Annotated in this window: 482 protein-coding genes, 12 tRNA genes, 1 other RNA gene and 2 pseudogenes (2 of these 497 only partly in view); 230 read left to right on the top strand and 267 right to left on the bottom strand. The window is 66.9% G+C overall.

The window, feature by feature from the left end; all coding sequences use genetic code 11:
• Positions 1-1,066 carry the 5' end (the start) of a TonB-dependent receptor gene (locus D9601_RS04005; protein ID WP_198352609.1) on the bottom strand. 1,388 nt of this gene lie to the left of the window's left edge, so 1,066 of the gene's 2,454 nt are visible here — the first part of the coding sequence; its start codon is at positions 1,064-1,066; its stop codon lies off the left edge, out of view.
• A gap of 194 nt (positions 1,067-1,260) precedes the next feature.
• On the opposite strand from D9601_RS04005, the gene D9601_RS04000 reads away from it, so the two are divergent.
• Genes D9601_RS04000 through fdhD form a run of 3 tightly spaced genes read left to right on the top strand, consistent with a single transcriptional unit; the run spans position 1,261 to position 4,849 of the window.
• Positions 1,261-3,549, top strand: a complete 2,289-nt coding sequence (locus D9601_RS04000; protein ID WP_198352608.1) for an FdhF/YdeP family oxidoreductase — start codon at positions 1,261-1,263, stop codon at positions 3,547-3,549.
• Positions 3,456-4,052 carry a molybdenum cofactor guanylyltransferase gene (locus tag D9601_RS03995; protein WP_332837889.1) on the top strand — a complete coding sequence of 199 codons (597 nt, stop codon included), beginning with the start codon at positions 3,456-3,458 and terminating at the stop codon, positions 4,050-4,052. Before D9601_RS04000 ends, D9601_RS03995 begins: the two co-directional genes overlap by 94 nt.
• On the top strand, positions 4,049-4,849 hold the full coding sequence (fdhD, locus tag D9601_RS03990; protein ID WP_198352607.1) for a formate dehydrogenase accessory sulfurtransferase FdhD: 801 nt from the start codon (positions 4,049-4,051) through the stop codon (positions 4,847-4,849). Before D9601_RS03995 ends, fdhD begins: the two co-directional genes overlap by 4 nt.
• Positions 4,850-4,853: 4 nt before the next feature.
• Here the strand turns inward: fdhD and D9601_RS03985 are convergent, their stop codons facing one another.
• From D9601_RS03985 to D9601_RS03965, 5 genes are all read right to left on the bottom strand, one after another.
• A complete protein-coding gene (locus tag D9601_RS03985; protein ID WP_198352606.1) occupies positions 4,854-5,156 on the bottom strand; it encodes a hypothetical protein in 303 nt (100 codons plus the stop codon).
• Between the two features lie 611 nt (positions 5,157-5,767).
• Positions 5,768-5,844, bottom strand: a tRNA-Met gene (locus D9601_RS03980).
• 54 nt (positions 5,845-5,898) lie between these two features.
• On the bottom strand, positions 5,899-6,426 hold the full coding sequence (locus D9601_RS03975; RefSeq protein ID WP_198352605.1) for a 2'-5' RNA ligase family protein: 528 nt from the start codon (positions 6,424-6,426) through the stop codon (positions 5,899-5,901).
• The gene (locus D9601_RS03970) at positions 6,423-8,357 is read right to left on the bottom strand and encodes a potassium transporter Kup (RefSeq protein ID WP_198352604.1); all 1,935 of its coding nucleotides are present in this window, start codon (positions 8,355-8,357) and stop codon (positions 6,423-6,425) included. The genes D9601_RS03975 and D9601_RS03970 overlap by 4 nt, the downstream gene beginning before the upstream one ends.
• Positions 8,358-8,501: 144 nt before the next feature.
• Entirely contained in the window at positions 8,502-8,945 is a 444-nt protein-coding gene (locus D9601_RS03965) for an Lrp/AsnC family transcriptional regulator (RefSeq protein WP_198352603.1), read from the bottom strand.
• 123 nt (positions 8,946-9,068) lie between these two features.
• Here D9601_RS03965 and ald point away from each other — a divergent pair, with 123 nt between their 5' ends.
• Both ald and D9601_RS03955 read left to right on the top strand, forming a co-directional pair.
• Positions 9,069-10,175, top strand: coding sequence for an alanine dehydrogenase (gene ald / locus D9601_RS03960; RefSeq protein WP_198352602.1), 1,107 nt, complete (start codon positions 9,069-9,071; stop codon positions 10,173-10,175).
• A 40-nt stretch (positions 10,176-10,215) separates the two neighbouring features.
• Positions 10,216-10,434 (top strand): DUF3072 domain-containing protein, encoded by a 219-nt coding sequence (locus tag D9601_RS03955; RefSeq protein WP_198352601.1) that lies wholly within the window; start codon positions 10,216-10,218, stop codon positions 10,432-10,434.
• 116 nt (positions 10,435-10,550) lie between these two features.
• Here the strand turns inward: D9601_RS03955 and D9601_RS03950 are convergent, their stop codons facing one another.
• From D9601_RS03950 to D9601_RS03855, 20 genes are all read right to left on the bottom strand, one after another.
• On the bottom strand, positions 10,551-11,204 hold the full coding sequence (locus D9601_RS03950; protein ID WP_198352600.1) for a tetratricopeptide repeat protein: 654 nt from the start codon (positions 11,202-11,204) through the stop codon (positions 10,551-10,553).
• Positions 11,201-11,608, bottom strand: coding sequence for a cytochrome c-type biogenesis protein (locus D9601_RS03945; RefSeq protein ID WP_198352599.1), 408 nt, complete (start codon positions 11,606-11,608; stop codon positions 11,201-11,203). Before D9601_RS03945 ends, D9601_RS03950 begins: the two co-directional genes overlap by 4 nt.
• Positions 11,605-12,132: a DsbE family thiol:disulfide interchange protein gene (locus D9601_RS03940; protein WP_198352598.1), complete on the bottom strand. Its 528-nt coding sequence runs from the start codon at positions 12,130-12,132 to the stop codon at positions 11,605-11,607. Before D9601_RS03940 ends, D9601_RS03945 begins: the two co-directional genes overlap by 4 nt.
• On the bottom strand, positions 12,129-14,045 hold the full coding sequence (locus tag D9601_RS03935) for a heme lyase CcmF/NrfE family subunit (protein WP_198352597.1): 1,917 nt from the start codon (positions 14,043-14,045) through the stop codon (positions 12,129-12,131). Before D9601_RS03935 ends, D9601_RS03940 begins: the two co-directional genes overlap by 4 nt.
• Positions 14,042-14,476, bottom strand: coding sequence for a cytochrome c maturation protein CcmE (gene ccmE, locus D9601_RS03930; protein ID WP_198352596.1), 435 nt, complete (start codon positions 14,474-14,476; stop codon positions 14,042-14,044). Before ccmE ends, D9601_RS03935 begins: the two co-directional genes overlap by 4 nt.
• Before the next feature lie 97 nt (positions 14,477-14,573).
• Positions 14,574-15,314: a heme ABC transporter permease CcmC gene (gene ccmC, locus D9601_RS03925; protein WP_232473803.1), complete on the bottom strand. Its 741-nt coding sequence runs from the start codon at positions 15,312-15,314 to the stop codon at positions 14,574-14,576.
• Positions 15,315-15,564: 250 nt separating this feature from the next.
• Entirely contained in the window at positions 15,565-16,617 is a 1,053-nt protein-coding gene (locus tag D9601_RS03920; RefSeq protein ID WP_198352595.1) for a Leu/Phe/Val dehydrogenase, read from the bottom strand.
• Positions 16,618-16,721: 104 nt separating this feature from the next.
• A tRNA-His gene (locus D9601_RS03915) sits at positions 16,722-16,798 on the bottom strand.
• A gap of 47 nt (positions 16,799-16,845) precedes the next feature.
• A complete protein-coding gene (gene gspN / locus D9601_RS03910) occupies positions 16,846-17,559 on the bottom strand; it encodes a type II secretion system protein N (RefSeq protein WP_198352594.1) in 714 nt (237 codons plus the stop codon).
• Complete coding sequence (gspM, locus tag D9601_RS03905; protein ID WP_198352593.1) at positions 17,556-18,026, bottom strand: type II secretion system protein GspM; 471 nt, start codon at positions 18,024-18,026, stop codon at positions 17,556-17,558. The genes gspN and gspM overlap by 4 nt, the downstream gene beginning before the upstream one ends.
• A 46-nt stretch (positions 18,027-18,072) precedes the next feature.
• Positions 18,073-19,146 carry a type II secretion system protein GspL gene (gene gspL / locus D9601_RS03900; protein ID WP_198352592.1) on the bottom strand — a complete coding sequence of 358 codons (1,074 nt, stop codon included), beginning with the start codon at positions 19,144-19,146 and terminating at the stop codon, positions 18,073-18,075.
• Positions 19,143-20,129 carry a type II secretion system minor pseudopilin GspK gene (gspK, locus tag D9601_RS03895; protein WP_198352591.1) on the bottom strand — a complete coding sequence of 329 codons (987 nt, stop codon included), beginning with the start codon at positions 20,127-20,129 and terminating at the stop codon, positions 19,143-19,145. The genes gspL and gspK overlap by 4 nt, the downstream gene beginning before the upstream one ends.
• Entirely contained in the window at positions 20,110-20,784 is a 675-nt protein-coding gene (gene gspJ, locus D9601_RS03890; RefSeq protein ID WP_198352590.1) for a type II secretion system minor pseudopilin GspJ, read from the bottom strand. The genes gspK and gspJ overlap by 20 nt, the downstream gene beginning before the upstream one ends.
• Entirely contained in the window at positions 20,781-21,191 is a 411-nt protein-coding gene (gene gspI / locus D9601_RS03885) for a type II secretion system minor pseudopilin GspI (RefSeq protein ID WP_232473802.1), read from the bottom strand. Before gspI ends, gspJ begins: the two co-directional genes overlap by 4 nt.
• An 80-nt stretch (positions 21,192-21,271) precedes the next feature.
• On the bottom strand, positions 21,272-21,766 hold the full coding sequence (locus tag D9601_RS03880; RefSeq protein ID WP_332837888.1) for a GspH/FimT family pseudopilin: 495 nt from the start codon (positions 21,764-21,766) through the stop codon (positions 21,272-21,274).
• Between the two features lie 52 nt (positions 21,767-21,818).
• Entirely contained in the window at positions 21,819-22,259 is a 441-nt protein-coding gene (gspG, locus tag D9601_RS03875) for a type II secretion system major pseudopilin GspG (protein WP_198352588.1), read from the bottom strand.
• Between the two features lie 9 nt (positions 22,260-22,268).
• The gene (gene gspF, locus D9601_RS03870) at positions 22,269-23,492 is read right to left on the bottom strand and encodes a type II secretion system inner membrane protein GspF (RefSeq protein ID WP_198352587.1); all 1,224 of its coding nucleotides are present in this window, start codon (positions 23,490-23,492) and stop codon (positions 22,269-22,271) included.
• Positions 23,493-23,599: 107 nt separating this feature from the next.
• On the bottom strand, positions 23,600-25,075 hold the full coding sequence (locus tag D9601_RS03865) for a GspE/PulE family protein (RefSeq protein ID WP_198353365.1): 1,476 nt from the start codon (positions 25,073-25,075) through the stop codon (positions 23,600-23,602).
• Between the two features lie 268 nt (positions 25,076-25,343).
• The gene (gene gspD / locus D9601_RS03860) at positions 25,344-27,581 is read right to left on the bottom strand and encodes a type II secretion system secretin GspD (RefSeq protein ID WP_198352586.1); all 2,238 of its coding nucleotides are present in this window, start codon (positions 27,579-27,581) and stop codon (positions 25,344-25,346) included.
• Positions 27,578-28,429 (bottom strand): type II secretion system protein N, encoded by an 852-nt coding sequence (locus tag D9601_RS03855; RefSeq protein ID WP_198352585.1) that lies wholly within the window; start codon positions 28,427-28,429, stop codon positions 27,578-27,580. The genes gspD and D9601_RS03855 overlap by 4 nt, the downstream gene beginning before the upstream one ends.
• Before the next feature lie 137 nt (positions 28,430-28,566).
• Here D9601_RS03855 and D9601_RS03850 point away from each other — a divergent pair, with 137 nt between their 5' ends.
• A complete protein-coding gene (locus D9601_RS03850; RefSeq protein ID WP_198352584.1) occupies positions 28,567-29,223 on the top strand; it encodes a prolyl hydroxylase family protein in 657 nt (218 codons plus the stop codon).
• 43 nt (positions 29,224-29,266) lie between these two features.
• Here the strand turns inward: D9601_RS03850 and D9601_RS03845 are convergent, their stop codons facing one another.
• Positions 29,267-32,107, bottom strand: coding sequence for a TonB-dependent receptor domain-containing protein (locus tag D9601_RS03845; RefSeq protein ID WP_198352583.1), 2,841 nt, complete (start codon positions 32,105-32,107; stop codon positions 29,267-29,269).
• Positions 32,108-32,201: 94 nt separating this feature from the next.
• Positions 32,202-33,848 (bottom strand): hypothetical protein, encoded by a 1,647-nt coding sequence (locus D9601_RS03840; protein ID WP_198352582.1) that lies wholly within the window; start codon positions 33,846-33,848, stop codon positions 32,202-32,204.
• A gap of 237 nt (positions 33,849-34,085) precedes the next feature.
• Between D9601_RS03840 and D9601_RS03835 the strand changes: the two genes are divergently transcribed.
• Positions 34,086-35,621 carry a cation:proton antiporter gene (locus tag D9601_RS03835; protein ID WP_232473801.1) on the top strand — a complete coding sequence of 512 codons (1,536 nt, stop codon included), beginning with the start codon at positions 34,086-34,088 and terminating at the stop codon, positions 35,619-35,621.
• Positions 35,622-35,696: 75 nt separating this feature from the next.
• Here the strand turns inward: D9601_RS03835 and D9601_RS03830 are convergent.
• From D9601_RS03830 to lon, 3 genes are all read right to left on the bottom strand, one after another.
• A tRNA-Val gene (locus D9601_RS03830) sits at positions 35,697-35,771 on the bottom strand.
• Positions 35,772-35,834: 63 nt separating this feature from the next.
• Entirely contained in the window at positions 35,835-36,107 is a 273-nt protein-coding gene (locus D9601_RS03825) for an HU family DNA-binding protein (RefSeq protein WP_198352581.1), read from the bottom strand.
• Between the two features lie 135 nt (positions 36,108-36,242).
• Positions 36,243-38,639 (bottom strand): endopeptidase La, encoded by a 2,397-nt coding sequence (gene lon / locus D9601_RS03820; protein ID WP_198352580.1) that lies wholly within the window; start codon positions 38,637-38,639, stop codon positions 36,243-36,245.
• 150 nt (positions 38,640-38,789) lie between these two features.
• Here lon and D9601_RS03815 point away from each other — a divergent pair, with 150 nt between their 5' ends.
• The 4 genes from D9601_RS03815 to D9601_RS03800 all read left to right on the top strand — a co-directional run bounded on the left by D9601_RS03815 (position 38,790) and on the right by D9601_RS03800 (position 43,176).
• Complete coding sequence (locus tag D9601_RS03815) at positions 38,790-40,505, top strand: M1 family metallopeptidase (protein ID WP_198352579.1); 1,716 nt, start codon at positions 38,790-38,792, stop codon at positions 40,503-40,505.
• 141 nt (positions 40,506-40,646) lie between these two features.
• Positions 40,647-42,368 (top strand): M1 family metallopeptidase, encoded by a 1,722-nt coding sequence (locus tag D9601_RS03810; RefSeq protein WP_198352578.1) that lies wholly within the window; start codon positions 40,647-40,649, stop codon positions 42,366-42,368.
• Positions 42,365-42,598 carry a hypothetical protein gene (locus tag D9601_RS03805; protein WP_198352577.1) on the top strand — a complete coding sequence of 78 codons (234 nt, stop codon included), beginning with the start codon at positions 42,365-42,367 and terminating at the stop codon, positions 42,596-42,598. Before D9601_RS03810 ends, D9601_RS03805 begins: the two co-directional genes overlap by 4 nt.
• A complete protein-coding gene (locus D9601_RS03800) occupies positions 42,595-43,176 on the top strand; it encodes a methyltransferase family protein (RefSeq protein WP_198352576.1) in 582 nt (193 codons plus the stop codon). The genes D9601_RS03805 and D9601_RS03800 overlap by 4 nt, the downstream gene beginning before the upstream one ends.
• A 24-nt stretch (positions 43,177-43,200) precedes the next feature.
• On the opposite strand, the gene D9601_RS03795 is transcribed toward D9601_RS03800, so the two are convergent.
• Entirely contained in the window at positions 43,201-44,283 is a 1,083-nt protein-coding gene (locus D9601_RS03795; RefSeq protein WP_332837887.1) for a calcium:proton antiporter, read from the bottom strand.
• A gap of 292 nt (positions 44,284-44,575) precedes the next feature.
• Between D9601_RS03795 and D9601_RS03790 the strand changes: the two genes are divergently transcribed.
• Positions 44,576-45,433, top strand: coding sequence for a manganese catalase family protein (locus D9601_RS03790; protein ID WP_198352574.1), 858 nt, complete (start codon positions 44,576-44,578; stop codon positions 45,431-45,433).
• A gap of 46 nt (positions 45,434-45,479) precedes the next feature.
• Here the strand turns inward: D9601_RS03790 and D9601_RS03785 are convergent, their stop codons facing one another.
• Positions 45,480-46,031, bottom strand: coding sequence for a hypothetical protein (locus tag D9601_RS03785; RefSeq protein ID WP_232473800.1), 552 nt, complete (start codon positions 46,029-46,031; stop codon positions 45,480-45,482).
• Positions 46,032-46,065: 34 nt separating this feature from the next.
• Here D9601_RS03785 and D9601_RS03780 point away from each other — a divergent pair, with 34 nt between their 5' ends.
• Positions 46,066-46,239 carry a hypothetical protein gene (locus D9601_RS03780; protein ID WP_198352573.1) on the top strand — a complete coding sequence of 58 codons (174 nt, stop codon included), beginning with the start codon at positions 46,066-46,068 and terminating at the stop codon, positions 46,237-46,239.
• A gap of 126 nt (positions 46,240-46,365) precedes the next feature.
• Here the strand turns inward: D9601_RS03780 and clpX are convergent, their stop codons facing one another.
• The 5 genes from clpX to D9601_RS03755 all read right to left on the bottom strand — a co-directional run bounded on the left by clpX (position 46,366) and on the right by D9601_RS03755 (position 51,595).
• Positions 46,366-47,631: an ATP-dependent Clp protease ATP-binding subunit ClpX gene (clpX, locus tag D9601_RS03775; RefSeq protein ID WP_198352572.1), complete on the bottom strand. Its 1,266-nt coding sequence runs from the start codon at positions 47,629-47,631 to the stop codon at positions 46,366-46,368.
• A gap of 133 nt (positions 47,632-47,764) precedes the next feature.
• On the bottom strand, positions 47,765-48,454 hold the full coding sequence (locus D9601_RS03770) for an ATP-dependent Clp protease proteolytic subunit (RefSeq protein ID WP_232473799.1): 690 nt from the start codon (positions 48,452-48,454) through the stop codon (positions 47,765-47,767).
• Positions 48,455-48,509: 55 nt separating this feature from the next.
• The gene (locus tag D9601_RS03765; RefSeq protein WP_198352571.1) at positions 48,510-49,442 is read right to left on the bottom strand and encodes a glycosyltransferase family 2 protein; all 933 of its coding nucleotides are present in this window, start codon (positions 49,440-49,442) and stop codon (positions 48,510-48,512) included.
• A gap of 306 nt (positions 49,443-49,748) precedes the next feature.
• Complete coding sequence (gene tig / locus D9601_RS03760; protein ID WP_198352570.1) at positions 49,749-51,440, bottom strand: trigger factor; 1,692 nt, start codon at positions 51,438-51,440, stop codon at positions 49,749-49,751.
• Between the two features lie 70 nt (positions 51,441-51,510).
• Positions 51,511-51,595 (bottom strand) — tRNA-Leu (locus D9601_RS03755).
• A gap of 109 nt (positions 51,596-51,704) precedes the next feature.
• On the opposite strand from D9601_RS03755, the gene D9601_RS03750 reads away from it, so the two are divergent.
• Together D9601_RS03750 and D9601_RS03745 are read left to right on the top strand one after the other, a co-directional pair.
• Positions 51,705-51,866, top strand: coding sequence for a hypothetical protein (locus D9601_RS03750; RefSeq protein ID WP_198352569.1), 162 nt, complete (start codon positions 51,705-51,707; stop codon positions 51,864-51,866).
• Between the two features lie 12 nt (positions 51,867-51,878).
• Positions 51,879-52,127, top strand: a complete 249-nt coding sequence (locus tag D9601_RS03745) for a hypothetical protein (RefSeq protein WP_443024691.1) — start codon at positions 51,879-51,881, stop codon at positions 52,125-52,127.
• A 218-nt stretch (positions 52,128-52,345) separates the two neighbouring features.
• Here D9601_RS03745 and D9601_RS03740 read toward each other — a convergent pair whose 3' ends face one another.
• The 8 genes from D9601_RS03740 to D9601_RS03705 all read right to left on the bottom strand — a co-directional run bounded on the left by D9601_RS03740 (position 52,346) and on the right by D9601_RS03705 (position 59,964).
• Entirely contained in the window at positions 52,346-52,984 is a 639-nt protein-coding gene (locus D9601_RS03740) for a hypothetical protein (protein WP_198352567.1), read from the bottom strand.
• Positions 52,981-54,231, bottom strand: a complete 1,251-nt coding sequence (locus D9601_RS03735; RefSeq protein ID WP_332837886.1) for a M48 family metallopeptidase — start codon at positions 54,229-54,231, stop codon at positions 52,981-52,983. The genes D9601_RS03740 and D9601_RS03735 overlap by 4 nt, the downstream gene beginning before the upstream one ends.
• Entirely contained in the window at positions 54,228-55,007 is a 780-nt protein-coding gene (locus tag D9601_RS03730; RefSeq protein ID WP_198352566.1) for a hypothetical protein, read from the bottom strand. Before D9601_RS03730 ends, D9601_RS03735 begins: the two co-directional genes overlap by 4 nt.
• Before the next feature lie 200 nt (positions 55,008-55,207).
• Positions 55,208-55,831: a peptidylprolyl isomerase gene (locus D9601_RS03725; protein ID WP_198352565.1), complete on the bottom strand. Its 624-nt coding sequence runs from the start codon at positions 55,829-55,831 to the stop codon at positions 55,208-55,210.
• 29 nt (positions 55,832-55,860) lie between these two features.
• Positions 55,861-57,327 carry an Asp-tRNA(Asn)/Glu-tRNA(Gln) amidotransferase subunit GatB gene (gene gatB / locus D9601_RS03720; RefSeq protein WP_198352564.1) on the bottom strand — a complete coding sequence of 489 codons (1,467 nt, stop codon included), beginning with the start codon at positions 57,325-57,327 and terminating at the stop codon, positions 55,861-55,863.
• 1 nt (position 57,328) lies between these two features.
• The gene (gatA, locus tag D9601_RS03715) at positions 57,329-58,813 is read right to left on the bottom strand and encodes an Asp-tRNA(Asn)/Glu-tRNA(Gln) amidotransferase subunit GatA (protein ID WP_198352563.1); all 1,485 of its coding nucleotides are present in this window, start codon (positions 58,811-58,813) and stop codon (positions 57,329-57,331) included.
• A 100-nt stretch (positions 58,814-58,913) separates the two neighbouring features.
• Entirely contained in the window at positions 58,914-59,216 is a 303-nt protein-coding gene (gene gatC, locus D9601_RS03710) for an Asp-tRNA(Asn)/Glu-tRNA(Gln) amidotransferase subunit GatC (protein WP_198352562.1), read from the bottom strand.
• A 52-nt stretch (positions 59,217-59,268) separates the two neighbouring features.
• The gene (locus D9601_RS03705) at positions 59,269-59,964 is read right to left on the bottom strand and encodes an HAD family hydrolase (protein WP_198352561.1); all 696 of its coding nucleotides are present in this window, start codon (positions 59,962-59,964) and stop codon (positions 59,269-59,271) included.
• A gap of 103 nt (positions 59,965-60,067) precedes the next feature.
• Between D9601_RS03705 and D9601_RS03700 the strand changes: the two genes are divergently transcribed.
• The 5 genes from D9601_RS03700 to D9601_RS03680 all read left to right on the top strand — a co-directional run bounded on the left by D9601_RS03700 (position 60,068) and on the right by D9601_RS03680 (position 65,193).
• Positions 60,068-61,207 carry a DUF3089 domain-containing protein gene (locus D9601_RS03700; RefSeq protein WP_198352560.1) on the top strand — a complete coding sequence of 380 codons (1,140 nt, stop codon included), beginning with the start codon at positions 60,068-60,070 and terminating at the stop codon, positions 61,205-61,207.
• On the top strand, positions 61,204-61,665 hold the full coding sequence (gene ruvX, locus D9601_RS03695) for a Holliday junction resolvase RuvX (RefSeq protein ID WP_198352559.1): 462 nt from the start codon (positions 61,204-61,206) through the stop codon (positions 61,663-61,665). The genes D9601_RS03700 and ruvX overlap by 4 nt, the downstream gene beginning before the upstream one ends.
• A 146-nt stretch (positions 61,666-61,811) precedes the next feature.
• Positions 61,812-62,879 carry an NAD(P)-dependent alcohol dehydrogenase gene (locus D9601_RS03690; RefSeq protein ID WP_198352558.1) on the top strand — a complete coding sequence of 356 codons (1,068 nt, stop codon included), beginning with the start codon at positions 61,812-61,814 and terminating at the stop codon, positions 62,877-62,879.
• A gap of 113 nt (positions 62,880-62,992) precedes the next feature.
• Positions 62,993-63,976 carry an aspartate carbamoyltransferase catalytic subunit gene (locus tag D9601_RS03685; protein ID WP_198352557.1) on the top strand — a complete coding sequence of 328 codons (984 nt, stop codon included), beginning with the start codon at positions 62,993-62,995 and terminating at the stop codon, positions 63,974-63,976.
• On the top strand, positions 63,973-65,193 hold the full coding sequence (locus tag D9601_RS03680; RefSeq protein ID WP_198352556.1) for a dihydroorotase: 1,221 nt from the start codon (positions 63,973-63,975) through the stop codon (positions 65,191-65,193). The genes D9601_RS03685 and D9601_RS03680 overlap by 4 nt, the downstream gene beginning before the upstream one ends.
• A gap of 34 nt (positions 65,194-65,227) precedes the next feature.
• Here D9601_RS03680 and D9601_RS03675 read toward each other — a convergent pair whose 3' ends face one another.
• The 13 genes from D9601_RS03675 to D9601_RS03615 all read right to left on the bottom strand — a co-directional run bounded on the left by D9601_RS03675 (position 65,228) and on the right by D9601_RS03615 (position 73,758).
• Positions 65,228-66,589, bottom strand: coding sequence for an SPOR domain-containing protein (locus D9601_RS03675; protein WP_198352555.1), 1,362 nt, complete (start codon positions 66,587-66,589; stop codon positions 65,228-65,230).
• A gap of 20 nt (positions 66,590-66,609) precedes the next feature.
• Positions 66,610-67,182: a hypothetical protein gene (locus D9601_RS03670; RefSeq protein ID WP_198352554.1), complete on the bottom strand. Its 573-nt coding sequence runs from the start codon at positions 67,180-67,182 to the stop codon at positions 66,610-66,612.
• 5 nt (positions 67,183-67,187) lie between these two features.
• Positions 67,188-67,904 carry a ParA family protein gene (locus tag D9601_RS03665; protein ID WP_198352553.1) on the bottom strand — a complete coding sequence of 239 codons (717 nt, stop codon included), beginning with the start codon at positions 67,902-67,904 and terminating at the stop codon, positions 67,188-67,190.
• A 131-nt stretch (positions 67,905-68,035) separates the two neighbouring features.
• Entirely contained in the window at positions 68,036-69,052 is a 1,017-nt protein-coding gene (locus tag D9601_RS03660; RefSeq protein WP_198352552.1) for a tyrosine-type recombinase/integrase, read from the bottom strand.
• A complete protein-coding gene (locus D9601_RS03655) occupies positions 69,036-69,245 on the bottom strand; it encodes a hypothetical protein (protein ID WP_198352551.1) in 210 nt (69 codons plus the stop codon). Before D9601_RS03655 ends, D9601_RS03660 begins: the two co-directional genes overlap by 17 nt.
• Before the next feature lie 17 nt (positions 69,246-69,262).
• Positions 69,263-69,640, bottom strand: coding sequence for a thermonuclease family protein (locus D9601_RS03650; protein ID WP_198353360.1), 378 nt, complete (start codon positions 69,638-69,640; stop codon positions 69,263-69,265).
• Complete coding sequence (locus D9601_RS03645; protein ID WP_198352550.1) at positions 69,640-69,843, bottom strand: hypothetical protein; 204 nt, start codon at positions 69,841-69,843, stop codon at positions 69,640-69,642. The genes D9601_RS03650 and D9601_RS03645 overlap by 1 nt, the downstream gene beginning before the upstream one ends.
• Entirely contained in the window at positions 69,840-70,304 is a 465-nt protein-coding gene (locus D9601_RS03640; protein ID WP_198352549.1) for a hypothetical protein, read from the bottom strand. The genes D9601_RS03645 and D9601_RS03640 overlap by 4 nt, the downstream gene beginning before the upstream one ends.
• Positions 70,301-70,510 (bottom strand): hypothetical protein, encoded by a 210-nt coding sequence (locus D9601_RS03635; protein ID WP_198352548.1) that lies wholly within the window; start codon positions 70,508-70,510, stop codon positions 70,301-70,303. Before D9601_RS03635 ends, D9601_RS03640 begins: the two co-directional genes overlap by 4 nt.
• Positions 70,507-72,561 carry an SGNH/GDSL hydrolase family protein gene (locus tag D9601_RS03630; RefSeq protein ID WP_198352547.1) on the bottom strand — a complete coding sequence of 685 codons (2,055 nt, stop codon included), beginning with the start codon at positions 72,559-72,561 and terminating at the stop codon, positions 70,507-70,509. The genes D9601_RS03635 and D9601_RS03630 overlap by 4 nt, the downstream gene beginning before the upstream one ends.
• The gene (locus tag D9601_RS03625; RefSeq protein ID WP_198352546.1) at positions 72,561-72,908 is read right to left on the bottom strand and encodes a hypothetical protein; all 348 of its coding nucleotides are present in this window, start codon (positions 72,906-72,908) and stop codon (positions 72,561-72,563) included. Before D9601_RS03625 ends, D9601_RS03630 begins: the two co-directional genes overlap by 1 nt.
• A 21-nt stretch (positions 72,909-72,929) precedes the next feature.
• The gene (locus D9601_RS03620) at positions 72,930-73,346 is read right to left on the bottom strand and encodes a hypothetical protein (RefSeq protein ID WP_198352545.1); all 417 of its coding nucleotides are present in this window, start codon (positions 73,344-73,346) and stop codon (positions 72,930-72,932) included.
• 133 nt (positions 73,347-73,479) lie between these two features.
• Entirely contained in the window at positions 73,480-73,758 is a 279-nt protein-coding gene (locus tag D9601_RS03615) for a hypothetical protein (RefSeq protein ID WP_198352544.1), read from the bottom strand.
• Positions 73,759-73,771: 13 nt separating this feature from the next.
• On the opposite strand from D9601_RS03615, the gene D9601_RS03610 reads away from it, so the two are divergent.
• Positions 73,772-74,665 (top strand): Calx-beta domain-containing protein, encoded by an 894-nt coding sequence (locus D9601_RS03610; RefSeq protein WP_198352543.1) that lies wholly within the window; start codon positions 73,772-73,774, stop codon positions 74,663-74,665.
• The gene (locus D9601_RS03605; protein ID WP_198352542.1) at positions 74,662-75,015 is read left to right on the top strand and encodes a hypothetical protein; all 354 of its coding nucleotides are present in this window, start codon (positions 74,662-74,664) and stop codon (positions 75,013-75,015) included. The genes D9601_RS03610 and D9601_RS03605 overlap by 4 nt, the downstream gene beginning before the upstream one ends.
• Positions 75,016-75,095: 80 nt before the next feature.
• On the opposite strand, the gene D9601_RS03600 is transcribed toward D9601_RS03605, so the two are convergent.
• From D9601_RS03600 to D9601_RS03560, 9 genes are all read right to left on the bottom strand, one after another.
• Positions 75,096-75,674 (bottom strand): PEPxxWA-CTERM sorting domain-containing protein, encoded by a 579-nt coding sequence (locus tag D9601_RS03600; protein WP_198352541.1) that lies wholly within the window; start codon positions 75,672-75,674, stop codon positions 75,096-75,098.
• Between the two features lie 126 nt (positions 75,675-75,800).
• Entirely contained in the window at positions 75,801-75,947 is a 147-nt protein-coding gene (locus tag D9601_RS03595; protein WP_232473797.1) for a hypothetical protein, read from the bottom strand.
• A gap of 41 nt (positions 75,948-75,988) precedes the next feature.
• Positions 75,989-76,408, bottom strand: a complete 420-nt coding sequence (locus D9601_RS03590) for a hypothetical protein (RefSeq protein ID WP_198352539.1) — start codon at positions 76,406-76,408, stop codon at positions 75,989-75,991.
• The gene (locus D9601_RS03585) at positions 76,399-76,623 is read right to left on the bottom strand and encodes a hypothetical protein (protein WP_198352538.1); all 225 of its coding nucleotides are present in this window, start codon (positions 76,621-76,623) and stop codon (positions 76,399-76,401) included. Before D9601_RS03585 ends, D9601_RS03590 begins: the two co-directional genes overlap by 10 nt.
• The gene (locus tag D9601_RS03580) at positions 76,623-76,859 is read right to left on the bottom strand and encodes a hypothetical protein (protein WP_198352537.1); all 237 of its coding nucleotides are present in this window, start codon (positions 76,857-76,859) and stop codon (positions 76,623-76,625) included. Before D9601_RS03580 ends, D9601_RS03585 begins: the two co-directional genes overlap by 1 nt.
• 192 nt (positions 76,860-77,051) lie before the next feature.
• Positions 77,052-77,672, bottom strand: coding sequence for an SOS response-associated peptidase family protein (locus D9601_RS03575; protein ID WP_198352536.1), 621 nt, complete (start codon positions 77,670-77,672; stop codon positions 77,052-77,054).
• Positions 77,672-77,824 (bottom strand): hypothetical protein, encoded by a 153-nt coding sequence (locus D9601_RS03570; protein ID WP_198352535.1) that lies wholly within the window; start codon positions 77,822-77,824, stop codon positions 77,672-77,674. Before D9601_RS03570 ends, D9601_RS03575 begins: the two co-directional genes overlap by 1 nt.
• A 37-nt stretch (positions 77,825-77,861) precedes the next feature.
• The gene (locus D9601_RS03565; protein WP_198352534.1) at positions 77,862-78,143 is read right to left on the bottom strand and encodes a DUF6894 family protein; all 282 of its coding nucleotides are present in this window, start codon (positions 78,141-78,143) and stop codon (positions 77,862-77,864) included.
• Positions 78,144-78,199: 56 nt separating this feature from the next.
• Positions 78,200-78,385 carry a hypothetical protein gene (locus D9601_RS03560; protein ID WP_198352533.1) on the bottom strand — a complete coding sequence of 62 codons (186 nt, stop codon included), beginning with the start codon at positions 78,383-78,385 and terminating at the stop codon, positions 78,200-78,202.
• 337 nt (positions 78,386-78,722) lie between these two features.
• On the opposite strand from D9601_RS03560, the gene D9601_RS03555 reads away from it, so the two are divergent.
• Positions 78,723-80,009, top strand: coding sequence for a hypothetical protein (locus tag D9601_RS03555; protein WP_198352532.1), 1,287 nt, complete (start codon positions 78,723-78,725; stop codon positions 80,007-80,009).
• Positions 80,010-80,245: 236 nt separating this feature from the next.
• On the opposite strand, the gene D9601_RS03550 is transcribed toward D9601_RS03555, so the two are convergent.
• Positions 80,246-80,716: a hypothetical protein gene (locus D9601_RS03550; RefSeq protein WP_198352531.1), complete on the bottom strand. Its 471-nt coding sequence runs from the start codon at positions 80,714-80,716 to the stop codon at positions 80,246-80,248.
• Positions 80,717-80,950: 234 nt separating this feature from the next.
• Between D9601_RS03550 and D9601_RS03545 the strand changes: the two genes are divergently transcribed.
• On the top strand, positions 80,951-81,994 hold the full coding sequence (locus D9601_RS03545; protein ID WP_332837884.1) for an SPOR domain-containing protein: 1,044 nt from the start codon (positions 80,951-80,953) through the stop codon (positions 81,992-81,994).
• Between the two features lie 19 nt (positions 81,995-82,013).
• Here the strand turns inward: D9601_RS03545 and serB are convergent, their stop codons facing one another.
• On the bottom strand, positions 82,014-82,892 hold the full coding sequence (gene serB / locus D9601_RS03540) for a phosphoserine phosphatase SerB (RefSeq protein ID WP_198353359.1): 879 nt from the start codon (positions 82,890-82,892) through the stop codon (positions 82,014-82,016).
• Between serB and miaA the strand changes: the two genes are divergently transcribed.
• The 5 genes from miaA (at position 82,873) to D9601_RS03515 (ending at position 88,117) form a co-directional block, all read left to right on the top strand.
• Complete coding sequence (gene miaA / locus D9601_RS03535; RefSeq protein ID WP_198352529.1) at positions 82,873-83,820, top strand: tRNA (adenosine(37)-N6)-dimethylallyltransferase MiaA; 948 nt, start codon at positions 82,873-82,875, stop codon at positions 83,818-83,820. The two genes, serB and miaA, sit on opposite strands and share 20 nt — an antisense overlap.
• A 62-nt stretch (positions 83,821-83,882) precedes the next feature.
• On the top strand, positions 83,883-85,628 hold the full coding sequence (locus D9601_RS03530) for an acetolactate synthase 3 large subunit (protein WP_198352528.1): 1,746 nt from the start codon (positions 83,883-83,885) through the stop codon (positions 85,626-85,628).
• 95 nt (positions 85,629-85,723) lie between these two features.
• Entirely contained in the window at positions 85,724-86,239 is a 516-nt protein-coding gene (ilvN, locus tag D9601_RS03525; protein ID WP_198352527.1) for an acetolactate synthase small subunit, read from the top strand.
• Positions 86,240-86,339: 100 nt separating this feature from the next.
• Positions 86,340-87,359 carry a ketol-acid reductoisomerase gene (ilvC, locus tag D9601_RS03520; protein ID WP_198352526.1) on the top strand — a complete coding sequence of 340 codons (1,020 nt, stop codon included), beginning with the start codon at positions 86,340-86,342 and terminating at the stop codon, positions 87,357-87,359.
• Between the two features lie 143 nt (positions 87,360-87,502).
• On the top strand, positions 87,503-88,117 hold the full coding sequence (locus D9601_RS03515; RefSeq protein ID WP_198352525.1) for a YceI family protein: 615 nt from the start codon (positions 87,503-87,505) through the stop codon (positions 88,115-88,117).
• A 27-nt stretch (positions 88,118-88,144) separates the two neighbouring features.
• Here D9601_RS03515 and D9601_RS03510 read toward each other — a convergent pair whose 3' ends face one another.
• On the bottom strand, positions 88,145-88,537 hold the full coding sequence (locus D9601_RS03510; protein WP_198352524.1) for a BLUF domain-containing protein: 393 nt from the start codon (positions 88,535-88,537) through the stop codon (positions 88,145-88,147).
• Between the two features lie 289 nt (positions 88,538-88,826).
• On the opposite strand from D9601_RS03510, the gene leuA reads away from it, so the two are divergent.
• Positions 88,827-90,506, top strand: a complete 1,680-nt coding sequence (leuA, locus tag D9601_RS03505; RefSeq protein WP_198352523.1) for a 2-isopropylmalate synthase — start codon at positions 88,827-88,829, stop codon at positions 90,504-90,506.
• Positions 90,507-90,701: 195 nt separating this feature from the next.
• Positions 90,702-90,950, top strand: a complete 249-nt coding sequence (locus tag D9601_RS03500) for a DUF6894 family protein (protein WP_443024690.1) — start codon at positions 90,702-90,704, stop codon at positions 90,948-90,950.
• A 115-nt stretch (positions 90,951-91,065) separates the two neighbouring features.
• Here D9601_RS03500 and D9601_RS03495 read toward each other — a convergent pair whose 3' ends face one another.
• The 4 genes from D9601_RS03495 to folE form a co-directional block, all read right to left on the bottom strand.
• Positions 91,066-91,380 (bottom strand): hypothetical protein, encoded by a 315-nt coding sequence (locus D9601_RS03495; protein WP_198352521.1) that lies wholly within the window; start codon positions 91,378-91,380, stop codon positions 91,066-91,068.
• A 103-nt stretch (positions 91,381-91,483) separates the two neighbouring features.
• Complete coding sequence (locus D9601_RS03490; protein WP_198352520.1) at positions 91,484-91,834, bottom strand: dihydroneopterin aldolase; 351 nt, start codon at positions 91,832-91,834, stop codon at positions 91,484-91,486.
• The gene (locus tag D9601_RS03485) at positions 91,827-92,591 is read right to left on the bottom strand and encodes an SDR family oxidoreductase (RefSeq protein WP_198352519.1); all 765 of its coding nucleotides are present in this window, start codon (positions 92,589-92,591) and stop codon (positions 91,827-91,829) included. The genes D9601_RS03490 and D9601_RS03485 overlap by 8 nt, the downstream gene beginning before the upstream one ends.
• The gene (gene folE, locus D9601_RS03480; protein WP_198352518.1) at positions 92,588-93,217 is read right to left on the bottom strand and encodes a GTP cyclohydrolase I FolE; all 630 of its coding nucleotides are present in this window, start codon (positions 93,215-93,217) and stop codon (positions 92,588-92,590) included. The genes D9601_RS03485 and folE overlap by 4 nt, the downstream gene beginning before the upstream one ends.
• Positions 93,218-93,392: 175 nt before the next feature.
• On the opposite strand from folE, the gene D9601_RS03475 reads away from it, so the two are divergent.
• Both D9601_RS03475 and D9601_RS03470 read left to right on the top strand, forming a co-directional pair.
• Positions 93,393-93,599 carry a DUF2945 domain-containing protein gene (locus D9601_RS03475; RefSeq protein ID WP_198352517.1) on the top strand — a complete coding sequence of 69 codons (207 nt, stop codon included), beginning with the start codon at positions 93,393-93,395 and terminating at the stop codon, positions 93,597-93,599.
• A 47-nt stretch (positions 93,600-93,646) separates the two neighbouring features.
• Positions 93,647-93,907 carry an SWIB/MDM2 domain-containing protein gene (locus D9601_RS03470; RefSeq protein ID WP_198352516.1) on the top strand — a complete coding sequence of 87 codons (261 nt, stop codon included), beginning with the start codon at positions 93,647-93,649 and terminating at the stop codon, positions 93,905-93,907.
• 131 nt (positions 93,908-94,038) lie between these two features.
• On the opposite strand, the gene D9601_RS03465 is transcribed toward D9601_RS03470, so the two are convergent.
• From D9601_RS03465 to D9601_RS03445, 5 genes are all read right to left on the bottom strand, one after another.
• Complete coding sequence (locus D9601_RS03465) at positions 94,039-94,233, bottom strand: hypothetical protein (RefSeq protein WP_232473795.1); 195 nt, start codon at positions 94,231-94,233, stop codon at positions 94,039-94,041.
• 519 nt (positions 94,234-94,752) lie between these two features.
• The gene (locus D9601_RS03460; RefSeq protein WP_198352514.1) at positions 94,753-95,064 is read right to left on the bottom strand and encodes a hypothetical protein; all 312 of its coding nucleotides are present in this window, start codon (positions 95,062-95,064) and stop codon (positions 94,753-94,755) included.
• Positions 95,061-95,813 (bottom strand): hypothetical protein, encoded by a 753-nt coding sequence (locus D9601_RS03455; RefSeq protein WP_198352513.1) that lies wholly within the window; start codon positions 95,811-95,813, stop codon positions 95,061-95,063. Before D9601_RS03455 ends, D9601_RS03460 begins: the two co-directional genes overlap by 4 nt.
• A gap of 430 nt (positions 95,814-96,243) precedes the next feature.
• Positions 96,244-96,328 (bottom strand) — tRNA-Leu (locus D9601_RS03450).
• A 57-nt stretch (positions 96,329-96,385) separates the two neighbouring features.
• A complete protein-coding gene (locus D9601_RS03445; protein ID WP_198352512.1) occupies positions 96,386-97,894 on the bottom strand; it encodes a YifB family Mg chelatase-like AAA ATPase in 1,509 nt (502 codons plus the stop codon).
• A gap of 114 nt (positions 97,895-98,008) precedes the next feature.
• Here D9601_RS03445 and D9601_RS03440 point away from each other — a divergent pair, with 114 nt between their 5' ends.
• The 8 genes from D9601_RS03440 (at position 98,009) to dapE (ending at position 103,475) form a co-directional block, all read left to right on the top strand.
• Positions 98,009-98,287 (top strand): hypothetical protein, encoded by a 279-nt coding sequence (locus D9601_RS03440; protein ID WP_198352511.1) that lies wholly within the window; start codon positions 98,009-98,011, stop codon positions 98,285-98,287.
• A 90-nt stretch (positions 98,288-98,377) separates the two neighbouring features.
• On the top strand, positions 98,378-98,512 hold the full coding sequence (rpmH, locus tag D9601_RS03435; protein WP_076743215.1) for a 50S ribosomal protein L34: 135 nt from the start codon (positions 98,378-98,380) through the stop codon (positions 98,510-98,512).
• A 26-nt stretch (positions 98,513-98,538) separates the two neighbouring features.
• Positions 98,539-98,910, top strand: coding sequence for a ribonuclease P protein component (gene rnpA, locus D9601_RS03430; RefSeq protein WP_232473794.1), 372 nt, complete (start codon positions 98,539-98,541; stop codon positions 98,908-98,910).
• Positions 98,907-99,119: a membrane protein insertion efficiency factor YidD gene (gene yidD / locus D9601_RS03425; protein WP_198352510.1), complete on the top strand. Its 213-nt coding sequence runs from the start codon at positions 98,907-98,909 to the stop codon at positions 99,117-99,119. The genes rnpA and yidD overlap by 4 nt, the downstream gene beginning before the upstream one ends.
• Before the next feature lie 15 nt (positions 99,120-99,134).
• Positions 99,135-100,856 carry a membrane protein insertase YidC gene (gene yidC / locus D9601_RS03420; RefSeq protein WP_198352509.1) on the top strand — a complete coding sequence of 574 codons (1,722 nt, stop codon included), beginning with the start codon at positions 99,135-99,137 and terminating at the stop codon, positions 100,854-100,856.
• Positions 100,853-101,524 carry a ribosome biogenesis GTP-binding protein YihA/YsxC gene (yihA, locus tag D9601_RS03415; RefSeq protein WP_332837882.1) on the top strand — a complete coding sequence of 224 codons (672 nt, stop codon included), beginning with the start codon at positions 100,853-100,855 and terminating at the stop codon, positions 101,522-101,524. The genes yidC and yihA overlap by 4 nt, the downstream gene beginning before the upstream one ends.
• A gap of 161 nt (positions 101,525-101,685) precedes the next feature.
• A complete protein-coding gene (locus D9601_RS03410; RefSeq protein ID WP_198352508.1) occupies positions 101,686-102,348 on the top strand; it encodes a glutathione S-transferase family protein in 663 nt (220 codons plus the stop codon).
• A gap of 5 nt (positions 102,349-102,353) precedes the next feature.
• Complete coding sequence (gene dapE, locus D9601_RS03405) at positions 102,354-103,475, top strand: succinyl-diaminopimelate desuccinylase (protein WP_198352507.1); 1,122 nt, start codon at positions 102,354-102,356, stop codon at positions 103,473-103,475.
• Positions 103,476-103,478: 3 nt separating this feature from the next.
• On the opposite strand, the gene D9601_RS03400 is transcribed toward dapE, so the two are convergent.
• The 3 genes from D9601_RS03400 to D9601_RS03390 form a co-directional block, all read right to left on the bottom strand.
• Positions 103,479-103,994 (bottom strand): Smr/MutS family protein, encoded by a 516-nt coding sequence (locus D9601_RS03400; protein WP_198352506.1) that lies wholly within the window; start codon positions 103,992-103,994, stop codon positions 103,479-103,481.
• Positions 103,995-104,019: 25 nt separating this feature from the next.
• The gene (gene mltA, locus D9601_RS03395) at positions 104,020-105,330 is read right to left on the bottom strand and encodes a murein transglycosylase A (RefSeq protein WP_232473793.1); all 1,311 of its coding nucleotides are present in this window, start codon (positions 105,328-105,330) and stop codon (positions 104,020-104,022) included.
• 287 nt (positions 105,331-105,617) lie between these two features.
• Positions 105,618-106,265: a Tim44/TimA family putative adaptor protein gene (locus D9601_RS03390; protein WP_198352505.1), complete on the bottom strand. Its 648-nt coding sequence runs from the start codon at positions 106,263-106,265 to the stop codon at positions 105,618-105,620.
• A gap of 179 nt (positions 106,266-106,444) precedes the next feature.
• Here D9601_RS03390 and secB point away from each other — a divergent pair, with 179 nt between their 5' ends.
• From secB to trpS, 3 genes are read left to right on the top strand one after another with little or no spacing between them, the layout of a single operon-like run.
• The gene (secB, locus tag D9601_RS03385) at positions 106,445-106,954 is read left to right on the top strand and encodes a protein-export chaperone SecB (protein WP_198352504.1); all 510 of its coding nucleotides are present in this window, start codon (positions 106,445-106,447) and stop codon (positions 106,952-106,954) included.
• 26 nt (positions 106,955-106,980) lie between these two features.
• Positions 106,981-108,570, top strand: coding sequence for a murein biosynthesis integral membrane protein MurJ (gene murJ, locus D9601_RS03380; protein WP_198352503.1), 1,590 nt, complete (start codon positions 106,981-106,983; stop codon positions 108,568-108,570).
• Complete coding sequence (gene trpS, locus D9601_RS03375; protein ID WP_198352502.1) at positions 108,567-109,583, top strand: tryptophan--tRNA ligase; 1,017 nt, start codon at positions 108,567-108,569, stop codon at positions 109,581-109,583. Before murJ ends, trpS begins: the two co-directional genes overlap by 4 nt.
• 92 nt (positions 109,584-109,675) lie before the next feature.
• Here the strand turns inward: trpS and dnaA are convergent, their stop codons facing one another.
• The 3 genes from dnaA to mutM form a co-directional block, all read right to left on the bottom strand.
• On the bottom strand, positions 109,676-111,106 hold the full coding sequence (gene dnaA / locus D9601_RS03370) for a chromosomal replication initiator protein DnaA (protein WP_443024712.1): 1,431 nt from the start codon (positions 111,104-111,106) through the stop codon (positions 109,676-109,678).
• A 455-nt stretch (positions 111,107-111,561) separates the two neighbouring features.
• Entirely contained in the window at positions 111,562-111,825 is a 264-nt protein-coding gene (gene rpsT / locus D9601_RS03365; protein WP_198352500.1) for a 30S ribosomal protein S20, read from the bottom strand.
• 115 nt (positions 111,826-111,940) lie between these two features.
• Positions 111,941-112,756: a bifunctional DNA-formamidopyrimidine glycosylase/DNA-(apurinic or apyrimidinic site) lyase gene (mutM, locus tag D9601_RS03360; protein WP_198352499.1), complete on the bottom strand. Its 816-nt coding sequence runs from the start codon at positions 112,754-112,756 to the stop codon at positions 111,941-111,943.
• A gap of 56 nt (positions 112,757-112,812) precedes the next feature.
• On the opposite strand from mutM, the gene D9601_RS03355 reads away from it, so the two are divergent.
• Genes D9601_RS03355 through D9601_RS03325 form a run of 7 tightly spaced genes read left to right on the top strand, consistent with a single transcriptional unit; the run spans position 112,813 to position 119,100 of the window.
• Positions 112,813-113,544: a class I SAM-dependent methyltransferase gene (locus D9601_RS03355; RefSeq protein ID WP_198352498.1), complete on the top strand. Its 732-nt coding sequence runs from the start codon at positions 112,813-112,815 to the stop codon at positions 113,542-113,544.
• A gap of 19 nt (positions 113,545-113,563) precedes the next feature.
• Positions 113,564-115,096, top strand: a complete 1,533-nt coding sequence (ubiB, locus tag D9601_RS03350) for a 2-polyprenylphenol 6-hydroxylase (RefSeq protein WP_198352497.1) — start codon at positions 113,564-113,566, stop codon at positions 115,094-115,096.
• Between the two features lie 14 nt (positions 115,097-115,110).
• Positions 115,111-116,235 carry a hypothetical protein gene (locus D9601_RS03345; RefSeq protein ID WP_198352496.1) on the top strand — a complete coding sequence of 375 codons (1,125 nt, stop codon included), beginning with the start codon at positions 115,111-115,113 and terminating at the stop codon, positions 116,233-116,235.
• Positions 116,232-117,437 carry a bifunctional phosphopantothenoylcysteine decarboxylase/phosphopantothenate--cysteine ligase CoaBC gene (coaBC, locus tag D9601_RS03340; protein WP_198352495.1) on the top strand — a complete coding sequence of 402 codons (1,206 nt, stop codon included), beginning with the start codon at positions 116,232-116,234 and terminating at the stop codon, positions 117,435-117,437. Before D9601_RS03345 ends, coaBC begins: the two co-directional genes overlap by 4 nt.
• A 48-nt stretch (positions 117,438-117,485) precedes the next feature.
• Positions 117,486-117,929 (top strand): dUTP diphosphatase, encoded by a 444-nt coding sequence (gene dut, locus D9601_RS03335; protein ID WP_198352494.1) that lies wholly within the window; start codon positions 117,486-117,488, stop codon positions 117,927-117,929.
• Positions 117,926-118,330 carry a hypothetical protein gene (locus D9601_RS03330; protein WP_198352493.1) on the top strand — a complete coding sequence of 135 codons (405 nt, stop codon included), beginning with the start codon at positions 117,926-117,928 and terminating at the stop codon, positions 118,328-118,330. The genes dut and D9601_RS03330 overlap by 4 nt, the downstream gene beginning before the upstream one ends.
• The gene (locus tag D9601_RS03325) at positions 118,327-119,100 is read left to right on the top strand and encodes a HesA/MoeB/ThiF family protein (protein WP_198352492.1); all 774 of its coding nucleotides are present in this window, start codon (positions 118,327-118,329) and stop codon (positions 119,098-119,100) included. Before D9601_RS03330 ends, D9601_RS03325 begins: the two co-directional genes overlap by 4 nt.
• A gap of 182 nt (positions 119,101-119,282) precedes the next feature.
• On the opposite strand, the gene D9601_RS03320 is transcribed toward D9601_RS03325, so the two are convergent.
• The 4 genes from D9601_RS03320 to wecB form a co-directional block, all read right to left on the bottom strand.
• Complete coding sequence (locus tag D9601_RS03320) at positions 119,283-119,558, bottom strand: hypothetical protein (RefSeq protein WP_443024689.1); 276 nt, start codon at positions 119,556-119,558, stop codon at positions 119,283-119,285.
• Between the two features lie 145 nt (positions 119,559-119,703).
• Positions 119,704-120,465, bottom strand: coding sequence for a metallophosphoesterase family protein (locus tag D9601_RS03315; protein ID WP_198352491.1), 762 nt, complete (start codon positions 120,463-120,465; stop codon positions 119,704-119,706).
• Positions 120,466-120,550: 85 nt separating this feature from the next.
• The gene (gene wecC / locus D9601_RS03310; RefSeq protein WP_198352490.1) at positions 120,551-121,849 is read right to left on the bottom strand and encodes a UDP-N-acetyl-D-mannosamine dehydrogenase; all 1,299 of its coding nucleotides are present in this window, start codon (positions 121,847-121,849) and stop codon (positions 120,551-120,553) included.
• Positions 121,833-122,969, bottom strand: coding sequence for a non-hydrolyzing UDP-N-acetylglucosamine 2-epimerase (wecB, locus tag D9601_RS03305; protein WP_198352489.1), 1,137 nt, complete (start codon positions 122,967-122,969; stop codon positions 121,833-121,835). The genes wecC and wecB overlap by 17 nt, the downstream gene beginning before the upstream one ends.
• Before the next feature lie 101 nt (positions 122,970-123,070).
• Here wecB and galU point away from each other — a divergent pair, with 101 nt between their 5' ends.
• Positions 123,071-123,931, top strand: a complete 861-nt coding sequence (gene galU, locus D9601_RS03300) for a UTP--glucose-1-phosphate uridylyltransferase GalU (protein WP_198352488.1) — start codon at positions 123,071-123,073, stop codon at positions 123,929-123,931.
• 81 nt (positions 123,932-124,012) lie between these two features.
• Here galU and D9601_RS03295 read toward each other — a convergent pair whose 3' ends face one another.
• Positions 124,013-124,585, bottom strand: coding sequence for an FKBP-type peptidyl-prolyl cis-trans isomerase (locus D9601_RS03295; protein WP_198352487.1), 573 nt, complete (start codon positions 124,583-124,585; stop codon positions 124,013-124,015).
• Between the two features lie 109 nt (positions 124,586-124,694).
• A complete protein-coding gene (gene rpsU, locus D9601_RS03290) occupies positions 124,695-124,901 on the bottom strand; it encodes a 30S ribosomal protein S21 (RefSeq protein WP_017978269.1) in 207 nt (68 codons plus the stop codon).
• A gap of 270 nt (positions 124,902-125,171) precedes the next feature.
• Here rpsU and D9601_RS03285 point away from each other — a divergent pair, with 270 nt between their 5' ends.
• From D9601_RS03285 to D9601_RS03265, 5 genes are all read left to right on the top strand, one after another.
• On the top strand, positions 125,172-125,900 hold the full coding sequence (locus D9601_RS03285; protein WP_198352486.1) for a response regulator: 729 nt from the start codon (positions 125,172-125,174) through the stop codon (positions 125,898-125,900).
• Complete coding sequence (locus D9601_RS03280; RefSeq protein WP_198352485.1) at positions 125,884-127,173, top strand: sensor histidine kinase; 1,290 nt, start codon at positions 125,884-125,886, stop codon at positions 127,171-127,173. Before D9601_RS03285 ends, D9601_RS03280 begins: the two co-directional genes overlap by 17 nt.
• Positions 127,174-127,296: 123 nt before the next feature.
• Complete coding sequence (locus D9601_RS03275; protein ID WP_198352484.1) at positions 127,297-128,214, top strand: dioxygenase family protein; 918 nt, start codon at positions 127,297-127,299, stop codon at positions 128,212-128,214.
• A gap of 72 nt (positions 128,215-128,286) precedes the next feature.
• Positions 128,287-129,714: a cysteine--tRNA ligase gene (gene cysS / locus D9601_RS03270; RefSeq protein ID WP_198352483.1), complete on the top strand. Its 1,428-nt coding sequence runs from the start codon at positions 128,287-128,289 to the stop codon at positions 129,712-129,714.
• On the top strand, positions 129,711-130,649 hold the full coding sequence (locus D9601_RS03265) for a D-2-hydroxyacid dehydrogenase (protein WP_198352482.1): 939 nt from the start codon (positions 129,711-129,713) through the stop codon (positions 130,647-130,649). Before cysS ends, D9601_RS03265 begins: the two co-directional genes overlap by 4 nt.
• Before the next feature lie 128 nt (positions 130,650-130,777).
• On the opposite strand, the gene D9601_RS03260 is transcribed toward D9601_RS03265, so the two are convergent.
• Positions 130,778-131,749 carry a M48 family metallopeptidase gene (locus D9601_RS03260; protein WP_198352481.1) on the bottom strand — a complete coding sequence of 324 codons (972 nt, stop codon included), beginning with the start codon at positions 131,747-131,749 and terminating at the stop codon, positions 130,778-130,780.
• A gap of 441 nt (positions 131,750-132,190) precedes the next feature.
• Between D9601_RS03260 and rpoB the strand changes: the two genes are divergently transcribed.
• The 3 genes from rpoB to D9601_RS03245 all read left to right on the top strand — a co-directional run bounded on the left by rpoB (position 132,191) and on the right by D9601_RS03245 (position 142,244).
• Entirely contained in the window at positions 132,191-136,348 is a 4,158-nt protein-coding gene (rpoB, locus tag D9601_RS03255; protein WP_198352480.1) for a DNA-directed RNA polymerase subunit beta, read from the top strand.
• Positions 136,349-136,510: 162 nt separating this feature from the next.
• Positions 136,511-140,797, top strand: coding sequence for a DNA-directed RNA polymerase subunit beta' (rpoC, locus tag D9601_RS03250; protein WP_198352479.1), 4,287 nt, complete (start codon positions 136,511-136,513; stop codon positions 140,795-140,797).
• A gap of 730 nt (positions 140,798-141,527) precedes the next feature.
• A complete protein-coding gene (locus tag D9601_RS03245; RefSeq protein ID WP_198352478.1) occupies positions 141,528-142,244 on the top strand; it encodes a hypothetical protein in 717 nt (238 codons plus the stop codon).
• A gap of 122 nt (positions 142,245-142,366) precedes the next feature.
• On the opposite strand, the gene D9601_RS03240 is transcribed toward D9601_RS03245, so the two are convergent.
• Positions 142,367-143,152, bottom strand: a complete 786-nt coding sequence (locus tag D9601_RS03240; RefSeq protein ID WP_198353354.1) for a metallophosphoesterase family protein — start codon at positions 143,150-143,152, stop codon at positions 142,367-142,369.
• 187 nt (positions 143,153-143,339) lie between these two features.
• Here D9601_RS03240 and D9601_RS03235 point away from each other — a divergent pair, with 187 nt between their 5' ends.
• The 3 genes from D9601_RS03235 (at position 143,340) to D9601_RS03225 (ending at position 147,938) form a co-directional block, all read left to right on the top strand.
• The gene (locus D9601_RS03235) at positions 143,340-145,487 is read left to right on the top strand and encodes a histidine kinase dimerization/phosphoacceptor domain -containing protein (protein ID WP_232473792.1); all 2,148 of its coding nucleotides are present in this window, start codon (positions 143,340-143,342) and stop codon (positions 145,485-145,487) included.
• A 79-nt stretch (positions 145,488-145,566) separates the two neighbouring features.
• Positions 145,567-146,835 (top strand): HD-GYP domain-containing protein, encoded by a 1,269-nt coding sequence (locus D9601_RS03230; RefSeq protein ID WP_198352477.1) that lies wholly within the window; start codon positions 145,567-145,569, stop codon positions 146,833-146,835.
• On the top strand, positions 146,832-147,938 hold the full coding sequence (locus D9601_RS03225) for a GGDEF domain-containing protein (RefSeq protein WP_198352476.1): 1,107 nt from the start codon (positions 146,832-146,834) through the stop codon (positions 147,936-147,938). The genes D9601_RS03230 and D9601_RS03225 overlap by 4 nt, the downstream gene beginning before the upstream one ends.
• A 40-nt stretch (positions 147,939-147,978) precedes the next feature.
• Here the strand turns inward: D9601_RS03225 and D9601_RS03220 are convergent, their stop codons facing one another.
• From D9601_RS03220 to D9601_RS03210, 3 genes are all read right to left on the bottom strand, one after another.
• On the bottom strand, positions 147,979-148,845 hold the full coding sequence (locus D9601_RS03220) for a DeoR family transcriptional regulator (protein ID WP_232473791.1): 867 nt from the start codon (positions 148,843-148,845) through the stop codon (positions 147,979-147,981).
• Between the two features lie 126 nt (positions 148,846-148,971).
• Entirely contained in the window at positions 148,972-149,484 is a 513-nt protein-coding gene (locus D9601_RS03215; RefSeq protein WP_198352475.1) for a biliverdin-producing heme oxygenase, read from the bottom strand.
• A gap of 43 nt (positions 149,485-149,527) precedes the next feature.
• Positions 149,528-150,517, bottom strand: coding sequence for an NADP-dependent oxidoreductase (locus D9601_RS03210; protein WP_198352474.1), 990 nt, complete (start codon positions 150,515-150,517; stop codon positions 149,528-149,530).
• Between the two features lie 153 nt (positions 150,518-150,670).
• Between D9601_RS03210 and D9601_RS03205 the strand changes: the two are divergent.
• Positions 150,671-151,333, top strand: a pseudogene (locus tag D9601_RS03205) (DUF47 domain-containing protein); the annotation flags it as partial.
• A gap of 12 nt (positions 151,334-151,345) precedes the next feature.
• Complete coding sequence (locus D9601_RS03200; protein ID WP_198352472.1) at positions 151,346-152,347, top strand: inorganic phosphate transporter; 1,002 nt, start codon at positions 151,346-151,348, stop codon at positions 152,345-152,347.
• A 426-nt stretch (positions 152,348-152,773) separates the two neighbouring features.
• Here D9601_RS03200 and D9601_RS03195 read toward each other — a convergent pair whose 3' ends face one another.
• Entirely contained in the window at positions 152,774-153,976 is a 1,203-nt protein-coding gene (locus D9601_RS03195; RefSeq protein WP_198352471.1) for a hypothetical protein, read from the bottom strand.
• Between the two features lie 165 nt (positions 153,977-154,141).
• On the opposite strand from D9601_RS03195, the gene D9601_RS03190 reads away from it, so the two are divergent.
• From D9601_RS03190 to purQ, 10 genes are all read left to right on the top strand, one after another.
• Positions 154,142-154,903, top strand: a complete 762-nt coding sequence (locus D9601_RS03190) for an SDR family NAD(P)-dependent oxidoreductase (protein WP_198352470.1) — start codon at positions 154,142-154,144, stop codon at positions 154,901-154,903.
• A gap of 11 nt (positions 154,904-154,914) precedes the next feature.
• Positions 154,915-155,358: a peptide-methionine (R)-S-oxide reductase MsrB gene (gene msrB, locus D9601_RS03185; RefSeq protein ID WP_198352469.1), complete on the top strand. Its 444-nt coding sequence runs from the start codon at positions 154,915-154,917 to the stop codon at positions 155,356-155,358.
• A gap of 143 nt (positions 155,359-155,501) precedes the next feature.
• A complete protein-coding gene (locus tag D9601_RS03180; protein ID WP_198352468.1) occupies positions 155,502-156,644 on the top strand; it encodes a fumarylacetoacetate hydrolase family protein in 1,143 nt (380 codons plus the stop codon).
• A gap of 34 nt (positions 156,645-156,678) precedes the next feature.
• The gene (locus tag D9601_RS03175; protein WP_198352467.1) at positions 156,679-157,461 is read left to right on the top strand and encodes an SDR family NAD(P)-dependent oxidoreductase; all 783 of its coding nucleotides are present in this window, start codon (positions 156,679-156,681) and stop codon (positions 157,459-157,461) included.
• Between the two features lie 82 nt (positions 157,462-157,543).
• Positions 157,544-157,948: a hypothetical protein gene (locus tag D9601_RS03170; RefSeq protein WP_198352466.1), complete on the top strand. Its 405-nt coding sequence runs from the start codon at positions 157,544-157,546 to the stop codon at positions 157,946-157,948.
• 289 nt (positions 157,949-158,237) lie between these two features.
• On the top strand, positions 158,238-159,764 hold the full coding sequence (locus tag D9601_RS03165; RefSeq protein WP_332837879.1) for an alpha-L-fucosidase: 1,527 nt from the start codon (positions 158,238-158,240) through the stop codon (positions 159,762-159,764).
• 107 nt (positions 159,765-159,871) lie between these two features.
• Positions 159,872-160,561, top strand: coding sequence for a hypothetical protein (locus D9601_RS03160; protein WP_198352465.1), 690 nt, complete (start codon positions 159,872-159,874; stop codon positions 160,559-160,561).
• Positions 160,562-160,937: 376 nt separating this feature from the next.
• On the top strand, positions 160,938-161,717 hold the full coding sequence (purC, locus tag D9601_RS03155; RefSeq protein ID WP_198352464.1) for a phosphoribosylaminoimidazolesuccinocarboxamide synthase: 780 nt from the start codon (positions 160,938-160,940) through the stop codon (positions 161,715-161,717).
• A gap of 18 nt (positions 161,718-161,735) precedes the next feature.
• Positions 161,736-161,966, top strand: a complete 231-nt coding sequence (gene purS / locus D9601_RS03150; protein WP_198352463.1) for a phosphoribosylformylglycinamidine synthase subunit PurS — start codon at positions 161,736-161,738, stop codon at positions 161,964-161,966.
• 1 nt (position 161,967) lies between these two features.
• The gene (gene purQ / locus D9601_RS03145; protein WP_198352462.1) at positions 161,968-162,636 is read left to right on the top strand and encodes a phosphoribosylformylglycinamidine synthase subunit PurQ; all 669 of its coding nucleotides are present in this window, start codon (positions 161,968-161,970) and stop codon (positions 162,634-162,636) included.
• Between the two features lie 9 nt (positions 162,637-162,645).
• Here the strand turns inward: purQ and D9601_RS03140 are convergent, their stop codons facing one another.
• Complete coding sequence (locus D9601_RS03140) at positions 162,646-163,386, bottom strand: queuosine precursor transporter (protein ID WP_198352461.1); 741 nt, start codon at positions 163,384-163,386, stop codon at positions 162,646-162,648.
• 61 nt (positions 163,387-163,447) lie between these two features.
• On the opposite strand from D9601_RS03140, the gene D9601_RS03135 reads away from it, so the two are divergent.
• Positions 163,448-163,524: transfer RNA gene (locus D9601_RS03135), tRNA-Arg, on the top strand.
• A 78-nt stretch (positions 163,525-163,602) separates the two neighbouring features.
• Positions 163,603-164,781: a PQQ-dependent sugar dehydrogenase gene (locus D9601_RS03130; protein WP_198352460.1), complete on the top strand. Its 1,179-nt coding sequence runs from the start codon at positions 163,603-163,605 to the stop codon at positions 164,779-164,781.
• An 8-nt stretch (positions 164,782-164,789) separates the two neighbouring features.
• Here D9601_RS03130 and D9601_RS19990 read toward each other — a convergent pair whose 3' ends face one another.
• From D9601_RS19990 to D9601_RS03095, 8 genes are all read right to left on the bottom strand, one after another.
• Positions 164,790-164,915 carry a hypothetical protein gene (locus tag D9601_RS19990; RefSeq protein WP_269769642.1) on the bottom strand — a complete coding sequence of 42 codons (126 nt, stop codon included), beginning with the start codon at positions 164,913-164,915 and terminating at the stop codon, positions 164,790-164,792.
• 373 nt (positions 164,916-165,288) lie between these two features.
• The gene (gene guaA / locus D9601_RS03125) at positions 165,289-166,845 is read right to left on the bottom strand and encodes a glutamine-hydrolyzing GMP synthase (RefSeq protein ID WP_198352459.1); all 1,557 of its coding nucleotides are present in this window, start codon (positions 166,843-166,845) and stop codon (positions 165,289-165,291) included.
• 66 nt (positions 166,846-166,911) lie between these two features.
• The gene (locus D9601_RS03120) at positions 166,912-167,319 is read right to left on the bottom strand and encodes a hypothetical protein (protein WP_198352458.1); all 408 of its coding nucleotides are present in this window, start codon (positions 167,317-167,319) and stop codon (positions 166,912-166,914) included.
• A 103-nt stretch (positions 167,320-167,422) separates the two neighbouring features.
• Positions 167,423-167,845, bottom strand: a complete 423-nt coding sequence (gene rplQ, locus D9601_RS03115; RefSeq protein WP_198352457.1) for a 50S ribosomal protein L17 — start codon at positions 167,843-167,845, stop codon at positions 167,423-167,425.
• Positions 167,846-168,102: 257 nt separating this feature from the next.
• Entirely contained in the window at positions 168,103-169,170 is a 1,068-nt protein-coding gene (locus D9601_RS03110) for a DNA-directed RNA polymerase subunit alpha (protein WP_198352456.1), read from the bottom strand.
• Between the two features lie 89 nt (positions 169,171-169,259).
• Complete coding sequence (gene rpsK / locus D9601_RS03105) at positions 169,260-169,649, bottom strand: 30S ribosomal protein S11 (protein ID WP_007405180.1); 390 nt, start codon at positions 169,647-169,649, stop codon at positions 169,260-169,262.
• A gap of 92 nt (positions 169,650-169,741) precedes the next feature.
• Complete coding sequence (gene rpsM, locus D9601_RS03100; protein WP_198352455.1) at positions 169,742-170,110, bottom strand: 30S ribosomal protein S13; 369 nt, start codon at positions 170,108-170,110, stop codon at positions 169,742-169,744.
• A gap of 173 nt (positions 170,111-170,283) precedes the next feature.
• Positions 170,284-170,526, bottom strand: a complete 243-nt coding sequence (locus tag D9601_RS03095) for a hypothetical protein (RefSeq protein ID WP_198352454.1) — start codon at positions 170,524-170,526, stop codon at positions 170,284-170,286.
• Positions 170,527-170,668: 142 nt separating this feature from the next.
• Here D9601_RS03095 and D9601_RS03090 point away from each other — a divergent pair, with 142 nt between their 5' ends.
• A complete protein-coding gene (locus D9601_RS03090; protein WP_198352453.1) occupies positions 170,669-170,815 on the top strand; it encodes a hypothetical protein in 147 nt (48 codons plus the stop codon).
• Between the two features lie 173 nt (positions 170,816-170,988).
• Here the strand turns inward: D9601_RS03090 and D9601_RS03085 are convergent, their stop codons facing one another.
• From D9601_RS03085 to rpsL, 30 genes are all read right to left on the bottom strand, one after another.
• Positions 170,989-171,189: a hypothetical protein gene (locus D9601_RS03085; RefSeq protein ID WP_198352452.1), complete on the bottom strand. Its 201-nt coding sequence runs from the start codon at positions 171,187-171,189 to the stop codon at positions 170,989-170,991.
• Between the two features lie 140 nt (positions 171,190-171,329).
• Positions 171,330-172,685 (bottom strand): sensor histidine kinase, encoded by a 1,356-nt coding sequence (locus D9601_RS03080; protein WP_232473923.1) that lies wholly within the window; start codon positions 172,683-172,685, stop codon positions 171,330-171,332.
• 79 nt (positions 172,686-172,764) lie between these two features.
• Positions 172,765-173,454 carry a response regulator transcription factor gene (locus D9601_RS03075; RefSeq protein WP_198352451.1) on the bottom strand — a complete coding sequence of 230 codons (690 nt, stop codon included), beginning with the start codon at positions 173,452-173,454 and terminating at the stop codon, positions 172,765-172,767.
• A 255-nt stretch (positions 173,455-173,709) separates the two neighbouring features.
• A complete protein-coding gene (locus tag D9601_RS03070; protein WP_198352450.1) occupies positions 173,710-174,360 on the bottom strand; it encodes an adenylate kinase in 651 nt (216 codons plus the stop codon).
• Positions 174,361-174,391: 31 nt separating this feature from the next.
• Positions 174,392-175,756 carry a preprotein translocase subunit SecY gene (gene secY / locus D9601_RS03065; RefSeq protein WP_198352449.1) on the bottom strand — a complete coding sequence of 455 codons (1,365 nt, stop codon included), beginning with the start codon at positions 175,754-175,756 and terminating at the stop codon, positions 174,392-174,394.
• A gap of 257 nt (positions 175,757-176,013) precedes the next feature.
• Positions 176,014-176,556, bottom strand: a complete 543-nt coding sequence (gene rplO / locus D9601_RS03060; RefSeq protein WP_198352448.1) for a 50S ribosomal protein L15 — start codon at positions 176,554-176,556, stop codon at positions 176,014-176,016.
• 126 nt (positions 176,557-176,682) lie between these two features.
• A complete protein-coding gene (rpmD, locus tag D9601_RS03055) occupies positions 176,683-176,859 on the bottom strand; it encodes a 50S ribosomal protein L30 (RefSeq protein ID WP_115377306.1) in 177 nt (58 codons plus the stop codon).
• Positions 176,860-176,865: 6 nt separating this feature from the next.
• Positions 176,866-177,618 carry a 30S ribosomal protein S5 gene (rpsE, locus tag D9601_RS03050; RefSeq protein WP_232473790.1) on the bottom strand — a complete coding sequence of 251 codons (753 nt, stop codon included), beginning with the start codon at positions 177,616-177,618 and terminating at the stop codon, positions 176,866-176,868.
• A 2-nt stretch (positions 177,619-177,620) separates the two neighbouring features.
• A complete protein-coding gene (rplR, locus tag D9601_RS03045; RefSeq protein ID WP_198352447.1) occupies positions 177,621-177,977 on the bottom strand; it encodes a 50S ribosomal protein L18 in 357 nt (118 codons plus the stop codon).
• Positions 177,977-178,510: a 50S ribosomal protein L6 gene (gene rplF, locus D9601_RS03040; RefSeq protein ID WP_198352446.1), complete on the bottom strand. Its 534-nt coding sequence runs from the start codon at positions 178,508-178,510 to the stop codon at positions 177,977-177,979. The genes rplR and rplF overlap by 1 nt, the downstream gene beginning before the upstream one ends.
• Positions 178,510-178,905: a 30S ribosomal protein S8 gene (gene rpsH / locus D9601_RS03035; protein WP_198352445.1), complete on the bottom strand. Its 396-nt coding sequence runs from the start codon at positions 178,903-178,905 to the stop codon at positions 178,510-178,512. The genes rplF and rpsH overlap by 1 nt, the downstream gene beginning before the upstream one ends.
• A 10-nt stretch (positions 178,906-178,915) precedes the next feature.
• Positions 178,916-179,221: a 30S ribosomal protein S14 gene (rpsN, locus tag D9601_RS03030; RefSeq protein ID WP_198352444.1), complete on the bottom strand. Its 306-nt coding sequence runs from the start codon at positions 179,219-179,221 to the stop codon at positions 178,916-178,918.
• A gap of 126 nt (positions 179,222-179,347) precedes the next feature.
• Positions 179,348-179,932 (bottom strand): 50S ribosomal protein L5, encoded by a 585-nt coding sequence (gene rplE, locus D9601_RS03025; RefSeq protein ID WP_198352443.1) that lies wholly within the window; start codon positions 179,930-179,932, stop codon positions 179,348-179,350.
• Positions 179,925-180,242 (bottom strand): 50S ribosomal protein L24, encoded by a 318-nt coding sequence (rplX, locus tag D9601_RS03020; RefSeq protein ID WP_198352442.1) that lies wholly within the window; start codon positions 180,240-180,242, stop codon positions 179,925-179,927. Before rplX ends, rplE begins: the two co-directional genes overlap by 8 nt.
• Complete coding sequence (gene rplN / locus D9601_RS03015) at positions 180,242-180,610, bottom strand: 50S ribosomal protein L14 (protein WP_184059266.1); 369 nt, start codon at positions 180,608-180,610, stop codon at positions 180,242-180,244. The genes rplX and rplN overlap by 1 nt, the downstream gene beginning before the upstream one ends.
• A 185-nt stretch (positions 180,611-180,795) precedes the next feature.
• Positions 180,796-181,068, bottom strand: a complete 273-nt coding sequence (gene rpsQ / locus D9601_RS03010; protein WP_198352441.1) for a 30S ribosomal protein S17 — start codon at positions 181,066-181,068, stop codon at positions 180,796-180,798.
• Positions 181,069-181,081: 13 nt separating this feature from the next.
• The gene (rpmC, locus tag D9601_RS03005; protein WP_198352440.1) at positions 181,082-181,285 is read right to left on the bottom strand and encodes a 50S ribosomal protein L29; all 204 of its coding nucleotides are present in this window, start codon (positions 181,283-181,285) and stop codon (positions 181,082-181,084) included.
• Positions 181,285-181,719: a 50S ribosomal protein L16 gene (gene rplP / locus D9601_RS03000; protein ID WP_198352439.1), complete on the bottom strand. Its 435-nt coding sequence runs from the start codon at positions 181,717-181,719 to the stop codon at positions 181,285-181,287. Before rplP ends, rpmC begins: the two co-directional genes overlap by 1 nt.
• A 12-nt stretch (positions 181,720-181,731) precedes the next feature.
• A complete protein-coding gene (gene rpsC / locus D9601_RS02995) occupies positions 181,732-182,439 on the bottom strand; it encodes a 30S ribosomal protein S3 (protein ID WP_198352438.1) in 708 nt (235 codons plus the stop codon).
• Positions 182,439-182,816, bottom strand: coding sequence for a 50S ribosomal protein L22 (gene rplV / locus D9601_RS02990; protein ID WP_115377318.1), 378 nt, complete (start codon positions 182,814-182,816; stop codon positions 182,439-182,441). Before rplV ends, rpsC begins: the two co-directional genes overlap by 1 nt.
• Positions 182,816-183,091, bottom strand: coding sequence for a 30S ribosomal protein S19 (gene rpsS / locus D9601_RS02985; RefSeq protein ID WP_198352437.1), 276 nt, complete (start codon positions 183,089-183,091; stop codon positions 182,816-182,818). The genes rplV and rpsS overlap by 1 nt, the downstream gene beginning before the upstream one ends.
• A gap of 3 nt (positions 183,092-183,094) precedes the next feature.
• Entirely contained in the window at positions 183,095-183,931 is an 837-nt protein-coding gene (gene rplB, locus D9601_RS02980; protein ID WP_198352436.1) for a 50S ribosomal protein L2, read from the bottom strand.
• Positions 183,932-183,936: 5 nt separating this feature from the next.
• Positions 183,937-184,248 (bottom strand): 50S ribosomal protein L23, encoded by a 312-nt coding sequence (locus D9601_RS02975; RefSeq protein WP_198352435.1) that lies wholly within the window; start codon positions 184,246-184,248, stop codon positions 183,937-183,939.
• Complete coding sequence (gene rplD / locus D9601_RS02970; RefSeq protein ID WP_198352434.1) at positions 184,241-184,867, bottom strand: 50S ribosomal protein L4; 627 nt, start codon at positions 184,865-184,867, stop codon at positions 184,241-184,243. Before rplD ends, D9601_RS02975 begins: the two co-directional genes overlap by 8 nt.
• Before the next feature lie 3 nt (positions 184,868-184,870).
• Complete coding sequence (gene rplC / locus D9601_RS02965) at positions 184,871-185,608, bottom strand: 50S ribosomal protein L3 (protein ID WP_198352433.1); 738 nt, start codon at positions 185,606-185,608, stop codon at positions 184,871-184,873.
• Positions 185,609-185,822: 214 nt separating this feature from the next.
• Positions 185,823-186,131 carry a 30S ribosomal protein S10 gene (rpsJ, locus tag D9601_RS02960; RefSeq protein WP_007406109.1) on the bottom strand — a complete coding sequence of 103 codons (309 nt, stop codon included), beginning with the start codon at positions 186,129-186,131 and terminating at the stop codon, positions 185,823-185,825.
• 265 nt (positions 186,132-186,396) lie between these two features.
• Positions 186,397-187,593 (bottom strand): elongation factor Tu, encoded by a 1,197-nt coding sequence (gene tuf, locus D9601_RS02955; RefSeq protein ID WP_198352432.1) that lies wholly within the window; start codon positions 187,591-187,593, stop codon positions 186,397-186,399.
• 144 nt (positions 187,594-187,737) lie between these two features.
• Complete coding sequence (fusA, locus tag D9601_RS02950; protein ID WP_198352431.1) at positions 187,738-189,831, bottom strand: elongation factor G; 2,094 nt, start codon at positions 189,829-189,831, stop codon at positions 187,738-187,740.
• 103 nt (positions 189,832-189,934) lie between these two features.
• Positions 189,935-190,405 (bottom strand): 30S ribosomal protein S7, encoded by a 471-nt coding sequence (rpsG, locus tag D9601_RS02945; RefSeq protein ID WP_198352430.1) that lies wholly within the window; start codon positions 190,403-190,405, stop codon positions 189,935-189,937.
• A gap of 160 nt (positions 190,406-190,565) precedes the next feature.
• Positions 190,566-190,937, bottom strand: a complete 372-nt coding sequence (gene rpsL, locus D9601_RS02940) for a 30S ribosomal protein S12 (RefSeq protein WP_029936467.1) — start codon at positions 190,935-190,937, stop codon at positions 190,566-190,568.
• Between the two features lie 238 nt (positions 190,938-191,175).
• On the opposite strand from rpsL, the gene D9601_RS02935 reads away from it, so the two are divergent.
• From D9601_RS02935 to D9601_RS02920, 4 genes are all read left to right on the top strand, one after another.
• Positions 191,176-191,496, top strand: a complete 321-nt coding sequence (locus D9601_RS02935; protein ID WP_198352429.1) for a hypothetical protein — start codon at positions 191,176-191,178, stop codon at positions 191,494-191,496.
• On the top strand, positions 191,469-191,861 hold the full coding sequence (locus D9601_RS02930; protein WP_198352428.1) for a bactofilin family protein: 393 nt from the start codon (positions 191,469-191,471) through the stop codon (positions 191,859-191,861). The genes D9601_RS02935 and D9601_RS02930 overlap by 28 nt, the downstream gene beginning before the upstream one ends.
• A 57-nt stretch (positions 191,862-191,918) precedes the next feature.
• Positions 191,919-191,994: transfer RNA gene (locus D9601_RS02925), tRNA-Trp, on the top strand.
• 147 nt (positions 191,995-192,141) lie between these two features.
• Positions 192,142-192,285: a hypothetical protein gene (locus tag D9601_RS02920; RefSeq protein WP_198352427.1), complete on the top strand. Its 144-nt coding sequence runs from the start codon at positions 192,142-192,144 to the stop codon at positions 192,283-192,285.
• A 71-nt stretch (positions 192,286-192,356) separates the two neighbouring features.
• On the opposite strand, the gene D9601_RS20110 is transcribed toward D9601_RS02920, so the two are convergent.
• Entirely contained in the window at positions 192,357-192,599 is a 243-nt protein-coding gene (locus D9601_RS20110) for a hypothetical protein (protein ID WP_332837942.1), read from the bottom strand.
• Between D9601_RS20110 and secE the strand changes: the two genes are divergently transcribed.
• Both secE and nusG read left to right on the top strand, forming a co-directional pair.
• Positions 192,523-192,684: a preprotein translocase subunit SecE gene (gene secE, locus D9601_RS02915; protein ID WP_332837940.1), complete on the top strand. Its 162-nt coding sequence runs from the start codon at positions 192,523-192,525 to the stop codon at positions 192,682-192,684. The two genes, D9601_RS20110 and secE, sit on opposite strands and share 77 nt — an antisense overlap.
• A gap of 14 nt (positions 192,685-192,698) precedes the next feature.
• Entirely contained in the window at positions 192,699-193,235 is a 537-nt protein-coding gene (gene nusG / locus D9601_RS02910) for a transcription termination/antitermination protein NusG (protein WP_198352425.1), read from the top strand.
• A 258-nt stretch (positions 193,236-193,493) separates the two neighbouring features.
• Here nusG and D9601_RS02905 read toward each other — a convergent pair whose 3' ends face one another.
• Entirely contained in the window at positions 193,494-195,803 is a 2,310-nt protein-coding gene (locus tag D9601_RS02905) for a S9 family peptidase (protein WP_198352424.1), read from the bottom strand.
• A gap of 162 nt (positions 195,804-195,965) precedes the next feature.
• On the opposite strand from D9601_RS02905, the gene otsB reads away from it, so the two are divergent.
• From otsB to D9601_RS02890, 3 genes are read left to right on the top strand one after another with little or no spacing between them, the layout of a single operon-like run.
• Positions 195,966-196,712 (top strand): trehalose-phosphatase, encoded by a 747-nt coding sequence (gene otsB / locus D9601_RS02900; RefSeq protein ID WP_198352423.1) that lies wholly within the window; start codon positions 195,966-195,968, stop codon positions 196,710-196,712.
• Positions 196,709-198,490: a glycoside hydrolase family 15 protein gene (locus D9601_RS02895; RefSeq protein ID WP_198352422.1), complete on the top strand. Its 1,782-nt coding sequence runs from the start codon at positions 196,709-196,711 to the stop codon at positions 198,488-198,490. The genes otsB and D9601_RS02895 overlap by 4 nt, the downstream gene beginning before the upstream one ends.
• Positions 198,472-199,881 carry an alpha,alpha-trehalose-phosphate synthase (UDP-forming) gene (locus D9601_RS02890; RefSeq protein WP_198352421.1) on the top strand — a complete coding sequence of 470 codons (1,410 nt, stop codon included), beginning with the start codon at positions 198,472-198,474 and terminating at the stop codon, positions 199,879-199,881. The genes D9601_RS02895 and D9601_RS02890 overlap by 19 nt, the downstream gene beginning before the upstream one ends.
• Here D9601_RS02890 and D9601_RS02885 read toward each other — a convergent pair.
• Both D9601_RS02885 and D9601_RS02880 read right to left on the bottom strand, forming a co-directional pair.
• Positions 199,832-200,923 carry a mechanosensitive ion channel family protein gene (locus tag D9601_RS02885; protein ID WP_198352420.1) on the bottom strand — a complete coding sequence of 364 codons (1,092 nt, stop codon included), beginning with the start codon at positions 200,921-200,923 and terminating at the stop codon, positions 199,832-199,834. The genes D9601_RS02890 and D9601_RS02885 overlap by 50 nt on opposite strands.
• 385 nt (positions 200,924-201,308) lie before the next feature.
• Positions 201,309-202,466: an alpha-hydroxy-acid oxidizing protein gene (locus tag D9601_RS02880; RefSeq protein ID WP_198352419.1), complete on the bottom strand. Its 1,158-nt coding sequence runs from the start codon at positions 202,464-202,466 to the stop codon at positions 201,309-201,311.
• 349 nt (positions 202,467-202,815) lie between these two features.
• Between D9601_RS02880 and D9601_RS02875 the strand changes: the two genes are divergently transcribed.
• The 3 genes from D9601_RS02875 (at position 202,816) to D9601_RS02865 (ending at position 206,533) form a co-directional block, all read left to right on the top strand.
• Positions 202,816-204,459: an inorganic phosphate transporter gene (locus D9601_RS02875; RefSeq protein WP_198352418.1), complete on the top strand. Its 1,644-nt coding sequence runs from the start codon at positions 202,816-202,818 to the stop codon at positions 204,457-204,459.
• Between the two features lie 120 nt (positions 204,460-204,579).
• Entirely contained in the window at positions 204,580-205,500 is a 921-nt protein-coding gene (locus tag D9601_RS02870) for a UDP-2,3-diacylglucosamine diphosphatase (RefSeq protein ID WP_198353349.1), read from the top strand.
• Between the two features lie 7 nt (positions 205,501-205,507).
• Positions 205,508-206,533 carry a glycosyltransferase family 4 protein gene (locus D9601_RS02865; protein ID WP_198352417.1) on the top strand — a complete coding sequence of 342 codons (1,026 nt, stop codon included), beginning with the start codon at positions 205,508-205,510 and terminating at the stop codon, positions 206,531-206,533.
• Positions 206,534-206,543: 10 nt separating this feature from the next.
• Here D9601_RS02865 and D9601_RS02860 read toward each other — a convergent pair whose 3' ends face one another.
• From D9601_RS02860 to D9601_RS02840, 5 genes are all read right to left on the bottom strand, one after another.
• Positions 206,544-207,263, bottom strand: coding sequence for an ATP-binding cassette domain-containing protein (locus D9601_RS02860; protein WP_198352416.1), 720 nt, complete (start codon positions 207,261-207,263; stop codon positions 206,544-206,546).
• Positions 207,260-208,150, bottom strand: coding sequence for a hypothetical protein (locus D9601_RS02855; protein ID WP_198352415.1), 891 nt, complete (start codon positions 208,148-208,150; stop codon positions 207,260-207,262). The genes D9601_RS02860 and D9601_RS02855 overlap by 4 nt, the downstream gene beginning before the upstream one ends.
• Positions 208,151-208,403: 253 nt before the next feature.
• The gene (locus tag D9601_RS02850; RefSeq protein ID WP_198352414.1) at positions 208,404-209,933 is read right to left on the bottom strand and encodes an efflux transporter outer membrane subunit; all 1,530 of its coding nucleotides are present in this window, start codon (positions 209,931-209,933) and stop codon (positions 208,404-208,406) included.
• Positions 209,934-209,938: 5 nt separating this feature from the next.
• Positions 209,939-213,151 (bottom strand): efflux RND transporter permease subunit, encoded by a 3,213-nt coding sequence (locus D9601_RS02845; RefSeq protein ID WP_198352413.1) that lies wholly within the window; start codon positions 213,149-213,151, stop codon positions 209,939-209,941.
• 6 nt (positions 213,152-213,157) lie between these two features.
• Positions 213,158-214,336: an efflux RND transporter periplasmic adaptor subunit gene (locus D9601_RS02840; RefSeq protein ID WP_443024711.1), complete on the bottom strand. Its 1,179-nt coding sequence runs from the start codon at positions 214,334-214,336 to the stop codon at positions 213,158-213,160.
• Positions 214,337-214,505: 169 nt separating this feature from the next.
• On the opposite strand from D9601_RS02840, the gene D9601_RS02835 reads away from it, so the two are divergent.
• Complete coding sequence (locus tag D9601_RS02835; RefSeq protein WP_198352411.1) at positions 214,506-215,072, top strand: TetR/AcrR family transcriptional regulator; 567 nt, start codon at positions 214,506-214,508, stop codon at positions 215,070-215,072.
• A gap of 3 nt (positions 215,073-215,075) precedes the next feature.
• On the opposite strand, the gene D9601_RS02830 is transcribed toward D9601_RS02835, so the two are convergent.
• Both D9601_RS02830 and phhA read right to left on the bottom strand, forming a co-directional pair.
• Entirely contained in the window at positions 215,076-216,077 is a 1,002-nt protein-coding gene (locus tag D9601_RS02830) for an NAD-dependent epimerase/dehydratase family protein (protein ID WP_198352410.1), read from the bottom strand.
• Positions 216,078-216,173: 96 nt separating this feature from the next.
• Positions 216,174-217,046, bottom strand: coding sequence for a phenylalanine 4-monooxygenase (gene phhA, locus D9601_RS02825; RefSeq protein ID WP_198352409.1), 873 nt, complete (start codon positions 217,044-217,046; stop codon positions 216,174-216,176).
• Between the two features lie 49 nt (positions 217,047-217,095).
• On the opposite strand from phhA, the gene D9601_RS02820 reads away from it, so the two are divergent.
• Positions 217,096-217,749 carry a TIGR02117 family protein gene (locus D9601_RS02820; RefSeq protein WP_198353348.1) on the top strand — a complete coding sequence of 218 codons (654 nt, stop codon included), beginning with the start codon at positions 217,096-217,098 and terminating at the stop codon, positions 217,747-217,749.
• On the top strand, positions 217,695-218,498 hold the full coding sequence (locus D9601_RS02815) for an alpha/beta hydrolase (protein ID WP_232473786.1): 804 nt from the start codon (positions 217,695-217,697) through the stop codon (positions 218,496-218,498). The genes D9601_RS02820 and D9601_RS02815 overlap by 55 nt, the downstream gene beginning before the upstream one ends.
• A gap of 256 nt (positions 218,499-218,754) precedes the next feature.
• Here the strand turns inward: D9601_RS02815 and D9601_RS02810 are convergent, their stop codons facing one another.
• Both D9601_RS02810 and D9601_RS02805 read right to left on the bottom strand, forming a co-directional pair.
• Positions 218,755-219,033 carry a hypothetical protein gene (locus D9601_RS02810; RefSeq protein ID WP_198352408.1) on the bottom strand — a complete coding sequence of 93 codons (279 nt, stop codon included), beginning with the start codon at positions 219,031-219,033 and terminating at the stop codon, positions 218,755-218,757.
• Positions 219,033-220,025 carry a glycerophosphodiester phosphodiesterase gene (locus D9601_RS02805; RefSeq protein WP_198352407.1) on the bottom strand — a complete coding sequence of 331 codons (993 nt, stop codon included), beginning with the start codon at positions 220,023-220,025 and terminating at the stop codon, positions 219,033-219,035. Before D9601_RS02805 ends, D9601_RS02810 begins: the two co-directional genes overlap by 1 nt.
• A 109-nt stretch (positions 220,026-220,134) precedes the next feature.
• Between D9601_RS02805 and D9601_RS02800 the strand changes: the two genes are divergently transcribed.
• From D9601_RS02800 to D9601_RS02780, 5 genes are all read left to right on the top strand, one after another.
• Positions 220,135-220,680, top strand: a complete 546-nt coding sequence (locus D9601_RS02800; RefSeq protein WP_198352406.1) for a 2Fe-2S iron-sulfur cluster-binding protein — start codon at positions 220,135-220,137, stop codon at positions 220,678-220,680.
• The gene (locus D9601_RS02795; protein ID WP_198352405.1) at positions 220,677-221,657 is read left to right on the top strand and encodes an FAD binding domain-containing protein; all 981 of its coding nucleotides are present in this window, start codon (positions 220,677-220,679) and stop codon (positions 221,655-221,657) included. Before D9601_RS02800 ends, D9601_RS02795 begins: the two co-directional genes overlap by 4 nt.
• A gap of 1 nt (position 221,658) precedes the next feature.
• Positions 221,659-223,896 (top strand): xanthine dehydrogenase family protein molybdopterin-binding subunit, encoded by a 2,238-nt coding sequence (locus D9601_RS02790; RefSeq protein ID WP_198352404.1) that lies wholly within the window; start codon positions 221,659-221,661, stop codon positions 223,894-223,896.
• A 141-nt stretch (positions 223,897-224,037) separates the two neighbouring features.
• Positions 224,038-224,961: an XdhC family protein gene (locus D9601_RS02785; protein ID WP_198352403.1), complete on the top strand. Its 924-nt coding sequence runs from the start codon at positions 224,038-224,040 to the stop codon at positions 224,959-224,961.
• Positions 224,948-225,556 (top strand): nucleotidyltransferase family protein, encoded by a 609-nt coding sequence (locus D9601_RS02780; RefSeq protein WP_198352402.1) that lies wholly within the window; start codon positions 224,948-224,950, stop codon positions 225,554-225,556. The genes D9601_RS02785 and D9601_RS02780 overlap by 14 nt, the downstream gene beginning before the upstream one ends.
• Before the next feature lie 33 nt (positions 225,557-225,589).
• Here D9601_RS02780 and D9601_RS02775 read toward each other — a convergent pair whose 3' ends face one another.
• The 13 genes from D9601_RS02775 to D9601_RS02715 all read right to left on the bottom strand — a co-directional run bounded on the left by D9601_RS02775 (position 225,590) and on the right by D9601_RS02715 (position 239,859).
• A complete protein-coding gene (locus tag D9601_RS02775) occupies positions 225,590-226,798 on the bottom strand; it encodes an ABC transporter permease (protein ID WP_198352401.1) in 1,209 nt (402 codons plus the stop codon).
• A gap of 167 nt (positions 226,799-226,965) precedes the next feature.
• Positions 226,966-227,682 carry an ABC transporter ATP-binding protein gene (locus tag D9601_RS02770; RefSeq protein ID WP_198353346.1) on the bottom strand — a complete coding sequence of 239 codons (717 nt, stop codon included), beginning with the start codon at positions 227,680-227,682 and terminating at the stop codon, positions 226,966-226,968.
• Positions 227,683-227,710: 28 nt separating this feature from the next.
• Positions 227,711-229,096: an efflux RND transporter periplasmic adaptor subunit gene (locus D9601_RS02765; protein WP_232473785.1), complete on the bottom strand. Its 1,386-nt coding sequence runs from the start codon at positions 229,094-229,096 to the stop codon at positions 227,711-227,713.
• 17 nt (positions 229,097-229,113) lie between these two features.
• Entirely contained in the window at positions 229,114-230,622 is a 1,509-nt protein-coding gene (locus D9601_RS02760; protein ID WP_198352399.1) for an efflux transporter outer membrane subunit, read from the bottom strand.
• Positions 230,623-230,729: 107 nt separating this feature from the next.
• The gene (locus D9601_RS02755; protein WP_198352398.1) at positions 230,730-232,865 is read right to left on the bottom strand and encodes an acetyl-CoA carboxylase biotin carboxylase subunit; all 2,136 of its coding nucleotides are present in this window, start codon (positions 232,863-232,865) and stop codon (positions 230,730-230,732) included.
• Positions 232,866-232,980: 115 nt separating this feature from the next.
• Complete coding sequence (locus tag D9601_RS02750; protein ID WP_198352397.1) at positions 232,981-233,220, bottom strand: hypothetical protein; 240 nt, start codon at positions 233,218-233,220, stop codon at positions 232,981-232,983.
• Positions 233,217-234,212 (bottom strand): biotin synthase BioB, encoded by a 996-nt coding sequence (bioB, locus tag D9601_RS02745; protein WP_198352396.1) that lies wholly within the window; start codon positions 234,210-234,212, stop codon positions 233,217-233,219. The genes D9601_RS02750 and bioB overlap by 4 nt, the downstream gene beginning before the upstream one ends.
• Positions 234,213-234,265: 53 nt before the next feature.
• On the bottom strand, positions 234,266-236,473 hold the full coding sequence (gene scpA, locus D9601_RS02740; RefSeq protein ID WP_232473784.1) for a methylmalonyl-CoA mutase: 2,208 nt from the start codon (positions 236,471-236,473) through the stop codon (positions 234,266-234,268).
• Position 236,474: 1 nt separating this feature from the next.
• Complete coding sequence (locus D9601_RS02735; protein WP_198352395.1) at positions 236,475-237,257, bottom strand: enoyl-CoA hydratase-related protein; 783 nt, start codon at positions 237,255-237,257, stop codon at positions 236,475-236,477.
• Positions 237,258-237,354: 97 nt separating this feature from the next.
• A complete protein-coding gene (mce, locus tag D9601_RS02730; protein ID WP_198352394.1) occupies positions 237,355-237,780 on the bottom strand; it encodes a methylmalonyl-CoA epimerase in 426 nt (141 codons plus the stop codon).
• Positions 237,781-237,788: 8 nt separating this feature from the next.
• A complete protein-coding gene (locus D9601_RS02725) occupies positions 237,789-238,001 on the bottom strand; it encodes a hypothetical protein (protein ID WP_198352393.1) in 213 nt (70 codons plus the stop codon).
• Entirely contained in the window at positions 237,998-238,288 is a 291-nt protein-coding gene (locus D9601_RS02720; protein ID WP_198352392.1) for a hypothetical protein, read from the bottom strand. The genes D9601_RS02725 and D9601_RS02720 overlap by 4 nt, the downstream gene beginning before the upstream one ends.
• A gap of 44 nt (positions 238,289-238,332) precedes the next feature.
• The gene (locus D9601_RS02715) at positions 238,333-239,859 is read right to left on the bottom strand and encodes an acyl-CoA carboxylase subunit beta (protein WP_198352391.1); all 1,527 of its coding nucleotides are present in this window, start codon (positions 239,857-239,859) and stop codon (positions 238,333-238,335) included.
• 262 nt (positions 239,860-240,121) lie between these two features.
• On the opposite strand from D9601_RS02715, the gene D9601_RS02710 reads away from it, so the two are divergent.
• Positions 240,122-242,563 (top strand): TonB-dependent receptor, encoded by a 2,442-nt coding sequence (locus tag D9601_RS02710; protein WP_198352390.1) that lies wholly within the window; start codon positions 240,122-240,124, stop codon positions 242,561-242,563.
• Between the two features lie 30 nt (positions 242,564-242,593).
• On the opposite strand, the gene D9601_RS02705 is transcribed toward D9601_RS02710, so the two are convergent.
• The 17 genes from D9601_RS02705 to D9601_RS02625 all read right to left on the bottom strand — a co-directional run bounded on the left by D9601_RS02705 (position 242,594) and on the right by D9601_RS02625 (position 250,456).
• Positions 242,594-242,676: transfer RNA gene (locus D9601_RS02705), tRNA-Arg, on the bottom strand.
• Entirely contained in the window at positions 242,647-243,765 is a 1,119-nt protein-coding gene (locus D9601_RS02700; RefSeq protein WP_198352389.1) for a tyrosine-type recombinase/integrase, read from the bottom strand. Before D9601_RS02700 ends, D9601_RS02705 begins: the two co-directional genes overlap by 30 nt.
• 183 nt (positions 243,766-243,948) lie before the next feature.
• Positions 243,949-244,137: a hypothetical protein gene (locus D9601_RS02695; protein WP_198352388.1), complete on the bottom strand. Its 189-nt coding sequence runs from the start codon at positions 244,135-244,137 to the stop codon at positions 243,949-243,951.
• Positions 244,134-244,433 carry a hypothetical protein gene (locus tag D9601_RS02690; RefSeq protein ID WP_198352387.1) on the bottom strand — a complete coding sequence of 100 codons (300 nt, stop codon included), beginning with the start codon at positions 244,431-244,433 and terminating at the stop codon, positions 244,134-244,136. The genes D9601_RS02695 and D9601_RS02690 overlap by 4 nt, the downstream gene beginning before the upstream one ends.
• Positions 244,430-245,062: a hypothetical protein gene (locus D9601_RS02685; RefSeq protein ID WP_198352386.1), complete on the bottom strand. Its 633-nt coding sequence runs from the start codon at positions 245,060-245,062 to the stop codon at positions 244,430-244,432. The genes D9601_RS02690 and D9601_RS02685 overlap by 4 nt, the downstream gene beginning before the upstream one ends.
• On the bottom strand, positions 245,059-245,991 hold the full coding sequence (locus D9601_RS02680) for a hypothetical protein (protein WP_198352385.1): 933 nt from the start codon (positions 245,989-245,991) through the stop codon (positions 245,059-245,061). Before D9601_RS02680 ends, D9601_RS02685 begins: the two co-directional genes overlap by 4 nt.
• Positions 245,978-246,202: a hypothetical protein gene (locus D9601_RS02675; RefSeq protein ID WP_198352384.1), complete on the bottom strand. Its 225-nt coding sequence runs from the start codon at positions 246,200-246,202 to the stop codon at positions 245,978-245,980. Before D9601_RS02675 ends, D9601_RS02680 begins: the two co-directional genes overlap by 14 nt.
• Positions 246,199-246,633, bottom strand: coding sequence for a hypothetical protein (locus tag D9601_RS02670; protein ID WP_198352383.1), 435 nt, complete (start codon positions 246,631-246,633; stop codon positions 246,199-246,201). Before D9601_RS02670 ends, D9601_RS02675 begins: the two co-directional genes overlap by 4 nt.
• Positions 246,626-247,009, bottom strand: a complete 384-nt coding sequence (locus D9601_RS02665) for a DUF968 domain-containing protein (protein ID WP_198352382.1) — start codon at positions 247,007-247,009, stop codon at positions 246,626-246,628. The genes D9601_RS02670 and D9601_RS02665 overlap by 8 nt, the downstream gene beginning before the upstream one ends.
• Positions 247,010-247,172: 163 nt before the next feature.
• Positions 247,173-247,805 (bottom strand): RAD52 family DNA repair protein, encoded by a 633-nt coding sequence (locus tag D9601_RS02660; protein WP_198352381.1) that lies wholly within the window; start codon positions 247,803-247,805, stop codon positions 247,173-247,175.
• Entirely contained in the window at positions 247,802-248,284 is a 483-nt protein-coding gene (locus D9601_RS02655) for a hypothetical protein (protein ID WP_198352380.1), read from the bottom strand. The genes D9601_RS02660 and D9601_RS02655 overlap by 4 nt, the downstream gene beginning before the upstream one ends.
• Complete coding sequence (locus tag D9601_RS02650) at positions 248,281-248,430, bottom strand: hypothetical protein (RefSeq protein ID WP_198352379.1); 150 nt, start codon at positions 248,428-248,430, stop codon at positions 248,281-248,283. Before D9601_RS02650 ends, D9601_RS02655 begins: the two co-directional genes overlap by 4 nt.
• Positions 248,427-248,585: a hypothetical protein gene (locus D9601_RS02645; RefSeq protein ID WP_198352378.1), complete on the bottom strand. Its 159-nt coding sequence runs from the start codon at positions 248,583-248,585 to the stop codon at positions 248,427-248,429. The genes D9601_RS02650 and D9601_RS02645 overlap by 4 nt, the downstream gene beginning before the upstream one ends.
• Entirely contained in the window at positions 248,585-248,896 is a 312-nt protein-coding gene (locus D9601_RS02640; protein WP_198352377.1) for a hypothetical protein, read from the bottom strand. Before D9601_RS02640 ends, D9601_RS02645 begins: the two co-directional genes overlap by 1 nt.
• Positions 248,896-249,207, bottom strand: a complete 312-nt coding sequence (locus D9601_RS02635) for a hypothetical protein (RefSeq protein ID WP_198352376.1) — start codon at positions 249,205-249,207, stop codon at positions 248,896-248,898. Before D9601_RS02635 ends, D9601_RS02640 begins: the two co-directional genes overlap by 1 nt.
• Positions 249,204-249,662 (bottom strand): hypothetical protein, encoded by a 459-nt coding sequence (locus tag D9601_RS02630; protein WP_198352375.1) that lies wholly within the window; start codon positions 249,660-249,662, stop codon positions 249,204-249,206. Before D9601_RS02630 ends, D9601_RS02635 begins: the two co-directional genes overlap by 4 nt.
• A gap of 116 nt (positions 249,663-249,778) precedes the next feature.
• Positions 249,779-250,456, bottom strand: a complete 678-nt coding sequence (locus tag D9601_RS02625) for an XRE family transcriptional regulator (protein ID WP_198352374.1) — start codon at positions 250,454-250,456, stop codon at positions 249,779-249,781.
• Between the two features lie 17 nt (positions 250,457-250,473).
• On the opposite strand from D9601_RS02625, the gene D9601_RS20180 reads away from it, so the two are divergent.
• The 30 genes from D9601_RS20180 (at position 250,474) to D9601_RS02485 (ending at position 270,133) form a co-directional block, all read left to right on the top strand.
• Positions 250,474-250,659 (top strand): helix-turn-helix domain-containing protein, encoded by a 186-nt coding sequence (locus D9601_RS20180; RefSeq protein WP_198352373.1) that lies wholly within the window; start codon positions 250,474-250,476, stop codon positions 250,657-250,659.
• Complete coding sequence (locus D9601_RS02615; protein ID WP_198352372.1) at positions 250,656-251,381, top strand: HNH endonuclease; 726 nt, start codon at positions 250,656-250,658, stop codon at positions 251,379-251,381. The genes D9601_RS20180 and D9601_RS02615 overlap by 4 nt, the downstream gene beginning before the upstream one ends.
• A complete protein-coding gene (locus D9601_RS02610) occupies positions 251,378-251,536 on the top strand; it encodes a hypothetical protein (RefSeq protein ID WP_198352371.1) in 159 nt (52 codons plus the stop codon). The genes D9601_RS02615 and D9601_RS02610 overlap by 4 nt, the downstream gene beginning before the upstream one ends.
• Positions 251,529-252,008 (top strand): hypothetical protein, encoded by a 480-nt coding sequence (locus D9601_RS02605; RefSeq protein ID WP_198352370.1) that lies wholly within the window; start codon positions 251,529-251,531, stop codon positions 252,006-252,008. The genes D9601_RS02610 and D9601_RS02605 overlap by 8 nt, the downstream gene beginning before the upstream one ends.
• On the top strand, positions 252,005-252,163 hold the full coding sequence (locus D9601_RS02600; RefSeq protein ID WP_198352369.1) for a hypothetical protein: 159 nt from the start codon (positions 252,005-252,007) through the stop codon (positions 252,161-252,163). Before D9601_RS02605 ends, D9601_RS02600 begins: the two co-directional genes overlap by 4 nt.
• A 77-nt stretch (positions 252,164-252,240) precedes the next feature.
• Positions 252,241-252,510, top strand: a complete 270-nt coding sequence (locus D9601_RS02595) for a hypothetical protein (protein WP_198352368.1) — start codon at positions 252,241-252,243, stop codon at positions 252,508-252,510.
• Positions 252,507-252,929, top strand: coding sequence for a RusA family crossover junction endodeoxyribonuclease (locus D9601_RS02590; protein WP_198352367.1), 423 nt, complete (start codon positions 252,507-252,509; stop codon positions 252,927-252,929). Before D9601_RS02595 ends, D9601_RS02590 begins: the two co-directional genes overlap by 4 nt.
• The gene (locus tag D9601_RS02585) at positions 252,926-254,272 is read left to right on the top strand and encodes a replicative DNA helicase (protein WP_198352366.1); all 1,347 of its coding nucleotides are present in this window, start codon (positions 252,926-252,928) and stop codon (positions 254,270-254,272) included. Before D9601_RS02590 ends, D9601_RS02585 begins: the two co-directional genes overlap by 4 nt.
• The gene (locus tag D9601_RS02580) at positions 254,269-255,123 is read left to right on the top strand and encodes an HNH endonuclease (RefSeq protein ID WP_198352365.1); all 855 of its coding nucleotides are present in this window, start codon (positions 254,269-254,271) and stop codon (positions 255,121-255,123) included. Before D9601_RS02585 ends, D9601_RS02580 begins: the two co-directional genes overlap by 4 nt.
• Position 255,124: 1 nt before the next feature.
• Positions 255,125-255,298 carry a hypothetical protein gene (locus D9601_RS02575; protein WP_198352364.1) on the top strand — a complete coding sequence of 58 codons (174 nt, stop codon included), beginning with the start codon at positions 255,125-255,127 and terminating at the stop codon, positions 255,296-255,298.
• 111 nt (positions 255,299-255,409) lie between these two features.
• Positions 255,410-255,730: a hypothetical protein gene (locus D9601_RS02570; protein ID WP_198352363.1), complete on the top strand. Its 321-nt coding sequence runs from the start codon at positions 255,410-255,412 to the stop codon at positions 255,728-255,730.
• Between the two features lie 154 nt (positions 255,731-255,884).
• Complete coding sequence (locus D9601_RS02565) at positions 255,885-256,451, top strand: hypothetical protein (RefSeq protein ID WP_198352362.1); 567 nt, start codon at positions 255,885-255,887, stop codon at positions 256,449-256,451.
• A gap of 169 nt (positions 256,452-256,620) precedes the next feature.
• Entirely contained in the window at positions 256,621-256,815 is a 195-nt protein-coding gene (locus D9601_RS02560; RefSeq protein WP_198352361.1) for a hypothetical protein, read from the top strand.
• Positions 256,748-257,041, top strand: a complete 294-nt coding sequence (locus D9601_RS20175) for a hypothetical protein (RefSeq protein WP_443024688.1) — start codon at positions 256,748-256,750, stop codon at positions 257,039-257,041. The genes D9601_RS02560 and D9601_RS20175 overlap by 68 nt, the downstream gene beginning before the upstream one ends.
• Positions 257,042-257,100: 59 nt before the next feature.
• On the top strand, positions 257,101-257,235 hold the full coding sequence (locus D9601_RS19985; RefSeq protein ID WP_269769641.1) for a hypothetical protein: 135 nt from the start codon (positions 257,101-257,103) through the stop codon (positions 257,233-257,235).
• 20 nt (positions 257,236-257,255) lie between these two features.
• Positions 257,256-257,549 carry a hypothetical protein gene (locus D9601_RS02550; RefSeq protein WP_198352359.1) on the top strand — a complete coding sequence of 98 codons (294 nt, stop codon included), beginning with the start codon at positions 257,256-257,258 and terminating at the stop codon, positions 257,547-257,549.
• Positions 257,518-258,831, top strand: a complete 1,314-nt coding sequence (locus D9601_RS02545) for a PBSX family phage terminase large subunit (protein WP_198352358.1) — start codon at positions 257,518-257,520, stop codon at positions 258,829-258,831. The genes D9601_RS02550 and D9601_RS02545 overlap by 32 nt, the downstream gene beginning before the upstream one ends.
• Positions 258,831-259,124, top strand: coding sequence for a hypothetical protein (locus tag D9601_RS02540; RefSeq protein WP_198352357.1), 294 nt, complete (start codon positions 258,831-258,833; stop codon positions 259,122-259,124). The genes D9601_RS02545 and D9601_RS02540 overlap by 1 nt, the downstream gene beginning before the upstream one ends.
• Positions 259,125-259,150: 26 nt before the next feature.
• A complete protein-coding gene (locus D9601_RS02535) occupies positions 259,151-259,450 on the top strand; it encodes a hypothetical protein (protein WP_198352356.1) in 300 nt (99 codons plus the stop codon).
• Entirely contained in the window at positions 259,437-259,565 is a 129-nt protein-coding gene (locus tag D9601_RS19980) for a hypothetical protein (protein WP_269769640.1), read from the top strand. The genes D9601_RS02535 and D9601_RS19980 overlap by 14 nt, the downstream gene beginning before the upstream one ends.
• Positions 259,566-259,632: 67 nt before the next feature.
• The gene (locus tag D9601_RS02530) at positions 259,633-259,935 is read left to right on the top strand and encodes a hypothetical protein (protein WP_198352355.1); all 303 of its coding nucleotides are present in this window, start codon (positions 259,633-259,635) and stop codon (positions 259,933-259,935) included.
• Positions 259,935-262,058 carry a hypothetical protein gene (locus D9601_RS02525; RefSeq protein WP_198352354.1) on the top strand — a complete coding sequence of 708 codons (2,124 nt, stop codon included), beginning with the start codon at positions 259,935-259,937 and terminating at the stop codon, positions 262,056-262,058. Before D9601_RS02530 ends, D9601_RS02525 begins: the two co-directional genes overlap by 1 nt.
• A gap of 205 nt (positions 262,059-262,263) precedes the next feature.
• A complete protein-coding gene (locus D9601_RS02520; protein WP_198352353.1) occupies positions 262,264-262,542 on the top strand; it encodes a hypothetical protein in 279 nt (92 codons plus the stop codon).
• The gene (locus D9601_RS02515; protein ID WP_198352352.1) at positions 262,542-263,354 is read left to right on the top strand and encodes a hypothetical protein; all 813 of its coding nucleotides are present in this window, start codon (positions 262,542-262,544) and stop codon (positions 263,352-263,354) included. The genes D9601_RS02520 and D9601_RS02515 overlap by 1 nt, the downstream gene beginning before the upstream one ends.
• A 181-nt stretch (positions 263,355-263,535) precedes the next feature.
• A complete protein-coding gene (locus D9601_RS02510) occupies positions 263,536-263,895 on the top strand; it encodes a hypothetical protein (protein ID WP_232473782.1) in 360 nt (119 codons plus the stop codon).
• A gap of 28 nt (positions 263,896-263,923) precedes the next feature.
• A complete protein-coding gene (locus tag D9601_RS02505) occupies positions 263,924-264,511 on the top strand; it encodes a hypothetical protein (RefSeq protein ID WP_198352350.1) in 588 nt (195 codons plus the stop codon).
• Positions 264,512-264,526: 15 nt separating this feature from the next.
• Positions 264,527-265,441: a phage major capsid protein gene (locus tag D9601_RS02500; RefSeq protein WP_198352349.1), complete on the top strand. Its 915-nt coding sequence runs from the start codon at positions 264,527-264,529 to the stop codon at positions 265,439-265,441.
• A 272-nt stretch (positions 265,442-265,713) separates the two neighbouring features.
• Entirely contained in the window at positions 265,714-266,493 is a 780-nt protein-coding gene (locus D9601_RS02495) for a hypothetical protein (RefSeq protein ID WP_198352348.1), read from the top strand.
• Positions 266,487-268,742: a hypothetical protein gene (locus D9601_RS02490; protein WP_198352347.1), complete on the top strand. Its 2,256-nt coding sequence runs from the start codon at positions 266,487-266,489 to the stop codon at positions 268,740-268,742. The genes D9601_RS02495 and D9601_RS02490 overlap by 7 nt, the downstream gene beginning before the upstream one ends.
• On the top strand, positions 268,742-270,133 hold the full coding sequence (locus D9601_RS02485; protein ID WP_198352346.1) for a DUF1996 domain-containing protein: 1,392 nt from the start codon (positions 268,742-268,744) through the stop codon (positions 270,131-270,133). The genes D9601_RS02490 and D9601_RS02485 overlap by 1 nt, the downstream gene beginning before the upstream one ends.
• Here D9601_RS02485 and D9601_RS02480 read toward each other — a convergent pair.
• Positions 270,102-270,665: a PEPxxWA-CTERM sorting domain-containing protein gene (locus D9601_RS02480; RefSeq protein ID WP_232473781.1), complete on the bottom strand. Its 564-nt coding sequence runs from the start codon at positions 270,663-270,665 to the stop codon at positions 270,102-270,104. The genes D9601_RS02485 and D9601_RS02480 overlap by 32 nt on opposite strands.
• A 91-nt stretch (positions 270,666-270,756) precedes the next feature.
• Between D9601_RS02480 and D9601_RS02475 the strand changes: the two genes are divergently transcribed.
• The 4 genes from D9601_RS02475 to D9601_RS02460 all read left to right on the top strand — a co-directional run bounded on the left by D9601_RS02475 (position 270,757) and on the right by D9601_RS02460 (position 273,666).
• The gene (locus D9601_RS02475) at positions 270,757-271,161 is read left to right on the top strand and encodes a hypothetical protein (protein WP_198352345.1); all 405 of its coding nucleotides are present in this window, start codon (positions 270,757-270,759) and stop codon (positions 271,159-271,161) included.
• 164 nt (positions 271,162-271,325) lie between these two features.
• Positions 271,326-271,706 carry a hypothetical protein gene (locus D9601_RS02470; protein ID WP_198352344.1) on the top strand — a complete coding sequence of 127 codons (381 nt, stop codon included), beginning with the start codon at positions 271,326-271,328 and terminating at the stop codon, positions 271,704-271,706.
• Complete coding sequence (locus tag D9601_RS02465; RefSeq protein ID WP_198352343.1) at positions 271,706-273,049, top strand: packaged DNA stabilization protein; 1,344 nt, start codon at positions 271,706-271,708, stop codon at positions 273,047-273,049. The genes D9601_RS02470 and D9601_RS02465 overlap by 1 nt, the downstream gene beginning before the upstream one ends.
• Positions 273,049-273,666: a hypothetical protein gene (locus tag D9601_RS02460; RefSeq protein ID WP_198352342.1), complete on the top strand. Its 618-nt coding sequence runs from the start codon at positions 273,049-273,051 to the stop codon at positions 273,664-273,666. The genes D9601_RS02465 and D9601_RS02460 overlap by 1 nt, the downstream gene beginning before the upstream one ends.
• Here the strand turns inward: D9601_RS02460 and D9601_RS02455 are convergent.
• A complete protein-coding gene (locus D9601_RS02455) occupies positions 273,660-273,887 on the bottom strand; it encodes a hypothetical protein (protein WP_198352341.1) in 228 nt (75 codons plus the stop codon). The two genes, D9601_RS02460 and D9601_RS02455, sit on opposite strands and share 7 nt — an antisense overlap.
• A gap of 74 nt (positions 273,888-273,961) precedes the next feature.
• On the opposite strand from D9601_RS02455, the gene D9601_RS02450 reads away from it, so the two are divergent.
• The 14 genes from D9601_RS02450 to D9601_RS02385 all read left to right on the top strand — a co-directional run bounded on the left by D9601_RS02450 (position 273,962) and on the right by D9601_RS02385 (position 284,249).
• Positions 273,962-274,432 carry a hypothetical protein gene (locus tag D9601_RS02450; RefSeq protein ID WP_198352340.1) on the top strand — a complete coding sequence of 157 codons (471 nt, stop codon included), beginning with the start codon at positions 273,962-273,964 and terminating at the stop codon, positions 274,430-274,432.
• A complete protein-coding gene (locus tag D9601_RS02445) occupies positions 274,423-275,121 on the top strand; it encodes a hypothetical protein (RefSeq protein WP_198352339.1) in 699 nt (232 codons plus the stop codon). The genes D9601_RS02450 and D9601_RS02445 overlap by 10 nt, the downstream gene beginning before the upstream one ends.
• Positions 275,121-276,101 (top strand): hypothetical protein, encoded by a 981-nt coding sequence (locus D9601_RS02440; protein ID WP_198352338.1) that lies wholly within the window; start codon positions 275,121-275,123, stop codon positions 276,099-276,101. Before D9601_RS02445 ends, D9601_RS02440 begins: the two co-directional genes overlap by 1 nt.
• Complete coding sequence (locus tag D9601_RS02435) at positions 276,098-278,890, top strand: hypothetical protein (protein WP_198352337.1); 2,793 nt, start codon at positions 276,098-276,100, stop codon at positions 278,888-278,890. The genes D9601_RS02440 and D9601_RS02435 overlap by 4 nt, the downstream gene beginning before the upstream one ends.
• Before the next feature lie 81 nt (positions 278,891-278,971).
• Complete coding sequence (locus tag D9601_RS02430) at positions 278,972-281,170, top strand: hypothetical protein (protein ID WP_198352336.1); 2,199 nt, start codon at positions 278,972-278,974, stop codon at positions 281,168-281,170.
• The gene (locus tag D9601_RS02425) at positions 281,170-281,346 is read left to right on the top strand and encodes a hypothetical protein (RefSeq protein ID WP_198352335.1); all 177 of its coding nucleotides are present in this window, start codon (positions 281,170-281,172) and stop codon (positions 281,344-281,346) included. Before D9601_RS02430 ends, D9601_RS02425 begins: the two co-directional genes overlap by 1 nt.
• Positions 281,346-281,555, top strand: coding sequence for a hypothetical protein (locus D9601_RS02420; protein WP_198352334.1), 210 nt, complete (start codon positions 281,346-281,348; stop codon positions 281,553-281,555). The genes D9601_RS02425 and D9601_RS02420 overlap by 1 nt, the downstream gene beginning before the upstream one ends.
• Positions 281,555-282,007 (top strand): hypothetical protein, encoded by a 453-nt coding sequence (locus tag D9601_RS02415; RefSeq protein ID WP_198352333.1) that lies wholly within the window; start codon positions 281,555-281,557, stop codon positions 282,005-282,007. The genes D9601_RS02420 and D9601_RS02415 overlap by 1 nt, the downstream gene beginning before the upstream one ends.
• On the top strand, positions 282,007-282,354 hold the full coding sequence (locus D9601_RS02410) for a hypothetical protein (protein WP_198352332.1): 348 nt from the start codon (positions 282,007-282,009) through the stop codon (positions 282,352-282,354). Before D9601_RS02415 ends, D9601_RS02410 begins: the two co-directional genes overlap by 1 nt.
• On the top strand, positions 282,351-282,731 hold the full coding sequence (locus tag D9601_RS02405; protein WP_198352331.1) for a hypothetical protein: 381 nt from the start codon (positions 282,351-282,353) through the stop codon (positions 282,729-282,731). The genes D9601_RS02410 and D9601_RS02405 overlap by 4 nt, the downstream gene beginning before the upstream one ends.
• The gene (locus D9601_RS02400; protein WP_198352330.1) at positions 282,728-283,306 is read left to right on the top strand and encodes a lysozyme; all 579 of its coding nucleotides are present in this window, start codon (positions 282,728-282,730) and stop codon (positions 283,304-283,306) included. The genes D9601_RS02405 and D9601_RS02400 overlap by 4 nt, the downstream gene beginning before the upstream one ends.
• Positions 283,303-283,572: a hypothetical protein gene (locus D9601_RS02395; RefSeq protein ID WP_198352329.1), complete on the top strand. Its 270-nt coding sequence runs from the start codon at positions 283,303-283,305 to the stop codon at positions 283,570-283,572. The genes D9601_RS02400 and D9601_RS02395 overlap by 4 nt, the downstream gene beginning before the upstream one ends.
• Complete coding sequence (locus tag D9601_RS02390; RefSeq protein WP_198352328.1) at positions 283,569-283,877, top strand: hypothetical protein; 309 nt, start codon at positions 283,569-283,571, stop codon at positions 283,875-283,877. The genes D9601_RS02395 and D9601_RS02390 overlap by 4 nt, the downstream gene beginning before the upstream one ends.
• Before the next feature lie 9 nt (positions 283,878-283,886).
• Positions 283,887-284,249 (top strand): hypothetical protein, encoded by a 363-nt coding sequence (locus D9601_RS02385; RefSeq protein ID WP_198352327.1) that lies wholly within the window; start codon positions 283,887-283,889, stop codon positions 284,247-284,249.
• A 773-nt stretch (positions 284,250-285,022) separates the two neighbouring features.
• Here D9601_RS02385 and D9601_RS02380 read toward each other — a convergent pair.
• The 9 genes and pseudogenes from D9601_RS02380 to dapB form a co-directional block, all read right to left on the bottom strand.
• Positions 285,023-285,274 carry a hypothetical protein gene (locus D9601_RS02380; RefSeq protein WP_198352326.1) on the bottom strand — a complete coding sequence of 84 codons (252 nt, stop codon included), beginning with the start codon at positions 285,272-285,274 and terminating at the stop codon, positions 285,023-285,025.
• Positions 285,271-285,465, bottom strand: a complete 195-nt coding sequence (locus D9601_RS02375) for a hypothetical protein (RefSeq protein WP_198352325.1) — start codon at positions 285,463-285,465, stop codon at positions 285,271-285,273. Before D9601_RS02375 ends, D9601_RS02380 begins: the two co-directional genes overlap by 4 nt.
• A 385-nt stretch (positions 285,466-285,850) precedes the next feature.
• The gene (locus D9601_RS02370; protein ID WP_198352324.1) at positions 285,851-286,453 is read right to left on the bottom strand and encodes a hypothetical protein; all 603 of its coding nucleotides are present in this window, start codon (positions 286,451-286,453) and stop codon (positions 285,851-285,853) included.
• Positions 286,454-286,493: 40 nt separating this feature from the next.
• Positions 286,494-286,781: a DNA cytosine methyltransferase gene (locus D9601_RS02365; protein ID WP_198353343.1), complete on the bottom strand. Its 288-nt coding sequence runs from the start codon at positions 286,779-286,781 to the stop codon at positions 286,494-286,496.
• A gap of 26 nt (positions 286,782-286,807) precedes the next feature.
• Positions 286,808-286,901 (bottom strand) — tRNA-OTHER (locus tag D9601_RS02360).
• A gap of 354 nt (positions 286,902-287,255) precedes the next feature.
• Positions 287,256-287,735: pseudogene (locus D9601_RS02355) on the bottom strand (DNA cytosine methyltransferase); the annotation flags it as partial.
• 115 nt (positions 287,736-287,850) lie between these two features.
• A tRNA-Arg gene (locus D9601_RS02350) sits at positions 287,851-287,927 on the bottom strand.
• A 47-nt stretch (positions 287,928-287,974) separates the two neighbouring features.
• Entirely contained in the window at positions 287,975-288,652 is a 678-nt protein-coding gene (nth, locus tag D9601_RS02345; protein ID WP_198352323.1) for an endonuclease III, read from the bottom strand.
• A gap of 37 nt (positions 288,653-288,689) precedes the next feature.
• The gene (dapB, locus tag D9601_RS02340) at positions 288,690-289,418 is read right to left on the bottom strand and encodes a 4-hydroxy-tetrahydrodipicolinate reductase (RefSeq protein WP_198352322.1); all 729 of its coding nucleotides are present in this window, start codon (positions 289,416-289,418) and stop codon (positions 288,690-288,692) included.
• Positions 289,419-289,607: 189 nt separating this feature from the next.
• On the opposite strand from dapB, the gene D9601_RS02335 reads away from it, so the two are divergent.
• From D9601_RS02335 to D9601_RS02325, 3 genes are read left to right on the top strand one after another with little or no spacing between them, the layout of a single operon-like run.
• On the top strand, positions 289,608-290,045 hold the full coding sequence (locus tag D9601_RS02335; protein WP_198352321.1) for a DUF2231 domain-containing protein: 438 nt from the start codon (positions 289,608-289,610) through the stop codon (positions 290,043-290,045).
• Positions 290,045-291,346, top strand: coding sequence for a PQQ-dependent sugar dehydrogenase (locus D9601_RS02330; RefSeq protein ID WP_198352320.1), 1,302 nt, complete (start codon positions 290,045-290,047; stop codon positions 291,344-291,346). Before D9601_RS02335 ends, D9601_RS02330 begins: the two co-directional genes overlap by 1 nt.
• A gap of 23 nt (positions 291,347-291,369) precedes the next feature.
• Positions 291,370-292,101 carry an NAD-dependent deacylase gene (locus D9601_RS02325; RefSeq protein ID WP_198352319.1) on the top strand — a complete coding sequence of 244 codons (732 nt, stop codon included), beginning with the start codon at positions 291,370-291,372 and terminating at the stop codon, positions 292,099-292,101.
• On the opposite strand, the gene era is transcribed toward D9601_RS02325, so the two are convergent.
• Genes era through lepB form a run of 3 tightly spaced genes read right to left on the bottom strand, consistent with a single transcriptional unit; the run spans position 292,068 to position 294,488 of the window.
• On the bottom strand, positions 292,068-292,967 hold the full coding sequence (gene era, locus D9601_RS02320) for a GTPase Era (protein WP_198352318.1): 900 nt from the start codon (positions 292,965-292,967) through the stop codon (positions 292,068-292,070). The genes D9601_RS02325 and era overlap by 34 nt on opposite strands.
• A gap of 40 nt (positions 292,968-293,007) precedes the next feature.
• On the bottom strand, positions 293,008-293,676 hold the full coding sequence (rnc, locus tag D9601_RS02315; protein WP_198353342.1) for a ribonuclease III: 669 nt from the start codon (positions 293,674-293,676) through the stop codon (positions 293,008-293,010).
• Positions 293,673-294,488 carry a signal peptidase I gene (lepB, locus tag D9601_RS02310; protein ID WP_198352317.1) on the bottom strand — a complete coding sequence of 272 codons (816 nt, stop codon included), beginning with the start codon at positions 294,486-294,488 and terminating at the stop codon, positions 293,673-293,675. The genes rnc and lepB overlap by 4 nt, the downstream gene beginning before the upstream one ends.
• 130 nt (positions 294,489-294,618) lie before the next feature.
• Between lepB and pgi the strand changes: the two genes are divergently transcribed.
• The 4 genes from pgi to gorA are packed head-to-tail and all read left to right on the top strand — an operon-like array spanning position 294,619 to position 298,119.
• Positions 294,619-296,109, top strand: a complete 1,491-nt coding sequence (pgi, locus tag D9601_RS02305) for a glucose-6-phosphate isomerase (RefSeq protein ID WP_198352316.1) — start codon at positions 294,619-294,621, stop codon at positions 296,107-296,109.
• 44 nt (positions 296,110-296,153) lie between these two features.
• Entirely contained in the window at positions 296,154-296,363 is a 210-nt protein-coding gene (locus D9601_RS02300) for a type II toxin-antitoxin system VapB family antitoxin (protein ID WP_198352315.1), read from the top strand.
• Complete coding sequence (gene vapC / locus D9601_RS02295) at positions 296,357-296,764, top strand: type II toxin-antitoxin system VapC family toxin (RefSeq protein WP_198352314.1); 408 nt, start codon at positions 296,357-296,359, stop codon at positions 296,762-296,764. Before D9601_RS02300 ends, vapC begins: the two co-directional genes overlap by 7 nt.
• Positions 296,765-296,769: 5 nt before the next feature.
• Positions 296,770-298,119: a glutathione-disulfide reductase gene (gene gorA / locus D9601_RS02290; RefSeq protein WP_198352313.1), complete on the top strand. Its 1,350-nt coding sequence runs from the start codon at positions 296,770-296,772 to the stop codon at positions 298,117-298,119.
• A gap of 4 nt (positions 298,120-298,123) precedes the next feature.
• Here the strand turns inward: gorA and D9601_RS02285 are convergent, their stop codons facing one another.
• Positions 298,124-298,897, bottom strand: coding sequence for an enoyl-CoA hydratase/isomerase family protein (locus D9601_RS02285; RefSeq protein ID WP_198352312.1), 774 nt, complete (start codon positions 298,895-298,897; stop codon positions 298,124-298,126).
• 101 nt (positions 298,898-298,998) lie between these two features.
• On the opposite strand from D9601_RS02285, the gene D9601_RS02280 reads away from it, so the two are divergent.
• Entirely contained in the window at positions 298,999-299,379 is a 381-nt protein-coding gene (locus D9601_RS02280; protein ID WP_198352311.1) for a hypothetical protein, read from the top strand.
• Positions 299,380-299,383: 4 nt separating this feature from the next.
• Here the strand turns inward: D9601_RS02280 and D9601_RS02275 are convergent, their stop codons facing one another.
• From D9601_RS02275 to D9601_RS02250, 6 genes are all read right to left on the bottom strand, one after another.
• Positions 299,384-300,820 carry a dihydrolipoamide acetyltransferase family protein gene (locus tag D9601_RS02275; protein ID WP_198352310.1) on the bottom strand — a complete coding sequence of 479 codons (1,437 nt, stop codon included), beginning with the start codon at positions 300,818-300,820 and terminating at the stop codon, positions 299,384-299,386.
• A 3-nt stretch (positions 300,821-300,823) separates the two neighbouring features.
• Positions 300,824-301,831, bottom strand: a complete 1,008-nt coding sequence (locus D9601_RS02270) for an alpha-ketoacid dehydrogenase subunit beta (RefSeq protein WP_198353341.1) — start codon at positions 301,829-301,831, stop codon at positions 300,824-300,826.
• A 187-nt stretch (positions 301,832-302,018) separates the two neighbouring features.
• Complete coding sequence (locus tag D9601_RS02265) at positions 302,019-303,305, bottom strand: 3-methyl-2-oxobutanoate dehydrogenase (2-methylpropanoyl-transferring) subunit alpha (protein ID WP_198352309.1); 1,287 nt, start codon at positions 303,303-303,305, stop codon at positions 302,019-302,021.
• A gap of 138 nt (positions 303,306-303,443) precedes the next feature.
• Positions 303,444-304,445 carry a fumarylacetoacetate hydrolase family protein gene (locus D9601_RS02260; RefSeq protein ID WP_198352308.1) on the bottom strand — a complete coding sequence of 334 codons (1,002 nt, stop codon included), beginning with the start codon at positions 304,443-304,445 and terminating at the stop codon, positions 303,444-303,446.
• 89 nt (positions 304,446-304,534) lie between these two features.
• The gene (locus D9601_RS02255; protein ID WP_198352307.1) at positions 304,535-306,103 is read right to left on the bottom strand and encodes a methyl-accepting chemotaxis protein; all 1,569 of its coding nucleotides are present in this window, start codon (positions 306,101-306,103) and stop codon (positions 304,535-304,537) included.
• Complete coding sequence (locus D9601_RS02250) at positions 306,100-306,399, bottom strand: hypothetical protein (protein ID WP_198352306.1); 300 nt, start codon at positions 306,397-306,399, stop codon at positions 306,100-306,102. The genes D9601_RS02255 and D9601_RS02250 overlap by 4 nt, the downstream gene beginning before the upstream one ends.
• 310 nt (positions 306,400-306,709) lie before the next feature.
• Between D9601_RS02250 and D9601_RS02245 the strand changes: the two genes are divergently transcribed.
• Together D9601_RS02245 and D9601_RS02240 are read left to right on the top strand one after the other, a co-directional pair.
• Positions 306,710-308,083 carry a DEAD/DEAH box helicase gene (locus tag D9601_RS02245; RefSeq protein ID WP_198352305.1) on the top strand — a complete coding sequence of 458 codons (1,374 nt, stop codon included), beginning with the start codon at positions 306,710-306,712 and terminating at the stop codon, positions 308,081-308,083.
• A gap of 396 nt (positions 308,084-308,479) precedes the next feature.
• Positions 308,480-308,746: a hypothetical protein gene (locus D9601_RS02240; protein WP_198352304.1), complete on the top strand. Its 267-nt coding sequence runs from the start codon at positions 308,480-308,482 to the stop codon at positions 308,744-308,746.
• A 190-nt stretch (positions 308,747-308,936) separates the two neighbouring features.
• Here the strand turns inward: D9601_RS02240 and D9601_RS02235 are convergent, their stop codons facing one another.
• Positions 308,937-309,728 carry a crotonase/enoyl-CoA hydratase family protein gene (locus tag D9601_RS02235; RefSeq protein WP_198352303.1) on the bottom strand — a complete coding sequence of 264 codons (792 nt, stop codon included), beginning with the start codon at positions 309,726-309,728 and terminating at the stop codon, positions 308,937-308,939.
• A 76-nt stretch (positions 309,729-309,804) separates the two neighbouring features.
• Between D9601_RS02235 and D9601_RS02230 the strand changes: the two genes are divergently transcribed.
• Both D9601_RS02230 and D9601_RS02225 read left to right on the top strand, forming a co-directional pair.
• Positions 309,805-310,230: a PaaI family thioesterase gene (locus D9601_RS02230; RefSeq protein ID WP_198352302.1), complete on the top strand. Its 426-nt coding sequence runs from the start codon at positions 309,805-309,807 to the stop codon at positions 310,228-310,230.
• Entirely contained in the window at positions 310,227-310,613 is a 387-nt protein-coding gene (locus D9601_RS02225; protein ID WP_198352301.1) for a PaaI family thioesterase, read from the top strand. Before D9601_RS02230 ends, D9601_RS02225 begins: the two co-directional genes overlap by 4 nt.
• A 3-nt stretch (positions 310,614-310,616) precedes the next feature.
• On the opposite strand, the gene D9601_RS02220 is transcribed toward D9601_RS02225, so the two are convergent.
• Positions 310,617-311,858: a PQQ-dependent sugar dehydrogenase gene (locus D9601_RS02220; RefSeq protein WP_198352300.1), complete on the bottom strand. Its 1,242-nt coding sequence runs from the start codon at positions 311,856-311,858 to the stop codon at positions 310,617-310,619.
• A gap of 174 nt (positions 311,859-312,032) precedes the next feature.
• On the opposite strand from D9601_RS02220, the gene rimP reads away from it, so the two are divergent.
• The 12 genes from rimP to pnp all read left to right on the top strand — a co-directional run bounded on the left by rimP (position 312,033) and on the right by pnp (position 324,440).
• Entirely contained in the window at positions 312,033-312,629 is a 597-nt protein-coding gene (gene rimP / locus D9601_RS02215; protein ID WP_198352299.1) for a ribosome maturation protein RimP, read from the top strand.
• Position 312,630: 1 nt separating this feature from the next.
• Positions 312,631-314,247 (top strand): transcription termination factor NusA, encoded by a 1,617-nt coding sequence (gene nusA, locus D9601_RS02210; RefSeq protein ID WP_198352298.1) that lies wholly within the window; start codon positions 312,631-312,633, stop codon positions 314,245-314,247.
• Complete coding sequence (locus tag D9601_RS02205; protein ID WP_198352297.1) at positions 314,247-314,477, top strand: tautomerase family protein; 231 nt, start codon at positions 314,247-314,249, stop codon at positions 314,475-314,477. Before nusA ends, D9601_RS02205 begins: the two co-directional genes overlap by 1 nt.
• A 171-nt stretch (positions 314,478-314,648) precedes the next feature.
• Positions 314,649-315,356: a DUF448 domain-containing protein gene (locus tag D9601_RS02200; RefSeq protein WP_198352296.1), complete on the top strand. Its 708-nt coding sequence runs from the start codon at positions 314,649-314,651 to the stop codon at positions 315,354-315,356.
• Positions 315,353-318,187 (top strand): translation initiation factor IF-2, encoded by a 2,835-nt coding sequence (infB, locus tag D9601_RS02195; protein WP_198352295.1) that lies wholly within the window; start codon positions 315,353-315,355, stop codon positions 318,185-318,187. Before D9601_RS02200 ends, infB begins: the two co-directional genes overlap by 4 nt.
• Positions 318,188-318,330: 143 nt before the next feature.
• Positions 318,331-318,717: a 30S ribosome-binding factor RbfA gene (rbfA, locus tag D9601_RS02190; protein WP_198352294.1), complete on the top strand. Its 387-nt coding sequence runs from the start codon at positions 318,331-318,333 to the stop codon at positions 318,715-318,717.
• 120 nt (positions 318,718-318,837) lie between these two features.
• A complete protein-coding gene (locus tag D9601_RS02185; protein ID WP_198352293.1) occupies positions 318,838-319,413 on the top strand; it encodes a thymidine kinase in 576 nt (191 codons plus the stop codon).
• A 73-nt stretch (positions 319,414-319,486) separates the two neighbouring features.
• Positions 319,487-320,176 (top strand): site-2 protease family protein, encoded by a 690-nt coding sequence (locus D9601_RS02180; RefSeq protein WP_198352292.1) that lies wholly within the window; start codon positions 319,487-319,489, stop codon positions 320,174-320,176.
• A 60-nt stretch (positions 320,177-320,236) separates the two neighbouring features.
• On the top strand, positions 320,237-320,629 hold the full coding sequence (locus D9601_RS02175) for a hypothetical protein (protein ID WP_198352291.1): 393 nt from the start codon (positions 320,237-320,239) through the stop codon (positions 320,627-320,629).
• Positions 320,630-320,671: 42 nt separating this feature from the next.
• Entirely contained in the window at positions 320,672-321,661 is a 990-nt protein-coding gene (gene truB, locus D9601_RS02170) for a tRNA pseudouridine(55) synthase TruB (RefSeq protein ID WP_198352290.1), read from the top strand.
• 17 nt (positions 321,662-321,678) lie between these two features.
• The gene (gene rpsO / locus D9601_RS02165) at positions 321,679-321,948 is read left to right on the top strand and encodes a 30S ribosomal protein S15 (RefSeq protein WP_198352289.1); all 270 of its coding nucleotides are present in this window, start codon (positions 321,679-321,681) and stop codon (positions 321,946-321,948) included.
• Between the two features lie 161 nt (positions 321,949-322,109).
• Positions 322,110-324,440: a polyribonucleotide nucleotidyltransferase gene (gene pnp, locus D9601_RS02160; protein ID WP_198352288.1), complete on the top strand. Its 2,331-nt coding sequence runs from the start codon at positions 322,110-322,112 to the stop codon at positions 324,438-324,440.
• 107 nt (positions 324,441-324,547) lie between these two features.
• On the opposite strand, the gene D9601_RS02155 is transcribed toward pnp, so the two are convergent.
• Positions 324,548-324,922: a response regulator gene (locus D9601_RS02155; RefSeq protein WP_198352287.1), complete on the bottom strand. Its 375-nt coding sequence runs from the start codon at positions 324,920-324,922 to the stop codon at positions 324,548-324,550.
• Between the two features lie 79 nt (positions 324,923-325,001).
• Here D9601_RS02155 and D9601_RS02150 point away from each other — a divergent pair, with 79 nt between their 5' ends.
• The 3 genes from D9601_RS02150 to D9601_RS02140 are packed head-to-tail and all read left to right on the top strand — an operon-like array spanning position 325,002 to position 326,745.
• The gene (locus D9601_RS02150) at positions 325,002-325,412 is read left to right on the top strand and encodes a Crp/Fnr family transcriptional regulator (RefSeq protein ID WP_198352286.1); all 411 of its coding nucleotides are present in this window, start codon (positions 325,002-325,004) and stop codon (positions 325,410-325,412) included.
• 6 nt (positions 325,413-325,418) lie between these two features.
• Positions 325,419-325,772 (top strand): Crp/Fnr family transcriptional regulator, encoded by a 354-nt coding sequence (locus D9601_RS02145; protein WP_332837939.1) that lies wholly within the window; start codon positions 325,419-325,421, stop codon positions 325,770-325,772.
• The gene (locus D9601_RS02140) at positions 325,759-326,745 is read left to right on the top strand and encodes a sensor histidine kinase (RefSeq protein WP_198352284.1); all 987 of its coding nucleotides are present in this window, start codon (positions 325,759-325,761) and stop codon (positions 326,743-326,745) included. The genes D9601_RS02145 and D9601_RS02140 overlap by 14 nt, the downstream gene beginning before the upstream one ends.
• A gap of 13 nt (positions 326,746-326,758) precedes the next feature.
• On the opposite strand, the gene D9601_RS02135 is transcribed toward D9601_RS02140, so the two are convergent.
• On the bottom strand, positions 326,759-327,532 hold the full coding sequence (locus D9601_RS02135; RefSeq protein WP_198352283.1) for a class II aldolase/adducin family protein: 774 nt from the start codon (positions 327,530-327,532) through the stop codon (positions 326,759-326,761).
• Between the two features lie 169 nt (positions 327,533-327,701).
• Here D9601_RS02135 and D9601_RS02130 point away from each other — a divergent pair, with 169 nt between their 5' ends.
• A complete protein-coding gene (locus D9601_RS02130; protein ID WP_198352282.1) occupies positions 327,702-327,893 on the top strand; it encodes a hypothetical protein in 192 nt (63 codons plus the stop codon).
• 89 nt (positions 327,894-327,982) lie between these two features.
• On the opposite strand, the gene ssrA is transcribed toward D9601_RS02130, so the two are convergent.
• Positions 327,983-328,350, bottom strand: a transfer-messenger RNA (tmRNA) gene (gene ssrA / locus D9601_RS02125).
• Between the two features lie 51 nt (positions 328,351-328,401).
• Between ssrA and D9601_RS02120 the strand changes: the two genes are divergently transcribed.
• Positions 328,402-328,833, top strand: coding sequence for an RrF2 family transcriptional regulator (locus tag D9601_RS02120; RefSeq protein ID WP_198352281.1), 432 nt, complete (start codon positions 328,402-328,404; stop codon positions 328,831-328,833).
• Between the two features lie 59 nt (positions 328,834-328,892).
• On the opposite strand, the gene mscL is transcribed toward D9601_RS02120, so the two are convergent.
• Positions 328,893-329,348, bottom strand: a complete 456-nt coding sequence (mscL, locus tag D9601_RS02115; protein ID WP_198352280.1) for a large conductance mechanosensitive channel protein MscL — start codon at positions 329,346-329,348, stop codon at positions 328,893-328,895.
• A 125-nt stretch (positions 329,349-329,473) separates the two neighbouring features.
• Between mscL and D9601_RS02110 the strand changes: the two genes are divergently transcribed.
• The 6 genes from D9601_RS02110 (at position 329,474) to D9601_RS02085 (ending at position 334,010) form a co-directional block, all read left to right on the top strand.
• The gene (locus D9601_RS02110; RefSeq protein ID WP_198352279.1) at positions 329,474-330,073 is read left to right on the top strand and encodes a LemA family protein; all 600 of its coding nucleotides are present in this window, start codon (positions 329,474-329,476) and stop codon (positions 330,071-330,073) included.
• A gap of 5 nt (positions 330,074-330,078) precedes the next feature.
• Complete coding sequence (locus D9601_RS02105) at positions 330,079-330,999, top strand: TPM domain-containing protein (protein ID WP_198352278.1); 921 nt, start codon at positions 330,079-330,081, stop codon at positions 330,997-330,999.
• 13 nt (positions 331,000-331,012) lie between these two features.
• On the top strand, positions 331,013-331,684 hold the full coding sequence (locus D9601_RS02100) for a TPM domain-containing protein (RefSeq protein ID WP_198352277.1): 672 nt from the start codon (positions 331,013-331,015) through the stop codon (positions 331,682-331,684).
• Positions 331,681-332,229 carry an NUDIX hydrolase gene (locus D9601_RS02095; protein WP_198352276.1) on the top strand — a complete coding sequence of 183 codons (549 nt, stop codon included), beginning with the start codon at positions 331,681-331,683 and terminating at the stop codon, positions 332,227-332,229. The genes D9601_RS02100 and D9601_RS02095 overlap by 4 nt, the downstream gene beginning before the upstream one ends.
• A 246-nt stretch (positions 332,230-332,475) precedes the next feature.
• The gene (locus D9601_RS02090) at positions 332,476-333,198 is read left to right on the top strand and encodes an alpha/beta fold hydrolase (RefSeq protein ID WP_198352275.1); all 723 of its coding nucleotides are present in this window, start codon (positions 332,476-332,478) and stop codon (positions 333,196-333,198) included.
• Positions 333,195-334,010: a tetratricopeptide repeat protein gene (locus D9601_RS02085; RefSeq protein WP_232473780.1), complete on the top strand. Its 816-nt coding sequence runs from the start codon at positions 333,195-333,197 to the stop codon at positions 334,008-334,010. The genes D9601_RS02090 and D9601_RS02085 overlap by 4 nt, the downstream gene beginning before the upstream one ends.
• Here D9601_RS02085 and D9601_RS02080 read toward each other — a convergent pair.
• Positions 333,998-334,717, bottom strand: coding sequence for an SIMPL domain-containing protein (locus tag D9601_RS02080; protein WP_232473779.1), 720 nt, complete (start codon positions 334,715-334,717; stop codon positions 333,998-334,000). The genes D9601_RS02085 and D9601_RS02080 overlap by 13 nt on opposite strands.
• Before the next feature lie 84 nt (positions 334,718-334,801).
• Here D9601_RS02080 and D9601_RS02075 point away from each other — a divergent pair, with 84 nt between their 5' ends.
• The 4 genes from D9601_RS02075 to D9601_RS02060 are packed head-to-tail and all read left to right on the top strand — an operon-like array spanning position 334,802 to position 336,795.
• Positions 334,802-335,254 (top strand): VOC family protein, encoded by a 453-nt coding sequence (locus D9601_RS02075; RefSeq protein ID WP_198352274.1) that lies wholly within the window; start codon positions 334,802-334,804, stop codon positions 335,252-335,254.
• The gene (gene gloB / locus D9601_RS02070; RefSeq protein WP_198352273.1) at positions 335,255-335,989 is read left to right on the top strand and encodes a hydroxyacylglutathione hydrolase; all 735 of its coding nucleotides are present in this window, start codon (positions 335,255-335,257) and stop codon (positions 335,987-335,989) included.
• 27 nt (positions 335,990-336,016) lie between these two features.
• Complete coding sequence (locus D9601_RS02065) at positions 336,017-336,421, top strand: hypothetical protein (RefSeq protein ID WP_232473778.1); 405 nt, start codon at positions 336,017-336,019, stop codon at positions 336,419-336,421.
• The gene (locus D9601_RS02060; protein ID WP_198352271.1) at positions 336,418-336,795 is read left to right on the top strand and encodes a hypothetical protein; all 378 of its coding nucleotides are present in this window, start codon (positions 336,418-336,420) and stop codon (positions 336,793-336,795) included. The genes D9601_RS02065 and D9601_RS02060 overlap by 4 nt, the downstream gene beginning before the upstream one ends.
• A gap of 36 nt (positions 336,796-336,831) precedes the next feature.
• Here the strand turns inward: D9601_RS02060 and hslU are convergent, their stop codons facing one another.
• From hslU to D9601_RS02030, 6 genes are all read right to left on the bottom strand, one after another.
• Entirely contained in the window at positions 336,832-338,124 is a 1,293-nt protein-coding gene (gene hslU, locus D9601_RS02055) for an ATP-dependent protease ATPase subunit HslU (RefSeq protein ID WP_198352270.1), read from the bottom strand.
• Between the two features lie 152 nt (positions 338,125-338,276).
• On the bottom strand, positions 338,277-338,837 hold the full coding sequence (gene hslV / locus D9601_RS02050; protein WP_198353338.1) for an ATP-dependent protease subunit HslV: 561 nt from the start codon (positions 338,835-338,837) through the stop codon (positions 338,277-338,279).
• Between the two features lie 99 nt (positions 338,838-338,936).
• Positions 338,937-339,209 (bottom strand): 3TM-type holin, encoded by a 273-nt coding sequence (locus tag D9601_RS02045; protein ID WP_198352269.1) that lies wholly within the window; start codon positions 339,207-339,209, stop codon positions 338,937-338,939.
• Positions 339,206-339,745, bottom strand: a complete 540-nt coding sequence (locus D9601_RS02040) for a glycoside hydrolase family 108 protein (protein WP_198352268.1) — start codon at positions 339,743-339,745, stop codon at positions 339,206-339,208. Before D9601_RS02040 ends, D9601_RS02045 begins: the two co-directional genes overlap by 4 nt.
• 61 nt (positions 339,746-339,806) lie before the next feature.
• Positions 339,807-340,985, bottom strand: coding sequence for a M24 family metallopeptidase (locus D9601_RS02035; protein WP_198352267.1), 1,179 nt, complete (start codon positions 340,983-340,985; stop codon positions 339,807-339,809).
• Entirely contained in the window at positions 340,982-342,205 is a 1,224-nt protein-coding gene (locus tag D9601_RS02030) for an NAD(P)/FAD-dependent oxidoreductase (RefSeq protein ID WP_198352266.1), read from the bottom strand. Before D9601_RS02030 ends, D9601_RS02035 begins: the two co-directional genes overlap by 4 nt.
• Before the next feature lie 186 nt (positions 342,206-342,391).
• Here D9601_RS02030 and D9601_RS02025 point away from each other — a divergent pair, with 186 nt between their 5' ends.
• From D9601_RS02025 to D9601_RS02010, 4 genes are all read left to right on the top strand, one after another.
• On the top strand, positions 342,392-343,042 hold the full coding sequence (locus D9601_RS02025; RefSeq protein ID WP_198352265.1) for a GntR family transcriptional regulator: 651 nt from the start codon (positions 342,392-342,394) through the stop codon (positions 343,040-343,042).
• Between the two features lie 90 nt (positions 343,043-343,132).
• Entirely contained in the window at positions 343,133-343,690 is a 558-nt protein-coding gene (locus tag D9601_RS02020; protein ID WP_198352264.1) for a PAS domain-containing protein, read from the top strand.
• Positions 343,683-347,108 (top strand): chemotaxis protein CheB, encoded by a 3,426-nt coding sequence (locus D9601_RS02015; RefSeq protein ID WP_269769638.1) that lies wholly within the window; start codon positions 343,683-343,685, stop codon positions 347,106-347,108. The genes D9601_RS02020 and D9601_RS02015 overlap by 8 nt, the downstream gene beginning before the upstream one ends.
• A complete protein-coding gene (locus D9601_RS02010; protein ID WP_198352262.1) occupies positions 347,101-347,472 on the top strand; it encodes a response regulator in 372 nt (123 codons plus the stop codon). The genes D9601_RS02015 and D9601_RS02010 overlap by 8 nt, the downstream gene beginning before the upstream one ends.
• 57 nt (positions 347,473-347,529) lie before the next feature.
• Here D9601_RS02010 and D9601_RS02005 read toward each other — a convergent pair.
• Positions 347,530-347,606: transfer RNA gene (locus tag D9601_RS02005), tRNA-Pro, on the bottom strand.
• 198 nt (positions 347,607-347,804) lie between these two features.
• Between D9601_RS02005 and yajC the strand changes: the two genes are divergently transcribed.
• Genes yajC through D9601_RS01985 form a run of 4 tightly spaced genes read left to right on the top strand, consistent with a single transcriptional unit; the run spans position 347,805 to position 351,104 of the window.
• A complete protein-coding gene (gene yajC, locus D9601_RS02000; protein ID WP_198352261.1) occupies positions 347,805-348,143 on the top strand; it encodes a preprotein translocase subunit YajC in 339 nt (112 codons plus the stop codon).
• Positions 348,143-349,738 carry a protein translocase subunit SecD gene (gene secD, locus D9601_RS01995; RefSeq protein WP_198352260.1) on the top strand — a complete coding sequence of 532 codons (1,596 nt, stop codon included), beginning with the start codon at positions 348,143-348,145 and terminating at the stop codon, positions 349,736-349,738. The genes yajC and secD overlap by 1 nt, the downstream gene beginning before the upstream one ends.
• Before the next feature lie 15 nt (positions 349,739-349,753).
• On the top strand, positions 349,754-350,725 hold the full coding sequence (gene secF, locus D9601_RS01990) for a protein translocase subunit SecF (RefSeq protein WP_198352259.1): 972 nt from the start codon (positions 349,754-349,756) through the stop codon (positions 350,723-350,725).
• Entirely contained in the window at positions 350,694-351,104 is a 411-nt protein-coding gene (locus tag D9601_RS01985) for an Mth938-like domain-containing protein (protein WP_232473777.1), read from the top strand. Before secF ends, D9601_RS01985 begins: the two co-directional genes overlap by 32 nt.
• 20 nt (positions 351,105-351,124) lie before the next feature.
• Here D9601_RS01985 and D9601_RS01980 read toward each other — a convergent pair whose 3' ends face one another.
• Together D9601_RS01980 and D9601_RS01975 are read right to left on the bottom strand one after the other, a co-directional pair.
• The gene (locus D9601_RS01980; protein ID WP_198352258.1) at positions 351,125-352,327 is read right to left on the bottom strand and encodes a glycosyltransferase; all 1,203 of its coding nucleotides are present in this window, start codon (positions 352,325-352,327) and stop codon (positions 351,125-351,127) included.
• Positions 352,328-352,387: 60 nt separating this feature from the next.
• Positions 352,388-353,209 (bottom strand): class I mannose-6-phosphate isomerase, encoded by an 822-nt coding sequence (locus tag D9601_RS01975; protein ID WP_198352257.1) that lies wholly within the window; start codon positions 353,207-353,209, stop codon positions 352,388-352,390.
• Between the two features lie 93 nt (positions 353,210-353,302).
• Here D9601_RS01975 and D9601_RS01970 point away from each other — a divergent pair, with 93 nt between their 5' ends.
• Together D9601_RS01970 and D9601_RS01965 are read left to right on the top strand one after the other, a co-directional pair.
• On the top strand, positions 353,303-354,253 hold the full coding sequence (locus tag D9601_RS01970) for an outer membrane protein assembly factor BamD (protein WP_198352256.1): 951 nt from the start codon (positions 353,303-353,305) through the stop codon (positions 354,251-354,253).
• Between the two features lie 1,630 nt (positions 354,254-355,883).
• The gene (locus tag D9601_RS01965) at positions 355,884-356,165 is read left to right on the top strand and encodes a hypothetical protein (RefSeq protein ID WP_198352255.1); all 282 of its coding nucleotides are present in this window, start codon (positions 355,884-355,886) and stop codon (positions 356,163-356,165) included.
• Between the two features lie 31 nt (positions 356,166-356,196).
• Here the strand turns inward: D9601_RS01965 and D9601_RS01960 are convergent, their stop codons facing one another.
• Both D9601_RS01960 and D9601_RS01955 read right to left on the bottom strand, forming a co-directional pair.
• Entirely contained in the window at positions 356,197-356,529 is a 333-nt protein-coding gene (locus tag D9601_RS01960) for a hypothetical protein (RefSeq protein ID WP_198352254.1), read from the bottom strand.
• Positions 356,530-356,585: 56 nt separating this feature from the next.
• The gene (locus D9601_RS01955) at positions 356,586-356,870 is read right to left on the bottom strand and encodes a hypothetical protein (RefSeq protein ID WP_198352253.1); all 285 of its coding nucleotides are present in this window, start codon (positions 356,868-356,870) and stop codon (positions 356,586-356,588) included.
• A gap of 197 nt (positions 356,871-357,067) precedes the next feature.
• On the opposite strand from D9601_RS01955, the gene recN reads away from it, so the two are divergent.
• A complete protein-coding gene (gene recN, locus D9601_RS01950; protein WP_198352252.1) occupies positions 357,068-358,726 on the top strand; it encodes a DNA repair protein RecN in 1,659 nt (552 codons plus the stop codon).
• Between the two features lie 245 nt (positions 358,727-358,971).
• On the opposite strand, the gene D9601_RS01945 is transcribed toward recN, so the two are convergent.
• Positions 358,972-359,949, bottom strand: coding sequence for an SDR family oxidoreductase (locus tag D9601_RS01945; RefSeq protein ID WP_198352251.1), 978 nt, complete (start codon positions 359,947-359,949; stop codon positions 358,972-358,974).
• 121 nt (positions 359,950-360,070) lie between these two features.
• Between D9601_RS01945 and D9601_RS01940 the strand changes: the two genes are divergently transcribed.
• The 5 genes from D9601_RS01940 to D9601_RS01920 all read left to right on the top strand — a co-directional run bounded on the left by D9601_RS01940 (position 360,071) and on the right by D9601_RS01920 (position 368,087).
• The gene (locus D9601_RS01940) at positions 360,071-360,370 is read left to right on the top strand and encodes a hypothetical protein (protein ID WP_198352250.1); all 300 of its coding nucleotides are present in this window, start codon (positions 360,071-360,073) and stop codon (positions 360,368-360,370) included.
• Between the two features lie 45 nt (positions 360,371-360,415).
• Positions 360,416-362,551, top strand: coding sequence for an NAD-dependent DNA ligase LigA (gene ligA / locus D9601_RS01935; RefSeq protein ID WP_198352249.1), 2,136 nt, complete (start codon positions 360,416-360,418; stop codon positions 362,549-362,551).
• A 202-nt stretch (positions 362,552-362,753) separates the two neighbouring features.
• Entirely contained in the window at positions 362,754-366,065 is a 3,312-nt protein-coding gene (locus D9601_RS01930) for a TonB-dependent receptor (protein ID WP_198352248.1), read from the top strand.
• Between the two features lie 112 nt (positions 366,066-366,177).
• Positions 366,178-367,290, top strand: a complete 1,113-nt coding sequence (locus D9601_RS01925) for a sensor histidine kinase (RefSeq protein ID WP_198352247.1) — start codon at positions 366,178-366,180, stop codon at positions 367,288-367,290.
• The gene (locus tag D9601_RS01920; RefSeq protein WP_198352246.1) at positions 367,287-368,087 is read left to right on the top strand and encodes a LytR/AlgR family response regulator transcription factor; all 801 of its coding nucleotides are present in this window, start codon (positions 367,287-367,289) and stop codon (positions 368,085-368,087) included. The genes D9601_RS01925 and D9601_RS01920 overlap by 4 nt, the downstream gene beginning before the upstream one ends.
• Here the strand turns inward: D9601_RS01920 and D9601_RS01915 are convergent.
• From D9601_RS01915 to D9601_RS01870, 10 genes are all read right to left on the bottom strand, one after another.
• Positions 368,044-368,505: a response regulator gene (locus D9601_RS01915; RefSeq protein WP_232473776.1), complete on the bottom strand. Its 462-nt coding sequence runs from the start codon at positions 368,503-368,505 to the stop codon at positions 368,044-368,046. The genes D9601_RS01920 and D9601_RS01915 overlap by 44 nt on opposite strands.
• Before the next feature lie 85 nt (positions 368,506-368,590).
• Positions 368,591-368,737 carry a lmo0937 family membrane protein gene (locus tag D9601_RS01910; RefSeq protein ID WP_198352245.1) on the bottom strand — a complete coding sequence of 49 codons (147 nt, stop codon included), beginning with the start codon at positions 368,735-368,737 and terminating at the stop codon, positions 368,591-368,593.
• A gap of 118 nt (positions 368,738-368,855) precedes the next feature.
• Positions 368,856-369,659 carry a 3'(2'),5'-bisphosphate nucleotidase CysQ gene (locus D9601_RS01905; RefSeq protein ID WP_198352244.1) on the bottom strand — a complete coding sequence of 268 codons (804 nt, stop codon included), beginning with the start codon at positions 369,657-369,659 and terminating at the stop codon, positions 368,856-368,858.
• On the bottom strand, positions 369,652-371,001 hold the full coding sequence (locus D9601_RS01900; protein ID WP_198352243.1) for a TldD/PmbA family protein: 1,350 nt from the start codon (positions 370,999-371,001) through the stop codon (positions 369,652-369,654). The genes D9601_RS01905 and D9601_RS01900 overlap by 8 nt, the downstream gene beginning before the upstream one ends.
• Positions 371,002-371,100: 99 nt before the next feature.
• Positions 371,101-371,454, bottom strand: a complete 354-nt coding sequence (locus D9601_RS01895; protein WP_198352242.1) for a DUF3140 domain-containing protein — start codon at positions 371,452-371,454, stop codon at positions 371,101-371,103.
• Positions 371,455-371,513: 59 nt separating this feature from the next.
• The gene (locus D9601_RS01890) at positions 371,514-372,914 is read right to left on the bottom strand and encodes a hypothetical protein (RefSeq protein ID WP_198352241.1); all 1,401 of its coding nucleotides are present in this window, start codon (positions 372,912-372,914) and stop codon (positions 371,514-371,516) included.
• Positions 372,915-373,022: 108 nt separating this feature from the next.
• Complete coding sequence (gene lpdA / locus D9601_RS01885; protein WP_198352240.1) at positions 373,023-374,417, bottom strand: dihydrolipoyl dehydrogenase; 1,395 nt, start codon at positions 374,415-374,417, stop codon at positions 373,023-373,025.
• A gap of 34 nt (positions 374,418-374,451) precedes the next feature.
• Entirely contained in the window at positions 374,452-374,847 is a 396-nt protein-coding gene (locus D9601_RS01880) for an acyl-CoA thioesterase (RefSeq protein WP_198352239.1), read from the bottom strand.
• Position 374,848: 1 nt separating this feature from the next.
• Positions 374,849-375,043 carry a hypothetical protein gene (locus tag D9601_RS01875; protein ID WP_198352238.1) on the bottom strand — a complete coding sequence of 65 codons (195 nt, stop codon included), beginning with the start codon at positions 375,041-375,043 and terminating at the stop codon, positions 374,849-374,851.
• A 20-nt stretch (positions 375,044-375,063) separates the two neighbouring features.
• A complete protein-coding gene (locus D9601_RS01870) occupies positions 375,064-376,419 on the bottom strand; it encodes a pyruvate dehydrogenase complex dihydrolipoamide acetyltransferase (RefSeq protein WP_198352237.1) in 1,356 nt (451 codons plus the stop codon).
• Positions 376,420-376,538: 119 nt separating this feature from the next.
• Between D9601_RS01870 and D9601_RS01865 the strand changes: the two genes are divergently transcribed.
• The 3 genes from D9601_RS01865 to D9601_RS01855 are packed head-to-tail and all read left to right on the top strand — an operon-like array spanning position 376,539 to position 378,577.
• Complete coding sequence (locus D9601_RS01865; RefSeq protein WP_198352236.1) at positions 376,539-376,994, top strand: universal stress protein; 456 nt, start codon at positions 376,539-376,541, stop codon at positions 376,992-376,994.
• A gap of 60 nt (positions 376,995-377,054) precedes the next feature.
• Entirely contained in the window at positions 377,055-377,240 is a 186-nt protein-coding gene (locus tag D9601_RS01860) for a hypothetical protein (protein ID WP_198352235.1), read from the top strand.
• A 56-nt stretch (positions 377,241-377,296) separates the two neighbouring features.
• The gene (locus D9601_RS01855) at positions 377,297-378,577 is read left to right on the top strand and encodes a M20/M25/M40 family metallo-hydrolase (protein ID WP_198352234.1); all 1,281 of its coding nucleotides are present in this window, start codon (positions 377,297-377,299) and stop codon (positions 378,575-378,577) included.
• 4 nt (positions 378,578-378,581) lie between these two features.
• Here the strand turns inward: D9601_RS01855 and D9601_RS01850 are convergent, their stop codons facing one another.
• The 5 genes from D9601_RS01850 to D9601_RS01830 all read right to left on the bottom strand — a co-directional run bounded on the left by D9601_RS01850 (position 378,582) and on the right by D9601_RS01830 (position 383,121).
• Positions 378,582-380,126 (bottom strand): DUF389 domain-containing protein, encoded by a 1,545-nt coding sequence (locus D9601_RS01850; protein ID WP_198352233.1) that lies wholly within the window; start codon positions 380,124-380,126, stop codon positions 378,582-378,584.
• 252 nt (positions 380,127-380,378) lie between these two features.
• Positions 380,379-381,410 carry an RcnB family protein gene (locus D9601_RS01845; protein WP_232473775.1) on the bottom strand — a complete coding sequence of 344 codons (1,032 nt, stop codon included), beginning with the start codon at positions 381,408-381,410 and terminating at the stop codon, positions 380,379-380,381.
• 117 nt (positions 381,411-381,527) lie between these two features.
• Positions 381,528-382,010, bottom strand: a complete 483-nt coding sequence (locus tag D9601_RS01840) for a GAF domain-containing protein (protein WP_198352232.1) — start codon at positions 382,008-382,010, stop codon at positions 381,528-381,530.
• A 45-nt stretch (positions 382,011-382,055) separates the two neighbouring features.
• The gene (arfB, locus tag D9601_RS01835) at positions 382,056-382,454 is read right to left on the bottom strand and encodes an alternative ribosome rescue aminoacyl-tRNA hydrolase ArfB (protein WP_198352231.1); all 399 of its coding nucleotides are present in this window, start codon (positions 382,452-382,454) and stop codon (positions 382,056-382,058) included.
• Between the two features lie 22 nt (positions 382,455-382,476).
• Positions 382,477-383,121, bottom strand: coding sequence for an RluA family pseudouridine synthase (locus D9601_RS01830; protein ID WP_198352230.1), 645 nt, complete (start codon positions 383,119-383,121; stop codon positions 382,477-382,479).
• 51 nt (positions 383,122-383,172) lie between these two features.
• Between D9601_RS01830 and D9601_RS01825 the strand changes: the two genes are divergently transcribed.
• A complete protein-coding gene (locus D9601_RS01825) occupies positions 383,173-383,919 on the top strand; it encodes a M15 family metallopeptidase (protein WP_198352229.1) in 747 nt (248 codons plus the stop codon).
• A 149-nt stretch (positions 383,920-384,068) separates the two neighbouring features.
• On the opposite strand, the gene wrbA is transcribed toward D9601_RS01825, so the two are convergent.
• Positions 384,069-384,671: an NAD(P)H:quinone oxidoreductase gene (wrbA, locus tag D9601_RS01820; RefSeq protein ID WP_198352228.1), complete on the bottom strand. Its 603-nt coding sequence runs from the start codon at positions 384,669-384,671 to the stop codon at positions 384,069-384,071.
• A 153-nt stretch (positions 384,672-384,824) separates the two neighbouring features.
• Here wrbA and D9601_RS01815 point away from each other — a divergent pair, with 153 nt between their 5' ends.
• From D9601_RS01815 to ctrA, 3 genes are all read left to right on the top strand, one after another.
• Entirely contained in the window at positions 384,825-385,733 is a 909-nt protein-coding gene (locus D9601_RS01815) for a LysR family transcriptional regulator (protein ID WP_198352227.1), read from the top strand.
• Positions 385,734-385,851: 118 nt separating this feature from the next.
• Entirely contained in the window at positions 385,852-386,973 is a 1,122-nt protein-coding gene (locus D9601_RS01810) for an AI-2E family transporter (RefSeq protein ID WP_198352226.1), read from the top strand.
• 123 nt (positions 386,974-387,096) lie between these two features.
• Positions 387,097-387,792, top strand: a complete 696-nt coding sequence (gene ctrA, locus D9601_RS01805; RefSeq protein WP_198352225.1) for a response regulator transcription factor CtrA — start codon at positions 387,097-387,099, stop codon at positions 387,790-387,792.
• A 30-nt stretch (positions 387,793-387,822) separates the two neighbouring features.
• On the opposite strand, the gene D9601_RS01800 is transcribed toward ctrA, so the two are convergent.
• From D9601_RS01800 to D9601_RS01775, 6 genes are all read right to left on the bottom strand, one after another.
• On the bottom strand, positions 387,823-388,239 hold the full coding sequence (locus tag D9601_RS01800; protein ID WP_232473774.1) for a hypothetical protein: 417 nt from the start codon (positions 388,237-388,239) through the stop codon (positions 387,823-387,825).
• An 85-nt stretch (positions 388,240-388,324) separates the two neighbouring features.
• Complete coding sequence (locus D9601_RS01795; RefSeq protein WP_198352223.1) at positions 388,325-388,537, bottom strand: hypothetical protein; 213 nt, start codon at positions 388,535-388,537, stop codon at positions 388,325-388,327.
• Complete coding sequence (locus D9601_RS01790) at positions 388,534-388,788, bottom strand: MbcA/ParS/Xre antitoxin family protein (RefSeq protein WP_198352222.1); 255 nt, start codon at positions 388,786-388,788, stop codon at positions 388,534-388,536. The genes D9601_RS01795 and D9601_RS01790 overlap by 4 nt, the downstream gene beginning before the upstream one ends.
• A complete protein-coding gene (locus D9601_RS01785) occupies positions 388,785-388,961 on the bottom strand; it encodes a hypothetical protein (RefSeq protein ID WP_198352221.1) in 177 nt (58 codons plus the stop codon). Before D9601_RS01785 ends, D9601_RS01790 begins: the two co-directional genes overlap by 4 nt.
• A gap of 122 nt (positions 388,962-389,083) precedes the next feature.
• Positions 389,084-389,977, bottom strand: a complete 894-nt coding sequence (locus D9601_RS01780) for a bestrophin family protein (protein WP_198352220.1) — start codon at positions 389,975-389,977, stop codon at positions 389,084-389,086.
• Between the two features lie 24 nt (positions 389,978-390,001).
• Complete coding sequence (locus D9601_RS01775; RefSeq protein ID WP_198352219.1) at positions 390,002-391,702, bottom strand: amidohydrolase; 1,701 nt, start codon at positions 391,700-391,702, stop codon at positions 390,002-390,004.
• Between the two features lie 93 nt (positions 391,703-391,795).
• Here D9601_RS01775 and D9601_RS01770 point away from each other — a divergent pair, with 93 nt between their 5' ends.
• Both D9601_RS01770 and D9601_RS01765 read left to right on the top strand, forming a co-directional pair.
• On the top strand, positions 391,796-392,188 hold the full coding sequence (locus D9601_RS01770; RefSeq protein ID WP_198352218.1) for a DUF4163 domain-containing protein: 393 nt from the start codon (positions 391,796-391,798) through the stop codon (positions 392,186-392,188).
• Positions 392,189-392,252: 64 nt separating this feature from the next.
• Positions 392,253-392,516 (top strand): hypothetical protein, encoded by a 264-nt coding sequence (locus tag D9601_RS01765; protein ID WP_198352217.1) that lies wholly within the window; start codon positions 392,253-392,255, stop codon positions 392,514-392,516.
• Here D9601_RS01765 and D9601_RS01760 read toward each other — a convergent pair.
• Positions 392,497-393,531 carry a ferritin-like domain-containing protein gene (locus tag D9601_RS01760; protein WP_198352216.1) on the bottom strand — a complete coding sequence of 345 codons (1,035 nt, stop codon included), beginning with the start codon at positions 393,529-393,531 and terminating at the stop codon, positions 392,497-392,499. The two genes, D9601_RS01765 and D9601_RS01760, sit on opposite strands and share 20 nt — an antisense overlap.
• Positions 393,532-393,565: 34 nt before the next feature.
• Positions 393,566-394,741, bottom strand: a complete 1,176-nt coding sequence (locus D9601_RS01755; RefSeq protein WP_198352215.1) for a ferritin-like domain-containing protein — start codon at positions 394,739-394,741, stop codon at positions 393,566-393,568.
• Between the two features lie 2 nt (positions 394,742-394,743).
• Here D9601_RS01755 and D9601_RS01750 point away from each other — a divergent pair, with 2 nt between their 5' ends.
• A complete protein-coding gene (locus D9601_RS01750) occupies positions 394,744-397,605 on the top strand; it encodes a TonB-dependent receptor (RefSeq protein WP_332837876.1) in 2,862 nt (953 codons plus the stop codon).
• Between the two features lie 84 nt (positions 397,606-397,689).
• Positions 397,690-398,931 (top strand): threonine ammonia-lyase, encoded by a 1,242-nt coding sequence (locus tag D9601_RS01745; RefSeq protein WP_198352213.1) that lies wholly within the window; start codon positions 397,690-397,692, stop codon positions 398,929-398,931.
• 144 nt (positions 398,932-399,075) lie between these two features.
• On the opposite strand, the gene D9601_RS01740 is transcribed toward D9601_RS01745, so the two are convergent.
• Entirely contained in the window at positions 399,076-399,336 is a 261-nt protein-coding gene (locus D9601_RS01740; protein WP_198352212.1) for a hypothetical protein, read from the bottom strand.
• Positions 399,337-399,565: 229 nt separating this feature from the next.
• Between D9601_RS01740 and D9601_RS01735 the strand changes: the two genes are divergently transcribed.
• A complete protein-coding gene (locus D9601_RS01735; RefSeq protein WP_198352211.1) occupies positions 399,566-400,336 on the top strand; it encodes an arginyltransferase in 771 nt (256 codons plus the stop codon).
• 6 nt (positions 400,337-400,342) lie between these two features.
• On the opposite strand, the gene D9601_RS01730 is transcribed toward D9601_RS01735, so the two are convergent.
• The 5 genes from D9601_RS01730 to D9601_RS01710 form a co-directional block, all read right to left on the bottom strand.
• On the bottom strand, positions 400,343-401,308 hold the full coding sequence (locus tag D9601_RS01730) for a cell wall hydrolase (protein WP_332837875.1): 966 nt from the start codon (positions 401,306-401,308) through the stop codon (positions 400,343-400,345).
• A gap of 64 nt (positions 401,309-401,372) precedes the next feature.
• Entirely contained in the window at positions 401,373-402,170 is a 798-nt protein-coding gene (locus tag D9601_RS01725) for a transglutaminase family protein (protein ID WP_198352210.1), read from the bottom strand.
• Positions 402,170-403,105 (bottom strand): alpha-E domain-containing protein, encoded by a 936-nt coding sequence (locus D9601_RS01720; RefSeq protein WP_198353333.1) that lies wholly within the window; start codon positions 403,103-403,105, stop codon positions 402,170-402,172. Before D9601_RS01720 ends, D9601_RS01725 begins: the two co-directional genes overlap by 1 nt.
• The gene (locus tag D9601_RS01715) at positions 403,105-404,598 is read right to left on the bottom strand and encodes a circularly permuted type 2 ATP-grasp protein (RefSeq protein WP_198352209.1); all 1,494 of its coding nucleotides are present in this window, start codon (positions 404,596-404,598) and stop codon (positions 403,105-403,107) included. The genes D9601_RS01720 and D9601_RS01715 overlap by 1 nt, the downstream gene beginning before the upstream one ends.
• Before the next feature lie 99 nt (positions 404,599-404,697).
• Positions 404,698-406,722 (bottom strand): protein-disulfide reductase DsbD family protein, encoded by a 2,025-nt coding sequence (locus D9601_RS01710; protein ID WP_198352208.1) that lies wholly within the window; start codon positions 406,720-406,722, stop codon positions 404,698-404,700.
• Positions 406,723-406,789: 67 nt separating this feature from the next.
• On the opposite strand from D9601_RS01710, the gene D9601_RS01705 reads away from it, so the two are divergent.
• Positions 406,790-408,484 (top strand): alkaline phosphatase family protein, encoded by a 1,695-nt coding sequence (locus tag D9601_RS01705; RefSeq protein ID WP_198352207.1) that lies wholly within the window; start codon positions 406,790-406,792, stop codon positions 408,482-408,484.
• Positions 408,485-408,739: 255 nt separating this feature from the next.
• Positions 408,740-409,141 carry a hypothetical protein gene (locus tag D9601_RS01700; protein WP_198352206.1) on the top strand — a complete coding sequence of 134 codons (402 nt, stop codon included), beginning with the start codon at positions 408,740-408,742 and terminating at the stop codon, positions 409,139-409,141.
• A 40-nt stretch (positions 409,142-409,181) separates the two neighbouring features.
• Here the strand turns inward: D9601_RS01700 and D9601_RS01695 are convergent, their stop codons facing one another.
• A complete protein-coding gene (locus D9601_RS01695; protein WP_198352205.1) occupies positions 409,182-410,117 on the bottom strand; it encodes a right-handed parallel beta-helix repeat-containing protein in 936 nt (311 codons plus the stop codon).
• Between the two features lie 202 nt (positions 410,118-410,319).
• Between D9601_RS01695 and D9601_RS01690 the strand changes: the two genes are divergently transcribed.
• Positions 410,320-411,525, top strand: coding sequence for a cation:proton antiporter (locus D9601_RS01690; RefSeq protein WP_198352204.1), 1,206 nt, complete (start codon positions 410,320-410,322; stop codon positions 411,523-411,525).
• Positions 411,526-411,561: 36 nt separating this feature from the next.
• Here the strand turns inward: D9601_RS01690 and metH are convergent, their stop codons facing one another.
• From metH to D9601_RS01670, 4 genes are all read right to left on the bottom strand, one after another.
• Positions 411,562-414,162 carry a methionine synthase gene (gene metH, locus D9601_RS01685; RefSeq protein ID WP_198352203.1) on the bottom strand — a complete coding sequence of 867 codons (2,601 nt, stop codon included), beginning with the start codon at positions 414,160-414,162 and terminating at the stop codon, positions 411,562-411,564.
• 155 nt (positions 414,163-414,317) lie between these two features.
• On the bottom strand, positions 414,318-415,364 hold the full coding sequence (locus D9601_RS01680; RefSeq protein WP_198352202.1) for a homocysteine S-methyltransferase family protein: 1,047 nt from the start codon (positions 415,362-415,364) through the stop codon (positions 414,318-414,320).
• 109 nt (positions 415,365-415,473) lie between these two features.
• Positions 415,474-416,415 carry a methylenetetrahydrofolate reductase [NAD(P)H] gene (metF, locus tag D9601_RS01675; protein ID WP_198352201.1) on the bottom strand — a complete coding sequence of 314 codons (942 nt, stop codon included), beginning with the start codon at positions 416,413-416,415 and terminating at the stop codon, positions 415,474-415,476.
• Positions 416,412-417,365 (bottom strand): ArsR/SmtB family transcription factor, encoded by a 954-nt coding sequence (locus D9601_RS01670; RefSeq protein WP_198352200.1) that lies wholly within the window; start codon positions 417,363-417,365, stop codon positions 416,412-416,414. The genes metF and D9601_RS01670 overlap by 4 nt, the downstream gene beginning before the upstream one ends.
• Positions 417,366-417,497: 132 nt before the next feature.
• Between D9601_RS01670 and D9601_RS01665 the strand changes: the two genes are divergently transcribed.
• The 3 genes from D9601_RS01665 to D9601_RS01655 all read left to right on the top strand — a co-directional run bounded on the left by D9601_RS01665 (position 417,498) and on the right by D9601_RS01655 (position 419,108).
• The gene (locus D9601_RS01665) at positions 417,498-417,848 is read left to right on the top strand and encodes a hypothetical protein (RefSeq protein ID WP_198352199.1); all 351 of its coding nucleotides are present in this window, start codon (positions 417,498-417,500) and stop codon (positions 417,846-417,848) included.
• A gap of 112 nt (positions 417,849-417,960) precedes the next feature.
• Positions 417,961-418,158, top strand: a complete 198-nt coding sequence (locus D9601_RS01660; RefSeq protein WP_198352198.1) for a hypothetical protein — start codon at positions 417,961-417,963, stop codon at positions 418,156-418,158.
• The gene (locus tag D9601_RS01655) at positions 418,155-419,108 is read left to right on the top strand and encodes an aldo/keto reductase (protein WP_198352197.1); all 954 of its coding nucleotides are present in this window, start codon (positions 418,155-418,157) and stop codon (positions 419,106-419,108) included. Before D9601_RS01660 ends, D9601_RS01655 begins: the two co-directional genes overlap by 4 nt.
• 26 nt (positions 419,109-419,134) lie before the next feature.
• On the opposite strand, the gene D9601_RS01650 is transcribed toward D9601_RS01655, so the two are convergent.
• The 3 genes from D9601_RS01650 to D9601_RS01640 form a co-directional block, all read right to left on the bottom strand.
• Complete coding sequence (locus tag D9601_RS01650; protein ID WP_198352196.1) at positions 419,135-419,512, bottom strand: response regulator; 378 nt, start codon at positions 419,510-419,512, stop codon at positions 419,135-419,137.
• 183 nt (positions 419,513-419,695) lie between these two features.
• Entirely contained in the window at positions 419,696-421,288 is a 1,593-nt protein-coding gene (locus tag D9601_RS01645; protein WP_198352195.1) for an isocitrate lyase, read from the bottom strand.
• Between the two features lie 134 nt (positions 421,289-421,422).
• A complete protein-coding gene (locus D9601_RS01640) occupies positions 421,423-422,814 on the bottom strand; it encodes a helix-turn-helix domain-containing protein (RefSeq protein WP_198352194.1) in 1,392 nt (463 codons plus the stop codon).
• Between the two features lie 277 nt (positions 422,815-423,091).
• Here D9601_RS01640 and D9601_RS01635 point away from each other — a divergent pair, with 277 nt between their 5' ends.
• Positions 423,092-424,054, top strand: coding sequence for a cation diffusion facilitator family transporter (locus D9601_RS01635; RefSeq protein ID WP_198352193.1), 963 nt, complete (start codon positions 423,092-423,094; stop codon positions 424,052-424,054).
• Between the two features lie 32 nt (positions 424,055-424,086).
• Positions 424,087-424,782 (top strand): hypothetical protein, encoded by a 696-nt coding sequence (locus D9601_RS01630; protein ID WP_198352192.1) that lies wholly within the window; start codon positions 424,087-424,089, stop codon positions 424,780-424,782.
• 22 nt (positions 424,783-424,804) lie between these two features.
• On the opposite strand, the gene D9601_RS01625 is transcribed toward D9601_RS01630, so the two are convergent.
• The gene (locus D9601_RS01625; RefSeq protein ID WP_198352191.1) at positions 424,805-425,590 is read right to left on the bottom strand and encodes a 3-hydroxybutyrate dehydrogenase; all 786 of its coding nucleotides are present in this window, start codon (positions 425,588-425,590) and stop codon (positions 424,805-424,807) included.
• Between the two features lie 107 nt (positions 425,591-425,697).
• Here D9601_RS01625 and ypfJ point away from each other — a divergent pair, with 107 nt between their 5' ends.
• A complete protein-coding gene (ypfJ, locus tag D9601_RS01620; protein WP_198352190.1) occupies positions 425,698-426,612 on the top strand; it encodes a KPN_02809 family neutral zinc metallopeptidase in 915 nt (304 codons plus the stop codon).
• Between the two features lie 57 nt (positions 426,613-426,669).
• Here ypfJ and D9601_RS01615 read toward each other — a convergent pair whose 3' ends face one another.
• Complete coding sequence (locus tag D9601_RS01615) at positions 426,670-427,662, bottom strand: NADP-dependent oxidoreductase (protein ID WP_198352189.1); 993 nt, start codon at positions 427,660-427,662, stop codon at positions 426,670-426,672.
• A gap of 139 nt (positions 427,663-427,801) precedes the next feature.
• On the bottom strand, positions 427,802-429,268 hold the full coding sequence (locus D9601_RS01610; RefSeq protein ID WP_232473772.1) for a DUF2171 domain-containing protein: 1,467 nt from the start codon (positions 429,266-429,268) through the stop codon (positions 427,802-427,804).
• Positions 429,269-429,483: 215 nt separating this feature from the next.
• Here D9601_RS01610 and D9601_RS01605 point away from each other — a divergent pair.
• The 3 genes from D9601_RS01605 (at position 429,484) to D9601_RS01595 (ending at position 431,140) form a co-directional block, all read left to right on the top strand.
• Positions 429,484-429,559, top strand: a tRNA-Ala gene (locus tag D9601_RS01605).
• A gap of 100 nt (positions 429,560-429,659) precedes the next feature.
• Positions 429,660-430,406, top strand: a complete 747-nt coding sequence (locus D9601_RS01600) for an NUDIX domain-containing protein (protein WP_198352188.1) — start codon at positions 429,660-429,662, stop codon at positions 430,404-430,406.
• Positions 430,406-431,140, top strand: coding sequence for an extensin-like domain-containing protein (locus D9601_RS01595; protein WP_198352187.1), 735 nt, complete (start codon positions 430,406-430,408; stop codon positions 431,138-431,140). The genes D9601_RS01600 and D9601_RS01595 overlap by 1 nt, the downstream gene beginning before the upstream one ends.
• Positions 431,141-431,178: 38 nt before the next feature.
• Here D9601_RS01595 and D9601_RS01590 read toward each other — a convergent pair whose 3' ends face one another.
• A complete protein-coding gene (locus D9601_RS01590; protein WP_198353331.1) occupies positions 431,179-431,736 on the bottom strand; it encodes a hypothetical protein in 558 nt (185 codons plus the stop codon).
• Between the two features lie 278 nt (positions 431,737-432,014).
• Positions 432,015-432,293 (bottom strand): hypothetical protein, encoded by a 279-nt coding sequence (locus tag D9601_RS01585; protein ID WP_198352186.1) that lies wholly within the window; start codon positions 432,291-432,293, stop codon positions 432,015-432,017.
• Positions 432,294-432,460: 167 nt separating this feature from the next.
• Between D9601_RS01585 and D9601_RS01580 the strand changes: the two genes are divergently transcribed.
• Entirely contained in the window at positions 432,461-432,796 is a 336-nt protein-coding gene (locus tag D9601_RS01580; protein WP_198352185.1) for a hypothetical protein, read from the top strand.
• 245 nt (positions 432,797-433,041) lie between these two features.
• Here the strand turns inward: D9601_RS01580 and D9601_RS01575 are convergent, their stop codons facing one another.
• Positions 433,042-433,821, bottom strand: coding sequence for a transglutaminase-like domain-containing protein (locus D9601_RS01575; RefSeq protein WP_198352184.1), 780 nt, complete (start codon positions 433,819-433,821; stop codon positions 433,042-433,044).
• An 89-nt stretch (positions 433,822-433,910) separates the two neighbouring features.
• Complete coding sequence (locus D9601_RS01570) at positions 433,911-434,651, bottom strand: Bax inhibitor-1/YccA family protein (RefSeq protein ID WP_198352183.1); 741 nt, start codon at positions 434,649-434,651, stop codon at positions 433,911-433,913.
• A gap of 209 nt (positions 434,652-434,860) precedes the next feature.
• On the opposite strand from D9601_RS01570, the gene thpR reads away from it, so the two are divergent.
• The 3 genes from thpR (at position 434,861) to D9601_RS01555 (ending at position 439,441) form a co-directional block, all read left to right on the top strand.
• Positions 434,861-435,406: an RNA 2',3'-cyclic phosphodiesterase gene (gene thpR / locus D9601_RS01565; protein ID WP_198352182.1), complete on the top strand. Its 546-nt coding sequence runs from the start codon at positions 434,861-434,863 to the stop codon at positions 435,404-435,406.
• A 59-nt stretch (positions 435,407-435,465) separates the two neighbouring features.
• Complete coding sequence (locus D9601_RS01560; RefSeq protein ID WP_198352181.1) at positions 435,466-435,999, top strand: superoxide dismutase family protein; 534 nt, start codon at positions 435,466-435,468, stop codon at positions 435,997-435,999.
• Positions 436,000-436,336: 337 nt separating this feature from the next.
• Complete coding sequence (locus D9601_RS01555) at positions 436,337-439,441, top strand: TonB-dependent receptor (RefSeq protein ID WP_198352180.1); 3,105 nt, start codon at positions 436,337-436,339, stop codon at positions 439,439-439,441.
• 90 nt (positions 439,442-439,531) lie between these two features.
• Here the strand turns inward: D9601_RS01555 and D9601_RS01550 are convergent, their stop codons facing one another.
• Both D9601_RS01550 and D9601_RS01545 read right to left on the bottom strand, forming a co-directional pair.
• Positions 439,532-440,311: a hypothetical protein gene (locus D9601_RS01550; protein ID WP_198352179.1), complete on the bottom strand. Its 780-nt coding sequence runs from the start codon at positions 440,309-440,311 to the stop codon at positions 439,532-439,534.
• On the bottom strand, positions 440,284-440,517 hold the 3' end of the coding sequence (locus tag D9601_RS01545) for a TIGR04063 family PEP-CTERM/XrtA system glycosyltransferase (protein WP_198352178.1). 1,032 nt of this gene lie beyond the right edge of the window; the window shows 234 of its 1,266 coding nt (coding positions 1,033-1,266); its start codon lies off the right edge, out of view — the gene reads right to left on this strand; it ends in the stop codon at positions 440,284-440,286. Before D9601_RS01545 ends, D9601_RS01550 begins: the two co-directional genes overlap by 28 nt.

Genomic DNA, 440,517 nt, shown 5'->3' with positions numbered 1-440,517 from the left:
GCCCCGGCGCGGCCGAACCGTTGTCGAATTGCCCCTGCGTCAGCCGGCGGAATGCGGTGATCGACTTGATCATCAGCGTCGGCACCGCTTGCCATTCGAGGTTGAGGCGCATGCCGCTGGTCTTGCCGATGCTCGGCTGTTGGGGCGAGCCGACCGGGGCGACGAGCTGGCGCGTCGACGACGGCCGCGCCACCGCGGCGAGCTTGTATGGCGCGATGGCCGGGCCGGTGGCCGTCGCGGCTAGGCCGGCACCGGGCGCGAGCAGCTGATTGTACAGCGTCGTGGTCGCATCATAGGACGTATCCACGGCATAATCGGCGGTGAAGTCCGGCGCGATCTTCCACAGCACTTCGGCATGGGCGCCGCGCTTGTCGAAAGCGTTGAAGTCGGACGCGCCCGCGAGCGGGTTGCGGACCAGGCCGTCGCGGCGGGTCAGCACGCCGTCCAGCTTGACGCTGATCCCGTTGGCTTCGGGCAGGTCGAGATGCACCTCGCCCTTATAGGCACCGTAATTGCCGAAGCCGGCGGTGGCGTTCATCTTGAACAGGCCGCTGGGCCGTTTGGTGACGATATTGACCGCGCCGCCTTCGGTGTTGCGGCCAAACAGCGTGCCCTGCGGCCCCTTCAGCACCTCGATATTGTCGACGTCGTACAGCGCGGCGCCGAGACCCTGTGGCCGCCCCTGATACACGCCGTCGATATAGATGCCGACGCCCTGGTCGCGCGCCGGCTGGTTGCTGTCCCCCAGCACGCCGACACCGCGCACGTTGACGATCAGCGCCCCCGGCCGCGAGAAGAAGGGCGCGACGCGCAGCGACGGAATGGCACCGTCACCGAGGTCGGTCAGCGACTGGACGTGGCGGTTGGTCAGATCGGCGGCGCCGAGCACCGAAATAGCGATCGGCGTCTTCTGCAGCGTTTCCGGCCGTTTCTGCGCGGTGACGATGATGTCGCCGAGCGCCTGTTGCGGATCGTCGCCCGCAGCAACAACGGATCCGCCGGTTTGCGCGAAGGCTGGCGCATAACCGGCAACCAGGATCGCGCCCGCGCACACGCAAGTGCGCATCCTGTTCTTGTACGTCACTGTCGTCGTCCCCCGATTGAACGGAGCCGCGCCTAGACAGGTCCGAAGACGACCGAGTTGCAGTTTGCTGACAGATCGATGGCACGGCGCCATCGGATCGCCACCGCAGGAAAAATGACCGTCCTGCATCGAAAGTGCCGCGGCGGCGTTGGTCTTTCCAAGCGGAAGGGCCTGACATGCACAAGACGGACGATATCGACACCAGCCCCTATACGGGTCCCGCCGGTGGCTGGGGGTCGATGAAGTCGCTTGCCGAAATCTCAATGCGCGAGAAGGTCGGGCCAGAGGCGGCCAAGGAACTGACCCGGCAGAACAAGCCCGGTGGCTTCATGTGCGTGTCCTGCGCCTGGGGAAAGCCCGCCCATCCGCATATCGCCGAATTCTGCGAGAATGGCGCCAAGGCGACCGCCTGGGAATTGACCAGCTATCGCACCACGCCCGAATTCTTCGCCAAGCACACGATCAGCGAGCTGCGCGGCTGGAAGGACTACGACCTCGAACAGGCCGGGCGGCTGACCCACCCGATGAAATATGACGCTGCCTCCGACAAATATGTCGCGGTCAGCTGGGGCGAGGCATTCGCCGACATCGGCGCGCAGCTGAAGGGCTTCGACCCGACCAAGGTCGTCTTCTACGCCTCGGGCCGCGCCAGCCTGGAAACGTCGTACATGTGGGCGCTGATGGCGCGGATGTACGGCAGCCAGAATTTGCCCGACAGTTCGAACATGTGCCACGAGACAACGTCGGTCGGCCTGAAGCAGGCGATCGGATCGCCGGTCGGCACGATCCACCTGTCGGACTACAACGTCTGCGACGCGATCTTCTACTTCGGCCAGAATCCGGGGGTGAACAGCCCGCGCTTCCTCCACCCGCTGCGCGATTGCGCCAAGCGCGGCGTCGATATCGTCGTGTTCAATCCGCTGAAGGAACGCGGGCTCGAGCGGTTCACCGATCCGCAGAACCCGATCGAGATGGCGACCGGCAAGTCGACGCCGATCGCCAGCCAATATCATCAGGTGCGGGCCGGCGGCGACATCGCCGCGCTGATGGGCCTGAGCAAATACGTCATCGAGGCCGACGATGCGGCGCGGGCGGCCGGCCGACCGGCGATCCTCGACCACGACTTCATCGCGCAGCACACGGTCCGCTTCGAGGAATTCGCCGCCCGGGCGCGCGCGACCGGATGGGACGGGATCGAGCGCGAGAGCGGCCTGACCCGCGCTGAGCTGGAAGACTCCGCGCGGATCTATACCAAGGCCAAGCGGGTGATCTGCGTTTACGGCATGGGCCTGACCCAGCACGTCAACGGCATCGACAATCTGCACATGCTGGTCAATTTCATGCTGCTGCGCGGCAATGTCGGCAAGCCGGGTGCCGGTTTTGGCCCTGTGCGCGGGCACAGCAACGTGCAGGGGCAGCGGACGGTCGGCATCACCGAAAAGCCCGAGCTGGCGCCGCTCGACCGGCTGAAGGACCTCTACGACTTTGAGCCGCCACGCGAGAAGGGCTGGGACACGGTCGAGGCGTGCGAGCGGATCATCGACGGCAGCGCGCAGGCGTTTGTCGGCCTGGGCGGCAACCTCGCCCGCGCGGTGCCCGACACGGCGCGCATCGAACCGGCGTGGCAGCAATTGCCACTGACGGTCAGCATCGCGACCAAGCTCAACCGCACGCATCTGCTGCCGGGCAAGACCTGCTATCTGCTCCCCTGCCTCGGCCGGATCGAGACGGACGAGCAGGCGGGCGGCGCGCAGGCGGTGACGATGGAGGATTCGTTCAGCCGCATCTACGGATCGCGCGGCCGGGCGACGCCGGCGGCCCCTACCCTGCTGTCCGAACCGGCCATCGTCGCCGGGATCGCCAAGGCGTTGCTGGCGCCCAATCCGAAGGTCGACTGGGACGCCTGGGTCGGCGATTATGGCCTGGTACGCGACGCGATCGAGGCGACCTATCCGGACAAGTTCAACCGCTTCAACGAGCGGATGTGGATTCCCGGCGGCTTCTGGAAGGGCGTGCCCGCCGCGCATCGCGAATGGCAGACGGAAAGCGGTCGCGCCGAGTTCAACGTGCCGACGGCGATGAGCGCGACCGGCTTCGAGGATGCGGAAGGCCGATTCCGGCTGATGACGCTGCGATCGAATGACCAGTTCAACACCACCGTCTATGGCTATCACGACCGCTTCCGCGGCATCAAAGGCACGCGCGACGTGGTGATGATGAACCGCGGCGACATGGCGCGGATGGGGCTGAAGGAGCATGACCGCGTCGATCTGGTCGGCGATGCCGGCGGCAACGGCGACACGCGCGTCGGCAATCTGCTGGTCGTGCCCTACGACATTCCGGCCGGCTGCCTGGGCGCCTATTATCCGGAGTGCAACGTGCTGATTCCCGTCGCGCATCACGCCCACCAGAGCCACGTGCCGGCGGCCAAGTCGGTGCCGGTGCGGGTGGAGCGCAGCGCCTGATCCTCGGCGCCATCCTGGCCGGCGGGCAATCCCGCCGTTTCGGCAGCGACAAGGCCGTCGCGCTGCTCGACGGTGCGCGGCTGATCGATCTGGTCCGGGCGCAACTGGCACCGCATGTCGATACGGTGGTGGTGGTCGGTCGCGACGGCGGGATCGCCGACCTGCCAGCCCCTGGGCTCGGGCCGCTAGGCGGGATCGCCGCGGCGCTCGACCATGCCGCCGCCCATGGCTTCGGCTGCGTCCTGACCCTGCCCTGCGACACGCCGCGCCTGCCCGAGCCGATGCTCGAGGCGCTGACGCGGCGGGCGCCGGCGTATTGCAGCGACGCGCCGGTGATCGGTTTCTGGCCGGCGGTGCTGCGCACCAATCTGCTCAACCGGCTCGGCCGTGCCGGGGCCGATCGGTCGGTGGCAAGCTGGGCGCGCAGCGTCGGTGCGCTGCCCATCGCCAGCCCGACGCCGCTTGCCAACGTCAACCGGCCGGAGGATCTGATGGCGCTATGAGCGCCGTCCCCTCCGATCCCCTTCGCCGCGAGCCCGTCCGCATCGTTTACGCCGATGGCCGCACCTCGGACGACCTGCGCGGCATTGCGGTCGAGGCGCCGGTCGCGATCGAGGTCGACGGGCTGGGCTATGCGGTGATGATGATGACGCCGCGCGACCTGGCAGCGTTCGCGACCGGCTTCATGCTGACGGAGCGGCTGGCGGACCGGCCGGACGAGATCGTCGCGGTCGAGCCGTTCGAGGCCGCCGACGGCTGGATCCTGCGCATCGTGCTGGCGCCGACCTGCGCCGGCCGCATCCACGATCGCGTCCGCCACCGCAGCAGCGATACGTCGTGCGGCCTGTGCGGCATCGCCGGATTGGAGCAGTTGCGTCGGCCCGTCGCCGCGCGACCGCCGCGCCCGACGGTGACCGCGGCGGCGATCTTCGCCGCCGGCGCGGCTTTGCGCGCGCACCAGCCGATCAATGCCGCGACCGGCGCGGTGCATGCCGCCGCCGCCTGCGATGCGGACGGACGCATCGTCGCGGCCTTCGAGGATGTCGGGCGGCACAATGCGCTCGACAAACTGATCGGCGCGCGCGCCGGCCATAGCGACGCCTTCCTGTTCGTCACGTCGCGGCTGAGCTTCGAGATGGTGGACAAGGCGCTGGTCGCGGCAACCCCTTTGCTCGCCGGCATTTCCGCGCCGACGGCGATGGCGGTCGATCACGCCCGTGCCCACGGCCTGACCCTGGTCGGGCTGGCACGTGCCGACTCACTTATCGTCCTGCACGACCCTTATCGGGTGTTCGGCTGACCGATCAGTGGCCCCAGTCCCAGACATGGGCCGACCAGTCGCGCGTCCGCGCGGCGGCATCGCTGACGGCATTCTCGATCATGTGGCGATAGGCACCGCCCAGGCTGACCGCATCGACGACGCAGAAGAGCGCCAGCACCCCGGCCCACAGCACGCCGCGGTGGATCGGCTCGCGTTTGCGGACCAGCTTCACCTCGTCGTTGCGCCGCTGTGCCAGCCGTCGCTCCGGTCCAGGATAGGGCGCAGCCGGCGCCACCCGGCGCTCTTCGCGCCGGCGCTCGTTCGGAAAATGATAGCGCGTACGCATCGGTTCTACTCCACCGCTCCGGACCTTACCCCGCGGAAGTTTCCGAAAGGTTCATAACTGATGCGTTTGCGATGGGCCGGTCCATTGGTCGTGATGCCAGCCTCAGTCCGATCCGGCCCGCGCTTTGGGAGGCAGGCGCTACCGTATAGCAGATGGTGCTCGCATTAGGATGACGAATCGCGAGCGTCGCGGCGGCGTGAGTGCCGTCGGCACCGGCAAGCCATCGGATCGGGGGGAATGATGTCCGAGCGGCGATCGGTCCTGCTGGGGGCGGAGCAACGGATCGCAGAGCGACTACGCCTTCGCGCGACAATTCGGGCTGTTCGAATCGACACAAGGGCTGGAGGCGATAAGCCGGCTGGTCGCCGACATCCACCGTCGCGGAACTCTGCTGTCGACCGGCGCGATGGGCACGCGCCACCGCCCCGACGCGCTTGCCGGCGGCGAAGCGGCTGAGTTGCGCGCATGAGCCGACGCGATCGTAAGCATTCCGCACGAAGGCGGAGCCAAGGATGTCGAGGTGATCGGGTCGTGGTGAACGGCGCTGACAATAGCCGGCGTTGGTTCAAGGCAAGCGCAGGCCGGAAGGGCGACGCGCTTGGCGGATACGTTGGTAGCGGAGGAGGGACTTGAACCCCCGACACGCGGATTATGATTCCGCTGCTCTAACCAGCTGAGCTACTCCGCCCCAAGGGCATCGCCGTCGGCGAGCCGCGGCCTATATGTAGGCGCCGCGAAGGCGTCAAGCGAACATGTGACGCGACAGCGGCTCCCATGGCCCGCCGCGATACCACCAGCTTGCCAGACCGGCGATCTCGACGTCGCGGGGCGCGAATTCGCGGGCCAGCGCGCCGAGCAGCAGCTTGGCGACGTTCGGCTGCACCTTGTTCTGGATGGTGACGTGCGGGCGCCAGCCGCCCGCATCCTGCGGCGTCAGAAGGCCGGCGAACGCCTCCGCCAGATCGCGGCGGATGGCGACCAGTTCGGGCGATTCGATCCGGTAGGCGACCCCGCGGCCAAGCGACATCACCCCGCCGATCCGCGCACGCGGCGCCCCTATGCCGCGGGTGGCGAGCGACAGGCGATGCTTGAGTTCGGCTTCCGCCGACGGCGGCAGATGGTGGAACAGCGTCAGGTGCGCGGCGAGCACGTTGCGGTCGGGCGGAAAATGCGCGGCGCGCTGCGCATCGAACCAGCCCTGATCCTGCCGCCCGAACAGGACGGTGACGATGATCGGCGCCGGGCCGCCGGCCGGCCCCGCGGCGCTCAAATCTCCACCTGGCTGCCGAGCTCGACGACCCGGTTGGTCGGCAGGCGGAAGAATTCCATCGCGCTTTCCGCGTTGCGCAGCATCCAGGCGAACAATTTCTCGCGCCAGATCATCATGCCCGGCCGCTCGGAAGCGAGCAAAGTCTGGCGCGACAGGAAGAAGCTGGTGTCCATCATCCGGAAGTCGGCGCCGCATTCATGCACCCGCTTGAGCGCGGCCGGCACGTCGATCTCTTCCATGAAGCCGTAGCGCAGCACGACGCGGAAGAAGCCCTCCCCCATCGGCTCTTCATAGGCGCGGTCGTCCGCCGACCAATAGGGCTGGTCGACGATCTTGACCGTGAGCAGGATGACCCGCTCGTGCAGCACCTTGTTGTGCTTGAGATTGTGCAGCAGCGCGTGCGGCACGCCGTCGGCGGTCGAGGTCATGAACACGGCCGTGCCCGGCACGCGGCTGGCGGAATTGGAGGCGGAGGTGATGAACACCTTGATCGGCATCGCCGCCTCGCGCAGCCGCTCCATCATCAGCTTGCGCCCCTTGGACCAGGTGGTCAGCAGGGTGAAGACGATCAGCCCGATCATCAGCGGGAACCAGCCGCCGTCTGGCACCTTGGTCAGATTGGCGGTGAAATAGGCGCCATCGACCAGGAAGAAGAGGCCGAGCAACGGCGCCGCGGCATAGATCGGCCAGTTCCACAGCCGCAGCAGCGCGACGCCGAGCAGACAGGAATCGATGAACATTGCGCCCGTCACCGCGATGCCATAGGCCGAGGTGAGGTTGGACGAGGTGCGGAAGAACAGCACCAGAATGATCACCATCGCCATCAGCAGCCAGTTGATCAGCGGAATGTAGATCTGTCCGACCGTGGCCGCGCTGGTATGCTCGATCCGCAATCGCGGCATAAAGCCGAGCTGGATCGCCTGCTGGGTCACCGAGAAGGCGCCGGAGATCACCGCCTGGCTGGCGATGATTGCCGCCGCAGTGGCAAGAATGACGAGCGGCAGCTGCAGGCTGTCGGGCGCGAGCATGTAGAAGGGGCTTTCCAGCGCCGCCCGCCCCTCGCGGAACAGCAATGCGCCCTGCCCCATGTAATTGCACATCAGCGCCGGCAGCACGAAGACCAGCCACGACAGGCCGATCGGGCGGCGGCCGAAATGCCCCATGTCGGCGTAGAGCGCCTCCGCCCCGGTCACCGCCAGGACCACCGATCCCAGCGCCAGGAAGGCGCGAACCGGATCGAGGTAGAAGAACTCCACGGCATAATGCGGCGAGAAGGCCCAGAGCACGCCGGGCGTGTGCACGACGCTGATCAGTCCGAGCACCGCGATCGTCGCGAAATAGACCAGCATGATCGGCCCGAAGAACAGGCCGACGCGGGCGGTGCCGCTCTTCTGGATGGTGAACAGGAAGACAAGGATCGCCACCGCGATCGGCAGCACGAGATTGCCGAAGGCGGGGGCGGCGACCGCGATCCCCTCGACCGCCGACAGCACCGAGACCGCCGGGGTGATCATCGAGTCGCCGTAGAATAACGACGTCGCAAACACGCCGAGCAGGACGATGCCGGTGCTCCACCGCCGGCTCTTGGTGCGGCCGGAGACCAGCGCGAGCAACGCCAGGCTGCCCCCTTCCCCCTTGTTGTCGGCGCGCATGATGATCGCGACGTATTTGATCGTGACGACGATCATCATCGACCAGAACATCAGGCTCAGCACGCCCATGATGTGCAGGGGGTCGAGCGCCAGCTTGTGATGGCCGTTGAACGTCTCGCGGAAGGCGTAGAGCGGGCTGGTGCCGATGTCGCCGAAGACGATGCCGATCGCGCCGAGCGCGAGCTTGAGCATGCCGTCCTGGCCGTGCGCCTGTTCGGTCTTGTGCTGGTGTTGCCCTTCGCGGGCGCTGGGCACCGAAGCCGTGACGGGTGCGCTCATGGCGCCGCTCGCCGGATCGTGATCACGCCGACGATCCGCGGGCGAGACGCTTCGTTCCCAACCTGTTCCATCGCGGCGCGCCTTAGCATGAGGTGAACGAAAGGGGCAACGCCGCGCGACGAGGTTCGGTTGCCGGGCGGTGGATCAGGTCCGCCGCACCACCTCGCGGATGACGAAATGCGAGGCGAGGCGCGCGACGCCGGGCAGGCGCGACAGCGTTTCGCGGTGGATGCGCTCGAACGTATCGTCGCGGCGCACCTCGACGTGCAGCATGTAATCCGCCTCGCCGCTCATCAGGAAGCATTCGCGCACTTCGGGACAGTCGACGATCTCGCGCTCGAACGCCGCCATCGTCTCCTCGCGCTGGTCGCGCAGCGTGACGTTGACCAGCACGGTGCTGGGATCGCCGCGCGCGCTCTTGCTCAGCACGGCGCGATAGCCGGCGATCAGGCCGCGCTCGCGCAGGGCGGCCACCCGGCGGTGCGCGGCGCTCGGCGACAGGCCGACAGCCTCCCCCAGCTGGGCGCTGGTCAGATCGGAATTGCGGGCGAGCTGTGCGAGAATGCGGCGGTCGAGCGGGTCAAGCATGATCGTGCGTCCTGTTCCCCTCCTACGGGAAAATATCCCGCCGCGGTGTACTGGGATGGATGAGATTGCAAACCTCTCCCGGCTGTGCGGCGCTATTGATGCGCGCGCAAGAGGAGAGTCTGTATGCAGATCGGTGTTCCCAAAGAGATCAAGAATCATGAATATCGCGTCGGACTGACGCCACCGTCGGTGGCCGAGCTGGTCGCCGCCGGCCACGACGTGGTGGTCGAGACCAAGGCCGGCGCCGGCATCGACTTCGAGGACGCCGACTATGTCGCCGCCGGCGCGACGATCCTCGGCACCGCGGCGGAAGTGTTCGCGCAGGCCGACATGATCGTGAAGGTCAAGGAGCCGCAGGCGAGCGAAATCGCGCTGCTCGAGCCGCGCCACCTGCTGTTCACCTACCTCCACCTCGCCGCCGACAAGCCGCAGGCGGAGGGGCTGATCAAGTCCGGCGCCACCTGCATCGCCTATGAGACGGTGACCGCGGCGCGCGGCGGCCTGCCGCTGCTGAAGCCGATGAGCGAGGTCGCGGGCCGCATGTCGGTGCAGGTCGGCGCGCATTACCTCGAGAAGGAACAGGGCGGACGCGGCGTGCTGCTCGGCGGCGTGCCCGGCGTCGCGCCGGCCAAGGTCGCCATCCTCGGCGGCGGCGTCTCCGGCGTCAACGCGGCGCAGATGGCGGTCGGCATGCGCGCCGACGTCACCATCTACGACATTTCGAACGATCGCCTCGCCGAACTCGACATGTTCTTCTCCAGCCAGATCAAAACCGCCTATGCCAGCAAGGCGGCGATCGCGTCGGCGGTGAAGAACGCGCATCTCGTCATCGGCGCCGTTCTCGTGCCCGGCGCGGCGGCGCCGAAGCTGGTGACTCGCGACATGGTCAAGACGATGAAGCGCGGCGCGGTGATGGTCGACATCGCCATCGACCAGGGCGGCTGTTTCGAGACCAGCCACGCGACGACGCATGAGGACCCGGTGTTCGAGGTGGACGGCGTGATCCATTATTGTGTCGCCAACATGCCGGGCGCCGTGGCGCGGACCAGCGCCTTCGCGCTCAACAACGCGACGCTGCCCTTCGCGCTGAAGCTCGCCAACATGGGCGCGGAAGCGGCGATGAAGGCGGATGCGCATCTCGCCAACGGCCTCAACGTCTATCACGGCAAGATCACCCATCATGCCGTTGCCGAGGCACTGGACTTGCCGTTCTCCGGCTGGAACGGATAAGGAACATGTGGGTTGGGTGTTCGGAAAGGATACCCAACCCATGTCAGAGATTGAAAATCCCAAGGACCATCCGACCGGCAACGCCGAAAAGGACCCGGACGATTGGACCACCGGCGACGAGCCGATGACCGGCGCGCAGGCGAGCTACCTCAAGACGCTGAGCGAGGAAGCCGGTGAACCGTTCGACGACGGGCTGAGCAAGGCCGAGGCGTCGAAGCGCATCGACGCACTGCAAGAGAAGACCGGACGGGGGAAATAAGGCTACGGCTCCACCCCTATGTTCTTACGAACGCAGCAACTCAGAGCCGCGGATGATGACCCCTGCAACTCTGGGTTCCTGCGTCCGCAGGAGCACTCAAGAAAGGGGTGCAGCGTTCAGCGTTGCGGGGAGGTCACCCCATCCCCCTCCCGCATTGCGATCAGCCGGTCGAGCAGCGCAAGGCGCACCTCGACGTCGCGCCGGTAGGACGCGTGCGCCGGTGTCAGCGCCAGCGCGCGCGCCCAATAGCGGCGGGCCTCTTCGAAATTCTCCTCGCGCAGATAGGCTAGGCCGAGGAAAAACGGCGGCGCCGGATGCTGCGGGGACAGGCGCATCGCCTGTTGGAAGGCGAAGAGCGCCGGTGGCGATAGTTGGCCGCCGTCATGCGCCGCCATCGCGCTGCCGAGCGCGGTCCACAGCATCAGGCTTTCGGGCACATGCTCGATTCCGCCGAGGATGACGCGCACCGCCGCCTGCGGTTCGCCGGCGCGGGTCATCGCGTCCGCCGCAGTGAGATAGGCGGCATCGGCGGAATAGCGGCCGAGCATACGGTCGCGCAGGTCGAACATCGTCAGGTCGTCGGGCTGGATCAAGGCGCGCGGCGTGGCGGGATGCGCCGGCAGCGACGGCCGCCCCTGCATCGCATAGCCGACGCCGGCGAGCATGATCGCCGCGCCGACGCTCGACCACAGCAATCGCGGCAGCCCGATCAGGATCATCGCGCCCGACACGGCGAGCGCCAGCGCCGCGAAGCACAGCCAGCCGATCATCGCGCCCGCCGCCGGAAGCTCGCCCGCGCCACCACCACGCCGACCGCCAGCAAGATCAAAGGTGCCAGCCAGAGTGGCCAGGTCGCTGCCCCGAGCGGCGGATCATAGCTGACATAGTCGCCATAGCGGGCGATCAGCCAGCGCCGGATCGACCCGGCGCTTTCCCCCGCAGCGATCCGCTGCCGGACCAGCGCGCGCATGTCGCCGGCGATGCTGGCGTCGCTGTCGGCGATCGATTGCCCCTGGCAGACGAGGCAACGGAGCGTCTCCATCAGCGCGCGCGCCTTTGCCTCCTTGGCGGGATCGGCGAGCTGCGTATTGGCGAGCCGCGCCGGCGGGGTCGTCGGATCGGCGAGTGCCGGTGCCGCGACCAGCAGCAGGATCGGCAGGACACGGCGGATCATCGCGCGCTCCGCACCGCTGCGGCGATGCCGTCGACATCTTCGGCGCGGATATCGCCGACATGCTGCAGGACGATCTTGCCCTGTCCGTCGATCACGAATGTCTCCGGCACGCCCGACGAGCCGAGCGCCAGCTGCACCGCGCTCTGCTTGTCGTCGCCGATCCGCTGATAGGGATCGCCGTTGCGGCGCAGGAAGGCGGTCAGCGCGGGCGCCGTGTCGCGGATCGCGACGGCGTCGACCGCGATGCCCATCGCCTTCAGCCGCATCAGCTGCGGCGCCTCGGCGGCGCAGGGGATGCACCAGCTGGCGAAGATGTTGAGCAGCCGCGGCTGGCCCTTGCGGAAGTCAGCGCTCGACAGGCCGGGCTTGCCGGGCGCGAGCGGCGGCAGCGTGAATGTGGGAAGCGGCTTGCCGACCAGTTGCGACCGGACGGTGCGGTCGGCAGGGCGGATCAGGCCGCTTGCGACGACCGCGAAGAACAGGGCGAAAGCGAGCAGTGGCCCCCACAGCAACGCGCGCCTCATGCCCATGCCTCCCGCATCCGTGCCCGACGCTCACGCCGCCACCGCCCGAACAGCGACAGCGCGCCGCCGAGCGCGACGAGGCCGCCGCCCAGCCAGATCAGCGTCACGAACGGCTTCCACCACAGGCGCAACTGCCAGCGCCCCTGCCCGTCCGGCTGACCGAGCACGGTGTAAAGCTGGCCGTCCCACAATGTCGCGATCGCGCTCTCGCTGGTCGTCGTCGCCGGCGTCGAGAAGAAGCGCGACTGCGGACGGAGCACCAGCCGCTCGTCACCGCGCGTCGCCGACAGGCGCGCCTCCAGCGCCGACCAGCCTTCGCCGACCACCGGCTTGATCCCGTCGAGGCGGACGGTGAACGGCCCGACGCGCGCCGGCTGGCCGACCTCGACCGCGAGCAACGTCTCGCTGGTGAAGGCCGCGTCCGACGCCATGCCGGCGAGGCTGACCGCGATGCCGAGATGGGCGACCACCATGCCCCAGGTGAACAGGGGCGTGCGCCGCAGGTCGCGGCCGAGCAGCGGCAGGACGCTGGCGACGGCGAGGCCGGCCGCCAGGGACAGGCCGATCGTCGGCAACAGGGGCACCGGACCGAAGGCGACCAGCGCCGCGGCGGCAAAACAGGTCGCGGCGATCGGCCAGGTCAGCCGGCCGACCAATTGCCCGGCCTCGTCGCGCCGCCAGCGGACCAGCGGCCCAACCGCCATGACGACGACCAGCGCCAGCGCGATCGGCCCCGCGGTCTTGTTGAAGAAGGGCGGGCCGACCGACAGCTGCACGCCGAAGCTTGCCGCCACCAGTGGGTAAAGCGTGCCGATCAGCACGATGCCGAGGATCACCGACAGGAGCAGATTGTTGATCACCAGCCCGCCCTCGCGGCTGACCGGTTCGAAGGTGGTGCCGGCACGCACCTTGCCGATCCGCGCGCCGAACAGCGCCAGCGCGCCGCCGATATAGAGGGCGAGCAGCACCAGGATGAAGGTGCCGCGACGCGGGTCGACGGCAAAGGCATGGACGCTGGTCAATATGCCGGAACGGACAAGGAAGGTGCCGATCATCGACATCGAAAAGGCGACCACCGCCAGCATCACCGTCCAGGCGCGCAGACCATCGCGCGCCGCCAGCACGCTGACCGAATGGAGCAGCGCCGTCGCCGCGAGCCACGGCATCAGCGAGGCATTCTCCACCGGGTCCCAGAACCACCAGCCGCCCCAGCCGAGCTCGTAATAGGCCCAATAGCTGCCCGCGGTGATGCCGAGCGTCAGGAAGATCCAGGCGGCGAGCACCCATGGCCGCATCGCGCGCGCGAACACCGGTCCGACCTGCCCGGTGACCAGCGCGCCAACCGCGAAGGAGAAGGCGACGGAGATGCCGACATAGCCCAGGTAGAGCGTCGGCGGATGGAAAGCGAGGCCGGGGTCCTGCAGCAACGGATTGAGGCCGAGGCCATCGGGCGGCGCCGGGCTGACCCGGTCGAACGGATTGGAGGAGAAGAGCAGGAAGGCGTAGAACCCCAGCGCCAGCGCCGCCTGCGCACCGAGCGTCGCCACCAACGTGCGCGCATCGAGCCGCCGCTCGACCAGCGCCACCGCGCCGCCGGCGAGACCGAGGATCGCCACCCACAGCAGCATCGACCCTTCATGATTGCCCCAGGCGCCGGCGAATTTGTACAGCCACGGCTTGGACGAATGGCTGTTCTCGACGACGACGCGCACCGACATGTCGGAGGCGAGGAAGACGCCGATCAGCGCCGCCATTGCGATGATCGCCAGCGCGCCCTGCGCGATCGCGACCGGGCGGACGCCGGCGATCACCGCCTCCCGACCCCGCGCCACGCCGGCGGCGGCGAGCATCAGCTGCAACAGCGCGAGCGCGGCGGCGAGCCACAGCGCGCTAAGGCCGGTCTCGGCGATCATTTTTCCAGCGTCTTGGTTTCGTGCATCGCGCCCGCCACCTGCGGCGGCATGTATTTCTCGTCGTGCTTGGCGAGCAGATTGGTGGCGGTGAAGCTGCCGTCCGGGTTGAAGTGCCCCTCCGCGACGACGCCCGAGCGTTCGCGGAACAGATCGGGCGTGATGCCGGCGAAGGTGACGGGGGTCGTCGCCTGCCCATCGCCGACGACGAAGCGCACCGTCACGCCATCGCGGGCGCGCTGGATCGATCCTGCCTGCACCATGCCGCCGAGCCGTACCGCCCGGCCGAGCGGCAGGCCGTCGCGCTTCGCATCAGAGGGCGAGTAGAAGAAGCTCGCCTGATCCTTCAGCGCCGACATGGCGAGCAGCGCCGCGGCGACGATCGCCGCGACCGCCAGGATCGCGAGGGTCAGGCGCTGACTCTTCGGCGTCATTTCTCGGCCCGGCGCATCGCGATCCAGCTGGCGAGCACAAGCGCGCCCGCGCCGGCGAGCGTCACGGCATAAGCGGCGATCACGAACGGCCAGGGGTTCATGCGCGCGCCATCCGGCGCAGCCGCGCCTCCGCCTTAATGCGCGCGAGCTCGGCGCGCATCCGCATCAGCACAATACCGGCGAACAGCAGGGAGAAGCCCGTCACGGTAAAGCCCAGCGGCCAAAGGATCGACGGCGCGATGGTCGATCCGGTGACGCCGATCGACGGCCCCTGATGCAAGGTGTTCCACCATACCACCGAATAGCGAATCACCGGCAGCAGCACGGTGCCGCCGATACCGTAGAGCGCCGGGATGCGCCCGTCGCCGCCACGCTCCGCATCGGCGCGGGCGAGCGCCATATAGCCGCAATAGACAAAGAACAGCAGCAGCATCGAGGTCAACCGCCCGTCCCACTGCCACCACGTGCCCCAGGTCGGCCGGCCCCAGATCGAGCCGGTGACGAGGCACAGCGCCGCGAAGGTCGCGCCCGGCAGCGCGATCGCCCGCGCGGCGACCTGCGCCAGCGGATGCCGCCAGACGAGGAAGGCGATGCTGGCGATCGCCAGGCCGCTCCAGCCGCCCATGCCAAGCCAGGCGGCGGGAACGTGGATGTAGAGGATGCGCACCGTCTCGCCCTGCAGATAGTCGGGCGGGGTCTGCGTCAGCCCGGCCCAGCAGCCGATCGCGGTCAACATGATCCCGACGAGCGTCAGCAGCGGCGTCAGCGGCCGCGCAAGGCGCAGAAAACGCGCAGGGTTCGCAAGGGCGTGGAGGCTCGGCACGGCGGTGCCGGTCATAGGGGGGAAAGCCGCACCCGCCAAGCGCAGCAATGAGCGAGAGCAACGCAGAACTGTTGGTCGGGAGAGGCAGGCCTGAATTCACGTCCCGTCATGCCGGACTTGTTCCGGCATCCACCATTGTCCAGGCAACGCAACGTGGGGTCGCGGCATGGTGGACCCCGGAACCAGTCCGGGGTGACGGCTCGTTCGAGCGGTCGAGCAGCGTGAAGACCGGACCGCACGCTGATCCCCACTTGGCGCCGCGCGCTCAGCCGCGGCCGATCAGACGCTGTGCGATCGTATCGGCGACCTCCGCCGCCGGACGGCCGGTGCGGTCGCTTTCGTCCCACACTTCGTTGAGACGCGCGGGAATCTTGTCGATCCGCGCCATCACCTCGGCCTCGTCGCCTTGGCCGAGATATTCGAGGCCGACGTTGATGATGCCGCCCGCGTTGATGACGTAATCGGGCGCATAGAGGATGCCGCGCTCGTGCAGCCGGTCGTAATCCTCGCGCGTCGCCAGCTGGTTATTGGCGCCGCCCGCGACGACCTTGGCGGTCAGTGTCGGGATCGTCGCCTCGGTCAGGATCGCGCCCAAAGCATTGGGGCTGAAGATGTCGGCTTCGATGCCGAGGATGGTGCCGGCCGCAACCGCCTCTGCGCCGAGTTCCGCCGCCAGCGCCTGCGCCCGCGCCGCGTCGACATCGGCGAGCGTCAGCCTGGCGCCATCCGCGGCGAGCAGGCGGGCGAGGCCGCCGCCGACCGAGCCGACGCCCTGGATTGCGACGTGCACGCCCTTCATGTCGGTGGCGCCGAGACCGCGCGCCGCCGCCGCCTTGACGCCGAGATAGACGCCGCGCGCGGTGTACGGGCCGGGATCGCCGCCGGCCGCGCCGCTGGCGACGGGCAGGCCGGAGACGTACTTCGTCTCGCCAGCGATCACCTTCATCCGCGCTTCCGACATGCCGACATCCTCGGCGGTGACGTAGCGGCCGCCAAGCGATTCGACCGCGCGGCCGAACGCCTTCAGCTGCGCCTCGCTGATCACCGCGCCCGGCTTGTCGGCGAGGATCACGCCCTTGCCGCCGCCCAGCGCCAGGTTCGCCATCGCGTTCTTGAAGCTCATGCCGCGCGACAGGCGCAGCGCGTCGGTCACCGCCTGGTCGCCCGCCGCATAATGCCAGAAGCGCGCGCCGCCCGCCGCCGGCCCGAGATGCGTCGAGTGGACCGCAACCACCGCCCGCAAACCCGAATCAGGGTCGGTGAAGGCGTGGACGCCCTCGTGATCGTCGAAATCCGGAAGATCCCACACCGAGGTCATGTCCTGCTCCACTGCGTTATACGGATGTTGCGAAGCCGAGTAATATTCTTTCCCGGTCAGCTTGACCAGATATTTCGGCTATGCCGCTACAAAGCTGAGGAAAGTGGGGCGACCGACGGGACTTGAACCCGCAACTTCCGGCATCACAAGCCGGCGCTCTAACCAATTGAACTACGGTCGCCGCGAAGACGCGTGCCCCTAAGCGGGAGGCGGCACTTCGTCAAGCTATCAGAAGCTCCCCTGGATCGAAAGCCGCCACGCATTGCCCGACTGGACGAAGCCCGCCTCGGCCAGTCGCGCCGCCGCCGTGGGATCGGTGGGCGTGATGCGCAATGCCGCAGTGTAGCGGCCCTGGCCGGTGATGCGCAGATCGACGCCCTCGCCGCCCGACTGACTGGCGAGCGGCAGCAGCAGCTGGCCCGCGTCGCAGCGCGCGTTGCCGGACAGTTCGGTCGGCAACGGCACGCCGGCGGCGTCGCCGACCAGCAGCGCCCGGACCCGCCCCTCGGCCCGGTCGCATGTGTCGTCGGTGAAATGGACGGTGACCCCGTCGAGGATCAGCGTCGTCACCGGCAAGGGCGCGAAGACGCGTCCGGTCGGCAGAGTCGCGGTGACGTCCTCGACCCCGCGGCGATGGCGGCTGAGCGTGATCGCGCCCCGCACCGTGCCGAAGTCGTCCTCCAGCCCGACGCGGGCGCGACCGATCAGCAGGGCCAGCGGCGACAGGCCGGCGTGGAGCGAGCCCAAAGAGAGGTCGCCGAACCGCGCTTCGTTGAGCCGTCCGTCCCAGACGGAGCCGGTCACGGTGCGCGCGCTGAAGCCCTGGTCGCCGAGGCCGATCCAGCCGAGCGCCAGCCGCATCGGCAGGAAGACGAGCAGCGCCGCGACGAGCAAGGCACCGAACAGGACGCCCGGACCGGTGGCGAGACGCAGCCGCCTCACGACGTGCGCGCCCGTACGGTGAGATCGGCGGCGACGCTGCCGTCGCCATTGTCGCGCCAGGTCGCGGATTCGACCAGCAGCCCGCCCGACTCCAGCCGTGCGAGCCAGCGCGACAGCGCCGCAGGCCGCGCCGCCTGGATCGTCGCATGGACACGCCCGCCGCTCTGTTCGTCGAGGGTGGCGAGGACGAAGCCGGCCGATTCGGCCTGGGCGCGCAACGCATCCGCCGGCGTCCCGGTCAGCGGCACCCGGCGGCCGGCGCCGTGGATCGCGTCGACCGCGCGTTCCGTTTCGGCGAAGCGGACGACGGCATCGGCGTGCCGCTCGCGTGCGCTGGACAGGCCGTCCCGCACCGGGCGGACGATGCCCGCCCAGACAATCGTCAGGGCGGCGAGGCCGACCATCACGAGCAGCAGCCGCTTCTCACGCAGCGAGCGGCCGTCGAACCAGGCGCGCAAACCCGTCATCGCGTTACGATCCCCTGTGGTATTGGGCGGGAGGAGACAGCCGTGCTCACCGCCGCGTGACCGTCATCTCGCCGGTCACCCGGCCGTTGACCGACTGGAAGGTGCCGGCGTTGACCGTGAAGCCGGCCCGTTCGAGCGATCGCTTGAGGTCGGTGGGCAGGGATTCGCGAGCCGCAGCGACCGACAGTCGCAAATCGCCATTGGCCTGGAAGTCGAGCCCGGTCAGTTCCGTTCCCGGCGTGGCGCGCACCGCGGCATAGGCGGCGGCGACTGTGGTCGTGAACCCAAGACCCGGACCGCGCACCGCATTCAGCCGCTCGGTCAGCTGACGGTCGACATCCGTCACCGTCTCGCCGCGCGCTAGGCCGGTGCGCCCGAGCGCCTCGGCCCGCGCTTCCAGCGCATCGGCGCCGAAACTATATTTGCCGATCCGCACCAGATCGATCGCCAGCGTGACGAGCAACACCGCCGCCGCCATCACCGCGAGCCGGCGGACATGCGCCCAGTCGATACCGATGCGGCGGCGGCGTGCGAACGGCCCCTGGCGCAGGTCGAGCGGCGGCGCGGCGGCGACACGCGCCAGCCAGCCGTCGAGCAACAGGTCGTCGAGCAGCTCGACCGGCGCATCGCCGACGACGAGGTCGGTGACCATGCCTTCATCGGCGAAACCGGTGGCGCGCCCGCGGATCAACGGCAGGCCGGCGATTTCGGCCCGGACATAGCCGTCCTCCGGTCGCGGCAGCAGCAGCGGCGCGGGGACCATGGCGATCGGATCGACACCCTGCACCGCCAGATCGGCGAGCCAGCCCGCCATCACGCCGCGGTCCACCACGGCGATGGGCCGATCCCCCTCACCCTCGTCGCCGACGGCGACATGCAATTCGGCGACGGGCGTCGCAGTCGCTTCGGCGACGAGCAGCCGCGCCGCCGCCACCGCCTGCGCGGGCGAGCGGACAGGCAGCGTCGCCCAATGCAGCGTCACCGATTCGGGCGGTGCCACCGCGACGACCGCATCGTCGCCGATCGGCACCCCCTGTCCCGCAAGGACGCTATCGTCGTCGGCGAAGCGGAGCCAGCGCAGGCCGAGGTCGGCGGACGGGAGAAAGAGGAGCGTCGTCATAGGTCATCGCCCCATTGCCGCGCGACGAGCCGCGCGGGAAGCCGTGTCGCATCGATCAATGCACGTTCCTTGATCCGTGCCTGCCCCTGAACGACGTCGATGGCGAGCGCGAACCAGGTCGTCTTGACCGCAAATTGTCCGCTCGCGGTGCTCACCGTCCCATTGCCGGAGGCGAGATTGAGGAACGCCGTGGCATCGGCGAATCCGGCAGGCGGCCGGCGCATGATCATCGACCGTGCCGCCTCGACCGACAGCGTGTCAGGAAACAGCATCGCCACCAGCGGCGCCTGTTCGGGGGTCAGCGTGTTGACGTTGAGCGTCGTCGGCTGTGCCTTGGGCAAGGTGCAGATCCAGGGGCGCAGCTTGGCGTAAATGTCGGGCGTGACGCCGTTGACCGCGCGCAACTCACTGGGATCGGCCATCAGCGTGCCGGCGGTCCGATAGGAAATCTCCTTGCCGAGATAGACCGCGTCCTCGGCGCCGCCGGGTAGCGGGTTTTGGTCGCTGTCGATCCAGTCGGTGGCTGCGGCGGCGATCCCCTCCCCCGCCTGCGACGGGATGCCGAGCAGCCGCATCAGCCGGACGAACTGGACGCGCTGCTCGAAATATTCGGCGTAGAGACCGGGCCCGGCGGCGCGGACCAGACTGTTGAGGTTGAAGCAATTGCCGCCGTCGCGGACGCGTGCGACTGCGCTGCCGCCGCCCGGCAGCGGCAGGGGAATCGGCCGGTCGCTCCACCCCCCGGCCAGCGTCACCCGGTCGCCGGCCTGGCCGAGGAGATCGGTCACCCGCGTCGTCGCCAACACTTCGGCCGCGCGGGCATAGGCGCGGGCCTGCTCACCGTCGGCGGCATTGCCGGCAAGTCGGGTCGACAGACGCAGATGCTCCAGCGCCATTGCCGCCATGACGGCGATCACAGCCACCAGCATCAGCACGGTGAGCAAGGCCGCACCGCGCTCGGGATCAGAAGCGACGCGACGCATCGGCGGCTCCCCCGGGCGGCGGCTGACTGGTTGCGACCGGCGGCGGCGCATAGCCGGTGCCGACCAGGATGACGAGACGCAGCGCCGTGCCGTTATCGCGGCGAATGACGAGTTCGGCCGCCTGCGGCAGGGCGGCACCCTGGGTGCCGTCCCATCGGTCGCTCCATGCCCCGCGCAAACGGTAGCGCGCGCCGAGGCCGGCGACATGGTTGAGCAACGCGACTGGTGGCAGCGGGGCGGCACCGTCGATCATCGGATAGGCGATCCGCTGCAACGTGCCGCCGTCGACGCGATAGGCGACCTTCTGCGCGCTGGCGCGCGGCGCCGCGTCGATATTCGCCCAGCCGGTGCGCACGAAGCGGAGCTGACCGTCGGCGGAGCCGGTGAACGCCGGCAGCAGCTGTCCACCCTCGTCACGCGCCGGCCGATCCACCGCCTGGCCGAGGTCGCCCGCGATCAGCGCGAGCGTGCGGTTGACGGCGGAGACGTCGTCGAGCCGGGCCGAAGTCGCCGCCTGCGCCCGCACGCTGAACGACAGGATCGCGACGCCGGCGGCGGCGATCATGCCGAAGATCAGCAAGGCGATCATCACCTCGACCAGCGTGAAGCCCGCTTCAGGGTCTGTCCCAGTCGGGCTGCGACGGTCGGCGCTCATGGCTGGTCGTCCGGCGGACGTACCGCGGTGGCGCGGCCGATCGCCACGCCGCGCCGGTCGGCGACGGCGACGTCGATGCGGACGATGCGGGCATTGCCGGTCGGCCGCACGTCGCGCACCCAGCGCCAGGCGCGACCGGCGTTGTTTTCCACCCCAGCGCTACGTCCGAGCGTCGGCACGCGTCCTTCGGTCAGGGCCTCATTGGCGACATTGCGCGCGACCAGATTGGCGACGAGCGTATCGTCGAGGATCGTGGCGCCGCGGATCGTGGCGCTCTCCAGCCGTACAAGCGCGAGCACGGCCAGGCTGAACACCGCCAGCGCCACCATGATCTCGATCAGGGTGAAGCCCTGCTCGCCCGCCCCCGCCCTGTCCCGACGACGGCGGCGCTTCGGCATGGCGCGCATCCGAGGCGCGATCGCCCCGTCGGCCTGCCCCGGTTTCCGCAGTGCCGGCGGTGACGATGCTGGACGGGGCGCGCGACGCATCACCCCGCCACCCGCACGCTACCGTCGGCCGCCATGTCGATCACCGCTCGCGCCTGACCGCGGCTGAGCACGAGCTGGGCAGGACGGTCGGCGAGCCCCGTCGGATCGAAGGTCACGCGCAACCGCCCGCCGGTCGCGCCGTCGATCCGCGCCAGCGTCCCGTCGTTCCAGCGGGTCACGCGCAGCGGCTTGTCCGCCATCGGTAGCCACGTACCCTCGACCCGGCGGTCGAAGCCATAGCCAGCGGGGGTGATCCACAGGCTGACCGCCCGCCCCTCGACGATCGCCGCATCGTGCGCGGCGCGCGCGCGCAGGCTGAACCGCGCCGCCTCGTCCGCCAGCCGGCCGCGCGGGTCGGGCATGGCGAACATCGCGACCGACGCGGCCAGCGCGATCACCACGACGACGACCATCAGTTCGACCAAAGTGAAGCCGTGTTCGGCGGAACGCGATATGGGCGTGAAGCCGTGTTCGGCGGAACGACGCGCGCGCAAAGCGCCATGACCGGCGCCTCGCCGCACGCGGACTACGCCAGGGTCGGCGTCATCACTGCCAAGAGCCGATATCGGCATCGATCCCCTCGCCGCCTTCCTTGCCGTCGGCGCCATAGGTCCAGACGTCCGCCTCGCCATGCTGGCCGGGCGAGGCATAATTGTAGGGGCGACCCCAAGGATCGTTGGGCAGCTTCTTGAGATAGCCGCCGCGTTGGTACCGCGAGGCGTCGACGCCGGCGGGCGCGGTGACCAGCGCCTGCAGCCCCTGCGTCGTCGTCGGGAAGGTCGACATCTGCAGACGATACAGTTCCAGTCCGCCCTCGATCTGACTGATGTCGGCCTTGGCCTTCTCCACCCGCGCCTTGTCGCCGGACGGCAGCACGTTGAGCGCGACGATGGTGGCGAGCAGGCCGATGATGACGATGACGACCATCAGCTCGACCAGTGTGAAACCGGCTTCGCGCTTCCGGCGCTTCTGGGGATCGGGACGCATATTACTTCCTCATTGTCCCGCCAGCGTGTTGAGCTGGAGGATCGGCAACAGGATGGATAGCACGATGGTGGCGACGATGCCGCCCATCACGACGATGATCGCCGGTTCGAGCAGCGACAGCGCGGTGGCGGTGAACCGATCGAACTCGCGCTCCAGATAGTCGGCGGCGCGCTCGAGCATCTCGTCGAGTCGTCCCGCCGCCTCGCCACTCGCGGCAAGATAGGTCAGCAGCGGCGGAAAGACGCCCGATCGGCGCATCGCCGCCGACAGGCTGCCGCCGCCGCGTATCGCATCGACGATCTCGTCGCTGGCGAGGCGGAGCCGGCGGTTGTGGATGGTCGAGGCGGTGAGCGCCAGCCCCTCGAGCAGCGGCAATCGGCTGGCGACCATCGTTCCCAGCGTCCGCGCCATGCGGGCGGCATGCAGGTCGCGCAACAACCGGCCGAGCAGCGGGATGCGGAGCAGGCGCGTGTCGAAGGCGAGGCGCAGGGCCGGATCGCGCAAGGCGAACCAGATGCCGGCGGCGATCGCCGCGACGACCAGCGCCATCAGCCACCACCAGCCGACCAGCAGGTCCGACACGGCGATGACGATCCGCGTCAGCAGCGGCAATTGCTGGCCCACCGTATCGAACTGTTCGACCACCTGCGGCACGACGAACATCATCAGCGCGGTGACGACGCCAAGCGCGACCACCGCGAGAATGGTCGGATAGGCGAGCGCAGTGATCAGCTTGCCGCGGATCTCCGCCTGCCGCTCCAGCAAGGCCGCGAGCCGATCGAGGATGGTGGGCAGGCTGCCCGAGCTTTCGCCGGCGGCGACCATCGCACGGTACAGCGGTGGGAAGCTCTTCGGCTCGCGCGCCATCGAATCGGCCAGCCGCCGTCCCTCGACGACACCCGCGTGGACGGCGGCGACGATGCCGCGCACGCTGTCCTGCTCGGTCTGGCGGGTGATCGTCCGCAGCGATTCCTCCAGCGGCGATACGCGGTTGAGCGTCGCCAGCTGCCGGGTGAACAGGGTCAGTTGCTTGCCGCTCATCCTCGGCCGGCCGAGCTGCAGGCCGAACAGCGGGCGCGATTTGGTCGCCGGCGCGGTACCGGGCTCGATACGGACGACGAACAGCCGCCGGCGGTCGAGCGACGCGCGCGCGGCGTCGAGGTCGGGCGCCGCGACGTGGCCGCGCTGCTCGGCGCCGCGGGTGTCGATCGCGACATAGTCGAAGTCAGCCATGGGTGCGAGCCGCCCTCACCCTTCCCACTCGCCTACGGCGAGCGGGCACCTTCCCTCTCCCACCGGGAGAGGGAGGGAGCGGCAAAGCCGCGGAAGGGTGAGGATGACTAACCATCCACCGCATCCGCATCGCGGCGCGTCACGCGCACTGCTTCCTCCGCCGTGGTCAGCCCTGCCTTGACCAGCGCCTTGGCCGACTGCGTCAGGCTGGGGCTGTTCTGGAAGGCGTGGGCGGCGATCGCGGCCTCGTCGCCGCCCTCGTTGATCAGCCGGCGGATCGTCTCGTCGACGCGCACCCCCTCGAACACGCCGATCCGGCCGCGATAGCCGGTGTGGTTGCAGCGCTCGCAGCCGACCGCTTCGAACACCGTCTTGCCCGGTTTGATGCCGAGCAGCGGCGCGACGCCGTCGCCGGCCCGCGCCGGCCGCCGGCAATGCTCGCACAGCCGCCGCACCAGCCGCTGCGCGATCACCGCGCGCAGCGTCGAGGCGAGCAGGAACGGCTCCACCTTCATGTCGCGCATCCGCGTGATCGCGCCCACCGCGTCGTTGGTATGCACCGTCGACAGCACGAGATGGCCCGTCAGCGACGCCTGCACCGCAATTTCCGCCGTCTCGCGATCGCGGATTTCGCCGACCATCACCACGTCGGGATCCTGCCGCAGGATCGCGCGCAGTCCCGCGGCAAAGGTCAGGCCGACCTTGGCGTTGACCTGCGTCTGGCCGACGCCCTCGACGGCATATTCAACCGGATCCTCGACGGTCAGGATATTGCGGCTGCCGTCGTTGAGCAGGCGCAACGACCCGTAGAGCGTCGTCGTCTTGCCCGAGCCGGTCGGACCGGTGACGAGGATGATCCCGTTCGGCTCGGCCAAAGCATGGCGGAGCAGGCCGAACATCTGTTCGTCCATGCCCAATGCGTCGAGATCGATGCCCGCATTCTCCTTGTCGAGGATACGCAGCACGACGCGTTCGCCCGCCCGGCTCGGCAGCGTCGAAACACGCACGTCGAGCAGCTTGCCTCCCAACGTCAGGCCCATACGCCCGTCCTGCGGCACACGCCGCTCGGCGATGTCGAGCCGCGCCATCACCTTGATGCGGCTAACCACGACCGGCGCGACGTGCGGGGGCATCCGCAACGTCTCGCGGAGCACGCCGTCGATCCGCATGCGGACGACCAGGCCCGTCTCATAAGGCTCGATATGGATGTCCGACACGCCATTGCGGGCGGCATCGGCGATGATGCCATTGATGAGGCGGATCGCGGGTGCGTCGTCGGCAGTGTCGAGCAGGTCCTCCGCGGTGGGCAACCCTTCCGCGAGCATGTCGAGCTCGTCACCCATGCCGACCGCCGCCATCGCCGTCGCCTGTCCATCCATGGCGTAAGCGTCGGAGAGCAGCCGGTCGAACGCGGGCGGCGCGACGGTCGCAACGGTGAACGGCCGTGCGAGATAGCGCCGCACCTCGATCAGCGCACGCGGGTCCGCACCGTCGCGCAGCGCAACCGCGGGCGGCGCGTCCGGCTGGTGCGGTTGCAGTACGACACCGTGCCGCCGCGCGAAGGCATAGGGTATGGTGACCATCGGCACGGCAACGGGATCGGTCGGGGCATGATCGTCGGGCAGCGGGGCGTCCGGGAATACACCCGCCGCCGGCCCTTCCCGCAAGCCGGAGGGGAGTTGGTCGGCGGCGTCGCCGGGCCGGATCATGGGGTCGCTCATCACAGCCCGCCCGTCATCCCCGCGCAGGCGGGGATCCAGAGACGCTGACGTCGCGGCTCTTGCCGACCGTTGGCGTGTCGGCATGCCCGCCTGCGCGGGGATGACGCCAGGGCAGGCCAAGCCTGGCCGCTCACCGCCGCTTCTCCGGCCGCACTGTCTTGGTCGTCACGCTGGTCTGCACCGGCACAGCGATGCGCGGGTCCTCGATATTGCCCGGGATCGGCGCTGAGGGAATGGGGGGAGCCGCACCCAGATAGTCGCGGACGAGCTGGTCGATGCTGGGTTCCTCACCGGGGGTCTGAAGCCCCTGCTGCAGGCGCAGATAGCCGTAGCGCTGCTCCGCCAGCGCGCGGCTGTCCTGGGGCGTGCGCAGGATCTTGGGCCGGATGAAGATCATCAAATTGGTCTTGGTGCGCGACTTCGCCTTCGACTTGAACAGATTGCCGATCACCGGAATGTCGCCGAGCAGCGGGATCTTCTCAATCGTACGCCGCTCCTCGTCGCTGAGCAGTCCGCCCATCACCGCGATCTGCCCATCGTCGACGGTCAGCGTCGTCTCCACCTGACGCTTGTTGAGGATCAGGTCGCTGTTGTCGTTCGACACCGGCCCCGCGATCGAGCTGACCTCCAGGCGCAGATGCAGCTTGATCGAACCCGAGGAATTGACCTGCGGCCGCGCGGTCAGTTCGATGCCGACATTCTCGCGCTGCGTGGTGCGGAAGGTGTTGTCGAAATTGTTCGACAGCGCTTGGCCGGTGGTGATCGGAATCTCCTGACCGACCAGGCTGTACGCGTCCTGATTGTCGATGGTGACGAGGTGCGGCACCTGCAGCAGGTTCGACGTCGTGTCGCTCTTCACCGCATTGATGATCGCACCGAAAATGGTGTCGCCGATCTGTCCGCCGAAACCGCCGAAGCCGCCCGACGAGCCGATGATCGAGCTGATCGCACTCTGCGTCAGCTGATCGGAGGCGCTGGACGCCGTCGTCACCGTCGTTGTCACACCGTTGGCGATCGTCGTCGTGGAGGTGCTGCCGAGTTCGCGCGCGCCGATCGCGCCGGCGATCTGAAGGATATTGGGCGCCGAGTTGGAGAAGGTCGAGGCGGCGAACGCCCCGCCCGACGGATTGGCGAGGATGAACTGCGCGCCGAGCCGATTGACCGTGGCGTCGGACACCTCCGCGATGATGCCCTCGATGACCACCTGTTCACGGCGCGTGTCAAGCTGGCGCACCACTTCGGACAACTGGCGCTGGATGTCGGCGGGCGCGGCGATGACGATCGCATTGGCACCCTGGAAGCGGGTGACCACTGCGGCGGTCCGGCCACCCTGCGTGGTGATGGCGGGCTGACCGGTGCCGTTGCCCCCGGTGTTCGTCGATACCTGCGCGACGAGCGGCTGGGACAGCGACGGGCTGCTGGTCTGGCCCGTCACGCCGTTGGCGCCGCTGCCGCTGCTGCTGAGCCCCGAGCCGGGCCGCGAGAATTGCGACGGCTGCGGCTGATCGGGCGTCTGGCCGACGAGCTGTTGCAGAACCGGTAGCAATTGCGCGGCATCGGCATTTTCGAGGAAGACGACCTTGATCTCGGTGCCGTTCTTCGCCTTCTGGTCGAGGTCGGCCGCGACCGCGGCGAGCCGCGCGACGGTGGAGGCATCGCCGCGGATGATGACGCTGTTCGAGCTGTCGACCGAGACCACCGAGGTGCCGACGGCACCCTGCCCCGTGCCGCCGGCGCCGCCCTGCCCGCCGGTCGCCGCGCCCGAGAGGCCCTGCAACGCCGCCGCAATCTCCTTGGAACTGGCATTCTTCAACGCGATGACGCGCGTCGTCGCGGTGTCGGCATCAACCCGGCGCAGGACTTCGCGGATGCGGCGGATATTGTCGGCGAAATCGACGATGACGAGGCTGTTGGCGCCACGATTGGCGCTGACCGACCCTTGCGCACTGACCAACGGCCGCACCGTCTCGATCGCCTGTTGCGCGTCGACCGCGCGCAGTCGGACGATCTCGGTCACCAGGCTGTTGCGATTGGCGCCGGCCAAGCCGACGCGGCTCGGCTGCGACGCGGCATTGTCGATCGGCTGGACGCGGAAGGCGCCATTGCCGGTCGGCACCGCGACCAGTCCGTTGGCGCGCAGCGTCGACAGGAACGCCTCGAAATATTCGGAGCGGCTGAGCGGCCGGTCCGTGACCACCGTCACCTTGCCCTGCACCCGGCTGTCGATGATGAAGGTGCGCCCGGTCACCTTCGCCGCATCGGCGATGAAGGCACGAATGTCCGCGTCGCGCACGTTGAGCGTGGTCTGCGCGAGCAGCGCGGTCGGCGCGGTGAGCGCGAGAGCGGAAGCGAGTAAGACAGTCTTCATGAAGCGGGTGCGACCGTGATGGCGAGGGGCAACGTCTGCGTGCCGCGCTCGACGGTGATGGGAATGTTGCCGCCGCGCGCGAAGTCGGCGGCGACACGATCGATGTCCTGGGGTCCCGTCACCGGGCGGCCGCCGATCGCGGTGACGACGTCGCCCTCGCGCAGGCCCGCCGCGCGGAACAGCGCGCCGGTGCCCTGCGGCCGGACGACGAGACCGGACAGGCGCCCCGCGTCGATGCGCGGAATGAAGCCGATCTCGTTGCGCAACTGCCCCGCCTGGATCGCGGGAGGAGCCGCTGGGGCACCGATGCCCGCAGGCGGCGGACCGGAGCTGGCCGGGGTGCCGATCTGGGCTGGCGCGCCCGTCGACGGCGCGTCGGCCTGGGTCAAAAACAAATCCTCCGCTGCCCCGCCGCGATCGATCGTGATGTGATCGAAGGCGACCGACTGCAGCTTGACGCCAGGCTGAATGTCCTCGCCAACGGAGATGCTCTTCTGGACGCCATCGGGACCGGCGATGATTGCCGACCCGCGCCCCGATGCCTCGTCGACACGGATGCCGAACAGCGTCAACTGCAGCGCTGTCACCGTCGCCGGCGCCGCCGCGCCGCCGCCCAGGCGAAAGAACGGATCGAAACTCGCCAGCACGTCCGCCGGCGCGCCCGGCACCATGACTTCCGCCGGACGCCAATCGCCGAGCGGTGTCACCGGCGTCGCGAGCGTCCAGACGAACCGCGCGGTCTGCACCGCCAATCCGGCGAGCAACGCGAGTTCGGCGACGGAATAGACATTGACGACGGGCAGACGCCTGAACAGGCGGCGCGTGCGCGCGTCGAACTTTAAACGCATAAGGTTTCCCGGTCCCGAACCCTCGCCGTTAGGCATGCCATGTTACGTCGATGCGTCATAGTCCTCATCGCGACGAAACACGCGCAAGCGATGACGCACGGTTTGGCGGCGCCGCCGTAACGCGGTACGACAAAAGCATGGCTACGCAATCCCCGCCCGGCGCCGGCGTCGATCCCCGGCCGATCGCCGCCCATATCCTGTCGCATCCCGGCGTACAGAAGGTGCCCAGCCCCAAGCTCGATCTGTTCGTGGCGCGTGCCTTCCTGCCGGCCGATCTGTGCGCGGCGCTGATCACCCGGATCGACGCCGTGCGTCGCCCTTCGACGATCGCCGATCCCAATGGCGACAGCGCCTTCCGCACCAGCGAGACGGGTGACCTTGCCGCGACTGTGGCCGAGGTTCAGGACGTTGAGACGCGCCTTGCCATCTTCACCGGGCTGGACCCGGCGCACGGCGAGCCGTTGCAGGGGCAACGCTATGCGGTGGGTCAGGAGTTCAAAGGCCATACCGACTATTTTGACCCGGACGGCGTCGATTTCGCGCGATACTGCGCGATAGCGGGCAACCGGACATGGACGGTGATGGTCTATCTCAACACGCCCGACGCCGGCGGCGCGACGCGGTTCAAGGCGGTCGACAAGACGATCCAGCCCGAGACCGGTAAACTGGTCGCCTGGAGCAACCGCCGCGCCGACGGCTCGCTCAACCCCGCCACCCTGCACCAGGGCATGAAGGTGCGCGCCGGCGTCAAATATGTGATCACCAAATGGTATCGGGAACGACCCTGGGGCTGATCGCACCCATTCCTCCCCGCTTGGCGGGGAGGATCATTGGCCCCTAGAACGTCGTGCTCACCCCGAGCGAGAACACACGGCCGAGGTTGTAGCGGTTGATGAACACCTCGCGGCCGTTGTCGAACGTCTGGCTCTCGCGATAGCGGGTGCGCGTCAGGTTGCGCGCCTCCGCCTTGAGCTCCCACTTGCCGCCGCCGACCTCGAACCCCTGGCGCACGACCATGTCGAGGCGGATGCCAGGATGTTCGACGATGTCGGGCTGGAACGCGTTGCCGCCCAACAACGACGGGCCGCGGTTGGTGACGCGGTCGCTGGCATAGTTGAACAGCAACGTGATCTGCGACAGCGAGGCGGTGTCCTCCAGCCCGACTTGGACGTTGACCAGATGGTCCGACTGGCCGGTCAGCGGCGCGCCGTCGCGGAACAGCTTCGAGGCGAGGTTGAAGCCGGCGAGACAGCCGTTGACCGGCTGCGCACCCGGCGAAACGTCCGGGACACAGGTGTCGTTCGCGGTGATCTTCGACTTGGTATAAGTGTAGTTGGCGATGAACAGCGCACGCCGGGTCGCGAAGAAGTCGCCGCCGAACACGTCCGCCAGCTTGACATATTTCTGCAGCTCGACCTCACCGCCCCACAAGGTCGCCTTGGGCAGATAGGTGAAACCGGTCTGCAGCCGGTCGTCGGCGCCGGTGTAGAAGCCGACCTGCTCGATCGGACGATCGATCCGCTTGTAGAAGCCCGCCGCGGTGAAGCGCTGATCGCGCGCGAAGAACCATTCGTAGCGCGCTTCGAGATTGTACAGTTCGGAGTCGCGCAGCGCGGTGTTGCCGAAGAACAGGCGATCGGAATCGGGATCGCGGAACTGCTGCGGCGCGAGCTCGCGGAACTGCGGGCGCGAGATCGTCTTGGCGAAGCTGGCACGCAGCTGCTGGTCCTGCGCGAAATTCCAGGTCAGCGTCGCGGCCGGCAGGAAATAATCGTTCTTCAGCCGCGTCGTCGCGCTCTTCACCGGCGTCACGCGCTCGTCACCGGTCTCGTAGCGCAGGCCGATCACCGCGCGCAGGCCGTCGAGCGCCTCCGCCTCCGCCTGCACGTAACCGGCATGGACGTCGAGCGACGCGTCATAGCGATAGGCGCCGAGCGGCGTGTTGAACTGCAACTGGATCGTGCAGGGGATCGTGTTCGCCGTCTGCGGACACGCGTTGTTGATGACGTCCGGGCTCAGCAGATAGTCCGGGCGGTAGAGGTTGTAGGGATATTGCGGCGCAGTGCCGCCGCCCAGCGACGTCTGGTAGTTGAACTGGAGCCGCGACGAGGTGCGGTCCGTACCCTGGTAGAAATAGCCCGTGGAAAGCGTGATCGGACGGTCGGCGTCGATCCGGTAGGAGGCATCCGCCTGCCCCGTCCACAGGTCCTCGTTGAGTTCGCTGAAGATGATCGATGCGAAGGGCGTGAAGCGCTGCGTCACCTGATAGGCGCCGTCGCACTGGTAGCCGTCCGCCTGTTGTCCGCCGTCGCTGGTGATTGGCAGGCCGGTGGTGGTGCGGTTCGAGCAGAGATAGTCGAATTGCCGCTCATACGGCGCGTTGCGCTTCGAATTGGCGTAGGCGCCGCGTGCGTCGAGCTTGAACGCATCGCTCAGCTTGAACTCGCCGACCAGTTGGCTTTCGATCAGCTGGCGTTCGAACCAGCTGGTGTTCTGCTGGAAGCGGAGGCCCGACGGGTTGTTGTACAAGGTCGCTGCAGACCCGCGCGCTTGCTTCAGCGTGTCGTGGATATAGACGTTGGTCCAGCGGATGGTGTTCTCGCCGAACTCGTAGCCAAGACCGATCAGCGCATTCGCCACCGCGCGATTGTCGGTGATCAGCGTGCGAAAGTCGTTGCGCAGCGTGCCATCGGCGCTGACGCTGTCCTGCTGCGTGCTCAACCGCGTGCGCCAGGTGTTGCTGGCGCTGAGCGAGGCGATGACGCCGAGGCGCGAGCCGCCGAGGTCGAAGACCGATCCGCCGCTAATCTCCGCCGACCAATTCGCCGGCAGCTGGTTGTTGCGCTGGAGCAAGGTGGTCGACGCGTTGCTGAGCTGCGCGACCTGCGCCGCCGGGATCAGGCCCGATCCGTCCGGCGCGTTGCGGATGAAGGCGGGCACTTTGCGCGTGCCATCGTCATAGCCGATCCAGTCCGCGCCGCCGCCGTAATAAGTGTAGCCGAGCTCGCTGGTCGTCGCGTCGTCCGCCGCGATGCTGGCGCCGCCCGCGATGAAGTTCTTGTCGGGAATCGCCTTGGTGGTCAGGTTGATGACGCCGCCGCCAAATTCGCCAGGATAGTTTACCGAATAGGTCTTTTGAACCAAGGCCGAGCCGACGATCGTCGTCGGGAAGATGTCGAGCGGCACCGAGCGGCGCAGCGGCTCGGGCGACGGCAAGGGCGAACCATTGAGCAGCGACGAGGAATAGCGGTCACCGAGACCGCGAACGTAGACGAAGCCGCCACCGACCACCGATAGGCCGGTGACGCGGGTCAGCGCGCCCGCGATATCGCCTTCGCCTGTCCGCGCGATGTCGGCGCTCGACAGGACGGACACGATCTGCGCGGTGGCGCGCACCGTGTTGGGGATGTTGCGGCCGACGACGACGATGTCGCCGAGATCGGCGTTGCCGCCGGGCACGGATACTTCGACCTGCTCCTGGTCCACCGCGGGATCGGCCGGCGCCTGATCCTGTGCCGTGCCGGTGGTGGGGGTGGTCGCAGGGGCGCTCTGCGCAGGCGGGGGCGTTGCCGGCGTCGGCGAGCCGGTGCCTCCGGCGGTCTGCGCCAGCACCGCCGGCGCCGTCAGAGTGGAAGACAGGAGAAGAAGCGAGGCGAAGGCGAGCCGCTGCTGGCGCATGACCGTGGTTTCCCGGTGCAAAGGGTCTTCAAACAGGCATCCGGGGCGGCGCTGCCGCCGCCCCGGACACCGCATCATCGAGGCGTGGGGCGCCTCAGCGGCCGTTGCAGGCGAAGTAGACCGAGTTGAACGACGGCGGACCGAAGTCCTGCAGCGCGCTGTCCGCCGGGCGCACCGTCGTGCGGCCACCGCTGGTCTGTTCGCCGGCGATGATGTTGACGCAGGCGACGCTCGACGGCGTCTTCACCACGCCGTTGATGAAGCGCATGTCCGACCCGCCGCGCTGGCGGATCGCCGCCGGCGCGAGCGCGGTCTGGATGAAGGTGAAGTTGGCAAACGTCGAGAAGGTGCGCGGCAGCAGGTCCTCGGCGTTGTTCGAGTCGATCTCGGTCGAGAAGCTGTCCGCGGTCGCGCCGAGCACGCGCTGGGCGGCGACGATGAACTGCATGAAGCCGCGATAGCCATTGTCGATGTCGAAGCCGTCGTCATCGGCGCCGGTCACCGCGAAATATTTGATGTTGGTGGCGCCGCCGAAAATCTCGACGCCGTCGTCGGCCGAATTGTGGCTCTGGACGTGGTCGATCACCGTGCCCGAGCCGGTGCCGCCGAGCGTCAGGCCCTGCAGCTCGTTGCCGTCGCTGATCGCGATGCCCGAATAGCGAATCTGGACATAGGACATCTGACCCGACGAATCCGCGGCATTGGGACCGCCGTAGAAGCGGCCGGTGACGCCTTCGATCGCCTGTTCGCAGGTCGTCGACGATCCGGCGGCGTTGTTCGGGCCGGTGCCCTGGCGGCAGACGCCGGTCGGCGCGCGGCCGAGCAGGATGATCCCACCCCACTGGCCCTGTGTCGCGTCGGAGACGCCGTTCGCCGTCAGATTCTGCTGCGAGGTGAAGATGATCGGCGCGGTGGCGGTGCCGACCGCCTGGATCCGCGAGCCGCGGTTGACCAGCAGCAGGTCGTTGGTCGATTCATTGGCGTTGGCGAAGATCACCACGCCCGGCTCGATCGTCAGCGTCACGCCCGAATTGGCGCCGGTGGTGCCGACGTCGGTGCCGACCTCGGTCTGGCCGGTGAAGCGATAGGCGATGCCGGGGATGCGCGGCAGCGTCAGGCTGGTGGCGATCGTCTGCGGGATGTCGCAGACCTTGAAGCCGCCGACGGTGGCGACATTGGCGCTGCCAGTGGTGGTGCCGGTCGGCGTCGTCGTGCCGGTCGGGCAGGCCGCGCCCGATGCCAGCGTGCCGACCGCGGGCACCGCGGTGCAGCGCGCGCCGCTGCCGCCGAATTCGGCGGAGGTCGAATTGCAGGTCCAGCCCTGGAAGCTGGTGTCGCTCGGCCCGTTGAACGCGCCGACATAATTGGTCGAGGTGAAGAAGCTGTTGATCGTCGACGGATCGGTCGCGGTGGCCAGCGAGGTGGCGCTGACCGGATAGACGCCGTTGATCGTACTGCCGGTGCCGTTGACGTTGTTGTTGGTGCCGGCGTTGACGATCGCGAGCTGTTCGTCGGCGGTGACGGAGATGCCGTTGACCGGCGTAACCGCCGCGAATTGCGCGGCGGTGATCGCCGCGGTCGGTGCCGGGGTCGGCGAAGGCGTCGGGGTCGGCGCCGGCTGGACGATGGTGACGCTGCCGGCGCCCGGCGAAGCGACATTGTCGGCACCGCCGCAGCTCGCCAGCGCGGCAGCGGCCGTCGTGATCATCAGGAAATTGCCGAAGCGCGTCTTGCTCGCCATGATCGATAGCTCCCGGGTCGTATGTCGTTGATGGGCGGGCTATGCCCCTGACCGGCGGAAGAACCCCCTGCGCCGATCCCGTCCCGGCGGTTAGGCGCGCTAAATGACGTCAGCATGAGATTATCGTTACGAAGTGATGGCGATTGCGTGACACTTCGGTGACAAGGGCGCGGTTCGCTATTGCCCGGGGACCAAGGCACATTGGGTCGTCTGCGTAGATGAAGCGTTAGTCTATCGATGGACGCGTTCGAATCGATCCTTGCGATGCTGGCAGGCGCGGTGCTGCTGCGCGGCCTGTCGCACCGCAGCGGCGTGCCCTTTCCGACCTTGCTCGCGGTTGCCGGCGCCTTGCTGGCCCTGGTCGCGGTCGAGCTGCCCTTTTCGCTCGACCCGTCGCTGGTGCTGGCGCTGTTCGTCACGCCGATCCTGCTCGACGCGGCGTTTGACACATCGCCGCGCGACCTCAAGGCGAATTGGCGCGCGGTGCTGCAATTGGTCGTGGTGGCGGTGGGTTTGACGACCATCGGTGTCGCCGCGGTGGCGCACTGGCTTGTGCCCGACCTGTCGTGGGCAGCGGCGATCGCGCTTGGTGCCATCGTCGCGCCTCCCGACGCCGCGGCGGCGACCGCGGCCCTGCGCCAAGTTTCGCCGCCGCACCGGCTCAACGTCATCCTGGAAGGGGAATCGCTGCTCAACGACGCATCGGCGCTGCTGATCTATCGGCTGGCGGTGACCGCCGCAGTGTCGGGCGGGACGATCACCGCCGCGGCCATCGCACCGACCTTCCTCCTCTCCGTCGTCGGCAGCCTGGTCGCCGGCCCGGCAATCGCGCTGGTCTGGAGCCGGTTGACCCGCGACATCACCGACGCGCCGAGTTCGATCATCCTCCAATTCGTCGCGACCTTCGGCGTCTGGGTACTGGCGGAGAGCCTGCACCTGTCAGCCATCCTGACGGTCGTCACCTATGCGATGACGATCGCGCGTTCCGCCCCGGCCCGCACCCCGGCGCGGCTGCGCGTGCCGTCCTATGCCGTCTGGGACACGGCGGTCGTCGTCCTCACCGCGCTCGCCTTCGTGCTGATCGGCCTGCAGCTCGGCCCGGTGATCCGCCACGCCCCGCCCGGCGCGGTCGCCGAATGGAGCGTGGTCGCCGCCGCCGTCCTGGCGACCGTCATCGTGCTGCGCCTCATCTGGGTCTTCGGCTACAATCGCTGGCTATGGCTGCGCGGCGCCCGCGTCGCGGACGACAGCCATGCCGATTGGCGCAGTGGGGTGATCATCGGCTGGGCGGGAATGCGCGGCATCGTCACCGTCGGCACTGCGCTGGCGCTACCCGCGGGCTTTCCGCATCGCGACCTGCTGCTGTTCGTGGCCTTCGCGGTGACGCTCGGCACCCTCGTCATCCAGGGGCTGACGCTGAAGCCGCTGGTCCGCTGGCTGGCGCTGGAGGACGACGGTCCGGTCGAGCGCGAGGTCCGGCTCGCGCGCGTCGCGCTGGCCGAGACGGGGCTTGCCGCGATCGACGGCGATGACAGCGACGAGGCCCGTGCGTTGCGCGACGAACTCCACATCGAATGCCGGACCGCCGCCGATGCCGAGGAGGGCGATGGTCGGGCGATCCTGCCGGCCAAGGTGCTGCGCCGACGCGTTTCGGAGGAACGGCGCGAGCGGCTGCTGGCGCTACGCCGCGACGGCACGATCGGGGACGATGCCTTCCACCGGCTGGAGGAGGAACTCGACTTCGCCGACCTGGCGATCGAACAGCGCATCTGACGGTTTGTTGCCGAGCGCCAGATGACCCTGCCAAAACCAAAAAGCCCGCCGGTCCGAAGACCGGGCGGGCTGATATGGTGGGCGCGACAGGGATTGAACCTGTGACCCCACCCGTGTGAAGGGTGTGCTCTACCGCTGAGCTACGCGCCCGAAACTCTCGGGAAGCGGGCCTTTAGGCGGCGGGATGCCGCCTGTCCAGCCCGATCTTGTCGATCAGTTGACCGAATCCTTCAGGCCCTTGCCGGCCTTGAACTTCGGCTGATTCGACGCCTTGATCGTCATCGGCTCCTTGGTGCGCGGGTTGCGCCCAGTCGACGCCTTGCGCTTCGACACGGAGAAGGTGCCAAAACCGACCAGGCGTACTTCGTCGCCCTTCTTCAGGCTGGCGGAAATCGCCTCAAATACGGCCTCGACCGCCTTGATCGCGTCGCTCTTGGCCAGGCCGGACGTGTCGGCGACCGTGGCGATCAGCTCCTGCTTGTTCATCGGAAAAACTGCCCCCTTGGAAACGGTAAGAATCGTGCGGCCAGGCCGAAAGACCAGTAAGGCCGTACGTACGGTACGAGTCAATGCCCCACCGGCCGGACGACCGATGGCGGCGATTGACGACAATCGTATTAATTAATGGTGCAATTCCCCTCCCGCTGGCGCGACCCCGGCCGGCGGCAGCGCGGCGAGCTCGTCCGCGTCGGTCCAGTCGATCGCCTCCAGCGGCTCGGTCAGCGCCAGGCGCAGCACCTCGTCGACATGGCTGACCGGCACGATGGTCAGCCCGTCCTTGATGTTCTGCGGAATGTCGGCGAGATCCTTCTCATTCTCCTGCGGGATCAGCACCGTCTCGATACCGCCGCGCAGCGCGGCGAGCAGCTTTTCCTTTAGCCCGCCGATCGGCAGCACGCGACCGCGCAACGTCACCTCGCCGGTCATCGCCACGTCCTTGCGCACCGCGACGCCGGTCAGCGTCGAGACAATCGAAGTGACAAGGCCGATGCCCGCCGACGGGCCATCCTTCGGCACCGCCCCTTCGGGCAGGTGGATGTGGATGTCCTTGCGGTGGAACAGCGACGGCTTGATGCCATAGCTCGGGCTGCGCGCCTGGACGAAGCTGAAGGCGGCCTGGACCGATTCCTTCATCACGTCGCCCAGCTTGCCGGTGGTCTTCACCGCGCCCTTGCCCGGCACCGTCACGCTCTCGATCGTCAGCAGCTCGCCGCCGACCTCGGTCCAGGCGAGCCCGGTAACCGCGCCGATCTGATGCTCGGTCTCCGACAGTCCGTGACGGAACTTCTGCACGCCGGCGAATTCATGGAGGTTGTCGGGCGTGATCGTGACGTGCTCGGTCTTACCCTCGAGGATCTGGCGCAGCGCTTTGCGAGCGAGCTTGGCGATCTCCCGCTCCAGCGTCCGCACGCCGGCCTCGCGAGTATAGCGCTGGATCAGCGCGCGCAGCCCGTCATGGGTCAGCGTAAACTCGCCATCCTTCAGGCCATGCTCGCCGATCACCTTGGGCAGCAGGTGCCGCTCGGCGATCTCGACCTTCTCATCCTCCGTATAGCCTTCCAGCCGGATGATCTCCATCCGGTCGAGCAGCGGCTGCGGCAGGTTGAGCGTGTTGGCGGTGCAGACGAACATCACGTCGGACAGATCGATGTCGATCTCGAGATAATGGTCGTTGAACTTGGCATTCTGTTCGGGATCGAGCACCTCGAGCAGCGCCGACGCCGGGTCGCCGCGGAAATCCTGGCCCAGCTTGTCGATCTCGTCGAGCAGGAACAGAGGGTTACTGGTCCCGGCCTTCTTCAAGTTGGTGACGATCTTGCCTGGCAGCGAGCCGATATAGGTGCGCCGATGACCGCGGATCTCCGCCTCGTCGCGCACGCCGCCCAGGCTCTGGCGGATGAACTCGCGCCCGGTCGCCTTGGCAATCGACTTGCCGAGGCTGGTCTTGCCGACGCCCGGCGGGCCGACGAGGCACAGGATCGGCCCCTTCAGCTTGTTCATCCGCGCTTGCACGCCGAGATATTCGACGATCCGATCCTTGACCTTCTCCAGCGCATAATGGTCCTCGTCCAGCACCGCCTGCGCGGCGGCGATGTCCTTCTTGACCTTGCTCTTCTTGCCCCAGGGCAGGCCGAGCAGCACGTCCAGATAGTTGCGCACCACCGTCGCCTCGGCGCTCATCGGCGCCATGGTCTTGAGCTTCTTCAGCTCGGCGGTCGCCTTGGTCCGCGCCTCCTTCGACAGCTTCAGCGTCGCGATCTTCTGTGTCAGCTCGGCGATCTCGTCGCCGTCGCTCTCGTCGTCGCTGTTGCCCAGCTCGCGCTGGATCGCCTTCAACTGCTCGTTGAGGTAATATTCGCGCTGCGTCTTCTCCATCTGGCGCTTGACGCGGCTCTTGATCTTCTTCTCGACCTGCAGGACGCCGAGCTCGCCCTCCATCAGCGCATAGGCCATCTCCAGCCGCTTGGCCGGATCGGTTTCGACCAGCAGCGCCTGCTTGTCGGCCACCTTGACCTGGATATTGGCCATGATCGCGTCGGACAGCTTCGCCGCCTCGACCAATTCGCCGAGCTGCACCGCGGTCTCGGCGGGCAGCTTGCGGTTGAGCTTGGCGTAGTTCTCGAACTGCTCGACCACGGAGCGCATCAGCGCCGTGATCTCCGGCCCTTCGGGCTCGACGTCCTGCATCGCCTCGATCGATGCGACGAGGTGTCCCTCGCCCTCGCTCAGCTCGACCAGCCGGCCGCGCTGCTTGCCTTCGACCAGTACGCGCACGGTACCGTCGGGCAGCTTCAGCAGCTGCAGCACGGTGGCGGTGACGCCGACCTCGTACAGGTCCTCGCGCTGAGGATCGTCTTCGGCCGGGTCGAGCTGCGCGACCAGGAAAATTTCCTTGTCGGCGGCCATCGCGGCTTCCAGCGCCGACACGCTTTTGTCGCGGCCGACGAACAGCGGCACGATCATGTGCGGGAAGACGACGATGTCACGCAGCGGCAGGACGGGGAAGGTGGTGTGCATGTAAACTCCGCGGCCGTCGGAACCAGACGGCCTCATCCCATACTATATGGTGAGCCGGCGACATCCATCAATCGTCCTGCGTCACGATTAGCCTCTTGCCAGCGGCGCCACGGCCGTGGAAATCCATGCCCCGCATCAAAGGGGTATACGATGACGTTCCGCCTGTCGCTCGCCGCCGCGCTGCTGCTGTCCACCGCGGCCTACGCTTCCGAGCCGGGCAAGCCGCCGATCACCGCGCAGGTTTCGGCGTCCGGCGGCCCGCTTGATCCGGCGCAGAAGAAGCTGAAGTTCGACACCGCCGACCTGCAGTTCGAGGTCGATCCGGATCGGGAGGTGCTGAACGGCGTCGCGACGCTGACCTTCACCACGCTCGACAAGACCGATCGCATCGTCGTCGACCTCGACAACAATTATACGGTCACCGCCGCGACGGTCGACGGTGTCGCCGCAGGCTTCGAAAATCCGCAGGGGCGGATGACGATCAAGCTCGCCAAGAAGGCGGCGAAGGACGCCAAGCTGGTGGTCAAGATCACTTATGGCGGCCGCCCGCACGTCGCGGTGCGCGCGCCATGGGACGGTGGCTTCGTCTGGGCGAAGACGCCGGACGGCCAGCCGTGGATCGCGACCGCGGTGCAGATGGAGGGCTGCGACCTGTTTTGGCCGTGCATCGACTATCCGACCTACGAGCCGGAGAAGGTGACGCTGCACATCACCGTGCCACGTGGCCTCAAGGCGCCGTCCAACGGCAAGCTGCTCGGCGTCGACCATCTGCAGGACGGCCGCTCGACCTGGAACTGGGAGGTCGCCCATCCGAACCTGTACGGCATCGCGCTCAACGTCGGCCCATACGAGGAGATCAGCGGCACCTACAAGACCAAGTTCGGCGACACGATCCCGATGTATTATTGGTATCTGCCCGGCGAGAAGGACCAGGCCAAGGCGCTCTTCGACGAATTCGCGCCGACGCTCGACTTCTACGAGGGCGTGATCGGCCCCTACCCGTGGCGGGCCGAGAAGGTCGGGGTGGTGGAGACGCCGCACAAAGGCATGGAGCATCAGACGATCAACGCCTACGGCAACGCCTATGCCAAGGCGCCGGAAGGGTTCGACTGGCTGTTCCAGCATGAATTCGGCCACGAATGGTTCGCCAACCAGATGACCGCGGTGAACTGGGACGACTTCTGGCTGCACGAAGGCTTCACCGCCTATATGCAGCCGCTCTACGGCCGCTGGCGCGAAGGCGATGGTCGCTACACCGCGATGATGCTCGCGGCGCGGCCAGGCATCCAGAACAAGTCGCCGCTGGTGACGGGCAAGCCGCAGACCGCCGAGGACGTCTACGAAAAGGCGCCGGGTCGCGGCGGCGACATTTACACCAAGGGCGAGTGGATCCTGCACACGCTGCGCAACGCGATCGGCGATCGCGCCTTCTTCGGTGCGACCAAGTTGCTGGTCTACGGCCGGGTCGATCCGGCGCCGGGAAATTTCCAGCCGGTGTTCCGCACCACGCCCGACTTCATCGCCGACGTCAATTCGGTGACAGGGCAGAATTGGCAGTGGTTCTTCGACGTCTACCTCTATCAGGCGGCGTTGCCCAAGCTGGTGACCAACCGCATTGGGACGCAACTGACGCTGAAATGGCAGACGCCGCTCAACAAGCCCTTCCCGCTGCCGGTCGAGGTGCAGATCGACGACCGCGTCGAGAAGGTGCCGATGACCGGCGGCGTCGCGACGATCACCGTGCCCGCCGGCGCGCATCTCGTGATCGATCCGATGAGCCGGCTGCTCAAGCAGGATGACGCGGTGGACGCCTTCCAGGCTTGGAAAGCCGCGCAGGCACCGGCGGCTGCGGCGGCGAAGAAATGAATTATCCTCTCCGGCACGGGGAGGTGGCACGCCGAAAGGCGTGACGGAGGGGGATCGCCACGCAGCACAGCATTGGTGGAAGCCCCCTCCACCAGCTTTGCTGGCCCCCCTCCCCGTGCTGGGGAGGATAAGGAGAATTCAATGAAATCACTGCTCGCCGCATCTGCCCTCGCCCTGGTCGCCGCGGCCCCCGAATTGCCCAAGAAGGGTGAGCCGCCGATCACCGAACAGACGCAGAAATCGGGCGGCGTCCGTCCCCCCGAACAGATGGCGCTGCAGTTCGACACCGCCGATTTGTCGTTCGAGGTGCTGCCCGACACCGAGACGCTGAACGGCGTCGCCACGCTCGGCTTCACCGCCAAGGCGCCGCTGACGCGGCTGCTGATCGACCTCGACCGCAACCTCCCTGTCACCGCGATCAGCATCGACGGCCGGCCGCTCGCTACGGGCGCCTGGAGCAATCCGGAGGGGCAGCTCGCCATCACGCTGCCCCGCCCCCTCGCCGCCGGGCAGAAGGTCAGCGCCAGGATCACCTACGGCGGCCAGCCGCATGTCGCGGTACGCGCGCCGTGGGACGACGGCATGGTCTGGTCGAAAACGCCGTCGGGCCAGACCTGGTTCGCGACCACGGCCGAAGGCTATGGGTGCGACCTGTTCTGGCCGTGCCTCGACTTCCCGACCGGCGAGCCCGGTGTCGTCGACCTCCACATCACCGTGCCCAAAGGCCTCAAGGCGCCGTCCAACGGCAAGCTGATCTCGGTCGATCAGCTGCCCGACGGCCGCACCCGCTGGAACTGGCGCACGCGCAACCCCAACACCTATGCGATCGCGCTCAACGTCGGCCCCTATGAGGTGATTGAGGGCAGCCATAAGAGCCGCTTCGGCAATACAATCCCGATGTATTATTGGTATCTGCCCGGCGAAAAGGAAAAGGCGCAGGCGCTGTTCGACGAATTCGGCCCGACGATCGACTTCTTCGAGGCCAATGTCGGCCCCTATCCTTTCGGCGACGAAAAAGTCGGCGTGGTCGAGACGCCGCACAAGGGCATGGAGCATCAGACGATCAACGCCTATGGCAATGACTATGCAAAGGCGATCGAAGGCTTCGACTGGCTGTTCCAGCACGAATTCACCCACGAATGGTTTGCCAACCAGCTGACCGCGGCGAATTGGGACGATTACTGGCTGCACGAAGGCTATGGCAGCTATATGCAGCCGGCCTATGGCCTGTGGCGCGAAGGACGCGCCCGCTACGCCGCGATGATGCAGGGGCAGCGCGGCACGATCATGAACAAGGTGCCGATCGTCCAAGGTCGCGTGCTGACCGAAGAACAGGTCTATGAGCCCGACCATGGCGGCGCCGGCCAGGATATCTACGTCAAGGGCTCGTGGATGCTCCACACGCTGCGCGGCCTGATCGGCGACAACGCCTTCTGGAAGGTGACGACACTCGCCGTCTACGGGCGCGCCGATCCGAAACCGGGCAACTTCCGCCCGCGCTACGGATCGAGCGAGGAATATGAGCGCTTCGTCCGGCAGGTGACCGGCAAGGACTATGGCTGGTTCTTCGACGTCTATCTGCGTCAGGCGAAGCTGCCCGAACTGCTGGAGACGCGCAACGGCGATCGCGTCACGCTGGCATGGAACGTGCCCGGCGGAGGCCCCTTCCCGATGCCGGTCGAGGTCGACGTCGCCGGGAAGCTGACGACCCTGCCGATGTCCGCCGGGCATGGCACGCTGACCATCCCCGCCGGCGCGCATTATGTCGTCGATCCCGACGCCAAGATCCTGCGCCGCAGCGTCGCGGTCGAGGAGGTGCAGGCGTGGCGGGCCGAACAGGCGGCGCGGAAGCCAGCCTCATGAGCGGCCGGCTGCTCCCGCGGGTCGCCGAGATGGCGGCGATCTTCATGGTCGGCGACGGCCTGGTCGGCCTGATCCAGCCGCGCCGCCATGTCGACCTTTGGAAGGAGGACGCGCTCGGCGCCGAAAAGGCGGTGCGGCCGTTCGTCGACCGGCCGGGTCGGCGCCGGGTCTATGCCGCCATTCAGATCGCGGCCGGGCTGGCCCTTGCCGCCCGGCAACGGCCACGATGAGCGGCGTCACAGGCCTGCCGGGACTCGCGGTCACCGCCACCGGCCTGTGCCTATTCGCCGCCGCCGTGGCGCTGGCTCGCAGGGGACGGACCCCGGAAGAGGGGGCGAGGCGCGATCGTGCCTCACTGCTCGGGATCGGCATCCAGGGACTGGGCTTCGTCATCGTCGCGACCGGGCCGATCCGTGTCGCCCTCGATCCTCTCGCCGCGAGCGCGATCGGCAAGGCCATCCTGACCGCCGTCTGCCTCGGCGCGGCCTTGGCTCTGTTCCTCTGGGCGCGGCAGACGATGGGACGGAATTGGAGCATCGTCGCCCGCACACGTATGGATCATGCGCTCGTCACGGCAGGGCCGTTCGCCCACGTCCGCCACCCGATCTACACCGCGATCGGCCTGTTGCTGGTCGGCGTCGCCCTCGGCTTGGGTCACGAGCCGCGCCTCGTCGCGGCGCTTCCCGTCTACGCGCTCGGCACATGGTTGCGCGTCAGGATCGAGGAACGGTTGCTCAGGATGCAGTTTGGCAGAACGTATGACGCCTATGCCGCGCGGGTGAACCGCTTCGTCCCGCTCGTCTTCTGACGCGGAAACCGCAGGGAGGCCGGGTCACGGCACGACCGTGGTGAAAAGATACGCGGCAAAGATCACGAGATGAACCGCACCCTGCAACACGGTCGTGCGGCCGGTGCCGAGCGATACCGTGGCGATGAACAGAGACAGCGCGAGCAGCGTCATGCCCTTCGCGCCGATTCCCAGGGCCAGGGGCAGGCCAAGCACGAGGCTGGTCACGGCGACCGCGGGGATGGTCAGACCGATCGTCGCCAGCGCCGATCCCAAGGCGAGGTTGAGGCTGGTCTGCAACCGGTTGCGCCGGGCCGCCCGCATGGCCGCCAGACTCTCCGGCGCCAGCACCAGCGCCGCGATCACCACCCCGACGATGGCCAACGGCAGCCCGGCATCGACGATCGCCGCCTCCACTTTCGCCGACAGTCCCTTGGCGAGCAGGACCACCCCGACAAGCGCGACCAGCAGGGTAGCGAACGACAGCCACGCCACCCGATTCCCAGGCGTATTCTCATGCGCATCATCGGCAGCATCGCCCGCAGGCAGGAAATATTCGCGGTGGCGCACGGTCTGGACCAGCACGAACGTGCCGTAGAGCGCGAGGCTGACGACTGCGACGAAGATCAGCTGGGACGGCGCGTAGGTCGGTCCCGGGGCGCTGGTGACGTAATTGGGCAGGATCAGCGACAGCACGACCAGCGCCGCCAGCGTGCACAGCGCCGCGCTCGCCCCGCGCAACGAGAAACGCTGCTCGCCGTGCGCCGCCCCGCCGACGAGCAGGCAGACGCCCAAGATGCCGTTGAGGATGATCATGATTGCGGCGAACACCGTATCGCGCGCCAGACTGGCCGCATCGCCCGCGTCCGACAGCATCAGGCTGACGATCAGCGACACCTCGATTACCGTCACCGCCACCGCGAGCACGAGCGTTCCGAACGGCTCACCGACGCGATGCGCGACCACCTCGGCGTGATGGACCGCCGCGATCACCGTGCCGAACAGCACCAGCGCGGCGGCGGCCAAGCCGATCGTCCCCATCGCATAGAGGGAGACCAGCACGGCGACGATCGCCACTGCCGGGAAGACCAGCGACCACAGCGGCAAGGTCACGCCGCTGGTTCTCACGACTTGATCTTGGCGCGCCATCCGATCCCCCTCATACGTCTGTTGCGGTGTTCGGCTAATGCGCGGCCTAGGCAAAGGGTCCGCGTCGCGCGCGTTGCCTAGCCTGGATCAAGGCCGCGCCTCGACCCGTCTCGATCCCGCCACCCTCTACCGACCAAATCGCAAGAACTTCATCTAAGTTACTACGATTACTCCATTTTATTGCGGCGTCACAACAAACCCTCGACGTCCCCGCGGGTTGTTGATGCAGTCGGCGCAAGGTCGACGCCGTCCGTCAGCAGGAGACGCAAGCATGTATTACCACGACAAACGGCTGCAATATCCCGTCCGCTGCGAGTCCCCCGACCCGCAATTCGCCCGTCTGCTGCAACAGGCGATCGGCGGCGTGGAGGGCGAGATACGCGTCTGCATGCAGTATTTCTTCCAAGCCTGGGGCAATCGCGCACCAAGCACCAAATACCGCGACATGCTGCTTAACACCGCGACCGAAGAGATCGGCCATATCGAGATGCTCGCCACCGCGGTCGCGCTCAACCTCGACAAGGCGCCCGCCTCGCTACAGCAGGAAGGCGCCGCCGACGGCATCGTCGGCGCGGTGATGGGCGGTGAACGGCCCCGTCATGCGATCGAGGGCATCATTCACAAGAACCTGCTGTCGAGCGGCCTTGCCGCGATGCCGATGGATTCGGACGGCGTGCCCTTCGACATGAGCCACATCTACGCCAGCGGCAACATCGCCGCCGACATGTATTGCAACGTCGCCGCAGAGAGCACCGGCCGCGTCCTGGCGGTACGGCTGTTCAACGCCGCGCATGATCAGGGCATGAAGGACATGCTCCACTATATGATCGCGCGCGACACCATGCACCAGAACCAGTGGCTTGCTGTCATTGAGGAGCTCGGCGGCGCGGCTGCCGGCCCGATTCCCAATTCCTTCCCGCAGAGCGACGAGGACAATGGCAACAACTACAATTTCTATGTGACCAGCCTCGACGGCAGCACGCCGGAGGGTCGCTGGACCAGCGGCCCCTCGGTCGACGGCAAGGGCGAGTTCACCACCTTCCGCAACGAACCGCTCGGCGAGGAACCGATCCTCGGCCCCGCCCGGCCAGACAGCGGCGCCCAGTCCGAACAGATCGGCAAGGCCTGACGATCCGCCTTCGCCACCCCGGCCCCCGCCGGGGTGGCGAGGCAGGTCACCGCCCCAGTACGATCGCCGTGGCAGGTCCCGCGTTCTGCAGGATGTGCACCAGCATTACGATCCCGGCCGCCCGCCAGAAGCCGCGTGGCCGCCACGTCATGTACAGCGTCGAGAAGATCAGGAACGGCCACCAGATCACCGCACCCCATAGCGGCGCCATCAGGCTGTGCAGCACACCCCATGTTGCCGCGCTGGCAAGCACGGCCTGCCAGGGTTTCAGCAACCGCCGCAGGACTTCGAGACCGCCGGCCATCAGCAGCGTTTCGGTGATCGGACTGAACAGCGCGATCATGCCCCACAAGACGGCGGGCGGTGCCTCCCCCAGTTCGGGCCCCGCCCCACCGGGCGCGATACGGGTGAGGACAAAGCCGATCACGACACTGACGCTCAGTGCCAGCAGCCAAGCGACGAGGATCGCCAGCCATGGCCTGCGGTCACGGAACAATGCGGCCGGAAGAAGGGCGAGTGGTCCGCGCCCGGCCTGCCATGCAGGGCTGAGCGGCGCCTCGCCTTCGATCGTCGCGTCGATCATCGCATGCTCCATCATGTGCCCGTCATGGCGCGGCAGGCGTTAATGCGCGATGACGCCCGATCTTTCCCGCCCCGCCACGGTGTCGATCGCCTGGCACCGCAAACGGGGCCTCCATGCCGAGGCCGCGATCACGCCCGCCGCGCTGCTCGCCATCGGTGGATTGGTGGCGAGCATCCTGCTCTCCACCGCCGTGCTCGTTGAAGTGGCGGCCCGCGGTCGATAGCCTGGCGTCGGCCACGCGTGACGTCTCACCGGCGGACGACAGCCATTTTCACGCCGAAAATCTTCCGAAAACGAAAAGGGCGCCGCTCGCGCGACGCCCTCAACGATCCCGAGCAAGACGATCAAATCAGGCCGCCGCCCCATCCTTCTTCTTCTCGGCATAGACGCGGATCGGTTCCTTGCGGCCTTCGACCACGTCCTTGTCGATCATCACTTCGTCGACACCCTCCATGCCGGGCAGGTCGAACATCGTGTCGAGCAATATGCCCTCCAGGATCGACCGCAAGCCGCGCGCGCCGGTCTTGCGCTCGATCGCCTTCTTGGCGACCGTGGTCAGCGCGTCGTCGGTGAAGTCGAGCTCGACCTGCTCCATCTCGAACAGCTTCTGATACTGTTTGACCAAGGCGTTCTTCGGCTCGGACAGGATCTTGACCAGCGCCGGGATGTCGAGGTCCTCCAGCGTCGCGATCACCGGCAGACGGCCGACGAATTCCGGAATCAGGCCGAACTTAAGGAGATCTTCCGGCTCGGTCTGGCGCAGATACTCGCCCGTCCGCTTCTCTTCCGGCGCGGCGACATAGGCGCCGAAGCCGATCGACTTGCCCTGCAGACGGTCGCCGATGATCTTCTCGAGACCCGAGAACGCACCACCGCAGATGAACAGGATATTGGTCGTGTCGACCTGCAGGAACTCCTGCTGCGGATGCTTGCGGCCGCCCTGCGGCGGCACGCTGGCGGTGGTGCCTTCCATCAGCTTGAGCAACGCCTGCTGCACGCCCTCGCCCGACACGTCGCGGGTGATCGAGGGGTTCTCGGCCTTGCGGCTGATCTTGTCGATCTCGTCGATGTAGACGATGCCGCGCTGCGCACGCTCGACGTTATAGTCGGACGCCTGGAGCAACTTGAGGATGATGTTCTCGACGTCCTCGCCGACATAGCCGGCCTCGGTCAGCGTCGTCGCGTCCGCCATGGTGAACGGCACGTCGAGGATGCGCGCCAGCGTCTGGGCGAGCAACGTCTTGCCGCAGCCGGTCGGGCCGACGAGCAGGATGTTGCTCTTCGCCAACTCGACATCAGCGCCCTTGGCGCCGTGATTCAGGCGCTTGTAGTGATTGTGCACCGCCACCGACAGCACGCGCTTCGCCTGCTTCTGGCCGATGACGTAATCGTCCAGCACGTCGCAGATTTCCTGCGGCGTCGGCACGCCGCCGTCCTTCTTGGCGACCAGCGCGGACTTGGTTTCCTCGCGGATGATATCGTTGCACAGTTCGACGCACTCATCGCAGATGAACACGGTCGGCCCGGCGATCAGCTTGCGGACCTCGTGCTGCGACTTGCCGCAGAACGAGCAATAGAGGGTGCTCTTGGAGTCGCCACCGCTCAATTTCGTCATTCACACTTCCTTGTCGCGGAGGTCATCTCCGCTGGTGAGGCCGGGCATGGTAACCCGGCCGGTACGCAAACCACAACGCCCAAACGTCCCTAACGGTCTCGGGCCGGCGCATGCCCGCCCCGGCCAGACCGGATCAGGCGGCCTGCTGAACCTCTTCGCTCGGCGTCGGACGCTTATCGAACACCTCGTCGACCAGGCCGAATTCCTTCGCCTCATGCGCCTCGAGGAACGTGTCGCGATCCATGCGCCGCTCGATCTCCTCGAGCGGCTGGCCGGTGTACTGGGCGTACAGATCGTTCATCCGCTTGCGGATACGCAGGATTTCCTTGGCCTGAATCTCGATGTCCGAGGCCATGCCCTGTGCGCCGCCCGACGGCTGGTGGATCATGATCCGGGCGTTGGTCAGCGCGATGCGCATCCCCGGCTCACCCGAGGCCAGCAGGAAGCTGCCCATCGAAGCGGCCTGGCCGATGCAGACCGTGCCGACGCGCGGCCGGATGTACTGCATGGTGTCGTGGATCGCCATGCCCGCCGTGACGACACCGCCCGGCGAGTTGATGTACATGAAGATGTCCTTCTTCGGGTTCTCGGACTCGAGGAAGAGCAGCTGCGCGGTGATCAGGCTGGCCATGCCGTCCTCGACACCGCCGGTCACGAAGATGATCCGCTCGCGGAGCAGGCGGCTGAAGATGTCGAACGAACGCTCGCCGCGGTTCGACTGTTCGATGACGATCGGCACGAGCCCAGCCTGGGTCTGCTGCAAGCCAAGGCCTGCGCGCCCCAGATGGTTCGCGAAATCACCGGTCTCGAACGGATTGTGCATGGAAATCTCTCTTATGCCCTTGAGGCCGCCAACATCGGCGCTTGCCCCGGACAGTTCAAGCCCCGTTGCCGGGCGCGGGCAGCGCCAGATAGGCGAGACGTCGCACCTCGCGCCGGCCGCGCACCACGGTGTCGAGGATCAGCCCGGCGAACCAGCATAGCGCGGCGACGATCATCAGTCCGGTGATCAGGATCGCGGTCGGGAAGCGCGGCACAAGGTGCGTCTGCATGTAGGTGATCGCCAGCGGCACGCCGAGCGCGAGCGCCAGCAGCGCCAGCACCGCGGCGATCGCGCCGAAGAACAGCAACGGTCGCTCAATGCGGTACAGCGTCACGATCGTGCGCAGGATGCGCCAGCCGTCGGAATAGGTGCTGAGCTTCGACGCCGAGCCTTCGGGCCGCGCGAAATACGGGGTCTCGACCTCCGCCACGGGCATTTTGAGTTCAAGGGCGTGGACGCTGATCTCCGTCTCGATCTCGAAGCCGGCGGAGAGCGACGGAAAGCTCTTCACGAAGCGCCGCGAGAAGACGCGATAGCCCGACAGGATGTCGGTGAAACTGCGCCCGAACAGGCGCGCCAGCATGCCGGTGAGCAGCGCATTGCCGAAGCGGTGGCCGCGGCGGTAGCTTTCCTGCATCTGACTGATCCGGCTGCCGACGATCATGTCGGCCTGTTCCTCGATCAGCCGCGCGACCAGCGCGGGCGCGGAAGCCGCATCATAGGTAGCGTCGCCATCCGCCATGACATAGACGTCGGCGTCGACGTCGGCGAACATCCGCCGCACGACATTGCCCTTGCCCTGGATGCGCTCGCGGCGGACGACGGCGCCGGCTCTGCGCGCAACTTCGACAGTGCGGTCGCGCGAGTTGTTGTCGTAGACGTAGACGGTGGCCCCGGGCAGTGCGGCGCGGAAGCCAGCCACCGTCTGCGCGATCGCGGCTTCCTCGTTATAGCAGGGCAGCAGCACTGCGATCCGTGGCTGCGTCACTTCACTGCCCCCTATTGTCGCCTGGGGGCGCAACGCCCCGCCGCGACCTTAAACGTCATTCCCGCGCAGGCGGGAAGCCAGAAACGCTAACGCCCGATGCCATCGTGAGACCTGCGCGTCTGGATCCCCGCCTTTGCGGGATGACGTGCGGGTTTAACGATGGCCCCAGACACCCGTCATCACGGCGGGCGCCGGGCCCCCTGGATGTAGACCGACCGTGATGCTCCGACCGCATGACGCGCGTCCGTGGATCCCGGCTTCTGCCCGGCTGACGAATGGGGAGAGCCCGTGCCCTCCCCGTTTTACTCAGCCCTCGGCCTTCGGCGCGGCGGCCTTCTTCGCGCGCGGCTTCTTGGCCGGCGCCGCGTCGGCGGCCTCGGTGCCCTCCGCGGCTTCGGCCGCGACCGGCGATGCCTCGGTCACCTGCGTCTCCGCCTCGACCGGAGCAGCGGCCTTCTTGGCGCGCGGCTTCTTGGCCGGAGCGGCTTCCGCCTCGGCCTCGCCAGCCGGAGCCTCCACCGCGCCGGCGTCCTCGCCCTTGGCGGCCGGCTTCTTGGCAGCCGCCTTCTTCGCGGGCTTGGCCTCACCCTCGGCAGCGTCCGCCTTCTTCGCCGACTTGCGCGGCTTGGGATTGTCGTGGTCGTGGGTGTGCGTGCCGGTCGCGAAACCGTCCTCGCTCTCGATCGCCGCCTCCAGCTCCTCGCGGGTCGCCTCGCGGTCGGTGATCTCGGCCTTATCGAACAGGAAGTCGACGACCTTGTCCTCATACAGCGGTGCGCGCAGCTGGGCGGCCGCCATCGGCTCCTGCTGGACGTACTGGATGAATCGCTGACGATCTTCCGGGCCGTACTGCTGCGCAGCCTGGGCGATCAGGCGGTTCATCTCCTGATTGCTGATCTCGACGCCGTTCGCCTGGCCAATCTCCGACAGCAGCAGGCCGAGGCGCACCCGACGCTCGGCGATCTTACGATAATCGTCGCGCTCGGCTTCCATCTCGGCCAGCGCCGCCTGCGGGTCTTCCTCGTGGCTCGCCTCATGCTCGAGCTGGTGCCAGATCTGCTGGAACTCGGCCTCGACCATCGACGGCGGGACCTCGAAATCGTGGCCCTCCGCCAGCTGGTCGAGCAGCTTGCGCTTCATGTGCGTGCGGGTGAGACCGTTATGCTCCTGCTCGATCTGCCCCTTGATCAGGCCGCGCAGCTGCTCGAGGCTTTCCAGACCCAGGTTCTTGGCCAGGTCCTCGTCGATCGCGCTCTCGCCCGCGGTCTTCACCGACTTGACGGTGATGTCGAACGTCGCCGGCTGGCCGGCCAGGTTGGCGGTGCCGTAATCCTCGGGGAAGGTGACGTGGAGCATCTTTTCCTCACCGGCCTTCACGCCGACGAGCTGATCCTCGAACCCCGGGATCAGGCGGCCCGAACCAAGCTCGACGCCCATGTCGGTGCCGGTGCCGCCGTCGAACGCAACGCCGTCACTGGTCTTGCCGACGAAATCGACGGTGACCAGGTCGCCCATCTCGGCCGCCTTGTCGCCGGCATCGTCCCAGCGCTTCGACTGGTCGGCGAACTTCTGCAGCTGCTCGTCCACCAACTCCTCACCGACCGGCACGGTCAAACGCTCGAGCTTCAGCGCGTCGATCGCCGGCGCCGGGACGCTCGGCAGCACTTCCAGCTCCACCTTGACCTCGGCATCCTTGCCCGGGGCATAATCCTCGTTCAGCTCGACCGAAGGCTGCATCGCGGGACGCAGGTTCTTGTCGGCAATCAGCTGCTGCACGCCTTGCTGGATCGCGCTGTTCAGCGCGTCGGCGGCGAGCGCCTCGCCGTGCATCTTGCGCACGAGATTTGCCGGGACCTTGCCGGGGCGGAAGCCGGGCATCCGCACCTGCGGCGCGACGCGCTTTACTTCGGCGTCGACCTTGGCATCGATGTCCTTGGCGGTGATGGTCAGCGTGTAGGCGCGCTTCAGCCCCTCGTTCAACGTCTCGACAGTCTGCATCTTGGGCCTTCGATCTGGAGAAAATGCGTGAATTCTTTGAGGCTTCCGGTCCCGCCACTGGCGGCGGGACTGGTGCGGGCGAAGGGACTCGAACCCCCACATCTTGCGATACTGGAACCTAAATCCAGCGCGTCTACCAGTTCCGCCACGCCCGCATAAGGACCCGCCGTTGGGCGCGCGTCTATATCAGCATGGCGCAAAGGCGCAAGCGCGAGGCAACTTCGCGCGTTCACGCGGCGTTGAATGCGGGAAGGAGAGCATATCATGGCCACGCAGCCGCCGCCCGAAGTCCCCGCCCAACCCAGCCAGCCGGTGCAACCCGACAGCCCGCCGCCGGAGATCACGCCGCCCGGGCCTGACATCGATCAGCCCTCGCCAGGCATGCCCGCCGGCGACCCCGGCACGCAAAATCCGGCAGAAATCTGACACGAGGCTATGATGAGCGCCAACGATCCCCATCCCGACAGCCTGCCCGGCGACGCACCCGACGACAATCCGGACAGCCCGCCCGATGCCGGCCGCGAGGACCCGCGCAGCGACATCCAACAGGTCGTGGAGGCGCGTAGCGACGCCGTCGCCCGCGGCGAAGGCGGCGAGGAGCCGTCGCGCTTCACCGACACCGGTGCCTTTGACGGCAACAGCGGAACTGGTGGCGAGGTGAAGAATCAGGACCTGACCCAGCAATGATATCAGAAGGGGGAGGCATAGGATGCCTCCCCCTTCTGATATCCCGCCTCGCCTGGGTGCGGCGGCTCAATCCCTCGCGAGGGCCGGGATCGTCCGCAGACGTGGACGGCCTAGCTGATGTCCACCGCAATCCGGTCCGTCCTTACAAGCAGTGACTTCCGGGTCTTTGCGATCGCCGTCTTCCTTTACCGAGCCGGGCCGGTCCAATCTGCGCCGATCTATGATGCGTGCACTTTAGCCTCAGCCCCCTTCTCCCCCGTGCCCAGCCGGCAGGAGTTGATCAACGCGCGCACATCACCGATCGATCGATCGAAGAAATATAATCGCGGCGCGTCGAACGTGATCATGTAGAGGTGCCGGTCGATGATCGTGGCGATCGCCTCGCCTCGCCTCGGCAGTTCGTCCACGTCGAGATAGGCATAGGAAAATTGCACGGCATCATGGCCGAGAAGCCGTGCCGGCGATGATGCGGTGACCGAGAAGCTACCGATCTGCTTGTAGGTTCGATAGGTCCCCTCCAGCAGCTCCGGGACATCGGCGAGCAGCATATCGGCGCGGAACAAGGGAAGCGGGTCGCGTCGCCGATTGCGGGCGCGCACGATCGGCTGGCCGGCGGGCACATTGGCGTAGAAGCTGACGTCGTTCAGTTGCGATCCGTCCAGCGTCCAGGTTTCTGCATACCGACCGGGCCGGCCGCTGAGGCGGTTCCAATCGCGCGTCGGCGTAACCGACATTGCCGAGTCGGCCACCTGCACCGTCTTGCCGGCCTCGCGGAGGCTATGCGCCGCCAGGACCGGCGCCCCCGACAACGCAAGCGCGACCGCGAGGGTCGCCTGCCACCACCGCGCGAAGCTCATGCCGTTTCCCCTACCGAGGCCAATACGCTCGCGATCATCCCGGCATCCGGCGCATCGGGGCTCATCTGAACGTACCGACGCAATGCAGCAGCCCCTTCGGTCTTGCGGCCGGTCTTGATCAGCGACAGCCCCAGGCCCCGTTGCGCTTCCGCCAGCGAAGGATCGAGCTTCGCGGCATTGGTGTAGAAATCCACCGCGTTCATCAGATCGCGCGGCTGTCCCCGCAACCGATAAAGGTCTCCCCGCGCCCGCCAGAGCGGCGCCGTCCACCCCGCCTCGGCAAGGTGATTGATGATGAAGTCGCTCGCACCGAAATCATTGAGCTTGATCTGATCGTCGAGGAATTGCGGCAGCCACGGCTTCAGTGCGGCGGCATAACCCGCATCGTCCTCGCGGCGCCGGTCTCCATCCGGCTCGGCCAGCGCGTACAGGTAATTGACCCGCTGCCCTTCGGCGGGGTGCGAGGCGAAAAAGGCGCTGCGGGTAAAGTCCGGCTTGCGAAGGCCGCGATAGGCCGCCGACGCCTCCTGCTCCAGGATCAACGTCCGCCAGAGGCGGGACGCCGCTGTCGCCTTCAGAAGGCTGGCATTCAGATAACCGAGACCGATGAGGTCCGCCTCGCGTTCCTGGTCGCGACTGAATTTCGCCAGGCTACCGAGCACCGACAATTTGAGGTCGCCCAAGCTGCGCCCGGTCTGCCGGCTGCCCATCGAGGCGAGCACCACCGCCCAGCTTAGCACGTCGCTGCCCCGCCGATTCGCCTTGAAGGCATTGAGCGAATGGCGCTTTTCAAAATGGCCAAACTCATGCCCGAGCACCGCCGCGAGTTCGGCATCGGATCGGACACGCAGCAACAGCCCGGAATAGACCTGCATCGTCCCGTTCGGCGCCATGCTGGCATTGAACAGCGGCACCCGCATCACGTAGAGGCGCACCGCCTTGCACCGGTCTGCGCCGACCGCCGAACACAGCACGCCACGCACATAGGCGGTCAGCGCCTCGTCACGGATGACGAGCGTCGACTGCGCGAGCCTCGCCTCGTCTTCGTCCGCCTCGTGCCACAGGCCGATCTCGTCAGCGCCCTGCGGCTGGTAGGCACCGGCATAGGGTGGCGGCGGCGGCGCGCGCCGGGTCACCGGTCTGGCGACATCCTCCCCTTGCCCGGCCCATGCTGGCATGACGCCCGCGACGGCCGCCGTTGCTGCCAGCGCGAATGTCGCAATCATCAAGGTCACCGCCTTGCTCACGGCCGCGTCTCCGTTTCGGCAGCCGGCGCTTTACCTGTCGCCGGCGCAGCATGGGCGACACTGCCAGGAAAATCCTCGAGCAGTTGTGCCACGCGCTTGCGTGCGCCGTCGGGATCGCGAACGTCGCCCCCCATGGCGGCATCGGCATTGAGCCACAGCAGGTCACCGGTGCGCAGGTCGACGAGCCCGGCATAGCCTGCGTGTTCGCCCGATTTGACCGCGACGCCGGGTCCGAGCAGCGCCACGACCTGCAGGATCTTGCGACCGGTCGAGCCATAGGCGTCGCGGTCGAAGATGAATAACGCATAGTCCGCGTCTTTGGCACCCGGCAGGTCGCGCACCCCGTCGCCCAGCGACCAGTCGAACACGCCCACCTTGTTATCGCGTTTCTTGGTCGGCAAACGATTGCCGACGAAAAATTGATAGTCGATCACCGCGCGGGACACCGCGGCGAACAGCCGGGCGTATTCGTCGGCCCGTCGGGCATCCTCGCCAAAGCTTTCCGGCGCTGGCACCACCCTGTTGCCGAGCAATTCCTGACGCTCCGCCAGCGCCGCGACGATGTTACGCCGCGCCGTCTCGGTCCAATCGCCGTTCGGTTCGAACAGGCCGCCCATCGACTGGGCGCCGACGCTGACCACCGGCCGCATCAGCAGAATCGTCTTGCCGCTGTTGGGCGGGAGATCGAAACCTTGCCGGGTTGCCGCCCGCTCCTGCGCCATGCACGGCGCAGTGCAGATTAGCATCGCCACACAAGCGGCGAGACCATAGCGCATCGCAGACGCCCCCGTCCAAGAATACGCTACTGAATTACGAGACGAGCAAGTCCCCGATCAAGGTTGGCAGTGCACAAAATGACCGAAATGAAATCACCAGGCCAGCTTCGCGCCGGCAAGTCTTGGCAGCGACAAGGCTTTATTACGCTCCAGCGCAGCAGACCCCAAATCTTATCACCAGCTAACCGATTGATGAGAGGTCATGACGTCGCGGGGAGAAGGCGGGCGGAGATGACCTTGACCGCCTGCGCCGGCACCTCGCCCTTGAACGAGCCGTTGACGGTGGCGGTCGGCGACACCGGCGCGTCGAGGATCTTCACGATCACATCCATCCCTTCGACGACATGGCCGAAGGCGGCATAGCCCAGATTATCCCCAGGCTTGCTCGGATCGGCATCGAGCGACGGGCTCTGATCGCCGACGCTGATCGTGAAGTCGCCCCGCGCCTTGCCCGGCGCGAAGCGGGCGACGGAAATGGTCCCCTCGGTATGATGCAGGCCGGTCTGCGTCGTCGGCTCGTGCTTGATCGGCGGTAGCGTCCGCTTGGGGTCGCCATTGGTGCCGAACTGCACGAAGCCGAACCGGTCGGCCACCTTCACGGTGCGGTAGAAGACGACGCCGTCGAGCTGCTTGCCCGCGACATACTTCAGGAAATTGCCGGCGGTGACCGGCGCATGCCGTCTGTCCACCTCGATCACGATCCGCCCGGCACTGGTGTCGAGCGCCACCCGCGGCAGCGGCGCGGTCGCCTCCTGCGCCTGAACCGCAGTCGGCGCCGCAGACAACACGGCCAGCGCGAAGAGGAGCCGAGCCTTGACCGTCATCACCGCGTCTCCCGTCCTGCGGCCTCGGTTCAGCCGGCCAGCGCCTTCTTGAGCAAATCATTGACAACTGCCGGATTGGCCTTGCCGCCCATCGCCTTCATCGTCTGGCCGACGAAGAAGCCGAACAGCGCCTCCTTGCCGCCGCGATACTGTTCGAGCTGGTTGGGGTTCTTCGCCAGCACCTCGGCGATCACCGCCTCGATCGCGCCGGTGTCGCTGGTCTGCTTGAGACCACGATCCTCGACGATCTTGGCTGGGGCATCGCCGGCTTCGAGCATCACCTCGAACACCTGCTTGGCGAGACTGCCCGACAGCGTGCCGTCCGCGACCAGCGCGAGCAATTCGGCCGCCTGCGCCGGCGCCACGGGTGAGTCCGCAATGTCGCGGCCCGTGCGATTGAGCGCCCCGAAGAGTTCCGACGTCGTCCAGTTCGCCGCCGCGACCGGCGCCGCACCGGCATCGAGCAGCGCGTCGAACCAGCGCGCCGCCTCGACCTCCGCGGTCAGCACGCCCGCCTGATAGGGCGAGATGCCCGCCGCCTCGTAGCGATGCCGCTTGGCGTCAGGCAGTTCCGGCAGCGACGCCCGGCACTCCTCGATGAACGCCTCGTTCAGCTCCAGCGGCAGCAAATCGGGATCGGGGAAGTAGCGATAGTCGTGCGCGTCTTCCTTGGACCGCATCGACCGCGTCTGGCCCGTGTCCGGATTGAACAGCCGCGTCTCCTGGACGATCGCGCCGCCGTCCTCCAGCACCGCAACCTGCCGCTTCGCCTCATGCTCGATCGCCTGCATAACGAAGCGGACGGAGTTGACGTTCTTGGTCTCGGTCCGCGTGCCGAACGGCTCGCCCGGCTTGCGCACGGACACGTTGACGTCGGCGCGCATCGACCCCTGGTCCATATTGCCATCGCACGAGCCGACATAACGCAGGATCGAGCGAAGCTTGTTCAGATAGGCCCCGGCTTCCGCGGGCGAGCGCATGTCCGGCCGGCTGACGATCTCCATCAGCGCGACGCCCGAGCGGTTGAGGTCGACGTAGGAGCGCGTCGGATGCTGGTCGTGCATCAGCTTGCCCGCATCCTGCTCGACGTGGATGCGCTCGATGCCGATCCGCTTGACCGCTTCCGGGTTCTTTTCGTCGGGGCTGACGTCGAGATGCCCCTCACCGACCAGCGGATGATAGAGCTGGCTGATCTGATAGCCCTGCGGCAGATCGGCGTAGAAGTAATTCTTGCGGTCGAAGCGCGACCAGCGATTGATCTGCGCATCGATCGCGATGCCGGTGCGCACCGCCTGGCGGATGCATTCGCGGTTCGGCACCGGCAGCATCCCCGGCATCGCCGCGTCGACCAGACTGACCTGGGTGTTCGGCTCGGCCCCAAACGCGGTCGCCGCGCCCGAGAACAATTTGGCGTTGCTCGTCACCTGCGCATGGACTTCCAGGCCGATCACGACCTCCCATTCGCCGGTGGCGCCCCGGATACGATAGTCGCTCATCTTACCACCACGCCTCCGGCCGTGCCGTGAATCCTGCTCGCTCCTCGATCGCCAGTCCGGCGTTCAGCACGCCCTGCTCGTCGAGCGGCCGTCCGATGATCTGCAGGCCGAGCGGCAGCCCCGCGGCGTCGAGCCCGCCCGGCACGCTCATCGCCGGCAGGCCCGCCAGAGACGACGGCACGGTGAAGACGTCGTTGAGGTACATGGCGATTGGATCGGCCGACTTCTCGCCCAGCGCAAACGCCGCTGACGGCGCGGTCGGGGTGAGCAGCACGTCGCACTGTTCGAAGGCGCGCTCGAAATCGCGGGCGATCAGCGCCCGCACCTTCTGCGCCTGCGTGTAATAAGCGTCGTAGAAGCCGGCGGAGAGCACGTAGGTGCCGATCATGATCCGCCGCTTCACCTCGGCGCCGAAACCGTCGGCCCGCGTCGCGGCATACATGTCCTGCAGCCCCGCCCCGTCGGGAAGGTCGCGCTTGCCGTAGCGGACGCCGTCGTAGCGCGCGAGGTTGGACGACGCCTCCGCCGGCGCGATGATGTAATAGGCCGGCAGCGCATATCTGGTGTGCGGCAGCGACACGTCGACGATCGTCGCCCCCGCATCCTTCAGCCAGGCGATCCCCTGCTGCCACAGCGCCTCGATCTCGGCGGGCATGCCGTCGACGCGATATTCCTTGGGAATACCGACGCGCTTGCCCGTGAGATCGGCGCTGAGGCCTGCTTCCCACTGCGGCACGTCGAGCTGCAGCGAGGTCGCGTCCTTGGCGTCGAAGCCGGCCATCGCCTCCAGCAGGATCGCGCAGTCACGAACGTCGCGCGCCATCGGCCCCGCCTGGTCAAGGCTGGAGGCGAAGGCGATCGTTCCCCAGCGCGAACAGCGCCCGTAGGTCGGCTTGATGCCCGAAATGCCGGTGAACGCCGCTGGCTGGCGGATCGAGCCGCCGGTGTCCGTCCCTGTCGCCCCCGGCGCGATCCGCGCCGCTACCGCCGCCGAGCTGCCGCCCGACGAACCGCCCGGGGCGAGCGGCGCATTGCCACCGTCGTTGCGACGCCAGGGCGAGATGACGTTGCCGAAGGCGCTGGTCTCGTTCGACGAGCCCATCGCGAACTGGTCCATGTTGAGCTTGCCGAGCATGCCTGCGCCGGCGTTCCACAGGTTCTGCGACACCGTCGACTCGTAGGTCGGCGTGAAACCCTCCAGAATATGGCTCGCCGCGGTGGTCGGCACGCCCTTGGTGCAGAACAGGTCCTTCATGCCGATCGGCACGCCGGCGAGCGGCTTGGGCGCCTCGCCCGCCGCGCGGGCGGCGTCGGCGGCACGGGCCGCGGCAAGCGCATGGTCCGGCGTCTCGACGAGGAAGGCGTTGAGCGACTTGGCGGCGGCGACCTTGGCGTTGAACGCCTCGGCGACCTCGACCGCGGAAAAGCTGCCGGCGCGCACGCCGTCGCGGAGCGCGGCGATGCCCTGATCGGTCAGGTCGGTCATGCGAGGTCTTCCAAGCTAATAGAGAGTCCGCCCTGCAGGGTCGCCGCACAGCTTGCGGGACGCCCCTTCGTCGGGCTGATCGGATGGTGCCAGGCCGTCATCATTCGATCACTTTCGGCACGGTGAAGAAGCCGTGTTCGGCCTGCGGCGCATTGGCCATCAGTTCGTCGCGGATGTCGCCGCCGGTCAGCGGATCGGCGTTGATGACGTCGTCACGCAGACGCAGCGTGTTGGGGATCACCGCGGTCATCGGCTCGATACCGCTGGTGTCGACCTCGCCGAGCTGCTCGATCCAGCCGAGGATGTTGCCGAGTTCGGGCGCCAGCCGCGCCGCTTCCTCGTCGGACGTCGCGATCCGGGCGAGGCTCGCGATCTTCTTCACGGTGTGGGTGTCAACGGACATGCGGCAAGCGGCTAGCGTCTGCGGCGGACCGGTGCAAGCCGGAGGGCGGCAGTCAGTCGATCGCCGCGACCCAGTCCGGCAGATCGGCAAGCGACGCGAGCCTGGTATAGCGCGCATGGCCGACCGGCTCGGTGCCGCTCTCATGCGCCCAGGCCGCCTGTTGCGGGATGAACGCCGCCCAGCCTCCGGCCGCCAGCGCAGGCAGGACGTCGGACCGCATCGAATCGCCGGCCATCACCGCCTCCGCCGCTGCAACGCCGTAGCGATCGAAGATTCGGCTGAAGGTTTCGGCGGTCTTGTCGCTGACGATCTCGATACCGGCGAACCGCGCCCCCAGGCCCGATGCGGCGAGCTTCGCCTCCTGGTGCAGCAGGTCGCCCTTGGTCACCAGTACCAGCCGGCCCAACGCCGCGAGCCGGTCGAGCGTCGCCTCGACCCCGTCGAGCAAGGCCACCGGATGCGCCAGCAGCGCCCGTCCCGCGTCGAGGATCGCCGCGATGGTCGCGGTCGGCAGCGTCGGACCAGCCAATTGCGTCGCCGTCTCGATCATCGACAGCGTGAAGCCCTTCGCGCCATAGCCGTAGAGTGGCAGATTGCGCGCCTCGCACGCCTCCAGCGTCTCGCGTGCCACCTCTGCCGCCGCGAACGGCGCGAGCATGGCAAGCAGCGCCCGCTCCGCTTCCTGGAAATGGCGCATATTGTGCCAGAGGGTATCGTCGGCATCGAGACAGATGAGTCGGATCGTCATGACCCGCGCGTCATAGCCGCATCACCGCCCGCGCGACACCGACGCATTGCCTCGCCGCCGCCGCTCGGGCAGGAGGCCGGCATCCCTCGTCCAGGAGCCGTGCTTGGCCCGCAAGTTCCTCTATGTCGTCGCCGCGCTGATCGCGCTCGTGATCGCCGCCGCGATCGCCTACCGTTACTATGGCGCGGAACTGCTGCGCGCGGCGCTGGTGCCAAGCGAACGATTCCAAGCGCAGCGGGGAATCACCGCGGCTTCCTATGCCGAACCGCGGATGTGGATCGCGCGGCCCGACCTGCCGGGCAATCCGGCGCTGTGGACGCCGGCCGGCTTCAGCCCCGCACAGGTACCCAAAGCGGCGGTCTTCTTCATCCACCCGACCTCGTACATCGGCCGCGACCATTGGAATGCGACGCTGACCGATCCGGAGACGAACGCCCGCGCCGCGATCTTCCTGCGCGGCCAAGCCAGTGCCTTCAACGAAGCGGGCGACATCTGGGCGCCGCGCTATCGCCAGGCGACGTTCGGCGCCTTCCTGACCAGCGCCGCCGACGCCAACCGCGCGCTGGGCCTCGCCTATCGCGATGTCGCCGCCGCCTTCGACGCCTTCCTGGCGCAGGTCGGGCCCGATCGACCGATCATCCTCGCCGGGCACAGCCAAGGCGCATTGCACCTGACCCGGCTGTTGCGCGAAAAGGTCGCCGATACGCCGCTCGCCCGTCGTATCGTCGCCGCCTATGTCGTCGGCTGGCCCGTATCCAAGACCACCGATCTCGCCGCGCTCGGCCTGCCTCAGTGCGAACGCAGCGATCAGGCCGGCTGCATCTTGTCGTGGCAGAGCTTCGCTGAGCCGGCCGACCCGTCGTTGATCCTTGATACCTATGACAAGACGCGTGGCTTCGACGGCAATCCGCGCAAGGGCACGCCGATGGTCTGCACCAATCCGATCACCGGCACCGCCGATGCCGCCGCGCCGGCGGAGGCGAACCTCGGCACGCTCTATCCCAGTGCGGATCTGACCACCGCGACGCTGCAGCCCGGCAAGGTGCCCGCCGCCTGTCAGGGCCGCGGCCTGCTGATCATCGGTACGCCGCCCGACGTCGGCAACTACGTGCTCCCCGGCAACAATTACCACGTCTACGACTACAGCCTGTTCTGGGCGAACGTCCGTGCCGATGCGGGCCGTCGGCTTGCCGCCTGGACGCCGCCGCGCAAGTCGCGGCGCGCGCGGGTGTCGCGGCGATGATCGTGCCGGACGCCGCGGCGTTTCGCGCACTCCTGCCCGACGGCGGCCGGCTGCTCGGCCTCGATGTCGGCAGCAAGACGATCGGCACCGCCTTGTGCGACGCCGGCTGGAGTTTCGCCAGCCCGGCGACTTTGGTCCGCCGCACCAAGTTCACGCAGGACAAGGCGCAATTGATCGCGCTGGCGACCGCGCAGGCGGTGCGCGGCATCGTCATCGGCCTGCCGCTCAATCTCGACGGCAGTGAGAGCCCGCGCAGCCAGTCGACCCGCGCCTTCGCCCGCAACATGATCGATACCGGCCTGCCGCTGCTGCTGTGGGACGAGCGCTGGTCGACCGTCGCGGTCGAGCGCGCGATGATCGAACAGGACATGAGCCGCGCCAAGCGCGCTGAACGCATCGACAATCTCGCCGCTGCGCACATCCTGCAAGGCGCGATCGATGCGTTGACAATGGAATAGGCGTTCTCGTTCGGACGTGATCGACGCGTTCGATCGAGTTGATCGACAGGATTAGTCCGACAAGCGTCTGGCGCTGGCGCGGCAGACGACCATATGGGCGCCCCGGGCGTCCTGCCCGCTGTTTTGCCAGTGCGAGGATCTTCTCCATGCCGACCCCAACCCAAGGCTTCGCCGCCCAAGCGGCCGATGCGCCACTCGCCCCGTTCCGCTTCGAGCGCCGCGATCCCGGCGCCAAGGACGTCGCCATCGACATTCTCTATTGCGGTGTCTGCCACTCCGACCTGCACACGGCGCGTGGCGAATGGGACGGCACGCTTTATCCCTGCGTCCCCGGGCACGAGATCGTCGGCCGCGTCGTCGCGGTCGGGGATGAGGTCACCGCCTTCAAGGTCGGCGACATCGCGGGCGTCGGCTGCATGGTCGACAGCTGCGGTCATTGCGCCTCCTGCCATGACGGCGAGGAGCAATATTGCACCGGCACCGGCTTCGTCGGCACCTACAACGGTCCCGATCCGGTGCTCGGCGGCCATACCTTCGGCGGCTATTCGGACCATATCGTCGTCGACGAAGGCTTCGTGCTGAAGGTCGGCCATGACGAGAAGGATCTCGCCGCCGTCGCGCCGCTGCTCTGCGCCGGCATCACCACCTATTCGCCGCTCCGCCATTGGAAGGTCGGGCCGGGTCAGAAGGTCGGCATCGTCGGTCTCGGCGGCCTCGGCCATATGGGCGTCAAGATCGCCAATGCGATGGGCGCGGAGGTCTATGTCTTCTCGACCTCGCCGAACAAGCGCGAGGATGCACAGCGGCTCGGCGCGAAGGATCTGATCGTGTCCAGGGACGCCGACCAGATGGCGCAGCATCAGGGCACGTTCGACTTCATCCTCAACACCGTCGCCGCGTCGCACGACCTCGACCCGTTGCTGATGCAGCTGAAGCGCGACGGCACGATGTGCCTGGTCGGCGTGCCGGAGCAGCCGCATCCCTCGCCGTCGGTCGGCAACCTCGTCTTCCACCGCCGCGCACTGGCCGGCTCGCTGATCGGTGGCATCCGCGAGACGCAGGAGATGCTGGACTTTTGCCAGCAGCATGGCCTCACCGCCGACATCGAGATGATCCGCATGGACGAGATCAACACCGCCTATGACCGGATGGTGAAAAGCGACGTCAAATACCGCTTCGTCATCGACATGGCGACGCTCGGCAAGGCGGCGTAACCGATTCCCCTCCCGCTTGCGGGAGGGGAGTTGCACGTAGCCCCTACCGCGAGCGGGAGGGGGATCAGGCAACAGTTGCCCCCCGCCCCCGGCCGGTCTAACCGGCCCCCTCGATGCACCGCTCCGATCACAGCCCCGCCGCCCAGATCCCGGGCGGCGCCGTCTTCCCGCACCGGCATCTGACCGGAATCGACGGCCTCCAGCCGCACGAGATCACCTTCCTGCTTGACGAGGCGGAACAGTGGATCGGCGCCAATCGTGATCACGCCGCGCCCGACAAGCGGCTCGCCGGACTGACCCAGATCAACGCCTTCTTCGAGAATTCGACGCGGACGCTGCTCAGCTTCGAGATCGCCGGCAAGCGGCTTGGCGCCGACGTCGTCAACATGCACGCCGCGCAGTCGAGCGTGAAGAAGGGCGAGACGTTGATCGACACGGCGCAGACGCTCAACGCGATGCGCGCCGACGTCATCGTCATTCGTCACATGGCGTCCGGCGCGGTGCGGCTGATCGCCGACAAGGTCGATTGCCCCGTGCTCAACGCCGGCGACGGCCGCCACGAACATCCGACCCAGGCGCTGCTTGACGCGCTGACCATCCGCCGCCGCCGCGGCATCATCGCCGGCCAGCGCGTCGTGATCTGCGGCGACGTGCTGCACAGCCGCGTCGCCCGCTCCAACATCCTCAGTCTGACCGCGCTCGCCGCCGAAGTGCGCGTCTGCGCGCCGTCGACACTGATGCCGCCGGCGATCGAGCGGATGGGCGTCACCCCCTTCACCGATTTCGACAAGGCGCTGGTCGGCGCCGACGTCGTGATGATGCTGCGCGTGCAGAACGAGCGGATGGGCGGCGGCTACATCCCGTCCACCCGCGAATACCGCCTGCGCTACGGCCTGACGCCCGAGCGGCTGGCGCGCCTGCCCGATGCGCTTGTGATGCATCCCGGTCCGATGAACCGCGGCGTCGAGATCGATTCGAGCGTCGCCGACGGCCCGCAGTCGGCGATAACGGAGCAGGTGGAGATGGGGGTGGCGGTACGCATGGCCTGTCTGGACGTGCTGACCCGGCGCGCCCGCAAGGTGGAGGGCTGGGCATGAGCGTAACGGCGTTCCTCAACGCGCGTCTGGTCTGCCCGGTCGCCGGTGTCCGCGACGGCGCGCTGCTCGTCCGCGACGGCGCGATCGTCGCCGCGGGGACGGTCGACGTCCCTGCCGATGCGCAGACGATCGACTGCGGTGGCAAGTGGCTGGCGCCCGGCATCATCGACCTCGGCGTCTTTGCCATCGACCGCACCGCGTTCCGCAGCGGCGGCATCGCCCGTGTGGCCCTGATGCCGGACGGCCGCCCGGTGCTCGACGAACCCGGCGGCGTCCAGCGCGCGGCGCTGATCGGCAAGCCCGATCTGTGGATCCATCCGATCGCCGCGGCAACCCAAGGCCTCGTCGGGCGCGACATGGCGGAAATGGCGATCTGCGCCTCCGCCGGTGCCAAGGCCGTCGGCACGGGCCGCGGCTGGATCGCCGATTCGGGGGTGATGCGCCGGGTGCTCGCTTATGCCCGCGATCTCGACATCGCCGTGGTCAGCCATGCCGAGGACGGCGGCCTGACCGGCGAGGCGGTGGCAACCGACGGCGAGACGGCGACCCGCCTCGGCCTGCCCTCCGCGCCTGCGGTCGCCGAGGCGCTGGCGGTGGCCCGCGACCTGATGCTGGCCGAGGATACCGGCGCGCGGCTGCACCTGCGCCAAGTCACCACCGCCGCCGCCTTCGACCTGATCCGCGCTGCGAAGCGCCGCGGCGTCGCCGTGACCTGCGGCATCACGCCCGCCCATCTCCATTTGTCGGAGATCGCGGTTAGCGACTTCCGCACCTATGCGCATCTCTCGCCGCCGCTGCGCGGCGAGGCGGATCGCCAGGCGGCGCTCGCCGCCATCGCGGACGGTACGATCGATGTGCTCGGTTCCGGTCACGACCCGCACGGACCGGAGGAGAAACGCCTGCCCTTCGTTGATTCGACGCCCGGCATGGCCGGCGCCGAGACGCTGCTGCCGCTCGCGCTGATGCTGGTCCGCGACGGGCGCGTGACGCTGGACCGGCTGTTCGCGCTACTCGCCGCCCATCCGGCAAAGATATTAGGCCTCGACGCGGGCACGCTGGAGCTCGGCAAGCCTGCCGACCTCATGCTGTTCGATGCCGACACGCCCTGGCAGATCGATGGTACCGCCTTCAGCGGGGGCGCCGCCAACACGCCGTTCGACGGCCTGCCCGTGCAGGGCCGCGTCCTGCGCCTGTGGAAAGGCGGCCGGGAGGTCTGACGATCATTCCCGGATCGTCAGGCCCGCGACCGCGTCAGCGCGACGCGACCTGCACCGGCGCGCGCAGCCACTGCGCCATCTGGTCGCCGGCCTCGCGGCGGACGAAACAGGCGCCGCCCTTGGCGCGATAGTCGCGGCACATTCGCTCCGCCGAGTCACGGTCGAAGCCGCCGACCGACAGGCGGTAGAGGTTGCCAGCCTTGGCCGCGACCCGTGCGCCGGTCGGCTGATGACCTGACAGCGCAGCGAACCGCTCGGTCGCGCGGGTCCAGCCGGCCTTGGCGATACCGACGTTGCTGAACGCACCCAGCTGCACGTACCAATCGCCCGATCCGGCTGGCATCGGCACGACAGCATGCGGTGTGAGGGCGACCTTGATCGGGCCACGTGGACTACGGATCAGCGACGACGGCGTTGCCGCGTAACGGGCGACGCCCTGCGCCGCGCCGCTATTCTGCGGCAGTGGCTGCACCACCTCCTTGGCAGCGGCGAAGACCGGACGGAATGGCGTTGCCGGCGGGACCGGCACGTCGACCAGCACCGTCTTGGCGACCGGCGCCGCCACGGCGGCGGGTACGGGGACCGGAGCGGCAACCGCCGCCGTTTCGACCACCGGCGCCGCGGGCAGCGGTGCCACCGGCACCGGCGCATTGAGCGCCAGCGCGACCGGCTGGCCGGCATCGGCGACCGGCGTCACGCCCAGCAGGCTGGCGACCTGTTGCGAGGCGGCTTTCGGCTGCGCGAAGGCGGCCCATTGTTCGATCCGCGCGTCGACGTCGGCCGGCGACATGTCCGCCGCGGCAACGACCCGGGCCATCTGCCACTGGCCGGCAAGCGCATAGCTCAACGCCAGATTCTGCCGGATCTTGGCATTGCCCTGGCCTGAACGGGCGAGCGGGGTGAGGATGGCGATGCCGCCCGCCGGATCGCCCGCCAGCGTCGTCGCGAGACCGAGGTCGACACCGGCAATGGTGTCGCTGTGCGCCGCCAGCGTCGCCCGCGCCGCGACCCAGTCGCCGCCGGCGATCTGGGCGAGCGCCAGGTTGAGCGCCGCCTTGCCGTTGCCGGGCGTCAGTTCCAGCACATCGGCGAAAGCCGCCCGCGCCGAGGCGAAGCGACCGGCACGCAGATAGCTTTGCGCGAGCACCATCCGATAGCCGGCGTCGCGCGGCGTCAGTGCCACCGCCGCCTCGGCGAAGCGGACCGCCGTCGCGCTGTCGTTGTCGGCAAGGGCGCGCACCGCCTTGTCGTTCTGGCGCCGCGCCTGTTTGGCCGCCCGCGCCGCATCGTGATCGCCCGCGGAGGCGACATGGCTGCTGCGGTCGGTACAGCCGACCATCGAGCCGCCGAGCAGCAGCGCCGACAGGCTGAGTGAAACTAGTGCACGGCTGTTCATCGAACGTCCCCCCAGGGAAATCAGCGCGTCTTGCGCGCGGGCGGAAGCTGCGCGACCAGCGCATCGACTTCCGGGATCGCGCCGATCAAGGCGTCGAGCGCTTCGGTCACCAGATCCTGCGACGATCGGTTGGTGATCGCCGAGGCGATGCGGAGCCGCAGATGGCGGTTGGCGTCCACGCGCAGCGTGAAGGCGGCCTTGCCGGCATGTTGCGTTTCGCGGCGCAGGCGCGTTGCCGTCGCGACGGACACCGACTTGACGACGGGTGGCGGCGCCACCGCCGCCTCGAGCCGCTCGCGCTCGACCAGCACCGGCGGGATCGTCTCGCTGGCTGATGACGGCGCGTCGACGGCCGGCAACGCGGCGGCCACGGGCGCCGCGGCTGGTGTCGGTGCCGGCACCGGTTCAGGTGCGACGGGCATCGCCGCCGCAGCGGCATCGCCCATGTCGTTCCAGCCGAGGTCGTCCAAGCCCTGGGCGACGCCGCCGAAGCCGCTGAACCCTTGGCTGCGCATCGCCGGTCGCGCCTGCCCTTTGCGGGCGAGCAGCCCGGACGACAGCGACGCCATCGGCTTCGATCCGTTGCCGAACATCGGGCTCAGCCTCCAACCACGCGGCGGCCGAAGCCGCCGGCCGGCGTACGCCCGGCAAAGCCGTTGCCGGCACTCGGCACCGAAAAGACGGTACGCCGGAAATTCTTCTCCAGCCGGTCGGCGATATAGGTCCACAAGGCGCCGACCTCGGCGGCGGATCGGCCCGACGGGTCGACCTCCATCACGGTACGCCCGTCGATCATCGAGGCGGCAAAATCGGTCCGCTGATGCAATGTGATTGGCGCGACGGTGCCATGCTGCGACAGCGCGACCGCGGCGTCGCTGGTGATCCGCGCCTTGGGCGTCGCGGCGTTGACGACGAAGATCAGCGGCTTGCCCGCGCGGTCGCACAAATCGACGGTGGCGCCGACGGCACGCAGGTCGTGCGGGCTGGGCCGGGTCGGCACCACCACCAGCTCGGCGACGTTGATGACGCTCTGAATGGCCATGGTGATCGCCGGCGGCGTGTCGATCATCGCCAGCTTGAAGCCCTGCTGGCGCAGCACCTCCAGGTCGGCGGCGAGCCGCGCGACGGTGGTCTGGGCGAAGGCCGGAAATTCGGCGGTCCGCTCATTCCACCAATCCGCCAGCGATCCCTGCGGATCGATGTCGATCAGGACGACCGGGCCGTGGCCCGCCATCTGTGCCTGAACGGCGAGGTGTCCGGACAAGGTCGTCTTGCCCGAACCGCCCTTTTGCGATGCCATCGCGAGAACGCGCATAGGCCCCCTTGGAAAATTGAACCGCGTGAATTTACGCGCCAGAGGTGCCAGAGCCGGGCTAAGAAGCGGTTAATGCTGGGGAAGCCCAAAACCTGCGGTTTCGGCCATGTTTTCCTGACGTTTTCCACGTTCTACGCATGTTCCGCGCCTTCCCAGCGAGCGATCGCGGCGCTTCCGAGCTTCCGGTTGTTCCGGCGACGAGCGTAGTGCTCAACCATCGCCAGCGACTGTCCGCTGATCGCGGCGGTCTCGCCGACCGAGCATCCGGCCTCAAGCAACGCGTTGACGGCATTCTTGCGCAGCCCGTGCGCAACGATCTCCGCCTCGTGATTCGCGGCCCAGGCCTGGAGCCTCTTGCGCAGCGTTTCCGGCCGTAGCGGCTTGCCGCGGCGGTGCATGATCGTCGGCGCGTCCCGCGGGGCCGTCTCCAGCAGCTTCGCCAGAGCGGCGTGCACGCGTATCTCGAGCACCTTGCCCGTCTTCTGCTGCGTCACCACCAGATAGCCGTCTTGGATTGCATCCCACCGCATCTGACAGACGTCGCCGATCCGCTGCGCGGTGTAGTAGAGCAGCGCCGTCGGCAGGCTGACCTTCGGGTCGGCGAGCGCGAGCATGAGCAGCTGCTCCGGCCATGGCTCATGAGTGGCGTCGCCTCGCTCGACGAATTCGACGTCGCGCGTCGGGTCCGCGTTCACCCACTCCCGTTTCAGGGCGATCTTGAACATGTTGCGCAAGACGGCGAGCACCATGTTCGCGGCGCCTGGTCGATCCTGCATCTTGTCGAGCAGCGCCTGCACGTCGCGGCGCTCGACTTCGCTGACCGGCGCGTTGCCCATCTCCTCCTCGACCACCCGCATGTACGTGACGTAGGTCGACTGCGTGCGCTGAGCGCGGTTCTTGAACGACGGGGTCAGCTGATAGGCGCGGATCAGGTCGCTCATGACGATCGCCGACGGCGCACTCTCGCGTGCGTGCCGCGCCGCGACCATGCCGGCATAGGCGCGGCCGAAAGCGATGTCCTGCCGCGCGGGCAGCCGGCGGAGGACCGGCTTTCCGCCCTCGACCTTTCCGGTGACGAAATACTCGTACACCTTCCCCCGCGACCGCACGGTCTTGATGTAGGGGAGCGGCTTACCCGGTTTGGCCATAGAGCCCCGACCTGTCGCGCCAGCTGGCGACCTGCTCACCCGACAGGCGCGCGATGGCCTTGTCGATCGCGTCCTTCGACCAATGCTCGTGATTGCCGAGGCGGAACGGCTGCGGCAGCCGTCCGGCGGCGACCTCGCGCTCGAACTCGGCTGGCGACAGCTCGAGGTACGCGGCGGCGCTCGCGCGCTTCATGGTGCGAGCCCACGGCCTCACCGGCATTCCCCCATGTGGTACTGCCGCCAATACCGATCCCACCGGACAGCAGCCCCGGCAGCAATGGCAGCGCAGGACAGCGACCGGCCGTCCGGCAGCGTGCAGCGGGCGACGATGCGCTTGTAGCTGGTACCGACCGGCTGGCAGGTCAGGCGTCGATTGAGCGTCAGGCGCGAGACGATCAGCCGCGCGCGTTCCGCGGCGACGTCATCACAGGTATAGGCGGCGCGCCGCGCGGCCGGGCGGTGGCAGGGCTCGGCGGACGTGAAGTCCGGCGCCTGGATGCCGGCGACGCGGATCTTCTCGCCGGTGCGGCACCACAGCGGTCCATCGCCATCGTGCACGCGCACGACCTCGCAAACGAATGGCGGCATCACCGTTCCTGCTCCTTCAGGTGGGCGCGGATGGCGCGAAGGTCGCCTGCGGTGATGCTCATAGCCGCTCCGGATTCCCATATGTCAGCCCGGTCAGGATGATTGTCGTCCAAGTCCTCGGCTGCCTCCGCAAACGGCTTAAGCAACATCCGCAGCGCTGCGTTTTCCCGCGCTACCGCGGCTACGTCGTGGTTCAGGGTCATGCGGCGAGCCTTTCGGCAAGCATGTCGTCGGCTGCGCGGAACACGTCGCGCGGTGTGCGGATGCGGCGCGTCGAGATCGGGCCATCATCGTCCCAATCGTAGAAATGGTAGCGAACCAGCGTGGCCAGAGCAGCCCAGGCGCATTCCTCATCCCACTCCGGCTCGTAATAGCCGCTCATCGCACCGACCATGACGGTGCCGTGCCATGGATGTGACGGGGGATACACTTTTACGAAAGGCCAGCGGGTACCCGCGCGACCCTTGGGCTTTATGACGTATTCGCCCTGACGCATGCAATCGGTGTGCACGCTGGGGCAGCGCTCCCAGTGTTTGCGCGCCCGGATGAATATTCCATGGTAATTGTCACCCGCCTCGGGCAGGAACTGCTCGCGGTTGTCGCCAAGCAGTGGCAGGTATGGTGCCGCCCGCTTCGACAGTTTCTTGAGGATGCGGAGGTTCATGCCCCCTTCTCCTGTGCAGCGCGGCTGTCGATGACCGGTCGTACGAACACAGCGTAGAGCGGCTTGCAGATGGCGCTTCGGTAAGCCGCGATGTCCTTGAGCAGCGAATTGCCGCCGGCGGTCTGGCCAATCCACTGCTCTCCATGCATCTCGACCGCCATCAGGCGATAGCAGTGCGGGCCGTCAACTCGGTGCAGCCGATTCATGCCTCTGCCTCCCGCCCACTTTCCGCATATTTGAGAGAACTAGCGGCAAGGGCGCGGATTACATGCCGCGCTTGGTCGCGAAAGCTGGCTTGGACGGTTTCAGGAAGATACTCCCACTCGTAATCGTTCCAGCTGTCCTCGGCTTCATGCAGCGCGCGGGCTCCAACGTCTACAGCCGCCTCCCCCACGCTGCCCGCATGATTGGCCACAATGCCGTGATCTTCGCACGCATCGCGCCGGCCCTGTTCGTAGATGCGACGGTCGCGGTCGGCGAGGCTTTCGCCCGGCCGAATGTCGCTGCCCGCATGATTGGCCGGGCTGGCGGCGAGGGTTGCGATAGCGCCCGTATCGTCGTCGATGATGCCCGCGTCGGTCAGGATGCGGTGGAGGGTGGCCGACACATCGCCTTCCCATTCCTCGCTGACGGTGAAGGCGGCATTGACGGTGCCGCTGTTGCCTTCGGTGACGCTCGGCGAGCCGGTCAGTGCGTAATCGGACACATAGGTTCCTTCCGAGGATCCGGGGAGCGGCGTCGCCGCGTAGAGGGCGTCCATCGCCGCAGCGAAGATTGGCTTGGCGAGGGTATGGCCCGCGTCGGCGCCGCCCTCGGAGAGGTGGAGGCCGTCGTTGCTTTCCGGCGAACCGATCTGCATCCCGCCGACCCGGCCGAGGACGGCATCGCCGCCGATGTCGATCACCTGGGCGATGAAACCGCTCGCCTTCCACTGGCGAATCTGATCGTTGAAGGCTGGCCGCCGCGCGTTGTATTCCGCATTGATGCCATTCGCCTCGCCGTCGCTGGCGTGGCGCTCGGTGATCGTTTCGACCGCAACGGCGACCCCGGGGAGCGCCTCCTTCAGGTTAGCGATCACCGTGCGATAGCGCTCGACGTAGTTGGCGTAGAACTCGTCCTGCGAGACTTGGCCGCCTGAGTTGTTGACCATGAAGTCGTTGGGGCCTTCCTCAAGAACCACCACGTACGGCTTCGCGGCGATGATGTCGGGCACTCGGGATTCGAGATAGTCCAGCCCGCTGCCGCCGAGCGCCATGTTGTTGAGGGTGCGGTCGGGATGGGTGGCATAGTATGCGCCCATGTAATAGCCGCTGTAAGGCGGGTTGCCGGCGCCGTACCAGCTGGTGCCGAGCGTGACAGTGGTGGGGGTCAAGCTGCTGTTGCCGCCGCCGGCAGCGACCGACGGGGCGCGCGTCAGGGAGGTCGAGGCGAGCAGTGCCGGAACGATGCTGGCGGTGCCCGGCACCACCGCCGGCGCGCGCAGGACAACGCTCGAGGCCGCTGCGGGTGGCGCAACGGTGGCCACCCCAGGTAGGACGGACGGCGCATAGAAGCTGGCGGTGGTCGCCAGCGCGGGCGGCGCGACGGTCGCGGCTCCCGGCTGCACCGATGGCGCGAACTGCTGCCCGCCGGCTGGCAGCGCCGGCGGTGACACCGTTACCGCGCCTGCCGTGACCGCTGGCGGGTAGGGCGCGACGGTCGACGGCAGCAAATCAACGAGGATGCTGCCGGCGCCTACCGTCTGCACGACGGGCGCATAGAAGGCGGCAGCCGAGGCAAGGAGCGTCGGCGCGACCCCCACGCCGCCGGGTTGCACGGCCGGCGAGGGCGAGGTTGACGAGGACGGCAGAAGAGGCGGCAGGATCGAACCGGCGGCAGGCGCTGTGACGACCAGCGGGAAGATGGCTGCGTTGCTGTCACGCAGGGGCGGCTGCACCGTCATCCCGCCAGGCTGGACGCCGGGCGCGAAAGGGACTCCGGTCGACAGGAGCGCAGGTGGCAGGATGGCGGTGCTCGCGGCGATCACGCGCGGCGGAAAGGCGGCGACACTGCTGCCGAGCGCGGTCGGTGCGACCGTCACCGGCCCAGCGGTCAGCACGGGCGTGAACAGCGCGACGCCCGTGGCGAGACGAGCAAGGCGGATCGTCAGCAGGTTGCTCGCATCGCGGGGCGGAGCGGGCAGCAGAACCGCCGTCAAGCCGCCGCTGGCGATGATCTGCGTCGGCTTGCGCAGCGGCGCGACGACAATCGTCCTCATCACGCCTCCGGCTCTGTGACGGGCACCACGACCGGCAGCTTGATCTGCACCGGGATCCATTCGTCAGGGTCGAGGTCCGCCCGGGCAAGGTCGAGCCACGCGGCATCATTGCCGATGTTGCCGGTCAGGCTTTCCGGCAGGTCGAGCTCGACGGTGCTGTCGTCGATGCGGGTGATGCCGCCATTCTCGGTAGTGAGGGTGCCGGCCACGTCAGGCGAGCCGACATAGGGCCGCACCTGCGCGCGCAGCCGGCAGCCGACGGGGAACACGGGGTCCTCGCCAGTCACCTGCAGGCGCACACGATAGGAATAGCCCGCCGCGATCGGGGGCACGCTCTGGATCGGCATCGGGCTATTCCTGGCAGGAGGTCAGAGCTGGAAGATGCCGTTGGCGTCCCAGGAGACGACGATATTGCCGCCGTTCGGCGTCACCGGGAGACCGGTCGCCGTGTCGATGTAGTAGATCAGCTGGGAGGTGCTGGCGGTGCCGGTGTCGAGGTAGAGGATGATCGCCTCTTCCTTGTCGGTCGAGCCGCTGGAGCCCGCCGGCACGGAGGTGAAGAGGGCGTCGTCGGCATCGAACAGGCCGTTGACCACGGTCTTGTTCGCCAGCGTCGCTGCGGTGCCGTAGCGCGCGGCTGCGGGCACGTCCGACAGGAATTGGTGCGTGTCGGAATAGGTATAGGTGCTGGTGTCGACCAGCTGCGCCTTCACGGTGCCGCTGACCAGGTTCACGCCTGCGGTCAGCAGCGCCTGCTTGTATTTGGGGTAGAGCTTGTTCGCCATGGTGGTGGTCCTTCGGTGTTGAACGGGGGGTCAGCGCGGCCACGCGTCGAGCAGGAGGCGGCGCTTGTCGTCGCAGGCGCGGAGATCGAGGCGGCCCTGACGGATCGTCGCGTCGTCATCGGCCGCGGTGGCGCTACCGTCCGGCTGGCGCGCCTGTGGCGTCGGCAGGCACGGCTGCAGCGCTGCCGCTGGCGGGGCCGGCGGAGGCGGGAGGAAAGAGGGCCGCGTCGAGCCCGTCGACGAGCCGCACGCGCTCAGCAGCGCGGCACAGAGCAGCGCCGGCAGGTGTCGCCGCATAGGACATGACCTCTCTGGTGTTGGTGAGGACGATGGGGCGCAGCGCCGCGGCGCGGGCGGAATAGTCGCCCACCGCCGCGGTCACCCGCACCGGCGCCCTGACGCGTACGGGCACCGTCGATTGGGCGGTGACCGGCAGCGGCACGCACCCGGCGAACGCCAGCGACTTCGTCGGCGGTGTCTTCCCGTCGGGCACCCTCGCCTTCGCGGCGAACGAGAGCAGCAAGACGATCAACGTGCCGATCCAGGGCGACACCGGCCAGGAGCCGGACGAGACCTTCACCGTGACGCTCAGCAATGCGCAGACCGCCGGCAACATCACCTCGGCAACCGCGACCGGCACGATCGTCAACGACGACGTCGGCGGTGGCGGGTCGGTCACCTATGCGGCTGGTACGCCCGGTTATTTCCAGAACTCGGGCGGCGCGACTCAGACCGTCGCCAACCAGGCGCTGCAGGCCGGACGCCTCGCGCTGTTCGTGAAGTCCGATTACGACCGCGCGCCCAACACCATCGTCGTCAAGCGCAGCGGCCAAGCCGACATTCCCCTCACCAAGCAGGGCAGCAACACCGCCTCGAGCGTGTGGCTGGGCGACATCCCGGCCGACGCCTCCGATTACAGCATCGTCTTCACGCGCACGACCTCGCCGACGGCGCTGATCATCCAGGGCTTCATTCCAATCTTCATCAAGGGCGCGAACGGCACGCCGACGCAGTATTTCGAGCAGACGTTCGGACCCGGCAACGACACCAGCGTGACCATGACGAACACGCTGACGCTGCCGGCCAACGGCCTCGCGCTGCGGTTCGCGATCAACGACATCGGCAATGCAAACAGCGGCCCTGCCACGCTGACGAACAACGACGGCGGCACCACCATCGCGAGCGGCAACTTCACCAACTTCGACGGCGGCCCGACCGTCTACACCGTCGCCACCCTCCCCGCGACCGCGCAGCCGTCCGTCGGCTTCGCCGGCAGCTCGTCCTATATTCGCCTGACTGCGATCGCGTTCGGGCCATGACGCGCTCCTGCATCTGCCCGTCCTGCGGCTATAACCTTGAGCGCGAGCAGCTGATCACCGACGGTCCGTTCACCTATGACCCCACCTGTCCGGCCTTCCTCATCGACGGGGAGCCGGTGCAGTGCCGGCCGCAGGTGCGGGAGGTGCTCGGCAGCGTCATGCAGGCGCGCGGCCGAACGCTGTCATTCGATGTGCTGGCGGAGCGGATAGGGTCCGATGCCCTTCGGCCGAACCGGCTTATCGACGTTGCGCTCTATCAAGCGCGGCGCATCTTCGCGGCGTCGCCATACCCTTGCCCCGTAGAGCGCATCCGCGGCGAGGGCCTGCGCTGGACATTCTCCGCGCGATAGCACGCGCGGCCGCAGACATAGGAAAGCCGCCGCCCCTTGCTCGGACGGCGGCTCCTCTCAGCCTGACCAGAGGGGTCAGATCAGGCGAAACGAACGGTCATGTTGACGTTCTTGCGGCGACGCATCGCAAAGCCAACTGCGCTCATACCGAGGATCATCAGCGCCCAAGTGGCGGGCTCAGGAACGGCCGCGGTTGCGTTGAACGAGAAGTTGTCGACCCCGTACTGAGGGCCGCTAAACGTGACCGACTTGATTCCGGTAACCGCGAACGAATACGTCGATGGGAAATCGGAAAAGTTGATCGACTGCAGGAGATTGCCAGTCGCGCCATAGGCATTTGCCGTACCGCTCGAGGAGCTCACGTTCGCAAAGCTGAACGCGTCGGCCAATGTAGTCAAAGTTGCAGTGATCGGGCTTGTGAAGTTCGCTCCCGCGATGAACATGCCATAAGCCGGCGCCGGGCACCCGCCACCGCATTGGACGAAACTTGCGCCGGTGAAGTTGATGCCGAGGGAGCTGTAAGTCGAACCGACCGCGCTACCTGCGGTCGTGGAGGCACCACTGGGGGTCGTCTCGAAATTGATTGACGTTGTGGCCGACGCCGGAGCTGCGATCGCAAGTGCTGCGCCTGCTGCTGCCAAGGTGAAGAGATGCTTCATGTTGTGTCCCCTGAGGTGCCACGCAGAGGAGCGAGGCTGAGGCCCGGGTTAATCTCGCGTTCACGCAAAAGATACGCTCGACATGGAACCATTTTGAAACGTGCAATTTCGGCACATTAACCGACGCTACTCTGCCGTGAGCGCCTGTCGCGCCGCAACGGCCAACTCGCGGAATGCAGCCTGCCACGTCGCACCGGCTTGATCCCACGGCAGCGGACCTTCCATCCGCTCGATCCGGCTGTCCCATAGCTTCTCGGCAAGGTGCTCGATCAACGCCTCATCATCGTTGCTGGTGCATAGACGACAGCGCGCCATCACGATCTCGCAATCATCTCGAGAACACGGCGCACCTGATCGTCGTGATCTTGGTGCGCGTGCGGCGGTCGACCGCGGAGCGCGTGCGCGATCGCTACCCCCATATCGATCGTGATCGGCAATCCAATTCGTCTGGATATGGCGGTGATCGCCGTTCCGACGTCCCCGCCTCGCCCGTTCTGATGAGCGTGCGCGATCCCGGTGCCGGGATCATTGCGGGTAGCGGCGCGCCAGAAGGCGTCGAACGGCGCGCGGTCGCCGACGTTATGCTCGTCTGGCGTCGCGATATGATGCAGGAACGCCAGCAGGAAACGCAGCTGATGGCTGCGGGGCACGACCTCACCGGACCTGACCTGATCGGCAACCTCTTCCAGCGCAACCAGCGCTCGAAATGCCAGCTGCTTGCGCGTCAGCCGCATGGTTCCCACGGGTCGCGCGCGCCGAGGAGGCGCTCGCTGACGTTCAGATGCTGGGCCAGGAACAGCCGGTCGTCATCATCCAGGCGCCGTGGCGACCCACGCGCGACGAACTGCTGCAGATAGGCGGCATTGCGGCCGATCACGGCAGAGAGATTGGCGAGGCTTTCACCGCGATCGGCGGCGAGCTGCCGCAGGTTCTGTTGCGGGGACGACATCAGTAGCAGCACCAGTCAATCTCGGCGTCATCGACCGCCTCGAACATCTCGCCGCTAGCCTGCATGTCGTTGAGGTGCTTGCGCACGTCGTCCGGTCCGCCCGCACGCGGGAAGCGCCGATCTGCTTTCGCCGCGGCGACCAGTTCGCCGACCGGCCCCTCGCGATCCACCTGCTGCAGCAGCCATGCGCCGAACGCCGGGCGCGGTTCTCCATAGCGATCCAGACCAGTCTGCATCGTCTGTCCTCCGACTCGATTCGATGCCGGATGGTATTCCGTTCCGCATTTGTTCTCAAGCAGATCGGTGGGGGGCCGGGGTGGGCAAGAGGGGGTCGCTTCCGGCCAACGGCAGATAGGCTGTTGGCTGTCCCCTGCTCACCATCAGCCCGGTGCACCCGCATCAGTCCCGGCAGACCTATTATAGCCGGATCACTTCCGGGTCGGGAAAACCGGGCCTCGGACTGTCATCCCGGTCGCTGGGAACGGCTGCTGGAGCGAAACGACATCGTCGTAGCTGCCGCGCAGCCACCGGTCCCAATCAGCCTCGTGCAGGATCGTCACCATGGCTTTCGGGTGGATCGGCGCGACCAGTTCGTTCGGATCGCAAGTGACCATCGCAAAGCTGCGCCCCTTGGCGGTCACCTGCCAAAATCCCGCGATCGCAAAAACCGGCTGCGCGGGGACGGCGAACCACATCTCGCCCTTGATCGGCTTCCCCTCGCCGACCTGGTGCAGATCGGGCGTCCACTCGCAGAACTCGGTCACCGGCACCAAACATCGTTTTTCCGGATCAGCAGCAAGCGCCTGCCACTGCTTCAGCCCGAGGTTGCGGACGTTGGTCATCGGCCATTTTGCCCCGCCGCCGAGGACGTCCCAGAGCATCACGTCCACGGCCCGCTTCCCCCGCTCCTCGCGAACCACGAAGGCCTTCGACTTCGGGAAAAGCTCCTGGGGGTCTTTATTGGGTCGGACGACGTCCTGCGCCCATCCGGCGCCGAAGCGCTCGAACAGCGTCTCAGGTTCGCCGGCGAAGCGCGCACGATTGCACATCAGATGTCGAGATCGCGCCGCTGCATCTCCGCGAGCAGCGCCTCGACCTCTGGGTCGCCCGCTTCCCCTGACGTCCGCTGGTACGCGTCCAGCAGCTGCTTGTCCGTCCACATGATGAGGATGGCAGGATCGGTTGTGGCCCAGCTGATCATGCCGACATCGTAGCCAAACGAGACGGCCGCGCCAGCCCTATGACATCTCGCCGCTTTTGGACGGCCGCGGCTTCTCCAAGGCTTGCCCAGCCGGTGAAGTCTGCCCGTCAATCTCCAGCGTCCACAGGATAAGGCCGACCGCGTCTGTCACCGTAATTGACCAGGGGCGAGACCCCCAAAAACTCTCCGGTGCATCCTTGAGCAAGACGCCCGACAAGCGGATCGCATCATGCCTCGCCTCACGAAAAGTGGGAAATTCCGTCCCTTCCATATCGGTGAACCGCTTATCTGTTTCGGTATGGAAAAAGAAACGCGGCATTGCAGGTCCCCTGACTAGGATCTGTCATAGTGCTGCAATGCGACATTCGATCCGCGCTAAATGGTCGGCGCATCAGGTTGTGCCAAATCGACGCGGAGGCGTGACTCGATCACCGCACACCGCGCTTCGAGTTCCTCGGCCATTTGTATCAGGGTCGCAGCGATGCCCGTGCCAGCGAATCCCTTCGCCAGATCCCGATACCGCGCAGCCTGCTCCCGCAGATGATCAGCTTCAGACAACATACGGACATCATAGCCCGCCTATGTTGCTGAACGATTGGCGACCTGTTCATCTTGATGAAACGGCGCTGCCTGCCGCGGCGGCTAGCACCCGCCCGTCAGATCTCCTCGCGCATCACGCGCAGCCACCGCTTCAGGCGGCGCTACCATTGCCGCATTAGCGTTATCGGCTCCGGCCGCGGCGGACGAGGCGGCAGCGCTTTGCGCCGCACATGTTTATCGACTCATTGTCATAGCGTGGCACCACGATGCGTGCTTCACGCAGTGCAAAAGCACTATTGTTGATCTTGGCTTTTGCCAATCATCACGATACCCACGATGATCAATTGGGGGTATCGTTATGGCCGAAAAGGCGAAATTGGACTCGGCGGATCTTGCAGCGGCGCGCAAAAGCCTTGAGCCTTTTTTAACTGCAAACCCTAGTGCTTCCATCAGAGAATTCGGTACCGAGCCGAAGATATTTCGAGCTATAGAACAGCCTTGGGGGGACAAATCTATAGCGTTCAATATCACCGATCTTAGCACTGCTTTATGCGATGCGCTTAATGCGGTTATCCTCCCAGCGCGATTATCAGCGCTGTATCACCGCGATAGCCGACGATTAGAGGTTATTTGGACCGCTTACGAGCTGCCAGATAATCAAAAAATCGTTGCTCAGCGCTCGTTTAAATACTCTTATGAAGGCAGTGCTCATAATTGCTCTTTCGGCAGATCGAGCGATCGCCTTCTCGAAATTGCAAAAGTATTTGCGTCGTTGAAAATGTCTAACACTAGCTTCAGAAATATGCAGTCCATTCGAGCATATGTTAGAAGCCAAAACTCCGATAAGGCCCAAGACACCTCTATATCTCAGCCAATTTCTTTTTGGATAGACAATATAGACTGGGATGATGAGAAAACTGTTGAGTTTATTAATAACTTAAACTTCTATCTTAGCTACTATGATAACGAAGGCCCGATAGTAGCGCTGCATCAAGAATCTACCACTGACAAGCCGCAGCCAAAATATCGCTATATATCCGGAAAGTTTCCGGGGACGATAAAGGGTAAAAAGCTTGACAACAACCTTCTAAGCTTTTGGGAAGCGTCGAGCGGCGGGGATGCAGCCCGGCGTTTTCAGTATTACTATCGGATTATCGAATACACTTCATTTTTCTACATTGAAAGCTCAGCCCGCCTCGCCTTGAAGCGGATTTTAGCATCGCCCGATGCTGCCGATGATATTGGTGCAACCACTGAAAAGCTGATGTCAGCCTTTCAGATGTCAAAGCTTGACGAATATGCTAAATTTTCCCAGTTGATGCAGGATGTAATTGATCCAAAGATACTTTGGACAGGAATTAAGGAAAACATTTCAGCCTTCAGCAAAGACGTAAAATTTGATGGGGGTTACGTATTAAAGGCGATAATTGCGCCGACGACTAAGGAATCCACATTCATTCCCAAGGGTGTCGAGACCTTTACCAAATCCATCCGCGACATTAGGAATGCTCTTTCGCACGGTAGAGATTTCAAAAGCGCTTCGGTTATTATGCCTACTTCACGAAACCTTAACGCTCTTCAGCCATGGGTGCATCTGATAGCCATTGCAGCAGGCCAGGTTGTTTTATATAAAGACGTATCTTAGGTTACACCAACCCCTTGAGCGGTGGAACGATGTGGCCCAAATGGGGTTGGTTACGGTCGTCATCATGGAGGACGCGCATATGAATACCGGTGGTTGATCAACGATCATAAAGCGTTTCGCGCGAACTCAAACGCCGTCCGCTAGGGCGGCGTTTTTGCGTTAGCGCTTATGCCCTTATCAGGCGGTTGATGAATTTAAGCGGGGGTGGCTATCCCGCGAGACGCCGCGATTTCTCCTCAGCTACGCGCGCCTCCCGGCCCCGCAAGAAGCAGTTGAGCTGGCATGCCGCTCTCGTATTCGGTCGCGATCGGGGCAGCGATGCGGTCATAGACGGTGGCACCGTCGGCCATCACGACGTTCGGCAGGAAGGCCTGTTCGAACGTCTCGACGCCGCTGGTCACGCTCTCCAGCTTCGCCTTGATCACTAGCAGCAGCGCCCTCGCCTTCTGCCGGTGAGCCTGCTGGGCCCGGGCGATTCGCTGGGCGTTCGACAGCATCGCTCCTCGCCCATCTCGCGTCGGCATATCGGCGGCGGCGGGCAGGCCGACACGGAAACGGACCTGGCGCCCCTCCATCGCGAACTGGATCGTGAAGCGCTCGGGTTCCTCATATTGCGCGACGCGGTCGGCGCCGGCTCGCTTCACCAGCGAGACGATCTCGGCGATCGACTTTTCGACCGGCACGGTGGTGCCTTCAGCGTAGGCCATGCGGGCGCTCCGAAGTTAATGTGAAAAGCTCGCCGCATGTTTTCCTGAAATCGGCTAAGCCATTGAGGGTAAACGGGGGTGTTTTCCCGAAACGGGGGGTGAACATCGTTGGAAGACTGCGGCCCTGCGCATATGAAGCGGTTAATGGCCAAAAAGCAGGGTTACCGCCGTTTTTGCCGCTTTGCCTTCCGTCGCATCGCCGGGCATGGTGGCGGAAAGGGCTGAAGGGGGCGAATGATGCGTTTCGCGAAGATAATGCCGGGAATTGGCGTCGCGGCGGGGCTGATGCTGGCGGTCGCGCCGGCCGTCGCGCAGAACGTCAAGGCGGGCGTCGATGCCTGGGGCCGAGGCGACTACAAGACCGCGGTCGACCAGTGGCGCGGGCCGGCCGTGGCGGGCGACCCCGATGCGCAGTTCAACCTGGGCCAGGCCTATAAGCTCGGCCGCGGCGTGCCGCTCGACCCGGTGCTGGCGGAAAGCTGGTTCCGCAAGGCGGCGGTGCAGGGGCATTTCCAGGCCCAGGACAATTACGGCCTCGCGCTGTTCCAGGCTGGCAAGAAGGCCGATGCCGCACCCTGGCTGGAAAAATCCGCTGCTCGCGGCGAACCGCGGGCGCAGCTCGTCCTCGGCACGATGCTGTTCAACGGTGACGGCCTACCGGTCAATTATCCCCGCGCCTATGCGCTGATGACCCTGGCGGCCCAGTCGAAGATGGCCGCTGCGGCGGAGCCGGCGGCGCAGACGCTGGCGCAGATGGACCAATATATCACGCCCGCCGATCGCGAACGCGGCACCGCGCTCGCGCAGCAGATGGCGGCGCAATATCGCATGCCCGCCGGTCCGGCGGCCGGCATGCCGACGCGCGCGGTAGCGAGTGCCGACGTGCCACCGTCGCGCGTCGAGGCCGAACGCCCCCGGCCTCGCCCGGCGCCGCGCACGCCGGCACCCGACCGGCCGGTGCCCGACCGGATCGTCGAACAGCCCGTCCAGACCCGGCCCGCGCCGCATCGCCCTGCCCCGGCCGCCGAGCGTTCGACGCCCGCGCCCGTCGCGGCTCCCGCGGCCGGCGGCTGGCGCATCCAGCTCGGTGCGTTCAGCAGTCAGGCCAATGCCGAAGCGCAATGGGCGAAGGTGCGTGGCCGGCTCGGCGCGGCCAAGCCTGTCTACGCCCGCGCCGGCACCCTGACCCGGTTGCAGGCGGGCGGTTTCGCCAGCAAGGCCGCCGCACAGCGGGCGTGCAGCGCATCGGGCGTGTCCTGCGTCGTGGTCGCGCCCTGACGCTCGAGGCTGGGTCGGATCAGGCGATCCAGTCGGCGCGCCTGATCCCCTGCGCGTAGAGCAGCGCCGACAGGTCGCCGTGATCGATCCGCGCCGCCGCCGCCTCGGCGACGATCGGTTTGGCATGATAGGCGACGCCCAGCCCCGCCGCGCGGATCATCGCCAGATCGTTGGCGCCGTCGCCGACCGCCAGGCTGCGCGCCGGATCGATGCCCAGCGTGACGATCGCCTCGCGCAGCGTCGTCTCCTTGGTGGCGGCCCCGACGATCGGCTTGGCGACCGCGCCGGTCAGCCGCCCGTCCTCGATCAGCAGCCGATTGGCGATGGCGCGGTCGAAGCCGATCTCCGCCGCCACCGGCTCGGCGAAGCGGGTGAAGCCGCCCGACACCAGGATCGCCTGCCCGCCCCGCGCCCGCATCGTCCGCACCAGCGCCTTCGCGCCCGGCATGATCGTGACCCGTTCCGCCAGGCATGCGGCGATCACCGCTTCGTCGAGGCCGGCGAGCAGCGCGACCCGCGCGTCCAGCGCAGCCTCGAAATCCAATTCGCCGCGCATGGCGCGTTCGGTGACCGCCGCCACCTCCGCCTTGATGCCGGCATAATCGGCGAGCTCGTCGATACATTCGACGGTGATCATCGTCGAATCCATGTCGGCGACGATCAGCGTCTTGGCGCGGCTAGCGGTCGGCTGCACGACGACGTCGATGCCGGCGAAGACGCCGTCCAGTGCCGCGCGGGCCGCGATGGGATCCTCAGCGAACGGCAAATCCGCCGCCTGCCCCACGTCGATCCACATCGGCGCGGACGGGCCGCACCCTGCCTGCGCCAGCCGGTCGGCCGCCGCTGACAAATCGCCTGCATCGAACGTCCCTGCTGCTATGAGCGTCGCCGTGAACACCATCGTCTCCCGTCCCAGGCTGGCGCTCATCGCAGGGCCGACCGCGAGCGGCAAGTCCGCCGCCGCCATCCTGCTCGCCAGGCGACACGACGGTGTCGTCATCAATGCCGATGCCAGCCAGGTCTATGCCGACCTGCGCATCCTCACGGCGCGGCCGAGCGTAACCGAGGCGGCAGCGGCCCCGCATCGCCTGTTCGGCCATGTCGACGCCGCCGACGCCGGCTATTCGGCGGCCCGCTGGGCCGATGAGGCGAAGCTCGCGATCGACGCCGCGCACGCTGCGGGCAGGCTGCCCATCCTCGTCGGCGGCACCGGCCTGTATCTCCGCACCCTGCTGGACGGCATCGCGCCCGTGCCGCCGATCGATCCGGCGATCCGCGCCGCCGTCCGCGCCCTGCCCGTCGCCGACGCGCATCGGATGCTCGCCCGGGAGGATCCCGCCGCCGCCGTACGGCTCGCCCCGGCCGACACGACGCGGGTGGCGCGGGCGCTCGAGGTGATCCGGTCGACCGGACGCCCCCTCGCCGCCTGGCAAAGCGAGCGCGTCGGCGGCATCGCCGACGCGGTAACGCTCGCCGCCGCCATCCTGCTGCCCGACCGCGAGCGGCTCGTCGAACGGATCGACCGTCGCTGCGAGCAGATGTTCGCCGAGGGCGCAGAGCAGGAGGTGGCACAGCTGCTCGCCCGCGACGACGTTCCCGCAGACGCGCCGATCCGCCGTGCCATCGGCGTGCCGCCGATCGCCGCCTGGCTGCAGGGCAGGTCGACGCGGGCCGCCGCGCTGGCGCAGGTGCAGATCGACACCCGCCGCTATGCCAAGCGGCAATACACGTGGTTCCGTCACCAACCACCACCGAATTGGGTCGCCGCGAAAGATTCTGTCGATTTGATTGGTAAAATCGATCGTTTGTTGTCGAATCCGGGTTGACCCTGCTTCCGCCGCCCTCTAACCGCCCAGCCCTCACCGGCAGTATACGGACGGAGGTTATCGTGGCGGAGCAAAGCGGAGCGGACATCCTGGTCGAGGCGCTGTGCGATCTCGGCGTGGAGGTCGTGTTCGGCTATCCCGGCGGCGCGGTCTTGCCGATCTACGACGCCATGTTCCGCTCGGGCCGGATCAAGCACATCCTGGTCCGTCACGAGCAGGCGGCGACGCATGCGGCGGAGGGCTATGCCCGCTCGACCGGCAAGCCGGGCGTGGTGCTCGTCACCTCCGGCCCCGGTGCGACCAATGCCGTCACCGGCATCACCGACGCCCTGCTCGATTCGATCCCGATGGTGGTGATCACCGGCCAGGTGCCGACCGGGCTGATCGGCACCGACGCCTTCCAGGAGGCGGACACCGTCGGCATCACCCGCCACTGCACCAAGCACAACTATCTGGTGAAGGACCCGGCGCGGCTCGGTCCGGTGATCCACGAGGCGTTCCATATCGCCACCTCGGGCCGCCCCGGTCCGGTGGTGATCGACATCCCGAAGGATGTGCAGGTCGCCACCGCCCGCTACACCAAGCCCGGTGCGATCCAGCACAAGACCTATCGCCCGCAGGTGAAGGCGCGACCGAGCGAGATCGAGCAGGTCGTCGACATGCTCGCCGCGGCGGAACGGCCGATCCTGTATACCGGCGGCGGCGTGATCAACGCCGGGCCCGCCGCCTCGCAGCTGCTTCGCGAGCTGGCCAAGGTGACGGGCGCGCCGGTCACCTCGACGCTGATGGGCCTCGGCGCCTTTCCGGCCTCGTCGCCCCAGTTCCTCGGCATGCTCGGCATGCATGGCACCTTTGAAGCCAATATGGCGATGAACCAGGCCGATCTGGTCGTCGCGATCGGCAGCCGGTTCGACGATCGCGTCACCGGCCGGCTCGACGCGTTCAGCCCGACGAGCCGCAAGGTGCACATCGACATCGACCGGTCGAGCGTCAACAAGAACGTGCGCGTCGACCTGGCGATCATCGCCGACGCCGGCCACGCGATGGAGGACATGATCCGCGTCTGGAAGGCGCGTCAGCACCCGCGGCCGGATACGCGCGAATGGTGGCGCCGGATCGAGGGCTGGCGGGCGGTGAAATGCCTCGACTTTCCGGAAGCGGGCGAGGAGATCATGCCGCAGCGCGCGATCCGTGCGCTGTTCGAGGCGACGCATGCGCGCAACCCGATCATCACTACCGAGGTCGGTCAGCACCAAATGTGGGCGGCGCAGCATTTCGGCTTCGACGCGCCCAACAAATGGCTGACCAGCGGCGGTCTCGGCACGATGGGCTATGGCCTGCCCGCGGCGATCGGCGCGCAGCTCGGCAATCCCAAGGCTTTGGTCATCGACATCGCCGGCGAGGCGTCGATCCAGATGAACATCCAGGAGCTGGCAACGGCGACGCAATATCGGCTGCCGGTCAAGATCTTCATCCTCAACAACGAATATATGGGGATGGTGCGCCAGTGGCAGGAGCTGACCTACGAGAGCCGCTATGCCGAAAGCTATTCCGACAGCCTGCCCGACTTCGTGAAGCTGGGCGAGGCCTATGGCTGGAAGGGCATTCGGATCGAGGCGCGCGACGCTTTGGAGGATGGCATCCAGGCGATGCTCGACCATGATGGACCGGTGATCGTCGACTGCCGCGTCGCGAAGCTCGCCAATTGCTTCCCGATGATCCCGTCGGGCGCGGCGCATACCGACATGATCCTGCAAGCGAACGAGGTGTCGGGCACGATGGACGATGAGGCCAAGGCGCTGGTTTGACATGATCGTCACCCCAGCGAACGCTGGGGACTCAAGCCGCCAGAACCCGCTCAAAGAACAGGGAGACCCCGGCATTCGCCGGGGTGACGATCCGGATGCACATCAAGACCGAAGCCGCCGAACGACATACGCTGTCGGTGATCGTCGACAACGAACCGGGCATCCTCGCCCGGATCGCCGGCCTGTTCACCGCGCGCGGTTACAATATCGAAAGCCTGACCGTGTCGGAGATCACCCACGACAAGGCGGTCAGCCGGATCACCATCGTCACCAGCGCCTCGCCGCCGGTGATGGAGCAGATCATCGCCCAGCTTGACCGGCTGGTACCGGTACATAAAGTTACCGATCTCAGTGCTTTAGGCCCGCACGTTGAGCGCGAGCTGGCCTTGGTCAAGGTGGCGGGCAGCGGCGACCACCGGATCGAGGCGCTGCGCCTGGCGGAGGTCTATCGCGCCCGCGTCGTCGACGCGACGATCGGCTCCTTCGTCTTCGAGGTGACCGGCACAAGCGAGAAGATTGACAAGTTTGTCGAACTGATGGGCGAGGTCGGCCTGGTCGAGGTCGCCCGCACCGGCATCGTCGCCATCGCGCGGGGCAAGGACGCCGCTTAGCTCCACCCCTTTCGTCATCCCCGCCGAGGCGGGTATCCATAAGCACTAGCGTCTGCGGGTCTGGATTCCCGCCTTCGCGGGAAGGACAAGGAAGTAGAACATGAAGGTCTATTACGATCGCGACGCCGATCTGAACCTGATCACCGACAAGAAGATCGTGATCCTCGGCTACGGCTCGCAGGGCCATGCCCACGCCCAGAACCTGCGTGATTCGGGGGTCAAGGACGTCGCGATCGCGCTGCGGCCCGGCTCGGCGTCCGCCGCCAAGGCCGAGGCCGCGGGCTTCAAGGTGCTGTCGAACAAGGAAGCTGCGGGCTGGGCCGACATCCTGATGATGCTCGCCCCCGACGAGCATCAGGCGGCGATTTGGGATCAGGACCTGAAGGGCAACATGAAGCCGGGCAGTGCGATCGCCTTCGCCCACGGCCTCAACGTGCATTTCGGCCTGATCGAACCGCCGGCGGACATCGACGTGATCATGATCGCCCCCAAGGGGCCGGGCCATACCGTGCGCAGCGAATATGTCCGCGGCGGCGGCGTCCCCTGCCTGATCGCGATCCACCAGGACGCCAGCGGCAACGCCCATGACATCGCGCTCGCCTATGCCAGTGGCGTTGGCGGCGGCCGCTCCGGCATCATCGAGACCAATTTCAAGGAAGAGTGCGAGACCGACCTGTTCGGCGAGCAAGCGGTGCTGTGCGGCGGTATCACCCATCTGATCCAGGCCGGCTTCGAGACGCTGGTCGACGCCGGCTATGCACCGGAGATGGCCTATTTCGAGTGCCTGCACGAGACCAAGCTGATCGTCGACCTGCTCTATGAGGGCGGCATCGCCAACATGCGCTATTCGATCAGCAACACCGCCGAATATGGCGACATCACGACCGGCCCGCGGATCATCACCGACGAGACGAAGAAGGAGATGAAGCGGGTGCTCGCCGACATCCAGTCGGGCCGTTTCGTCAAGAATTTCGTCCTCGACAACCGCGCCGGCCAACCCGAGTTGAAGGCCGCACGCAAGGCGGCGGAAGCGCATCCGATCGAGAAGACGGGCGCGGGACTGCGCGCCATGATGCCGTGGATCGGCGCCAACAAGCTGGTCGACAAGGCGAAGAACTAAACGAAGCGCCGCCGCCCTCATCTCGCTCCGGTGGTGCGCCGGCGGGATGAGGGCGGCGGCCCGCAACCGATCGTTTCCGTTCCGGCACTTCCCGGCGCGTCGGCGTTATGGTCAAACAGCCCTGTCATTCAGGGAGACCATCCATGCGCCTTATTCTCGCCGCCGCGGTCGCCGCGGTCGCCATTCCTGCCGCCGCGCAGATCATTCCGACCGCCCCCGGACAGCCCGGTCAGCCGGCAACGAAGGTCCCGGCCGGCACCTATCAGGTCGACCCCTTCCACACTCAGGTTTCTTGGGAAGTGAACCACATGGGCTTCTCGATCCTGGAAGGCATGTTCGGCGCGTCGGGCGGCTCGATCACCATCGACCCGGCCAAGCCCGCTGCCGCCAAGGTCGAGGTGACGTTCCAGGTCGACCAGCTCAGCACGACCGCGGCCCCGTTTGCCAAGCACCTTCAGTCGAAGGACTTTTTCGACGCCGCGACATATCCGACGGCGCGTTTCGTCTCGACCGGCGTGACGCCGCGCGGCGGCAACAAGGCGACGATCACCGGCAATCTGACGATCAAGGACCAGACCAAGCCGGTGACGATCGACGCGACCTTCATCGGCGCGGGCACCAACCCGATGAACAAGAAGCTGAATTTCGGCTTTGACGGCACCACGACGATCAAGCGCAGCGACTTCGGCGTCGGCGCTTATGCCCCCGTCGTCTCCGACACGGTGAAGCTGCACATCCACGCCGCTTTCACCGCTTAATAAACACGATGCGGACGCCGGCGCGGCTTAGGCCGCCCGGCGTACCCGCGCGAACCCCTCGAACGTCGCGCGCACCGCGGCGTCGACGCCCTCCGACAGGCGCAGCACGCGCTCCAGCGCATCCCCGGCCTCACCCGGCTTGGCATAGGCCATCGCCCATTCGCCGAATTCGCGCGCCTCGATCTCGCGGCTCGACAGCAGCACCAGCGCGTGATGGCGAGGATCGGCCTGGATGCGGGCAAAGGTCGTATCGACCGCGGCATCGCTGCCCTCCAGCGCCTGCAGAAAGCGCTTGCCGTCGAAGAACAGCAAACCCGTGACGCGATCGCGCGCATTGTTGCGCCGCGACTGCGCCAGAATCGCATCGGCGTCGGCGACGATACCCCGCCGGACGGTGCTGATATAGACGAGTTGGCGCATGTTCCGGCCCTTTACAACCTGGGTTAATGAGCCCCCGCTCGTACCCGATTGCGGCTAACATCAACCCGTTAACAAAACGGTTCGCGATCATGACCTTTGTCGTGCTGGACAAGTTTCGATGAGGCCGGCATGACGCGGCCAGCATGATTAGCGCGCGCCTTCTTCGACTTATCCGCCCTTGAGGGTGGTCGTGCGCCCGCGCGCCGCCTTCAAGGGCCGACCTCGCACCAGCGCCATCTAACGCCGCGAAGTCCCGACCGTCGCGGCCAGAGCCGGGAAACCCGACGACATGCTCCGCGATCCTTCGACCAAGTACCGCCCCTTCCCCACCGTGCCCCTGCCCGACCGGCAGTGGCCGAGCCGCACCATCACCCACGCTCCCCGCTGGCTGTCGACCGACCTGCGAGATGGCAATCAGGCGCTGATCGACCCGATGGATGCCGACAAGAAAGGCCGGTTCTTCGATCTGATCTGCAAGGTCGGCATCAAGGAGATTGAGGTCGGCTTCCCGAGCGCCGGCGCGACCGAGTTCGACTTCATCAGCGGCCTCGTCCGCCAGGATCGGATTCCGGGCGACGTAACCGTGCAGGTGCTCACCCAGTCGCGCCGCGACCTGATCGAAACCAGCTTCGCCGCCCTGGAAGGCGCGCCGCGTGCGATCGTGCACCTGTACAACGCCGTCTCGCCGGCGTGGCGCAAGATCGTGTTCGGGATGAGTCGCGACGAGGTGCGGGCCATCGCGGTCGAAGGTGCCAAGGTGCTGCGCGACCAGGCCGCCCGCTATCCCGGCACCGACTGGCATTTCGAATATAGCCCGGAAACCTTCTCCACCGCCGAACTCGAGTTTTCGGTCGAGGTCTGTGCGGCGGTGATGGATGTGTTGCAGCCGACGACGGACAAGCCGTTGATCCTCAACCTGCCGGCGACGGTCGAATGCGCCACGCCCAATGTCTATGCCGACCAGATCGAATGGTTCGGGCGCCATATCCCGAACCGCGAGACGGTCGTCATCTCGCTGCATACCCACAATGACCGCGGCACCGGCGTCGCGGCGGCGGAGTTGGGCCTGATGGCGGGCGCCGACCGGGTCGAGGGCTGCCTGCTCGGCAACGGTGAGCGCACGGGCAATTGTGACCTCGTCACGGTCGCGCTCAATATGTACACCCAGGGCGTCGACCCCGGCCTCGACCTGTCGGACATCGACGGCATCGTCGACATGGTCGAACATTGCACCAACCTGCCCGTCCATCCGCGCACGCCCTACGCCGGCGAGTTGGTGTTCACCGCCTTTTCGGGATCGCATCAGGACGCGATCAAGAAGGGCTTCGCGGCGCAGGCGGCGCGCAACGACGATATGTGGGAAGTCCCCTATCTGCCGATCGACCCGGCTGATCTCGGCCGCAGCTACGAGGCGGTGATTCGCGTCAACTCGCAAAGTGGCAAGGGCGGCGTCGCCTGGATCCTCGAGCAGGACAAGGGATTGAAGCTGCCGAAACGGCTGCAGGCCGATTTCAGCCGCCACGTTCAGGCGCTGGCTGACGAGACCAGTCGCGAGCTTGGCGCCGCCGACATCTGGGGTCGGTTCAAGACGACCTATCTGCCCCGTGACGACGATCGCTTCGTGCTGCGCGACTATGAGGAACGCGGCAGTGCGGGCGATCGGCTGTTCGTCGGACGCGTCGCGGTGGACGGCGAGGAGCGGTCGATCAGCGGGCGCGGCAACGGCCTGATCTCGGGCGTCATCGCCGCGCTGGCGGAGACGACCGGACCGGCGCTCGACGTTGCGGACTTCAGCGAACATGCGATCGGTCATGGTGCCGATGCGCAGGCGGCCGCCTATGTCGAATGCCGGACCGCGGATGGGCGGACGGTATTCGGCGTCGGCATGGACTCGGACATTGCCACGGCGAGTGTCCGCGCCGTGCTCAGCGCAGCGAACCGCGCCCATCTCGCCACTTCCATGTCCTGACCGAGAGAAAGTCTTTGAGGGGCATAACGGCAGCGACCGTCCTTCTCGTTGCCGAGAGATGCGTCTTGGCCGGTCTCAAGACATCACGCGCGATGCCGGCAACACTCATGGAAAAAAAATCGGAGACAGACTGACCTAAGTTGCTAACGGCGCTCAAACTCGGGTCTACCGCTTTCGCCTGGCGGAGGAGGCGGTGTGCCGCGATACTATTTTCATGTGCAGGACGGGATCAATCTTCCCGATCTGACGGGCCATGAATGCCGCGACCTTGCGGCAGCACAACGAATGGCGGTGCGACTGGCAGGCGATCTGATCCGAGAGCTCGGCACCGATCTTTGGCTCGATGGTCATTGGCAAATGAACGTCACCGACGACAATCAGCTGACTTTGTTCTGCCTGATGTTCACGGCGATCAATTCGCCCGCCATGGCCCTGCATCGCTAGCTGCCACCGCGCCGATCAGACAGACGGAGCCGATGGGCCGGCTCGATCGACCATCGTCCTGCTAGGCGCCTGCCGCCGCCCGGCGTCGGGCCGAGCGACGGATGGACGTCTTCCCTTACCAGCCGCGCCAGTAATCGTGACGCGCCCTGCGGTCCTCGTGCCGCGCAAAACGCGCGTCACGCCGAGCCTGTTCGCGGTGAAAGGAGGCGGCGCGGGCATAGGCGTCCGCCGCACGGTAATCGCCGTAATGCGCGGCGGTCCGGGCGTTGCGCTCGTCGTTCCAGGCCTGCTGCGCACGGACGTCGGCGCCATGATAGGCGCGATCCGCCTGCCAACGGTCGTAGCCTGCCGATTGAGCGCTGGCGCTCGTGGCGGTCAGCGCGGCACCGCCGGCCAGGATGGACAGAAGCGCGATTCGAAATCCTTGCATAACCTCGACTCCAACACGGGTATGATCCCGATGATCGAGGTAGCGGTCGTCGGCTGAACCGGGGCTGGACCTGGCATTTAGGCAGACGACAGGATCGGCGGCGTCACCGGCCGCGCACGATCTCGCACCCCACCGCCGCGTCTGGATAGACGTCCATCTTCAGCGACCGGACCCGGACCTGCCGCACGCGCGGATCACCGAGGCAAAGCGAAGCGATCGCCTCGACCAGCGTCTCCTGCAGTGCGAAGCCGGGTCCGGTTGCGAGCGCGTGGATGCCGTCGCGAATGAAATCGTAATCGAGCACCTCCTCGATCCGGTCGGCGCTGGGCGGGGCGGAATAGTCGACGGTGAGCCAGACCGAGATACGCACCCGCTGTGGCAGCGCCTCGTGCGGATGGATGCCGAGGCGCATCGCAACCTCCAGCCCGTCGAGGATCGTCGTATAGTCAGCCATCGCGATCCTCGAACATGATGTCGCCGCCGCTTGGCAGGAAGCGCTGACCGCAATCGACGTATAGGGTCTGGCCGGTGACGCTGCGCGCGCTGAGCAGATAAACGACCGCTTCCGCCACGGCCTCGGCGCCGACCGGACGCCGCAGCAGGTTCTTGTGCGCGGCGCGGTCGAACTCGGCGTCGCTTTGATCGCCGCTTTTCAGCGTCAGCCCCGGCGCGACCGCATTGACCCTAACCTGCGGTGCCAGCGCCTGCGCTAGCATTGTTGTCGCGCCGGCGAGCGCGAATTTGGCCATCGAATAGGAAAAGAAGTCGGGATTGGGATTGGCGAGCTTCTGGTCGAGCAGATTGACCACGGCAGCGTCGGCGACGTCAGGTTGGGCAGCGAGCGCGGCGGCAAGTTGCGCCGGTGCCACCGCGTTGATCTGATGCAAGCGCTGGGCCAGCGCAGCGTCGATCGCCTCCGGCCGGTCGAACTCGAAGCGGGAGGCACTGTTGACCAGGGCGGCGATCGGCGCGCCGGCGGCGGCGCGGGCGCGGGCAAATAGCGTCGGCACCGCGGCAGTATCGGCGAGATCTCCCCGCACCGCGACGCCGTGCAATTCCCCGGCCAGCGTCTCCGCCTCCTCCTGCGATGCACCGTAATGGATTACCGGCCGCCAGCCGGCGGTCGCGCAGGCCTGTGCGATCGCCGCGCCCAGCCGCTTGGCGCCGCCGGTGACGAGTACCCAGCGCTCGGCTGCCGCAGCCGCCGTCACGCGTGCGCGAGACCGATCAGCGACAGCACCTCCTTGCGGCTGCGCTCGTCGTCGCGGAACACGCCCATCATGCGGCTGGTCACCATCGACACGCCCGGCGTGCGGACACCGCGCGCCGTCATGCAGGCATGGCTCGCCTCGATCACCACCGCGACCCCGACGGGTTTCAGATTTTCCCAAATGCAATCGGCGACCTCCGCGGTCAGCCGTTCCTGCACCTGCAGCCGCCGGGCGAAGCCGTGCAGGACGCGAGCGAGCTTGGAGATGCCCACGACATGGTCTTTGGGCAGATAGGCGATGTGCGCCTTGCCGATGATCGGCGCCATATGGTGTTCGCAATGCGACTGGAACGGAATGTCCTTGAGCAGCACGATCTCGTCATAGCCGCCGACTTCCTCGAACACCCGCGACAGATGATGGGCGGGGTCCTCGCCATAGCCGGCGCAATATTCGCGCCACGCCTTGGCGACGCGGCGCGGCGTGTCGATCAGCCCTTCGCGCGTCGGATCGTCGCCGGCCCAGCGGATCAGCGTGCGCACCGCCTCCGCCACGTCCGCCGGAATCTCGCCTGCGGGCGCCGCGGCCACGAGGTCGCCGTCGTCGGGTGTCGCGCGGCTATCGGTCATCGTTGCTCTGTCCTCCTGTCGCCGCCGGCCTGCGCGGCGGCGGGCGACCATAGGTGCGAACGCCGGGATCGGCCAGTGGGCTCCCCACCCCGCGCCGCCCGCCCAGCCCCGCCGCACAATGCAACTCTTTGCCGCATTGACGCGCTTTGCGGTGGATCAAGATGAGGAGAGAGACATGGCACAGGACCTGAAGAAAGGCGACGACGTCACCTGGAAGAGCCACGGCGGCACCGCCCATGGCGAGGTCGAGAAGAAAGTGACCAGCGACACCAAGATCAAGGGTCACACGGTCCGCGCCTCGAAGGAGGAGCCGCAGTACATCGTAGAGAGTGACAACGGCGGAAAGGCGGCGCACAAGGCAGGCGCGCTCAAGAAGGCGTGAATCGCTCCGCCCGGCGACACGGACCGGGCGTAACAGGAAGGAATGCGATGGCTACCACTACCAAGACCGGCGGCATCCACGCCCCCGTTCAGCCCTCGGAAGAGCTCGGCGCCGTGGTCGGCAACGAGAAGCTGCCGCGCAGCCAGGTGATCAGCAAGGTGTGGGACTATATCAAGTCCAACAACCTGCAGAACCCGGAGAACAAGCGCGAGATCCTCGCCGACGACAAGCTGAAGAAGGTGTTCGGCAAGGACAAGGTCACGATGTTCGAGATGAACAAGTACATCTCGCAGCATGTGAAGGCCTGATCACCGACACCGGTTTTGGACGAGACGGGGGGCGCGACGAGACGCGGCGCGCCCCCTTATACGATAACGGAGTGTCCCAATGCGGGACGTGGCCATCGATGCGTTGCCGCGCCACGAGCGCGAACGGTCGATCAGCGCGCCTTACGCAAACTGAGGAACGGCATCGCGATCGTCGACGCGATGATCATCAACGCGCCCGCCAGCACGTACATCCAGAAAGAACCCGGCTTCGCCGACATCATACCCGCCCCGAATTTGGCGTCGGACAGCATTATCGCCGAACCGACCACGAACCCCGCACAAAAGCCGCGTAGCGGCGACCCCATCGTCCCGTCCCTTAGCTGTTCCAGCCGCCGTGCGCAAAATCGCTAGACGCGATTTGTTGCACTGGCTTGTCACGATCGACGGACGAAGTGTCGCAGAGTGTCGCACGCGACCAAGCGGCACTCCGTGGTGGCACGGCGGGAGCACCGGGGGGAGGCCCGCAACCGCCGTACCTGATCATGAGATGGGCCTGACGATTACGGAAAGCAAGGGTACGACCGCATGACCCTCGGCCATGGCATGACGCACCGACCCCGTAATCCGAACCGGGCTGGCTCGTCCATCGACCTGGTTATGACACCGAAGCAGTCGACGCCGTTGCCCCCTCGTGCTGCCCATCGCAAATCCGATGCCGTCGACGGTAGAAACCGCTGAATTGCACAGGCGAACGATGACTAGGTCGCATCACGCCCCATCCGGAGATCAAGCGCAACGCCTGCACGGAGCAAAGTCATCGCGACGTCACCAAGCTAGCTTCGACCGCCCCTATGCCACTCCGGCTTGCCAGGCCCCTCACCCGCTCACTCCTGCTCATCGTGCAGCCCTGTTAGCTCAGTCGACCCCACGGGGTCATCCTCAGCCAGTGTGTCTTCGAGAAAGAAACCCGCTGGGATGTCGAGCACCAACTGCCGTGCTTCCCCCTCATAATCCTGCGCGATGATCGGAAACGCATCCACGACCTGGCGCAGGAAGGGCTTGTCGAGTTCATCCACATCCGCCGCGAGACTTTCCAGCATGCTGACGGCCGTGTCGGGATGCAAATCCTCCTCATCGGTCAGGCTCAGCTGAACGACGACATTGGCAATGATGCGTGCGACCTGCGAAGCGATCATGGCTCTACCACCCTGGCTTTGATGTTGGTAACCTTGGCATTCCTCAAGATCTTGAAGGCCTTGACCTTCTGCTTGGCATCGGGAACTTCCCACATCCCGTGGATGCCGTTCTGCGCCAACGCCTTTGATTGCCGCAGCACCTGTGCCCTTGCGTGTGGGAGATCGACAACCTTCCACTTGCGATCGACCATATATTCGCCGTCGATGCCGTCGAACTTGACCGGTCGCATCGCGCCATTCGGCATCCGTCGCATCAAGGTCGGCGCCAGACCGGGCCGCGCTCCCGGAGCGGCATCGTTGTAAAGCGTGGAAGGCCGGCCTTTCTTGAGTGTTTCCTTGGACCAAGTGATCGCCGGCCGCTCGATGGTCGGACGCACTCTCGCCATCCTCAGCCGCCGAAGGTTCGCAAACCGGGAAAGCCCCGCCGTAGGCGCGGCCCCGATCGCGACGGTTCCGACGGCCCGCCCGGTGACACGACCAACATCTCGGGCCGATGCGTTCGCCACGGCTCGCCCCGCCCGCGCGATCTGCCGATAGGCCGGCGTGTCCTCGGCAGCGATCGCATGATCCAGCATGGCCGCGACGCCTGCGTTGGTCTCCCGCATGGTCGTCACCGGATTCGTTGTCACGAGAGCATAAGTGTCCGAGACCGTCGCCTTGCCTGCGGCGTACAGTCCCTCGCCAACGCCGCCGGCGAAGTCGACGAGACTATTGCCGCTCGACTGATTGATCGCGCGTCCGTGCGACACGTCGGATCGCGCCGACTCCGCTGCTCGTCCCGCCGTGTTCTGGGGCGTAGCCCTTGGACGGACTGCCGACCCCGCGATCGCCGCTGCGTCCCGCGACGACCGGAGGCTTGCCCGACGAGCGCCAGCCCCTGCGCCTCTTCCGGAGGCCGTTCCCCCGCCTCCCCGCGTGGTAAAACGTCCATCTGCCGGATCATGCCATGGATTGAACTTGAGCTCGCGACCATCGTCGCTCGCGGCTTGCGGCAGCCACCCCGTGCGCAGCCAATCCGCAAACAACCGCCGTCGCTCGAACTCCGACAAATGCATCATCGCTTCCGCCCCCGACAGGAGAACGTTTAGCGAACGAACGTGGAAAAGTCAATCCGAAATGGACTCATAACCGGTCAATGTGAGTAGCATTGCCCTGCGGTCCAATGATGACAGAAGAAGATGGTGCCCCTGGCCGGACTCGAACCAGCATGCCTTGCGGCGTTCGATTTTGAGTCGAATGCGTCTACCAATTTCGCCACAGGGGCAGCGAAGATCGGCGCGGTAGCCGATGGCGGCGGCGGGATCAACCGGCACGTCGCGAATCAGTTGGCCGGCGCGCGGCGGCGATAGCTCAGCGCTTCCGCGACGTGCGGCCGGCCTACGCCTTCGCTGCCGGCGAGATCGGCGATCGTGCGGGCGACACGCAGCACCCGCGTATAGCCGCGCGCGGAGAGGCGCATCGCCTCCGCCGCTTGGGCAAGCAGGGTGCGTCCGGCCTGATCGGGCGTGGCGGCCGCCTCCAGCAATTTGCCGCCCGCTTCCGCATTGGTGCGCGGGCCCTCCCCGGCATAGCGTGCCGCCTGCACCGCCCGCGCCGCTGCCACCCGCGCGGCGATCGCCACCGATCCCTCGCGCGCGGGCGGCAGCACGAGATCGGCAGCGGTGACGGCGGCGACCTCCACATGCAGGTCGATACGGTCGAGCAGCGGCCCCGACACCCTGGCCTGATAGTCGGCGGCGCAGCGCGGCGCACGGGCGCAGGCGAGGCTGGCATCGCCGAGATGACCGCAGCGGCACGGGTTCATCGCCGCGACGAGCTGGACGCGGGCGGGAAAGGTGACATGGGCATTGGCACGGGCGACGGTGACCGTGCCCGTCTCCAGCGGCTGGCGCAGCGAATCGAGCACGGCTCGCTGGAATTCGGGCAGTTCGTCGAGGAACAGAACGCCGAGATGCGCGAGGCTGACCTCACCCGGCTTGACCCTCAAGCCGCCGCCGGTCAGCGCCGCCATCGATGCGCTGTGATGCGGCGCCCGGAAGGGCCGCGCCCGCGTCAACCGGCCACCGGCAAGGGTTCCCGCCACCGACTGGACCATCGACACTTCCAGCGCCTCGCCCGCATCGAGCGGGGGCAGGATGCCGGGTAGACACGCGGCCATCAGCGACTTGCCGGCGCCCGGCGGTCCGATCATCAGCAGATTGTGCCCGCCGGCGGCGGCGATCTCCAATGCGCGCTTGGCCACCTCCTGCCCCCTGACCTGGGCGAGGTCCGGTCCGGGCGGCGGCGCGTCCACCTCGCCCGCCGGCGGCGGGGCGAGCAGGCCGTGCCCTTTGAAATGGTTGATCAGCGCCAGCAGGTCCGGCGCGGCGAGCACCTCCACCGATCCCGCCCAGGCCGCCTCCGCCCCCTGCGCCGCCGGACAGATCAGCCCCGCTCCCTCCGCCCCGGCATGGAGGGCGGCGAGCAGCACGCCGGGCGAGGACGCGATCCGCCCATCGAGGCCGAGCTCACCGACGACGATATAGTCCGCCAGCGCCTCGCTATCGATCACGCCCATCGCCGCGAGCAGGCCGAGCGCGATCGGCAGGTCGAAATGCGACCCCTCCTTGGGCAGGTCCGCGGGTGACAGATTGACGACGATCCGTTTCGGCGGCAGCGCCAGACCGAGAGCGGCGACGGCACCGCGCACCCGCTCCCGACTCTCCCCTACCGCCTTGTCGGCGAGCCCGACGACGTAGAAGCCAGGCAGGCCGGGGATCAGCTGCACCTGCACCTCGACGGCGCGCGCCTCCAGCCCCAGATACGCCACCGTCCGTACGATCGCCGCCATGCCTTGCCCCCGGACTGCTGCGATGTCACGCAGCCGGCCATAGCTATACATAGGTGCGAATCCGGCCTGCCGGTGTCTTGCGCTCCTATGGCACCACCACCAGATGGAACGTCGATGAGCGATCGCCACCCCGCCCTGCGCATCCTGCAACTGACGGCGGGCGTGCTGCTGATCGTCGGGGCGGGCGTCGTGGCGCCGCTGCCCGGGCCGGGCGGCATCTTCCTGTTTGCTGGCGGACTGGTGCTGATCCTGCGCAATTCGCGCTGGGCGCAGGTGCGCTTCGTGCGGCTGAAGCGGCGCTGGCCGCGGCTCGGCGGATTGGTCGACCGCGCGATGCGCCGCCGGTCGGCGCTGCGCCGCCACGCCCGCGACAAGCAGCTGCGCTCGCGTTGACTTGCCGCCACCTTGCGGGTAAGCGCCCCGACCATCCGGCCGCCCTTCGTGGTGGCCCTTTTCTATTTCGACGTATTCGAGGAATGAACCATGAAGCGGACCTTTCAGCCGAGCAACCTGGTGCGGGCACGTCGCCACGGCTTCCGGGCGCGGATGGCGACGGTCGGCGGCCGCTCGGTGATCCGCGCGCGCCGGGCGCGCGGCCGCAAGAAGCTGTCAGCGTAATTCCCCCTGTCGGCGACGCCGACATATTGACGCTGACCCGCCGCCGCGATTTCGTGGCGGCGAATGCGGGGTTGCGCGCACCGATGCCGGGCTTCGTCCTGCTGGTGCGCCCCCGCGACGACGGTGACGCGACGATTCGCGTCGGCTTCACCGTCACCAAGAAGATCGGCAATGCCGTCGTCCGTAACCGCATGAAGCGGCGGTTGCGGGCGCTGGCGCGCGAGCTGTTGCCGACCGGTGGCATCCGCGGTGCGGACCATGTGCTGATCGGCCGCGACGGCGGCGTCGAGCGCGACTTTGCCGCTCTGCGCAGCGAGTTCGGCAAGGCGCTGGGCAAGATCGCGCGCGGCGAATCGGCGCCTGCCCGCGGTCCTCGCCCGCCGAAGCGGCGCAAATGATCGCGCGGCTGCTCATCGTGTTCGTGCGACTCTGGCAGGTCGGCCCCTCGGTCGTCCTGCCGTCGTCCTGCCGCTACCAACCCTCCTGTTCGGCCTATGCAATTACGGCGCTTCGCCGCTATGGCGCGCTGAAGGGGGGCTGGCTGGCGGCGAAACGGATCGCGCGCTGTCATCCCTGGGGCGGGTACGGACCCGATCCCGTCCCGTAGAATTGGGGTCGGACCTTGAACAACGAACGTCAGAATTTTGTCCTGTTCGCGGTCCTCGCGGCCCTGATCCTGTTCGCCTGGCCACTGATCCAGGGGAAGTTCTTCCCGGTGGCCAATCCGCCGGTGACCAAGATCGAGAAGGGCAAGTCCAAGGCCTTGCCACAGCCGTCGGCCGATCCCGCCGCCGACAATCCGACCGCGATCCGCAACCGCGACCTCGTGCTGCGGGAAACGCCGCGGGTCGCCATCGACACGCCGACGCTTAAGGGTTCGATCAACCTCAAGGGCGCGCGGATCGACGACCTGGTCCTCGTCAAGTACAAGCAGGACATCCGCAAGGATTCGCCGCCGATCCGCCTGCTGTCGCCGGCGGGGTCGCAGGACGCCTATTTCGCCGGCTTCGGCTGGCGTGACGAGGGGCTGAGCCCGCCCGCCGCGGACACGGTGTGGCAGGCGAGCGCGCCGGTGCTGAAGCCTGGCCAGCCGGTGACGCTGCAGGCGCAGAACGCGCGCGGCCAACGCTTCCAGATTCGCCTGTCGGTCGACGACGGCTATATGTTCACCGTGACGCAGACGGTGGCGAACGCCGGCGGCGCGCCGGTGCCGGTCGCCCCCTATGGATATGTCAGCCGTGTCGGCGTGTCCAAGGACCCCGGCACCTGGCAGATCCACACCGGGCCGATGTCCGTCCACAATGGCGGCGCGCATTACGGCGTCAACTTCAAGGATATCGACCAGGCGCCCGACCGGTTCACCACCACAGGCGGCTGGCTCGGCTTCACCGACAAATATTGGCTGACCGCCCTCGTCCCCGATCAGGCGGCGCAGTTCGACGGCCAGTTCCGCTCCGGCGGCGACAAGCAGTATCAGGCCGATTACGCCTTCGCGCCGAAGCTGCTCGCGCCCGGCAAGGCATTGACCCAGACCAGCCGCTTCTTCGCCGGTGCGAAGGAAGTGAAGCTGCTCCAGCAGTATGAGAACCAGCAGGGCGTCGCCAAGTTCGACAAGGCGATCGATTGGGGCTGGTTCGAGATCCTGGAAAAGCCGATCTTCACCTATCTCGACTGGCTGTTCCGCATGGTCAGCAATTTCGGCGTTGCGATCATCCTGCTGACGATCACCATCCGCGGCCTGATGTTCCCGATCGCACAGCGCCAGTTCGCCAGCATGGCGAAGATGCGCGCGTTGCAGCCGAAGATGAAGGCGATCCAGGACCGCTACAAGGACGACAAGGTCGTCATGCAGCAGAAGGTCATGGAGCTGTACAAGACGGAAAAGGCGAACCCGCTCGCCGGCTGTCTGCCGACCCTGATCCAGATCCCGGTGTTCTTCGCGCTGTATAAGGTGCTGATGCTGACCATCGAAATGCGGCATCAGCCGTTCTTCGGCTGGATCAAGGATCTGTCCGCGCCCGACCCGCTGACCCCGGTCAACCTGTTCGGCTTCCTCAATTTCACCCCGCCGCACATGCTGGCGATTGGCGTGGTGCCGATCGTGCTCGGCATCTCGATGTTCTTCCAGTTCCGCCTCAATCCGGCGCCGATGGACGAGACGCAGAAGCAGGTCTTCGCGGTCATCCCCTGGGTGCTGATGTTCGTGATGGCCAGCTATCCGGTCGGCCTGCAGGTCTACTGGATCGCGTCCAATTTCCTCGCGATCATTCAGCAGCAGGTCCTCTATGCCCGCCATCCCGAGCTGAAGACCGCTGCGGCGAAGACGACGGTCATCGCCAAGTGAGCGAGGACGGTACGCCGCTGGACGAAGGCTTCACGCCCGAACTGATCGAGGCGGCGCGCCGGACCTTCGCTGGGCCGGTGGCGTTCCTGAAGTCGGCGCCGAGCCTGAAGTTCCTGCCCGATCCCGACGTGCCGGAGGTCGCCTTTGCCGGGCGGTCGAACGTCGGCAAATCGTCGCTGCTCAACGCGCTGACCGGGCGCAACGCGCTCGCGCGCACCTCGAACACGCCGGGGCGGACGCAGGAACTCAACTTCTTCGACGTCGCGGGCAATGGCGAGGCGCCCGCATTCCGGCTGGTCGACATGCCGGGCTATGGCTTTGCCAAGGCGCCCAAGGACGTCGTCCGGACGTGGCGGTATCTGGTCAACGACTATCTGCGCGGGCGCGACGTGCTGAAGCGCGTGCTGGTGCTGATCGATTCACGGCACGGCATCAAGGACGTCGACCGCGAGATCCTGGGCATGCTCGACAAGGCGGCGGTCAGCTATCGCCTGATCCTGACCAAGGCCGACAAGGTCAAGGCGACCGACCTGGCCGATGTCATGGCGCGGACGGCTGAGGACGCGCGCAAGCGGCCGGCGGCGCATCCGGATATCCTGGCGACGTCGAGTGAGGGTGGGCTCGGCATTCCCGAGCTGCGCGCTGCGGTGCTGGAAGCGATCGGCTAAGCCCCAGCGCCGTCATCCCCGCGAAGGCGGGGATCCAGAACCTCTGACATCTGACAACATACACGCCAGCGCGTCTGGATTCCCGCCTTCGCGGGAATGACGGATGTGGCTGCACGCCGCCCGCTGGACCTCCCCTCCCCACGCCGCTACGCCTGCGCGTCATGAAGCTCATCATCGGCAATAAGGCCTATTCCTCCTGGTCGCTGCGCGGCTGGCTGGCGTGCAAGCAGTCGGGCATATCGTTCGAAGAGGTGGTCGTGCCGCTCTACGACGCCGAATGGGACCGGCGGCGCGAGGGGGCGGAGTTCGCGCCGTCGAGCGGCAAGGTACCGATCCTGTGGGACGGCGATGCCGTGGTGTGGGACAGCCTGGCGATCGTCGACTATCTCGCCGACAAGGTCGGACGCGAGCATTTCTGGCCGGCGGACGACGCCGCACGCGCGATGGCGCGGTCGATGGCGGCGGAAATGCACTCCAGCTTCACCGCGCTGCGCCGCAAGCATCCGATGAACATCCGCCAGCAATTTCCCGCGCAGCGGCCGGACGACGACGTCATTGTCGACCTTGCCCGCGTGATGGAATTGTGGGCTCAGGCGCGCGCCCGCTTCGGCGGTGACGGCGCCTATCTGTTCGGCGATTTCGGCGCGGCGGACATCATGTTCGCGCCCGTCGTCACCCGCATCCTGACCTATCAGCTGCCGATCGCCCGCTTCGCCGCCGCCTATATCGACGCGGTCGTACAGCATCCCTTCCTGCAGGACTGGATCGCCGCGGCACAGGAAGAAGATTGGGTGATCGAACAGTTCGAGCAGCCGGCACGGTGAGCCACATGATCGACGTTGTCGCACTCACCCAGGCGCTGTTGCGCGCCGACAGCGTGACGCCGGCGCGCGGACCGGTGTTCGATGTGCTGGAGGCGGCGCTGACCGGTATCGGCTTCGCCGTCGACCGCTTCGTCTGCGGGGAGGCGCCAGACGGTCCGGTCGAGAATATGATCGCGACCCGGCACGGCATCGGGCGGCACCTGGCCTTCGCCGGCCATGTCGACGTCGTGCCGCCCGGCGAGGGCTGGACCGGATCGCCGTGGAGCGGAGAGGTACGCGGCGACCTCCTCCATGGCCGGGGCGCGGTCGACATGAAGGGCGCGGTCGCGGCCTTCGCGGCGGCAGCGTCGCGGGTCGACGGCGGCGGACCGCTCAGCCTGCTGATCACCGGCGACGAGGAAGGACCGGCGACCTACGGCACTCCGGCATTGATCGCCCGCATGGCAGAACGCGACATCGCGCCCGACCTATGCCTGGTCGGCGAGCCGACTTCGGTCCACCGGCTCGGCGACATGGTCAAGATCGGGCGGCGGGGCTCGGTCAACATCTGGATCGACGTGCCGGGACGCCAAGGTCACGTCGCCTATCCGCACCTCGCCGACAATCCGGTGACGCGTCTGGTCCGCGCGCTCGCCGCGCTGGACGCGATGCCGCTCGATGCCGGCAATGCCTGGTTCCAGCCGTCGAACCTGGAGATTACCGAGGTTACCGTCGGCAACCCGGCGCATAACGTCATCCCCGCTGCGGCCGCGGCGCGGCTCAATATCCGCTTCAACGACGAACAGACCGGGCTTGGCCTGATCGAACGCGTTACCGACATCGTTCATGCCGAGGCGCCGGAGGCGCGGGTCCACGGCAAGATTTCGGGGGAAGCCTTCCTCACCGCACCGGGCGCGCTCACCGCCCTCGTCAGCGGCGCCATCCTCGCACAGACCGGGATCGAGGCCGAATTGTCGACGACCGGCGGCACGTCCGATGCCCGCTTCCTGTCCAAACTCTGCCCGACGATCGAATTCGGGCTGATCAATGCGACCATGCATCAGGTCGACGAGGCGGTCGCGGTCGCCGATCTCGAAACGCTGACGGCCATCTACGCCGACGTGATCCGCCGGACGGCCAGCGTCTGAGGATCAGCGCCGCCGCAGCACGATGTAGAGCGCGCCCTGCCCGCCATGACGCGGATGCGCGCCCCGCACCGCCGCGATCGCATCGGCATGACGCGACGCGGCGAGCCAGTCGGCGATCGCCGCCCGGATCGCACCGCGCGCGTGGGGCCGCTCGCTCTCCGGCCTTGGCGGCTTGCCGGTGACGAGCAGCAGCACCCGGTCGCCGCGCGCGATCGCCCGCTCCAGCCCCTGGTCGAGCAGAGCATGCGCCGAGGCCAGGCTATGACCATGCAGATCAATCGAACTGTCGGGGATGACGATCCCGCGGCCGAGCTTCTTGTCCCAGCCGCCGTCGAGCGTGTTGGGACGCGGCTTGGCAGCGGCCGGCGGAGCCACGGGCAGGCGTGGTGGCGGCACGCGCCCGGCGGGCTTCGGCGGCTTTGCCGCCTGTGCGGGCGCGGCGGCGGGCGGCACCACCGCCGGCTTAGCGACCGGACCGGCCGGCGCGGCCGCGGCCCGCAGTGGGCGCACGGTCGCCATCACCCGCGCCCATAGTGCGGCTTCGTCAGGGTTGAGCTGGCGCACCGGTCTGCATCCGGCTCAGCGTTCCGATCGGCAGCAGCACGAAGGCGGTGCCGCGCGCCGCCATGCCTCCGGCGGTCGCCTCGGCCACCGGGCCGGCGCCCCAGAAGGTGTCGAAGCGGTTGGCCCCCTTGATCGCGCCGCCGGTATCCTGCGCCACCCACAGGCCCGTGGCATCCTGACGGTCCATCGACAGGAAGACCGGCGCGCCCAGCGGGACGAATTTGGTGTCGACCGCGGCGCTGATCCCGCCATTGACAACATAGCCCATCGCGCCGAGCGGCGGCGTATCGATCTCGCGGAAGAAGACGAAGCTCTTGTTCTCGTTCATGATCGCCCGCCCCTGTTCGGGGTTGGCGCGCAGCCAGGCGACGATCCCCTGCATCGAGGTCTGGCCGGGGCCGATCAGCCCGCGCGCCTTCATCAGCGCGCCGATGCCGGTATAGTCGCGGCCGTTCTGACTGTCATAGCCGACCCGCATGACGTCGCCATTGGGCAGTCGCAGCCGGCCGGACCCCTGCACCTGCAGGAAGAATACCGCCGCCTCGTCCGCGCCCCAGGCGAGGACCGGCGCGCGTCGCTCGATCGCCCCGCCGACGATCGCGGCGCGGTCGTAATAGGGGATGAGATTCTTGCCGTCGACACGGCCGCGGATCTTCTTGCCCTTCAGATCGGCCGAGAATTGGCCCAGGTCGACGTCGATCAGATCGTCGGGCCGGGCATAGATCGGCACCTCGTAGCCGGGGCGGCGCTCACGCGATGCGGCGATCTCCGGCTCGTAATAGCCGGTGGCGAAGGCGCGGCCGTCGCCGACCTGAACCGCCTCGAAATTGGTGATGAAGAAATCGCGGGCGCCGCCGCGGGCTACGCTACGCGCCGCGGCACAGGCGGTCTGCCAGTCGGCGCCGCGGGTCAGGCCGCTGGTGTCGGTACGGCGCATCAAGCCGGGGCAGCTGGTCAGAAACGCCTGCCGCGCGGCCTCCGCCTGCGCCTCGGTGATCGGCAAGGTATCGATCGCCGGGCCCGGCACCACGCCGGCGGCGGCGGCGGTGGTGGCGCCGGGCAGCGGCTGTACCGGCGTCGCCAGCAACGGTGTTGCCGGCGCGATGCGGCCGTCGAAGCCACGCCCGCTGGCAATCACCTGGCCGGCACTGGTCGGACGGGGCGGCATCGGCCGCGGCCGCTCCTCGCCGCGCAGTGGTGGCCGTTCGGTCGTAAGCGGCACGACGCGCCCGCCGCAGGCGCTGAGCGCAAGCGCCAGCGCGATCGATCCTGTTACGCGTTTACCGATCATCGTCCGTCCCCGGATAGCCCCCGCTGTGACACGTGGGTTTCGACAAGGGCACTGCCTTAAGGTGACGGGGGGCGACAAGCCCGGCATGGAAAAAAGACCATCGGAAACGGCTTCGGAACACCCGAGCAAACCCCATCCGCCAGCGGCGGCCTCCTATGCCCGAGCGAAAGGATAGACGGATCTGCGTTCGAAGCAGAAACGCCACCACGGACAAGGGTCCATGATGGCGCTTCGTATCTCTATGCCGGCCCTGCTGTAGGTCCGACGGCCGTCCATGGTGGAGACGTCTACGCTTCGTCCGTATCCGCCAGCTTCCAATTTGGATCGCGGCTCTTCAGCGTGCGGCTGAAAGTCCAGAGATCGTGCGTCTCCACCGCATCGGTCAGCGAACCGGCGATCACCTGTCCCTCGGCATCACGCGTCACGGCGGCAATGTCGGCATCGAAGCGGACGACGATGCGCGCCTCGCGACCGTCGAGCACCGCATCGGCGATCGTCGCGCGCTCGATCGAGATCAGCCGGTTTTCCAGCGTCTCCCCGGCTTCACGCCGGGCCGCGATCGCCTCGCCGAAGGCATGGGCGACATCCGGCTGCGCCAGCTGGGCGATCGTCCCCTCGTCACCTTGCCAGAATGCCTCCAGCGTCATGCGATAGGCGGCCTGCGCGCCCTGCAGGAACTGCGCGACGTCGAAGCCGGATTCACCCGAGATGATCGCGCGCAGACCGGCCTCGGCCTTCGGCTCGATGTTGCGGTTCTGCGGCTCGCGCACGTCGGCCGCGACGTCGATCGTGCGCGGCACGGCGACGGCCGCCGGACGCTCCTCTGCTGCCCGCGCGAGCGGCTGCTGCTCGTGGCCGGTACGCTTGCCGAGCACGCTGTACAGGCGGAGCGCCAAAAACGCCGCCACCATCGCGAGAAGAACCACGTAAACCACCGTACCTCCGATCCTGACCGCTACATAAGCCTATCGCGGCCGTTATTCAAACCGGCGGCGTTGAAACCACCCGCCTGCGCTGCTAGCGCGGGCGCCATCGCGACCGAACGTTCGACGGGCAGCTTCGGTCCCATCTTTCTCCAACGCCAGCCCGTCAGACTCTTTCAAGGACTCATCGCATGGCCGACCAGGACAACGGCACCTCGTTCGACACCCAGCCGCTGGCGAACGGCGCCGACACCGGCCCCGCCGCGGGCCTGATCTCGCAATATGTGAAGGATCTCTCGTTCGAGAATCCGAACGCGCCGGCGATTTTCCAGAACCCCAATCCGCCGCAGATCGACGTGCAGTTCAACATCGGCATGGCGCAGGTCGCCGACGAGGTGCACGAGGTGATCCTGAAGATCGACGTCAAGGCAGAGGCCGAGGGCCAGACCGCCTTCATCGTCGACCTGACCTATGCCGGCCTGTTCGGCCTGCGCAACGTGCCCGCGGATGCGATCCAGCCGTTCCTGCTCGGCGAGGCGCCGCGCCTGCTGTTCCCCTTCGCGCGTCGCGTGCTCGCCGATTGCGTGCGTGACGGCGGCTTCCCGCCGCTGCTGCTCGAGCCGATCGACTTCGGTGCGCTCTACATGCAGCAGGCCGAGGCGCAGGGCCAATTCACCGTCGGCGACGTCGGCAACGCCTGAGCGCACGGCAGGCGGGGACGACGGGGGTGAACCTCGCCAAGGCTTTGGGTTCGGTCGGCGGGCTGACGCTCGCCAGCCGCGTGCTCGCGCTGGTTCGCGACACGTTGCAGGCCACCTATGTCGGTGCGGGCTTCGCCTCCGACGCCTTCTTCGTCGCCTTCCGTCTGCCTAACATGTTCCGCGCCCTCTTCGCGGAGGGCGCGTTTTCCGCCGCCTTTATCCCGATGTTCAACCGCAAGGTGGCGGATGGCGGCGGGACGGCGGCCGGCGTCGACTTTGCCGAGCGGGCGCTCGCACTCCTGTTTCCGGTACTGCTCGGCTTCACCGTCCTGATGATCCTGGCTGCCTGGCCAATCACCTGGGCTCTATCGGGCGGGTTCGACCGTCAGCATCCGACTCCCGAGCAATTCGCCTTTGCGGTGACGCTGTCGCGCTTCACCATTCCCTATCTGATGCTGATCTCGCTGGTGTCGCTGCTCGGCGGCATCCTTAACTCGCTCAACCGCTTCTGGGTGAATGCCGCAGCGCCGATCCTGCTCAACGTGGCGATGGTCGGTGCCCTGCTGTTCTTCCACGGCGGCGATCCCTATGCCACTGCACGCGCCCAGGCGATATCGGTCTCCGCGGGCGGGGCGTTACAATTGCTCTGGTTGTGGTGGGCGTGCCGCCGGGCTGGCGTCCGATTGGCCTTGCGCATCCCGCGCATCGATGATGACGTCAAACGCCTGCTGACGCTGATCGTGCCGGCCGCCGCGGGCGCTGGCGCGGCTCAGATCAATCTTGCCATCTCGACGGCTTTGGCCGGGCATCTGCTTGCCGCCGGCTCGATCTCTGCAATCTATTACGCGGATCGGCTCAATCAGTTGCCGCTTGGCCTGATCGGCATCGGTCTCGGCACGATCCTGCTGCCGGTCGTTAGTCGCCTGCTGTCCGAAGGTCGCGAGGCGGAGGCGATGGAGACGCAAAATCGCGGCTTGGAATTGGCTCTGTTCCTGACGCTGCCGGCGACGGCCGCCTTCGTCTTCGCCGCCGAGCCGATCGTCCGCGGCCTGTTCCAGCACGGCGCGTTCGACGCGACCGATACGACGCGTGCGGCGCAGGCGCTTGCCGCCTTCTCACTCGGGCTGCCCAGCTACGTGCTGGTGAAGGTGCTCACGCCCGGCTTCTACGCCCGCGCCGACACCAAGACGCCGGTCCGGCTGGCACTCTATTCCGTGGCGATCAATCTGATCGGCAATCTGGTCCTGATCCCGACCCTCGCCCACTGGAATATCGGCCAGATCGGGCCTCCTCTGGCCACCGCGCTCGCGTCGACGGTCAACGTCGCCTCGCTCTACATCGTGCTTGCCCGCCGCGGTCATTTCGCGCTCGATCCGCAACTGCGCCGCAAGGTACCGCGGCTTGCGATCGCGGCGCTGCTGATGGGTGGCGCCCTGCTGATGGTGACGCCGTGGGTCGAGCCGTATCTCACCCATTCTCTGGCCGCCCGCGGCCTGGCGCTCACCGTGCTGGTGGGCGCAGGCATGGCGATCTACGCGCTCGCCTGCGTGGCGACCGGCGCCTTCCGTCTACAAGACATCCGTTCCCTCCTCCGTCGCAGAGCCTCGTCCCGATGACCACCAAGCGCGTCGTATCCGGCATCAAGCCGACCGGTAACCTCCACCTCGGCAACTATCTCGGCGCGGTGAAGCAATGGGTCGCCATGCAGGACGCGATCCAGGCGGAAGGCGGCGAAACGCTCTACTTCATCGCCGATCTGCACGGCCTGACCGAATGGATTGCGCCGGCGGATCTGACCGCCAACACCATCGAGATGACCGCGACGCTGGTCGCCGCTGGCATCGATCCGTCGCGCTCGATCCTGTTCAACCAGGCGCGAGTGACCGCGCACAGCGAGCTCGGCTGGCTGCTCAACAACGTCGCGCGCGTCGGCTGGCTGAACCGGATGACGCAGTTCAAGGACAAGGCGGGCAAGAACCGCGAGGGCGCCAGCGTCGGCCTCTACGACTATCCCGTCCTGATGGCCGCCGACGTGCTGCTCTACAACACCACCCACGTCCCCGTCGGCGAGGATCAGAAGCAGCATCTCGAGCTGGCGCGCGATATCGCGACCAAGTTCAACACCGATTACGCGACCGATCTCTTCACCCTGCCCGAGCCGCTGGTCAGCGCCGCGGCGCCGCGGATCATGAGCCTGCGCGATGCCGGGGCGAAGATGTCCAAGTCCAACCCATCCGAACAATCGGTGGTCAAGCTGATCGACAGCGACGAGGTCATCGCCGACAAGTTCAAGAAGGCGAAGACCGATCCCGATCTGCTGCCGGCCAGCGTCGACGAATTGGCCGAGCGCCCCGAGGCGCGCAATCTGCTGACGATCTTCGCCGCGCTGGCGGATCGGACGCCGCAGGACGTGCTGAACGACTTCGCGGGCAAAGGCTTCGGCGCGTTCAAGCCGGCGCTGGCCGATCTGGCGGTCGCCAAGCTCCGGCCGATCCGCGACGAGATGGTGCGGCTGCTCGACGATCGGGCGGCGATCGAGGCGATCTTGGAGCGCGGCGCCGAACAGGCTCGCTTGCTCGCGGCGCCGGTGCTGCGCGACGCGCAGGCGGCGATGGGATTGCTGCGCTAAGTTGCGCCGGCGGGGGCGACTTCGGTCGTCCCCTGCCACCCGCGCCCCGGCATCCCGCGCCCGCCGGCCACGCCGACGAGCCACGATCGGGTCTAGGCTTCGAGTTCGCGCATCAGCGTGCGCACCGCGGCGTCGATGTCGCGGTCTTGGTCGCGCAATTCCTCGATCTTGCGCACGGCGTGGATCACGGTCGAGTGATCGCGTCCGCCGAACTTGCGGCCGATCTCGGGCAGGGAACGCGTGGTCAGCCGCTTGGCGAGATACATGGCGATCTGGCGCGGGCGCGCGACCGCACGACTGCGCCGGGCGGACACGAGATCGAGCGGCTTCAACTCGAAATGCTGGCTGACCAGCTTCTGGATCTCGTCGATCGTCACGCGACGCTGCGCCCCGCGCAGCACGTCGCCGAGCGTCGCCAGCGCAAAGTCGAGGTCGATACGGTCGCCGGTCAGCTGCGCATAGGCGACGACGCGGTTGAGCGCCCCTTCCAGCTCGCGGATATTGGCGTGGATGCGCGCGGCCAGCAGGTCGAGCACCTCGGCGGGGACATCTGCTTCCGGCAGGTCGGCGAGTTTCCTGTCCAGTATAGCACGGCGCAACGTCAGGTCGGGCGCTTTGATGTCGGCGACCAGCCCCACGGCCATGCGGCTGACGATCCGCGCCTCGACGCCGTCGAGAGCCTGCGGGCACCGATCCGCGGAGATGACGAGGCGCTTGCCCGCGCTCATGATCTCGTTGACCGTGTGGAAGAATTCTTCCTGCGTCGCATCCTTGCCGGCGATGAACTGCAGATCGTCGATCAGCAGCAGGTCGGCGCTGCGCAGCCGCTGCTTGAACGCGAACGTGTCGCGGGCGCGCATGGCGGCGACGAAGTCGAACATGAAGCGCTCGGCCGACATGCACAGCACGGTGGCATCGGGATGCGCCGCGAGGAAGGCATGGCCGATCGCATGCATCAGATGCGTCTTGCCCTGCCCGGTGCCCGAATGGAGGAACAACGGGCTGAACCGCGGCGGGCCCGGCTCGGCCAGCGCCTTTGCGGCATTGAAGGCGACGCGATTGGCGGTATCGACGACGAACCGGTCGAAGGTGAAGCGCGGATCCAGCGGCGGCCGTTCGGTCGCCTTGCCCGGTGTAGCGGCGGCGACCGCCGGCCGGGCCGGCGCGGGCTGCGGTGCCGCCACGGGCTGCACGGTCGCCGGCTTCGGCGCAGGCGCGTCCGCGACCAGCTTGACCGGGGCAGCACCGGCAGCGCGCGTCTCGATCGCAACGCTGCTGACCGCGGGAATCAGGGCACGAAATTCGAGCAGCAGCCGGTCGGCATAATGATTGCGGACCCAATTGGCCATGAAGGCCGAGGGCAGGCCGAGGCGGATCGTGTCCGGCTCATCCGCGTCCTCGATCAGTTCCATTGGCTTGAGCCACTGTTCGAACAAACGGGCGCCGGCCGATTCGCGCAGGTTGGAGCGGACGCGAGCCCAGGCGTGTTGCGCCTCGCTCCCGGTTTCCGCCACTGCCTGCACCTTGACCACGCACACGTCTCCCTTGCTCGCGTAACGGCATGTCACGCGCAGCGGCTCGATCATCAGGACAGACACGTCCCCCATACGGCCCACCGGGCCGTCCGGTATTCCCCAACTGTTCAGTATCCGGCGACGGTGAATCCCGCCGCGGTAGGGGCGAGTTATGAAGCCTGGGCTGAGTCGATCAAGCCCTGCGCCGGTCACTAATGTGAAATAAACGGGATTGACACGCCACGGGCCGCGGAATTGCGTAGAGAAAAATTACAAGCCGTTGTTATTGCTTCTTTTTCTTCGACAGCGCCCGAACTGGCACGCACGAATCGCGGTGACTCCGATGGTTCCGATTTCGTTCCGCGAACCCCGTTTCGGACGCAAATAAATCCGGCAGACGGCACAGCAAAAAGCCCGCCGGGGAAACCCCGGCGGGCCTTGGCCATCGACGCTGTCGACGTGGATCAGGCGAGCGCGGAAAGGCGCTTCGTCAGCCGCGCGAACTTGCGGCTGGCGGTGTTCTTGTGGAGCACGCCCTTGGCAACGCCGCGCGCCAGCTCCGGCTGGACAGCCGCGAGTGCCGTGGTCGCCGCCGCCTTGTCGCCCGACGCCAGCGCAGCCTCGACCTTCTTCACGAAGGTACGGATGCGGCCGATGCGCGCACCATTGACTTCGGCGCGGCGCTCATTGCGACGGATACGCTTCTTGGCTTGCGGCGTGTTCGCCATTCGGGTCGGTCCTCAGTATGTTCCGGTCGATGAAAAAGGGGCGCCGGGATCACCCTACGCCCTCTCGAAGGTGGCGCCCATAACGAGTGTGGGCGACAAGGTCAACCGCGGCGGCTCAGCGCGGCTGGCATTTCGGGCAGTAGAAGGTCGATCGGCCGGAGTCGACCCGCCGCCTGACGGTGCCTCCGCAGTGGCACGCCTCGCCCTCGCGGCCGTAGACCAGGAACTGCTTCGAGAAATAGCCGAGCTCGCCATCGGGCCGGACATAGTCGCGCAGCGTCGAGCCGCCGGCCTCGATCGCGGCGAGCAGCACGTCGCGCACCGCCTCGGTAAGGCGGTCCAGCCGCACCTGGCTGATCTGGCCGGCGGGCCGCGTCGGCGCGATTCGGGCGAGATGCAGCGCCTCGCAGACATAGATGTTGCCAAGGCCGGCGACGATCCGCTGGTCGAGCAGCATCGCCTTGATCGGCGCCGCCCGACCGGCGAGCGCCTCCGCCAGATAGGCGCCGGTGAAGGCGGGCCCGAGCGGTTCCGGCCCCATCGCCGCGAAAGGCGGATAGGCGTCGAGCGCGTCGCTGCGCCACAGATCGAGAAAGCCGAATCGCCGCGGATCGTTGAGCGCAAGGCTGCGCCCCTCCCCCGTCTCGATGACCAGATGATCGTGCGCGAGCGGTTCCGCCGGATCGACTCGCCAGCGTCCCGACATGCCGAGATGGAAGATCAGCGTGTCGCCGCGATCGGTGTCGATCAGCCCGTATTTGGCGCGCCGACCGAGCGCCGTGACAATGGCCCCGGTCATCCGCTGGCGCAGATCGACGGGGATCGCCTTGCGCAGGTCGGCGCGTCGCGGCTCAACACGGGTCAGGCGCTGTCCCGCCAGCACGGGCGTCAGGCCGCGGACGGTAGTTTCGACTTCGGGAAGTTCTGGCACGCCGATCAGCTAGGTTGCGTTTGCCCCCGCCACAAGGCGCGGCTAGGGCGTTGCAGATGAGCGACACCGTCTCCTTCGGCTACGAAGACGTCACCCCGGAAGAAAAGACCGCCCGCGTCGGCGGCGTGTTCACCAACGTGGCGAGCCGCTACGACCTGATGAACGACGCCATGTCGGGCGGCATGCACCGTCTGTGGAAGGACCGGTTCGTGCGCCGGCTCAATCCGCGACCGGGCGAGCAGGTCCTCGACATGGCGGGCGGCACCGGCGACATTGCGTTCCGGATTGCCGATCGCGGCGCGACGGTGACGGTCGCCGACATCAATCCTGCCATGCTGGAGGTCGGCATGCAGCGAGCGGCCAAGCGCGGCTACGACGGACTGGTCTGGACCGAGGCGAATGCCGAAGTGCTGACCTTCCCCGACCGCTTCTTCGACGCCTATACGATCGCCTTCGGCATCCGGAACGTCACCGACATTCCGGCGGCGCTGAAGGAGGCGCATCGTGTGCTGCGCCGCGGCGGCCGGTTCTTCTGCCTGGAATTCTCGACCACGCAATGGCCGGGGTTCAAGGAAATCTACGACAGCTATTCGCACAAGCTGGTGCCGAAGCTCGGCCAGATGCTGGCGCAGGATGCGGACAGCTACCGCTATCTGATCGAATCAATCCGCCGCTTCCCCGACATGCCGACGTTCGAGGGGATGATCCGCGACGCGGGCTTCACCGCGACGCGTGTCGAGCCGCTGCTCGGCGGCCTGGTCGCGATCCATTCGGGGTGGAAGATCTGATGCGCGGCGCCGACACGCAGTGACCGCGCCCGCCGTCCATGTCTGGCGACTCCTGAAATGGGGCCGCATACTGGCGCGTCATGGCGCGCTTAAGGGGATCGAGGGCGATCCCAATACCCCCGTCCCGGTCCGCCGCCTGGCACGGATCGCGCGATTCGGCGCGCGCGTGCCGGCGACGCCGCGTTATGCCGACGCCTTTCAGGCGATCGGCCCGGCAGCGATCAAGCTGGGCCAGACACTGGCCACCCGCCCCGACCTGGTCGGCGAAGCGGCGGCGCACGATCTGTTACGGCTGCAGGACCAATTGCCGCCGGTGCCGTTCGAGACGATCTGCGCAGCGATGGAAACCGGCCTCGGCCGTCCGCCCAGCGCGGTGTTCAGCCAGATCGAGGAGGTGCCGGTCGGCGCCGCCTCCATCGCCCAGGTCCATCGTGCGGTCACGACCGACGGCCGGCGGGTCGCGGTAAAGGTGCTGCGCCCCGGCGTCGAGGCGGATTTCACGCGCGCGATCGACACGTATCAATGGGCAGCGGCGCAGCTCGAGGGGCTGGGTGGCGAGGCGAAGCGGCTGCGCCCGAGGCTGACGGTGGAAAATTTTCGCCGCTGGACGCTGCGCGAACTCAACTTCCAGCGCGAGGCCGCCTCGGCCAGCGAATTGGCCGAGGCGATGACCGCCGAACCCAATTTCGTCGTGCCGACGATCGACTGGCAGCGTTCGTCGACGCGCGTGTTGACGATGGAGTGGATCGACGGGATCAAGCTGTCGAACCGCCAGGCGCTGATCGACGCGGGCTATGACCTGCCGAAGCTCGCCAATACCCTGGTCCAGGCCTTCCTGCGCCAGGCGATCGCGGAAGGATTCTTCCACGCCGACATGCATCAAGGCAATCTGTTCGCCCTGCCCGGCAACCGGATCGCGGCGATCGATTTCGGCATCATGGGGCGGATCGACCGGCGCGCCCGCGTCTGGCTGGCGGAGATCCTCTACGGGCTGATCACCGGCAATTACCGCCGCGTCGCGGAGATCCATTTCGAAGCGGGCTACGTGCCCAGCCACCATAATGTCGCTGAATTCGCCACCGCGCTGCGCGCCGTCGGCGAACCGATGCGCGGCCTGCCGGTCAAGGACATGTCGATCGGCATGATGCTCGACGGCCTGTTCTCCATCACCCGCGATTTCGACATGGTGACGCAGCCGCATCTGCTGCTGCTCCAGAAGACGATGGTGATGGTCGAAGGGGTGGCGACCGGGCTCGATCCCGACATCAATCTGTGGGAAGCGGCCGCCCCGTTCGTGCGCGAATGGATTCGCACCGAACTGGGGCCGGAAGCGGCCATTGCGGACCGACTGATCGAAGACGTGCGCACGCTGGCGCGGCTGCCCGACCTGCTGCGGCGGATCGAAGCGCGCTATCCCGCCCCGGGTGGCGAGCCCCCTGCCCCGCCGCTCAAGGAGATCGAGGTGGTGCGGATCGGCGGCGGCTGGCGCTATCTTGCGGTGGCACTGGTCACTGCGGCAAGCGTCGCAGCGACGCTGGTGCTGATCCATTGATCGCACGCTGAGCGATGCATCGGCGCGCCCTCACCCCGATCTGGCTGGCGAGACCGTCGCGCTTCGCCGAGGTCCAGCCACGTGGCGGCCGGATCGGTGCGGCGCTGCTCGCGCTGCTGCTGGTGCTCGCCACGCTGCTCGTCTATGCGAGCCCGGCGCCTCCCGTCGCCAGCGGTCGACCGGAGAATCGCGCCGACGACCGTGCCGACGTCGTGCTGTACGAGACGATCGTCGCCAACGTGCGTGCCGGACGCGACTATTACCTTGCCGCCGCGGATGCGCAGCGCGCCGGCGGCTATCCGCTGCGGCCGTTCGTCACCGTCCGGCTGCCGACATTGGCGCGGGTGCAGGCCGCGCTACCGCCATTGGCCACACCGATACTGCTCTATCTGCTCTGCGCAGCAGTCGCCGCCGCCTGGGGCTTCCGGCTGCGCACCGCCTTCGCCCGTACTCCGCCGCGAGTGATCGCGCTGGCGCTGCTGGCAGGCGGGCTGATGGTCTTCGTCCAGCCGGATCTGGCGGCATTCCACGAGATATGGGCAGGGCTGTTCGTCGCGCTGTCGCTCGGATTGTGGCGTCCGGATCGCTGGCTACCATCGGTCGCCTTCGGTCTCGCCGCCGTCCTGATCCGCGAAACGGCGGGATTGTACCTTGCGATCATGGCCGGCTGCGCCCTTGTCGAAGGGCGCCGGCGCGAAACCGCCGGATGGCTGGTCGCGATCGCGATCCTGGCCGCTGTGCTCGTGCTCCATGCCCATGCCGTCGCCCAGGTCGTACGGCCGCTCGACCCGGCGTCGCCGGGCTGGTCGGATCGGCTCGGCATCGGCCTGTTCATCCGGGCGTTGGTCGCGCTGACCGCGCTCGATCTTGCCCCGCTCTGGCTGGCCGCGCCGCTGGTCGGGTTGTCGCTGTTCGGCTGGGCGGCGTGGCGTGACCTTCTGGCGATGCGGGTGCTGGCAACGATGCTCGCCTATGCCATGCTGCTCGGCCTGTTCGCGCGGCCGGACACCTTCTATTGGGCGATGCTGATCGCGCCGCTGTCGCTGGTCGGCCTCGCCTTTGCGCTCGACGGCGGGCGCGATCTTCTGGCGGCCGCGTTCGATACGCGCCGCATCACCGTGACGCGAGTGGTTCGATGACGCGCATCCTGCTGATCGTCGGGGGCGGCATCGCCGCCTACAAGGCCTGCGAGCTGATCCGCCTGCTCCGGCGGCGCGGCCATCGGGTGCGCTGCGTCATGACCGACGGGGCGAGCCATTTCGTCACCCCGATGACGCTCGCCGCGCTCAGCGAGGACAAAGTCTACACCAGCCTGTGGGATCTCAAGGACGAGGCGGAGATGGGACACATCCAGCTCAGCCGCGAGGCGGACCTGGTCGTCGTCGCGCCCGCTACTGCCGACCTGATGGCGCGGATGGCCGCAGGGATCGCCGACGATCTCGCCACGACCGTCTTGCTCGCGACCGATACGCCCGTGCTCGTCACGCCGGCGATGAACGTCCGGATGTGGGCCCACCCGGCGACGGTGCGCAACGTCGCCCGCCTACGCGCCGACGGGATCACCGTACTGGAACCGGACGAGGGGCCCATGGCCTGTGGCGAATACGGCCCCGGCCGACTGCCCGAACCGGAAGCGATCGCCGATGCCATCGACCGTATGCTCGATCGAGACCGCCAGCGTCCTTTGGCCGGGCACCATATTCTCGTTACGGCGGGACCGACGCATGAGGCGATCGATCCGGTTCGCTATATCGCCAATCGCTCGTCCGGCCGGCAGGGCTTTGCGATCGCCGGCGCCCTCGCGGCATTGGGCGCCAAGGTGACCCTGGTCGCTGGTCCCGTGACCCTTCCCACCCCAGTAGGCGTGACACGCGTGGACGTGATCAGCGCCACGGAGATGGCGGCGGCGGTCGAGAGGGCGCTGCCCGCCGACGCCGCGGTGATGGTCGCCGCCGTGGCCGACTGGCGGGTCGAGCCGGCGCCGCAGAAGGTCAAGAAAGGCGATGCGCCCCCCTCGCTGGTGCTGACCGAGAACATCGACATCCTGGCCACGCTGGCACGCAGTCCGCGCCGCCCCCGGCTGGTGGTCGGCTTCGCGGCGGAGACGGAGCAGGTGATCGAGCGGACCGCCGGCAAGCGGCTGCGCAAGGAAGCGGACTGGATCGTCGGCAACGACGTGTCGGGCGACGTCTTCGGTGGCGACAGCAACACCGTGCATCTCGCCACCGCCGACGGGGTCGAATCCTGGGAACCCCTGTCCAAGGATGCGGTCGCGCAGCGGCTTGCTGTGCGCATCGCCGCAGCGCTCGCTGCCGACGTCGGCGCAACGCCGGGCCGGTAGGGCGCGTCGGATTTCCCATCCGCTTAAACCTCCGCTACACTCCGTCCAGTGAGCAGCATCCGGATCGCCATCACCCGCTTGCCCCATGGCCAGGGCTTGCCGCTACCCGGCTATGCCACCGCCGGCGCGGCCGGGATGGACGTCGTCGCCGCCGAATCCCTGACATTGGCGCCCGGGGCGCGCGCGGCGGTCGCCACCGGCTATGCGATCGCCATACCCGAAGGTTATGAGGTGCAGGTGCGGCCGCGATCCGGGCTGGCGCTGAAACATGGCGTCACCTGCCTCAATACCCCCGGCACGATCGACAGCGACTATCGCGGGGAGGTGAAGGTGATCCTCGCCAACCTCGGCCACGAGCCGTTTGCGATCGAACGGGGCGACCGTATCGCGCAGATCGTCCCCGCCCCCGTGCTGCGGGCGACATTGCAGGAGGTGGTGGAACTGAACGCCACCGCCAGAGGCGATAGCGGCTTCGGGTCAACCGGGCGATGATCGTCGCCTTGCTCTTCGCCCTACAGGGTGCGCCGGCGGCCGCTCCGCCACCCCCGCCGCTGCCGCCGCAGGATTGGAGCGCGCTGCGGACATTGCCGTTGCTCGGTGATCCATCGGACGATGGCAACGTGTCTGGCTTCGTCCGGTCGGAGGTACTGGCCGGACACTGCGGCGCGGCGATGCAATCCGGCGGCAGCTGGACGCTGCGCGTCGACGTGGCGGTGTTGATCGGGCCCGCTGGCCAGCCGCGCCGTATCGTGCCGCGTGCCATCCAATGCCCGTCGGTCGAGCAATATGCCGCCGGGCTCGTCTCCAGCATGGCCAGGGCGAATCGCACAGCTGGAGCCTTGCAGACCGAAGGCTGGTATAAGACCAGCCTGACCTTCGCCTGGACGCAATGACCGGGGTCGAGACGCTTTCCGACGACGACCTGTCGCGCTACGCTCGGCACATCATCCTCAAGGAGGTTGGCGGCGTCGGGCAGATGCGGCTGCGCACCGCGCACGTCGTGGTGATCGGGGCCGGCGGCATCGGCTCGCCAGCGGTTCAATATCTCGCCGCAGCGGGGATCGGACGACTGACCATCGTTGACGATGATCGGGTCGACCTTACCAATCTGCAGCGCCAGACGATCTACGCTACCGCGGATATCGGTGCGGCCAAGGCACAAGCCGCCGCCGAAGCGGCACAGCGGCTCAACCCCGGCATCGTCGCCATCGCGATCACATCACGCGCCGATGCCGGATCGGTTACGCGGCTGATCGCCGATGCGGACGTGGTGCTCGACGGCTGTGACAATTTCGCGACGCGGCTGCTCGTCGCCGACGCCTGTCTGGCGGCGCAAATTCCGCTCGTTTCCGCAGCGGTCGGACAATTCGACGGTCAACTCGCCACCTATCGCGGCTGGGAGCCGGACAAGCCGTGCTACCGCTGCTTCGTCGGCGACGCTCCCGATCGGGATGGCGTTAGCTGCGCCGAGGATGGCGTGCTGGGGCCGATGGCGGGGGTGATGGGCAGTCTTGCCGCGCTCGAGGTAATGCGCGCGATCACGCCGTTCGGGGAGGACAGTGCCGGTCAGTTGCTGATGTTCGACGCACTGGCGCTGCGCAGCCGCACCCTCCGCCTGCCCAAGGATCCAGGCTGTTCGGCATGCAGCGGGCGCGCCCGTTAGACCGCATTTCGCTCTGGCATCCCGGTGCAGCCCGGACCACGCCCGATCAAGCATACTGGCCCAAATTCGCCTCGCCATGCGATTACATCGGCCGGGTCGGGGCAGTCGCAGCGGCGATCGTCTCAGGACAAAAAAATAGCGGCCCGAAGGCCGCTATTTCCTAGCAGATGCTATCCGTCAGCTTAGTTGCTGGACGGCGAATCATCGCTGTCGGCGACAACGACGATGCCCGCAACGACCGCAGCCGCCGCCAGGATCGCGATGATCACGCCACCACCGGCGAGCTCATTCTTCTTCGCCGAGGCCGAGCCGGTGCGAACCGACTTCGAAACCGACAGGCTGGCGGCCGGATTGACCGGAGCCGCAACGGCCGGAGCGACCGCCATCGTGGCGGCAGCCGCAGCCATGAGATACTTCCCAAGACGCATGATGAACTCCCTCTTGTGCTCGTCGGACATGCCCTGCCACAGTTAGGTAAGCACGGCAACCCGACTAAAACCCGGTTCCTCAATCGGTTCCAAGCAGTTGCGGCAGTGCAACACAAACCGCAAAAAATGTATTAACGCGGATAAGGGAATTAGGGAAGAGGTGTTGGCGCGCCGATCACGCAACCTGCACGGTCCAGCTCGCTTCGCCCTCCAGCCCGAGCGCGGTTAGCCGCCCGGTCGAATAGGCGCCGGTATCGACGCCGATGCGATGCGGCTGAACGTCGAGTTCGTCGCTGATCGTATGACCGTGGACGACGATCTTCTCGAGCGGGCGCCCATGATCCAGAAAGGGATCGCGAATCCACCGCAGGTCGCCGCTGCGTTGGGCATCCAGCGCGACGCCGGGACGCACGCCGGCATGCACGAAGACATAATCGCCGATCACGATCAGATCCTCGAAAGTGGCAAGGAAGGCACGGTGCTCGGCGGGCACCTGCCGCTGCAGCGCCGTCGAGAACTCCTCGTAATCCATCCGGTCGTACGCCTCGGCGTCGATACCGTAGCTGATCGCGGTCTCGCGGCCGCCGACGCGACAGAAGAGGCGCAGCGCCTTGGGCTCGCCGTCAAGCGCGCCGAGGAACATTTCTTCATGGTTGCCGAGCAGAAAGCGGGTGTCGGGCCGCACCGCGGCGAGCTGGCGGAGCCGTTCGACGACGGCCGCCGACGCCGGCCCTCGATCGATCAGGTCGCCGAGGAAGACCAGCGTCGTGCGCGCCGGCCCCCGCGCCTCGTCATCGGCGGCGATGGCGGCGAGCAATCGTTCGAGCAACGCGTCGCAGCCGTGGATGTCGCCGATCGCATAGACACGCTGTCCCGGCGGGATCGATCCCGTCGGCTGGGTGCGGGTTCGGCGGCTTTTCAGCAAATTGGCTAGCATGGGTCCGGTCGGGTGGCAGCGAGCTGGGGGTGATAGGTCCAGCCGCGCCTTGCCGCAACCGCCTGAACTCGGCGTGAAGCGGAGGTCAACCGGCGAGGCGCAGCGGCATTCCCGCGGCAACGGAACGCGGCTGGTCCGGCCAGATGCCGCGCGTATCCAGCACGGCCTTGTCACGCCGCTCCTCCAGCGGCACCGAGCGGAACATGTCGTGGTCGACCAGCACGATCATGATCGGGCATTGTTCGATCGCGGTATCGATGTCGATCAGCCGCGCGCCCGTGGTCGCCAGTACGGGTGGCAGCGTTGGGGCATAGGGTTCCACCACCCGCATCCGCTCGCCGAACCGTTCGGCCAGTGCCTGTGCCACCTTGAGCGCAGGACTTTCACGGAAATCGTCGATGTTGGCTTTGAACGCGAGACCGAGACAGGCGAACGGCACACCCGGTCGCGCTTCGATCAGCGCAGCCGCGGCGGCGATGACGTGGTCGGTCTTGCCGTCGTTGACCATGCGCGCCGTCCGGATCAGCGGCGTGTTCTGGGGATCGGCGTGAACCAGGAACCACGGGTCGACCGCAATGCAGTGACCGCCGACGCCTGGCCCCGGCTGCAGGATGTTGACCCGTGGATGGCGGTTGGCCAAGCGGATCACCTCCCATATGTCGACACCCATCGTGTCGGCGACGAGACTGAGTTCGTTGGCGAAGGCGATGTTGACGTCGCGGAAGGCATTCTCGGTCAGCTTGGTCATTTCCGCCGCACGCGCGGTGGTGGTGACGCAGGCGCCCCGGACGAACCGGCGGTAGAAGGCAAGCGCCTTGCGGGCGCAGCGCGGCGTGATGCCGCCGATGACGCGATCATTGTCGATAAGTTCGACGAGGATGCGGCCGGGCAGCACGCGCTCCGGGCAATAAGCGATGGCGACGTCCGCCGCCTCGCCCGTCCGGCCCGGCACGCGCAGGTCGGGACGCAGCTTGGCGAGGAGGTCCCGCACCTCCTCCGTCGTACCGACCGGGGAGGTCGATTCGAGGATGATCGTGTCGCCCGCCTTCAGCACGGCCGCGATCGTCGTCGCGGCTTGCAGCACATAGCCGATATTGGGGGCATGATCCTCGCCGAACGGCGTCGGCACGGCGATGACGAAGACATCGGCCGGCTCGATCGTCGTGGCGGCGCGCAGCGTGCCGCGTGCGACCACGCCGGAGACCAAGCCGTCGAGGTCGACCTCCTCGATATGGACGCGGCCGGAATTGACGGTCTCGACAACGGTTTCCGAAACATCGATGCCGAGCACCCGCGCGCCGCTGCGCGCGATCACCGCGGCGGTCGGCAGGCCGATATAGCCGAGACCGAGAACGACGACCTTGAGTTCAGAGTCCGAAAGCATCGGCGATGATCCCCGCGATCCTAATGCTGGCCCGGCCGTCACCATAGGGATTGTGCGCGCGAGCCATGGCGGAATAGGCGCCCTTGTCGTCCAGAAGCGTGAAGACTTCGGAAACGATGCGATCTTCGTTGGTGCCGACCAGCCGCGCGGTACCGGCGGCGACGCCCTCCGGCCGCTCGGTCGTGTCGCGCATCACCAGCACCGGCTTGCCCAACGCCGGCGCCTCCTCCTGCACACCGCCCGAGTCCGTCAGCACGATATCACTCAGTTCCAGGGCACGGATGAAATGCGGATAATCCAGCGGCGCGATGCGAGCGACATTGTCGCGGGCGCCGAGCGCCGCATCCATCACGCCGACGACGTTGGGATTGGGATGCATCGGGAACAGCACAGCCGTGTCGTCGCGGTCGGCGATGCGGGCGATGGCGCGGGCGATCGCAGCCATGCCGTCACCGAAATTCTCGCGTCGATGCGTCGTGACCAGGATCAGTCGCTTGCCGGCGAACCGGGCCGCGACGGCCTCCAGATCCGCGGCGAGCGCAGGTGCGGCGGCGATCCGCTCGCGCGTCCAGTGCAGGGCATCGATGACGGTATTGCCGGTGACGCGGACGCCGGTGGTGACGGCCTCCCGCGCAAGGGCCGCCGCTGCGGTCTCGGTCGGGGCAAAATGCAGATCGGCGATCGGTGCGACGATGCGGCGGTTCACCTCTTCGGGCCAGGGATGGTAGATGTCGCCCGAGCGCAGCCCCGCCTCGACATGCGCGACCGGGATCTTGCGATAATAGGCCGCCAGCGCGCCGACCATCGCCGTCGCGGTATCGCCCTGCACAACGACCCGGTCGGGCCGCTCGGCATCCATCACCTCGCCGAGGCCGATCAGCAGGCGCGCGGTCAACCGGTCCAGCGTCTGCCCCGCTTCCATCAGGTCGAGGTCGATATCGGGGGTCAGCCCGGCGATGGCGAGCACCTGGTCGAGCAGGCCGCGATGTTGGGCAGTGACACAGGTGACCGTGTGGAGCCGCGGGTCTTGGCGCAGAGCGCGGACCACGGGAAACAATTTGATCGCCTCCGGCCGGGTGCCGAAGATGACGAGGACTTTGGGATGCGGCGGACTGGCCATGGCCCATGCGTAACGGTTGCGACTTAACGTCCGACTAAGCGCGTTGCGGCGCTGGCCCGGACATCCTAGGTGCAGGCACCTTTGCCAATCCAGGAATGACGATGACGATCAAGCGCGTACGCAAGGCGGTTCTGCCGGTGGCCGGTCTCGGCACCCGGTTTCTCCCGGCCACCAAGGCCATGCCCAAGGAGATGCTGACCGTCGTCGACAAGCCGCTGATCCAATATGCGGTGGAGGAAGCCTTGGAGGCGGGGATCGAGCAGATCATCTTCGTCACCGGTCGCGGCAAGAGCGCGCTGGAAGATCATTTCGACGTCTCCTACGAGCTCGAGGCCACGATGAAGGCGCGCGGCAAGTCGCTCGCCGCGATCGAGGGCGTGCGCCAGAAGCCGGGCTCGCCCGTCTACGTCCGCCAGCAGGAGCCGCTGGGCCTTGGCCATGCGGTATGGTGCGCACGCGAGATCGTCGGCGACGAACCGTTCGCGGTGCTGCTGCCCGACGAGCTGATGGTCGGCGGCTTCATGAAGCAGATGGTGGAAGCCTATGACACGGTCGGCGGCAACGTCATCGGTGCGCTCGAAGTGCCTGACAGCGAGACCGACAAATACGGCATCATCTCGCCCGGCAAGCAGGACGGCCGCCTGACCGAAGTCACCGCGCTGGTCGAGAAGCCCAAGGGCAAGGCGCCGTCGAACCTGATGATCCCGGGCCGCTACATCCTGCAGCCGGAGGTGATGCAGATCCTCGACGCGCAGGAGCCCGGTGCGGGCGGCGAGATCCAGCTGACCGATGCGATGGCCAAGCTGATCGGACGCCAGCCGTTCCACGGCTTCACCTTCGACGGGCAGCGCTACGATTGCGGCGACAAGGCGGGCTGGCTGACCGCGAACCTGGCGCTGGGCCTGGCGCGCGAGGACATCGGGCCGGCGGTGCGCAGCTTTGCCAAGCAGTTGCTCGGCTGAGGCGGACGACTGCCGCCAGATGCAAAACGGCCGGGCTTCCATCGCGGGAAGCCCGGCCGTTTCGATGTGCGGCGGCGGCGATCAGCGACCGGCGGGCGGCGCGACCTCCGCACCCTGCGGCAGCTGCGGGCGACCGCCCATCTGCTGCTGCATCTGGATCTGGCGGACGACGTCGGCGGGCAGGAACTCGATCATGTCGATGTCGAAGACCAAGGTCGAATTGGCCGGGATCGGGCCCTGCGCCGTATCGCCATAGCCAAGCGACGGCTTGATCCAGACGCGGTACTTCGACCCCTTGGGCATCAACTTCATCGCTTCGGAGAAGCCGGGGACGACGCCGGCGACGGGCATCGGCGTCGGCTGGCGCGACTTGTCGAAGACGGTGCCGTCGAGCAGGCGGCCTTCATAATTGATCAGCGCGACGTCGGTGTCGGTCGGCTTGGCCGCACCCGGCTTGCCCGGATCGAGCACCTGATATTGCAGGCCCGAGGCGGTGGTGACCACGTTCGAGCGGCGCGCATTGCGGGTCAGGAAGTCGTCGCCCTGGCGCGCGAGCAGAAAGGCGGCGATGACCGCCAGCGCGATGCCGACCCAGAGATAGACGAGATAGCTGCGCTTGACGGGGCGCAGCGGAACGGCGGTGACGGTCGACATGGCTAAGGCACCTGGAGCTGTGGTGCCGGGCCGGCCGTCACCGGAGAAGTTCGCAAAGTTCACGCACCGGCGTCACCGCAAGGGCGACGCCGGGTATCACAATACCTGCTTACCGGGCACCGTCACGCTCGGCGCGCTTGCGCTCGAGCTTGCGGGCGCGGCGCACGGCGGCGGCACGCTCGCGCGCGCGCTTTTCCGACGGCTTCTCGTAATGACGGCGCAGCTTCATCTCGCGATACACGCCCTCGCGCTGCAGCTTCTTCTTGAGTGCGCGAAGAGCCTGGTCGACATTGTTGTCGCGGACGACGATCTGCATAAAACCGATTCACTCCAATCAAATAGGTAACGCGGCCGCGAACCGGGGTCCGCGCCGTGTGAACGGCCTCCCTAGCAGCGACTCGTCGAGCTGGCAACCCGTGCGCCGCAGCGCGGTTCCGCCCCGCCCGACTGTGGCATGGCGACCACAGCCCGCGATGTTTCGCGCCATGTTGCAGCCTTGCAACCGGGCGGATACGTCTGGGCTCGAGTGGCGGACGCCATGCAGAACATCGCCCGACCGATCGCCGCCCCCCTGACAGCGGATATCATGGACCTGGAAACGCGCCTTCTCATCGTCGACGACGATCCCGGTATCCGCGAGCTGACCGCCGCCTTCCTGGCCCAGCACGGCTATCGCGTCGACACGGCGGAGGACGGCCCGACGATGCGCGCCGCGCTGGCGCGCAGCGATTATGCGCTGATCGTGCTCGACGTGATGATGCCCGGCGAGGACGGCCTGACGATCCTGCGCTCGCTGGACCGGGCGACGGCGCCGCCGGTGATCATCCTGTCGGTGATCGGCGAGGAGGTCGACCGGATCGTCGGGCTGGAGATGGGCGCCGACGATTACATCGCCAAGCCGGCTAACCCGCGCGAGCTGCTGGCGCGCATCCGGTCCGTGCTGCGCCGCAACGAAGCACGCGGTGAGCCGCGCACCCGCCTCCCCGCCCGCCCCTATCAGCGCTTCGCCGGCTGGCGGCTCGATGCGGCCGGGCGTCAGCTGTTCGATCCGGACGACGTGCTGATCAACCTGTCCGACGGCGAGTTCCGGCTGCTGATGACGCTGGTCGACCATCCCCGCCGGGTGCTGAGCCGCGATTTCATCCTGGATCATGCGCGCGGGCCGACCGCCGAGCATTTCGACCGCGCGATCGACGTGCAGATCAGCCGCCTGCGCCGCAAGCTGGCGCGCCGCGACGGACAGGGCGGCGACGAGCTGATCCGCACCATCCGCAACGAAGGCTATATGTTCGCGGCCGATGTCGAGGTCCGCTGAGCCGGCGGAGCGGGTGCGGTCGATCGCCGCGCCGATCTTCGCCCTCGTCATCGCTGCGGTTCTGGTCGCCACCGCCGTCTCGTTCGTCGTCACCTTCCGCGGCCCGCCGCCGCGCGACCCGCCGCATGCGTTGGACGATATCGCGCACGCCCTGCGCACCGGCGCGGCGCCGGAGGGGCCGGGGCCGCATATGGCCGTGACGCAGAGCGCCGCCGCACCACAGCCGGGACGCGGGCAGCGTGCGGACGGGCGCGCGGCGCAGCGGATCGCCGCCGACCTGGGTGTTCCGGCGTCGGCGGTGCGCGCCTATGCCGGCCCGCCGAGCGGCCCCGGCGGCATGTTCGTCGACGATTTCACCTTCGCGGTGCGACACGGCGACGGCTGGCGGATCGCGGCGGTGCCGCGCGCGCCGCTGCTCAAACACTGGCATTGGATCAGCCTGTCGGCGATGCTGCTGGCGATCCTGATCCTCGCCTGGCCAGCCTGGGCATTGGCGCGGGCGATCTCGCGCCCGCTCGGCCAGCTCGCCGCCGCCGCCGATGCGGCGCGGGTCGGCGAGGCACTGCCGCCGCTGCCGACGCGGGGATCGCGCGAGGTGCGCGAACTCGCCGCCAGCGTCGCGACGATGCACGCGCGCCTCGCCGGCCATGCCGAGGGACGGACCGCGATGCTGGGCGCGATCGCGCACGACCTCGGCACGCCGCTGTCGCGCCTGTCCTTCTGGGTCGAGCAGCTGCCCGAGGCGGCGCGGACGCGCGCCAGCGCCGACATCGACGAGATGCGCGCGATGATCCGCGGCGCGCTCGCCTTCGCCCGCGACGAGACCGGCCCGCGCGAATCGGTACGCGTCGACCTCGGCAGCCTGCTCGACAGCCTGGCCGACGACATGCAGGTCGCCGGCGCGCCCGTGACGCTGACGCCGGGCGAGCGCGCGGTGGTGCGCGGCGATCCGGTCGCCTTGCGGCGGCTGTTCGCCAATCTGATCGACAATGCGGTCCGCTATGGCGAGGCGGCGACGATCGGCTGGCGGATCGACGGCGCCCGGGTCGCGGTGACGGTCGAGGATCGCGGGCCGGGGATCGACCCGGCGCAGGTCGAGCGCCTGTTCGAACCCTTCGTCCGCGGCGATCCGTCGCGCAACCGCGCGACCGGCGGCACCGGCCTGGGGCTGGCGATCGTGCGCACCATCGCGGCGCGGCACGGCGGCACGGCGGTGCTGGCGAACGGCGCGAGCGGCGCGCGAGCGACGGTGACGTTGCCCCTGGCCGGGTAACCGGTTCTAGCCCCCGCCAACACCCGCGAGCCGTTACATAGCGCAACATTGCGTCGGTGCGTGACATATCGCGGCGATACTCCGCGGCGATTCCCCCCGTCATCCATCCGGGGAGTTTCGACCATGACGCATCACGACGATCACCACCACGGCCACGGCATGGCCGAGGACCTGCCGCGCATCGAAGCGCTGCTGGCGCGGCGGCGGGCGCTGAAATGGTTCGCGGGGGCAGGAACGGCGGCTTTGGTCGCGGGCTGCGGCGGCAGCGATGCAAGCGGGTCGAGCAGCAGCGTCAGCGTGACGAGCAGCGGCGCGACCGCGACGCCCACGCCGACCGCCACCGCGACACCGACGCCGACCGCCACCGCCACCTCAACCAGCACCGCCTGCATCGCCGATCCGACCGAGACCGCCGGCCCCTACCCCGCCGACGGCACCAACAGCGCATCGGGTTCGACCAGCAACATCCTGACGGTCAGCGGCATCGTGCGCAGCGACATACGGTCGAGCTTCATCAGCACATCGACCGTGGCGACGGGCGTGCAGCTGACGATCACGCTGACCCTGGTCAACGTCAACGCCGCCTGTGCGCCGCTGGCCGGCTATGCCGTCTATCTATGGCATTGCGACCGCAAGGGCACTTATTCGCTCTACACCGCGGCGGCCGAAAGCTATCTGCGCGGCGTGCAGGTCACCGATGCCAACGGGCAGGTGACGTTCACCACCATCTTCCCCGGCTGCTACGATGGCCGCTGGCCGCATATGCATTTCGAGATCTTCTCGAGCCTCTCCAATGCGTTGGGCGGGAAATATGCGGTGCTGACGTCGCAGCTGGCGATGCCGTCGAGCTGGTGCGCGACGGTCTATGCCGACACCACCACCTATCCGGCGAGCGCGACCAATTTCGCCAAGGTGTCGCTGTCGAACGACAATGTGTTCGGCGACAACAGCAGCGCCCAGCTTGCGCAGCAGACCCCGACGATCAGCGGATCGGTGGCGGCCGGACTGACCGGCACCGCGGTGATCGGCATCGCGCGCTGACCGCGACATCCTCCTCTGCCGGCGCAGGGGAGGAATGGCGTTGCCGCATCCGGCGCGCTAGAGCCTCGCGCCATGACGCCGATCACGCTCTACAACAGCCTGACGCGCGCGACGGAGACCTTCGCGCCCGCCGACCCCGCCAACGTGCGCATCTATTCGTGCGGGCCGACCGTCTATCACTATGCGCACATCGGCAATCTGCGCGCCTATCTGTTTACCGACACATTGGGGCGCGTGCTGACCTGGCTGGGCTATGGCCTGACCCATGTCATCAACATCACCGATGTCGGCCATCTGACCAGCGACGCCGACGCGGGCGACGACAAGATGGAGGCGGCAGCGAAGAAGAGCGGCCAGGACATCTGGGCGGTGGCCGACCATTATACGCGGGCGTTCAAGCAGAACCTCAAGGACCTCAACGTCCGCGATCCGGCGCGCTTCCCGCTCGCCACCGACCATGTCGAGCAGATGATCGCCTTCGGCACAGCGATCGCGGACAAGCACTGCTACCGCCTGCCCGACGGCCTGTATTTCGACGTGACGACGGTGCCGCAATACGGCCTGCTCGCCGGCACGCGCGAGGACGGCCCGGCGGAGGGGCGGATCGAGACGGTGGAGGGCAAGCGTCACCCCGCCGACTTCGCGATCTGGCGCACCAGCGCACCGGGCGAGAACCGCCAGATGGAATGGGACAGCCCCTGGGGGCGCGGCGCGCCCGGCTGGCACCTCGAATGTTCGGTGATGAGCCGGCAGTATCTTGGCGACCATTTCGACATTCACACCGGCGGCATCGATCATCGCGAGATCCACCATCCCAACGAGATCGCGCAGAACCAGGCCTATTCGGGCAGCGCCGACACCGGCGCCACGGTGTGGATGCACAACAACTTCCTTGTCGACCGGACCGGCAAGATGTCGAAATCGTCGGGCGAGTTCCTGACCCTGCCGGCGCTAGTCGCGCGCGGCTTCCACCCCCTCGCCTATCGGTTGATGTGCCTGCAGGCGCATTATCGCAGCGAGCTGGAATTCAGCTGGGACAATCTGGCGGCGGCGCAGACCCGGCTAAAGCGGCTGGTGCAGAGCGTCGCGGCGCTGAAGGCGCGCGGCGAGGGCAAGGGTGCGGCGGCGGCATCGCCCTATCGCGAGCGGCTCGCCGCGGCGGTGGCGGACGACCTCAACACGCCGCGTGCCCTGCCGGTGCTCGACGAACTGCTCGCCGACAAAAGGGTCAGCCCGCAGGACCGGCTGGCGGCGCTCGCGAACTTCGACGCGGTGTTGGGGCTGGAGCTGCTGACGCTGACCCGCGAGGATCTGCGGGTGCGGCCGGAGAGCGCCGGGATCGACGAGGCGGGGATTGCGGCGCGGCTGGCGGAGCGGCGCGAGGCGCGCGCGGCCAAGGACTTCGCGCGCAGCGACGCGATCCGGGATGAGCTGGCGGCGGTGGGAGTCGAGGTGATGGACGGCGATCCGATGGGTTGGGACTGGAAGGTGCAGTCGTGAAGGCGGTGCTGCCCGCACTCGCCCGACCGCTGCTCGAACCGCGGCTGCCCGCCGGGCTGGAGGTGGCGTGGTTCGCCAGCCCGGACGAGGCGAAGGCGATGATCGCCGATGCCGACATCGCCTGGGTCGACATGCAGCCGACCCGGCTGGTCGCCGAGGCGATCCGCGCGGCCGGACCAAACCTCCAATGGGTGTCGACCATCTATGCCGGCCTTGACGCCTTTCCGCTCGACGTGCTGCGCGCCAAGGGCGCGACGCTGACCAACGGCGCCGGGATCAACGCGGTGGCGGTGGCGGAATATGCCGTGATGGCGATGCTGGTCGCCGCGAAGCGCTTCGACACCGTGCTCCGCGCCGGGCAGCGGCACGAATGGCTGGGCGATGCGCCGGGCAAGGTCGAGCTGGACGGCACGCGGGCGCTGGTCGTCGGCTATGGCACGATCGGGCGGCTGATCGGCGAGCGGCTGACGGCGTTCGGCGTCGGCGTCGACGGCGTGACCCGGTCCGGGCGCGACGGGACGCTGGGGCCGGACGACTGGCGGGCGCGGCTGGGCGACTATGACTGGCTGGTGCTGGCGGCGCCGTCGACCGATGCGACCAAGGCGATGATTGGCGCGGACGAGCTGGCGGCGATGCGCCGCGACGCCTGGCTGATCAATATCGCGCGCGGCGACATGGTGGATCAGGACGCGCTGGTCGCGGCGCTCAAGGCGCGGCGGATCGGCGGCGCCGTCCTCGACCCGACCGAGCCGGAGCCGCTGCCGGCGGATCATCCCCTGTGGGACGCGCCCAATTGCATGATCTCGATGCATCTGTCGGGGCGCAGCCAGACGAAGATGTTCCAGCGCGGCGCGGCGCTGTTCCTCGACAATCTGGCGGCGTTCATGGCGGGCAAGCCGATGCGGAACGTCGCGGATCTCGACGCGGGCTACTAAATTCCTCCCCGCTTGCGGGGAGGTGGCAGCGCACAGCGCTGACGGAGGGGGGCTTCCACGCAGCGCAGCGCTCGCGACGAGCCCCCTCCACCGCCTTCGGCGGTCCCCTCCCCGCAGGCGGGGAGGATTTAACTCAGCGGTTTGTCCGCCTCGGCGAGGATCGGCGGCAGATAAGGCGTCGGGGCATCCGCCGGGACCCTCGCGATCTCCGCTTCCAGCGCGGCGGCGCGCGCCTTGGACGAGGGGTGGGTGCGGCTGCGGAACAGGCCGCCGTCGACCTCGCCGCCATGCTCGCGCCAGAACCGCACCGCCGCCTGCGGGTTCCAACCGGCGTTGCGGATCAGATACATGCCGAGGATATCGGCCTGATCCTCGGTGGTCCGGAACAGGCGCCCGTTGCGGCCGACCTCGGCGAGCAGGCCGCGGCTGACGCCCGCCGCATCGAGCCGGGCCCGATGGCGCAATATGGTATGGGCGAGCTCGTGGCCGATCACCACCGCCAGTTCCTCGTCGGTATAGCGGGCGAAGAAGGGCACGCCGATCTGGACGATGCGGCCGTCGGACGAGGCCTCCATCTTGTTGCCGAGCAGCACCTCGAACGCGCTGCGGCAGCCGGGCGATGCCGGGATGGTGACGGTGCGGGTGCGGCCGTCGCGCAGCAGCGTGACGGCAAGCGGGCGATCGGCGGGTTCGCCGGCGATCACCGCCTGCGCCGCGTCGCGCGCCGCACTGCTCGATTGCGCCGGCGGGGCGGTGTCGGGCAGCGGCTGGCCATCGATCGCCACCAGCGAGTCGCCGGGGGCGATGCCCGCCCGTGCCGCCGGGCCGCCGGGCACCACCGCCTCGACCGCGACCGGGCGTTCGAAGCCAAAGCTGACCTTCGCCTGGGCGCGCAGGGGTGCGTCATACTGGCCGATGCTGTGCAGCGCCCAGCCCGGCGTCGGCTGGCGATCGCGGCACAAGGCGGCATTGGCGGTGGTTAGCCGATAGGCGATCGCGGCCATGCGCCCGTCGACCTCGCGCAGCGCGGCGAAGGTGGCGGCGGGGTCGTCGGCGGGCGTGGCGGCGAGGGCGACGGCGGCGAGGAACGCGAACGGCATGGGACGGTCTTAGCGTAGTGGTGAGGTGGGAGGAACCGGTCCTCATCTCGTCATGCCGGACCCGTTCCGGCATCCACGGAGCCGCATACCCCGCGGCCGCAGCGTACGTGGACGGGTGGATGCCGGAACAAGTCCGGCATGACGGGATTGCGTAGGGGGTTTGCCAGCGCCCCGCCTGTTGTCCCCAGCCCATCCTGCGAGCGGCGGCCCCCCCTTTGACAAGCGTGCACCCCGCCCCTATATCCCGCCTCTCACCACAGCTTTCGGGACATGGGGCGCCGTCGCGCAGCGCCTGCATACGAATAGGGAGTTGCTGGTTTCATAGACGCCTCAAGGCCGACGCACAGTGCTGCGCTCGGCTTTTTCGCGTCTTTGACCAATCCGCGTCCCGTCCGGAGGCTTTCCGGGCACGATATACGGCTGACGAGGCACAATAGATCCATGGCGACCAAGGCGATCCAGCAGGCCAGCACCGCGAAGCGGCGCATCCGCAAGATCTTCGGCGACATCCACGAAGTCATCCAGATGCCGAACCTGATCGAGGTTCAGCGTGAAAGCTACGAGCAGTTCCTGCGCTCCGACAAGAGCACCGGTCACGTCTCGGGCCTGGAAAAGACGCTGCGGTCGGTGTTCCCGATCCAGGATTTCGCCGGCACCGCCTATCTCGACTTCGACGATTACGTCCTCGAGCCGCCGAAGTTCGACGTCGAGGAATGCCGCCAGCGAGGCATCACCTATGCCGCGCCGATGCGCGTCACGCTGCGCCTGACCGCGTTCGAGGTCGATCCGGATACCGAGGCCAAGTCGGTCATCGATATCAAGGAGCAGGACGTCTACATGGGCGACATGCCGCTCATGACCGAGAACGGCACGTTCTTCATCAACGGCACCGAGCGCGTCATCGTCAGCCAGATGCACCGCAGCCCGGGCGTCCTCTTCGACCATGACCGCGGCAAGACGCACGCGAGCGGCAAGTATCTCTTCGCCGCCCGCGTGATCCCCTATCGCGGCTCCTGGCTGGATTTCGAGTTCGACGCCAAGGACATCGTCAACGTCCGTATCGACCGCAAGCGCAAGCTGCCGGTGACGGCGCTGCTCTATGCGCTGGGCATGAACTCGGAAGAGATCCTCAACTATTTCTACAACCGCGTGACCTTCGTCCGCGGCGAAGGCGGCTGGCGCATTCCGTTCGCGGCCGAGAACTGGCGCGGCGTGAAGCCGATGTTCGACATCGTCGACGCCAAGTCGGGCGAGGTCGTGTTCGCCGCCGGCCAGAAGATCAGCCCGCGTGCCGCCAACAAGGCCGGCAAGGACGGCCTGACCGAGCTGCTGATCCCGACCGAGGAAATCTTCGGCCGCTACAGCGCCTACGATCTGATCAACGAGACCACCGGCGAAATCTACGTCGAGGCGGGTGACGAGATCACCGCCGAGAATCTGGAAAGCCTCGACAAGGCGGGCGTCGACACGATCGAGCTGCTCGACATCGACTTCGTCACCACCGGCCCGTGGATCCGCAACACGCTGAAGGCCGACAAGGCCGAAGAGCGCGAGCAGGCGCTGAGCGACATCTACCGCGTCATGCGCCCCGGCGAGCCGCCGACGCTGGAGACGGCGGAAGCGCTGTTCGCCGGCCTGTTCTTCGATCCGGACCGCTACGACCTGTCGGCGGTGGGCCGCGTCAAGCTGAACATGCGCCTCGACCTCGACGCGCCGGACACGGTGACGACGCTGCGCAGCGAGGACATCCTCGCCGTGATCAAGACTTTGGTCGGCCTGAAGGACGGCAAGGGCGAGATCGACGACATCGACAACCTCGGCAACCGCCGCGTGCGTTCGGTGGGCGAGCTGCTCGAGAACCAGTATCGCGTCGGCCTGCTGCGCATGGAGCGCGCCGTGAAGGAGCGCATGTCGTCGGTCGACGTGTCGACGGTGATGCCGAACGACCTGATCAACGCCAAGCCGGCGGTGGCCGCGGTGCGTGAGTTCTTCGGCTCGTCGCAGCTGTCGCAGTTCATGGACCAGACCAACCCGCTGTCCGAAGTGACGCACAAGCGTCGCGTCTCGGCACTCGGGCCGGGCGGTCTGACGCGTGAACGTGCGGGCTTCGAGGTCCGCGACGTCCACCCGACCCACTATGGCCGCATCTGCCCGATCGAGACGCCGGAAGGCCCGAACATCGGTCTGATCAACTCGCTGTCGACCTTTGCCCGCGTCAACAAGTACGGCTTCATCGAGACGCCGTACCGCAAGGTGAACAACGGCCAGGTGACCAACGAGGTCGTCTATCTGTCGGCGATGGAGGAGCAGAAGCACACCGTCGCGCAGGCATCGGCCGCGACCGATGCGGACGGCCGCTTCACCGAGGATCTGGTCTCGGCGCGGCAGGCGGGCGAGTTCCTGATGGCGCTGCCCGAGACGATCACGCTGATGGACGTGTCGCCGAAGCAGCTCGTCTCGGTCGCCGCCTCGCTGATCCCCTTCCTCGAGAAGGACGACGCGAACCGCGCGCTGATGGGCTCGAACATGCAGCGCCAGGCGGTGCCGCTGGTCAAGGCCGAGGCGCCGTTCGTCGGCACCGGCATGGAAGAGACGGTAGCGCGCGATTCGGGCGCCGCGATCTCGGCCAAGCGCGCCGGCGTCGTCGACCAGGTCGATGCGACCCGCATCGTCGTCCGCGCCACCGGTGAGGTGGATGCGAGCGTCAGCGGCGTCGACATCTACACGCTGATGAAGTTCCAGCGTTCGAACCAGTCGACCTGCATCAACCAGCGTCCGCTGGTGAAGGTGGGTGACGTGGTCGAGGCCGGCGACACGATCGCCGACGGCCCGTCGACCGAGTTCGGCGAGCTGGCGCTGGGCCGCAACGTCCTCGTCGCGTTCATGCCGTGGAACGGCTACAACTACGAGGATTCGATCCTGATCAACGAGCGGATCGTGAAGGACGACGTGTTCACGTCGATCCACATCGACGAGTTCGAGGTCATGGCCCGCGACACCAAGCTCGGGCCGGAGGACATCACGCGCGACATCCCCAACGTCGGCGAGGAGGCGCTGCGCAACCTCGACGAGGCGGGCATCGTCTACATCGGCGCCGAGGTGGAGCCGGGCGACATCCTGGTCGGCAAGATCACGCCGAAGGGCGAAAGCCCGATGACGCCGGAAGAGAAGCTGCTGCGCGCGATCTTCGGTGAAAAGGCGTCGGACGTGCGCGACACGTCGCTGCGCCTGCCGCCGGGCGTTGCCGGCACGGTGGTCGACGTGCGCGTCTTCAACCGCCACGGCATCGACAAGGACGAGCGCGCGATGGCGATCGAGCGCGAGGAGATCGAGCGCCTGAAGAAGGACTCGGACGACGAGCGCACGATCCTCAACCGGGCGACGTGGAGCCGCCTCCGCGAGATGCTGCTGGACCAGGTCGCGACCGGCGCGCCGAAGGGCGTGAAGAAGGGCTCGACCATCGACATGGACCTGCTCGACAGCGTCGACCGCCACGAATGGTGGAAGTTCGCGGTGCAGGACGATGCGGTCCAGGCGAACCTGGAAGCCGTCAAGCAGCAGTATGACGAGGCGACCAAGCGCATCCGCGACAAGTTCGAGGATCGCCGCGAGAAGCTGGAGCGGGGCGACGAGCTGCCGCCGGGCGTGCTCAAGATGGTCAAGGTGTTCGTCGCGGTGAAGCGCAAGCTGCAGCCGGGCGACAAGATGGCCGGCCGCCACGGCAACAAGGGCATCATCAGCCGCATCCTGCCGCAGGAGGACATGCCGTTCCTCGAGGACGGCACGCCGGTCGACTTCGTGCTCAACCCACTGGGCGTGCCGTCGCGCATGAACGTCGGGCAGATCTTCGAGACGCATCTGGGCTGGGCCGCGCGCGGCCTGGGCCGCAAGATCGGTGCGGCGCTCGACCAGTGGCGGGCCGAGAACCCGAACCCGACGCCGGGACAGGCGCCGGAGGCGGTGAAGGACGCGCTGCGGCTGGCGTATGGCGACAGCTATGTCGAGGAACTCGACAAGCGTTCGCCCGAGCAGCTGATCGATCTGGCGCAGAACGTCCGTACCGGCGTTCCGATGGGCACCCCGGTGTTCGACGGCGCGGTGGAATCGGACGTGGCCGACATGCTGAAGCTCGCCGGGCTGGATGAATCGGGGCAGGTGACCCTGTTCGACGGCCGCACCGGCGACGCCTTCGACCGCAAGGTCACCGTCGGCTACAAGTACGTGCTGAAGCTGCACCATCTGGTCGACGACAAGATCCACGCGCGGTCGATCGGTCCCTACTCGCTCGTCACCCAGCAGCCGCTGGGCGGCAAGGCGCAGTTCGGCGGTCAGCGCTTCGGCGAGATGGAGGTCTGGGCGCTGCAGGCGTATGGCGCCGCCTATACGCTGCAGGAAATGCTGACGGTGAAGTCCGACGACGTGGTCGGCCGCACCAAGGTCTACGAGGCGATCGTCAAGGGTGACGACACGTTCGAGGCCGGCATTCCGGAGAGCTTCAACGTGCTCGTCAAGGAAATGCGCTCGCTCGGCCTCAACGTCGATCTGCGGTCCATGGAGGATGCGCAGGACGACGACGGGCTCGCCGAGGCCGCGGAGTAAGCCATCGCTCTCCCTCTCCCACCGGGAGAGGGAGGGAGCCGCCGACAGGCGGCGGAAGGGTGAGGGTGACACGGTCGCCACCACCCCACCCTCACCTTCCCACCCGGCCGCGCCGGGCGGGCCCCTTCCTCTCCCAGCGGGAGAGGAAAAAGAGGTAAGAACATGAACGAACTGACCAATTTCGCCAATCCGGTCGCCAAGCCCGAGACGTTCGACCAGATCCAGATCGGCATCGCTTCGCCCGACAAGATCCGTTCGTGGTCGTTCGGCGAGATCAAGAAGCCCGAGACGATCAACTACCGCACGTTCAAGCCGGAACGTGACGGCCTGTTCTGCGCGCGCATCTTCGGTCCGATCAAGGATTACGAATGCTTGTGCGGCAAGTACAAGCGCATGAAGTACAAGGGCATCGTCTGCGAGAAGTGCGGTGTCGAAGTCACGGTGTCGAAGGTACGCCGCGAGCGGATGGGCCATATCGAGCTCGCCGCGCCGGTCGCGCACATCTGGTTCCTGAAGTCGCTGCCGAGCCGGATCGGCCTGTTGCTCGACATGCAGCTGAAGCAGCTCGAGCGCGTGCTGTACTTCGAAGCCTATATCGTCATCGAACCGGGCCTGACCCCGCTCGAGAAGTTCCAGCTGCTCACCGAGGATGAGCTGCTCGAGGCGCAGGACGAATATGGCGAGGACGCCTTCTCCGCCGGCATCGGCGCCGAGGCCGTGCGCGTCATGCTCGAGAATCTCGACCTGGAGGGCGAGAAGGTCGCGCTGCTCGAGGAGCTGGCGACGACCAAGTCGGAGCTGAAGCCCAAGAAGATCATCAAGCGCCTGAAGGTCGTCGAGAGCTTCCTGGAATCGGGCAACCGCCCCGAATGGATGATCCTGGAAGTCATTCCGGTGATCCCGCCCGAGCTGCGCCCGCTGGTGCCGCTGGACGGCGGCCGTTTCGCGACCTCCGACCTCAACGACCTGTACCGCCGCGTCATCAACCGCAACAACCGCCTGAAGCGGCTGATGGAGCTGCGCGCGCCGGACATCATCGTCCGCAACGAAAAGCGCATGCTGCAGGAAGCGGTCGACGCGCTGTTCGATAACGGCCGTCGCGGCCGCACCATCACCGGTGCCAACAAGCGTCCGCTGAAATCGCTGTCCGACATGCTGAAGGGCAAGCAGGGCCGCTTCCGTCAGAACCTGCTCGGCAAGCGCGTCGACTATTCGGGCCGTTCGGTCATCGTCACCGGTCCGGAGCTCAAGTTGCACCAGTGCGGCCTGCCGAAGAAGATGGCGCTCGAGCTGTTCAAGCCGTTCATCTACGCGCGCCTCGACGCCAAGGGCCTCAGCATGACGCTGAAGCAGGCGAAGAAGTGGGTGGAGAAGGAGCGCAAGGAAGTCTGGGACATCCTGGACGAGGTGATCCGCGAGCATCCGGTGATGCTGAACCGCGCGCCGACGCTCCACCGCCTAGGCATCCAGGCGTTCGAGCCGGTGCTGATCGAGGGCAAGGCGATCCAGCTGCATCCGCTGGTCTGCTCGGCGTTCAACGCCGACTTCGACGGCGACCAGATGGCCGTGCACGTGCCGCTGAGCCTCGAGGCCCAGCTGGAAGCGCGCGTCCTGATGATGTCGACCAACAACATCCTGTCGCCCGCCAACGGCAAGCCGATCATCGTGCCGTCGCAGGACATGGTGCTGGGTCTCTATTATCTGTCGATGATGAAGGAAGGCGAGCCTGGCGAGGGCATGCTGATCTCCGACATGGCGGAGGTGCATCAGGCGCTCAACGCCGGCTCGGTGACGCTGCACACCAAGATCGTCAGCCGCGTTCCGCAGACCGACGAGGACGGCAACCAGTATCTGAAGCGCGTCGAGACGACCCCGGGCCGCATGCTGCTCGGCGAGACGCTGCCGAAGAGCCACAAGGTGCCGTTCGAGATCGTCAACCGCCTGCTGACCAAGAAGGACGTGGGCGACGTGATCGACGAGGTCTATCGTCACACCGGCCAGAAGGAGACGGTGCTGTTCGCCGACGCGATCATGAGCCTCGGCTTCCGCCACGCGTTCCGCGCCGGCATCTCGTTCGGCAAGGACGACATGATCATCCCGAACGAGAAGGACGCGCTGGTCGAGGAGACCCGCACGCTCGTGAAGGATTACGAGCAGCAGTATCAGGACGGCCTGATCACGCAGCAGGAGAAGTACAACAAGGTGATCGACGCCTGGAGCCGCTGCGGCGACCAGGTGGCGAACGCCATGATGAACGAGATCAAGGCGGTGAAGCGCTACGAGGACGGCGAGCATGCCGGCCGCGAGAAGCCGATCAACTCGATCTACATGATGGCGCACTCGGGTGCCCGCGGTTCGCAGGCGCAGATCAAGCAGCTCGCCGGCATGCGCGGCCTGATGGCCAAGCCGAGCGGCGAGATCATCGAGACGCCGATCATCTCGAACTTCAAGGAAGGTCTGACCGTTCTTGAATACTTCAACTCGACGCACGGCGCCCGCAAGGGCCTGGCGGATACGGCGCTCAAGACGGCGAACTCGGGTTATCTGACCCGCCGTCTGGTCGACGTGTCGCAGGATTGCGTCGTGATCGAGGACGATTGCGGCACCGAGCGCGCGCTGGAGATGAAGGCGATCGTGCAGGGCGGCTCGACCATCGCGTCGCTCGGCGAGCGTATCCTGGGCCGTACCACGGCCGAGGATGTGGTCGATCCGAAGACCAATGCGGTCGTCATCCCGACCGGTACCCTGCTCGACGAGCCGATGGTGGCGAAGATCGAGGCCATGGGCATCCAGGGCATGAAGATCCGTTCGCCTCTGGTCTGCGAAAGCAAGGTCGGCGTGTGCGGCAAGTGCTACGGGCGCGACCTTGCCCGCGGTACGCCGGTCAACATCGGCGAGGCGGTCGGCGTCATCGCGGCGCAGTCGATCGGCGAGCCGGGCACGCAGCTGACGATGCGCACCTTCCACATCGGTGGTGCGGCGCAGCTCAACGAGCAGTCGAACCTGGAGGCGCCGGTCGACGGTACCATCCAGTTCCGCGACCTGCGCATCATCGGCGACCAGCGCGGCCGCCGCGTCGTGCTCTCCCGTTCGGGCGAGATCGCGATCGTCGACATGGACGGTCGTGAGCTGGCGGTGCACCGTATCCCCTACGGCGCCTACGTCATGTTCGACGACGGCCATATGGTGTCGAAGGGCGACCGGATGGCGGAATGGGATCCGTTCACCATGCCGGTGATCACGGAAAACCCGGGTACCGTCCGCTTCCAGGACCTGCTGGAGGGCAAGACGCTCACCGAGCAGACCGACGAGGCGACCGGCATCGCGCAGCGCGTCGTGACCGAATATCGCACCTCGTCCAAGTCGAAGGAGGATCTGCGTCCGCGCCTGACCCTGCTCGACGAGACGAGCGGCGAATCCGGCCGCTACATGCTCGCCCCCGGCGCGACGCTGTCGGTCGAGGACGGCGCGCAGGTGCAGGCGGGTGACGTGCTCGCCCGCGTCAGCCGCGAAGCCGCCAAGACGCGCGACATCACCGGCGGTCTGCCGCGCGTCGCCGAGCTGTTCGAGGCGCGCAAGCCGAAGGAGAATGCGATCATCGCCAAGGTTTCCGGCCGCGTCGTGTTCGGCAAGGACTATAAGGCGAAGCGCAAGATCGGCATCCAGCCCGAGGATGGCGGCGAGGTCGTCGAGTATCTGGTGCCCAAGTCGAAGGTGATCGACGTTCAGGAAGGCGACTACGTCAAGCGTGGCGACAACCTGATCGGCGGCAGCCCCGACCCGCACGACATTCTCGAAGTGCTCGGCATCGAACCGCTCGCGGAATATCTCGTCTCGGAAATCCAGGAAGTCTATCGACTCCAGGGCGTGAAGATCAACGACAAGCACATCGAGGTGATCGTTCGCCAGATGCTGCAGAAGGTCGAGATCACCGAGTCGGGCGACACCACCTTGCTCGTCGGCGAGCAGGTCGACCGCGAGGAGATGGACGCGATCAACGAGAAGCTCGGGCCGAACGAGGCGCGGGCAGCCGGCAAGCCGATCCTGCTCGGCATCACCAAGGCGTCGCTGCAGACCCGCAGCTTCATCTCGGCGGCGTCGTTCCAGGAGACCACCCGCGTCCTCACCGAGGCGGCGGTCCAGGGCAAGCAGGACACGCTGATGGGCCTCAAGGAGAACGTCATCGTCGGCCGGCTGATCCCGGCGGGTACCGGCGCCGGCATGAACCGCCTGCGCGTGGCGGCCTCTTCGCGGGATGCGGCGCTCCGTGCGCAACAGCGCGCGCTGCAGGCGGCGATCGTCGCCCCGACGTCGGCCGCGGAACTGCGCGCCGCGGAAGAGCAGCGCTCGCGTCGCGACGACGCCGGCACGGGCTCCGACCCGCTCGCCGAAGTCGTCCCGTCGGGCGACGGCAGCGACGCGGCCGCGGGCGAGTATCTGAACGACTGATCCGCGTTCGGCGCTCTGCGTTGACAAGAAGACACCGCCGTCCGGGCAACCGGGCGGCGGCTTCTTTTTCTGGCTCCGGTAAGGGACGACTTCAGACTGATCGTCCCGCGTCAGCAATACGGCCGAGGGTAAGCCCTACCCCATTCGGGATATTGCTCCCGACGATGGTGCCGGGACATTGGCGCGTGTGGGGCGGAAATGCCTAGATCGTGATACATAGGCTCGAATCCGCATCGGTCTGTGCCGTCATTTCGCGTCACTTCGCACGTCATAAACCGACGTCGCCGTCATCCGCGTCGACGAAGGCCGGCGAAAGCCGGCGTAGAGATGACCCAGTAGCGCGCTTGCACGAAATAACCGTTTCGGACATTATCGCCGACAGGGAAGGCGGAGAGTGCAGGTGACCTTGTGGAGGAGGACGATGACCGTCCTGATCCCATCGCGACGGCAAGCCTCAACGCCCCATGTCTTCGTTGCCCACGCCGAAGGCCGCGGGAGCTTGGCTTTCAGTCGGAGATCGCGTGCGCCGGTTGTCCGCGTTCCGCCAGCCCGTCTCCCGCCCAAAGCCGCCAACGTGACCTGCGAGAGACCGGGCGGGACCGGAAACACTGTCGCCGGCACTCAACCCGACGCCGGGCAGCGTTCCTGATCATGACGATGGGGTATGAGACATGATGGCGATCTACCGCTTCTCAGAACCTTTTGGGAGGCGCAAGTCGACGGTCCACGCGTGATCCTGGGTCTGCCGCGAATATTCGGGACGATGATCCTATTATACTTTGCGCAGCGCGGGGTCGCCTATCACATGGGTCTATTCGACACGCGCGCCGCTTCTGGCGCGCTCACCCGAAACGAATGGGTGACGGTCTTGGGTTGGCTGGATCTCGCCATCATCGAAGTGGGCCGCTTCTTCGCGATCCGCTATCTGATGCTTGGTGAAGCACGGGCGGCGTTGCAGCCATCCATCACGGTCGCGCTACGCTACCTGCCTTATTTCGCCTATACTTTGAGCATGCTTGCGGTCATCTTCTACGCGGACCGGATCGTTGCGGATGCATGGGCGGGAACACTACGGGCGGCCACCGGCATGGCGATACTGGCGATCGAGCCGCTGCTGATGCCGTGGGCGGTGTCCGCGGCGACCGACGGGCCGATCCGCCATCCGGGGCAATCCGTGTGGATGGTAGGGCGTTGGTATACCTGGGCCCTGGCGCTGTTCTTCCTGGGGCGGCTGCCGATCATGGCACTGCACGACGACCTCTCAGGATGGCCGGGGGGCCAGGAGCCATGGATTGCTTGGGCCGGTCTGGCGGCTGAGTCGGTAACCGTCGGGTTGATGGCCACGATCATTCCCGCGCTGAGCGTGCGGATCGTGGCGCAGCTTGGAACAGGGAGACGGGCTGATCGGCGGGCGGCGGTCGCTCGCCCCGCGGTGGCAACGCACTGAACGGCTGTCGCCGCAATGCACGCAAAACCGTGAACCCCAGAACGGGTCCGGCGTGACGGGAACAGGACAACGCCAGGAACTGCCGCCGGATTAGATTCCCCAAACCGGGATAGCGAACGGCCCTACGGGCGGATGATCCCGGCAGCCGCATCCTCGGTGATCACCGCCGCCGGCGCTTGCGATTGCGTGCGCGCGACGGTGGTGAAGCGGCCGTCCGCCACGCGGATCTCGTTGAACGAGGCTGGCGTGTGCCGGGTACGCTTCGACAGCGTCCCGGCGCCGATCATGCGGATCGTCCAGCCATTCCGCTCGATCGGCACGTCGAACGGATCGTGGACATGGCCGCTGAGCACCGCATGCGCACCCGCGGCGGCGAGTGCGGTGAGCGCGGCATCGCCGTGACGGGTCTTGGCCGTCCCCTTGGTGCCGCCCTCGATCAGCGGGTGATGCGCCGCAACGAAGATGAGATTGCCCTTTGGCGCCGCGGCGATCATCGCCAGCGCCCGGCGCAGCGATCCGGCACTGACCCGACCCTTCGACCAGTTCCAGCGCCATTGCGCGCGCGCGATCGTCTTCAGCGGCACGACGGTGATGCCGGGCAGTTCCAGCTCGCGTTCGATCATCCGCTCCACCGCCGCATAGCGCTGATAGGGGGCGAACAGCCGGCGGAACGGATCCCAGTAATACGGAATGTCGTGGTTGCCGACCTCCACCGTCACCGGCACGCCCAGCGCGCCCAGCCAGGCACCGCCGCGTTCGAATTCGCGGCGCGTCGCGCGCATCGTCAGGTCGCCGGTCATGATCACCGCGTCGGGCGACTCGGCCGCCACGCATTGCTGAAACCAGGCGAGCGCGGCGGGATCCTCGGCACCGAAATGGACGTCGCTGACATGAAAGAGCTTGATCATCATCCCCGCAACGTCGCAGCCGCCGATCGGATGCGTCCTACAGGGGCGCTCGGGCTCGCGTCCAGCCACCGGCTGACCGCAACGTCGAAGGTTGGGTCATCACCGTTGATTGATCGAAATTAGCAATGGACGCATTGTAAACCCCTGAAACGAGGCCCATGGTCATAGCCATCTGCGTGCAAGAGTAATGATGGCGACCCCCATTCCCACCGATCCCGCGGTTGATCTGACCGATTGCGACCGCGAACCGATCCACGTGCCGGGTGCGATCCAGCCCCATGGTCTTTTGCTCGTGGCCTCGGCGAACGGGGATCATCGGATCGTCGGCGGCGCCGGTGCGATCGAGACGCGGCTGAGCGCCGACTGGCTCGGCAGGCCTCTCGCCGAGTTGATCGGCCAGGACGTCGCCACTCTGCTGGGCAGCACCCTGCCCGCCAATCCCAATGTCGTCGTGCCGCCGCTGGTCACCGGCAGCGACGAGACGTTTCTCGCGACGCTGCACCGTACCGACGGCTATCTGCTTGTCGAGCTTGAGCCGGTGGCGGAGCGGCCGACCACGGCCGCGGCGATGCTGTCGTGGCTCGATGCGGTCGCCGGCGGCTTCGAACGCGCGGTCGACAAGCAGACGTTGTACGAACGCGCCGCCAAGGCCTTCCGCACGCTGACCGGTTTCGACCGGGTGATGATCTACCGCTTTCTTGACGACGAGGCAGGTTGCGTCGTCGCCGAGGATCGCGATCCCGAACTCGGCTCGTTCCTCAACCATCATTTCCCGGCGAGCGACATTCCCCGCCAGGCGCGCGCGCTCTACATCCGCAACCGCACCCGCGCGATTCCCGATGCGGCCTATGCGCCGCAGCCGCTGCGCCCGTCGCATCTGGCGAACATCGATCTCAGCGACGTCGCGCTGCGCAGCGTCTCGCCGATCCATCTCGAATATCTGCGCAACATGGGCGTCGAGGCATCCGCCTCCATCTCCATCGTCAAGGATGGCCTGCTGTGGGGGCTGATCGCCTGCCATCACAACAGCCCGCGGCTGATGCCCCCCGACGTGCGCGGCGCCGCGGCAACGCTGGCCAGCGGGCTGGCACGCCAGATCCGTGCGAAGGAGGAGGCGGCGGCCTACCGCGAGCGGCTCAACCTGCGCGTGGTCGAGGACATGGTGACGCCGCGGCTGCAGGGCGACGTGCCGCTGCACGAGGCGATCGCCGGCATGAAGGGCGATCTCAGGGCGATGCTCAACGCCGACGGTTTCGCCGTGGTGACGCGCACCGCGGTGGTGACCGACGGCCGCTGTCCGTCCCCCAAGGTGCTCGGTAGATTCGCCGATTGGGCGCGGGGCCGTGGCGGCGAGCCGGTGGCGACCCACATGCTGTCGACGATGATGCCGGGCGCGGCGGAACATCGCGCCCTGGCCAGCGGGATGATCGCCCTGCCCTTGCGCGACGATGACGCGACACTGATCTGGCTGCGCGCCGAGCGCATTCAGGAGATCGAATGGGCGGGCAATCCGCACAAGTCGGTGTCGCTGGCCCCGGGCGAACGGCTGTCGCCACGGGCGTCGTTCGAGACGTGGAGCGAGACGGTGCGCGGCCGTTCGCGACGGTGGTCGCTCGAGGAGATCGAGGCCGCGCACCGCCTGCGCCGCCGCTTCCACGAGGCGCGGCAGGGTCAGCAATTGCGGGCGCTGAACCACGACCTCAATCTCGCGCTGGTCGAGAAGGACGCCCTGCTCGCGCAGAAGGACGTCCTGATGAAGGAGGTGAATCATCGGGTGCAGAACAGCCTGCAGCTGGTCGCCTCGTTCCTGCGGCTTCAGGCCAAGACCGCGGGCGACGGCGCGGTCGCCGACCATCTTGCCGAAGCGCAGGCGCGTCTCGCTGCGGTCGCCTTGGTCCACCGCCGGCTGTACCGCGACGACCAAGTCGAAAGCGTCGATCTGTCGCGCTATGTCGAGGAGCTGGTCGCCGACATGCGCACTTCGCTGGGCGCCGACTGGGGCGCACAGATGCGGCTCGATCTCGCTCCGGTGCTGGTCCCGACCGATCGCGCGGTGAACATTGGGCTCATCCTCACCGAACTCGTCATCAACGCCAGCAAATATGCTTATGACGGCCGGCCCGGACCGCTGTCGATCGCGCTTGAACAGCATGGCGCGCTGCTCCGGCTGATCGTCGCGGACCAGGGCCGCGGCAAGGGTCAAGGCGAAGGATTCGGCAGCCGGATGATGGCGGCGATGGTCCAGCGGCTCGACGGCGAGATTGCCTATCTCGACAATGATCCAGGCGTCAGAGCCATCATGACCGCACCGATCGGCGCAGAATCTATCCTATAGTGGAAGGTTATTATACCCGATTCCGCCGTATCGGGTAACTTTCAGCGAAATCTTCACCTGTGTCAGCCATCTCAGTTGCATGACGGGTGGACGGGGACACAACAAGCTGCTGCGGATCGACGGGCGGCAAGTCGAACTGGGCATGTACATCCACGAACTGCATTGTTCGTGGTTGGACAACCCGTTCTGGCGTAAGAGCTTTCTGCTGACCGACGTGGCCGACTGCGATCGCGTGCGGCAATCGGTAACCGCCGTCACCATCGATTTATCCAAGGGCCGTGGGCTGACCCTGGTCAAGACCACCGGCCGCTTCCTACCGGCAGCGGAGGAGCATCGCGATCTGCCGCCCGCCGCCGTGCCAAAGCTGGTCCGGCGGCGTCCCTCCAACAGCCTCGACCGGGCACGTGCCAGCGTCGAACAGGCGACCCAGGCGATCACCGACCTGTTCGAGGAAGCCCGTCTCGGCCGGGCGATCGGGGTCGAGACACTCAACATCACGGTCGACGACCTGGCCGACGCCATGACCCGCGACGCGGCGGCGATGATCACGGTGACCCGGCTCAAGGACACCGATCGCTACACCTATATCCATTCGGTCGCGGTCGGCGCGCTGATGATGGGGCTGACCCGCCACCTCGGCTATGACGAGGCGGACGTGCGTGTCGCCGGCATGGCCGGGCTGCTGCACGACATCGGCAAGATGGCGGTTCCGTCGGCAATCGTCGGCAAGCCGGGCAGACTGACGCCAGAGGAACTGGAGGTGATGCGCACCCATCCGGCACGGGGCCACGGCACGCTGACCGCGATCGCGGAACTCGATCCCCGCATCCTCGACGTCTGCCGCCACCATCACGAGAAGGTCGATGGCACCGGCTATCCGGATGCGCTGTCGGCAGAGGCGCTGTCGCCGTTCGCGCGCATCTCGGCGATCTGCGACGTCTATGACGCGGTCACCTCGATCAGGGCGTATAAGCCCGCCTGGTCGCCGCATACCGCCCTTGCCCGGATGCAGGCGTGGCAAGGGCATTTCGACCCCGACCTGCTGCGCGCCTTCATCGTCAGCCTCGGCATTCAGCCGTTCGGCGCACTGGTGCGGCTGCATTCCAACCGGCTCGGCCTGGTCGTCGCCGACGGCGACAGCCCGCAGGCCCCGATCGTCCGGGTCTTCTTCGACGTCGAGCGGCAATGCGAATTCGCGCCGATCGACGTCCCGAGTGCCCAGGACGCGATCATCCGCAGCGAGCGCGGCGAATATTGGTTCGGCGCGCGCTGGGGCGAGGTGCACGCGGCGGTGATGGGAGACGGCGCCCCGCTGCGCGATGCCGTCCGGCAGGAGACGCAGGCATGAGCATCGCGCTACACAGCGCGCCGCGGCGCCGGCTCTGGCTGGGGGGATGGCTGTCGCAGGCCCCCGCGCCGGCCGACGGCGTGCCGCCCCCCGCCCCCGCCCCGGTGCGCGAGAACACCGCCGCCCGCCTGTACGACGAGGTCGGCGAGTTCCTGTTCGCCCATGACCTGCCGCTCGCGCCCGACATCTTCGGCGTCGCGCTCGCCTATCTCGGCGGTGAGGATCGCGAGCTGACGCTGACCATTCGCGAGCGGTTGCGCACCGAAGGCCGGCTCGATGCCGACTTCCTGCGTCAGCTGGCGGAAGTGCGCAGCGGCGGCATCCGCCCGACGACGATCGCTCGCATGGCCGACACGCTCGCCGCGCAGCTGGCGCAATGTCTGGCGCTGCTCGGCGAATCCTGCACGTCGGCGACGGAATATGGCGACGCGCTCGACCGCGAGGTCGAACAGCTCGACAGTCCGGCCGGCGGCGGCGATGCCATGAGCCGGCTGATCGACCTGACGATGCAGGCGGTCGCCACCTCGCGCCAGATGGCGGAGCGGCTGGAGGAGAAGCGCCGCGAGACGACGCGTCTGCGCGACAATCTCGATCGCGCCCGCCGCGCGGCCGAACAGGATCACCTCACCGGACTGATCAATCGCCGCGGCTTCGACGCCCGGCTGCAGGCGCGCAAGTACGCGGGCGAGCCCGCCGATTGGTGCGTCGCGGTGTGCGACATCGACGATTTCAAACGGATCAACGATCGCCATGGCCACGATGCGGGCGATCGCGTGCTCAAGCTGGTCGCACGGCTGCTGAAGACCGAGCTTGCCCCCGACGCCATCGTCGCACGGCACGGCGGCGAGGAGTTCGCCTGCCTGTTCGCCCATGCCGACGTCGATACCACCTACGCCAAGCTCGACGCGGTGCGCCGCTCGATTGCCGCGCGCTCGCTGATCAATCAGGACAATGGCGAGCCGATCGGGTCGCTGACCATATCGATCGGTCTGGCGGCGGTGGCCGACGACCCGGTCAGGGCGATGCGCCGGGCCGACGCCGCCTTGTACGGGGCGAAGCGGGACGGCAAGAACCGCGTGGCCGTAGCGGAGCGCGGCGCCTGAGTTTGCCGGCAGCGCCGGCCGTTCAGGCTGGTCGAGGGGTCTAGAAGACGATCGGTGGCGGCGGTCCGACCTGATAGGCGGTGTGCGGCGCGTCGAAGGGGAAACCCTGCGCCGCCGCCGCGGCGATCGCCAGCCGGACCGAGGTCGCGGTGCGCTGGCTCGTCTCGATCGCGTCGGGCCGCTTCATCCAGTCTGATGAGATGATATAGCCCTGGCGCAGCCGCACCACCGGCCCGCCGGCATGGCCCAGACGCCCCAGCCGCCGCCGCACCGTGGTTTCCGACAGGTTGAGCACCCGCGCCAGCACGCTCGCACGCACGGCATGGTCCGGGCCGAAGCGGACGCCCTCGACCGGCCGCCGCGGCGGCAGCGGCGCGCGATGCAGATTGCCCGCCAGGATCGTCGAGAAGATCACCAGATCGAGCCAGTTGCCGTGGATCGCCTGATTGCTGTCCGCGGTCGCCAGCATCACGTCGACGGCCGCCTGCACCCCGACCGTCCTGTCGTAGCGCACCGCGCTGGGGCGCAGCACCGGCAGCTCGCCCGCATCGTACAGAGCTTGGACGAAACAGACGAAGCTGTCGTGGGTGAGCGCGATCAGCCGGGCGATGTCGGGACGCGTCAGGACCTCGGGATTGACCACGACCCCGCCGTGCAACCGCACGCACAGCCCCGCCGCAATCAGCGCGTTGACGTGGCGGCGGACGGTTTCGAACGATCGCCCCAGAGAGATCGCCGCCGAATGGGTCGAGATGCCCGAGTTGCGGGCGCCGCCACGTATGCTTTCGCGCGTGATCAGAGAGAAGATCGCGAAACGGTCGATATCGCCGTCGAAGCATCGCAGCCCCGCAGCATTGACCCTTGTCTGCATGTCGGCGAGCAGCCGTGTCATGCTCAACAGCTTCAACCGTCTCTCCGTTTGCAAACGCACCGACGAAGTCGTTCGTTTGCCACGGATCACCCGTTTTGGGCAGAAAAAGGACGCGTATTCCGCCAGTTTGAGTATTTGTCCATTTCGGACTTCACTGGCGCTTCAGTCGCCGAGCGCACCCCGATAGAGAGCGAATGTCTGTCGCGCGCCGTGCAGCGCCGCCGCTCGCCAGCGATCGTCTCGCGCTGCCGCCTGCCGCTCGAGGGCGTCGAGCAACGCCCGCCACTCGCCCCGCTGGTGGACCGCTCCGAGATAGGCGGACGGAGCGGCCGGCGGCAGGCTGCGGGCCAGAAGCTGCCCGCCCAGCCGCGATCCCTCGATGACATAGAGCGCACCCCAACGCGCGCCCTCGTTGTCGAGCACGAACGGCAGCGCCGCCGGCAGCGGCCGCCCGAGCGCGGCGAGATCGGCAGCAAGCGCGCCGGCGCGCGGCCGCCAGACCGGCAGATCGCCATGATTGGCCAGCGCCGCCTCGACCGCCGGCAGCGCGCGGCCGTGCGCGATCAGAAAGCGCAGATAGTCCGCCGTCCGGTCGAGACGCAACGCGCCGAACCGGGCATCGACCGCGTCATGATCGGCGGCGGTCTCGGTGCGGAGCGTCTGGACAAAGGACATCCGCACGCCCCTGACGCCTGCACCGCCGCCTGTCGAGGGGGCGTCAGACCAGCGTCAGCACGATCTTGCCGCTGACGTGCCCCTCGGCCTGCGCCTGCTGCGCCGCGGCCGCCTGATCGAGGGGAAAGGTCTGCACCACCCGGACCTTGACCGTGCCGTTGGCGACGAGATCGCCGATCTCTCCCAGCTGCGCGGCATTGGGCCGGGCGAGCCAGCGTGGCGCCGCGCGCACGCCGTGACGCGTCGCCTCGGCCTGATCCGGTTCGCTGACCGTCGACACCAGGATGCCGCCCTGGCGCAACGTCCCCCACGACCGCGCCCGCGTCTCGCCATCGATCAGATCGAACACCAGGTCGACGTCGCGGGCGATCTCCTCGAACCGCTCGCTGGTGTGATCGATCGCGCGATCAACGCCGAGATCGCGGAGCAACTCCTGGTCGTCGGGGCCGGCCGTGGCGAACACCTCCGCCCCCTTCCAGCGGGCGAGCTGCACCGCGAACTGGCCGACGCCGCCGGCACCGCCGTGGATCAGCACGCGCTGCCCCGACTGCAGCCCGCCGTGATCGAACAGCCCCTGCCACGCAGTCATCGCCGCCAGCGGGATCGCCGCGGCGGTCGTCATGTCCAGCCCGTCGGGAATGGCGCACAATTCGATCGCCTTGACGATGACGTAATCGGCCTGCGCCCCGCGGTCGAAATCGATGAAGGCGAAGACCGGGTCGCCATGGCGCACCATGTAATGCGCCCGCGTCCCGAACGTCTCGATCGTGCCGGCGAGATCGCGGCCGAGCACCGCCGGAAGCTGCGCCTCGCCGACCGGCGGGAATTGGCCTTCGCGGGTCTTGTAGTCGACCGGGTTGACGCTGGCGGCATGGACGCGGACCAAAACCTCGTCGTCCTGCGGCACGGGCAACGGCAGGTCGCGGACCTCCATCACCTCGGGTCCGCCGAAGCGCGAGATCACCAGCGCACGGCCGCTGCGCGGTGCCGTCTCGGGCGTTTCCGACTCGCGCATGGGATTGTCGGTGGCCATGATCGCTCTGTCCTTCCTATCCTGTCTCGACCGCTCCGAACGCGACGCGCCGCCGTGCGATCCCCCGGCGAGACGCCCGCCAGCGCACTTTCGGCTTGCACCGCGGCCCCGCGCCCGCCATGCGCCGCCCCGCCTACCACCGACATGTTCATCCAGACGAAAGGTCTCGCCATGGTTGCCTGGTTCCAGGCGCTGATGCCCAAGCAGGGGCGTTTCTTCGAGCAGTTCGAGGCGCATGCCGCGACGTTGGTCGCCGGGGCCGAGGCGCTGCAGCGGCTGTTCGCCAGCGAGGGCACGACCGCGCAGCATATCGCCGAGATCGTGCGCCGTGAGCATGAGGCGGACGACATCACCCGCGACGTGTTGCAGGATGTGCGCCGTGTCTTCGTGACGCCGTTCGACCGCTCGGCGATCACCGACCTGATCGGGGTGATGGACGATTCGATCGACCAGATGAACCAGACCGCCAATACGATCGAGCTGTACGAGGTGACCACCTTCGCCCCCGACATGCGCGCCATGGCGGATTTGGCGGTCGAAGCGGCGCGGGTCACCGCGCAGGCGATCCCGCTGCTCCGCCATCTCGATCGCAATGCGGCGCAGCTGCACGATCTGACCGCGCGGCTGGTCGCGATCGAGGGCCGCGTCGACGAGCATCACGCCGCCGGGCTGAAGGCGCTGTTCAAGGCGTGCGGCGACAATCAGCCGATGCGCTTCATCGTCGATCGCGAGATCTACAGCCATCTCGAACGGATCGCCGATCGGTTCGAGGACATCGCCAACGAGATCCAAGGTCTCGTGATCGACCACGCCTGAGGCGCGCGCGACATGACCATCTCCTTCACCGTGCTGGTCCTGCTGATCGGCGTGGCGCTGCTGTTCGATTTCCTGAACGGCCTGCACGATGCGGCGAACTCGATCGCCACCGTCGTCTCGACCCGCGTGCTGAAGCCGCATCATGCGGTGCTGTGGGCGGCCTTCTTCAACTTCATCGCCTTTACGGTGTTCGGGCTGCACGTCGCCAACACGGTCGGCAAGGGCATCGTCGATGCGCAGGTGATCGACCCGCAGGTGATCTTCGGTGCACTGATGGGGGCGATCAGCTGGAACGTCATCACCTGGCGCTTCGGCATCCCGTCCTCGTCCAGCCACGCGCTGATCGGCGGGCTGCTCGGCGCCGGCATCGCCAAGGTCGGCCCCTCGGCGATCGTCTGGTCGGGCGTACGCAACACGATCGCGGGCATCTTCGTGTCGCCCGCGGTTGGCCTGATCCTCGCGCTGGCGCTGGTCCTGGTCGTCGCCTGGACCTCGCTCCGCCTGACGCCGATGGGTGTCGATCGCCGCTACCGCAAGCTGCAGCTCGTCTCCGCGGCGCTGTACAGCCTCGGCCACGGCGGCAACGATGCGCAGAAGACGATGGGGATCATCGCCGTGCTGCTCTATTCGCAGGGCATGCTCGGCGGCGAGTTCCACATCCCCTTCTGGGTGATCCTGGCGTGCCAGGCCGCCATGGCGGCAGGCACGATGTCGGGCGGCTGGAAGATCGTCCACACCATGGGCTCGAAGATCACGCGGCTGACCCCCGCACAGGGCTTCTGCGCCGAGACCGGCGGCGCGATCACGCTGTTCCTCGCCAATGTCGGCGGCATTCCGGTGTCGTCGACGCATACCATCACCGGGGCGATCGTCGGCGTCGGTTCGGCGCGGCGCCTGTCGGCGGTGCGCTGGAACGTCGCCAGCCGCATCGTCGTCGCCTGGATCGTGACGCTGCCGGCGGCCGGCCTGATCGGCGCGCTCTGCTACGAGGCGACGAGGCTGCTCGCCCGGTGAGCGGAAGGCGCCATCCGTCCGGCTGACGGACGACGCGAGACGTCTTCCCCACAGTCATTCCCGCGCAGGCGGGAATCCAGAGACGCTGGCGTAGCGGCCCTTGCGACGACCGGCGTGTCTGGATCCCCGCCTCCGCGGGGATGACGGACTATGGCGACGGCGGCGCGACGTCCGCATGGTCGCTCGGCGCGACCTGCCACGCGGTCAAGCTGCCACGACAGCTTGCGGGTGTCGGCCAGCAGCCGGTCGGCATAACGATACGCGCCGCCGTCAACCTGCCCCCGCCGTCATTCTCGCGCAGGCGGGAATCCAGAAACGTTCGCGTAGCGGCCCTTGCGAAGACCTGCGCGTCTGGATCCCCGCCTACGCGGGGATGACGGACTGAGAATTAAGCCGAAATACTCCCACACGGTCGACCCGTGCGGCCTACAGCGCCCAATCCAGCTGCAACCACAGCTTGCGGGTATCGGTCAGCAACCGGTCGGCACGATAATCGGCATAGCGGACACTCGCCGTCGTGCGGCCGAATTTGGCGCTCGCCAGCAGGTCGATCTCATTGCCATAGTGCCGGACCAGCCGGTCGCTTTCGAACCGGTGGTAGACTGCGGTCAGCCCGACCGCCTTCGCCGGGCCGAGCGTCGTCCAGCCCCATCCTGCGCTGGCATAGAGGTCGCGGATGCCGTCGGCGGGGGTGGTGGTGAATTTGTCGGCCCAGCCCTGGAACTTGAAGATCGAGGCGAGCGGCGTCTGGAAGCTGGTCAGCGCGCTGCCGTCGCTGGCGCCGAGCACCTCGTAACCGGCGCCGAGGCGCGGGCCGCCGAAATCCACGCCGACATCGGCCAGGCCGTAGCCGGCCGCATAGCGATTGGGGTTGCGGTGATAGTCCGACTGGCGCGCATAGCTCAGCTGGTAGCTCACCTTCACCGGCCCGATCGGCCGCATTCCCGCCAGCCGGGCACCATAGGTCTGGCTGGACAGCCGGAAGCCCTGCACCGCCGCCTCGTCCTCGTCGATCAGATAGGCGAAGCCGGTCAGCCGCCCGACCGGCGAATCCCAGCCGAGATTGGCGAGCACGGTATCGCCGCCGATCGACCGCGGGCGCGCGCCGCGCCCGTCGATGCCATTCACCGTGCGGATCGACCAGACGTAGCTGACGTCCGCCTTGACGCCCCGCAGCGGCACGACTTCCGCCCGCACCGCGTCGAAACTCTGCCCGTTGTTGCGGATCGTGCCCTGGCCGACGAAACGCTCGTCGTCGAGCGCGATGACCTGCCGCCCCGCCGTCACCGTCAGCGGTGCGCTGGCATAGCGCGCCTGTGCGCGGAAGATCGCGATATTCTGAGGATCGGCAATCAGTGGCCGCGTCGCCGTGCCGTGCAGGCCGTCGAAATAATCAGGCACGATCGCCAGATTGCCCTGCGCCTGCACCAGCGCCGACCACGGCCCCTCTGCAACCTGCACACCGGTGCGCAGCCGCACCGTCACCGCGTCGCTGTCCTGCGGCAGACCGTCCTGCTCGACTCGTTCGTAGCGCAGCCGCCCCTCCGCCAGTGGCGTCACCGTCTGCGCCGCCGCAGACGCCGCCGAGCCGAGCGCCGCCGTGGCGGCCAAAATCGCGATCCCCCGCATAGTCTCCCCTTCCGGATCGTGGGGTTAGCCGATGATCGCGGCCTACCCAATTTAGGAAAGGTTGCGCGATCGATACGGAGTGTTGCCGCTCGGACCGCGACCGCACCGCAACCAAGGCCAGCATTGGCCGTTCACCCGCACCGCTCGGATGGACAGGAGAGACGCGTGGCGCGATTTGCGGACAAGGTGGTGGTGGTGACCGGAGCAGCCTCCGGCATCGGCGAAGGCGCCGCGCGTCGCTTCGCGCAGGACGGCGCCCGGCTGGTGCTCGGCGACAAGGATCGCGACGGGCTGGAGCGGCTCGCCGCCGAACTGGGCGGCGAGGTCGAGACGGTGATCGTCGACGTCTCGGTCAACGCCGATTGCGAGACGCTGGCGGCGCGCGCGGTGGAACGGTTCGGCCGCATCGACGTGCTGGTCAACGATGCCGGCGTCGACCACCTCGGCAAGCTCGACGAGGGCGGCCTCGAGGAATTCACCAAGGTCATCGAAACCGACCTCTATGGGGTCGTGCAGATGAGCCGCGCCGCGATCGCCGCGCTGCGCCGGAGCCGCGGCTGCATCGTCAACATCTCGTCCGTCTCCGGCCTCGGCGGCGACTGGAACCACAGCTTCTATTGCGCCGCCAAGGGCGCGGTGACCAATTTCACCCGCGCGCTGGCGATGGACGAGGCGAAGAACGGCGTGCGCGTCAACGCGGTCAACCCATCGCTGACCTATACTGCGCTGACCGCGGGGATGAAGGAGCAGCCAGAGCTGATCGCCAAGTTCGAGGAGCGCATCCCGATGGGCCGCGGCGCCGAGCCCGCCGACATCGCCGGGGCGGTGGCCTTTTTGGCGAGCGAGGACGCGCACTATATCACCGGGGTCAACCTGCCGGTCGACGGCGGCCTGTCCGCCTCGAACGGCCAGCCACCGCTGAGCTGAGGGACCCGATGATGACCGACTATCGCAAGACCGACGAGGCGATCGCCAAGCTGACGCCGGAGCAATTCTACGTGACGCAACAGAGCGGCACGGAGCGCCCCGGCACCGGCGAATATCTCTACAACAAGGAGCCCGGCATCTACGTCGACATCGTGTCGGGGGAGCCGTTGTTCGCCTCCGCCGACAAGTTCGATTCGCATTGCGGCTGGCCGAGCTTCACCAAGCCGATCGAGCCCGCGCGGGTGCAGGAACTCTCCGACCACAGTCACGGCATGGTACGGACCGAGGTGCGCTCCGCCGGCGGCGACAGCCATCTCGGCCACGTCTTCGACGACGGTCCGCGCGATCGCGGTGGCCTGCGCTATTGCATCAACTCCGCGGCGCTGCGCTTCGTCCCCAAGGCTGAGATGGCGGCGCAAGGCTATGGCGACTATCTGGATCAGGTCGAGGGCTGATCCCGATCGGCAGTGGCCGGTCGCGACTCGGCCGCCCACTGCCACCCCCGCCGTGCTGACCGGGCGGATCGGCCTTGAACCGCACCCGCCGACTGCTATTGCCCGACAAATTCACCGGCAATCCAGCGACGGAGAGGTTCGGCATGCCTGCCCATTTTGATCCCGCCACGGCGCTCGGCGCGGATTGGCGCCGGGGCCGCTGGCTCGGGCGGATCGATCGCGGCGACGGCCCCTCGCCTGTCCTCGTCGTCGACGGCCTCGTCCACGACATGAGCCGCGTCGCGCCGACCGTCGCCGAACTCGTCGCGCGGCAGGCGTTCGACCCTGCCGTCGGCACGCCGGTCGGCGATCTCGCGACGCTCGGCCTGTCGGCCGACGGCATGCCGCGGCTGCTCAGCCCGGTCGACCTGCAATGCGTCAAGGCGGCGGGCGTCACCTTCGCCACCTCCGCGCTCGAACGCGTGATCGAGGAACGCGCGCGCGGCGATGCCACCGCCGCGGCGGGCCTGCGCGGCCGGCTCGAACAGCGGGTCGGCGGCGGCCTGCGCCAGGTCGTGCCCGGCTCGGCGGAGGCCGCCGCGCTCAAGGCCGCGCTGATCGACGAAGGCCTGTGGTCGCAATATCTCGAGGTCGCGATCGGCCCGGATGCGGAAATCTTCACCAAGGCGCCGGTGCTCGCGACGGTCGGCTGGGGCGCGGAGGTCGGCATCCGCTCCGACTCGACCTGGAACAATCCGGAGCCGGAGGTGGCGCTGCTCGTCGCACCGGACGGCCGCGCGGTCGGCGCCTGCCTCGGCAACGACGTCAACCTGCGCGATTTCGAAGGACGTTCGGCGCTGCTGCTCGGCAAGGCGAAGGACAACAACGCCTCGGCCGCGCTTGGCCCCTTGGTCCGCCTGTTCGATGACAGCTATACGATCGATCACGTCCGCGATGCGCAGGTGACGCTGACCATCGCCGGCGAGGACGGCTATCGCCTCGACGGCCACAGCTCGATGCGCGAAATCAGCCGCGATCCGCTCGAGCTCGTCCGCCAGGCGCTGAGCGAGCATCACTATCCCGACGGCTTCGTCCTCTACCTCGGCACGCTGTTCGCGCCGATCCAGGATCGCGACGAGCCCGGCCGCGGCTTCACTCACCAGGTCGGCGACACCGTCACCATCGCCAGCCCCGGCCTCGGCGAGCTGGTCAACCGCGTCACCACGTCGAAGGATGCCGCGCCGTGGACCTTCGGCACGCTTGCGCTGATGCGCAATCTCGCCGGCCGCGGCCTGCTCGCCGCCTGATCCGCGGCCCCCTCGATCCTTTGAAAGCACCCGCATGACCGACCTGCCCGCCGCCGACCGCCGCGCCATCTACCCCTCGCTCCGCGGCAAGCGCGTCATCGTCACCGGCGGTGGGTCCGGGATCGGCGCCGGCCTGGTCGAGGCCTTCGCCGCGCAGGGTGCGCGCGTCGCCTTCGTCGATGTCGCGGTGTCCGACGGCGAGGCGCTGGTTGCGCGCCTGTCGCAGGAGGCCGCGCATCCGCCGCTGTTCCGCCGCCTCGACCTCACCGACCTCGATGCGCTGAAGTCAGTGTTCGCCGAACTGATTGCGCAACTCGGCGGCTGCGACGTGCTGGTCAACAATGCCGCCAACGACGATCGCCACGCGATCGCCGACGTCACCCCGGCCTATTGGGACGAGCGGATGAACGTCAATCTGCGCCACCAGTTCTTCGCCGCCCAGGCGGTGGTACCGGCGATGACCGCGGCGGGCGGCGGGTCGATCCTCAACTTCGGCTCGATCAGCTGGCATCTCGCGCTCGAAGACCTCATCCTCTACCAGACGGCCAAGGCCGCGATCGAGGGCCTGACGCGCAGCCTCGCCCGCGACCTCGGCCGCAAGGGCATCCGCTGCAACGCCATCGTCCCCGGCAACGTCCAGACGCCGCGTCAGGAGAAATGGTACACGCCGGAGGGCGAGGCGGAGATCGTCGCCGCGCAATGCCTCGACGGCCGCATCCAGCCTGCCGACGTCGCCGCGCTTGCGCTGTTCCTCGCCTCGGACGACGCGCGCCTGTGCACCGGCCACAATTACTGGATCGATGCCGGCTGGCGGTAAGCGGCGCGGCGGCAGGGAGTCGCCGGCTACGACGGCTTTGGTACGGTAACGGATTTTTCAAAGATCCGTCCATAATGGCCGCATGGCTCCACCGCGCTATGACATTCGACCGGACGCGAATGCGCGCTTTTTGCGGGTGACGCTGTCGGGCGACTGGGACGTCGCCATATCCGAACGCTTCGCCACGGACATCGCCGAGCGGCTGCGCACGATGCTGGCCGGCGGCGTCCGGCATGGCGAGCTGCGCACGCTGATCGACATGCGCGACAAGATGGTGCTCCCACAGCAGGCGGCGGCGCATTTCACCCGGCTGATCCGCCCCGGCGGTCCGTCGAAGCGGATCGCCCTGCTCGCCTCCGGTGCGCTGCACCGGCTGCAGGTGAAGCGGTTCATCGATGATCGCTGTCGCCTGTTCGAACATGAGACGGATGCCATGGCGTGGCTGCTGGCGGAACCCGCGCAGGATGCCGCCCCCGCCGACGATTGACGGGCGGGTGCCGGACGTGGTCGAACCCCTCCAAATATCTGCTGTTCCCGCTTTCGACAGCATGGCTCTGGCACCGCTACGCTACCAGCCTTGCTGCCCCGGATAGCCGACGATAGCACTCGACAGCGCGCCTCTCCTCCCATAGTTTTCGTCTGACATATCGGGAGGATACGGTGGACCGGCGATCGTTTCTGTACGGCGCGACCGCCGCCGGTGCCGCGACGTTGATCGAACGGACGGCCCGGTCCCGCACCGGCCCCGCCGCCGCGTCCGGCCCGTTCCGGCCCGAGTGGTCGTCGCTGGTCGCCGGCTATCGGCGCCGGACTGGTTCCGCGACGCCAAGTTCGGCATCTGGGCGCATTGGTCGGCGCAATGCGTGCCCGAGGCGGGCGACTGGTATGCGCGCGAGATGTATCTGCAGGGCACGCGTGCCTACCGCCACCATCTCGACCATTACGGCCACCCCTCGCAGGTCGGCTTCATGCAGATGTATCCGCGCTGGACGGCGGCGCGATGGCACCCGGAACGGCTGCTCGACCTCTATCAGCGCGCCGGCGCGCGCTATTTCATGGCGCTGGCCAACCACCACGACAATTTCGACAGCTATGCCTCGACCCATCATGCGTGGAACAGCACCCGCATCGGTCCGAAGCGCGACATCATCGGCGAATGGAGCCGGCTGGCGCGGGCGCGCGGCCTGCGCTTCGCCGTCTCCAACCATTCCGCCCATGCCTGGCACTGGCTGCAGCCGGCCTATGGCTACGATCCCGAAGGGCCGCGCGCCGGCCAGCGTTACGACGCCGCCGTCCTGACTCGGGCGCAGGGGCAAGGCGAATGGTGGCAGGGGCTCGACCCGCAACAGCTCTACACCGGCCCCACCATGCCGATGCCGGACGGCCTGCGCTCGATCGCCGCCGCCAACGCCTGGCACGAGAAGAACGACCGCCTCTGGACCGAAACGCCGCCCGCGGCCAATCCCGGCTTCACCCGCAACTGGTCGCTGCGCTGCCGCGAGCTGATCGACGTCTACCGGCCGGACATGATCTATTTCGACAATTTCGCGCTGCCGCTCGGTCAGGCGGGGCTGGATGTCACCGCCCATTTCTACAACCAGTCGATGCGCTGGCACGGCGGCCGCAACGAGGCGGTGGTCACCGCCAAGGGCACGCCGGCCGACCGGCGCGCCGGCATCGTCGACGATGTCGAGCGCGGCGTCCATGACGATATTCAGCCTTATCCGTTCCAGACCGATACCTGCCTCGGCAACTGGCATTACGACCGCGATCTCTACGAACGCGACGGCTACAAGACGCCGGCCAAGGTGATCCACACCCTGTGCGACGTGATGGCGAAGAACGGCAATCTGATGCTGTCGGTGCCGATGCGTGGCGACGGTACGATCGACGAGAAGGAGGAGGCGATCGTCGAGGCGATCGCGGCGTGGATGGGCCGATACGGCAGTGCCATCTACGGCACCCGCCCCTGGCACCGGTCCGGCGACGGCCCGACCCGCCCGGCCGGCGGCGACTTCAACGAAGGCGGCCGCGACAGCCCCTTCACCGCGCGCGACATCCGCTATGCGCGCAAGGGCAGCGCCGTCCATGCCTTCGCGCTCGGCTGGCCGGACGACGGCATCGTCCGCCTGCCCGCGCTGGCGGCGCAGGGCGAGGTACGGCGGGTCACCGTGCCGGGCTCGACGGCGCAGCTGCCGTTCCGCCACACGTCCGACGCGGTCGAGGTCGATGTACCCGGTGCGCTGCGCAATCCGATCGGCATCGCCTTGATCGTCGAGGGCGACGGCCTGACGCGCGACTGATCACCCCGTCGGCCGCTGAACGTGCCAGAATCTTCACCGGCTTGACGCAATTCCTACTGGCTGCGTAGATAATCGTGTTGGCGGGAGACAACGCGATGCGGTGGCTGGTGATCGGATTAGCCTGCGGCCTGTTGGCAGGCTGCAGCAAGGCACCCGACGGCCCCGGCGAGGCGACGGCGCGCGCCGGCACGCTCGCCTTCGCCTATCAATTCACCTTCCGCTTGCCGTCCGCGCGCATCGCCGATGCGCAGGAGGCGGCAGCCCAGGCATGCGAACGGCTCGGCGCGGGCTGCCGGATCACCGGCATGACCTATCGCGTCGACGACGCCGCCCGGGTTTCCGCCAGCCTCGACCTCCGCGTCGCGTCTTCCGGCGCCCGCGCCTTCGGGCGCCGCAGCGTCCAACAGGTCGAGCAAGCGGGCGGCGTCCTGGCGCAGGCGGAGATCAGCGGCACCGATCCCACCGATGCGAAGGCTCAGGCGGCCGATGCGGCCGACACGACCGACGCCGAGACGCAGCTCGCCGGACGGACACCGGCCGCGTCCGTCGTGCCGTTGAACGTCGCCACCACGCCGATCCGCTTCACCTATGTCGCGGGCGCCGGAGTCGGGCTGCGCGCGCGCCTCGGCGAGGCCGCGGCGGCCGGCTATGCCTCGCTGAACTGGACGCTGGGCAATGCGCTGACGCTGCTGGCCTACGGCATTCCGCCGTTCGTGCTGCTGTTCCTGGTCGCTTTGTTCTGGCACCGCGTCGGCCGCCCGCTCCATCGCCGGCTCTTCCCGCCGCCGGCCGGATGACGCCGTCGCTGCCCGACCCGCCGTTGGTCCGCGGCGATGCGGCAGGCTCATTTGGGCGGGCCGCACCGGTTCGCTCAGCCGCTGTCCTACAACGCCGTCGCCCGCTACGCTCGCATCGCCCCGCTCTTTGATTCGTCCAGACCATCTGCCGCGTGCCCCCATGCACGGTGGGACCTTTGCGACCTTTCGAGGTTGGCGACCCAGCAAACTGCGGGCATCGCGCGCCCGTTTGGGTGAGACTTTCGAGACTTTTGAGACTTTCCGCGCCGAGCGGGAAGATTGCACCCCCGCCCCCCTTCCCCTATAGGCGCCTCGATCCTGCCCCGGCCGCGTCAAGGGCGTCGCCGGGGCGCACCGTTTCCAGGGGACTGCGCACATGGCTCGCCGCCGCCAGATCTACGAGGGCAAGGCCAAGATCCTCTACGAGGGCCCGGAGCCGGGCACGCTGATCCAATATTTCAAGGACGACGCCACCGCGTTCAATGCCCAGAAGAAGGGCACGATCAACGGCAAGGGCGTGCTCAACAACCGGATCAGCGAGCATGTCTTCACCCTGCTCGACGCGATCGGCGTACCGACGCATTTCATCCGCCGCCTCAACATGCGCGAACAGCTGATCCGCCAGGTCGAGATCGTGCCGATCGAGGTCGTCGTGCGCAACGTCGCCGCCGGCTCGCTGTCGAAGCGGCTGGGGATCGAAGAGGGCACCAAGCTGCCGCGCACGATCATCGAATATTATTACAAGGATGACGCGCTCGGCGATCCGATGATCACCGACGAACATATCGCCGCCTTCGGCTGGGCGAGCCAGGAAGAGATGCACGACATCGCCGATCTGGCGATCCGGGTGAACGACTTCCTCACCGGCCTTTTCGCCGGCATCGCCATCCGTCTGGTCGACTTCAAACTCGAATTCGGCCGGATCTGGGACAATGACTATGGCCGGATCATCCTGGCGGACGAGATCAGCCCCGACGGCTGCCGCCTGTGGGACATGACCAGCGGCGAGAAGCTCGACAAGGATCGTTTCCGCCGCGACCTGGGCGGCGAGGCGGAGGCCTATCAGGAGGTCGCCCGGCGGCTCGGCCTGATGCCCGAGGGCGAGGACAATGCGGTGCTCGACCTCGACAGCCATCGCAAGCGGCGTGGCAAGTAAGGCAGGGAGAAGTCACCGATGAAGCTGCGTATCTTCGTGACGCTCAAGCCCGGCGTGCTCGACCCCCAAGGCCGTGCGATCCACCACGCGCTGGGCAGCCTCGGCTTCCAGGGCGTCGAGGACGTCCGTGCCGGCAAGATGTTCGAGTTGGAGGTCGCCGACTCGACCGACGATGCGGCGATCGACGGCATGTGCCGCCAGCTGCTCGCCAATACCGTGATCGAGAACTACCGGGTGGAGCGCGTTTGAGATGAAGACCGCCGTCATCGTCTTTCCGGGATCGAACTGCGACCGCGACCTCGCCGTCGCGCTGGAGGCGGTGACCGGCGTCAAGCCGGCGATGGTCTGGCATGCCGAAACCGAACTGCCGGACGGCATCGGCTTCGTCGCGGTGCCCGGCGGCTTCTCCTACGGCGACTATCTCCGCTCCGGCGCGATCGCCGCGCGCTCGCCGATCATGCGCGCGGTGGTCGAACAGGCGGGCCGCGGCCTGCCGGTGTTCGGCGTGTGCAACGGCTTCCAGGTGCTGACCGAGGCGGGACTGCTGCCCGGCGCGCTGATGCGCAACGCCGGCCTCAACTTCGTCTGCCGCGACGTCGCGCTGACCGTCGAGAATGCGCAGACCGCCTTCACCAGCCGCTATGACGCGGGCGAGACGCTGTCGGTGCCGGTCGCGCACCACGACGGCAATTACTTCGCCGATGCCGATACGCTCGACCGGCTCGAGGGCGAAGGCCGCGTCGCCTTCCGCTACGGCGAGGCGGTCAATGGCTCGGCCCGCAACATCGCCGGCATCGTCAACGCCGCCGGCAACGTGCTCGGCATGATGCCGCACCCGGAACGCCGGATCGAGACGGCGCACGGCGGCACCGATGGCCGTCGTCTGTTCGAGGGTGTGCTGGAGACGGTCGGCGCCTGATGGCGCTGGCTAGAGCCGGGTCCGGAACGGCGAGAAGTCGGTGGCCCGATCGAACACGTCGACGCCCTCGGCGCGCTTGAGCCAGCCGACCACCGCATAGGTGACCGGCGTCAGCAGCACCTCCCAGCCGACCTTCAGCGCCCATTGCGTGAACAGTACGGTGACGACCAGCGCGGGCGTCCACCCGGTCGCACCCAGGAAGGCGAGCGGGTAGAAGATCAGGCTGTCGACGCCCTCGCCGACGACCGTCGATCCGATGGTGCGCATCCACAGATGCCGCCCCTCGCTCCACACCTTCATCCGCGCCATGACGTAGGAGTTGACGAACTCCCCCGCCCAAAAGGCGCACACGCTGGCCAGCACGATGCGCGGCACTTGGCCGAAGATCGTCTCATAGGCGGCCTGGTTGGTCCAGCTCGGCGCCGGCGGCAATGCCACCACCACCCAGCTCATGAACGCCATGAACACCACCGCCGCGAACCCCGCCCAGATCACCCGCCGCGCACGGGCATAGCCATAGACCTCGGTCAGTACGTCGCCGATCACATAGCTGATCGGGAAGAACAGGATGCCCGCGCCGAACGGCCAGTCGCCGATCCCCGGCAGATAGATCACGGCGACCTTGCCCGCGCCGATGACGTTGGACAGCAGCAGCAGCGCGACGAACGCCGCCATCACGAAATCGTAATAGCGGAACGCCGCCCCTTGCATGGCGGCGGCATCGACGGGGCGTTCGGCGGGCTCGGTCATCGGCCGGGCATCATATCCCGGTTCCGCTGCCGCACAATCCGCGCTAATTCACCCCTGGTGCGCGCCCGTAGCTCAGTTGGATAGAGCACGAGCCTTCTAAGCTTGGGGCCGCTGGTTCGAATCCAGCCGGGCGCGCCAATGTCCCTTCGCTCATCGCCGCGCATCTTCAGCATCGTTCGATCGTTGATCACCGCACAGCGAAGGAAGGAACGCGCCATGACGGCCCGATGGGGAATGGCAGTCTTCGCGGCGCTCGCGGTGAGCGGATGCGGTGGCGACGATGGCGGCACGAACGGTTCTACACCCGCGCCGACCCCCAGCGTCTCGCCGACGCCGAGCCCCTCCCCCTCCGCAACCGCGCCGTCGACCGCGGTCACGGCCGTCGACCGGCGCGTCGTCGCCAGCCTCGACAATCCCTGGGCGATCGCTGTCTTGCCCGATGGGCGCATGCTGGTCACCGAAAAGCCGGGGCGGCTGCAATTGGTGACCACCGGCGGCGCCAAGACCGCAATCGCCGGTGTGCCCGGCGTCTTCTATTCGGGACAACTTGGGCTGCAGGACGTCGATCTCGACCCCGGCTATGCCAGCAACGGGCGCGTGTGGCTTAGCTATGCGGAGCCCGCGACCGGCGGTCAGCGGCTCGCGGTGGCACGCGGTACGCTCAACCTGACGGCAAACCGCCTCGACGATCTGACCGTAATGTGGCGCGCGACGCCGACCACCACCGGCGGCCAGCTCGGCGCGCGCCTCGCCTTTTCGCCCGACGGCCGCTATCTGTTCGTCACCAGCGGCGAACGCCAGCAGGGTACGCCGGCACAGGATCTGTCCGGCACCTTGGGCAAGATCGTCCGGCTGAACCTGGACGGTAGCGCCGCGGCCGGCAACCCCTTCGCAACAACCGCCAGCGCCCGGCCGGAGATCTGGACGCTCGGCCACCGCAATCCCTACGGCCTGGTCTTCGCCAGCGACGGCCGGCTGTTCGAAAGCGAGATGGGACCGGCGGGCGGCGACGAGTTCAACCTGATCGAGCCGGGCCGCAATTATGGCTGGCCACGCGTCTCGGAGGGCGACAATTACGACGGCACGCCCATTCCACGCCACAGCACCAATACGGCCTATACGCCGCCGCTGGTCAGTTGGACGCCGGTGATCGCGCCGGGCGGGATGATCCAGTATCGCGGCAGTGCGTTCGGCGGCTGGACGGGAGATTTCCTGCTGGCTGGCCTGGTGCAGCAGGGCATCGTTCGCGTCCGGGTCAGCGGCAACACCGCCACCGAAGTCGCCCGGATCGGGTTGGGCGACCGGATCCGCGACGTGGCGGAAGGACCGAACGGCACCTTATGGGTGCTACGCGACGGCAGCGGCGGGGCGCTGATCCAGCTCACCCCGCGTTGAGGACGCGATCAGGCAGCGAGGCGAACCGGCGTGGCGGCGCGGTCGTTGGCCGTCACGGGACCCGGCGCCGTGATGGCAGGCGTCTGGGTGGCAAGGCGACGGGATTCGAAGAACAGGGCGATCAAGCTGAACATGGGGAGGTCTTTCATGCTTTGCCGCAATGCAGCATGATCTCCATGTGGCGAGGTACGGCGCTTGCGGCAAATGCAAGTCGGTTCTTCGGCATTGCAGGGCACACAATCGTCTATGGCATCGGTAGGAGATGGCACCCCGATGCCGGCGCCCGTGCTGCCGACCCGCCCTATCGGAAATGCATGTCGCAACCATGCATGGCAAGGCTCGCCTTGGCAAATTGGCGCGGGCATTCTCCAGTGCCGCACCCTCGCGAGCCGATAAGGCGGCACTCATGGTCGGTGCCGCGTCCTGCCCTCGCAGCCATCGCTCCGACATTCGAATCAACCGGAAAATTGTGCGGTCAGACCTCCATTCGACCGTTCGTCATGGCCATCATTCCCATTCGATCGTGCCAGGCGGCTTGGAGGTATAGTCGTAGACTACCCGGTTGACGCCCTTCACCTCATTGACGATGCGAGTCGCGACTCGCGGCAGGAAGTCTCCGGGGAAGTCGAATACCTCTGCCGTCATGCCATCGGTGGACGTGACGGCGCGCAGGGCCAGCACCGAATCATAGGTGCGGCCGTCGCCCATCACCCCCACGGTGCGCACCGGCAGCAGCACCGCGAAGGCCTGCCAGATCGCATCGTACAGGCCGGCGTTGCGGATCTCCTCGAGGTAGATGGCATCCGCCTTGCGGAGGATGTCGCAGCGCTCGCGGGTCACCTCGCCGGGAATGCGGATGGCGAGGCCAGGTCCGGGGAACGGATGGCGACCGACGAAAATCTCCGGCAGGCCCAGCTCGCGACCGAGGACGCGGACTTCGTCCTTGAACAGCTCGCGCAGCGGCTCGACGAGCTTCATGTTCATCCGCTCGGGCAGGCCGCCGACATTGTGATGGCTCTTGATCGTCACCGACGGGCCGCCGGTGAAGCTGACGCTCTCGATCACGTCGGGATAGAGCGTGCCTTGGGCGAGGAACTCTGCCCCGCCGATCTTCTTCGCCTCCGCCTCGAACACGTCGATGAAGGTCTTGCCGATGAACTTGCGCTTCGCCTCCGGGTCGGTGACGCCGGCGAGGCCGTCCATGAACAGGTCCTGCGCCTCGACGTGGACGAGCGGGATATTGTAGTGGCCGCGGAACAGGCCGACGACCTGCTCGGCCTCGCCCGCGCGCAGGATGCCGCCATCGACGAAGACGCAGGTCAGCTGGTCGCCGATCGCCTCGTGGATCAGCAGCGCCGCGACCGCCGAGTCGACCCCGCCGGACAGGCCGCAGATCACCTTGCCGCTACCGACCTGGGCGCGGATGTCGGCGATCTTCGCCTCGCGGAATTCCGCCATCGTCCAGTCGCCCGCCAGTCCGCAAACGTGACGCGCGAAATTGGCGATCAGCTTGCCGCCGTCCGGCGTGTGGACGACTTCCGGATGGAATTGCACGCCATAGAAGCGCCGCGCCTCATCGGCGACGATCGCATAGGGTGCGCCTTCGGAGGTCGCGACGGGGGCGAAACCGGGAGCGAGCGAGTCGACCTTGTCGCCGTGGCTCATCCACACCTGATGGCGCTCGCCGCTCGCCCAGAGCCCGTCGAACAGCGCGCATTCCGACTTGATGTCGACGAACGCCTTGCCGAATTCGCCGCCGTCGCCCGAGACGACGACATTGCCGCCGAGCTGCGCGCTCATCAGCTGCTGCCCGTAGCAGATTCCGAGGATCGGCACCCCCGCCTCGAAGAAGCGCTGCGGCGCGCGCGGGCTGTTCTCCGCGGTGACGGAGGCAGGGCCGCCGGACAGGATGATCCCGGCCGGCTTGATCCGGTCGAACGCCTCCTCCGCCGACTGGAAAGGTGCGATCTCCGAATAGACGCCCGCCTCACGCACTCGCCGCGCGATGAGCTGAGTGACCTGACTGCCGAAGTCGATGATGAGGATGCTGTCGCTGTGCTGCATGGCGCCGGCCTTAGCGGTGCAGCCAGACGAGGCCAAGCCCGACCCGAAGGTCTCCACCGCCTGCCCTCACGCCATGCCTGGAGGAAGTTTCAACACTAATGGCACCGTGGCCGGCGGGTTGGCATCGACTTGTGCCCGCTGGGGAGGTTCCAGCGCACCGCTCGCATCGGTCCGGCCGAGATTGCGGAAGCGTTCGCCGTGGCGATGCAGACCATCGGGCCCCAATCGGGGCGCGCCGGACGGACGGACGCCGAGGATCGTAGCGATCGCCGCGCCACCGGCGTAAGCGGCGATCGCTTGGTCGCGCCGCCGCGCCTGTTCTCGGTTGAACTTCAGCCATTCCGAGCTGGGCGTCGAGACGGCGGTGCGTTGCGGCTGATAACGTTCGGTACAGCCCGAGACCGCCAGCGCAATCAGACCCAATACCAGTGTATGTCGCATCGTCCCCCCGGATCGGGCGATCGGCTCGATCACCGGGAGGAACCCTATCAGTCCAAAGCTGACCTGACGCTGAACGCACGAAGGGCGCGCCGTTGCCGACGCGCCCCTGTATTGCCGGAAGCGGCGACGATGCCGATCAGGCGGCTTCGTCGAAGTCCTCGTCGGTCATCACCGGGCCCGAATCCTGGCCCTTGGCCGACACGTCGCGGTCGACGAACTCGATGATCGCCATCGGCGAAGCGTCCGAGGCGCGGATGCCGGCCTTGATGATGCGGGTGTAACCGCCATTGCGGTCGGCGTAGCGCGACGCCAGGACGTCGAACAGCTTCACCAGCTGTGCATCGTCGAGCAGGCGCGCATGGGCGAGACGACGGTTGGACAGGCCACCCTTCTTCGCCAGCGTGATCAGCTTCTCGACGTAGGGACGCAGTTCCTTCGCCTTGGCGACGGTGGTGGTGATCTGCTCGTGCTTGATGAGCGCGGCCGACATGTTGCGGAACAGGGCCAGACGATGGGCCGAGGTACGCTGCAGCTTACGGCCGCCGACGCGATGACGCATGATTCACTTCCTTCGTTCGTTAAGGGGCCGTGTCACGGAACCCCAGAGCTGGCGGTTTACGATCCGGGGACCGCCGTTCACCCCGTCTGAAAAGTCTCAAAGGTCGCACGCATCGCATGCTTCCCTGGCCGCCGGGTGGCGGTGCGGCGGAGCCGCACCGGCACGTCGATCGGGATCGGGTCGCGACTGCGTCGCTTCCCGATCCGTCGGCCGGGCTGACGCCGTCTCGGAGATAGCTTTCGCTATCTCCGCGCGGCTCAGCCCATGATCTCCTGCTCGAGCTTCTTGGCCATTTCCTCGATGTTCTCGGGCGGCCAGCCCGGGATTTCCATGCCGAGGCGCAGGCCCATGGACGAGAGCACTTCCTTGATCTCGTTCAGCGACTTGCGGCCGAAGTTCGGAGTACGCAGCATCTCGGCCTCGGTCTTGCCGACCAGATCGCCGATATAGATGATGTTGTCGTTCTTCAGGCAGTTCGCCGAACGCACCGACAGTTCCAGCTCGTCGACCTTCTTAAGCAGGTAACGGTTGATCTGCTGCGTGTCGCCCGCGACCTCGCCACCGGTCGCCGGCACAGCGGCCTGACCGATCGGCGCCGACGAACGGGTGATCGCCGAATCGTCGAAGTGAACGAACAGCGCCAGCTGGTCCTGCAGGATGCGCGCGGCATAGGCCACGGCATCGTCCGGGGTCACCGTGCCGTCGGTTTCGATGGTCAGCGTCAGCTTGTCATAGTCGAGGTCCTGACCGACGCGGGTCGGGTCGACCTTGTACGACACCTGGCGCACCGGCGAATAGAGCGCGTCGACCGGGATCAGGCCGATCGGCGCATCGGCCGGACGGTTGGCGGTCGCCGGGACATAGCCCTTACCGATGTCGGCGGTCAGTTCCATGTTGAACGTCGCGCCTTCGTCGAGGTGGCAGATGACCAGCTCGGGATTCATCACCTCGATGTCGCCCGACACCGCGATGTCGCCGGCCTTGACCTCGGCCGGACCGGTCGCCGACAGCTGCAGACGCTTCGGGCCTTCGCCCTGCATCTTCAGCGCGATCTGCTTGACGTTGAGGACGATGTCCGTGACGTCCTCGCGCACGCCGGCCAGGCTGCTGAACTCGTGCAGCACGTTCTCGATCTTGATCGAGGTCACCGCCGCACCTTGCAGCGACGACAGCAGCACACGACGCAGCGCGTTACCGAGCGTCAGGCCGAAGCCACGCTCCAGCGGCTCGGCGATGAAGGTCGCCTTGCGCTTGCCATCGCCGCCCTTCTTCTCAAGGCCGTTGGGCTTCTTCAGTTCCTGCCAGTTCTTTGCGTTGACAGACACGTGTGTCCCCTAATTTGGGGCCGGAACGGGGGCGGTTCCAGCCGGGAAAGAGACGCACCGACTCGTCAGCCGGCGCGTGGAGCGCCTGATTAGACGCGGCGACGCTTCGACGGGCGCACGCCATTGTGCGGGATCGACGTCACGTCGCGGATCGAGGTGATCTGGAAACCGACCGCCTGCAGCGCACGCAGCGCCGACTCGCGACCCGAACCCGGGCCCTTGACCTCGACTTCGAGGGTGCGGACGCCGTGTTCGGCGGCCTTCTTGCCGGCGTCCTCGGCTGCAACCTGCGCTGCATAAGGGGTCGACTTACGGCTGCCCTTGAAGCCCATCATGCCGGCGGACGACCACGAGATGGCATTGCCCTGCGCGTCGGTGATGGTGATCATGGTGTTGTTGAAGCTGGCGTTCACGTGCGCGACGCCGGCGGTGATGTTCTTGCGCTCGCGACGGCGAATGCGCTGCGGTTCACGTGCCATTGTTGGTAATCCTGACCTGAATCTCTGATGCGGAAGCCGCGGCGGCTGTCAGCCTCCAGCCTGCCTCCGGCGGAGAAGTAAGCGCCCCGCGCTTACTTCTTCTTGCCCGCGATCGGCTTCGCCTTGCCCTTGCGGGTGCGCGCGTTGGTGTGCGTGCGCTGGCCGCGGACCGGCAGGCCCTTACGGTGACGCAGGCCGCGGTAGCAGGCTAGGTCCATCAGGCGCTTGATGTTCATCGCGGTCTCGCGACGAAGATCACCCTCGACCGTGTGGTCGGCGTCGATCGTCTCACGGATCTGCAGCACTTCCTGATCGCTCAGGTCCTGCACACGACGCTCCGCGGCGATGTTCAGCTTGCCGGTGATTTCCTTCGCCTTAGCCGGGCCGATGCCGTGGATATAGGTCAGCGCGATCACCACGCGCTTGTTGGTCGGGAGATTGACACCCGCGATACGTGCCATGAAACGTTTCTCCTTGCTCCACAGGGGTCGGCATGGCCGCACGGCCCCCATCTCGTCGCATTACATCCGAACCGCCACCGACCCTGATACGCACGCGCGCGGCGCGCGCCAGACAGCGCCGCCGGGACCGGTGTTTCGGAAGGACAGGCAGGTAGGCGCGCGCAAACGTCGTGTCAAGCGATCGGTTCCGCTGCGCGCAGCTTCGTAAGCCCCTGCCACCAGCGGCGTAGCGCGATCGCAGTCCATAAGAGTTCCACCGCGCCGAACGGCCAAGCGCCCTGCAGGAAGCCGTAGCAGGAACTGAGCAAGCATCCGAAGGCGAAGCCCAGCGTCCACCAGGGCGAACGCGCCTCCATCAGATAACAAAGCAGCATGAAGAGAATGGCGAACAGGCCGAAGAGCGACAGCGGATCCATGACGCCCGACGTGGCGCCGCCACCCCGCGACGGCAAGGCCCGCTGCCGCCCAGGATCGTCTGGAAGGGCCCCTCCCTGCCGCATTAACCATTCTTTAGCCGGGTGGCGGCAGAAAAGGCACGTTCACCGAATGAGAAGCCGCATGTCCGACTCGCTTGTCGCCAGCCGTCGTATTGCCACCAAGATGCAGTCGCCGCTGCCGGCGCAGACCGGTCCGTGGCGCGCACCCGATTTGGTCGAACTGATCGCGCGGATCGATGCCGCGCTGGAAACCCGTCGCGCCGCCTGAGCGCTGCGCCCAGGGCCGTCCGGTATTATGGGCGCAAGACCGCGCCGCCACACCTTAAGTCGCCTACAGGCAGCGCGAAGACCACGTCGCACTGGCGCTCTTACGCAACGCGCGTCGCGTGAATCGGAATGCGCCGCCGTCCGCCGCTCAGCGGCACCGACGGTCGCGCCCGATCATTGCAGAACGATCGTGCCGGGTGCGGTCAACGCCATCAGCAGCAGCATCGCCGACAGGCCGGCCGACAGGCCGCACAGCACATAACCGATATATTCGAGCATCGGGGGATTGGCCCGTTGCAGCCGGCGGTTGCGCGACGCCCCCTGCAACACGAAACTGGTCAGCATCCCATAAGTGAAAACGATCGCGCCGAGCATGATGCCCCTTCTTCCCGCTAACGGTCCAAAGCCCCCGCGGCCCCCCGGCCGCACTGTCGCCCAAAGCCTAATCACGGCGCACTGACAAACGGTTAACTGCCAATCGCCCGGAAAGTACGACCAAATCCGGTGACGCCGGGTCAGCGTGGCAAAACGATGCGCGCGATCAGCCCCGGGGCGTTGTCGGCGAGTTCGAACCGGCCGTTGTGCAGTCGCGCCACCGCTTCGATCAGCGCCATGCCCAATCCGGCGCCCGGCGTCGTCCGCGCCGCGTCGAGCCGCCCGAACCGCTTCAGCGCCTGGGCGCGGTCTCGCTCCGCAATGCCACCGCCGCGGTCCTCGACCTGGATCGCGATCTGCGTTGCATCGCCGCTCAGGCGCAGCACCAATTGCCGCCCCGCGGCGGCGTGCTTCAAGGCATTGTCGATCAGGTTGGTGATCGCCTGGCTGAGCAATTCCCGGTGCAGCGGCATGGCTGGCGGCTCGGCATCGATCGTCACGGTGAACGCCCAGCCTGCCTCCTCGGCGACCGGGCCGTACAGATCGGCGATCTCCTCGATCAGTTCGAGCGGCTCGACCAGGCTGAAGCGATCGCGCGAGACCGATTCGGAACGGCTGATCTCGATGACCATGGTCAGCATCCGCATCACCAGATCGGTCTCGACCAGCAAGCCGCCCAGCGCCGCCTCGCGTTGCGCCGGATCGGCGATCAGCACCGCCTGTTCCGTCTTGGTGCGCAGCCGGGCGAGCGGCGACCGCAGATCGTGCGCCATGCTGTCGGTGACGACGCGCAGTTCGACCATGACGCGTTCCAGCTTCTGGAGCATGCGGTTGAGCTGTTCGGCCAGCCGGTCGAAGCCGTCGCCATGGCCGCCGCCCACCGGCACGCGGCGGGACAGGTCGCCCTCCCCCGCCGCTTCGATCACCGCCGCGATCCGGCCAAGCCGCGTGCCGACATATTGCGCCAAAACCAGACCCGCACCGATGCCGAGCAACAGCGACAGCAGGATGGCGACCACCAGCGCCCGCTCGATCGCTCGCTGTTCCGCCTGCACGAGGTCGAGGCTGCGCCCGACGATCAGCCAATCGTCGCCGACCCGGTGCAGCGCATAGCCGACGTCGCTGGTCGTGTCCGATCCGTCGAGGTCGGCGACGCGGAAGGTGGCGGCCGCGAGCGGGACGGCGAGCCGGGCCGGACCATAGCCGAACACCCGCCGCGACCGGGCGTCGAAGACCGCCAGCAGCAGGGAGGTGTCGCCGGGGGCGCGGCCGTCGCCGATCGCCTCCCGCACCGCCGCCATGCCGCCGGTGCGGTAGAGCGCCCGCATCGCATCGGACTTCTCGATCGTCTCGCGCCGCACTGTGCCGATCGCGGCATCGTGCGTCTGCTTCCAGACGAAGCCGACCAGGACGAGATTGGAGACAACCGCCAGCGCGATGGACAGCAGGGCGATACGTGCGGTGACCGACAGTCGCATGCCGTGGCCGAAGGTCATCGTCACACCCCAGCCGACATCGACGCCGAGACCGTCATCCGATCGGCCAGCACGCGGCGATCGTCATCAGCCCGCGCGATCAGTCCGCCGCCAGCCGGTAGCCGGCACCGCGCACGGTATGCAGGATCGGCGACCCGAAGCCGTCCTCCAGCTTGCGACGCAGCCGCCCGATATGCACGTCGACCACGTTGGAGCCGGGATCGAAATGGTAGTTCCAGATCTTCTCCAGCATCATCGTTCGCGTCACCACCTGTCCGGCGTGGCGAGCGAGGAATTCGAGCAGATTGAATTCGCGCGCGCCGAGCGGGATCGTGCGGCCCGCCCGTGTGACATGCCGGGCGAGCAGGTCGATCTCGAGGTCGCCGACCGCCAGCCGCGTGCGCGTCGGTTCGGCTGCGGCGCGATCGGTGCGACGGACGAGCGCTTCGATCCGCGCCGACAGTTCGGCGAAGGAGAAGGGCTTGCAGAGATAGTCGTCCGCACCGGCCTTGAGTCCATCGACCCGGTCGTCGACGGCGGCGAGCGCGGACAGAACCAGCACCGGCGTCGCGATGCCGGCGGCGCGGATCGCGCTCACCATCGACAGTCCGTCGATGCCCGGCAGCATGCGGTCGGCGATGACCAGGTCGAAGATGCCTTCGCTCGCCAGGAACAGCCCGTCGCGGCCATCGTGCGCCGTCTCGACGGTATAGCCGGCTTCCGACAGTCCCTTGGCCAGATAAGCGGAGGTCGAGCTGTCATCTTCGACGATCAGGATCTTCCGGGTCACGCGTCCTTCCCCTCGTGCCGCAACCTATGACGGGAAAGGCCGGCGGAAAGCAACTCTCCGCCGGCCCCCCACGGCACCCCCGGGAGTGTCGGGCACCGATCCTGTCGAAACTGCGTCGGCCGGAACGGCCTAGTTCCGACCTCTAGCCGGAAATGCCTGCCATCGCGATGAAATCAATATGAAAAAGGTGTCATGTTCGCGTCACAGCCGGCCCGCGACCGACCCCGCCGGTGCGTGCCGGAAGCGGTCGCAGGCTCAGCCGCGACCGTCGAGGATCGTGTCGATCGCCTGCGCGACATGGTCGATGTCGGCCATGCCGTTGACGCGATGGACCAGCCCGCGGCTTTCGTAGATCGGCAGGATCGGCGCCGTCTTGGCGCGATATTCGGCCATGCGCGTGCGCACGGTTTCCGCATTGTCGTCCGGCCGGCGCTTGAATTCGGTCGATCCGCAGACGTCGCAGACGCCCGCCACCTTGGGCAGCTTGAACCGGTCGTGATAGCCAGTGCCGCACACCGCGCAGGTGTAGCGCCCCTCGACGCGTTCGATCAGGGCCGCCTCGTCGACCTCCAGTTCGATGACGAAGTCGAGCGTCTGGTCGCGCTCGTCGAGAAGGCCGTCGAGCGACGCCGCCTGCGCCGCGGTCCGCGGATAGCCGTCGAAGATCGCGCCGCCACCGATGCCCTGATCGAGCCGCTCGCCGATCAGCGCCGAGACGATCTCGTCCGAGACGAGCTGGCCGGCGTCCATCACCGCCTTCGCCTGCTGGCCGACCGGCGAGCCCGCCTTGACCGCGGCGCGCAGCATGTCGCCGGTCGACAGCTGCACCATGCCGCGGGTCGTCATCAGCCGCTGCGCCTGGGTGCCCTTGCCCGCCCCCGGCGGCCCGAGAAGGATGATGTTCACGCGTTGATCCCCTTTTCCGTCGATGACCCGCTCAGCGCAGGCGTCCGCCCTTCAGCTTCGCCTTCTTGATCAGGTCGCCATATTGGTGGGCGAGCAGGTGGCTCTGGATCTGCGTCACCGTGTCCATCGTCACGTTGACGACGATGAGCAGGCTGGTGCCGCCAAGGTAGAAGGGAATCGACAAGGCCGAAACGAGATATTCGGGGAGGAGGCAGATGATGACCAGATAGGCGGCACCGATCACGGTGATGCGCGTCAGGACATAATCGAAATAGGTCTCGGTGTTCTTGCCCGGCCGGATGCCGGGGATGAAGCCGCCGTAGCGCTTCAGATTGTCCGCAGTCTCTTCCGGATTGAAGACGACGGCGGTGTAGAAGAACGAAAAGAAGATGATGCCGGCGGCGTAGAGCGCCATGTACACCGGGCTGCCGTGCTGCAGATACTGGTTGAGGGTGATGATGAAGTCACCCCATCTGCTCTCGCCCGCGACGTGCTGGCCGGCGAACTGGCTGATCGTCAGCGGCATCAGCAGCAGCGACGAGGCGAAGATCGGCGGGATCACGCCCGCGGTGTTGAGCTTAAGCGGCAGATGGCTGCGATCCGCCTGCATGCCGCGCTGCGTCTGGCGCTTGGGATATTGGATCAGGATGCGGCGCTGCGCCCGCTCCATGAAGCAGATGAACAGCACCAGGAAGACGACCGCGGCGATGATGCCGATCAGGCGCACCGCATCGATCGACCCCGACCGCCCGCCCTCGAGCAAATTGACCAATGTGGTCGGCAGATGGGCGACGATGCCGGCCATGATGATCAGGCTGGTGCCGTTGCCGATGCCGCGGCTGGTGATCTGCTCGCCCAGCCACATCAGGAACATGGTGCCGCCGATCAGCGAGATGACCGCCGCGATGCGGAAGGTCATGCCCGGCTCGATCACCGCCTGCACGCCCTGGCTGGCGCCGAACGCCTCCAGGCCGACGGCGATGAAATAGCCCTGCACCGCGGTCAGCGCGACCGTGCCGTAGCGGGTATATTGGTTGAGCTTCTTGCGCCCCGATTCGCCTTCCTTCTTGATCGCGGCGAGCTGCGGCGACAGCGAGGTCGCGAGCTGCACGACGATCGAGGCGGTGATGTACGGCATCACGCCCAGCGCGATCAGCGACATGCGGGTCAGCGCGCCGCCCGAGAAGGTGTTGAAGAAGTCGAGCACACCGCCGCTGGTCCGCTGCGACAGCTGGCCGAGCACCGTCGGGTCGATACCCGGCAGCGGCACGTAGCTGAGCAGGCGGAAGACGATCAGCGCGCCGATCGTAAACCAAAGCCGCTTCTTGAGGTCGGTGGCCTGGGCGAACTTCGCCAGGCTGATGCTTTGCGCCATCTGGTCGGCTGCGGATGCCATGCGTGTCGGTGTCCTGGAAACAGAAACGGCGGGTAAGCGTGTGTCCGCCCCCGCCGCTCATATAGGCGCTTGATGCGCCTTGTCTAATGCCCGGCGTTGTCCTTGCCTGCAGGCAGGCATGCCGTCGCTCCCATCCGTCACCCCGGACTTGTTCCGGGGTCCACCGTTCCGCATGCGCCGCGACCGACGCTCAGGAGGACGGGTGGATGCCGGAACACGTCCGGCATGACGAAGGAAGAACGACGGCGGGAAGCAGGTCAGGCCTTGAACGACGCCTTCTTTTCCTGGCGCGCCTTGTACTGCACGCCCTTCTTGGCGGCAGCCTTCTCCGACGCCGGAACGATCGTCGGCACGTCGACCGAGCCGCCGGCCTTCTCGATCATCTCGCGCGCCGAGGCGGAGACGCCGGCGACGGTGAACGCCAGCTTGGCGGTCAGGTCCCCCTTGCCGAGCAGGCGGACGCCATCCTTGCCGCCACGCACCAGACCGGCCGCCTTCAGCGCCGCCTGGTCGATCGTGCCCTCGGCCTTAAGCTTGCCCGAATCGATCGCCTTCTGGATCGCGCCGGTGTTCACCGTCGCATAATCCTTGGCGAAGATGTTGTTGAAGCCGCGCTTCGGCAGACGCATGTGGAGCGGCATCTGGCCGCCCTCGAAGCCAGCGATGCTGACGCCCTCGCGGCTCTTCTGACCCTTGACGCCGCGGCCGCCGGTCTTGCCCTTGCCCGAGCCGATGCCGCGGCCGACGCGGATCTTGGACTTGCGGGCACCCTGGTTGTCGCGGAGTTCGTTGAGCTTCATGATATGCACTCGCTTTCGCTTTTGTCGCGCTCCCGGCGACTAGGCCGGGTGGTGGAAAAATCGGAAAAAGGAAGGGGGCCGGTTAGCCCCCTTCCCCGTATTTGTCACTAGGTCGGGTACGGGTGTTTAGCCCTGAACCTCAACCATGTGCTGGACCTTGCGGATCATGCCGCGGACCTCGGGGGTATCCTCGAGCTCCGACACCTTGTGCATCTTGTTGAGGCCAAGGCCGACCAGCGTCGCGCGCTGGTCCTTGGTGCGGCGGATCGGCGAACCGGTCTGCTTGATCTTGATCGTCGCCATCGTGCGTTACTCCGTGACGGCCGCGGCTTCGGCCTCGGCGACGCCCTTGTCGGCACCACCGCGACCGAGCAGGTCGGCGATCTTCTTGCCACGACGCTGAGCGACCGCCTTCGGCGAAGTCTGGTCGGTCAGCGCCTCGAAGGTGGCGCGGATCATGTTGTACGGGTTCGAGGTCCCGATCGACTTGGTCACCACGTCGGCGACGCCCAGGCTCTCGAAAATGGCGCGCATCGGGCCACCCGCGATGATTCCGGTGCCCTGCGGCGCCGAGCGGACGGTGACGCGGCCGGCACCGAAGTGGCCGTTGCCGTCATGGTGCAGGGTACGACCCTCGCGCAGCGGCACGCGGACCATCGCCTTCTTCGCCGAAGCGGTCGCCTTGGAAATGGCTTCCGGCACTTCGCGCGCCTTGCCATGACCGAAGCCGACCCGGCCCTTGCCGTCGCCGACGACGACCAGCGCCGCGAAGCCGAAGCGCTTACCGCCCTTCACCGTCTTCGAGACGCGGTTGATGTGGACCAGCTTCTCGATCAGCTCTTCGCCGCCATCGTCCTGACCGCCACGACGGTCGTCGCGACGACCGCGGTTGCCGTCACGGCCGCCACGATTGCCGCCCGGACCACCCGGACCGCGACCGCCGCCACGGCCGCCACGCGGACCGCGACCGCCGCCCGGACTGCCGAAGCCGCCCTGGCCCTGCTGCGCGTCCTGCGGCGCGCCTTCAGCCGCTGCGGGCTGCACGTTGTTGTCGTCAGCCATCTTTAGAACTCCAGTCCGGCTTCACGAGCCGCTTCGGCGAGCGCCTTGACGCGGCCGTGGAACAGGAAGCCACCGCGGTCGAACACGACCTGCGTGACACCGGCCGCCTTCGCCGCTTCCGCGACGCGCTTGCCGACCTCGGTCGCCGCAGCGACGTTGGCGCCCGACGTGTCGCGCGCACCCTTTTCCAGCGTCGAGGCCGAGGCGACGGTCTTGCCCGCCTCGTCGTCGATCACCTGGGCATAGATGTGCTTGCCGGAACGATGCACCGACAGCCGCGCACGGCCACCGGCGCGCGCCTTCAGCGCGGTACGATTGCGCCGACGGCGCTTCTCGAACAGAGAGAGACCCTTGGTCATTACTTCTTCTTCCCTTCCTTGCGGAAGATGAACTCGCCGTCGTACTTGATGCCCTTGCCCTTGTACGGCTCCGGCTTGCGCCAGCGACGGATCTCGGCGGCCAGCTGGCCGACCTTCTGCTTGTCCGAACCGCTGATCTCGACGGTGGTGGCGTCCGGCGTCTTCACCTCGATGCCTTCCGGCACGTCGATGTTGACGTCGTGGCTGTAGCCGAGCTGCAGCTTCAGGGTCTTGCCCTGCGCCGCGGCGCGGTAGCCGACGCCGGTGATGACCAGCTTCTTCGAGAAGCCGGTGGTGACGCCGGTCACCAGGTTCTGCACCAGCGTGCGCTGCATGCCCCAGAAGGCGCGGGCGCGCTTGGTGTCGTTCGCCGGCTGCACGCCGATGGCATCCGACTGGACGTCATAGGCGATCTCGTCGGCGAGCGGCATCGACAGGGTGCCCTTGGGCCCCTTCACGCTCAGCACCTTGTCGGCGACGGTTGCGGTCACGCCCGCGGGAATCGCGACGGACTTCTTACCGATGCGGCTCATCAGAACACCTCCGCCAGCACTTCGCCGCCGACGTTCTGCTCGCGCGCTTCCGCGTCCGAGAGAACACCGCGCGGTGTCGACACGATGGTGATGCCCAGGCCGTTGCGCACGCGCGGCAGGTCCTGCGCGCCCGAATAGATGCGACGGCCGGGCTTCGAGACGCGCGCGACGTGCTTGATCGCCGGCTGACCCTCGAAATACTTCAGCTCGACGCGGATGCCGGCCGCGGGGCCCATCTGCTCTTCGCTGTAGCCACGGATATAGCCTTCGCGCTGCAGAACGTCGAGCACGCGGACGCGCAGCTTCGACGCCGGCGTCAGGACGGAGTCCTTGCGCGCGCGCTGGCCATTGCGGATGCGGGTGAGCAGGTCACCCAGGGGATCGGTCACTGCCATGATCTAATCCTTACCAGCTCGACTTCGTGAGGCCGGGGATCATGCCCTTGTTGGCAAGATCGCGCAGCATGACGCGAGCAAGACGGAACTTGCGGTAATAAGCGCGGGGACGGCCGGTGATCTCGCAACGGTTGCGGATCCGGGTCGGGTTCGCGTTGCGCGGCAGTTCCGCCATCTTGAGGCGGGCGATCAGGCGCTCGCTTTCGTCCAGGCTCTCATCGTTAGCCTGGGCCTTCAGCTTCGCATATTTGCCGGCATATTGCTTCACCAGCTTCTTGCGACGCTCGTTCTTGTTGATCGAACTCAGTTTCGCCATGGACTTAAGCTCTTCCTATGTAACTCCCCTCCCGCTTGCGGGAGGGGTCGGGGGAGGGAAGGACCGACACGAGCCACGCTCGCTGAGCCCCTCCCCTAGCCCCTCCCGCAAGCGGGAGGGGAACCCTTATGCCGCCTTCTTCTCTTCAGCGGCCTCGGGCTGCGGGAACGGGAAGCCGAACAGACGGAGCAGCTCGCGCGCCTCGTCGTCGGTCTTCGCCGTGGTGGTGACGATCACGTCCATGCCACGCACCTTGTCGACGCGGTCATAGCTGATCTCGGGGAAAATGATCTGCTCCTTGATGCCGCAGGCATAGTTGCCGCGACCGTCAAAGCTCTTCGGGTTCAGACCACGGAAGTCGCGCACGCGGGGCAGCGCGATGGTGATGAAGCGGTCGAGGAACTCGTACATGCGCTCGCGGCGAAGGGTGACCTTCACGCCGATCGGCATGCCTTCACGCAGCTTGAACTGCGCGATCGACTTCTTCGCCTTGGTGATCACCGGCTTCTGGCCAGCGATCAGCTCCATCTCGGACGCGGCCTGGTCGACGCGCTTCTTGTCCTGGGTCGCCTCGCCGACGCCCATGTTGAGCACGATCTTCTCGATCCGCGGGATCTCGTTGACGTTCTTGTACCCGAACTTCTCGACCATCGCCTTGACGATCGTGTCCTCGTAGATCCCCTTCATCCGGGGCTTGTAGGCATCAGCCATCGATCTTCTCCCCGGACTTCACGGCCACGCGGACCTTCTTGCCATCCTGCATCTCGAAACGGACGCGGGTCGGCTTGCCGTCGGCGGTCACGTGCGCGACCTTCGAGATGTGCAGCGGCGCTTCGACGCGCTCCAGGCCACCCTGCGGGTTCGCCTGGGTCGGCTTGCGGTGGCGGGTCGCGACGTTGACGCCGCCGACGACGACCTTGCCGTCCTTCGGCATCGCCTGGGTCACGGTGCCGGTCTTGCCCTTGTCCTTGCCGGACAGGACGATGACCTGGTCACCCTTCTTGATCTTCGCGGCGGCCATTACAGCACCTCGGGAGCGAGAGAGATGATCTTCATGTGCTTCTTGCCACGCAGCTCGCGCACCACCGGGCCGAAGATACGGGTGCCGATCGGCTCCTCGTTCTTGTTGACCAGGACGGCAGCGTTGCTGTCGAAGCGGATGGTCGAGCCATCGGCACGGTGGATGTCCTTGGCGGTGCGGACGATGACGGCGCGGTGCACGTCACCCTTCTTCACGCGACCGCGCGGCTGCGCTTCCTTGATGCTGACGACGATGATGTCGCCGACCGATGCCGTGCGACGCTTCGAGCCGCCCAGCACCTTGATGCACTGCACCCGCTTCGCGCCGCTGTTGTCAGCGACGTCGAGATTGGACTGCATCTGGATCATCGATCCTGCTTCCTTCTCTTCTTGGGCTGGATTCCGACCCAGCCCGGCCTAAAAAAAACGACCCCGGCGGCGGGCGAACCCGCGCCAGGGGGAGCGGCCCCATAGCCGCCCCGGTGGCAGAGGGCAAGCCCCCTGCCCGCCGACCATCATCGGGTCATCCCGGTCGATGCCGGGACGACGGCCGATTACGCGTCGACGTCGACCCGTTCCGGCGTCGCATGGGTGTTCACCCGATCGAGCACCTTCCAGGTCTTGAGCTTCGACATCGGCGCGATCTCTTCGATGCGCACGGTCTCGCCCTGCTTGTACTCATTCGCCTCGTCATGGGCGTGATACTTCTTCGAACGGCGGATGATCTTGCCGTAGAGCGGGTGCTTCACCTTACGCTCGACGTTCACCACCACCGTCTTGTCGCCCTTGTCGGAGACGATCAGCCCGGTCAGCACGCGCTTCGGCATGTGCCTTGGTCCTTTACTTGGCGGCCGAAGCGCTGGTGCGCTTGGCCTGCAGGGTCTTGATCCGCGCGATGTCGCGGCGGACTTCCTTCACGCGGCTCGGCTTCTCGAGCTGGTTGGTCGCCGCCTGGAAGCGCAGGTTGAACTGCTCGCGCTTCAGGTTGCCCAGGCTCTCGACGAGCTGGTCGTCGCTCTGGCCGTTGAAATCGGTCTTGGCCATTACTCGCCTCCGAGGTGCGAGGTGTCGCCCAGGCGGGCAACGACCTTGGTCTTGATGGGGAGCTTCATCGCGGCGCGCTCGAACGCCTCCGCGGCGATCTTGCCTTCGACGCCGTCGAGCTCGAACAGGATACGGCCCGGCTTGACGCGCGCCGCCCAATATTCGGGCGAGCCCTTGCCCGAGCCCATGCGGACTTCGGCAGGCTTGGTCGACACCGGCACGTCCGGGAACACGCGGATCCACAAACGCCCCTGGCGCTTGATGTGACGCGTGATCGCGCGGCGGGCCGCCTCGATCTGGCGGGCGGTGATCCGCTCCGGCTCCATGGCCTTCAGGCCATAGGCGCCGAAGTTCAGCGTGGTGCCGCCCTTCGCATCGCCGTGGATGCGGCCCTTGAAGGCCTTGCGGAACTTGGTGCGCTTTGGTTGCAGCATCTCTTCTCGTCCTTAACGGCGGTCGTCGCGCGCCGGGCGGACGCCGGAGGTCTGAGCCTCCATCATCAGCCGGTCGGTCGCCATCGGGTCGTGACCCAGGATCTCGCCCTTGAACACCCAGACCTTGACGCCGCAGACGCCGTAGGACGTGTGCGCTTCGGCCTCGGCATAATCGATGTTCGCGCGGAGCGTGTGCAGCGGCACGCGGCCCTCACGATAGCTCTCGGTGCGCGCGATCTCGGCGCCGCCCAGACGGCCGCCGCACTGCACGCGGATACCCTCGGCACCCAGACGCAGCGCCGACTGCACCGCGCGCTTCATGGCGCGGCGGAACGCGATACGACGCTCCAGCTGGTCGGCGATGCCCTGCGCGACGAGACGCGCATCGACTTCCGGCTTGCGGATCTCGACGATGTTCAGTGACACGTCCGAGCTGGTCATCGCGCCGAGCGTCTTGCGCAGCTTCTCGATGTCCGAGCCCTTCTTGCCGATGATGACACCGGGACGGGCGGCGAAAATCGAGATGCGGCACAGCTTGGCCGGACGCTCGATCACCACCTTGGAGATCGCCGCCTGCGGCAGCGTCTTCATGATGTACTGACGGATCTTGAGATCCTCCAGCAGCAGCCGGCCATAGTCATGGCCTTCCGCGAACCAGCGGCTGTCCCAGGTGCGGTTGATCTGCAGGCGCAGACCGATCGGGTTGCTCTTCTGACCCATTATGCTTCTTCCTGCTCGCGCACGACGATGCGCAGACGGCTGAACGGCTTCAGGATGCGCGTCGACTTGCCGCGGCCACGCGTGGCGAAGCGCTTCATGGTGATCGACTTGCCGACCGACGCCTCGGCGACGACGAGCGCGTCGACGTCGAGGTTGTGGTTGTTCTCGGCATTGGCGATCGCCGAAGCGAGCACCTTGCGCGCGTCCACCGCCATCGCCTTCTTCGAGAAGGCGAGGATGTTGAGCGCGTCGCCGGCCTTCTTGCCGCGGATCAGGCCCGCAACCAGGTTCAGCTTCTGCGCCGACCCACGGATCTGGGTGCCGACGGACAGGGCCGACTTGTCGTCGACCTTGCGGGGGGACTGAGGCTTGCTCATCAGCGCTTGCCCTTCTTGTCAGCCGCGTGACCCGGGAAATAGCGGGTCGGCGCGAACTCGCCGAGCTTCATGCCGACCATGTCCTCGTTGACCGAGACGGGCACGAACTTGCGGCCGTTGTAGACCGAGAACGTCAGACCGACGAACTGCGGCAGGATGGTGGAGCGACGCGACCAGGTCTTGATCGGCGCACGGCCACCGGCATCCTGCGCGGCTTCGGCCTTCTTGAGCAGGCTCAGTTCGACGAACGGGCCCTTCCAAACAGAACGAGCCATCTATCAGCCCTTCTTCTTCGCGTGACGGCTGCGGATGATCATCTTGTCCGTCGCCTTGTTGTGACGGGTGCGCGCACCCTTCGTCGGCTTGCCCCACGGGGTGACCGGATGACGGCCGCCCGAGGTCCGGCCTTCACCACCGCCGTGCGGGTGGTCGACCGGGTTCTTGGCGACGCCGCGGGTCAGCGGGCGCTTACCCATCCAGCGCGAACGCCCGGCCTTGCCGAGGTTCTGGTTCTGGTTGTCCGGATTGGACACCGCACCGACCGTCGCCATGCACTCGCCGTGGATGTAGCGCTGCTCGCCCGAGTTCAGGCGAACGATCACCATGCCGCGATCGCGGCCGACGACCTGCACATAGGTGCCGGCTGAACGGGCGATCTGGCCACCCTTCATCGGCTTCATCTCCACGTTGTGGACGATGGTGCCGACCGGCATCTGGCCCAGCTCCATGGCGTTGCCCGGCTTCACGTCGGTCTTCTTGCCCGCGACGACCTTGTCGCCGGGCGCGAGACGCTGCGGCGCCAGGATGTAGGCCAGCTCGTCGTCGGCATACTTGACCAGCGCGATGAACGCGGTGCGGTTCGGATCGTACTCGAGCCGCTCGACCGTGCCCTCGACGTCCCACTTACGACGCTTGAAGTCGACGTAGCGGTACTTCTGCTTGTGACCGCCCGCGATGCCGCGGCTGGTCACATGGCCCTTGTTGTTGCGGCCACCGGTCTTGCGCTTGCCTTCGGTCAGCGCCTTGACCGGCTTGCCCTTGTAGAGCGCCGACTTGTCGACGAGGATGAGGCCGCGGCGGGCCGGGCTCGTCGGGTTGTAATGCTTAAGTGCCATGGCCCTTAGATCCCCGTCGTCACGTCGATGGACTGGCCATCCTTGAGGGTGACGATCGCCTTCTTCATGTCCGAACGCTGGTAGGGAGCACCCTTCCAACGCTTGGTCTTGCCCTTCTGGACGATCGTGTTGACGCCGGTCACGGTGACGTCGAACAGAGCTTCGACGGCAGCCTTGATCTGCGGCTTGGTCGCGTCGTTGGCGACCTTGAACACGACGGCGTTCTGCTCGCTGAGCAGGGTCGCCTTCTCGGTGATGTGCGGCGCGACGATCACGTCATAATGACGGTTGTCGACGGCCTTCTGCTGCTTAGCCATTGAAGCGGGCCTCCAGCTTTTCGACCGCGGCGCGGGTCAGCACCAGCGTGTCAGCCTTCAGGATGTCATAGACGTTGGCACCGATCGCCGGGAGGACGTTGACCTCGCGGAGGTTGCCGGCGGCGAGCGCGAAGCTGGTCTCGACGGCGTCGCCATCGATGACGAGCGCGGTCTTGCCGAAGCCGAGCTTGGCCAGATCGCCCTTCAGCGTCTTGGTCTTGTTGCCGTCGACCACCAGGCTGTCCATGACGATCAGCGAGCCGGCCTTGGCATGGCTCGACAGCGCCATCTTCAGACCCAGCGCGCGGATCTTCTTGTTCAGCGACGGATTGAAGTCGCGAACGCGGGCACCGTGAGCCTTACCACCGCCGATGAAGACGGGAGCGCGACGATCGCCGTGACGGGCGACACCGCCGCCCTTCTGGCGACCCAGCTTCTTGCCCGAGCGGGCGACATCGGCACGCTCGCGGGTACCGCGCGCGGTGGCGCGACGCTTTTCCAGCTGCCAGGTGACGACGCGATGCAGGACGTCAGCGCGCGGATCGAGGCCGAAGACCTCGTCGTTGAGCTCGACATCCGCCGCGGCGGAACCGGCGAAGGACTTGACTGCGACCTTCACTTCTTAGCCCTCCTGGCCAGCGGTGGCTTCCGGAGCGGGCTCGGCAGAAGCGACATTGTTGTTTGCGGCGCTCTTCAGCCCGGCAGGCATCGGCGCATCGGCGTGACGGGCGACCTTGACCGCGTCCTTGACGAACAGCCAGCCGCCCTTCGAGCCGGGGACCGAGCCCTTGACGAAGATCAGGCCGCGCTCGACGTCGGTGCCGACGATCTCGAGGTTCTGCTGGGTGCGGTTCTTGTCGCCCATGTGGCCGGCCATCTTCTTGTTCTTGAAGACGCGACCCGGGTCCTGGCGGTTACCGGTCGAACCGTGCGAGCGGTGCGACACCGACACGCCGTGCGTCGCGCGCAGACCGCCGAAGTTCCAGCGCTTCATCGCGCCGGCGAAACCCTTACCCTGGGTACGACCCTGGATGTCGACCAGCTGGCCGGCAACGAAGTGGTCGGCCGACAGTTCGGCGCCGACGTCGAGGAGATTGTCCTCGGTGACGCGGAATTCGGCGACCACCGCCTTCGGCTCGACCTCGGCCTTGCCGAAGTGGCCGCGCTGCGGCTTGGCGACATTCTTGGCCTTGGCGACGCCTGCGCCAAGCTGGACGGCGGTGTAGCCGTCGGTATTCATCTCGCGGCGGGCGATGACCTGCAGGCCTTCGAGTTGCAGGACGGTGACCGGCACGTGGCGGCCGTCATCCTGGAACAGGCGGGTCATCCCCATCTTCTTCGCGATCACGCCGGTGCGCATGATCCACACTCCTCACAGAGGCACGCCCGAACCATTCGGACGTGCGTGTCGACCCGGAAATGCGAAGCGTGCCCCCGTCCCGGGCCGGTTGTCCTCACAGCAATATGCTCAAGAACATGACGGGAGACGCTGCCCTGACTGCCGAAGCGGTCAGCGGTATCTCAAATGCCATCGCGCCGCGGGACCGGAGTCGACCGCAGCGCGTGGGCAGCCCTTACGCGAGCTTGATCTCGACGTCAACGCCGGCGGCGAGGTCGAGCTTCATCAGCGCGTCGACCGTCTGCGGGGTCGGCTGCACGATGTCGAGCATGCGCTTGTAGGTGCGCACCTCGAACTGCTCGCGCGACTTCTTGTCGATGTGCGGGCCGCGGTTGACGGTGAACTTCTCGATGCGGGTCGGCAGCGGAATCGGGCCGCGGATGAGCGCGCCGGTGCGACGCGCGGTGTCGGCGATGTCGCCGGTCGCCTGGTCGAGAACGCGATGGTCGAACGCCTTGAGGCGGATGCGGATGTTGCTGTCCATGATCCCTACCGATGCTACTTGAGCACGACCCCGACCGTCACCCCGACACCCTGTCTGGGGTCGGGGGCTCGCGCCGCAGGCCGCAGGCCGGCGGGATGAGATCCCGGGGCGACGCCCGGGACGACGAGAAAGAGCCGTCACTCGAAAACTGAAGGGGCGCCCTTACAGGCGCTCCTATAAAAAGGCAATCGCCCGGCACCCCTTTTTGGGGGTACCGGGCGAAAAACCTTGCGATGTCGCCGGCGCGCGAAGCGCCGGAAACGTCTTACTTGTCGATCGAGCTCACGACGCCCGCGCCGACGGTACGACCGCCCTCACGGATGGTGAAGCGCTGGCCGACGTCCATCGCGATCGGCGCGATCAGCTTGATGCCGAGGGCGATGTTGTCGCCCGGCATCACCATCTCGGTGCCCTCGGGCAGCTCGACGGTGCCGGTCACGTCCGTGGTGCGGAAGTAGAACTGCGGACGATAGTTGGCGAAGAACGGCGTGTGACGGCCACCCTCGTCCTTCGACAGCACGTACACTTCCGACTTGAAGTCGGTGTGCGGCTTGATCGAGCCGGGCTTGCAGAGCACCTGGCCACGCTCGACTTCGTCACGAGCGACGCCACGGATCAGCGCGCCGACGTTGTCGCCGGCCTGGCCCTGGTCGAGCAGCTTGCGGAACATCTCGACGCCGGTGACGGTGGTCTTGCGGACCTCCGGGTGGATGCCGACGATCTCGACTTCCTCACCGACCTTGATGATGCCGGTCTCGACGCGGCCGGTGACGACCGTACCGCGACCCGAGATCGAGAACACGTCTTCGATCGGCATCATGAACGGCTTGTCGAGCGGACGCTCCGGCTGCGGGATGTACTCGTCGACCGCCTTCATCAGCTCCATCACCGCGTCGGTGCCGAGCTTCTGGTTCGAACCCGACAGCGCGCAGGTCGCCGAGCCCTTGATGATCGGAATGTCGTCGCCCGGGAACTCGTACGAGCTCAGCAGCTCGCGGACTTCCAGCTCGACCAGCTCGAGGATTTCCTCGTCGTCGACCAGGTCGACCTTGTTCATGAACACGACCATCGCCGGCACGCCGACCTGACGGGCGAGCAGGATGTGCTCGCGGGTCTGCGGCATCGGGCCGTCGGTCGCCGACACGACCAGGATCGCGCCGTCCATCTGGGCGGCACCGGTGATCATGTTCTTGACGTAGTCGGCGTGACCCGGGCAGTCGACGTGCGCATAGTGACGGTTCGCGGTCTCGTACTCGACGTGCGCGGTCGAGATGGTGATGCCGCGCTCACGCTCTTCCGGCGCCTTGTCGATGTTGGCGAAGTCGACCGCCGCGTTGCCGGCGACGTTTTCCGCCAGCACCTTGGTGATCGCCGCGGTCAGCGAGGTCTTGCCATGGTCGACATGACCGATGGTGCCGATGTTCAGGTGCGGCTTGGTCCGCTCAAACTTAGCCTTAGCCATTGATTCCCTACCTTCTGGATTTCCACTTGAGCCGCACTGAGGACTCGCCGTGAAGGCGGCCCCATAGCGGCTGTTTTCACCCTTTGCCAGCCCCTCCCGATCAGACCGCCCCGGAAGGCGGCCTGATGACGGGAGATACCCGGCTTACGCCAGCTTCGCCTTGACCTCGTCCGCGACGTTCTGCGGCACTTCGTCATAGTGCGAGAACTGCATCGAGTAGCTGGCGCGGCCCTGGGTGAAGGAGCGCAGCGAGTTGACGTAGCCGAACATGTTGGCGAGCGGCACCATCGCGGTCACCGCCTGCGCGTTGCCGCGCGTGTCGGTGCCCTGGATCTGGCCGCGGCGGCTGTTCATGTCGCCGATCACGTCGCCGAGGTAATCCTCCGGCGTCACGACCTCGACCTTCATCACCGGCTCGAGCAGCGTGATGCCGGCCTTCTGGGCCGCCTCACGCATCGCACCGCGCGCGGTGATTTCGAACGCCAGCGCCGACGAGTCGACGTCGTGATACGCGCCGTCGTACAGCGAGATCTCGAAGTCGATGATCGGGAAGCCGACCAGCGAGCCGGTCGCCGCCGTCTCGCGGAAACCCTTCTCGATCGCCGGGATGTACTCGCGGGGGATGTTGCCGCCCTTGATCTCATCCTTGAAGATGATGCCCGCGCCGCGCTCGCCCGGCGTCAGCTTCACCTTCACGCGACCGAACTGGCCGGTGCCGCCCGACTGCTTCTTGTGCGTGTAGTCGATATCGACGGCCTTCTTCAGGTATTCGCGATAGGCGACCTGCGGCGCACCGACGTTCGCCTCGACCTTGAACTCGCGACGCATGCGGTCGACGAGGATCTCGAGGTGGAGCTCGCCCATCCCCTTGATGATCGTCTGACCCGACTCGTGGTCGGTCGACACGCGGAACGAGGGATCCTCGGCGGCCAGGCGGTTGAGCGCGATGCCCATCTTTTCCTGGTCGGCCTTGGTCTTCGGCTCCACCGACAGCTCGATCACCGGCTCCGGGAATTCCATCCGCTCAAGGATGATCGGATGCGCCGGATCGCACAAAGTGTCGCCCGTGGTGGTTTCCTTGAGACCCGCGAGCGCGACGATGTCGCCGGCGCGCGCCTCTTCGATGTCCTCACGCGAGTTCGCGTGCATGAGGAGCATGCGGCCGATCTTTTCCTTCTTGTCCTTCACCGAGTTCAGGTAGCTGCCCTTGGTGAGCACGCCCGAATAGATGCGGGCGAAGGTGAGCGAACCGACGAACGGGTCGTTCATGATCTTGAACGCCAGCGCCGAGAAGGGCGCCGTGTCCGACGAGGGGCGCTCGTCCGGCGTCTCGCCGTCGAGCTTGACGCCCTTGATCGCCGGCACGTCGAGCGGGCTCGGCAGATAGTCGACGACGGCGTCGAGCAGCGGCTGCACGCCCTTGTTCTTGAACGCCGAACCGCAGACGACCGGCACGAACGCCATGTTCAGCGTGCCCTTGCGGAGCAGCGCCTTCAGCGTCTTGGCGTCGGGCTCGTTGCCCTCGAGATACGCCTCCATCGCCTCGTCGTCCTGCTCGACGGCGAGCTCGATCAGGTCGTTGCGATACTTCGCCGCCTTCTCGGCCATGTCGTCGGGGATCGGCTGATATTCGAACTTCGCGCCGAGCGACTCTTCGAGCCAGATGATCGCGCGGTTCTCAACCAGGTCGACGAGACCCTTGAAGCCGCCCTCAATGCCGATCGGCAGATACAGCACGGCCGGCTTCGCGCCCAGGCGGTCGATGATCGACTGCACGCAGAAGTAGAAGTCGGCGCCGGTGCGGTCGAGCTTGTTGACGAAGCACATGCGCGGCACGCCGTACTTGTCGGCCTGACGCCACACGGTCTCCGACTGCGGCTCGACGCCGGCGACGCCGTCGAAGCAGGCGACCGCGCCGTCCAGCACGCGCAGCGAGCGCTCGACTTCGATCGTGAAGTCGACGTGGCCCGGCGTGTCGATGATGTTGATCAGATGCTCGGGGCCCTTGCCCTCTTCGGCCTTCCACTTGCAGGTGGTGGCCGCCGAGGTGATCGTGATCCCGCGCTCCTGCTCCTGCTCCATCCAGTCCATCGTCGCAGTGCCTTCGTGCACTTCGCCGATCTTGTAGGACTTGCCGGTGTAATAGAGGATGCGCTCGGTCGTCGTGGTCTTGCCGGCGTCGATGTGCGCCATGATGCCGATATTGCGGTAGAGTTCGAGCGGATGGCTGCGGGCCATGATCGGGCTTCCTTAGCGATGTGGGGAGCTCAGCACTCGGCCGGCTCCCCACGATATAGGTCAGATTGAGGACGCTTCCAAGACAGGCCGCGTCCGCAATGGATTACCAGCGATAGTGCGAGAAAGCGCGGTTCGCTTCCGCCATGCGGTGGGTGTCTTCGCGCTTCTTCACCGCATTGCCGCGGTTGTTCGACGCATCGAGCAGCTCGCCCGACAGGCGCGCCGACATCGTGTTCTCGCTGCGGGCACGAGCCGCGGCGATCAGCCAGCGGATCGCCAGCGCCTGCGCACGCTCCGGACGTACTTCGACGGGGACCTGGTAGGTCGCACCGCCGACGCGGCGGCTGCGGACCTCGATGCCCGGCTTGATGTTGTTCAGCGCGTCGTGGAACACGCCGATCGGCTCGCGCTTCGCGCGGGTCTCGACGGTTTCGAGCGCACCATAGACGATCGATTCGGCGGTGGACTTCTTGCCGTCCAGCATCACCGAATTCATGAACTTGGAGAGAACCTCATCCCCGAACTTGGGATCAGGCAGGATGACCCGCTTTTCGGGACGACGACGACGCGCCATTTGGAATTCCTTCTAACCAGCTCCCCCATCCGTCATCCCGGCGAATGCCGGGACCCATGGACGCGATGGAGGTCGTTGTTGCACGCGACCCCGGTCGAGGTCGCTCCGAGCCGCACGAGATCCCGGCCTTCGCCGGGATGACGTGAGGCATCGCCTCACATCACTTCGGCCGCTTGGCGCCGTACTTCGAACGCGACTGGCGACGGTCCTTGACGCCCTGCGTATCGAGCACGCCGCGCAGCACGTGGTAGCGCACGCCCGGAAGGTCGCGCACACGGCCGCCGCGGATCAGCACCACCGAGTGCTCCTGCAGGTTGTGGCCTTCGCCCGGGATGTAGCTGATCACTTCGCGCTGGTTGGTCAGGCGGACCTTGGCCACCTTGCGCAGCGCCGAGTTCGGCTTCTTCGGGGTCGTCGTGTACACACGGGTGCAGACGCCGCGCTTCTGCGGGTTCTGCTCCATCGCAGGGACCTTGGACTTGGCCTTCTGCGGTTCGCGGCCCTTGCGGACCAGCTGGTTGATCGTCGGCATGAAGCCTTCACCTCTTGATAGGGTTACTTTGCTGGAGCCATCACAGCACTTCGGAATACAAAAAGGGGCGAAGGCCACGCGCTAGCGCTGCCCCGACCCACACATCTTGCATCCAGCAATGTTCAAGCTTGTCCGCCACTTTCGGGCAGCGGACGCGCGGCCCTATACGTCGCGGGCAGGCGATCGTCAACGGGCGGGCTTAACCGCGCCGCAACCGACGACCGCTATGGCCGGAACGATGCCGACGCCCATCCGCCTAATGCGCACCGCCGCTCCGCACCGCCGCCGCCAGACCGGCACGGCGCTGCTGGTCCTGCTGGTCGCCGTGACCGGCACCGACTGGGTCGCCGGCTGCGCGGCCGCGGTGCAGGCGATCGCGATGATCGCGGCGATCCGCTCGCGCCCGTACGGCCATCCACCCGTCGCGGCGAACGACAACCTGCGGCTGCCGCGCGGCCTGCAGCCGCCCTCCCCGCTCGCGGCGGCGATGGCGCGTTGCTATAATGATTGGGACGACGGGTGGAGGGACCAATGTTCGGCGGCAGCAAAGTTGAGGTAAGGCGCGAGCGCACCAGCGGACTTTCCGTGATCGGCGCCGACATGACGATTCGCGGCGACATCACCACCGAGGGCGATCTTCACGTCGACGGGCTGGTCGAGGGCGACATCAACTGCGGCTCGCTGATCCAGGGCGGGAGCGGCCGGATCGTCGGCACGCTGCGCGCTCGCGAAGCGCGGATCGCCGGCGCGATCGAGGGCACGATCCATGCCGAGCGGCTGACGATCGAAGGCGGCGCACGCATCACGGGCGACAGCCATTATCACATGCTGACGATCGCCACCGGCGCGCAGGTCGACGGGCGGATGACGCCGGAAGGCGCCGCGGCGGAGGCGCCGCTGCGGCTGGTCGACGCAACCGGCTGAGGCGGCAACGACACGCTTGCCCTCGCCGATCCGACCGGCTAGAGGCCCCGCCACCGCAGGAGTGTAGCTCAGTTGGTAGAGCATCGGTCTCCAAAACCGAGGGCCGTGGGTTCGAGTCCCTCCACTCCTGCCAACATCCTTCCCCCCGATGCTATGGATGGGCCGCATCGCCGCCCTTGATCCAGACGCACGACGACATCACCGAAAATGACTCAATTGTCATTTTGAGTGTGAATGGGGAGTGACGACGCCGTGCGGCGTCACTATCGCCGAGGCCGCTATGGATGAAAGCACGCGTTACCTGATCGTCTACGCCATCGTGGCGATATTGCTGGTGATCGGCGTACCGTCATCGGTCGTCATCCTCCGCCGCCGCCGGCGGGAGAAGCTGCGGCGACGGGGCATCAAGACCTACGGGCATTGATCCGCCGGCTCTGATCGACCGCGACGACGATCAGACGACCCACCGCTTCCCTCGCTCTTGCCTTCACGGCATCACGCCGCTATCTGCCTGATCCCATCCGACAGCGAGGACGGGCAAACGCCGGTTCCCTTCACGGGAAGCGGCGGAAAAGCCATGTGCTTCAGATCGGTATTTTCTGATTCCAGCGGGCTTCGAAAAACAGTGGCGAAGACGACCCCTATCGAATTCATCCGACAGGTGCAGGCCGAGACCAAGAAGGTCGTGTGGCCGACCCGGCGCGAAACGATCATGACGGGCGTCATGGTGGTCATCATGACGACCATCCTCGCGCTGTTCTTCCTGGGCGTCGATTCGGTGTTCAACGCCATCGTCCAGGCGCTGCTGAAGCTCGCGAAGTAAAAGGGCCTCATTCCATGGCGCGCTGGTACATCATTCACGCCTATTCCGGCTTCGAGGGCAAGGTCCGCGACGCCATCATGGCCGAGGCGACCCGCCTGGGCCTCGAGCAGCTGGTCGAGCAGATCGAGGTGCCGACCGAGACCGTCACCGAGGCGCGTCGTGGCAAGAAGATCGCCGTCGAGCGCAAGTTCATGCCGGGCTACGTGCTCGCCAAGCTCAGCATGAACGACGACGTCTATCACCTCGTCAAGAACACCCCCAAGGTAACCGGCTTCCTGGGCTCGCAGGGCAAGCCGCAGGCGATCAGCGAGGCGGAAGCCGCGCGGATGCTCAATTCCAAGGAGGAAGCCGCCGCCGCGCCGAAGACCAAGGTCAAGGTCGATTACGAGATCGGCGACGCGGTCAAGGTGCTGGAAGGTCCCTTCGCCAGCTTCAACGGCGTGGTCGAGGAACTCGATTTCGACAAGTCGAAGGTCAAGGTCAGCGTCTCGATCTTCGGCCGCGCGACCCCGGTCGAGCTCGACTTCGAGCAGGTCGAACGCTCGAAGTAAGCGGATCCTTCGCGGATACGAAACAGGCCGGCGGGGCGACCCGACCGGCCTTTTTCGTATCCGCTGTCCTACAAGGTTTCGGCGCAGTAGAAGGATCGGGGCATCGCGACCGGGCGACGCCCCGCTCTTTCTCATCGTGCCATCACATCGCCGCGGCAGGGACGGCAATGACGCGTTCAGGCGTCAATTCTGTCAAGACTCGCGATATCGCCCTTGTTTTGCAACGGGATCGCGCCGCCCAGGGGGGGCCCATCCTCCTCACCGCGCGCCCGCCGGCAGGTTGGTCTCCAGATAGCGCGTCAGCAGATTGTACAGATGCACGCTCGTCCCCGGCTTTTCGTAGATGCCGTGCGTGCGATCCGGATAGGCCATCATCGAAAACGGCTTGCCCGCGGCGATCAGGGCATCGGCCATCTGCTCCATGTTCTGATAGTGGACGTTGTCGTCGCCGGTGCCGTGGACCATCAGCAGATTGCCCTTGAGCCCCGACGCATAGGTGATGGGCGAGCCCTTGCGGAAGCCGTCCACATTGTCCTCCGGCAGCCCCATGTAGCGTTCCTGATAGATGGAATCGTACAGCTTCTGGTCGGCGACGCCCGCCACCGCGATGCCGGTGGAATAGAGGTCGGGGAAGCGGAACATCGAATGGAGCGTGGTCGAGCCGCCGCCGCTCCACCCCCAGATGCCGACCCGCGCCGGGTCGATATAGGGACGCGTCGCGAGCATCTTGCGCACGCCGGCCGCGATATCCTCCGGGCCGATGATGCCGATCCGCCGATAGATCGTCTTGCGCCATTCGCGCCCACGCGGGCTTGCGACGCCGCGCGGATCGATGCTGGCGACCAGATAGCCGTGTTCGGCCAGCATTCGATGCCAAAGCGCGCCGCGCCCGCCCCAGCGATCCGCCACCGTCTGGCCGGCGGGTTCGCCATAGACCTGGAACAGGATCGGATAGCGTTTGCTGGGATCGAAATTGGCGGGCTTGATCAACCAGGCGTCGAGCTGCGTTCCGCCACCGATATCGACGCGGAAGAATTCGGTAGGCGGCAACGGCCCGTGGCTGACGACGTCCTGGAACGCCTGGTTGCGCGCCAGCACCCGCAGCGACTTGCCGGTGGTCATGTCGAGCAGGTCGGTGACGGGCGCGCGGTCGAAGCTGGAATAGGTATGACGCGCCCAATGCGCGCCGGGCGCCAGATCGTAGCCGTGCGTCCCGGCCAGCCCCTCTGGCGTGACCCGCTCGACGCGCGGCGTGCCGGTCAGCGTCGCGCGATACAGATAGCGCTGCGTCGGATTGTCGGGCGAGGCGATGAAATAGGCATAGCCGCCCTTCTCGTCGACCTGCAGGAGGTCGATGACGTCGAACTTGCCCGGCGTGCGCAGGTCCGATTTCTTGCCGTCGCGCGAGACGAGATAGAGATGGCGCCAGCCGTCACGCTCGCTCATCCAGGTGAAGCCGCGGTCGTTGGCCAGCCACTGGACCTGGTCGTTCGCCTCGACCCAGGCCTTGTCGCGCTCGACGAACAGGGGGGCCACGGCGCCGGTGGCGGGATCGCCGCTCAGCACCTGATAGGTGTTCTGCAACCGGTTGGCATATTGGATGAGCACGCGGCCCGACTTGCCCGCCCAGCCCATTTGCGGCACGTAATTCTGGCGCGGATCGCCCTGCAGCCTGAACCAGCGTGTCTCGCCGCTACCGACGTCGACGGTGCCGACCTGCACCGCCGAATTGGTCGTCCCCGCCTTGGGATATTGCAGCGGGATCACCTTGGAATATTGGCCGTCGGTGTTCTTGATCATGTAGAAGGTGCCGACCCCCGACGTATCGAACCGCCAGAAGGCGATGCGTCGTGAATCCGGGCTCCAGCTCCACGCCTTGCGCAGGCCGAATTCCTCTTCGTACACCCAATCACCCAGGCCGTTGACGATCAGGTCGCTGCCGTCGCGGGTGAGCTGCTGCGGCGCGCCGCCGGCGACCGGCTCGACGTAGAGGTTGTTGGCGCGGACATAGGCGATGCGGGTGCCGTCCGGCGAGAATTCGGCATACATGGTCGTCGACGGCGCGACGCCGCTGCCGCCGACCCGGCGCAGCGCCTTGCTGTCGAGGTCGAGCAGCCAATAGTCGCCGAGTGCGCGCGTCCGCCGGAATGGCTGGCCGTTGGTGAAGATCAGCACCTTGCGCCGATCGGGCGAGAAGGCATAGCCCTCCACCCCGATCGGCGTGCCTCCCTTGGGCACGAGCAGCGCCGCCGGCATCAGCACGGTGCGCGCGCCGCCGGCGATCTCGTAGCGGACGATGTCGCTGCCGCCGCCGGCGCCCTTGGCGGGCTCGATCGCGATATAGCCGCGGCCGTCCTCGGTCCATTCGCCGCCGTCGAAACTGTCGCCGCGGATCGCGTCCTGGCCGAAGATGCGTTCGACGGTCAGCGGCCGATACCCCTGCGACGCCGCCGCAACCGGCGCACGCCCGCGCTGGACCGGCGCCTCCGGCACCGGCGTGACCTGCGACCAGACCAGTGCCGGCGTCGCGGTCGCGGCCAGGGCGGTCAGCAAAGTTATTGAACGCATCAGGCATCCCCCCTCGATCATCAGTTCGCCGCTGTGTTAGCGGGGCAAGCCGCAACCGTATACCGCTTCGTGCCGACAACCCCATGCATCGCGTGTCGCGGGAACCAGCGCCGCCCGATGGGGGATTGACGCGGAGCCACCCTATCGGAGACGCAGCGCCTCGTGACCGATCTACCCCCTCCCCCGCTCGACCTGTTGCGTGACGCCGCGCTGTTCCTCGACTTCGACGGCACCCTCGTCGAACTGCAGGAACGCCCCGACGCCGTGTGCGTGGATGATCGGCTCAAAGCCTTGGTCGAGCGACTGTCACGCGCGCTCGCCGGCCGTGTCGCCATTATCAGCGGGCGGCCCGTCGCCGGCATCCGCACCTTGTTCGGCGATCCCGGTTTCGCCGTCTCCGGCAGCCATGGCCTCGAACTGGCCTGGCCCGACGGCAAAGAATCGATGGCGGAACGACCCGCCGCTCTCGACCGTATTGTCGCCGAGATGACATCCTTCGCCTCTACACGCCCCGGCGTGCTCGTCGAACAAAAGCCGCTCGGTGCGGCGCTCCACTACCGATCCGCTCCGGACGCCGCCGCCGACAGCGGCGCATTGGCGCGCGACCTCGCCGCGGAAGCAGGTCTGCACCTGCAGACCGGCAAGATGATGATCGAAGTGCGCGTTCCGGGCGCCGACAAGGGCAGCGCGCTGGTCAAGCTGATGGACTCCGCGCCGATGGCGGGTTTCCGGCCGGTTTTCCTTGGCGACGATGATACCGACGAACCGGCGATGGTGGCCGCCGCCAACATGGGCGGTGCCGGCATTCTGATCGGCGCCGCCCGCGCCAGTGCCGCGGCCTATCGGCTCGACGGCGTCGCCGCGGCGCTCGACTGGTTGGAGGCCGCCGCCGCGCGGGCGCAGGCATGAGCAGCGTCGACCTCTGGCCGATCGGCAATTGCCAGGTCAGCGCCCTGATCGATCGTGCCGGCCGCGTCGTCTGGGCCTGCGTGCCGCGGGTCGATGGCGATCCGCTGTTTTCTGCATTGGTTGGCGGCAAGGAGCCGGAGGGCGGCTATTGGTCGATCGACCTCGAGGATTCGGCCAGCGTCGAGCAATATTACGTCCGCAACACGCCGATCCTGGTCAGCCTGCACACCGACACGGCCGGCAACGCGATCGAGGTGATCGACTTCTGCCCGCGCTTCTCGCGTCACGGTCGCACCTATCGCCCGGTTGCTTTTGCCCGCATCGTACGGCCGGTCGCGGGATCGCCGCGAATCCGGGTCAAGATGCGCACCACCTGCGGCTGGGGCGGCACTTGCCGCGAACAGGTCGGCGGGTCGAACCATCTGCGCGTCCTGCTCGACTCGATGGCGATGCGGCTGACCACCACCGCGCCGATCGGCATGGTCGAGGAAGAGCGGCCGTTCCGGATCGAGCGCCCGTTGCACTTCTTCCTCGGGCCTGACGAGGGCTTTGCCGGCGACCTCGCCGAAACGGTCGAGGCGATGCTCGCCCAGACCACCGCGGAATGGCAGGAATGGGTCCGCGGCCTCGCCGTGCCGCTGGAATGGCAGGACGTGGTGATCCGTTCGGCGATCACGCTGAAGCTGTGCCAGCACGAGGAGACGGGCGCGATTGTCGCGGCACTGACCACCTCGATACCCGAACACGCCGGGTCCGAGCGTAACTGGGATTACCGTTACTGCTGGGTACGCGACGCCTATTACACGGTGCAGGCGCTCAACCGGCTCGGCGCGCTCGACGTACTGGAGGGCTATCTCGGCTATCTGCGCAACATCGTCGACAGCGCGCGGGGTGGCCATATTCAGCCGCTCTATGGCGTGCTCGGCGAGGCGACGCTGGAGGAACGGTTCGCCCCCGCCCTGCCCGGCTATCGTGGCATGGGGCCGGTCCGCGTCGGCAACCAGGCCTATGAACAGGTCCAGCACGACGCCTATGGCCAGATCGTCTTGTGCAGCGTCCACGCCTTCTTCGACCAGCGGCTGTTCCGCCAATCCGGCCGCGAGGATTTCGAGAGCCTGGAGCGGGTCGGCGAGCGCGCGTGGAAATTCCACGACCAGCCCGACGCCGGCCTGTGGGAGCTGCGCACGCGGCAGAGCGTCCACACCTATTCGAGCGCGATGTGCTGGGCGGCCTGCGATCGGCTGGCCAATGCCGCGCAGGCCCTGGGGTTCGAGGATCGCCGCGCCTTCTGGCAGGATCGCGCCGACACGATCCGTCGCGAGATCGAGACGCGCGCCTGGCGGCCGGAGACCAACCGGATGTCCGCGACCTTCTCCGGCGACGACCTCGATGCCAGCCTGATCCAGCTGCTCGACCTCAGGTTCTTCCAACCCAACGATCCGCGCTTCATCGGCACGCTGGAGGCTGTCGAGAAGGGCCTGCGCCGCGGCAGCCACATGCTGCGCTACGACACGGAGGATGATTTCGGCCTGCCGGAGACGGCGTTCAACGTCTGCACCTTTTGGCTGATCGAGGCGCTGCACTTCACCGGCCGGTCGGAGGATGCGCGCGCGTTGTTCGACGAGATGCTGGCACGCCGCACCGCAGCGGGCTTGCTGTCCGAGGACATTGATCCAAGTAGCGGCGAATTGTGGGGAAATTACCCACAGACCTATTCGCTCGTCGGCATGATCAACTGCGCCGCCCTGTTGTCGAAACCATGGAGTTCGATCCGCTGAACCGTCTCGTCATCATTTCGAATCGTGTATCCGCACCTACTGGCTCACATTCCGGGTCGCAGGGCGGCCTCGCCGTCGCGCTCGCCTCTGCCTTGCGCGAATATAAGGGGATCTGGTTCGGCTGGTCGGGCGAGCAGACCGAGGAATATTCCGGCCAGATCACCTTCGCCCGCAACGAGGGGGTGACCACCGCCACGGTCGACCTGGAAGAACAGGACGTCGAGGAATATTACAACGGCTACGCCAATCGCACGCTGTGGCCGCTGTTCCATTATCGGGTCGACCTGGCGGAATATGAGCGCGAGTTCGCCGGCGGATACCAGCGGGTCAACGTCCGCTTCGCCGAGACTGTCCGCCCCTTGATCGAGGAAGGCGACGCGGTCTGGATCCAGGACTATCACATGTTCCCGCTCGGCGAGGAACTGCGCAAGCTAGGCCTCAAGAACCGCATCGGCTTCTTCCTGCACATTCCCTGGCCGCCGCGCCGTCTGCTGTCGATCCTGCCCGAGGCGGAGGCGCTGGTGCGCACCATGTTCGCCTATGACGTGATCGGCTTCCACACCGAAGAATGGCTGAGCTCGTTCGTCGACTATGCCTGCCACGAGCTTGGCGCAGTGCTCGACGGCGACACGCTGCGGCTCGGCGAGCGGCATGTGAAGGTGATGGCGGTACCCATCGGCATCGACGCCGAGGAATTCGCCGGCCTCGCCACCAGCACGCGCGGCCGCCTCGCCTTCCGGCAGATGCGCGACAGCGCGGTCGGGCGCGACATGATCGTCGGCGTCGACCGGCTCGACTATTCCAAGGGGCTGGAAGAGCGGTTCCTCGGCTACGAACGCTTCCTCACCGAACATCCCGAAGAACGGAAGGAGGTCTTCCTTCTCCAGATCGCGCCGCCCAGCCGCGCGACGGTCGGCAGCTACCAGCGCATCCGTACCAGCCTGGAAGGCATCGCGGGGCGGATCAACGGCGCCTATTCCGACATCGACTGGACGCCGATCCGCTACGTCAACCAGGGCTATCCGCGCGACGTCCTGGCCGGCATCTACCGCGCCGCCAAGATCGGGCTGGTCACGCCGTTGCGCGACGGCATGAACCTCGTCGCGAAGGAATATGTCGCCGCGCAGAACCCGGAGGATCCGGGTGTGCTGATCCTGTCGCGCTTCGCCGGGGCGGCGTGCCAGCTGACCGACGCGGTGCTGATCAACCCCTATTCGGCCGAGGAGATGGCCGATGCGATCATGCTGGCGCTGCGCATGTCGCGCGAGGAACGGATCGAGCGCTGGCAGAAGATGATGGCGGTGATCAACCGCGAGGATATCGGCTGGTGGCGCCGTACCTTCACCGAGGCGCTGATGCAGGTGCCGTTGCCGGAGACGGAGCCGGCATAAGCCGCGTCTTCGACAGCGCCTCCGGCATGTCGGTGCGGATAAAGGCATAAAGCGCCTCGCGCACCTCGCAACGCAGGTCGAAGGCCGTCGAGGCATCCTTGGCGGTCATCAACCCACGCAACTCCATCGTTCCGTCGGGTTTCGAGTCGGTGACCTGCAGGTTGTAGAAGCGGCCATCCCAGCGCGGCGATGCGCGCACCACCTCCTCCAGCTTCTCCCGGAGTCGCGGCACGTCGGCGGCGGGATCGACGTACCAGAAGACCGAGCCGAGCAACGCGCTGGTTTCCCGTGTCCAGTTCTGGAAGCTGTTCTCGAGGAACTTCGACACCGGCACGACGAGGCGGCGGTCGTCCCAGATGCGCACCACGACATAGGTCAGGCGGATGTCCTCGATCCGCCCCCATTCATTGTCGATGATGACGACGTCGTCGATGCGGATCGGTTCGGTAAAGGCCATTTGGATACCGGCGATGACGTTCTTCAGTGCGGGTTGCGCGGCGGCGCCAATCGCGAGACCGGCGACACCGGCGGAGGCGGCGAGCGTGACGCCGATCGTGCGCACCGACGGAATGCTCATCAGCATCATCATCGCGGTCAGCATGACCAGCACGAACACGCCGATACGGTGCAGGATCGAAATCCGCGTCCGCCGCCGCCGCGCGCGCAGATTGTCGGGGCCGCTGATGTCGAAGCGCACCTCGCTGATGTCGCGATAGGCGGTCAGCGCCGCGAGCAGCATCCAGCCAAACAGGCCCGGCGCGGCGATGCCGAGCAGGCGCTGCCAGACCGTCTCCCAGAAACGCGGCAAGTCGAGCGTCGGGGTCGCCGCAGCCATCGCAAGCCCGACCAGCAGCCAGAAGCTCGGCCGCCGCAGCCGGAGGACGAGAATGTCATCGGCCTTGGTCGCCGTCCGCGCCGCGATCCGTTTCAGGATGGCGAACAGCAGGCGGTGCAGCAGCACCACCAGCACGACGAGGCCGACGAGGCCGAGCAGCCGGGTGGCCCAGCCGGGCAGGTCGAGATTGGCATAGGGGATGCGCATCGCGCGCTAACACGCTTCAGGCGGCGAAAGGGTCCGGCCGCCGGCAGTTGGCGCGAGTGTCTTGACAGTTTTGACGCCTGAACGTTGCGTTTTTGGCCCCTGCGGCTTTTCGATCGTTGCGATGAGAAAGAGCGTCGGAAGACGTGGCGCGTCCGTGATCCCGGCCCGAGGCCGCGATCGATGCAGTTATAGGAGGGAGCATGGTTTGTAGGACAGCGATTTCTACGCTGACGCCCGGGCCTTTCCCCTCCCCGGCGAAGGCCGTGATCGCGGAGAGGAGCAGCGGTAACGAGCTGTCTCGGCGCGTCTCCGGCTGTCCCGACTAGGTCCCGGCCTTCGCCGGGGCGCGGAGTGAAAAGCCGGTACAGCGGCCGCCCGGCGTTCCCTACACTCGCTGTGCGCCCGCCTCGCGCACCGCGGCCAGCGTCGGGTAGCCGTTGACCGCCATCAGCAGATCGGCCTCCGCAAGCAGGCAGCGCAGGACGTGGGCAGCCCCTTCCGCGCCGCCCAGCGCCAGGCCGTAGCTATAGGGTCGACCGATGCCGACCATATGCGCACCGAGTGCGATGGCCTTGATGACGTCGGTGCCCGAACGCACGCCCGAGTCGAACAGGACCGGTAGGTCGCCAGCTGCCGCGACGACATCCGGCAGCAGGTCGATCGCCGCGATCCCGCCATTCGCCTGGCGGCCGCCGTGGTTTGAGCAGTAGATCGCGTCGATCCCGACATCGGCGGCGCGGCGCGCGTCGTCGGGGTGACAGATGCCCTTGAGCACGATCGGCAGGCTGGTCAGCGACCGCAACCAGCCGAGATCGTCCCAGGTCAGTACCTTACCGAAGAGGCGTGTCCACAGCCCGACGGCCTCCGAAGGCGCGTGCGCGGGCGGCTTGCCGAGTAAGCGCTGGAAGACGGGATCGCTGAAATAATTGGTCAGCACGTGGCCGCGAAGCTGAGGAAAATTGGCGACGTTGAGGTCGCGTGGTCGCCAGCCGGTGACCCAGGTGTCGAGCGTCACGACGATCGCCTTGTAACCCGCTCCTTCCGCGCGCGAGACGAGGCTGGCGGCGAGTTCCGGATCGCGCGGCGTATAAAGCTGAAAGAAGCCGGGCGTCTGGCCCATCGCACCCGCCACCGCTTCCAGCGGATCGTTCGACAGGGTCGAGGCGCAGAGCGGCACGCCAGTGGCGGCCGCCGCGCGCGCGGCGGCGAGATCGCCGTGCCCGTCCTGCGTACACATACCGGTGACGCCGATCGGCGCCATGAACAAAGGGCTGGGCAGCGTCAGGCCGAACAGCTCGACCGACAGGTCGCGCGTGCTGCAATCGACCAGCATCCGCGGCACCATGCCCCAATGCGCGAAGGCCTCTGCGTTGCGCCTCTGGGTGGTCTCGTCGCCGCAGCCGCCCTGCACATAGCCGAGCACGCTGGGCTCCATCGCCGCGGCGGCGCGCGCCTCCAGCGTCGCGAAGTCGACGGGCCAGCGCGGCTGGATGCCTTGTAGGCCCGCGCCGTAGATCAAATTCTGGTAATCGCCATAGGCCATGGGCGCCTCTCCTTGGATCGTTTTCGGTGAGGGTAAGCCGGCTGGGGGTGCGGTTGAAGCGGTATATGTAGGGGTTTGTCGCGCGCCCTCCGGCGCGCCTGCTGCGTCATCCCCGCGCAGGCGGGGATCCAGAGACGCCGACGGTGCGGCTCCATCGTTGGCGCCTGCGCATCTGGATTCCCGCCTGCGCCGGGATGACCGTAAATTTGGGGGCGCTTTCGCTTCTGCCGCTTCGACCGGGAGCATCGCCGCTGCAACCTGGATCAATGGCGTGCGTTGGGCGCGACGATGGGATAGGCCGTCACAGGTCTGTCACGAACTCGTCACATCGAGGGTGCACCGGCACGCCATGGCTACCGTCGCTTCCGCCCCGCACGAAGGATCCTCATCCTCACGCGGTCCGCATCTCGATGCGCAGTTGCATCCCGCCGGACGCTGGATCTTCCTTGCGGTGCTGGTCGGCGCGCTCGGTTATGCCGGTTTCAGCGTCATCAGCGACACCGCGCAGGTCGGCGAGCAACTGGCGACGGGCGTCTTCCTGTTCCTGGGCCTGGCGCTGCTGATTGCTTTGGGCTTCGAATTCGTCAACGGCTTCCACGACACCGCCAATGCTGTGGCGACGGTGATCTATACGCATTCCCTGCCCGCGCCGATCGCGGTGGTGTGGTCAGGATTCTTCAACTTCCTGGGTGTCGTCACCTCGTCGGGGGCGGTCGCCTATTCGATCGTCACGCTGCTGCCGGTCGATCTGATCCTGCACGTCGGATCCGCCGGCGGCTTCGCGATGATCTTTGCATTGCTGCTCGCTGCGGTGATCTGGAACCTCGCGACCTGGGCGGTCGGCCTGCCCAATTCGTCGAGCCACGCACTGATCGGATCGATCCTGGGTGTCGGCCTCGCCAACCAGCTGCTGTCGCAGGGGATCGGCGGCACGTCGGGGGTCGATTGGCACCAGGCGGAAAAGGTGCTGATCACGCTGCTGGTCAGCCCGCTGGTCGGCTTCGCCGGCGCACTGGTGCTGATCCTGGTGATGAAGCGCTTCTTCCGCGACCCCAAGCTGTATCGCGAGCCGCCCGCCGACGCGCCGCCGCCCAAAGGCATCCGTGCCCTGCTCGTTTTCACCTGCACCGCGGTCAGCTTCGCGCACGGCAGCAACGACGGACAGAAGGGCATGGGCCTGATCATGCTGATCCTGATCGGCTGCGCCCCCACCGCCTATGCGCTCAACCGCACCGTACCGTCGAGCGCCACTCCCGCTTATGTCGCGCAGGCGCGCGCGGCGGAGGCGACGTTCGCCGCACACGGCGATGCCCGGCCCGCGTCGATCGACGCGGCGCGCGCGACGATCACCAAGGGCTTGTCGACCCGTCACGTCGACAATCCCGACATCTACGGCGCCCTCGCCGCACTCTCCGCCGACGTGGGCAAGCGGATCGGCAATTACGGCGCGCTGAGCAACGTGCCGGCGGCGGCGACGCCGAACCTGCGCGCCGACATGTATCTGGTGCTCGACGCCAGCAAGCAGATCGTCGCCGACGAGGGCGCCAAGGCGCGCTTCTCGGCACGCGAACTCGAACAGATCAAGGGCTATGGCGGCAGCCTGGAACAGGGCACACGCTACATCCCCCTGTGGGTCAAGGTGACGGTCGCGATCGCGCTCGGGCTTGGCACGATGGTTGGATGGAAGCGGATCGTCGTCACCGTCGGCGAACGTATCGGCAAGAGCCACCTTACCTATGGCATGGGCGCGTCGGCGGAATTGATGGCGGCGAGCACGATCCTGCTCGCCGACGGGCTCGGCATGCCAGTGTCGACGACGCATGTGCTGTCGTCCGGCGTCGCGGGTGCGTCGGTCGGCAATGGCGCCGGACTGCAGTGGCGCACCGTGCGCAACATGGCGATGGCATGGTTCCTGACCTTGCCCGTTGCGATGCTGCTGGCGGGCCTGCTCTACTGGGCGCTGCTGACCGGGATCCGCCTCTACGCCGGATAGGGCGGACGGCCCGGCCGCAACAAAGCCGTAACCGGAACGAGACGGCAGCGTCATACTGGACGTGCATGGGAATTGGGCGGGGGAAGAGAGCCCCCGAGGGGTTCCGCCATGACCGACGCCATGTTCGACGATCGTCTCGCCACCGCCTTCGATCAGGATCAGGATCAGCTTGGGGCCGCCATCCTGGCCTTCGCGGCCCAGGGCCGCCCAGCCGCGCCGGATCGCACCCCGGACAAGCCCGCGATCCAGCGCCGCCGCTACCGCACGATCTGGATCAGCGACGTCCATCTCGGCACCCGCGGCTGCAATGCGGACATGCTGATCGACTTTCTCGATCATGTCGACAGCGACATCCTCTATCTGGTCGGTGACATCGTCGACGGCTGGCAGCTGAAGAAGCGCTTCTACTGGCCGGCGGCCCACAATGACGTGGTCGGGCGGCTGCTCAAGCGGGCCAAGCGCGGCACGCAGGTCACCTACATCCCCGGCAATCACGACGAGATGTTCCGCCAGTTCGCCGGCATGAACTTCGGCGGCGTCGCGATCCGCCGCAAGGCGATCCACCGCACCGCGGACGGCCGCCGCCTGCTGGTGCTCCATGGTGACGAGTTCGATGCGATCACGCTCGGCCATCGCTGGATCGCGCTGCTCGGCGACAGCGCCTATACCGCGCTGATGACGCTGAACCGCTGGACCAACGTGGTGCGGCGCAAGCTCGGCCGCCCCTATTGGTCGCTGTCGAAACATGCCAAGGCGAAGGTCAAGAACGCCGTCGCCTTCATCTCCAAGTTCGAAGAGGTGGTCGCGCATGCCGCCGGCTCGCGGGGCGTCGACGGCGTGGTATGCGGGCATATCCATACCGCCGAGATCCGCCAGATCGGCGATGTCGCCTATTACAACGATGGCGACTGGGTTGAAGGCTGCACCGCACTCGTCGAGCATTTCGACGGTACGATGGAAGTGCTGCACTGGGCCGACGAGATCGAGGCACGTACCGCGGCAGATCGCGCCGCCGCCCGCAGCGTCACCCTCGCCGCCTGAACTCCCGATGCGCATCGCACTGATCACCGACGCCTGGCAGCCGCAGGTGAACGGCGTCGTCCGCACGCTGGGTGCGACGCGACGCGAACTCGAAGCGATGGGGCATGAGGTGATGGTCGTCTCGCCCGACCGGTTCGCCACCCTGCCCTGCCCGACCTATCCGGAAATACGGCTGGCGCTGACCGGACGCGGCGGCGTCGGGCGGCTGATCCGCGCCTTCGACCCCGACGCGATCCATATCTCGACGGAAGGGCCGCTGGGCCTGGCAGCGCGGCGCTGGTGCCTGGCGCGCGGATTGCGCTTCACCACCGCCTATCACACGCAATTCCCGGACTATCTGGCAGCCCGCACCGGCGTCAGTGCGGAATGGTTCTGGCGCTATATCCGCTGGTTTCATCGGCCGGCGGAGGCCATTCTGACATCGACGGCGTCGGTCGACGACGTGTTGCGCGACCATGGCCTGACCCATTTGCGGCGCTGGGGCCGCGGGGTCGACCTGACGCTGTTCACGCCGGACGGGCCGCGCGATCCGGTCATGGCGACCCTGCCGGGGCCGATCCAGCTCTACGTCGGCCGGGTCGCCGTAGAAAAGAACGTCGAGGCGTTCCTTGCCACGAACCAACCGGGCAGCAAGGTCGTGGTCGGCGACGGCCCGGCGCGCGATGCCCTGGCAGCGCGTTACCCGCAGGCGCATTTCCGCGGCGCCCTTTACGGCGAGGCGCTGGCGGCCGCCTATCGCAGCGCCGACGTCTTCGTCTTCCCCAGTCGCACCGACACCTTTGGACTGGTGATGATCGAGGCGCTCGCCTGCGGCACGCCCGTCGCGGCCTTGCCCGCACCGGGTCCGGTGGACGTGCTGTCGGCGGACGTGGGGGCGATCGATCCGTCGCTCGATCTGGGGATCGCGGCGGCGCTGGCGAAGGACCGCACCGTCTGTGCGGATTATGCCAAGGGGTTCAGCTGGACCGCCAGTGCCACGCAATTCCTGCACGCGCTGGCACCGATCCGCTTCGTCGCGCGCATGGCGGCCTGAAACGAGGGCATCATCCCCCGCGCCGTAAGCGTTCGATCATCACGCGTTCGAACTGTCGGGGGTCGTCCGCCGCTTGGCATAAAGCGGCGCGATCCAGCATCGCTGCGACACGCCCGTTCGCGAGCATCAGACCCGCGTCACACGCCCCCGCCAGCGTGCCCAAATCATGCAGCGCGGTGACGAGCGTCAGCCCGTCGTCGGTCATGCGGCGCAGCACCTGCCGAACGTCATAGGCGGCGACTGGATCGAGCCAGTTGAACGGTTCGTCGAGGACGATGCAGCGATGCCCTCCCGCGAAGGCGGCGGCGATAGCCAGACGCTGACGCATCCCCGCCGAACATTCCCCAATCCAGCGATCGAGCAGTGCCGGAATCCCGAGCGCCGCCCACAGATCCGCCAGGCGCGCCGCATCGAGCGGCGCGTCACCGCGAGCGTAATCGAGCAACTCCCGGCCCCGCAGCAGATCGGGCAGGCGGTCCGCCGGCGGTGCGAAGCCGATGGCACGTGCGCGGGCGGCGCGATCGTCGGTAAGATCGCGCCCGCCGATCCGGCAGGTGCCGCCCACAAACGGCAAGCGACCGCTCACCGCGCGCAGCAGGCTCGTCTTGCCCGAACCGTTCGCGCCAACGATGCCGAACCATGTTCCTGGGGCGACCGACAGGTCGATGCCGTGGACGACCCTATGCCCCTCCCGTGCGACGATCGCCTCGGCGAGGTGAATCGCGATCATGGGATCATCCAAAGCTGGCGTGCGGCGCCTCGCGACATCCGCCAGAGGCTGATCAACGCGACGAACGGCGCGGCGAACGGGACCATCACCGCGACCAGAGCGACGACGCCGATCAGGACGGCGACGAGCATATCCGCCTGCCGCCGGCGGTAGAGCCGATAGGCCTGGATACGCAGCGTCAGGATCAGCAACAGCACCGAAGCGGTCAGCGCCGTCACGACTCCCGCGCTCAGCCCCATGGCCAACCCCGCAGCCACGGGCGAGAGACACAGGAAGACCAAAGCCGCAGGGAGCTGCCGCCGCAGCACGGTACTTAGGCCGTGACCCGCCATCGCCATGTATCGCACGACGGCCGGATCGACGGCCGTAAGCGACGCCGCCAGCCCCAGCGTGACGACACCGGTTTCGACGGGTTGCGCGCCTATATCGGCGGGACGGACCACCAGCAGGACGACGAGCAGCAGCGTCGCGGCAGCCAGTCCGGCAAGGGGCCGCCGCGAGAGCGAGGCGAAAGCCTGCCGCGGAGTCATGCCGCCCCCATGCCATGGCCGGACTCGATATCGCGCCACGGCCACACCGGCCGCCGCAAGCCCCAGATAGGCGGGCGCCGCGGCCATCACGAGGTCCGACCGGATGACCAGCATCGCCATCACGACCGTCAGTAGCGTGACGCCGTGGCAGCGAAGACGGTAATGACCGCGACCAATTCGATCGAGCGACAGGGCCGCCAGCACGCCATCGGCGTCGTGGAAGCGCAAGCGCTCCGCGACGAGGCGCTCCATGCCCCATGCCGCCGCACCGGCGGCTCCGATGGCGATCCACCTCGCCCGTTCGGCCGGTTGGTCGAGCAGCGCATGGCGGGCCAGCGCCAGCACGAACACCAGCATCACCGCAGCGATCAGCCGATCGTGCCAGCCGCGCAAATTCGTGGCGACCGCGCGACCGAGCAGCCGCCGATCGTGATCGAACAGACGATTCGATCCGTGGTTCTCAACCCCCATCACGGCGGAGTAGGCCGGATCGCCGCGAGCTTTTCAAGCGTCGCCAATACGAGGTCGGCGACGATCGGCCCGTGGCCGATCCTCTCTCTTGCTGCGAGCCGGCCGTGTCGGGTGGGCGCACCACCCGACGTGTCTGCGATTACTGCAGCCCGCCGCCGAGCGACCGGTACAGTTCGATCAGGTTGCTGCCCCGCGCCAGCCGGGTGGTGACGAGCTGCTGCTGCGCCGTGTAGGACGTGCGCTGGGTGTCGAGCGTGTTGAGGAAGCTTTCCACGCCCGCCCGATAGCGCGCGTCGGAGAGACGCGCGGCGACCGCGGCTGCGTTGGCGCGTGCGGTTTGCGCCGAAACCTGCTCGTCAATCGTGCCGCGCTGCGCCAGCGCATCGGCGACCTCGCGGAAGGCGGTCTGCACCGTCTTCTCATAGGTGGCGACCGCCGCCTGCTGCGAGGCCTTGGCATAATCGAGATTGCCGCGCAGGCGCCCGCCGTCGAACAGCGGCACGCCGATCGACGGCGTGCCGGTGTAGGTGAAGCTGCCCCCACCGAACAGGCCGCTCAGCGCGGTGCTGATCGTGCCGAGCGTCGCGGTCAGCGAGATACGCGGGAACAACGCGGCACGCGCCGCACCGATATTGGCGTTCTGCGCGATCAGTTGATGCTCCGCCTGCAACACGTCCGGCCGGCGCAGCAAGACCTCCGATGACACGCCGGCCGGCAACGTCGGGATGGTTGCGTCACCATTCCCCAGGCTGGCGGGCAGCAGATCGGCGGTTACCGTGGTGCCGACGAGCAGGTTGAGCGCGTTCTGATCCTGCGCAACCCGCGTCTTCAGCGCGGCGATGTCGTTGCGCGCGGCCTGATAATTGGTTTCCGCCTGCCGCGCCTCCAGCTCGGAAGCGACGCCGATGCGGAACTGCGCCTGGGTCAGTTCGAGCGTCTGCTGGAACGTCTTCAGCGAATCCTGCGAGATGCGCAGCTGGTCCTGATCCGACGCGAGCGTCAGCCAGGCGGTGGCGATTTCCGCGATCAGGCTGATCCGCGTCGAGCGCTGCGCCTCTTCGCTGGCGAAATATTGCTCCAGCGCGGCGCGGCTGAGGTTGCGGACCCGGCCGAACAGATCGAGTTCGAACGCCGAGAAACCGGCATTGACCGAATAGAATTGGAGATTGGACGAGGAGCTGCTGCCGACGCTGCCGCCGACCCCCGTACCGGTACCACCGGTCGTACCACCCGTGGCCCCGCCGGTGCCGGTGCCGCCTGTGCCGGTGCCACCGGTGCCCGATCCGCTCGCGGCACCTGTGGTGCTCGCCGCGCCGAACAGATTGTTGGTATAGGTGCCGGAGCCGCTGATCGTCGTGCTCGGCACCAGATCGGCGCGCTGGACGCGATATTGGGCGCGGGCCTGCAACACGTTGGCCGCCGCGACGCGCAGGTCGCGGTTGTTGTCGAGGCCGAGCGCGATCACCTGTTGCAGCTTCGGATCGGTGAAGAAGCTGCGCCAGCCGATCTTGGTCACGTCGGGGGCGTCGGTCGCGGCGGCGGGATAGACGCCGCCCTGCGGCAGCGTCGCCGGCACCGCGCCCGCCGGGCGGACGTATTTCGGCGCCATGTTGCAGCCGGCGAGCGACGCGCTCGCCACCAGCGCCACGATGAGGGACTTACGGGTCATCGAACTTACGCTCCCTGCGGGGCCGAGCGGCCCTGCGGTTCGTCATGAGCACCGCCGTCGTGCGGCGGCGCACCGTGCGGATCGTCATGAGCCGCCGGCTCGGCATGGCCGCCCTGACCGAACAGGCGCAGGACCACGACGAAGAACATCGGCACGAAGAAGATCGCGAGGATCGTCGCCGACAGCATGCCGCCGACCACGGCACGGCCGATCGCATTCTGGCCGCCCGCGCCAGCCCCGGTCGAGATCGCCAGCGGCAACACGCCGAAGACAAAGGCGAGGCTGGTCATCAGGATCGGCCGGAGGCGCAGCTTCGCCGCCGCCACCGCCGCGTCGAACGGCTTCAGCCCGTCGCGCATCTTCTCCTCGGCAAATTCGACGATCAGGATCGCGTTCTTCGCCGACACGCCGATCGTGGTGATCAGGCCGACCTGAAGGTAGATGTCGTTGTTGAGCCCGGTCAGCGTCGCGGCGAGCACCGCGCCAAGCACGCCGAGCGGCACCACCAGCATCACCGAGATCGGCACCGACCAGCTCTCATATAGCGCGGCGAGGCAGAGGAAGACGATCAGCAGCGACAGGCCGTACAGTGCCGGCGCCTGGCCGCCCGACAGACGTTCCTCGTAGCTGAGGCCGGTCCATTCCAGCGCCGTGCCCGGCGGCAGTTTGGCGTGGATCGCCTCCATCGCCTTCATCGCCGCACCGGACGAGACGCCGGGCGCGGGCGCGCCGAGCAGCTCCATCGACGGCAGACCGTTGTACCGGGTCAGCTGCGCCGGCGCCTGCTTCCACGACAGGGTCGAGAAAGCGGTGAATGGCGCCATCTGGCCGCTGTCGCCGCGGACGTAGAAATCGCCGACGTCCTCGGGCTTCTGGCGGTAGGGTTCATCGGCCTGGATGTAGACGCGCTTGACGCGGCCACGATCGATGAAGTCGTTGACGTAGCTGCCGCCCCAAGCGGTCGAGATCGTGCTGTTAACCGTCGACAGGTCGAGGCCGAGCGCACGCGCCTTGTCCTGATCGACGTCGATCTTGAGCTGCGGCGCGTCGTCAAGGGCGTTGGGACGCACGCCGACCAGCGACTTGTCCTGCATCGCCATGCCCAACATCATGTTGCGCGCGGCAAGCAGCTTTTCATGGCCGATACCGGATTCATCGACCAGTTGCAGGTCGAAGCCGGTGGCATTGCCGAGCTCCTGCACGGCGGGCGGGATGACCGCGAAGATCATCGCGTCCTTGAACTGCGACAAGGCTCCCATCGCCCGGCCGGCGATCGCCTGCGCCTTGTTGGCCGCGCCCTTGCGTTCATCCCACTGCTTGAGCGGGATAAAGGCGATGCCGCTGTTCTGGCCCTGGCCGGCGAAGCTGAAGCCGTTGACGGTGAAGACACCCTGGACGTTTCCGCCTTCCTTTTGCAGGAAGTGATCGCGGATCGTGTCGAGGCCCTTTTGGGTACGGGCGGTGGTGGCGCCCGGCGGCCCCTGCACCAGTGCGATCATGATCCCCTGATCCTCGTCGGGCAGGAAGCCCGTCGGCAGGCGCATGAACAGGAAGCCCATGCCCAGCACGAGCAGCAGATAGACCAGCATCGAGCGCTTCCAGCTGCGCGCCGTCCGCACCACGCCATGCTCGTAGCGGACCTGGCCCCGCTCGAACTTGTCGTTGAACCAACGGAAGAAGCGGGCAAGAATGCCGTTGCCTTCGACCTTATTGGCCTCGTGCGGCTTCAGGATCGTCGCGCATAGCGCCGGCGTCAGGATCAGCGCGACCGCGATCGACAGCACCATCGCCGAGACGATCGTGATCGAGAACTGGCGATAGATGACGCCGGTCGAGCCGCCGAAGAACGCCATCGGCAGGAACACCGCCGACAGCACCAGCGCGATGCCGATCAGCGCGCCGGTGATCTCATCCATCGACTTCCGCGCCGCCTCCTTGGGCGACAGATGCTCGGTGGTGATCAGGCGTTCGACGTTCTCGACGACGACGATCGCGTCGTCGACCAGCAGGCCGATCGCGAGCACCATGCCGAACAGGGTCAGCGTGTTGATCGAATAGCCCGCCGCGGCGAGGATGCCGAAGGTGCCGAGCAGCACCACCGGCACTGCGATCGTCGGGATCAGCGTCGCGCGCCAGTTCTGCAGGAACAGGAACATGACGAGGAAGACGAGGATCACCGCCTCGATCAGCGTATGGACGACCTGCTCCACCGACAGCCGCACGAACGGCGACGTGTCATAGGGATAGATCACCTTGACGTCGGACGGAAACTGCTTGGCGATGGCGTTGACGCGCTCCTTGACGGCGGTGACCGTGGTCAGCGCGTTGGCGCCCGGCGCGAGCTTGATGCCGATGCCGGAGGCGGGCTTGCCGTTCCATTCCGACTGGAAGCCGTAATTCTCCGCGCCGATCTCCACCCGCGCGACATCGCGCAGCCGGACCACGGCCCCGTCGGTGCCGCTCTTCAGCCGGATCGCGCCGAATTGTTCGGGCGAGGTCAGTCGCGACTCCACCGACACGGTGGCGTTGAGCATCTGCTCCTTGGGCGCCGGCTGCGCACCGATCTGGCCGGCGGACACCTGCGCGTTCTGCGCGGTGATCGCGGAGGTCACGTCCGCCATGGTCAGCGCGTAGTTGTTAAGCTTCAGCGGATCGACCCAAACGCGCATCGCATATTGCGAGCCGAACACGATCGTGTCGCCGACGCCGTTGACGCGCGCGAGCGGGTCCTGGATCTTGGACACGATATAGTCCGACAGGTCGGCACCATTGTGGCTGCCGTCCGCCGAATAGAGGCCGACGAACATCAGGAAGTTCTGCGTCGCCTTCGCGACGATCAGCCCCTGGCGCTGGACTTCCTGCGGCAACAGCGGCGTCGCCGCCTGCAGCTTGTTCTGCACCTGCACCTGCGCGATGTCGGGATCGGTGCCCTGTTCGAACGTCAGCGTGATCGTCACTTGCCCGGCCGAGGACGAGGACGAGGAGAAGTAGCGAAGGTTATCAATGCCCTTCAGCTGCTGCTCGATGATCTGCGTCGTCGTATTTTCGAGCGTCTGGGCGTCCGCGCCCGGATAGGTCGCGGTGATCGACACCGCGGGCGGTGCGATGGCCGGAAACTGCGCGATAGGCAGGCTGCGGATCGCCAGGATGCCCGCGAGCATCGTGACGATCGCCAGCACATAGGCAAAGATCGGGCGATCGATGAAATAGCGCGACATGGATTCTTACTTCGCCTGTGCCTGCGCCGGCTGGCCGGGTTGCCCCGCCGCCGGCTTCGCATTGGGATCCCAGACATGGCCCTTCACGGGCATGCCCGGCCGCAGCATCATGCCGCCCTCGACGATGACCTTGTCACCCGGCTTCAGCCCGGACGTGACGACCCAATTCTCGCCCTCCGTCCGGTTGGTCTCGAGCACGCGAGGTTCGACCTTGCCGCCCTGGCCGATGACCATCACCGTCGCCTTGCCGCGCTCGTCGCGACTGACCGCGCGTTGCGGGACGAGGATCGCATCCGCCTGCGTACCCTGGATCAACTGGGCGCGGACGAACATGCCGGGCAGCAACAGCCCGCGCGGATTGCCGAACAGCGCCCGAATCGTCTGCGAACCGGTCGACGGATCGACGGTGACGTCGGCGAAGCGCAGCGTGCCCTCGATCGGATAGGTCGTGCCGTCCTCGAGCAACAGCTTGACCCGTGCATTGCCGTCGCGCGCGACCTGGCCGGCGATGATCTGCTGGCGCAGCTTGAGCAGGTCGGCGCTCGACTGCTGAATGTCGACATAGATCGGGTCGAGCCGCTGGATCGTCGCCAGCGCCTGCGTCTGCGCGGCCGACACCAAAGCTCCGGTGGTGAACAGCGACCGACCGATGCGGCCGGTGATCGGCGCGCGGATCGTCGTCCGCGCAAGGTCGATCTGCGCCGTGCGCACCGCGGCCTGCTGCGCCGCGACGTCGGCCCGGGCCTGCGCCGCCGAGGTCTGCGCATTCTCATATTCCTGGCGCGCGATCGCGTTGATCTTGACCAGTTCGCCATAGCGGCGGGCGAGCGCCTCGCTCGACGCAATCGCGGCGCGGGCGCGAGCCAGTGCAGCGCGCGCGTTGGCGACCTGCGCCTGATAGGGCGAGGAATCGATGCGGTAGAGCGGCTGGCCGGCACGGACCATGTCGCCCTCGGTGAAGAGCCGCGCCAGGATCAGGCCATTGACCTGAGGCCGGACGTCCGACGTCTCATAGGCGGCAGTGCGCCCGGGCAGCTCGGTGGTGACCGAGACCGGCTGGGTCTTCATTTCGACATAGCCGACTTCCGCCGGCCCTTGCTGCTGCTGCGCCGGTTGACCGCCGCCATTGCTTCCGCAACCGGCAAGCACCAGCGCCAACGCCACCACCCTGTGTCGGCCATTCATCATGCTGTAATCCGCTAGACAATATGTGAGTGATCGTTCACTCTCATTTTTGCTGCTACTGCGAAGACGGACGGAGCGTCAAGCGTCGAGATGAAGATAAACTACGATGAACGATAGCGTTGGTGGTTGCCCCCTGCCCCCGAGCCGGGCCGAACAGCGCCGCCGGTTGGTGATCCAAACTGCGCGCAAGTTATTCATGGATCACGGCTTTCATGCCACCGGCATGGCCCAGCTCGCCAAGGAATCGGGTGTTGCGGTGGGTCAAATCTATCGCGACTTCGCGTCCAAGGAAGATATCGTCGCGGCGATCTGCAACGCCGATTGTCGCGAATATATGCTCGACCGGCAGCTGCGACAGGCGATCGAGTCGGACGATTCGGAGGGGGTTCGCGCCTGGTTGCGCCACTTTCTCGACGCGGACGATCCGGAGGACGATGACCGGCTGTTCGCCGAAATCGTCGCCGAGGCGACCCGCAACGATCGGATCGCGTCGATCTTTCACGAACTGCGCGGCGAGTTCCAGGGCAAGCTGCACGCCGCGCTGGTGATGCTGGCGCCGGGCGATGCCTTTGCGGAGCGGCGACAGCTGATCGCGGACATGATCATGTCGCTGTCGCTGGGGCTGATGTATTTCCAGCTGCTCCACCGGCCGGACAATATGGATGCGCTGACGACGATGCTGATCAGCCTGGTCGATCGTGAGGTCGACGCGTTGTGCGCCGACGCGCGGGCCTGACGGTCAGCGGTCGGCCCACTCCCGGAACCAGGCAACGAAGCGCGGCACACCATCGTCGATCGTCGTCGTGGGACAATAGCCCAAATCACGGGTCGCCGAATCGATATCGGCAAAGGTGCGCACCACGTCGCCGGGCTGTATCGGCAGGTCTTCCCGAACCGCACGCCGACCGATCGCCTGTTCCAGCAGAGCGATGACGCGGCCCAGCGGTTCGCAACGGTGGTTGCCGAGATTGTAGAGGGCGTGCGGGCCAACGCTGCCGCCGGACTTGGCCTTGCCGTCATCAGCCGGTGCCCGGTCATGCGCGGCGAGGACGCCGGCGACGATATCGTCGATGAAGGTGAAGTCGCGCTCCATCCGCCCCTGGTTGAAAACCGGGATCGGCTCGCCGCGCAGAATCTTGCCGGTGAAGATCCACATCATCATATCGGGCCGGCCCCATGGGCCATAGACGGTGAAGAAGCGCAGCCCCGTCTGCGGCAGACGGAAGAGATGCGCATAGCTCTCGCTCATCAGTTCATTGGCGCGTTTGGTCGCCGCATAGAGCGAGAGCGGTCGGTCGACACGATCCTCGACGCAAAACGGGACTGCGGCATTGCCGCCATATATCGAGGACGACGAGGCATAGACCAGATGCTCGACCCGTCGTGCGCGGGCAAGTTCGAGCAGGTTGAGGTGGCCGACGAGGTTCGCCTGGCCATAGACCTCCGGCCGCTCGACGGAATAGCGCACACCGGCCTGCGCACCGAGATGGACGATGCGCTCAAAGTCCTGGCCTTTCAGCGCGGCGGTCAGCTCGCCGGGATCGGCGAAGTCGAGACGGTGGAAGGCAAAACGATCACCGAATGCCGCCCGTAACTGGGCAAGCCGTGCGTGCTTGAGCGCCGGATCGTAGTAATCGTTGAGCGAATCGATCCCGATCACCCGATCGCCGCGGGCCAGCAACGCCGCTGCGACGCTCATGCCGATGAAGCCGGCAGCTCCGGTAACCAGCGTCGTCGGCATGCAAGGTCCCTGCGAATCGAGCTCTACGGTCCGCCATCCGCCGGCGAACCGGGCCGCGAACGGTTCGGGCCGCCTCTATGACCTTCTAGCGACGCGTCAACCGTTAGCCTTGGCAAGGGCATAAGCCTGGGTGCCGCGGGTCATCACCCTGTCGTCGGGCAGGATCTCGGCGACCGGAATGTCGGGCTGTGCCTTGAGCTGCGCGTACAGCGGGGCAAAGTCCGTCTCGACCGTGATCCGCAGCAGCTCGTCGAAGCTCGGGATGACGAAATAATTCTGCTGGAAATCGTCGATGCGATATTCGGTCCGCATCACCCGCACGATGTCGAAGCCGATGCGATGGGGGCTCGGATCGTCGAGCGCGAAGCGGCTTTCGGCATAGCTGGATACGATGCCCGAGCCGTAGATGCGCAGGTCGCCCCCTTCCTGCACCAGCCCGAATTCGACGGTATACCAGTACAGGCGGCCGAGATATTTCAGCGCGTCGAGCCCGAGCGCGCGCTGTCCGCCGCGGCCATAGGCCTCCAGATAGTCGGCGAACACCGGGTCGGCGAGCATCGGCACATGACCGAACACGTCGTGAAAGACGTCCGGCTCCTGCAGATAGTCGAGCTGGTCCGGGCGCCGGATGAAATTGCCGGCGACGAAACGGCGGTTCGCCATATGGTCGAAGAAGACGTCGTCGGGCACCAGTCCCGGCACGGCGACGACCTGCCAGCCGGTCAGCGCCATCAGACGGTCCGACAATTCCTCGAAATCGGGAATGCCCGGCTTCGACAGCTTCAGCACGTCGAGCCCGCGCAGATAGGCCCCCGACGCGCGGCCGGGAAGCAGCTTGGATTGCCGCGCGAACAACGTATCCCAGGTGGCATGGTCCTCGGCCGTATAATGCTGCCAATCCTGCGGGATCGTCCAGTCGGCGGCAGCGCCCGGCGGGGGCGAGTCGAGCATGTGGGTATCGTCGGCCATGCGTCATCCTAACAGAAGGTATCCGATGAAACTATACGCGTGGAGGTTGATGCGGATCACCGGCCAAGGCCTGCTGGGGTTGACGTTGGCGCTTGGCGTCTATGCCGCCGCGGGGCTGATCGGCGGTGCCATCCCGGTCCATGCGGACTGGCGTCCCGCCGCTCGTGGCATCCCCGTTTGGATCGAATCGAACGGCGTCCACGTCGGCCTGGTTCTGCCGAAAAGCGCGGCCGGCGTGGATCTCGCGCCCTTTGCGCCGGGCACGGATCTGCGTGACCCGCGCTACGCCGCTTACGACCATCTCGCGATCGGTTGGGGAGAAAAGGACTTCTACCTCGGCACGCCGCACTGGGCGGACGTCCGGCTTCGCACGATCATGGCGGCGGCGATCGGCAGCGACACGACAGTGTTGCATATCGAGCACGTCCCCGGCCCGATCGAGGGTGCGCGGAAGATCATGCTTCGCCCCGACGAATATCGTCGGCTAGCGACATTCGTTCAGGCAACCTTCAAGCGCGACGGTCGTATATTTCAGGGATATGACAACAACGATGCCTTCTATCCGGCGCGGGGCCGCTACAGCGCGTTGCGGACATGCAACAGCTGGGTCGGGGAAGCGTTGCGCCACGCCGGCGTGCGGATAGGCCGATGGACACCTTTTCCGGTCACCGTGACAGGCTGGTTTCCACCAACGACGGCTTAGCGCCGTTCCGTCGACTGCTGAGCGATGCCCTGGCGCGTCGCCCGCGGCACGATGCGGCGGACGAAACCCTGGCCGCGCCGCCGCCATCGCTGTTCGCCGCGGAGTTTCCGCGGGTCGCTTGGATGCTGGCGACGCGCTGGCGGCATCGCGAGGCCTTGGCGGCGGTGCCGCCCGGACGCGGCGGTGCCGTGATGGTGCTGCCCGGCCTGTTCGACTCGGATGGGTCAAGCCTCGTGCTGCGGCGGTTCCTGGGCGGCCTCGGTTACCGGGCGCAGGGCTGGGGCCTCGGTCGTAACCTCGGCGCGCGCAGCGCCGACGGCGATGCCAGCCGGCTGATCGCGCGGGTCGAGGCGCTCGCAGCGGAGGCCGGCCCGGTCGCGCTGGTCGGCGTCAGCCTGGGTGGGCTGATGGCGCGTCTGGTCGCGCATCGCCGACCCGATCTCGTGTCCCGGGTGATCACCGTCAGTTCGCCCTATGCGGGCAGCGGCAGGGCGACCAACGTCTGGCGCGCCTTCGAATGGGCGACGGGCGAGCGGCTCGACGATCCGGCAGTGGTCGCCCGTTGCGAGGAGATCGCCGCCCCCCTGCCGGTGCCGGCAACCGCGATCTGGAGCCGCCACGACGGTATCGTCAACGGTCGCATCTGCCATGACCCGAGCGCGACCTGCGTCGAGGTGTCGAGCGGACACCTTGGCGCGCACATCCATCCGGAGGTGCTGATCGCGATTGCCGAGGCGTTGGGGAAGTAACGCTAGGATTGATTGACATTCAGCACCACAGGCTTTGGGAACGCCCTGCCGCCATTCCCGCGAAGGCGGGAATCCAGACGCGCGGAGGCTGCTTGTAGGGCCGCGACGTCAGGGGTTCCGGATCGCCGCCTGCGCGGCGATAACGAATCATGGCCTGCCATGCCGAAGGTCGATCGGCTCTAGGGGACAGGTCAGGCGGCCAGCCCCCGCCCCCCCCCCGCGTTTGCGGGAAGGAATCCAAAGCGCTGTGCGGAGCTCAATATCCCGCGCGGTACCCCGAATATTGGCAAGCATCCTGGTCGTCGGGGTGCTTGCGGCAGCGCTCCGCCGCCTTCTTGCGCTCGCGGCCTTCCTTCGCCTCCTGCTTGCGCATCTTTCGGCCGTAGTTGCGATCGGCCTCCGATTGGCTGGTCGTGGTCCAGTCGACCGCCTTGCCGACGACCTGGAAGGGCGCCTTGACGATCGAGGTCGCGGTGCTGACGCAGCCGCTCGTGGCGAGGGCGAGCAGGGGAAGAAGCAAACAGGCCTTACGCATTACGGATGTTCCCTGGCGGCATTACGCGCCTCCACCCCTTCTAGCGGAAAATCGGTGAAGAATCCGTCGATACCCTGGTTCAGCGCGGCGCGGATTTCGCCCCGCACGTCGCCCTGCGCACTTGGGTCGTCGCCACGACGAAAGGGTGCCCGCAGGAACTGGTTCTCGGCGCGATACGTCCAGGGGTGGACGCGCAAGCCGGCGGCATGGGCATCGGCGACTAAAGTCGACGGCTGCTCCCCATGCCACAGCTGCGCCTTGTTCGGTCCGATGCCCCAGGCATAGGTCGCGATCTGCCGCAGCCCCGCCGGCGTCAGCATCGCGGCATAGGACGCCGCGGCGCGATCGGCCGGCCCGCCCTCCCCGTCGACCAATTGGATCAGGCAGATACCGGTCAGATCGTGGATGCGCCGCAAGTTGGCGACCTCGAATGACTGGATGAAGACCGGCGCGTCCGCGCTGCTCCACCCTGCCGCCTTGAGCTGGTCGACCAGCAGGACGTCGGTAGGATGGCCGATGCCGGCGAAATAGGTCGGATGCTTGGTTTCGGGATAAATGGCGATCGTCCGCCCCAATTCGTGCGAACGACGCTTGGCGAGCGCGATGATCTCCGCCAGCGACGGCACTTCGAATTGGCGGTCATAGGCGGCATTGGCGCGCCGCACCTCGGGCAGGCGCTCGCGGGCGCGAAGCGTCTTCAGTTCGGCGAGGGTAAAATCCTCGGTGAACCAGCCCGTCACCTGCTGCCCGTCGATCGTCTTCGTCGTCCGACGTTTGGCGAATTCGGGATGCTGCGCGACATCGGTGGTGCCGCCGATCTCATTCTCATGACGAGCGACCAGCACGTCGTCCCGGGTCGGCACCAGATCGGGCTCGATCACGTCGGCACCCTGTTCGATCGCCAGTTCATAAGCGGCCAGGGTATGCTCGGGGCGATAGCCGCTCGCGCCGCGGTGCGCGATGACGATCGGAGGCGACAGGGGTGTGGTCATGCCGCCCTTGTGCCCGTCCGCAACCGTACGGGCCAGTGAGACCGATTCGCATCCGGAAACGATCAGCAAACAAGACGTTAAGCTGCGGATCAACCAGGGGCTCCGCCACATGCGCTTTACCATCAACGGGCAATCCCATCAGGCGGACGTCGACATCCGCACTTCCCTGCTCGACCTGTGCCGCGAGCATCTCGGCCTGACCGGCAGCAAGAAAGGGTGCGACCACGGCCAGTGCGGTGCGTGCACCATGCTGGTCAACGGACGCCGCGTGAACAGCTGCCTGTCGCTCGCCGTGATGCATCAGGATGACGAGATCGTGACGATCGAGGGGCTGGGCACGCCGGATCAGCTCCACCCGCTGCAATCCGCCTTTGTCCGTCACGACGGCTATCAGTGCGGCTATTGCACCCCCGGGCAGATCTGCTCGGCGGCGGGCATGCTCGACGAGGTGAAGAAGGGCTGGCCGAGCTACGTCAGCGACGACCTGACCGCGCCGGAATTCGGCGACGAGGAGATCAGCGAGCGGATGAGCGGCAATCTGTGCCGCTGCGCCGCCTATCCCAATATCGTCGACGCGATCCGCGAGGTGGCGTCGTCGTCGGGCGACGCGAAGACCGCGCCGACGCCCCGCGAGCCGGCGGAGGCGGGCGCATGAAGACCTTCACCTACGAAAAGGCGACGACCGCGGACGAAGCGGTGCGCGACATCGACCATGTCGGGGCCAAGTTCATCGCCGGCGGCACCAATTTGCTCGACTTGATGAAGCTGCAGGTCGAGACGCCGGACAAACTGGTCGACATCAGCCGCCTGCCCCTCGGCGAGATCGAAGAGCGCGAGGACGGCGGGCTGACCATCGGCGCGCTGGTGCCGAACAGCGACCTCGCCGCCGATCCGCGCGTCATCGCCAAATATGAGGTACTGAGCCGCGCCCTGCTCGCCGGTGCCAGCGGCCAGCTGCGCAACAAGGCGACCACGGGCGGCAATTTGCTGCAGCGGACCCGCTGCTATTATTTCTACGACACTGCGATGCCCTGCAACAAGCGGACGCCCGGTGCGGGCTGCTCGGCAATCGGCGGCTTCAACCGCGTGCTCGCGGTGCTCGGCACGTCGGATCATTGCATCGCGACGCATCCGGGCGACATGCCGGTGGCGATGCGCGCACTCGACGCGACGATCATCACGCTCAAGGCGGACGGCGACAAGCGACGGATCAGCATTCATGACTTCTACCGCCTGCCGGGCGACCGCCCGGACATCGAGACGGTGTTGGAGCCGGGCGAGCTGATCACCCATGTCGAATTGCCGGCACCGCCAGAGGGCAAGCAGGTCTACCGCAAGGTCCGCGACCGCGCCTCCTACGCCTTCGCGCTCGTCTCGGTCGCGGGCGTGGTCAAGGTGGCGGACGGCAAGATCGAAGCCGCGTCACTCGCCTTCGGCGGCCTGGGGCCGATGCCGTGGCGCAATCCGGCGGTGGAGGCGGCGCTGGTCGGCCAGGCGCCGTCCGACACCGCCTTCGCCGCGGCCGCCGACGCCTTGCTCGCCGACGCAAAGGGCTACGGCAGCAACGACTTCAAGATCCCGCTTGCGCGCCGGGTCCTGATCGCCACCCTGCGCGAGCTGACGGGAGAATAACATGTTCGGTTTCGGCAAGAGCGACACCAACGCGCTGACCATGGACAAGCCGCATCCGGACAGCCTGCTCGACACGGGCGCGCAGGACGTGATCGGCAAGCCGATCGACCGGATCGACGGCCCGCTGAAGGTGTCGGGCCGCGCCATCTATGCGGCGGAATACGACATTCCCAACCTCGCCTACGGCTTCCTCGTCCGTGCCACGGTCGGCTCGGGCAAGGTCGTCGACATCAACGCCGACGCCGTGCGCGGCCTGCCGGGCGTGATCGACGTCATCACCGACTACAAGACCTTTATTCGCAATCCCGGCCAGGGCGGCGACCGCAAGAAGCCGCAGCAAGGCGTCGACGACGTGGCCTATTTCGGCGAACCGATCGCGATCGTCGTCGCCGAAAGCTACGAGGCGGCACGCGATGCGGCGCAGCAGCTGACCGTCGAATATGAAGAGAAGGACGGGCGTTACGACTTCGCCGCCTATCGCGACGAACACGACAAGCCGCCCGAAGGTGTGATGCCGCCCTATACCGGCACCGGCGATCCCGATGCCGCATTCGACGCGGCGGCGATCAAGATCGACGCGACCTATACCACGCCCAGCCAGAATTCGGCGGCGATGGAGCCGCATGCCAGCATCGCGCTGTGGCAGGACGATGAGCTGCACCTCTACGGCGCCTACCAGATGCTGTCGACTGACCGCATCCAGCTCGCCAAGGCCCTTGGGATGAAGCCCGACAAAGTGCGGATCGTCGCGCGCTTCGTGGGCGGCGGCTTCGGCTCCAAGCTGGGCATCGCGCCGGAGAGCGTCGCCGCGGCGGTGGCGGCGAAGCAGATCGGCCGCCCGGTCAAATGCGCCATGGCGCGGCAGCAGGTGTTCGACGCGACAGTGCGCCGCTCCAACACCGAGCAGCGCGTGCGGCTCGGCGCGGATACTGACGGCAAGCTGTCGATGCTCGGGCACAATTGCCTCGTCTCGAACCTCCCCGAAGAGGGCTTCTTCGAACCGTGCGGTCAGGCGACTCAGTTCCTCTACGCCGCCCCCAACATCACCATCACGCACGACATCGTACGGCTCGACTGGCTGCTCGCGGCGTCGATGCGCGCGCCGGGCGAGGCGGTCGGTATGATCGCGCTGGAATGCGCGATGGACGAGCTGGCGGAGGCGGTCGGGATCGACCCGATCGAGCTGCGCAAGCGCAACGAGCCGACCGAACATCCGATCGATCATATCCCCTTCTCCACCCGGCAACTGGTGCCGTGCATGGACCGCGGTGCCGCGCTGTTCGGCTGGAGCAAGCGGCAGGCGAAGCCGGCGAGCGATCGTCGCGGCGAATGGCTCTACGGCATGGGCATGGCCGCCTCAGCGCGATCGAACATGCTGCAGAAGTCGAGCGCCAAGGTGTCGATCGACGGCCAGGGCCATGCCACGGTCGAAACCGACATGACCGACATCGGCACCGGCACCTATACGATCCTGGCGCAGATCACCGCCGAGATCCTGGGCCTGCCGATCGCCGACGTGACGGTGAAGCTGGGCGACACCGCGTTCCCGCCCGCCGCCGGCTCGGGCGGATCGTTCGGCGCCGGGTCGAGCGGGACCTCCGTCTATCTCGCCTGCGAAGCGCTGCGCGGGCAGATCGCCGAGAAGATGGGCGTCGCGACGGACGCGCTGACGCTAAAGGATGGCGGCGCGATTGGCGACAACCGCTCGGTGCCGCTTGCCGAATTGGTCGGCGACGGGATCGAGGCGACCGGGCAGGTCGCCCCCGGCAAGCAGGAGAAGGAGACGCTGCAGTCGAGCTACGGCGCCCATTTCTGCGAGGTCGCGGTCAATGCGGTGACCGGCGAGGTGCGGATCAAGCGCATGCTCGGCGTCTTCGCCGGCGGTCGCATCCTCAACGCCAAGACCGCGCGGTCGCAGATTCTCGGCGGGGTGACGTTCGGGATCGGCGCGGCGCTGTCGGAGGAGCTGGTGCACGATCCCCGCAACGGCAAGGTGGTGAATCGCGACCTCGCCGAATATCACGTGCCGGTGAATGCCGACATTCCGCAGATCGACGTGGAATTCCTGTCGGAGCGCGACATTCACGCCAATCCGATGCATGCGAAGGGGCTAGGTGAATTGGGCATTTCCGGTGCCGGCGCAGCCGTGGCGAACGCTATCTACAATGCCACCGGCGTGCGGGCTCGCGACTTCCCGCTGACGCTCGACAAGCTGCTCGACGGCTTGCCGGCCGTCTAGCATAGTCTCCCCGCTTGCGGGGAGCGGGACCGTCGAAGGCGGTCGCAGGGGGCTTCCTCAAACGTAACCGTTGGTGGATAGCCCCCTCCACCAGCTTCGCTGGTCCCCTCCCCGTGCCCGGGAGGATCGAGAGAGAACGACATGGCCGAGAACGACAGCGTCATAGCCGCCGCAAGATCCTGGGCGGGGGAGCCGATGGCGCTGGCAACCGTGGTGTCGACCTGGGGTTCGGCACCGCGACCGCGCGGCAGCCACATGCTTGTTCACGCCGATGGCCGATTCGAAGGATCGGTGTCCGGCGGCTGCGTGGAAAGCGACATCCTGCAGACCGCGGCCGAGGTGATCGCCGGCGCACCTTTCCAGGTCAAGACATACGGCGTTGCTGACGCCTCTGCCTGGGAGGTCGGCTTGCCCTGCGGCGGCGAGATCGCGGTGATGGTGCAGCCGGTGTCGGCGGCGGGCTTCGACCCCGAATTGTTCGACCGGATCGGCGAGGCGCGCGACGACGGGCGGGCGCTGACCGTCACCACCGACCTCGCCACCGGTCACAGCGACCTGCGCCCGCAGGAGACGGGTGAGGTCTTCATCAATCGCTACGATCCGCCGCGCCGTCTGCTGATTGTCGGCGCGGTGCAGATCGCCCAGGCGCTGGCGCAGCTGTCGACCACGCTCGGCATTGAGACGGTGGTGATCGACCCGCGCGCCCGGTTCCTGACCGAGGAGCGCTTCCCCGGCACGACGCTGGACGATCGCTGGCCGGACGAGGCGGTGGCTGCCCTGGATCCCGGCCCGTCAACGGCGGTGGTGACGTTGAGTCACGACATCAAGATCGACGATCCGGCACTGATCGCCGCGCTGGCCAGTGACGCCCCCTATGTCGGCGCGCTCGGCAGCCGGCGCAGCCATGCCGCGCGGCGCGAGCGGCTGGCGCAGGCCGGGCTCAGCGCCGAACAGATCGACCGGATCGACGGCCCCGTCGGCCTCGACATCGGCGCGATCGGCCCGTCGGAGATCGCGCTGTCGATCGCCGCCGCAATGGTGAAGGCCTTCCATGATCCGCGCTGAGGATTGCGTGCTGGTCCTGCTCGCCGCGGGACGATCGTCGCGGATGGGCGACATCGGCAGCAAGCTCGACCAATTGTTCCTCGGCCGGCCGCTTGGCCTGCATGTCGCCGTCGCGCTGGAGGACATGCCGTTCCGCGAGCGGGTCGCGGTGTGCGGCGGCGCGGAATGCGACTATGCGCAGCACGGCTTCTCCGTCGTCCGCAACGAGGATCCGGATCAGGGCCTGTCGCATTCGGTGCGGCTCGGCGTCGAGCGTGCGCGGGCCGTGGGCGCGCGGGCAATCGTGCTGGCGCTCGCCGACATGCCGCGGGTGACGGCGACCCATATCTATGCGCTGCTCGAGGCGGCGGACGGCGAGGATGCGGTGGTCGCGTCGAGCGACGGCCGCAGTCCCAAACCGCCGTGCGTCTTCGGCCGCGACCGGTTCGACGCTTTGTGCGATCTGGAAGGCGATGCCGGTGCGCGTGCGCTGATCCTGGCCGGCAAGCACGTCGTCACCGTCCCCGCGGAACTGATCGACGTCGACACGCCCGAGGAGCTGGAGGAGTTGCGCCGGCTGGTCCACGCGCCGGAGGCACGGACGCGCTGGCGCTAGCCCCCCTCCCGCAGGCGGGGGGGGGGGGGCCGGTCACTCGTGCCGCAGCGCGTCGATCGGATTGAGCGCCGCCGCGCGCCGCGCCGGGAAATAGCCGAAGACGACGCCGATGATCGCCGAGATGGCGAAGGCGATGACGTTGATCTCCGGCACGAACAGGAACGGCAGGCTGCCGAGATAGGACAACAGCCCCACCGCGGCCTGGGCGATGACCAGCCCGATCAGTCCGCCCAGCATCGACAGGGCCACCGCCTCTACCAGGAACTGGGTCAGCACCTCGCTGGCGACCGCGCCGATCGCCAGGCGGATGCCGATCTCGCGCGTCCGCTCGGTCACCGACACCAGCATGATGTTCATGATGCCGATGCCGCCGACCACCAGGCTGATCGCCGCCACCGCGGTGACGATCCGGGTCAGCAGCGTCGTCGTGCTGGAGAGCGTGTCGCTGATCTGCTTGGTGTCGAAGATGTTGAAATCGTCGTCCTTGCCGGCGGTGATGTTGCGCCGCTCGCGCAGCAGATCGGTGATCCCGGCCTGCACGGTGCTGGTCGAATAGGCCTGGTCGACGCCGACCAGCATCAACCGGATGTCGCGATTGCCGGTGAAGCGGCGCTGCACCGCCTTGATCGGCATGATGACGACATCGTCCTGGTCGCCGCCGAAGCCCGCCTGACCGCGCGTCGACAACACGCCGATCACGTCGCAGCTGATGCTGCCGATGCGGAAGCGGGTGCCGACCGCGTCGCCGCCGCGCCACAGATTCTGGCGCACGGTGTTGCCGATGATGCACACCGCCTTGCCCGCGCTTTCCTCCTGCCCGGTCCAATAGCGGCCCGCGGTCAGCGGCCAGGCCTGCACCTGGAAATAGGCGTTGGTCGTGCCGTTGATCGTCGTCTGCCAGTTGGCGCCTTCATAGATCGCCGTGGCACTGGCCTGCGCCTGCGGCGCGACCGCCGAGACGCCGGCAATCTGCTGGGCGATCGCGGTGACGTCCTCCGGCTTGAACGGCGCGGGCGGCGGACCGCCGCCGCCACGGCCGAAGCCCTGGCCGGGACGGACCTGCAGGATATTGGTGCCGAGCGACGAGATATTCTTCTGCACCTGCGCGGTGGTGGCGCGGCCGAGCGTCACCATCGTCACCACCGCGGCGACGCCGATGATGATGCCGAGCGTGGTCAGGAACGAGCGCAGCTTGTGCCGCGCGATCGAGCGCAGGGCGAGGAGGAGCGTGGTGCCGAGCATTTATTGGGCCTTCTTCCCCTCTCCCCCCGGGAGAGGGGCAAGCCGCCGGAGGCGGCGCGGGGTGAGGGCGTGTACGCGGCCAGCCGTGGACGACACCCTCACCCTTCCGCCGCCCTGCGGGCGGCTCCCTCCCTCTCCCGCAGGGAGAGGGAATTGACGCGCGCCCCTCACGCCACCGGCTCCCCGGCGTGATGGTTGCGTTCGATCCGTTCGACCAGGCCGTCCTTGAAGTGCACCACCGTGTGCGCAAACGCCGCCATGTCTGGCTCGTGCGTCACCATCAACACGGTGATGCCGCTGTTGGCGTTGAGGTCGGACAGCAATTCCATGATCTCCACCGACCGCTCGCTGTCGAGGTTGCCGGTCGGTTCGTCGGCGAGCAGCACGTCGGGCTGGGTGACGATCGCCCGCGCGATGGCGACACGCTGTTGCTGGCCGCCGGACAGTTCGGCGGGCGTATGGTCCCACCATTTCTCCAGGCCGACCTTGGCGAGCGCCGCCATTGACGCCTCGCGCCGCGCCTGCTTGTTGTCGCCGCGGTAGAGCAGCGGCAGCTCGACATTCTCCAGCGCGGTGGTGCGCGCGAGCAGATTGAACCCCTGGAACACGAAGCCGAGATATTTCCGCCGCAACAGCGCACGCTGATCGCGGTCGAGCGCCTCGACGTGATGGCCGCGGAACAGGAACTCTCCCCCGGTCGGCACGTCGAGACAGCCGAGAATGTTCATCGTCGTCGACTTGCCCGATCCCGACGCGCCCATCACCGCGATGAAGTCGCGCGCATGGATGTCGAGGTCGATGCCCTTCAGCGCCTGGAAGGCGGTCGCCCCCTCGCCATAGGTCTTGGTGATGCCGCGCAGCCGGATCAGCGGCGGCGCCGCCAGATCCGGGCCGCCGCCGGGGCGCGGCGGGTTACTGGCCACGCTGGCCCCCGCCTGCCCCGCCCGCACCGCGCCGGCCGCCAGAGCGGCCGCCACCGCCGGAGCCCGAGTCGCCGCCCGCGAGCTGGCCGGTGATGACCTGCATCCCCGGCTTCAGGCCGCCGCTCAGCACCTCGGTCATCTGGCCGTTGGTATCGCCGGTGGTGATCTGCACCGGCTGCGGCTGGCCATCAGCACCCTTGACGTAGACGGTCTGGGTCGCACCGCGGCCGAGCGTCGCCTGGCGCTGGTTGCCGCCACGCGGACGCCGCATGGTCAGCGAACCCGCAATGCCATCGTTCTGCGAGGCGTTGCCGCTCGACGGCTTGAAGCGCAGGGCGGCGTTGGGAACGAGCAGCACGTCCTTCTTCTCGGAGGTGATGATGTCCGCCGTCGCGGTCATGCCGGGACGCAGCTGGAGCGTCGGATTGGCCACGGTCAGATCGGCGGCGTAGGAAACGACCTGATTGCTGGTCGAGGTCGCGCTGGTCGTCGACGAGGAGGAGGTGCTCGCCGCGCTGACCGTCAGGTTGGAGCCCAGGTCGACGCGGGTGATCGTCGCCGGGAAGGTCTTGCCCGGGAAGGCGTCGACGGTGAAGCTGGCCTTCTGGCCGACCTTGACGCCGCCGACATCGGCCTCGTCGATTGCCACCTCCAGCTTCATCTTCGACAAGTCCTCGGCGATGACGAACAGCGTCGGCGTGTTGAACGAGGCGGCGACGGTCTGGCCGGGATCGACCTGCCGCGCCAGCACGACGCCATTGACCGGCGAACGGATGACCGAACGCGCCCGCTGCGTCTGGCTCTGCGCGAGCAATGCGCGCGCGGCGGCGACGTTCGCCTGCGCGGTCTTGGCGGCGGCGACCGCGCGCTGATAGTCGGCGCGGCCGGTCTGCAACTCGGTGCCTGACGGCACGCGACCGCCCGACAGCTTGTAGACTTCCTCCAGCCGGGCGAGCTGGGCGCGGCTCTCCGCCACGGTCGCCTGCGCCTGGTTCACCTGCGCGACATTGGCTGCGATCTGCGCCTGCTGCTGCTTGATCTGGTCGTCGATCTGCTGCGGATCGATCAGCGCGAGTGGCTGGCCGGCGGTGACGCGATCGTTGACGTCGACGACGACCTTGGTGACCAGGCCCGACAGCTGCGAGCCGACCGTCACCTGCGTCGTCGGGGCGAGCTTGCCCGTCGCCGACACGCTGACGGTCAAATCGCCGCGGTCGGCCGCCTGGGTGGCATAGTCCGCCCCCTTCTTGCCGCCGAAGCAGCGACTGACCAGCAGGCCGAGCAGGATGACGCCGACGACGATCAGCACCCATTTCAGGTAGCGGCGCCACACCGGCACCGGCTTCACCCCCAGGAACTCGTCGGTCGTCTGCATTGCCGTGTCCTGGGCCATCAGCGGGTCTCTGTGCCGGAAGAAAGGGGATCGGTGGCGGGCGTGCCGGTCGGAACGACGGCGCCGCGCGGCGGCGCCTCCGGGATGACGTTCGGATCCCAGCCGCCGCCGAGCGCATTGTACAGCGCGACGAGGGCGGTCGCTTTGTCGGACTGCGCCTGGGTCAGGCCGTTCTGCGCCGACAGCAGCGCCGCCTCCTGGGTGTTGAGCGTCGTGAAGTCGGTCAGGCCGGTACGATATTGGCTGCGGGCCAGGATCGCGCTGTTGTTGGCGGCCTGATAGGCGATGCGGAACTGGATCTCGCGCTGCCGTGCCGAATCGAGCGCGACGATGGCATTCTCGATATCCTCGAGCGCGGTCAGCACCGTGCCCTTGTAGGCCGCCAAGGCCGCGTCGGTGGCGGCTTCGTTGGCGCGGACGACGCTGCGCAGGCGACCGCCGTTGAAGATCGCCTGGGTCAGGCCTGCGAACAGGCTGCCGGTGATCGCATTGCCCAGGCTGCCCAGCGCACTGGCGTTGGTGTTGACGTTGCCGGTGATCGCCAGCGCCGGATAGAGCGCCGCCTTGGCGACCCCGATCTGCGCGGTGGCGGCGGCGAGCGCGCGCTCGGCGGAACGGACGTCGGGGCGACGGCGCAAGGTGTCGGCGGGAATGCCGACCCCGACCGTCTCCGGCCCGCGCGGGATCGGGCGCACCACGGCCAATTGGCTGCGCAGCGCGCCCGGCGCCTGCCCGGTCAGCACGCCGATGCGTGCGACGGCGGCGGCATATTGCTGCTCGATCTGCGGCACGGTGGCGGCGGTCTGGGCGCGCTGCGCCCGCGCCTGCTCGGCATCGACGGAGGAGACTAGGCCGGCCTGCACCCGGAAACCCGCAATCTCCAGATTGTCGTCCTGGATCGCCAGGCTGGCGCGCGCATTGGCGAGCTGCGCCTGATAGGCGCGCGCGAGGATGTAGTTGGACGCGACCTCGCTCTCGACGGTCAGCAGCGCCGTCGCATAGTCGAAGCCCGAGGCCTGATATTGCGCGCGGCTCGATTCGACGGTGCGCCGCAATTCGCCGAACAGACCGAGCTGGTAGCTCGCCGATAGGCCGGCGGAAAAGCTGTTGGTGCCGCCGCCGCCGGTATCGACGACAGTGCCGTCGGGAAGCGTGAACGACCGGCCGCCGCCTCGCAGATTCTCATTGCGCTGATAGCCCGCCGATCCCGACACGGTCGGCAGCAGTCGGGCGCGGCTCTGGATCAGCGCTTCGCGTGCCTGACGCAGCCGGGCCACCGCCTGCGCGACGTCGGTATTGGCGAGCCGCGCCTGCTCGATCAGCTGGCCGAGCGCCGGATCGTCGAAATTGGCCCACCAGCTGGTCAGATCCTCCGGCGTTGCCGCCGCAGGTACGGAATAGGCCGCGGGCACGCCAAGCTCGGCGGCAGCCTTCGGTCGGTAATTCGGGCCGACGGTGCAGCCGGCCAGCGCCGCGGTGACGAGCAGAAGGGCGGGAACACGAGCCATGGCGTGGTGTGTGGTCAATACACCGGGGGCCTGTCCAGTCTTATTATGTCGCAGAGTGTGCCACTTGGACCGGCGGGGACGATGCGAACCGCCCCGCCGGCCGCGGATCATTCCAGTTCCAGGATCACCTGATCGACGGCCAAGCTGTCGCCCGCCGCGGCGTTGACCGCCTTCACCGTCGCGCTCTTTTCGGCGCGCAGGATGTTCTCCATCTTCATCGCCTCGACCACCGCGAGCGGCTGGCCGGCCTCGACCTTGTCGCCCGCCGCGACGTCGAGCCGGACGAGCAGGCCCGGCATCGGCGCGATCAGGAACTTGGACAGGTCGGGCGGCACCTTTTCGAGCAGATGCCGCGCATAGGGCGCGACGCGGGCGGGCAGGACGCGCGCGACATGGCTGGCGCCGCGTGTCGTTAGTTTGAAGCCGGTGCGGGTCGGCACGATCCGCACCGACAACCGCGCCTCGTCCGCCAACTCCGCCTCGATCAGGCGATCGCCGGGCGTGTATTCGATGCCGATGTCCAGCGCTTCGCCGTCGACGCTGATCGCGTCGGTCGAGATGCTGACCGCATGATCGACGCCGCCGATCCGCACCACCCAGTCGGCCGGTGGCCGCAGCCGGTGGCCGAGCTGACCGTCGATCCGCCGGGCGCGATCCGCCTGGGCGGTCGCCGCGAAGGCGGCGATGGCGGCGAGCTCGCGCAACAGCTCTGCGGCGGCGGGCGCGCCGTGGAAGCCGTCGGGATATTCCTCGGCGATGAAGCCGGTGGTCAGCCGGCCCTCGCGGAAGCGCGGGTGCTGCATCAGCGCCGACAGGAAGTCGATGTTGGTGCCCGGCCCCTCGATCTCGAAGGCGTCGAGCGCCGCGATCTGCGCGTCGATCGCCGCCTCGCGCGTCGGCGCCCAGGTGATCAGCTTGGCGATCATCGGATCGTAGAACATGCTGACTTCGCCGCCCTCGGCGACGCCGTCGTCGACACGGACGATGGCTTGATCGGTTTGTCGTTGGGCTTGCCCGTCACCCTCACCGTCATCCCCGCGCGGGCGGGGATCCAGAGACGCCGCGTCCGCGACTCCATCGGCGACATGGGTTATGGATCCCCGCCTGCGCGGGGATGACGGATGTTGGTCCGCGGCCTCGCTTGCCGCCGGCGGATTGTACCGCACCAATCGCCCGATGCTGGGCAGGAAGCCGCGGTAGGGGTCCTCGGCATAGACGCGGTTCTCGATCGACCAGCCGTTGATCCCGACGTCGCGTTGCCCGAAGGCCAGCGGCTCCCCGGCCGCGACGCGGATCATCTGCTCGACCAGATCGAGCCCGGTGATCTCCTCGGTCACCGGATGCTCGACCTGCAGCCGGGTGTTCATCTCAAGGAAGTAGAAGCTCTCGCCAGTCGTATCCGCACCGGAGACGATCAGCTCCACCGTACCGGCCGAATAATAGCCGACCGCCCGTGCCAGCGCGACCGCCTGCTCGCCCATCGCCGCGCGCATCTTCGGCGTGACGAACGGCGACGGCGCCTCCTCGACCACCTTCTGATGGCGGCGCTGCACCGAACATTCGCGCTCGTTGAGGTAGACGATGTTGCCGTGCTGATCGCCGAGCACCTGAATTTCGATGTGGCGCGGGCTCTCGATGAACTTCTCGATGAAGACGCGGTCGTCGCCGAAGGACGCGAGGCCCTCGCGCTTGGTCGCCTCGAAGCCCTCGCGCACGTCCTGCTCGCTCCAGGCGAGCCGCATACCCTTGCCGCCGCCACCGGCCGAGGCCTTCATCATCACCGGATAGCCGATCTCGCCCGCGATCCGCACCGCCTCGTCGGTGTCGGCGATCTCGCCGAGATAGCCAGGCACGACGTTGACGCCGGCCTGCTTGGCCAGCTTCTTCGACTCGATCTTGTCGCCCATCGCCGCGATCGCGTTCGGCGGCGGCCCGACGAAGGCGATCCCCGCTTCGGCACAGGCACGCGCGAAGCTCTCGCGCTCGGAAAGGAAGCCGTATCCGGGGTGGATGCAGTCGGCGCCGGTTTCCTTGGCCGCCAGCAGGATCAGCTCCGCCTTGAGATAGCTCTCCGCCGCGGGCGCCGGCCCGAGCCGCACCGCCTCGTCCGCCATCAGCACGTGCGGCGCGCGCGCATCGGCGTCGGAATAGACTGCGACCGTCTTGATCCCCATCCGCTTGGCGGTGCGGAACACGCGGCACGCAATCTCACCACGATTGGCGACCAGGATTTTCTTGAACATCCTCTTCTCCCCTCCCGCTTGCGGGAGGGGCCGGGGGAGGGCCTGTCCACGCGCGGGCATAATCGTTGAGCAGGGAGACTAGTGCCTCCCCTCGTCCCTCCCACCATCGGGAGGGCTAACGCACCTCAAATGCCTTTGCCTGTTTCAGGACCCGGCGTGCGAGCCAGTGGCAGAACCACAAGGCTATCACAGCATAAACCAGAGCGGGGACGACATTGAGCAACGCGGCCTCCCAGTAAGGCACATCGCTGACACCGGCGACGAAATTAACCTGACTGAGAAAATCCGCGATGATCTGCCAATAGATGGCGGAGCCGATCGCAAAAACGATCGCCGGTCGCCGGACGCGAATCACTCCGCCGCCTCGGCCAGCCGGCACTCCGCCGCCATCGGCGTCACGCCCAGCTTCGCGAACAGCGCGGCGTCCTTGTCGTCGCCGGCGTTGCCCGCCGTCAGCAGCTTGTCGCCGGTGAAGATCGAGTTGGCGCCCGCCATGAAGCACAGCGCCTGCGTCGCCTCCGACATGCTCTCGCGCCCCGCCGACAGGCGCACCATGCTTTCGGGCATCGTGATCCGCGCCACCGCGACGGTGCGGACGAATTCGATCTCGTCGATCCTGGCGAGCGGCGTGTCCGCCAGCATGTCGCCGAGCACCGTGCCCTTGACCGGCACCAGCGCGTTGACCGGCACGCTGCCCGGATGCTCCGGCAGCGTCGCCAGCGCGTGGACGAAGCCGACGCGATCCTCACGCGTCTCGCCCATGCCGACGATGCCGCCGCAGCAGACGTTGATCCCGGCCGAACGCACCGCATCGAGCGTATCGAGCCGCTCCTGGAAGGTGCGCGTCGTGATGACGTCGCCATAACGCTCCGGCGAGGTGTCGATATTGTGATTGTAATAGTCGAGCCCCGCCGCCGCGAGCCGCTCCGCCTGATGCGGCTCCAGCATGCCGAGCGTCATGCAGGTTTCCATCCCCATGCCGCGCACGCCCTCGACCATCGCGACGATCGCGTCCATGTCGCGATCCTTGGGATTGCGCCACGCCGCGCCCATGCAGAAGCGGGTCGAGCCATTGTCCTTCGCCTGCGCCGCCGCCTGCAGCACCGCGCGCACGTCCATCAGCTTGGTCGCCTTGACGCCGCTGTCCGCGCTGACCGACTGCGAGCAATAGCCGCAATCCTCCGGGCAACCGCCGGTCTTGATCGACAACAATGTGGAGAGCTGCACCTGGCCAGGCGCGTGATGCACGCGATGAACGGTCTGCGCCTGCCACATCAGCTCGTCGAACGGCAGGTCGAACAATGCGGCGATCTCGTCGCGGGTCCAGTCGTTACGTACGCCCGTCATTGGTCTATTCACGTCCTTGTCCATCGTCGCGCTCGAAGGCTGTAGCAGCGTGTTCACGCGGCGTCCTCCTCCGGCGGCATGTTGTGGCCGAGCAGGCGCAGCACCTCCTCCGCCGCCCTGATCAGATTGGTGCCGGGGCCGAAGATCGCCTGCACACCCGCATCGCGCAGCGCCTGATAGTCCTGCGCCGGGATGACGCCACCGGCGACCACCTTGATGTCGGGACGGCCGGCGTCCTTCAGATGGCCGATCAGCTCCGGGATCAGCGTCTTGTGCCCCGCGGCGAGGCTGGAGGCACCGACCACGTCGACGTTCTTTTCTAGGGCGAGCGCGCTCGCCTCCTTCGGCGTCTGGAACAGCGGGCCGGGCACGACCTCGAAGCCGAGATCGCCGAACATGCTGCTGACCAGATTGGCGCCCCGGTCGTGGCCGTCCTGCCCCATCTTGGCGACCAGCATGCGCGGCTTGCGGCCGAGCCGCCGCTCGGTCGCCTCAACGCCGCGCACCAGCCGCGCCCAGCGCTCGTCATCGGTATAAGCGCCGCCGTACACGCCCTTGACCGGCTTGGGGTACGTACCGAAGCGGCCGAACACGTCCTCCATCGCGGCCGAGATCTCGCCGAGCGTCGCGCGCGCGCGGGCGGCGTCGACGGCGAGGGCGAGCAGGTTGTCGGTGCCGCGCGCGCCTTCGCGCAGCGTGTCGAGCGCGCGCTGGCACGCCGCCTCGTCTCGCGCCGCCTTCACCGACGCGATGCGCCGCACCTGCGCCTCGCGCACCGCGACATTGTCGACGTCGAGGATGTCGATCGGCGCCTCGCCGGCCAGCCGGTATTTGTTAACGCCGACGATCACGTCCTCGCCGCGGTCGACCCGCGCCGCGCGCGCCGCCGCGGCCTCCTCGATCATCGCCTTGGGCCAGCCGGCGGCGACCGCCTTGGCCATGCCGCCCTCGCGCTCGACCCGCTCGATGATTGCCCAGGCGCCATCGACCAGGCTCTTGGTCAGGCTTTCCACATAATAGCTGCCGCCGAGCGGGTCGACGACCTTGGTCATCCCCGTCTCCTCCTGCAGCACGATCTGCGTGTTGCGCGCGATCCGCGCGGAAAAGTCGGTGGGCAGCGCGATCGCCTCGTCGAGCGCGTTGGTGTGCAGCGACTGCGTGCCGCCCAGCATCGCCGCCATCGCCTCGATCGTCGTGCGCATCACGTTGTTGTACGGGTCCTGCTCGGTCAGCGAGACGCCGCTCGTTTGGCAATGGGTGCGCAGCATCTTCGAGCGCTCGTCCTTCGCGCCCAGCTGCGTCATCGCGCGATGCCAGAGCACCCGCGCGGCGCGCAGCTTCGCCACCTCCATGAAGAAGTTCATGCCGATCGCGAAGAAGAAGCTCAAACGCCCGGCGAACTTGTCGATGTCGAGCCCGCTGGCGACGCCGTATTTCACATAGTCGATGCCATCGGCGATCGTGAAGGCGAGCTCGTGGAGCTGCGTCGCCCCCGCCTCCTGCATGTGATAGCCGCTGATCGAGATGCTGTTGAACTTGGGCATCTCGCGCGACGTATAGGCGAAGATGTCCGAGATGATCCGCATGCTCGGCTCGGGCGGATAGATGTAGGTGTTGCGGACCATGAACTCCTTCAGGATGTCGTTCTGGATGGTCCCGTCGAGCTTGGCGCGCTCGACGCCCTGTTCCTCACCCGCGACGATGAAGAAGGCGAGGATCGGGATCACCGCGCCGTTCATCGTCATGCTGACGCTCATCTGGTCGAGCGGGATGCCGTCGAACAGAATCTTCATGTCCTCGACGCTGTCGATCGCGACGCCCGCCTTGCCGACGTCGCCGGTGACGCGCGGGTGGTCGCTGTCATAGCCGCGGTGCGTGGCGAGATCGAAAGCGACCGACAACCCCTTCTGCCCGGCAGCGAGGTTGCGCCGGTAGAAAGCGTTCGATTCCTCGGCGGTGGAGAAGCCGGCATATTGGCGGATCGTCCACGGCCGGCCCGCGTACATCGATGCGCGCACGCCGCGCGCGAACGGCGCGAAACCGGGCAAACCCGGGTCCCAGCCCTCGACATCGGCCTCGGTGTACAGCGGCTTGACGTCGATCCCCTCCGGCGTGCGCCAGGTCAGGTCCTTGCCCTTTACCTCCCTGACGGCGGCGGCCTGCCAGTCGGCATGGCTCGGCCGTTGTGTCGGCTCCAGAGCAGCGGCGGGTGCGCGGGTGCTGCCGGCATCTTCGCCGATGTTGGTTTCGATCTCGGCCATGTCAGGCCCCCTTGAATGCGGGCGCGCGCTTCTGGAGGAAGGCCATGCCGCCCTCCATCGCGTCGCCGGTGCCGCGCATCGCGCGCTGATCGTCGGCCTCGCGCGCCAGAGCGGTGGCGAGATCGCTTTCGAGCGCGGCGTGCAGCCCGCGACGGATCGTCCCCAGCGTCATCGTCGGCCCCGCCGCCAGCCGCGCCGCCAGCGCGAACGCCTCCGCCTCCAACGCTTCTTCGGCGACGACCTTGTGGATCATGCCCCAGTCGAGTGCCTTGGCGGCCGGCACCCGCTCGCCGAGCAGCATCATCTCCGCTGCCCGCGCGCGGCCGATCAGGCGCGGCAGCAGCCAGCTCGCGCCGCCGTCGGGCACCAGGCCGATGTTGACGAACGCCTGCAGGAAATAGGCGCCCTCGCTCGCCACGCAGAAATCGGCGGCGAGCGCGAGACTGCAACCGATGCCGGCGGCCGGTCCGCGCACCGCGCTGACCACCGGCACCCGCGCCTCGGCGACGGCGAGGATGGCGGGATTGTAGCTGTCGGTCAGCGCCGCATGCGTCGCCGCGCCGGGGTCGGCGGAGCTCAGCGCGCCGGCGCCGACATCGGCACCCGAACAGAAGGCGCGCCCCGCCCCCTGGATCAATATCGCCCGCGCGCCGCCCAGATCGGCAAGAGCGGCCGTGATGTCCTCGAACAGCGACGGCGGCGCGGCATTGAGCCGCTCCGGCCGGTTGAGCGTCAGCACGAGCACGTCGCCGCGCCGCTCCGTCAGCAATTGGTCGACGGCCATGTCCGCCTCTCCCTCGTCTCTCAGCATCGCGGAGGGAACGTGCCCGTCCGCATCGTTGCGGAGGCCATGGACCGGCGGCGCGCGCGGTTCAAGGGGATCAGCCGTGATGGTCCCCGCGCGGGCTTTCCATCAGTTCGACCAGCATCCCGCCCATGTCGCGCGGGTGCACGAAGACGATCGGCGTGCCGTGCGCACCGATCCGCGGCTCGCCGAGCACAGTTGCGCCCTTCGCCTTGAGGCCGGCGACGGCGGCGTGAATGTCGGGCACCTCGAAACAGACATGATGCTGCCCACCCGCCGGGTTCTTCTTCAGGAAACCGGCGATAGGCGAGCTGTCGTCATAGGGCTCGATCAGCTCGATCTGGGTGTTGGGCGCGTCGATGAAGCACACTTTGACACCCTGCGCGGGCAAGTCGAACGGCTCGCCGATCGCGGTCGCGCCGAGCAGGGTGCGATAGGTCTCGATCGATTGGGCGATCGACGGCGTCGCGACGCCGACATGATTGAGGCGGCCTAGGGTCATCTAATTGGTCAATCCTCGATCCGTCGTTGCCGCGTCGCCATCGCGGCGCCTTCGATCACACCTTCGAGCCGGCTGACGCGGTCGCGCAATGCGGCGTGCGCTTCAGCGAGGGCGGCCAGCCGAACGCTCTGACTGGTAGCCATATCCTTGAGCTGACGAACGTCTTCTTGCAGCAGAAGGACGTTACGAAGCGCCGTCATCGTCTCGCCAAGGAAGCTCATGCGCCTGCTCCTTCGCCGGCAAGAACCGCATCCACGACGGCGTTTGCACGGCCGATGCTCGCGATCGCTTCCTTGATGTCGGCACGCATCCGCGGAACGGCGGCGTTCACTTCACGAACAAGCGTCGCCAGCTGCTGCTCGTCCTCATCCGCGGTGGCTTGCGCAATGTAGATAGCCGACGCCTCGCGCACGACATGACCAACGGATTTGCCCTGGCTCGCGGCAAATGCGTCGAGTGACGCCTTGTGTTCGGGCGTGGTCAGAAAGGTCACGCGTTCAGTCTGCATGCAGCGCCTCCTTCACATGACCTTATAATGTGCAGGGGCAGGGCTCACAACGGAATATTGTCGTGCTTCTTCCACGGGTTTTCCAGCTGTTTACCCCGTAGCTTGCGCAGCCCGAGCGCGATCCGCCGCCGGGTGGAATGCGGCTGGATCACCTCGTCGATGAACCCCTTGCTCGCCGCGACGAAGGGATTGGCGAAGCGTGCCTCATATTGGGCGGTGCGTTCGGCGATCTCCTCGGGCGTCCGGCCGCGGAAGATGATCTCCACCGCGCCCTTGGCGCCCATCACCGCGATCTCCGCGGTCGGCCAGGCATAGTTCAAGTCGCCGCGCAGGTGCTTTGACGCCATCACGTCGTACGCGCCGCCATAGGCCTTGCGCGTGATGACGGTGATCTTGGGCACGGTCGCCTCGGCATAGGCGAACAGCAGCTTGGCGCCGTGCTTGATGATGCCGTTATGCTCCTGCGCCGTGCCGGGCAGGAAGCCGGGCACGTCGACGAAGGTCACGATCGGAATGTGGAAGGCGTCGCAGAAGCGGACGAAGCGCGCCGCCTTCTTCGATGAATTGATGTCGAGGACGCCGGCCAGCACCATCGGCTGGTTGGCGACGATGCCGACGGTGCGCCCCTCGATCCGGCCGAAGCCGCAGATGATGTTGCCCGCATGCGCCGGCTGCACCTCGAAGAAGTCGCCCTCGTCGACCGACTTCCGGATCAGCTCGTGCATGTCGTACGGCTGGTTGGCATTGGCCGGCACCAGCGTGTCGAGGCTCGGCTCGATCCGATCCCAGGCGTCGGCGGTCGGGCGCTCCGGCGCCGGCTCGCGGTTCGAAGCGGGCAGGAAGTCGATGAAGTCGCGCGCCGCCAGCAACGTCTCGATGTCGTCCTCGAAGGCGACGTCGGCGACGCTGGTCTTGGTGGTGTGCGTCACCGCGCCGCCCAGCGCCTCCTGCGTCACCACCTCGTTGGTCACCGTCTTCACCACGTCCGGGCCGGTGACGAACATATAGCTCGAATCCTTCACCATGAAGATGAAGTCGGTCATCGCCGGCGAATAGACCGCGCCGCCCGCGCACGGCCCCATGATCAGGCTGAGTTGCGGCACCACGCCCGAAGCGAGCACGTTGCGCTGGAACACCTCGGCATAGCCGCCCAGCGACGCCACGCCTTCCTGAATGCGCGCGCCGCCGGAGTCGTTCAGGCCGATCACCGGCGCGCCGACCTTCATCGCCATGTCCATGACCTTGCAGATCTTCTGGGCGTGCCGCTCGGACAGCGAGCCGCCGAACACGGTGAAGTCCTGGCTGAATACGAAGACGAGCCGGCCGTTGATCGTGCCCGATCCGGTCACCACGCCGTCGCCCGGGATCACCTGATCCGCCATGCCGAAATCGACGCAATTGTGCTCGACGAACATGTCGACCTCTTCGAAACTGCCCTCGTCGAGCAGCACGTCGAGCCGCTCGCGCGCGGTCAGCTTGCCCTTGGCGTGCTGCGCGGCGACACGCTTCTCACCACCGCCCGTCCGTGCAGCTTCACGACGACGTTCGAGTTCCTGGATGGTCGATGACATGGCCTCTCCTCCCCGTTGTATCGGCCGCACGACGGATCGCGGGCGCCAGCCGGGGTGTCCGGTTCAACAGCGGCCGCAAGCTATAGGTTCGGCGCTTTTGCCTCGCAAGGCGGGTTGGCCAGCGCCATCCATGGGGCCGAACCGTCACCATCATGTCACGAACCGTGTCTAGCCGCCTCGGCATCCGGCGGCATCGGCTCGCCGGGCACGATGATGCCGACCGGCTCGATCAGCGGGCACGACGGCTGCCGGGGGGCAAGACATGAATGATCGGGTTGATGCGACCGCGCGTCGCCGGGTTATCGCCGCCTCGCTCGCCGGCGCCGCGCTATTCGCTGCGCCGGCACTGGGGCAGACCGCCGCACCGCAAAACCCCGGGCCAGCAGCGGACACGACCGCTCCCGTCACGTCGGCTGGTGACGAGGACAGCCGCGACATCACCGTCGTCGCACGCAAGACCAGCGAGAATGTGCAGGAAGTGCCGATCCCGGTGACGGTGATCGGCGCCGCCACGCTGACCCGGCAGAACCTCACCAATTTCACCAACTTCCAGTTCAAGATCCCGGCCTTCTCGGTCTATCTGACCAATCCGAAGCAGCTCAACCTCGGCATCCGCGGCATCGGCAACAACGGCTTCAACACCGATGGCATCGACGGATCCGTCGGCGTCTTCGTCGACGGCGTCTACACCGGCCGGCAGGGCATGGTGTCGAACGACTTCAACGACCTCGCCGACGTCGAGGTGCTGCGCGGGCCGCAGGGAACGCTGTTCGGCAAGAACACCACCGCCGGGGCGGTGCTGATCAACACGCTGAAGCCCAGCTTCACGCCGGGCGCGACCGCCGAGGCGAGCACCGGCAACTTCGGCTTCACCGAGATCAAGGGCAGCGCCACCGGTCCGCTGGTCGACGGACTGCTCGCGCTGCGCCTGTCGGCCTTCTACAGCGATCGCGACGGCACCTATCGCAACCTCTACAACAACCGGTATCAGAATGCGCGCCAGGGTTCCGGTCTACGCGGCCAGTTGCTCGCAACGCCGGCCGACGAGCTCAGCATCCGCCTGATCGGCACGCATGCGCGCCAGTCCTTCCCGACCATTTCGCCGGTCATCCTGTCGATCTACAATCCCGCGGCGCTGCAGGCGCGGATGGCGGCGGCGGGCTATACGCTGAACACCGGCACCGCCAGCAACCGATTGATCAACATCGATGGCCGACTCGATGCGCGCACCAGCCTGGACAGCGCCAGCGGCCAGATCGACTGGTCGCCCGGCGACCTCGGCACCTTCACCTCGATCACCGGCTGGCAGCGGTGGAGCTGCTTCACCAACAACGACAACGATTACACGCAGCTCGACGCGATCACCGACTACGGCTCGTGCAACGTCGAGCGGCAGGTCTCGCAGGAATTGCGCTGGGAGACCCCGCGCGGCCGCACGGTCGAGGCGACGTTCGGCGCCTTCCTCAGCCGCCAGCGGCTCCAGGTCGATTCGCGCATCCGCTTTGGGCGCCAATACAATATCTGGGCGGCCAATCCGTCGACCACCGCCTTTCCCACGACCGGCAGCTGGGCGCAGGGCGCCTATGCCGACCGCGTCGCCAGCTTCGGCATCCGCAGCCAGGCGGTCTTCCATACCGATACCGAGGCGCTGTTCGGCAACGCCACCTGGCACCCCGATGCCGCACGCCGGCTGGCCTTCGACATCGGACTGCGCCAGACTTGGGAACGGCGGTCGCAGACCTATAACGGCGTAGTCGCCGCCAACCTTGGTAATCTCACCAGCGCCCAGATCCGCGCCCTGTCGCCCGCCGGCGCCAATGCGCAGCTGGGGCAGGTCGACACCAGCCTGAGGGACCGCGCCCTGTCCGGCGAGGCGGGCGTCAGCTATCAGGCGGGCCGCGACGTCTTCGTCTACGGCAAATATGCCCGCGGCAACAAATCGGCGGGCTTCAACCTGTTGCCCTACAACAGCAGCAATCCCGACAGCGGCGTCGCCTCGGCGATCGCGCGCGGCGCGGCGCAGACGGTGAAGGGCGAAACCGCGGACAATTTCGAGGCGGGCATCAAATCGCTGTTCCTCGACCGGCGCATCCTCCTCAATCTCACCGCCTTCCACACCAAGGTGCGCAACTATCAGGCGAACCAGGCGGTCGGCGTCGGGAACACCGCGCTCAAATTCCTCGCCAACGTCGGGTCGCTGACCTCGCGTGGCATCGAATTGGAGAATGAGACGTGGCTGGTCCCCGGCCTGCATACCAAGGGCTTCATCGCCTATGACAAGGCGACCTATTCGTCCTTCCCCAATTCGGTCTGCCCGGGGCAATTGACCACGCCGACCTGCGACCTGACCGGGCGGCAGGTCGCCTGGGCACCGGTGTGGACCAGCGACCTGACGGTCGATTACACCCAGAGGCTGGACGAGACGACCAAGGCCTATGGCCTGGTCGACGTCAATTGGCGCTCGCGCCAGAATACGACGATCACGCTCGATCCGGCGGCGGAAATCCCGGCCTATGCACTCGCCAGTGCGCGCGCCGGCCTGTTGCTCGACAACGAGCGGCTGGATCTGCAGCTATGGGTCGAGAATCTGTTCAACAAGGCCTATTTCATCAACCTGCTCGGCTATACCAAATCGACCGGTATCGTGCAGGGCTATCCCGGCAACCCGCGCAGCTACGGCTTCACCACGCGCGTCCGCTTCTGACGCGCGCTTGTCGGGACCGACGAAGGAAGCTGGCGCACCCGACAGGATTCGAACCTGTGGCCTCTGCCTTCGGAGGGCAGATGTTATCCATTCCGTTTTTCTACATTATCTGCGGGTTTGCGTCTATTCTTCTTTTCGGCTTGTACGCGACCTGTACGCAGGGCTGCCAGGATTTTGGCGTCGCTGTCCTCGGCATGGGTATAGGTCTTGTCGACCATGCCGCCCTTTGCGGACCAGCCGCCGACGCTTTCGACCGACTTGCTGTCTACACCCTGGCGAACGCGCATCTCCTGCCCGAAGCCGTGGCGGCCGGCCGCGTGCGGCGACAGGTACGGGATACCGGCGCGCTTGCAGGCTGTCCGCCATCCGCTGCGCGGGCTATCCTTGGCGGCGAACCCGAATACCCGCAGATTGGCCTTGTAACGGGTGTCCCATCCACGGGGCACCTTGGGCTTCAGCGCGCGCAATTCCTCGACCAGCTCGGGCATCAGCGTGACGGTACGGTCTTCATGACCTTTCGCGCCGGGAATAATTGCTTTGCCATCGTCCAATCTCAGGTTGTCAGGGTGCATGGCCACGGCCTGCCCGATGCGCGCGCCGGTTGTGAACATGAACAGTGCTAGCGCGCCGTGCCGCTTGCTGGCGTGCTTGCGAAACGCGAGGATCCACGGCCAGTCGCCGGGCGTCTTTGGCTGGCGGCTAAGCTTGCCCCGCGCCTTGTCCTGCCGCACCCGTTCTTCCTTGGTGAAGCCAGTGATCCGGATTGGGGGGCATTTACCCAAGGCGTTGGCGTTGTTGATCACCGCACGAGCTGGCGCAATTACCCACCGGCGCCAGCTATCGACCGCGTTCTTTGGGTAGATGCGGGCGCCTAGATCACGCACCATCTTTGGCGTGATCTTCTTTACCGGCAGGTTGCCTAGTTCTTCCGCGATCGGGATCAGGTATTTGGCCATGCCTGCCGTCGCCGGATACAGCATCACGGCATCGTTGAAGGTGAAGTCTCGTTCGTCCGCCTCGTCATGCCCTAGGACCGCGCGGCGCTCTTCCCGCGCCTGCCGTTCTGCGATCCACTGGCGCGCGCCAGCTTCTGTAGATGCGCTAGTGCTTTCGCGGATGTAGCCGGTAAGGGCGCGCCCGTTCGATTCAATGCGCCCCTTGGCCCACCAGGTTGAGCCGCGGAGATAGGGTTCGAGCGGCATCCGCCATCCTCAAGAATATGATCGATCTGCTCGGGCGTGATCAGCATCGCCTTGCCGAGCGTGAAAAAGAGCCCAAGGCTGCGGGCCTTGGCGCGGAGCGTGCGTTCTGACAGCGTGATATCGCGAGCGGCGAAATGCTCGCACCACTGCGCAGGCGTTCGCGCGCGTTCGTGGGCGTATGCCTCACCCATCCCGCCCCTCCTCAGCCGCCCGAAGCAGTTTTATGTCGAGCTGTTCCAGCAGTTCCCGCGCCCAAGCTGGGTTTTCCCGCCAGTGGGCCTGCTTGGTAGTGCCGTCCGGCATCTTACGCTCCCAGCCGGTGGGAAGCTGGCGGTAATCGTCTTGATAGACGCGCTCGCGATCGGGGCTCACCGTTCCTGCTCCTTCAGGTGGGCGCGGGCACGAAGAAGCGCTACTGCGCGAGGGCGGTCCAATGTCCAATCTCGCGCCCAGCAGGTCAGCTCCTTGCCGTCCTGACGGGTATAGATCAGCTTCGTGCCGGCGGCATTGCGGCGGACGGAGCGAAAGCCGTCCTCTGGTGGATTGAAGAGGGCGATTTCGATCTCAGCATCGAGCGAGTTGCTGATGCCCCATCCCGCCTCGACGCGATTAGCGAGAGCTAGCACCTCTTCCCGCGCTACCGCGGCTACGTCGTGGTTCAGGGTCATGCGGCCCTCCGCTGCTGACGAGGGTGGTTGGCTTCGAACACGGCTCGGGCGAACCCTCGCGGTGTCGCGCTGCGGAAATTGGCGCGTTCGTCGCCAGGCGAAGCGAAGTGAATGCGGTTGTCAGGCGCCGCCAGCCCCTCGGCTTCCATGCGTTCGGGCATCACGAAACCGCCACCTGTCCACAGGCACGTCTTCTTCGTATAATTGTCCTCCGGCGCGTACCGGGTGAACCAGTGTGGGTGGAAGGTGTGATCCGCCTTGCGCCAGTAGCTTGCGATCGTGCTGACCGGGTTCTCGATCAGATACGGTGCGCCGGATGCCTCACAGATCTCCGCGGCCCGTGCGAACAGCGCGATGCTGTCCGACAGCGCGTAGAGCCCCTTGCCCTTGAACCAGCGGGCCCCAGACACCGCCAGGTGCGTGCACGGCGGGAAGGCAGCGATGAATGCGATCTGCTCACCGATTGGAGGCAGCCACCGGTGGATGTCTGCACCGACGCGGATGATGTTGCCGTCCCGGGCCGGACCGGCCGGATGCTGAATGTCGACGCAATAGCAGGTATATCCCGCCTCCGCCCAAGGCTCGGCCATGGTGCCTGTCTTGTCGAACAGGAACAGGGCTATGCTCATACCCCCTTCTCCTGTGCAGCGCGGCTGTCAGTGACGGCCTGGAGGGCGCGAAGGTCGTTGGCCGCTTGTTCCAATGCCGGCAGATACGGGTGCCGTTCCAAGTCGGCGGCCTTCACCTCGTCGCGGATAAATTGCGCGTACTGGTCGAGATAGTCGGCCGCCTCCCCCACGCTGCCCGCATGATTGGCCGGGCTGGCGGCGAGCATGGCGGACCACGCCTTGCGCCAAGTGTCGTAGCCGGTCCGCTTATCGCCATTGTAGCTGTCGAAGACGTCCCACATCGCCTCGGTCGGCTCGACTGGCACCAGCTTCCACCCCTCCCCGCTCGTCAGCCCCTCTAACGGTTGAGCGGCGTCAAGACATGCACGTGCACGGTCACGGAAATGATCCTGCGCGTATTCGGGAAGGCCATCCCACGTCTGCGGGTCATCCCAATCGCGACCGACCAGCCACATTGCCTTCGCGCCACGTTCAACGGCTTTTTCCCCCGCCTCGGTCCTGTCGACCGGGGGGGGGGATGCGGCAAGGGCGTGTTTCAGCCGTGCATGCGCAGGATCGACGTGCCCCATGAAGTCGCGCAACGTCGCTTCCAGATCGCCTTCCAGCCACTCCAGATCATCCAGCCGATCCGACAGGAACTGTGCCGCCTCCCGCAGTTCTTCTCCCCCGCGTGAGGGAGGAACCCGTTCGAACATGATCTGCTTGGATGGATCGCAGTGCCGCGTCCCTTCGTATGCAGCTTGGATGGTGTACCGGCCTGCCTCGGCAGCGGCTTTGGTGTAGCCGTTTCCGCCCGCGCGCCAGTACGACTGCCACTCGCCGGACCAGATTAGGCAAGCGTCATCAGCAAACGCAGCCGCAATCGTCGGCGTCACGTCTTCCAGCGCGATCCTGACCGGCAGTAGCCCTTCTTTGCTATGAGGATGCATGGGTGGGGTCCTTCGAAAAGAGGGGTGCCGCGTCCTGACGGACCGGGCTTTCGTCCTTCGGATCGAGCCGCTGACGCGTCTCGCCGCTTTGCGCTTCAATCCCTCGCGGGAAGGCGAACGCGGTCGGGCGCCACAGCCCCAGACGCTCGCGTTCTGCAAAGACCAGCGCCAAATGATCGTGGCGCGTCTCGTGGTGGATCGCGGCCGTCATGCTGCCTGCCCCTCCCGCAAGAGGTCTTCCACCTGCACGCCTAGCCATTTGCTCAGCGTAGCCAGCGCCCAATCGACAAAGGCGGCGCGCTCAGGCTCAGCCATCTTGGCGAAGGACGTGCTGTCGTAGTCCTTGATGGTGTCACCGCTCGGCAGGGTGATGACCCTGACAAGGCCCCGACGATCCTTAAGGATGCGGTGGAGCATTTCCGCGTCGATCGCATCGCCCTCAATCCGCTCCGACAGCATCGGCGCTGCGATACCCAGGCACGACCAGTACAGCGCATTGCGGCGGACGTTGCCTGCCGTGCGAGTGATGCGGACACGGACCGGGCCATCGTCCAGCGCACGGATAGCGGCTTCTGCGATCGGGCCGACAGGGCGAAGGCCGCCAAGAACCTTACGGAAGATCAGGGGTGCTTGATCAGACATTACGAGCCTCCTGTTCGCGTTCCCAGCCCGCACGCCCCGGCCATGCGCGCCAGTATTCCTGCGCGAGCATCAGGCCGCGGGACACGCCGCCAAGGATGTGAAGATCGAACCACTTCCAGCCCTTGTTGTGCTGAAGGCGGTGGCAGTTGTCCGAGAGCGGGATGCAGTCGCAGTCTGCGACCTTCGTTCCCATACCCTTGCTGCCGGCGTAATCGACGTGCGCGGACCGGATCAGGCCACCGCAGTCAGAGTTTTTGCCCTGACAGGCACATGGCCGTCCACGCAGCCACTGGCGGTACTGATCCGCCACCTTCCATGCGGGCCGGGGAGCATTGCGCTTGCGGCTGCGGAGCGCGGCGGGGCCAAGGATACCCATTACCGACCTACCCGCCGCGCGTAGCGGCTAGCAGTCCGGTACGGCAGCCGAGCGAGCCAAGCGGCCTCCTTCAGCGTATCAGAGGCGTCAAGATAGCTGACGAAGCGAGCGGCCTGCTCGTCTGCGCGTGCCATCCGCACGGCGTTGGGAATGGTCCAGCCGCTCATGCTGCCACCCGATCCATTGCCTCGACCTCGGCCTTGCGCGTGGTCCATGCAGAGACGAGTGCATCGCCATAGCCGGTTGCGTTGGCAGCCTTCGCGTTCTTGGCCTTCCACTCATTGAGTTGGACCATTGTTTCGCAGGCGTTGATCTGCTCGCGGAATAGCCGCACGGTTTCCGGCTCTGGCTCTGGCGCGGCCTGCACGTTGGCCCGGCTCTTATCGTACAGAGCAAGGCCGAAGATGTTACCGAAGGTGCGGGCGGCGCGCTTCAGTGCGTCCGTTGCCGCCTCCTTGGTGGCGCCTTCAACGGCATCACCGACCGCCTTCGCAAAGCCAGATCCGAAACCAACGTCTTGTCGGGTCACGCCGGCAACAGTCAGGGTGCAGATGCAGGTGTAAGCCGCCTGCCATTGGGGATTGCCCTTGCTGTCCTTGCCTTCGGTGAGGGCATCGCGGCTCAGGTCAATGGTATAGGACCATCCTGCGAAGCCGAACACGCGGTTCAGCTCGTTGATGACGTGCCAGCCTTCCAGATAGTCACCTTTTGGACCGAAGGAGCCGGAGGGCTTCTTGACGTACTTGGGATCAAGCGGCGCTTCCAGCATGCGCTGCTGTTCGGGAGTAAGGGTCATTTGCGCCTCACAGTCAGGGTGATGCCGCCGTTGTCGAAGGCTACGCCCTCAGGCAGCGTGTCAGCGTCTTTGATCGCAGCCATGTTTGGCTTACGGATGAAGGTGCAGAGCGCGTCCGGCAGAGCGTCTGCGTTTGTCACGATCGGCTTGGGCGGGACCTGGCGCACCGAAAGCGTGGCTTCGGGCAGCGTCACCTTGTCCAGCTCGGCACATGCCATCAGGTCGGCGATGGCTTCCCGGTACGCATCCTTGCGGGCGGTCGCGCGGGTCTTGCGGGCCTGCCGGTCGCTGATCTGCTCGGCGAGGGAGGTGATAAAGCCTTCCTCGTCCTCAAGCCTATTCAGCAGCTTGGTGAGGATGACGAACAGGTCCGTCTCACCTTCCAGCATGTCGAGCTTCAGCCGCTCGTCATCATCGAAGTGGCTGCCGAGCGCCGCCATGACGTTCTCGACCTGAAGCCGGGCAATGTCGGTCCTCATGGCCGCACCACCTTCAGGATGCGCAGCAGATCGCGAGCAGCCTGGCGCTTGGTGTCACCGTAGCCACGCATAGCGCTGATAAAGGGAAGACCCGGCTCCTGGGCGCACCAGCCGCCAGACGGCATTGCGGAAAACACAGGGCTCATGCCCGCGGTCCTTTCGCAAAGAGGGAGTGTGCAGCCGCCCCGAAGAAGGACAGCACGTCTTGGGTGAGGTGAAGGGCAGGCTTGGCCCATGCGAACATAACGATGCTGCCGAACAGGATCAGGGTCATGCCGATCTGTGCGAGGTCAGGAGCCATCAGAACCCCTCCATCATACTGTCGCGGCGGGACTGAGCACGCCATTCGCGCGCTTCTTCCTGCATCTCGATCCAGTCAGCATGACATTCGTCCAGCAGCTGATCGTCGGTGTAGAGCGCGAGCGGGATCTCCACTTCGCTGCCGATCGGCGCGATAGAGATAATCTCGATCTCATCAGGGGAGCCGGGCTCTTCCCATGTGTCAGGATAGCCCTTGGTCGCGCTGTAGATAACACGAAGGCGTGCCTCCACATTATCGCCATTGCGATCTTCCCATGTAAATGTTGTCGTTAGGCGTCCACGCTCAGCCATCACGCCCTCCACGCATCAGGGTTGAGAGAGACGGGGCGCTGCGTCAGGATCGGCAGCGTCGGGAAGTGCCACGGGTTCGCGGCGGTCCGTTCTTCCTCGGTGCGCAGATCGTCCGCCACGGCATCAAGGCCGCGATCAATGTCGTCGATGCCGTTCGACCACGAGAGGTTCGACGCCAGTTCGCGCAGCAGCTCTACCAGCTTGGCGGCAGGAAGCTCCTGACCAAGCTGAATAGCCATGTCCTTGATCTGGTCGAGAGACAGGGCGGCAGTGTCGCCACTCCACCCGGCGGGGCTCGGGAGGTGGGTCATGCTTGCACCTGTGCGTCGGCAGGAATGATACCAAACGCGAGGCACCCGAACCGGGCATCGTTATCAACATAGCCCTCGCCGCTGTCTGGGTTGGTGTAATCCTCAGACACGACAACAGCACGCCCGGTGAATGACGTAACAGTGTCGCCATAGCGCAGGTGGGGATACAGCCACGTCGGGATCAGCCGAAGCGGGGTTTCCTCACTCCAGCGGCCAAAGCCAAGTTCATCGCATTCGGCGTTGGTCAGGCCGTCAAGCGGGATGCCACGGCAGAGGCGCCGCAGAAGGTCGTTCTTGTCACGAATTTGCGACAGCCGAAAATCATCTGGCCACGAACGGTAAATCACCGCATCAGCCGCAGCTATTGCCATGCTGCGCCGAACTTCCTTCGCCTGCTGAAACGGGGTCAGCGTGGCGAAGTAGTCAATTTCTTCCTGCTGGGGCTTGCGTGCCATCCTGCGTCTCCTGCCGGCGAAGGGCCGGTGTGGAGACGGGCATATATACGTATGCGGATACGCACAAGCACTTTTTATCCGCTCGCGTATTTTTATTCGCTAATGTACATTGGTGGTCAGGCGGGGATGATCGCCTTGACCTTAGCCGCCCACTCGATCTCCGCGTCCTCGATCAGCGGCGCGTTGGTGCTGACGAGGTGATAGCGCTGAGGCTTGGAACCCCGGATTACTCGCTTCACGAGCGTACGCCCGTCGACCAGTTTGACGACGCACAGGTTGTTTAGAACCTCGTCCTCAAGGATCGTCTGTTCGCCAGCATAGATTAGCCGCCAACCGTCCTCGGCTACCGGGATCAGGCTATCGCCTCGCACCTCGACCGCAACAGCTTTTCCCTTCACGAACGGCGGCCGATCAACGGTGCCGAACCCGTCTCCGTGTGCCATGTCATCAAAGGGGTATATAGCAGCGCCGGCGCCAACGTATCCAACAATCTGCACTTCGCCGGCACTTTCCGCGCGCATAGTGCTATTCAAGAAGGTTTCGATCGTCACACCTGCCAAGCGGGCAAGCTTAACTAGCGCATCGTACTTTGGTGCGGTGCCACCTTCCCACCTGGCGACGGTTGCTTGTGTCGCTCCAATCACGAAACCGAATTCGGTCTGTGTCTCACCACGGGACTGCCGCAGCAACTTGATACGTTCGGCTAGAGGTGTGCTCATGTCGGCGGCATAGGCACGACCCGGCCGCATCTCCAATCCGCGCGCGTATTTTGCCGCTTGCGTGGCTATACGCATACGTATATATCCGTGGCATGGCACATCGCAGTCTCGCAGAACGACGCCGCACCCTCGGTCTTTCTCAGACCGAGTTGGCTGCAAGGCTCGGTATCAGTCAAGCCGCGGTATCGCGCGCTGAGAACGAGGACCGATCGGATAAGCGATACGCGCTGGCGCTAGAGGCGCTGGAGTTGCGGGCGCAGATCGGGGCCGCAGCATGAAGCTGATCCCCGCCACGCTGGGCTACAGCGCCATTGTTGACGATGAGGATTTCGAACGCCTCGCGCAGTTCCGCTGGTACGCGCATAACTGCGGTGGCAAATCGAGCACGCATAAGCGACCAGCCCGGCGCACATCGGTAGCGGAGGGGCGGAACGTGCTGTTCTTGGTCCACCATATCATGCGCGCGCCGATTGGCATGGTCGTGGACCATATCAACGGCGACCCTTGGGACAATCGGAAGGCGAACCTGCGAGTATGCTCGCCGAAGCAGAATGTTTGGAATCAAAGGCGCAAGCATCGCGGCGAACTGCCGAAAGGCGTCTATAAGCGGGGTAGCCGATACTGGTCGAAAATTGCCGCTAATCGTACCAATTACGATCTTGGTTGCTATGACACAGCGGAAGAAGCTGGCTTGGCCTACGATGCCGCCGCTCTTTTCCTTCATGGCAAGTTTGCGGCTCTCAACTATCCCGATCGCGGTACCGTTGCCACCGACCCGGTAATCATTGGTCAGTCGTGGGAGCGCGCAAGGGCCTCTGAGCCGAGTGCCGAGGTGCAAGCAGCCTTGGCCTTGATGTCCGAGGGACTGAACAGTCGGATCGCTGCCGAGAGGACTGGCGCGCCTCGCTCTATATTGCTGCGTCATGCTGCTGGACGCGGTGTTGCTGCGCCTCGTGGCCGTCCTCGGAAGGACCATTCCGAACAGGAGCGCGCCGCATGACCCGCCTCGACCTCATCCTCTGGTTCATCGCCGGCTGGTTCGTCGCGAGCGTCATCGCTGCGGTCATCGTCTGCCGCTGCATCCCGCCCTCGCAGGATGACGAACAGGTCCGGGGTGACACTCAATCTCATAATGGGAGCGCTACACGTGGCTGACCCAACCATCGTGCCGAATAACGGCGCACTTCCCAAACAGCAGTTACACGCGAAGATCATGCGGGGCTGGGCTCGCGCGATCGACAAGCGTGGCAAGGGCCGGTTTGCCGACGACATCGGCTGCTCGGGCACTGGCCTCGACAAGCAACTGAGCGGATCGCTGCCGTCGCTGGAATCCATCGACAAGGCGCTGTGCGTCGAGCCGACCGTGCTGGATGACTGGCTTGCCTTCCGCGGTATGCGTGTCGTCGCTGAGGACGCCATCTGCGACGTTGACGACATGCAGCTGCTGATCAGCCGCGTGCTGGTGATGATCGCCGAGGCAGAGCATCCGGACGGCCCCGGCGGGCGCACGATCGTCCCGCAGGAATATATCGCTGGTGAGGCGCTGATCCGCCAGCTGCACAGTGCCACCGGTCGCTGGCTTGAGCGCTGCGCCTCCATCCGCCGGCCGCGTGAGGTGCGGGCATGAGCATCCTCACCATGCTTACCGATATGGGTCAGCGCCGTCGCCAAGACGCCGCTCAACGCGCGCTCTTCAAGATGGTGGAGGCTAACCGTAATAGTCCGCTGATCGTGGATTATCGCATCCGCCGTGCTGCCGCTCTGCGGGGGTGCCGCAAATGAGCCCCGCCCCGCAACACGTCGTTGACGCGATCCTGCTCAATCATAGTTCCGCGTCCGCCCACCGCGCCCTCCGTGATATGGGCTACACCGCTACGCTGTCGCACCTCGACATCCGTATTTCGCAGCTTCGCGCTGCCGGCAAGCGCGGCACCCTGCCGAAGCCCACGATCTTCGAGGCGACCGACACTGGCGTGATCGATGCCGAAGCAGGCTGCGCTGCCCTTCTCCGCGCCATGCTCAAAAGCTATGCCCGTAAGGCCTTGGTCAAGGGCACCAGCATGGAAGATGCCATGCTCACCAGCCTCTACAGCCCTGAGCAGATCAAGGCGTGGAGGGCGGCGGCATGACGTTCGACCTTCCTATGCCGCCGACGAGCAACAACCTGTTCGTCACTGACAAGCGCACCATGAAGCGCTTCCCCAGCCCTGCATACAAGGCGTGGAAGAAGGCCGCAGGCGACGCTTTGCAGCAGCAATACGCGGCATTAGGCGGCCCTGCTGTTCATCGGCCTGTTGCGCTGACGATCCGGCTCAATCTTAACTATCAATCGGACATCGCCAATCGCGAAAAGGCGATCACCGATCTGCTGGTCGACAAGATCGAGATGCCCGACGATCGCTACATTGATCGTGTCTTGATCGAACGCGACCGCACCGTTGAAGGTGCAGTGGTCACCATTGAGGGAAGCTACATCGGCGAGGCTCGCAGCCTTGGCGAGCTGATCAAGCCAATCATGGCGCGGATTGCCGATCAGGTGTCCGAATGAGTACGGTCGAGGCGGAATATGCCCTGCTTGGCGGTCTAGTCTACGACAACAAGCGGATTGACGCTGTCGCCGACATCCTCGCGCCTGAGGATTTTGCTGACCCGTTCCTCGGCTACACCTATAGCCTGATCGTCGCGGAGCATAGCCAGGGCCGCGCGGCCAACCCGATCACCCTTCGCCCACTGCTGCAACCGCACGACAGCTACGCGGCGATCGGCGGAGACAAATTCCTCGCCACACTGATGGCCTCGACCGCGGCGGGCGTTCCGACCCTCGACACCGGACGCATGATCGCGCGGCTTGCCAAGCGTCGGCGGCTGATCGAGGGCTTGCAGGCATCGGCCGCCATGGAAAGCGATACGCCGATTGAGGCTATCGTGGACGCTGCCGACGCCGCGATCGTCACTGCCACGTACAGCGCGGAAAGCGCGGTCGAGCTGACCGGCGCGGCCTGTGTCGGCAGACTGCTGGATAGTTTCGGTCAGCCCAAGAAGGGCGTGAAGTGCGGCGTGATCAAAGCCGTCGACCAGTTGCTTGGGCCGCTGCGCAAGAAGCAGCTGGTGATCCTCGCTGGGCGGCCTGGCATGGGTAAGACCGCTGCCGCCCTATCCTACACGCTGGGCGCCGCACAGAACGGCCATGGCGTGTTGTTCGTCAGCCTGGAGATGGGCGGCGAGGAGCTGGCCAGCCGCATGGCCGGGGATCTTTGCTTCAACGGTCGCAGCGGTGTCCCGCTCGACGATATCCTCGACGATAACCCCACCCCCTCTACCATCCGCGCCGTTGGTCAAGCCATGGGGATGTTGGAAGACATGCCTCTGTCGGTGATCGACACCGGCAAGCTGACCATCGGCCGCCTCGGCATGATGATCCGCCGGCACGCCCGCCGCATGGTTGCCAAGGGTCAAGAGCTTGAGCTGGTCGTTATAGACTATCTCCAGCTGCTGTCGCCGGACGGCAAGGCGAAGAGCAGTTACGAAGCGGTCAGCGAGATTAGCCGCGGGCTCAAGGCCATCGCCAAGGATGCCGGGGTTGCGATCCTCGCGCTGGCGCAGCTGTCCCGCGAAGTTGAGAAGCGCACCGATCGCCGGCCGCAGCTGAGCGACCTTCGCGACAGCGGCCAGATAGAGCAGGACGCCGACGCAGTGATGTTCCTCGTCCGTGAGGAATACTATCTGCGCCAGAACGAGCCTGAGCAGGGCAGCGCCGAGCGCCACGATTGGGAACAGGCGCTGGCAGCGGTCGAAAACCAGATCGAGTTCGTCTGTGCCAAGCGCCGCAACGGTCGCACGGGCAGCGCCAAGGGTCAGTTCTTCACGCGGTTCCAGGCGGTGCGGGGATGAGCCTGTCAGCAGAGGTCCTTGACGCCTTGGTGGCGACCGGCATGACCGCCGAGCAGCTGGCCGTGATCCTGAAGGCGGACATGGCAGCAGAACAGGCAAAGATCGCTCGCCAAGTGCCGTGGGCGAAACTGCGCCAAATGGCTTTTGAGCGTGACGGTGAGTGCTGCGGATATTGCGGCACTGAGGCCGGTCCGTTTGAGATTGACCACATCGTTCCACGCGCTGCTGGCGGTGAAAATGTCCTCGAAAACGTCATCGTGGCTTGCCAGTCGTGCAACCGCGCAAAGCGTGATCGCCAAGGTGAAGAATGGCGCGTTTTGAGCGACCGCCGCGCTCGCGATCGTGAGCGGAAGCGGGCTGAACGCGCCGAAAAGAAGGGACCTTCCAAGGATGTCCGAACTGTCCGCGGACAGTCCAAGGACAAAGTGGACACCTCCCCTGAGGTTTCCCCCAATGATATATATTCTAACCCCCTTCCTAACCCCACCACTGGCGCTGAAGCGCCTTGCCCGCTTGCCGAGCGCGTTGTCGAAGCTTGGAACGAGGGACCGGGGAAGCGAGGCGCGACCACTGCCAAGCCTCTGGACGCCGGTCGCCGCAAATCGCTGAGCCTGAGGCTGAAGGAACACACCGAAGCGGAGGTGTTCGAGGCGATCCGCAACGTCGGCGCGAGCGACTTCCACTGCGGCAAGAACGACCGCGGCTGGACCGCAAACCTCGGCTGGCTGCTGAAAAGCCCGGAGAATTTCCAGAAGGCCTTGGAGCTGATGCCCCGCAAGCCGCTGGCTCCGCCGGCCTCAGGAGCGCCGACCGATCTAATCCAGCACATTCTCCGGCGCCAGGCAGCATGACATGCCAGCAAACACAGGAACGCCGCCACGGCATGAGCTGGTCGACATCCGCTTTCGCAACGGCATCATCGTCCGCGGCATCGACCCGGCCAAATATCGCTGGACGCTGGACGACCCGAAATACCCGCCGTCCTTCGCCTTCGACATCCTCGACTGGCAGCCGTGCAAGCCGTGACGCGCGAGCGATCGAAACCCGAAGGGCGGAGACACGCAGTGGCTCCGTCGCAGATGAGAGCGCGGTCGGAACGACGCGCCCTAACCCACTGTATTCTCAGGAGACAACACGATGAAGGAGATGGCGCATACGCCGGGGGAGTGGATCGTGCCGCGAAGCCTAGCCGATATGCCTGCTAAGCCGGGCGTATACCACTACGAATACGTCGACTGTCTCGTTCTCTACAAAGGCGAGCTGTGTCTTCGGCCGTGGAATTGCGAGCATCAGGTATTCGATGACGAAAATCGTGACGACCATTTCTGCGATTGGGATCAAGTCGAGGCTTATCGGTCACTATCGGGGGACCTTGTCGCTGCAAAAGTAGCTGTCGCTGAGGCACGCGCCAAAGCCCTCCCCACCCAAGAGACAAAGACCAAGGAGGATGGGGAATGAGCTACGATAGCCGATGGCAAGCTGGCTGGAACGCCGGTGCAGCGAAGAAACCGCAAACCGCCTGCCCATATCCTTGGACCAGTGTGTACCGGCGCGATTGGATGGATGGCTATCGCTGCGCCACTGAACCGCTCGTGCTTCGGGGGGCAGCACAATGACCCAAGATACGAAGGTCGACTGGGGCGCTGCGATCGAGGCGGTCCATGAGGATGGGCGGGTGGTGCCCGTTGTCGCAACTCGTCATGAACGTGATAGCCACCGCATCGAAGGTGACATTGGCTACGATTACACGTGGGCTACTCACAGCGGTCAGACCGCGAGCCCCTGGCGCATCCGCAACGTCCCCACCCCCACCAACGAGGTCAGGGAGCGGATGGAGGCGGCAATCCGCAGACACGTCGCGGGCAAGATCATGATGTATGATGATGCGGTTGGTCCTAACCTGTCGGTTGAAGCCGAGTTCCGCGCCATCGTCGCCCTGCTTGATCCGGTAGATGGGGATTTGCTGATCGCCCGTGAGATGGCGGCAGACGATCTCTTGGCTTCGGTTCACACCGCAATGATCAGCACGCTTGTCACGACTGATGACGGCGAGCCTTTGGAGGGAGAGGCTGCCGCTCAAGCGATCGTCGCGGGCCGGTGCGACCAGACTGTGCCGGTGCGCGGCCGTCTCGCCGCCATAAAACGCGGCCGTGCTCTTGAGCGGGGAGACGCGGCATGAGGAAAATCGCTTTCGTGCTGGCTGCTGCAGGTTTGATGGCGCCACCTCCGCCTGACCGTCGGGTGCGTCCAACAGGGTCGACTGGCGAGGGCTGCCCTAAATGCCGTGAAGATTACGACAACTGCCCGTGTGACGCCCGCCACTCACACGTCGAAAGGGGAGAGTAACAATGGGGGAGATCACAACGCCGCTGCTCGTCCTCGCGCCAGGCTTGACGTACACCGCTGGCTCGGACGGCGCGCTGATCATCACCGATCAGCACTCCCACGCAGACATCCTCCGCTACGTCGTCAGCGATGTTGGCGTCGAGCACGCACACGCCCTGCTCAATCAGGTCAGCTCACACTTCGAAAGGGAGGGGTAGGATGGGAAACCTTCGTGGACGCCCGGCAAAGCGCCGTAGAGAGGTCATGGCCTTCGTTGAGGCATCGGTGCACCAGAATGGCCGTGCGCCTTCCTACGGGGAGATTTGCGACACCCTTGGCATTCGTACTAGGCATGAGGTCAGTCGCATCGTTGGCTGCCTAGAAGCTCAAGGCCTATTGCGCCGAGCTGGCGCCGGCCGTGTCAGGCGTATCCACCTCACCTGACTTTTGCTAACTGACCGCTACCAACCTGCAGTGCTATCTACGAGTCAAGGAGATTGACCATGTCGACGACTATCAACGGCCAGCCAACCAAGCCGATGCCCGCCAGTGTGACCGCTGGCATGAAGCGCGGCGAGCCCAAGAAGCTGGCGCAGAGTAAGGGGACGAAGCCTGTCAGCACCGTTCGGGTGAAGTGATCCAAAGTAGACCTATCTAGATGGCACGGGGTAAAAAAACGGGCGGGCGTGTCGCTGGCACGCCTAACAAGACGACCGCCAGCATGAAGGCGGCGATCCAGTCCGTTTATGACAAGTTACAGGAAGCGTCGGGTGGCGATCACGGTCACTTTCTCGCTTGGGCACAAGGCGAGCCAACCGAGTTTTACAAACTCGCGTCCAAGCTGCTGCCGATCCAGGTTGCCGGTGATGAGGAAAATCCGATCCGTCATGTGATGCGCGTCGAACTGGTGGACCTGAAGAGTGGCGACGGCGCAGATCGCACTACCGCCTAAGCTTCGGCCGGTATTCGTCGGCGAGGCGCGCTACCGCGGAGCATACGGGGGGCGTGGATCGGGTAAGACGCGATCCTTCGCCAAGATGACTGCAGTCCGCGCCTACCAGTGGGCGATGCAGGGCGACAGCGGCGTGATCGTTTGCGCCCGCGAGTTCATGAACAGCCTTGATGAGAGTTCGATGGCGGAGATCAAGGCGGCGATCTTCGAAGAACCCTGGCTAGCGGCTCACTTCGACATCGGTGAGAAATACATCCGCACCACGGGGCTCGCTGGCACGATCGAATACAAGTTCGCCGGCCTTGATCGCAACATCGACAGCATCAAGTCCAAGGCTCGTATCAAGATCCTCTGGGTGGATGAGGCTGAGCCAGTCAGCGACAAGGCATGGCAGGTAGCCATCCCTTCAGTTCGCGAGCATGACAGCGAGATTTGGGTCACCTGGAACCCCGCCAGCCGCCGCAGCGCGACCAACAAGCGCTTCCGCGTTGATCCGCCAGATGGTGCCAAGATCGTCGAACTGAATTGGCGCGATAATCCCGCCTTCCCTGCCGTTCTAGAGAACGAAAGACGGCAGGACTTGATCCGTAGGCCGGATACCTACCAGCATGTCTGGGAAGGCGATTACGAGGCATCGGCGGAGGGGGCCTATTACGCGCAGTCGCTGGCCCTCGCTCGCGCACAGGGCCGGATCACGTCGCTGACTGTAGATCCCCTGATGCAGCTATGGTCGTTCTGGGACATCGGCACACGCGATCACACGGCGATCTGGGTTGTGCAGTTTGTCGGCGATCGGGTGAAGCTGCTCGACTATTACGAGGCATCGGGACAGCCCCTTGCCGTTCATCTACAATGGCTGCGCGATAACGGTTACGAAAGCTGCATCTGCGTCTTGCCCCATGACGGCGCCAACACCAACCATCTGAGTGCCATGCGGTACGTCGACCATGTCCGCGAGGCTGGATTTGAGGCTGAAGTCGTACGCAATCAGGGTAAGGGCGCGGCGATGCAACGTGTCGAGGCCCTACGCCGGCTGTTCCCGTCCGTCTGGATCGACAAGGACGAGTGCGGGCCTGGTATCGAGGCGCTGGCAGCATACCATGAGAAGAAGGACGACAAGCGCGACATCGGGCTTGGGCCGGAGCATGACTGGTCGAGCCATGGTGCAGACGCTGCCGGCCTGATTGCCATCGCCAAGCCACTGCTAGTCGATCGCGCAGCCGACAACGACGACTGGTATGCCGAAGAGCATCACCGCCCCTCTAACAGCGCAGGTTACTGATGCTTCACATTCTCTCCGGCATTGGCACAGACGAGGTCCGCAAGCGCTTCCAAGAGTGCGCGCGGCACAACGACTATCAGGTACGCGAATGGCTGCTACCCGCAGCCAATGGCGACGGACTGCGCGTTGCAGCTACGATGAAGATCGCTGAACGGACGCATGGATTGGGCTTCAAATGGGATGGCGAGGACATCAACGTACTGGCTGCCCGATGCATGTCACTGGATATGGCGATGATGGCGTTGCCTGATGCGGTAGCGCAGGGGAAGAGCGCTTTGTGGGAGGACAACTGATGCCCCGCGGTATCGGAGCGAACCGCATGCGGCTGGTCAAGCGCCCTCGCTTGTCGGGGCCGGCCGCAACGCTGCTTGAAGCCGCTGCAGACCATGTCGATTGCGAGGGCCCACGCAAAGAACGAATGGTGGGGTGCTTACTGATCAGCGTGTATGCCGATGGCCGCTGCAACAAGACGATCCACCGCCCGATGGGCGACGGCATGACCGACACTCTGTTCTACGCCGTCGCTAGGCAAGGCATGGACGGGATGATCGCTCGCAAGATCGCGGAGGATGCCGCGGTGGATGTCATTCAGGAGTGCACCGACTATGACGAATGCTGAGGAACTCGACGCCCTGAAGGCCAAGCTCGCCGCCCGCAAGAAGATGCCCGGCTTCGAAGAGAACGTGCGCGAGTTGCAGAAGCGCATCGACGAGTTGGAGCGTCAGTCGAATTAAGCTAACTTACGCCAGCACAACGATAGCCTAATTGGTCTGCCCAAGCGGGGAAGCTTGGAGACGGATCATGGCTACGAAGAAGACGACGCCTGAGAAGACGAAGGCGGCACCGGAGCGCAACGAAACCACGGACGGCCCGGTTACCGAACTGGCCCATGTCGGAGGCAACACCTCCACCGAGACGCTGAAGCAGATGGCCGGCGTGTCGGATGAGCCGTACAATCCGTCCGAGCATACCTCGGAGCAGCCCAGCCAGCAGCAGCAGGACGCGTTCGAAGGCCTGAAGCAGGCCAAGCAGGACATCAAGCATCCTGAGAAGAAGCCCGAGCCGAACCCGCATCACCACGGCCCTGGCAGCGACATCGGCTGATGGCGTCAGCGGCTCCGATCGAAATGGAAGATGTGGCCGACGAGGCTGCAGGCGGTGCGGAGCCGCTGGCAACGCTGGTGCAGCTTGCCCAATCGCGAGGTGACCTGTCGGCGCTGCTGGATGACCAGACCCTGTCAACGATTGGGCACGACGTTGTTCAGGACTATGAGCGCGACTTAGGCGACCGCCAAGAATGGGAAGAGACGGTACGCAAGGCGCTGAAGCGGGCTGCGCAGGAAAAGGTCGTGCTGGCTAACGCGCCGGCCTATCGTAACGCCCACGTCGATTTTCCCATCCTCACGGTAGCAGCGCAGCAGTTCAATGCGCGTGCCTATCCAGCAATCTGCAAGCCGGGCGACATGGTCCGGATCAAGGTTATCGGGTCTGATCGCGGACGCCCTGCCCAAGACGAGCAGGGCAATGTGCTGGTGCAGCTCAACGGCAAGACCATGACCCAGCAGCAGGCCGCTCAGGCGCTGCAGGGTCTACAAGCGCAGATGCCGCCAGCGCAGGAAGGCCAACCGGCACCTGACATGCCGCAGCCTGAGCCGATGTGGGCGATCCCGCCTGGTGCCAAGCAGGCCCGCGCCGATCGCGTGGCAGACTATCTCAACGTTTACATCGAATTTCGCATGGACGATTGGGAGGAGGACACCGATGCCCTCCTTACCCAGCTTCCCATAGTCGGCTGCGGCTTCCGGAAGTGCTGGTGGGAAGAGGGCAAGGAGTGCCACGCCTATGTCCCGGCGCTTGACCTAATCGTTCCGCAGTCAGCCAAGTCGCTGAAGACCACACCGCGCATCACCGAGCGCATGCCGGAAGTCTATCCCTATCAGATCAAGCGGCGGATTGCGGCTGGCGATTATCGCGCCGTCGATTTGACCCCAGAGGGTGACGACGCTGAGGCCCCTCGCCTGCTGCTAGAGCAGCACCGGTTCCTGGATTTGGACGGCGACGGCGCGGATGAACCGTACATCGTCACCATCGACAAGACCACGTCTCAGGTGCTGCGGATTGAGGCCAATTTCGGTCCCGATGACATCGTTCTGGCTGATGACGACACGACCGTTCTGCGCATTGAGCGGCAGCGGTTCTACGTCAAATACGGTTTCCTGCCCGACCCCAAGGGCGGTTTCTACGACATCGGCTTCGGACACCTTGTCGAGCAGCTTGGCGACGTGATCAACGCGAGCATCAACCAGATGCTGGACGCGGGGCATGCGCAGATCGCAGGCGGCGGGTTCATCGCATCGGGCCTGCGTCTGCAGTCAAACAGTCGTAACGAGGCCATCCGGTGGATGCCGGGTGAGTACAAGACGGTAAGCGTCGCGGCCGGCGATCTTCGCGCCGGCATCGTAGAACGCACATTCCCGAACCCCTCGCCAATCTTGTTCCAGCTTTTGGAACTGATGCTGGGGGCCGCGAAGGACATCACCAGCGTCAAAGACATCGTGACGGGCAATGCGCCCAACACGGCGCCCGTGGGCACGACGCTGGCCCTGATCGAACAGGGGCTGCAGGTTTTCACCGCGATCTACAAGCGGGTTTACCGTTCGCTAGGCGACGAATTCAGCATCCTTTTCGCCAACCTCGCCAAGTTCGGCGGGGAAGAGGCTGCGGCCGACTATCTGGCTGTGCTGGATGATCCCGCAGCGAACTTCGAAGGCGACTTTGGTGACAGCGACATGGACATCAAGCCGGTGGCTGATCCCACCGCCGTTACATCCGCGCAACGGATCGCCAAGGCGCAAGTGCTGGCTGGCATGAAGGGTCAGGGTCTCGACGACATGGAGATCAACCGGCGCATCCTTGAGGCGGCGAGCATCGAGAACATCGACGCTCTGATGCCTAAGCAGTCGGCGCCCGACCCGCTGGCCATCGCAGAACTGCGGGTGAAGACCAGCCAGGCCAATCTCAACGACGCCAAGGCCGCACAGGCCGGCGCAGCAGCGACAAAGACAGGAGTCGAGGTTGGACACTCCCTTGGCGAAAGCGACGGTTACGCAGGACGAGTTCCTGGCGTGGACGCAGGACCCGCGGACCCAATGGGTGCTGGCGGCGCTGGAAACGCTGGCGAAGGCGCAGGAGGGGGAATGGGCGGCAGCCCTGTCGGCGCCTTCTGATGTGCTGCCGCGGCTTCAGCTCGAATTGAGAACGAGGGCCGATGCGTATCGCGCAATGGCTCAGACGGAATACGAGGCGGTGTGCAGCGCCTTGGATCAAGAACCAGTGGTGGAATAGGCCGCCACACAGACGAAGGAGGCCCTAGTGGGCTCGATACCAGACCTAGCGGACTGCCGCCCCGGCCTCCGCGCTACCGGCTTCGCGATGATCGTCGCTGTTGCTCCTGTCGCTGAGAAGCACGGCAGCGTCTTCATTCCCGACAGCGTCCGCGACAAAGACAAGCTGACCGGCGTTCAAGGCCGCGTCGTCTCCAAATCTCCCGCCTGCTTCGACCATGGCCAATTCGGCGATGCCGTCCCTGAGCTTGGTGACATCGTCCAGTTTGCCAAACTGGCTGGCGTGATGACGACAGGCGCCGATGGGCGCGAATACCGCATCATCCAGGACAAGGACGTGATGGCGATTGTTGAGGAGGCGGCGTGATGTCTGAAGAGCAGATCGTTGATACCGGGGCTGATGCCGGCGATGTGGCAGACGCGGGAGATGCCAGCGCGGATGCCCCTCGGCAATTGACTGAGGTCGAACAGCTCGCCAAGGACATGGGCTGGGACCCCGAATACAAGGGCAGCCAGGGCAAGCCTCCGCGATCAGCGCAGGACTGGATCAAGTCGACTGATCGCCGCAACAAGAACTTGTCGCGCGAGGTCGAGACGCTGCGGTCCAGCATCGAGCGCATCGTGGATGCCACCGATAAGCAGGTAAAGCGGGAGGTCGAGCGTCGCGCGCAGGAAATTGAAGAGCGGTTCTCGGCTGCTGTTGATAGCGGCGACAAGCAAGCTGCAGCGAGGGCAGCGCAGGAGATGCGCGATCTTGAGGCGGAGGCCCAGCCGACCAGCAAAGGGCGTGACTACGAAGCGGACTTCGCTCGCGACAACCCTTGGTACGGTAAGGACGAAGAAGCGTCCGCCTACGCCGTCACGATCGCACAACGCGAGGCTGGCAAGGGCGCCAAACCTGAGCAGCAGCTAGAGGCGGCGGCAGCGGCGGTGCGCAAACGCTTCCCCGAGCTGTTCGACGAGCAGCCAAAGCGCGAAGAGCCCAAGACACCGCTGGTCCATGCTCCTAGCCGAACGATGCGGGAGCGCCGCAGCACCGGGTTTGCCGACATGCCGGAAGTCGCGCGTCTGGCAGCCAATCGCTTCTACGAGGCAGCCAAGATGCGCGGCACAGCGCCTGACCGGAAAGACTTCGAGGCAAAGTACGCCAAAGATTACTTTTCCGATCAAGCCGCTTGACACAATCGAATAAGTCGATCAGAGAAAGGATTGCGATATGCCGCGTGGCATTCGTCGGAGCGCTGAAGCAGCGCAAGTGCCTGCCGAGACGCAGGCTTCCGTTCTAGACCAGCCGGTTTCGCGCCGCGCTGAAGAAACCCGCCGGGAGCGTCGCAGGCGCAACGACGGCGATCTAGACCGGATGGCGAGCATGAAGCTCGCAATTCCGCGAGAGATTCAGGAGCAGGCCCGCCGCGACGGCAAGGTCGTCCGCTGGATTCTGGATACTCGCATGACCGAAGCCCACTCGAACGATTGGGATAAGGTCGAAGGTGTCGAGCCTGTCCAAGCCAATCCGATGTCGGGCACCGATGAACGGCTCGTCCTCTGCTCCAAATACGCTGACTGGCACGAAGCCGACCAACGCTCGGATGAGCAGGTGGTCGACGAGCGCGAAAAGCAGCTCATGCGCGGTCAGGTCAGCGACGGCAGCCGGTCTAGCAGTGGGGTCCATGTTCCCCAAGGCCAGACCAATCGAGTGACCACGCAACGGGGGCTTTGAACTCGCGCCCCCACGAGGGGTTTGAGCAATGCCTAACGCCAATGCACCGACCGGGCTGATGCCCCGTCGCTACCGTAACGGCTCCCCGTGGATGGGGGCCGCTCGCCAGTATTTCGTCGCCGCAGCCGACGCCACCGCGCTTTATGTCGGTGACCCGGTCGTCATTACTGCCAGCACCGATACCACGGGCCATGCCCAAGTAACGCGCGCTACGGCTGGTGCGGGCAACCGCATCACGGGCGTTGTCGTCGGTTTCCGTCCCAGCGCTCCGCTTCAGGCCGCCTATCCGGCGCGGCCGGCATCGCAAGCTGGCTATGTCCTTGTGGCCGATGATCCGGACCTTCTGTTTGAGGTTCAGGAAAATGCCACTACGGACGGCGCCGCTCTGACGGCTGCGGCCATGGGCAAGAACGTGAATCTGATTGCCGGCACCGGTGGTGCGAACGGCTCGGGCTTCATGATCGACAGCACCTCGGCCGCTACGACCAACACCGGCCAGCTTCGCGTCGTCGAGCTGCAGCGTCGCACCGACAACGTCATCGGCGCCTACGCCAAGTGGCTCGTCGCCATCAACCAGCCGACCGAAACCGGCGCTGCCGGCTCGACCGGCGTCTAAGGAGGGGGAAGAGCAATGCCCGCAGGTATCATCACTCGTTCCGCCCATCCCGACGCTCTGTGGCCCGGTGTGAAGGCGTGGTTTGGCATGGAATACGACAAGGTCCCGGCGACCTGGTCGAAAATCTTCACCAAGATGTCCTCCAACAAGTTCCAGGAGCGCATCGCGGAGTCGACCACGTTCGGTCTGGCTCCGACCAAGACCGAAGCTGCCCCGATCCAGTATGACTCGGATCAGGAAGGCTACGTTGCGATCTTCCAGCATGCGGTGTATGGCCTCGGCTACATCGTCACGCGGGAAGAGCTGGAAGACAACCAATACGAGGAAGTCAGCCAGGCGCGTTCGGGCAACCTTGCGTGGTCAATGCAGACCACGGCGGAGTATGTCCACGCGAACGTCCTCAACCGCGGCTTCTCCACGCAGTACCCGATCGGCGACGGCGCGGCGCTGTTCTCGGCGGCCCACCCGACGCAGAGCGGCAACCAGTCCAACCTTCTGACCGCGGCCGACTTCTCGGAAGCGGCAATGGAGGACGCCACCAAGGCCGTTTGGGCGATCAAGAACAACCGCGGTTTCCCGATCAATGCGGGCGTCAAGCGGCTGATCATCCCGACCAACGTCGCGTTCAACGCCACCCGCGTCCTGAACTCTGTTCTGCGCTCGGGCACCAACAACAACGACATCAATGCGCTGAACGCGATGGGCATCGTGCCGGACATCGTGGTCAACAAGTACCTGTCGTCGTCGAACGCTTGGTACGTGCAGACGGATGTGCCGAACGGCCTGATTTCGATGTGGCGCCGCCAGGTCGAGCTTGAGAAGGACAACGACTTCGACACCGAGAATGCGAAGGCCAAGGCCACCATGCGCTTTGCGTGCGGTGCCGCCGACTGGCGCGCGATCTTCGGCAACGCATCGGCCTCTGGCTGATCCTAGAGCCGCCGGGGCGTAGCTATGCGCGTGGTTCCGACCAAATACGTCCCCGGCGGCACATGGGGCATCTGTCAGCGGTGCGGCTTCAAGTTCCGTCTGTCGGAACTGCGCACCGAATGGAGTGGGCTCAAGGTTTGTGACGCGGACTTTGACCCTCTCCCAGACACGATGAAGCCGCCCCGAAATGCTCCGGAAGGCCTGGCCCGCCTCGATGCCTCTCCGGAATACCCGGACACCTTCGTTGCCACACGCATCCGTCCCGAGGATCTATGACGACCAGCGGCGTGACCACCGGCACTATGACAGCGCAAGAGGTGGTTCAGGCCGCCCTTGAAGAGCTTGGCGTGCTGTCGGCTGGCGAGCGCGCGGAAGGGACGGAGCTTGAGGTTGGCATCCGGCAGCTGAACTGGATGCTGAAGAGCTTTACGGCGCGCGGCATCAACCAGTGGCGCAAGGCCACGACGATCATCACCATTCCCGCAAACGTGCGAACCGTCACCCTACCGCCTGTGGTGGAGGAAGTGACCTACGCCGCTATCCAGGCCCAAGGCAGCTACACGCGTCCGCTGGCTCGCTATGAGGCGGGCCAATACCCGCAGATAGCGTCTGCAAGCCGTGGGTTTCCAGTGGGCTACTATGTGGACCGCCAGCGTGATGCTTGTCGCTTCTCGGTATGGCCGACACCTGCAGTCGACACGCCGCTGATCATCGACGTGCTGCGAGTAATCGAGGACATCACCGACCCCACTGAGACGCTAGACGTTCCGTCCAAGTGGCTTGAGACGGTCTATATTGCTCTTGCGGCCCGCATGGCGACGGTTATGGGCGTGACGCGCACGGATCCGGCAACTGCAACCCTTCTGGCGCAGCGCGCGCAGTCGTTTGAGCAGTTGCTGCTTGATGACGATCGGCCGCCGTCCATCTTTATGGGCGACTTTGCAGCGCCCGTTGGGGCGGGAGGCGGCATCTCCGCTCCCCTGCCCGGCATGCCGCCCGTGCTTCCCGATCCTGCTGCGGTTAGCTACCAGTGGGAGGCAACCGAATGGTAGACATCAGCTTTGCACGCGTCCTCGCGCTGCCGTCTCTTACTCAACCTAATACGCTATATTTCGTCAAACCGCTGGGCGCGGTTTCGGTTGATCTGTTCGTGTCGGGTAACGATGGAATACCACTGCCTATCAATGGCGGCACGCCTACTCCAACGCCGACGCCGACCCCAACGCCCACGCACACCCTGCTCGCCCCCCAGGTCGTGCAGGCAACCGCCGACGACAATTACAGCCTCGCGTTCGACGTTACGCTGCTGGCAGACTCCGCTTTGCCCGATACCGGGTACATGGGATTCGGCCTGAAGGCGGAACGCGCGACCAATTCAGCCTTTACGGCTGGGTACGCCACCGAAACGAACCTGCTCAACGGCACCAACATCAGTGCTGGCGACAGCGACTTCCTGATCACCAACGCGCTGATCCCCGGCACGCCGTATTACCTCCGTTTTAGTGTCATCCCACCCTTGGGAGACACGATCAATCTCACATCGCCAACGACCGCAGTCGGGCCGTTCACGGTGCCGGGCGATGTCAGCAGCAACCTCAACCCGATTATCACGCTGTCGGGCGACAGCTTCATCGGCAACACGAACCCGGTCGATGCGACCGCTGCGCCCTATTCCGGCTTCTACGTCGGCTACTTCATCCAACAACACCCCGGTCATACGTGGCGCAACTTCGCCAAGGGTGGACAGGGGCTGGTCTATTTTGAGCAGCAGTTGCCCTCGATCCTCGCGCTCAAGCCGTACATCCATTACGACGATCAGGGCCGCAACGACTTCATGGACGCGGCAATCGTCAACTACAGCTACAACAGCGAGCAAGAACTGTTCGACGCCTACACGGCCAAGCGTAAGGGTCTGTGGGATCAGATCGTCGCGCAAGGCACGAAGCTGATCACCAACACGCTGACCGAGCGTCATGCATCCGACAATGAGTCCTACAACCAAATCTACAATCGTTGGCGCAAGACTTACAACACGTGGGTCCGCAGCCTGAAGACCAGCGGCTACCTCTACGATGTGGTCGATTACGGCGGAGACGCCACGGTCGGCGCTGACGGCGGTTTCCAGATCAACACCATCCCGATCACATCGGACGGCCTGCACTTCTACGAGCCGGCGAGCGATCCGACGCACGGCCACGGCATCGCCTATTCCTACTTCAAGCCTGTTTTCGAGAACGCCTTGGCGAACATCCCGCTTCCGGGCGGCAGCACAGGAGACGACGACGTGTCGAGCTTTGCCATCGGCCCGACCAACGTGACGCATGCGGAAGGCAACAGCGGCACAACGCTGTTCCAGTACACCGTCACGCGCACTGGCGGCCTTACCTTCCCCGCATCTATCGATTGGGCGGTCACCGGCTCCGGTTCGAACCCGGCCAGCGCGGCCGATTTCCAGGGCGGTGCATTCCCGAGCGGGACCGCGACCTTTGCTGCCAATGCGGCAACGGCGACGATCAACGTCTACGTGGCCGGCGACAGCACCGTTGAGCCTGACGAGGGCTTCACGGTGACACTGACCAACGGACGGACGTTCGGCACAATCACCAATGCAACTGCGACCGGCACGATCACCAACGACGACACGAGCGGCGGTGGCGGGGGCGGAAGCGCTGTCGCCTACACGGCCGGCACGCCGCAGTACAACATGGACCAATTCGCCAGCACGGATGGATTCAACGCCATCAATCTGCAAGCGGGCTATCCTCTGTTCGCTCTGGTTCCCGACCCCGACTATATGGACAGCCGCTATCCGGCATCGGCCAAGCTGACCAAGTCGGGGCAGCCGGACGTGACGTTGACCAAGGTCGGAACGGTCTGGTGGACCAGCACCAGCCCGATCGTCGCCGCCTCCGATTGGGTGCTGACGGCGGTCGCGGCGTCGCCCTTCGTCGGCCTTTCGATGTTCCCAGGCGTTACGGCGGCGCCGGTTACGATCGTCGAAAACTTCTCGACCTTCGTCGGAAGCGGCAACGACAGCCCTGCTGTCGCCACCAATGCCAACACGATCGGAACCGGTGGCATCGCGTTGCACCTGACCGAAGCCGATATTTCCGGCAGCAACCCCCCAACGCTCACACCGAATGGCGCGACGCAGGTCGCGACGGTGACCGGCACTGCGTTCAGCGGCGCGAAGGTCCGCGTCACGATGGCAACCACGACGACGTCCGGCAAGCAGTCGACCGGCTTCGACGTTGGCGCCAACGTGCGTCTGTTCAGCCTCACGCTGGCGCCGGCGGCATGATGCGCTGGCTTCTCGCTCTGGCGGCTCTGATCGCCTCGCCGGCCGCGGCGCAACTCAACCTGCCCGCACAGCTGACGTACAGCGTCACCGACCCGACGCCGACCTATCCGGTGCCGGCGGACGCGGAGATGCCGCCAGCGATCAGCGAGACCTACGATGTCTCGCAACTGACCACGACGACCTCGACCAACTTCGTGGCATCGAACTATCAGGGCTCGCAGGCCAAGGCGCGCTTTACGTGTGTCCCTAACGATACCGTGGCGTATATCGACCAACTTCGCGGCCCTGGCCAGCAGCCGTTCGGCCACGGTCACGGCCCGTTCTTCGGGGGCACCAGCGTCTCGAAGGATATCACCACCTGGCCCCAGCTCCGCGCCGCAGCGCAGGCGAAGAGCGCTGCCGGCGTTCTTGCCGCGACCTGCCCCGGCGACCGCATCAACGGCTCCCTGTACTGGCAGCCGTGGGTGATGAAGCCCAACGCGCTCGGCGATGGCGTGACGCGGCTGAAGAAGGTCAACCTGATCACGCTGTATTACGTAATCGATAAGCCGGAAGCCGCTGCGACGACAGAACGTCTGCGTCGGGGATTTGGAGCCGTGTTCGGCATGAACATGGACGATCCGGACATGCTGGCGTTCAAGGCGCTCATCGCCAAGGCGAACCAGACCAACCCGCAGATACAGCTTCAATTCAACGAGGTGTCTCACGGCGAATGGGTCTGCGACGGTGATAGCAACGTCTATCCGGCGCTGGCGAACTATGACGGCACGCCCATGTTCCAGTGCGCGGCGGGCAAGACCCTTTACGCACGGGTGAGCAGCAACGTCTGCTGGAACGGCCATCTGCGATCGGCGGACGGCTATAGCCACATCATCCCGCAGGTTCGCGCGGGGCAGGACGGCCAGCTACATTGCCCGGCTGAATACCCTTACAAGCTGCCGCAGATCGAGACGATCTTCCGCTATTCGCACCTCGGGCCAAGCGACTACAGCAAGTGGCGCCTGTCGAGCGACGATCACGCGGCGATGATCACCGGTCGAGCCTTCCGCAACGGCGAGAGCCTGCACACCGACTATATCTTCGGCTGGGACGAGCGGTTCAGCGACGACTGGCAGTGCGCGCTGGGCATGAAGGTGCCGGGCCGCCTGTGTACGGTCGCTGAGGGCGGCACTGGCCCGCATGACCTCGATTACAGCACCACCGGCCCCCGCGGTCAGAATGGCCCTGTGACACGTCTGCTGAGCGATAGCGTGGTGCCGAATAGCGGCGGTAAGGTGCTGATCGACCTCGGCCGCAATTTCACCGGCGCGCAGGCCAGCGACTGGCTGGATATGCCGACGCTCGGCACCTCACAGCCCGTCAAAGGGCCGGTGAAGATCCATGTGCACTAACTTTGCGACGGCGCAGGGCATATCCTGCCATGCCGAATCCGAGCAGCATCAGGCCCCAGGTCGCGGGCTCGGGTACGGCGGATGTCGGCACGAATTTCACAAATCCGATGAAGCCCGAAGTCTGCGGCCCGTAGGCGGACAGCTCGAAATAGCTTCCCGCGATATAGTCCCGAGGCTTGTCGGCAGGCTGCGCAATGAATTGGTTTGTCAGAGTGGCGGTCGAAGGATCGCCAGCGCTGACCATAGCCGAATACTGCTGCTGCGGGCCGTCGATCGGTGTCAGAAGGTAAGCGTAGTTGAACCTGAATTGGTCACTTCCGCCCTTCTCAGTGAAGTTGAGGGTAAGGAAACCCGGCACGTTGATGGACGGCAGTTGGTACTGCGTGACGTAGTCGGGCATGCCCCGTCCGGCAAAGTTGACGTCATAGTCAAGCCGGAACCCCCCGTCTTCGGTCTGCGAGAAGGTCTGCGCCACCGCGGGCATAGCCGCGACCAAAGCGGCACTAGCCGCCAGCATCATCCCGAATCGCATCGTTCGTCTCCCTGTTCTGGCAGGAAGGTTGACGGGTCCTTAACCGAGAGTCGAGCGCTCATTTTGACGCAGCTAATGAAAGGGGTCTTCAATGGCTAAGGTCGGTCCAGGTGATTGGATGAGCGGTGCCGCACAGCCAGATGGTGGCTTTCTGCTTTTTGCGCAGGCCACCGATGCTAGCGGAAACCCGACCGGTACATCGGCGAACCCCACGTCTACGCAGGCTGCGCCGTTAGCTGCAGGAACGGACCGCAGCGGCATTGTCGGTACAGCCGCAATCCAGCTTGCGCCTACCAATCCGGCACGGCGCGGCCTCAACATCCAGAACATCAGCACGGCTAATCTTGGTATCAATGAGATTGGCGGAACCGCAGCGATCGGTAGCGCAGGCACGTACACGCTGGCCGCAGGCGCATCGCTCAACGTGCGCACCAACCGAGCCATCAGCATCATCGCCAGCGCGGCGTCTAGCGCTTACACCGCTACGGAGTTTTGATCGTGGCGGAGGCAACAGGAGGCGTTTCTCTCGGTCAGGTTCAGGCTTTGGTCGCTGGCATGATTCCGCAGCCTGCTACTACGACGCCAGCCACGGAAGCGATAGGCGGTAACGCGGGTACGGATCCGACGCAATTTGCTCAAAAAGGGCACCAACACCCTCGCTTGACCAGCACGACCTACGCGACGCTCGACAGCAGCGGCCAAGCCACGGTCACGTTCAGTCGCACCTTCGTTAACAAACCCGGCCTCAACCTCACTGAGACAGATGCGACGACGGCAACACAGCCGTTAGTCCTGCGCGGCCTCGCTTGGATACGTGACGGCAACGGCCTGTACACTGGCGTGACGATCCAAGGGCAGCGCGCGCAGATGCTGCCGACGATCAACCCGCTCTCTGGTACGATCGCGCTGCTTTCGGGCCTAATTACGGGCGTCAACGCAGTGTTCGCGCAGCTGACCGGCTACAACATCTTCGGCGGGAACGCATCTGGTGCTACGGTATCGGTGATCGCTATTGCCCGAAGCGATGTATCGGCTAGCTAATGGCAGCCAAAGTTCCCTTCGGCATTCAAACGTACCGGCGGTATGATCTGCCGCCGGTACGACTGGTGAACCTGTACGCAGAGCAGGTGCCCACCGGCAAGGACAGCGTCGTTCTACTCCCCCGCCCTGCCTTGCGGAAAACTGGTCAGATCGGCAGCGGCCCCGTGAATGGCATCTTTCAGCAGTCGAACATCAGCGGCAACGCGCTATTCGTTCTGTCCGGCGACACGCTCTACGCCGGCCCCTTGGCCCTTGGCACTGTAACGGGCGCCGGCACGGCAAAGTTTGCAGGTGTCGACGGCGCGACCATGTTGACCCGTGGCGCAGACCTATACCGAACGGACGGCGCCACCCTGACCCAAATCGCTTTTCCGGACGGGGCCAGCACCACCGCGATTGCCTATCTCGCGGGCTATGCCGTCGCATCGCGAGCCAATACCCGCCGGTTGTACTTCGCGCTTGATAGCACGAATTGGGACGCGCTCGATTATGTGAGTGCGGAGCAATCGACTGAGGCGATCATTGGAATGTCGGTTCTGGTCGATCAGCTTGCGGTTTTCTGCACCCGCCACACCGAGTTCTTCTTTGTCACCGGCGATGCCGACGCCCCGTTTCAGAGGGTGCAAGGTCGCATTTTTGATAAGGGCGCAAAGACCAAGGATGCGATCGTCCGCATGGACAATACGGTGTTCTGGGTCGGGCATGATAATATCGTCTACCGCGCGGACAATGAGCCGGTGCGGGTGTCGGATCACGGCATTGAAGAGCTGATCAGCAAATCTCAGACGGCGGTTGCCTGGTCCTACCCATGGCAAGGCCACCTCTTCTACGTCCTGCAGCTTGATACGACGACGATCGCTTATGATGCAGCCACACAGCAGTGGCATGAGCTGGCGAGCTACGGCCGGGATCGCTGGCGAGGTCGGATTGGTTTCTATGGGTTGAGCGGCATGGTCGTAGGCGACGAGGTCGACGGCACCCTCTACACGCTCGACGAAAATACCTATGCCGATCAGTACGAGGTCATCTCGCGCGAGTTCACGGTGCTGATTGATGGTCCAGCGTTCGTCAATACGCTTTCGGTCGATGTGTCCAACGCGACCGACGACAATCCTGGCGGCCTGCTTGAACTGCGAACGTCACGCGACAACGGCAAGAATTGGTCGGCATACCGTCAGCAAAACCTTGGAGGCACGGGGCAGACCCGGAAGCGCGCGATGTTTCGCCGGTGCGGCCGGGCTGATCAGACCGGCTATGTGATGCAGTTCCGGCTTACATCGGCGGTCGCGTCGCGAATCTCCTCCGTACGGCTCAACGACATTGGCGGGGGGCGTGGCCGGTAATGCCGTTGAAGCTCCCACGCCTCGTTTCTGCTGCGGCCATCGTCGACCAGCAAGGCAAGCCGACCGGATCCATGATCCAGTGGTGGCAGCAAGTCGTCAGCCAGATCGAGAACGCGATCTCGCTGATTGTCCAGCTCACCGGCATCCAGGACCAATTTGAGCTGGCGCTGCAGCAGGCGCAGCAGGCAACGGCAGATGCGCAGGCAGCGGCGACAGCGGCAGCCGCGGCGACGGCGGCAGCAAAGAGGGAAGCCGCGCTACAGGGAAGCTATATCGAACCCTCTAGTGTGCTGAGCGCCACCACCGACACGATTACGATCGCGGCTCATACGCGATACTATCCACAGGCCAGCGGCGATCCGATTGCCGTGTCGGTCAATGGGGGCACCGTTCCGGCTACTTCGTTCGGCGACACGGATTACATCTCGTATAGCGACCCCATGCGCGCCGGTGGGGCGGTCACCTATGTTGTAAGCACTGACCCCCCAACACAGACCGGCGACACCCATGTTGTCGGCGCGGTACTGATCCCAGATACGGGGATTCAGGATGGCGGAGACGGCCCGAAACGTCCTGGCTACGTTCAGCCGTATATTCCGCAGCAACAGAGTCAGTGATCGACCCGCACGCAGTCAAAGGTCGTGCTGTTGCGAACTTCATTCTGACCACTGATACGAGCTACTTTACCATATTTGCGACAATGAGCGTCCGCTAAGGCAAGCGCCTTGCTGCGGCTCATGTTGAAGTTGGCGCCGACCACGCCTCCCGCTTCATTTGCACCAACCAGTGAGGGTGCGCACCCGGTAAGCAGAATAGCGATCAAAACCAGCGCTCGCATCTTGCAACTCCCCTCGGCTTGTAGTAGCTCTGACGACAGATCGAACCCCGGAGCGGGGATGTGAGGGGTTCGATGTGGCATCTTTGCCAGTTTCAGACAATCGGATTGTATCGCGCTGCTATGATGCAGCTGCGATCAACGCTGTCTGCAATCACCCCGCCGTCCTCCCCGGTTTATCGCTTGGCCTTCACGCGCTTGACGTAAGCGACCTGCTGGAAGACCGCCGCAATATCGCTTTCCTCGGCGAATATGGTGGCGCGCTGTTTCACCGTACTGGTCCTGGGGTTTACGCCGCGCACGACTTCTTCCTGCCACAAGGCCGGGGTCAGTGGGCTCTTGCCGCTTCTCGCAAAATGCTGGCGAAAATGTTCGACCAGTTTGCCGCCCGCCTGATCTGGGCTGAAACCCCGGTAGAGAACCGAGCCTGCCGGATGTTCAATCGCTGGCTGGGCTTTAAAAGCGAGGGCGTGACAACCGCAGCGCTCTATCCGGGCGCAGAGCCCTCCCAGATCGAGACATTCGTGATGGAGGCGGTATGCCTTTAGCCGCCGCTGTCGTCGGGGCCGCCGTGATTGGCGGAGCTGCGTCCATCTCCGCCAGCAACAAGGCGTCCAAGACCGCGCAGCAGACCGCTGCGGCGAACAACGCCCTGCAGACGCAGATTTACAATTCCAACAAGGAAACGCTGCAGCCCTACGTCAACACGGGGAACAAGGCGACGCAGTCGATCGAGGCGCTACTTGGGCTTGGCGGCGACACGACGGCGGCCAATGCTGCTTTTGACGCGTACAAGGGTTCAACGGAATACACCTCGCGCTTCAACGAGGGGCAGCGCGCCGTCACGGCAGCGTTGGGCGGCAAGGGGTTGCTCGACAGTGGGGCTGCTCAGAAGGCGATCCTGAAGTACGGCCAGACCTTCGCGTCGAACGAGTTCGGCAATTACATGGGCAACCTGCAGACGCAACAGCAGACTGGCCTTGGGGCTGCGTCGGCGCTGGCAGGTAACGGCCAGAATTACGCCAACTCGGTTTCCGCGAACAACAACGCCGCGTCCAATACGGTTGCAAACGCAGCGCTTTCGAACGCCAGCACGGTCAACGGCGTGCTGGGATCGGCGCTGTCGGCGTACGGGCTCAGCCAAGGCGTGGGATCCAGTTACGGCAAGGGCGGTGTCGTCCAGCGGCTGAACCCCGCCAGCAATGCGCTGATCGCCTCCAATCCGGGGATATTCTGATGCCGGAATTCGGGGTTCTGCAAATGCCAAACTTCGCGCAGGCGGCGCTTGGCGGCTATCAGGCTGGTCAGGCGATCGGCAAACAGCGCCGGTTGGATAGCGCTCTTGGCGGCGTCGACTTCGGTCGGCCCGAGACAATCATGCCCGTGCTGCAAGCTGACCCTGAACTTGGCGTGTCGCTGCTTGGCGCTTCCAGCAAAATCGCTGCTGCCACGCGCGAAAGTGCGGTTCGCGAAGCAACGAGCAACTTCCTCATGGATCGCCTGGGCAAGGGCGCAGCGAAAGGAGGTGGTCAAGCTATCTCGGCATCGGGGTCCGGCGTCACCGGCCCCGTGCCGTCATCGGCTATGCCTGCAGACCCGAACGGTGACATTGTCGTCACCGCCAAGGCCGCCGGCCCAACGCCAGAAGAACAGCTCATCCGAGCTGATCCGCAGGCATGGCTCGACATCCAGGGCAACCTTGGCAAGCTGGACGAGAATCACCGCAAGGCGATTGCCGAGGCAGCCGATGCGCAGGGCACCGTTGCCATGGGCGCCATGGCGCTGCCGTATGAGCAACGCCGCGCCTACATCCAGTCTCAGGCCGGCTACCTCGCCAATCATGGCGTGACGCAGGCGGAGATTGACGGCTTTGATCCCACAGACGCCGCCCTGAGGGCGCAAAGCGATCAGGCGCTGGGCGTCAAGGGCATTCTCGACCAGCGGAACAAGGATGCGGACGACGCTCGCGCTGATAAGACGCTGGCACTTAGTCAAGATCGTTTCGCGCATGACGTGGCGCACGACGCACAAACGGTCGCCATCTCGCAGGGCAACCTTGATGTGAGCCGCGGCAATCTGGCCCTCGCGCGTCAGCGGGAAGGTCGCGTTTCGGCTGGAGGTTCTGGCCAGACAAGCGGTGTCGCTATGCCGCAGGCCAAGGCCAGTGTCGGCGGGAAATCCTACGTCAAGATCAATGGAAAGTGGATCGCGCAATGACCGGACAGGAGGTCACGGATCCCAATCTGATCGCCCAGCTTGAGGCGCAGTCTCAGGTCCGAGGTGACGACTATTTGAAGACGCTTGACCCGGCGCGCGCTTCGCAGGTCAAGGCGCTGGCGGAAGGTCGCATGGACTTGCCCAAAGGCAATGCCCTTCGCTCGCCGGTCGGCGCATCGCTACTGGCTGATGTTGCGCAGTACGACCCCACCTTTGATGTGGCAAATGCGCCGGCACGTAGTGCGACTCGTAAGGCGTTTACGTCCGGGCAGCAGTCTAAAAACATCACTAGCTTCAACATGGCGATCGGCCACCTCGGCACCCTCGCTCAACGTGCTGAAGAACTGCATAACTGGGGCGGCGTTCCGCTGCTCAACAGCACGATCAACAGCATCGGTAACGCTGCGCTTAACGCCAGCGGCGATCCGCGTGTCAGCAACTTCAACACGGCCAAAACGGCTGTCATTGCAGAACTGGAACGAGCGTTCAAAGGCGCGGCCGGCACGGTCTATGACAGCCGTCAGTGGGAAGGCGCCATCAATAGCGCGCAGTCACCCGAACAGCTTAGGGGAGCGATCGGCCAGGCTGCCGAACTTCTTCAGTCGCGCATCAAGGCGCTGAAGGACAGCTACGATAAGGGCATGGGCACGACGGATCAACCGCTACCAATGCTGTCCCCGCACGCCATGGAAGCTCTCGCCGCGCTCCAAGCGCCTGAATACAAGAGCAAGGGGTATGAAGCTGTCGCGGGCTTGCTGGGGTCTGGGAGCGGCGGCGATGGCGGCGACAGTCCGCCAGAAGCTGGCACCCCGCCGACCGCGCCGGGTTCGCCGCCACCTGCAGGCCCCACGTCTCCCACTGGCCCCGCACCGCTTGCCGCCGATCAACTCCAGATTAGCGACGGCACGTCCAAAGCAGTCGACCAGTCCGCCACGCAGCCGATCCGCGAGGAAGTGGCCCGCATGGTCGCTGGCGGTAAGTCGGCTAACGACATCCGCGCCTATCTGCAGCAGAGCGGAGTCAACCCGACCGCCATTTCGGGTCTGGATGAACTGGTCGCATGGCGCGCCAAGAACCCGAACTACAAGGGCGGCTATGACATTTCGATTGGGCCGCAGAATGTTGCGCTGTCGGGTGGTGAGAAGCTAGCCGCTACCATTGCGGGATCCGCGCCCGGCGCTGCCATCATTGGCGCGGCCAACACCGCGCTTGCTGGCACCCTGCCGAAAATCACGGCTGGCACTGACGCGGTCCTCGGGCGCCTCACTGGCGACAACCGAGACATTGGCACGATTTATGATGCTGCTCTCAAAGGGGCGAATTATAAGGTCGACGCAGCCCGAGATGCCCACCCGATTGCATCGCTAGCCGGCGACACCGCAGGCTTCCTCGCTGGCGATGCTGCGATCGGCATGGCCGGCAAAGCGATTAGCCGCGCCGTTCCTGTCCTGGGCCGTCTCGCCAGCAAGGCATCGGCGGCAGAGCCCATCGCGCGAGATGCGACGTTCGGCGCGCTGACCGGCCTGGGTTCCAGTGACAACCTCTCCGATGTGCCCGGCAATGTCGCAAAGGGTGCAGCGCTGGCAGGTGTTGGCGGTGTGCTTGGCCGCGGTCTGATCAAGGGCGGGGCCGCCATCGCTTCGCCTGTTGTGGGAGGCGCGGTCCGGCGCCTGACCGATGCTGGCGTGACCCTTACTCCGGGGCAGGTGCTGGGTGGCATGGGCGGCCTCGCTGGCAAGATCGGCAAGGGCATTGAGGATCGCTTGGCCGGCTTCCCGGTCGTCGGTGACGTAGTCAACAGCACCCGCCGTGCTGGTGTAGAAGACTTCAACCGCGCTGCCATAAATGACGTGTTGGCGCCGATCGGGCAGAAGCTTCCGGACGACATTGCTGCGGGTCATGGTGCCATTGCCCACGCGCAGGAAACGGTATCCAAGGCGATTGAGAACGCGCTGCAACCGATCCACGCGCAGCTCGACCAGCAGATCACCAGCGACATCGGCGCGGTTGGCAAGAAGGTCGCCAACATGGGCGGCAACGCGCTAGCCGAGTTTAAAGGCATCATCGCCAACGACATTCAGCCGTTCTGGCCGAAAAACGGGGTGATGACCGGCGAGCAGCTTCAGTCGATCAAGCGCGGGCTCGATAAGGAGATTGCGAGCCGCACTGCTGCTGGTGCCTCCCCTGCCGATCGTAACCTTGGCGAACGCCTGTCTGAGATGCGCGATGCGGTCATGGACTTCGCTAGCCGCGCTGACCCTGCGCAGGCTGCAGACTTCGCGAAGGCGAACGAGGCTTACTCCCTACTGTCTCGGGTCGAAGGCGCTGCCGCCAAGTCGAAAGACGGGGTGTTCACGCCTAACCAGTTCCGCCAGGCCGTAACCAAGCGCGGCTACGGCACTACGACCAAGAACGTTGCTCGCGGCTCCGCACGTATGCAGGAGCTGGCGACAGACGCGGCAACGGTGCTGCCGTCCAGTGTGCCGGACTCAGGCACTGCAGGACGTGAGGCGGTGGGGCGAGCAATCGGGCTGATCGGGCCTGGTGCCGCAATCGGTGGCGCTGCCGGTTACCACGAAGGCGGAAGCACAGGATCTGCTTTGACCGGCGCCTTTATTGGCGCAGGATTGCTTTCGAAGCCGGGCGCTCGTGCAGCTCAGTGGGCCTTGGCAGGTTCGCGCGGCAAATCGCTAAATACGCTGGGCGATCTACTTCGCCGAAACGCCCGTGTCGGTGGTGCTGCGGCTGCCCCGCTTCTTCTCTCGAACCTCTCGAATAACGGCAATTGACGTGAGGATCGCACCCTTGAGCGCCGCGGCCATCATCAAGTTTGGGTCGAGCATGCCCCACCATATCATGGAGCCGCGCTGATGGCACAGCTTTTCTATTTGCCGTTCAACCCGGTTTTCAACTCGCGCGGCCTGCCGACTGGCGCGGCGCAAGCGTATTTCTTCTACACCGGCACGACCGATTTAGCACCCATTTACTCGGATGGGGGCTTGACCACACGCGCCGCCAATCCGGCAACTGCCGATGCCCTTGGTCAGCTTCCAAAGCTATACCTTGATGAGAGTATCATCTATCGCCTCCGCGTCGTTGACGCTCGGGGCCAGCAACTTGGCGATGACTACGATCCATATGTTCCTGGTAAGGAAAACGCAGGCCCCCCAGGGCCAGCGGGTCCGACCTTTCCGTCTATCGCTGCATTTAAGGCAGCACCGATCGGTAACAAACGCCAAGCTCTTCAGGTTGCCGGCATACCGGCCGGGGATTTTGATTGGACCCTTGGCGACTTCACTGGTCAAGCGGATGACCTGAACATCATCAAAGCGGACAGCACTGCCCTTACCATTGGCGCATGGGTCCGTCAGACGACGGATAGCATCGTCTACCCCGGCCACGCTCCGGGCTATATTCGTTCTGTGCAGGCGCTCCTTGCCGATGGGCTGGACGTTAAGAAGGACTTCTACGCCGCCAACGTCGGATCACCGACTGCGGATAGCACAGCCTCAGTCACCGCCGCGGTCAAGGCGATGGCGGATCTTGCGCAATACCAGGCGCAGTATGAGGCGCGCGCCAGCCTGCACTTCCCGATCGGTGTGTATCGGCTGACGCAGAGCGCCGTGCTGTCGACAGCGACCAATGCAACGGACACATTCGGCGGAGCGCTTTTCTCCGGTGAGGGAGAGGGTTCCGTGCTGTGGCTGGACTGCAACGGCGCGACGCAGGAAATGTGGCTGTACGACAACGGCCCGAACCGCCGTTCGTATGGCAACACCTACCAGAACCTGGCGTTTGCCGCTGGCACGGACTGGAAGATCAACGCCGTCACGGGCAGCTACAATCAGATCAGCGACTATGGCAACGGCTTCCGGTTCACGGGGCGCACGGGCAGTGGGGCTGGCGGCGAGAGCGCGCACAAGTTCTTCGGCTGCACGTTCCGCACCATGCGCACCGCTTTGGACATTGAAGGCGCGGACAACGCCGATGTGCTGCGGGTGATTGGCGGAGACAGCCAGTCGTGCGTCCGGCTGCTCTATATCAACAATCCGGCGAGCTATCAGAACGCGATCGACCAGTTCTACGCGCAGTATCACTATGGACCGATCGTGGAGTTCGGCCCGAACGCCAGCCAGGCGTCGGTCAACATGCGCGGCGGGCAGATGGTGCTTGCGAGCGAGACGGCGGCCATTGCGCGCTGGGGCGTGCCGGTGGGCGTGCTGGCAGTGCAAGGCGGCCCTGGCACGCAATCCTACCTCTGCGACTTCGATGCGATCCGGTGGGAGCTGTACGGCAACGCCAAGCTGTTCGACTGCCGAGCTGGATCGGCGGGCCTGTATCGGTTCAGTGGGTCGGCGCGTAACACCAACAGCGCTGCAAAGGTCATGGGGATCGTCGGGGGCGATGGCGTTACGGTCAAGCTGGTCGACTTTGCCAGCGACGACGGTGGCGGCGGTATCTCGTCGTTTCAGATCGCGTCGACCTTGGGCTTTAAGACGGAGGCCAAGCTATCGATCGAAGGCGAGAGCGTGTTTTCGTCGGATGCGCTGGACGCCATCGCGTTCACCTCGACCGGCGGGCACCTGCACATTGGAACGGACGTATCGGACCTGCCAGGCGCGACCAACTTCAACGTCGAACCCCAGATCAAGCTACAGGCCGTGGACCGCTTCGCGGCCGGGTATAGCTCGTCCAGGGGCCGCGGGCGCCAGGTCAAGGTCGCGCATATCCACATGGGAGGTGCGCCGGACACGCAATCAGGCGTAGTTACACAGCTTCCAGCTGGTGCGACCATCGTCGCCGTCAAGGCGAAGATCCCTGCCGCGATGGGCGTTGCGGGACAGTACCGCATGTTTATCACCAACGGCGACAAGTCGACGGTGTACGCTTCGTCGGCATCTGCGCCGCAGAGTGCGGGCCACACCGCCATCGCCGACAACATCCTGCTGGGCGTCGGCACGAACGCAAACAACCGTCTGATCCGCCTTTACGCTGATGATGGCGCTGGCGGCCCGCCCCCTGCCGGGTCGGGCTCCGCGCCGATCGAAGCCCTTCTGGAGTGGTATTGATGGTCTTCGACACCCTCACGCCGATCGAAAAGGCTCTGGTCGTGTCGGCACGTCAAGCGGACCCGTCATATCGAGCGGTGATTCTAGCCTCTGCCGAGTGGACGGACACCTGCGGCACCGCCCTGACCCAGATCGAGAGCAATGCGCAGCCGGGCGCTACCCCGGCGGAGGACTGATGATGCAGGACCATACCCACCATAAGCACGAGCAGATGAAGCCGCACGAGAAGCCGGAGCATACCGCGTTCGGCAACTACGAGGTCGGTGAGGATGATGATTTCCCGGAAGTGACACCGAGCCTTTTGCCGGCGGATGACGATCAGTCACACCCTGTGCCGAAGCCTACCCCGACGCCTACCCCCACTCCAACGCCGACGAACAGCTAATGGCTGAGTGGGCGCCGATCTATTTCTTCTGGGCGCTGGTGATGATCGGCGTTCTCCCATTGGCGCCCATCAACCGGGTGGCGGCGCTTGTCGTCGCTGCTCGGCTCTTGACGCAGGCGGCCTACGGCATGGGGTATAACGAACCCATCTCGCAAATGGTTATCTTTGGCGTCTGTGGCATGCTTGCCATGCACAATGCCCGTCGGATGACGTGCTTCTTCTCGGCGGCCTTGTTCGTGCCCCTGTCGATCGCTGCGGCCTTCCAGATTGACCATCCGACGGCGGCCGGTTGGACGGTTTACGGGTTGGCCGTCTTGCAGGCTGTAGTTCTGATTGCTTCTGAGGAATGGCGAAAAGCCATCCGTCACTGGCTGGAAGCGACTGATCCGAGCAAACCTGATGCTTTGGCGAAGCTGATTGCGTTCACGCGACGCGTGCGGGCCTATGCCTGATGTTCGACGCTCGCCTGCTGGTCGGGCCCGCCATGCTCGCGCTGGGGCTGGGCTTCGTGTTTCTCTCCGTCAGGCTATGGGCCGTGCGGCCGCTCAATCGCGTCTTTCGGCTTGGTCCGTTCGTGACCGAGAAGGGCATGGTCGCCATCCTCAACCTCCGTTTCACGTCTTTCGCCTTCGGGGCGTTTTTTGTGGTGCAAGGGCTGACCGCGATCATCTTCTGGTACGGCACGCAAGACATCCGCAACCCGCTGGTGCAGGCGCTGGGATCGCTGGGGGCTGGACTGGGTCTGTGGGCGGTCTTCCTGATGTACCGCGGCCTCTGGCGCGTCTGGCGCACCAAATGAGCTGGCTAGAGGCAAACTGGGGCACGGTCGCCGGGTGGGTCGCCGCAGCCATTGGCCCGTTCACGGTTTATCTGACCATGCGTCGCAAGACGGACGTGGACGAGAGCGCCATGATCCTTGGCAAGTGGAAGGAGCTTGTCGAGGCACACGAGAAGGCCATCGCCGCGGTGCGCGAGGAATTCGCAAGCTACCGCGTCACGGCGATTGCCGAGATCGCGGATCTACGTACCCGCCTGTCCAAGGCCGAAATGCGCATCACCGAGCTTGAGGTCGAAAACGCCGGCCTGAAGCGCTCCATCGCCCAGAACAGCCAGTCCACGGCGCACATGCTGGGTAGCCCCGGGCGGCGCAACTCTCTCCCGGGAGATGAATTATGACCGACCAACGCAGCGCCTTGTTCGACGCGATCCGACCCTACGCGCCCGATCGCCGCTTCCTTGCCAGCCATGTGCAGGTGATCGACGCACTGGCGGATAGCTTTGGCCTGCTGCGGATCAACGGCATCGCTGACTGGCTGCCGCACGCCCTGACGCTCATCAAGCAGTTCGAAGGCTGCGAGCTGAGCGCCTACCCCGATCGCGGCACCGGAGGCGACCCGTGGACGATCGGCTGGGGCGCAACTGGCGCCGGCATCGTCAAGGGTGTGACGTGGACCCAGGCACAGGCCGATCGACGGCTGGTCGAGGACGTGACGCGGTTTGCGGCGGGTGTCGACCAAGCCCTCGGCGGAACAGCCGTGACCGCCCGTCAGAAAGGCGCCCTCGTGTCGTTCGCCTACAATTTGGGGCTTGAGAACCTGAAGTCATCCACGCTGCTGAAGCTGCACAAGCTGGGCGACTATGCCGGGGCTGCGGGGCAGTTCGCGCGGTGGGATAAGGCGGCGGGCAAGGTGCTGCCGGGTCTGGTGAAGCGCAGGGCCGCAGAGGCCGCCATGTATCGGGGGGACGCATGAACATCCAGCTCACCAAGGCGCAGCTTCAGGCGTTCCTGGCGCTCGTTGCCGCCGTGGTCCTTGTCAGCATCGCGCCGATCGTCGTGACCGGCCTCATGGGGAAGGTCGTGCCCGATGGCCTGATCGCCGTCAGCGACAAGACGGTCACCGGCCTGATCGGCGTTCTCGGCACCTTGGTCGGCGTCATGTGGCAGTCGCGGCCCAAGGGCGTGGAGCCGTCCGGAACGCCGGCCGATCCCATTTCTACGAAGGACGTGAACCCATGACCGCAGAGCAGTTCGCCTACTGGATGCAGGGCTTTGCCGAACTAACCGGCGATGAGGTGCCAACAGCAGGGCAGTGGAGATCAATCCGCGAACATCTTCAGACGGTGTTTGTGAAGGTCACGCCTCCGCTTCAGGATTGGCGCCCAGACGTGAACGACACTCGGAAGGTTCCGAAGGTATATCCCGGCACCTCTCCTGCGGTGCCTTACGATTGGCACCAGCGCCCGACCACCGGGACGCCGCCTAATCCCCTCATTGCAACATGCATCGCCGTGCAGGGCGAGCATGCACGCACAATCTGCTGAGGCATCGGCATGATCGCGTCCTTCATCCTCCGCTACGTCGCCCCGCCCCTCGCCTTCCTGGCGGTGGTCGCATGGCTATGGACCGGCTGGTCACACGCCGATGCGCGAGCCGATGACCTGAAGGGCCAGCTGATCGACCAGACGGCCCGCGCCGATGCCTTGCAGAAGAAGGTAGCGGCCATGGCGCAGGCCGATGCCGAACGCGCGCTGGACGGCGACAAACTCGACCAGATGAAGGACGACCTGACCCATGCGATCGACGCTGCCCCGAAGGGCAATGCTCCCGGCCCTGCTTCTGTTGCTGTCGGCTGTGCCAGGCTGCGCGCCCAAGGTAACACCGCCTCCGCAGCCTATAGGCGTGTCTGCGGTTGACGTTAGTGCAGCCTCCAAACCCAAGCCCGTCATGCCGGAAGAGGCGCTTACCGACGATGCTGCGTCGGCTCGGTACAGCGTTGACCTTGAGCTTTGGGGTGAAGGTGTCTCGCGCGCCTGGGGGCGTATCTGCCGGTCGCTGGTGGCGCAGGGCGTTGAGGTAAGCTGTCCGGTAGCTGCTCGCTGACGATACACAAGATGGCTTGTGATTAGCGGAAGCGGGTTTCGCGATACACAAACTGTAGCTGCGGGCCGGGCTTGATACCGGCTGCCAGTGAGGACGGGACTCGAACCCGCGGCCCCCTTACGTCGTGCTTGAAGTTGCTCTCACGGCTTACGCCACCCAACTGAGCTACCCCGCCAGCAATCTTGGTGACGAGCCAAGATGTGGGTCCTTCCCCACCGCCGCAGCTACGAAACAGGCCGTAACCTATTGCGTGGTAGGCGGTCAAGGGGTATGACTACCGCTCGCGCCGGTGAAGGTTGCAAGGCTTGCCCGGAAGTGGTGACGACGACCCGAGAAGAACGGACTAGGCGAGGTCGCTACTCGTTGATGACTCCGGGCCGGTGAAACTCCGGATAAGTCGTGGCCCATATCGAGTGGCGGCGCTTCGGTGCGCGCAGCCTACGCAGCAAGGGCCCCGACTGGCAGGGACCATTGCCGCCGCCACTCTTACCCTCGGTATAAATCTCCGAGCCACTTTTTACCAAACCGGTCACTCGGTATAAACTGCCTTCATACGGCAGCTTAGGCGGTCAGGGGCTTGGGGGGATTAGAGGTCGATGTTGCGCCGTTCCAGCTCACCGGCCACCACGTCAACGCGCGGATCGTCCACCTCCAACGTCTGGTAGAAAGCTGCTACGGCCTGATCCGGCATCGAGCACAGGTCCTGCTCCAAACGAGCCGCTCTCTGTAAAGCGACGTGCTGCTCCATATGCGCGTTCACCTCGCTAGGCTGCATAGGGTAACCGCAGTCAGGGCAGATGCCGCCGCGTTCTGTGCGTGTGAAATTGACGTCCATCATTTTCTCCTAACCTCATCAAGCGCGATGATCGCGGCGGCAGCAAGGCCGTAGGTCACCGTATGAGCCTTGTTCTCGCCGCTGAAGTCGAGCAGGTCGAACAGGCGCGGAAACTCGCCCTCGTCATCTCGGATCACGGCGTTGCGCATGGCTTCTGCTACGGCCTCAAGTTCTTCAGGCTTTCCCTTCTGCATCACTCTACCTCCATGCTGCGGATGGCGGCGGTATGCTTCAAAGCCATCCGAACGATGTCGCTGGCAATCGGCGGGTGAAGCGCCAAGCCTCGGGCGACTAGGTTCCAAGCCTTCCGCTGACGGCGCGCATCCAGGTAAGCCCCGAGCGCTTGGAATAACCCAACCCTCTCAGTTTTATCCATGGGTCACCTCGGGAGCGGGAGGGAGTGGGAACGGCATCCAGTGCGACGGTTCGGGCAGGATGTGCGCAGAACCAGACAGCCGCCATCCTTCAACATCACGCCAAGCTACCAACGGCGTCAGATAGCCATCCCGCCACACCAGCACATCGCGAAGATCGTTGCTCGCCGTCTCGATCGGCTCCCACCGTCCAAATGCAGGGGCTTCAGTCATGGGAGGGCTCCAGCGAGCGACGAAGCTGCGCAATCCAGGCATTCCGGCTGTCGGTGCGTGCGCGTTCCTTCGCATCCTCTGTCGCATGATACTGAATATCTCGAGCGACTTCATCCAGCTTACCGGCTTTCCAAACCGCCCCATCCGTAGGCGGCTCGTCCTGATAAAACTTGAATGGCCGGCCGCAGTCAAAGTCCATGCCTGTGCGGAGCTGCTCCAAGCCAAACTCCTTGATACCCTCCGGTGCGCCCTGCCACTGTTCTACAAGGGCAAGCATATCCTGATAGCGCTGGCGACGTGCGGTATGATCCGCCTCAGCAGCCGCACGGGCTTGCACCCATTCCCGATGCTCAGCATCCGCCGCTCGTTGCGCTTCTGCGTCACTCATGCCGTAAAGGCGGGCACGCTCGGCTTTCGCCTCTTCCAGCTTGTTCGCGTTCCACTGCGACGGCTCGAATGCTTCGGGGATCGGTTTATCCCACGGATCATCGCGCATCGTGATCGTTGCGCCCATTCCTCGGGCTAGGCGCATAGCAAAGCCCTGCAAGTCAGTGACTTTCCCATCAGCGACATCAGCCGTGTATCCAGTTGGCATCACTCTTCTCCTTATCGTGTAGGGGCGTCAGAAGGGGTGGTCATGCGGCCTGCCGTAGTTTCATGGCCTCGACAGCCGTGATCCGCTCGCCGATCCACCGCATCACCGGCACAGCCATGCTGTTGCCGAGCGCCTTGTAGCGCGGGCCGTCAGCCATCGGCTTTCCACGGTGCGGGACCATCGTGTAATCGTCGGGAAAACCTTGAAGGCGCTCGCACTCGCGCGGGGTGAGGCGGCGGACTGCGCTTGCGGTCGCCACCACTTGCTGGTCGGCGTTGTGGCCGGGGCTGTTGGTCTGGCCGCCTCCCCGGCTGCTGCGACCAACCATCGTTGCCGATAGGTCAGGCACATAGGCGATCGGGGCAGGATTCGAACCTGCGGCGTGACTATTGGTGCACTGGTCACGCACCGGGCTACCCGGCGACTTAAACCACTCGTCCACCCGATCATAAACTGGCACCAAGGGCGTACCGCGACCAGTTCCATCCTCGCTGGCGTCGAAGCCTTCGCCCCGCAAACTATGAGCGATGAATGTCTCGCTCTCAAAATCCAGCCTTCCATGCGGGCCGCCATGCGTATTCAGAGCAGTTGCCACGTCGATTGGCCCGCGCGTGTCGTTGCCACCGTACGCCGCGATCAAATGTCCTGCTTGGCCCTGATTGTCGTCTGCGCCGCACGTTCCAACGCCATTTCTAGTGAGAGCGGCAACGATCGGCCTCGCTTCTCGGCGCGGCGCAGGATGCCCCGACAGGCTGTTGCGCTCAGAAAGTACCGCTGCGGCACCTCGCCAGTCTCCAGCACATCCGACAACGAACACGCGACGGCGCCGCTGTGGAACTCCGAAGAACTGAGCGTCCAAAACTCGGTAGGCGAACCCATACCCGAGTTCCCCCAGCCCCCCGAGGATGGCGCCAAATGCCCTTCCTCCGTCAATTGACAGGACGCCGGGGACGTTCTCCCAGACCACCCAGCGGGGCCGTGTGCGATCAGCAAGCCGGAGAAATTCCAGCGAGAGGTTGCCACGATCGCCATCCAGTCCCGCTCGGAGTCCAGCGACGCTGAAGTCCTGGCAGGGGGTTCCGCCCACGAGAAGGTCGATTGCTCCATATTCGTCACCTCGGATGGTGGTGAAGTCGCCATGCAGCGGCGTGTCGGGATAGTGGTGCGCGAGGACGGCGCGTGGTGCGGCTTCAATCTCGCTGTAGGCAGCCGCCTCCCAGCCGAGTGGCTTCCATGCCACTGTGCTGGCACTGATGCCTGCGCACACGTCGAGGTACCTCATACCGCGCGACTCGCTGTACGCACATTGTACGCAGAATCACGTTTTGTCCGCGCATGTTCCTGCACGGTTCTACAAGCATGAGGCTGGTGCGAGCCGCCTAAATCGGCGGAAAAGCTGGCGCACCCGGCAGAATTCGAATCTGCGGCCTCTGCCTTCGGAGGGCAGCGCTCTATCCAGCTGAGCTACGGGTGCGTGGAGCGCCCGCCTAGCAAAGGCGCGACGGCTGCGCCAGCCTTTGTTTACGCCGTCGGATCGGCGGCCGCATCCGCCGACGAACCTTTCGGCGGTGGCGTCTTCGGCTTGAACGCGCACAGGTCCGCAACGACGCAGCGCCAGCATTCCGGCTTGCGCGCCTTGCAGACGTAGCGGCCGTGCAGGATCAGCCAATGATGCGCGTGCAGGCGGAACGGCTGCGGCGTCGCCCTGTCGAGCTTCAGTTCGACCGCCAGCGGCGTCTTGCCGCGGGCGAGGCCGGTGCGGTTGCCGACCCGGAAGATATGCGTGTCGACCGCGAAGGTCTCCGCGCCGAAGGCGACGTTGAGCACGACATTGGCCGTCTTGCGCCCGACCCCGGGCAGCGCCTCCAGCGCGGCGCGATCGTCGGGCACCTGGCCGTCATGGTCGGCGATCAGCGCCTCGGACAAAGCGATGACGTTCTTTGCCTTGGTGTTGAACAGGCCGATCGTCTTGATGTGCTGCTTCAGCGCCGCCTCGCCGAGCGCGACCATCTCTGCCGGCGTCGTCACCTGTTCGAACAGGCGGCGCGTCGCCTTGTTGACTCCGGCATCGGTCGCCTGCGCCGACAGCACCACCGCGACAAGCAATTGATAGGCATTGCCCGATTCGAGCTCGGTTTCCGGATGCGGATTCGCCTCGGCCAGCCGCCGATAGAATTCGAAGACGTCCGCCTTCTTCATGCCGCCCCCTGCCCCACCGGCACGATCCCGGCCCTCCTCACAGGCCGAGCACGTCCGCCATCCGGTATCGGCCGGGCCGCTGCGGCGCGAGCCACAGCGCCGCCCGCACCGCCCCCTTGGCGAAGATCGAACGGTCCTGCGCCAGATGCGACAGCTCGATCCGCTCCCCCTCGCTGGCGAAGACGACGGTATGATCGCCGATGACCGAGCCGCCGCGCAGCGAGGCGAGGCCGATCGTCCCCTCCATGCGCGCGCCGGTCAGCCCGGCGCGGCCGTCGACGCGCACCTCGCCCAGCGTCGTTCCCCGCCCGCTGGCCGCCGCTTCGCCCAGCATCAGCGCGGTGCCCGAGGGCGCATCGACCTTGTGGCGATGATGACTCTCGACGATCTCGATGTCCCAGTCGCTGCCCAGGCGCTTCGCCGTCTCGCGCACCAATTGGGCGAGCAGCACGACGCCGAGCGAGGTATTGCCGGTCTGCAGCACGGCGACGTCCTGCGCGGCGGCGTCGATCAGCCCATGCTGCGCGGCGGATAGGCCGGTCGTGCCGATCACGATCGGCGTCCCGGTGGCGCGCGCCGCGGCGAGATGCGGCTCCAGCGCGGCGGCGACCGAGAAATCGACCAGCACGTCGGCACGACGGGCCAGCGCGAGCGGATCGCCCGCCGCCCCCGTGCCGCCGGCGAGCGTCGCGCCCTCCGCCTCGGCGAGATCGGCGATGGCGCGGCCCATGCGGCCGCCGCTGCCGTAGATGCCGATCGCGGTCATGCGGCGGTCCGGGCGAGCAGGCGGTGGCAGTAGGTCATGGCCCATCCTTGGCAGAGAATTGGCGGCGGCGACAGGGGGCGACACCCCGTCACGCGCCCAAGCGCCCTGATCGGACCGGACCCGTAACGCCGGCTCGTGCGTAAGGGTGGACAGGCTGTGACCAGCAGCAGCCGGTGAGGACCTATGCCCATGGCTCGTACCCTAACCGTCGCCGGGACGGCGCATCCCATCCACGGGATGCTGGCCGCCTATCCGCTCGCTTTCTTCACTGCGGCGCTCGTCAGCGATATCGCCTATGCCAATACCGCGTGGATGCAATGGGCCAATTTCTCGGTCTGGCTGATCGCGGGCGGCTGCGTGATGGCGGTGCTCGCGGCGCTCGTCGGCATCGTCGACGCGATCCGTCATCGCGGGCGAACACGGCGACGGGCGAGCACGCTGCACGGCGTGCTCACCGTGGTGATGCTGGTGCTGGCGATCCTCAACGGCTTCATTCACAGCCGCGACGGCTGGACCTCGGTGGTGCCGACCGGGCTGATCCTGTCCGCGATCGTCGCGGCCCTGGTCGTGGTGACCAGCTGGCTCGGCTATGCCGCAGAGCCGGCACCGACGGTGGAGACGGTCTGATGCGCGCGCTTCTCCTTCTCGCCGGCACCGCCGCCCTGCTCGCCGGTTGCGGCGCCCGCGGCGGCGGCGATCCCTCGACGCAATTGGGTCCCAATCCGCGGCTGCCGGCGATCAACCAATATGTCATGCCACCGATGCACGTCGCCGGCGTCACCGCCTGGAACGGCGCGGTGCCGACAGTGCCGGGCGACCTGACCGTGCGCCCCTATGCCGGCGATTTCCGCAACGTGCGCCAGCTCTACACGCTGTCCAACGGCGACGTCCTCGCCGTCGAGCCCAAGGGGCCGAGCGAGCCGGTGCAACGGCCCAAGGACATCATCGTCAATTGGGTGCAGGGCTTCGGCCATGCCAAGACGGGCGGCGCGGACCGGATCACGCTGCTGCGGGACAGCGATGGCGACGGCCGCGTCGACCAGCGCAGCGTGCTGGTCGACCATCTCCATGCGCCCTTCGGCGTCGTGCAGGTCGGCGGCGATCTTTATGTCGCCAACACCGATGCGATCGTCCGCTTCCCGTTCACCCCCGGCCAGACCCGCATCACGGCGCCGGGCACGATCCTGACGCAGCTTCCCGGCGGACCGATCGATCACCATTGGACCAAGAGCCTGACCGCCAGTCCCGACGGCAGCAAGCTGTACGTTGGCATCGGTTCCAACAGCAACATCACCGAAAATGGCATCGAGGCCGAACAGGAGCGGGCGCGCATCTGGGAAGTGGATCGCGCGAGCGGCGCCCATCGCCCCTATGCGACCGGCCTGCGCAACCCGAACGGCCTGACCTTCCACCCGCAGACCGGGCAACTGTGGACGGTGGTCAACGAGCGCGACGAACTCGGCCCCGATCTCGTTCCGGATTATATGACGGCGGTGACACCAGGCGCTTTCTATGGCTGGCCGTATAGCTATTGGGGCCAGCATCGCGACCCGCGCGTGCAGCCGCAGCGGCCGGATCTGGTCGCCCGCGCGATCCTGCCGGATTACAGCCTCAGCTCGCATGTCGCGCCGCTCGGCATGGCGTTCAACACCGGCACCGGCCTGCCCGCACGCTTCGCGGGCGGCGCCTTCGTCGCCGAACACGGCAGCTGGAACCGCGGCCACCTCAACGGCTACAAGGTCGTCTACGTCCCCTTTGCCAACGGCCGGCCCAGCGGCAAGGCGGTCGACGTCGTGACCGGCTTCATCGACGCGGCCGGCAAGGCGCGCGGTCGGCCGGTCACCGTCGCCTTCGACCGCACTGGCGCCTTGCTGATCGCCGACGACGTCGGCAACATGGTCTGGCGGGTCAGCGCCAAGGGGCGCTAAGCGCGCGCATGGAGGTCGGGACGATGGGCGCGATCCGGAATATCGTCATCCTGACCGGCGCCGGCGTCTCGGCGGAATCGGGCATCGCGACGTTCCGCGGGCCGGGCGGCCTGTGGGAAGGCCACCGCGTCGAGGACGTGTGCACGCCCGAGGCGTTGGCGCGCGACCCCGCTCTGGTCCATCGCTTCTACGATCTGCGTCGCGCCGCGCTCAGGGACGTTCGGCCCAATGCCGCGCACACTGCGCTCGCCCGCCTCGACCGCGAATGGACGGGCGACCTGCTGATCGTGACGCAGAATGTCGACGACCTTCACGAGCGCGCCGGGGCGGAACGGCTGGTCCACATGCATGGCGAATTGCAATCCGCCCTGTGTGCCGCCTGCGGCGTGCGCGAACGGTGGACGGACGCACTACCGCCGGAGACGGAATGCCCCAATTGCGGCACCTTCGCGCTGCGTCCCGACATCGTCTTCTTCGGCGAGATGCCCTACCACATGGACCGGATCGAGGCCGCGCTCGCCGCCGCCGACCTGTTCGTGTCGATCGGCACGTCCGGGGCCGTCTATCCGGCCGCCGGCTTCGTCCAGATGGCGGACGCCTATGGCGCCGACACGCTGGAACTCAACCTGGAGCGATCCGCCGGCAGCGGCTTCTTCGCCCGGTCTGAGCTGGGCGCGGCGGGAGAGCTGGTGCCGGCCTGGGTCGACACCGTGCTCGCCGCTCAATCGACCCAGTCGAGTCCCATGTCGCGATAGACCTCGCGGTCTTCGTCCCAGCCCTGCTTGACCTTGACGTGCAGGTAGAGGTGGACCGGGCAGCCCATGATCGCCGCCAATTCCGTACGCGCGCGCGCGCCGATCTCGCGGATGCGCTGGCCGCCCTTGCCCAGCACGATCGCACGCTGGGTCGGCCGTTCGACCAGAATCTGCTGATGGATCTCGACCGATCCGTCGGGCCGTTCGGTATAGGCCTCCGTCTCGACCGCGCTGGCATAGGGCAGTTCGGCGTGGAGCTGCAGATACAGCTGCTCGCGCGTCACCTCGCTGGCCAGCGCCCGCTCGGTCGCATCGGACACCTGGTCTTCCGGATAATGCCACGGCCCGGCCGGCATCGCCGCCGCCAGCGCGTTCTTGAGCTCGGGCAGCCCGTCGCCGGTCTGCGCGGACACGAACCAGGTGTCGGCGAAGGTCATCATCGCATTGAGCTTCTCCGCGTGGATCAGCAGCTTGGGCTTGTCCGCGACGTCGACCTTGTTGAGCACCAGGATCTTCGGCTCGGTCCGATGCTTCAGCGCGTCGACGATCCCCTCGACTTTGGGCCCGATGCCGCCCTTGCCGTCGACGACCAGGGCGATCAGGTCCGCGCCCTCCGTCCCGCCCCAGGCGGCGGCGACCATCGCGCGGTCGAGCCGCCGCTGCGGTTCGAAGATGCCGGGCGTGTCGACCAGCAGGATCTGCGCCTGATCCTGGATGGCGACGCCGAGCAATTTGGTGCGCGTCGTCTGCGCCTTGGGGCTGACGATCGCGACCTTCTGGCCGACGAGCGCATTGACCAGCGTCGACTTGCCGGCATTGGGCGCACCGACGACGGCGACGAGGCCGCAATGTTGGGTCTGGGTCATCATCATCCTTTGGGGAGGCGCGCCGCGTTGGGCAAGCGTCTTACCCCTTCACCTGCGCCAGCATCGCCTTGGCCGCCGCCGTCTCCGCATCCTGTTTGCTGGTGCCGGTGGCGCTCGCCTCGAGCTGGCGGCCGACCCGGACTTGGACGGTGAAGCGCGGCGCGTGATGCGGGCCGGACCGTTCGACGACGCTATATTCCGGTGGCTTGCGATTGTGCGCCGCGGCCCATTCCTGCAACGCCGACTTGGGGTGCTGTGGCGCCTTGTCGGTACGATGGACACGATCGGCCCAGGCGCGCCGGATGAAGCCGCGCGCCGCATCCAGCCCCGCTTCGCGGTAGAAGGCGCCGATCAGCGCCTCCATCACGTCGCCCAGGATATTGTCGCTGTCCGACGCGCCGTCGTCGCGCGCCTGCTTGCCCAGGCGCAGGTGATCGCGCACGCCGAGTTCGCGGGCCACTTCGGCACAGACATGGCCGGTGACCAGCGCGTTGAGCCGCTTCGACAATTGCCCTTCCGGCTCCTCGGGGAACAGCTCCCACAGCCATTCCGCCATGACCAGGCCGAGCACGCGATCACCGAGGAACTCGAGCCGCTCGTAATTGTCCGCCGCCTGGCTGCCGTGGGTCAACGCGCGGGTGAAGGCGGCAAGGTCGCGGGGCGCCCGGCCGAAGGTCGCGCCGAGCCAGTTTTCGATCGTGCCGCTCAGAAGCCCTCTCCCACCCGCGAGAAGCGCCAGCCGGACAGCCACGTCCAGGGCCGCCACAGCGAGGCCGAACCGTCGTTGGAAGCGAAGGTGACGACCGCCTTGCCCTCGATCCGCTCCATCGGGATATAGCCCATGCCGGCGGGATAGGGGAAACGACTGTCGGCGCTGTCGTCGCGGTTGTCGCCCATCAGGAAGACGTCGCCGGCCGGCACGGTGTACAGGCCGGTGTCGTCGCGATCGGGCAGTTCGGCCTGATCGAGGACGAAATAGCTTCGTCCGTTCGGCAGCGTCTCGCGGAAGCGCGGGTAGCGGCAGATCGCATGGCCCTGCGCATCGGTGTCGAGGAACGGCGCGCCGCAATGGCTCTCGTCGAAATTGGGCGAAATCGGCAACACGAAGTCGGCGACGCGCTGCTTCGGGATCGGCTTGCCGTTGAGGATCACCACGCCATGCGTGACCTGGATCGTGTCGCCCGGCAGGCCGATAACCCGCTTGATGACGTCATGGTCGTCCGACCCCGGCGACCGGAACACGACCACGTCGCCTCGGGTCGGGTCGCGGCCGAGAAGACGGCCCGGGACGGGCGGGATACCCCAGGGGAAGGACCAGCGCGAATAGCCGTAGTTCCACTTGGTGACGAACAGGTAATCGCCGATCAGCAACCGTGGCAGCATCGATTCGGACGGGATCGAGAAGGGTGCGAACACCAGGCTGCGCAACAGGAATACCGCCAGCGCGAGCTTGAGCAGGAAGCGCAGCATGTCGGCCCATTCGGACGTCGGCTTCGCGGAAGAGGGGTTGGAAGTGGCCATGACGGGAGCCTTAGCCGGGCTCGTGCGTCCTGAGTAGCCGTCTCCTGCCGAGCATGCGGGCGACGCCCCTTGCGGTATTACATTGGTTCGCTACGGAAACGATCGCCAACTCCCCTTCAGGATGATGCACATGAGCGACTGGTCTGCCATCGAGGCCCTGCCCTCCCCCAAGCTTCTCGAACTGTTCGATGCCGATCCGGAGCGGCTGGCGACCTTCAGCCTCGACGTGGCAGGGATCCATTTCGACTGGTCGAAGACGCATCTGACGCGCGAGGCGGTCGACGCCTTCGTCGCGCTGGCGGACGCCAAGGGCCTGGCGGCGAAGCGCGAAGCGATGTTCGGCGGCGAACACGTCAATGTCACCGAGGACCGCCCGGTCGAGCACACCGCCGAGCGCGGTGAGGGTAACGCCGACAGCGTCGCCCGCGCCCGTCAGCTACACGAGCGGATGCGCGCGCTGATCGACGCGATCGAGGCCGGCGCGCTCGGCGACATCCGCCACGTGCTCCACATCGGCATCGGCGGGTCCGCACTCGGCCCGGACCTGCTCGTCGACGCGCTGGGTCGCGAGGAGAAGCGCTACGACGTTGCGATCGTCTCCAACGCCGACGGCGTCGCGCTGGAAGACGCGATCAAGGATTTCGATCCCGCCGCCACCTTGCTGGTCGTGGCGTCCAAGACCTTCACCACCACCGAGACGATGCTCAACGCCACCTCCGCGCTGCAATGGATGCAGGAGCACGGCGTCGAGGATCCCTACGGCAAGGTGATCGCGCTCACCGCCAGCCCCGAAAAGGCGATCGAATGGGGCGTCGACGAGACGCGCATCCTGCCGTTCAGCGAAGGTGTCGGCGGCCGCTATTCGCTGTGGTCGTCGATCGGCTTCCCGGCGGCGGTGGCGCTCGGCTGGGCGGCGTTCGAGGAGCTGCTGGAGGGCGCGGCCGAGATGGACCGCCACTTCCGCCTGACCGCGCTGCGTCAGAACGCACCGGCGCTCGCCGCCTTTGCCGACCTCTATTACACGCAGGTCCGTCACGCCGAGACGCGTGCGCCTTTCGCCTATGACGAGCGGCTGCGCCTGCTGCCGAGCTACCTCCAGCAGCTGGAGATGGAGTCGAACGGCAAGGGCGTCACCGTCGACGGCCAGCCCGTCGGGCGCCCGACCGCGGCGATCACCTGGGGCGGGGTCGGCACCGATGCGCAGCATGCGGTGTTCCAGCTGCTCCACCAGGGTACGCACCTCGTCCCCGTCGAGTTCATCGCGGTGATCGAACCGGGCGATACGCTGGCGGAAGACCACCATCGCCAGCTGCTGCTCAACGCCTTCGCCCAGGGCGCGGCGCTGATGAAGGGCAAGCAGGTCGACGATCCGGCGCGCTCGTACAGCGGCGACCGGCCGTCGTCGACGCTGCTGCTCGACACGCTCGACCCGCGCACGCTCGGCGCGCTGATCGCCTTCTACGAGCACCGCGTCTTCGTGAACGGCGTGCTGCTCGGCATCAACAGCTTCGACCAGTTTGGCGTCGAGCTGGGCAAGGAAATGGCCAAGGCCGCCGACCAGGGCGGACAGAGCTTCGACCCTTCCACCGAAGACCTGATCCGCCGCGCCGGGCTGGATTGATCCCTGCCCGACCGCTATGTGTATGGCTCTGCGGAGCCATACACATGCGGACCAATATCGACATCGACGAAGCCCTTTTGTCCAAGGTGATGAAGGCGCTAGACATCGACAGCGAAAGTGATGCCGTCAACGAAGCGCTGCGCCGCCTGATCGTGGTTCGGCAGCAGGAAGCGATCCGCGGCCTGCGCGGGTTGGGTTGGGATGGCGATCTCGACGACATGAGGACTAGCAAGCACCTTCCTGCCGAATGGTAGTCGTCGATTCCAGCGTCTGGATCGATTATCTTCGTGCGACACGCACCCTCCAGACCGAGTATCTGCATAGCTGCCTCGGGGGTGAAGAGGTGTCCGCCGGCGATCTCATCGTCGCCGAGGTACTGCAGGGGGCTCGGGACGATCGCCGCTTCGGGATCGCCCGCGACCTGCTGAGCCTAGCCACCCCCCTGACCATCTCCGACCACCGCGTCGCTGTCGAAGCCGCCCAAAACTACCGTCACCTGCGCAGCCTCGGCATCACGGTCCGCAAGACGATCGACACGCTGATCGCCACCCGCTGCATCCTCGACGACCTTCCCTTGTTATACAGCGACCGCGACTTCGATCCGTTCGTCCGGCATCTCGGCCTGCGACCGGCGCTCGCGCTGCCCTTGGAGTGATCCCAATGCCCCAGTACGACTACGACCTCTTCGTCATCGGGGCGGGCTCCGGCGGCACGCGTGCCAGCCGCGTCGCCTCCGCGCATGGCGCCAAGGTCGCGGTGGCGGAGGAATACCGCGTTGGCGGCACCTGCGTGATCCGCGGCTGCGTGCCCAAGAAGCTGCTCGTCTACGGCGCGCATTTCGCCGAGGATCTGCGCGACGCCGGCCAATTCGGCTGGGACGTGCCGCAGCCTTGCGCCTTCGATTGGAAGCGGCTGCGCGACAACGTGCTGGCCGAAGTCGACAGGATCAACGGCGCCTACAAGCAGACGCTGGAGAACAACGGCGTCGAGATCATCCCGCAGCGCGCCGTGGTGACCAGTCCCAACAGCGTCCGGCTTGCCGACGGCACCGAGAAGACCGCGGCGCGCATCCTCGTCGCGGTCGGCGCGCATCCGGCGGTACCGTCTTGCCCGGGCCACGAACACGGCATCACCAGCAACGAGGCCTTCCACCTCGACACCATCCCCAAGCGCATCCTGATCGCCGGCGCCGGCTACATCGCCAACGAATTCGCCGGCGTCTTCCACCAGTTCGGCGCCCACGTCATCATCATGAACCGGACGCAGGACATCCTGCGCGGCTACGACCTGTCGATCCGCGACCGGTTGTTGCAGATCAGCATGATGAAGGGCCTGGAGTTCCGCTTCGATGCCGCCTTCGAGGGGATCGACAAGGGCGAGGACGGCTGCCTGACCGTCAAGATGTCGAACCACGAGCCGGTCACGGTCGACATGGTGATGTTCGCCACCGGCCGCGTCCCCAATACGCGCGACCTCGGGCTGGAGACGGCGGGCGTCGAGCTGGACGACAAGGGCGCGGTCAAGGTCGACGCGCAGAGCCGCTCGACCTGCGACAGCATCTTCGCGATCGGCGATGTCACCAACCGCGTCCAACTCACTCCCGTTGCGATCCGCGAGGGGCAGGCCTTCGCCGACACCTTCTACGGCGACAAGCCGACGACCGTCGATTACGAGAATATCCCCAGCGCGGTGTTCAGCCACCCGCCGCTCGCCGGCGTCGGCATGACCGAGAGCGAGGCGAAGCAGAAGCTCGGCTCGGTGGCCGTCTATTCGTCCGACTTCCGGCCGATGAAGAACGTGCTGGCCGGCCGCAACGAGCGGGCGCTTTACAAGATGGTGTGCGACGGCGAGACCGGGCGGATCGTCGGCCTCCACATGATCGGGCCCGACGTGCCGGAAATCCTGCAGGCCGCCGCCGTCGCGGTGAAGGCAGGGCTGACCAAGGCGCAGTTCGACGCGACCGTCGCTTTGCACCCGACGATGGCGGAGGAACTGGTCCTGATGCGCTGACCGCTCAGGCGCCGATGTAGCGGCCGGGGCGGCGTTCGTTCACCGCCCTCACCCCTTCGGCGAAATCCTGCGTGCGCTGCAGCCATGCCTGTTCGGCGAGTTCGTGATCGGTCTGGCGCTGGACGAGACCGGACAGGTCGCCGCGGATCGTCGCCCGCGTCGATTGCACCGCGAGCGGCGCCGCCGCGGCGATCTCCTGCGCCAACGCCAGCGCCGCCGGGCGCAGCTTCCCCTGCGCTACGATCTGATCGACCAATCCCCAGGCTTCCGCCTGCTCCGCCTTGATGCGACGGCCGGTCAGCAGCATCAGCGCCGCACGCTGTCGGCCCACCACGCGTTCGAGCACGGCGGAGATGCCGAAGCCGGGGTGCAGCCCCAATTGGACGAAATTGGCGACGAACCGCGCTTCGGGCGACGCGATCCGGAAGTCCGCGGCCAATGCCAGGCCGAGGCCGGCGCCGACGGCGGAACCTTGGATGGCCGCGACGACCGGCTTGGTGACGGCGTACAGACGTGCCGCCGCGACGTAGAAGGGATTGCGCGTCCCTTCGGGCTGCGGATCGGCGACGGGATTGTCGCGGGCCAGATCGGCCCCGGCGCAGAAGACCCGCCCGTCGGACTGGAGCACGATCGCCCGCACCGCGGGATCGACATCCGCCGCGGTAAAGGCCGCGCCGATCCCCTCGATCAGGGCAAGGTCGGCATGATTGTGCGGCGGCCTGGCGAAGGTGATGATGGCGACGTGATCGTCATGCGCGACATGAACGGAAGCGGTCATGCCGTGGCCATAGCGTGACCATCGGTTCCATCCAACCGATCCGCCATTTTGATGATACCGAAGCGGGCTTGTTAACAACCGGACCGTATACGACCGACCCCATGCTGCTGCCCGCCCTGCTTCTCGCCGGCCTGATCGTCCCGGCCGCGACGACCGCTGCCCCCGTTGCCGCGGCCGCCGCCGCCCCGGGTCGGCTGCAGCTCGGCGAACAGCAGCGGCTTCGCTTCGAACGGCGGCTGGAGCTGCTGGCGATGCAGATCGACCGGCAGCGCGCGCTGGGCCTGCCTGAAGGACGCGCCGCCTTCATGCGCCAGGACCTCGCCCGCGTCGCCGCCGGCATCGCTGCGATTCTGCGTGTCCAAGGCTATCTCAGCCCCGCCGAGGAGCGCAGCTATACCGCCTCGCTGGGCCAGGTCGCGCGCAAGCTGGCCCGCGCCCAGGCGGAACGCGCGCCGCAGCTTACGCTCGTCGCCCGGCGCTGAGCCGTCAGTCGGCGAACAGCAGCACCGGGGTTTCCAGCACCGCCTTCAGTGCCTGCACGTAGCTGGCGGCGTCCCAACCGTCGACGACGCGATGGTCGCAGCTGATCGATAGGTTCATCAGCTTGGCGCGGCGGATCTCGTCGCCCCGTCCGGTGAACACCGGCCGCTCGACGATCTTGTTCGGACCGATGATCGCGACCTCGGGCCGGTTGATCACCGGCGTCGTCGCGATGCCGCCGAGCGGCCCCAGGCTGGTCACGGTGATCGTGCCGTTGCCCAGTTCCTCCGGCTTCAGCTTGCCGGCGCGCGCAGCGTCGGCGAGGCGGCCGATTTCGGTCGCGAGCTGCCAGACGTTCTTGTCCTGTGCATCGCGGATCACCGGCACGGTCAGCCCCGCGTCGGTCTGCGCCGCCATGCCGAGGTGGACGCGACCCGACCGCGTCACCACGCCCGCCTCGTCATCGTAGCGCGCGTTAAGCATCGGGAATTGCGGCAGCGTCCGGCAGATCGCGACGATCATCAGCGGCAGCAGCGTCAGCTTCGGCCGGCCACCGCGATGGTCGTTGAGATCGGCACGCATCTTTTCCAGCGCGGTCACGTCGATCTCGTCGACATAGGTGAAGTGCGGAATGTGCCGCTTCGCCGCGGCCATGTTCTCGGCGATGCGACGGCGCATGCCGATGACGCGGACCTGCTCGTCGGGCCGCGCCCGGCTCGCCTGCGGCGCCTGATAGCCCTGCGCGCTGCCGTAACGCAGGAAGGCATCGAGGTCGGCGTGGCGGATGCGGTCGCCCTCCGCGACGCGGACCTGGCTCAGCTCGATGCCGAGGTCGCGCGCACGGGCGCGAACCGCCGGCGAGGCGAGGATGGGTGCACCGTCCCTCTCCCCTTGTGGGAGCATCGGGTCGGCCATGCCCCCGGCATGGCCTTGATCGCGCGGGGCGCGATCAACCTGATGCTGGAGGGAGCCGCCGGAGGCGGCGGAAGGGTGAGGGGGTGTCTGCGGCGGGCGTAACGCTTCATCACTCCCCCTCACCTTCCCACTCGGCTGCGCCGAGCGGGCCCCTTCCTCTCCCACAAGGGGAGAGGAGGTTTGTGCCTCCTCCACCCCGGGATTCTCCGCCTCATACTGTTCCGCCGTCTCGGCCTGCGCGGGCGTCGGGGGTGCGGCGATCACCTCGGCCTCGCCCTCCCCTTCGCCCTCGGTCTCGATGACCACCAAGGTCGAACCGATCGCCACCTGGTCGCCAACCTCGCCGGCCAGTTCGACGACGGTGCCCGCGACGGGGCTTTCCATCTCGACGGTGGCCTTGTCGGTCATCATGTCGGCGAGGTTCTGGTCCTCCTCGACACGGTCGCCGACGGCCACGTGCCAGGCGACGATTTCGGCTTCGGCGATGCCTTCACCGATGTCGGGCAGGCGGAAGGAGAAGCGGGCCATGCGTCAGGCGTCCTTCATGATCTTCTTGAGCGCCTCGCCGATGCGGACGGGGCCCGGGAAATAGGCCCATTCGAGGCTGTGGGGATAAGGCGTGTCGAACCCGGTGACGCGCTCGATCGGCGCCTCCAGGTGGTAGAAGCAGCGTTCCTGCACCAGCGCCGACAGTTCGGCGCCGAAGCCGGAGGTGCGCGTCGCCTCGTGGACGATCATGCAGCGGCCGGTCTTCTTCACCGACGCCTCGATCGCTTCGATGTCGAGCGGCACGAGCGTGCGCAGGTCGATGATCTCGGCATCCACGCCGTGGTCGGCGACGACGCGCTCGCAGACATGGACCATCGTGCCGTAACAGAGGATGGTCAGCGCCTCGCCCGGACGGACGATCGCCGCCTTGCCGAGCGGCACGGTGTAATGGCCGGTCGGCACCTCGCCGCCGGGATGCTTCGACCAATTCTCCGCCGGCTTGTCCCAATGGCCGTTGAACGGGCCGTTGTAGATGCGCTTCGGCTCGAGGAAGAGGACGGGGTCGTTGTCCTCGATCGCCGCGATCAACAGCCCCTTGGCGTCGTAGGGCGTCGCCGGGATCACCGTCTTGATGCCGGAGACGTGGGTGAAGATCCCTTCCGGCGACTGCGAATGGGTCTGGCCGCCGAAGATGCCGCCGCCATAGGGCGAACGCACCGTGATCGGCGCGGTGAAGTCGCCCGCCGAGCGATAGCGCAAGCGCGCCGCCTCGGAGACGAGTTGGTCGAGCGCGGGATAGATATAGTCGGCGAACTGGATCTCCGGCACCGGTCGCAGGCCATAGGCGCCCATGCCGATCGCGACGCCGATGATGCCGATCTCGGTGATCGGCGTGTCGAACACGCGCGTCTTGCCGTATTTCGCTTGCAGACCGGCGGTGGCGCGGAACACGCCGCCGAAATAGCCGACGTCCTCGCCCATCACCATCACGTCCGCATCGCGCGCCATCGCGACGTCGAGCGCGGAGTTGATCGCCTGGATCATGTTCATCCGGCTGGTGGCGGGGCTGTCGCCTTCCGCCAAGGCAGGGGGACGCGCAGTGTCAGTCATTCCACAATCCTCGTCATCCCCGCGCAGGCGGGGATCCAGACGCACAGGTGATCGATGGAGCCGCCGGCGCTGCGGCTCTGGATTCCCGCCTTCGCGGAAATGACGGATGGGCGGACGGCCATCGCCATCACTTCCGCGCCCATGGCCGTCCCGATGCTTCTTCCTCGTCCAGCATCATCTGGCGCTGCTCGCGCAAATGCCACGGCATCTCCTCGAACACGCCGTCGAACAGCGAATCGAGCGGCTGGTGCAGGCCATGGCCGAGGATGCCGTTCTTCTCGGCCTCCTTCTGGATGGCGCGCACCTCTTCGGCGATCGCCTTGTCCTGGGCGGCGTGGCGATCCTCGTCCCATTCGCCGATCACGATCAGATGCTGCTTCAGCCGCGCGATCGGGTCGCCCAGCGGCCAGGCGGTCGGCTCGCCCGCGCTGCGATATTGCGACGGATCGTCGGAGGTCGAATGGCCTTCCGCGCGGTAGGTGAAATGCTCGATCAGCGTCGCGCCCCGGTTGGTGCGCGCGCGCTCCGCCGCCCACAAGGTCGCGGCATAGACCGCCAGCGCGTCATTGCCGTCGACGCGCAGGCCGGCGATGCCATAGCCGATCGCGCGCGCCGCGAAGGTCGTCGCCTCCGCCCCGGCGAAGCCCGAGAAGCTGCTGATCGCCCACTGGTTGTTGACGACGTTGAAGATCACCGGCGCGCGATAGACCGCGGCGAAGGTGCAGGCCGAGTGGAAGTCGCCCTCCGCGGTCGAACCCTCGCCGCACCAGGCGGCGGCGATACGCGTGTCGCCCTTCGCCGCCGATGCCATCGCCCAGCCGACCGCCTGCGGATATTGCGTGGTCAGGTTGCCGGAGATCGAGAAGAAGCCGTAGTCCTTCGCCGAATACATGATCGGCAGCTGCTTGCCGCCGAGCTTGTCGCCGCGGTTCGAGTAGATCTGGTTCATCATCTCGATCAACGGATAGTCGCGGGCGATGAGCAGGCCCTGCTGGCGATAGGATGGGAAGCACATGTCGTCGCGGTCGAGCGCCTGCGCCGCGGCGATCGCCACCGCCTCCTCGCCCGTCGCCTTCATGTAGAAGCTGGTCTTGCCCTGGCGCTGGGCGCGGAACATCCGCTCGTCGAAGGCACGCAGCCGCACCATGTTGTACAGCATCCGGCGCAACGTGTCCGGCGACAGCTTCGGGTCCCAGGGGCCGACCGCCTGCCCGTTCTCGTCGAGGACGCGGACCATCGTATAGGCGAGATCGGTGAAGGCGCGCGCCTCTTCGGCAGTGTCGGGGCGGCGCTGCGCCCCCGCCGGCGGCACGTCGACCGCGGCGAAATCGACCGTATCGCCGGGGCGGAACTTGGGTTCCGGCACGTGCAGCGTCAGCGGCTGCAGATTGGCGCGGGTGGTCTCGGCCGCCACGTCTCTCTCCTCGTCTCGCCACCGGATTCGTCCGCCGGCGGTGTCCGCACCGGCTCTTGCCGATGCGTAACTTAATTTCAAGCGGCTTTACGACTGTTGCGGCGCCGGATGCGTCGATCCGGTCGCCGCCGCGACCGCTCAGCCGACCGTCTGTTCGATCACCCCGAAGATCGGGTGGTGGCGATCGTCCTCCGCCCAGATCCGCACCGTGTCCCCCTGCTTCAGGAAGGGCGTGACCGGCTTGCCGCCCGCGATCGTCTCCACCGTGCGCAATTCGGCCAGGCAGCAATAGCCGACGCCGCCGTCGGCGATCGTCTGGCCCGGGCCGCCGTCGGGCCCGCGGTTGCTGACCGTGCCCGACCCGACGATCGTGCCGGCGCCGAGCCGCCGGGTCTTGGCGGCATGGGCGACCAAGGTGCCGAAGTCGAAGGTCATGTCCTCGCCCGCAGCGACGCGGCCGAACGGCTGACCGTTGAGGTCGACCATCAGGGTGCGATGCAGCTTGCCGTCCCGCCACCACTCGCCGAGCGCGTCGGGCGTGACGAAGACCGGCGAGAAGGCGCTTGCCGGCTTGGACTGGAAGAAGCCGAAGCCCTTGGCCAGCTCGCCGGGGATGAGGTTGCGCAAGCTGACGTCGTTGGTCAGCCCGACCAGCCGGATCGCGGCGAGCGCCTCGTCGCGGCTCGCGCCGAGCGGCACGTCGCCGGTGACGACCACCACCTCCGCCTCGAGGTCGCAGCCCCAGCTTTCGTCGGCGAGCGGAACGGCATCGCGCGGCCCCAGGAAGCCGTCGCTGCCGCCCTGGTACATCAGCGGATCGTGCCAGAAGCTCTCCGGCATCTCCGCCCCGCGCGCCTGCCGCACCAGGGCGACATGGTTCACATAGGCCGATCCGTCCGCCCATTGATAGGCGCGCGGCAGCGGCGCCGCCGCATCATGCTCGTGGAAGCGCAGCCGCGGAATCGTCTCATGCTCGAGATCGGTGGCGAGATTCTGCAGGTCGGGGAGCAGCCGGTCCCAATCGTCGAGCGCGGCCTGCAGGGTCGGGACGATATGGCCGGCATCGGCGCACCAGGCGAGGTCGTTGGAGACGACGACGAGCTTGCCGTCGCGACCGTGCTTCAGGCTGGCCAATTTCATGCGCGATCCTCTTCCTCGTTGGACCGCGAGCATAGATGGCCGGCCGGCGCTTGCCAGCCCGAAAACGTATCAGCCGTTACCGGATCGCGTCAGGCGGCGCGGTTCTGCGCATCGCGCAGCTGCTCGACGAAGCCGACCGTCGATCGGCGCAGGCGACGCGCATGGTCGGACAGGGTGGTGGCGGCATCGCGCACCTCGCCCGACAGCGCGCCGGCGGCATTCACCGCCTCGGCGACATGCCCCATCCGCGCCGCGATCATATGGGCACCGGTGCGCGCTTCATGCACACTCTGCGCGATGCGGTGCGCAGTGCCGCCCTGCGCGGCGACCGCGGCGCGGATGTCCTCGGCGGCGCCCTCGACCTGGCCGACCGCGGCGGAGGCGGCGTCGAGATCGCTGGCGGCGGCATCGACGCCCTGCTGGACGCTGGCAACCAGGCTGGCGATCTTGTCGGTGGCACGGCCGGTGGCGCCGGCGAGTTGCTTGACCTCGCTCGCCACCACCGAAAAGCCGCGGCCGGCATCGCCGGCGCGTGCCGCCTCGATCGTTGCGTTGAGCGCGAGCAGATTGGTCTGCGCGGCGATGCCGTTGATCTCGCCGACGAAGCCGCCGATGTCGATCGCCCGGCGCGCCAGCGTCTGGACGGTGGCGTCGCCGTTCTTGGCGCTGGTCCGGGCGGCGGCGGTCAGCCGGCTCTGCTGTTCGGCGCTTTCCGCGACGCTGGCGATCGCCCCGGTCAATTGGTCGACCGCGGCGGCGACGCCGCGCACCGCATCCGATGCCTGGGTCGCGCCCGATGCCGCCTCGCTGGCCTGACGGCCGGCGTCCGCGGCGAGGCCGTTGAGCGTCGTCGCCGATCCCTCCAGCCGTGCCGAGGCGCTTTCGATCGCCACCGCGACCTCGACCACGGTCGCTTCGAAGGCGGCGGCGAGCGCCACCAGTTCGGCGCGGCGCTGCGCCTCGCTGCGTTCCTCCACCGCGCGGCGGGCGTCGCGGTCGGTCGCCGAGCGGTCCTCCGCGGCGCGTGCCGCGGCGAGCGCGTTAACCGCCCGCTCGCGCTCGACCCGCGCGGCCTCGCGCTCCGCCTCGGCGGCGGCGGTGAGCCGTTCGCTTTCGGCGCGTGCGGCATGCTGATGCGCGACCAGCTGCCGGAGCTGCAACGTGACATAGGTCAGCGCCGCGAATTGCAGCACCACCGCGACGACGTGGAACAGGACGCGCCAGATGCCGCCCCGGCCGTTCTCGAACACCCAGCCCGGCATCAGCCAATCGAGGGCGAGATGGTGGACGGCGATCAGCACCGAGGCGAGCGCCAGCGGCCGCCAGTCGCACAACACGGTCAGCGCGGCGAGCGCCGAGAAGAAATACATGTGCGCGTCCATCTGCCACGGCTGTCCCGACAGCAGGAAGACGAACAGCGCCGGCAGCACCGCCGCGAGGCTGCCGACCGCGAGCCGTGCGCCCGCGTCGTATCGTCGCCGGATCGCCAGCATCGTCGGGATGATCATCGACGCCGTGGCGAGCAGGGTGGCAGGCAGGACATGCGGGCTGCCGACGATCCAGCCGAGCAATGCCAGCGTCGGCACGGCGGCGAGCGACACCGCCACCAGTCCGCGCACGCCGCGCTGACGCAGCGCGTCGAGGCTCTCGATCGTCATGCTGTGTCGCCGCAGAGCAGAGCCGGCGCGCCGAGGGTAAGGACGCCGTGGCGCAGCAAGGGCCAGTCGAGGATGCCGAGATCGCCGCGTACGACCAGGGTCGAGCCGGGACCGCGATCGACGATCAGCGCGCCGCGGTCGACGGCGGCACGGGCTAGCCCGGCGCTGCCGTCGAGCGGGACGAGCAGCAGGGCGCCGCCCGGTGCCGGGGCGAAGCCGAGCATGACGATCAGCGCGAGCGCGCCGACGATCTGCGGCACGGCCCAGCGGAGCGCGCGGAATGGCATCCTCTTCATTCCGTCGGCCTAGACCCCAGGAGTTGCGCGATAGTTAACGCGCTGGGAAACATGAAGAACAGACTTCTCTGTGGATCTTGCTCGGGCTCGCGATCGGCGCCGCACCCGCTGATCATTGACATTTCGTTCGGTAGCGCGCACATGGCCGCTCATCGAGGCGTCATGCAGCGTGAACGGAGCTTGGCTCCCGGCTCCGCCTCGGTCGATCCGTTCAGGGCTTCCCTATTCACGCGGGGTGTCAGTTTTCCCCCGCCACCCGTGCGCCGTTGCCGGCGCTCACGGGCATGGCCCTTTGTTTGAGGTTTATACCATGTCCTTTTCCGATCTCGGCCTCGCCGAGCCGCTGGTCCGTGCGCTGGAAGCCAAGGGCTATTCCGAGCCGACGCCGATCCAGCGTGACTCCATCCCCACCCTGCTCGAAGGCCGCGACCTGCTCGGCATAGCGCAGACCGGCACCGGCAAGACCGCGGCCTTCGTGCTGCCGTCGATCCAGCGCCTCGTCGCCGCCAACAAGCGCGTGCTGCCGACCCATGTCCGCATGCTGGTGCTCGCCCCGACGCGCGAGCTCGCCGGCCAGATCGCCGACAATGCGCGCGGCTACGGCAAGTTCTCGAAGCTGACCGTTGCCACCGTGTTCGGCGGCACCAGTATCAACAAGAACCGTCAGGACGTGGCGCGCGGCGTCGACATCCTGGTCGCGACGCCGGGCCGCCTGATCGACCTGGTCGAGCAGGGCTTCGTCAATCTGTCGATGATCGAGATCCTGGTCCTCGACGAGGCCGACCAGATGCTCGACCTCGGCTTCATCCACGCTCTGAAGCGCATCGTGAAGATGCTGCCGAGGAAGCGCCAGACGCTGTTCTTCTCGGCGACGATGCCGCCGTCGATCCGCGAACTCGCCGACAAGTTCCTGACCGATCCCGCGACGGTGTCGGTGGTCCCCGCCTCCACCACGGCGGAGCGCGTCGACCAATATGTCACCTTCGTCAACCAGACGGAGAAGCAGGCGCTGCTGACTCTGGTGTTGCAGGATCCGGCGATCGACCGTGCGCTGGTCTTCACGCGCACCAAACATGGCGCCGATCGCGTCGTGAAGCTGCTCGCCGGCAACGGCATCGCCGCCAATGCGATCCACGGCAACAAGAGCCAGGGCCAGCGCGAGCGCGCGCTCGGCGAGTTCAAGGACGGCAAGGTCCGCATCCTCGTCGCCACCGACATCGCGGCGCGCGGCATCGACGTCTCGGGCGTCAGCCATGTCGTCAACTTCGAACTGCCCAACGTGCCGGAGCAATATGTCCACCGCATCGGCCGGACGGCGCGCGCCGGCAACAGTGGCATCGCCATCGCCTTCTGCGCCGATGACGAGCGGCCGTATCTCAAGGACATCGAGAAGCTGACCCGCCAGAAGGTCGCGGTGCGGCCGCTGCCCGACCAGTTCACTGCTAAGGCGGAGGCGATCAAGACGGCGCGGGTCAAGGCGATCGGCGCTGATCCGGCCCCGCGCGTCGACCTGCCGCGGCAGCGCCAGATCCCGAAGCCGCGCGCGACGCATGCGCCGACCTCGACCCGCGACTATGCCAATGCCAGCCGTAACCGGCGTGGCGGCGGCGGCGGTGGCCGCGGTCGCGGTCGCGGCGGCCAGGGCCGCGGCGGCGCGGGCGCCGGGACCGGCGCAAGCCGCTAAGCGGACCGGCGGCGCGGTGCTTTGACAGGCACCCGCCGCCGCCCCATTTGGCGCTTGCGGATGCTCGCGCTTCGCCTTCGCCGGGCATGCGATGCCCGTTTCGGCCAGAGCCGATCGACCTTCTCGGCATGGCAGGCCATTTCTCGTCATCCCGCGGAGGCGGGGATCCAGAACCCCTGACGTCACGGCTCGACAAGCAGCCTCCGCGCGCCTGGATTCCCGCCTGCGCGGGAATGACGGCAGGGCATTTTCCAAGCCTGCGATGGCTTCAGCTCGCAACGTCACGGCGTCGCCACGCTCGGAATGACGGTCGCCGCGCGCGAACTGCCGTCCTCGACACAGTCGTCGCTGAACCTCCCTCCCCGCTCGCGCATTGACGACGCGAAGGAGAGAGCCATGGACGTGTCCACCACCCCCATCGCCGAACGGATCGCCCGCGTACTCGCCGGCCAGCGGATCAGCGCCAATGCCGGCGGCGACGCCGAATCCGCCGGGGACGCGGTCGATGCCGCGTGGCGCGACTATCTCGCCGATGCCCGCGCGGTGCTGAAGACGCTGCGCGAGCCCGACCAGGCGATGGCCGCGGCGGGCGACCCGGCGATCTGGGAGCGGATGGTGCTCGCCGCGATCGCCGAATCCAAGCCGGAGACGGTGGTTCTCTAGGACCGACCGACGTTCATCATCGCAGCCATTGAACATACCCTGCCGTCATTCCCGCGAGGGCGGGAATCCGGACGCGCGGAGGCGGCTTGTAGAGCCGTGACGTCAGTGGTTCTGGATCCCCGCCTCCGCGGGGATGACGAAGCATGGCCTGCCATGCCGAATGTCGATCGGCTCTAAAGGCCGGCCGTCCTCAATCGACGAACTGCGCCAGACGCTTCTGCATGTTGGCCATGACCTGTTCGATCTGGTTCGGCGTCCGGATCAGTGCCAGCTGCTCCTCCGTCTCCGCCCGCAGCACCGTTTCGGCATCCGCCTCCGCCGCCTGATTGTAGAGTCGCTTGGCGCCGCGCACCGCATGCGGATTATGAGCTGCGATATCGCGGGCCAGCGCCAGCGCCTCGCCGATCGGATCCTCGCTGACGCGGGTGACGAAGCCGTGTCCCGCCGCCTCCGCCGCGTCGAATTCGCGCGCGGTATAGGTCAGTTCGCGCAGCACGTCGTCGCGCACCAGCGTCCGCCACAAGGCCACTCCCGCCATGTCCGGCACGATGCCCCAATGCAGTTCGCGGATCGCCAATCGGGTCCCCGGATGGGCCAGCCGGACATCGCCGCCGCTCGCCACCTGCAATCCGCCGCCCAGCGCGACGCCATGCAGCGCGACGATCACCGGCATCGGTAGCTCGCGCCAGCCCCAGGCGACATATTGCGCCAGATTGGCGATGCCGTGGCGCCGCGTCGCCAGGTCGATCCCGACTCCGTCGCCGCCCAATCCCGCCATCGCCGCCATGTCGAGGCCGGCACAAAAGGCCCGCCCCTCGCCCGACAGGACGACGCAGCGCACGTCCTGGCGCGTCTTCAGGGCGTCGATGGTCGCGGCCAGTGCCTCGAACATCGCGGGATCGAGCGCATTCATCTTGTCGGGCCGTGACAGGCGGACGTCGGCGATATGGTCCTCGACCCGGACGGTGACGCGGTCGCTCATCTCTCTCTCCCAGCTTTGCAGTTCCTTACCACCGCCGCCGCATTGCGCTACCTCCGCCGCCGTGTACAAACCGCGCATGAGCGGGTTCGACATCCAGCGGTTCACCGCACGCGGCTTCGGCGGCCATATCGGACGTATGGGGCTGAGCTATTATGACAGCGGTGCTGACTGGGTTTCGCTGGCCTTGCCCTATGCCGAGGATCTGGTCGGCGAGCCCGAAACGGGAGTGGTCGCGTCCGGTCCGATCGTGACGATGATGGATACCGCCACCAGCCTGGCCGTGTGGGTAAAGCTGGGCCGGTTCCAGCCGCAGGCGACGCTCGACCTGCGCGTCGACTATCTGCGCCCGGCGCGGCCCGGCAAAACCGTGATCGGCCGCGGCGAGTGTGTGAAGATCACCCGCTCCGTCGCCTTCGTCCGCGGCGTTGCCTATGACGAGGGCCCCGACGACCCGCTCGCCCAGGTTGCGGGCACGTTCATGCTGATGAGCAATTGGTCGTGACGCTGCCGCCCTATGCCAGGTTGCTCGGCGTCACCGTCGAGACGCAGGACGATGCCGCGCCGCTGATCGTCATGCCGTTCGGCGACGACGTGCTCGGCCGCCCCGGCTTCCTGCACGGCGGCGCGATCGCCGGGCTGCTCGAGATCGCGGCGATCGCCGCGCTGCGCCACGCGCTGGCGGCGGAGGGCGGCGGTCGCATCAAGCCGATCGGCGTCACCGTCGACTATATGCGCGGCGGCCGCGACAAGCCGACATTCGCTCAGGGCATAGTGAGCCGCCTCGGCACGCGCGTCGCCAACGTCGATGCGACCGCCTGGCAGGACGATCCCGCAAAGCCGATCGCCCGCGCCCGGATGAACTTCCTTCGTATGCGCGAAGATTGAGAACTATTTGGCGGTCAGCCGCAGCAGCCGCCCGCCCGCGCCCTTGCCGCCGTCCTCCAGCAGCCAGATCGCCCCGTCGGGCGCCTGGGCGACATCGCGGATGCGGGTGCCCATGTCCCATTGGTCCTTCGCCGCCGCCCGCGCGCCATCGACCGCGACGCGGATCAGCGATTCGTCCGACAGCGCCGCGATGAACAGCGAGCCCTTGTATTGCGGGAACATCGCGCCCGAATAGGCGATCATCCCGCCCGGCGAGATTGACGGGTTCCACCACAGCACCGGCGCTGCAAGGTCAGGGCGGCTCGGATGATCGGGGATCGGCTTGCCCGAATAATTGTCGCCGTTGGACACGACCGGCCAGCCATAGTTGCGGCCCGGCTCGATCAGGTTGAGCTCGTCGCCGCCCTTCGGCCCCATCTCCTCTTCCCACAGGCGGCCGTCGGCGGTGAAGACGAGGCCGTAGGGATTGCGATGGCCGCTGGTCCAGGTCATCGCCTGCACCCCGCCCTTGGCATACGTCGGATTGCCCGGCCACGCCTTGCCGTCGAGCGTCAGGCGCAGGATCTTGCCGAGCAGCTGCTGCGGGTCCTGCGCCGGCGTGAAGCGCTGCCGCTCGCCCGAGGTCAGGAACAGCGATCGGCCATCGGGTGCGAAGGCGATGGTCGCGCCATATTGGCCGCCGGGCCCGTCCGATCCGGCGCGCCAGATCACGGTGACGTCGCGCAGCGCCGGCGTGGTGCCGGCCGCGTCGAGCGTGCCGCGGGCCAGCGCCAGGCTGCTGCCGCCATTGGGCCGCGGCTCGGCGTAGGTCAGGTAAATGACGCGGCTCTGCGCGAAGCTCGGGGCGATGGCGACGTCGAGCAGGCCGCCCTGCCCACCCTGCGCGACGCTCGGCACGCCGCCGACCGGCACCGCGCCATCGGCACGACGCAGCATCAGCCGCCCCGCCTTCTCGGTGACCAGCAATTGGCCGTCGGGCAGGAAGGCCATGGCGAACGGTGCCTCGAAGCGGCCGATCTCCGCCACCGCGAAGGGCGGCGGCGTCTTGGGCAAATTGGCCCGGCCGGTGGTCGCGGGCACGTTGCGGATCGACGGATCGGCGGGCGCGTCGCGCGGCACCGGGGCGTTCGCTCCGGCCGGCTGCGGGCCCTGCGGCCCCTGCAGTCCAGCGGGCGCCGTCTGCTGCGGCTGCGCGGAACAGGCGGTTCCGATCATCGATAGGGCAAGCAGGGCGGCGCGGTGCATCGATCTCTCCCAGGAAGGCGTCCTGTCATAACCGCTTACCGCGTCGGCGGTTGCCCGCTTGCGCGGCAGGGACATGCAGCGTATATGGCGCATGTCTTCTCTTACATCGCCAGGTGAAAGAGGCTGCGGGGTCCCCTCCGCGGCGCCGACAACGCACATCCCGTAAAGGTCCCCATGGTCGATATCGCCCTCCTCACGCAGATCATCGAACCCGAAGCCAAGGCGCTCGGCTTCGATCTCGTGCGCGTGAAGATGTTCGGCGGCAAGTCGGACCCGACCTTGCAGGTGATGGCGGAGCGGCCGGATACCGGCCAGCTGACGATCGACGATTGCGCCGACCTGTCGCGCCGCATCTCCGACCGGCTCGACGAACTTGAGGCGGAGGGGCGCGACCCGATTCCGGACGCCTATCGGCTCGAAGTGTCCTCGCCCGGCATCGACCGTCCCCTCACCCGCCCGCAGGACTATGCGAACTGGGCCGGGCACGAAGCGAAGATCACGCTGACCGACAAGGTCGACAACCGCAAGATCCTGACCGGCGATCTGGTCGGCATCGATGGCGAGAACGTAACGATCGACGTCCGCGGCCACCAGCCGATGACCGTGGCGCTGCCGCAGATCGCCGATGCCAAGCTGACGATCACCGACCGGCTGATCGCCGCCACCGCGCCCCTGTCGACGGAAGGCGCGGACGAATTCGTGGAAGTGTCCGACGATGCGGACACCGCCGACACCAATGACAACGATGCCCTGAAGGAAGGACACGCTTAAGATGGCCAGTGTTGCCACCGCCAATCGCGCGGAGCTGATCGCGATCGCCAATTCGGTCGCGTCGGAGAAGATGATCGACAAGGCGATCGTCATCGAGGCGCTGGAGGAAGCGATCCAGCGCGCGGCCAAGACCCGCTACGGCATCGAGAACGACATCCGCGCCAAGCTCGACCCGCAGACCGGCGACTTGCGCCTGTGGCGCGTCGTCGAGGTGGTCGAGGCCGTCGACGACTTCTTCAAGCAGGTCGACGTCGCGCAGGCGCAGAAGCTGCAGAAGGGCGCGGCCGTCGGCGACTATATCGTCGATCCGCTGCCGCCGATCGAGTTCGGCCGCATCCAGGCGCAGGCGTCGAAGCAGATCATCTTCCAGAAGGTCCGCGACGCCGAACGCGACCGTCAGTATGAAGAGTTCAAGGACCGCCAGGGCGAGATCATCACCGGCGTCGTCAAGCGGGTCGAGTTCGGCCATATCGTCGTCGACCTCGGCCGCGCCGAGGGCGTCATCCGTCGCGACCAGCAGATCCCGCGCGAGGTGGTGCGCGTCAACGACCGCATCCGGTCGCTGATCCTCAACGTCCGCCGCGAGAACCGCGGGCCGCAGATCTTCCTCAGCCGCGCGCATCCCGACTTCATGAAGAAGCTGTTCGCGCAGGAAGTGCCCGAGATCTACGACGGCATCATCACCATCCAGGCCGCCGCCCGCGATCCGGGCAGCCGCGCCAAGATCGGCGTGATCAGCCGCGACAGCAGCATCGATCCGGTCGGCGCCTGCGTTGGCATGAAGGGCAGCCGCGTGCAGGCTGTCGTGCAGGAGATGCAGGGCGAGAAGATCGACATCATCCCCTGGTCGCCCGACACCGCGACCTTTGTCGTCAACGCGCTCCAGCCCGCGTCGGTCAGCCGCGTCGTCATCGACGAGGAAGAGGACCGGATCGAGGTGGTCGTGCCCGACGACCAGCTCTCCCTCGCCATCGGTCGCCGCGGCCAGAACGTCCGCCTCGCCAGCCAGCTGACCGGCAAGGCGATCGACATCCTGACCGAGGCCGACGCCTCCGAGAAGCGCCAGAAGGAATTCGTCCAGAATTCCGAGATGTTCCAGAACGAGCTCGACGTCGACGAGACGCTGGCGCAGCTGCTGGTCGCCGAGGGCTTCGGCGCACTGGAAGAGGTCGCCTATGTCGAGCTCGACGAACTCGCCGCGATCGAGGGCTTCGATGAGGATCTGGCGCAGGAGCTGCAGAGCCGTGCGCAGGAAGCGCTCGACCGTCGCGAACAGGCTGCCCGCGAGGAGCGCCGGTCGCTCGGCGTCGACGACGCGCTGGCCGACATGCCGTACCTGACCGAGGCGATGCTGGTCACGCTCGGCAAGGCGGGCATCAAGACGCTCGACGATCTCGCCGACCTCGCCACCGACGAATTGGTCGAGAAGAAGCGCGCCGAGCCGCGTCGCCGCAACGACGATGCCCCCAAGCGCCCCGAGCCGAAGGGCGGCATCCTCAGCGAGTACGGCCTGAGCGACGAGCAGGGCAATGAGATCATCATGGCGGCGCGCCAGCATTGGTTCGCGGACGAAGAGCCGGCCGCCGACGCCGAAACCGCGGAGGGCGAGGAGGCCTGATGCCGTTCGTCTCGATCCGACTGGCCGGCTCCGCGACCAAGGAGCAGAAGGCGGGTGTCGTCGCGGACGTGACGGCCTCGCTGGTCGCGCGTCTCGGCAAGAACCCCGCCGCGGTCCAGATCGTGATCGAGGAGGTTTCGACCGAGAATTACGCGGCCGGGGGGCAGTTGCTCGCCGATCGCGATGCTCCCAAGCCGAGGGAGGACGCGCATGCGGTTCCCTCGCAATGAGACGCTAGGTCACCTCGGACCACTGGGCGGCACGCTCGCCCAACCCACAGTGTCATTCCCGCGTTGGCGAGAATCCAGACTGGCTGACCGTATGGCTTTTGCCATGCGCGTTGCGTCTCTGAATCCCCGCCTCCGCGGGGATGACGGGGCTCGTGGGCGGGAGGCGCACGCATGAGCGAGCCCGTCCGCAAGTGCATCCTGTCGCAGGAACGTGACGCGCGCGACTCGCTCGTCCGTCTCGCGCTCGCCCCCGACGGCCAGATCCTGCCCGACGTCCGCGCCAAGGCGCCGGGGCGCGGCGCCTGGATCGGCGTGTCGCGCGCCGAGCTGGAAGAGGCGATCGCCAAGAAGCGGCTGCGCGGGGCGTTGCTGCGCGCGTTCAAGGGCGCGGACCTCGTCATTCCCGACGACCTGCCGCAGCGGATCGCCGATGCGCTGGAACGCAACGCGCTCGACCGGCTCGGCCTCGAGGCGAAGTCCGGCACGTTGCTGACCGGATCGGAGCGGATCGAGACCGCGGCCCGGTCCGGCCAGCTCCATGCCCTCTATCACGCCGCCGATGCGAGCGACGACGGACGGCGCAAGCTGGCTCAGGCCTGGCGCGTTGGTTCGGACAAGGAAGGTTCCGACCTCAAGGGCTTGGCACTGCCTGTCGCACGCCCCATATTGTCGTTGGCGCTGGGCCGCGAGAATGTGGTACACATAGGCCTGACCGACCGCGCTGCCGCCGCGCGGGTGAGCGATGCGCTCGACCGCTGGCTGCATTTTATCGGAACCGAATCTGCCCCTGCGCCTTGCGAAACGGCCTCGCGAGGTTCATCGCCCTCCGGCTCTTCCGGGGCGCTGCCGGCCGTAGACGTAAACGAGGATTTTGAGTGAGCGAGACCGACAACGACAAGCCGAAGCTCGGAATGCGCGCGCCCTTGGGGTTGAAGCGCACGGTCGAGACCGGCCAGGTGAAGCAGAGCTTCAGCCACGGCCGCTCCAACACCGTGATCGTGGAAACCAAGCGTCGCCGCGTGCTCGGCCGTCCGGGCGAGACGCCGGCGGCTGCGCCCGAGCCGACGCCGGTCGCCGCGCCGGCTCCTGCGCCCGAGGCCCGCACCGCGCCGCCGGCGCCGCGCCCTGCCCCGGCCGGTGAGACCGCGCAGGAGCGCCAGGCCCGCCTGCTGCGCGAGGCGGAAGAGCAGCGGATGCACGCTCTTGAGGAAGGCCGCCGTCGCGAGGAGGCCGAGCGTGCCCGTGCCGCCGAGGAGGAGCGTGCCCGCGCCGCCGAGCGTGCGGCCGCACCCGCCGCAGCGCCCGAACCCGCGCCGCAGCCCGAACCCGAGGCGCCGCAGCCGGCGCCCGTGACGGAAGCGGCCGCGCCGACGCCGACCGTGTCGGTTCCGACGCCCGCCGGCCGCGGCTTCCGCCCGGTCGAGCGGCCGGTGCCGGCTCCGCAGCCGGTCGCCGAAGAGGCCCCTGCTCCGGAGCCGGTCCAAGCTGCCACGCCTGCGCCCGCACCGGTCGAGGCGGCGCCCGCTCCTGCTCCGACGCCGGCACCGCAGCCGGCTGCGCCCGAGCCGACGGCGCCGACCGTCGAGCTTGGCCGCGACCCGTCGCTGCCGGCGCCGCGCCGCTTTTCGCCGGTCGCCCGCCCGGAGATTCCGAAGCCTGCGCCGAAGCCCGCGCCGGCACCGGTCGCCGCACCGAGCGCGCCGGCCCAGACCGGAAGCGCCGCCGCGCCGAACCGGCCGATGCCGTCGGGCCAGGCGACGCCGCGCAACGCGCCGCCGAGCCGTCCGCAGCAGCGCGACCGCAAGGGCGACGAGCGTCGCGGCGGCAAGCTGACCGTCAACCGCGCGCTGAACGAGGACGGTGGCGCCCGCGCCCGCAGCCTCGCAGCGCTGAAGCGCGCGCGCGAGAAGGAAAAGCGTGCGTTCGGCGGCCCGCGCGAGCAGCAGGCCAAGCAGGTCCGCGACGTGCAGGTGCCCGAGGCGATCACCGTCTCCGAACTCGCCAACCGCATGGCGGAAAAGGGTGCGGACCTGGTCAAGGCGCTGTTCAAGATGGGCATGCCCGTCACGCTCAACGCGACGATCGATCAGGACACCGCCGAGCTGCTGGTGACCGAATTCGGGCACAACATCGTGCGCGTCTCCGATTCGGACATCGACCTTGCGGTCGACACGACCGAGGATGCGACCGATCAGCTGCAGCCGCGTCCGCCGGTGGTGACGATCATGGGTCACGTCGACCACGGCAAGACCAGTCTGCTCGACGCGCTGCGCGGCACCGATGTGGTGCGCGGCGAGGCCGGCGGCATCACCCAGCATATCGGCGCCTATCAGGTCACGCTGAAGGACAAGTCGAAGGTCACCTTCCTCGACACGCCGGGCCATGAGGCGTTCACCGCGATGCGCGCCCGCGGCGCCGATGTCACCGACATCGTCGTGCTGGTGGTCGCGGCGGACGACGGGCTGATGCCGCAGACGATCGAGGCGATCAACCACACCAAGGCGGCCGGCAAGCCGATGATCGTCGCGATCAACAAGATCGACAAGTACGAGGCGAATCCGCAGCGCGTGCGCGAGCGTCTGCTCGAGCATGAGGTGGTGGTCGAGAGCATGGGCGGCGACGTCCAGGAAGTGGAAGTCTCCGCGCTCAAGAAGACCGGTCTCGACGAGCTGATCGAGAAGATCCAGCTGCAGGCCGAAATCCTCGAGCTGAAGGCCAACCCCGATCGCGCCGCCGAAGGCACCGTGGTCGAGGCGAAGCTGGACAAGGGTCGCGGCCCGGTCGCGACGGTGCTGGTCACCCGCGGCACGCTGAAGGTCGGCGACGTCTTCGTCGTCGGCGCGGAAAGCGGCAAGGTGCGCGCGCTGATCGACGACAAGGGTCGGCAGATCAAGAGCGCCGATCCGTCGATGCCGGTCGAGATCCTCGGCATCTCCGGCGTTCCCTCGGCGGGCGATCCGCTGCAGGTCGTCGAGAGCGAGGCCCGCGCCCGCGAGGTCGCGGAATATCGCCAGGGCGTGCTGACGCAGAAGCGCACGACGGCGGCCCCGGCGAGCCTGGAGAGCATGTTCTCCGCGCTCAAGGCCAATCAGGCGATCGAATATCCGGTCGTGGTCAAGGCCGACACGCAGGGCACGGTCGAGGCGATCGTCGCGTCGCTCAACAAGCTGTCGACCGACGACATTCGCGTGCGCATCCTGCATTCGGGCGTCGGCGGCATCACGGAGAGCGACGTCAACGTCGCCGCGGCAAGCGGAGCGCCGATCATCGGCTTCAACGTCCGCGCCAACGCCAATGCGCGCCAGATCGCCGAGCGTCACAAGGTCGCGTTGAAGTATTATGACGTGATCTACGACCTGATCGACGAGATCCGCGCCGGCATGGCGGGCGAGCTCGGGCCGGAGGCGTTCGAAACCGTCGTCGGTCGTGCCGAAATCCGCGAGGTCTTCTCGGCGGGCAAGCACGGCAAGGCCGCCGGTCTGCTGGTGGTCGAAGGTGCGATCCGCAAGGCGCTCAAGGCCCGCATCACGCGCAACGACGTCATCATCTACGTCGGCGAGATCGCGTCGCTGCGGCGCTTCAAGGACGACGTGGCGGAAGTCCGCGCCGGCCTGGAATGCGGCGTCACCTTCTCGAACAACTTCATCGATATTCGCTCCGGCGATTTCCTGGAGACGTTCGAGGTCGAGCTGCGCGAACGCACGCTGTAACACTCTAATCCCTCTCCCCTCGGGAGAGGGAGGGAGCCGGCATAGCCGGCGGAAGGGTGAGGGTGATGTGAGGGTAGTGACACCCTCACCCTCCCACCGCCTGACGGCGGCGGGCCCCTCCCTCTCCCGTCGGGAGAGGGAATATGCAAAAAGACCCCCAGGAAAAATCGGTCCGCACCCTGCGCGTCGGCGAACAGGTGCGTCACATCCTGTCCGACATCCTGCAGCGCGGCGACGTTCACGACGAAACACTGGCCAGCCACATGGTCAGCATCACGGAAGTGCGCATGTCGCCCGACCTGCGTCACGCCACCGTCTTCGTGAAACCACTGCTCGGCAAGGATGAGGAGGCGGTGCTGAAGGCGCTGCGCACCAACACCGCCTATCTGCAACGCGAAGTCGCGCACCGCATCAAGATGAAATATGCGGCCAAGCTCAAGTTCCTCAGCGACGAGAGCTTCGACGAAGGCAGCCATATCGACGCGATCCTGCGCAAGCCGGAAGTGGCGCGCGATTTGGGCGAGGATTGAACCGGGCCACGTCGCTGCGTTCAAACACCGCGGGTGACATCGCCCGATCGAGCCCTCATCAGTTAGGAACGGGATCGTCGCCGGCTAGACAAGACCCTGATCCTGCGGTCTGACACGGCGATGGCCAAGCTGTATTTCTACTACGCCTCTATGAATGCGGGCAAATCGACCACGCTGCTGCAGGCGGATTTCAACTATCGCGAGCGCGGCATGGCGACGATGCTGTTCACCGCGGCAATCGACGACCGGTTTGCGTTCGGCACGATCACCAGCCGGATCGGCCTGGAGGCGCAGGCGACGCCGTTCGACGCGCAGACCGATATGGCCGCCCGTGTGGCCGAGCGGCATGCCCGCGAGCCGCTCGCCTGTGTGCTGGTTGACGAGGCGCAGTTCCTGACCGCCAAGCAGGTCGATCAGCTCGCCCGCATCTGCGACGTCACCAACATACCGGTGCTCGCTTATGGCCTGCGCACCGATTTTCGCGGGCAGCTGTTCGAAGGCTCGGCGCGGTTGCTCGCGCTCGCCGACGCCTTGGTCGAGATCAAGTCGGTCTGCGTCTGCGGTCGCAAGGCGACGATGAACCTGCGCGTCGACGCCGCCGGCCGTGCGATCGCCGAAGGGCAGCAGACGGAGATCGGCGGCAACGACCGTTACGTCGCCCTGTGCCGGCGACATTTCAGCGAAGCGCTGGGCTGACCGACGCCGGTTCGGCACGACGCGACCCTGCCAGCCACTGGCGCTTTGCCCCCGCCCCGGCCATATCGGGGTGATGAGCCCGGACCATATCGTCTACCGCACCGCCGTGTGGATCATCCCGCTGATCATCGCGATCGTCTTTCACGAGGTCGCGCACGGCTGGATGGCGAAATGGCTGGGCGATCCGACCGCCGCGGAACGGCGGCGGCTGAGCTTCAATCCCATCCGTCACGTCGATCCCGTCGGCACGCTGATCCTGCCGCTCGGCCTCGCCATCGCCGGTGCGCCGGTGTTCGGCTGGGCGAAGCCGGTGCCGGTGGTCGCGGCACGGCTGCGCAATCCGCGCTGGGGCATGGTGGCGGTGGCACTCGCCGGCCCGGGGATGAACCTGATCCTCGCCACCATCGCCGCCGTGGCGCTCGGCCTGACCGCGGCCGGCGTCGGCCAGGGACAGCCGGGACCGGTTGCCGCCTTCATCATCGCCAATCTGATCAGCTTCCTGTGGGTCAACGTTTTCCTGGCGCTATTCAACCTGTTGCCGCTGCCGCCGTTCGACGGCGGCCACGTCGTCGAGGGCGTGCTGCCGCGCCCGCTCGCGGCGCGCTACGCGCGGCTGGGTCAGCTCGGTATCGTGCTGCTGCTCGGCCTGCTGGTCGTGTTGCCGATGATCTCGCCCCGCCTAGACGTCGTCCAGCATCTGATCGCGCCGCCGGCGCAGGCGCTGGTGGGGTGGTTCCTGTCGCTGGCGGGTGCGATCGCCTGACCGGGTCGGAACCGCCGGCGCTCATCCCCGGTTCAAGCGGCATCGCCTAGGAGGACCGTCATGCGAAGCCTGCTCTGCCTGGCGCTCGGCGCCACCGTCATCGTCCTTCCCGCCGCGGCGCAACAGCGCACCTCGACGGGCAAGGAAACCGTCATCACCTTCGCGGGCAACGGCGGTCTGCGCGACTGGCAGGCGGGGCCGCCCGACAGCGGCATCGTCTATGTGCGCGATCGCAACCTCAACTGGTATCGCGTCCAGCTCACCGGTCCTTGCGCCCGCGATCGCGCGCTCGACACGCTGCGCTACACCACCGACGTCAACGGCACGTTCGATCGCTTCTCGCGGGTCAGCCTCGCCCGCTATCCGAACCAGATCTGCGGCGTCACCAGCATCCGCACCAGCCTGCCGCCGAAGGGCCAGCCGGGTGCGCCCAAGGTCAACCCGCCGCGCTGATCCGCGCTTGCATCGCGGCGTGGCTCCGCTAGGCGCGCGGCGATGCACGGTTGGATGATCATCGACAAGCCGCTGGGCCTGGGGTCGACCCAGGGCGTCTCGGCGGTCAAGCGGGCGCTGCGTCAGGGCGGCTATGGCAAGGCCAAGGTCGGGCACGGCGGCACGCTCGATCCGCTCGCCACCGGCGTGCTGCCGATCGCATTGGGCGAGGCGACCAAGCTCGCCGGGCGGATGCTCGACAGCGACAAGGCCTATGCCTTCACCATCCGCTTCGGCGAACAGACCGACACGCTCGATGCCGAAGGCGCGGTGATCGCGACCTCGCCGGTGCGTCCGACCATGGCGGAGGTCGAGGCGGTGCTGCCGGGCTTCACCGGGCCGATCTCGCAGGTGCCGCCGGCCTATTCGGCGCTGAAGGTCGACGGGGAGCGGGCGTACGACCTCGCGCGGGCGGGCGCGGAGGTGGTGCTAAAGAGCCGGGACGTGACCATCTATTCCCTATCCTCCCCGGCACGGGACGGGGGACCATTCGAAGGATGGTGGAGGGGGCTTTCCTCGAGTGATGGCGCCTGTGGCAGCCCCCCCCCCACCGCCCCCGGCGGTCCCCCTCCCCGGGCCGGAGAGGATATCGACGAAATCACCCTGGTCGCCCATGTCTCCAAGGGCACGTACATCCGCAGTCTCGCCCGCGACATCGCGCTGGCGCTCGGCACCGTCGGTCACGTCTCGATGCTGCGCCGGCTGAAGGCGGGGCCGTTCGACCTCTCCCGCGCGATATCGCTGGACAAATTGCACGATGCCGCTATGGCCCGCGATCTTGAACACCTACTCCTGCCGCTGAGGGCGGGGCTGGACGACATCCCGGCTCTTGCTCTCGAACCCGACCAGGCAGGGGCGCTCCGTCAGGGGCGTGTGCTGGCCGGGATCGCCGCAGACGATGGCTCCGCGTTCGCGATGCTGGGGGATGTCCCGGTCGCGCTGGTGGAGGTGGAGGACGGTTTCGTCCGCGTCGTCCGTGGCTTCAACCTGTAGTAATAGAAAGGACGACGATGTCGATCACTGCAGAGCGCCGCCAGGAGCTCATCAAGGAACACGCCCGTCAGGAGGGCGACACCGGTTCTCCCGAGGTGCAGGTCGCGATCCTGTCGGAGCGCATCAAGAACCTGACCGAGCACTTCAAGGGCCACGCCAAGGACAATCACTCGCGCCGCGGTCTGCTGATGCTGGTCAACAAGCGTCGCAGCCTGCTCGACTACCTCCGCCACAAGGATGGCGATCGGTATCTGGCGCTGATCGCAAAGCTCGGCCTTCGCAAGTAATCCGGCAAGGGCGGCTCTCGGGCCGCCCTTCTCGCATCTGCCCCCGCGCAATCCGGCGTCGCGGGCATAGGGGCGACGCAACGTCCCGCACCGCCGCGGACCGGTTTAGTCCGCGAGACAGGCCCCGGACGGGATAGGCCCGCCGGAGTGAAGGAAATAGAATGTTCGATACCAAGAAGGTGGAAATCGAGTGGGGCGGCAAGACGCTGACCCTCGAGACGGGCCGCGTCGCCCGCCAGGCCGACGGCGCGGTGCTCGCGACCCTCGGCGAAACGGTCGTGCTGTGCGCCGTCACCGCCGCCAAGAGCGTCAAGGAAGGGCAGGACTTCTTCCCGCTGACCGTCCATTACCAGGAGAAGTATTCGGCCGCGGGTCGCATCCCCGGCGGCTTCTTCAAGCGCGAGCGCGGCGCCACCGAGCGTGAGACGCTGATCAGCCGCCTGATCGACCGTCCGGTCCGCCCGCTGTTCCCCGAGGGCTTCTACAACGAGATCAACTGCATCGCGCAGGTGCTGTCGTATGATGGCGAGAACGAGCCCGACATCCTCGCGATGGTCGCCGCCTCCGCCGCCCTGACCATCTCGGGCGTGCCCTTCATGGGCCCGATCGGTTGCGCGCGCGTCGGCTACAAGGACGGCGAATATCAGCTCAACCCGACCGACGGCGAAGTCGCCGAGGGTGAACTGGACCTGGTCGTCGCCGCCACGCACGACGCCGTCATGATGGTCGAATCCGAAGCCAAGGAGCTGTCGGAAGAGGTCATGCTCGGCGCGGTGATGTTCGCGCACAAGGCGTCGCAGCAGGTGATCGACGCGATCATCGATCTCGCCGAACAGTCCGCCAAGGATCCGTGGGAGCTCGCTCCCGTCGCCGACAAGTCGGAGACGATGGCCAAGCTGAAGAAGGCGATCGGCAAGGACGTCGAAGCCGCCTACAAGCTGACCGACAAGCAGGCCCGCCAGAATGCGCTCAACGCCGCCCGCACCAAGGCGCGCGAGGCGTTCGCCGACCTCAAGGACAGCGATCCGGCCCAGTATCTCGGCACGCTGAAGCTGGTGAAGAAGCTGGAGGCGGACATCGTCCGCACCGCGATCCTGAAGGAAGGCCGCCGTATCGACGGGCGCGACACCAAGACGGTGCGCCCGATCGCGTCGGAGGTCCACTTCCTGCCGCGCGCCCACGGTTCGGCGCTGTTCACCCGCGGCGAGACGCAGACGATCGCGACCACCACGCTCGGCACCCGCGACGCCGAGCAGATGGTCGACGGCCTCGGCGGCCTGACCTACCAGCACTTCATGCTGCACTATAACTTCCCGCCCTATTCGGTCGGCGAAGTCGGCCGCTTTGGCGCGCCGGGCCGTCGCGAGATCGGCCACGGCAAGCTGGCCTGGCGCGCGCTGCACCCGGTGCTGCCGACCAAGGAGGAATTCCCCTACACCATCCGCGTGACCAGCGACATCACCGAGTCGAACGGCTCGTCGTCGATGGCCACCGTCTGCGGCGGCTCGCTGTCGCTGATGGATGCGGGCGTGCCGCTGAAGCGTCCGGTGTCGGGCATTGCCATGGGCCTGATCCTCGAGGGCAAGGACTTCGCCGTCCTGTCCGACATCCTGGGTGACGAGGATCACCTGGGCGACATGGACTTCAAGGTCGCCGGCACGTCCGAGGGCATCACCAGCCTGCAGATGGACATCAAGATCGCCGGCATCACCGAGGAGATCATGAAGGTCGCGCTGGCGCAGGCCAAGGACGGCCGCGCGCACATCCTCGCTGAGATGAACAAGGCGCTGGGCGAGACCCGCACTGAACTGTCGGCGCATGCGCCGCGCATCGAGACGATGTCGATCGACAAGTCGAAGATTCGCGACGTGATCGGCACCGGCGGCAAGGTGATCCGCGAGATCGTCGCCACCACCGGCGCCAAGGTCGACATCGACGACGAAGGCGTGATCAAGATCAGCTCGTCCGACGCGTCGCAGATCGAGGCGGCGATGAACTGGATCAAGGGCATCGTCGAAGAGGCCGAGGTCGGCAAGGTCTACAACGGCAAGGTCGTCAACCTCGTCGACTTCGGCGCGTTCGTGAACTTCATGGGCGGCAAGGACGGCCTCGTCCACGTCTCGGAGATCAAGAACGAGCGCGTCGAGAAGGTCTCCGACGTCCTCAAGGAGGGCCAGGAGGTCAAGGTCAAGGTCCTCGAGATCGATCCGCGCGGCAAGGTTCGCCTGTCGATGCGCGTCGTCGATCAGGAGACCGGCGCCGAGCTGGAAGACACCCGCCCGGCGCGCGCGCCGCGTGAGGGCGGCGATCGTGGTCCGCGTGGTGACCGCGGCGACCGCGGTCCGCGCCGTGACGGCGGCGACCGCGGTGGCGAGGGCCGTGGCCCGCGTCGCGACCGCGGCGACCGGCCGCGCCGCGAGCGCAGCGAAGGTGGCGACAATGGTCCGGCCCCGGACTTCGCGCCGGCCTTCCTGACCGGCGATCGCGACTGATTGAAAAAGGGCCCGGTAGCGATACCGGGCCCTTTCCTTTTCGGCTTCCGCCAATCTGTCATGTCGGCCGCTATGGTCGGGGCGCGGGGCGTGGCAGAGCCAGCCCCCTACCCCCACAGCGCCTCCGCCGCCCGCATCAGCCCTGCCGCCGATACCGGCTTCTCGCACCGCGGCAGCCCCTGATAGGCGACGGGGATCGTCGCCAGATCGTAGCCCGTGGTCAGCAGTACCGCGACGCCGTCGCCGATCAGCCGGTCGATCAGCGGATAGACCATCGTGTCGCGCAGATTGATGTCGAGCACCGCCGCGTCGATGTGCGGCTCCGACTGGGTCAACCGCATCCCCTGCGGCAGCGACGCCGCCGGACCAACCACCTCGGCTCCCGCAGACGCCAGCGCCCGCGCTAGGTCATCGGCGATCAGATATTCGTCCTCGACCACCAGAACGCGCTTGCCGTGCAGCGATGAAACAGCAGATGACATTTTTTACCCCTTGTTTTTGCAAGGAATAATTCACCCACTCCGATAAGCGCTAACATGGATGAACGAAGGCGATTAGGATATGGTCACAGTCGCGGCCATGTTCCACGACCATGCCCATCCGCTGATCGCACGGCTCGGTCATTATGTCCGCTTCTCGGCCGACGAACGTGCGATGCTGGACAAGGCGCTGGCCGGTCCGACGACGACGCTGCGGCAACGCCGCGACCTGATCCGCGAGGGCGACCGGCCACGCGGCGTGCCGCTGATCCTCGAAGGCTGGGCGTTCCGCTACAAGACGCTGGAAGATGGACGGCGGCAGATCATCGCCTTCCACCTGCCCGGCGACCTGTGCGACCTGCACGGCTATATCCTCGATGAGATGGACCATTCGCTCGGCGCTTTGACCGCGGTCCGCTATCTGGAGATCAGCCGCGACCGCATCGAGGCGCTGGGTGCGCACAGCCCGCGGTTGACCCATGCGCTCTGGTAGGACACGCTGACCAAGGCGGCGATCCAGCGCGAATGGATCGTCAATCTGGGGCAGCGCGACGCGATCGAACGGCTGGCGCATCTGTTCTGCGAATTGTTCTTCCGACTGCGGGCGGTCGGGCTGGTGTCGGGGAATCGCTGCGACATACCGCTGACCCAGACCGACTTGGCCGAGGCGACGGGCATGACGCCGGTCCACGTCAACCGGATGATCCAGGATCTGCGCGCCCGTGGCCTGATCCGCTGGAAAGGCGGCGAGTTCGAGGCGCTCGATCTTGACGGATTGTGCGACGTCGCGATGTTCAATCCCAGCTATCTGCATCTGGATCGGGAAGGACGGGGGCTGGATGCGCAGGACTGACGCGGCCGGCACGTTTCCGCGCGGCCCGACCTTTCCTTTTCCCCAACCCGGCTGGCGCGGCACGGCGGACGGCGAATGTACCTGGGTGTCGCCGGCCTGGACGATGCTGACCGGCCAGACCGGTCTGCACGCCATGCGCTACGGTTGGTTGTCGCACATCCACGGCGACGACCGGCTGCGGCTGGCGCGCATGTGGCGCCGCGCCGCCATCGCTGGCCACGGCCGCACCGACGTGCGGCTGATCGCCGCCAACGGTGTGCCGCGCTGGTATCGGATCGAAACGGTGCGCGAGCCCGCCCAGACCGGCTGGAGCGCGGTCGGCATGGACGTCGACGACCTGCACCAGCGATTGGCAGACCAACGGGAGCAACGCGCCGCCCTGCAGCATCGTGTCCGCAACACGCTGGCGGTGATCCGCTCGATCGCCCGACGCACCGCCGAGAATAGCGAGACGGTGGAGGATTATCGCGTCCACTTCGACGGCCGCCTTGCCGCCTTCGCCCGCACGCAAAGCCATATCCTGCGGGCGAGCAATCGTGGCGTCGACCTGGAGGGCTTGCTCGCCGACGAGTTCCTCGCCAACCGCGCCGGCGACGACGTCACCCTTGCCGGGCCCGAAGTACGGCTGGCGCCGCGCCTCGCCGATCTGCTCGGCCTCGCTTTTCACGAGTTGGTGGCCAATGCCGTGCAATTCGGCGCGCTGTCCGGCGACGGCGGCCGGTTGGACATCGCCTGGCAACTCGCCGGCGAGCACGCCAATCGCTGGCTTCATTTCTCGTGGCGCGAGACCTTGCCCGGTTCTGCTGCGCCACTGACCGCACCCGACCATGAAGGCTTCGGCCTGGAATTGCTGACCCGCAGCTTGCCCTATGAGGTCGACGCCCGCGTCGAGGTGATGTTCGAGGCTTCGGGCTTCCGTGTCGAGCTTGACGTGCCGATCGACGGCGGCCGCCTCGCCCGGCCGCGACCCTGAACGCCGCGCGCGGTCAGTCGCGATAGCCCGGATCGATCCGGTCCAGCTTGCGCAACAGGGCCGGCCAGGCCAGCGCCTGCGCCAGCATGCCCAGCCCCTTGGGATTGGATTGTTGCGCGACCTTGCCTTCGACGCCCTGCGGCGGCGCGTTGAGCGCCTCGCGGCCCGCCGCCAGCATCAGCACCTGCGCCTCGCAGGCGCGTTCGAGGAAATAGAGCCGCAGGAAACAGGCCGCGACGCTCTCGCCGACGGTCAGCGTGCCATGGTTGCGCAGGATCATCGCGTGGCGCGTGCCGAGATCGGCGACCAACCGCTCGCGCTCTTCCAGATCGGTCGCGATCCCCTCATAATCGTGGTAGGCGACGTCGTGGCCGGCGATCATCGCGGTCTGGGTGTGCGGCAGCAGCCCGAACTCCATCGCCGACACCGCTTGGCCGTGCGGCGTGTGCAGATGCATCACCGCCACCGCATCCTCCCGCGCCATATGGATGGCGGAGTGGATGGTGAAGCCCGCCGGATTGACCGGATGGCTCGACGGACCGACCGGCGCGCCGTTGACGTCGATCTTGACCAGGCTCGACGCGGTGATCTCCTCGAACATCATGTCATAGGGGTTGATCAGGAAATGATGTTCCGGCCCCGGCACCCGCGCCGACAGATGGGTGAAGATCAAATCGTCCCAGCCGTAGAGCGCCACCAGCCGGTAGGCCGCCGCCAGATCGACCCGCGCCTCCCATTCGCCGGGCGCCATGTGGTCGTTCGGGGCGGACAGTGCTGCGGTCGCCATGACACCTCTCCAGTTGTGATTTGCTACCGATGCTATCGCACCCGACCGCCGCCGGCAATGCCCCCGTCACAGGTGGTTAACCCTTGTAATCGCGATGAAATCCCGGCGCGCTAGAACAGTCTGCGGCAGGAATGGACGCGGGGTCCGGCCACACTGAGGGAGTAGGACGATGCCGAGCGACGCCGACCGCGATCGCCTCTATTTCGAACGACGGGAGGCGCAGGAACGCGTGCTTGCCGACCAGGCACGATCGGCCGAGGGCCGCCTCGTCCACCTTGAACTGGCACGCTGCTATGCGGAAATGAAGCGTGAGGTTCAGCCGGCGATCAGGCCGCGATTGCATCTGTTCCGCCAGGCCTGACCGCGCTTACCGGCGGGCCGCATGGCCGGACCGGCTTTACGCAGCAAAGGTCCGGAGGGTTCTGTTGCCCGGCCCCTCCGGCGGCCGCTGGAATCCGCTTCTGTTGCCCGGTGCGGTCCAACCGCGCTATTTTGGTGTAACGTCAGGCCGTTAGGCCGTCAGTTACGCCGCAATCGCGAGTGCTTCGTTATCGTTGGCACTTGTGTAATGGGCCGTTGCGGTGGTCCCATTCCGAGCGAAAACAGCGCCTTTCAACACACGTCGATCCTAGTTCGGCCCCATCAGCTACGCCGCTTCGGCCTCCCGCTTCCGCAGAGTGGCCAACCGGCGCAAGTGGTGGAGCCGCCGGGTACCGCCCCCGGGTCCGCTGCGTCTATTTTACGCCGCAGTTTATCGCCATAGCCGGCTGGAAGCCGACCCGGACGATATAGGCGCGCGATCGTGGCTCCGCAATGCGTGAAACAATCGCCTTTCGCTTGCCACATTATCGGCGCATAGCGCCGCAACCATGTTGACACAGCGTTCCCGTTATGCCCTGCGCGCCATGCTGTTTCTGGCGAGCGCGCCTGCCGCCAGCCCGCCGATCCCGATGACCCGGATCGCCGCTGAGGCGAACGTACCGCGCAAGTTTCTCGAACTGATCCTCGCCGACCTGCGCGACGCAGGGCTGTTGCACAGCACGCGCGGCAAGATGGGTGGCTATCGACTGTCGCGCCCGTCGCACCTGATTTCTCTGGGGGAGATCATCCGCGTCATCGAAGGACCGCTGGCCCTCGTTCCCTGCGTCAGCCGCACCGCCTACCGTCCCTGCAAGGACTGCAAGAGCGAGGCGGATTGCGCGATCCGCCACGCGATGATGCGCGTCCGCGACGAGACCGCGCGCATTCTCGACGGCACCAGCCTCGCCGACGCGACGGCGGAGGATCTGGCCGCGGCCTGATCCGCCGGAGCGCCGCCGTCTTCCCGCGCGGCAACGGCACGCGCCGCCGCCCGACCGCCTCAGACCCGGGGGCGTGCCTTCAGCTCGTCGCGGATTTCGCGCAGCAGCGCGATCTCGGCCGCCTCTGGCGCCGGTGCCGCCGCAGCCTCCGCCTTCTGCCGCTCGAGCAGGCCGCTTGCCCGGTTCACGGCGCGGACGATCATGAAGATGATGAAGGCGACGATCAGGAAGTTGACCAGCTGGGTGACGAACTCGCCATAGCCGAGCAGCGGTGCACCCGCCTTCTTCAGCGCGGCATAGTCGGTCAGCGAGCCCGTATAATTCGCCGGCACCGGCCCCAGGCGCAGGAAATAGCCGGAAAAGTCGAGGCCACCGAAGATCTTGCCAATGATCGGCATCAGCACGTCCTCGGTCAGCGAGGTGACGATCTTGCCGAATGCGGCGCCGATGATCACGGCGACGGCGAGGTCGAGGACATTGCCTCGCGCGATGAAGGCCCTGAATTCCTTGAACATCGTCCACCCTTTCGTGCGACATTGCGGTGCTGATCGAGGTTAGACGCCGATTTGCCCTTCGCCAAGCGCCACGACTGTCCTATATGCCTGATACAGAGCCAGAAGGTTCCTGCTTGGAGGATTTCATGCCGTCGCTTCGTTTCGCTTTTGCTCCCGTTGCCGGTGTCGTCCTGGTCGCCAGCCTGTCTGGCTGCGGCATCAACGCGGTGCCGACCGCGGAAGAGAATGTGAAGGCGCGCTGGGCCGACGTCCAGAACGACTATCAGCGCCGCGCTGACCTGATCCCCAACCTGGTCGCGACGGTGAAGGCCGCCGGCGCGCAGGAGAAGGACATTCTGGTCCAGGTGACGCAGGCGCGCGCCGCTGCGACGCAGGTGCAAGTCCCCGCCAGCCAGCTGTCCGACCCGACCAAGGTCCAGCAATATGAGCGCGCGCAGAACAACGTGACCATGTCGCTGCAGCGGCTGCAGGAGGCCTATCCCGAGCTGAAGAGCCAGGCGAATTACACCACGCTGATGAGCCAGCTGGAGGGCACGGAGAACCGGATCGCGATCGCCCGCCGCGATTACAACGAGGCGGTGCAGGCCTATAACACGCGCATCCGGACCTTCCCCGACGCGATCGGCGCACGCATCTTCTACGGCGCCAAGCCGCTGACCCCGTTCAGCGCGACCACGCCGGGAGCGGAGACGGCGCCGACGGTCAACTTCGGGAATGCGAGCTGAGGGCGATGCGCCCTCCCCTCGTTCGCTTCGCGGCGGCGCTGCTCGCCTTCGCGGGCGCGCTGCTGCTCGGCCTCGCGCCGGCGAGCGCGCAGACCTTTCCCCAATTTACCGGCCTGGTGGTTGACGCCGCCAACGTCCTGCCGCCGCAGACTGAGGCCGACCTGACGGCCAAACTGGAAGCGTTACAGCGAGACACGCACCGCCAACTGGTGATCGCGACGATCCCTGATCTTCAAGGCTATGCGCTGGAGGATTACGGCTACAAGCTCGGGCGGGAATGGGGTGTCGGGCTGCGCGACGTTAACAACGGTGTGGTCCTGTTCATCGCGCCCAATGCACCACCGGGGCAGCGGGGTGCGAGGATCGAGGTCGGCTACGGTCTAGAACCGGTACTGACCGACGCCTTGACCAGCGTCATCATCAATCAACAGATGCTGCCCCGTTTGAAGGCAGGTGACGTTCCCGGCGGAGTCACGGCCGGTGCCGACGCGATCATTGCACAGCTGCGCGCCAGCCCGGACGAGGCCAAAGCGCGCACCGATGCCGCCGCGAAGGAATTCGACGCGACGCACCGCCGTACCGCGTCGCGCAACGGCGGCGGCGTGCCGATCGGCCTGATCTTCTGGGCGATCATCCTGCTCTTCGTGGTCGTGCCGATGATCGTCGGGCGGCGGCGCAATGCAGGCCCATGGGGCCGTCGCTACGATGGCGGCGGCGGCAGCGCGCTGCCGATCGTGCTCTGGTCGATCGCCAATGAGATCGGCCGCGCCGCCAGCGACCGCGACGACGACGATCGCGGCGGCTGGGGCGGTGGCGGCGGTTGGGGTGGCGGCGGCGGCGGCTCCGACGGCAGCTGGGGCGGCGGCGGCTTCACCGGCGGCGGTGGCGGATCGTTCGGCGGCGGCGGCGCGTCGGGCAGTTGGTGAGGCGGAGGAACCGATGCACTTGACAGATGCCGATCGCGCCCGCGTCGCGCAGGCCGTGGCGGATGCCGAGCGCAACACCGCCGGCGAGATCGTCACGATCGTCGCCAAGCGCTCCGACGCCTATCACGACGTCGCGCTGCATTGGGCGGTACTGGCGATGCTGCTGGTGCTGGCGTTGCTCGCCTGGCGGCCGGAGGCGGCGGTGTGGGCGCACGGCCTCGTCGCCGACCCGTGGTCCGGTGCGCCCTCACCCGGCGGCCTCTACACCGTCGCGCTGGTGCTGCTCGCGATCGTCTTCCTCCTCGTCCGCGTCCTGCTCGCCGCGATGCCGCTGCGCATCGCACTGACGCCGGGGCGGACCAAGGCGCGCCGCGTCCACGCCCGCGCGCTGGCGCTGTTCCGCGCCGCGGCGGAGGCGCGCACGCGCGATGCCACCGGCGTGCTGATCTACCTGTCCGCCGACGAGCGTCGCGCGGAAATCATCGCCGACCGCGCCATCCACGGCCGCGTCACGCCCGACATATGGGGTGCGGCGATGGCGGCGCTGATCCACGGCATCCGCGATGGCCGGCCCGGCGACGGCATGGCCGCCGCGGTCGAGCAGGTCGGCCTCGTTCTTGCCGAGCATTTCCCGCCCCGCGCCGACGACACCAACGAGCTGCCGGACCGTTTGATCGAGCTATGACCGACACCACGACGACGACCGACGCCGCCCATATCATGTGGGAAGGCAAATATCTGACCGTGCGCCAGCAGGGCACTTGGGAATATGCCGAACGCCGTGGCGGCATCGACGCCGCGGTGATCGTCGCGGTCGATGCCGAGGGGCAGCTGATCCTCGTCGAGCAATATCGCATCCCGATCGGGCGCAACTGCCTCGAACTGCCTGCCGGCCTTGTCGGGGATTTGGATGCCGGCGAAGCCATCGCCGACGCGGCGCGTCGCGAGCTCGAGGAGGAAACCGGCTACCATGCCGCCCTCGTCGAGGAACATGGCCGCTTCTATTCCTCGCCGGGCATGACGTCGGAGGCGTTCACGCTCGTCGTCGCGCGCGATCTGACCCGCACCGGCGACGGCGGCGGCGACCAGGACGAGAATATCGTCGTCCACCGGGTGCCGGTCGACGAGGTCGAGGCGTTCATCGCCGCCAAGCGTCGCGAGGGGTTGGGCATCGACGCCAAGCTGCTGCTGCTGCTCGGAAGCGGCCTGCTGCGGGACCTGCGCGACTAGCGGCTCCGGCCCTATCCTTCCCGCTTGCGCTGCCTCTTTCCCGAAGGCGGCGAGGATCGACAAACGCCTGTCCTACAAGCCCGCGCGCCGCTAGGCTCTTCGAAGCTCTTTCTCACCGTCGAAACCGCACACCCGAGCTGCCTCAACAGGGGGAGCGAAGATTGCGCGTTCAGGCGTCAATTCTGTCAAGACTCGCGTGGCTCCGCCCGCCATTGCCCCGCCCCTCGCCCCGGCCTAGACCGCGGCATGACCGACACGCCCCGCCCCCGCCTCGCCTATCATCACACGCCGGGCGCCGGGCCGACCATCGTTTTCCTGCCCGGCTATGCCTCCGACATGACCGGGACCAAGGCGACGGCGCTGGAGGCCTGGGCACAGGCGAACGGCCGCGCCTTCCTGCGCTTCGACTATGCCGGCTGCGGCCAGAGCGAGGGTGCGTTCGCCGACCAGACGCTCGCCGGCTGGCGCGACGACGTGCTGGCGATGCTGGATTCGGTCGCGTCCGGTCCGGTCGTGCTGGTCGGCTCGTCGATGGGCGGCTGGCTGATGCTGCTCGCGGCCAAGGCGCGGCCGGAACAGGTCGTCGGCCTGGTCGGCATCGCGCCCGCGCCCGATTTCACCGACTGGGGCTTCACCACCGACGAGAAGATCGCGATGCTGCAGACCGGGCGGCTGGAACGCCCCAATGCCTATGGTCCCGAGCCGACGCTCTATACTCGCGCCTTCTTCTCCAGTGGCGAGGCGAACCGGCTGATGTTCGGAGAGATTCCATTCGACGGTCCGGTGCGGCTGGTGCAGGGCCAGCGCGACGCCGATGTGCCCTGGCACCGCGCCACGCACCTCGCCGGACTGATCCGTTCAGCCGACGTGCAGACGTGGCTGGTCAAGGACGGCGATCACCGCCTGTCGCGCGACACCGATATCGCGCTGGTCATCCGGGCGGTCGAGGATGTGCTCCACCGCTTATGATCGCCTTGCTCTTCGCCGCCGCCGTTCAGTCCGCAACCCCTGCCCCGCCGGCGGCGCGGGCCGCCGCCCTGCCCGAGGATTCGCGGGAAGCCCGCTACCAGCGCTGCGTGGTCACCGCCGAAAGCGATCCCGCCGCGGCACGGGCCGAGGCGCTGCGCTGGGCGGCGGCCGGCGGCAGCTGGTTCGCGCGGCAATGCGCCGGCCTCGCCTATACGCAGGAGCGCAACTGGACCGCCGCCGCCGGCGAGTTTGAGGCCGCAGCCAAGGCGGCGGAGCTCGGCCACAACGTCCGCGCCGCCAATTACTGGGCGCAGGCGGGCAATGCTTGGTTGGCGGCGGGCGACCCCGGCAAGGCGCGGGCAGCGCTCGACACCGCGCTGGTCGCCGGCACGCTGACCGGGCTGGCGCTCGGCGAGGCACAGCTCGACCACGCTCGCGCGATGGTCGCCGCCGGCCAGAATGACGCGGCGCGCCGCGATCTCGATCTGGTGCTGACCACCGCCGGCGACGATCCGCTCGCCTGGCTGCTGTCGGCGACACTGGCGCGGCGCGAAGGCGACGTGCCCCGCGCCAGAAAGGACATCGCGGAGGCGCTGCGCCGGTCGCCGGACGATGCCTCGGTCCAGCTCGAGGCCGGCAACATCGCCGCACTCGCCCGCGACGAAGCCGGGGCGCGGGCCGCTTGGGCACAGGCCGCCCGTCTCGCCCCGACCAGCCCGGTCGGCAAGAGCGCCCTCGCCGCGCTCCAGCAGTTCGACACGCCGGCCACCACGCCGGCGTCGACGTCGGTGCCGCCCGCTCAGTCGAGGTAGAATTCGACCGTCGTCACCACCCGGACCTTCTTGAAGGGCGTGTCGGCGACGCCATAGCCACCCTGTTCGCCGTCTCGCGCTTCGACCGAGAAATAGCCCTGGGTCGCGCTTTTGATACCGCCGACACCGGTGCCGCTGTCCTTGGCGAACTGTTCGGCGGCGGCGCGCGCGTCCCGGGTCGCGGCGGCGACCATGGCGGGCTTGATGTCGTTCAGCCGGGTGAAGCTGTAGGTCATCCCCGACCCTTCCTGCAGCCGCACGCCCTGGCGGATCAGGTCGAACTGCCGCGCGACCGCGGCCCGCGCGCGGGGAATGTCGGTGGTGCGCAGCTGCAGGCGCTGAGTGATCGTCACGTGCGGCACGTTGTTGACGAAATTCTGGTTCACGCCGACGCCGGCGGGCGCCAGCGCCGACGCCGGAAAGCCGAGCCCGGCGAAGAAGCGCCGCAACGTCTCCGTGTCGCGCTGGATCGCCGCCTGTGCGGCGGCGGCGTCGGTGCCCTGTTCCGAGTAATTGAGCGTCCACACCGCAAGATCGGCAGTCACGTTCCGCTCGGCGAGGCCGCGGACGGTGACGGCGCGATCCGCCTGCTTGGCGCGGAGCAGACCGTTGCCGAGCAGATAGCCGCCGATGACGATCCCGACCGCCAGGATCAGCGCCGCGATCCACAGCCCCATCTCACGCCGCGCCACCTGCCGACTTTCCATCGCGCCCTCCGCTCCCATATAGCCGGCAGAAGGCTGCGCCCCTGCCGATGAACCGTGCATTTACAGCGACGAACGGAGATCACCATGACCTATTACCTGCACACCATGATCCGCGTCAGCGATCCAGACGCGACGATCCGGTTCTTCGAGCTGCTCGGGTTGAAGGAAGTGCGCAGGACCGAAAGCAAGGCGGGCCGGTTCACGCTGATCTTCCTGGCCAGCGAGGAGGATGCCAAGATCGGCAACCGCCGCGCCGAGGTCGAGCTGACCTACAATTGGCCGGAGGAGGACGGCTCCGCGCCGGAACACTATACCGGCGGTCGCAACTTCGGTCACCTCGCCTATCGGGTCGACAACATCTACGACATGTGCGCGCGGCTGCAGGATGCCGGCGTGACGATCAACCGCCCGCCGCGCGACGGCAACATGGCCTTCGTCAAGACGCCGGACGGCATCTCGATCGAGTTGCTGCAGCTCGGCGAGCCGCTTGCCCCGGCCGAACCCTGGGCGTCGATGCCCAACACCGGGACCTGGTGAATGAGCGCCGCGCTGGAGATCGTCCGCGTCCCCGTCCTTGCGGACAATTACGCCTGGCTGATCCACGATCCGGCCAGCGCCGAGACGGTCGCGGTCGATCCCGGCGAGGCGCAGCCGCTGCTCGATGCGGCGGCGCAACGCGGCTGGACGATCGGCCAGGTGTGGACGACGCACTGGCATCCCGATCACACCGGCGGCAATGCGGCGATGCGGGCCGCCGGGGCGCGCATCACCGGACCGGCGGCGGAGGCGGCGAAGATACCGACGCTGGACGTCACGGTCGGTGAAGGCGATACGGTACGGATTGGCGATCACGTCGCCGATGTCTGGCACGTGCCGGGCCATACCGCGGGGCACATCGCCTTTCACCTTCGCGACGACGGCGTCGTGTTCACCGGTGACACCTTGTTCGCGATGGGTTGCGGCCGGCTGTTCGAGGGCGATGCGGCGCAGATGTACGGCAACATGCGGCGCTACGCCGCGTTGCCTGACGATACGCGCGTCTATTGCGGCCATGAATATACCCAGTCGAACGGCCGTTATGCCCGCGTCGCCGAGCCCGACAACCAGGCCATCGCCGAACGGCTGGCGGAGGTCGACGCGCTCCGCGCGCGTGGCGAGGCGACGGTGCCGACGACGATCGGCCTGGAACGCGCGACCAATCCGTTCCTGCGCGCCGGATCGGCGGAAGCGCTTGCCAAATTCCGTGCCGCAAAGGATGCTTTCAAGGGCTAAAATCGGCGACTGGTGCGTTGGGGCAGCATGATCGGCAAAGCGTGGATCGTCGGGCTTGCAGCCCTGTGTGCAACCGCCGCCTGCACCGGCCAGGCGACGGCACCGCAGCCCAGCGCCGCGGCCAGCGCGGGTCTGGCCAAGGAGCTGGCTGGGCTGACCCCGCACGAGACCACCAGCTGCATCACCCTGCTGCCGACCCAGCAGACCAAGGGCTATGGCCCGACGATCGTCTACGTCGTCAACCAACGGCTGAAATATCGCAACGACACGAGTGGCGGTTGCGAGGCGATCGGTCGCGGCGACGCTTTGGTCACGCGCACCACCACCTCGCAATTGTGCCAGGGCGACATCGCGACGACCGTCGACACCACGTCGCGCACCTTCTCCGGCAGCTGCTCCTTCGGCCCCTTCACCCGGTATAGCGCCAAATGACATCCCGCATCCCCCGCCATGTCGCCCCGCTCGCCCTGCTGCTGCCGCTCGCCCTGACCGCCGCTGCCAAGGACCCGCTCGCCGGCCGCGTCGCCGGTCCGCCGAGCGAGTGCATCTCGCTCAGTTCGACGCACGGACCGGAGGTGATCGACACTCACACCATCCTCTACACCGAGGGTGCCGGACGCCGGATCTGGAAGACCGGCCCGGTCGGCGACTGCCCGTCGCTGCGGCCGCTCAACACGCTGATCATCGACGTCTACGGCGGCCAGCTGTGCCGCAACGACCGCTTTCGCGTGCTGGAGCCGGGGGTCAGCATCCCGTCCGCTTACTGTCGCTTCACCGCCTTCACCCCCTATCAGAAGCCGCGCTGAGACGGCGGTCCCGCGGCCGGAGCCGCGGGGTTTCGGTCATAGTACGAAGCGGCTGAGATCGGTGTTGCGGGCGATCCCCGCCAGCTGCGCCTCGACATAGCCGGCGTCGACCGTCACCGGCTCGCGCCGGTCCTCCGCGTCGAAGCTGACGTCCTCGAGCAGCTTTTCCATCACCGTCTGCAAGCGGCGCGCGCCGATATTTTCGACCTGACCGTTTACCTCCGCAGCGATACGCGCGATCGCGGCGATCCCTTCGGCGGTGAAGTCGACCGCGACTCCCTCCGTCCCCAGCAGCGCCTTGTACTGCGCCGGCAGCGACGCCTTGGTGTCGGAGAGGATCGCGATGAAATCCTCCTCGGTCAGCCCTTTCAGCTCGACGCGGATCGGCAGACGGCCCTGCAGCTCGGGCAGCAGGTCGCTCGGCTTCGCGACGTGGAAGGCGCCGGAGGCGATGAAGAGGATATGGTCGGTCTTCATCGGCCCGTATTTGGTCGCCACCGTCGTGCCCTCGATCAGCGGCAGCAGGTCGCGCTGCACGCCCTCGCGGCTGACCGAGCCGCCGCGCACGTCGGACACCGCGATCTTGTCAATCTCGTCGAGGAACACGATGCCGTTCGCCTCCGCATCGGCCAGCGCCGTGCGGTTGACGTCGTCCTGGTCGAGGCGCTTGTCCGCCTCTTCCTCGACCAGCTTGTCCCAGGCCGCGCGCACCGTCAGCTTGCGCCTCTTCAGCGGCTGGCCGCCGCCGAACGACTTCATCATCTCGCCGAGGTTGATCATCTGCGCGCCGGCGCCGGGGATGTCGAACGGTGCCGCGGGCGCCTGTTCCACCTCGATCTCCACCTCCGCGGTGTCGAGATGACCGTCGGCGAAGCGCTGCTTGAAGCTTTCGCGCGTCGCCTGGCTCGAATCCTTGCCGACCAGGGCATCGAGCAGGCGCTTCATCGCCGCCTCCTCGGCCTTGTCCTTGACGGCGACGCGGCGGCGCTCCTTCTCCAGCCGTATCGCTTCCTCGACCAGGTCGCGGGCGATCTGTTCGACGTCGCGGCCGACATAGCCGACCTCGGTGAACTTGGTCGCCTCGACCTTGACGAAGGGCGCATCGGCCAATTTGGCGAGACGGCGGCTGATCTCCGTCTTGCCGCAGCCGGTTGGCCCGATCATCAGGATGTTCTTCGGCGTCACCTCGTCGCGCAGCTCGGCGTCGAGCTGCTGGCGACGCCAGCGGTTGCGCAGCGCCACGGCAACGGCGCGCTTGGCGTCGCGCTGGCCGACGATATGGGCGTCGAGGGCGGCGACGATCGCCTTGGGGGTCAAGTTCTGGTTCATCGGGTCACCCGGTGGCCGCGCGGACGATCCGGCGCGGCACAGTTGGAAAGTCTCAAAGGTCGCACCCGGAAGGGGTGCAGCCGAACGTCACGAAGGTCGCACCGAGGGCGCGTCCGGAAAGTCTCAAAGGTCGCACCCGTGCAGGGACCGCATCAGGACGTGCTGTCCAGCGTCTCCACCGTCACGCGATCGTTGGTGTAGACGCAGACGTCGGCGGCGATCTGCATCGCCTTGCGGCAGATCGTCTCGGCATCGCCCTCATAGTCGACCAAGGCGCGGGCGGCGGCGAGGGCGTAATTGCCGCCCGATCCAATCGCGGCGATGCCGTTCTCCGGCTCCAGCACGTCGCCGTTGCCGGTCAGGATCAGCGTCACCTCCTTGTCGGCGACGATCATCATCGCCTCGAGGTTGCGAAGATATTTGTCGGTGCGCCAGTCCTTGGCGAGTTCGACCGCGGCGCGCATCAGCTGCCCCTGATGCCGCTCCAGCTTCGCCTCCAGCCGCTCGAACAACGTAAAGGCGTCGGCGGTGGCGCCGGCGAAGCCGCCGATCACCGCACCCTTGCCGTCCGGGCCGTCGGCGCCGAGCCGGCGGACCTTGCGGGCGTTCGGCTTCATCACCGTCTGGCCCATCGAAACCTGCCCGTCGCCGATGACGACGACCTTGCCGCCGCGTCGTACCGACAGGATGGTGGTGCCATGCCAGACCGGCATGGCGTGAGGATCGTTCCCGCTCATGGGCCGCATGTAGGGATCGCGGGCGGCGGATGCCAAGGGCCCGATCCTCCCCGTGTACGGGGGAGGATCGCCAGATTACTCCACCCCGCGCGCCTTGCCGATGCTGCGCGCCACGGTGTAGCCGACATAGCCCGTGCCGAAGAGCGCGTAGAGCGGCTCCGGTATCGCGCGCAGATAGGCGGCCATGCCCGCCGCCATCGCCGCCGCCGCGGCGGGGCGGATGGCGGCGAGCAGCCCCATCGGAATCGACCAGAGCAGCAGCACGTACATGACGTACAGGAACGCGGGTCGCGCCCGCGTGACCCAGCGGTCGGTCGTCCGGGTACCCGCCTCGTCGATCGCGCTCATCCGACCCGCCCCGCCAGCCAGCCGTAGAGGAATGCCTCGTCCGCCGGTCGTCGCTCGGCGAGGCGAACGTAGCGCTCGCCGCGCAACGCCTGCACTGCCTTGACCATCACCCCCTCGCCCGCCGGGCCGCGCAGTTTCAGAAAGGCAGCGATCGCCGCGATGGTGCGGGCCCCGACGCGGCCGTCGACCGGCAGGTCGGCATAATCGTGCCCGCCGCGATTGAGCGCGTTGAGCGCCCGCTGCAGAAAGCCGCCCGCCGTCGCCACGCCCATGTTGACACCCGCGTCGAACAGCTCGGCGGCGAGGATCGGCGCGATCGCCGCCACCCGGTCCCAACCCGGCGCGATCCAATAGCGCCGCCGGTAGATGTCGACCGCCGTGGCACGCGGCAGCGCCCGCATCGGTCCCGCATAGCCCTCTTCACGCGCGACCGCCGCGGTGATTCCCCAGCAGGTCTCGCCACCCCGGTCCGCCGCATCATGCACATAACCGCCCTCGCGCGCGATGAGGCGGTCGATCAGTCCGTCGATATCCATGTCCTACCCTCCCGAATGTCAGGATCGAACCATATTGGTTCGTTGTAGGACAGCGAAATCGTCAGCCGAAGGGGCGGTCCAGCGCAGGCTGCGGCTCGGTGAACCAGGCGGCGCCCGTCTCGGTGACGTGGAAGTGATCCTCCAGGCGGACGCCGAAGCGATCCGGTACGACGATCATCGGCTCGTTGGAGAAGCACATGCCCGGCGCCATCGGCGTGCGGTCGCCGCGGACCAGATTGGCCGGCTCGTGGATCGACAGCCCGATGCCATGCCCGGTGCGGTGCGGCAGGCCGGGCAGGCGATAGTCCGGCCCCAGCCCGTTGGCGACCAGCACCCGCCGCGCGGCGGCATCGACCTGCTCGCAGGGGACGCCGGGAGCGACGGCGGCGAAGGCGGCGGCCTGCGCCTCCTTCTCGATCTGCCAGATCGCCGCGACCTCGTCCTCGACGCGGCCGAAGGCATAGGTGCGGGTGATGTCGGAATGATAGCCGTGCACCGTCGTGCCGGTGTCGATCAGCACCAGCTGATCCTCCTCCAGCTGCTGGTCGCCGGGCAGGCCGTGCGGAAAGGCGGTGGCGCGGCCGAACTGTACCGCGCAGAAAAACGAGCCGGTGCCGCCGATCGCACGATGCGCGTCGTCGATGAAGCGTGCGACCGCGCTGGCGGCGATGCCGGGGCGCAGGATGCGGGCGGCGCGCGCCTGCACCTCCAACGTCATCGCCTTGGCCTCGGCGAGCAGGGCGAGTTCGGCGGGCGACTTGATCATCCGGCAGCCGTCGATCGCCGCGGCACCGTCGATCGCGGTCAGGCCGAGGCCGCGCAGCCGCTCGCCCCAGGCGAAGGGCAGCAGCGGGTCGATCGCGACGGTCGCGCCGCGCGGCAGCGCGTCGGCGACCAGCGCCGTCGGCGCCTCCTCCTCCTCCCACAGCCGCAGCTCGGCATCGATGACGAGCGCGGCGACCAGCGATCCTTCCTCGAAGCGCGGGCAGACGATCGACGGCGTGCCGCGCACCGGCAGCAGCAGCGCGACCATCCGCTCGGTCGCCGCCCAGGGCACACCGGTGAAATAACGCAACGACGCGCCGGCATGGACGAGCAGGGCGTCGGCGCCGAGCCGCTCGGTCAGCGCGCGCGCCTTGTCGAGACGGGCGGCATATTCGCCGGCGGCGATGGCGGGCGCGCGGGTTGCGGGCGGACGGATCGCGGCGAGTTCGGTCGCGGCGTCGGAGGTGGCGATCATGGCAGGCGTCCCGTCAGGCGTTCGAGGGCGAAGGGGGCGAGGTCGGCGGCGGGCGTCGCGCCGGTGACGAGGTCGGCGACCAGCTCGCCGGTCAGCGGGCCGAGCGTCAGGCCGAGATGCTGGTGGCCGAAGGCGTAAAAGAGGTCGTCGACCTGCGTCGCCCGGCCGATCGCGGGCAGATAGTCGGGCAGCGTCGGGCGGACGCCCATCCAGCGACTCGCGACCGGTCCGACGGGCAGGCCGAGCGCGGCGACATGCGCCTCCAGCCGGCGCCACTTGCGCGGGTCGGCGGGCGCCTCGGCGCGGCCGAACTCGACGAAGCCGGCGGCCTGAACGGTATCGGCATAGCGGGTGACGATCAGCGAGCGGTCCTCGAAGACGACGGGCACCTGCCCCGCCGGCCAGTCGCCGGGCGCGAAGCGGGCATGATAGCCGCGCTCGGCGATCAGCGGCACGCGCCAGCCGATGCTGGCGAGCAGCGCGCGTGAGCCGATGCCGGCGGCGACGACGATACGGTCCGCCGCGACGCCCTCGATCGCGACGCGGCGCCCGTCGCGGATCAGTCGCGCGCGCTGCGTCACGCGTTCAACGCCGGCGCGGGCCAGGGCCGCGTCGAGCGCGGCGGCGAGCCGGCCGAGATCGGCGATGCGGCCGGTGCCGTCGAAGCGGACGGCGCCGGCGACGGCGGGCGCGAGACCGCGCAGCGTCGCCAGTTCGCCCGCGGCGAGGTCGCGCAGCGACGCCGTGCCGATCGGCGCTGCGGCCCAGGCGGCGCGGCCCGCCGTGGCGGTGGCGCCGCTCTCCCAGGCGACGACATGGCCATCGAGGGCCAGCAGCGTCGGCGCGTCGATCGCCGCCGCCAGCCGCTGCCAAGCCGGCGCCGCCGCGCGCAGCAGCGTGCCGAGCGCGTGCGTACCGGCGGCGAAACGGGCGGGCCGCGCCGCCAGCGCGAGGCGCAACGAGAAGGGCAGCCACGCACCGGCCATGCGCGGCGGCAGCGCCACTGCGCCACCGCGCAGGAACAGCCGCCGCGGCACCGAGGCGATGGTGGCGAGCGAGGCGAGCGGTGCGCCCTGTTCGATCGCGATATGACCGGCATTGCCCCAGGACGCCGCCGCCATATCGCCGTCGTCGACCAGCACCACGCGCGCGCCGCGGCCGGCGAGCGCCAGTGCGATGCTGCGCCCGACGATACCGCCGCCAAGGATCGCGATCTTCACGCCAGGAACCTCATCGTCGGCGACCTATCGTATACGATCACTGCCCGCAAGTCGCAGTAACATAGGCATATCGCCAAGTCGCCGGGATCTGATATACGGTACCCTCTACGCCCGCCATCATGTTGGAAGGGCGGCGTTAAGCGCGCCGGGGCGTCCTGCCCCGTGCGTCCCCCAGGAGCCTGTTGCATGACCATCGTCGTCCGTACGCTGTCCGATCAAGTATTTGAGATCGTTCGCGAACGGATCGTCTCCGGGTCGATACCGACGAGCGCGCCGATCCGCCAGGACGCGCTGGCCGCCGAACTGGGCGTCAGCAAGATCCCGCTTCGCGAGGCGCTGGCCCGGCTGGAACAGGAAGGGTTGCTCGTCAGCCAGGCCAACCGCGGCTATACGGTGCGGCCGATGTCGGCGGACCAGGCCGACGAGATCTACGCGCTGCGCCTGGCGATCGAGCCGCTCGCCGCGGCGCGTGGCGCGGCGGAGGCGACGCAGCGCGAACAGGCGGAGGCACTGGCCGCCTTCCACGCGCTCGACACCGCCGCGTCGGAGAATCTAGCCGAGGTGGCGGTGCGCAACCGCGACTTCCATACCGCGCTGGTGCGCCCGGGCGGCCGGTTGCTGACCACGCAGTTGGTCGAGCGTCTCGCGGTGCTCGCCGAACGCTATGTCATCACCCATCTGCAGCCGGCGGGACGTGAGGATCGCGCGCATCTGGAGCATCGCGAACTGATCGATGCGTGGCTCGGCCGCGAAAGCTCGACGGTGGAGGCGGTGATGACGCGGCATCTGGCGGCCACGCTGGACGATTTGCGCGCGCAGTTCAGCGCCACGGCGTGATCAGGACCGTCCCATCCGCGAACCCGCGATCCGCAAACCCATGTTGCAACCGATCGGCCGCTTGTGCTTAGTGACCGCGAAAGTGCACGCGTGACCATCGACATACCCAATCACCTGAGCGACTATTTCGCCCGATCCCATATCGCGCTCGCGCTGGCCGCGGCGACGGACGACAATCCGTTGCTGCTCGTCAACGCGCCGTTCCGCGCGCTGACCGGCTATCGCGACGAGGATGTGATCGGCCGCAATTGCCGCATGCTCCAGGGCGACGCCCCCAACGTCGAGCCGCGCGCGGTGCTGCGCGAATTCCTCGCCGACGACCGCGAGGGCAACGTACGCACCCCGATCATCAACTTCCGCAAGGACGGCTCGCCGTTCGTCAACCTGCTCTTCATGTCGAAGCTGCGCGCGCTCGATCGCACCGTCCGCTACGTCTTTGCCTCGCAATTCGACATCAGCCGGTCGCAGCCCGACATGCTGGCCGAATATGACGACCAGCTCGCCCGCACCCTGGGTCAGCTGCGCCCGGTGCTCGCGGAAAGCGGCATCGTGCTGGAGGGATCGCTGGTGACGATCGCCAACACCGCCGCGACCGTCGCCCAGGCCAAGCTGACGCTCGCCGATCTCGATGCCAAGCCCTTTGGCTGACGATCCGTCCGACCCGCCACCAGAGGCGCTGCCGATCGTCGGCATCGGCGCCTCCGCTGGCGGGTTGGAAGCGTTGCGCGACATGCTGGCGCCCGCCCGCGCGCCGACCGGGATGGCGTTCGTCATCGTCCAGCATCTCGATCCCAATCACGAAAGCATGCTGGCGCAGCTGCTCGGCCGCCACACCAGCCTCGACGTGCTGCAATGCGAGGGCGGCGAGCGGGTCGAGGCGGACCGCGTCTACATCATCCCGCCCGGCCACGGCCTGGTGGTGCGCGACGGCGTGCTGGAGCTGACCGATTTCGCCCAGCCCCGCGGCCTGCGCCGGCCGATCGACGATTTCTTCCTGTCGCTCGCCTCGGACCAGCAGGGTAACGCCGCCTGCGTCATCCTGTCGGGGACCGGCGCCGACGGCACCACCGGCCTGCGCGCGGTCAAGGAGAATGGGGGCGTCTGCGTCGTCCAGCAGCCGGAAACCGCCCGCTACGACGGCATGCCGCTGTCGGCGGTCGGCACCGGGCTGGTCGATTTCGTCAAGACGCCAGGCGAGATCATCCAATGCCTGCACGGCTTCTTCTCGCGTCGTGGCGGCGAGGCCGGCGAGGCGGAAGCGGGGGTCGTCGCCGACCATGTCGACGATCTGTGCCGGGTGTTGCGCACCGCGGTCGGCCACGATTTCTCCGGCTACAAGCGGTCGACGCTGGTCCGCCGCGTCGAGCGGCGCATGCACGTGCTCGGCATCGAGACGGGGCGCGCCTACCTCAACCGCGTCCGCAACGATGCCAAGGAATGCGAGGCGCTGTTCCGCGACCTCTTGATCAACGTCACGCGCTTCTTCCGCGACGCCGAATATTTCGAGGTGTTGCGCAGCCGCGCGATCGAACCGCTGCTGCGCGACCGTGCCCCCGACGAGGACGTGCGCGTCTGGATTCCCGGCTGTTCGAGCGGCGAGGAAGCCTATTCGATCGCGATGCTGTTCGCGGAAGCCGCGCGGACCACCGGCCAGCCGCTCGCCGTGCAGATCTTCGCCACCGATATCGACGAACAGATGCTGGCGATCGCGCGCGAGGGCACCTATCCCGCCTCGGCGCTGGCCGACATCCCGCCGCCGCTGCGCGAGCGGTACACCGTGCCGCATGCCGAGCGCTTCACCATGGCGCCGGCGATCCGCGACATGATCCGGTTTTCCAACCACAGCCTGGTCAAGGATCCGCCGTTCTCGCGCATCGACCTGCTGTCGTGTCGCAACCTGCTGATCTATTTCGACGACCAGCTGCAGCAATCGATCATGCCGCTGCTCCATTACGCGGCGCGGCCCGGCGGTTTCCTGTTCCTCGGCCCGTCGGAAAGCGTCGGCCGCTTCGAACATCTCTTTCCCGTCCTCGACCAGCATGCGCGCCTGTTCGAGCGGTCGCCGGGAGCGCCGAGCTACCCGATCGACCTGCCGGGCAGCCTGCGCCAGCGCACGCCGCGGCGCGAGCGCGACATCGGCGGCGGGTCGAGCCTGATGGGCGACGAAGGCGCGGCGATCCGCCGCATCGTCGATCGCTATGCCCCGCCCAGCCTGATCCTCGACCAGGACGGCGGCATCCTGTCGGCGTTCGGCAAGCTCGGCCGCTATTTCGACTTTCCGGTGACGCGAACCGGCGGATCGAGCGCGATCACCCTCGCCCGCCCCGGCCTGCGCACCGTGCTCGGCCCGCTGCTCCGCCAGGCGCGCGACCAGCGCAAACGACTGGTCGCGCGCGACGTCGCGGTGACCGGCGAGTTCGGCACGCAGATGGTCGAGGTGGTGTGCGAGCCGCTGTCCGACGGCACCTTGCTGTTCGTCTTCCGCGAGAGCGGACCGTTCCGACCGGCCGACGCCAACGACCTGACCGACATGGAATCGGGTGACGACCATGTCGAGGCGTTGGAAGACGAGCTGCGCCTGACCCGGCATCGGCTGCGCTCGACCGTCGAGGAACTGGAGACGGCGAACGAGGAGCTGAAGAGCTCCAACGAAGAAATGATGTCGATGAACGAGGAGCTCCAGTCGACCAACGAGGAGCTGTCCACCGTCAACGACGAACTGAAAAGCAAGGTCGACCAGCTCACCGTCGCCAATTCCGACCTGAAGAATTTCTACGAATCGACCGATCTTGCGATGATCGTCGTCGATGCGGAGCTGCGCATCCGCAGCTTCACCGAGGGGGCGACGACGATCTTCCCGCTCAAGGCGGCGGATCGTGGCCGGCCGCTGACCGATGTCGCCAGCCGGCTGGAGACGACCGACTATCTGGACGACGCGCGCAACGTCGCGGCCGGCGCCGGGCCGCTGCAGCGACGGGTCGCCACCCGCGACGGCGAACGCGTCTTCTCGCTCAGGGTGCTGCCCTATCGCACCCAATCGGGGTCGACTGACGGCGCCACCCTGCTGCTCACCGACATCACCGACGCGCTCGACATGGAGCGTCAGCTCGCCTCCGAGCGCGAGCGACTCGACCTCGCGATCAAGGCGGGCGGGATCGGCGTCTGGGAATATTGTCCGGAGACCGGCGAGACGATCCTCGACGGCGTCGAACAGGCGCTGTTCGCGGTCAGCGGTCCCGATGCGGGACGGATCGACCCGCTGCTGGCGCGGATCGAGCCCGACGATCGCCGCGCGGTGGAGGAATCGCTGCGCCGCGCCGCCACCGGCGCCTGCGACTTCGAGGCCAGCTTCCGCGTCCGTCACGGCGACGGTACGGTGCGCTGGCTCAAGGGCTTCGGCCGGCTGATCGCGGGCAGCGCGCCGCCGCGCCTGATCGGCGTGTCGATCGACGTGTCGCCCGAATATGCGGTGGCGGAAACGCGCGAGCTGATGCTGCGCGAGATGAACCACCGCGTGAAGAACCTGTTCGCGATCGTCGGCGGCATGGTCGGCGCCGCCGCGCGCAGCCACGACGACGTGCGGACCTTCGCCGACGATCTCCGCGAGCGGATCTCCGCCCTGGGCCGCGCCCATTCGCTCGCCTCGCCGACGGGCGAGCAGCAGGCGATCGACCTGCAGGGCCTCGTCACCGCGACGCTCGCCCCCTATCGCGATCATGCCGGGATCGTAATGGACGGTCCGGACGTTCTGGTGGATCGGAACTGTCTCTCCCCGCTCGCGCTGATGCTGCACGAATGGGCCACCAACTCGGTGAAATACGGTGCGCTGGGGGCAGGACCGGCGGGACGGCTTGAGGTGCGCTGGCGAATGGAGAACAAGGGGTTGGTCTTGGACTGGAGCGAGCAGCGCCGCAGCACGGCGCCGGTCGGCACGGGCCGCGGCTTCGGCACGCTGCTGGTCGACACCTCGGCCCGTCAGCTCGGCGCGACGCTCGACCGCGCGATCACCAGCGACCGGTTCGCGCTGACCCTGACGCTGCCGCAGGACGTGCTCGTCCGTGGCTGACAAGGTGATGCTGGTCGAGGACGAGCTGTTCGTGGCGCTCGACGTGCAGATGACGATCGAGGAAGCCGGCCTGTCGGTCGAGGGGCCCTATACCTCGCTGGCCGAGGCGGAGGCGGCGTTGAGCACGCTCGACCCGCATGCGCTGCTGTGCGCGGTGCTCGACGTGCGGCTGCGCGATGGCGAGGTCTTTCCCGCGGCGGACCGGCTGAAGGCGGCGGGGGTGCCGATCATCTTCCACTCCGGCCATGCCGACCAGCAGGCGCTCGAGCGCCGCTATCCGGGGGCCCTAGTCTGCGGCAAGCCCTGTTCACCGGGCACGCTACGCAGCAGCATCCAGTCGATCGCCGAACACGTCGAGGATTGAGGCGCGCTGCGCCTTCCCGTTCCGGGAGGGCGTTCGCCGACGGTGCTGTTCGATAAATGGTCGGGGCGACAGGATTCGAACCTGCGACCCCCACACCCCCAGTGTGATGCGCTACCAGGCTGCGCTACGCCCCGACCGAGGGCCCGGCGACACTGCCGCGACGGACCCGAGCGCGGGCCTGTAGGCCGCTCCGCCGCGGCGCGCAAGCCGTCTTCGTCGTAAGCTGTGCGCAAAGCGGCAAAGATTGCGCGGCTCGCGAAGCGATGCTAGCCCGCGGCGCATCCTGTGCGACGGGAGCCTTTCCCGCCGCCGACCAGCCATGCACGGATCCGATGCTCATCTCCCCAGCTTATGCCCAGGCCGCCGGCGGCGCCGCTGAATCGGGCGGTATCGCCTCGTTCCTCAGCCTCGCCCCGCTGTTTCTCGTCTTCATCGTCTTCTACGTGCTGATGATCCGTCCGCAGCAGAAGCGGATGAAGACGCTGCAGCAGGCGGTCGAGGGCGTGAAGAAGAACGACACCGTCGTCACCGCCGGCGGCATCGTCGGCAAGGTGACCAAGGTCGAGGACCGTTTCGTCGAGGTCGAGATCGCACCGAACACCCGCGTCCGCATCGTCAAGTCGACGCTGAGCGAGGTGACCAGCGCCAACGCGAAGCCGGCGAACGACTGATGCTGGACTTTCCCCGCTGGAAGGTGACCGCGATCTGGGCGCTGCTCGCGGCCCTGTGCGCGCTGTCGATCCCGAGCTTCTTCTCGGAGGAACAGACCCGCAACTGGCCGGCGCATCCGCGCATCAACCTCGGTCTCGATCTCGCCGGCGGCAGCTATCTGCTGCTCGAGGCGGACACGCAGGATCTCGCCAACAGCCGCATCGAATCGATGCGCGACCAGATCCAGGGCTCGCTGCGCAACGGCACGCCGCGGATCGCGATCGGCGACATCTCGACGCGCGGCGGCCAGATCAGCTTCATGCTGCGCGATCCGACGCAGGTCGATGCGGCGCGCGAGCGGCTGCTCGGCATTACCGGCAGCGGCGCCGGCATGTCCGGCCAGCGCGAATGGGATATCCAGGTCGTCGACACCAGCCGCTTCATCGTCACCCCGACCAAGGCCGGGCTCGACCAGGCGGTGAAGACCGCGATGAACGACACCACCGACGTGGTGCGCAAGCGGATCGACGCGCTCGGCACGCGCGAGCCGACGATCGTCCGCCAGGGCGACAATCGCATCGTCGTGCAGGTGCCGGGCCTCAACAACCCGCAGGCGCTGAAGGACCTGCTCGGCAAGACCGCCAAGCTCGAATTCAAGCTGGTCGACACCACCGCCAATCCCGCCGACCTTGCCAAGGGCATCGCGCCGATCGGCAGCCAGATCCTGCCCTATGCGACGCCCGGCCTGCCGCCGATCGCGGTTAAGCGCGAGGTGATCATCTCCGGCGACATGCTCGCCGACGCGCGCCAGGCCTTCGACCAGCAGACCAACCAGCCCAACGTCGAAATGACGTTCAACGCCATCGGCGGCAGCCGCTTCGCCCGCGTCACCCAGGCGAACATCGGCAAGCCGTTCGCGATCATCGTCGACAACAAGGTGATCTCGGCGCCGAACATCCAGACCGCGATCCTGGGCGGCACCGCGACGATCAGCGGCGGCGGCTTCACGGTCGACAGCGCCAACCAGCTCGCGATCGCGCTGCGTTCGGGCAAGCTGTCGGTGAACCTCAAGGTGATCGAGGAATCGACCATCTCGGCCAGCCTCGGCAAGGATTCGATCCACAACGGCATCATCGCCTGCGCCGTCGCGGTGGCGCTGGTCATAGCCTTCATGTTCCTGACCTACGGCCGCTTCGGGCTCTACGCGAACCTCGCCGTGGTCATCAACGTGTTCGTCATCCTCGGCGTGCTCGCCGTGCTGCACGGCACGCTGACGCTGCCGGGCATCGCCGGCTTCGTGCTGACCATCGGCACCGCGGTCGACGCCAACGTGCTGATCAACGAGCGCATCCGCGAGGAACGCCGGCGCGGGCGCAGCGTCGTCCAGGCGGTCGAACTCGGCTACAAGGAGGCGAGCCGCACGATCTTCGAGGCGAACGTCACCCATGCCATCTCGGGCATCATCATGTTCGTGCTCGGCTCGGGCCCGGTGAAGGGCTTCGCGGTGGTGCTGCTGATCGGCATCTGCACCTCGGTGTTCACCGCCGTCACCTTCACCCGCATGCTCGTCGCACTGTGGATCCGGCGCAACAAGCCCAAGACGATCAACATCTGATCGGGGACCTGAACCATGAAACTCCTGAAAATCGTCCCCGACAACACCAACATCGACTTCGTCCGGCTGCGCGGCTGGGCGTTCGGCCTGACGCTGCTGCTCAGCGTGCTGGCGGTCGGCGTCACCTTGGTGCGCGGCCTCAATTTCGGCGTCGATTTCGCCGGCGGCCTCTCGATCGAGGAACGCTTCGTCACGCCGCCGGCGGAGGACAAGGTGCGCAGCGTCGTCAACGGCCTCGGCGTCGGCGAAGCCTCGCTCCAGCAGCTCAGCGATCCGCGGTCGCTGACCATCCTGCTCCCCGCGCAGGAAAGCGCCGACGAGGGTGCGACCAACGCGGTGGTCAAGAAGGTCGAGACCGCGCTGGCGCAGGCCTTCCCCGGCGCGACGTTCAGCCGCTATTCGACCGTGTCGGGCAAGGTGTCGGGCGAGCTGATCCGCAACGGCGTGCTCGCCGTCGTGCTGGCGATCATCGGCATCGGCCTGTTCGCGATCTTCCGCTTCGAATGGCAGTTCGGCGTGTCGACGATCGTCGCGATCGTCCACGACCTGTTGATGACCCTCGGCTTCTTCGCGATCACGCGGTTCGAATTCGACCTCAACATCGTCGCCGCGGTGCTGACCATCATCGGCTATTCGATCAACGACAAGATCGTCATCGACGACCGCATCCGCGAGAACATGCGCCGCTATCGCAAGATGGACATGCGCGAGATCATCAATCTGTCGGTCAACGAGACGCTGCCGCGCACGGTGATGACCTCGGTGACCATCCTGCTGGCGCTGGTCGCGATGCTGCTGCTCGGCGGGCACGTGCTGCGCGGCTTCACCGCGGCGATGATCCTCGGCATCGTCGTCGGCACCTATTCGTCGATCTACGTGTCGTCGTCGCTGCTGATCAGCCTGGGCCTGCGCGCCGAGCCCAAGGCGGAGAAGATCGGCACCAGCCCGATCGACAATGCCGAGCGCGTCGCGCCGCGCGACCGCTGAGCCGATCATGCGGATGGAGCGCGAGCAGCAGGCCGGCGGCCCGATCGTGCGGGGCTTCGCCGGCACCGGCTTCCGGGTGGACGACGGCGCGTATCGCGCGCTGCTGCTGACGGTCACCGCGGCGTCCGGCTGGACGCCGCCGCCGCTCGCCACGCTCGACGTCGACGCGCTGGCGCCGCTGCTCGATCCGGCGCCGGAATTCGTGCTGATCGGCACCGGCGCGACGCTGACCCGCCCCCCTGCTGCGCTGGTCGCGGCGTTGGACGCGCAGGGTATCGGCGTCGAGGCGATGGACAGCCGCGCCGCCGCCCGTGCCTGGGGCGTGCTGCGTGGCGAGGGTCGCCAGATCGCCGCCGCCCTCTACCCGCTCGACGCCTGAGCGGCTTCGCTTAAGCGGGCTCAGGACGCGGCGGCGCTTCGATCCGCGGTCGCGCCGCGTCCCCGGGCGACCAGCCCGGCGAGATGGACGAACAGCGCCGCGCCATTGGCGGCCCAGGTGAAGGGCGCCGCCATCGCGCGGGTCGCCTCGGCCGCCGGCGGGTCGGCGAGGATCGCGGCGATGCCGCCGGCGAATCCGGCCGCCGTCCGCGGCACGATCCGCCCCGCGTCCGGCCCGATCACCACTTCGCGCGCGCCGCCGGCGTCGGAAATCACCACCGGGGTACCGCAGGCGATCGCCTCCACCCAGGCGTTGGCGAGCCCTTCCGAGCGCGACGCGAGCGCCATGACGTCCGCCGCGCCGATCAGCGCGGGCAGGTCGTCGTGCGGGACGCCGCCGATCAGCCTGACCCGATCGGTGATGCCGTGCTGTGCGGCACGCGCGGCAAGGCGGTCGCGCTCCGGCCCCTCGCCGGCGATGATCAGCGTCACGCCCGGCAGTCCGGCGACCGCGTCGATGACGATGTCATGCCCCTTGCGCGGGATCAGTGCGCCGAGCGACAGCACCAACGGCCCGGCGACGCCCAGCGCCGCCTTCTGTGCTGCCCGGTCGCCGGGGCGGAATCGATCCTGGTCGACGCCCGTATAGTGGACGTGGATCCGCCCTGCCGGCATGCCGAGCGCGATCATGTCGTCCCGCATCGCCGCGCTCACCGCGAGCATGCCGTCCGCCGCCACGGCCGCCGCCCGCACCTGTCCCGCGGTGGCGCGCGCCGTGCCCCAATGGTGGATGTCGGCGCCGCGCGCCTTGATCGACACCGGCACGCCATAGCGCGCGCCGAGCGCCACCGCTGCCGGCCCGTCGGGGTAGAAGAAGGAGGCGTCGATCACGTCGAAGCGGAATTCGTCGCGCAGCCGATCGATCACTGGCACCAGCGCGCGTTGCAGACTGGCGGCGTTGCGGGGGCCGCCGACCCGCGGCAGCGCCACGAAACGCGGCCGCTCGACGGCCAGGCCGAGCCAGCGGTCGCGCAACGGCACCGTCTGCCGCCCGGCGGGGGCGAGCCAGGCGAGCGGGCCCGGCGGCGTCCCGATCGGCGCGACGACGCGCACCTCGACCCCCGGCACCGCCGCCAGCGCCTGCGTCTGGCGGGCGACGAACTGGCCGAAATTGGGCCGGCTCGCATCGGGAAACAGCGTCGAAAGCGTCAGCACGCGCAACATGCGCGCGGCTCTACCCTATCAGACGTTAAGGGGCGGTGATCCACCGCCCCGCTTCGGCCCTTATCGGCGCTGCGTGCCGGGATAGGCGAACAGCAGGTCGGCGTCCCCGTCGACCTCCACCGTCTCCGTGCCGGTGACGGTGACGCATTCGCCCGCCTTGAACGAGACGCCGGCGACGCGCCCCGATCCGCTGATCGGCACCAGCCAGCCCGTCGTCCCCTCCGGCAGCGCCACGTCGCGGCCCTGCGACCAGCGCTCCAGCACGAACTTCGGCCCTTCCACCAGGATCGTCCGGCCGGGCTCGACCTCGCCCGGCGAGGTGATCGGCCGATACGGTTCGAGATGCGCGACGTCGACGCCGTCCTTCAGGTGCAATTCGCGGTCGCTGCCATAGTCATACAGACGATAGGTCGTCTCGCTGTTCTGCTGCACCTCGATCAGCGTCAGCCCGCCGCCGATCGCGTGGATCGTGCCCGACGGTGCGTAATAGAAATCGCCCGCCTTCACCGGCACCCAGTCGAGATCCGATTCGATCGTGCCGTTCTGCGCGTCCGCGCGCAGCTGGTCCTTGCCGATCGGCTGCTTGGGGCCGAGCGCGATTGTCGAATCGGGCCGAGCGCTCAGGATCGTCCAGCATTCGTCCTTGCCGCGCGGCAGGCCGCGGGCATGCGCCTGCTCATCGTCCGGATGCACCTGCACGGACAATTTCTGACCGGTAAACAGATATTTGATCAGCAAGTCCGGGGTCGTGTCGCCCGGCTCTTGAAACCAGATCTCACCGACGGGATCGCCGCTCACCGGCGCATCCTCGAAGCCGAAGCCCAGATCGTGCCGCCCCCAGGGCTTTTCGACGCGGTGGGTGTGGAGCAACGTGGCGGGCATCGAGAGACCTTTCGCGGGGGAACAAATCCGGGGTGCAACGAATGACGTGGGGGATTGTTCGCGCCAACCCCCTTACGCTAAGAGCCGTAGCCGATGCGTATCCCCCAGTCCAAGGCGCTGACCGCCGCTCTGCTCGCCGCCCTCGTCCTGCCGATGGCGGGTTGCGCCCGCAACCGCGCGAAGAGCGACCTGCCCTATGTCGCGCGCGACGTCGGCACGCTCTATTCCACCGCCAAGACGCGGCTCGACCAGCACCGCTACAAGGAAGCGGCGCAGCTGTTCGACGAGGTCGAGCGCCAGCACCCCTATTCGATCTGGGCCCGCCGCGCGCAGCTGATGAGCGCGTTCAGCTATTATCTCGACCGTGACTACACCAAGTCGATCCAGTCGGCGCAGCGCTTCATCTCCGTCCACCCCGGCAATCGCGATGCGCCCTATGCCTATTACCTCGTCGCGCTGAGCTATTACGAACAGATCCGCGACGTCACCCGCGACCAGAAGATCACGCTGCAGGCGCTCAGTGCGCTCGGCGAGCTGACCCGCCGCTATCCCAACACGCGCTACGCGTCGGATGCGCGGTTGAAGATCGACCTGGTCAACGACCATCTGGCCGGCAAGGAAATGGAGATCGGTCGCTTCTACGAAACGCGCGGCCAGTGGCTGGCGGCGACGCTGCGCTTCCGCACCGTGGTCGACAAGTTCCAGACGACGACGCACATCCCGGAAGCGCTGATGCGCCTGACCGAAAGCTATCTCGCCCTCGGCCTGCCCGAAGAGGCGCAGAAGGCGACCGCGGTGCTCGGGGCCAATTATCCCGGCACCGACTGGTACAGCCATGCCTACAAGCTGATGCAGGAGCATCCGGTGCAGAAGGTCGCAGCGGTCGCGCCGGGCCAGCCGATCGTGCCGGTCGGCACCCCCGGCGCCGCGCCCACCCTGCCCGGCGCCTCGACCAAGAGCGGCGGCGCGCCGAGCGCGACCAGCACCGGCCCGGCGCCGGTGGGTCCGGCCGGCAGCACGAGCGCGGGTCGACCGACCAACTGACGCACGCGGGACAACGCGCGGCTTGATCGAAGTCTGACGGTACCCCGGCCAGAGCGCCGGGGTACCGCGTCCTTCCCTGCGTTGACCCCACCCTCGAGATCGAGGCGACGCAACAACGCTCCGGCAGTTGGAGCGGTACGTCCGCTTTTGGGGGAAAGCGGACGTTAGCGTGAAAAAGTGCAGATTGGCTTTCCGCCACGAACGCCTGACTCGATGACTGCATGATTGTACCGGCCAGCGCTATCAAGTAACTTTTGACCGCACGCAGATATCGGGTAATCGCAATCTGCGACACATGGTAAAGGAGTCGATTCGTCTCTTATCTGACTCAAGAATAACGTATCTCTATCAAACGACTCCTGCCAAGATTTACTTTTCAGTTGTTGGTCAGGCGTCTCCAAAGCGCGACCATGGCAGCTTTCATAGCCAGCTACGTACATCATAGACGCTTCGCCATTTTGGTTATAACGGTATAGGCGATAATCGTGTCGTTTGATTGCCTCGTTGGCGGCTATTTTAGGATCGCTAAGTTTAGTCAAATCGGCTATGCAAATTTTGTAATCAAGTTGTAGGGCCGATGCTTGCTTTTGGTTCGAATTATCCCGGTGGCGACCGTCACAAGCGGCGACCAAGGAGCAAATAGCAAATAGGGTGATTGGGCCGCCGCGCTTCATTCGAGAAGACTGCCACTCGACGCGAATGTCCGCAATTGGGCGAAAGCGGACGAGCGCTATCGAGGGGTTGCTGACCTATAGGTGCCTTTGTCTAATTCGATTGGCCCAGCGGCCGATAAAGCTTTTCATTAACATGCCCGCAGCTACGTTTATCAATCCACCCAAGACAACAAGTAATTGATTATGACAAATTAGACCGATGATGAGGGAAGCGCATCCAAATAGGCCTATAACAATGGAGAACGTAGTATACTTGCGACGGGAGGCGAGCCAATGATTGAGACCGTGGCATGAATAAACGATTGCTATAGCGGTACAAACTGCCGCGATGAAAATCATCCACTCAGGCGGATCTTGTTCGGGTGCCGCTGCCAACAAGCCAGCAGCTACGCTGAGGGGAAGTACGAGTCCCAAACCGGGTTTCAGCCATACCTGCAGGGAGTCATCAACTTTCATGTCATCCGGTCGCATACGCCCTTAATGAGCACAATCGGGTGTAAACAGGCCAAAACCCACTGCAAGCGTGCGCACGCTCAGCCTGCAAGATAGTCAACTGCCACGAACCCAATGGCGATGGTACCGATCGTGAGTCCGAGAACGGAACCAACGCCGACGATCCAAGCTGCCGTCCGACCAAATCGATCGTCGACCCACTCGATGATATCTTCAGCTACTCCAGGAAGTAGACCGTCCATACTACAATCCTGCGTTGTCTACCTTTCCACAAGAAACTGATCGCAGAATGTCAGTTTGGGCGCAAGCAAACCGTCCGCTCCTGGGGGAACGCGGACGTTCCGCTGGCGTCGGCGCCATTGCGCAGGCAGTCTCACCTCATGAAATTTGTTCACGCGATTGTTCTGACCAGTTTGATAACGGCGGGCTGCTCATCCGAAGCACCGAAAGCGTGCTCTCCGCCTCGATCGTCGTGGGGTAAGCCTCGACCCTTCGGTCTCGTCATGCTCAACACGATCGCCCTTGATCGGGCAGGCAAAACGTATTGGAACGGCACTCAAGTTTCGCGAGGCACTCTCGACAGATATCTCGCGCGTGGCTCGACCATGAACCCTGAGCCATGGGTTTTTCTTGAAACCGAAATGGGCGCTCCCTGCACAGCGGTGGAAGCCGTCCGAGATCAGATAGAGAAACACATCGACTGTTCGACCGGCTACCGCTGCAATGAGGGCGTCAAGACCATTTGGGATCACACGACAAGCCCGCCCGGCACCCCCGTCTCGTGATCGAGCCATGTCCGCTGTTGGGCGAAAGCGGTCATCCGCGGTGAGCGGAAAAAAGCTCCCGTTGGGCCGGGTTGATCGACCGCTCATCCCAATCGACTTCCCGCTTCGACGCCGGGATTCGACGGCGCTCGTTATCGTAGAAAAGTGTGCCGTGAAGCCCTAGCGCGTCCCGCTTCAGAATCGGTCGGTTCCAAATGGGTGTAAGCACCCGAGTTGCCTCTTCATCACCTAAGCGCGCGATCAGGTCTTCGATGATTTCCATGTCGTGCCCGTCGGGGAAAATCGCGGCAAACTCGGCGTCGGTGGCTTGGAATAGGCTGTAGGTAGCATTGCTCGCGCCGTCGATGATCTGGATGTTCTTCATTCACCCAGTCTGACAACGGGCGCGAATGTCCGCTAGTGGGCGGAAGCGGACGATCGCTATGATAAGCGGCCTGCGATCTCTTCAACGACACCACTGTCGAGGAGCATTTTAATCGCGGGGAGTGCGGCAAATAGATACGCGCTGGCCCACGTCACTGCCGATGGTTTTTCCGCTCTCCAAAGGGCGATGGCAGTACATGCAGCTCCAATGCCGTAGGCAAGTGGCAAGCCCGCCAAATAGCGCCATTTTGGCACTAGTAAGTCAATTGCCGCCCAAGCCAGAAGGGAGCTGTATAACGTTGAAGATGCCAAGAAAATCAGGGTAACGTTCTTGCGCGTCATCCACCGATTAAGACGGTCCTCTGCGGAACCTGGCTTCGCAATCCATCCCATCGCTACGATGGTGCCTTAGACTATACGACCGCGCAAGGTCCGCTTCTGGGCGGCAGACGCCATCCGCCGGACCGCGCCGCCCGTCTCGAAAAAACAGAACATTGAGGGATCAACATCGCCGCGCCGCCGCGCTATATCGGCCGACGATGCTGACTGCGCTTTCCATCCGCGACGTGGTGCTGATCGAGGCGCTGGATCTCGAATTCGGGTCCGGGCTCGACGTGCTGACCGGTGAAACCGGCGCGGGCAAATCGATCCTGCTCGACGCGCTCGGCCTGGCGCTGGGCGCGCGCGGCGAGAGCGGGCTGGTCCGCCATGGCGCGGCGCAGGCGACGGTGACCGCGACCTTTGATCCGCCGACCGGGCCGTTGCGCGCGCTGCTCGACGACAATGGCATCGAGGTCGAGCCGGGCGAGCCGCTGCTCGTCCGCCGCCTGGTCAAGGCGGACGGCGGCAGCCGCGGCTTCGTCAACAATCAGCCGGCGGGCGCGGCGCTGCTGCGCGAGATGGCGCCGATGCTGGTCGAGATCCACGGCCAGCACGACGATCGTGGCCTGCTCAACCCGCGCGGCCATCGTGCGCTGCTCGACGCCTTCGGCCGGATCGACACCGCCGACACGGCGCGGGCCTGGGCAGCGTTCCGCGACGCCGAGGCCAAGCTCGCCGCGGCGCGCGCGGAGATCGAGACGGCGGCGCGCGACCGCGAATGGCTGGAACATGCGGTCGGCGAACTGACTGCGCTCGCCGCCGAGCCGGGCGAGGAAGAGGCGTTGGCCGAAAAGCGCCGCGGCATGCAGCGTGCCGAGAAGATCGCCAGCGAACTGGCGGCGATCGACGCGCATCTCGACGGATCGGACGGCGGCCTGTCGCAATTGCGCCAAGCGGCGCGGGTGCTGGAGCGGATCGCCGAGGATCACCCTGCCCTGGCCGAGGCGCTGGCGGCGATCGACCGCGCGGTGATCGAGGCATCGGCTGCGGAGGAGCGGCTGCGCGAGGCGCATGGCGCGCTTGCCTTCGATCCGCGCGCGCTGGAGGATGACGAGGCGCGGCTGTTCGAGCTGCGCGGCATGGCGCGCAAGCATCGCGTCCAGCCCGACGACCTGCCCGCGCTCGCCAGCGAGCTGCGCGAGCGGCTCGACCGGCTGGAGGCGGGCGAGGACGGCATCGCGGTGCTGGAGGCCACGGTAGCGGCGGCGCGGGCCGATTACGATGCCGCCGCCGACATCCTGTCGACACGTCGACGGGCCGCGGCGGAACGGCTCGATGCGGCAGTGGCGGGCGAGCTCGCCCCGCTCAAGCTCGATGCCGCGCGCTTCCGCACGGTGGTGCAGACGGTCGGCGCCGACGGCTGGTCGGCGCAGGGCAAGGATCGCGTCGAGTTCGAGATCGCGACCAACCCCGGTGCGCCCTTCGCCCCGCTCGCCAAGATCGCCAGCGGCGGCGAATTGTCCCGCTTCATCCTGGCGCTCAAGGTCGCGCTGGCCGAGGAAGGCGGCGCGGCGACGATGATCTTCGACGAGATCGACCGCGGCGTCGGCGGCGCGGTGGCGAGCGCGATCGGCGATCGGCTGGCGCGACTGGCGGAGCGGACGCAATTGCTGGTCGTCACCCATTCGCCGCAAGTCGCGGCACGCGGCGCCGAACATCTGCTGATCGCCAAGAGCCATGACGGCACCGTCACCCGCACCGGGGTGCGCATCCTCGACGAGGCCGAGCGGCGCGAGGAGATCGCCCGCATGCTGTCCGGCGCGACGGTGACGGACGAGGCACGGGCCCAGGCCGACCGGCTGTTGGAGACCGCATAAGGCGCTGTCCTACACGGCCGGATGGGGGCATGATGCGGGCGGTTAACGGCTCTTTCTCATCGTGGTCCGAATGGCGATGGTCACGAGCGGCCTCAGCACCGCCTCCCCCGTCCACGCCCGGGAGGCGCTTGGGTCGAGCCCGGCATCGTGGAGGGGGCGAGAAACCCCGTTCAGGCGTCAATTTTGTCAAGACTCGCGGCGTAACGCGCGATCATCAGGGACTTGGCCGCCGCCCTCACGGGTGATCAGATCGCCCCCGTCCCGCCGTTCGCGCCAAAGGCGCTGCCGGTGGTGAAGCTGTTGGTCGGATCGGCCAGGCTGACGTAAAGGCCGGCCAGCTCCGCCGGCTGGCCGGCGCGTCCCAACGGCGTGTCCTGGCCGAACTTGTCCATCTCGCCCGGCAATTGCCCGCCCGCGACCTGCAGCGGCGTCCAGATCGGCCCCGGCGCCACCGCGTTGACGCGGATGCCCTTGCTGGCGATCTGCTTGGCCAGCGCCTTGGTGAAGATCAGGATGCCCGCCTTGGTCGTCGCGTAATCGAGCAATTCCTTTTCCGGACTGACCGAATTGACCGAGGCGGTGTTGATGATCGCCGCACCCGGCTTCATCAACGGGATCGCCGCCTTGGTCAGGTGGAACATCGCATAGAGGTTGGTCTTCATCGTCCGGTCGAACTGTTCGGCGCTGATCTCCATGATCGACGCCTTGCTCTGCTGATAGGCGGCGTTGTTGACCAGGATGTCGAGCCCGCCGAGGTCGCGATTGGCGCGGGCGATCAGGTCGCGGCAGAATTTTTCGTCGGTCAGGTCGCCGGGGATCAGCACCACCTTGCGGCCCTCGCCGCGCAACAGGCGGGCGACGTCCTGCGCGTCCGGCTCCTCGGTCGGATAATAATTGATCGCGACGTCCGCGCCTTCGCGCGCGAAGGCGATCACCGCGGCGCGGCCGATGCCCGAATCGCCGCCGGTGACCAGCGCCTTGCGCCCGGCGAGCCGGCCGGAGCCGCGATAGCTCGCTTCGCCGCAATCCGGCACCGGCTTCATCTCGCGCTGCAGGGCCGGCCATTTCTGCCGCTGTTCCGCGAAGGGTTGGCTGGGGTATTTCGTCTTGGGGTCGGATACGGGCACGGTACCCGCCTGGGCCAGGGCCGGCGCGGCCGCCGCGGTGACTCCGGCCGCGGCAGCGCCCTTGAACAGGTCACGGCGATTGGTCTGATCGGTCACGCGCTTTCTCCCTGCATTTGCAGACGAAAGCGCGCGCGGGCGAGGTTGGTTCACGGCGCGTGGGGAATTTTACGCGGCAATGGGACTTGCGCCGTCGCGGTCCAGCCGCGACGGAATGGCGATGGCCATCCGGGATGTCGAATCGCGCGTCGCGCTGGCGATGCTGCCCGTCGGGACGCTGCTCAGCCTGCTCTCCGCCATCGGCGGCGTCGCGGTGGTGGCGCTGGCGATCGACGTGATCATCCGACGGCCGGCGGGCACCGGCTGGTGGCTGGCCTGGTGCCTGGTCGCGGCCATGATCGCCGCATGGAATACACGACGATCGCTGGAGACGCTGGCGAGCTTCGAATGGCGCACCGCGCTGCCGGTGCTGGTGCTGTCGATGGCGATCGTCGCCGCCTATCCCGGCTGGTGGTCGTAGCGCGGGGCTTGCCCGATCGCGCCCGCCTCCCCTACCGCCATGCGCATGACCGATCTGCCCGAGACCGAGACCCAGGCCGCCGCCGAGCTGGAAGCGCTCGCCGCCGAGATCGCCCATCACAATCGCCTGTATCATACGGAAGATGCGCCAGAGATCAGCGACGCCGACTATGACGCGCTGATCCGCCGCAACGCCGCACTCGAAGCGGCCTTCCCGCATCTGGTCCGCGCCGATTCGCCCAGTCGCCAGGTCGGGGCGGCGCCCGCCGGCCATCTCGCCAAGGTCGCCCATGCCCGGCCGATGATGAGTCTCGACAACGCCTTCTCGGACGAGGAGGTGGCCGAATTCGTCGCCCGCGTCCGCCGCTTCCTGCGCCTCGCCGATGACGAACCGGTGGCGCTGACCGCCGAGACCAAGATCGACGGCCTGTCCTGTTCGCTGCGTTACGAGGACCGCCGGCTCGTCCAGGCGCTGACCCGCGGCGACGGGCAGGTCGGCGAGGACGTCACGGAGAACGTCCGTACCATCGCCGACATCCCCGCCACGCTGCCACCCGAGGCACCGGCGGTGTTCGAGATCCGGGGCGAGGTCTATATGGCCAAGGCGGATTTCGCCGCGCTCAACCGCCGGCTCGCCGACGAGGCCGAGGCGAGCGGCAAGGCGGCCCGCCAGTTCGCCAATCCGCGCAACGCCGCCGCCGGCTCGCTGCGCCAGAAGGATGCCGGGGTCACCGCCAGCCGCCCGCTGCGCTTCTTCGCGCACGGTTGGGGCGAGGTGTCCGCCTTGCCCGCCGGGACGCAGAACGGGGTGGTCGCCGCCTTGCAGCATTGGGGACTGCCGATCGCGGAAGGCTTTACCCGAGCCGATACGGTGGAGGCGGCGATCGCCGCCTATCGCGCGATCGAGGCACGCCGCGCCGACCTGCCCTTCGACATCGACGGCGTCGTCTACAAGGTCGACCGGCTCGACTGGCAGCAGCGGCTCGGCCAGGTCGCGCGCGCGCCGCGCTGGGCGATCGCCCATAAATTCCCGGCGCAGCAGGCGCAGACGACGCTCAACGCGATCGACATCCAGGTCGGTCGCACCGGCAAGCTGACCCCGGTCGCGCGGCTGGAGCCGGTGACCGTCGGCGGCGTCGTCGTCACCAATGCGACGCTGCACAATGCCGACGAGATCGCGCGGCTGGGCGTCCGGCCCGGCGACCGCGTCGTGCTGCAGCGCGCCGGCGACGTCATCCCGCAGATCGTCGACAATCTGTCGCGCGACGACAGCCGCCCGCCATGGCCCTTCCCGACCCATTGCCCCGAATGCGGATCGGCGGCGGAACGCGAGCCCGGCGAGGTCGACTGGCGCTGTTCGGGGGGCCTGATCTGCCCGGCGCAGCGGGTCGAGCGATTGCGCCATTTCGTCTCGCGCCACGCGCTCGATATCGACGGCCTCGGCATCACCAATATCGAAAGCTTCTTCCGCGACGGCCTGATCCAGACGCCGGCGGACATCTTCCGGCTGACCGAGGAGACGTTGCTCGCGCGCGAACGCTGGGCCGAGGTGTCGGCGCGCAATCTGATCGCGGCGATCGACGCGCGGCGCGCCCCGCCGCTCGACCGATTCCTGTTCGCGCTCGGCATCCGTCACGTCGGCGAGGTCACCGCGCGCGATCTGGCGCGGCGGTGGACGAGCTGGGCCGGACTGATGGCGATGATCGACCAGGGCATCGCGCTGCGCGACGCGACGCCGGCGGCGATCGGCGAGAGCGACGACAAGCATCTCGCCCGCCTCGCCAAGGCGCTGGCCGCGGTGGTCGACACCAAGCAGGTCGGACCAGAGGTGGCGCTGGCGTTGATCGACTTTTTCGCGGAACCGCACAATCGCGCCGCGGTCGACGACCTGCTGAGCCAGGTCAGTCCGGCCGATCTGGTCTGGCAGACCCGCGAATCGGCGGTCAGCGGCCAGACGCTGGTGTTCACCGGCAAGCTGGAGACGCTGAGCCGCGACGAAGCCAAGGCGCAGGCGGAGGCGCTGGGCGCGCGGGTCGCCGGATCGGTGTCGGCGAAGACCGATCTGGTCATCGCCGGGGCGGACGCCGGCTCGAAGCTGAAAAAGGCCGCCGATCTGGGCGTGCGCGTCATCGACGAGGCGACGTGGAACGGGCTGGTCGCCGGCACCGTCACGCTGGACTGACTTGGTTCCGAGTTGGTGACGAGGCGGGCCTAAATCCCTTGGAAGCGTTGCGTTTTTGCAACGCAGCAGCGCGAACGTAACCCGCGTAGCAACCACGACTCGCGATTGTCACAGAATAGAAATATCCCACGGGCAGGGCGCGCGGAGACGGCACAACGCTGGCCGCGATTCCGAGCTGAAGCTCAAAGGGGACATTTTTCTGATGCGAAACAACCTTTTCCTGGGTGTGGCCGCGGTCGCGCTCATCGCACCGGCGGCCGTGTCCGCGCAGGAGACGACGTCAGCGATTCGAGGCTCGGTGACGGCCAGCGGCGCTCCGGTGGCGGGCGCGACGGTGACGATCACCAACACCACGACCAACGCCCGCATCAACACGGCGACGGGCCCGGACGGCACGTTCAACGCCAGCGGCCTGCCTGTCGGCGGTCCCTACACCGTTGAGATCGCGAGCCCGCAGGGTAACCGCACCGTCACCGACATCTACACCGTCGTCCAGCAGCCCTTCTCCCTGCCGATCGACCTGACGCCGGCTGCCGGCGACGAGGCTGGCGACATCGTCGTTCGCGCATCGTCGATCCGTGGCGCCGGCACGACCTCGGACGGTCCGCAGACGGTGCTGACCCAGGAGACGATCAGCAAGGTCGCCTCGGTCAACCGCGACATCCGCGACATCCAGCGCCGTGACCCCTTTGCGACGCTCGACCTGTCGAACAGCGGCGACCGCGGCGGCGCGGTCAGCTTTGCCGGCGTCAATCCGCGCTACAACCGCTTCACCATCAACGGCGTGACCGTCGGCGACACCTTCGGTCTGAACCAGGACGCCAGCCCGACCAACCGTGGTCCGGTGCCGTTCGACGCGATCTCGCAGGTGTCCGTCTCGATCGCGCCCTATGACTTCCGTCAGTCGGGCTTTCAGGGCGGCACGATCGATACCGTGCTGCTGTCCGGTACCAACGAATTCCACGGCACCGGCTTCTATTCGCAGAACACCGACGGCCTGACCGGCGATCGCATCGGCAGCTCGACGCAGGTGACGCCGAAGTACAAGTCGGAAACCTATGGCGCGACGCTGCGCGGTCCGCTGATCGCCGACAAGCTATTCTTCATGGTCTCGGCTGAGCGCAACACCGATCCGCGCCCGTTCTCGACACTACTCGGCTCATATGCCAACCCGACGCTGCTCAACAGCCAGATCAACTCGGTGATCGGCGTGGCCAACGGTCGCAATCTCGGCGCCAACGTCGGCAGCGTGCTGACGATCAACCCGCGCAAGGACGAAAAGATTACCGGTCGGATCGACTGGAACATCATGGACGGCCAGCGCCTGTCGGTGTCGTACATCAACGCATATGATTCGCTAGTCAGCCAGAACAACACCAGCACCAACGCCGCCAACCCGACCTATGGCCTCAGCTCCAACGCCTATGCGCTGACCGAGCTGCTGAAGGCGGGCATCGTTCAGCTGAACTCGGACTGGACGGACAAGTTCTCGACCGAAGCGCGCGCGATCTACAAGTACAATCTGCGTGGCCAGGAGCCGCTGCTCGGCCGTGGCATCGGCCAGCTCGGCGTCTGCGCCGATGCGACGTCGAGCGGCAGCACGACCGGCTGTTCGACGGGCGTACCGCGGATCTATTTCGGTCCGGACAATTCGCGTCAGACGAACCAGCTGTTCTTCGACACCTGGGAAGGCTCGCTGCTCGGCCGCTACACCGCCGGTCAGCACCAGATCCAGGCGCTGGTCGACGTGACGCAGAACCGCACGTTCAACAACTTCGTGCAGAATAGCCTCGGCACCTATTACTTCGACTCGCTGGCTGACTTCCAGGCCGGCAACGCCAACCAGCTCATCTATGCAGCGCCGATCCCCGGCGTGAGCGCGGCAGCCGACTTCCGCTATACCCAGTTCACCTTCGGCATGCAGGACGAGTGGCAGGTTACCGACACCCTCGCCGTCACTTATGGCGCGCGGTACAGCATGTATGCCCAGGGTGAGCGCCCGGTCTACAATCCCTATTTTAACACCCGCTACGGCTATCCGAACACGAATACCTACAACGGCCTCGATCAGTTCGAGCCGCGCATCAGCTTCGATTGGAAGCCCGACAACTTCCTCGGTGGGCTGAAGCTGCGCGGCGGCGCCGGCATCTTCGGTGGCGGTTCGCCCGACATCTACGAGTCGAACAGCTTCTCGAACACGATCACCACCAGCGCGATCACGATCACGCGCGCGGCGCAGGGTTCCAACACCTGCACCTCGAGCATCACCGTGCCGACCGACATCTGCACCGCGGCGCTCAACAACGTCACCGGCAACGTGCCGTCCTCCGTCGCGGCCTTCGCCGCCAACGCAGCTGCCAATCCCGCGGCAGCCGCAAACGTCGCGCGCACCAACACCGGTGCACTGTCACCGAATTTCCACCTGCCGCGTTCGCTGAAGGCGACGATTTCGGGTGACTATCGCTTCCAGGGCTTCAACCTGGGTGCCGATTATTACTATTCGAAGGTGATCGACGGTGTGATCTTCACCGACGCCCGGTCGGTGCCGATCGGCCTGCTGCCGGACGGTCGCGTCCGCTACGGTGCCGCGACCGGTACCTTTGCCGATGCCAATTACGACATCATCACGGGCAACAGCCATCAGGGCCACAGCCACATCATCGTCGTTCGCGCCAGCAAGGATTTCGACTGGGGTCTGAGCCTGTCGGGTAGCTACACCCGCCAGTGGGTGAAGGACGTCGGCAACGCGACATCGTCGACGATCAACTCGAACTATCGCAACCAGTTCTTCGCCGATCCGAACGTCCCGTCGTATGGAACGTCGAGCGACCAGATCAAGTGGCAGTTCAAGTATTCGGTCGGCTACGATCACGCGTTCTTCGGCGACTATCGCACCGTGTTCCAGCTGTTCGGTGAAACCCGCGCGGGCCGTCCGTTCAGCTACACGATGCAGGACAACGTCTCGACCCGTTCGACCGTGTTCGGCACCGTGCTGACCGGCAACACGCCGACTAACCTGCTCTACGTGCCGACCGGTACGGGCGATGCCAAGGTCAGCTACGACAGCACGACCACGCAGACCGCGCTCGACGCCTACATCAATGCCAACCCCGATCTCGCCAAGTATCGTGGCCAGATCATCGCCAAGAACACCGCACGCAACCGGGCGTTCACCCGCATCGATCTGCACGTCGAGCAGGAAATTCCGACGTTCCTCGGCAAGTCCCGCCTGTCGATCTTCGCGGACATCAACAACCTGCCGAACCTGCTCAACAAGAACTGGGGCGGTCTGCGCCAGTTCGGCTTCCCGTACGGCGCCTCGCTGGTCAACGTGCAGTGCCTGAGCGTGGCGACGCCGACCGGGACCACGCCGGGGACGGGTGTGGTCAACACCAGCTCGTCGCAGCCGTGCGCCCAGTATCGCTACAGCTCGTTCGCGTCGCCGAACACCAAGTCGCTGAACTTCACGCAGTCGCTGTACCAGATCCGCCTCGGCGCCCGCTTCTCCTTCTAAGGCGAACGGGAACCGCCTGACGGTTCGAACTCCAGGGCCGCCGCTTTCTTCGGGCAAGCGGCGGCCCTTCTCTTTTGCGCGATGCGCCGCTCCCGTGTAGAGGCGGCGCGACATGGCGACCCTTCCCGCCCCGCAGCGCCCCGCGCTCAACGTACGCCCCTTCTTCGAGGACAAGGCCCGCGCCTTCTGGACGCTGCAGGCCGTCGGCTGGACCGGCTATCTGCTGCTCCGCGGCGCCTCGACGCTGTCGAACCTGTCGGTCAAGGCGGTGATCCCCGCGATCGTCGAGGCGATCGTCGGCTATTGCATCACCCTGCTGCTCTCGACGCTGTACGGCTATTATCGCTCGCTGCCGCGCCTCGGCGGGGTGCTGCTGACCGTGCTGACGCTGCTCGGCGCGGTGCTGTTCTATGCGCTGATCGTCTCCATCGCCTTCTCGCTGGTGCGCGACGATCGCGCCGCGGTGACGATCGTCGGCATGTTCGGCGCGCTCTATGTCGCCTTCATCGTCCTGACCGGCTGGTCGGCGCTCTATTTCGGCATCAACTTCTATCTGATCGTCGAACAGCAGATCGACGAGATGCACGTGCTGGAGAATCAGGCGTCGTCGGCGCAGCTGGCGATGCTGCGCTATCAGCTCAATCCGCACTTCCTGTTCAACACGCTCAACTCAATTTCGACGCTCGTCCTGCTCAAGCAGACGGAACGAGCGAATGCGATGTTGAGCCGTTTATCGTCCTTCCTGCGTTACACGCTCGCCAACGAACCGACCGCGCACGTCACGGTCGCGCAGGAGGTGGAGACGTTGAAGCTGTACCTCGAGATCGAAAAGATGCGCTTCGAGGAACGGTTGCGCCCGGTGTTCGACATCGATCCGCGCGCCGAACGTGCCCGCCTGCCGTCGCTGCTGCTCCAGCCCCTGGTCGAGAATGCGATCAAATATGCGGTCAGCCCGCAGGAGGATGGCGCGGAGATCTGCGTGCGCGTGCGGCTCGCCGGGGACCGGGTGCAGATCGGCGTGTCCGACACCGGGCCGGGCTTGCACGAGACCCGCATCACGCCCAGCCTTTCAACCGGCGTGGGTCTTACCAATATCAGGGAGAGGCTGGTGCAGGCCTATGGCCCGGATCAGCGCTTCGAGACGCGTACCACGCCGGCTGGCGGGTTTTCGGTGGATATCGAGATTCCCTTCCAGCTCGACGATGTGAGTAGAGAGGCCGCATGACGATCAGAACCATCCTGGTGGACGACGAACCGCTCGCGATCCAGGGATTGGAGCTTCGGCTCCAGGCGCACGATGATGTCGAGATCATCGAGAAATGCTCCAACGGGCGCGAGGCGATCCGCGCGATCAAGACGCACAAGCCCGATCTCGTCTTTCTCGACATCCAGATGCCGGGCTTCGACGGCTTTTCGGTGGTGCAGGGGCTGATGGAGGTGGAGCCGCCGCTCTTCGTCTTCGTCACCGCTTATTCCGATCATGCGTTGCGCGCGTTCGAGGCGCAGGCGGTCGACTATCTGATGAAGCCCGTCGAAGAAGCGCGCCTCGCCGACACGCTGGACCGGGTGCGGCAAAGGCTCAGCGAGAAGCGCGGCGTCGAGGAAGTCGAGAAGCTGAAGGAGGTGCTCGCCGAGCACGCGCCCGAGGCGGCGGCCGACATGGCCGACGGCAGCGATGGTGTCGCGGCGAACCGCTTCGAAAAGCTCATCAACATCAAGGATCGCGGCCAGATCTTCCGCGTCGACGTCGACACGATCGAGCGGATCGACGCCGCCGGCGACTATATGTGCATCTACACCGGCGACAATACGCTGATCCTGCGCGAGACGATGAAGGACCTGGAAAAGCGGCTCGATCCGCGCCGGTTCCAGCGCGTCCACCGGTCGACGATCGTCAACCTCGACTTGGTCAAGCAGGTCAAGCCGCACACCAACGGCGAATGCTTCCTCGTCCTCGATTCGGGCGCGAGCGTGAAGGTCAGCCGCAGCTATCGTGACGTGGTCGCCCGCTTCGTCCACTAATCGCCAGCGACGGGGCAAGGCGACGACTTGCCCCGCTCGCTGCGGCCGGCGGGAGCAGGCCGTCGCCGAGCAGGCGCGCCACCTGCGCGGCCGTATAGGGTTTGGGCAGGAAGACGCTGCCGACGGGCAGGGCATCGTCGTCGACGCTGCTCGCGCCGGAGGTGATGACGATCGTCAGATCCGGTCGCGCCTGCCGCAACCGGTGCGCCAGTTGCAGCCCGTCGATCGCCCCCGGCATCCGGACGTCGGTGAAGACGGCTACGGGATAGGGCGGCTGCGCCATGCGCAGCATCGCCTCGTCGGCATCGGCGGCTTCGATTACGGCGAACCCCGCTTCTTCCAAGGCAAGATGGGCGTGGACGCGTAACAGGGCTTGATCCTCGACGACGAGAACCAGAGGTCGGTCGATAGTGGTCATCGGCAGATCAACCGCCCCCGGCTCGCCACGTTCCAGTTTACGATCGAAATCAGTGGTTAACGCGGCGAACCGTGGGGCCGGTCGCCTAGATGGCGCGGCGGCCGGTGAACAGCTGGATCAGGCCGACGATGATCGCGATGACGAGCAGGATGTGGATCAGGCCACCGGCGATGTGGAGCGAGAAGCCGAGCAGCCACAGGATGAGCAGGATGACGGCGATGGTCCAGAGCATCGGATGGTCCCTTTGTGTCGGTCGACGCCCCCAATGGCATCGATCCGCAACAAAACGTTACGCAGCCGTCAGGGTTCCGGCTTCTCTGCGGGGCACCTAATTCAGATTACAGCCTTTTTCAGGATGACGCCGGTGGCGGGCCGAGGATCGCGCGGGCCCGGTCGGCGAGCCGGTCGACCGCCGCGGCATGGATGCCGGGCGCCGCGGCGACGACGCCGAACGCGGTCGGATCGGCCTTGTTGAAGCGCAGCGCGGCACCGGTGGCATCGCCGATCCCCGCGCCCGCCTCCGCCGCGATCAGCACCGCAGCGGCGATGTCCCATTCGTTGCCCCAACGCAGCGTCGCGACCAGATCGGCCTCGTCGGCAGCGACCATGGCGATGCGCAGCGCGATCGAATTGGGCTTGGCGACCGGCGACAGATCGCGGTCCGCCTTGGGCAGAGCGTCGGTCGGCACGCGCGCTCCGGGCAGCGCGGTCCGATCGCCGGCCCGCAGCCGCACGCCGTTGCGCCACGCCCCCTGCCCCGCGACGGCGGTCCAGCGCTCGCGTCGCGCGGGCGCGTCGAGCACCGCGATCGTCACGTGCCCGTCCTCGACCAGGGCGACCGACACCGCCCAGCCCTCGCGCCCGCGGATATAGTCGCGCGTCCCGTCGATCGGATCGACCACCCAGACGCAATGGTGGCCCAGGCGCTCGGGACTGTCGGCGCTTTCCTCCGACAGCCAGCCCGCCTCCGGCAGCAGGGCGGCGAGGCGCGCACGGAGCATCCGGTCGACGTCAAGGTCGACTTCACAGACCGGGCTGCCCGGCGACTTTTCCCACTGCCGGAAATCGGTCCGCCAGCGCGCCAGAGCCATCTGCCCGGCATCGGCCGCCGCCTGGGCGACGGCGCGGCAGAGGGCGGCGCGCGGGTCAGCCACCGGCGACCGTCATCCCGTCGATGCGCAGCGTCGGCACGTTGGTGCCATAGCGGAATTCCAGATCGCTCGCCGGCGTCAGCTGCAGGAACATGTCCTTCAGATTGCCGGCGACGGTGAATTCGGCGACCGGGCCGGCGATTGCGCCGTTGTCGATCAGGAAGCCGGCCGCACCGCGGCTATAGTCGCCGGTGACCGGATTGACGCCCTGACCGATCAGTTCCGTGACATAGACACCGCGGACGATGTCGCCGATCAAAGTTTCCACCGGCACCGCGCCCGCCGCCATGTAGAGGTTGCTCGGCGACACGCCCGGCCCGCCGCCGACGCCGCGCGCGGCATGGCCGGTCGGCTCCAGACCCAATTGCCGGGCCGAGCCGCTGTCCAGCAGCCAGGTTTCGAGCATGCCGGCCTCGACCAGCGCGACCGGCGATACCGGCAGCCCCTCGCCATCGAACGGGCGCGAGCGCAGGCCGTGCGGGCGATGCGGATCGTCATGCACCGACACGCCCGCCGCGAACACTTGCGTGCCGAGCGCGTCGAGCAGGAAGCTGGTCCGGCGGGTAATCGCCTGCCCCGCGATGGCGCCGGTCAGGTGGCCGAGCAGCGAGGCGCCGACGCGAGGATCGAAGACCACCGGCATCGGCCCGCTGGCGATCCGACCGGGGTTGAGCCGCGCGACCGCCCGCTCGCCCGCGCGCCGGCCGATCTCGGCCGCCGATTCGAGATGGCTGCGGTGGCGGGCGGCGTGATGCCAGTAATCGCGCTCCATGCCGCTGGCGACGTCGCCAGCCAGCACGCTCGCCGACAGGCCATAGGCGGTGGCGGCATAGGCTCCGGCGAAACCGTGGCTGGTGGCGAGCGCCCAGACCGAGCGGGAGGCGCTGGCGCCCGCGCCTTCGCTGTTCGAAACACCGGCGACCGCACGCGCCGCCTCCTCGGCTTCGAGCGCCAGCGCCTTGAGCTCGGCCGGTTCCGCCTCGCCCCGGTCGTCGAGGTCGAGCAGCGGCGGCGCGCCGTGCATCAGCCGGTCCGCCGGGGCAAGCCCCGCCCAGCGATCCTCCGGCGCCTCGCGCGCCATCGCCACCGCCCGCTCGACCAAGGCGGCGACCGCGTCGCTCGACAGATCGGAGGTGGAGACGCTTGCCGAGCGTTGGCCGACGAAGACGCGCAGGCCCAGTTCCTCGCTTTCGGACCGGCCGACGTCCTCCAGGGCGCCGAGGCGCACGGAAACGTCGAGCGAGGAATCGGCGGCGAAGACGGCATCGGCGGCATCGGCGCCTGCAGCACGAGCACGGGCGACGATGTCGGCGGCGCGATCACGCGCCTGATCAGGAGTCAGCATAGCGTGCGACTTAGGGACCTCATGCTTGCGATGCTAGGGTGGGATCGCGGTGACCCGACACGCGACCCCGCCTCGACCGGTCCATCCGGTCGACCGGGCTTAATCCTTCAGCGGATCGTGCCCCCAGTTCATCAGGGAATAGCGCCAGTCGCTGTGCTCGACGTCGTCCTTCGGCCCGCCCTGCGCCAGGTGCCGGTGGACGTAGGACGTCACCTTCTTCATGTGCGCATAATCGTCGTCGGTAAGGTCGGCCTTCTTCTTGTGCTTGATCTCGACGATCCGCTTGCCGGACTTATGGCCGACGCTCTCGCCCGATCCCTTGCCGTCCTCGCCCTTCCAGCCGACCCGCTTGCTGTCGTCGGTGTCGAGGAACTTCTCCAGCGTAGCTGGGGTCATGTTCACCGCCTCGGCGAAGTCCTTGTAGATCGCGTCGTGATCGTCTTGCTTGGCCATGATCTGCTCCGGTCATCCAGCAGCGGCAACGCGCTCGCCGGCTGGACGGTTGCCGGTGGTCAGCCCAACATCCCGACATAGGTTTGCGGCGGCGCGGGCAGCACGACGCGGGCGATCAGGCCGGCGAACAGGACCAGCGCGAGCAGCACCAGCGCCGGCCGGGCGACGCGGATTCGGCCGACGAGCACCCAGGCGATCGCCGTCGCGATCATCGGCCAGAGATGGTAGCGCAGGTCGGAGGCGATGCTGAGCACGGCGAAGCTGCCCTCCAGCGCGAGCGCCGAGACGAGTAGCGCCGCGGCGAGCCGCCCTGCCCCGTCCCCCCGCCGCCAGGCCGCGGGCAGCCGGATCAATGCCAGGACGAACCAGACGATCGGCCAGCCAAAGGGCGTTTCGACCAGCGTGGCGGCGACCGTCTGCCAACGCGTCGCGCGCGCGGCCGGCGATGCGAGGCCGAGGCGATTGGGCTCGTTCGCCTGCGGCGGCGCCGCGCCGGGCCAGCGGAACGGCACCAGCCAGCGCATGGTCGAATTGAGATGGGCGAGGCGATGGCCGGCATAGGCGATCGGATGGGTCACCGCGGCGGCCGCCCAGCGCAGATAGAGCTGGCCGGGCGACAGCATCGCGAGCGTCGCGACCTCCGCTTGGCAGCGGCGCGGCTCGCCGAGCGGGTCCCAGAAATAGGGGCGGACGCAGGCCTTGCGGCGCAACGCGACGATCGCCCGCGGTGACAGGCCGGTGGCGGGGTCGCCGCTGCGCACGGCGATGCCGGCAAGGTCGTAGGTCGGCTGGGTGCGCTCGACCCCGCTGGGCGTGGCGGCAAGCAGGCGATGGTTGATCGGACCGGCGATGCCGATCACCGCCAGGATGGCGACCAGCGCCAACAGGGCGGCGAGCACGATGCGGATCGGCGGCGTCGGCCGCGGCCGGCGCCACGCCAGCATGACGACGAAGGGCACCACGGCGAAGACCGCGTTCGCGCGGACCAGCATGGCATAGCCGAGCAGCAGCGCGACGACGATCCAGACGCCGACGGGTAGCCGCCGCTCGCGCAGCCGCCACATCGCGACCAGGCCGGTCGCGGCGAGCAGCGCGGCGAGCATCTGCGTGTCCTTGAGCACCACCGGCTGCCAGCCGAGGAACGGCGGCCACAGCGCGACGACCAGCAGCACGAGCGCCGCGACGCGACAGCCGAGGGCGGCGAGCACCACGATCAGGACGCCGAAGCCGAGCCAATAGCCGGCGAGCTGGAGCAGCATCATCGGCGCCTGGCCACGCGCGCCGAACAGCGCCCACAGATGCGCCATGATCGGCGGGTGCCAGTCCTCGTAGCGGCCCGACAACGCCTGCTCATATTGAGCGAGGCTATCGTACTGGACATAGCCCGGCCAGAACAGCGTGGCGCTGGCCAGGAACAGCAGCGCCATGCCGATGGCGAGGCGGGCGGTGCGGTCGATCATCACTCTATTCTAGCAGCTGCTGCCCTCGCCCTTCCCCCTGCCATTGCCGGGAGGCGGCGCCCTCTGCACGGCGCCGTGAGGGTGAGGGCCGGCGGTGCGACCGCCATGCTAGAAGTGCAGCGCGCGGCCGTAGGCGCTCAGCACGCTCTCGTGCATCATCTCCGACAGCGTCGGATGCGCGAACACCGTTTCCATCAGCTCATGCTCGGTGGTCTCGAGCTGGCGGGCGACGACATAGCCCTGGATCAGCTCGGTGACTTCTGCGCCGACCATGTGCGCGCCGAGCAGCTCGCCGGTCTTGGCGTCGAACACCGTCTTGATGAAGCCCTCCGCCTCGCCGAGCGCGATCGCCTTGCCGTTGCCGATGAAGGGGAATTTGCCGACCTTCACCTCATGCCCGGCCTCCTTGGCCTTGGCCTCGGTCAGGCCGACGCTGGCGACCTGCGGCCGGCTGTAGGTGCAGCCCGGGATATTCCACGTCTCGAAGGGATGCGGGTTCTCGCCGGCGATCTTCTCGACGCAGACGATGCCCTCGTGGCTCGCCTTGTGCGCCAGCCAGGGCGCGCCGGTGACGTCGCCGATCGCATAGATCCCCTCGACGTTGGTGCGGCCGAAGCCGTCGACCTTGATGTGGCCGCGGTCGGTCGCGACGCCCAGCGCCTCCAGCCCGATGTTCTCGGTATTGGGGACGATGCCGATCGCGACGATGACGTGGCTGTAGTCCTCGGCCGCGACCTTGCCGTCGGCGCCCTTGATCGACGCCGTCACCTTGTCCTTGCCGGTCTCGATCTTCTCCAGCGCGGCGCCGGTGACGATCTTGATGCCCTGCTTGGTCAGCGCCTTGGTCATGAACTCGCTGACCTCGGCATCCTCGACCGGCAGGATGCGCGGCAGCATCTCGACGATCGTCACGTCCGCGCCCATGTCGTTGTAGAAGCTGGCGAATTCGACGCCGATCGCGCCCGATCCGATGACCAGCAGCTTGGTCGGCATGACCTGCGGCACCATCGCATGGCGATAGGTCCAGATACGCTCGCCGTCCGCCTTGGCGAAGGGCAGGTCGCGGGCGCGCGCGCCCGTCGCGATCAGGATGTGCTTGCCGGCGAGCTCGACGGTCTGGTCGCCCTGCTTGACCGACAGCTTGCCCTTTCCGGTGACCGTGCCGACACCCTCGACGACGGTGACCTTGTTCTTCTTCATCAGGCCCTTGACGCCGGCGTTGAGCTGGCCGGCGACCTTGCGGCTGCGATCGACGATCTTGCCGAGGTCGAAGCCGACATTGTCCGCCTTGAGCCCGTAGGCGTCGGCATGGGTCATGTAATGGTAGATCTCCGACGTGCGGAGCAGCGCCTTGGTCGGGATACAGCCCCAGTTGAGGCAGATGCCGCCCAGCCGCTCGCGCTCGACGATCGCGACCTTCATGCCGAGCTGGCTGGCGCGGATCGCCGCGACATAGCCGCCGGGGCCGGAACCGAGGATGATGAGATCGTAGGTGTCAGCCACGCGGAAAGGTCCTTACCTGGGGAATAGGGAAAGTTCAGGCGGCCGGTACCGGCCGCGGCTTGCGATCCTCGTCGATCGCCACGAAGGTGAAGCGCGCCTCGGTCACCTTGCGCACCTCCTCGCCATGCCGGTCGCGCGCCCAGCTTTCGACCGCGATCGCCATCGAGGTGCGGCCGACCGTGATCAGCCGGGCATAGACCGAGACTTCGTCGCCGACATGGACGGGCGCGTGGAATTGCATGCCGTCCATCGCGATCGTCACCGCGCGCCCCTTCGCCCGGCGCGCGGCGACCAGGCCAGCGGCCGAGTCCATCAGGCTCATCAGCCAGCCGCCGAAGATGTCGCCATAGGCATTGGCATCCGCCGGCATGGCGGAGACGCGGATCGTCGGCGCGTCCTGCGGCAGAAGGGCGGGCGGAAGGTCGGTCATGTCAGCGTCTCCGATCGGCGGCGCGCGCGCGACGCAACGGGCCGATGCCCATCATCGCGGTGGCCGCCATCGCCACCCCGCCGCACCACCAGATCACCTCGCGCCCCAACGGATAGGCCCAGGCCGCCGCCGCGGTCAGCAGCGCGGCGGCGGTGAGCCCGGCAACGAGGTGGAACAGTTCGACCAGGGTGCGCATCGGCGCGGCGTCGCTTGCGTTCAGGCGAGCATGCCGAGCGGACGCTCGACCAGCTCCTTGAACGCCTTCATCAGTTCGGCGCCGTCGGCACCGTCGATCGCGCGGTGATCGAAGCTGCCGGTGGCCGACATCACGGTGGCGATGCCGAGCTGGCCGTCGACGATGTACGGCCGCTTCTCGCCCGCGCCGATCGCCAGGATCATGCCCTGCGGCGGGTTGATCACCGCCTCGAACTGCTTGATCCCGAACATGCCCATGTTGCTGATCGAGGCGGTACCGCCCTGGAATTCCTCCGGCTTCAGCTTGTTGTCGCGGGCTCGCGCGGCAAGATCCTTCACCTCGGTCGAGATGGTCGACAGGCTCTTGGTGTCGGCGCCGACGACGATCGGCGTGATCAGGCCCGCGGGCGTCGACACCGCGACCGAGATGTCGGCGCGCTTGAAGCTGATCAGCTGGTCCGGCGTGTACATGACGTTGCACTTCGGCACCGCGATCAGCGCCGCGGCGAGCGCCTTAACCAGCATGTCGTTGACCGACAGCTTGACGCCGCGGCTCTCGAGGCTGGCGTTGAGCTCGGTGCGGAGCTTGAGCAAGGCGTCGAGCTGCACGTCCACCGTCAGGTAGATGTGCGGCACGGTCTGCTTCGATTCGGTCAGGCGGCGCGCGATCGTCTTGCGCATGTTCGACAGTTTGGTCACCTCGTGCGGGATGTCCGGCACGGCGGCGGGCTTGGCGGCGGCGGCGGCGGCGGCGGGTGCCGCGGCGGCAGCCGTATCCGTCGCGGCCGGTGCGGTCGCGGCAGGGGCAGCGGCGCCGGGCTTGGCGCCCTCGACGTCGGCCTTGACGATGCGACCGTTGGGGCCGGTGCCCGACACGGCGTTAAGGTCGATGCCCTTGTCGGCGGCGATGCGGCGGGCAAGCGGGCTGGCCTTGATCCGGCCGCCCGATGCGGGCTGCGCGTCCTGCGTCGCCGGGCGGCCGTGGTCCTCGGCCTGCGTCAGCGTGCGCTCGGCGGGCTTCGCCTCGCTGCCGGTCTTGTTCGGGTCGGTCGGATTGGGCCGGCCCTTGAACTCGGGATCGGTCGGCTCGGGCGTCTCCGACTTGGTCGGCGCCTGCACCGCGGCCGCATCCTCGCCCTCTTCGGCGAGAATCGCGATCACAGCGCCCACCTTCACGTTGTCCGTGCCCTCGGCAACGAGGATCTTGGCGATCGTCCCTTCATCAACCGCCTCAAACTCCATCGTCGCCTTGTCGGTCTCGATCTCGGCCATGATGTCGCCGGACTTGACGGTGTCGCCTTCCTTGACGAGCCATTTGGCGAGGGTGCCCTCCTCCATCGTCGGCGACAGCGCGGGCATCTTGATCTCGATCGACATGCAGGTCCTCTTGCCTGGGGAGTGCGCGCTCCTTCGCGCCCCCGTGCCGCAGGGTCAACCCCAGGGTCGCTCTTGCACTGCCTCGCGTCAGGGGTCACCTAGCGGAAAAAGGGGCGAATATGCGCATCTATCTGGTGGTGGTCGACGAAAGTCCGGAAGCGGCGATCGCATTGCGCTTCGCCGCGCGGCGGGCGGTCAAGACCGGTGGCGGGGTCGAGATACTGACGTTGATCCCGCCACAGGAATTCATTGCCTTCGGCGGTGTCCAGGCGACGATCGAGGAAGAAGCCCGGCTGCATGCCGAGGGGCTGGTCACGGCAGCGGCGGGCACGCTGATGCAGGAATCGGGGCTGAAGCCGGCGATCACGGTGCGCGACGGCGAGGGCCCGAAGATCATCCGCGAGATCATCGCGGCTGACCCCAACATCGCGGCCTTGGTGCTCGGCGCTGCCGCGAGCGGCGCGCCGGGAAAGCTGGTCAGCCATTTCACGGGCACGGACGCCGGCACGCTAGCGGTGCCGATCATGATCGTGCCCGGATCGTTGGATGCAGAGGCGATCGACCGACTGAGCTAGGGCAATTTGGCCAGACCAATTAATTGGCGATTCGACTTGCGCGTCTGGCCAATATGTATTATGAATACGATCGTCATGCACCGAAACGCCACGCTTGATCTCGATTTAATGCGCGCCATTGCGATGCTGAGCGAGACGTTGGTATTGCTCGACAATCTGGGCGAGACCATCGCCGCCGCCAACGTTTGCGGAGTGATTGATCAGCTCGACCGACACATGGTGCAGGACTGCGTGCGGCCGCATTGATGGGATAACGGCGATCGCTGCTTGAGGACGGCGCACTTCGCCGCCACACTGTCGGCATGCTTCCTCTCCTGCTTGCGGCCGCGGCCGCTTCCGCCTCTTCCCAACAACCCAGCGTCACAAGGCTGAAGGCCGATGTCGCCACGCTGGTCGGGTTCGGGACCCGCCATACGCTGTCGTCAGCGACCGATCCCAAGCGCGGCATCGGCGCGGCGCGGAGCTGGGCGGCGCAGCGGTTCGAGGTGCTGTCGCGCGCCTGCGGCGGCTGCATCAAGGTCGAGCGGATCAGCCGCCGCTTCGACGGGCCGCGCGCGCCAAACGGCGTCGTGGTCGAGGACGTGCTGGGCATCCAGCCGGGCCGTGACCCCAATCGTGTCGTCATCGTCGGCGGCCATATCGACAGCCGCGTCACCGACGTCATGGATGCGACTCATGACGCGCCCGGCGCCAATGACGATGCCTCGGGCGTCGCCCTTGTGCTGGAGGCCGCCCGACTGCTGTCACAGCGGAAGTTCGATGCGACGATCGTCTATGTCGCCTTCTCTGCCGAGGAACAGGGCCTGTGGGGGTCGGAATTGCTCGCGGATACGGCGCAGCAGCGCGGCTGGCAGGTCAGCGCGATGCTCAACAACGACATCGTCGGCAACACGATCGGCCAGGGCGGCGTGGTCGATGCCGGCCGCGTCCGCGTCTTTTCCGAGGGCATTCGCGCCTCCGAAGATCTGGCGCAGGCGATGCGCCGGCGCGGCGACGGCGGGGAAGATGACGGCCCCAGCCGCGCGCTGGCCAAGGCGATCGATGGCATCGCCGGCACGATCCCCGGCGGGCTCGACGTCGTGATCGAACGGCGGCCGGACCGATTCGGCCGCGGCGGTGATCACGAACCGTTCCTGAAGCGCGGCTATCCCGCGGTGCGCTTCTCGGTCGGCGCGGAGAATTGGGACGCCCAGCATCAGGACCTGCGCACCGATAAGGGCGTGGTTTACGGCGACACGATCGACCGGATGGACTTCGCCTATCTGGCCAAGGTGACCGCGATCAACGTCGCCACCCTCGCCCGCCTGGCCGCCGCCCCCGCCGCACCGGCCAGCGTAACGCTGTCGGGCGACCTGTCGCGCGACACGCAGGTGTCGTGGCCGGCGGTGCCGGGCGCGGCGCGCTATCGTGTGCGCTGGCGGCCCAACGACAGCGCGACGTGGCGCGTATCGCGCGACGTCACCGGAACGCAGACCGTGCTGAAGCAGGTGCCGGTCGACGACACCTTCATCGGCGTGGCGGCCGTGGCGGCGGACGGGGCGGAGAGCCTGGTGACGTTCGGCGGTCGGGCCGTGCGGCGCTGATCGCTCAACGCCCGCCCGCCCCGCTTCCGGGGTCGGTCCGGTCCCGATCGGGCGGTGATGCACCGGCCGCGGCGGGTGCCTCGTCGCTCCAACGCAACCGCAACGCGCCACCCGCGGTGCCGGCCGTCGCCGCGCCGCCCCGCCGGGCGATCGCGGTGGCGACCGCCTCGCGCTGCACGGCACTGCCGCCGTCGACCAGCAGCGCCTGACCGCGCCGTGCCGAACTCCACGCCGCGTTGCCCAGCGCTTCATCGTCGACGACCCCCGCGACGATCGGCACGGCCGGGGGCGCGACCTCCGCCGGCGGGGCGAGCCGCACCGTCCATTGCGGAAGGGCGGCTGCGGCCCGCGCCTCGATCGCCCGATACCCCGCCAGCGTCAGTCCGGGCAGCGCCGCCGTCGTCGCGGCCAGCGTCCGCGCGCCGGCGTCGGCGCGGACGCTGGCGGCATCGACACCGGCGACGAGGGCAAGATCGGCGATCGCGCGGCGCTGGCGATCGGCATCGCGGGTCGCGGCAGTGCTGCTGGCGCGGGCGATCTGCGCCGCCTCGACGCCATTGTCCTCCGGCGCGACGCGCAATTGATCGACGTGGACGTCGATCGGCCGGTCGAGCCGCGCGCGCAGGTCCGCAGCCAGGACCCGGTCGGCGGCGGGATCGAGCCGTGGCGTCAGCACCACCGCGCGGATGCGGATCGGCTGCGCATCATAGTCGATGTCGAGCTGGCCGAGGCGCGAGGCGTCGGGAAAGCGATCGCTGATCGTCTCGCGCACCTGACGCTGGGCCACCGCCTCGAACGCGATCTGGCGCAGCGCTGCGCCGAGCGGCACCGCGAGCAGGCCGACGGCGACGACGAACAGCACGAGCTGCCAGCCGGTATGTTGCGGCGACAGATGCGCGCCGAAGCCGTAGACGCGCGCGACCAGTGCGGCGGTCAGCGCGATGGTGATCGCATTGGTGACGAACAGCAGCAGCGAGCCGGCGAACACCGTCCAGTTGAGCGTCGCGATGCCGAAGCCGACGACGACCAGCGGCGGCATCAACGCGATCGCGATGGCGACGCCGACCACCGTGCCGCCCCGCCCGCGGATCAGCGCATAGCCGCCGGCGATCGCGGACAGCAATGCGACGAGCAGGTCGAATAGCGTCGGCCGGGTGCGGGCGGCGATCTCGCTGGTGATCGTCTGGATCGGCGACAGCGCGACGCAAACCACCGACAGGGCGATCGCGAGCAGGGCGCCGGCGATCAGCGCGGTGGCGGCGCGGCGCATCTCGCGCGGGTCGACGGTCGCGATCGCGAACCCCAGGCCGATGATCGGCATCATCAGCGGCGACAGCAGCATCGCACCGATCAGCACCGCCACCGACGGCATCAGCAGGCCGAGCAGCGAGATCGCCGCCGAGATGACGATCAGGAAGGCGTAACGACCGGACCAACCGCTGTCCTCGGCGATCTGGCGCAGCACTGCATCATGGTCGACGCCGCCGGTCGCCCAATGCGACCACCAGCGGCGGACGCGACCGTGGTTTGGGGCTGTGGTGGCGGACATCGGCGGTCTCCGGCTGGGGCGTCGGCGCGGTGAGCCGCACCGGCGACCCGGCGGAACTGCCGGGCCTTGATCACGGCCCCCGGTCCGACCGGACGGGCGCCACCGGGTCAAGCGCGGGCAGGACGAAGGGAGCGCGGCTTCGGTTCACCTGCATCAGGCCGCCCCCGCCCGGCCCTTAAAAAGCGATGCCGCCCCGCGGGAGTTCATGCGGGACGGCATCGGGCCTTGCGGCCAACCCGGATCGCTATCGCCTCAGCGGCAATAGCATTTCGGCGCGGGGCGCCAGACGCGCTTGGTCTTGGTGCGCAGCGGCGCGCGGCGCGTGTAGGTGACGGCGTCCTCGTAGATCTCGGTGGTCGTGGTGGTGACCACCGGCTGGGTCTGCACGACAACCGTGGTGGTCGTCGCACCAGGATAATAATAGCCGCCGCTCGCATAGCCGGCGCCGCTGGTCGTGGTCACCGTCGTCCGGCCATCGGCGGAACGCCAGCCCGGCCCGGGCAGCGGCTGCACCACCGGCGCTGGCGGGGCGTAGACCGGCGGCGGCGGTGGCGGCGGTGCGTAGTCGGCGGGCGGCGGCGGCGGATAGTCCGGCGCTACCGGCACCCGACCGGGGCGGCCATAGTCGGCGCCATAGCCGTCGCGACGGCGATCGCCGGCCCGGTCGATCGCATAACCGGCCGCGGCGCCGACGCCGGCCCCGACCAGCGTGCCGCCCAGGCGGTTGCCGCGCCCGGCGATGACGTTGCCGGCGACACCGCCGACCACCGCACCGGCGACCGCGCCGCCGACGCCGCTGTCGCGGCGCTGGTAATAAGCGTCGCGGCTGTCGGCATAGACGCCGCGATCATCGGCATAGGCGCCGTCGTACTGGTCCCAGTCGACGTCGGAGACGCTGTCGTAGACCGAGCCGCGTCCGTCGACGAGCACCGCATCGTCATAATAGCGGACCCAGGTATAGCCCTGCGGCGGCTGCACCAGGCCATAGGTCGACCAGTCGCTGACATAGAAGCGGGGAGCGACCCAATAGCGGGGCAGCGTCCAGCCGCGCACCGGGCGGCGATAGGCATTCCAACCGCCGGGAGCATTGACCCCGCCCCACCAATGGCCGCCGACCTTGCTGCCCCAGCGTCCCTGATAGCCCGGACGCGGCGCGAAGCCGGGGCGCGCATAGCCACCGCCGACCTGCGGCGCCGGGCCGTGCATCACGACGCGCTGCTGGGCATCGGCTCCATCTGCGGCGACCAGTGCGAGCACGGCGCCCGCCAGCATGACCTTGCGCATTCCCCTTGTCCTCCTGTCGGCGACTCGACGTTACGGTTGCGCAACGCCGATCTACTTAACAGGTTGCTTACCAAGGCGACCCCGGTCCCGGAAGCATGGCCTGTGTCCCGATTAGGATCACACCAGGCGCGGCGCGAGCAGCGTCATCAGCGCGACGCAGCCGGCTTCATCCTCGCCATCGAAGCGGTCGGCCTGCGGGCTGTCGAGGTCTAGCACGCCGATCAGGCGGCCGTCGTGGACGATCGGCACGACCAGTTCGGAGCGGCTCGCTGCGTCGCAGGCGATATGGCCGGGGAAGGCGTGGACGTCGGCGACCACCTGCGGCGTGCGCGTGGCGGCGGCGGTGCCGCAAACCCCCTTGCCGAACGGGATGCGGATGCACGCCGCCTTGCCCTGGAACGGCCCGAGCACGAGTTCGTCGGCGACGTTGCGGTAGAAGCCCGCCCAATTGAGATCCGGCAGATATTGCCAGATCAGCGCCGCGGCATTGGCCATGTTGGCGATGCCGTCCGGCTCACCAGCGGTCAGGGCGTCGAGCGCGGCGTGTAGGTCGTGATAGAGATCGGCCTTGCTGCCGGCCTGGATGTCGAACTGGTACATGGCGCACGATGTAGGGCGGTTCGGCGCGGGCCGGAAGGCCCGTCGTCAGTCGAGGCGCACCTTGCCGCGGCCAGCCTTGACCGCGCTGCGGCCTTTCTTGGCATCGACCCGCTTCGCCTTGGCGGCGCGCGACGGCTTGGTCTTTACCCGGCGCGCCTCGCGCTCCTCCGCCTTGGCGAGCAATTCGGCGAGCCGCTCGCGCGCATCGGCGCGGTTCGCCTCCTGCGTACGGTAGCGGCGCGCGGTGATGACCAATTGGCCGCTGGCCGACAGCCGGCTGCCGGCGAGCAGCTTCAGCCGGCGGTAGCTTTCGGGATGCAGGCCGAGCCGGAAGACGTCGCAGCGTAACTGGCAGGCGGTGGCGACCTTGTTGACGTTCTGGCCACCGGGGCCGGACGCGGCCAGGAAGCGTTCCTCGATCGCGTCTTCCGGCACCTGGATCACGATAAGCGCTCGCCTGCGGCGATCATAGCGGCCAGTCGCCGAACCGCGCGGGCAGCGGCGCCTCCGCGACGATCGGGTCCTTGTTCGCGCGCGGCACGGTCAGCGCCGCGGCGTGGAGCATCATGCCACCCGGCTCGCCACGGCCGTAGACCGGGTCGCCGACGACGGCCACGCCGAGACCCGTCGCGGCATGGACGCGGATCTGGTGGGTGCGCCCGGTCGCCGGCCGGAATTCGACCAGGGCACGGCCGTCGCGGACGGCGACCAGCCGCCAGTCGGTGCGCGCCGCCTTGCCCTTCGGATCGGCGACCATCCGCCAGCCCTGCTCCAGCGTCGACACCTTGCCGAGCGGCACGTCGATCGTGCCGCCCTCTCCCTCCGGAACGCCGTCGAGGATGGCGAGATAGCGTTTCTCGACCAGTCCCTGCTCGAACGCCTGCTGGAAGCGCGCCTGCGCCTTGGGGTTGCGCGACAGCAGCAGGCAGCCGCTGGTGTCGCGGTCGAGCCGATGCACCGGCTGCGGCCAGCGCTGGAAGCCGAAGCGCAGTGATTCCAGATGGTTTTCGAGGCTGAGACTGCCGTCGCGGGGGCGATCGACGGGCAGCCCGGCGGGCTTGTCGATGACCAACGCTTCGCCGTCGATGAAGAGGACCCTGTCGCCGTGCATGGTATCGGCCCTTGCCACCGGATGCCGCTTCGCGCCAGAGGCGGCGGCGCGATGCGTGCCGCCCTGATCCTTCCGCTGCTCGCGCTGGCGACGCCGGCGCTGGCCGATATCTGTCCCGCCGCGCGATCGAGCATGAGCGATCCGGGGCGGGTCTACGGCCATCTCCCCTATGGCGACGTCGCGCCGGGCGACCTCGTCCCGGCGCCCGCCGGCTTCGCGCTCAATCGCTGCCTGGTCCACCGCGATATGCTGCCCGACCTGAGCCGGCTGCTCGCCGCGGCGGCGGGCGACCCGGCGGTGATGGGGACGCTGCGCGGTCTGTCGTGCCACCGCTCGATCGTGTCGCAGGCGGAGGTGTTCTGCCGCGAGCATCCCAATGCGGCGGCGGAGCGCGCGATCTCCGTCGCGCCGCCGGGGCATAGCGAACATGCCACCGGCTATGTCGTCGATTTCGCGGTCCGGCCGGCCAACGGCTGCCCCGACGCGGAGGCATGTATGGCGGCGACGCCGGCGGCGCGCTGGCTGGTCCGCAACGCACCGCGCTACGGCTTCGAATTGTCCTTCCCCGGCGGCAACCGCCAGCAGGTGAAGTGGGAACCGTGGCACTGGCGCTGGGTGGGGACGCGCGCGGCGGCGCCGGGGGCCGCCCGGGCGCGCTTCCTGTTCGGCAAGGCGCGGGACCTGTTCCCGGCGCAGCCGGCGGTCGATCCGCTGCGGGTGATCGACGGGGTGTTGCCGGTCGCCTTCGTGCGGGTGCCGACGTGGGTGGCGCCCAGGACAACGAAACGGCGGCGCTGATCCGCCTCCCGCTTTGCGGAAGGGGTCAGGGGAGGGAAGAAAAGCGGGGTCGTGAGAATGACGACCGCCGCGACCGCCCTCCCCCAACCCCTCCCGCAAGCGGGAGGGGAGTTGGATGTGCCCATCCCGCAAGCGGGAGGGGAATGGCCTTAGCCGAACAGCTTCGCCGCGGTCTCGGCGATGCGCTTGCCCTGATAGCGGGCGCCGTCGAGGTCGACCTGGCTCGGCTGGCGGCTGCCGTCGCCGTCGGCGAGCGTCGAGGCGCCATAGGGCGTGCCGCCATGCACTTCCTTGACGCCCATCTGGCCCTGATAGCCATAGTCCAGGCCGACGATCGTCATGCCGTGGTGGAGCAGATTGGTGATGATCGAGAACAGCGTCGTCTCTTGCCCGCCATGCTGGCTGGCGGTGGAGGTGAAGGCGCCGCCGACCTTGCCGACCAGGCCGCCGCGCATCCACACGCCGCCGGTCGTGTCCCAGAAGGCCGCCATCTGGCTGGGCATGCGGCCATAGCGGGTCGGCGCGCCGACGATGATCGCGTCATATTGGGTCAGCGCGTCCGGCCCTTCGATCTCGGGATGCGCGGTGTCGGTCTTGAAATGGGCCGCCGCGATCACCTCGGCCGGCGCGGTCTCGGCGACGCGGCGGATGTCGACCTCGGCGCCGCCGGCACGGGCGCCTTCGGCGACGGCATCGGCCATCTGCTCGATATGGCCGTAGGACGAATAATACAGGACGAGGACCTTGGTCATGCTCAACTCCGCAAAGGCTGCCCGCCCAGAACCGGGCGGCGGGGAATAGGTTCAGTGCGGCACCAAAGATGGCGACGGGCCGGCAGCGCGTAAACGGAAACGCTGGAAACCTATCGTTTCTCGGGATACGCCGCGTCACGAAGAGGGCGGCTGATGCGATTACCCGATCTGGAGGCCTGGGCGATCTTTGCCGCGGTGGCGGAGCATCGCTCGTTCAGCGCCGCGGCCGAGGCGATCGGGCTGAGCAAGGCGACCGTGTCCAAGGCGATCTCGCGGCTCGAGGCGAAGCTGGGCCAGTCGCTGTTCCACCGCACCTCGCGCCGGCTCGCGCTGACCGAGGCGGGCAAGCCGCTCGCTGAACATGCCGCGCGGATCCTCGCCGAGGCGCGCGCCGCGGAGGAGACGGCGCGCGACGGCGCCAGCGCGCCGACCGGGCGCGTCCGGCTCGCCGCACCGATGAGCTTCGGCATCTCCAACGTCGCGCCGATCCTGCCGGAATTCCTCGCCGCGCATCCGGGGGTGGAGATCGACCTGCATTGTTCGGACGCCAAGATCGACATCGTCGCGGAAGGATTTGACGTCGCACTGCGCATCGCCGACCTGCCCGATTCGAGCCTGCGGGCGCGGCGGCTGTGCGGCATCCGCGTCCACACCGTCGCGGCGCCCTCCTATCTCGCGCAACACGGCACGCCGGCGCATCCCAGCGATCTCGCCGGGCACCGGCTGCTCGGCTATTCCAACGTCACCGGCCCGTGGCGTTTCCGCGCGCCCGGCAAGGCGGAGGTGACCGTCCGCCAGGAAGGGCCGCTCGCCGCCAACTCGGGCGAGGCGCTGGTGCCGACCCTGGTCGCGGGGCTGGGCATAGCCCGCCTGCCCGGCTTCATCATCGGGCCGCATGTCGCCAGCGGCGCGGTGGTCGAAGTGCTGGAGGATTGGGCGCCCGGACCGATCGGGCTGCATCTGCTGACGCCGCCCAGCGCCTTGCGCCCGGCGCGGGTCGAGGCGCTGATCGCCTTCCTCTCCGCCCGCCTGCGCGATCCGTGCGAGGCGGCGGGGGCGTGACACTGCTCCCCGTGCCAGGCAGCATTTCGCACCTGGCCAGGAATGGGGAGCAAAACGGACCATCGCTCATTAAGCACGGGATGCCGATCCGTCCCCTCGTTCGTCCCGCGCGCGCCGCATGAGCCCGCCCAAGGCCCGCCTCGCGCCCGACGAGAGCGATGCGCGATTCATCCGGCGCGTCCTCTATGTCCTGATCATCGCCGCGCTCGCCGCCGCGCTGTTCAAGGCGGGCAATTTGCTGATCTTGGCCTTCGGCTCGATGCTTGGGGCGATCGCGATCCACGCCATCGCCGATTTGTGGCGGACGCGGGCGAAGGTGCCGGACAAGGCGGCGCTGCCGCTCGGCATGATCACCGCGATCGGCATCGTCGGTTTCCTGGTGTGGCTGTTCGGCGTGCAGTTCCGCGAACAGGTCAACGTGCTGGTCACCCGCGCGCCGGGGCTACTCGACCAGCTCGCCGCCTGGGCGTCGCAGAGCCCAGTCGGTGCCAAGATCGTCGACGCGGTGCGGCAGGCCTATGCCGGGTCGCAGGCGGCGCGCGACGTCGGCGGCCTGGTGACCGGAGCGGGCGAGCTGCTGCTCAATTGCATCCTGCTGCTGGTCGGCGCGCTGTTCTTCGCCGCCGACCCCGGCATCTACCAGCGCGGCTTCCTGTTCCTGATGCCGCCGTCGAAGCGGCCGGCGATCGAGGATGCGCTGTTCGACGTCGGTTCGACGCTGCGGCTGTGGCTGCAATCCTCGCTGATCCTGATGACCAGCATGGGCACGCTGATCGGCATCGGCCTGTGGATCAGCGGCGTGCCCTCCGCCGCCGCGCTCGGCCTGCTGGCGGGCTTGAGCGAATTCATCCCCTATATCGGCCCGACCGCGGCGATGGTGCCCGCGCTCGGCCTGGCCGCGACTCAGGGCACCGGGCCGCTGATCGGCGCGCTTGCCACCTATGCCGTGGTGCGGCTGATCCAGACCAACTTCATCACCCCCTACGTCCAGGCGCGGGTCATCTCGATCCCGCCGGCGATCACCGTCTTCGCCATCATCGGCATCGGCGTCATCTTCGGCATCTTCGGCCTGTTCTTTTCCGCCGCGTTGCTCGTCGTGATCTTCACGCTAGTGCGCAGCCTGTACCTGCGTGAGGTGCTGGGCGAAGACATTCCCCGCAGCCGGCATCAGACGTTGCTCGGCCCCGATCTTACCCCAATCGACCCCGACGGAGAACAAGCCGCGTCCGACGCGCGGTAATCAGCCGCTTAATCCCTTTTAAGCGCAAATTAACCTTTGTCGTTCAGAGGTGATTTGGTTAATGAATCCGGGCCGTCCGGGCACAGCAGGGTGTGCCCGTCCGCGCCAACAGGGGACGACGCGATGCGGGTGCTGCTGATCGAGGACGAGCCGACGACGGCCAAGGCTATCGAGCTGATGCTCGGGACGGAAGGTTTCAACGTCTACACCACCGACCTGGGCGAGGAGGGCTTGGACCTCGGCAAGCTCTACGACTACGACATCATCCTTCTCGACCTCAATCTGCCGGACATGCACGGCTATGACGTGCTGAAGAAGCTGCGCGTCGCGCGGGTTCAGACGCCGGTGCTGATCCTGTCGGGCGTCAACGAGATGGATTCGAAGGTCCGCAGCTTCGGCTTCGGTGCCGACGATTACGTCACCAAACCCTTCCACCGTGAGGAGCTGGTCGCGCGCATCCACGCCGTGGTGCGCCGGTCGAAGGGCCATTCGCAGAGCGTCATCCGCACCGGCAAGCTGGCGGTCAATCTCGACGCCAAGACGGTCGAGGTCGACGGCGCCCGCGTGCACCTGACCGGCAAGGAATATGCGATGCTGGAGCTGCTCTCGCTCCGCAAGGGCACCACGCTGACCAAGGAAATGTTCCTCAACCACCTGTATGGCGGGATGGATGAGCCGGAACTGAAGATCATCGACGTCTTCATCTGCAAGCTGCGCAAGAAGCTCAGCCTGGCCTGCGAAGGCGACAATTATATCGAGACGGTGTGGGGCCGCGGCTATGTGCTGCGCGAACCCGAGGAAATCACGGCGGTTGCGTAACGCCTGCGGCCCCCGCCACCCGGCGGAGGCTCAGGCGACGATCCGGTCGGCCAGCATCCGGTAAAACAGGCCGATGTCGGCCAACTCCCGCCCCGCCGGCCGCAACTCCGCGCCGAGCGGGAAGGTCTGCAGATCCTCGGACACCGGGCAATACCAGCCCGCCGTCATCCAGCGCCCGTCGCGTTCGTCGGCGCGCGACACGACCCCGCCGGTGTGGATCAGGCAGGCACGGGTACGGCCAAGTGCGCGCAATCGCCGCTGGTCGGTGCCTTGCGAAAAGGGCGCGATCTTGTTCGCCATGTTGCGCTGGACCGTGACGGCCGGGGCATGGCCCGTCGCCTCGTCGATCAGCAGGTGCAGGAAGCGGTCGAGCTCCCCCAGACAATTGGCGATGTAGCGCCGGCGCACCTCCGCGGCGCGCGGCGACGGTCGGCCGCCGCCGGGCAACAGGCGCGGCCCGCCGTCGGCGAGAAACCCCGCCGCCCGCGTCAGCGTCTGATAACGACGGTCGATCAGGACGTCGCCCGCCGCATCATCGCGGCCGCTCGACGATCACCGGCGGGGTGCGCTGCGACTCACGGCGCCGCTCGGCAAGATCGGCGCGGGCCGCCATCGCTTCCCAAGAGGCGGCGGCACGACTGCAGCGCTCGCGGACGTTCTCGAGCACCGCTTCGCCGGCGGCACGATGCTGTTCCGCCGCCTGATGGCGGTAGAAGGCAGCGGATTTGGACGGGGCGTCGCTCACCGACCGTCGCTCCGATCGAGTTCGGCGATGACGGCAGCGAGCCCCGGCTCGCCGTCGATCGCCAGATCGATCGGCCGGCCGCCGAGCGCGTCGTCCGGCGTGTTGAGGAAGGCGATGACCCGGTCACGGTCGCGGAAGGCGCGCCATGCTGCGTCCGCGACGACCGCCTGCCGCCGCTTCTGGCCATCGTCGAGCTTGACGCGCGGCTGCACCGGTCGAAAGCGCTGCGTCTGACGGGGCGTGTCGCTCATGCCAGGGGCACCTGTGGGGTGGCATTGCCGCGCGCGACCTGCGTCATCGTCTCGATCCGGCGGGCATAGCCGCGGGCGAGCTGGCGGTGGCAGAGGCGCGCCTCGACGCTGGCGGCGGCGTCGGCCATCATCAGCGCGACCTGATGGCGATGGAGAAGATAGTTGAGGCCCATGACAGGTCTCCCGTTCCGTAAGCGGGAGCACACTCGGTCTCTCAGTCACGATCGCCTACAGGACGATTTGATCGCGATATGTGTTATATAGGGATCAAACGGCACATCCGCCACCCCGTCCGTCAGCGTAGCACGAAACCTTCGGGCTGGATCGCCGGCGGCAGGTCGTGTCGGCCCGTCGCGGCCAGCAGATCACGCTCGACGGTGCGGACCAGCGCGTCGAGCGGCAGGTCGTTGTCGTCGTCGCCGAACGGATCCGACAATTCGTCACCCAGGGCGTCGAGGCCGAAGAAGGCATAAGCGATGACCAAGGTCGGCAGCGGCACCCACCAGCCGAGTTCGGGAGCGAGCGCGAACGGTAACAGGCAGCAGAACAGATAGACGATGCGATGCAGCAGCAGCGAATAGCTGAACGGCAGCGGCGTCGTCGTGATGCGCTCGCAGCCGCCCTGGACATGCGCGAGTTCGGTCAGCGTACCCTCCAGCACCGAATAGCGGATCGGATCGATAATGCCGGACTCGACCAGCGACAGGCAGCGCCGCCCGACCTCGCGTAGCACGGCGTCCGTTGGATTGGGCAGGCCGTCGGGCAAACCGGGCCACCAGGGGCGGATCGCCGCCGCCTCGTCGCGATCGCGCAGCCGCGCGCCCAGCCCGCCGGCGAAGCCGCACACCATCTCGAGCATCGGCGCGCGCTCTGCGATGGGCAATGTCGCGGTCTGGCGGGCGAAGCTACGCGCCGCGATCACCAGCTGGCCCCACAGCCGACGCCCCTCCCACCACCGGTCGTAACAAGCGGTGTTGCGGAAGCTCATGAAGATCGACAGCGAGAGGCCGAGCAAGGTAAACGGCATTGCCGACAGATGCCCGACCATCGCCGGCCGCGCGCCGACCAGCAGCACGGCGCCGATCGACAGCGCCCCGATGAAGGCCAGTCGCCCGGCGATTCGTGGCAAGATCGAACCACGCATCGCGAACAGCACGTCGGCAAAGCGCGGCGCATTGCGGACGATCATGCGGCCCCCTCCCCGCCCCCGCGGTTACTTGCGTTCCCAGACCTTCTGCGCGCCGATCCAGGTTTCCAGCACCTTGGTCGCGCGCAGATCCGCCGGCGAGGCGGCGAGCGGATCGCGGTCGAGGACGATGAAATCGGCCAACTGCCCCGGCTGCAGCGAGCCGAAATCCTTTTCGGCGAAGGCCGCATAGGCCGCACCGCCGGTATAGGCCCACCATGCCTGCTCCCGGGTGATGCGCTCCTGCGGCTGCCAGCCGTCAGCGGGCTCGCCGTCCGGTCCCTGGCGGGTGAAGGCGGCGGCCCAGCCGGCCCAGGGATCCGGCTTCTCGACCGGAAAGTCCGATCCGAAGGCGAGGTGGGCGCCGTTCTTCAGCATCGACGCCCAGGCATAGGCGCCGGCCAGCCGCTGCGGCCCCAGCCGCGCCTCCGCCATCAGCCGGTCGCTGGTCTCGTGCACCGGCTGCATCGAGGCGACGATGCCGTTGCGGCCGAAACGCGGCAGGTCGGCCGGCGCGACGATCTGCGTATGCTCGATCCGCCAGCGGCGGTCGCCCTTGTAGGTATCGGACAGTTCCTCAATGGCGCCGAGCACCTGCGCATTGGCGGCGTCGCCGATCGCGTGCACGGCGACCTGATAATTGTCCATCGCCGCGCGGCTCATCAGGTTGCGGATCAGCGTGTCGGACATGAAGCCCGCGCCGGACTGGCCGGGCGCATCGGCATAGGGCTGTTTCAGCCAGGCCCCGCGCGAGCCGAGCGCGCCATCGGCATAGAGCTTGACCCCGGCCAGCTTCAACCGGCCGTCGTACAGCCACGGCGTCGGCCCGGTGCCGCCGATCATCAGCGTGGTGTCGACGCCCATGCCGTAGCTGACGATGCGGACGCGCAGCGAACCCTTGTCGCCCATCCGGCGATAGGTCATCCAGTCGTCGAGGCTGCTGCCCATGTCGGCGACCGCGGTGACGCCATAGCCGAGCAGCAAGTCCTGCGCGCGCAGGAAGGCGGCGTTACGATCCTTGGCGAGCGGCGCCGGCACCACCTTCCGCACCAGCTCCATCGCCGCATCGACGAACACGCCGGTCGGCCGGCCGCCGGCCTTCTCGATCCGCCCGCCCGCCGGCGACACCGTCTGTGCCGTGATGCCCGCGGCCTTCATTGCGGCGCTATTGGCCCAGGCGGCATGGCCATCGGCACGCTCCAACCACACCGGGTGGTCGCCCGTCACCTGATCGAGTTCGGCCGCGGTGGGGAAGCGGCCGAGGCCCCAGCTTTCCTGGTTCCAGCCGCCGCCGAGAATCCAGCGCCGGTCCGGATTGCCCTGAACATAGGCGCCGATACGCGCCTGCGCCTCCGCCAGGCTGCGGGCGCCGGACAGGTCAAGCTCGAGCGTGCGGAAACCTTGCTCCATGACATGGCCGTGCGCGTCGAACATGCCCGGCACGACGACCCGCCCCTTCATGTCCGCACGCCATGCATAGCGCGGCCCGGGGTTCTTCTTGGTCGGCTCCGGCGTCTTCTCGCCGAGCGGCACGAGCCGCACGACGCGCCCCTTCGCATCGACGATGATCGCGCGGAAGCGGACGACATGCTGCTGCGCGTCGAGCGCCATGCCGTTGACGTTGTCGACGATCGCGTCAGCCGCCGCCGCGCCGGGCAGCAGGCCGAAACAGGCGAGGATGGCGGCGGCGGAACGGCGGGCAGTGCGCCGAGTTGCGGGTTCGGACATGCGCCTGCCATATGGCGGCGACACGCGATTGGCGAGAGGTCAGCCATCCCGTTTGGCCGACTGATCGCGATCGCCGCTGCGGCACCGGCGCCGATGGTCGGCGATTGCCGCTTCGCCAAGATCCACCGGTCGTCGCGGCACGCATACCGATGCTGCGCCGGTGGATGGACGCTGACAAGGCGCGGCTGCGCCTGTGCACTGCGCGCGGCGCGCGGCGCGGCCGCCGAGCGCATCAATGCGACGCGCAATGGCTTTCCTTTCCGCCGGTTCGAGACACAGAAGGTCTGGAAGGCCGTAACCGATACGCCGCGGCTGCTCAGCCTGTCGACGCAATCCTACGAATACACCGGCGGCGCGCACGCGTATTCGGCGACGGCGACCTTGGTCTGGGACAAAGCGTCGCGCCAGCGGCTCGCGCCGATTGCATTGTTCGCCGCGCCCGCTGCGCTCGAGCGGCGGTCCGCACCGGCTATTGCCGGCGATTGAAGGTGGAACGGACGCGCCGGCTCGGCGCCGCGACCGGCGGCGGGGCGGACGATCCGTTCGCACGATGCCCGGCGTTCAAGGATCTGGGCTGCTGCTCGGCTCGACCGATCGCCGGCACATCGACCGGACGGGGCTGGTCGCCGACCCCTATGTCGCCGGATCCTATGAGGAGGGCCGCTACGAGATCGACCTGCCGGTGACCGCCGGCCTCCTCGCCACGGTCAACCGGCATACCGGGCCGCCTTCGCCATCGGCTGAGGTCCGCGCGACGCGACGGGGCGGCGGATCACCGCCGCCCCGCCCACCGCTCAGCTGTTGGCGCCGCTGACCCTGATCGTCCCGTTGATTCCCCCCGGAAAGAAGCCGCCGGACGCCACCGACAGCGCAGAGGTGTAGAAGATGCCCAATGCCTGTTCGGGCGAGCGCCGGATCGCGCACCAATTGGTGCCGTCGGTGATGTCGAGATTGGGATAGACGGTGACGTTGCCCTTCTTGTCGATGCTCGCCGAACCCAGGCTTTGGTCGCGACCGCCAGGACCATCGAACGGGTTACGCGCGACGGCCATCGAATAGGCACGGGCGAATATGGTGGTGGGGCCCGTGACCTTCGCCAGCGCCTCGGCCGTCGCCCGGGCGAAGAGGACGTTCCGCAACAGCCCGTCCGTCGCTGCCACGCCGGCGGTCAGCGGTCCGAAGGTCTTGCGGACGCTGACGTCCATCTGCCACGCAAGTTCGTCCATCGCGCTGGTCACGACGGCGGACAGGCCGATCGCCCCGAGCAGGAAGTCGTTCTCCGACGCGAACGGATCGTAAAAGCTGGTTGGCGGCGTGGCGCTGGTCGGCACGGCGAATGCTTGGAACGGGCTCCCCTGCCCGATCGCGAAATTGATCGCCGGCTGCGCCGTCACGGCATTGCCAAGCGACTGACGGAGAAAGGCAACGCGCGCCACCACTGCCGACGTCGCCTCGCGGACCGCGGCGATCAGCCTGGTGTCGGTGAACCCGATCGCGCGCCCGCCCGACACCTGCCCCAGCGTGCCGCTGCCCGTCGTCAACGCCGCCGGCAGCGCCACGCCATCGAGCGAGATTTTGAGGTAATTCGCCAACAAATAATGGATCTGCAGGGCAAAATTGAGCCGGTCGGGGTCTGTCGCCGTATAGGTCGGCGGCGCGCTGACCGCCGTCGCCGAAGCGGTCGGCGACGGTACGCTTTCCGCGCCGACGATGCCGTCGTTGCACGCCGACAGCAGCGTCAAGCCGCCCGCCGTCAGCGAGGCCCCTCCCATGAGCCGCAGGAAATGCCGGCGACTGCCGGCCGGCGCCTGATCGTGCATGGTCATCATTCCCCCTCCAATCGCCTGTCGTTCGGTCACCCGTTCAATTCGCCGCACTGCGCACGATCCCGCCGGAAATCCCCTTCGGGAAGAATCCCCCGGCGGTCGCCGCGGACGAAGTCATGAACAGCACGTTCAAGACCTGTTGCGGCGTCCGCGTCAGATAGAGGCCGTTGGCATCCGTCACGGTCAGGCGAGTCGCGATCTGCCCGTCAGCCTGCATCGCCGGCGAGAGGCCGCGGTCGGTGATCGCGGTGCCGTCGATCGCGTCGCGCCAGGCAGCGAGCTTGTCGAGCATGGTCAGGATGGCGGGCGTTTGCGCGGAAAGATCATACAACATCGATCGGACGCTGGTGACGCTGCTTGCCAGCGTGGCGGCCATCGAACTCATCATCGCCATGGCGATCGGGTTGGTCATGTCGGCGAGGATCGACGCATAGGCCGATGCCTGGACGCTCAGCAGCATCTCCGCCCCAATCAGACAGTTGGTCGGCGACGCATAGGGACTGAATTGCTCGTCCGGTCCGATCGCGCCGGCTAGTTGCAGCATCGCCGTGAACGCGCTCGGCCGATAGTCGATCTCGGACTGCGCAACCGAATCGCCACGCAACATGCCGCGTATTGTCAGCGTCTGATACCAATGTTCGTCAGCGATTTCCTGGATGCAATTCTGCAAGACGCGATCGGCCTGATTGGGGAACTTCACCTGCTGAAGGTTGGCGGCAATGACTCCGGCATCGCCGTAAATTTCTCCGGCGCGGATATATTGGGCCGGCAGTTGGCGATTGTCGCCGTAGATGACGAATTGCAGATAGTTCGTCACCAGATATTGCAAGTGCAGGGCGAATTGCAGCGGCACGGTATCCACCGATGAGCTGACGTCGGCACGCGCCTTCGCCGCCAGACCGGCCAGCATCGCCCCCCCGAGCAACGCGCCCAGTGCTGCGCGACGCCCCGACAGGCCGCCGTCGCCGACGGCCGGCGCCCCTTCATCGATCATCGCCTTTGCGATCATTCGTTCCTGCACGAATCCTCTCCCCCGTTGGCTTGCGCGCCTATCCTGTTGTGAGTCCCCGATATCTTTCACACCGGGCCCCGACATCATTCGTGCGCTGCGGCGATGCTTATCGCTCTGCTTTTTTTGTTGGACAAGTCCAAATCGAACAATAATTATACGACAAGTTCGAGGGTCGGGGAGCCGCTCGATCGAACCGGACAATCATGGGGGAGGGTTATATGTCCACGTACGTCAGGCGTTTTGCTGGAACAGCTATTTCGGCTTTGGCAGTCTCGCTCGCCACCAACGCCGCACAGGCGCAGAATAGTCCTGCTGATCCTGCGACATCCGCCACGCAACAGCAAGCTTCCAGCGGCGACGCCACCGATGGCTCCTTGCGCTCATCGAAGGCGAGGAAAAGGAATAAGAAGCGCGCCGCCGAATCAACTCCGAACGTCCGCAACGAATCGGGCCGCCTAGAAGGCGATATCGTCGTCACCGGCTTGCGGGAGAATGTGAAGAGCGCGCGCAGTGCCAAGCGACGGGCGCAGCAGATCGTAGATGTCGTGCTAGCGCAAGACATTGGCAAATTGCCCGACAAGAATGTTGCGGAAGCATTGGCGCGTGTTCCTGGCATCCAGATCGATCGCGACCGTGGCGAGGGCGGCAGGGTGCTGATCCGCGGTCTCGACGGCGTGATGACCACCGTCAACGGATCGCCGTCCTTCTCCGGGGTCGACCGCACGACCAATCTCAACGACATCTCGTCCGACCTCGTCGCCGGGATCGAAGTGTACAAGACGCGGACCCCGGATCAGGTGGAAGGCAGCCAGACGGGCGTCATCAACCTGACGCTGCGGCGGCCGACCGACTTCCACGAGGGCGCGACCTACGCGGTCAGCACCCGGTTCGATTACGCGGACCGGATCAAGAAGCTGAACCCCTATTACAGCGCTCTGGTCGCCTATAACGGCGATACGCCGATCGGCCGCATGGGCTTTTCCGTGAACGGCACCTGGAATAAGGTCGGTTATAACGAAGACCTGCGGTTCAACGAGGTGCCGAACCAGCAGTATAACATCAGCCAGCCGGTCCTGCCGACCTCAACCCCGGCGCGCATCTACCTGCCCTTCCGAGTCGGCTTCGCCGGCACCGACGGCTGGTCGAAGCGCGGGGCGTTCCAGATCTCCTCGCAATGGAAGCCGGATGACCATTGGGCGATCACCGTGGAAGGCGGCTATAGCAATCGCCAGGCCCTGCAGACCGACAGCACCTTCTGGGTGCCGATCACCTATTCGGAATCGAGGAACGCGCCGCCCAGCTTGTCGAACGTCGTGCTGGCCGACGACGGCCGGCTGGTGAAATCCGTATCGCTCTACGGGCTGGACCCGATGGGCCCCGGCCGCCAATCCTATCTCGAAACGACCAAGGGCTATAACGGCCGGTTTCAGGTCCAGTATAATAGCGAGCGGATCGAGCTGAACGCCTGGGCCAATTACGCGATGTCGCGCCTCGATGCCGACAGCCTGTACCATTCCGTCCGCTTCAGCCAGCAGCCGCGGGTTGACGTCGTGTTTAACGACATCACCGACCCGCTCGGCGGCGTCAGGGTCGATTTCAGGAACATCGATACGCTCGACCCCAAGAACTACGTCTATATCGACAATTTCGGGCAGCAGCTGCAACGCCGGCTCAGCGGGGAAACCGAGATCAAGGCCGATCTGAAGCTCAACACCTTCTTCCGCTTTATTGATTATCTAAAGATCGGCTTCCGCTACAACAATCGATCGTACAGCAACAATTTCGCCAGCAATTGGTACGCGTCGCTCCGGCTGCCGATCGCAGCGTTGCCGAACTACCATCTCGTCCCGGTCGGCTACAACTTCCAGAATGGAAGTAACGCCAATTGGATGATCGGCGACAGCGACTCGATCCGCGCGAGCTTTCCGCTGATCCGTTCGATATTGTCGCCGATCTATCCCGAGCTCGCCGCGCCTTACCCGAGCTTCGACCCGTCACAACGGTTCGGCGGCGGCGAGCGCGGCTTCGCCTATTACGGACAGTTTCACTATAACGTGAAACTGTTCGTGCCGGTCGAGGGGATCATCGGCGCCCGTATCGTCAATTCGCTGACGGCCCTGCAGTCACTGCGGCGCACGACCGAATTTGTCACCAACGACGACGGCGTGAAGGTCAAACAGGTGACCGACATCCTCGATACGCCGCGGGGCAATGCGCTGGACATCCTGCCCAGCTTCAACGCAATCGCGCATCTCACCCGCAAGCTGCAGCTGCGGGCGGCCTATACCTATGAAGTGGCGCGGCCACGCGCGACGGACATCAACCCATGGATCGCCATCGACCTCAGCGACCCCGCCAATCCCCACGGCCGCGGCGGCAACGCCAGTCTGCGTCCGGAATCGATGTCCAAATACGACGCCTCGCTCGAATGGTATTTCGGCTCGACGGGATCGGTGTCGGTTGCGGTGTGGCAGTGGAACAAGAAAAATGTGATCGCGTGGCAGGACCAGCCCGAATTCCTGCCCGAATCGCCGACCCTTCCGACGCTGGTATACCGTCCGCGCAACCTCGGCCGCGGGCGCGCCCGCGGCATCGAGGGCCAGTTCACGACCTTCTTCACCTTCCTGCCCGGTGTCCTCAAATCGTTCGGGACATCGATCAACGGCACGTTGAACGTCACGCGCCAGGCTTCCGCACCGGTACCGGACAAGGACGGCAACCTCGTCTTCATCTACGGCCCGATCATCGACGTCTCGAAATATGTGTACAATCTCGTCGGGTTTTTCGAGCGCGGCGGCCTGAACGTGCGCGTCGCCTACAACTGGCAGTCGCGGCGCCAATGGCGGCTCGATCAATACAATCCGTATAACAACTTGTTCCGCGATCCGGTCGAGCGGCTCGACGCGGCGATCAACTATGACGTCAACAAACATCTGACGATCGGCCTGGAAGCGTCCAACCTGACCCGCAACGGCGACCGCTCCTATTGGGGAACCTATGACGTGCCGAACAACGTCAAATACTTCTCCCGCAACTATGCCTTCTCGCTGCGGTCGCGCTTCTGACGCACCGGGTGGCGCGGCCTTTCACGCCGCGCCGCCGATCCTCCGCCGGTTCCCCACGCCGCGTTTATCGGCTAGCGGTCCGGCATGGCCTCCCAACGCGTCGATGCATCCGCCCTGCCCGTCTCGCTCGCCGACGTGCGCGAGGCGCATGCCCGTATTCGCGACTCGATCGTCCGGACGCCGACGCTGATCAGCCGCACCCTGTCGGGCATGACGGGGGCGCAGGTCTTCCTGAAATTCGAGAATCTGCAGTTCACCGCCGCCTACAAGGAACGCGGCGCGCTCAACACGCTGCTGCAACTCTCCGACGCGGCGCGGGCGAAGGGCGTGATCGCCGCCTCGGCCGGCAACCATGCGCAGGGCGTCGCCTATCACGCCAACCGGCTGGGCATTCCCTCGACCATCGTGATGCCGCGCACCACGCCGACGGTGAAGGTGGTGCAGACCGAAAGCCATGGCGCCACGGTCGTGCTGGAGGGCGAGACGTTCGACGCCGCTTATGCCCACGCCCGCGTGCTGGAGGCGGAACGCGGCTTCACCTTCGTTCACCCGTTCGACGATCCGCGTGTGATCGCCGGTCAGGGTACCGTCGCGCTCGAAATGTTCGAGGACGTGCCGCAACTCGATACCCTGCTGACGCCGATCGGCGGCGGCGGCCTGATCTCCGGGATGGCGACGGTCGCGCACGCCCAGCCGCATCGGGTCGAGGTGGTCGGCGTGCAGGCCGAACTCTATCCCTCGATGTACAACCGCATCCGCGGCACACATCTGCCCTGTGCCGGCGATACGCTGGCCGAGGGCATCGCCGTCAAAGAGCCGGGCGGCCTGACGGCTCAAATGGTCGCCGCGCTGGTCGACGACATCGTCCTGGTCGGCGAGCGCAATCTGGAGGAAGCGGTCAGCCTGCTGCTGCAGATCGAGAAAACGGTGGTCGAGGGCGCGGGCGCTGCCGGTCTTGCGGCGTTGCTCGCCTTCCCCGACCGGTTCCGCGGGCGCCATGTCGGCGTGGTGCTGTGCGGCGGCAATATCGACACGCGGCTGCTCGCCAACGTGTTGTTGCGCGACCTCGCCCGCTCGGGCCGGCTGGCGCGTTTGCGCGTGCGGCTGCAGGATCAGCCTGGCGCCCTGTACAATGTCGCCCGCATCTTCGACCAGCAGCGGGTCAACATCATCGAAGTCTATCACCAGCGCATCTTCACGACGCTGCCGGCAAAGGGCCTGATCACCGATATCGAATGCGAGACGCGCGACGCCGCACATCTCGACCGGCTGATCGCGGCGCTGCGGGACGGCGGTTACGAAACCAGCATGGTCGAGCAGGCATAAGTCATCCGCATGCCCGGCCGGGCAGTTTCTGCCGCCGGCCCGGCGGTGCCGATCGACAATCCGCCGTGGCGATAGGTCGCATCAGGAACAAAAAGGGCGCCGCGGTCAGACCGCGACGCCCCTTCGTCATCCACGTAACGTGGATCAGTTGCTGCTGGAGTTATCGTCCTGCACGATCGCGACGACGCCGATCGCCACCACGCCCGCGGCGATGATTGCCGCCAGGATGCCACCGCCACCGGCGCCGAGCTTGCTCTTGCCGCTGGTCGGCGTACCAACGCGGACCGACTTGGCGACCGACAGCGACGCCGCCGGGTTGGCCGGGGCGGCAAAAGCCGGCGCAGCGGCGATCGGCGACGCGACGAGAGCGAGGGCGGCCATCGAACCGGAAAGCAACTTGGTCATAGGGAATACTCCAATGGTCAATTCGCCCATTGTAACAGGATGTCGCGCCGATGGTTCCGCAACGCAGCAAAAACATCACTCGGTTCATCGCATTTTTTGATCAGGATCAGCTTGGGCGAAATTAACCAACAATGATGGTAAAGCTCCTTCTCAGAGCGGCTTACGTGATTCATATAGACGTGGCGCCGCGCATCGGGTGTCACTTTCGTCCATCAGGAGTCCGCCGGCGGTGACCGCGCCCTTTCGTTTCCCGCGCTTCTTCGTCACCAGCCCCGCCCCCTGCCCCTATCTGCCGGGGCGGCAGGAGCGGAAGGTGTTCACTGAACTCAGCGGGCCCCATGCCACCGAGCTCAACGATGCGCTAAGCCGGATCGGGTTCCGTCGCTCGCAGGGCGTCGCCTATCGCCCGTCATGTGCCGGCTGCACCGCCTGCCTGTCGGTACGCGTCGTCACCAGCGACTTTGTCCCCAATGCGACCCAGCGCAAATTGCTCAAGCGCCACGACGGCATCGAGGTCACCGCCTGTCGCCCCTGGGCGACCGACGAGCAATTCCAGCTGCTCCGCCGCTATCTCGCGGCGCGCCACCCCGGTGGCGGCATGGCGGGAATGGACGAAGATGATTATGCCGACATGGTCGAGCATTCGCCGGTCCAGTCGCTGGTCATCGAATATCGCCTGCCCGCCAAGGATGGGCAGCGCGGGCGACTGATCGGCGCCTGCCTAACCGATCGGCAGGTGGACGGCCTGTCGATGATCTACAGCTTCTTCGACGCCGGCGCGGATGCGCCCCCCGGCCTCGGCAATTTCATCATCATGGACCACATCATCCGCGCGCGCGATGCGGGGCTGCCATATGTCTATCTCGGCTATTGGGTGAAGGGATCGCAGCGGATGGCGTATAAGACGCGCTATCGGCCGATCGAAGTGCTCGGGCCGAACGGCTGGCGGCTGCTGGAGGACGACACGGACGGCGGGAACAGCGACGCGGTCGCCGCCTGACGACGATCAGATCGGGTCGCTCTCCGCCTCGACGACGACGCCGTCGGCGCTCACTTCGCGATCGGGACCCTGCCGCCCAAAGTGGACGCGGACGCCGCCTGCGGTGACCATCTTGGCAACCGGCGCAGCGGCGGCAAGGTCCTTGGCGCGGCCACGGTGGACGGTGACGCCGCTGTCGTCTGTCGCGTCGCGATAGACGGCAGCGATTTCGCTCGCCGGTGCCGGGGCCAGCGGCACCGCCGAAGCAATGCCCGGCTCGACCCCGACATAGCTGGCGCGGAAGCTAAGCGCCTGTTCCATCGCGCCGCGCCACCGATAGAAGATATGCGCGCCGACCGAACCGATGCGGGTCAGGCTGGAGGCCCACCAGGGCAGCACGTAATTGGCATGGTAGAAGGTTGCCGAACCGATCGGCGCATAGACCTGACCGGCGAGCGCGGCGGCGGCGACCTGCGCCGCGCGGCTCCAGGCGAGCGGATCGCGGCGGAAGGCCATCGATCCGTCGCAGGTGAAGGAGAATTGGCAACCGGTGCGACGCTGCGACCCCTGATAGACGACGCCGCAGACGCTGTGCGGAAACGCGCGGTCGCGGACGCGGTTGAGCACCACCTGCGCCACCGCGCGCTGGCCGTCGAGCGGTTCCGACCGCGCCTCGTAATAGACCGCCGCGGTCAGGCATTCGGCCGCGCGTCGCGCATCCTCGTCGCTGCGCGCCTGTGCGAAGAATGCCGGTGCGGCTTGGGCGAAGGCCGGTGCGGCATCGTCGGCCGCCGACGCGGTCAGGCTGCGCGGCAATGCCGCGACTTCGGGCACGTCGAGCGCAAGGTCGCGCAGCAACTGGCGCGGCGACGCCGCCGGCACCGTCTGACTGATATGCGCGCCATGCGGGCCGCCCGGCGTACACGACGATGCCGCGAACAGCACGATGCCGAGCGACAGCCGGGCGGACAAGGAATTGCGTGACGACCCCACATGGTCGCCCTAGGGCTTAAGTGCTTAGGAAGCGGTTAAACGTGAAGGGCGGCGGGCCGCGCCGCTATTGCTCGCGCACGGTGACGTCGACCGCCAATTCCTCTTCGCCCTCGCCCAGCCGCGATCCTGCCACCGGCGCAGCACCCGCCGCGTCGAGCGCAATCGCCACCCGCACCACTTCCTCCTCCGGCGATCGGCCGGCCGACGGGTCGAAGGCGATCCAGCCAAGCCCATCGACATGGACTTCCGCCCAGCCATGGGGCGTCGGCCGGTGTGCGCCGTCGGCGAGGCTGTAGCCGGACACGTAGCGCGCCGGCGCGCCGAGCGCGCGTGCACCCGCCAGGAACATCTGCGCCATATCACGCGTCGTCGCGCTGGGTCGGGCAAAGGCCGCGGCAGCGGTCAGGCCGGGCTGCGGACGGCCGCAGTCGGGCGCGAACCGCGCATGCAGGGCGCGGTTGAACCGATGCAGGCCGCCAAGCTGGCCGTCGCTCCCCAGCGCCTCTCGCGCGAATGCGGCCAGCGCCGCGTCCGCCGCCGTCGTCTCCGTCGCACGCAGGAACAGCGCCGGCGGCAGCACTTCGGCGACCCCGCGCACCACGCCGCTGGCATGGCTGGTCAACACTTCGCCGCGCACGGCGATCTCCAGCGAATCGATCGGTCCGTCGGCGTAGAGCATGGTGACGGCATTGCCGAAACCGTCCCGGCTGCGACGCATCCGCGCATCGCAATCGACGTCGATGCGCCAGCGCGCCACGGTCTGATCGTGACTGTTCTCCGGCGTCAAGCGCAGCATCTGGACGATCCGCGTCTGCGGCGCGCTGAACCGGTAGACGGTGCGATGATCGATCGACAGTCGCATCAGCCGAACCGGAATTGCCGGCCGATTGCCTCGTGCAGGCGGCCGTTCTCGGCGATGAACGCCTGCAGATATTGGTGCAGGCCGCCCAGGATGACGTCGCCGGACCGCGTCCGTGCCATCCGATTGGCCCGCGCACGCGCCATCCGGTCCGCCTCGCCATGCGTGCCGACCCGTTCGGCGAGCAGACCGAGAATGTCGACCGTCACCTCGGCGGACGCCACCAGGCTGCGCGGCAATTCGCCCTTGGCGATCAGCAGATCGATGACGTTCGCCGGGGTCAGCCCGTCCGAATAGAGCCAGCGATAGGCGGTCACCGCCGACACCGTCTGCAGCAATGTCGTCCACTGATCGCGATCGACCACGCCGCCGACCCGCTCCCCTTCCGGCAGCAGGATATGGTATTTGACGTCGAGCAGCCGCGCGGTGTTGTCGGCGCGCTCGATCGCCTGGCCGAGCCGGATGAACCAATGCGCCTGGTTGCGCAGCATCTGGTGCACCGCGCCTTCGAAGCCGCGCGTCTCGTTCTTCACCGCCTCGACCAGTGCCAGCGTCGCACGCGTGTCGCCGACGCCGGCGCGGTTTTCGAACACCAGCCAGGCGCGGTTGATCGCGGTCCACGCCTCGCGGCTCAGCGCGATGCGGACCGCGCGGGCATTGTCGCGTGCCCGGTCGAGGCAGCGGACCAGCGAACCGGGGTGGCTGGTGTCGAGCGTCAGGAAGCGCACGACATTGCGCTGGCGCAGTTCCGCGCCGCTGGCGGCGAAATCCGCCTCCGCCTCGATCACCGCCAGCGCCGACGACCAGGCGATCTCGCCCGCCGGCCGCGACGACATGACGTCGAGCCGCACCGTCGCCTCGATCAGCCGCGCGATAAAGTCCGCCCGCTCGAGATAACGGCCGAGCCAGTAAAGCGACGAGGCGGTCCGCGACAGCATCATGCGCCGTCGCCCTGCCGCTGCGTCATGCCGTCCAGCGTCTGGCTCTGCATGCCGCCCGCATCGGGCAGCAGCACGAAACTGTCCTTGGTGCCGCCGCCTTGGCTCGAATTGACCACCAGCGACCCCTCCTTCAACGCGACGCGCGTGAGCCCGCCCGGCACCACCTGCACACCCTTGGCCCCGGTCAGCACGAACGGACGGAAGTCGACATGGCGCGGCGACAGGCCGCTGTCGGCGAGCGTCGGCACCGTCGACAGCGCCAGCGTCGGCTGGGCGATGTAGCGGTGCGGTTCGGCGATCAGCGCCGCGCGAAAGGTCTCGATCTCGTCGCGGCTGGCGGTCGGTCCGACCAGCATGCCATAGCCACCCGACCCGTCGACCAGCTTGACGACCAATTCGTTGAGATGGTCGAGCACGTAGCGCAACGCTTGCGGTTCGCGGCAGCGCCACGTCTCGACATTGGGCAGCTTCGCCTCGCCGCCGGAATAGAAGCGGACGATCTCCGGCATATAGCTGTAGATCGCTTTGTCGTCGGCGATGCCGTTGCCGGGCGCGTTGATGATCGCGACGTTGCCGGCGGCATAGGCCGCAATCAGCCCCGGCACGCCCAGCATCGAATCGGGACGGAAGATCAGGGGATCGAGGAAATCGTCGTCGATCCGGCGATAGATGACGTCGACCCGAACCAGCCCCGCGATCGTGCGCATCCACACGATGTCGTCGTCGACGACCAGATCGGCCGCCTCGACCAGTTCGATGCCCATCGAATCGGCGAGGAAGCTGTGCTCGTAATAAGCCGAATTATAGTGGCCGGGGGTCAGCACGACGCAGGTCGGCTGGCCGGCACGGCCCGGCGGCGCGACCGATTTCATCGTTTCGAGCAGCCGGTCGGGATAGCTGTCGACCGGTGCGACGCGATACTGGCGGAACAGTTCCGGGCACAGCCGCACCATCGCCTCGCGATTCTCGATCATGTAGCTGACGCCGGACGGCGTGCGGGCATTGTCCTCCAGCACGAAGAATTCGTCGGGGCCGGTGCGCACCAGATCGATGCCGCAGATATGCGCCCAGATGCCGTGCGGCGGCCGCATCCCCGCGATCTCCGGCCGGAATTGCGGATTGCCGAAGATCAGATCGGGCGGCAGCACGCCGTCTTTCAGGATGCGCCGCTCGCCGTAAATGTCGTCGAGGAAGGCGTTGATCGCCTCGACCCGCTGCACCAGCCCCTCCGACAGGCGCGTCCATTCATCGTGCAGGAAGACGCGCGGCACGATGTCGAATGGGATGATCCGTTCGCGCGCCGCGGCATCACCATAGACTGCGAAGGTGATGCCGAGCTGGCGGAAGGTCGCTTCGGCCGCGGCCTGGCGGCGGCGCAGCTCGTCCGTGGGCGTAGCGTCGAGCCAGCGTCCTATGGCGGCCAGCGCGGGACGCGGCGGCGCCTCTCCCGAAAGCCCCATGATTTCGTCGAACGCCGGTCGTTTCCCCATTGGAACGGTAAAGCCCCCCGCCTGTCGCAAGTTCCATGCTGACAGCTTTGGTGCGGCGCACAAGAGGGCGTTCGCAAATTGGCGAGCGGATTCGGTCCGTTATTTCAGCGCGGCGAGCATCCCGGGCGTCAGCACCTGCGGCAGCACCTGCGGCGTCGCGGCGCCCGGCGCATAATAGAGGTAGAGCGGCACGCCGGCACGGTAATGCGCCTGGATGAACCGGCCGAGCACCGGGTCGCCATCGGTCCAGTCGCCGACCAGCACCGCGACCTTGTGCTGCGCGAAGGCGGTACGGGTGGCGGCGGTGTCGATCGCGGCGCGCTCGTTGACCTTGCAGGTCAGGCACCAGTCGGCGGTGAAATAGGCGAACACCGGCCGCCCCTCACGCCGCAACTGCGCCAGCTTCGCCTCGCTGAAGGCATCAGCGCTCGCCGGCTTGACGATCGCCGTTCCGGTCAGCGCCGCGGCGAGCACGACCGAGGCGCCGACCGCGCCCACCGCCAGCGACCAGCCGAAGCCCTGCCCGCGCCTTTGCCGGCGCCCCCCTGCGATCAGCAGCGCCGCCGTCGCCAGCATCGTCACCACGCCGACGACCAGACCGAGCGAGCCCGCCTGCCGCCACAACAACCACAGCAGCGCCAGCGTGGTCAGCAGCATCGGCACCGCCAGAATCCGGCGCAGCCGCTCCATCCACATCCCCGGTCGCGGCAACCGCCGCCTGAGCGCCGGCACGAACCCGATCGCCAGGAACGGCAGCGCCAGCCCGAGGCCGAGGCCGCCGAACACCGCCAGCGCCGCCGGCCAGGGCAGCACCAGCGCCGCACCCAGGGCCGCCCCCATGAACGGCCCCGTGCACGGCGTCGCGACGAAGGCCGCCAGTGCGCCCGTCGCCACCGAGCCCAGCGCACCGCCACCGGTCGCGAAGCGCGGCGCCGGCACCTCGAACCGCCCGAGCAAATTGAGCGCGATCGCGAAGGTCAGGGCGACGAGCAGCACGATGACGCGCGGGTCCTGCAGCTGGAACGCCCAGCCGATCGCCGATCCCCCGGCGCGCAGCGCCAGGATCAGCCCCCCCAGTGCGACGCAGGTCAGCACCGCCCCCAGCGTGTAGCCCAACGCATCGCTGCGCGCCTCGCGCTCGTCCGCCCCGCCCTTGGCGAGGTGCAGCGCCTTGAGGCTGAGGATCGGGAAGACGCAGGGCATAACGTTGAGGATCAGGCCGCCGAGCACGGCGCCGGCAAAGGCCGCGAGCACCGCCGCCCAGCCGAAGCCGGCGCCGCCCGATCCGGTCGCAGCGACCGCGCCCGGCGCCGCCCGCACCGCCAGGCCGAGATCCTTGCCGATGCGCAGAACACCCTCGATCGCGCCGCGCGGGCTGCCCTGCGTCGCGATCAGCAGCCGGTCGCCCTCGCGCGTCACCGTCTGCGGCGCGGCATAGGTCAGGCTGCCCGGCGTGCCGGCGAAGAAATAGGCGTCGGCAAGCTTCGCGCTCGCCGGCAGCGGCACCGCGATGGTCAGCTTGCCATCCTGCACCTGATAGGCGGCGGGGGCGTCGAGCGGCTTGGGGATCGCCGCGCGCCAGCGGTCGAACGCCGCGGTATCGGCGGGCGCGCCGTCGCCGACCGTCAGGTCGATGCTCAGGTCCTGCTGTTCCGGCACGCAGATCGTGTCGGTGCAGACCAGATAGCTGGTGTGCAACCGCACCGGCAGATGCGTTCCCGGCGCCAGTCCTGCCGGGAAGTGTAGCGCGACCAGCGGTGCGTAGGGCCCCTCATAGACGTAATTCATCAGTCCGGCGACGAGCAACGTCGTCGGCACCGGCCATTGCGGTGCATCGACCCGCGCTCCTGGAGGCAGCGTCCAGTCGAAGCTCGGCGCGAAGCCGGCGTCGCCGGTGTTGCGCCAATATCCGTGCCAGCCCTTCTCGGGCCGGGTGTCGAGCGCCAGCGTCACCACCTGCCCTGCGCGCGGCGCGGCGGTGTCGGCGACCAGGCGCATCGCGAGGTGCGGCGCACCCCCCGCCGGCGGCAGCGCGTCGGCCAGCGCCGGCCCCGCGGCGATTGCCGCGAACAAGGTCATGATTGCGCAACAGAGCGCGCGCATTGCGGTTCTTGCCCGTCCCATCGGGTCACGCCATAGCCGCACCGCCGTAGCAATACGAGCCGCCGCAACACGAGGTTGATGTTCTACGATGAAGGCTCTGTTCGCCGCCGCCCTGTTCGCGTCCGCCGCCGTCGCCGCGCCGCTCGCCGCCCAGCAATCCTCGCCGCGCGCGGTCGACACCGCCCCCGCTGCGGCCGCGCAGCCCGCTGCGCCGACGCCGACGACGCCGCTGTTCCCGACGACGCCGCCGAAGCTGATCGTCGCGATCTCCGTCGACCAATTTTCCGCCGACCTGTTCCAGCAATATCGTAATCATTTCACCGGCGGCTTCGCGCGGCTGCTGACCGGCGCGGTCTTCCCCTCCGGTTACCAGAGCCATGCCGCGACGGAGACCTGCCCCGGCCATTCGACGATCCTCACCGGCATGCGCCCCGCCCATACCGGCATCGTCGCCAACAACTGGATCGACCAGCGCGCGCCACGCGCCGACAAGATCGTCTATTGTTCGGAGGACGAGCGCGTCCCCGGCATGACGCACGACACTTATACCGTGTCGGATATGCACCTGAAGGTGCCGACGCTGGGCGAAATGATGAAGGCGGCCAATCCGGCAACCCGCGTCGTCTCGGTCGCGGGCAAGGATCGCGCCGCGGTGATGATGGGCGGCCACAAGGTCGACGAACTGTGGTGGTGGGACGGCAAGACCTACGTCAGCTATGTCGGCCGGCCCGTGCCCGCCGCCGTGCAGCGCGGCCGTGATGCCGTCGCCCGGCTGATCGCGCAGCCGCAGCCGGCGTTGCCGCTGCCCGGTTTCTGCAAGCCGCTCGACCGGCCGATCAACGTCGCCGGCACAGCCTATGGCCAGGGGCGGTTCGAACGCGCCGCAGGCGACCTGAAGGCATTCCGCGCCTCGCCGGCCAGCGACGCCGCCGTGTTCGCGATCGCCGCCGGCCTGATCCAGGACATGAAGCTGGGCCGCGGGCCACAGACCGACATCATCGACATCGGCGCCTCCGCCACCGACTATATCGGCCATTCGCTCGGCACCCAGGGTACCGAGATGTGCATCCAGATGGACCAGCTCGATCAGACTTTGGGCAGCTTCTTCGACACGCTCGACAGCTGGGGCCTCGATTATGAGGTGATGCTGACTGCCGACCATGGCGCGCACGACATGACCGAACGGCAGCAACAGCGCGCGATGCCGATGGAACAGCATGTCGCCGCCGACGCATCGATCAAGCACATCGCTGCCGCCATCGCCGCCGACCTGCATCTGTCCGGGCCGGTGCTGCTGGGCGCCGAAGGCGACGTCTATGTCGATCGCGACCTGCCCGCCGCCACCCGCGCCCGCGTGCTGGCGGAGGCGCAACGGCGTTTCGCCGCGCTGCCGCAGGTCGCCGCCGCGCTGACCCGCGACCAGATCGCGGCCACGCCCTTCGCCACCACGCCGCCCGAAACCTGGACGCTGGCAGAGCGCGCCCGGGCGTCGTTCAATCCCGACGTCTCGGGCGATCTGCTCGTCCTGCTCAAGCCGCGGGTGACGACGATCGAAAAGCCGGGCCCCGGTTATGTCGAAACCCACGGCAGCCCGTGGGACTATGACCGCCGGGTGCCGATCCTGTTCTGGCGCAAGGGCATGACCGGCTTCGAACAGCCGCTGTCGGTCGAAACGGTCGATATCGCCCCGACGCTCGCCGCGACGATCCGCCTGCCCGTCCACGGCCTCGACGGCCGCTGCCTCGACCTCGATCCGGGGGCGGCGACCACCTGCACGCAGTGACTTAGCGGCTTGCCAAAACCCGCTGTCCTACACGGCAAAAGGAGCGCATGGTGCCGACAGCATGATGCGCTCTTTCTCATCGTTGTAAGGATCGTTCGCGACAGGGCGATTTTCCGACACGTTCAGGCGTCAATTGTGTCAAGACTCGCGGGGCGGGACGTGGCGTGCCGTGGCGCCGACCTCATCTCATCTTCCCCCGCCGCAGGCCGAAAGAGGATGCTTCAAGCCGCTCCGATCCCACTTTAAGGCGATGGCATGCACCGCTCGCTCCTGCTGCTCCCCCTCGCCATTCTCGCCGCCTGCGACCAGCAGCGCACCGTTCCGGAGCGTACCGACGACGGACAACGCCAGGCGGCGGAGGCGCAGGAGCGCAAGGCGATCGCCGGGATCGAGACGGACGTCAGGATCAAATCGCTGCAGGCGCAGGTCGATCGGCTGGAGGCGGAACTGTCCGAATTGAAGGACGGCAGGCAGGCGATCGACACCCAATTGCTCGCGCAACGGCTGACGGCGGTCGAGCAGCGCGTCTATGCCGCCGAACCGCCCACCGCCGCGCCGACGCCGATCGCCACCGCCACGCCGAAACCTTCCGCCGCGCGCACCACGGCGCCCCCGCGTGCCAAGCTCAAGCTCACGCTGCCCCCGCCGGAACGGTGATCCGCACGGCCGCTGCCCGCAACGAAGGGGCTGGCACGCCCTAGCGCAGTTCGAACGGCCGGATGTTCTTCCCCAGCCGGTTCGCCCCGATCGCCAGCCGCTGGCGGGTGAAGTCCGCCACGAACGCCGGACTGCCGCTCGCCCCCGGCGCCAGCCGCGCGTCATTGTCGGCGATCACCAGCCCGGTCGCCGGAAACGTCTTCGCTTCCGCGGCGATGACGATCAGCGCCGACGCATTTTCCTTGTTGCGGCCCTGGACGAAGACGTTGCGCGCGATCGTGCCGGTGCCGCCCTCCGACAGGTCGATCATGTAATTGGTCTTGCGCCCGGCACTGTCGTCGAAGCTGTTGTCGGTGATCGTCGCATTGGGCACGCGCAGCTTGACGTAATGGCCGCCGGTTCCCGCCTCGAACCGCGAATGCGTCACCGTCACGCTGCCGCGGTTGGACAGGTAGATGGCGTGCGAGCAGTTCACCGCCTCGTCGCACTGGCCGAGGCCGGAGAAGGTCGACCGGTCGATGACGATCCGCTGCCGCGTCGGCTCGCCGCCCAAGATGCCCTCCTGGCTGTCGAGGAACATCGAATTGGTGACGGTCAGATCGCCCATCTCGGTGCGGATACCGGCGCCATTGCCGTCCGACACGCTGTAGCCGCGGAACACCAGCCCATCGACCGTTGATCCCTGCCCCCGCAGCACCAGCGCGGCCTTGTCCTCGCACGCTTCCTTCTCGAAGATCGCGGTGCCCGGCCGCACCGCCTTGAAGGTGATCCGCCCGCCCTGCTGCACCGCGCACTGGCGGTAGACGCCGGGAGCGATCAGGATCGTGCCCGTGCCCATGCGGATCGACGACACCGCCTCCTGGAGGTCGGTAAAGCCCTGGCCGGTCTCGGCGACGGTGAAGGGGGCGCCCTTCTCCGCCGCGGGGGATGGGGAGGCAAGCAGCGCGGCAAGAATGACAGGAAGGGCGGCGCGCATGGATCGATGTTCCTTCTGGCTCGCCCCGCCATGCCGCGCGCGGTCGCCGCGGCGGAAGGGCCAATCGCGGTTAACCGCCGCGGCGACCACGGCAGGACATGAACGAGGGGCGGTGCCGTCCCGCGCCGGGACAGTGCGCGGGTGATTGCAGGAGTGCCGGCGGCTTTGCTAACCGCCTGGCACACAAGGGGGAGGTTCACCGATGCATATGTCGCCGACGGAGGTATTCCTCCTCGCGATCCTGATCATCTTCACCGGGCCGTATCTGGTCTGGCGGTTGGGGCGCACCGATTACTGGGCGCCTTTGGTCGTGGTGCAGATCATCGGCGGCATCCTGCTCGGCCCGGGCGTGCTCGGCGCGCTGATGCCCGATTATTACGCCTTCGTTTTCCAGCCGTCGACAATGGCGGCGCTGAACGGCATCGCCTGGTGGGCGGTGATGCTGTTCGTCTGGGTCGCGGGGCTCGAGCTCGACGTCACCGAGGCTTGGCGCCGCCGCGGCGAGACGGGCGTCACCGCGGGTCTGGCGCTGGGCATGCCGTTGGTCGCGGGCAGCCTCGCGGCGCTCGTCATGCTGCACTTTCCCGGCTGGCGCGGAACGGCAGGCGCCGAATGGCAGGTCGTGCTCGGCATCGGCATGGCTTGCGCGGTCACCGCCTTGCCGATCCTCGTCCTGCTGCTGGAAAAGCTCAGCATCCTGCGCAGTCCCCTCGGCCAGCGCGTGCTACGCTACGCCAGTCTCGACGACATCGCGATCTGGGGCGTGCTTGCGCTGATCCTGCTCGATTGGGAGCGCGTGACGCGTCAGGTCGGCTTCCTTGTCGGCTTTGCCGTCGCGACCTGGGCGGTGCGGCGGCTGATACGCGCCATTCCGGAAAACGATCGCTGGTATGTCGGGCTGATCTGGCTCGCCGCCTGTGCCTTCGCCGCCGACTGGTCGGGGCTGCACTTCATGGTCGGCGCGTTCCTCGCCGGCGCGGTGCTCGACGCGCATTGGTTCGGCGAGGCGCGGATGGACCGTTTCCGCCAGACGGTCCTGCTCGCCGTCATGCCCGTCTTCTTCCTGTCGACCGGCCTCAAGACGCAATGGGGCGTCGGCGGCCTCGCGGTCTTCGCCGCCGCGGCGCTGCTGCTCGTCGCCAGCGTCGGCGGCAAGCTCGGCGGCCTCGCGCTGGCAGGCCGCATCCTGAAATGGCCCAAGGGCGAGGCACGGACGATCGGCTGGCTGCTGCAGACCAAAGCGCTGATCATGATCATCTTCGCCAACATCCTGTTGGATAAGCAGATCATCACGAACGAGACGTTCACCGCCTTGCTGTTGATGGCGGTGGCCAGCACGATGCTGACGATCCCGATGGTCGCCCCGATGTTGCGCCGCGACCCCGGTATGGCGAAACGCGGGTTCTAGCCACTCCCCCTCCCCTCAGGGGAGGGGCTTTTCACCTCAATCCAGATTTGGGCGCAGCCAGCGCGTCGCCTGCGCGCCATCCACCCCGCGGCGCGCGGCATAGTCCGCCACTTGATCCTCGCCGATCCGCGCGACGCCGAAATATTCCGCCTGGGCATGACCGAAGTAGAAGCCGCTCACCGCCGCGGTCGGCAGCATCGCGAAACTCTCGGTCAGCTCGATGCCGACCGCCTTCTCGGCACCGAGCAGGTCGAACAGCGTCCGCTTCAGGCTATGCTCCGGGCAAGCCGGATAGCCGGGCGCGGGGCGGATGCCGCGATATTGCTCGCGGATCAGCGCCTCGTTGGTCAGCTGCTCGCCCGCGGCATAGCCCCATAGATCGGTGCGGACATGCGCGTGCAGCCGTTCAGCGAACGCCTCGGCTAGACGGTCTGCCAGCGCCTTCAGCAGGATGTCGTTGTAATCGTCGTGCCCAGCCTTGAAGGCCGCGAGATGCGGCTCGATGCCGTGTATCCCGACCGCGAAGCCGCCAATCCAGTCTCCGGTCGGGTCGATGAAGTCGGCGAGGCACATGTTGGCGCGGCCCTCGCGCTTGGCGATCTGCTGGCGGAGGAACGGCAGGCGCGTGCCTGTGTCCAGCACCACGTCGTCCCCCTCGCGCCGGCACGGCCACAGCGCCGCGACGCCCTTGGCGGTCAGCCACTTCTCTGCAACGATCCGGTTGAGCATCGCCTGTGCGTCGGCATAGAGCGACCGCGCGCTTTCCCCGACTACCGCATCGTCGAGGATCGCCGGGAAGTTTCCGGCCAGTTCCCAAGCGCGAAAGAACGGCGTCCAGTCGATATAGTGACGCAGGTCCTCGAGACTCCAGTCGTCGAACACATGCACGCCCGGCTGATCCGGCGCCGGTGCCTTCAGGATCATGTCCGCCTGAAAACCGCGCGCCCGCGCCTCGGCGAGGGGCAACAGATCGTTCTGCCCCTTGCCCGCACGCGCATCGCGCACCTTCTGATATTCGGCGGCGACATCGGCAACATAAGGATCGCGTTGCGTGTCCGACACCAGAGTCGTGGCGACGCCGACGGCGCGGCTCGCGTCGAGCACATGCACCACCGGCCCTTGATAGGCCGGCGCGATGCGCAGCGCGGTGTGCACCTTCGACGTGGTCGCGCCGCCGATGAGCAGCGGCATGCGCATCTGCGCGCGCTGCATCTCCTCGGCGACCGTCACCATCTCGTCGAGCGACGGCGTGATCAGCCCCGACAGGCCGATCATATCGGCATCATTTTCGTTCGCCGCCTCGATGATCTTCGCCCAGGGCACCATCACGCCGAGATCGACGACCTCGAAGCCGTTGCACTGGAGCACGACGCCGACGATGTTCTTGCCGATGTCGTGCACGTCGCCCTTGACGGTCGCCATGATGACCCGTCCCTTGGCGCGGGCGCCCGCCGCTTTCTCCGCCTCGATGAAGGGCAGCAGGTGTGCCACCGCCTTCTTCATCACCCGCGCCGACTTGACCACCTGAGGCAGGAACATCTTGCCGCTGCCGAACAGGTCGCCGACGACATTCATGCCCTGCATCAGCGGGCCCTCAATCACCTCGATCGGCCGCCCGCCGCGCGCGAAAATCTCTTGCCGCGCCTCCTCCGTATCCTCGACGACATGCGCGTCGATGCCCTTGACCAGCGCATATTCCAGCCGCTTGACGACATCGAGGCCGCGCCATTCCGCCGCCTGCTTCTCCGCCACCGCATCGGTGCCGCGGAAGCGCTCGGCGAGCGCGACCAGCCGGTCGCCCGCTTCGGGATCACGGTTGAGGATGACGTCCTCGCACGCCGTCCGCAGTTCGGGATCGATCGTGTCGTAGACGTCGAGCTGGCCGGCATTGACGATGCCCATGTCCATGCCCGCGGGGATCGCATGGTAGAGGAACACCGAGTGCATCGCCCGCCGCACCGGCTCGTTGCCGCGGAAGCTGAACGACAGGTTCGACAGACCGCCCGAGATATGGACGTGCGGGCAGCGCGCCTTGATCTCCTTGCACGCCTCGATGAAGTCGACACCGTAATTGTTGTGCTCCTCGATCCCGGTCGCGACCGCGAAGACGTTGGGGTCGAAGATGATGTCCTCGGGCGGGAAACCGATGCCGGTCAGCAGCTTGTACGCGCGCTCGCAGATCTCGACCTTGCGCGCCTGCGTGTCCGCCTGGCCGACCTCGTCGAACGCCATCACGACGACGGCGGCGCCATAGGCCATGCAGAGGCGCGCCTGTTCGAGGAACTGCGCCTCGCCTTCCTTCATGCTGATCGAATTGACGATCGGCTTGCCCGATACGCACTTCAGCCCCGCCTCGATCACGCTCCACTTGGAGCTGTCGATCATGATCGGCACGCGCGCGATGTCGGGCTCGGCGGCGATCAGCTTGAGGAAGGTGGTCATCGCATAATGCGCGTCGAGCAGGCCTTCGTCCATGTTGACGTCGACGACCTGCGCGCCATTCTCCACCTGCTGGCGCGCGACCTCGACCGCGCGGGCATAGTCGCCCGCCATGATCATCTTCTTGAACGCCGCCGATCCGGTGACGTTGGTGCGTTCGCCGATGTTGACGAACTGGGTGGAGGAAGTGCTGGTCATCGATTCTTCTTCATATCCTCCCCGCTCGCGGGGAGGGGGACCGCTCGGCAAAGCCGAGGGGTGGAGGGGGCTCTCCACCAGCGATTACCTTCGTGGAGAACCCCCTCCACCATGCTGCGCATGGTCCCCCTCCCCGCAAGCGGGGAGGATAAACGCTATGCCGCCATCGTGAACGGCTCCAGCCCGGCGAGCCGCGTCCGCACCGGCGGCGTCGGGATCGCGCGCGGCGGCACCCCGCGCACCCGCTCGGCGATCGCGGCGATATGCGCCGGCGTCGATCCGCAGCAGCCGCCGAGCACGTTGACCTGGCCTGCCCCGGCCCATTCGTAGACCAGCCCCGCGGTCGTCGCCGGCGCCTCGTCATAGGCGCCCAACTCGTTGGGCAGGCCGGCATTGGGATAGACCATGATCAGCGTGTCACAGATCTCAGAGAGGGTCTTGACGTGTGGGCGGAGCTGTTCAGCCCCGAACGAGCAGTTGAGCCCGATGGTCAACGGCCGGGCATGACGCACCGCATGCCAGAATGCCTCGACGGTATGGCCCGACAAGTTGCGCCCCGACAGGTCGGTCAGCGTCATCGACAGCATGATCGGCACGTCATGCCCGCGATCGCGCGCCGCATCGAGCGCCGCCATGATCCCCGCCTTGGCATTTAGCGTGTCGAACACCGTCTCGATCAGGATGAAGTCGGCGCCGCCATCGAGCAGCGCATCGGTCTGCTCGCGATAGACGCCTTTCAGATAGTCGAAGTCGATCTCGCGATAGCCCGGATCGTTGACGTCGGGCGAAAGCGACAGCGTCTTGTTGGTCGGTCCGATCGCGCCGGCGACGAAGCGCGGCCGGCCATCGCGAGCGGCGAATTCATCGGCCATCGCCCGCGCCATCTTGGCGCTCTCGTAGTTGATCTCACGGACGAGATGTTCGGCCCCGTAATCGGCCTGGCTGATGCTGTTCGCCGAGAAGGTGTTGGTTTCGGCAATGTCCGCCCCCGCCTCGAAATAGGCGCGGTGGATCGACGCCGGCACCTCGGGCTTGGTCAGCGCGAGGATATCGTTATTGCCCTTTTGGTCGTGGGTGAGGCCCAGCGATCCGGCATAGTCTGCTTCGGAAAGCTTCCAGTTCTGGATCTCGGTGCCGAACGCGCCGTCGGTGATCAGGATGCGCTTGGCCGCTTCGGCAAGGAAGATGTCGCGTGTGGTCATGGTCATCTCCTCCCCTCCCGCTTGCGGGAGGGGTCGGGGGAGGGAAGTCGCGAGCGGCGCGGTGGAGGACAGGCCCTCCCCCATCCCCTCCCGCAAGCGGGAGGGGGGTCTACGCCGCCGCCTCGACAGTGCGGTCCTTCGCCCGCACGCCCAGCAGGTGGCAGATCGCAAACGCCAATTCAGCCCGGTTGAGCGTGTAGAAGTGCAGCGACTTGACCCCGCCGGCATAGAGCTTGCGGCTCAGTTCCGCGGCTAGCGTCGCCGCCACCAGCTGGCGTGATCCGGGATGGTCGTCGAGCCCCTCGAACAAACGCGCCATCCACGCGGGCACGGCGGTGCCGCACATCGCGCTCATCCGCTGCACGCTCGCGAAATTGGTCACCGGCATGATCCCCGGCACGATCTCTGCGGTGATTCCCGCCGCCGCCACCGCGTCGCGAAAGCGGAAGAAGGTTTCCGGCTCGAAGAAGAATTGGGTGATCGCCCGCGCCGCGCCGGCGTCGATCTTGCGCTTGAGGTTGTCCAGATCGGCAGCCGGATTGACCGAATCCGGATGGCTTTCCGGATAGGCCGCGACCGAAATCTCGAACGGGTGCAGCCGCTTGAGCCCGGCAACCAAGGCCGCCGCATTCTCATAGCCGCCCGGATGGCTTTGGAAGCGCGCGCCGGCCGCCGGCGGATCGCCGCGCAGCGCGACGATGTGGCGCACGCCCGCCGCCCAATATTCCTGCGCGACCTGATCGATCTCCTCGCGCGTCGCCTCGACACAGGTGAGATGCGCCGCCGCCGCCAGCGACGTCTCGCGCTGGATGCGCGCCACCGTTGCGTGCGTGCGTTCCCGCGTCGATCCGCCGGCGCCGTAGGTCACCGACACGAAGCTCGGCCCCAACGGTTCGAGCGTGCGGATCGCCTCCCACAATTGCGCGTCCATCTTCTCCGTCTTGGGCGGGAAGAATTCAAAGGAGACGTCGAGGTCGCCCGCAACGTCGGCATAGAGCGGCGCCTTCAGTGCGATCTGCGCCTCTTCGAGCTGGTTCACCGAAATTGTCATGCCGCTTTCACCTCACGCAATCGTGCACCGGGGCGCGCGCCCAGCCACAAGGTCACCGTCAATTCCCCGCCCTCCAGCGTCCGTGTTTCGGCCAATGCGAGCCCCGCCTTGGCGAACCAGCCGGCGATCTGCTGATCCCCGAAACCGAGCCGCGTGTGGGCATCGCGGGTGCGCAATTCCTCGCGATCATGCGGCGCGAAATCGGCGATCAGCAGCCGCCCGCCCGGCCCCAATACGCGCGCTGCCTCGGCGATCGCCGCGCCCGGCTGCTGCGCGAAATGCAGCACGTGGTGCAGGATCGCGACATCCGCGGCCCCGTCACCGAGCGGCAGCGCATACAGGTCCGCCTGGCGCAATTCGGTGTTGGTCCGGTCGTGCAGCTTGGCGCGTGCTAGCCGCAACATCTCCGACGACCGATCGATGCCCAAGGCCAGCTCCGCCTGCCCGGCGAACAATTCCAGCATGCGGCCGGTGCCGGTACCGATGTCGATCAGTTGACCGATCGGTGCCGGTCCGATCAAGGCCGCCATCGCCGCCTCCACCTGCTCCTCGGCAATATAGAGGGAGCGGATCGCATCCCATTCGTCGGCATGACCTTCGAACCATTGCGCTGCGCTCGCCGCCCGATCGGCACGCACCGCGGCGAGCCGCGCCGCGTCGGCGACCGCCCAATGGTCCGGCGCGCTGGCGTGCCATTGGTCCAGCGCGGCGGCAACGGGTGCGGTCGCGACCTGCTTGCCGAGTGCAACGAACACCCAGCTGCCTTCCTTGCGCCGCTCCGCGAGACCGGCGTCGCACAGGATCTTCACGTGGCGCGACACGCGCGGCTGGCTTTGCCCCAGCACCTGCGCCAGTTCGCCGACGGACAGCTCCATCGTGCGCAACAGCGAGAAGATGCGCAACCGCGTCGCATCGGCAAGGGCGCGGAATATGTCGAGGGCATGGCTCACGGGATCAACATATAAAGAAATCTTTATATGTGGTCAACGCGGAGCCGAAACGGGATCGTCGCGTTGCACCCCGTCATACCTGGATCAATGTCCCGGTAGACGACGCAGGCCAATCACAAGGGAGAACAGATCATGAAGCGCATCCTCGTCCTCGCCGCGGTCCCCGCGCTGGCACTCGCCGCATGCAGCCAGAACGCGCAGGACAAGACCGCCGACGCCGGCAATGCCATCGCCGCCGACACGCGCGCCACCGCCGACAATGCCGCCGACGACGTATCGGCAGCGACCAACGATGCCTTCGGTTCGGCCGAGCGCAAGATGGATCGCGCCGGCGACCGTATCGACAATGCCGCCGACCGCACCGGCGACAAGATCGAGAATGCCGCGGACCGCGCCGGCCGCGCGATCAGCAATGGTGCGGACCGTGCCGCCGATGCCACCGGCAATGCGCTCGAAAAAGCCGGCCGCGCGCTGAAGGACTAAGCGCCTCGCCGCCGCCAGTCGCCATGGATCGGACTGGCGGCAGTGGCCGGCCTTGCTCGGCCGGTCGATACCTCGCTAATCCGGGGCCGGGCATCGTCACGAAGGGGCTGTCATGACGCGCATCTTCCCGTTTGTGGCTGCGTTGGCTGCCGTCGTTCCGGCCGGCTGCTCGCGCCCTGCGGATGACCAGCCAGGCGCAGTCACCGCCGATGAATCGCGACAATTGAACGAGGCGGCGGAGATGCTCGACGCCAACAGCGTTGACCTCAACGCCCTCGACTCCACCAGCAACGGAACCGACCCGTCATGACCGCTCCCCTTCGCCGCCTCGGCTCCACCGATCTGCGCATCGCTCCGCTCGTTCTCGGCGGCAACGTCTTCGGCTGGACCGCGGATCGCGCCGCCAGCTTTGCGGTACTCGACGCCTTCGTCGATGGCGGCGGCACGATGATCGACACCGCGGACGTCTATTCCGCCTGGGTCGACGGCCATCGCGGCGGCGAATCCGAAACCATGATCGGCGAATGGCTGAAGGCGAGCGGCAAGCGCGACCAGGTGCTGATCGCGACCAAGGTCGGCATGCTGCCCGGCGAGGGCGGCGAGAAGCTGGCGCCGGCCCGCATCGCCGCCGCGGCCGAGGCATCGCTGCAGCGGCTCGGCACCGATCGTATCGATCTCTATTATGCGCACCAGGACGACGACAGCGTGCCGCAGGAGGCGGTACTGGATGCCTTCGCCAAGTTGATCGACGCCGGCAAGGTGCGTGTCATTGGCGCATCCAACTTCCACGCCGCCCGGCTCAAATCGGCGAACGACGCGGCCAAGGCGGCGGGTCTGCCGCGTTACCATGTGCTGCAGCCCGAATATAACCTCGTCAGCCGCCATAAATACGAAGGCGAGTTGGAGGATTATTGCATCGCCGAGAATATCGGCGTGCTGCCCTATTACGGGCTCGCGTCCGGCTTCCTGACGGGCAAGTACCGCAGCCGCGACGACCTGTCGAAGAGCGTGCGCGGCAACCGCATGGGCGACCTGCTCGAGGGGAAGGGCGCGGCCGTGCTCGCCGCGATGGACGAGATCGCAGGCGAGACGGGCGCGAGTCTTGCCCAGATCGCCCTTGCGTGGCTGATCGCGCAGGAAGGGATCACCGCGCCGATCGCCAGCGCGACGTCAGTCGAACAGCTGCACGACCTGCTGCCCGCGATGACGCTGGAACTCAGCAAGGATCAGATCGGCCGTCTCGACGCCGCGGGAGCCTGAGCCCCTTCTCTGCAGAAGGGCGACGGCTAGGCGGCGCGCAAGGCGTCGATCACCAGCCTCGGATTGTACGGCTTCTGGTAGAAGGCGACCGTCGGCGCCAGCGCCGGCTCGTCGGGAGCGCGCCCGCCGCTGGTGATCAATGTGCGAATGTGCGGCCAGCGCTGCTGCACCGTCAGCACCAAGGCGAGGCCGTCCATGCTGCCGGGCATGTCGAGGTCGGTCAGCATCGCGCCGATGTCCGGTTCGGATGACAGGATCGCCAACGCCTCGTCGGCGTCTCGGGCAGCGAAGGCGACGAGACCCGCCTCCTCGATCATCGCAACCGCTGTCATCAGGACGAGGGGATGATCCTCGACCACCAGCACCGCCGTGAACGTATTAACCTGCCGATTGAATTCATGCATCTTGGCATTCCTCGGCCGAATACCGCAATGATACGCTTGGCGGTTCGCATCTTACTCTTTGCGTAACCTACTCTGTCTGATCTGGCATGGTAAAGAGATATCACCTGCCAAATCGGTTCGATTGATTCGGGTCAATACGAAAGATGCGCGGGCACGATCTCGCCATCGGCCCGCGCAGCAAGTTTAGGCGGCGAATTGGTTCATCGTATTGTGGGCGCCGCCGGCCTTCAGCGCCGCCTCACCGGCGAAATACTCCTTGTGATCGTCGCCGATGTCGCTGCCCGACATGTTCTGGTGGCGGACGCAGGCGATACCTTCGCGGATTTCGCGCCGCTGCACGCCGGCGACATAGCCGAGCATGCCCGCTTCGCCGAAATAGTCGCGCGCGAGATTGTCGGTCGACAGCGCCGCCGTGTGATAGGTCGGCAGCGTGATGAGATGGTGGAAGATGCCCGCCCGCGCGCTCGCATCCTTCTGAAAGGTGCGGATGCGCTCGTCCGCCTCGGCGGCCAGATCGGTGGCGTCGTAGCTGGCGCTCATCAGCCCAGCCCGGTCATAGCCGGATACGTCGCGCCCCTCGCCGGCCCAGCGGTCGTAGACCTGCTGACGGAAGTTGAGCGTCCAGTTGAAGCTGGGCGAATTGTTGTAGACCAGCTTGGCATCGGGCACGACGGCGCGGATCCGGTCGACCATCGACGCGATCTGCTCGATATGCGGTTTCTCCGTCTCGATCCACAGCAGGTCGGCGCCGTGCTGGAGCGCGGTGATGCAGTCGAGCACGCAGCGGTCGGCCCCCGTCCCCTCGCGGAACTGGAACAGGTTGGACGGCAGCCGCTTCGGCCGCAGCAGCTTGCCGTCGCGCGCCAGCACGACGTCGCCGCGCAACGTCGACGGATCGACCACCTCCTCACAGTCCAGGAAAGCGTTGTACTGGTCGCCGAGATCGCCCGGCTCGCGCGAAAAGGCGATCTGCTTGGTCAGGCCCGCGCCCAGCGAGTCGGTGCGGGCGACGATGATGCCGTCCTCGACGCCCAATTCGAGGAAGGCGTAGCGGATCGCACGGATCTTCTGCAGGAAATCCTCGTGCGGCACGGTGACCTTGCCATCCTGGTGGCCGCATTGCTTCTCGTCGCTGACCTGGTTCTCGATCTGCAGGGCGCAGGCGCCCGCCTCGATCATCTTCTTGGCGAGCAGATAGGTCGCCTCGGCATTGCCGAAGCCGGCGTCGATGTCGGCGATGATCGGCACGACATGGGTTTCGTACGCGTCGATCTTGTGCAGCAAGCGATGCGTGTTGACCGCGTCACCCGCCGCCTTGGCCGCGTCGAGATCGCGGAACAGCAGCGACAGTTCGCGCGCATCTGCCTGTCGCAGGAAGGTGTAGAGTTCCTCGATCAGCGCCGGCACGCTGGTCTTCTCGTGCATCGACTGGTCGGGCAGCGGCCCGAATTCGCTGCGCAGCGCCGCGATCATCCAGCCCGACAGATACAGGTAGCGGCCCTTGGTGGTGCCGAAATGCTTCTTGATCGCGATCAGCTTCTGCTGGCCGATGAAGCCGTGCCAGCAGCCGAGCGACTGGGTGTAGGCGGACGGATCGGCGTCATAGGCCGCCATGTCGCGCCGCATGATCGCGGCGGTGTAGCGCGCGATGTCGAGGCCGGTGCGAAAACGGTTCTGCAACCGCATACGCGCGACCGCCTCGCCATCGATCCCGGCCCATGTCGGCCGATCGCCGATCGCCTGAACCGCCGCACCGATCGTCTGATGATAGCTCATGTCCGCGCCCTCTGTGTGTTGGAACGCGTTCTTTGTACCCTGATTTACAAGCGTTTCGACCTGATGACCTGCATAGATGATGGTCATAGTGTCACTGAATCATAAGTCCTTGTGTCGTTTTGTCATAAATCCACTCAATCCGCGGCGAAGGTAAAGCCGGAGAGACCGCGGTCGCGCTCGTTGATCAGCAGCGGCCGTCCGGCCGGTGGCGCCGATCGCTGCGGGCAATCGCTGCGGTGGCAGGCCCGGCAGCCGAGGCCGATCGGCGTCGCATCGCCCTTCAGGTCGATGCCTCGCGCCACCGCGAGCCCGCCCGCCACCTCTGCCGGCACGCCCAGCCCGATCGCGAACTCGGCGACCACGGCGCCATAACGGCGACGTTGCGGCGTCACCGTGCATGACACGGTCAGCCAGCGCGCCTGATCCTCCAGTTCGACCAGTTGCACCGCCAGATCGCCGGGACGATCGAAGGCGTGGTGCACCCGCCACAATGGGCAGCGTCCGCGCGCCTCCGCCAGCGGCGACGCGCTCGACCCGGCGAAGCGTTTCGAACATTGCCCGGCGCGATCGATTCGGATCAGGAAAAACGGCAGGCCGCGCGCGCCGACGCGGTGCAGCGTCGTCAGCCGGTGCGCAACCTGCTCGAAGCCCGCGCCGAAGCGTCGCTGCAACAGTTCGAAGTCATAGCCCGTCGCCTCGCAGGCGCGCAGGAAACGCGTGTAGGGCATCATCACCGCCGCCGCGAAATAACTGGCGAGGTGGCGGCGGAACAGTCGCTCCGATGCACGATCGGCGAAGCCCGATCCCTTGGCGAGCGCGTCGATCTCGTTGCGTGCCTCGATCAGCGCCAGCTGGTAGCCCGCGGCGAAGGTCCGCGACGCCGGGTCAAGCGTCTCGCTCAACTGCAGTTGCCGCGCGTGCAGGTCGAGTCGGTGGAGCAGATCGGGCATGACGTCGACCGGCAGGATGCGGATCGTCAGCTGGTGCTTGACGCGCAGCCGTTCGGCGATCGCGCCATACAGGTCCCCCGCCCCCAGTCGCAGTTCGTCGGCCAGCGACTCGGCCGCGCTGTCCAGGTCGGGGAAATGGCCGCGCCAGCGCTCGATCTCGCGCCGCACCTCGCCGACCGGGTCGAGCCCCTCCGGCGCGACGCCGCTGCCGCCGCCGGCGCCGAGCCGGTCGTAGACGCGGGCGAAGGCCTCCGCCCCGCCCGGCGCGCCGGCGATCCATTCGGCCAACTCGTTGCGGTCGATCTCCAGGTCCGCGAACATCGGGTCGGCAAGCCGCCGGCGCAGCGCCGCCTCGCCGCCGCCCGGCTCGCCCGCCGTCAGCGCGCGGGGATCGAAATCGTACGATTCGGCGAGCTTGACCAGCAGTGCCGCCGACAACGGCCGCTGGTTGCGCTCCACCAGATTGAGATAGCTCGGCGAAATCGCCATCGCCTCCGCCATCGCCGCCTGCGTCAGCCCGGCCTGCCGCCGCAGCCGCCGCACCGCATGGCCCGCGAACAACTTGCGCTCCGCCATTCGTCCTCCCCTTTGACGAGTCCCGCGTCGCGTTCTGGCACGCTTTTGTCAATTCCTCACAAATGCACCCATCGTGACACCAGCGGCGTACACATCGTGACCGTACCGATCCGCACACCCCGGCTGGCCGCCGCGCGCCGCCCGGCTATCAGCGGCGAAGAAGGTTTCCTGGGGAGGAAAGGTGCCCGCCGGTGGATCGCCACCGGCGGGCATTCCCGTTCTGGGGCCTGCGATGCCGCGTGTGGCACCACCATGCCGCCGCCGCGTTAGGCAGCGCATGACCCACGGCTTCGTGCAGCGCATCCGCGACAATATCGTTCTTTACGGCGCGCTAGCGGCGAATCTCGGGATCGGCATCGCCAAGTTCGTCGCGGCAGCAATCACGGGATCATCGTCGATGCTGACTGAGGGCGTGCACAGCTGCGTCGACAGCGGCAACCAAATCCTGCTGCTCTACGGCCAGCATCGGGCGAAGCGCCCGCCCGACGAGGTCCATCCGTTCGGCTACGGCCGCGAGCTCTATTTCTGGGCCTTCGTGGTCGCGATCCTGATCTTCGCGGTCGGCGCCGGTGTATCGGTCTACGAAGGCTATCTCCATATCATCGAGCCGGAGGAACTGACCGACCCCCTGGTCAACTATATCGTCCTCGCGATCGCGGCGCTGCTCGAGGGATCGTCGTGGTTCCTGGCGATGCGCGAATTCCGCGAATCGAAGGGCCGGCTGGGCTGGTGGCAGGCGATCCGCCGATCGAAGGATCCGGCGGGCTTCATCGTCCTGTTCGAGGATTCGGCGGCGCTCGCCGGCCTCGTCATCGCCGCGATCGGCGTCTGGGCCAGCCACGCCTTCGCCGATCCGCGCATCGACGGCATCGCCTCGATCGTGATCGGCCTGATCCTCGGCCTGGTCGCCATGCTGCTGGCGCGCGAGGCAAAGGGTTTGCTGATCGGTGAGCGTGCCGACCCGCAGGTGGTCGAGACGGTTCGGCGGATCGTCGCCGCGCATCCCGCCGTCACGTCGGTCAATCACGTCCGTACTATTCATACCGCACCCGAATCGGTGTTCGCCGCGGTCAGTGCCGATTTTGTCGACAGCGTGACGATGGGTGAAGGCGAGACGCTGATCGAGGAGCTGGAGGATCAGCTGCGGACCGCGGTACCGACGCTGAGCTCGATCTACATCCGTCCGGAGAAGCACGAAAATGCGGTGAGCACCGCGACCGATCGCGGTCTGGCGGGCTGACGTCGCGCCGGCGCCGCGCTAGACTGGCCGCCATGGCTCCTAGATTGCTCCGCCCGCTACTCGCCCTGTTCCTGACGCTTGCCGGGGTGCTGGGCGCCGCGCCGGCCTGGGCAAAGGTGACGATCACCTTCTGGAGCCACGAATTCGGCAACAGCTTTCCGCACGCCTTCTTCACCCTGCGCGGCGTGCCCGATGCCGGCGGCGCGCCGGTCGACGCCAATTACGGCTTCACCGCCAAGGCGGTGACCCCCGCGATCCTGATGGGCACCGTCGCGGGTCGGCTCGACATCGCCAAGCCCGGCTATATCAACGGCAGCGATGCGCAATTCTCGGTCACGCTGAGCGACGCGCAATATGCCGAGGAGCTTAAGCTGATCGCCGCCTGGGACGACAAGACCGGCGATGGTCGGTACAATCTCAACACGCGCAACTGCATCCACTTCGTCAAGGAGGCGGCGCGCATCGCCGGCTTGACCGGGCTTGACCAGCCCAAGCTGATGAAGAAGCCGCGTTCCTATCTGCAGGCGGTCGCCGCCGCCAATGCCACGGCGATCACCCCGGTCAACATGCACGGCAAGGCCTATCTCGCCTCGCTGCCGCCGCTCGCTGCCACGCCGCTGGTCGCGGCGCCGGGTCCGACTGGCCCCGCTGCGGTCGTTGCGCCGCCGGCCGCGATGCCGATGCCGAGCGCCGCGACCGCCGTGGTGCAGCCGCTGCCGACGCACTGACCGCAGCGGCCGCGGCCACCCATCACATCGCCGTCCAGCCGCCGTCGACCGACAAATTGGCGCCGGTGATCGCCTTGGCTTCGTCACGGCACAGGAACAGCGCCAGCGCCGCCACCTGTTCGGGTGTGACGAACGCCTTGGTCGGTTGCGCGGCGAGCAGCACGTCGTTCATCACCTGCTCGCGGGTCAGGCCGCGTGCCGCCATCGTGTCTGGGATCTGCGCCTCGACCAGCGGCGTCCAGACATAGCCGGGCGAGATGCAATTGACCGTCACACCGGCCTGCGCGACCTCTAGCGCCACCGTCTTGGTCAGTCCGGCAAGGCCGTGCTTGGCCATCACATAGGCCGATTTGTTGGGGCTGGCGACCAGGCTGTGCGCACTGGCGGTGGAGATGATCCGGCCCCAGCCCGCGACCTTCATGTGCGGCACCGCCGCCTTCATCGCATACCAGGCGCTCAGCAGGTTTATCTGGACGATCGCGAGCATCTTGTCGTCGGGGAACTGGTCGATCGGCGCGACGTGCTGGACGCCGGCATTGTTGACGAGGATGTCGACCGACCCCGTCTCGCGCGCCGCTCGCTCGATCATCGCCGCGATCGCGTCCGGCTGGGTCATGTCCGCCGCATCGTACAGCGCCGCCGCACCGCTCGCCGCCGCCAGCTCGCCGCGGGTCGTCTCGATCGCCGCCGCATCGCCGAAGCCATTGATCACCACCGACGCCCCTTCCGCTGCGAAGGCGCGCGCATAGGCGAGGCCGATGCCGGAGGTGGAACCGGTGATGACGGCGGTCTTGCCCTTCAGGAACATGGCGCTTCTCCTCTTTATACCCCGCTCCATGCCCGTTCCGGGCGGCGCGTTGCAACCGTGAGGCGTTCCGCGCATTTCGTAACGCGAGCAGAACGGAGACATGCCCCATGCGCCTCGACGATTTCGATCCCGACATTGACGTCGAGGATCAGGGCAACACCGGTGGCGGCGGCTTCGGTGGCGGCGGCGGGGGCGGTCTGCTCTTCGGCCTGCTGCCGCTGATCGGCAGCCGATTCGGCTGCGGCGGTATCGTCGTCGTGTTGCTGTTGCTGGCGGTGTTCGGCGGGCTCGGCAACCTCGGCAGCATTCTCGGCGGCGGCGGGGGCAGCGGTACGCAGGTGACGCGCAGCGCCCCGTCCGAAGGCAAGGGCGCGACCGCCGTCTGCTCGTCCGAGCCCGACAAGCGCGCCGCTTGCAACGCGTTCAGCTCTGCCGACAAGACGTGGCAGGCGATCTTCGCCCAGTCGGGCCAGCAATTCCGCGCGCCCGGCCTGACCTTCTTCGATCAGAACGGCCGGTCGGGCTGCGGCGCCGCGCAGTCGGCGATGGGGCCCTTCTACTGCCCGACCGACCAACGCATCTATCTCGACACCAGCTTCTTCAACGAACTCGCCAACCGCTTCGGCGCCAAGGGCGATTTTGCCCAAGATTACGTGATCGCACACGAATTCGGTCATCACATCCAGAACCTGCTCGGCACGTCGGATCAGGTGCAGCGGATCCAGCGCTCGTCGGGCGAGGCGGAGGGCAATGCCGCCTCGGTCCGCCTCGAACTCCAGGCCGATTGCTACGCTGGTGTCTGGGCGGCGAAGAACCGCGACCGGATGGACGCCGGCGACCTGCAGGAAGGGCTGACCGCCGCCAATGCGATTGGCGACGACACGCTGCAGAAGGAGGCGCAGGGCCGGGTCGTGCCCGACAGCTTCACCCACGGCACCTCGGCGCAGCGCGTTTACTGGCTGAAGCATGGCTTCGAGACCGGCGATCCCGCGCAATGCGACACGTTCAACGGCGGCGTCTGATGCGGCGGCAATGACGGCCGTCAGCCCCTCCCTTAGTGGGAGGGGCCGCGATGTGACTTATACGCGGACGAGCATCTTCCCGGTGTTGCCGCCCGAGAACAGCCCCAGGAACGCCTCCGGCATCCGCTCCAGCCCCTCGACCACCGTCTCCTGCCGCTTCAGCTTGCCGTCCTGCAGCCAGCCACCCATGTCGCGATAGAATTCCGCGGCGCGATCATAATAGTCGCGCACCAGAAATCCCTGCACCCGCACACGATTGCCGATCAGCCGGCCGAGATACCGCAAGCAGGTCGGCTCGGTGGAATTGTAGATGTCGATCATGCCGCAGATCGCGAAGCGGGCGTGGAGATTGGCATGCGCCAGCGCCGCGTCGAGATGGTCGCCGCCGACATTGTCGAAATAGACGTCGATGCCGTTGCGCGCGACCTCGCCCAGCGCCTTCACCACCGGCACGTCGCCCTTATAGTCGATCACCGCATCGGCGCCGAGCGACTGGACCCAGGCGCATTTGTCCGCCCCGCCGGCCGATCCGATGACATGGCAGCCCTTGGCCTTGGCGATCTGCACCACCGTCGATCCGACCGCCCCCGCCGCCGCGGAGACGAAGACGGTGTCCCCCTCCTTCAGCTGCGCTACCTCGATAAGGCCGAAATAGGCGGTCATCCCCGGCATGCCGAGCTGCCCGAGATAGGCCTGCGGGTCGACGTCGAGCTGCGGCAGCGGCTGCACCTGCTTGTCGGGCAGCACGGCCTCGTCGCGCCAGCCGGCGAAATGCTGCACCGTGTCGCCCGGCTTGAACTGGTCGGAGCGGCTCTCCACCACCGTGCCGATCGCGCCGCCCTCCATCGGCTTACCCAGCGCGAAGGGCGGCGTGTAGCTTTTCACGTCGTTCATCCGGCCGCGCATATAGGGGTCGACCGACAGCCATTGGTTGGCGACGCGCAGCTCACCGTCCTCGAGCGGGCGCGAATCGAGGTCGACCAGCGCGAAATTGTCGGGCGTCGGCATGCCTTGCGGACGCGACGTCAGGGTCCAGGCGCGGGGCATCATGATCTCCTTGCAAAGCGATGGCGCATCGTGGCGCGGCGGGCGGTCCGATGGCAACAGGGTTTCGGTTTGAAACGAAAAAGGCCCGGGTCGCACCCGGGCCTTTCCGGCGGCCCTAGGGCCGCGTCGCGCAGTCGCGGGCTCAGATGCTGCCCGTGCCGCTCCGGTTCAGCGTGGTGCTGTCACCGCTCTTCTGCTCAGTCTGCCCCGCGGTCGACGTGGCGCCGGTCGAAGAGGTGGTGCCGGTCGAGGACATGCCGCCGGTGGTCGACTGACCGCTGGTCGAGGTCGAACGATCCAGCGACGACGAGTTGGTCGCCGACGTGCCGCGGTTGCTGCCGTCGGTATTGTCGCCATAGCCGAACATCGCCTGGTTGCGCTCCTCGTCGCGCCACGCCGACTTGGCCTCGCTCGCGGTCTTCGACAGCGTCACCTTGCCGTCGACGCTCTTCAGCCAGCTCGACGGGATCGAGTGGTGACGGCCGCCGGCATCGGCATCGTTCTTGGTCAGCAGGATGCGATCGCCGCGCACCTTGTCGACGGTGCCGACATGTTCGCCGTCCGACCCGACGACGTCCTGATGCTCTTCGACCTTGTTCAGCAGGTCGCGCTGGCCCTGCCGATTGGTGCGCCACGACGAGAATTCGTTCTCGAACTTGCTGCGGTTCTCGTTGCGATATTCGTCATAGTCGCGGTCCAGCGCGGCGATCTGGCCACGGCGCCAGTGGCCGTAATCCTCGTCGCGATGGCCATAGCTGCGCTCGCTGTCGCGGTTGCCATAGCTGTTCTCGTCGTAGCGCGCATCCTGCTCGCGGCGACGCTCGGCATCCTCGTCACCGAACCACGAGCGCACCTCGTCGCCGGCGCGCGCGAAGAAGCCGCGCTCTTCATAGTCGTAGCCCTGCGGCTGGCGACCATAGCCCTGCTGGCGGTTCTGGTCGCGTTGGCCGGACTGCTGGCCGTAGCCACTGCGATTCTCGTATCGGCTGCGCTGGTTGTCGTCGTCGGCATGGCTGTAGTTGCCGACATCGAGGAAGCGACGGCCGTCGTGCGAGTAGCTGCCGTGATATTCCTGGCGCTCGCCGCCATAACGGTTCTGGTCGTTGCCACCGCCGTAGCGGTTCTGGTCGTTGCCGCCACCGAAGCGGTTCTGATCGTAGCCGCCGCTGCGGCCCTGCTCGTAGCGACCCTGCTCGTAGCGACCCTGCTCGTAGCGGTTCTGCTGGACGTAGCGGTTGTCCGAATTGCCGCGATAGCTGCCGCTCTGGTAGCTGTCGTTGCGGCCGTAACCGCCCTGCGCGCCATAGTTGTCGCGGTCGCGGTTGAACCGCTCACGGCTGTCGTAGCGCTGGTTGCCATATTCGCGACGACCATAATCCTGACCGCTGTTGCGATCGTTACGGTCGTTGCGGTCGTCGTCATAGGCGCCGCTCGCCTGATAGTCGCGCGCGCTGGAATAGCTGTACGAGCGGCCCGAGCCGTAATCGTGTCCGTAATCCTGCGTGTCGGAGCGGCCGTAATAGTCGCCCTGCGGATTGCTGTTCCGCGGGTAGCGTTCGTAGCCCATGATCGTCTCCTTGAAATAGAGCATCCTGCGGTTGCGGGGCATCGATCTGCACCCCTGCGTCCGAGGGTTAACAAGCATCAAGACCGACCTTCGTTCCTGTCGTTCCGGGCGCGTAGCGACGAACTGCGCCGCAGAATTGCGGCGTTTCGTCGCGATGTCTGGCGGTCGATTATTTGGGAGGACGGCTCGGGCGCTGTTGCAACGCCGGAAAAGGCCCGCTAAGGGCGTCGCTCCCGGCCATGCCGGGTTCGGAGTGCGGGGCTGTAGCTCAGATGGGAGAGCGCTGCAATCGCACTGCAGAGGTCAGGGGTTCGATTCCCCTCAGCTCCACCACCCACTCCGACGACGCCGCAGCGACCGCGCGCAATACCCCATCGATGACTCCCGCCATCATGCGATTGACCCGGCGCCACGCCCGCGCGTTACAGGGGCGATGACCGCCGTTCCGATCCCCGCCGCGACGCTGATCCTGTTCCGCGAGGCGGCGGCCGGACCACCCGAGATATTGATGGTCGAGCGCGCCGCAGCGATGGCCTTCGCGCCTGGTGCCATGGTCTTTCCCGGCGGCCGGATCGATCCGGGTGATCATGCCCTCGCCGACGCGCAGGGCCAAAGCGACGACGCGCCGGCACGGATCGCCGCGATCCGCGAGACGATCGAAGAGGCTGGCGTCGCCATCGGCCTTTCTCCCTCGCCCGACGCGACGGCGATCGGACGGCTGCGCGCCGCGCTCCACGCTGGCCGGCCGTTCGCCGCGGCGCTGGCCGCGGCCGGGATGACGCTCGACCTCTCGACGCTCACCCCGTTCGCGCGCTGGCGCCCCAACCATCGCACCACCCGCCTGTTCGACACGCTCTTCTTCCTTGCCCGCGCGCCCCTGTCGGCGCAGGCACAGGTCGACGGTACGGAGAATCGCCGGCTGACCTGGACGACCGCCGCGGCGATGCTCGCCGCCGCCGATGCCGGCCGCGCGACGATCATCTATCCCACCCGCCGCACGCTCGAACGGTTGGCGCGCTTTACGACCTATGAGCAGGCCGTCGCCGACGCCGCCGCGCATCCGATCCGGGCGATCACCCCGTTCATCGCCAGCCGCGACGGGGTCGCCCATCTCTGCATCCCCGACGATCTGGGCTTCCCGGTCACCGGCGAGCCGCTCGACCAGGCCAGTCGCGGCTGATGCGCGCGCTGCGCCGGACGATCGCGGCGCTCGCCATCCTGCTGCTGCTGGCCGCCGCCGCGTTGCTGATCTGGGCGCTGGCGCGCGGCCGGCCACAGGATCTGCCTTGGACAGCGCTCGACCTCGGCGCGCCGATCGGCTTGTCGACCGGGCGCAAGCTCACCGCGCTCGGGCGCGATGCCCCGCAATGCCGGGCGTTGCTCACCGACGCCGGCGTCCGCTTCACCACCTTGCCCGCACGCTGCGATGGCGCCAGCTGCGGCTATGACGAAGCGGTGCGCTTCGTCGCCGGCGGGGCGCGGACGATCGCCTTCCGACCCGCCGGCCTTGGCACCAGCTGCGCCGTCGCCGCCGCATTGGCCGTATGGGAATGGGATGTCGTCCAGCCTGCCGCCCGCCGCCGCTTCGGCAGCCGCGTCGTCGGGATCGACCATTTCGGCAGCTACGCCTGCCGCCGCCTCTACGGGCGCGACAGCGGCAATTGGAGCGAACACGCCCATGCCAATGCCGTCGATATCGCCGGCTTCCGCCTCGCAGATGGACGCCGCATCACGGTGCTGCGCGACTGGACCGGCGACGATCCACAACGCGCCGCCTTTCTGCGCGAGATCAGGGACGGCGCCTGCCGCCTGTTCGCCACGACCCTGTCACCGGATTACAACGCCGCGCACCGCGATCATCTTCATCTCGACCAGGCGAATCGCGGCGCGATCGGCTGGCGCGCCTGCCGCTGATCGATCGCCGCCCCCCGGCAGGCGATCGATCGCATGGCTCAATGCGACAGCGTCGCCGATCCCGTATCGACCTTCTCGACCCATTTCGGGAAGAACGCCGGCTGGCGGTTCGACCAGCCTGACGCGGTCGCCGCCGCCTCGCTGATCGACTGCAGCAGCTTGCGCCGCAGTTCCGGATGCAGATGCGGCAGCGCCGCCGCGGCGCAGAAGGCGCTCGGCAGCCACGGCCGCACCTCCGCCCCGACCAGCCGCTCGTACAGGAAGCGAAAGGCGGAGAAGCTGGTCAGCCGCCCCTGCCCCAGATCGAAGGCCGCGATCGTGACCAGCGGTGCCAGAAACGGCTCCATCTGAGTCAGGTCGGCGTCGTCGGGAACACGCTGCCGCAGTTCGGGCAATGCGCGGTACAGACGCGCCTGTGCCCGGATGCTCGCCGCCTCGACGACGTCGCGCGACCAACGCGCCATCGCATCGTCGCGGTCCAGTCCGATGTCGAGGCTGCGCCGGATATAGCGCTGCGTCGACGAGGCGAACCCCGCGAACTCCTTCATTTCGGCCAGCGTCATCGCGCCTTCTGCCGGTCTTCTGCTTGCACTCATCGCCGTCACCCCGCCCGCTGCCTGTCCGTCGATCGCGATCATGCCCGCACATGGTTAACAGTGTGCTGAACAGACCTCGGTCGACGTCATAAAAGGATCACGAAACCCTGTTGCGGCGCAACATTCGATACGACGAACCGAGTGCAGCTCGTCGCAATGTCGCCGGGTGGTGATTTCCCGCCACAGATGGTGGGCAAAGCTGTCGGAATATATTGCCCGTAACGAGAGAGGCGGCCGCCCCTCCGGGCAACCGCCTCCTTAACTCGATTCGATAAAGCTTATTGCTGCAAACGCTTTTCCGCTTCCTCGTCATAGCCCGAGGAAGGGGCCGGGCCGTTGTTATGCACCGGCTGCGTGGATGCGGGCGGATCGCTGGCGTCCATCGATTCGTCGAGCGCATTGTCCAACCGCGCATCGGGATTTTCCGGATTACGCTCCAACCGCTCGCTGATCGACCGATCCTGGCCCGCGTCCTGCCGCTCGTCGCGCTCCTGATTGCCGGCATTGGGCGGGGTCACCGCCAGGCTGTCCAGCGCCTTGTCGTCGATACCGGTCATGTCATCCTCCTCAGATGGCGTTCGCAGGCAAAAACGATGCCGAGATCATTTCCGTTCCGCTCAGCGCAATACGCCTCCTGATGGCAGCGGGATGCTTATTACGACCATGGAACAAATCCCCGCGGATACGCGATCTTAGGTAGTTATCTACCAGGGAGGAGATGCAAATGTCTGATTATCGCACCGATACCGACACCACGGTGATCCATCGCCGCGGCGGCAGCGGCCGTATCGTCGCCGCGATCGTGGGCATCATCGCGCTCATCGTCATCGTGCTGTTCGCGACCGGCTTCTGGAGTGCCAAGGTCACCAAGACGGGCTCGCTGCCGGAGGTCGACGTGTCGGCAAAGGGCGGCTCGTTGCCGAAGGTCGATCTGGACTCGAAGAAGATCGTCGCCGGCACGAAGCAGACCACCGTCGACGTCCCCAAGGTCGAGACGGAGAAGAAGAGCATCTCGGTGCCGGTCGTCGGCGTGACCAATGGCGATACCGACAAGAAGTAACCACACATAGGTCGGTTGCCGGGCTGAAGGCCTGGCTGACGGACGAACCGAAGTCGTCGCCATGGGAAGTGGCGACGGCTTTCGCCCATCGTAGTCCCATACACGGGGCATGACGCGCCGCTGCTCACGAGCCTTCGCCGAGCCTGCAGTCGGCGGCGGAGCACGCCTTGATCCTATCGAAGGGCGCGACGCCTCCCCGCATTCTGCAGCCTGCCCTTCCTCGGCATGACGCTCCCAGGATTCGCTCAGCCCGCCGTCACCGTGACGCTCTGCCGCTGCAGGAACGCCTCGCCGAAGATGGTCAGGAAGGCGATGTCGGTCGCGTCGCGGCCGACGCAGACGCGGGCGATCGACTCCGGCGTCGCCATGCCGGTCGCATCGACCAGTCGCCACGCGCCGCCCAGCCATAATTCGGCGACCGCATGGAAATCGGGCGGATCGACGCCCGGTGCATAAGCGGCGACGCAGCGTGCCGGTATCTCCCCCGCCCGCGCCAGCGCGACCAGCAGATGCGCATAATCGCGGCAGACACCGCTGCGGCTGGCGAACGTGTCGAGCGCCGTCGTCGTCCCCTGACTCGACCCGGCGCGATAGGTCAGCGCACCGCCGACCCAATCGACCAATGAAGCGGCCAGCGCCCCTCCCGCCAGACCGGGGAATGCGCCGCGGACGAACCCCTCGAATTTCTCGGCCTGGCAATACCGGCTCGGCAACAGATACGGCACCAGTTCACCGGCGAGCATGCGCACCGGTGTCGCCGGCAGCGTGGCGAGATCGTCGGCCTGCCGCGCGATCTCCACCACCGCCCGATATTCTGCGGTCAGCCGTCCTTCGACTTGCGCCCAGCAGCGCTGGCCGATGCCGTCCTCGCCGCGCACCGCGGCGATGGGCAGGTCGCTCCACACCGTCAGCGCCTGCTCGACCAAGCGCTGGTCGGGCATCGCCGCGACCTCGATCTGCAGCAGCACGTCGGTCGGTCCGCCGACGATGGCATAGTCCAGGTCGGCGGCGATCGTCAGGCGCATGACGCGCTCCCTTCAGTGAGGACGGGCAAAACAAAAGGCCCGGCGGATCGCCGCCGGGCCTTCGCAAGGGATCAGCGCAACGCTGCGGATCAGTTGCGCTGCGAACCGAACAGCCGCAGCACGAACAGGAACATGTTGATGAAGTCGAGGTACAGCGACAGCGCCGACAGGATCACCGCCTTGCCGACCATGTCGGTGCCGGCCACCTGGAAATACAGGCTCTTGGTGCGCTGCGTGTCATAGGCGGTCAGGCCCGCGAACAGCAGCACGCCGACGATGCTGATCACCAGCGCGAGCGGGCCCGACTGGACGAACAGGTTGATCAGGCTGGCGACGATCAGGCCGACCAGACCGACGATCAGGAAGGTGCCGAGCGCCGACAGATCCTTCTTCGTGGTATAGCCGTACAGGCTCAGCGCCGCGAAGCCCGCCGCCGTGGCGAAGAACGCGCCGGCGATCGAGGTGCCGCTGTACACCAGGAAGATCGTCGACAGCGACAGGCCCATCAGCACCGCGAACGCCCAGAACAGCAGCTGCAGCGTGCCGGTCGAGAAACGGCCCTGGCCGAAGCTCATCGCGAACACCACGCCGAGCGGCGCCAGCATCAGGATCATGCGCAACGCGCCATTGGCGAACACCGCCTCCGCCGCGCCCGAATAGGCGAACCCAAGCGCGACGATGCCGGTCAGCAGCACGCCCGACGTCATGTAATTGTAGACCGACAGCATGTACGAGCGCAGACCCGCGTCATAGGCGCCGCTGCGCGCGGCCCCTGCGCGCGGGGCGCCGAACGGCGCGGCGCTCTGCCGGGGGTCGGACCAGTTAGCCATGGTATCCAAAACTCCTTTGCCCGGCATGATGCCGGTTAGCCCGGAATATCGCCCCGGGCGGCCGCTTTTCAAGCGGTGGCTGAGCGGCGCGCGGTCGCCCGCAACAGAATGTTACAGACCCGCCGGCGCCGCGCGTGCTCCGGCGATTGCCACCGCCGGCGGGCTTGGGCACACACGGCCAGTCCCTCGCCTCTTGCCGCCGGTCCGTCATGCCCCGCCTCTTCGTCGCGCTGCGCCCGCCCCCCGAGATTCGCGCCCGACTTCTGACCCTGGCCGGCGGCATTCCCGGCGCACGCTGGCAGGATGACGAGCAACTTCACCTCACGCTGCGGTTCATCGGCGAAGTCGATCGGCCGCTGGCCGAAGACGTCGCCGCCGCCCTCGCCGCCGTACACGCACCGGCGCCGACGGTGACGATCGCCGGGGTCGGTTGCTTCGCTCATCGCGGCCGCACCGACACCCTGCTGGCGACGGTGGCGGCGTCCGATCCGCTCCGCCATCTCCAACGCAAGGTCGATCAGGCGTGCGTCCGCGCCGGCCTGCCGCCCGAGCGGCGGGCCTTCCTGCCGCACGTCACGCTGGCGCGCTTCGGGCGGAGCCATGGCATGGCGCCGGAGATCGAGGCTTGGCTGTCGGTCCATGCCGGCCTGTCCTGCCAGCCCTTCATCGCCGGTCACCTCATCCTCTACGAAAGCCACCTCGGGCATGAGGGCGCGCGCTACGAAGCCGTCATGCGCTGGCCGTTTGCGGGGTAGCTTTCGGGAACCGGCCGGGTCATGACGGGTTCGTAAGGATCATCTCGGGAGTTTCGACCATGCGCGCGCTATTCCTGGCCGGTTGTGCCGCCTTGACGCTTTCCGCCTGTGACAAAGGCCATGACATGGTGACCGGCACGCCGATCGCCGGCGGCGCCCGCGCGACCGCGATGCTCCATACCGCCAGCGGCGCCGACGCCGGCCGCGCCACGGTCACGGAAGTGACCGGCGGGCTGCGCTACACACTCGACGTCAAGGGCCTGCCGGCGGGCACGCATGGCGCCCATATCCACATGACCGGCCGTTGCGACGCGCCCGATTTCACCACCGCAGGCGGTCACTGGAACCCGGACCAGAAGAAGCACGGCACGATGAATCCGCAGGGCCCGCACGAGGGCGACCTGCCCAATCTGACGGTCGGCACGGATGGCCGCGGCACGCTGGGCGTCACCATCCCCGGCCAGACGCTGGCCGGGCTGCTCGATGCCGACGGCGCGGCGATCGTCGTCCATGCCGGTCCAGACGATCTGATGACCGATCCGTCGGGCAACAGCGGCGGCCGCATCGCATGCGGCGTGTTCGCCCCGGCCTAACGTTCGGACGGTCGGCCATCGCGAGGGATGGCCGACCCAACTACAGCCGTAAAATTGCCCCACCCGCGCGCCAGCCGGTCGCGGATGCCTGGACGTGCGAGTCGCCGGACGCAGCAACCTTTTGCAGCGAACGTCTGGTTCGACACATCATTGCTCATTTTGCGCCGAGAAAGCACGTCAGTGTTGCACAAAGGCCGCATCGGCTACGATTCTGACCGGAATCGTCCGAACGGCAAAATCTTCCTTGCACTCTCGCAAATCTGAAACATAGTTGTTCCGCCTACCGTATACGGTTGGTCTTTTCAGACGCTGGGGAGCGTCAAAGAGGGGAACAAGGATGACGAACATTAAGCGGGGCCTCCGCAAGGGGCTTCTCGCATCGGCGCTCTACGGCCTGATGACAACGACCGGCCTGGTCGCGCTCGCACCCAGTGCGTCAGCGCAGGGATTCACCAGCTTTGCGGCGACCGGCACGGTCGTCGACACCAATGGCAAGCCGATCGAAGGCGCGACGGTCACGATCCGTTCGGTCGGCCAGGGTTTCACCCGCTCCGCAACCACGACAAAGGGCGGTGCTTATCTGATCCCCGAATTGCAGAACGGCGACTATGACTTCACGGTCGAGGCACCTGGCTTCGACGCTTATGCCGAATCGGCGGTTCGGCTCGCCGCCGGCGCATCGTCCAACCAGTTTCGCCTGGGCGCGGCAGGTGGCGACATCACCATCACCAGCAAGCGCATCAAGACGACCGACTTCGACCTGACCACCACCGGCCAGATCATCAACGTTGCGGACATTGCCACACGCCTGCCGATCGCGCGTAGCCTGACCGCCATCATTCTACAGGCGCCGGGGACGGCGGCAGGTTCGGGCGCCTTCGGCGGCTTACCCTCGGTCAACGGGTCGGCGGTTTCGGAAAACGCCTATTTCGTCAACGGCCTCAACATCTCCGATTTCCGCAAGAGCCTGTCGCCGGCGGGTGTCCCATTCGAGTTGTATCAGACGGTGGAAGTGAAGACCGGCGGCTTTGCCGCGGAATTCGGGCGCACCACCGGCGGCTTCACCAGCGCGACCACGAAGTCGGGTTCGAACGACTTCCACGGCGGCGTCCTGTTCACCTGGAATCCGAACAAGCTGCGCTCATACGGCCGCGACACCTTCGGATCGGACAATGACGGCGGCACCAGCGATGCACGCTCGACGATCTTCCAATTGTCCGGCCCGATCTGGAAGGACCATCTGTTCTTTTACGGCCTGTACCAGGCCCGCGACAATACGAGCAGCGGTGCCGGCCGCCAGTTCCTCGGCGATCCGCGGACCAGCGACGTGTCCAATCCGGCAAAGTATCTCGGGACCAGCCGCAGCTATTACTCGACGCACTCGCCGTTCTGGGCGGGCAAGGTTGATCTCGTGGTCACCGACGGACAGCGCCTCGACTTCACCTATTTCAGCACCGTAGGCAACGACGTCAACAGTACCTACGGCAATACCGTCACCGCCGCGAACCGGTACAACTACCTCACCAACACCGATGGCCCGTACAGCGGACGCACCCTGTCGACCTACGGCGGCAACAACTATGTCGCACGCTATACCGGCGTGATGACGAAGTGGCTGACGCTGTCGGCCGCCTATGGGCGCAACGAGAACAACTACAATTATCAGTCGTTCAACGCGACCAACACGATCGTGCCGGGCGCCGGCGACTTTCGCGATCCGCTCGTCAGTAAGACGCTGACCGTTGCCGGCGGCAGCCAGGGAATCAGCGAGGATACGCGGAAGTTCTACCGCGGCGACGCCGATCTCTACTTCAACCTACTTGGTTCGCATCACGTCAAGGGCGGTTACGATCGCGAGGAGCTGTCGTCGAACTCGCTCTACCTGCCGTCGGGCAATGGCATCGGCTACAGCATCTACCGTGCGGACGCGAGCAACAGCTACGGCCTCGCCGTTGGCACCGACTATGTTCAGCAGAGCGTCTATCGGCAGTCCGGCGTATTCAAGTCGCTCAATAGCGCCTACTATATCGAGGACAGCTGGTCGTTGTTCTCAAATCGACTCAACCTCAATCTAGGCCTGCGCAACGACCGCTTCACCAACAACAACGCGCTCAACCAGACCTTCTACCGATCGGGCAATCAATGGGGGCCGCGTCTTGGATTCACCTTCGATCCGATCGGTGACCAGCGTGACAAGATCTACGGCAGCTTCGGCCGCCTGTTCATCCCCGTTGCGTCGAACACCAACATCCGTCTGACCGGTGGTGAAACCTATTTCATCCGAACCAACCTGTACGCCGGATTGAACAGCAGCAACATTCCGATTCTCGGTGCGCCGGTGCTCTATTCCGGTGCGGCGGCCTGCCCTGACGACAAGGTGCTCAATTGCTCGGTCACCGGAAACGGTCAGCCGAAGGAGGCGGCCTCCACCGTGTCCTCGACGCTGAAACCGCAGTCGGCGGATGAATATATCCTCGGATACGAGAAGCGGATCGGCGCACGCTGGCGAATCGGTGCCTTCTTCACCTACACCAAGCTGAACGAAGTATTGGAGGACGCCGCCATCGACGGCGCGATCAACAATTACTGCATCCAGCAGAAGATCAGTGGTTGTTCGTCGCTCTGGGGCGGGTTCGATCAATATGTGCTGATCAATCCGGGCAGTGGCGCCACCGTCCAGCTCGCCTATCCGATCAACGGTGAAAGCACGCCACGCACCGTCTCGTTCACTGCGGCGCAACTCGGCTATCCGCGGGCGGTGCGCACCTACAAGGGCATCACCTTCGAAGCTCATCGTGAGTTCGATGGCGTGTGGAGCTTCGACGGCTCGTACACCTATTCGAAGACGATCGGGAATTACGAAGGTGGCGTGAAGACCGACAACGGCCAGAGCGACACCGGCCTGACCACCGACTTCGACCAGCCCGGCCTGGTCAACGGCACCTACGGCTATTCCCCGAACGATAAGCGCCACGTGATCAAGCTGGCGGGCAGCTACCTGTTCTTTGACAGCCTCAATGTCGGCCTCAACGTCCAGGCCTATGCGCCGCGGCGGTTCGGTTGCCTTGGTCGCGTGCCCAAGTCGGTCGATCCCTATGCTTATGCCTATGGCGCCGGCGGCCTTTATTGCCAGGTCAATGCGGATGGCTCGATCAATACCGACCCGTCGGTGACCGCGCCCGTTCAGCTGATCCAGCGCGGCTCCGTGTTCAAGAGCGACTGGCTGATCACCAACGATCTGGACATCAGCTACAAGTTCAACGTCGGCAAGGCGGCGATGACGCTGCGCGGTACGGTGTTCAACGTGCTGAACCGCCAAGCGGTCGTCAGCCGCAGCGAGTATGGCACCGACAGTCAGGGTCGCGCGTCGCCCTATTACAGGACGATCAACGGTTATCAGACCCCGCGCAACGCGCGCCTCCAGCTGTCGTTCGACTTCTAAATTAAGAGTTCCGAGCGGCTGCGTTATCCCTCGCTGCCATCGGCCACACTGCCGGTCCCGCATCACCGCGGGGCCGGCCTTTTTATGGGATCAGGCCCGCGCCTGGCGGCGGGCGCCCTGTTCCAGGCGGCGGAGCAGCGCCTCGATCGACGGCGGTTCGTTCGTCTCCGGCCGGACCGGCAGTTCGACCGTGGCGATCCGCTCCCCCTGGCCGAGCGCGACCGGCGTGCGGAGCGGGGCGACCGGACGAATCGGTTCGCGCGGCGCATCGGGCACCGCTTCGGGGTGGAAGGCGGCGAGCGGCTGATCGAGGTCCGCTGGCAAGGCGCGCTCGACCGGCGGTACGGGCGGCGACGGCGACGTGGCGAGCGGCGCCGGCAGGATCTCGACTGCCTGCGTCAGGGCCTCCGCCACCACGGCGGCGGGCGTCGCGTCCACGACCTCGTCCGATGCCGGAGTCGGTGGCGGCAGCGGCGCACCGAGATCGGCGGCGGACAGCGGCCGGCGCGACGGCGCGTCGGGATGCGCATCGGCGCGGCGCAGCACCGGCGCGCCCGCCTCGCCCGGCGTGTCCTTGCGGCCGAACACCCCGCCCACGCCGAACAGCAGGAACAGCGCCGACCAGCTCACCGCCGCGGCGACGCAGCCCGCGCCCAGTGCCAGCACCATTCGCGCGGTGGTGCCGAGTGGCGGCTGCGCCACCGGCACTAGCGCCGCGACGCCGCTGCGCCACACCCAATCCTCCAGCGTCCCGCCCGGCACCAGCAGGAACAGCGCCGCCACCGCCCCGCCTACGATCGCGCCACCGACGGGCGCGATCCAGGGGGCGACGGCAGAGAGGGTCAGGTGCGGGCGGAAGAACGCGGCCATGATCGATCCAGTCTTGCGGCGGTGAGCCTTTGGTAAATCGGTTCGTAACGGCAAATATTTGACGACCAGTTACGCTCCTGCTCGACGAAGCGGCGCGCCCGGCCGCGGCGCGCCTCCCAGTCCGACCGGTCGGCGAGCAGGCCGGCGAGCGCGGTGGCGATCGCCGCGGGATCGTCGGGCGCGAACAGCGTGCCCGTATCGCCCTC

This window comes from Sphingomonas sp. MA1305 (assembly GCF_016107325.1).
Lineage (GTDB): Bacteria > Pseudomonadota > Alphaproteobacteria > Sphingomonadales > Sphingomonadaceae > Sphingomonas.
The sequence above is the reverse complement of the archived record's forward strand: the minus strand, read 5'-3'. Positions and strand labels throughout refer to the sequence as shown.

Excerpts from the sequence above, each read along its gene's own strand:
- D9601_RS01925 (WP_198352247.1), top strand. The coding sequence starts at position 366,178 with ATGGCGACCCTTCCCGCCCCGCAGCGCCCCGCGCTCAACGTACGCCCC.
- D9601_RS02220 (WP_198352300.1), bottom strand. The coding sequence starts at position 311,858 with ATGCACCGCGCCGCCCTGCTTGCCCTATCGATGATCGGAACCGCCTGT.
- D9601_RS02975 (WP_198352435.1), bottom strand. The coding sequence starts at position 184,248 with ATGGCTAAGCAGCAGAAGGCCGTCGACAACCGTCATTATGACGTGATC.
- D9601_RS01965 (WP_198352255.1), top strand. The coding sequence starts at position 355,884 with ATGCTCAACACGATCGCCCTTGATCGGGCAGGCAAAACGTATTGGAAC.
- D9601_RS02860 (WP_198352416.1), bottom strand. The coding sequence starts at position 207,263 with ATGATCGCGATTCACCTCGCCGAGGCGATCGTCGCACGGGAGGGGCAT.
- D9601_RS01850 (WP_198352233.1), bottom strand. The coding sequence starts at position 380,126 with ATGTCCGCCACCACAGCCCCAAACCACGGTCGCGTCCGCCGCTGGTGG.
- gspI (WP_232473802.1), bottom strand. The coding sequence starts at position 21,191 with ATGCGCGCCATGCCGAAGCGCCGCCGTCGTCGGGACAGGGCGGGGGCG.
- D9601_RS03625 (WP_198352546.1), bottom strand. The coding sequence starts at position 72,908 with ATGCCGATCCAGAGCGTGCCCCCGATCGCGGCGGGCTATTCCTATCGT.
- D9601_RS01855 (WP_198352234.1), top strand. The coding sequence starts at position 377,297 with ATGCTTCCTCTCCTGCTTGCGGCCGCGGCCGCTTCCGCCTCTTCCCAA.
- rpoC (WP_198352479.1), top strand. The coding sequence starts at position 136,511 with ATGAACGAACTGACCAATTTCGCCAATCCGGTCGCCAAGCCCGAGACG.
- D9601_RS03850 (WP_198352584.1), top strand. The coding sequence starts at position 28,567 with ATGGCTACGCAATCCCCGCCCGGCGCCGGCGTCGATCCCCGGCCGATC.
- D9601_RS02525 (WP_198352354.1), top strand. The coding sequence starts at position 259,935 with ATGGCGTCAGCGGCTCCGATCGAAATGGAAGATGTGGCCGACGAGGCT.
- rpoB (WP_198352480.1), top strand. The coding sequence starts at position 132,191 with ATGGCGACCAAGGCGATCCAGCAGGCCAGCACCGCGAAGCGGCGCATC.
- D9601_RS02400 (WP_198352330.1), top strand. The coding sequence starts at position 282,728 with ATGACCGACCAACGCAGCGCCTTGTTCGACGCGATCCGACCCTACGCG.
- D9601_RS02885 (WP_198352420.1), bottom strand. The coding sequence starts at position 200,923 with ATGCGCATCCCCTATGCCAATCTCGACCTGCCCGGCTGGGCCACCCGG.
- hslV (WP_198353338.1), bottom strand. The coding sequence starts at position 338,837 with ATGCCGGTCTGGCATGGCACCACCATCCTGTCGGTACGACGCGGCGGC.
- rpsJ (WP_007406109.1), bottom strand. The coding sequence starts at position 186,131 with ATGGACAGCAACATCCGCATCCGCCTCAAGGCGTTCGACCATCGCGTT.
- D9601_RS02185 (WP_198352293.1), top strand. The coding sequence starts at position 318,838 with ATGGCCAAGCTGTATTTCTACTACGCCTCTATGAATGCGGGCAAATCG.
- thpR (WP_198352182.1), top strand. The coding sequence starts at position 434,861 with ATGCCCCGCCTCTTCGTCGCGCTGCGCCCGCCCCCCGAGATTCGCGCC.
- D9601_RS01975 (WP_198352257.1), bottom strand. The coding sequence starts at position 353,209 with ATGCCCGCCACGTTGCTCCACACCCACCGCGTCGAAAAGCCCTGGGGG.
- D9601_RS01940 (WP_198352250.1), top strand. The coding sequence starts at position 360,071 with ATGGCCATCCGGGATGTCGAATCGCGCGTCGCGCTGGCGATGCTGCCC.
- D9601_RS02200 (WP_198352296.1), top strand. The coding sequence starts at position 314,649 with ATGAGCGAGCCCGTCCGCAAGTGCATCCTGTCGCAGGAACGTGACGCG.
- D9601_RS19990 (WP_269769642.1), bottom strand. The coding sequence starts at position 164,915 with ATGTTCAGCTTGATCGCCCTGTTCTTCGAATCCCGTCGCCTTGCCACC.
- D9601_RS03630 (WP_198352547.1), bottom strand. The coding sequence starts at position 72,561 with ATGAGGACGATTGTCGTCGCGCCGCTGCGCAAGCCGACGCAGATCATC.
- D9601_RS02460 (WP_198352342.1), top strand. The coding sequence starts at position 273,049 with ATGCCGTTGAAGCTCCCACGCCTCGTTTCTGCTGCGGCCATCGTCGAC.
- D9601_RS01815 (WP_198352227.1), top strand. The coding sequence starts at position 384,825 with ATGCGATTACCCGATCTGGAGGCCTGGGCGATCTTTGCCGCGGTGGCG.
- D9601_RS03970 (WP_198352604.1), bottom strand. The coding sequence starts at position 8,357 with ATGAGCGCACCCGTCACGGCTTCGGTGCCCAGCGCCCGCGAAGGGCAA.
- D9601_RS01740 (WP_198352212.1), bottom strand. The coding sequence starts at position 399,336 with ATGACCAAGTTGCTTTCCGGTTCGATGGCCGCCCTCGCTCTCGTCGCG.
- D9601_RS03640 (WP_198352549.1), bottom strand. The coding sequence starts at position 70,304 with ATGAACCTCCGCATCCTCAAGAAACTGTCGAAGCGGGCGGCACCATAC.
- D9601_RS03210 (WP_198352474.1), bottom strand. The coding sequence starts at position 150,517 with ATGGCCACCGACAATCCCATGCGCGAGTCGGAAACGCCCGAGACGGCA.
- D9601_RS01615 (WP_198352189.1), bottom strand. The coding sequence starts at position 427,662 with ATGATGCCCCGCGCCTGGACCCTGACGTCGCGTCCGCAAGGCATGCCG.
- D9601_RS02085 (WP_232473780.1), top strand. The coding sequence starts at position 333,195 with ATGATCGCCTTGCTCTTCGCCGCCGCCGTTCAGTCCGCAACCCCTGCC.
- ctrA (WP_198352225.1), top strand. The coding sequence starts at position 387,097 with ATGCGGGTGCTGCTGATCGAGGACGAGCCGACGACGGCCAAGGCTATC.
- D9601_RS04000 (WP_198352608.1), top strand. The coding sequence starts at position 1,261 with ATGCACAAGACGGACGATATCGACACCAGCCCCTATACGGGTCCCGCC.
- D9601_RS02075 (WP_198352274.1), top strand. The coding sequence starts at position 334,802 with ATGACCTATTACCTGCACACCATGATCCGCGTCAGCGATCCAGACGCG.
- D9601_RS01660 (WP_198352198.1), top strand. The coding sequence starts at position 417,961 with ATGACGCGCATCTTCCCGTTTGTGGCTGCGTTGGCTGCCGTCGTTCCG.
- D9601_RS02570 (WP_198352363.1), top strand. The coding sequence starts at position 255,410 with ATGAAGGAGATGGCGCATACGCCGGGGGAGTGGATCGTGCCGCGAAGC.
- D9601_RS02895 (WP_198352422.1), top strand. The coding sequence starts at position 196,709 with ATGAGCAGCGTCGACCTCTGGCCGATCGGCAATTGCCAGGTCAGCGCC.
- D9601_RS01595 (WP_198352187.1), top strand. The coding sequence starts at position 430,406 with ATGCGCGCGCTGCGCCGGACGATCGCGGCGCTCGCCATCCTGCTGCTG.
- D9601_RS02100 (WP_198352277.1), top strand. The coding sequence starts at position 331,013 with ATGCACTTGACAGATGCCGATCGCGCCCGCGTCGCGCAGGCCGTGGCG.
- leuA (WP_198352523.1), top strand. The coding sequence starts at position 88,827 with ATGCTCCGCGATCCTTCGACCAAGTACCGCCCCTTCCCCACCGTGCCC.
- D9601_RS02840 (WP_443024711.1), bottom strand. The coding sequence starts at position 214,336 with ATGAATGGCCGACACAGGGTGGTGGCGTTGGCGCTGGTGCTTGCCGGT.
- D9601_RS02635 (WP_198352376.1), bottom strand. The coding sequence starts at position 249,207 with ATGACCCACCTCCCGAGCCCCGCCGGGTGGAGTGGCGACACTGCCGCC.
- D9601_RS03465 (WP_232473795.1), bottom strand. The coding sequence starts at position 94,233 with ATGGGGTCGCCGCTACGCGGCTTTTGTGCGGGGTTCGTGGTCGGTTCG.
- hslU (WP_198352270.1), bottom strand. The coding sequence starts at position 338,124 with ATGAACCAGAACTTGACCCCCAAGGCGATCGTCGCCGCCCTCGACGCC.
- D9601_RS03200 (WP_198352472.1), top strand. The coding sequence starts at position 151,346 with ATGACCATCTCCTTCACCGTGCTGGTCCTGCTGATCGGCGTGGCGCTG.
- D9601_RS03315 (WP_198352491.1), bottom strand. The coding sequence starts at position 120,465 with ATGCTAGCCAATTTGCTGAAAAGCCGCCGAACCCGCACCCAGCCGACG.
- rpsS (WP_198352437.1), bottom strand. The coding sequence starts at position 183,091 with ATGGCTCGTTCTGTTTGGAAGGGCCCGTTCGTCGAACTGAGCCTGCTC.
- D9601_RS02675 (WP_198352384.1), bottom strand. The coding sequence starts at position 246,202 with ATGACGGCCGCGATCCACCACGAGACGCGCCACGATCATTTGGCGCTG.
- recN (WP_198352252.1), top strand. The coding sequence starts at position 357,068 with ATGCTGACTGCGCTTTCCATCCGCGACGTGGTGCTGATCGAGGCGCTG.
- ccmE (WP_198352596.1), bottom strand. The coding sequence starts at position 14,476 with ATGACGCCGAAGAGTCAGCGCCTGACCCTCGCGATCCTGGCGGTCGCG.
- D9601_RS03580 (WP_198352537.1), bottom strand. The coding sequence starts at position 76,859 with ATGCAGACTGGTCTGGATCGCTATGGAGAACCGCGCCCGGCGTTCGGC.
- galU (WP_198352488.1), top strand. The coding sequence starts at position 123,071 with ATGACGATCAAGCGCGTACGCAAGGCGGTTCTGCCGGTGGCCGGTCTC.
- D9601_RS01650 (WP_198352196.1), bottom strand. The coding sequence starts at position 419,512 with ATGCATGAATTCAATCGGCAGGTTAATACGTTCACGGCGGTGCTGGTG.
- D9601_RS03170 (WP_198352466.1), top strand. The coding sequence starts at position 157,544 with ATGGCTCCACCGCGCTATGACATTCGACCGGACGCGAATGCGCGCTTT.
- D9601_RS01715 (WP_198352209.1), bottom strand. The coding sequence starts at position 404,598 with ATGGGGAAACGACCGGCGTTCGACGAAATCATGGGGCTTTCGGGAGAG.
- D9601_RS02435 (WP_198352337.1), top strand. The coding sequence starts at position 276,098 with ATGACCGGACAGGAGGTCACGGATCCCAATCTGATCGCCCAGCTTGAG.
- rplV (WP_115377318.1), bottom strand. The coding sequence starts at position 182,816 with ATGAGCAAGCCTCAGTCCCCCCGCAAGGTCGACGACAAGTCGGCCCTG.
- D9601_RS02655 (WP_198352380.1), bottom strand. The coding sequence starts at position 248,284 with ATGAGGACCGACATTGCCCGGCTTCAGGTCGAGAACGTCATGGCGGCG.
- D9601_RS20175 (WP_443024688.1), top strand. The coding sequence starts at position 256,748 with ATGTTGGCGTCGAGCACGCACACGCCCTGCTCAATCAGGTCAGCTCAC.
- gspL (WP_198352592.1), bottom strand. The coding sequence starts at position 19,146 with ATGACGACGCTCCTCTTTCTCCCGTCCGCCGACCTCGGCCTGCGCTGG.
- D9601_RS02370 (WP_198352324.1), bottom strand. The coding sequence starts at position 286,453 with ATGCCAACTGGATACACGGCTGATGTCGCTGATGGGAAAGTCACTGAC.
- D9601_RS02505 (WP_198352350.1), top strand. The coding sequence starts at position 263,924 with ATGCCTAACGCCAATGCACCGACCGGGCTGATGCCCCGTCGCTACCGT.
- D9601_RS02300 (WP_198352315.1), top strand. The coding sequence starts at position 296,154 with ATGCGGACCAATATCGACATCGACGAAGCCCTTTTGTCCAAGGTGATG.
- D9601_RS02035 (WP_198352267.1), bottom strand. The coding sequence starts at position 340,985 with ATGATCGCCACCTCCGACGCCGCGACCGAACTCGCCGCGATCCGTCCG.
- D9601_RS02565 (WP_198352362.1), top strand. The coding sequence starts at position 255,885 with ATGACCCAAGATACGAAGGTCGACTGGGGCGCTGCGATCGAGGCGGTC.
- D9601_RS03825 (WP_198352581.1), bottom strand. The coding sequence starts at position 36,107 with ATGAACAAGCAGGAGCTGATCGCCACGGTCGCCGACACGTCCGGCCTG.
- D9601_RS03855 (WP_198352585.1), bottom strand. The coding sequence starts at position 28,429 with ATGCGTTTAAAGTTCGACGCGCGCACGCGCCGCCTGTTCAGGCGTCTG.
- metF (WP_198352201.1), bottom strand. The coding sequence starts at position 416,415 with ATGACAATTTCGGTGAACCAGCTCGAAGAGGCGCAGATCGCACTGAAG.
- D9601_RS02575 (WP_198352364.1), top strand. The coding sequence starts at position 255,125 with ATGCCAGCAAACACAGGAACGCCGCCACGGCATGAGCTGGTCGACATC.
- D9601_RS02105 (WP_198352278.1), top strand. The coding sequence starts at position 330,079 with ATGCGCCCTCCCCTCGTTCGCTTCGCGGCGGCGCTGCTCGCCTTCGCG.
- D9601_RS02790 (WP_198352404.1), top strand. The coding sequence starts at position 221,659 with ATGTTCGGTTTCGGCAAGAGCGACACCAACGCGCTGACCATGGACAAG.
- D9601_RS01780 (WP_198352220.1), bottom strand. The coding sequence starts at position 389,977 with ATGATCGTCCGCAATGCGCCGCGCTTTGCCGACGTGCTGTTCGCGATG.
- D9601_RS02650 (WP_198352379.1), bottom strand. The coding sequence starts at position 248,430 with ATGAGCCCTGTGTTTTCCGCAATGCCGTCTGGCGGCTGGTGCGCCCAG.
- gatC (WP_198352562.1), bottom strand. The coding sequence starts at position 59,216 with ATGTCCGTTGACACCCACACCGTGAAGAAGATCGCGAGCCTCGCCCGG.
- D9601_RS01980 (WP_198352258.1), bottom strand. The coding sequence starts at position 352,327 with ATGTTGCGCGTGCTGACGCTTTCGACGCTGTTTCCCGATGCGAGCCGG.
- D9601_RS03655 (WP_198352551.1), bottom strand. The coding sequence starts at position 69,245 with ATGAAGCGCGCGAGCGCCGCCGCGTACCTCGAGCTGTCGCCAGCCGAG.
- gspF (WP_198352587.1), bottom strand. The coding sequence starts at position 23,492 with ATGGCTGACTTCGACTATGTCGCGATCGACACCCGCGGCGCCGAGCAG.
- D9601_RS02735 (WP_198352395.1), bottom strand. The coding sequence starts at position 237,257 with ATGGCCGTCGACCAATTGCTGACGGAGCGGCGCGGCGACGTGCTCGTG.
- D9601_RS03260 (WP_198352481.1), bottom strand. The coding sequence starts at position 131,749 with ATGCCGTTCGCGTTCCTCGCCGCCGTCGCCCTCGCCGCCACGCCCGCC.
- D9601_RS02630 (WP_198352375.1), bottom strand. The coding sequence starts at position 249,662 with ATGGCACGCAAGCCCCAGCAGGAAGAAATTGACTACTTCGCCACGCTG.
- purS (WP_198352463.1), top strand. The coding sequence starts at position 161,736 with ATGAAGCTGCGTATCTTCGTGACGCTCAAGCCCGGCGTGCTCGACCCC.
- D9601_RS03400 (WP_198352506.1), bottom strand. The coding sequence starts at position 103,994 with ATGGCGACCGTGCGCCCACTGCGGGCCGCGGCCGCGCCGGCCGGTCCG.
- D9601_RS03080 (WP_232473923.1), bottom strand. The coding sequence starts at position 172,685 with ATGACCTTCGGCCACGGCATGCGACTGTCGGTCACCGCACGTATCGCC.
- D9601_RS02775 (WP_198352401.1), bottom strand. The coding sequence starts at position 226,798 with ATGCTCGGCACCACGCTCCTCCTCGCCCTGCGCTCGATCGCGCGGCAC.
- scpA (WP_232473784.1), bottom strand. The coding sequence starts at position 236,473 with ATGGCCGAGATCGAAACCAACATCGGCGAAGATGCCGGCAGCACCCGC.
- gspK (WP_198352591.1), bottom strand. The coding sequence starts at position 20,129 with ATGCGTCGCGTCGCTTCTGATCCCGAGCGCGGTGCGGCCTTGCTCACC.
- rplE (WP_198352443.1), bottom strand. The coding sequence starts at position 179,932 with ATGGCTGATGCCTACAAGCCCCGGATGAAGGGGATCTACGAGGACACG.
- D9601_RS02580 (WP_198352365.1), top strand. The coding sequence starts at position 254,269 with ATGAGCCTGTCAGCAGAGGTCCTTGACGCCTTGGTGGCGACCGGCATG.
- D9601_RS01725 (WP_198352210.1), bottom strand. The coding sequence starts at position 402,170 with ATGCGACTGTCGATCGATCATCGCACCGTCTACCGGTTCAGCGCGCCG.
- D9601_RS02560 (WP_198352361.1), top strand. The coding sequence starts at position 256,621 with ATGGGGGAGATCACAACGCCGCTGCTCGTCCTCGCGCCAGGCTTGACG.
- rplF (WP_198352446.1), bottom strand. The coding sequence starts at position 178,510 with ATGAGCCGCATCGGTAAGAAGTCCGTCGCGATTCCCGCGGGCGTGACC.
- nusA (WP_198352298.1), top strand. The coding sequence starts at position 312,631 with ATGGCCAGTGTTGCCACCGCCAATCGCGCGGAGCTGATCGCGATCGCC.
- D9601_RS02060 (WP_198352271.1), top strand. The coding sequence starts at position 336,418 with ATGACATCCCGCATCCCCCGCCATGTCGCCCCGCTCGCCCTGCTGCTG.
- D9601_RS01870 (WP_198352237.1), bottom strand. The coding sequence starts at position 376,419 with ATGTCGATCGAGATCAAGATGCCCGCGCTGTCGCCGACGATGGAGGAG.
- D9601_RS01590 (WP_198353331.1), bottom strand. The coding sequence starts at position 431,736 with ATGAGTGCAAGCAGAAGACCGGCAGAAGGCGCGATGACGCTGGCCGAA.
- D9601_RS03550 (WP_198352531.1), bottom strand. The coding sequence starts at position 80,716 with ATGGCCTACGCTGAAGGCACCACCGTGCCGGTCGAAAAGTCGATCGCC.
- D9601_RS03575 (WP_198352536.1), bottom strand. The coding sequence starts at position 77,672 with ATGTGCAATCGTGCGCGCTTCGCCGGCGAACCTGAGACGCTGTTCGAG.
- gspM (WP_198352593.1), bottom strand. The coding sequence starts at position 18,026 with ATGACGGGTTTGCGCGCCTGGTTCGACGGCCGCTCGCTGCGTGAGAAG.
- rplB (WP_198352436.1), bottom strand. The coding sequence starts at position 183,931 with ATGGCACTTAAGCATTACAACCCGACGAGCCCGGCCCGCCGCGGCCTC.
- D9601_RS01865 (WP_198352236.1), top strand. The coding sequence starts at position 376,539 with ATGCGCATCTATCTGGTGGTGGTCGACGAAAGTCCGGAAGCGGCGATC.
- phhA (WP_198352409.1), bottom strand. The coding sequence starts at position 217,046 with ATGGCCGACGATACCCACATGCTCGACTCGCCCCCGCCGGGCGCTGCC.
- D9601_RS02485 (WP_198352346.1), top strand. The coding sequence starts at position 268,742 with ATGCGCTGGCTTCTCGCTCTGGCGGCTCTGATCGCCTCGCCGGCCGCG.
- D9601_RS02610 (WP_198352371.1), top strand. The coding sequence starts at position 251,378 with ATGACCCGCCTCGACCTCATCCTCTGGTTCATCGCCGGCTGGTTCGTC.
- D9601_RS01915 (WP_232473776.1), bottom strand. The coding sequence starts at position 368,505 with ATGACCACTATCGACCGACCTCTGGTTCTCGTCGTCGAGGATCAAGCC.
- D9601_RS03510 (WP_198352524.1), bottom strand. The coding sequence starts at position 88,537 with ATGCGCCAACTCGTCTATATCAGCACCGTCCGGCGGGGTATCGTCGCC.
- D9601_RS19985 (WP_269769641.1), top strand. The coding sequence starts at position 257,101 with ATGTCGACGACTATCAACGGCCAGCCAACCAAGCCGATGCCCGCCAGT.
- D9601_RS03325 (WP_198352492.1), top strand. The coding sequence starts at position 118,327 with ATGACCGGGGTCGAGACGCTTTCCGACGACGACCTGTCGCGCTACGCT.
- D9601_RS03440 (WP_198352511.1), top strand. The coding sequence starts at position 98,009 with ATGAGCGATCGCCACCCCGCCCTGCGCATCCTGCAACTGACGGCGGGC.
- D9601_RS01640 (WP_198352194.1), bottom strand. The coding sequence starts at position 422,814 with ATGGCGGAGCGCAAGTTGTTCGCGGGCCATGCGGTGCGGCGGCTGCGG.
- D9601_RS03945 (WP_198352599.1), bottom strand. The coding sequence starts at position 11,608 with ATGATCCGCCGTGTCCTGCCGATCCTGCTGCTGGTCGCGGCACCGGCA.
- D9601_RS02230 (WP_198352302.1), top strand. The coding sequence starts at position 309,805 with ATGAGCGGGTTCGACATCCAGCGGTTCACCGCACGCGGCTTCGGCGGC.
- D9601_RS02120 (WP_198352281.1), top strand. The coding sequence starts at position 328,402 with ATGTTGACACAGCGTTCCCGTTATGCCCTGCGCGCCATGCTGTTTCTG.
- D9601_RS03590 (WP_198352539.1), bottom strand. The coding sequence starts at position 76,408 with ATGCGGCTGACGCGCAAGCAGCTGGCATTTCGAGCGCTGGTTGCGCTG.
- D9601_RS01900 (WP_198352243.1), bottom strand. The coding sequence starts at position 371,001 with ATGCTGACTCCTGATCAGGCGCGTGATCGCGCCGCCGACATCGTCGCC.
- pnp (WP_198352288.1), top strand. The coding sequence starts at position 322,110 with ATGTTCGATACCAAGAAGGTGGAAATCGAGTGGGGCGGCAAGACGCTG.
- rpsQ (WP_198352441.1), bottom strand. The coding sequence starts at position 181,068 with ATGCCGAAGCGCGTGCTGACCGGGCTGATCGTCTCCGACAAGGGCGAC.
- rimP (WP_198352299.1), top strand. The coding sequence starts at position 312,033 with ATGGTCGATATCGCCCTCCTCACGCAGATCATCGAACCCGAAGCCAAG.
- D9601_RS03940 (WP_198352598.1), bottom strand. The coding sequence starts at position 12,132 with ATGAGGCGCGCGTTGCTGTGGGGGCCACTGCTCGCTTTCGCCCTGTTC.
- D9601_RS02065 (WP_232473778.1), top strand. The coding sequence starts at position 336,017 with ATGATCGGCAAAGCGTGGATCGTCGGGCTTGCAGCCCTGTGTGCAACC.
- D9601_RS03985 (WP_198352606.1), bottom strand. The coding sequence starts at position 5,156 with ATGCGTACGCGCTATCATTTTCCGAACGAGCGCCGGCGCGAAGAGCGC.
- D9601_RS01550 (WP_198352179.1), bottom strand. The coding sequence starts at position 440,311 with ATGGCCGCGTTCTTCCGCCCGCACCTGACCCTCTCTGCCGTCGCCCCC.
- metH (WP_198352203.1), bottom strand. The coding sequence starts at position 414,162 with ATGACCAGCACTTCCTCCACCCAGTTCGTCAACATCGGCGAACGCACC.
- D9601_RS03215 (WP_198352475.1), bottom strand. The coding sequence starts at position 149,484 with ATGTCCTTTGTCCAGACGCTCCGCACCGAGACCGCCGCCGATCATGAC.
- gspD (WP_198352586.1), bottom strand. The coding sequence starts at position 27,581 with ATGAAGACTGTCTTACTCGCTTCCGCTCTCGCGCTCACCGCGCCGACC.
- D9601_RS01765 (WP_198352217.1), top strand. The coding sequence starts at position 392,253 with ATGCCCGGCGTTCAAGGATCTGGGCTGCTGCTCGGCTCGACCGATCGC.
- gspJ (WP_198352590.1), bottom strand. The coding sequence starts at position 20,784 with ATGAGCGCCGACCGTCGCAGCCCGACTGGGACAGACCCTGAAGCGGGC.
- D9601_RS03130 (WP_198352460.1), top strand. The coding sequence starts at position 163,603 with ATGACGGCCCGATGGGGAATGGCAGTCTTCGCGGCGCTCGCGGTGAGC.
- D9601_RS02110 (WP_198352279.1), top strand. The coding sequence starts at position 329,474 with ATGCCGTCGCTTCGTTTCGCTTTTGCTCCCGTTGCCGGTGTCGTCCTG.
- D9601_RS02500 (WP_198352349.1), top strand. The coding sequence starts at position 264,527 with ATGCCCGCAGGTATCATCACTCGTTCCGCCCATCCCGACGCTCTGTGG.
- D9601_RS02810 (WP_198352408.1), bottom strand. The coding sequence starts at position 219,033 with ATGCGTAAGGCCTGTTTGCTTCTTCCCCTGCTCGCCCTCGCCACGAGC.
- D9601_RS02845 (WP_198352413.1), bottom strand. The coding sequence starts at position 213,151 with ATGTCGCGCTATTTCATCGATCGCCCGATCTTTGCCTATGTGCTGGCG.
- D9601_RS03690 (WP_198352558.1), top strand. The coding sequence starts at position 61,812 with ATGCCGACCCCAACCCAAGGCTTCGCCGCCCAAGCGGCCGATGCGCCA.
- coaBC (WP_198352495.1), top strand. The coding sequence starts at position 116,232 with ATGACGCGCATCCTGCTGATCGTCGGGGGCGGCATCGCCGCCTACAAG.
- D9601_RS01875 (WP_198352238.1), bottom strand. The coding sequence starts at position 375,043 with ATGCGCACCCTGGTCGAACTGTTCCACCTCGTTGCCGGGCTCACCGCC.
- rplR (WP_198352447.1), bottom strand. The coding sequence starts at position 177,977 with ATGACCAAGGGTCTCTCTCTGTTCGAGAAGCGCCGTCGGCGCAATCGT.
- rpsT (WP_198352500.1), bottom strand. The coding sequence starts at position 111,825 with ATGGCGAACACGCCGCAAGCCAAGAAGCGTATCCGTCGCAATGAGCGC.
- D9601_RS03195 (WP_198352471.1), bottom strand. The coding sequence starts at position 153,976 with ATGCGGGGGATCGCGATTTTGGCCGCCACGGCGGCGCTCGGCTCGGCG.
- D9601_RS03330 (WP_198352493.1), top strand. The coding sequence starts at position 117,926 with ATGATCGTCGCCTTGCTCTTCGCCCTACAGGGTGCGCCGGCGGCCGCT.
- mscL (WP_198352280.1), bottom strand. The coding sequence starts at position 329,348 with ATGTTCAAGGAATTCAGGGCCTTCATCGCGCGAGGCAATGTCCTCGAC.
- D9601_RS01690 (WP_198352204.1), top strand. The coding sequence starts at position 410,320 with ATGCATATGTCGCCGACGGAGGTATTCCTCCTCGCGATCCTGATCATC.
- D9601_RS03845 (WP_198352583.1), bottom strand. The coding sequence starts at position 32,107 with ATGCGCCAGCAGCGGCTCGCCTTCGCCTCGCTTCTTCTCCTGTCTTCC.
- fusA (WP_198352431.1), bottom strand. The coding sequence starts at position 189,831 with ATGGCCCGCAGCCATCCGCTCGAACTCTACCGCAATATCGGCATCATG.
- D9601_RS02520 (WP_198352353.1), top strand. The coding sequence starts at position 262,264 with ATGATCGTCGCTGTTGCTCCTGTCGCTGAGAAGCACGGCAGCGTCTTC.
- D9601_RS01890 (WP_198352241.1), bottom strand. The coding sequence starts at position 372,914 with ATGATCGACCGCACCGCCCGCCTCGCCATCGGCATGGCGCTGCTGTTC.
- D9601_RS02040 (WP_198352268.1), bottom strand. The coding sequence starts at position 339,745 with ATGGATATCGACGGACTGATCGACCGCCTCATCGCGCGCGAGGGCGGT.
- ilvN (WP_198352527.1), top strand. The coding sequence starts at position 85,724 with ATGCACATCAAGACCGAAGCCGCCGAACGACATACGCTGTCGGTGATC.
- mltA (WP_232473793.1), bottom strand. The coding sequence starts at position 105,330 with ATGATCGGTAAACGCGTAACAGGATCGATCGCGCTGGCGCTTGCGCTC.
- gspG (WP_198352588.1), bottom strand. The coding sequence starts at position 22,259 with ATGCGTCCCGATCCCCAGAAGCGCCGGAAGCGCGAAGCCGGTTTCACA.
- D9601_RS02045 (WP_198352269.1), bottom strand. The coding sequence starts at position 339,209 with ATGAGCGCGATCGACGAGGCGGGTACCCGGACGACCGACCGCTGGGTC.
- D9601_RS03085 (WP_198352452.1), bottom strand. The coding sequence starts at position 171,189 with ATGCTCGGCGCGATCGTTTTCACTTATGGGATGCTGACCAGTTTCGTG.
- D9601_RS02330 (WP_198352320.1), top strand. The coding sequence starts at position 290,045 with ATGCGCGCGCTTCTCCTTCTCGCCGGCACCGCCGCCCTGCTCGCCGGT.
- D9601_RS02280 (WP_198352311.1), top strand. The coding sequence starts at position 298,999 with ATGCTGCTGCCCGCCCTGCTTCTCGCCGGCCTGATCGTCCCGGCCGCG.
- D9601_RS03475 (WP_198352517.1), top strand. The coding sequence starts at position 93,393 with ATGGCACAGGACCTGAAGAAAGGCGACGACGTCACCTGGAAGAGCCAC.
- D9601_RS03785 (WP_232473800.1), bottom strand. The coding sequence starts at position 46,031 with ATGATGGAGCATGCGATGATCGACGCGACGATCGAAGGCGAGGCGCCG.
- wecC (WP_198352490.1), bottom strand. The coding sequence starts at position 121,849 with ATGCTTTCGGACTCTGAACTCAAGGTCGTCGTTCTCGGTCTCGGCTAT.
- D9601_RS03920 (WP_198352595.1), bottom strand. The coding sequence starts at position 16,617 with ATGACCTCGGTGTGGGATCTTCCGGATTTCGACGATCACGAGGGCGTC.
- D9601_RS02325 (WP_198352319.1), top strand. The coding sequence starts at position 291,370 with ATGGGCGCGATCCGGAATATCGTCATCCTGACCGGCGCCGGCGTCTCG.
- secY (WP_198352449.1), bottom strand. The coding sequence starts at position 175,756 with ATGGCATCCGCAGCCGACCAGATGGCGCAAAGCATCAGCCTGGCGAAG.
- wecB (WP_198352489.1), bottom strand. The coding sequence starts at position 122,969 with ATGGCCAGTCCGCCGCATCCCAAAGTCCTCGTCATCTTCGGCACCCGG.
- D9601_RS03570 (WP_198352535.1), bottom strand. The coding sequence starts at position 77,824 with ATGATCAGCTGGGCCACAACCGATCCTGCCATCCTCATCATGTGGACG.
- nth (WP_198352323.1), bottom strand. The coding sequence starts at position 288,652 with ATGAAGAAGGCGGACGTCTTCGAATTCTATCGGCGGCTGGCCGAGGCG.
- D9601_RS03600 (WP_198352541.1), bottom strand. The coding sequence starts at position 75,674 with ATGAAGCATCTCTTCACCTTGGCAGCAGCAGGCGCAGCACTTGCGATC.
- D9601_RS01720 (WP_198353333.1), bottom strand. The coding sequence starts at position 403,105 with ATGCTGTCGCGGACCGCCTCGTCGCTTTACTGGCTCGGCCGTTATCTC.
- D9601_RS01585 (WP_198352186.1), bottom strand. The coding sequence starts at position 432,293 with ATGACCGGTATCGACGACAAGGCGCTGGACAGCCTGGCGGTGACCCCG.
- D9601_RS01655 (WP_198352197.1), top strand. The coding sequence starts at position 418,155 with ATGACCGCTCCCCTTCGCCGCCTCGGCTCCACCGATCTGCGCATCGCT.
- truB (WP_198352290.1), top strand. The coding sequence starts at position 320,672 with ATGCACGGTTGGATGATCATCGACAAGCCGCTGGGCCTGGGGTCGACC.
- D9601_RS02685 (WP_198352386.1), bottom strand. The coding sequence starts at position 245,062 with ATGAGCATAGCCCTGTTCCTGTTCGACAAGACAGGCACCATGGCCGAG.
- cysS (WP_198352483.1), top strand. The coding sequence starts at position 128,287 with ATGACGCCGATCACGCTCTACAACAGCCTGACGCGCGCGACGGAGACC.
- D9601_RS02595 (WP_198352368.1), top strand. The coding sequence starts at position 252,241 with ATGGGCTACACCGCTACGCTGTCGCACCTCGACATCCGTATTTCGCAG.
- D9601_RS03470 (WP_198352516.1), top strand. The coding sequence starts at position 93,647 with ATGGCTACCACTACCAAGACCGGCGGCATCCACGCCCCCGTTCAGCCC.
- D9601_RS02665 (WP_198352382.1), bottom strand. The coding sequence starts at position 247,009 with ATGGGTATCCTTGGCCCCGCCGCGCTCCGCAGCCGCAAGCGCAATGCT.
- D9601_RS01555 (WP_198352180.1), top strand. The coding sequence starts at position 436,337 with ATGACGAACATTAAGCGGGGCCTCCGCAAGGGGCTTCTCGCATCGGCG.
- rplX (WP_198352442.1), bottom strand. The coding sequence starts at position 180,242 with ATGGCCGCCGCGAAGATCAAGAAGGGTGACCAGGTCATCGTCCTGTCC.
- D9601_RS03620 (WP_198352545.1), bottom strand. The coding sequence starts at position 73,346 with ATGGCGAACAAGCTCTACCCCAAATACAAGCAGGCGCTGCTGACCGCA.
- D9601_RS03935 (WP_198352597.1), bottom strand. The coding sequence starts at position 14,045 with ATGATCGCCGAGACCGGCCTTAGCGCGCTGTGGCTCGCCGCCGCGCTC.
- miaA (WP_198352529.1), top strand. The coding sequence starts at position 82,873 with ATGAGCGTCGCCGTGAACACCATCGTCTCCCGTCCCAGGCTGGCGCTC.
- D9601_RS02180 (WP_198352292.1), top strand. The coding sequence starts at position 319,487 with ATGAGCCCGGACCATATCGTCTACCGCACCGCCGTGTGGATCATCCCG.
- D9601_RS02725 (WP_198352393.1), bottom strand. The coding sequence starts at position 238,001 with ATGAGCTTCCTTGGCGAGACGATGACGGCGCTTCGTAACGTCCTTCTG.
- D9601_RS02935 (WP_198352429.1), top strand. The coding sequence starts at position 191,176 with ATGCCGACGCCCATCCGCCTAATGCGCACCGCCGCTCCGCACCGCCGC.
- D9601_RS01840 (WP_198352232.1), bottom strand. The coding sequence starts at position 382,010 with ATGTACCAGTTCGACATCCAGGCCGGCAGCAAGGCCGATCTCTATCAC.
- D9601_RS01575 (WP_198352184.1), bottom strand. The coding sequence starts at position 433,821 with ATGCGCCTGACGATCGCCGCCGACCTGGACTATGCCATCGTCGGCGGA.
- D9601_RS03805 (WP_198352577.1), top strand. The coding sequence starts at position 42,365 with ATGAGCGGCCGGCTGCTCCCGCGGGTCGCCGAGATGGCGGCGATCTTC.
- D9601_RS01630 (WP_198352192.1), top strand. The coding sequence starts at position 424,087 with ATGGCTCCTAGATTGCTCCGCCCGCTACTCGCCCTGTTCCTGACGCTT.
- D9601_RS01580 (WP_198352185.1), top strand. The coding sequence starts at position 432,461 with ATGTCTGATTATCGCACCGATACCGACACCACGGTGATCCATCGCCGC.
- D9601_RS02530 (WP_198352355.1), top strand. The coding sequence starts at position 259,633 with ATGGCTACGAAGAAGACGACGCCTGAGAAGACGAAGGCGGCACCGGAG.
- D9601_RS03280 (WP_198352485.1), top strand. The coding sequence starts at position 125,884 with ATGTCGAGGTCCGCTGAGCCGGCGGAGCGGGTGCGGTCGATCGCCGCG.
- rpmD (WP_115377306.1), bottom strand. The coding sequence starts at position 176,859 with ATGGCGACGATCAAGATCAAGCAGACCGGTTCGCCGATCCGCCGCACC.
- D9601_RS03180 (WP_198352468.1), top strand. The coding sequence starts at position 155,502 with ATGCCTGCCCATTTTGATCCCGCCACGGCGCTCGGCGCGGATTGGCGC.
- D9601_RS03410 (WP_198352508.1), top strand. The coding sequence starts at position 101,686 with ATGAAGCTCATCATCGGCAATAAGGCCTATTCCTCCTGGTCGCTGCGC.
- dapE (WP_198352507.1), top strand. The coding sequence starts at position 102,354 with ATGATCGACGTTGTCGCACTCACCCAGGCGCTGTTGCGCGCCGACAGC.
- D9601_RS02205 (WP_198352297.1), top strand. The coding sequence starts at position 314,247 with ATGCCGTTCGTCTCGATCCGACTGGCCGGCTCCGCGACCAAGGAGCAG.
- rpmC (WP_198352440.1), bottom strand. The coding sequence starts at position 181,285 with ATGGCCAAGACCGATTTCAACGGCCAGAGCGACGACCAGCTCGTCGAG.
- rpsM (WP_198352455.1), bottom strand. The coding sequence starts at position 170,110 with ATGGCACGTATCGCGGGTGTCAATCTCCCGACCAACAAGCGCGTGGTG.
- D9601_RS03225 (WP_198352476.1), top strand. The coding sequence starts at position 146,832 with ATGAGCATCGCGCTACACAGCGCGCCGCGGCGCCGGCTCTGGCTGGGG.
- D9601_RS03555 (WP_198352532.1), top strand. The coding sequence starts at position 78,723 with ATGGCCGAAAAGGCGAAATTGGACTCGGCGGATCTTGCAGCGGCGCGC.
- purQ (WP_198352462.1), top strand. The coding sequence starts at position 161,968 with ATGAAGACCGCCGTCATCGTCTTTCCGGGATCGAACTGCGACCGCGAC.
- D9601_RS03515 (WP_198352525.1), top strand. The coding sequence starts at position 87,503 with ATGCGCCTTATTCTCGCCGCCGCGGTCGCCGCGGTCGCCATTCCTGCC.
- rbfA (WP_198352294.1), top strand. The coding sequence starts at position 318,331 with ATGCAAAAAGACCCCCAGGAAAAATCGGTCCGCACCCTGCGCGTCGGC.
- D9601_RS02175 (WP_198352291.1), top strand. The coding sequence starts at position 320,237 with ATGCGAAGCCTGCTCTGCCTGGCGCTCGGCGCCACCGTCATCGTCCTT.
- D9601_RS02240 (WP_198352304.1), top strand. The coding sequence starts at position 308,480 with ATGGACGTGTCCACCACCCCCATCGCCGAACGGATCGCCCGCGTACTC.
- D9601_RS03670 (WP_198352554.1), bottom strand. The coding sequence starts at position 67,182 with ATGTTCGGCAACGGATCGAAGCCGATGGCGTCGCTGTCGTCCGGGCTG.
- D9601_RS02600 (WP_198352369.1), top strand. The coding sequence starts at position 252,005 with ATGAGCATCCTCACCATGCTTACCGATATGGGTCAGCGCCGTCGCCAA.
- D9601_RS03745 (WP_443024691.1), top strand. The coding sequence starts at position 51,879 with ATGAGCGCCAACGATCCCCATCCCGACAGCCTGCCCGGCGACGCACCC.
- yidD (WP_198352510.1), top strand. The coding sequence starts at position 98,907 with ATGATCGCGCGGCTGCTCATCGTGTTCGTGCGACTCTGGCAGGTCGGC.
- folE (WP_198352518.1), bottom strand. The coding sequence starts at position 93,217 with ATGACCGATAGCCGCGCGACACCCGACGACGGCGACCTCGTGGCCGCG.
- D9601_RS03095 (WP_198352454.1), bottom strand. The coding sequence starts at position 170,526 with ATGGATCCGCTGTCGCTCTTCGGCCTGTTCGCCATTCTCTTCATGCTG.
- D9601_RS02425 (WP_198352335.1), top strand. The coding sequence starts at position 281,170 with ATGGTCTTCGACACCCTCACGCCGATCGAAAAGGCTCTGGTCGTGTCG.
- D9601_RS01920 (WP_198352246.1), top strand. The coding sequence starts at position 367,287 with ATGACGATCAGAACCATCCTGGTGGACGACGAACCGCTCGCGATCCAG.
- D9601_RS02390 (WP_198352328.1), top strand. The coding sequence starts at position 283,569 with ATGACCGCAGAGCAGTTCGCCTACTGGATGCAGGGCTTTGCCGAACTA.
- D9601_RS02465 (WP_198352343.1), top strand. The coding sequence starts at position 271,706 with ATGGCAGCCAAAGTTCCCTTCGGCATTCAAACGTACCGGCGGTATGAT.
- D9601_RS02815 (WP_232473786.1), top strand. The coding sequence starts at position 217,695 with ATGGACACCTTTTCCGGTCACCGTGACAGGCTGGTTTCCACCAACGAC.
- D9601_RS02660 (WP_198352381.1), bottom strand. The coding sequence starts at position 247,805 with ATGACCCTTACTCCCGAACAGCAGCGCATGCTGGAAGCGCCGCTTGAT.
- D9601_RS03685 (WP_198352557.1), top strand. The coding sequence starts at position 62,993 with ATGCACCGCTCCGATCACAGCCCCGCCGCCCAGATCCCGGGCGGCGCC.
- D9601_RS02275 (WP_198352310.1), bottom strand. The coding sequence starts at position 300,820 with ATGGCCCGCTTCTCCTTCCGCCTGCCCGACATCGGTGAAGGCATCGCC.
- D9601_RS03445 (WP_198352512.1), bottom strand. The coding sequence starts at position 97,894 with ATGGCGGCGATCGTACGGACGGTGGCGTATCTGGGGCTGGAGGCGCGC.
- D9601_RS02550 (WP_198352359.1), top strand. The coding sequence starts at position 257,256 with ATGGCACGGGGTAAAAAAACGGGCGGGCGTGTCGCTGGCACGCCTAAC.
- D9601_RS03780 (WP_198352573.1), top strand. The coding sequence starts at position 46,066 with ATGACGCCCGATCTTTCCCGCCCCGCCACGGTGTCGATCGCCTGGCAC.
- ccmC (WP_232473803.1), bottom strand. The coding sequence starts at position 15,314 with ATGACCGGCACCGCCGTGCCGAGCCTCCACGCCCTTGCGAACCCTGCG.
- D9601_RS01610 (WP_232473772.1), bottom strand. The coding sequence starts at position 429,268 with ATGCCCCGCAACCGCAGGATGCTCTATTTCAAGGAGACGATCATGGGC.
- D9601_RS02490 (WP_198352347.1), top strand. The coding sequence starts at position 266,487 with ATGGTAGACATCAGCTTTGCACGCGTCCTCGCGCTGCCGTCTCTTACT.
- rplC (WP_198352433.1), bottom strand. The coding sequence starts at position 185,608 with ATGCGCACCGGCGTGATCGCGAAGAAGATGGGGATGACCCGCCTGTTC.
- D9601_RS02640 (WP_198352377.1), bottom strand. The coding sequence starts at position 248,896 with ATGGCTGAGCGTGGACGCCTAACGACAACATTTACATGGGAAGATCGC.
- rpsL (WP_029936467.1), bottom strand. The coding sequence starts at position 190,937 with ATGCCGACGATCAACCAGCTGGTCCGCAAGGGCCGCGAACCGCAGAAG.
- D9601_RS02415 (WP_198352333.1), top strand. The coding sequence starts at position 281,555 with ATGGCTGAGTGGGCGCCGATCTATTTCTTCTGGGCGCTGGTGATGATC.
- D9601_RS01845 (WP_232473775.1), bottom strand. The coding sequence starts at position 381,410 with ATGCGCAAGGTCATGCTGGCGGGCGCCGTGCTCGCACTGGTCGCCGCA.
- D9601_RS01830 (WP_198352230.1), bottom strand. The coding sequence starts at position 383,121 with ATGCACGGCGACAGGGTCCTCTTCATCGACGGCGAAGCGTTGGTCATC.
- lon (WP_198352580.1), bottom strand. The coding sequence starts at position 38,639 with ATGCACACCACCTTCCCCGTCCTGCCGCTGCGTGACATCGTCGTCTTC.
- D9601_RS20110 (WP_332837942.1), bottom strand. The coding sequence starts at position 192,599 with ATGATGACCACCATGACGCCCGTCATGATCGTTTCGCGCCGGGTCGGC.
- D9601_RS02025 (WP_198352265.1), top strand. The coding sequence starts at position 342,392 with ATGACCATCGTCGTCCGTACGCTGTCCGATCAAGTATTTGAGATCGTT.
- D9601_RS02480 (WP_232473781.1), bottom strand. The coding sequence starts at position 270,665 with ATGCGATTCGGGATGATGCTGGCGGCTAGTGCCGCTTTGGTCGCGGCT.
- gatB (WP_198352564.1), bottom strand. The coding sequence starts at position 57,327 with ATGAGCGACTATCGTATCCGGGGCGCCACCGGCGAATGGGAGGTCGTG.
- D9601_RS03790 (WP_198352574.1), top strand. The coding sequence starts at position 44,576 with ATGTATTACCACGACAAACGGCTGCAATATCCCGTCCGCTGCGAGTCC.
- tig (WP_198352570.1), bottom strand. The coding sequence starts at position 51,440 with ATGCAGACTGTCGAGACGTTGAACGAGGGGCTGAAGCGCGCCTACACG.
- D9601_RS03660 (WP_198352552.1), bottom strand. The coding sequence starts at position 69,052 with ATGGCCAAACCGGGTAAGCCGCTCCCCTACATCAAGACCGTGCGGTCG.
- D9601_RS02420 (WP_198352334.1), top strand. The coding sequence starts at position 281,346 with ATGATGCAGGACCATACCCACCATAAGCACGAGCAGATGAAGCCGCAC.
- D9601_RS02590 (WP_198352367.1), top strand. The coding sequence starts at position 252,507 with ATGACGTTCGACCTTCCTATGCCGCCGACGAGCAACAACCTGTTCGTC.
- D9601_RS02235 (WP_198352303.1), bottom strand. The coding sequence starts at position 309,728 with ATGAGCGACCGCGTCACCGTCCGGGTCGAGGACCATATCGCCGACGTC.
- D9601_RS02535 (WP_198352356.1), top strand. The coding sequence starts at position 259,151 with ATGCGGCTGGTCAAGCGCCCTCGCTTGTCGGGGCCGGCCGCAACGCTG.
- D9601_RS03560 (WP_198352533.1), bottom strand. The coding sequence starts at position 78,385 with ATGTTGTCTGAAGCTGATCATCTGCGGGAGCAGGCTGCGCGGTATCGG.
- D9601_RS19980 (WP_269769640.1), top strand. The coding sequence starts at position 259,437 with ATGACGAATGCTGAGGAACTCGACGCCCTGAAGGCCAAGCTCGCCGCC.
- D9601_RS01955 (WP_198352253.1), bottom strand. The coding sequence starts at position 356,870 with ATGACGCGCAAGAACGTTACCCTGATTTTCTTGGCATCTTCAACGTTA.
- D9601_RS02645 (WP_198352378.1), bottom strand. The coding sequence starts at position 248,585 with ATGGCTCCTGACCTCGCACAGATCGGCATGACCCTGATCCTGTTCGGC.
- D9601_RS02780 (WP_198352402.1), top strand. The coding sequence starts at position 224,948 with ATGATCCGCGCTGAGGATTGCGTGCTGGTCCTGCTCGCCGCGGGACGA.
- tuf (WP_198352432.1), bottom strand. The coding sequence starts at position 187,593 with ATGGCTAAGGCTAAGTTTGAGCGGACCAAGCCGCACCTGAACATCGGC.
- D9601_RS01910 (WP_198352245.1), bottom strand. The coding sequence starts at position 368,737 with ATGCTCTGGACCATCGCCGTCATCCTGCTCATCCTGTGGCTGCTCGGC.
- D9601_RS03645 (WP_198352550.1), bottom strand. The coding sequence starts at position 69,843 with ATGACCCTGAACCACGACGTAGCCGCGGTAGCGCGGGAAAACGCAGCG.
- D9601_RS03750 (WP_198352569.1), top strand. The coding sequence starts at position 51,705 with ATGGCCACGCAGCCGCCGCCCGAAGTCCCCGCCCAACCCAGCCAGCCG.
- D9601_RS02830 (WP_198352410.1), bottom strand. The coding sequence starts at position 216,077 with ATGCCGACGACGCTGGTTACCGGAGCTGCCGGCTTCATCGGCATGAGC.
- rpsE (WP_232473790.1), bottom strand. The coding sequence starts at position 177,618 with ATGGCTGACGACAACAACGTGCAGCCCGCAGCGGCTGAAGGCGCGCCG.
- D9601_RS02850 (WP_198352414.1), bottom strand. The coding sequence starts at position 209,933 with ATGACCCGTAAGTCCCTCATCGTGGCGCTGGTGGCGAGCGCGTCGCTC.
- D9601_RS03490 (WP_198352520.1), bottom strand. The coding sequence starts at position 91,834 with ATGGCTGACTATACGACGATCCTCGACGGGCTGGAGGTTGCGATGCGC.
- D9601_RS03725 (WP_198352565.1), bottom strand. The coding sequence starts at position 55,831 with ATGACGGTCAAGGCTCGGCTCCTCTTCGCGCTGGCCGTGTTGTCTGCG.
- D9601_RS02680 (WP_198352385.1), bottom strand. The coding sequence starts at position 245,991 with ATGCATCCTCATAGCAAAGAAGGGCTACTGCCGGTCAGGATCGCGCTG.
- D9601_RS03230 (WP_198352477.1), top strand. The coding sequence starts at position 145,567 with ATGACGGGTGGACGGGGACACAACAAGCTGCTGCGGATCGACGGGCGG.
- D9601_RS02700 (WP_198352389.1), bottom strand. The coding sequence starts at position 243,765 with ATGCCGCTCGAACCCTATCTCCGCGGCTCAACCTGGTGGGCCAAGGGG.
- D9601_RS02715 (WP_198352391.1), bottom strand. The coding sequence starts at position 239,859 with ATGTCATCGACCATCCAGGAACTCGAACGTCGTCGTGAAGCTGCACGG.
- D9601_RS03495 (WP_198352521.1), bottom strand. The coding sequence starts at position 91,380 with ATGCAAGGATTTCGAATCGCGCTTCTGTCCATCCTGGCCGGCGGTGCC.
- D9601_RS01825 (WP_198352229.1), top strand. The coding sequence starts at position 383,173 with ATGCGTGCCGCCCTGATCCTTCCGCTGCTCGCGCTGGCGACGCCGGCG.
- D9601_RS03285 (WP_198352486.1), top strand. The coding sequence starts at position 125,172 with ATGGACCTGGAAACGCGCCTTCTCATCGTCGACGACGATCCCGGTATC.
- D9601_RS01775 (WP_198352219.1), bottom strand. The coding sequence starts at position 391,702 with ATGTCCGAACCCGCAACTCGGCGCACTGCCCGCCGTTCCGCCGCCGCC.
- D9601_RS01645 (WP_198352195.1), bottom strand. The coding sequence starts at position 421,288 with ATGAGCTATCATCAGACGATCGGTGCGGCGGTTCAGGCGATCGGCGAT.
- D9601_RS02930 (WP_198352428.1), top strand. The coding sequence starts at position 191,469 with ATGTTCGGCGGCAGCAAAGTTGAGGTAAGGCGCGAGCGCACCAGCGGA.
- D9601_RS01600 (WP_198352188.1), top strand. The coding sequence starts at position 429,660 with ATGACCGCCGTTCCGATCCCCGCCGCGACGCTGATCCTGTTCCGCGAG.
- D9601_RS03460 (WP_198352514.1), bottom strand. The coding sequence starts at position 95,064 with ATGATCGCTTCGCAGGTCGCACGCATCATTGCCAATGTCGTCGTTCAG.
- D9601_RS02095 (WP_198352276.1), top strand. The coding sequence starts at position 331,681 with ATGACCGACACCACGACGACGACCGACGCCGCCCATATCATGTGGGAA.
- ligA (WP_198352249.1), top strand. The coding sequence starts at position 360,416 with ATGACCGATCTGCCCGAGACCGAGACCCAGGCCGCCGCCGAGCTGGAA.
- D9601_RS20180 (WP_198352373.1), top strand. The coding sequence starts at position 250,474 with ATGGCACATCGCAGTCTCGCAGAACGACGCCGCACCCTCGGTCTTTCT.
- rpmH (WP_076743215.1), top strand. The coding sequence starts at position 98,378 with ATGAAGCGGACCTTTCAGCCGAGCAACCTGGTGCGGGCACGTCGCCAC.
- D9601_RS01705 (WP_198352207.1), top strand. The coding sequence starts at position 406,790 with ATGAAGGCTCTGTTCGCCGCCGCCCTGTTCGCGTCCGCCGCCGTCGCC.
- D9601_RS02430 (WP_198352336.1), top strand. The coding sequence starts at position 278,972 with ATGGCACAGCTTTTCTATTTGCCGTTCAACCCGGTTTTCAACTCGCGC.
- D9601_RS02625 (WP_198352374.1), bottom strand. The coding sequence starts at position 250,456 with ATGCGTATAGCCACGCAAGCGGCAAAATACGCGCGCGGATTGGAGATG.
- D9601_RS01625 (WP_198352191.1), bottom strand. The coding sequence starts at position 425,590 with ATGTTCCTGAAGGGCAAGACCGCCGTCATCACCGGTTCCACCTCCGGC.
- rpsU (WP_017978269.1), bottom strand. The coding sequence starts at position 124,901 with ATGCAGATCGTCGTCCGCGACAACAATGTCGACCAGGCTCTTCGCGCA.
- rpsG (WP_198352430.1), bottom strand. The coding sequence starts at position 190,405 with ATGGCGCGTCGTCGTCGTCCCGAAAAGCGGGTCATCCTGCCTGATCCC.
- D9601_RS02755 (WP_198352398.1), bottom strand. The coding sequence starts at position 232,865 with ATGTTCAAGAAAATCCTGGTCGCCAATCGTGGTGAGATTGCGTGCCGC.
- bioB (WP_198352396.1), bottom strand. The coding sequence starts at position 234,212 with ATGACGGGCGTACGTAACGACTGGACCCGCGACGAGATCGCCGCATTG.
- rpsC (WP_198352438.1), bottom strand. The coding sequence starts at position 182,439 with ATGGGTCAGAAGAGCAACCCGATCGGTCTGCGCCTGCAGATCAACCGC.
- ypfJ (WP_198352190.1), top strand. The coding sequence starts at position 425,698 with ATGCGCCTCGACGATTTCGATCCCGACATTGACGTCGAGGATCAGGGC.
- gorA (WP_198352313.1), top strand. The coding sequence starts at position 296,770 with ATGCCCCAGTACGACTACGACCTCTTCGTCATCGGGGCGGGCTCCGGC.
- D9601_RS03650 (WP_198353360.1), bottom strand. The coding sequence starts at position 69,640 with ATGCCGCCATTCGTTTGCGAGGTCGTGCGCGTGCACGATGGCGATGGA.
- ald (WP_198352602.1), top strand. The coding sequence starts at position 9,069 with ATGCAGATCGGTGTTCCCAAAGAGATCAAGAATCATGAATATCGCGTC.
- D9601_RS03175 (WP_198352467.1), top strand. The coding sequence starts at position 156,679 with ATGACCGACCTGCCCGCCGCCGACCGCCGCGCCATCTACCCCTCGCTC.
- D9601_RS01785 (WP_198352221.1), bottom strand. The coding sequence starts at position 388,961 with ATGGGCCTCAACTATCTTCTCCATCGCCATCAGGTCGCGCTGATGATG.
- D9601_RS03665 (WP_198352553.1), bottom strand. The coding sequence starts at position 67,904 with ATGCGCGTTCTCGCGATGGCATCGCAAAAGGGCGGTTCGGGCAAGACG.
- D9601_RS01860 (WP_198352235.1), top strand. The coding sequence starts at position 377,055 with ATGAATACGATCGTCATGCACCGAAACGCCACGCTTGATCTCGATTTA.
- D9601_RS03835 (WP_232473801.1), top strand. The coding sequence starts at position 34,086 with ATGGACGCGTTCGAATCGATCCTTGCGATGCTGGCAGGCGCGGTGCTG.
- D9601_RS01760 (WP_198352216.1), bottom strand. The coding sequence starts at position 393,531 with ATGATGACCATGCACGATCAGGCGCCGGCCGGCAGTCGCCGGCATTTC.
- trpS (WP_198352502.1), top strand. The coding sequence starts at position 108,567 with ATGACCACCAAGCGCGTCGTATCCGGCATCAAGCCGACCGGTAACCTC.
- D9601_RS03815 (WP_198352579.1), top strand. The coding sequence starts at position 38,790 with ATGACGTTCCGCCTGTCGCTCGCCGCCGCGCTGCTGCTGTCCACCGCG.
- D9601_RS02375 (WP_198352325.1), bottom strand. The coding sequence starts at position 285,465 with ATGCAGAAGGGAAAGCCTGAAGAACTTGAGGCCGTAGCAGAAGCCATG.
- D9601_RS01700 (WP_198352206.1), top strand. The coding sequence starts at position 408,740 with ATGCACCGCTCGCTCCTGCTGCTCCCCCTCGCCATTCTCGCCGCCTGC.
- D9601_RS03705 (WP_198352561.1), bottom strand. The coding sequence starts at position 59,964 with ATGACGATCCGACTCATCTGTCTCGATGCCGACGATACCCTCTGGCAC.
- ilvC (WP_198352526.1), top strand. The coding sequence starts at position 86,340 with ATGAAGGTCTATTACGATCGCGACGCCGATCTGAACCTGATCACCGAC.
- guaA (WP_198352459.1), bottom strand. The coding sequence starts at position 166,845 with ATGCAGCACAGCGACAGCATCCTCATCATCGACTTCGGCAGTCAGGTC.
- pgi (WP_198352316.1), top strand. The coding sequence starts at position 294,619 with ATGAGCGACTGGTCTGCCATCGAGGCCCTGCCCTCCCCCAAGCTTCTC.
- D9601_RS02140 (WP_198352284.1), top strand. The coding sequence starts at position 325,759 with ATGCGCAGGACTGACGCGGCCGGCACGTTTCCGCGCGGCCCGACCTTT.
- D9601_RS02130 (WP_198352282.1), top strand. The coding sequence starts at position 327,702 with ATGCCGAGCGACGCCGACCGCGATCGCCTCTATTTCGAACGACGGGAG.
- D9601_RS01770 (WP_198352218.1), top strand. The coding sequence starts at position 391,796 with ATGGTCGGCGATTGCCGCTTCGCCAAGATCCACCGGTCGTCGCGGCAC.
- purC (WP_198352464.1), top strand. The coding sequence starts at position 160,938 with ATGGCTCGCCGCCGCCAGATCTACGAGGGCAAGGCCAAGATCCTCTAC.
- D9601_RS03275 (WP_198352484.1), top strand. The coding sequence starts at position 127,297 with ATGACGCATCACGACGATCACCACCACGGCCACGGCATGGCCGAGGAC.
- msrB (WP_198352469.1), top strand. The coding sequence starts at position 154,915 with ATGACCGACTATCGCAAGACCGACGAGGCGATCGCCAAGCTGACGCCG.
- D9601_RS03240 (WP_198353354.1), bottom strand. The coding sequence starts at position 143,152 with ATGATCAAGCTCTTTCATGTCAGCGACGTCCATTTCGGTGCCGAGGAT.
- D9601_RS03950 (WP_198352600.1), bottom strand. The coding sequence starts at position 11,204 with ATGATCGGCTGGCTGTGCTTCGCGGCGCTGGCGCTCGCCGTGTCGGGC.
- D9601_RS02760 (WP_198352399.1), bottom strand. The coding sequence starts at position 230,622 with ATGGCTCGTGTTCCCGCCCTTCTGCTCGTCACCGCGGCGCTGGCCGGC.
- D9601_RS01750 (WP_332837876.1), top strand. The coding sequence starts at position 394,744 with ATGGGGGAGGGTTATATGTCCACGTACGTCAGGCGTTTTGCTGGAACA.
- D9601_RS03955 (WP_198352601.1), top strand. The coding sequence starts at position 10,216 with ATGTCAGAGATTGAAAATCCCAAGGACCATCCGACCGGCAACGCCGAA.
- D9601_RS02285 (WP_198352312.1), bottom strand. The coding sequence starts at position 298,897 with ATGACCGCTTCCGTTCATGTCGCGCATGACGATCACGTCGCCATCATC.
- D9601_RS02455 (WP_198352341.1), bottom strand. The coding sequence starts at position 273,887 with ATGCGAGCGCTGGTTTTGATCGCTATTCTGCTTACCGGGTGCGCACCC.
- D9601_RS03810 (WP_198352578.1), top strand. The coding sequence starts at position 40,647 with ATGAAATCACTGCTCGCCGCATCTGCCCTCGCCCTGGTCGCCGCGGCC.
- D9601_RS03320 (WP_443024689.1), bottom strand. The coding sequence starts at position 119,558 with ATGTCCGACGAGCACAAGAGGGAGTTCATCATGCGTCTTGGGAAGTAT.
- D9601_RS03295 (WP_198352487.1), bottom strand. The coding sequence starts at position 124,585 with ATGTCGACCGTCACCGCCGTTCCGCTGCGCCCCGTCAAGCGCAGCTAT.
- D9601_RS02870 (WP_198353349.1), top strand. The coding sequence starts at position 204,580 with ATGTTCGACGATCGTCTCGCCACCGCCTTCGATCAGGATCAGGATCAG.
- D9601_RS03865 (WP_198353365.1), bottom strand. The coding sequence starts at position 25,075 with ATGGTCACCATACCCTATGCCTTCGCGCGGCGGCACGGTGTCGTACTG.
- lepB (WP_198352317.1), bottom strand. The coding sequence starts at position 294,488 with ATGGCCACTTCCAACCCCTCTTCCGCGAAGCCGACGTCCGAATGGGCC.
- D9601_RS02710 (WP_198352390.1), top strand. The coding sequence starts at position 240,122 with ATGAATGATCGGGTTGATGCGACCGCGCGTCGCCGGGTTATCGCCGCC.
- D9601_RS03355 (WP_198352498.1), top strand. The coding sequence starts at position 112,813 with ATGAGCGACACCGTCTCCTTCGGCTACGAAGACGTCACCCCGGAAGAA.
- D9601_RS02135 (WP_198352283.1), bottom strand. The coding sequence starts at position 327,532 with ATGGCGACCGCAGCACTGTCCGCCCCGAACGACCACATGGCGCCCGGC.
- D9601_RS02245 (WP_198352305.1), top strand. The coding sequence starts at position 306,710 with ATGTCCTTTTCCGATCTCGGCCTCGCCGAGCCGCTGGTCCGTGCGCTG.
- D9601_RS02255 (WP_198352307.1), bottom strand. The coding sequence starts at position 306,103 with ATGACGATCGAGAGCCTCGACGCGCTGCGTCAGCGCGGCGTGCGCGGA.
- D9601_RS01695 (WP_198352205.1), bottom strand. The coding sequence starts at position 410,117 with ATGCGCGCCGCCCTTCCTGTCATTCTTGCCGCGCTGCTTGCCTCCCCA.
- D9601_RS01880 (WP_198352239.1), bottom strand. The coding sequence starts at position 374,847 with ATGACCGACCTTCCGCCCGCCCTTCTGCCGCAGGACGCGCCGACGATC.
- D9601_RS01810 (WP_198352226.1), top strand. The coding sequence starts at position 385,852 with ATGAGCCCGCCCAAGGCCCGCCTCGCGCCCGACGAGAGCGATGCGCGA.
- D9601_RS02540 (WP_198352357.1), top strand. The coding sequence starts at position 258,831 with ATGCTTCACATTCTCTCCGGCATTGGCACAGACGAGGTCCGCAAGCGC.
- D9601_RS02445 (WP_198352339.1), top strand. The coding sequence starts at position 274,423 with ATGCCTTTAGCCGCCGCTGTCGTCGGGGCCGCCGTGATTGGCGGAGCT.
- clpX (WP_198352572.1), bottom strand. The coding sequence starts at position 47,631 with ATGACGAAATTGAGCGGTGGCGACTCCAAGAGCACCCTCTATTGCTCG.
- D9601_RS03675 (WP_198352555.1), bottom strand. The coding sequence starts at position 66,589 with ATGAACAGCCGTGCACTAGTTTCACTCAGCCTGTCGGCGCTGCTGCTC.
- D9601_RS02440 (WP_198352338.1), top strand. The coding sequence starts at position 275,121 with ATGCCGGAATTCGGGGTTCTGCAAATGCCAAACTTCGCGCAGGCGGCG.
- rpsO (WP_198352289.1), top strand. The coding sequence starts at position 321,679 with ATGTCGATCACTGCAGAGCGCCGCCAGGAGCTCATCAAGGAACACGCC.
- D9601_RS03090 (WP_198352453.1), top strand. The coding sequence starts at position 170,669 with ATGTCCGACTCGCTTGTCGCCAGCCGTCGTATTGCCACCAAGATGCAG.
- vapC (WP_198352314.1), top strand. The coding sequence starts at position 296,357 with ATGGTAGTCGTCGATTCCAGCGTCTGGATCGATTATCTTCGTGCGACA.
- era (WP_198352318.1), bottom strand. The coding sequence starts at position 292,967 with ATGACCCAGACCCAACATTGCGGCCTCGTCGCCGTCGTCGGTGCGCCC.
- rpsN (WP_198352444.1), bottom strand. The coding sequence starts at position 179,221 with ATGGCGAAACTGAGTTCGATCAACAAGAACGAGCGTCGCAAGAAGCTG.
- D9601_RS02515 (WP_198352352.1), top strand. The coding sequence starts at position 262,542 with ATGTCTGAAGAGCAGATCGTTGATACCGGGGCTGATGCCGGCGATGTG.
- D9601_RS02690 (WP_198352387.1), bottom strand. The coding sequence starts at position 244,433 with ATGACCCTGAACCACGACGTAGCCGCGGTAGCGCGGGAAGAGGTGCTA.
- secB (WP_198352504.1), top strand. The coding sequence starts at position 106,445 with ATGGCCGACCAGGACAACGGCACCTCGTTCGACACCCAGCCGCTGGCG.
- D9601_RS01895 (WP_198352242.1), bottom strand. The coding sequence starts at position 371,454 with ATGGCCAAGCAAGACGATCACGACGCGATCTACAAGGACTTCGCCGAG.
- dapB (WP_198352322.1), bottom strand. The coding sequence starts at position 289,418 with ATGACCGCGATCGGCATCTACGGCAGCGGCGGCCGCATGGGCCGCGCC.
- D9601_RS02670 (WP_198352383.1), bottom strand. The coding sequence starts at position 246,633 with ATGTCTGATCAAGCACCCCTGATCTTCCGTAAGGTTCTTGGCGGCCTT.
- D9601_RS02335 (WP_198352321.1), top strand. The coding sequence starts at position 289,608 with ATGGCTCGTACCCTAACCGTCGCCGGGACGGCGCATCCCATCCACGGG.
- D9601_RS03770 (WP_232473799.1), bottom strand. The coding sequence starts at position 48,454 with ATGCACAATCCGTTCGAGACCGGTGATTTCGCGAACCATCTGGGGCGC.
- gatA (WP_198352563.1), bottom strand. The coding sequence starts at position 58,813 with ATGACCGACCTGACCGATCAGGGCATCGCCGCGCTCCGCGACGGCGTG.
- rplN (WP_184059266.1), bottom strand. The coding sequence starts at position 180,610 with ATGATCCAGATGCAGTCCAATCTCGACGTCGCTGACAACAGCGGCGCG.
- D9601_RS01790 (WP_198352222.1), bottom strand. The coding sequence starts at position 388,788 with ATGAGCGACACGCCCCGTCAGACGCAGCGCTTTCGACCGGTGCAGCCG.
- D9601_RS01680 (WP_198352202.1), bottom strand. The coding sequence starts at position 415,364 with ATGACCACACGCGACATCTTCCTTGCCGAAGCGGCCAAGCGCATCCTG.
- D9601_RS03545 (WP_332837884.1), top strand. The coding sequence starts at position 80,951 with ATGATGCGTTTCGCGAAGATAATGCCGGGAATTGGCGTCGCGGCGGGG.
- D9601_RS02720 (WP_198352392.1), bottom strand. The coding sequence starts at position 238,288 with ATGCAGACTGAACGCGTGACCTTTCTGACCACGCCCGAACACAAGGCG.
- D9601_RS01745 (WP_198352213.1), top strand. The coding sequence starts at position 397,690 with ATGGCCTCCCAACGCGTCGATGCATCCGCCCTGCCCGTCTCGCTCGCC.
- D9601_RS02250 (WP_198352306.1), bottom strand. The coding sequence starts at position 306,399 with ATGAAGAGGATGCCATTCCGCGCGCTCCGCTGGGCCGTGCCGCAGATC.
- D9601_RS02880 (WP_198352419.1), bottom strand. The coding sequence starts at position 202,466 with ATGGCCTATGGCGATTACCAGAATTTGATCTACGGCGCGGGCCTACAA.
- fdhD (WP_198352607.1), top strand. The coding sequence starts at position 4,049 with ATGAGCGCCGTCCCCTCCGATCCCCTTCGCCGCGAGCCCGTCCGCATC.
- D9601_RS02270 (WP_198353341.1), bottom strand. The coding sequence starts at position 301,831 with ATGAACATGATCCAGGCGATCAACTCCGCGCTCGACGTCGCGATGGCG.
- D9601_RS02395 (WP_198352329.1), top strand. The coding sequence starts at position 283,303 with ATGAACATCCAGCTCACCAAGGCGCAGCTTCAGGCGTTCCTGGCGCTC.
- D9601_RS03140 (WP_198352461.1), bottom strand. The coding sequence starts at position 163,386 with ATGACCGAGCCCGCCGAACGCCCCGTCGATGCCGCCGCCATGCAAGGG.
- gloB (WP_198352273.1), top strand. The coding sequence starts at position 335,255 with ATGAGCGCCGCGCTGGAGATCGTCCGCGTCCCCGTCCTTGCGGACAAT.
- D9601_RS03565 (WP_198352534.1), bottom strand. The coding sequence starts at position 78,143 with ATGCCGCGTTTCTTTTTCCATACCGAAACAGATAAGCGGTTCACCGAT.
- D9601_RS02875 (WP_198352418.1), top strand. The coding sequence starts at position 202,816 with ATGGCTACCGTCGCTTCCGCCCCGCACGAAGGATCCTCATCCTCACGC.
- D9601_RS02920 (WP_198352427.1), top strand. The coding sequence starts at position 192,142 with ATGGATGAAAGCACGCGTTACCTGATCGTCTACGCCATCGTGGCGATA.
- ruvX (WP_198352559.1), top strand. The coding sequence starts at position 61,204 with ATGATCGTGCCGGACGCCGCGGCGTTTCGCGCACTCCTGCCCGACGGC.
- D9601_RS01960 (WP_198352254.1), bottom strand. The coding sequence starts at position 356,529 with ATGAAGAACATCCAGATCATCGACGGCGCGAGCAATGCTACCTACAGC.
- D9601_RS02080 (WP_232473779.1), bottom strand. The coding sequence starts at position 334,717 with ATGGAAAGTCGGCAGGTGGCGCGGCGTGAGATGGGGCTGTGGATCGCG.
- D9601_RS01970 (WP_198352256.1), top strand. The coding sequence starts at position 353,303 with ATGCGTATCCCCCAGTCCAAGGCGCTGACCGCCGCTCTGCTCGCCGCC.
- D9601_RS02855 (WP_198352415.1), bottom strand. The coding sequence starts at position 208,150 with ATGCTGGTGTTCGTGCTGGCGCTGGCCCGCCATGCGCTGCTCGACCAA.
- D9601_RS03800 (WP_198352576.1), top strand. The coding sequence starts at position 42,595 with ATGAGCGGCGTCACAGGCCTGCCGGGACTCGCGGTCACCGCCACCGGC.
- D9601_RS01985 (WP_232473777.1), top strand. The coding sequence starts at position 350,694 with ATGCCGAGCGCGTCGCGCCGCGCGACCGCTGAGCCGATCATGCGGATG.
- mce (WP_198352394.1), bottom strand. The coding sequence starts at position 237,780 with ATGACCCTAGGCCGCCTCAATCATGTCGGCGTCGCGACGCCGTCGATC.
- rplP (WP_198352439.1), bottom strand. The coding sequence starts at position 181,719 with ATGCTGCAACCAAAGCGCACCAAGTTCCGCAAGGCCTTCAAGGGCCGC.
- D9601_RS02795 (WP_198352405.1), top strand. The coding sequence starts at position 220,677 with ATGAAGACCTTCACCTACGAAAAGGCGACGACCGCGGACGAAGCGGTG.
- D9601_RS02905 (WP_198352424.1), bottom strand. The coding sequence starts at position 195,803 with ATGCGTTCAATAACTTTGCTGACCGCCCTGGCCGCGACCGCGACGCCG.
- D9601_RS02820 (WP_198353348.1), top strand. The coding sequence starts at position 217,096 with ATGCGGATCACCGGCCAAGGCCTGCTGGGGTTGACGTTGGCGCTTGGC.
- D9601_RS02785 (WP_198352403.1), top strand. The coding sequence starts at position 224,038 with ATGGCCGAGAACGACAGCGTCATAGCCGCCGCAAGATCCTGGGCGGGG.
- D9601_RS02585 (WP_198352366.1), top strand. The coding sequence starts at position 252,926 with ATGAGTACGGTCGAGGCGGAATATGCCCTGCTTGGCGGTCTAGTCTAC.
- yajC (WP_198352261.1), top strand. The coding sequence starts at position 347,805 with ATGCTCATCTCCCCAGCTTATGCCCAGGCCGCCGGCGGCGCCGCTGAA.
- D9601_RS02865 (WP_198352417.1), top strand. The coding sequence starts at position 205,508 with ATGCGCATCGCACTGATCACCGACGCCTGGCAGCCGCAGGTGAACGGC.
- D9601_RS03605 (WP_198352542.1), top strand. The coding sequence starts at position 74,662 with ATGACGCGCTCCTGCATCTGCCCGTCCTGCGGCTATAACCTTGAGCGC.
- D9601_RS01665 (WP_198352199.1), top strand. The coding sequence starts at position 417,498 with ATGAAGCGCATCCTCGTCCTCGCCGCGGTCCCCGCGCTGGCACTCGCC.
- D9601_RS02800 (WP_198352406.1), top strand. The coding sequence starts at position 220,135 with ATGCGCTTTACCATCAACGGGCAATCCCATCAGGCGGACGTCGACATC.
- D9601_RS01710 (WP_198352208.1), bottom strand. The coding sequence starts at position 406,722 with ATGGGACGGGCAAGAACCGCAATGCGCGCGCTCTGTTGCGCAATCATG.
- rplO (WP_198352448.1), bottom strand. The coding sequence starts at position 176,556 with ATGAAGCTCAACGAACTCCGCGACAACCAGGGTGCCCGCAAGTCCAAG.
- D9601_RS02260 (WP_198352308.1), bottom strand. The coding sequence starts at position 304,445 with ATGAAATTGGCCAGCCTGAAGCACGGTCGCGACGGCAAGCTCGTCGTC.
- D9601_RS03740 (WP_198352567.1), bottom strand. The coding sequence starts at position 52,984 with ATGAGCTTCGCGCGGTGGTGGCAGGCGACCCTCGCGGTCGCGCTTGCG.
- D9601_RS02495 (WP_198352348.1), top strand. The coding sequence starts at position 265,714 with ATGACGACCAGCGGCGTGACCACCGGCACTATGACAGCGCAAGAGGTG.
- D9601_RS03840 (WP_198352582.1), bottom strand. The coding sequence starts at position 33,848 with ATGGCGAGCAAGACGCGCTTCGGCAATTTCCTGATGATCACGACGGCC.
- D9601_RS02475 (WP_198352345.1), top strand. The coding sequence starts at position 270,757 with ATGGCTAAGGTCGGTCCAGGTGATTGGATGAGCGGTGCCGCACAGCCA.
- D9601_RS02805 (WP_198352407.1), bottom strand. The coding sequence starts at position 220,025 with ATGACCACACCCCTGTCGCCTCCGATCGTCATCGCGCACCGCGGCGCG.
- nusG (WP_198352425.1), top strand. The coding sequence starts at position 192,699 with ATGGCGCGCTGGTACATCATTCACGCCTATTCCGGCTTCGAGGGCAAG.
- D9601_RS03635 (WP_198352548.1), bottom strand. The coding sequence starts at position 70,510 with ATGAATCGGCTGCACCGAGTTGACGGCCCGCACTGCTATCGCCTGATG.
- D9601_RS02365 (WP_198353343.1), bottom strand. The coding sequence starts at position 286,781 with ATGGTTGGTCGCAGCAGCCGGGGAGGCGGCCAGACCAACAGCCCCGGC.
- wrbA (WP_198352228.1), bottom strand. The coding sequence starts at position 384,671 with ATGACCAAGGTCCTCGTCCTGTATTATTCGTCCTACGGCCATATCGAG.
- D9601_RS02150 (WP_198352286.1), top strand. The coding sequence starts at position 325,002 with ATGGTCACAGTCGCGGCCATGTTCCACGACCATGCCCATCCGCTGATC.
- D9601_RS03730 (WP_198352566.1), bottom strand. The coding sequence starts at position 55,007 with ATGCGCTATGGTCTCGCCGCTTGTGTGGCGATGCTAATCTGCACTGCG.
- D9601_RS02765 (WP_232473785.1), bottom strand. The coding sequence starts at position 229,096 with ATGCAGACGACCGACGAGTTCCTGGGGGTGAAGCCGGTGCCGGTGTGG.
- D9601_RS01570 (WP_198352183.1), bottom strand. The coding sequence starts at position 434,651 with ATGGCTAACTGGTCCGACCCCCGGCAGAGCGCCGCGCCGTTCGGCGCC.
- rplQ (WP_198352457.1), bottom strand. The coding sequence starts at position 167,845 with ATGCGTCATCGCGTCGGCGGCCGTAAGCTGCAGCGTACCTCGGCCCAT.
- D9601_RS03235 (WP_232473792.1), top strand. The coding sequence starts at position 143,340 with ATGATGGCGACCCCCATTCCCACCGATCCCGCGGTTGATCTGACCGAT.
- D9601_RS03345 (WP_198352496.1), top strand. The coding sequence starts at position 115,111 with ATGCATCGGCGCGCCCTCACCCCGATCTGGCTGGCGAGACCGTCGCGC.
- D9601_RS03680 (WP_198352556.1), top strand. The coding sequence starts at position 63,973 with ATGAGCGTAACGGCGTTCCTCAACGCGCGTCTGGTCTGCCCGGTCGCC.
- D9601_RS02410 (WP_198352332.1), top strand. The coding sequence starts at position 282,007 with ATGTTCGACGCTCGCCTGCTGGTCGGGCCCGCCATGCTCGCGCTGGGG.
- D9601_RS01635 (WP_198352193.1), top strand. The coding sequence starts at position 423,092 with ATGACCCACGGCTTCGTGCAGCGCATCCGCGACAATATCGTTCTTTAC.
- D9601_RS02385 (WP_198352327.1), top strand. The coding sequence starts at position 283,887 with ATGATCGCGTCCTTCATCCTCCGCTACGTCGCCCCGCCCCTCGCCTTC.
- D9601_RS02155 (WP_198352287.1), bottom strand. The coding sequence starts at position 324,922 with ATGTCATCTGCTGTTTCATCGCTGCACGGCAAGCGCGTTCTGGTGGTC.
- D9601_RS02380 (WP_198352326.1), bottom strand. The coding sequence starts at position 285,274 with ATGATGGACGTCAATTTCACACGCACAGAACGCGGCGGCATCTGCCCT.
- D9601_RS02890 (WP_198352421.1), top strand. The coding sequence starts at position 198,472 with ATGGAGTTCGATCCGCTGAACCGTCTCGTCATCATTTCGAATCGTGTA.
- secF (WP_198352259.1), top strand. The coding sequence starts at position 349,754 with ATGAAACTCCTGAAAATCGTCCCCGACAACACCAACATCGACTTCGTC.
- rpsK (WP_007405180.1), bottom strand. The coding sequence starts at position 169,649 with ATGGCACGTGAACCGCAGCGCATTCGCCGTCGCGAGCGCAAGAACATC.
- D9601_RS01560 (WP_198352181.1), top strand. The coding sequence starts at position 435,466 with ATGCGCGCGCTATTCCTGGCCGGTTGTGCCGCCTTGACGCTTTCCGCC.
- D9601_RS02510 (WP_232473782.1), top strand. The coding sequence starts at position 263,536 with ATGGCGAGCATGAAGCTCGCAATTCCGCGAGAGATTCAGGAGCAGGCC.
- D9601_RS02405 (WP_198352331.1), top strand. The coding sequence starts at position 282,351 with ATGAGCTGGCTAGAGGCAAACTGGGGCACGGTCGCCGGGTGGGTCGCC.
- rpsH (WP_198352445.1), bottom strand. The coding sequence starts at position 178,905 with ATGGCAGTGACCGATCCCCTGGGTGACCTGCTCACCCGCATCCGCAAT.
- D9601_RS01930 (WP_198352248.1), top strand. The coding sequence starts at position 362,754 with ATGCGAAACAACCTTTTCCTGGGTGTGGCCGCGGTCGCGCTCATCGCA.
- D9601_RS03965 (WP_198352603.1), bottom strand. The coding sequence starts at position 8,945 with ATGCTTGACCCGCTCGACCGCCGCATTCTCGCACAGCTCGCCCGCAAT.
- D9601_RS02615 (WP_198352372.1), top strand. The coding sequence starts at position 250,656 with ATGAAGCTGATCCCCGCCACGCTGGGCTACAGCGCCATTGTTGACGAT.
- D9601_RS02090 (WP_198352275.1), top strand. The coding sequence starts at position 332,476 with ATGACCGACACGCCCCGCCCCCGCCTCGCCTATCATCACACGCCGGGC.
- secD (WP_198352260.1), top strand. The coding sequence starts at position 348,143 with ATGCTGGACTTTCCCCGCTGGAAGGTGACCGCGATCTGGGCGCTGCTC.
- D9601_RS03585 (WP_198352538.1), bottom strand. The coding sequence starts at position 76,623 with ATGTCGTCCCCGCAACAGAACCTGCGGCAGCTCGCCGCCGATCGCGGT.